This is a genomic window from Sorangium sp. So ce394 (assembly GCF_051474665.1).
Taxonomy (GTDB): Bacteria; Myxococcota_A; Polyangia; order Polyangiales; family Polyangiaceae; genus Sorangium; species Sorangium cellulosum_D.
The window spans coordinates 6813110-7274482 of record NZ_CP150339.1 but is presented as its reverse complement, the minus strand read 5'-3'; the positions used below and the strand labels follow the sequence as shown (position 1 = coordinate 7274482).

The following is a 461373-nucleotide window of genomic DNA, read 5'->3' as shown; positions in this document are numbered from 1 at the left end:
TTGCTCGCGGACGCCGAGCGGCGCGGGGCGAGGACGCTCGTCACGGTCGGCGGGCTGGCGTCGACGCAGGTCACGGCCACGGCCCTCTTCGGCCGGGCGCTCGGCTTCGCCGTCACCGCGGTCCTGTTCGACCAGCCGATCACCCGCTTCGGCCGCGACGCGCTCCTCGCCGGCGCGGCCAGCGGCGCCGAGCTCGTCCACGGCGGTGGGTACGCGGCCACCGCGGTGCGGGCGATCCGGGCGCTGCGCCGGGCCGATCGGCCCTACTTCATCCTGCCCGGCGCCTCGGCCGCGCTCCCGTGCCTCGGCTACGTCGACGCGATGCTCGAGCTCGCCGAGCAGGTCCGGCGCGGCGAGGCGCCGCGCCCCGATCGCATCGTCGTCCCCTCGGGAACGGGCGGGACGCTGGCGGGGCTCGCGCTCGGCGCGGCGATGCTCGGCTGGCCGACCACGATCGTCGGCGTGCGCATCACCGAGCGCGTCGCCTCGAACCGCGCCGTCGTCCGCTACGAGGTCGGCAGCATGAAGCGCCTGCTCGCCCGGCGCGCGCCGCGCTTCACCCGGCGGCGGCTCCCGCCCGTCCGCTTCGCGATCGATCACCGCGCGATCGGCCCCGGGTACGGCGCGCCGACCCCCGCGTCGATCGCCGCGATCCCCGAGGTGGAGCGGCTGATCGGCGTCCCGGGGGAGATCACCTACAGCGCCAAGGCGCTCGCCGCGCTGCGCGAGATCGGGCGGGATCACCCGGGCGAGACGATCCTCCTCTGGCAGACGCTCTCGAGCGCGCGCCCGCCGCTCGCCGAGGGAGGCGCCGCGGCGCTTCCGCCCGCGTTCGCGCGGTTCTTCGAGGGCGACGTCGCGTGCTGAGGGCGCGGCGCGCGCGGCCGAGCGCCCTCTGCGGGGGCTCGGCGCGCGGCGGCCGCGCGGCCGATCACTTCAGCCGCAGGCTGTTCAGGAGCTTGTCGAAGTCGGCGCGCGCCCCGGTGACCGTCTTCTCGGGGCCGGTCATCTTGAAGAACCAGAGGTCGCCGGAGGGCGTCTCGGCGATCGCGCCGAGCATGGCGTAGCTCGACTTCGGCTCCCCGGCGGGCATGCCGGGCATCCCGGAGCCGGCGAACGTCCCCTTGATCTCGACGACCGCGACCTTGATGTCGTTGACCTTGAGGTCGGTCCGCTTCGGGGAGTCGTCGCTCTTCTGGGAGAACTGGCCGACCCAGCGCGTGATGTTCGCGTCCACGCTGCCGCCGGCCTGGCTCACGCTGAGCTCGGCGTCCTCGTTGTCGCCCGCGGCGCGCTTGATCTTGTAGGTCGCCTTGCGCATCGCGTTGGGGTTCGGCGCGCTCTCGAAGCTCGCGGGCGCGTCCCAGGCGAGCTCCGCCCCGGCCGCCTGCTGGCCGCCGGGGTGCGCCGGCTTCGCGGCCTCGGTCGTCGGAGCGGGGACGGCGCCCTTGTTCGTCGCGGGCGGCTCGGGCGCCGATGTGGCCGTCGGCTCGGGCGTCTTCGAGCACGCCGCGGCGAGCGCGGCGACCAGCGGCAGGACCATGGCGGAGCGGAGCTTGATCATCGTGGGTGCCTCGGCGTGGGTTCGCCGCGACTGTAGTCGCCGCGCCCGGAGCCTCAAGCCGGATCGGACCGGCGCGGGCGCTTCCCGCGCTGCGGCCGGCGGCGCGTGCGTCGTGCAGCCGCGCGCGCCGCCGTGATACCACCAAAATTCATGGAGCCCACCTTCCGGCGCGCCTTCAACGCGGCCTTCGGCCCGTCGACCTACGCGGAGATCCTGAGCCGCCTCGAGCGGCGGCTCGGCTGCGCGATCCCGTTCCGCGTCGCCGAGACGCCGCTGTTCCTGCCGGCTCGGCTGCGCGAGCGCCTCGAGCGCTCGGCGACGGAGATCGTGCAGCAGATCTCGAGCCCCGCGCTCATCGCGCAGATGAAGCGCGCCATCCCCGCGCGCCTCGACGCCCCCGGCATGGACGCGCTCCCGAACTGCGCGCAGGTGGACTTCGCGATCGTGCGCGGCCCGGACGGCGAGCTCGACGCCAAGGTGGTCGAGCTGCAGGCGTTCCCGTCGCTCTACGCGCTCATGCTCGTGCAGACCGAGATCGTGGCCGAGGTGCTGGCCGGCATGCCGGGGCTCGACCGGCGCTGGACGTGCTGCTTCGGGGGCCGGAGCCGCGACGATGTCGTCGCGCACCTGCGCCGCGCGATCCTCGCGGGCGAGCCCGAGGAGTCGGTGGTGCTCCTCGACCTCTCGCCGGAGAAGCAGAAGACCTACCCGGACTTCGCGGCGACGAAGCTCCTCGTCGGCGTCGACGCGGTCTGCCCGACGGCGCTCGTCCGGGAGAAGGACCGGCTGTTCCGCCGCGTGGGCGGGCGGCTCGTCCCCGTCCGCCGGCTGTACAACCGCGTCGTGTTCGACGAGCTCGAGGCGAAGCGGGTCGAGCTCCCGTTCCGGTACGACGAGCCGCTCGACGTCACGTGGTGCTCGCACCCGAACTGGTACTGGACCTGGTCGAAGTACACGCTCCCTTACCTCGATCACCCGGCGGTCCCGCGGGCGCGGCTCCTCAGCGCGCTCGACGAGGCGCCGCCGGATCTCGAGCGCTACGTGCTCAAGCCGCTGTTCTCGTTCGCGGGCTCGGGGGTGAAGGTCGACGTCACGCGCGAGGACATTGCCGCGATCCCGGAGGGCGAGCGCTCGAGGTGGCTGCTCCAGGAGAAGGTCGCGTACGAGCCGGCGCTCCTGATGCCGGACGGGGGCGGGGTGAAGGCCGAGGTCCGGATGATGTTCCTGCGCGCGCCGGGTGAGGCCGAGCTCTCGCTCGCGCTCAACCTGGTGCGGCTGTCGCGCGGGAAGATGCTCGGGGTCGATCAGAACCGCGATCTGACCTGGGTGGGCGGGACGGTGGGGATCTGGCCGGTCGACTGAGCGCGCGCGTCAGGCGCGGAGCGCGAGCTGCCACGCGCCGAGGACGAGCCCCGTCGCGGTCGCGCCGAGGGCGACCTGGACGAGGGGGCGGCGCGGCGCGGGCCGGTTGCGCAGGGACAGGCCGGCGACGAGGCCGATCGCGGCGCCGCTGAGCAGGCCGAAGGCGTGGGCGCCGAGGTCGGCGCGCGGGCTCGCGCCGAGGGCGCCGAGGAGCGAGAGGCCGCCCACGAGCGGCGCCACGAGCTGGAGGAGGTGCCGCTTCTCGCCGCTGTCCTTGTCGTGCGCGCGGTCGAGCATGAGCTGGGTGGTGGCGAGCAGCCCGATCGCGCCGAACACCGCGGTGGAGGCGCCGATCGACGCGTGGTGGTGGCCCAGGCCGTGGTGCCAGAGCGCGTTCGCGAAGTTCCCGATCGCGCCCGAGGCGACCACGGCGAGCGCGGCGCCGCCGGGCCCGAGGCGGCGTTGCACGGCGGACGCGAAGACCGTCCCCGAGATGACGTTGCCGATCACGTGGGCCGAGTCGGCGTGCAGCGTGAGCGCGGTGATGGCGCGCCACGGCTCGGGCCCGACGACGAGGTCGGCGACCGAGGCGCCGCGCTGGAACAGCCGCCCGCCGCCGCTCGCGGGGCCGGTGACGAGGAAGAAGAAGAGGGCGAGGGCGACGAACGCGACGCCGGCGGCGATGGACGGCGGGTGGCGCGGACGCTCGCGCGGGCGGCGCGGGGGCCAGTCGCGGTTCTCCGCTTCGTACCGATCGATCGAGGTCGCGGCGAAGTCGTAGTCCTCGTCGCGCACGAGGAGCACCCAGCCTGCCGGGGTGTACCGCACGGCGTGCCAAAGCTCGCTCGACTGCAGCACGAGGGCCCATTCGCGGACCTTGCGTTCCGGCATCACGGGCCCGATGGCCGTGAACCCGGGCCCGGGCCCTTCTCCCACGCCTCCAGGGGCATCGCTGTTCTGGACCATCGCCGCCCTCTCGCCGCGCGCCGGCGGCAGGATCGCGATCGGGACGAACCGTTCGCCTTCAGCACATCGAGCACCGGTACAGTCATGTTCGCCCACGGCGGGTTCCTCCACGGCTCGTTGACCCCAGGTTCGACGAAACCTGCGGATGAGCCTGGAGGCTGTCAACGCCGCCTCTCGGGGAGCCCGGCCGTCTCCGTCCCGGCGTCTCCTGCCGGTCTCCTGGCCTCTTCCTGGCGTCTCCCCGGCGTCTCTTGCGGGGCCGGGCCCTTGTGCGCGCGGCGCAGCGGTGGCAGTGCGTGGTTGTGTCGACAGCCATCACGCAGGGCATCCGGGTCACCGTCTCGACGGTGTACGTCCCCACGCAGTCATCCCCGACGGAGCACCGCTACGTCTTCGCCTACACGGTGCGGATTGCGAACGAAGGCACCGAGCCCGCCCAGCTGAGGACGAGGCACTGGATCATCACGCATGGCAGCGGGAAGGTGGAGGAGGTGCGCGGCCCTGGCGTGGTCGGCCAGCAGCCCTCGCTGAAGCCTGGCGAGCACTTCGAGTACACGAGCGGCTGCGTGCTCGAGACCCCGCGCGGCTCGATGCGCGGCACCTACCAGATGCACCGCCCGGACGGCCGCGTCTTCGACGCCGAGATCGCGCCGTTCACCCTCGCGATGCCGCACTCGCTGAACTGATCCAGCAGCCCACGAATCCGCCCGTCATCCTCGCCCGTCATCCGGAGAGAGCCAGCGGGGAGGGGGTGCCCGTGCGCGCGGGCGGCGGGGTAGGGCCCCGCGAATCCGAGCGCCGGCCTGCATCGAAGCGGGTCGCTCCCGGACCGGCTCTCCCCGTACTCATGGCAATTGCCTTCTAAAAGGCGCGAGTTCGCGGGAGGGGCCCCCGCCGCCCGCGCGCACGGGCACCCCCTCCCTGCTGGCTCCGTTGCACCCCGAGAGGGGTGCTAGCCGACGGCCGCCGGCTCCACCTTCGCCCCGTTCGCCTTCGCCTTCTCCGCGTCCCCCCCGCTCCCGCTCCCGCTCCCGCTCGCCGCCAGGAACTTGAACGTGAAGTCGCCCCCCTCGAAGTCGACGGTGACGTTCCCCCCGTTCTCGAGGGCCCCGAAGAGCAGCTCATCCCCGAGCCGCCGCTTGATCTCGTTCTCGATGACGCGCCCGAGCGGCCGCGCCCCGTTCGCCGGATCGTACCCGCGCGTCGAGAGCTCCGCCCGCGCCCGCTCGGTCACGTCGATGGTGACCGACCGGTCCGCGAGCATCGCCGCCAGCTCGCCGATGAACTTGTCGACGATGCTCCCCATCACCGACGGATCCAGCGACCGGAACATGATGCGCGCGTCCAGCCGGTTCCTGAACTCCGGGCTGAACGTGTTCTTGTAGGCCTTGTCGTCGTCGCCCGCCGACCCCCGCTCGCCGAAGCCGACCCGCGCCTGCGCGAGCTCCCGCGCGCCCACGTTGCTCGTCATGATCAGCACCATGTGGCGGAAGTCGCTCTTCTTGCCGTTGTTGTCGGTCAGCGTGCCGTGATCCATCACCTGGAGCAGCACCTGGAACACGTCCGGGTGCGCCTTCTCGATCTCGTCGAGCAAGAGCACCGCGTGCGGCGTCTTCGCCGCCGCCTCGGTCAGCAGGCCGCCGCGATCGAACCCGACGTAGCCGGGCGGCGCGCCGATGAGCCGCGAGACCGTGTGCCGCTCCTGGTACTCGCTCATGTCGAACCGCAGGAAGCCGATGCCGAGCGCCTTGGCGAGCTGCTTCGCGAGCTCGGTCTTGCCGACGCCGGTCGGGCCCGAGAACAGGAACGAGCCGATCGGCTTCTCCGGCGCGCGCAGCCCCGCGCGCGACAGCTTGATCGCGGACGAGAGCTGCTTCACCGCCTCGTCCTGGCCGAAGATCACCGAGCGCAGCGACTGCTCGAGATCCTTGAGCTGCGCCTTGTCCGACGTCGACACCTGCCGCGGCGGGATCTGCGCCATCTTCGCGATGACGAGCTCGATGTCCGCCGTGTCCACCGTGTACCCGTCGCCGTGCTTCAGGCGCGCCGCCGCGCCCGCCTCGTCGAGCAGGTCGATCGCCTTGTCGGGCAGCCGGCGGTCCTGGAGGTAGCGCGCCGACAGCTTCGCCGCGGCCTCGAGCGCCTCGTCGGTGTACGTGACCTTGTGGAACTCCTCGTAGCGCTTCTGCAGGCCCTTCAGGATCTGCGTCGTGTCGTCGACCGACGGCTCGGTCACCTCGATGCGCTGGAACCGCCGCGCGAGCGCGCTGTCGCGCTCGAGGTGGCCGCGGTACTCCTGGAAGGTGGTCGCGCCGATGCAGCGCAGGCGGCCCGACGTCAGCGCGGGCTTGAGCAGGTTCGAGGCGTCCATCGTCCCGCCGCTCGCGGCCCCCGCGCCGATGATCGTGTGGATCTCGTCGATGAACAGGACCGAGCCCGGCTGCTTCTCCAGCGCGCGCAGCACCGCCTTGAGGCGGTTCTCGAAGTCGCCGCGGTACTTCGTGCCGGCGAGGAGCGCGCCCATGTCGAGCGCGTAGACGGTCGCGTCCTTGAGCGGCGCGGGCACGTCCTTCTTCTCGATCCGCTGCGCCAGCCCCTCCACGATCGCCGTCTTGCCGACCCCGGCGTCGCCGATGAGCAGGGGGTTGTTCTTGCGCCGCCGCGCGAGCACCTGGATCGTCCGGGCGACCTCGTTCTCGCGGCCGACCAGCGGGTCGATGCGCCCCTCGGCCGCCTCCTTGTTGAGGTTCATCGTGAACGCGGCGAGCGGATCCTTGACCGGCTGCGCGCCGCCGGGCTCGCCGCCCTCGTCGGACGACGACTCCTCGCGGAGGCTGTCGTCCTGGCCCGTCTTCGAGATGCCGTGCGAGATGTAGTTCACGACGTCGAAGCGGCTGATGCCCTGCTCCCCGAGGAGGGTCACGGCCGGGCAGTCGCGCTCGGCGAACATCGCGACCAGCACGTTCGCCCCCTTGAGCTCCTTCTTGCCCGAGGACTGCACGTGCATGGCGGCGCGGCCGACCACGCGCTGGAACCCGAGCGAGAGCGTCGGGCTCGTGTCCGCGTCCTCCGGCAGCGCCTCGATCTCCTCGTCGAGGAAGCGCTCCAGCTTCTTCTTCAAGAGCGGCGTGTCGCCCCCGGCGTGCCGGAGGACCTCGGCCGTCTCCTCGTCGAAGAGCAGCGCGTAGAGCAGATGCTCGATGGTCACGAACTCGTGCCGGCGGCGCGAGGCCTCCCGGGTGGCGAGCGAAAAGGCGATCTCAACTTCGGGGCTGATGCGCATGGTCATTCCGGCTCGGCGGTCAACCGAAGGGGCATTCCGTGCTCCTTGGCGAAGTCCTGGACTTGGGCGACCTTGGTCTCCGCGACATCCTTGGTGTACACGCCCGCGACCCCGTGGCCGCGGTGGTGCACGCTCAGCATGATGTGCGTGGCCTCCGTCTCGGTGCGGTGGAAGAACTTCATCAGGACAAGGACGACGAACTCCATCGTCGTGTAGTCGTCGTTGTGGAACACGACCTTGTAGCGGCGGGCCTTCTCGACCTTCCGTTCCCGCTCCGTCGCGAGGTCGCCCTGCCTGTCTTCTCTCTCCTCAGGATCGTTCGGCATAAATCCGTCGGGAAGGATAGCAAGAGCCCCGCCCCGGCGAGCGGCCGACGGAGGAAGCTCACGCTCCGGAAGCATGCTCCGGCGGGGCGTGTTCCGCCACGCGCGCACCGGGATTTTTCCGTCCGTCGCGGCGTCCGCGTCCTGAAAGCGAGCTGAAGAGGGGGTCGGGTCTGCCCGGGGGCGCCCGTCGGGTCCGCCCGGTGCGGCACCGCCGCGGGCGAGCGCGCGTCGCCGTTTTCTGGCGAGCGCGAGCGCGCGTCGCCGTCCCCCGGCGGGCGCAGGCGCGCCTGCCGGGGCGGCGGGGTCACGCGGTCACAGGAGCGACCTGGCGGCGCCGAGGTCGATCTCGACGGGCGTGAGGCCCCAGATGTCGCGCGCGTACTCGCGCACCGTGCGGTCGGAGGAGAACTCGCCCACGCGGGCGATGTTGAGCGCGGACTTGCGCAGCCAGCTCTTCCGGTCGACGTAGGCCGCCTCCACCTCGCGCTGGCAGGCGGAGTAGGCCTTGAAGTCGGCGAGCATCATGTACTCGTCGCGGCCGAGCAGCCGGTCGAGCAGGGGCTGGAAGAGCTCGCGGTACTCCGGCGAGAAGAAGCCCGACGAGATGAGGTCGACCACCTCGCGGAGCTCCGGGTCGGCCGCGACCGCGTCGCGCCCCTCGAAGTGCTCGCAGCGGCGGGCGATCACCTCGTCGGCGGTGAGGCCGAACAGGAAGAAGTTCTCCGGGCCCACGGCGTCGCGGATCTCGATGTTCGCGCCGTCGAGCGTGCCGACGGTGAGCGCGCCGTTCAGCGCGAGCTTCATGTTGCCGGTGCCCGACGCCTCCATGCCGGCGGTCGAGATCTGCTCGGAGACGTCGGCGGCCGGGATGATGCGCTCGGCCAGCGAGACGCGGTAGTTCGGCATGAACACGACCCGGAGCGCGCTCTGGCGCCGGTCGCCGTTCACGACGTAGGCGACGGCGTGGATGAACTTGATGATGAGCTTCGCCTGCCGGTAGCCGGGGGCCGCCTTGGCGCCGAAGATGAAGGTCCGCGGTGTGACGTGCTCGCCGCGCTTCTGGCGCAGGTAGAGCGCGACGATGTGGAGCGCGTTGAGCAGCTGGCGCTTGTACTCGTGGAGGCGCTTGATCTGGACGTCGAAGATCGAGGCGGGGTCGACGGAGATGTCGAGCTCCTGCCCGATGAACTTGGCGAGCGCCGCCTTGTTCGCGCGCTTGACGCTGGCGATCCGCTCGATGAACTCCGGGTCGTCGAGGTGGCGCTCGAGCTCGCGCAGCCGCTCGAACTCCGTCACCCAGCGCGGGCCGACCTTCTCGGTGACGAGCGCGGCGAGCGCGGGGTTGCAGGCGAGCAGCCACCGCCGGAACGTGACGCCGTTCGTCTTGTTGTTGAACCGCTCCGGCCAGAGGTCGTAGAAGTCGCGGAGCAGGTCGCGCTTGACGAGCTCGGAGTGGAGCTTGGCCACGCCGTTCACCGAGTGCGAGCCGACGACGGCGAGGTAGGCCATGCGCACGTGGCGCTCGTGCCCCTCCTCGATGAGCGACATCCGCGCGACGCGGTCGTGGTCCTGCGGGTGGGCGTCCATGACCTCGCGCAAGAAGCGCCGGTTGATCTCGTAGATGATCTCGAGGTGCCTCGGCAGGAGCCGCTCGAAGAGCGCGACGGGCCAGCGCTCGAGCGCCTCGGGCAGGAGCGTGTGGTTCGTGTACCCGAAGGACGCGACGGTCTGCTTCCACGCGTCCTCCCAGCTGACGAGGTGCTCGTCGATGAGCACGCGCATCAGCTCGGCGATGGCGATGGCGGGGTGCGTGTCGTTCAGCTGGATCGCGTTCTTCTCGGCGAAGCGCGAGAAGTCCGGGTGGACCCGGTTGTAGCGGTTCACGATGTCGGCGATGGAGCAGGCGACGAAGAAGTACTCCTGGCGGAGGCGCAGCTCCTTGCCCTTGTCGAAGTTGTCGTTCGGGTAGAGGACCTTGGAGATGACCTCCGACTGGTTCTTCTCGTGGACGGCGTGCACGTAGTCGCCGGCGTTGAAGAGCTCGAAGTCGAACTCCTCGCCGGCGCGGGCCGACCACAGCCGGAGGGTGTTCACGGTGTTCGACTGGAAGCCGGCGATGGGCGTGTCGAAGGGGACGCCGATGACCTGCTCGGCGGGGCGCCAGATGACGCGGAAGCCGCCGCGCTTGTCGGGGACGCGCTCGGTGTAGCCGCCGAACGAGACCGGGACGGCGTGCTCGGGGCGCTCGACCTCCCAGGGGTTGCCGAAGCGGAGCCACTCGTCGGCGCGCTCGACCTGGTAGCCGTCGCGGATGGCCTGCTCGAAGATGCCGAACTCGTAGCGGATGCCGTAGCCGTAGGTGGGCAGGCCGATGGTGGCCATGGAGTCGAGGAAGCAGGCGGCGAGCCGGCCGAGGCCGCCGTTGCCGAGCCCGGCGTCGGGCTCCTGCTCGACGAGGTCGTCGAGGTTGAGGCCGAGCTCGCCGAGGACGGTCTTGTAGCTGTCGTAGATGTCGAGGGCCTGCAGGTTGGCGACGAGCGCCCGGCCGAGGAGGAACTCCGCGGAGAGATAGTAGCCGCGCTTGACGTCCTGCTCGTAGTAGGTGTGCTGGGTCTTGGTCCACCGGTCGACGAGGCGGTCGCGCACGGAGAGGGCGAGGGCGACGTACCGGTCGAACGGCGTGGCGGTGAGGGATTCCCGGGCGCGCGAGTAGTGGAGGTGGTCCGCGAAGGCGCGGCGGAGGGCGACCGGGTGCATGCCGGTGCGCGCGTCGGGCGCCGTGTTTCCGCGGAAAAAAGCGGCAGGGGTGTCTCGCTGGGAGGGCTCTCGCTGGGCGGGGGTTTCTCTCTGACGGTTGGGATCGACGTCGATCGGGTTGGCCATGGCGGCGCACTTTAGACGGATCCGGCCCAAGCTGGTGGGCTGCGCGACGTGCACGGGTGAGGTTCCGTGGGTCGGGAGGTTGGCGATCGCACCAGGCCGCCGGTGTGCTAGGAGCGCAGGCGGCCCGGCGACCTGGTGCGCCAGGGGAGCGTCGCCGCCGGAGCCTCGGGAGGTCGGCGGATGATCCACGGACGGCGGGCGGTGCGAGGCGGGGCGGGGGGCCGGGCGCTGGCGCGCGGCTGGGTGCTGGCGCTCGCGGGGGTGCTGGGAGCGCTCGGCGCAGGGGCGGGCTGCGAGGAGCGCCCGGGGGTGAGCCCGGCGGCGAAGAAGGGGTTCGGCGAGGCGTGCGCGGACGGCGCGGAGTGCGCGTCGTCGGTGTGCGCGGCGATCGGGGGCGTCTGCTCGAAGGGCTGCCGGGTCGACCGGGAGTGCGGCGCGGGGTACGTGTGCCGCTCCCGCGACGACGGTCCGGACGGCGTGTGCAGCAAGCCGCAGGGCCGGGCGCCCGGCGAGGCGTGCATGACGGCGGTCGAGTGCCAGCACGGGCGATGCCTGCACCGGGCCGGCGCCCTGGATCAGCCGGGGCACTGCTCGGCGTACTGCGAGGGCGCCGGCGATTGCCCGGCGGGTCTGAAGACGTGCGAGGAGATCGCCGACAGCGCGGGGCGGAAGATGTGCCTCCCCGGCGAGGGCGGTGCGGGGACGGCCGCGCCCGGCGCGAAGGGGAAGGCCTCCGAGCGGTAGGGCGGGAGCGCGGCCGGCCGGGGGGCTGCGGGGGAGGGGCGATGGGCGAGAGGTGAGGCGCGGGGCGCAGGGCGCAGGGCGCGTGGGGGCGCGGGGCGCGGCGCGCGTCAGGGCTCCGCGGTGAGGTCCGGCGCTGCCGCGGGCGGGACGGGCCCGGCGCTGCCCGGCTTCGCAAGGCCTGGCGTGAGTTTTCAGACGGGAAAGAATGCCGACGAATCGATCCATCGAGGCACCCTTCGCTTCGGACGACATGCTCGCGTTGGTATGGGAGACACGATTGCGAGGTTTCTGATGATCATGGATGATCATGTGCTCATTCCGTCCCTGGCTCGCCATCTTGGTTTGGGTCTGATTCCGGCACGGTGGCAAGGTGTTGATGTATTGCTTCCGCTCCTCGAGCGCATCCGCGGCGACGGAGCGATGGTGCTGATAAAGTTCGATGGCGGTAGAGATTTGACCGAAAATGGTCCATATACCGTTATTGCTTCCGGTGGGCCGCTCAAGGGCGAATATATTCGTGCAGAGATGTCGTCGCTTGAGCGTAGTGTCGCAAAGGTGATAATAGAGTACGCGAGGAGATGCTGGGGGTTCGTTGAGCCATCGTAGCCGGCTCCGAGGCTCACCCCTCCCCCGCTCGTCGTCGCTCCCCAAGCTCACCGCGATGGCTGTAGGCATCCAATCTACGAATCGACATACGGCAAGCGGTGCGTTTCCGGATCCGGCCACGCGTTTTCGAGCCGAACGAGGAGGGTAGTGATGTCTACGACAGGAGCGAGATCCGCCAACGAGATTCTCGGACTGGAGTTCGATTGGCTGGCCAGTGACGCTGATGGGTACGTTGCCCTGTTCAGTACCGCGGGCGGTGGCTACGCCCCGGGTGAGTTCCTACAAAACACCGATGCACACCACGCGGCGATCGACGCTGTCCTCGCGTCGCCCGTGTCGACCGTGGCGCGGTTCGCGCAAGATCTGCCCCCGGAATTACAGAACACGTGGCGGATGGTGGCGGAGCGCGGGCTCTTCGCCTTCGATTCAGACCCCCATGGCGGGCCCTACCGAATGGTCGCAGCTCCAGCCGATCCCATTCGGATTTTCGATCTGCCCAGGAGCGTGGTTGATATTGTGGAACGTCTCAAGCTTCGCCAGGTGCGATTCGCACGCCAGTCGGTCATCCCCACGGAGCTCCTTCAGGAGAGGGGATAACCCGAAAGCCATGGCGTCGATCTCGCTCATCACGAGCACGCTGGGGGGCCCCGGTCCCGCCGCACGCCGGGCTTCGCGTGCACGTGGACACGGCGACTACACACGATCTCGCAGAAATCCAGACGAGCGCCATGCCCAGCTTTGCTTTCAGGATTTTCTTTTGCTGCGCCGGATTGGTCACGCGCCGGCTTGGTATCGTCGACGCGGGGTCCGCCTTCCGTGTCGTACACGCTGGCGAGCGGCGCTTCACGTTGTGTGACATGAGAAGAGCTCGGCGCTCAGCGGAATGCGGTCTGCGTTCCGGTGAGCTCCACCGTCAGGCAGGCCGATGGTCGATGGCTCCTGGACGCATGCGCGGCGATGGTGTACGCCCCGCCACAGCTCGCGCCCTCACGGCGACGGGCATCGGGGAAATCGCATGTCGACTTCGTTCTTCGCGCGGTCCCTCAGCGCTGCCGCACTCGCGCTCTGCGCCGCCAGCGGGCTCGGTTGTGCTCCGCCCAAGCCACCTCTCACCTGCGCGTCCCAGGGCAGCGCCCCGTGGGTAGAGCTCTCCTCGCAGCACGTCGTGTTGAGGACAGATCTCGACCGCCCCGAGGCGCGTGAGGTCCTCGCGGAACTCGAGAGATCGTACAATGCCCTCGAAGACGTCTGCTTCCCGAGCGACAGCCCCGACCCGTTTCGCATGCAGGTCGTCCTGTTCGCGCGCGAGCAGGACTTCCGTCAGTTCAGTCCAGCGCCGTCCAGCGGCGTCTTCTTTCACGCGCTGCCGAACGACCTCGAGCGGGCGCCGACGATGGTCATGTACGGCTCGCTCGGAGAGCCGGAGCGCATCACGTTCCAGCGCGGGCTCGCGTACCACTTCATCGCGCAGAGCATCGGGCCCGCGCCGCCGTGGCTCAGACAGGGCCTCGCCCAGTTCTACTCGACGTTTCGCCTGCGAGGTGGTTATGCATACGTCGGCTCAGCGCTGCCCTATCACGACTTCCTGAAGGGGGCCTCCGGGCGCACCGTGCGCAATGGCCCGTTCACGCTCCAGCTGGTCCCCGCCAGCGAGGCGGCGTCCGCCGCGGAGCTCATCCGTGCCAGGCGAGAGGACTTCTACAGTCTCGCCGACGAGCCATCGGAGGCCGAGCGGCGCCGGGTGGCGCTCAACTACCTGAGCTCATGGGGGCTCGTTCACATGCTGCTCAACGGCCCCGATCCCTACGCGCAGCGCTTTGCCAGCTTCCTCGAGGCGGCCTCGCGCGGCGCGCCGGTGCGGCAGGCCTTCCAAGAGGCGTTCGGCGATATCTCGCTCGAGCAGATCGAGCGGGATTACCGGAGCTACCTCGTCGGAACGCGGCCCATCAGGAAGGTGGGCCCCTACACGGCCCCACCGCTCCCGCCGCCGCTGGTCGAGCGGGTGATCAGCGACGCCGAGGTGCACGTGCTCTGGGCCCGTCTGAAGCGGTGGCAGGGCGATGGGAGGGCATGGGCGGCGGCGCAACTCGACGAGGCGGTCGCGCATGAGCCGAACAACCCCGACGTGCGCTTCTGGCGCGGGCTCTTCCGGACCGCCGAGTCCCGCCTCAGGGAGGCGGAGCAGGAGCTCACGGCGGCGCTCGCGGCGAAGCCGACGGATCCTCGGTATCTCCTGGCGATGGCAAAGCTGATTCGCGCGATGTCGAGCCGTCGCATCATCACGCCGCTCCAGGCAATCGTACGCACCGCGCCGCTCGTCGACCGCCTGAGCCGCACCGCATCCACCGCCGAACAGCTCGCTTTCGTCGCCCGACATCGCGTCCAGCTCCGCGATCTCGACGAAGCGCAGCCGTTCGTGCAGCGCGCCCTGAAGGCCGACCCGAGCTGCGTACCCTGCTACGACACCTACGGCATGCTGCTCCTCCTGCAAGGTCGAGTCACCGAAGCCATCACCGCGGCGTCGCGCGCACGCGACCTGCTGCCGGAGGGCGTCGAGAATCCGCTCATCGAGGCCCGCCTCCGCTGCTTTCAGGCGCACGAGACGGCGATGCGCGACGGCGCGTCGACCCACCCGGAGAAGTGCTTCAACCCGCTCCGCGAGTGACGCCCGTCAGGATCCCGCCCCAAGCGCGCCGGCCGGCCGGGCGCCGCGGCGGCACACCACCTCCCGCTCCGCCCCGGAGAAGCCCTCACGCCGCCGCGCGCACCGGCGGCAGCCGGAACGCGGCCCCCTCGGAGCGGCTGCGCCGGCGGAACGCGCCCGGCGCCTCGCCCGTGTGCCGCTTGAACGCGCGGCTGAACGCGAACTCCGAGTCGTACCCGACCTCGGCCGCGACCGACGCCAGCGAGCCGTCGCCCTCGGCGAGCAGCTCGGCCGCGCGCTGCATCCGCAGCTCGGCGAGGTAGCGGAGCGGCGGGATCCCCAGCTCGGCCAGGAACCGCCGCGCCAGCGCGGCGCGGGAGAGGCCCGCCGCCTTCGCGAGCGCCTCGAGGGTCCAGCGCTCCGCCGGCCTCTCCTGCATGAGCCGGAGCGCGCGCGCGACGCGCCGGTCGAAGGCGCGCGCCCCGCGCCGGCCCCGCGCGCGCGCCGCGCCCGCCTCGCCCGCCCGCTCGTGGCAGTGCAGCGCGTAGGCGAGCAGCGGCTCGAGCAGCGAGCGCGCCAGCGGGGCCTGCCCCGGGGATGGATCCGCGAGCGCGGCGCGCAGCAGGTCCACCACGGCCGAGAGCCCCGGCGCCCGCCGCACCTCGCCGGCAGCGAGGTGGACCACCGGCGCGAGCGCGGCGAGCGCCCCGCCGGGCGCAGCGGTGTAGGTCGCCGAGATCACCTCCGCCTCCGCGGGAGCGGCCCCGGTCGGCGGCGCGACGCAGCAGAGGCGCTGCTCGCCGGGCCCGCCGCCGCGCGCGCCGAACCCGAGGAGCACGAGGTCGCCAGCGTCGAGCTCCAGGGAGCACGCCCCGTTCAGGGTGCATGCCCCGTCCTGCGCGAGGCGAAACGCGCCCTGCACGACGACGTGCAGGCTCGGAGGATCCCCAGCGCCCGCGCGCCAGAGCACGCCAGGAGGGCCGCGATGCCGGGAGACCGCCACGCCGCGGGGAAGCTGCCGCTCCATCTCGTCCGCCATGCCCCATGGTTGCCCGCGCCGAGGCCGCCCGTCCAGCGCTCCCTCGCGGATCGAGACGCGCGAGCATGACTCCGCGCGTCGCGGTCATGGCGCGCGGGCGGGGGCGGCCGGATGCTCGGGGCCATGATGCGCTTCGATGCGACGCCGAACGAAGAACAGCTGCCCCTCCGCGCGCCGTCCGAGGAGGTCCAGAGCAGCCTCCTGAAGAGCCGGACCGTCCTGATCTTCGGGGAGATCACCAGCGAGCTGGCGCAGGTCACCACGGCGCAGCTCCTCGCCCTCGCGAACCAGAGCGAGGCGCCGATCCGGGTCCTGATCCACTCGCCGGGAGGACACGTGGAGTCGGGAGATACGATCTACGACGTGATTCGCTTCATCCGGCCCGAGGTCAAGGTGATCGGCACCGGATGGGTCGCCAGCGCGGGCGCGCTGATCTTCGTCGCCGCGCGGCGGGAGAACCGGTTCGCGCTCCCGAACACGCGCTTCCTCCTGCACCAGCCGCTCGGCGGCGTGCGCGGCCCCGCGTCGGACATCGAGATCGAGGCGGCCCAGATCCTGGCCGCGCGCGAGCGGCTCAACCGCATCTTCGCCGAGGCGACCGGGCAGGATCCCGCGAAGATCGCCAAGGAGACCGAGCGCAACCTGTGGATGACCGCGCGCGAGGCCCAGGCGTACGGCCTCGTGCACCGCGTCGTCGAGAGCGCGCTGGAGGTCTGAGCGCCGCGCGAGCCCTCCGGGAGCAGCCCCCTCCGGCTCAGCGCTGGCAGCCGGCGAGCGCGGGCGCCCCGAGCAGATCGAGCTGCTCGACCGCGCGCTGCGGCCGGCGCGCGCCGAGGCCCGCGTCCGCCGCCGGGGCGGCGCCCCGGGAGGCCGCTCGCCGGAGGAGCTCCTCGCGGAGCGCCCCGAGCTCGCGCGCGGGAAGGGTGCTCGTGTCCGTCACGAGCCGCGCGCCGTCACGGTAGCCGGTCCACACCGTGTAGCCGTTCCGCGTGACCTCGATACCGACTCTGGGGCCATAATCCGTGATCTCGTAGCTGCGTCCCAGGGCGAGAAAGCTCCACGTCTTCATCGTGACCGTCTCGCCATTGTCCATCGGGGCGTCCGGCCTGGCCAACAAACCGGATCGCAGCGCCGGGCGCCGCGCCGCTCGCCCCGCCCCGCCGCTTCGCGCTTCCAGGAGCTCGGAGTCAGCGTGCTCGCACGCAGGCCGGGCTCTCCTGATCACGGCGGCGCCCGTCGTGGCGGCCCTCTCGCTCCGCGGCGGCCGCGCCGAGCAGCGCGCCCGGCGCTGTCCGGCGGTCGCGATCGTGCTGCGATCTCCCGGACTCGCGGCCTCTGGTAAGCTGTCGTGATGCTTGGTCGACTTGATGGATGGATGTTCGGCATGGCCCTCTGCCTCGCCGCCGGCTGTGGCGGGGAGACCCAGGAACCCGCCGGAGAGGGGGGCAACGGGGGCGGAGCGCTCGGTGAGCTCGAGTGCCGGCGCGGGGAGGATTGCGACAACGACACCTGCAATCCGGTAAGCGACGCCGCCTGTTACGAGGTGCAGAGCGATGCCAGTTGCAGGGCTGACGAGGATTGCGCCGGCATGGCGGGCGAGGGCGGGGGAGCGGGAGGGAGCGGGGGCGGCGCGGCCGGCCCGTTCATCTGCGAGATGCCGCATTTCACGTGCCCTCCGCCCCTGCAGGTGAGCGCCGTCTGTGTCCGCGGCTGCGCGACCGACGCCGACTGCCCGGCGACGCTGGCCTGCGCGCCGGATCACCGCTGCCGCGCGAAGCCGTGCGCCGCCGACGCGGACTGCCCGGTGAACCAGGCATGCGATCCGACCGGCGGGGCCTGCGCCCGCAAGGCGTGCGCGAGCGACGCCGATTGCGAGGGCTACTGCGTGCTCGGCCAATGCGAGGAGAAGCCAGGAATCTGTTTCCTGTATTGAGCCGCGCTGTGCGGCGCCGCGGAGGGTGCCTGTCCGCGCCACCCGAGCTCATCCGGTCAGCGTTTCCCTTCTCCACCGCTCACCACCGCATCTCCGCCGCGAGCGCGCGAGCGCGCATGGGCCGCGCCCGTTCGTGGAACGGCCCGGGCCGTCACGGCGCTCCCGGCGCCCGCGCGCGGCTCCGCCCCCGCCGCCGCGCGCGCAGGAGCGCGCCGCCGACCGCGACCAGGCAGCCCGCGAGCACCCCGGCGCGCCCCCCGCCCGACGTCTCGCAGGAGCAGCCGCCGCCGGCGCTCGCCCTGCTCCCGCCCGCCCCCGCGCCGGCCTCGCCCCCGCCGGCGCTCGCCGCGCTCCCGCCAGCGCCCGCGGCGCCGCCCGACGCCGCGCCGGCCTCGCACGAGCGCGCGGCGCCGACGAAGCTCGCGGTCGCCGGCCAGAGGTCGGGGCAGGTCCGGCCGGTCGAGCCCTCGGCCCCGCAGGCGGCCGGCGGGCCGCAGAGGCGGTCGAGCGTCATGAGCGGCGAGAACGTCGCGCCCCCGTCCGTGGAGACGCCCGCGGAGAAGCCGTCCACGAGCTCGTCGGCGCAGGCGTAGAGGCCCCGCGCGGTCCAGGTCAGGCAGCGGACGCCGAGCTGCCCCACCTGCGTGAACTCCAGCGTGTCCGTCGGCGCGACCCACAGGCCATCCATGTCGCTGCCGGCCGCGATCCTGGTCCCGTCGGGCGAGAGGGCGAGCCCGAGGAGGCTCACCGCCTGGAACACCTCGCGCCAGGTGGCGCCCCCGTCCCGCGAGACCAGCAGGGCGTCCGCGCCGTCGCCGTCGCGGCGCACATACACCACGTCGGGGTCCTCCGGGTCCACGGCGCCGAGGTAGGGCAGGTTGCGATCGTCGCTGCCAGGGACGTCGAGCTCCTCCCACGTCGCGCCGCGATCGTCCGAGCGCCGCACGATCCCCTGGAACGTGGGGCCGTTGCGGCGCCCGCTCACGTAGATGCGCCGGGGATCGCTCGGCGCGCTGTCCAGGGTCACGCCGAGGAACGTGCTCGGGAAGTCTTCCCCGGCCTGGGTCCACGTCCTCCCGTCGTCCTTCGACGCCCAGACCTGGGTCAAGATCGCGTCGCTCGCCATGACGCTGGAGCCGAGCAGGAGCACGCTCGCGGGATCCGCGCGGTCGATCGACAGGTCGACGATGTTGCGCCGGGCGAGCGCGCCCCCGGCGATCTGCCAGTCGCAGCCGCCGTCGTGCGTCGCGCTGAGCCCGTCGAAGAGCCCCGCGAGCATCGAGCCGTCGGCGGTGACGACCATCATGGGATCCTCGAAGCCGCTGTAGCCGACCGCCGCTTCACAGATCCACGACCAGCGCTCGCCGCCGTCACGGGTGGTGAGGACGCCGTAGGTCGCGCGGACGACGATGTGCTCCGGATCGGCGGGATCGACAAGGATCTGGCCGGCGGTGGGGTATCGGCCGTTGGCGAGCGCGGGCGCCGCGGCGGAGAGGGCGAGGCCCGCCGCTGCGGCCGCGAGCCCGAGAGCGATGCGGTTCATCGAGGGGAGGTTCATCGATCCTCCTGCACAGCGCAACGCTTCGACAGGAGGCCGCGGGAGCGCGCCGGGCCCGGGAGATCCCTGGCCCGACGCCGGTCACGATCCGCCGCTCCGCGGCGCGCGGCCGGGCGCGGCGCCCCCGGCCGTCGGGCCCTGGACGCGCGCTACTGCAGCCGGAACCGCTGGTTCGTGCCGGTGCCGCACGTGTACTGGATGAACCTGGCGTTGTCGGCGGTGCTGACCCCGCTGACGTCCACGCACTTGCCGCTGTTGACCGAGCGCAGCGAGATGACGCCGTCGCCGCGATCGACGACATCCCACTTCTGGCTGTTCCTGCTGCTGTTGCAGTCCGCCTGCGTGATGTTCGCAGAGTTGTTCCGGCTGGCCCCCTGCACGTCGAGGCACTTTCCGCTGTTCACGTTCGTCACGGTCGCCGTGGCGCCGCTGATCGTCTCGATCTTCCACTGCTGATCGCCCGCCCCGGTGCACGGCCGCTGGATGATGGTGGCGCCGTTGTCCAGGCTCGCCCCGGTGACGCTCATGCACTTGCCCGAATGGACGGCCGTCAGGCTCTGACCGCCGGTGCCGCCGGGATCGCCGCCCGGGTCGCCGCCCGGGTCGCCGCCGGGGTCGCCGCCGGTGCCGCCCAGCCCGGAGATCTGGACCTGCGCGCCCGTGGCCGACACCGAGAGGACCTTCACCGTCGCGTTCGTCCCGAAGAGCTGATGAGAAGCGCCGACCACGAGCGGCGCGTCCCTGAAGTTCCCGCCGGGGATCATGTCGAGCAGGTGCGCCCGGCCGCTCTCTCGCGACTGCGTGAAGAACGCATGGATGAGGACGCCCTTCGTGGAGAGGTTGCGCGAGTCGACGACGTTCGTCGCCGCCGGCTGGCGGAACTCGATCTGGTACATGATGTCGTTCGGGCCCTTGACGCGGAGGAGCTGGGTCCCGGTGCTCGCCTCGGTCATCGGCGCGAGCGTGTAGGTCCCGTCGGCGCTCACCGTCACGGCCTGCGTCGACGGGATCCACCCGAGGTTCACCTTGTAGTTGGCGTTGAAGTGCTGCTTGCCGCCGTTGCCCATCGGGTCGAACACGTCGCCGTACTCGTCGAAGGTGCAGTCGTTGCTCATGGTCACGGTCGCGCCGTTGCTGCGACAGGTGCGCGAGGAGGCGTGCCACAGGCCGAAGTTGTGGCCGAGCTCGTGCACGACGACCTCGGGCCAGAGGCCGGCGATCCAGGTGGCGCTCCCGGGCTGCGCCCCCATGCCGGCGTACCCGCAGTCCATCTTGCCCATGATCATGAAGTGCTGGTACGCGTTGAGATCGAAGCCGGCGTTGCGCGCCGCGGTCTTGGCCTCGTTCTGCCACCGGTTGTAGTCGTCGCACTTGCCGAAGGCGATGTTGAACGGGCCGGCGACGTCGTACTGGAGCTGCATCTTTCCGAACGACGAGCCCGCCAGGTGGGTCGCCGCTCCATCCATCGTGTTGCGCACGTCCTGCTCCGTGCCCAGCGTCTGGCCGCCGTCGAACTGCACGCGCAGCACCAGGACGCGCTTGGCCCCGGTCGTGACGAGCGCGCTCGTCAGCTCGCCGATGCCCTCGGCCGGCCGGATCGCGTCGACGATGATCGTGCCGTCCTCGGCCTCGCTGCCGAACACGTCCACCGGGGAGCCGCTCGCCGTGCGCCAGTCGATCGGCGCCTCGGCGCCCTGCGGCGCCTCCGTCATCGAGTCCAGGTTCAGGCGCACGAACTCCCCGTCTTCCCGCTCCAGCATGTACCGCGCCTCGCCATTGGCGACGGCGACGGTCAGCGTCCCCGATGCGGTCGGGGCCGGCCCCGCTCCCTCGTCACCGGCGTCGATGCTCAGGCAGCCGGGCGCGAACGCGCACGCTGCGGTGAGGGCAACCGTGGTGAGGTGTGACTTGAAGCGCTGCATGCGATCTTCCTTTCCTGGCTCGGTCCGACGCGCCCGTCTCCCCCCGTGTCGGAGAGCGCCGCACCCTTCCCCCTCAGGAGCCCAGGGGCGGCGCGACGGAGCGCTACCAAGGAGAGGCCGCAAGCGCCGCCAGCCTCTCCGCTGCTGATGTAACTTGACGGCGACTCCGCACTTCCGGCGGCGCGACCATCGCTCGCGATCGTCACGCCGCGTCGCCGTCTCGCGGGTGCCTGGACCTTCAGAGCAAATTCGCGGCCACAGCCGTGCTCCCCGCTTGACACGGGGAGCTGGCCTGTCTCGGCGGAACAATCACGTGCGAACGGCCAGTGATCCAGCCTGATGTTATGTTTGCGGGACTGGCATGGATCGCGAGAGATCCTGAATGGACATGAAAACACCACCCCAGCCCATCACGTGAGTTGGCGAAAGGGCGCTTGTGCTCGCCCGCTCGAGCGATTTCGGCCGATGTTCTGCGCGATTCGATGCGAGGGTGGCAATCCGTGCTCGAGGGTGAACACGTGAGTTCTGCGGTGAGGGCGAGGGCGGCGATGTGGGTGGTTTGGCGCGCTCGCGGCGCGCCCTGTCGGCGGTCGCTCCCTCCAGGGCTCCGCGGGGGCGCGGAGATGGAGGGGGCCAGCGGCAGGGCCGGTCAGCGGGGCGGGGACGGGGGCGCTGCCTCCAGCCGGACGGCGGCCCCGCGGCGGATCGCGCCGGCGCGGCGCACGGCCGCGTAGACCCCGGCGACCGCCGGGAACACGACGCCGGGGGCGACAGTCGCGCTCGCGACCGCGTTGTGCCGGGCGAGCGCGCGCAAGAGGCCGGGATCGCGCGGGAGGTCGCCCTGGGGCAGCGTGGGGACGACGCACCGGGGACAAGGATCGATGACCTCGAGGCGGACCTCCGGGGCGATCTCCAGCGCGCGGCCGATCCAGCCGTTCTCGACGAAGGAGCGCTCGCCCGGGGCCGTCGCGACGACGAGGTTGGGGCGGAACCTCGGGGCCTCGATGCGCCCGGAGGGGTGGAGGTCGCGCAGGCGGTCGAGCGTGGCCGTGGTCAGCGCGTGCAGGGCGGCCACGTCGAAGAACGTGCCGGCCGGCGCGGCGAGCGCCATCGGCTCCTCGACGATCGTGGCCTGGGCCGCGGAGCCGTCCACGGGCGACCGATCCGCCTCGCGCTTCGGCGCCTCGGGCGGTCGGCTCACGAGCGCCACGTCGCGGCCGAGCGCGCGCGAGAGCGCCCGATCCACGTCCGGCTGCGCGCTGCTGATCACGGCGCCGTCCGGGAGCGTGATCCACACGGGCGGCAGGGGCGCCGAGGGGCGCGGCGGCTCCGCGAAGGCCGCCCGACACGCGAGCAGCGCGCCCCACTTGCCAGGGTGCTTGGCGCTCGCGACGTGCCCCGTCTCCCGGTCCAGGACGGCGTAGGTCCGGTCGCCGAGCACGCCGCGGTCGGAGATCGCCGCCTCGTCGATCTCCTCTCCTTGCATCGATTTGACGGGATATCGCCAGATCGACACGACCGTTCCGGTGGGCTGCTCGCTCGGGTGTATGGCGTCTCTTTACCCGATCTCCACCGAGCTCGGCGTCCGGCGCTCCGCCGCTGGTATAGATGCGCGTATGACCCTCCTCCAAGACGTCGTGGCCGCGCTGGAGTCGATCGCCCCGCTCCGGTTCGCCGAGCCCTGGGACAACGTGGGCCTCCTGGCGGGCGACCCCGCGCGGCCCTCGTCGGCGGCGCTCCTCGCCATCGATTACACCCCCGAGGTCGCCCGGGAGGCGCGCGAGCTCGGCTGCGATCTCGTCGTCGCCTACCACCCGCCGCTCTTCGAGGCGGTGAAGCGCGTGGTCGCGCCGGACCCCATCTTCGCGGCGATCCGGGACGGCATCGCGCTGTACTCGCCCCACACCGCGCTCGACGTCGCCGAGGGCGGCACCAACGATGTCCTCGCCGACGCGCTCGGGATGTCCGGGGAGCGCGCGCCGCTCCGGCGGGCGCCGTCGAAGGCGTGGCAGCACAAGCTCGTCGTCTTCGTCCCGGAGGACCACGCCGACGCCGTGGCCGACGCCCTCGCCGAGGCGGGCGCGGGCCGGATCGGCCGGTACTCGCGCTGCAGCTTCCGCACGGTCGGGACGGGCACGTTCTTCGGCGAGGAGGGCACGAACCCCACCGTGGGCGAGAAGGGCCGGCTCGAGCGCGTGACCGAGGTGCGGCTGGAGATGGTCTTTCCCCGCGAGCGGACCGAGGCGGTCCTGCAGGCGATGCGCGCCGCGCACCCCTACGAGGAGGTGGCGTTCGACCTCGTCGAGCTCGCCGTCGAGCCGCTGCGGGTCGGCATCGGCCGGATCGGGCCGCTCGGCGGCGCCGCGCCGGTCGGCGACCTGCTCGGCCGGGTCAAGGCGGCCCTGGGGGTCGACGCGCTGCTCGTGGCCGGCCCCGAGCAGCGCGCCGTCGCGCGCGCGGCGACGTGCGCCGGCGCGGGCGGCGCGCTCCTCGAGGACGCGATCGCCCAGGGCGCCGAGCTCTACCTGACCGGCGAGCTGCGCCACCACGACGCCCTGCGCGCGGCGAGCGCCGGCGTCACGGTGGTGTGCGCGCTGCACTCGAACAGCGAGCGCGCCGCGCTGAAGCGCCTGGCCGAGCGGCTCCGCGCCGAGGTGCCGTCGCTCCGCGTCGAGCTCAGCGCGCGAGATCGGGATCCGTTCACGATCCGGTGAAGCGCCTGGCGCTGCTCGGCGCTGTCATTTTCGTGCTCGGCGTCCTGTGCGGCGTGGCGCTAGCCGCCCTGCGCCTGCGCTGAGCCGCGGCCTGGCCACCCGGACGGCCGCGCGGGCCGCAAAGGCCGCTGGACGGGACGGGCGCTCGCGATCAGCCTTGCTCGCCTCATGCGCGACCACGCCACGACTCCTGCCCGCGACCTGCGCGCGGAACCCGATGCGCCCTCGCCCGGCCCGCGCCTCGGCGCCGGCGTCTGGTCGACGCTCCGCGAGGCGGTCGGCGGCAGCGGGCACGACTTCACCCAGGGCTCCATCGACCGGGCGATCGTCCTGCTCGCGATCCCCATGGTCATGGAGATGCTCATGGAGTCGCTCTTCGTCGTGGTCGACGTCTTCTGGGTGTCGCGGCTCGGCGCCGACGCGGTCGCCGCCGTCGGGCTCACGGAGTCGCTCCTCGCGGTGGTGTACGCCCTGGGGATGGGCCTCTCGGTCGCCGCGTCCTCGACGGTCGCGCGGCGGGTCGGCGAGGGGCGCCCCGAGGAGGCGGCGGCCATGGCCGGGCAGGCGATCGTGCTCGGCGTGCTCGCCTCCCTGCCGATCGCGGCGGCCGGCGGGCTGCTCGCGTCGCGGTTGCTCGCGGCGATGGGGGCGAGCGCCGGGGTGGTCGCGACCGGCACGCCGTTCGCCTCGATCATGCTGCTCGGCAACGGGACGATCCTGATGCTGTTCGTCATGAACGCGGTCTTCCGCGGGGCCGGCGACGCGGCGCTGTCGATGCGGGTGCTCTGGCTGTCGAACGCGCTGAACATGGTGCTCGGCCCGTGCTTCATCTTCGGCCTCGGCCCGTTCCCGGAGCTCGGCGTGACCGGCGCCGCCCTGGGGACGACGCTCGGCCGCGGGACGGGCGTCGCGCTGCAGGTCTTCCTGCTCGCGCGCGGCGGCGGTCGCGTGAAGGTGAGGGCGCGGCACCTCGTGCCCGACCCGAGGGCGCTCGCGGCGCTGCTCCGCCTGTTCGCGAACGGCGCGTTGCAGGCGCTCATCGGCACGGCGAGCTGGATCGGCATGGTGCGCATCCTCGCCCCGTTCGGGAGCGCGGCGCTCGCCGGCTACACGATCGGGATGCGGGTCATCGCGTTCGCGATCTTGCCGGCGTTCGGGCTCGCGAACGCCGCCGCGACGATGGTGGGGCAGAACCTCGGGGCCGGGCGCCCCGAGCGGGCCGAGGCCGCGGTCTACCGCGCGGGCGTCTGGAACACGGTCATGCTCGGCGCGATCGGGCTGGTCTTCGCGGTGGGCGCGGGCGCCATCGTCGGCGCGTTCACGGACGACGCCGACGTGCTGCGGTTCGGCACGGAGACGCTGCGGATCGTGGCGTGCGGGTTCCTGTTCTACGGGTTCGGGATGGTGTTCATGCAGGCCTTCAACGGCGCCGGCGACACGTGGACGCCGACGATGCTGAACTTCGCCTGCTTCTGGCTCTGGGAGATCCCGCTCGGCTGGTGGCTCGCGCGCGCCGCGGGGCTCGGCTCGACGGGCGTGCCCATCGCGATCGCGGTGGCGTTCTCGACGCTCGCGGTCGCGGGCTGGCTCATGTTCCGCCGCGGGGCCTGGAAGCAGCGCCGCGTCTGAGGGGAGCTCCCCGGGCAGCCGCAGCGCCGAAACCGAGAGAACCGAGAGGTGGCGCGGTGACGACGATCGCTCCCTTGCGTCATGAATCCCAGCGGACGCGGACGCCGGGGTAGCGGGAGACAAGCTCGTCCTTGCTTACCAGCTCGGCGCTGTGCTCGATCGCGGTGGCGATGATCACCCGGTCGATCGGATCGCGGTGCAGATCCGGCAGAGCTGCCGATTTCGCGGCGATCGACGGCGTCAGGGGAAGCAGGACAAGGCCTGCCTGCTCAATCGCCTTCGTGAAGAAATCCTCGACGGAGACCGGGAGCACGACGCGACCCTTCTTCGCAAGCCATGCAACCTCCAGGCAGGAGACCGAGGCGACGCCGACGGGGCCGGGCTCGTGCTCGATGAGCGCCTTCGTTTTGGAAGGAAGCGCGTCGGCGGTGCCCTGGATCCACCAGAGCCAGGTGTGCGTGTCGAGGACGATCACGCGTCGTTCACGCTCCAATCAGGCTCATCGATGGCCGGGGCGATCACGTCGCCCAGAATCTGAAGCCCAGCGAGCTCCGCCGGTGGCCGGCGCACTGCGGTCGGCGACGAGGGCGGTTCCTCGAGCACCAGGAAGATCGCCTCAACCCGCGTGCGAGGCGGGAGGACCGGCATTTCCTTCAGCCGTCCTTGCTCGTCGGTCTCGAGGAGGGCTCGGTGCGCCTGCATGCCTGGACGATAGCACGGCCGCGCAGGAGCACCGAGCGCCGCGCCGGCGCCGCTACCCCGCGGAGCGCGCGAGCCAGGCGTCGACGAGCTTGCGGGCGATGCTGAGCGGCGGCGGCAAGAGCGGCAGCGCGTCGCGGTGGAACCAGCGCGCGTCCTCGAGCTCGCGCGTGTCGACGCGGAGCTCGCCGCCGGTGTAGCGCGCGGTGAAGCCGACCATGATCTGGTGCGGGAACGGCCACGGCTGGCTGCCGAAATAGGCGATGTCCGCGACGTCGACGCCCGTCTCCTCGTGGACCTCGCGCGCGACGCACGCCTCCAGCGTCTCGCCGGGCTCGACGAAGCCCGCCACGAGGCCGTACATGCCCGCAGGGAACCGCGCCTGCCGCGTCATGAGCACGCGCGGCCCGTCCTCGACGAGCACGATCGTCGCGGGCGTGATCCGGGGGAAGTAGTTGCTCGCGCAGCGGACGCAGCGCTTGACCCGCTCGTCCCGCCCCGCCTCGAGCTCGGCGCCGCACGCCGCGCAGTACTGGTGCGCCCGGTCCCAGTGCTGCACCTGGTACGCCGTGCCCGCCACGTCGAACAGCTCCGGATCGATGCGCCCGTGGAGGCGCCGCAGCGAGACGTAGGCGTGCCCCTCGGGGGCCGGAGAGCCCTGCGCAAGCTCCGCGGAGCGGCAGGGGCGTCCGTCGAGCTCGCCGAGCGGCTGGTCGCGCACGGCGACGACGCCGAGCTCCGCGAGATCCGCCGCGACCGGGACGTCGAAGCGATCGCCGCCGTCGGGCGGCGCGCGGACGAGGAGCTCGTCGCCGCGGAACGCGAACCACGCGATCCCGGGGGCCGGCGCGCTCGGGCGGCCGAGCCCGGGGCGGAAGCGGGAGGGCGGCATGGGGTCAGGCCCGCCCGCGGGGCCGCGCGGCCTCCGCTGCGAGGGCCTGCGCTGCGCGACGTCCGCCGGAGGGAGAGCCGATCGGGGGCATGCGGGGGAGCTTAGCGCCCATTCCGTGCGTCAGTAGTCCCGCCAGAGGCGAGGGCGGCGGCCGCGGTCCCGCGCCGCGCCCGGGTGCGAGGCGCCGCTGCGGCCGGGGAGCAGGGGCGCCAGGTCGAATTTCAAATGGGGACGACGGCTCGTCCCCACGTACCCGCAGCGCTTCAACCACGCTTCGAGGGATCGGTATGCTGCGGTCGTCTTTGGGTCTGATCTGTGCTGGCGTGCTCTCCCTGTCGCTCGCCGCGTGCGCGAGCGGCACCACGCTCGATCCTTCCGCCGGAGCGCTCCCCGGCGACGGCGGGGGCGGCGGCGCCGGGGACGCCGGGGGCGGCGGCGTCGGGGGCGGCGACGGGTGGATCGACGCGACGTGGGTGAACCCCGGCCCGCCGGCCGTGTGGAACCCTCCGTCCGTCACCGTTCCCGGCGCGTGCTCCGAGCTGACGTCGCACCACATCTACACGGTCTCGTCGTACAGCGAGCTCTACTCGTTCCACCCGGCCACGCTGGACTTCCGGTTCATCGGCCGGTTCGAGTGCGCGGCTCCCGTGGATCGCTGGCGGGTCGAGGCCGTGTCGCCGCTGTCGATGGCCGTCGATCGGAGCGGCGTCGCCTGGATCGGGAGCCATAGCGGTCGGCTCGCGCGCCTCGATATCGAGACCGGCGTCTGCGAGCCGGTCATCAGCCCGCCGGGGAACGACCCGCTCTGGAGGTTCGGGATGGCGTTCGCGTCCGACGGCGTCTCCGGCGAGGAGACCCTTTACCTCCGCGAGGCGCTGCTCGGCGGGACGCGCGACGAGGCGGATCCCGTCCGGGCGCTCGCCATGTTCGACGCGCGGAGCCGCACCGCCCGTCCGCTCGGCGTGGGCGAGGGCGGGGACGCGGACCTCACCGGCACGGGCGACGGCCGGCTCTTCGGCTTCGTGCAGGGGGCGCCGGGGGAGCCGGCGTCCCTCAGCGAGTACGACAAGAGGACCGGCGCCGCGCTCTCGCAGACACCCCTCTCCGGTGTGAGCATCCATGACGCCGCGAGCTGGGCGTTCGCGACCTGGGGAGGCGCCTTCTACTTCTTCGTCATGAACCCCGACCCCATCGACAGGATCACGTCGAGCGTCTATCGCTATGACCCGTTGTCGGGCGCGCCGCCGGAGCTCCTGCGGGACGACCTCCCCGCCGAGGTCATCGGCGCCGGCGTATCGACGTGCGCCCCGACCGTCATCCCCCAATAACCCGCCGCGCCCCTGCCTCCCGGGGGCGTCCGGCCGGAAGGTCGCGGAGGCGCTCTCGTCCTCGTCATCCCCGCGACGGGAGGCCGACGCTGGCAAGATAGGCTTCCAGCGCCGGGACATGATCGGACGACACGATGGCGCCGATATACCCGTCCGGCCGGACGAGCACCCAGTCGCCGGGCGACACGCCATAGGCAGCGCGGAGATGGCCGCCATCATCGACGATGTCGCCGCGCGGCCCGACGGCGTGGATGTGGAGCCCGGGGCGCGGCTCGACGGCCGAGCGCCGGTCCACCCCGTAACCCAGCAAGGTCCAATGCGGACCCTGGAAGAGCTTGAAGAGCCGTGTCGGCATCCCCGCCACGCCGCGGACGGGCGCGTCCGGCGCCCGGGCGCCCGCGCGGATGCCGCCGCTGCGCTTCGGCTTCTCCAGGGCGAGCGACGACTCCGGATATCCCAGATCGAGCTGATGCACCTCGCGACCGCGGCGCATGACGCCTTGCTTGGCCGCCTCCAGCAGCTTCGTCGTCAGGCCGAGCACCTCCGCGGCGATCGGCCGGCGCTCCTCCTCGTAGGTCGCGAGCAGCGCCTCCGGCGCACCCGCCAGGACGGCGGCGAGCTTCCAGCCGAGGTTGTAGGCGTCCTGCACGCTCGTATTGAGGCCCTGCCCGCCCGTCGGCGGGTGGATATGCGCGGCGTCGCCGACGAGGAAGGCGCGCCCGTCCCGGTAACGGTCGGCGATGCGCGCGTTCATGGTATAGGCGGAGGCCCAGGACACCGAGCGGATCACGATGTCGCCTCGGCCCGTGCGGCCCGCGACCATCGCTGTCAGGCCTTCGGCGGAGAGGTCGACATCGCCTTCCGGAGGAATCGGCGCCTGCAACTGGAACATGTCGGTGCCGACGAGCGGGCACAGCGACATCATCTTCTCCATCGACCTTTCGCCGAAGCGATGCCAGGCGTCCCTGCTGAGCCCATCCAGGACGACGTCGGCGACCACGGCGCGCACCCCCATGGTCTTGCCGGGAAAGTCGATCGCGAGCGCGTGCCGTACGACGCTGCGGCCGCCGTCCGCTCCGACGAGATAGCGGGCGCGGACGGTCTCCTCGCCCGCCGGGCCAGCGATGCGAGCGTCGACGCCCTCGCCATGCTGCTCGAAGCTCTTCAGCTCGCGGCCGAACTCCGGGGCGCGCCCGAGCTCCGCCAGACGCTCGCGCATCGCGGCCTCGGTCAGGAACTGGGGCACGAGCAGCGGCAGAAGATAGGGCTCGCCAGGCGTCGGGGCCTGAGGCTCCATGAGCTGCGACTCCTCGTAGCCTCCGTCGTCGCGATACTCCCGCGGGGGCGGGTACATGCCGCCGGCCGCCACGACCCGGTCGAGGATGCCCAGATCCTCGAACACCTCCTGGCTGCGCGGCTGGATCCCTTTGCCGCGCGAGCCGGGAAACGGCCCGTCCAGCCTGTCGATGAGCCGGAACGCGACGCCCCGACGGGCGAGCTCAATGGCCAGGGTCAACCCGGCAGCACCTGCGCCAACGATCAGTACATCCGTCGAAAAATGAGGTTCCACGGCGAGCTCCGCTTTGTTGGACTGCGCTTCAGATATGTGTATCATGCATATGTTCGCACCCCCGAACCGTCAAGAGAATTCGTGCAAATTACACGCATCACCAAGAAGAAGCTCCGCGAGCTCCACGGAGCCATGGTCGATCTGATCGCGGTCATGAATCAGCCGCAGCGCGATCAGGCGCTGCTCGCGGAGGCGGGCCTCTCCCTGGATCGAGCCCTCTTTCAGCTGCTGGTGGGGATCGAGCGCTTCGGGCCGATCGGCGTTGTCGAGCTCTCGGACCGAGCCGGGCGCGATTACACGACCGTCAGCCGCCAGGTCGCGAAGCTCGAGAGCCTGGGGCTGATCGAACGTCGACCCAGCCCAGCCGATCGCCGCGTCCATGAGGCGGTGATCACCGACAAGGGGCGACAGATGACGGACGCCTTGGACGCCGCGCGTCAGAGGATCGCGGCCCCGATCCTCGCCAACTGGAGCGAGGAAGACTTCAACGACCTGGTGCGCCTGATGCGCCGGTTCGTGGACGACTTGACGGCGTCGTCTGGCGGAACGGAGAAGCCCTGAGGGGCAGACCACGGCGGGCGGAGCTGCGAGCGCCCGCTCCCCGCGCGCATCACCGCGGCACCGACAGCTTCTCCCGGTGGCTCCGCGCCACCTTGAGCTCCGCGCCCCCGGCGAGGACCACGACCGTGTCCCGGCGGCCCTGGGTGCGGAGCTCCTTGATCCGGTCGCGGTTCACGATCGCCGAGCGGTGGATCCGCACGAAGCGCGCCGGATCGAGCTTGCCCTCCACGCTGTTCATCGTCTCGCGGTGGAGGTAGCTCTTCCCGCCGGCGTGGATCTGCACGTAGTAGTCGGCCGCCTCGATCCAGTCGATCTCCTCGACGCTGAGGAAGACCACGCGGCAGCCGTCCTTGATCGCGAGCCGCCGCGGGTGATCCGCGCCCGGAGCGGGCGGCTCCGAGCCGGGGCCCGCCCGCCCGCGCGCGGCGGCCGCCGCGCCGGGGTCGCCGTAGCTCTGCAGGAGCGAGAGCAGGCGCTGGCTCAGGTCGCTCATCCGCGACAGCCGGAGGTGGCTCTTGGCGCGGCGGAGCGCGTCGTGGAAGCGGTCGTCGTCGAACGGCTTCAGCAGGTAGTCGAGGGCGTGGACCTCGAAGGCGCGCAGCGCGTAACGGTCGAACGCCGTCACGAAGATCACCGCGGGCAGCTCGCCGGGCGGGAGCGACGCCATCACCTCGAACCCGTTCATCTCGGGCATCTGCACGTCCAGGAACACGAGGTCCGGCCGCAGCCGCCGGATCGTCTCGAGCGCGCTCGGGCCGTCGCCCGACTCGGCGGCGACCGCGACCTCGGGGTCGTCCGCGAGGAGCATGCGGATGCCCTCGCGGGCGAGCGGCTCGTCGTCGACGATGACGGCGCGGATCTCGCCGGGGCTATCCATGCGCGCGCGGCTCCTTCTGCGGGCGCGCGGGCCGGAACGGGACCGCGATCGTCACGAGGACGCCCCCCTCCGGGCGCCGCGCGACGGCGAGCCGGTGGTCGTCCGGGTAGAGCTGCCGGAGCCGCGCGCGCACGTTGCCGAGCCCCGTCCCCTCGCTCGCCTCGCCGGCCCAGCCCTCCCTGAGCCCCCGGCCGTCGTCGGTCACCTCCACGACGAGGCGGTGATCCTCCCGCCGGGCGGCGATCGTCACGCTCCCCGACGACGCCCGCGGGGCGATGCCGTGGCGGATCGCGTTCTCGACGATCGGCTGCAGGATGAGGTTCGGGATCTCGGCGTCCAGCGCCTCGGGGGCGACCTCCTTGCGCACCGTCAGCCGGTCCTGGAAGCGGGTCTCCTCGATCTCGAGGTAGCGATCGAGGAAATCGAGCTCCTGCTTGAGCGGCACGATCTGCTTGCCCGCGCTCTCGAGCGCCATCCGGAGCAGCTCGCTCAGGCCGGTGATCATGCGGACCGAGGCCTGCGTCTCCTGCTTTCTCACGAGCACCGCGATGGCGTGGAGCGTGTTGAAGAGGAAGTGCGGGTGGAGCTGCATCTTGAGCGCCTGGAGCTCCGCCTGCGCGAGCTTCGTCTCGAGCTGCGCGGCCGCGACCGCGCGCTCCCGGTACTTTCGGTGGTAGTCCGCCGCGTGGACCATCGCGAGGATCCCCCAGTAGATGAGCAGCTCGATGTCGAGGTAGATGCTGATGAGCTTGACGAAGACGTCGGGGAACGACGTCTTCACGTAGTGCTCGTGGCCGATGAGCCGCCCCATGAGCGCGCTGACGGCGACGTGGCCCGGCGCCATGGCGAGGTTGGCGACGAGGTGCACCGCGACGTTCCGCACGAGGCCCCGGCGCTCCATCGGGAACCTGCGGCCGAGCCAGACGATCGCGGGCGTCATGAGCGCCCAGAAGAGCCAGGGCAGCCCCTGCCACACGAAGGCGGCGAAGAGCGGGAGGCGCGTCTCCTGCTTCTGCTGGACGAAGAGGTAGGTCTGCGCGCTCGAGACGAGCACCGGGATCATCCAGAGCCCGGCCACGAGCCAGACGGGCGCCCACCTCGGGCCGGCGAGCGCGCGGGAGGGCGCCCGGCCGCGCGCCGGGGCGGCGGCGGGGGGCGGGAGCGCGACGTGCGTCGCGCCGGCGCCGCCGTTCACGGTCCACCCAGGGGGCTCAGCTGCCGCGAGGTCTGCATGGCTCGGCTCCATGGCGCGCGCCGTCGTGCCGGCGCGCTCTCGCCCTGGCCAGCCGGAGGCGGGCCGAGGGGGGCTCCCCTGGATCAGAGCACAGGCGAAGGCGGCGCGGGGGCGCTTTGCAGCGGGCTGCGCCCCGGCTGCAGCGAGCTGGCCCGCGGGCGGGGCGGCGCCAGGGGGCACGGCGGCCCGGCCTGCGGGCGGCGGCGGGGGCGCCGTGGCGAGGGCCGCCGGGCGCCAGGGCGAAGGCTCACGCCGTGCCGGCGAGCGTCGCGGCCCACGCGAGCGCGACGAAGGCGACCTCGACGTCGTTCTTCCTCGGGACGAGGCGCTTCGTCTCGATGCCCTCGGCGGCGCGGAGGGGGACCTGCTCCAGCGCGGAGAGCTCGGCGGCCTGGGCGGCGTGGAGGTCGCGGAGCGCGGCGTCCGCCTCGGTCCACTCCGTTCGCGCGCGCTCGAGCTTCGCGGTGGCCCGGTCGCGCTGGGTCCCGGCGCGCCGCGCGGTCTCCCGGCCGGCGACGAGCCCGAGCAGCGCCGCGCCCACCGCGCCGGGGAGCGCGGCCACCTCGGCCTCGGCCTGGTCGTAGCGCGCCTTCGCGGCGGCGATGCGCTCGCCGAGGCGCGCGATCCTGGGGGCGAACCGGCCGATCACCTGCTGCTGCTCGGCCGCGGCGAGCCGGGCCGCGGCGGCGCGGCAGCGGGCGGCGAACGCCTCGAGCGGCTCGCCCTCGGCCTGCACGAGCCCGAGCGCCCGGTGGACGGCCACGGCGGCCTCGGTCGTGCGGTAGGCGTGCTCCCGGAGCGCGCGCGCCGCGGCCTGCGCGGCGGCGCGCTTCGCGAGCGGGGCGGGCAGCTCGGCGAAGCGGGCCCCCGCCGCGGGCGAGGGGGAGAGCAGCGCGGGGTCGAGCCGGGCGACGCGCGACAGATCCGGCCGGCCGTCGGGCAGCAGCGGGGCGGCGAGGAGCTGGCTCTGGTTGAGGGTGATGCCGAGCTTCGCGTCGCGCAGGTGGGCGACGACCGAGCACGCCACCCAGGGGATGTAACGGAAGCCCTCCGGGGCTGTGGCCGGGGCGTGCGCGTAGAGGCTCCGCCAGCCTTCGGGCGGCGCGGGCGGCGCCGCCGGCGACGCGGGGGGCGGCGGCGAGGCCGACGCCGCGGCTCCGGCGCTCGCGCGAGCGGCCTCGCCGCGCCGCGCGGCGTGCGAGGCCGGGACGGGCGGCGGGCGGCGCGGATCGAGGACGACCGTGCCGCCCGGGCCCACGGGCGGCGGGTGCGGGAGCGGCGCCGGCGACCTCGCCGCGGGGGCGCTCGCGGCCGGGGGCGCGGGGGCGGCGTGCGGCGGCCCGGATGCGGCCGCGGGCGCGGGTGCGGCCGGGGGCGCGGGTGCGGCGTGCGGCGGCCCGGATGCAGCGGGCGGCGCCGGCGAGGCGGGCGGCGGCGAGGCCGGCGGCGCGGGCGGGGGAGGGGACATGCCCCGGACGAGGCGGCCAATCTCGCGCCGGGTGACCGGGCCGCGCAGCCACGACAGGCTGAACCGCGTCTCGGCCAGGAACGACGGCGGCTGCATGTGGACGTCGCGCACGAAGAACGTGCGCGGGGGGAGCGCCTTCAGGGTGGCCGACAGCGCCGCGGCGTCGACGCCGCCGGCGCCCCCGTCCGCGCCCGAGAGCCCCTCGACGACGCGCTCGCGGTCGGCGTCGGTCTGCAGCCGCCCCACGAACCACGCGCCGGCGTTGGAGAGCGCCTTGTAGTCGAGGTCCATCGGGTTCTGCGTGGCGAGGACGACGCCCACGCCGAAGGCGCGCGCCTGCTTCAGGAGCGCGAGCAGCGGCCGCTTGGTGGGCGGGTTCGCGGGGTGCGGGGGCAGGAACCCGAACACCTCGTCGAAGACCACGAGGGCGCGCAGGTCGCTCGTCCCGGCGAGGCCGCGCACCCACGAGAGCAGCTGATCGAACAGCAGCCCGAGGACGAGGAGCCGCTCGTCGTCCTCCAGGTGCGCGACGCTCACGATCACCGCCGGCGTCTTGCCGCTCCGGGCGTCCGGCGCGAGCCACCCCGCGACGTCGAGCGGCGCGCCCTTGCGCCACGTCGCGAACGTGGGGGAGGCGAGCAGGGTGTTGAGCTCGCGCGCGAGCGCCTGCCGCTCCTTCGGGGCGAAGAACGCGTCGACGTCGAGGGCGCCCACCGCGGCGATCGGCGGCGCGGCGAGGTCGGCGAGCAGCTCCTCGAGCCCCGCGGCCCGGCGCTCGCGCAGCCGCCGCTCGGCGAGGTGCGCGAGCAGCACGTGCTCGCGGCTCCGCGCCGGATCCGGGTCGCGCCCGACGAGCCGGAGCAGGAGCGACAGCGAGGCCGAGAGCGCCTCGCGGGCGGCCTCCTCGTCCTCGTCCCAGAGCGACGAGGGCGTCTCCAGCGCCGACAGCACGTGGATCGGCTCGCCCGCCGTGGTGCCCGGCGTGAGCAGGCGCGGCGCCATGCGGGCGCGGAGCGCGGCGACGTCGGCCGGCCCGAGCCCCGAGGCGGCGAGCCCCGCGCGCCACCGCGCCGCGAGCTCGGCGGCGACGTCGCCCGTGCCGCGGCCGTCGCGCGCGGCCGCCGAGGGGTCGATCCAGGGCTCGAACTCGGCCGGGGAGAGCTCCGGGAAGGTGAAGAGCAGGTTGGGCAGGTCGCCCTTCACGTCGACCATGAGCACCGGGACGCCCGAGCGCAGCGCCTCCTCGACGAGGACCATGACGAGCCCGGTCTTGCCGCTGCCGGTCATGCCGACGACCACGCCGTGGGTCACGAGGTGGTGCGCGGGGAGCTCCAGCGGGCGCGCGGCGGCGGCGCCGGGATCACCCGACAGCGGGCGAGAGCGGCCCAGGGCGAAGGGGCGGGTCGGCATGAGGGCGCGCTCGTGCCACGGCGGGCGCGACGTCGCAATGCTCCGAGCGGGAGCGGCGGCGCGCAGGCGCGGTGCCGCGGACGACGCCGCGTACGACATCGATTCACAAAAATTACGCGCAACGCCGCCGGGATCGGCGCCCATCGCCGCAGAGACCGTGCGCTACGGCGACCTGCCGCTCTGCGCAGGACGTGCGCCACGCCCCGGCGCGACCCACGCAATCCGTGCGACCGCGGCGCACGCGCTGCGCCTCCCCCGCATGCCGCCGCCTGGCGGCGCCTGACGCCCGCATCTTCGGGTCAAAATGGGCCCCGGTGCGGCTATAGTGAGCCGATGGAGGTCGGGCCATGAAGCCGGATGCGCCCGCATCCGCCGCAGGCATCCCAAGAATAGGTGAGGTCTTCGCGCAGAGATACCGCCTCGAGCGCAGCCTGGGCCGGGGCGCCATGGGCGCCGTGTTCGTCGCAGAGCACGTCTCGCTGCGCCAGCGCGTCGCGGTCAAGTTCCTCCTCCCGCGGGCCAAGGACTTCCCGGGCGCGAGCGCCCGCTTCCTGCGCGAGGCGCGCGCCGCCGCGGCGATCCGGAGCGACCACGTCGCCCGCGTCATCGACGTGGGCACGGCCGAGATGGGCTTGCCGTACCTCGTCATGGAGTACCTGCGCGGCCGCGACCTCCAGCAGGTGCTCGACGCCCGCGGCCCCCTGCCGGTCTCCGAGGCCGTCGACTACGTGCTCCAGAGCTGCGAGGCGGTCGCGGAGGCGCACGCGCGCGGCATCGTCCACCGCGACCTGAAGCCGGGGAACCTCTTCCTCACGACCGGCCCGAGCGGCGTCCCCCTGGTCAAGGTGCTCGACTTCGGCCTCTCCAAGTCGGCCGAGGACGCCGGCGAGGAGGACGGGAAGCTCACGGCGTCGGAGATGATGCTCGGCTCCCCCTGCTACATGTCGCCCGAGCAGGTGCGCTGCACGAAGGACGTCGACGCGCGCACCGACGTCTGGGCGCTCGGGATCATCCTCTACCAGCTCCTCACCGCGCGCTTCCCCTTCGACGCGCCCTCCATCTCGGCCCTCTTCGTGGCCATCGTCAATGACGCGCCCAGGCCGCCGCGCGTGCACCGGTGGGAGCTGCCCGTCCACCTCGAGGAGATCATCTTGCGCTGCCTCGAGAAGGACGTGCAGCAGCGCCTCCAGAGCGTCGTGGAGCTGTCGCGCGCGCTCGCCCCGTACGGCACCGAGCACTCGGCGCGCGCGCGCGACCAGATCGAGGCGATCGCCGCGGGCAAGGCCTTCCCCTCGCTGCCGCCCCCGCCGCTCCCGCCCGACCCCACCGCCAGCACCACGCCCGCGGGCGCGGCGCGCTTCCAGGGCGCCGCGGCGACCTGGCCGCGCCCGGGCGCCGACGACGACCCCGACGGGAGGTTCAGCCGCCGCGCCACCGTGGTCGCGCCCGGCGGCGACCCCGTGGTGACCCTGCCCAGCCCGGGCACGGCGGCCGACGCCCTCCGCACCCGCGACGCCGCGCCGGGCGAGCGCACCTCGGTGCCGGTCTCCAGCGACGAGGGGCCCACGCTGATGATGGCGCGCGAGGACGGCCCCACGCTGACGATGGCGCGCGAGGACGGGCCCACGCTGACGATGGCGCGCGAGGACGGCCCCACGCTGAAGATGGCGAACGACGACGGCCCCACGCTGCCCTGGCCCTACCGGATGCTCGCGGCGCGCCCGCCGACCGAAGGCGAGGAGAGCATCGGGAGCGTGCCCGTCGTGACCGAGCGCCGCCCCGGCCAGCAGAGCTCCCTCATGCTGCGCAAGCGCCGCCGCGCCGCCGCGCGGATCGCCGCGGCCGCCTCCCTGACGGCCGCGGTCGCGGTCGGGGTGACGCTCTGGCCCCGCCGCCCCGAGAAATCGCCGAACGTCGCCCCCTCGTCCGGCCCGGCCTCGCGGGCGCCGGCCCACGCCTCGCCGCTCGACGCCGCGGGCGAGCCCGAGCCCCCGGACACCCCGGCGTCGGCCGGCGAGGCGCTGGAGGGCGCGGCCGGCGCGGCGGCGGGCACGGCGGCCGCGACGCAGCCTCCCGGCTCCGCCGCGGCCGGCGGGGCGGGGCCCGGCGCGGCTCCCTCGTCCGCCGCCTCCGGGCCCAAGGCGCCGCCCGACCCCCGGCTGGACGGGGCGCTGCGCAAGCCCGCGCGCCCTCCACCGCGCCCGCCGGGCAGCGCCGCGCGCGACCCCAAGGCGCCGGCCCCGCACGACCCCGCGCCCGCGATCCGCGACGACCGGTAGCTGGTAGACCCGGAGCGCAGGGAGACCCCATGGCGAAGAAGAAGCTCTCGGCCCGCGCCGCCCGGCGCGCGGGCGACCGCGCGGCGGAGAAGCTCACCCGCGACATCGAGCGGCTCGCGCTGCTCGAGCCGGGCCACACCCCGGAGCGCGCCATCGCGCTCGACGCAGCCTCGCAGGTCGAGGTGGCCGCGCGGTCGATCCCGTGCCCGCGCTGCCGCGGCGCCCTCCGCGTGGAGGACCACACGGCCGAGACGCTGGACGGCGCCCGCCTCCGCGTCGCGCAGGTCGCCTGCAGCGCGTGCGGCGCGCGCCGGAGGCTCTACTTCCGGCTCGGCGCCGCCTCCCTCAACTGAGCCGCGCTGGACGCCATCGCGCGGGTCCGCCGCTGACCTCGGCGGGCCGGGCGCGCCCCTCGAACAGGCGCTCGCCCGCCCCCTCGCGCGCGCGGCCTCCGCGTCAGTACCGCGGGACGCTCTCGTCGATGTGGACCGACCACGCGTCGATGCCGCCCTGGAGCGAGGCGACGCGCGCGTGGCCGAGCTTCTCGAGGATGGCGGCGGCCGAGAGGCTCCGGACGCCGTGGTGGCAGTACGCGACGATCAGCGCGCCGTCGGGGGCCGCGACCTCGTCCGCGCGCTCGGTGAGCTCGGTCAGCGGGATCAGCGTGCTGCCTGGCAGCGCCGCGATCTCGTGCTCGCCGGGCGTGCGCACGTCGAGGAGCACCACGGGCTCGCCCGCCTTCAGCTTCAGAAAGAGCTCTTTCACGGAGATCTGCTGGACCATGGCTGCTCGCGATCGCCCCCGGCACGGCGCCGGAAAGACCTCTACCTATCCGAAGCGCTCCCCAGGAACAACGGCGTCTCACCCCGTGGCCCGGTCCCTGGCGAGCGCCGCGACGACGCCCACGAGCTCCGCCGGGTCGAGGGGCTTGGCGACGTGGGCCTGGTAGCCGGCGCCGAGGGCCCTGGCCCGGTCCTCGGCCCGTGCCAGCGCGCTGAGCGCGACGGCCGGGGTCGCGCCGCCGCGGTCCGGGCCGAGGCCGCGCACCTTGCGGATGAGCTGGAAGCCGTCCTCGCCGGGCATGCCGAGGTCGCTGACGAGCACGTCGGGGCGCTCGCGCTCCAGCATGACCACCGCCTCCGCGGCCGACCCGGCCGTGGTGACGCGCGCGGCGCACTCTTCGAGCACGCGCTGGGCGACCTCGCGCGCGTCGGGCTGGTCGTCGACCACGAGGACGCGCACGCCGGTGAGCTCGTCGGCCGGATAGGCGGCCGCCGGCTCGGCGCGCGCCGCGGGGGGCCGCTGCGTCGCGCCGGGCGCCTGGGGCGAGACGCCGGCGAGGGGCAGCTTGACGGTGAAGGTGGCGCCCCGGCCCTCGCCCGGGCTGGCGACCTGCACCGTGCCGCCGTGCAGCTCGACCAGGTGCTTGACGATGGAGAGCCCGATGCCGAGCCCGCCGTGCTTCCTCGTCGAGGAGGCGTCCGCCTGGCGAAAGCGCTCGAACAGGTGCGGCAGAAACTGCGGGGCGATGCCCGGGCCGGTGTCGCTGACCGACAGCTCGGCGTGGGCGCCGGCGCGCCGCAGCGCGACGTCGATCCGCCCGCCCGCCGGCGTGAACTTCGCCGCGTTCGACAGCAGGTTCCAGGCGACCTGCTGGAGGCGGGCCGGGTCGCCCTTGAGCGAGAGGGCCTCGGGCTCGACGCTCGAGACGACCGTGAGGCCCTTGGCCTCGGCGGCGAGCTTGACCGCCTCGAGGGCGCCCTGGACGACGGCGGGCAGGTCGACCGGCTGGACGTCGAGGCGCAGCTTCCCCGAGACGATCCGGCTCATGTCGAGCAGCTCGGAGACCATGTCGGCCTGGAGGCGGGCGTTGCGCTCGATGACCTCGAGCCCGCGCGCGAGGGCCTGCGGCTCCGGGGGCCGGCTGCGGAGGATGCGCGCCCAGCCGAGGATGGCGTTGATGGGCGAGCGCAGCTCGTGCGAGAGGGTGGCGACGAAGTCGTCCTTGACCCGGCTGACGCGCTCGGCCTCGTCGCGCGCGGCGCGCTCGCTCTCGAGCAGCTTCTGGCGCTCCTCCTCGGCCAGCCGCTCCGCGGTGACGTCCTCGCAAATCCCCATGAACGACTCCACCGCGCCGTCGGGGCCGAGCTCGGGGATGAAGCGCGTCCGGTATCTCCGCTCGCCCATGGCGAACTCGATCCGTTGCTGCTTGCCCGTCCTCTGCGCCTCGCGACACGCGGCCTCGCTGGCCTCGCACATCTCCCGCGGGAGGAGGGTCTCGAAGCCGTGCTTGCCAAGGTAGTACTCGGGCGGGAACCCGGTGATCGCCTCGACGGCGGACGTCGTGAACGTGCACCGCATCTCGGGGTCGAGCCGGAAGATCACGTCGGGCGAGTTCGCCATGAGCGACGTGAGCTGCCGCTCGCGCCGGCGGAGCTCGTCCTCCAGGCGCTCGCGCTCGGCGATGACCCGCTGCGCGTCGTCGAGCGCCGCCCGGAGCCGGCGCTCGCTCTCGCGCAGCGCCTCCTCCGTGCGCTTGAGCCGGCCGATGTCCAGGCACAGGCCGACCCAGGCGGTGATCTCGCCCCGCTCGTCGCGGATCGGGACGGCCCGGTTGAGGGCCGGGTGGACGGCGCCGTCCGCGCCGAGATAGCGGAGCTCTTTCTCGTACGGCTCGCCCGTCCGCAGGCACCGCCAGAAGGTCGCCACCTCGTGCCGGTCATCGGGGTGGATCGCGTCGAGCCACCTGCCCTCCGAGCACTGCGCCTGGGTCAACCCCGTCATGCGCAGGAACGCCTCGCTGGCATAAGCGCTCCGGCCCTCGCGATCGGTGACCCAGACGCCGTAATCGATGGAGTCCCCGATGGCGCGGAAGACCTGCTCGCTCTGCCGGAACGCCGCCTCCGCGCGCCGCAGCGCCGTCATGTCGAGCGCGAGCACGAAGCCGCCGTCCTCGAACCGTCCCGCGGGCAGCAGACAGCCGCTCACGAGCATCCTTATCCGCGTCCCGTCGCGCCGCACATGGGTCCTCTCGAATGGCGCGAACGTCCACCGGCCCGACAACAGCTCCGCCCGGGCGCGCTCGTCCTCCGGCAGCAGCTCCGAATCCCAGCGGACCAGGCCGGCCGCGAGCTCCTCCCGCGCGCAGCCCACGAGCTGCAGATACGCGTCGTTCGCCTGGACGATCCGCCCATCGGGCATCCAGAACGCCATCGGGGCCATGTTGCTGTAGAACAGCCGCTGCATCCTGGCCTCGCTCTCGGCCAGCGCCCGCTCCGCCGCGAGCGCCCGCTCCTCGGCGCGCCGCCGCTCGGTGATGTCCTCGACGAACACCACCACGCGATACGGCCGGTCGCGCGCGTCACCGACGGAGACGCCCGTCAGCTGGAGCGAGCGGATACAACCGTCCTTGCAGCGACAGCGCATCTCGAACGTGAGCTCCTCCTCGCCGGCCTCGAGCAGCGAGCGCCATGCGGCCAGCGAGCTCGTCCGGTCGTCCGGCAGCGCCAGGTCGAGCAACCGCTTCCCGAGCAGCTCCCGCTCCGCATAGCCCAGCAGCCGGCAGAGCGAGCCGCTGACGCGCAGGAGCCGCCCGCCCCGCGCGTCGATCTGCGCGCACCCCCTGCCGGATGAGCGCATCGAGCAGGCTGGCTGTCCGGCGGTCTCCCCCATCGCTGTCCGTCCACTCTCCCGGCCACCGGCCCGCTCCACGTGCCCTCCGGACGTGCGCGTGCGGCGTCCCCCTCGTTTCGTCCGGCCACGCTATCACGAACACGGCGTGTTACGGCAGCATGGCAGCCGGATCGAGCGCACGTCACCGGCTCACCCCGGCTGTCCTCGGAGTCCTTTCCGTCCGGGTCTCGCGCGGAGTCCGACAATCCGACCGGGACATGGAGGCGTTTGCTCGCATGGTTCCGTCATTTCAAGGCACGCTGCCGCAAGGGTGGTGGCCCAATCTCCCCCGCAGTGACCCACATGAAGGCGGGGAGGCAGGAAGCTCATTGATCTTTTCTTCCCGCCTCCCCGCCTTCATGTTCAAGTCCGGCCATCGCCGCCGCAAGCGAGACGCCTGCTCATACGCGCCGCGATGGGAGGCATCGAGTTCTTCCAGGAGGAGATCACTCGGCTCATCGGCGAGCAGATCGCCGTGATCACGTCGAGCGTGCGCCCGGCGCCGCTCGACGCTGGCTGGACGTCTACCTCTCCGAAGCGCTAACGGCGTCTCACCCCGTGGCCCGGTCCCTGGCGAGCGCCGCGACGACGCCCACGAGCTCCGCCGGGTCGAGGGGCTTGGCGACGTGGGCCTGGTAGCCGGCGCCGAGGGCCCTGGCCCGGTCCTCGGCCCGCGCCAGCGCGCTGAGCGCGACGGCGGGCGTGGCGCCGCCGCGGTCCGGGCCGAGGCCGCGCACCTTGCGGATGAGCTGGAAGCCGTCCTCGCCGGGCATGCCGAGGTCGCTGACGAGCACGTCGGGGCGCTCGCGCTCCAGCAGGGCCACCGCCTCCGCAGCCGACCCGGCCGTGGTGACGCGCGCGGCGCACTCTTCGAGCACGCGCTGGGCGACCTCGCGCGCGTCGGGCTGGTCGTCGACCACGAGGACGCGCACGCCGGTGAGCTCGTCGGCCGGATAGGTGGCCGCCGGCTCGGCGCGCGCCGCGGGGGGCCGCTGCGTCGCGCCGGGCGCCTGGGGCGAGACGCCGGCGAGGGGCAGCTTGACGGTGAAGGTGGCGCCCCGGCCCTCGCCCGGGCTGGCGACCTGCACCGTGCCGCCGTGCAGCTCGACCAGGTGCTTGACGATGGAGAGCCCGATGCCGAGCCCGCCGTGCTTCCTCGTCGAGGAGGCGTCGGCCTGGCGGAAGCGCTCGAACAGGTGCGGCAGAAACTGCGGGGCGATGCCCGGGCCGGTGTCGCTGACCGACAGCTCGGCGTGGGCGCCGGCGCGCCGCAGCGCGACGTCGATCCGCCCGCCCGCCGGCGTGAACTTCGCCGCGTTCGACAGCAGGTTCCAGGCGACCTGCTGGAGGCGGGCCGGGTCGCCCTTGAGCGAGAGGGCCTCGGGCTCGACGCTCGAGACGACCGTGAGGCCCTTGGCCTCGGCGGCGAGCTTGACCGCCTCGAGGGCGCCCTGGACGACGGCGGGCAGGTCGACCGGCTGGACGTCGAGGCGCAGCTTTCCCGAGACGATCCGGCTCATGTCGAGCAGCTCGGAGACCATGTCGGCCTGGAGGCGGGCGTTGCGCTCGATGACCTCGAGCCCGCGCGCGAGGGCCTGCGGCTCCGGCGGGCGGCTGCGGAGGATGCGCGCCCAGCCGAGGATGGCGTTGATGGGCGAGCGCAGCTCGTGCGAGAGGGTGGCGACGAAGTCGTCCTTGACCCGGCTGACGCGCTCGGCCTCGTCGCGCGCGGCGCGCTCGCTCTCGAGCAGCTTCTGGCGCTCCTCCTCGGCCAGCCGCTCCGCGGTGACGTCCTCGGTGATCCCCATGAACGACTCCACCGCGCCGTCGGGGCCGAGCTCGGGGATGTACCGGGCGCGGAACCTCCGCGCTCCGAGGCCGAACTCCATCCGCTGCGGCTTGCCCGTCCTCTGCGCCTCGCGACACGCCGCCTCGCCCGCCTCGCACACCTCGAGCGGGAGCCCGTTCTCGCGGGGCGTCCTGCCGACGTAGTGCTCCGGCGGGAGCCCCGTGACCGTCAGCGAGGTGGGCGACATGAACGTGCAGCGCAGATCCAGATCCAGGCGGTAAACCACGTCGGGCGAGTTCGCCATGAGCGACGCGAGCTGCCGCTCGCGCCGGCGGAGCTCGTCCTCCAGGCGCGCGCGCTCGGCGATGACCCGCTGCGCGTCGTCGAGCGCCGCCCGGAGCCGGCGCTCGCTCTCGCGCAGCGCCTCCTCCGTGCGCTTGAGCCGGCCGATGTCCAGGCACAGGCCGACCCAGGCGGTGATCTCGCCCCCTTCGTCGCGGATCGGGACGACCCGGCTGAGGGTGGGGTGGGCGACGCCGTCCGCGCCGACGTAGCGGAGCTCTTCTTCGAACGGCTCGCCCGTCGGCAGGCACCGCCGGAAGAGCGCCACCTTGTGCCGGTCGTCGGGGTGGATCGCGTCGAGCCATTTGCCCTCCGAGCACTCCGCCTGGGTCAGCCCCGCCATGCGCAGGAACGCCTCGCTGGTATAGATGTTCCGGCCCTCGCGGTCGCTGACCCAGACGCCGTAATCGATGGAGTCCCCGATGGCGCGGAAGACCCGCTCGCTCTGCCGGAATGCCGCCTCCGCGCGCCGGAGCGCCGTCATGTCGAGCGCGAGCACGAAGCCGCCGTCCTCGAACCGCCCCGCGGGCAGCAGACAGCCGCTCACGAGCATCCTTATCCGCGTCCCGTCGCGCCGCACATGGGTCCTCTCGAACGGCGCGAACGTCCACCGGCCCGACAAAAGCTCCGCCCGCGCACGATCGTCGGCGGGGCGCTCCTCCGGCAGCACGTCGGAATCCCAGCGGACCAGTCCGGCCGCGAGCTCCTCCCGCGTGCAGCCCACGAGCTGCAGATACGCGTCGTTCGCCTGGACGATCCGCCCATCGGGCATCCAGAACGCCATCGGGGCCATGTTGCTGTAGAACAGCCGCTGCATCCTGGCCTCGCTCTCGGCCAGCGCCAGCTCCGCCGCGAGCGCCCGCTCCTCGGCGCGCCGTCGCTCGGTGATGTCCTCGACGAAGACCACCACGCGATACGGCCGGTCGCGCGCGTCACCGACGGAGACGCCGGTCAGCTGGAGCGAGCGGACGCCGCCGTCCTTGCAGCGGCAGCGCATCTCGAACGTGAGCTCCTCCTCGCCGGCCTCGAGCAGCGAGCGCCATGCGGCCAGCGAGCTCGTCCGGTCGTCCGGCAGCGCCAGGTCGAGCAACCGCTTCCCGAGCAGCTCCCGCTCCGCGTAGCCCAGCAGCCGGCAGAGCGAGCCGCTGACGCGCAGGAGCCGCCCGGCCGGTGCGTCGATCTGCGCGCTCCCCCTGCCGGGCGAGCGCATCGACCCGGGTGGCTGTCCGGCGGTCTCCCCCATCGCTCCCCGTCCACTCTCCCGGCCATCGGCCCGCCCCACGTGCCCCCCGGACGTGCGCGTGCGGCGTCCCCCCCCGCTTGTCCGGCCACGCTATCACGAAGTCGCCATGTTGCGGCAGCGTGGCAGCCGGATCGAGCGCACGTCATCGGCTCACCCCGGCTGCCCTCGGCGCCCTTTCCGTCCGGGTCTCGCGCCAGGCCTGGCGATCCGACCGCGACACGGAGGAGTTTGCTTGCATTTTCCGTGGAACCAGGCTTCTGCATGGTGCGCCCCCTCGACGGGCGTCCCAGCCGCCATGGATCAAGCCGCCGCTCCGCTCCTCGCCCGCCTCCCGCCGTCCCCCCACGACTTCACGGCCGACGACCTCCTGAACGGCTTCCTCGACTACGTCGCCGAGCGTGGACTCGAGCTCTACCCGGCGCAGGAGGAGGCCATCCTCGAGATCTTCGGCGGCAAGAACGTCATCCTCAACACCCCGACCGGCTCGGGCAAGTCGCTCGTCGCCGCCGCGATGCACTTCAAGGCGATGGCCGAGGGGATGAAGTCCTACTACACGTGCCCGATCAAGGCGCTCGTCAGCGAGAAGTTCTTCGCGCTCTGCAACGATTTCGGCCCCGAGAACGTGGGCATGTTGACCGGCGACGCGTCGGTCAACCGCGACGCGCCCATCATCTGCTGCACGGCGGAGATCCTCGCGAACATCGCGCTCCGCGAGGGCGAGAAGGCGCTCTGCGACTACGTGATCATGGACGAGTTCCACTACTACTCGGATCGCGATCGCGGGGCGGCCTGGCAGATCCCGCTGCTCACGCTGCCGCAGGCGAGGTTCTTGCTCATGAGCGCCACGATGGGAGGCACCGAGTTCTTCCAGGAGGAGATCGCGCGCCTCACCGGCGAGCAGACCGCCGTGATCAAGTCGACCGTGCGCCCGGTGCCGCTCGACTTCGAGTACCGCGAGACGCCGCTGCACGAGACGGTGGCGACCCTCGTCAAGAACGGCAAGGCGCCCATCTACATCGTGAGCTTCACCCAGCGGGCCTGCGCCGAGGAGGCGCAGAACCTGATGAGCCAGGACTACTGCACCAAGGAGGAGAAGCGGGCGATCACCGCCGCCCTCGCCGGGGTGAAGTTCTCGAGCCCTTACGGCCGGGAGGTGCAGCGCTTCGTCAAGCACGGCATCGGGCTGCACCACGCCGGGCTCCTGCCGAAGTACCGGCTCCTCGTCGAGAAGCTGGCCCAGCAGGGGCACCTCAAGATCATCTCGGGCACGGACACGCTCGGCGTCGGCGTCAACATCCCGATCCGCACGGTGCTGTTCACGAAGCTGTGCAAGTTCGACGGCGAGAAGACGGCCATCCTGAGCGTCCGCGACTTCCAGCAGATCAGCGGCCGGGCCGGCCGCAAGGGGTTCGACACGCAGGGCAGCGTCGTGGCGCAGGCGCCGGAGCACGTCATCGAGAACATGCGGCTCGAGGCCAAGGCGGGGAACGACCCGGCCAAGCGGCGGAAGATCGTCAAGAAGAAGCCGCCGGAGAAGGGCTATGTGCACTGGGATCGGCAGACGTTCGAGCGGCTGATCCAGTCGCCGCCCGAGCCGCTCGTGTCGCGGTTCCAGGTCACGCACGGCATGCTGGTCAACGTGCTCGGCCGCGAGGAGGGCGGGTGTCAGGCGATGAAGCGGCTCATCCGCAGCACGCACGACCGGCCCGCGGTCCGGCGCCAGCACGGCAGGACGGCGATGCTCCTGTTCCGCTCCCTCGTGGAGGCGCGCATCATCGAGTTCGTGCCGAAGGACGACGGTCCCGGCAAGCGCATCCGCATCAACGCGGATCTCCAGGAGGATTTCTCGCTGAACCACGCGCTCTCGCTCTACGTCCTCGAGACGGTGGGGAAGCTGGATCCCGACACCGGCACCTATCCGCTCGATCTCCTGACGCTCGTCGAGTCGATCCTCGAGAACCCCGATCTCATCCTGCAAAAGCAGCTCGATCGGCTGAAGACCGAGAAGCTCGCGGAGCTCAAGGCGGCCGGCGTGGAGTACGAGCAGCGGATGGAGGAGCTCGAGAAGCTCGATTATCCCAAGCCGAACGCGGAGTTCATCTACGGCACGTTCAACGACTACGCGCGGCGGCACCCCTGGGTCGGGCAGGAGAACATCCGGCCGAAGGGCGTCGCGCGCGAGATGTACGAGCAATACCTGTCGTTCGGCGAGTACATCCGGGAGTACAACCTGGAGCGGGCGGAGGGGCTCCTGCTCAGGTACGTCTCCGAGGTGTACAAGGCGCTGGTCCAGACCGTCCCCGACTACGCGAAGGACGCCGACACGAGCGACATGATCGCCTATTTCAGGGCGCTCATCCGCGGCGTGGACTCGAGCCTGCTCGACGCGTGGGAGCGGCTGCGCGACCCGTCGTACCAGCCGCGCGCGGCCTCCCCCGGCGGCGCCGTGGAGCCGTCCGCGTTCGACATCACCCGCAACGCGAAGGACTTCACGGTGCTCGTCAGGAACGAGCTGTTCTTCTTCCTGCGCGCGCTCGCCCGCCGCGACTACGAGGTGGCCGCCGAGATGGTGGAGGGCGAGGACGCCCCCTGGACGGCGGAGCGGCTGGACGAGGCGCTCCGCGGCTTCTACGCGGAGCACGCCGCCATCCGCACCGACCCGGCCGCCCGGAGCCCGAGCAACACGATCATCCACCCGGCCGAGGACGGCGGCTCGTGGGTGGTGCAGCAGATCATCGCCGATCCGGACGACGACAACGACTGGATGCTCGACTGCAAGGTGGATCTCGACCGATCGCGTGAGGCCGGCCGGCCGGTCATCGTGCTGCGGCGGATCGCGAGCTGATCGCAAAGGCGCGAAGAGGAGAGTTCAACGCAAAGGCGCAAAGACGCAAAGACGCAAAAATGATTGGATGGTGAGGAGCGGGTGCTCCCGCTCTTCTTTCTTTTTTTTTTTTTGCGTCTTTGCGCCTTTGCGCCTTTGCGTTAAATTCTCCTTCTCCACCTCCGCCCTGGCCGCAGCAGCCGGCGTTTGACTTCGCCCGCCGCGTCGGGCGAGATCGCGGCCATGCGAACTCCGCCGCGCTCCGCAACCTGGTGGGTGCTCCCCGTCGTCCTGGCCGCCGCCTGCGCCCCGCCCGCGGGCTCCCCGCCCAGGGCAGCCGCGCCGGCGAAGGCCGCCCCCGCCGGGGACGGCGCCGCGGCGAAGCAGGGCAGCGCGCCGGAGAAGACGGCCATCGCCGGGCCGGAGGCGAGCCGGGTCACGTACGCGCACCTCGGCCGGCAGCCGCCGCTCGGCGCGCGGCTGCCCAGGGCGGTCCAGTACGCGCCCGGCGGCAAGCTGGTCACCTACCTCCAGCGGCAGCCGGACGGGCCGGAGCAGGCGCTCTTCGCCTTCGACACCGCCTCGCGCGAGACACGGCAGCTCGTCGCGTCGGGCGACCTGCTGAAGGAGTCGAAGCCGCTCTCCCGCGAGGAGGAGCTCCGCCGCGAGCGACAGCGCATGTTCTCGCGGGGGATCACCGCGTATTCGTGGGCCAAGCGCGCCGAGGTGATGCTCATCCCCTCCGGCGGCGACCTCTTCCTGCGCGACCCGGCGGGCGCGATCGCGCGGCTCACCAGCACGCCCGAGCCGGAGATCGATCCCAAGGTGTGCGACGGCGGCGAGCGCGTCGTGTTCGTCCGCGGGCGCGAGCTCTTCATGATCGACGTCGCCTCGCGCCGCGAGACCGCGCTCACCCGCGGCGCACCCGAGGGGGTCTCGCGCGGCCTCACCGACTTCAACGGCCAGGAGGAGTTCGACGAGCCGAGCGGCTTCTGGATCTCCCCCGGCTGCGACCGGGTGGCCTACCTCGAGGTCGACGAGCGCGACGTCGAGCGGGTGCCCGTCTTCGGCGTCCGCGACGGCAAGGAAGATCTCCAGATGGTGCGTTACCCGCGCGTCGGCGGGAAGAACCCCCGTGTCAGGGCGGGCGTCCTCGACCTCGCCACAAAGAAGACGACATGGCTCGCGTGGAAGGGCGGCCAGGAGGAGCGCTATCTCGGCCGGTTCGCGTGGGCCGACGGCGGCAAGGCGCTCTGGTTCCAGACGCTCTCGCGCGACCAGAAGCGCCTCGCGCTCCTCCGCGCCAACCCGCGCTCGGGCGAGGCCGCCGAGGTCGTCGTCGAGACCTCGCCGAGCTGGGCGGACTTCGGCGAGATGCGGCCCCTCGAGCGCTCGCCGAGGTTCCTCTGGGTGACGGCCGCGGGCGGACACCGCCACCTCGCGCTGCGCGACGCGGACTCGGGCGCGGAGCTCGCGAAGCTCACCGCGGGCGACTGGGACATCACCGCGCTCGCCGCGCCGGACGAGGAGCGCGGCGAGGCGCGCTTCGTGGCCACGAAGGACGGCCCGACCGAGCGGCACCTCTACACGGTGCCGCTCGCGGGCGGCGAGGTGAAGCGGGTCACGGCGGAGCCGGGGGTGCACTTCGTCACCGTGGAGCCGAAGGGGCCGGGGTACGTGGACGTCCACTCGGCCCTGGGCCGCCCGTGGAAGGCCGTGGTGCGGGGCGAGGGCAACGCCGAGCTCGGCGCGATGCCGGCGCCGATCGACCCCGAGCTCGCGGACCTCGGCCTGCGCGCCCCCGAGATCGTCCAGGTGCGCGCCGAGAGCGGCGACACGCTGTACGGCGCGCTGCTCGCGCCGCGGACGATCGAGCCCGGCCGCCGCTACCCGGTCGTGGTGAGCGTGTACGGCGGGCCTGGCGTCCAGACGGTGTTCAACTCCTGGTCACCGCTCCTCCTGTGGAACCACCTCGCCGACCGCGGGGTGGTGGTCTTCCAGCTCGACAACCGCGGCTCGGCGAACCGCGGGCGCGCGTTCGAGGCGCCCATCCACGGGCGCCTCGGCGAGGTCGAGCTCGCCGATCAGATCGCGGGCCTCGAGTTCCTGAAGACGCTGCCGTACGTCGACGCGGGTCGCGTGGGCATCTACGGCCACAGCTATGGCGGGAGGATGGCGCTGGAGGCGCTCCTCAAGGCGCCCGACCGCTTCCACGTCGGCGTCGCGGGCTCGCCGGCGACCGACGATCGGCTCTACGACACCGGCTATACCGAGCGGTACATGGGGCTCCTCGACCAGGCGGCCGCGCGGTACGAGGCGACCGACCTCTCGAAGCACGCGGGGAACCTGCGCGGCAAGCTGCTGCTGATGCACGGGCTCATGGATGAAAACGTGCACTTCGCGCACACGGCCAAGATGATCGAGGCGCTCATGGCCGCGGACAAGCGGTTCGACATGGTCGTGTTCCCGGGCGAGCGGCACGGCTACCGGTCGCCGGTCGCGAGCCATTTCGCGAACCGCACCATCGTGGAGTACCTGACCGAGCATCTCTGAGCGATCGGCGCGCCCCCGCCTCGCGCGCGCCGCCGCGCGCCTGCCCGCGTGCGCCGCCGCGCGCCTGCCGCGTGCGCCGCCGCGCCGCGCGCACCGGCCGGGCGCGCGTTGCCGCTCGGCGGCCTGCGAATCGCATCTGCCCCGGCCGGAGGCATCCATGCAGAAGCTTGCACAGGTGAACAAGGACAAGGCCATCGACCTGCTCAACGAGCGGCTCACGTTCGAGCGCGCGAGCGTGAAGCTGTACGACTCCACCATCCAGAAGGTCGGCCGCACGGCCGATCCCACCCTGCTGAACCTGCTCGATCGGCTCCGGGAGCACCGGAATCAGGAGAAGGAGCACGAGGAGTGGCTCGAGGAGCAGATCCGCGCGCTCGGCGGGGACGCGCACGCCGAGACCGAGATGTCGCGGCTGATCGAGATCGAGTCGCGGGGCCTCGAGCAGGTGGTGCTCGACGGCGACCAGAACCCGGCCCACCTCTTCCACGCGCTGCTCACCGCGGAGCTCGTCGACAACGCCGGCTGGCAGCTGCTGCTCGAGCTCGCCGACGAGGCGGACGACGCCGAGGCGAGGGAGGCGTTCCGGTGCCGCCTGCACGAGGAGGAGGACCACCTGGTCCTCACGCGCGAGGTGGTCGAACGGCTCACGCGGAAGGAGCTGCTCGGCGCGCCGGACGAGGCCATCGCGGCGGCGCATCCGACGTGACCCGGCACCGGGCGGCGCGCGCCCCGGTCAGCCGCGGCGCGGCGCGGCGCGGGGCGAGGCGTCGCCCTTCGGCTTCTCCGCGGCCGGGACCGCCTCGTCGCCGCCGCGGCGCGCCTGGGTCGCCCTGGCCGGCGCGGCGGCGACCGGCTTGGCAGCGGCGGCTCTGGCTGGTGCGGCGGCCTTGGCCGGCTTGGCAGCGGCGGCCCTGGCTGGCGCGGCGGCCTTGGCCGGCTTGGCAGCGGCGGCCTTGGCTGGCGCGGCGGCCTTGGCCTGCTTGGCAGCGGCGGCCTTGGCCGGCTTTTCGCCCCTGGTCCCGACCGCCTTCGCCGCCGGCGCGGCGGCCGGCTTCCGGCCGGCCCACAGCTTCAGGATGTGGGCGCTCGCGTCGGGCGTCTTGCAGCTCGTCTCGCCGTGGTCGACCTCGACCCTGCCGATGCGCCGCGCCGCCGTGAGCGCCTTTCCCCGCAGCGGCTCGTTCCGCGCGCCGATGCTGATCACCGCGCCGTTCATCGCCTCGCGGGCGCGGTTCCTGGCCCGGTGGATCGACGCCTCGATCGCCTCCAGCCGCTCCTCGAACAGGCTGTCGGGCAGCGACGGGTCCTCCTCCGCGAGCGCGCCGAGCAGCTTCCATCCGGCGCGGCCGATCCACTCGTCGTCCGAGGCGGTCCAGCGCGCCATCGCCTCGCGGGCGAACGGCGTCTTCACGGCGATGCGCTTCACCACCAGGTCGATGAGGAGCGGCGCGCGCAGGCCGTCGAGCCACGCCTCGAGCTGGTCCCGGGTGAAGCGCCCCGGATCGGCGATCGCCGCCGCCAGCGTCCGCGCGTCGGAGTTGCCGGTCGCCCAGAGCGCCTCGGCGAGCTCGTGGTCGCGCTTGATCCGCTTCTCCAGCGCGTTCATGTGGGCGAAGCTCACGCCGAAGAGCGGCTCGGCCGCGCCGTGGCGCAGGTAGACCTTCCGGTTCTGCTCGGTGCCGAGCCGCTCGAGCTCGCGCATCACCTCGGTGAAATGCATGGCCTTCACCTAACCATGCTGCCCATTACGCGCTCGCACGAACTTTTTTCGCGCAAACCGCTCCCCGCGGCGCGCCTGTCGACGCGGCCCGGGGTGAGCCCGCGGCGTTGACCCTCCGCGTCGAGCGTCTGTCCGGCCCGCCGCCCCTCGGTGCCTCCTGCCCGGCGGAGGACCCGACCCTGGAACCTTGGGAAGGACCGGGACCGCGCCCGAGGGCGCTGGCCGCGCGTCGGGAGCCAGGGCGTCGCGGCGGAGAGCTGTCGCGACCGCCGCCGTGCCGTGCTAGCGGTGCGCTCCGCGACGCGTTCGACCGCGCTGGCGAGGAGCGGTACTCTCCTCGAAGGAGCGACGCATGGCCTTTCAGAGCGACCCCTCGTTCGTGCCGACCCCGCCGCCGGGTGAGGACGAGCTACCGTACGACGACGGAGAGCCGATGGAGTCTCAGCGGCATCGCAGGCAGATGGAGCTCCTCATCGAGGCGCTGGAGCTGCACTGGAAGGATCGCGAAGACGTTTATGTCAGCGGCAACATGGCGATCTACTTCAGCGAGCTCCAGGCGAAGAAGAACGACTTCCGCGGTCCGGACGTCTTCGTGGTGCTCGACACCGTGAGACGAGAGCGCAAGTCCTGGGTCGTCTGGCAGGAGGACGGCAGGACGCCCGACGTCGTGATCGAGCTGCTCTCCGAGACCACCGAGAAGGTCGATCGCACCGACAAGATGCGGGTCTACGCCAAGCTCCTGCACGTGCCCGAGTACTACCTCTTCGATCCGTTCACGGGCGTCCTCGAGGCCTATGCGCTCGATAACGCCACGATGTCCTACGTGCCCGTCGCGCCCGGCGCGAACGGCGACGCGGCGAGCCCGCGGCTGCACCTCGGGCTCGGCGTCCGCCGCGGCACCTATCGCAACCTCGACGTCGACTGGCTGCGCTGGCTCGACGCCGAGGGGCGTGTGCTGCCCACGGGTGAGGAGCAGGCGCGCGCGGCCGAGGAGCAGGCGCGCGCGGCCGAGGAGCAGGCGCGCGCGGCCGAGGAGCAGGCGCGCGCGGCCGAGGAGCAGGCGCGCGCGGCCAAGGAGCAGACGCGCGCCGCCGAGGAGCAGGCGCGCGCGGCGCAGGACGAGGCGAAGCTGCTCGCAGCGCGGCTGGCGGAGTACGAGCAGCGCTTCGGCAAGCTGCCCGGCGGCGAGCCGGGCTAGCGCCCGCCGCGCCCGCCCGCCCCGGCCGTCAGGCCGCTACGACGAGCGCCTCGGCCGCGGGCGCAGCGACGACCCGTTCCCCTCGTCCTTGCCCATCAGCGCCCGGCGCACCAGCGCGCCCCGCTCCTCGGCCGCCCGGACCTTCTCCTCGAAGTGGGCCATCACGTGCAGCTGATTGCGCTCCTGCGCGCGCTGCGCCATCCGGCGCGCCAGCGCCACGGTGTCCTCGATCGTGCGGAGCGCGACCCACAGCGCCGCCTCGAGCGCCTCCGACTGCTCGTCCTCCAGCCCCTCCGGCGAGTAACGGTGGCCGACCTTGCACCGGAAGCTGAGCATCGCGCCGTCTCCGCTCCGGATCAGGTTGCCTCCGCACTCCGGACACGTGAACTCGCTCTCGAGTGCCTCCACGTTCTCCCCCACGAGCCCGTACGATGTCTTCGCCTCCTCGGGCGCCTTTCCTGCCCCCTGGTGAACCAGCTCGACGAGCAACGGCGGCAGGCGCGCCAGGGGCACGCAGTGATCCACCGGCACGTTGTCGATCGCGCTCTGCGGCATGTCCGGAAACAGCGCGTCCTTCGGGTCCTGCACCACCGTGACGCCGCCGGCACGCTTGATCTCCAGGAGCCCAGCGGTGCCGCAGTCGCGCGCGCCCGACAGCACCACGCCGACCACGCGCGGGCCGTACGCCGCGGCCGCGCTCCGGAACAGCGGATCCACCGCCGGCCTGTGGCCGTTCTCCTTCGCGCTGTACACCACCCGCACCACGCCCTCGCCGAGCAGCAGGTGGTTGTCCACCGGCGCGATGTAGATGCGCCCGCGCTCGATCGGCTCGCCGTCGACCGCGGTCGCCACCGGCATCCGGGTCGTCCGCTCGAGGATGTGCGGAAGCACGCTCCGGGCCGTCGACGGCATGTGCAGGACCACGAACAGCGACGCCGGCAGGTTCGACGGCAGACCCCCGATGAGCGCGATCAGCACCTCCACGCCGCCCGCCGACGCCCCGAGCGTGATGATGTCGTGTCCTGGCACAGCCGGCCTCCTCAAGGAAATGCGGTTACGGTAGACGCGCCCTGTCGGAGCAACCGCTCACGCCGCCGGGCGAACCACGCGATCCATCGTGCTCAGCAGCGTGGCCATGCTGGCCGGCTTCTGGAGCACCGCCGCCGCCGAGAGCTGCTCCGCCGCCTTCCGGAGATCCTCCGGCATGCGCGCCGAGAAGATCACGATGGGCGGCCTCTCCGGTACCTCCTGCAGCCGCGCGACGAGCTCGGCCGTCGTCGCCCCCCTCACGGTCAGGTCGAGCAGGGCGGCCCCGTACCGCCGCTCCGTCAGCGCGGCGATCGCCTGGTCCGCCGAGTGGACCGACTCCACCTCATAGCCGGCCATCCCCAGCATCTCCAGGAGCATCTCGCTCGAATCACGATCATCCTCGATCACGAGGATCTTCGCCCGCTTCGCCATCGTCCCTTCTCCGCCGTCCGCACGAAAGCAGCGCGAGCCCACGGCCTCAATCGTGCCCGCCTCGATTCGATATCAGGGGCAGCCTGACGGTGAAGGTCGCGCCCTTACCCTCCGCGCTGCGCACGAAGATCTGCCCCCCGTGCGCCCTGACGATCTCCTTGCAAATGAAGAGCCCGAGCCCCATGCCGCCGGACGAGGAGTTCCTGGGCCGATCCACCTGGTAGAAGCTCGAGAACACGTGCGGCACGTCGGCCGAGGGGATGCCAGGGCCGTAATCCTCCACGTCGAGCTCGGCGGTGCCGCCCGCGTGCCGCAGGCGCACATCGATCTTGGGTGAGCCGTTGGCGTGCCGGAAGGCGTTGCTGATCAGGTTCATGAGGACCTGCTCCAGCCGCGCGGCGTCGCCGTTCACCACCATCGGCTCCGCCGCGGCGGGGAGATCGAGGTGGACCTTCGGGGTCGGCCCGAGCGTCTGGGCGCTCTCGGCGACGTGCGAGACCAGCGGGGCGAGCTCCACCTCCGAGATCTTGAGCTCGAACTTCCCGGTCTGGATGCGGGTCGCGCTCACGAGGTCGTCGACGAGCCGCTCGAGCCGCTCGCTCTGGGCGCGGGCGAGCGACGCGAAGCGGGCGAGGCGCGGGTCGCCGTCCCCAGGCAGCAGCGTGCTCAGCATGTCGAGGTAGCCGCGCAGCGGCACGAGCGGCGTGCGCAGCTCGTGGCTCGCCATCGCCATGAAGCGCTCCTGCAGCTTGCGCATGCTCCGCTCCGTGATGTCGCGGATGACGATCACGCCCCGCTCGGCCGCCTCCTTGCCGGTCGAGCCGCCCCCGCCGATGGGGTGGCCGGTGGCCTCGAAGTGCCGGGTCGAGCCGCCGGGGCCGGGCGCGTTGAACTCCATCTGGAAGCTCTCGCCGCGCGCCGCCCGCTGCTCCGGCGTGTCCTGGTACAGCAGCGGCCGGCCCTTCTCGTCGTGCGCCGTGAGCCGGCCCGCGCCGAACATCGCCTGGTAGGCGTCGTTCATGAGCACCGGCCGCCCCGCGCCGTCGACCACGAGGAGCGCGTCGCCCATGCTGCGCAGGATCGCCGAGAGCCGCGCCCGCTCCGCCTCGATCGGCGCGGCGAGCTCCTGGATCTCGCGGCTCCGCGACTCCAGGTCGGCGTTCGTCGTGTTGAGCTCCTCGATCGTCGCCTGCAGCTCCTCGTTGACGGTCTCGAGCTCCTCGTTGGTCGCCTGGAACTCCTCGTTCAGCGTCTCGATCTCCTCCATGGCGGCCTGCGCCTCCTCGGTGGAGACCATCAGCTCCTCGTTCACGGCGCGGAGCTGCTCGTGCGCCGACGTGAGCTCCTCGTTGGCCCGGAGCAGCCGCCGTTGCTGCTCGCTCAGCCGCTGGATCGCCGCCTGGTCCTGCCCGCGGGCGGACTCGAGCTGCGCGAGCGCGGCGCCGAGGGCCTCGTTCTCGCGGCGCAGCTGCTCGCGCTCGGCGGCGAAGCGCTCCTCGACGCGCTCGCGCTCGGCCTTCGCGGCCGCGAGCTCGGCGCGGAGCTGCGCCTCCCGGCCGAGGCTCTCCTGGCTCGCCTTCCGGCGCCGCACGATCTCGGTGACGTCCTCGACCACGACCAGCGCCGCCTCGACCTTGCCGGGCTCTTCGCGCGGCCCGTGGCAGGTGATCTGGATATACGACGGTTCGCCCGAGGGCGTCGGCTCGACGGCGACCTCGATCGGGTCCGACGATTCGCCCCGGAAGGCGGCGTCGATCGCCTCGAGCAGCGGCCGGTGGGGAACCGACTGCGCGAGGTGGACGAGGTCCTGACCGAGCGCCGTGCCGTGGATGCCGAGCAGGCGCCGCGCCGTGAAGTTGATCTCCAGGATGTCGTAGCGGCTGTCGACGAGGACGATCCCGACGCGGAAGCTCGAGAGCAGCACGTCGATCGACATGCGGGCGCGCGGGAGGTCCTTCGAGGCGCCGCGCAGGGGCACGAGCGGCGTCTTGCCGCGGGACGAGCGCCGGGGCGGCGGCGCCGGGGCGGCGATGGCCGAGGGGGGCACGAGGATCCGCTCGCCGCGGCGCAGGTAGACCTTGTGGTGGATGTCGCTGGTGACGAAGTACTCGCTCAGCGGGCTCGTGGTCTCGGCCTTGCCGAGCACGAGGTAGCCGCCCTCCCGCAGCGAGAAGGCGAACAGGTGGAGGGTGCGGCGCTGGAGGTCGCTCGTGAAGTAGATGAGCACGTTGCGGCACAGCACGAGATCGAGGTGCGGGAACGGGGCGCGCTGGCCGAGGTCGTGCTCGCCGAAGACGGTGAGGTTGCGGATGCGCTTCTTCACCTGGTACTGGCCGTCGATCGCGACGAAGTAGCGGTCGATGAGGTCGCTCGGCAGCTCGTCGACGGTGCTCGCCCCGTAAATCCCCCGTCGGGCGAAGGCGACCGCCTCGCTGTCGAGGTCGGTCGAGAAGATGCGGACGTGGAAGCTGTCGAGCTCGGGGCCGAGCAGCTCGCTGACCAGGATGGCGAGCGAGTACGCCTCCTCTCCGGTGGCGCACCCGGCCGACCAGATCCGCAGCGATTTGTTGTCGTTGCGGGCGTGCGTGATGAGCGCGGGCAGGACCACGTCCCGGAGGTGCGCGAAGAGGTCCGGATCGCGCATGAACTCGGTGACCTTGATGAGGAAGCTGTTGACCAGCCGCTGGTGCTCCTCGGGGTGCTCGGCGAGGTAGCGCATGTAGTCGTCGATGGTGTCGGTGTCCGTGGCCGCCATCCTGCGCCGGAGCCTGCGCAGGATGGTCGCCTGCTTGTATTTCTTGAAGTCGATCCCGCTCCGCTCGCGCACGAGATCGAGGAGCGACTGGAGCCGCCTGTCCTCGTCCGGCGGCGGCTCGACGTACGCCCCCGTGAGGAGCTCGCCGACGATGCCCCCGATGCGATCGAGGTCGGCCACGATGTCGACCGTGGTCGGGGCCAGCGACTCGGGCATGCCCCGGAACTTCGCGGTGTCGGGGTTCTCGATGATGACGGTGCCGCCGCACTTCTTGACGTGGCGGGCGCCGACGGTGCCGTCGGAGCCGTTCCCGGTCAGGACGATGGCGACGAGGTTCTCGCCGAAGACCTCGGCCGCGGTGCGGAAGAGCGTGTCGACCGACGGCTTGGGTCGCGCGTTGGTCTCCGGCTGGAGCCGGAGCTCGTGGTCGGTGATCTCCACGTCGCGGCCCGGGGGCACGATATAGACGACGCCGTCCTCGAGCGGGGCGGCGGAGGCGACCGTGCGGACGGGCAGCTCGCTGCGGCGGCGCAGGACGTCGCCGAGGTGGCTCTCCCGCCTGGGGTCGAGGTGCTGGGCGATCACGACCGGAGCCGGGAACGGGGCGCGCAAGGTCGAGAGGAGCGTGCAGAGGGCCTCGATGCCCCCGGCCGAGCAGCCGACGACGACGAGCTGAGATCTGGAGCGGGCTTCGGTCATGAGACGTTGCGTGCCTTTACTACACGTGGAGCGGGGAGCGACGCTGGGATATGTGCGGCGGGCGACGGCCTTTCAAGAGAAAGCGGGGCGCTCGAGAGAAAGCGGGCGCGCTCGCCAGCGGCGGGCGGGCCGCGCAGAGGACGGGCTGCTGTCGGGGAGCTCCGGGATCGACATCGTGGCAGGCCCGGCGCTCTTCAGGGTTCACCGTGGTTTCCCGGCTCCGGCGAGCTCCCGGTCGATGCGGGCGACGAGGGCGACCCGACCGAGGCCGCGCCACGACGCGGCCGCCGCCTTCAGGTGCGCCTGCCGGCTGGCGGGCGGGGCCGCGACGGCGGCGAGGCGGCGAGCGCGCCATCGCGATCTCGCCCAGGCTCTCGAGGCAGGCGGCCTCGCGCCGCGCATCCCGGGCGCGCCGGGCCGCCGTGAGCGCGCGGAGCAGATCGCACGGCCGTGGCGTCGAGATGAACACAGGCGAGCTCCGGGAGCGCACCTGCGTGTCTCGCTGCCCCTTCGGCCGCCCCGGCGGGGTGGGCCAGTCCAACTACCCTAGACGGTCTCCATCCACCGGGAATGGCGGCGCCCGTTACGGCATTCCCGTGAGCTCGACGGTCACCGGCTTGAACGTCGAAACGCCGAAGACGTGGTGCCATGCCTTCGCCGACACTCGAAACATGTAGAACCGACTGGGATAATCCACCGAACGATGCATGCGGACCTGGCAGCCGTTCGTCGCGCTCCACGTCCCATACACGGGGGCCACATCGCTGGCGGCCTTCCGCTCATGGTCATCGAGGTCGTAGCCATAAATGTCCATGTCCACATGGGCCTCCCGGCCTCGCGGGAGGCGCTGCCGCGGGCGCGCGGGGGGCTGGCTCGATCTCGCACCGGGGCACGCGCGTGTTTCATCGCGCCCGCGACGAGAGTATGCGCATGCCGCATGCGGCAATTTTCCTTCGACTGTCTCCTCCTCGCCGGATTGCTGGCAGCCGCCGGTTGCTCCTCCAACGCGGACACGGACTCCCCCGCAAACGCGGGCAGCGGCGGCGCGGGCGGCGGCGGCGGCGGCGGCGCGGGCGGCGACGGCGGCGCGGGCGGCTCGGCGCCCGCCATCCCCTTCCCGGGCGAGGTCCGCCGTTACGACTACACCTTCGATCTCGCGACGGCGCGCGCCACCTCGCGCGTCTCGGTGCACGTCCTGCCGCCCGGAGGCAATTGCTTCGACGTGGCCTGTCGTGCGCAGGCCGTCGACGAGCCGCGATGGGACGGCGCGCCCGCGGCGAGCGCGGCGCTCGCGGACGGCGCGCTGCGCCTCTGCGGAGCGGACGCCGCGCCCGGCGCGTCGATCGAGCTCGAGGCGTCTACCGTGATCGCCGAGGCGACGGACTTCGGCCTGGATGTCGGCTTCTCGCGCCGCCTCGACCAGGCCGGCGGCGAGTTCACTTATCTCCTCAGCTGGGTTGGCGGATGCGACCGCTTCGGCCCCTGCGACAACGACCCATCCCGGCTCGCCGAGCTCCACTTCGAGGTGACCCACCCGGAAGGGACCGTCGTGCTCTGTCCTGGCAGGCTCACCGCTCTCGCGGGCGTGACCCGCTGCGACATCAGCGGAACCCTCGCGCCGACGTACTCGGGCTTCGCGCTCGCGGCCGACCCGCTGTGGCAGCGGCGGCCGTTCACGAGCGCGGGCGGCGTCGACCTCGTCTTCTACGAGGTGCCCGGCGGCGAGCTCGCCTCTTCGCTCGACGCCGCGAGCGTGGGCGAGTTCCTGGCCTGGATCACCGACCTGCTCGGCCCGTTCCCCTATGGCGACGAGCTCCGCGTGGCCGGGGCGCCGACCCAGTGGGCCGGCTTCGAGCATCCCGCGAACATCCTGCTGAATGAAGGGCTCCCGAACCTCGGCAGCAGCTATGCGGACGTCGTGATGCACGTGCTCATGCACGAGATCGCGCACCAGTGGGCTGGCAACCGGACCACGCTCGCCTCGGCCGCCGATTTCGTCTGGAAGGAGGCGACCGCCGAGTACCTGGCGTACGTCTTCGAGGACGAGCGGCGGCCGCCGGGCGAGGCCGCCGCGACGCGGAGCTACTGGGACTTCATCTCGCTCTTTGCGGAGCATTACCCGCGCCCGACCGAAGACCCGACGCCCCCGGTGCATACGTTCTACGGCGATGCCTATGGCCCCGGCCCGATGGTGCTTTACCTGCAGCTCGAGCCGTTGCTGGGCCGGGCCGCGGTGCTCGAGGGCATCCAGGGGTTCCTCTCCACGCCCGGCGCGCGCAGCGTCATGGAGCTCAAGTCCGCGCTCGAGCGGGCCTCGTCGAGCGACCTCGGTGCCTATTTCGACGCGTGGGTGTTCGGCCAGGGCGCGCCGGAGTGGCCCAGCTTCGCCGTCCAGGTGGAGCAGCAGGACGATCGCGCGACCGTGACCGTGACGCAGGAGAGCGCGCGAGGCGTCCTCTACGGCTGCGCCGTCGAGGTGGAGATCGCCGGCGAGAGCGGCGCCGCGCGGGTCGTCGTCGACTTTGGCCTCGCGCCCTCGTCGCCGAGCGCGAGCGCGCAGATCCCGTTCACGGAGCCCGTCACCCGCGTCACCGTGGATCCCGATCACCGCCTGATCGACCGGGATCTCTCGGCAGCGCGAACCGCGCCGCCGCCGGCCAGGCCGCCCGTCTGGGTCTTCTGACGACCGCCGATCCGGGCAGCGCGCTCGAGTCCGGCACGCCGGCCGCACCAGTGCGGGCAGGCATTCCCTTCGCGACCGGAAGCGGTGCGGTCGGGGTAGCCGAGCATTCCCCCCGAGACCGGAAGCGGTGCGGTCGGGGTAGCCGAGCATTCCCCCCGAGACCGGAAGCGGTGCGCTCAGGATAGGTGAGCATTCCCTCCCAGACCGGGAGCGGTGCGCTCGGAATAGGTGAGCATTCCCTCCCGGACCGGAAGCGGTGCGGTCGGGGTAGCCGAGCATTCCCCCCGAGACCGGAAGCGGTGCGCTCGGGATAGGTGAGCATTCCCTCCCGGACCGGAAGCGGTGCGGTCGAGGTAGCTGACCATTCCCTACGGAACCGGAAGCGGTCCCCGGGCCATAGCTGGGCTACCCTCCTGGACCGGAAACGGTCCCGCCCCGGCACCTGCGCTGCCCACGCGCAGGATCTCAACGCCCGGCGGCCGGTCGTCGCATTCTTGCCAGCTCCGTTGACGCATAGCGACAGGTGCTTACCCCTGGCCGGCACGTCCGGTACGCACCGGGCGTGCATGTCAGCAGGCCGGCCTTCGCACCTGCCCACGCTGACCGTCGCCGCGCCAGTGGGTCCCTGAGGTGTGCATCGATCGCGCTGACCGTCGCCGCGGCGGCGGTCTCTGGGATGCGCATTGACGCCGCGGGTGCGACGGTCTCTGATGACCGTCGCAGCGATGGCCGACACGCGGACCCTCAGCCCCGTGCAGCAACGCCTCGTCGACGCGATCGACCAGAACGGCGACGTCGCCGCGGCGGTCGATGCCGGAGCCGACATCGACCACCCGTTGCCCAACGGCGCACCACCGCTCCTGTGGGCCATCGCGAACGGCAAGGTCGACGCGGTGCGCGCGCTGCTCGCGCACCGCGCCGACGTGCGCGCCCGAGACCGCCAGGGCGACACGCCCATCACCGTGGCGACGCGGTTCTGTCCGCCGGACGACACCACGGTGCTGGCGCTGGTGCTCGACGCCGGGGCTGATCCCAACGCGCGCGACCGTTCGGGCGATCCGGTGCTGGTGACGGTGATGCGCGCGGGGCACCTCGCGGCGATGCAGCTTCTCGTTGCACGCGGGGCCGATCCCGACGCGCGCGATCGCGCGGGCACGCCGCTCGTGCTCAAGGCCGCGCTCACGCAGGACTGGGACGTCGTCTACACCCTCATCGAGCTCGGCGCCGACCCCATGGCGACCGACGGCATGTTCACCGTGCCGCCCCTGCTCGGCAACCACGCCGCGACGCCGCCCGACTCGCCGCTGTGGTTGTACAAGCGGCGCGTGTGGCAGGTTTACTCCGCGCGCGAGGTCGCGGTGCCGCCGCTGCCCGAAGGGGCGTGAGCGATGCTGAGAATCTCCCCGGCGCAGTCCGAAGACGTCACGCGGCGGCTGTTTCGCTCGCGGGTGTACCGCTTTCTGCGCGAGCAGCTCACGCCGGCGTACCGCGCGCGGGTGGGGGCCATGGACGAGGTGCTCGGGGGCTGGGAGCGCATCGCGTGGGTCGACGGCGCGGCCGAGCACGACCTCGCGGTGTACCTGTGCTTCGCGTGGCTCGCGACCTTCGACGACGAGGCGCAGCGGCAGCTGCGCGCGCCCGAGGTTGCGACGCGCTCGCCGGAGACGGTGTTCGCGATGAAGAGCTACATGGTCGACGTCGGGATGCTCGACATCTGCGCGTTCGACCGGGGATAAGCAGAGCGGGAGCGCGGGATGGAAGATGGCGGCGGGTCGAACGGGTTTCAGCGAAACCAGCCTCCGACGAGCTGCGAGAAGTGCAAGAACAAGTGCAAGGAGCGCTTCGAGCAGCGCAAGAAGCTGATCCAGAGCGCGCGCGACAAGGCCGCCAAGGAGGGGGGTGACGCCGGCGCCAAAGCGAAAGAAACCGCGGATGAATTCGACAAGTACAACACCGCGATGCCCAAGGCGAAGGCCGCCCTGGCGGTGTACGGCGGCGCGGACCCGGAGTGCCTGCGCCGTGTTACAGACCCCGACGAGCTAAGGAAGATGGGCATCACCGACCCGAAGCAACTCAACGACCCGAACTCGGGCTTTCACGCGGAGGTGTACAAGAGCGACTGGGACGATCGGACGATCCTCGCGTTTCAGGGCACTGACCGGAACAGCCTCAACGATTGGAAGACGAGCATCGACAACGGCGACGGGCTCGACACGGCGCAGTACAAGTCGGCGCGTGAGCTCGCGGCGCGCATGGAGGGAGCGGGGGTCGATTTCGACATCACCGGGCACTCCCTCGGCGGCGGCCTCGCGCAGGAGGCGGGCCTCGTCGCGGGCAACAGCAATGTGTGGACCTTCAACGCCGCGGGCCTCCATGAAGCGTCACTCGAGCGCACCGGCAACACGAGCTGGGACTCGCTCAACAGCCGCACGCAGGCGTTCCGCACGCAGTACGATTTTGTGACGTTCATCCAGGAGAGCCGCGACCCGCAGATGCAGCTCGCGAACGCGCGGTTCCTGCGCAACGAACTCGCGAACGATACCTGGGGCATGAGCCCCATCATGATAGAGGGCTATAACTCCGAGAAGGCGTGGACGCATCAGGGACGCGCACGGACCCTCACCCCGTATGGTCATGACCGGAAGGCATTTGTGTCGCAACTCGACGAGCGTATCAACGAGGCGCAGTCGAAGGTGGACAAGGGCATCGACCCCGGGCTCTTTCCGCCGGCGCACGGGCAGAACACGGAGGTGCCGGGCTGGATCGATTCTTATTTTAAGGGCGAGCGCGATGAGGACAAACTCGGCAAGCTCAATCAGCACCTCCAGGAGACGATGATCACCAAAATGGAAGAGCAAAAGATGAAAGACGAATACAAGCTGAAGAGATACACCGGCTTGATATAGAGCTCGGAGGTCCCCGGGGAGGGCGTGACAGTGTTCAGGCCGGCGGTGTCCAGTCAACACCGTCGAGGCAGTGCGCTGCCGCTTCCAGGTCCTCCTTGCGGAAGTGCGCGTACCGCTGCGTGGTGGACAGGTGCTTGTATCCAGCCACCCGCTGGACCACGTGCACCGGGATTCCCCGCCGGAGCCAGAGCGCTGTCCGTCCGCCGGCAGACGGAGTAGGGGAGGGACCTCTCCTTGCTGTACCTCGTTCGCCTCGCCTCCACGCACATCCGCGTTCCGGGCCACGCGCGCCGCGCCGGGAGCGCCCTCGCGGCGGTCCTCGCGTGAGCGCGCCAGCGCGGGAGCCGCTCTTGACGCGGCCGTTCCTCCTGGCCTCCGCGTCGCACTTCTTCCATGCGCTCGCGTTCCACCTCTACCTGCACCTGCCCGGCTTCCTGAAGCGCGTCGGCGCGAACGAGGTGGCGATCGGCCTCCTGTCGAGCGCGACCGCGGCGACGTCGATCGCGGCGCGCCCGCTCCTGGGCCGCTCGATGGATGTGCGCGGGCGCCGCCCGCTGATCATCGCGGGCGGCGCGCTGCACGCGCTCGTGTGCTGCCTCTACGCGACGGTGCGCGGGCTCGGCCCGTGGATCGTCGCGGTGCGGGTCGGGCACGGCCTCGCGGCGGCGATGCTGTTCGCGGCGCTCTTCGCGCTGGCCGCCGATATCGTCCCGGCGTCCGGCGCATCGAGGGCATCGGCCTGTTCGGCGTCTCCGGCCTGGTCCCGTTCTCGCTGAGCACCTGCTCGGCGACGCGATCCTCGGGCGCGCCGGCTACGGGGCGCTCTTCGCGGCGTCGGCGGGGTTCTCGCTCGCCGGCCTCCTGCTGTCGCTCCCGCTCCGCGATCCCGGCGCGCGGGCGGCGGGCGCGGCCCGCGCGAGCAGCGCGGTCGGCGCGACCAGCGCATCCGGCGCGGCGAGCGAGCCGCCGCGCGGCGTGCTCGCCGCCATCGCGCAGCGCGATCTGTGGCCGCTGTGGATCGTCGGTCTCGCCTTCGCGACGGCCGTCGCGGCGCCGGTGACGTTCCTGAATACGTTCGTGCTGCAGGCCGGGATCGGCGCGGTCGGCGGCTTCTCGACGGCATATGCGGCAGCGGCGATCGGGGTGCGGCTCGCCCTCGGCTCGCTGCCCGACCGGCTGGGCCGGAGCGGGTGCTCCCTCCTGCGGTCGCGTTCGCGGCGGCCTGCTCGCGGCGGCGTGGAGTGACCGAAATCCCGGACGCGCAGGAGCCCCTCGTTGGTCCAGGTGGCGCCCCAGCCGCGCACGACGGCCGTGCTGGTGGGCCCGACCAAGTCGTCATTGGTGAGATGGATCCGCGCGTTCACGGTGAAGAGCTGGGCGCCCTGCTCGACGAGCAGCGACCCGGAGCCCCCCGCGCCCACGACGAATTCGCCCGTGTTGAACCACCTCGTCGCGGAGCCCCTGGCAATCGCCGCGCCGCCGCAGGGCCAGCAGGTGGTGATGTACACGTTGTTTGAGGAGAAGGTCGCTCCTTGCCTGAGCTCCAGATAGCTGCTCGACTCGCCGCCGCCGATGTACGTGTCCGCCTGGCTCGTGAGGGCGGAGTCATAGCCCTCGACGATCACGGACCCCGTGAACCCGTAGCCGTACAGGCCGACCTGGAGCGCGTCGGTGATCGCCTGGGCGCCGGTGCGGATGTGGAGCTGCCCGCCGGCCCCGATCGACAGGAGCCCACTGTTGATCCACGTCGATCCGTACCCGATGACACGAACCGTGCCGGTCGCCTCGGGCCACGTGGCCACGCTGGCGCCGGGGCTGATCAACGTCCCCTGATCGCTGATGATGACTTCGCCCGAGGTCGGCGCCCCGAAATCGCTGGCGCTGCCGATCCGCAGGGGGTTGGGCCCGAGGTCCTACGGATCGCTCGGGTTGCCGGGCGTGACGTCCCCCGAGATGGTGACGTCGGCGTAGGCGGGCCCTGCCGTGGCCACCGAGGCCGCCGCGAGCAGCAAGGAGAGTGCCCATCGAGATCGCTGGTGCATGCGCTTTACCTCCACGAGACGTTGATCGCGCTCGAGACCGGCCCTCGCCCGCGCGCCCACGGGCCAGCGTCCGCCGCGGGACCGGCGAGACCAAGCATGTTCGCGCTGCTCGACCGGTTCCGCGACCGCAAGCGGTCATTCCCGGCGCCTCGCCGCCGGACGCCGAGCGACGCCGGTCGGAGGCATGGAGTAACGCGGGCCGCGGCCGGACGCGGGAGGCGCAGGCTGCGTCGTGACGGTCCACTGCATTGGACCGGCTGTCCACTGCAGTGGACACCCGAGGCGCCGCGAAGCCTGAGGGACGGCGCGACGGCGGCGCCGCTCGCGCCGCGGATCGACGCCGGTTGCGCGGAGCTCGCGCCCGAGGACGCCCCCTGCGCCGCCCGCGCCGGATCCGCGCCCGCGCTGGCACGCCGGCTGCTGAGCACGCTGAGCGAGGTGGCCAGGTCGCCGCTCTCTCCTCTGCGGGCTGCCATGCCGGCGCGGGATCGCCCGGCGCCCGCCGGAGGGGACATCGACAATTCAGCGCGGCCGCGCCGGCACCAGCAGTGCACCCGTCACGCTAGGGAGGAAGAAGCCATGTTCATGCACTTCACGGTTCACGAGATCAAGGCGCACAAGGTCCAGGATCACCCGTTCGATCCGCTCAACAGGCGCGTCGAGCTCTACCAGACGTGGCACCTCTCGGAGATCGACCCGCTCGTCCCGCTCGCCGACAGGCCGGCGTCGAGCTGGTCGCGGCTCGGCTTCAGCACGCGCGGTGGACCGGACGACGGCGTGAGCTTCAGGGAGAGAGAGGCGAGGACCGTGGTCGATCCGCAGATCATCTTCGGCCTTCCCGACGACGCCTTCGCGAGCGGCAAGAGGATCCGGTTCGTCATCGACTACCATCACTGGGAGTCGGACGGGTCGACGGCGAAGGTCCGGGCCGCGTTCTCGAACAGCACGCTCGCGTATCTCCTGAAGGTGTGGAAGGAGTCGCACGCCGACCAGGCCGCGTCGCGCGCTCGGCTCGAGGGGTGGCTCAAGGACAACTGGCAGCAGGTGCTCAAGGGGGCGATCGCGGCCGCCGGCATGGCCTCGTCGCCGTGGGTGGCCGTGGGGACGAGCATCCTGCCGGTCGTCGAGCTGCTCGTCGACGTCGCGAAGAACAACAGCGACGAGTACCTCGACATGCACCGGTTCGTCGTCGAGCTGAACGGCGAAGGCGCGCCTGGCCAGACGAGGTGGCGCGTGGTCCCGCCCTCGGGCGAGACGCCCGACTGGGTCACCGGACAGGGCAAGCAGGAGTTCGTCGCGCGCGCGGCGGACGCCGGCGGCCACAATACGTTCGATGTCCGGTACGCTTTCCGGATGATCGACTAGTGCCGCGCCTCGACGAGAGCACCGCGACCGGGCGACGGACAAGGAGAATGCGCAATGAGCGTTGAGGCAGGAGCGGTCGGCTCCGTGAACGGCGAGCCGAAGGGCGTGAAACCGCCGTCAGACAAGGGCGAGACGGTCCGCGTGCCGCCTGAGGTGCCCGCGGGCGACAGAGCACGAGCGGCCAGCGGTGCGGCGCCGGAGAGCGGCGGGGCGGCGCCAGGGCGGCGGGTGAAGGACCCGAAGCAAGGCCAGGGCAACGAGACGATCGACCGCTGGGCGAACGTGTGGATCTCGGTGGGCGTGGTCATCTTCTTGCTCAATATGGGATGCGCTTGGTGGATGGCCCGCGCGGCGAACGCCGCCATCTCGGCGGCGACGGGCCGCGCCGTCGTGACCTCCAGCGCGGCGGCGGCGACCCCGGCCTCCTCCGCCGCAGACATGAGCGTAGTCGGCCAGGCGGTCGCGAAGGCACGGGACGGGATGGGGGCGAACGAGACCATCTTGCTCGCTCGCGCCATCGAGGCCGACGCGCATCTCAAGTTCGTGACGAACAAGCAGACCATCCTGGTGGTGGGCATGGCGGCGGGCTTCGCCTTCCTCGCCATCGGATTCTCGCTGTTCGTCATGGGGATCCGGGGTGCCTTCCACTTCGCGTTCGGTCGCGACGACGCCTCCAGCATCGTTCTCCGGTCGACCTCTCCCGGTGTCTTCTGCTTCTTCCTGGGAGCCGTGGTCCTGACGGTCGCGCTCACCCGGGAGGGCGAGGTCGCGTTCGGCGAAGTGAGCGTCGCGGACGGCGAGACCCCTGCGAAGCCGCCCCCGGTCGCGGACCCGCAGCCCATCGACTACACCAACCTCGATAAGCTGCTGGAACAGCAGCAGGCGGGCAGCTCACAATGAAACGAGCGTTCCTCGGATTCTCGTCGTCGCTCCTGGTGCTGTCGCTGAGCACCTCCCCCCGGGCAGCGGACGACTTGAAGCCCCTCATCGCGTCCTACGCAAAGCAGGTCAGCCGAGCGCGCCAGGCATATTCGCTCGTCCAACTGGGTGCCCACGAAGCGGTGTGCACCGACGCGCTGGCGGAGGTCGCGTCCGCCGAGGCACACGGGATGGCCGTACGGAAGGCTGCCAATACGCAACCTGCGCCCATCAAGGAGGAGGTGTACAGGATGATCGCGGGTCACGACGACACGATCCGGAACATGAGGTCGGGCCTCTCGATCTGCAAAGCCGCGTCAAGGGCGTTCGGGATCGAGGACTCCCGGCCGGTAGGCGGGGGCCACGGCGGTCAAAACGGCGCAACGAAGGACGCACCGCAACGCGGTCCGGGGCTCGGCGGGAGCGGCTCGCACCACGAGCGCACGCTGGACAGCGCATACCTCATCGAGGTCCGCGGGGAGGCCTTCCGGCGCTTCTTTCTGGAGACGGAGTCGGGAAGGCGTGTCCAGGTCAAGCCCGAGCTCTACCGGGAGTTCATCGAGCGTCAGCTCGGCGACGACAAGGCAGACATCCTCGGTGAGACGCCGATCGATGTCGCTGCCGGCGACATCGATGAGCTCTTCGGGCGGGCCCTCTCGTCGCCGGAGGTCTTCAAGAAATTCGCGTCCTGGTTCCCCCTCGAGGAGTCCTCCCTGCTCCTGTCGATGGCGGCGCAGGATGAGAAGCCGGATCCGGCGTCGGCGAGCGAGTTGGACCAGCTCAAGAAGGCCTTCGACGAGGAGGGCAGGGAGCGCATCAAACAAGCGCAGATCCTCGGCGTCAGCGAGGCAGACTTCGCCCTGTTCGATCGATCGCTCAGCGGCCTCCGCTGGCTCAAGACCATGTCCAGCCAGGGCGACGCGAGCCTGTCAGCCTACCGCGAGGCGCTGGACGGGGTCTCCTTGAAGATCCAGGTGAAGCGCCCAGGAGGGGACGGATTCCTGATGCTCCGGCCCGAGACGAAGGTCCGCATCGACGGCGGCGCCCTGGACATCGCGCAGAACCGCCTGGATCCGGGCAAATTCGGCAAGATCGAGCTCAGCCTGCCGGGCTCTCGCTAGTCGCTGGCCCGGATCGCGGGAGCGCTCGTCTGCCTCGCGACCGAGGCCGCCGCGCCGATGCCGGCACGGAGCCCTCTCCTCAGGCGCCGGCGCGAGCCCAGGCCCGCTCGATCTCCGGGTTAGCGCCCCCCGAACGACAGCCCTCGCAGCGCCGCGATCCCGAGCTTCTTCTGCTTCGCGTGCACCTCTCTCGCCCACCCATACAGCCACGCCCCGTCCTCCCGGATCGCGCGCGCGAGCGACGCCTGGAACCCGAGGAGCGCGGCCCCGCCGGCGAGCCAGCCCGAGGGGCCGTCGGGCGCAGAGGCGCCGAGCGCCTCGCGCCAGAAGCCGGGCCCGTGCGCCAGCGTGCGCACGAACATCTCCGGGGTGATCCCCTCCCGCGCCGCGATCACGCCGCCGAGGATCCCCCCCGTCACCTGCGCATAGCGCGCGTCCTTCTGGGCGGTGAGGCTCATCGTCCGGAACATGGCGAGCCACACCGGAAGCAGGTGCCGGTTGCGGATCATGGTGACCGCGAGATCGCTGATCCCGAGATCCGGGTCGAAATGCGCGCGGAAGTCGGCCTCGTAGCGCGCGAGGAAATCCCTCCCGAAGCGCCCCTCCCGGAACGCCGCGCGGACGGTGCGCGCCGCCACGTGCGCGCTCGAGAGCGCGAGCGGGATCCCCTCTCCGTTGATGGGGTCCACGAAGCAGCCTGCCTCCCCGATCAGGAGCCCGCGCTCGAAGTGGTTCCTCGTCGCGCCGCCGTAGCTCCGGATGGGCCACCCGCGCTGGGGCCCGATCTCCACACGCGCGCCCTTCGAGCTCGCCAGGTGGTGGACCAGCCTCGTGAGCTTCGCGTAGAAGTCGCCCAGCTTGAGGCCGCTCCGCACGAGCGGCTCGCTCACCATCCCGACGCCGATGTTGCAGAGCCCCGGGCGCACGGGGAACACCCAGGCGTACCCGGGGAAATACCGCTCGTCGAAGTACATCAGCGTATGATCGAGGGTCAGGCCGCGCGCGTACGCGCGGATGGAAGCGAGGGTGTAGCGAGGGTCGTTCATCCGCAGGCCCGCCGCGTTCGCGACCGCGCTCGTCGCCCCGTCCGCCCCGACGAGGAGCCGGCCCTCGACGCGGCACGCCTTCCCCTCGCGCGTCGCGCTCACGACGACCCCGCGCGCCGTCGCCTCGAACCCCGTCACCCGGCACGACTCCCGCGCCTCCGCGCCCGCCCGGACCGCTCGCCGGAACAGGACATCGTCGAGCTCCTTGCGCGGGATGGCGTGCCCGTGCGCCGGCAGACCGGCGACGCGCGGCAACACCCCGGAGACCAGGTGATCCCGGTTCAGGTAAAGCCGCGATTTGCGGATGGGGAGGCACTCGAGCCGCCGGATCGCCTCCCCGCAGCCGAGCGCCTCGAGGCGCGCGAGGCCCCTCGGGCTGACGTAATCTCCACACGGCTTGTCCCGGGGGAAGCGGGCGGCGTCGCAGAGGAGCACCGCGTACCCCTCGGAGGCCAGCTCGATCGCGAGCGCGCTGCCCGCGGGCCCGGCGCCGGCGATGACCACGTCATAGACCGTCACGCGACCCCCGGGCCGCCGAACGCCCGCTCGACCCCGGGCGCGATCGCCCTCGCCAGCGGCGCCATGTCGGGGACGCCCTCCGCCGACATCCAGGCCCCCGCCTCGTCGATGTGGCGGGCGCCCTCCGGCCCGCCGGCGACCCTGCCGAGCGCCCAGCGCGCCACCTCCCGGTGCATCGCCATCCTCGCCGCCGTGTACCCCGCGAGCGCCGCGCGGAGGTGCGCCTGCACCTGGCCCCTCCGCCCCTCCGTCGCGGCGAGGCCCGCGAGGAGCAGCGACGCGTGCGGGCGCGACGCCGCCGCCGTGGCCCGGCCGATCGCCCGGACGAGCTCCTTCACCCGGCCGAGCAGCGCCCGCCGCTCCGGCCCGCCGCTCTGCCCCGCGAGCGCGAGCGCCGCCCGCGCCCGGGTCCACCGCAGCTCCATCGCGGGCAGCTCCATCCGGAGGAACAGGCCGTCGCGCAGCTCCGGCCAGTCCCCCTCGATGCGCGCGACGGCCGACCGCGGATTGCCCACGTAGAGGTCGAGCGCGACGCCGGAGAAGACCCGATGATACGCGTGCATCTGGTAGAAACCCGATCTCCAGGTCTCCACGACCTTGCGCAGATCGGCCGCCACCTCGTCCACCCTGCCGGCCGCGAGCCGCCCGACGCCGTGGAACCCGCCCCGGTAGTTGTTGGCCGCGAACAGGTCGCCGCGCGCCTCGGCCTCGCGGATCGCGGCGGGGATCCGCGCGACGAGCTCGCCGACCCGGCCGGCCTGGCCGAGCGCCTGCAAGCCGAACACGATGGCCACCGCGGCCTCGTACTCCGCCCCCCGGCACTCCGCGCGGAACTGCGCCGCAGCGGCGTCGCAGAGCCTCGCCGCCCGGTCCCAGTCGCTGTGGAAGAAGGCCGAAGAGCCGGCGCCGAGCAGGTAGAAGGCCTGCTCGTAGGGGGCGCCTCCGCCGCCCAAGACGCGCTCGTTCCGGCGCACGAGGTCCCGCGACCTCGCGCGCAGGAACTCGCCCCCGATGAGCGCCGCGAACGCCGCCTCGTACCCGAGCGACCGGGCGACATGCGCGGACTCCCCTTCGCGCAGGGCTTCGAGGAAGTGAAGGAGGCCGACGCCGTCGGCGCGGACCGGGTCCATCATCGACAGGGCGGTCGTGGCGGCCCACAGGTCGTCCAGCCGCCGGCGGGCGCTCGGAGCGATGTCCCCGGGCGGCCGAGCCTCGAAGTCGAAGCCCCGCAGGTACAGCCGCAGCCGATGCCCGGCCGAGACCATGAGCGCGCCCGTCCCCGACTTCGGCAGCCGGACCCGCGACTCTCCGAGGAACGCTTCCATGAGCCGCAGGCCCTCGTCGAAGCGCCCCGCCTTGAGGTACTGCTCGCCCGCCCTCCGCCGGAAGAGCCCTCTCCGCTCGATCTCTCGCGGAGACTCCTCCGCGAGCGCCCGGGCGGCGCGCTCGAACTCGGGCGCTGCCTCGGTGCTCCGTCCGGCGTTGGACAGGGCCTCCGCGAGCAGGGCGTGGAGGTCCGCGCGGGGAGCGTCGCCGGCGGCGTGCTCCAGCGCTATCCGGTAGAGGCGAGCCGCCTGCTCGAAGGCCAGCGCCGCCTCGGCGCGCCGCGCCGCGGTCATCGCATGGCGGCGCGTCCGGGGCCGGTCGCCGGCCGCCAGCGCGTGCGCCATGAGCCGCTCCGCGTCGTCGGAGCCCGCGGCCTCCATCGCCGACACGAGCGCCGCGTGGCGCCGGACGCTGACGTCCTCGGGCAGCGCGCCCGCGACGAACTCCCGCAGGCGATCGTGGTAGATCTGGAGCGTCTCTTCCTCGCCTGCGTCCGCCCACCGGAGGAGGCGCAGCAGGCACAGGTCCCGGAGCCGCCGTCGGTCGCGGCTCCCCGCCGCTTCGAGCAGCACGCCGGCGCTCTGGGCGGCCCCGGAGAGCGCGGCGACCTCGACCAGCGCGCGGTCCTCGTCCGAGAGCGCCTGGATGCGCTCCTGCAGGAGCGATGTCGCCGTCGTCGTGAGCCCCCGGGGGCCTTCCCCGGTCCGGGCTGCCGCGGCGAAGTGCGCCAGCTCGGCCACGAGGTACGGCACGCCGCCCGCTTCCTCCACGATCGCGAGGACGGCCTCCGCGCCCGCGCCCGCGCGGCCGGTGATCGCGCGCGCGAGGGCGACGGCCGAGCCCGCGCCGAGGGGCGCGAGCTCGATCTCGAGCGATTTCCCCCTGGATCGGGCGGTGGAGAGGGCCGCGAGCAGCGCCGGGTGGGGCGCCTCGCTCGCCGGGCGGCGCGACACGACGAGGGCCACGGGGGGCGGGTCCTCGCCGCCGAAGACGCTCTCCACGAGCGCGATGCTGTCGGCGTCCGCCCACTGCGCGTCGTCGACCCAGAGGAGCACGGGCTGCTGCGCGGCCGCGTGCGCGAGCACGACCCGGAGCGCGGCGAACCCGGACTGGCGCAGCGCGCGCGGGTCGCCGCGGACCTCGCCGGACCGCGCCCTCGCGTCGACGACGGGCACCCGCCGCAGCTCGGGGAAGAGCAGGGCCAGCGCCTCGGCGCCCTCGGCCGGACAGAGCGCCGCCGCTGCAGCCTCGTCGAGGCCGAGCCAGTACCGGGCCAGATCGTCGATCGCCGCGTCGAACGCCTTGTAGGGGATCGACTCGTACGGGTGGCACCGCGCTTCCAGCACGAGCGGCGGGATGGAGTCGGCGCTCTGGACATCCCGCAGGAACCGCCGGACGAGCGCGGTTTTTCCCATGCCCGAGGGCCCCACGACGTCCACGGTGACGAGCTGGCCTTGCTGGGCCGCGGCGAAGGCGTCGCGCAGGGCGCCGAGCTCCGCCTCGCGCGCCACGAAGTCGAGCTCGGCCTCCGCCGCGAGCGAGAGCCCGCGGGCACGGGCGCGCGGCGCCTCGGCGTGCTCGTGCAGCGCGTCCAGAACCTCCGCGACGGGCATGCGTCGGCCTGGATCCGGCTCCAGCAGGCCGAGCACGAGCCGATCGACCCCCGGCGGGATCGAGGGCGCGAGCCTCGACGGCGGAGGGGGCAAGCGCTGCTTGGCGAGGATCTCGTCGGAGGGGTCGTCTCCGAACGGGAGCCGCCCGACGAGCGCCTCGTAGAGGACCAGGCCCGCGCTGTACCAGTCCGAGGCGGGGAGCGGCTTCGGATCCCAGTACTGCTCGGGCGCGAGGTAGGGCAGGGTGCCGAGCACGACGCCGCGGGCCGTGTCGAGCAGCCTCGCGCGCGACACGGGAGTCGCCATGCCGAAGTCGAGGAGGGTCACGTGTCCTTCCTCGCTGACGAGCACGTTGGTGGGCTTCACGTCGCGGTGCGACTTGCCGGAGGCGTGCACGGTCGCGAGCGCCTCGGCGAGCTGGAGCCCTGCCAGGCAGATCCGGCGGATCGCGGCTGCCTGGTGTTCGTCGGGCGCCTTCGGGTCGAGGCCGAGCCGGTCGGTGAAGGGGAGCCCGCCCGGGACGACTTCCATCGTGAAGAAGCACCGTTCGCCCTCGATGTGGAGCTCGTGGAGGCGGACCAGGTTGGGGTGGACGATATCGCGCAGGGCCCTGTATTCCGCCTTGAGCCACTGCCGTCCTTCGGGCGTGGTGTCGAGCAGGGTCTTGAGGGCGACCTCCTGGTTCCACCGTTGGTCGAGCACGCGGTAGACGATCCCGAAGGCGCCCGAGCCGAGGACTTCCCGGACGACGTAGCGCCCTCCGGCGTCGAACGGCCCGCCGACGGGCGCTGCGACGGGCGTGGCGTTCACGGCGCCTGCTTCCCGGGGCCGGCCTTGCCGAGCAGGGAGAGGAGCTTCTGCAGGTTCGGCGGGTCGCCGCCGAGCGAGCCCGCGAGGTCCTTGCTGGCGCGGACGATCTCCATGAGGCCGTTGAGGCTGCCGGCGAGGTCGTTGGCGTCCGCGCCCCAGTCGTTCTTGAGGGTGGCCCCGAGCGCGGCGAGGAGCGACTGGCCGGGGCTCGGATCCGGGTGCGCGACGTCGGCGATCTTGTCGAACTGGAGGATGTCGGCGATGTGCGGCTTGCCGGCGCGGAACAGCATCTCGTCGACGCGCTTGAAGAAGGCGAGATCGTCGAGCTCGTGCTCCTCGATGTCCCAGATGTCGCAGTAGTCGCCGGTGATGCCGGCCTTTTCGAGATCCTCCGACCTGTGTGTGGAGGCCATGTGGTCGAGGATGGCGTTGACGGCGTGCCGCGCCGACTCGTTGGCGGCTTCCATCGTGTTCATGCGGGTGAACGTGCGCATGTACGAGCCGCAGAACACGACGCTGTCTGCGTGGACGCGGTAGCCGCCGTGGGGAGCCTGCCAGACCCCGGTGCGGTCCGTGCGGTCGCCGTCGCCGAGCTTGCTCCTGCCGGGCACCCACGGCTTGCAGCGCGGCCGGTTGTCCCAGTCTCCCACCCTGTTGATCAAGAACGGGGTGCGGTTGGCGCGCAGCACGCCGGACGCGAAGACGAGGTTCGAGTCCAGATGGTAATAGAGCGGCTCCGGGAGGGGAAGGTTCGTCACCGGCGCGGCCGGGCCGCGGGTCGTCCGCAAACTGTCCTTGATCTGGCGCCAGACTTCTTTCTGGATCTCGTAGGGGGACGATTGCATGAGGCTCTTTCCTGTGAAGGAGGAGCGCTGGCTGCAGTTTCCGATGTCCACCGACAGGACACCACGGACCTGTGGAACGATGCCGTCGAAGTGCCTGCCGACCCAGAATTGCGACTGCGATACGGCAGAGAGGCCCCACTCGGTGTTCGGGAAATAGACGTGGCCGCGTACGAGCTTGAAGTCGTGGCCGAAGTAGTACTGGACTCCGGTGAACGTCTGGAGCCGGTCGTCGGCCGCGTCGCCGTACCGCTGCTCGGGCAGGCGCGGCGTCGTCACGCGCTGCGCCTGCGGGAACCGCTGCGCGGTCTCGCTGGTGAGCCGCACACCCTCCCCGGGTCGCGCCCAGCTGCGGAGGACACGCTCCAGGACCTTGATCTCGCGCGGACCGATCCGGCGGTCGAACCAGAAATAGATGCGCAGCTCCGGTACGCCCTCCGGCTCTTCAACGATGTGACCGGTCGCATACGCCACCGAGCGGAACACGGACCGCTCCCGTTGCTCCAGCGAGGCGTCGTCCTCGGCAGCCTGGACGCGGCGGAGGAAGCTTCGCAGCTTGTCGTCGGCCTCCTGCGGCAGGAGCGGGCGCGTGTAGGTGACAGCGATCTCGTAGCGCTCCAGCCCGCCAGGCAGCTGTATCGTGACGTAGCTGGTGAATCCTCGTAGCTCCCGGGGAACGCCGTCGTGTGGGACACCACCCATCTCGGTGGAGCTCCACCATCGAGTCACCCGCTCGGCTGCGACGGCGTCGACTGCGACGACGTGGTAGGCGGCGCGCGGGAGCTTGCCTTCCGGCCATCGGACCCGCACGTCCAGCTTGCCGTTCTTTTCAGTGATGCTCAGGAGCTCACCCTGGTGGAACTTGACTCCAAGATTCTTTTCGAGGTGCTTGCGCCATGGAACGAGCCAGGCGTGGCTCGTCGGGCTCGAGAGTATGCTGTCCGTGTACTGTCCGCCGAGCACCTGATCGAGCAGGAGCTGCAGGTACACGTTGGCCTGGGTGCGCGCGTCGCAGTGCTCTGCGTCCATCGCGACCAGCGCCTGCGGTGCGGCCCGGATCGCCTCGACGAACGGCTCGGAGTAGAAGCCTTTCTGATCTGCGCCGAAGAACGTGAACAGAGATATCCCCTCGTACTCCTTTTCCCTCCTCGCGCTGCACGTCATCAGGTAGCGGACGAGCTTGAAGAAGAACCTCGCGAGGTCCCGGCGGCTGAACCCGAGCCCCTGTGTGAGGCGCATGTACTCCGTCCGGAACGCCTCCAGGCTGCGCGGGCGCTCGCGGCTGAGCGGGACGAAGCCCTTGCGCGTGGCGAATACCTGGCGGAACGTGGGCTCGAGCTGATCGAACGCCGTGGGACGGTGCCCGGGCCCTGGTTCGGCGACGGGCGTACGCTTCATGGTGTCGAAGATGTGCCGGTAGAAGCTGGGGAAGAGACGATACCCATGCTCTCCCGGGACAAGCGTGCCGGGCGCTACTCTTGGTTTTGGGTGGCGAGCTCCTTTTTTATTGTGTTCATGCAGGACGTCCCATTGCGTCCGAGCCATGCCCCCCACCTGAGGGTCAGGCGTGATGTCAGGGCCAGGATCCCGCCACGTAATTCGCCGTGGATCGGACGGCGCAGCCTCGATGACGTGGACATCGAAGTTGCGCTCCGCGAGCTCGTGGGCTGCCGTGAGCCCTGCGATTCCGGCCCCGTACACGATCACGGCGGTGCGATCGCCTCGGCGCGCTGCGTTGAGCGAGCTATAAATTTTCCAGTCCTTCCGCGCGTTGGGATCGAACCACTGCTCAAGTCGTGCGGGTGCGTCGTTGCCGAAGCATTGAAATGATCTCCACCATACGCGCTCTATTCTTGAGCGTTTGTTGATGTGCTCGCTTACCTTCAGCGGCGCGGGCTTCTGGCCGAAGGTGCTCGAAAGCTCCGTTGACGTGGGGTCATCATCCTCGGGGTTCTGCAGGGAAGCGTCGATGAAGAGGTCTAACCCCTGTTTGAGGATGCCCGCCGCTCTCTCGTCCTTTTCGGCGTCTGGCTGATCGGGCCCGGCGCGCCAGGCGGCGCCGAGCGCGTAACGGGCGGCAAGGAGGAAGCCGAGGACCCGGTTCGGCTCGTAGAACCACCGTCCTCCCCCCCCTCCTGCCCGGGGACTCGGGCTGGTTTTGGAGATGGATTCGGTCGCCTGGAACAGTGTAAGGCACCAACCTACCAGGACCACGCTCCCTTTCTTCAAGAGAGCGCCCACGGAATCGAGGATGGCGTTCGGTCTCTGGAGGAGGTACCAGTACGGGCTCAGTCGATCTTCCGAAGAGTAGAAGGCGGTTCCCAGGAACCGCTCGAGATCACGACGGGCTGGCACCTTCCAGTCGTATTTCATGTATATCATCAGGCCAGCGGATTGTTGGGACCACTCCGAGGCAGCGGGACGCCCGTCCGCCGCTTTGTTGTCGTGCTCACGCATCCTGTGGGCGCGTGCACGTGCCTCGTTGAGGCTGGTTTGGTACATGCGCTCCACCATGTCCCCGGCGAGCCCTCGATCCGCCAGGAACTCGAGCAGTGCAGCGTCGTAGAAAGCCAGGATCTCGCCGGGAATGGCGGCATACCATTCGCGGACCCGAGCTCTGATGTGCGCCAGAGAGACGTTCGGGGCCGTGGGGCTGGGATGGCATTGGCAGAGCAACAGATACATGAGCTGCTGCTGTGTGAAACGCTTTACGAGGTCCTCCGCGCGGGCGGCCGTCCGCATGGCATCGACGGCTTGCTCGTCGCCGCTCGGGTCGTGTTCTTCAGGGGCGCTCTTCTGTCTCTTCAGCTGGATGTCATGGTCGAATCCCGAGCCGGAGAGCGAATTCTTGGGCTCGAATTCGTCGAGTGCATCCAGGATGAGCCTCCGCCATTCGTTGTCGCGGAGCACGTCGGATATCTCTTGCTTTTGCCTGCCGCCTGGCGTTGGGAGCGTCCCGGTTCGCAAGCAGAACTCGAGGAACTGGAATCGCTTGTCGAGCTTCGTGCGCAGCGTGCGCACGACATCCGTGGCCGTTTTCGGCCTCTCTTCGTTCTTCTTTCCCTCGCCGCTCATTCCCCGCTCTCCAGCTCCAGGCGGAGCTCCTCCGCCTCGTCGATCCGCAACAGCGCTCCCACGAACACCTCGAACGCGCGGAGTCCCCTCGAGAGGGCCTCCACCTTCCCCGCGAGGCCGACCGCCCCGCTCCGCAGCGACTCGCTCAGCGTCCGCTCCCCCGACAGAAGCGCCCGGATGCTCCTCCGGTCCGTCGAGATCCGGATATCCGCCCGCTTCGCCGACGGCACCTCGACCACCTCGCGCCCGGCCCCGCCGAGCGCCACCGCCGGCTCGGACGCGACGTCCACCGACACCGTGAGCCCCTCGAGGCAGCCCGCCATCGCGGCGCTCGCCTCCGGCTGCCGCGCCGCGATCAAGCGCAGCGCCCGCCGCAGCGTGCCCGTCACCGGCTCAGCCACGGACCACCTCCAGGAGGCACGGGCCGTCGAGCTCGACCGCCTCTCCGGCGCACACGCCGCGGATCCGGGCGCGCGCGTGGGCCTCGTTCAGCCGCACCACGCCGCGGATATCCATCTCGGAAGGCACGAGGATCTGACCGCGCACGCCCGCCTCGATCTCCCCCGACAGGGACTCTCCGCCCCGGCTCGCCTCGAACCGCGTCCACCGCGGCACGTCGCGGTCCTGGTCCGGCAAGAGCAGCGCCGCCGCCGCGGGCACGCGCCCCGAAGGCCGCGCCTCCACGGCGCCCTCGGTCGTGAAGCGCGCCTCGGCGTTCCGGAAATACCGCACGATGGCCCCGCCCCGCAGGAGGAAGACGCTCGTCGCCGTCGTCCGGGTGCGGGCGCGATCGTTCATCCTCGAGAAGACCACCGTCCACGGGACGGCCGGATCGCTCGGCACCGCGCAGCCCCATTCCCAGGAGAAATCGCCGCCCCAGCGGAATCGACCCCAGTTGTGGTCGTGGTACGCGGGCCTGCCCTCGAACGAGCGCCGCTGTCCCTCGATCTCCACCCAGCCCGACGCCAGGAGCCGCGGCACGAGACACCAGCTCAGGTGAGCCCCGGGCCCGAGGCGGATGTCGTGGCTGAGCGACGGCACCGACGCGGGCGCGAGGACGACCTCCATCCGCGCGCCGTCTCCGTGATTCACGATCTCGTACCGGCCGCCGCGCCACCGCATCGCGGCCCGATCGAACGTCGCGTCCATGCGGCCCGGGCGCACCTCGGGCCTCGGGCACCGCGCCACGTGCCCCCGCCACGCGTCCCGGCAGACGACCGTGATCGCCTTTCCCGCGCCGCCGCCTTCCAGGCTGAGGTTGAAGAGCAACGTCCAGTCCTCGCCGAAGACGACGAAGTGCTGCCACTCCTTGTAATCTCGCCTGGCCTCGAGCTCGAACGGCGGACCGCGCCACGGGTCGGCGTCCGCGGCGAGGGCGCTGAGTCGCGCGGCGGAGAGGCTCACCGGAGGAGATCTTCCACCGGCCGGACGGGCACCCTCGCGGGGGGCGGCCCCTCCGGGGGCGACGCGCCCTCGGCCCACGTCTCCGCGATCCGCTGCGCGCGCCCGCTCAGCGACAGGACCCCGAGCAGCGCGAGCAGCACCGCGTCCTCCGCCTCGCCGTCCCCGGAGACCGGCCCGCCGTCGCCGGTTCGTCCGCCCGCCGCGGCCGCCGCGTCCGCGAGGGACGCGATCTCCCGGCTCGCGCCGAGCAGCCCGAGCACGGCGTGCAGGAACCCGTCGTGCGTGTCGAAATCGAGCTCGGGCACGGTGACGCTCACGGCCGGTCTCCGGCGCCGCCCAGGTCCGACAGCACACCCTCGAGATCGCGATCGAGGGCGCGCAGGAACGCGTCCACGTAGGCCGAGGGCACCGCGCCGCCCTCCTCGCTCACGATCCCGCCGGACAGCCCCTCGAAGAGCGTGCGCGCGCGGGCGAGCAGCGGAGAGCCCGCGAGGCGCCGCTTCCAGGAACGACCCTCGTCGGTCTCCGAGAACCGCCGGCCTTCGCGGACGAGCGCATGGAAGGCCGCCTGTCCGGCGATGGGGTACTTGACGAGGAGCGCCTGGGCCGCGCGCAGGCGCTCCAGCACGGCGTCGCCGGCCTCCGCCTCGCCGCGGGCCCGCCTCGCGAGCGCCTCGTCGAACTCGCGGCTATACCGGACCAGGAGGCGCTGGTAGTCGCCGAGCGCGCCCAGCAGCGCAGCCAGGATCGCGTCCCGCTCGCCGCCGGGCGGGGCGCCAGCGCCGGGATCGAGTCCGCGGCCGGCCCGAGGCTCGCGGCCGATCGACGGCTCCGCCGGCATCTCCAGGGGCTCCGCCACGGGTGGGTCGACCGAGAAATCCGGGAACTCGTCCTCGCCGTCGCGCGCGTCGCCGGCAGCCCTGGGCGCGCGGGCCTCGCGCGCGCCGCCCGCAGCCCCGGGCGCGCCGGCCTCGCGCGCGAACCTCGCGAGCCGCGCCTCGGGGCCGTCGTTCGCGCTCGCCCCGCTCTGGACGCGGCAGAGCGCCTCGAAAATGGCCTGAATATCGACGTCTTGGGCCTCGGCCAGGCCGTCCTTTCGAATCGACATCGCTTCACCACGTCCGCTGGACGACATAGTCCTTGAGCCAGCCGATGAACCGCTTGTGAACGGAGTCGGCCAGCACCTCCGCGAGCTCTCGCCACCGCACCTCGGCCGACGCCGCGTGGCGCCCCGCCACCCCGCGGGCGTGCTCGATGCCGCCGTGATCGTCGATCAGCCGCCACAGGAACCGCACGTCGTCCTCCGTCTTCTCGCCCGACGACGCGGCCCGGCGGTCGAGATACCGCATCATCGCGGCGCGACCGGCCTCGTCGATGATCCGCTCCTCCACCATCCCTCTCAACAGATCCGCGAGCCCGGCCTCCGGGGATCCGGCGGCCGGGCGCGGCTTGCGCAGGATCCGTAGCGCCTCCTCGCGGTCGGCCTCCGGCGCGGAGCGGAGCGCGTGCAGCAGCATCAGCGTTCGTTTGCCCTCCCAGAGATCGCCGGCGAGCTCCTTGCCGTAATCGGCGCGCCCCTCCTCGAGGTTGAGGAGATCGTCCTGGATCTGAAAGGCGAGGCCGAGGCTCTCCAGGAACGACACGAGGAGCGCCTCCAGGCGCGGCTCCGCCCCGGCCACCGCCGCCCCCACGAGGCCCGGCGCGACGAAGCTGTAGCTGCAGGTCTTTCGCCGCACCATCGACTCGTAGTCCGCGTCGGTGAGCTGCCATGTCCCCTCGTCGATCCACGAGAGCTCCTGCGCCTGCCCCTCGAACGACTCGATGACGGCGCGGGCGTAGACGTCGAGGATGCGCAGCGCCCGGCCGAGGCCGAGCCGGTCGGTGTTGGCCAGCAGGGGACCGAGCGTGAGCGCGAGGAGGCCGTCACCGCAGTTGACCGCCGCGGGGATGCCGTGGGTCCGGTGGAGCGCGGGCCCACCCCGCCGGGTGAGCGAGCCATCCTCGATGTCGTCATGGATGAGAAAGGCGTTGTGGTACATCTCGACCACCGCGGCCGACGGGAGGACCTCCTCGAGCTCCCCGCCGAGCGCACGGCAGACGGCGATGCACAGCGCGGGACGCAGCCCCTTCGCGCGGCGCAGCGGATAATCCAGCATCAGCCGGTAGGCCCGGTCGTCCCCAGGGGAGCCCGCGCGGATGATGCGGCGGATCTCCTCGAGGACGAGCTCCCTGTGCTCCTCCAGGTACACCGCGCCGAGGTCCGGCTGCGGGCCGGGCGCCGCCCCGGGGGAGGAGCCCTGCACGGAGAGGGCCGCCGCGCTAGACACCTTTCGGTCGCTCCAGCCCGAGCCCTCGAATCAGGTTGTAGACGTGCGACCGCGCGATGTCGAGCCGCGCCGCGGCCTCGGAGACGTTCCAGCCGCCCTCGTCCAGCACGCGCCGGACGAAGCGCGCCTGGAACGCCCGCGTGGCCGCCTGGAGGGTCGGCTGTCCCGTGAGCCAGTCTCCGCGCTCTGCGGCGTCGCCGCGCTCTCCTGCGTCGCCGCGGGCCGGCTCGGGCTCGGGGAAGAAATGCCGCTGCTCGACGCGCAGGACGCCGTCCGCCGCGGCCCGGATGACCGCGGCCTCGACCGCGTGGGCCAGCTCGCGGATGTTGCCGGGCCACTCGGCGTTCTCGACGGCCCGCAGCGCGCCGACCGACAGCTCGAGCCGCGGGAGGTTGTACGAGCGCACGGCCTGCTCGCAGAAGTGGGCCGCGAGCTCCGGCACATCCTCGCGGCGCTCGGCCAGCGAGGGCACCCGGACCGGGAGCACCTGGAGGCGATAGAACAGGTCCTCTCGAAAGGCCTTCTTCGCGACGGCACCGCGCAGGTCGGCGTTCGTGGCGGCCACGATGCGCACGTCCGCGGTCACCGCCTTGGAGCCGCCGAGCGGGAAGTACTCTTTCGACTGGAGGAGCTGGAGGAGCGCCGCCTGGGCCGTCAAGCTGAGCTCCGCGACCTCGTCGAGGAACAGCGTCCCCCCCTCGGCCGCCTCGACCTTGCCCGGGACTCTGCGGCTCGCCGTCGAGTGCGCGCCCGGCATGGCGCCGAACAGCTCGCTCTCGATGAGCGCCTCCGGGAGGGCGCCGCAGTTGATCTCGACGAAGGGCTTGCCGGCCCGAGGGCTGTTGTCGTGCAGGACGCGGGCGACGGCGGTCTTGCCGCTCCCGGTGGGCCCCGTCAGGAGGACGCTCACCTCGAGCGGCGCGACGAGGACGAGCTGCTGGAAGAGCCGAGCGAGCGCGGGGCTCCTCCCGCGGATGCCGTCCGCGCGCAGCTTTTTTCGAAGAGGCAACGTGGGGTTGGCCGACTCGGCGGTTCGCCGCCGCAGGAGCAGGCGATCGGCGAGCGTGGCGACGTGGCGCGCCAAGAGCTCGACGTGCGCCCGGTCCTCGTCCCGAAAGGGCCCCGGCTGCACGCGATCCTGCAGGTAGAGGACGCCGAGCGGCGGGTCGGCGCCGATGGGCGCGCAGAGCACCGCCTCGATGCGGTTCGCGCGCACGCTGCCCCGGTCGCGGAAGCGGGGGTCGTTGAGCGCCGAGCTGGTCACGATCGTCTGCCCCGAGGCGATGGCCTGTGCGATCACGCCGCGCGAGATCGCCGCGCGCACGCCTGCGACGTCTTCCTCCGTGCAGCCTCGGGCCATCCAGAACGGCGTCCCCTCGGCGTCGGCGCCGTCGTCCCGGATCTCCAGGTAGCCGCGGCGAGCGCCGGCGATGTCGACGATCAGCGCGAGCGCCTCTTCGAGAAACGGCTCGATCTCGTTGTTCCCGCCGAGCTCCAAGAGCTTCCGGTAGAGGTCCCGCTCGCGCCGCACGCGCTCCGTATCCGCTGGCTCGGAGCCAGCAGGTTGTGGACCGGAGCCCAGGTGTGCCATTCCGATAATCTACCGGACGGCCGACGCGCTTGGAAGCCCCGCCGTGGGCGGGAAAGCGGCGGCGATGGCCCCGGGTAGACCCGGCGCTTCCTGCGCGCCCGACGGCGCGGGCGAGGGCCCCTCGTCGGCGATTCCGGACGAGGGGCGGGCGCTCCAGGTGGGGCACCAAGCTCTGGGCACATTGAAAGCGGTCGGGGCGCAGGGGCCGATACCCGGCCGCGGCACCGGTAGGCCCCGCTCGCGTCGCGCAGCGGTGTTCGGAGTGCCTGGCCTGCGTTGGCCGCGGTCTCCTCGCCCCGTTCCACGATCGTCCTCGCCTCTCGCCCGATGCTCACGCAAACCGCGTGCCGACCTGCTTGGACTCCGGAGCGGACGTGGTTTGCCCGTGGCACGGTGGAAACCCACCACATGGCCTGCGCCGCTGCCTTGGGCGCTGTTGCGCAGCGCTCGTGGCGCACGAGGCGCTCGATCGCGTCCTCGGACTGCCGCCGTCGTGCCGCAGGACAGAGGGCTAGACTGCTTTGCGTGCGGCCCCCTCGCTCGGTAGCCGCTTTGGTGGCAGCGATATGAATTGCTGTCTGATTTTGACGTCTTCCCGCTGGAGCGCAGCTACGATAGCTTTCACATCGTAGCCGTGCTCTCTTGCGAATGCCTCTTGGACGGCGCGAGCTTCGTCGACGATTGCATCACGGTCCATAATTCGCTACTCCATGGATCTTCTAGCGTGTAGATGATCGCAGGCTGAAGTCCTGTCTCGCGACAGACCATCTTTATCCTCAAGCGAGTCGCGGCGTTCGCTATATGCGTGCGATTTCATAACTAACGTGCCGACGCTTGACTTCGTGCCGCCGAGGCCAGAACTGTGTCGTCGGGGCTAGTTGACGCCGCGGATCGAGCGGTCGCGAGCCATCGCGAGCGCCGGGTATCGGGTTAGCAGCGACGGGTCGGCTCTACGGCGGGACATTGAAACCGGGGTAAGACCAGCCGGACGACGGGGGCGACCTCGAGCACCGGCGTACCGAAGAGCGAGATATGAGGCCCGCAAATACTGTTCCGTGAGAGGGGCCCTGGGCGACCGGGAGGTCCCTACACGATACGCGCACGAGCACCGCAGGACATCAGAGAGGCGGCTCGGCTGCTCATCCAACAGCGTGCTTGGCAACACATCGAGAGAGTAGCCACCCAAGATGGCTCCGAATCGTGCGCGGCGGGGGTCGAAGCGACCCCAGCGAGGACGCGGCGCCTGCCCGGACGCTGTTGGGTATGGAATCAGGGGAAGGTGTACCAAGCATCCGGATTATCGGTGATACTCACAACGCCTGGCATGTCCGCCAATGCATCAATTGCGTCCGATGTGGCCGTCACCACGAGCACCGGAAAAATGGTGTCACGGGACTGAACCTCGATGTCCCGGTCGATGCGTCGTAACTCGTCGACCTTGCTCAGGAACCGGTGCTTCACCTCGTCCGTTGCGCGCTGCAGCTCAGCGATGCGCTGGGCGCGAGTGAGCCCGCTCGTAGGCGGAAGGTCCACCGCGAGTTCGACGACGACGCTCCTCCGGCCACCTGTGACCATGACCTGCCTGGGATCGTACCACCTCCCACGCTCCGGACGAGTCAGAAGTGGGCGCGGAGCAGGCGTGCTTCCTCGGGCAGATCCCCGATGGGGCGGGCGCGGGCGCGGAGCTCTTGCCGGAGATCGACGCCCTTCCCCCGCTGCTGGAGGATCAGCGCCGCGACGCCGGCCACCGCTGGCGCAGCCATCGATGTACCGGTCTTCACCGTGTAGCCCCCATCGCTGGACGCCGAGTAGACATCCACACCGGGCGCTAGGAGGTCGGGCTTGGAGATCCCGCCCTCCTCCGCGACAATACCGCCGCAAGAGAACGACCACGGCCTGCCGTCCCGATCTATGGCTCCCACGCCGATGGTCTCGATGTAGTCTCCCGGGCTTCCGTGCCTTCCAGGTCCGCTGTTCCCGATGGCCGCGAAGACCTCGACGCCGAGTGAGCGGACGCTCTGGATCACCGTCTTGTAGGCCGCCGAATAAACCTCTCCACTCGCTGTCGTCGAGCACCAGCTCAAGCACATGAGGTCAACGCCGAGCTCCCCGTCCGGTCGCGCGACAGTGGCCAGCCAGTTGATGCCTGCCAACACCTGCGCTGCGTTGGCGCGACGGGAGGATGATGTGAAGATACGCGCCATCGCGATTCTTGCATCCGGGGCCACACCTACGTTCCTCCCTGCGGCGATGGCGGCCACGTGCGTCCCATGGCCGTGGGCGTCGCCAGACGTCTCCGCCACCTTGACGCCCGAGGCGTCGAACTCCGCGCACAGGAGAGATCGTCCCGTGAGCTCTGGATGCATCACATTGATGCCGGTGTCGGCGAAGCCGATCCAGACGTTCGCGCCCGTGATGCCGGCATGGTGCGCGTCGGGGGCACCTACCGCGGACAGGTGCCATGCGGCCACCGCGGGGGCGACGCGCTCGTCCACGGGCGGCGGAATCTCAAGAACCAGCTCGTCCGCGTCGATGACCGCTCCCACGTCGGGATCTGTCGCGAGCGAATCGAGCGCTCTGGCCGGGCCGCGGGCGATCAGCACGTGAATGGCAGCGAGTTTGGTCACATGAACCTTTGGGCCGTTGTCGGGCTCTGCGGCCATGAACTCGGCGGCAACCTCGTCGGGATCGTGCACATCAAGGGTGTTCCGAGCGCCGAGCCGATTAAGGATGCCCTCGATCTCCTCTGCGAACTCTTCACGACGCCGCTGGATACGGTGTATCCGCGTCACCACCGGCTGCGCATCTTTGGGCGCTGCGCCCGACGCAACAGGCAAGACGATATAGGTTCGCACGTCGCTCGTGACCGGGAAGGATTCCGCGCCTTGCGGCGGGCGCGTGCGTCCTCCTACCGCCCCGGCGCTCTCCTCGTCCGCATCCCCTTCAACACGATCGCGCGTCGGCTGGGCAGAACTGGCGGCCCGAGGTACATGGTAGCGCGTCTCGGCGACCGGCTCGATCCAAATCGCAGCGAGGGGGAACACCGCGACGACCGGGTCGCCCGGTTGGATCCGGCGCAGCGCCTCGATGCGACGCTCCTCGCGGTCACGGAGCGCGTCTGCGGCGAGCAGCGCCGGGCGCGAACGCTTCGGTCGGGGGGCGCGGATTGCCCGCACGAGATCCGCAGCGGCCGCCGGTTCGAGCGGTAGATCTACCTCTCCCGACGCCGATGTGAGGAAGTACCGCATCGATGTGTCGACTTCGCGCGGCTGGATGCCTCGTACATCGAGGCGCCGCAGGCAATAGGCGGTGAGGAGACCGCCCGCGGCCAGAGCCGGCGCGCCGGCTCGCGCTGCGAAGTCGCCCCAGAACGCAGGTGCTACGAGCGTAGATCCAATGCCCTTGGCGAACGCGCGTTGCTCCTTGGCCTGAGGATCGGTGACACCTACGGCGCGGCGAAGCGCGTCGGCCACCCATACATCATTCAGCCCGAGGCGACGCACCATGGTGCGCTCGGCCCCGACGAGCCCTAGGCCCGCGTCGCGACCCACATAGCCGAGGCTCCCGTCGGGGAGGCGAAGGACGCGCGCCGGCTCGCGCACGAGCTCCGGCTCGGCCTTCCCCGGCACCTTGCGCAGGCAGCGCCGCTGCCATCCCTCCTCGACGCGCGCGCCTAGACCGTCGACGAGCAGGCGCTCCAGATCATCGTCTCGCACGGGCCCACGATCGAGGGATCGCAATGCCTCGCTCCGCGCGCGAAAGCTAGCGTCCGTTTGCTCCCACTGACGGTATCCCTCTGTGATGAGTCGATCGACCCGCTCCTCGTCGCTCGGCGTGAGCGGACCGAACGCCTCGCCGGCCATGAGCGCGGCGAGCTCTCCAATCGGGATGAGCGCCATCGTTCGGCTGTAGAGCAGCTCAAATCGGCTTCGATCGATGTCACGAATGATTTGGCCGAGGCGGGCGCGGGCGCGATCCAACACGCGCTCTTCGCGGCTGCCTTGGAGCACCAGCGTCTCGACGATCACGGTGTCGACGCTGCCGTAGCGATGCACACGCCCGACGCGCTGCTCCATCTCCATCGGGTTCCACGGGACGTCAAAGTGGACGAGGCGGCGAGACACTTGGAGGTTGATGCCCTCGCCCCCGGACCGTGACGACACGAGCACGCGCGCGTCGCCATCGCGGAAGCGTCGGATCTCCTCGTTGCGTTCGTCTTGCCTCTGGCCACCAACGATGAGCGAGACGCTACCCGGTCCGAGCTTCGCTTCGATGCGCTCGCGCAGGGTGTAGACCGTCTCGATCGGCTGCGCGAAGACGACGAACTTCTCGTCGGGCGCGCCGTCGAGCCAACTGTACAGGTGCTGGAGCTTAGCCGCGAGTGCGTCGCTCTGGATGAGCGCTGTCCCCTGTTGGAGTACGTTCGCCACGGCGCCTGCCTGGGCGTGGAAATCGGCCGCGTCTTCCTCGTCGAGCTCATCGCGGCCAGCCAGTATCCGGGCCTCAAGGCTCGCGAGCGGCTCGTCCGCTGGACCGCCGCGATAGGGTCGGAGGGCGGCGAGCGCAGCGGCAACCGCCGCATGGCCGCTCGCGCTCATCCGCGCTCGCAGCGCCAGGCGAACCAGAAAAGCCACCCCGGCGTGCGGGCTGGAGGCGCACCACTGGAGCGCCTGCGCGCGACGCCATGCACCCGCGCGCGAGGCGACGACGACTGATAGCAGCTGATGCACGGACTGGAGCCACTGCGCATAGGCTTGCGGCGCCTTGACGCGCGTCGGAGGCCTCACGCTCCGTAGCGGAAACAGCGGCTGGTTGTCCCAGTCGCGGATGTCCTCTTTGATTCGATAGATGATACGTCCTCGCAGGTCATCGTCGGATTCGGCGTCCGTTCGGAGTAGCTGGAGGAGGTTCCGGAAGCGCGCGTCGTGGCCCTGGTGTGGCGTCCCGGAGAGGAGCAGTACGCGCCCGCCAGGGGTGAGCCGCTCTTCGACGAGCTTGCGGACGAGCCGCATCCGCTGCTGAGGATCGCTGCCGTCCTGAGACCAGTCCGATAAGTGATGCGCCTCGTCGATGATGATGACGTCCCACGGCCCCGATTGTGCAACGGTTTCGAAATGGTTTACGCCGCCCTTCACCTGATAGACGGCCCGGTGAATCGAGGCCACAACCATGGGATCGCTGTCATTCGGGACGAGCCGAGCTTCCTGCGCCGTCGTGGTCCACCGGCGAGGGCGCGGGCGGATCCGGAGCCGCTCGAGCTCCTCGACGACGCCGTCCACCAGTCGAGCTTCGGTTAAGTACAGGACGCGCGGCGTGACGCTCGCGCTGTTCTCGAACAGCCGCCGGATAATGAGCCCTGCCTCAATAGTCTTCCCCAGCCCAACCTCGTCGGCGATCATCACGCGCCGGAGCGACTCGTTCGCGAGCACGTGCTCGACGAGCGATGCTTGGTGCGAGAGCGGCTCTACCGCCTCCGCGTCGAGGAGCCGATGCCGATCTTCGGTCAGGAGCCACAGCGCCTCCAGGCGCGCGATCGCGCGCCGTGTCTCCTGCGCGAGCCCGTCGCCCTCCCCAGCCGGCGTCGAGAGCAGTGCCTCGAGCGGCGTTGGCAACAGCGTGACGTCGAGCTCAGCCTCTCCGATGCGGAACGACTGCGGCCGGCTCGCGGCGTCGAGGCCCGAATAAAGTCGGTCAGGTAGCGACGCTGTGTTATACTGCACAAATCCAAAATTGCTGTAGCCGCACACGGCGCGCAGATCTGTGTCCTGCACCGAGCGCACCAGCGTGATGGAACGCTTGTCCACGGTGAGACCCCTTCCTCCTAGAAGTGAAGCTCTGCGAGCGTCGAGCGCGCCGCCTGCACGCGCGCGAGCACGTGACGGCGGCGCTGCGCGTCGGAACGCCGAGCCCGGCCTAGCTGCTCGCTCGTGAGGTTGTTGAAAGCCTCTTGCAGAGGATCGTGGTGCACTGCGAGGTAGTTCTGCTCAAGCTCGTGGTACAGCGCCAGATAATGCTGGCGGAGGATCTCGCACGCCTTCACACATGCCTTCTCAAGCGCCTTGGTGCCCGCATCGTGAAAGGTGTCGAGCATCCTCTCCCTCGCCCCGGTGCCGCGGTTGCGACCAGCGGCTAGCGCCTTTTTACACGCATTCTTGAAAATGTCGCCCACCGTATCGTCGAGCTCCTGCCGGACGGAGGCGGTCATCACGTCGAGGCGGTCCTTCGTCCAGTTGATGCAGGTTTTGGCGTGCTGCTGAAGGATCTGCTTCTGTGTAGCGATTTGGGCTTCGGAGACGATCCGATCGTCGAGTGCGGTCGCCTGATCGCACAGTCGCTCGACGAGCTTCAGATCTCGATCTGCAATCGCGCGGACCGTCGCGCGGATACCCCCGACGATCTTCGGCTCCCAGTCCGTGGCCACGCTGTCTACGAAGCGCAGCGTGAGCTCGTCCGGGTAGTTGATGCTCCTACGTTCCCACCTCCCGTCACGCCGCAGCGCTGCCTCGATCGCCCTGACGTTGATCTCGCGGCCGTTCCGACGCAGCGCATCGAGCTTCTTTGCAGCGAGGAGCTGGGCGTCCTTGCAGATAAGATTGATCTCTGCCAAAGGGCGCTTCTTCAGGTCCGCGAGGAGCTCCCCGTGAGAGGCTTTCATCTGCTCCCGGAGCGGCGCCGCGGCGGACTCCAGATCGGTCCGAAACCGTTCCCAGTCCGCGATCGCGCGTCCTCCTCCATCGGTGTACGTCGCGCCGATCGACTGGGTCGCGCTCTCGAGGAGCTGCGCAAGGCTCTCACCCTTGGTCCGGATGCTCTCCTCGCGCCGTCTGGCGAGGCGTCTCCCTACGGCGGAGAGTGAGTCCCGGAAGCGTGGTACCCCGGTCACCTCGGGTGAGCGGAGGAACGCCAGATCCTCCTGCCCCATCGCTGTGTGGAGGAAGTCGGGCGCCGCCACGCACACGATGTCGAGGCGCTCGCAGAGCGATCGTAAGGTGGCTTCGCGGCGCGCCTTCCTCTCCGGCGGCAGTTCGTCGAAGGCGGATGAGGCCAGTAGCGCCTTGTGCACCTGTGCGCGCAGGGTATCCACCATCTCCTGGGCGAGCGCTTGGAAGAGCGCATGTTTGTCCGGTGGCGGCTCTCCGGTGTACTGCGCCTCCTGGCGCGCCCGCGCGTAGCGATCCTTGGCGACCACGTCGAGGTAGGTAACGGCGATCATCACGTGGATCGAGGGGCTCTCCGTTTCTCCGTCGAAGAGCAGCGTTGTGATCACACCCGATCGTTCGAGCATGTCGGCAATCGTGTCGGTGAGGCCATTGTTGCGCATGACGAGCACGAGCGCATGGGCCCCTGCGCTCACGAACGACCGCGCCACCTGTCCGCCCGGATCGCCGGTCACGCCGACCCCTGGCAGGTCCACCAGCGTGAGGCCGCGCAGCAGCTCTGACGACAGCCGCACCTCGAGCTCCTCGACCATCGGCGCCAGATGGCCCACCGCGCGCGCCCATAGCGCCCGGTTGAACTCGCGCGCGCCGCCTGCGCTCGCCGCAGTAATAGTCTCCTCGGTTCCGACGCGTCGACGCACGTCATCGATGAAGGGCGCGTACGGCTCAAGCGCTGCGGCGTCGCCGCGCGGCTGCTCACCGAGCATGGCCCGGAGCCCGTCAAGGATGATCACGTTGGAGGGGCGCAGAGCGTCGCGCGGCGGGCCGGCGGCGCCCTCCACATTCCGCCCCGCGCCGAGCATGTGCCAGAGCTGGTTCATCAGGTACTCGAACCGTTCCTGCGCCGCCTGCTTTCGCGGATCGTCGACCGTCGGCTCGCCCTTGGCTGCGAGGTCATGCAGCAGCTCCTCGTCGGTAAGGACCTCGTCGCCTGCGTCTCGCAGCGGCGCGATCTCGCCGCGCCGGACGAGCGCCGCCTCCACGTTCAAGCGCACCTCCCGCAACTTCCGCGCTCCGTGATAGCGGACGACCAGCGCCTCTTCCTCGGCGTACGTGACACGCGTCGCCTGCGCGGTTAGCGGTCCAATCCCGCCCGACGGGAGCGCGATGCGTCCGACCACCGCGTTGATAAGCGAGCTCTTGCCGACCTGCGATTCACCAAGGAATCCGACGCGCACGTCGGCGCGCGCCGAGAGAGCGCTCTCCAGGGTCTCGGCGAGCTGGTCGGCGGTGTCCACGACCTTCGGCATCTCTTCAGCGAGTAGATCCCGCTGCTCACCGCGGTACCTTACGAGCAGCTCCCGTGCGTTTTCCTCGATCGTCCCCTTGCTCAAGCGCCCCTCCCGGCTCACCCGATCCATGGGATCGGTGCGACCAAACCGATCTGGGACCATACTGGAAGAGGGCGATGATTAGCAAGGCTGGCGCGCCTCATCGCCACTCCATCCGACATATTGCGGATGCCGAGCGGACTCTACCTTAAATCCTGCTGTAATTCTACCGGGTAGCCGATCGCCTGGGCGGTTCCTTTCAGCCGCAGACCTCACGATCTTCTTGGGACGATGAGCACCCCCTCGCCCCGCCCTCATCATCCTGCATTCGCTCTACTCGCCTCGACCGGGGTCGTCCCGGCCCCGACCACCCCTCGCTGTCTATCTCGCCGGCCTCGCGCCGGGCTCGCGGGTGGCGACCGGCGAGGCGCTCGACTTGCTGGCAGCGGAGATCGGCGGCGCGGTGCGGACGCGGTGCCTTGGTGGCACGTCCACGACCAGTACGCGCAGGCGTTTCGCGTCCGGCTGGCGAGCCGCTACGCGCGGGTTGCGGTAAACAAGGCGCTATCGACTCTGCGCGGCGTGCTTCGCGAGGCGATGCGCCGGATGAGTGCGGATGTCTGCACACGCGCCATTGAGATCAAGAGCGCGATGGGTTCGCGCGAGCCTCGATGGCCCGGTGCTTGCTGGGGTGAGCGGCGTGCGCTTCGTCAGGACGTGCGAGTTGCCCCGCTGAGAGACGACCCGAATCTATGGAAAGTATTGATCTTTCTGTCATCCGTTTCCGCATACGAGGGAAGAAGCCGAAGGACGTCCCTGGTTGCATGAGGAAGCATACGTCGACACCGATCCACGGTAACCGTGGTTATGAACCCGAAGGTCGAGATCCCTGTGGGCGAACTCAAGACTCGTTGTTCTAAAGCGTGATCTGTAATGCTTCCCCCTACAGCGAGCGGCGATCCACCTCGATCCGGAACGGCCATTAGCTCACCCGCTCCCCACCGCGCCCCCCTCCCGGACCGCCTCCGGCAGCGCCGACGCCACCGCGGCCCGGCACGCCTCCATCGAGGCGCGGAGCTCCTCGAGCGACGGCCCGGGCGGATCGAGCGGCGGGTGCACCACGACCCGCACGACGCCGGGCGCGGCGGCGTAGCGGCCCTTCGGCTGGAGCGCCCCCGCGCCCACGATGGTCACCGGCAGCACGCGCGCGCCCGCCGCCGCGGCGACCCGGAAGGCGCCCGGCCGGAACGGCAAGAGCCGGCCGGTCGCGCTCCGCGTGCCCTCGGGGAAGAACACCGTCGACCACCGCCGCATCAGGTTGCGCTGCGCCGCGCCGAGATCCGCCACGGCGCCGCGGGCGCGCCCCCGGTCGACCGGCGTGTGGCCGTAGAGGCGCATGCCCCAGCCGAGCACCGGCACCCGGAACAGCGCCCGCTTCGCCAGGAAGCGGAACGGCGCGCGCGCCTGCAGCACCACGAGCAACGCGAGGACGTCGAGCGTGCTCTGGTGGTTCGCCGCGATCACGTAGCGCTCGCCCGGCCGCACGTGCTCGGCCCCCTCGGCCTCGACGCGCACGCCGACGAGCCAGAGCGCCCCGGCCGCCCACACGACCGACAGGCGATCGTGCATCCGCTGCCGCGGATCGAAGGGGAAGCAGAGCAGGCCGACCGGGAGCAGCACGACAAGGAACAGCATCGCCCAGGCGTGGGCGAGCGCCGTGCGCGCGACCTCGATCGGACCGGCCGGCGCCGCGGCGGCGCCCCCCTGCGCCGCCGCGGCGCCCCCCTCCGCCGTCACTTCGCGACCGGCGGGGCCTCCGGCCCGTCGAAGCGCGGGACGAAGCCCTCCACCGAGGCGAGCGTCTCCAGCAACGTCACGTGGCGCAGCCGCGGGATCGCCACGTGCGTCCGCGCGCCGAGGTCGTCCTCCGTGATCGCGAGCGTCGCCGCCGCCGCGAGCTCCGCCACCGTCGCGCCGACGATCTGCGTCGTGCCCAGGCTGCTCGGCGCGGACGACCGGACCTCGCGCGGCGCGTCGGTCGTCCAGTACGCCCGCGGGGGACCCTGGAACGCCGCCTCGACCGGGGGCCGCGGCCAGAACGTCGGCTCGACGAGGCCGAGCTCGTCGACGAGCACCTCGCGCTCGGCGCGGACGTCGCGCGCCTCCGCCTCGTCGCCCAGCGCGTCGAACGCCTCGGCGCAGCGCTCGAGCGCCGTCACGAGCTGCGTCCGGTTGCCCGAGGCGCGGATGAGCTCGAGCGTCTCCCGGCCGTACGCCCGGAGCTCGCCGGCGTCGCCGCCGAGGAGCGCGCGCGCGTGCACCCGGCCGACCCGGCCGAGCCCCACGGCGTAGGCGTCGCCCGTCCCCGCCGAGCCGATCTCGATCGCCCGGTCGTAGGCGGCGAGCGCCTCGCGGTGCTGGCCCTGCACGAAGAGCACGTCGCCCAGGTACCCCTCGGCCCAGCCGCGCCCCATGCCGATGCCGAGCACGCCGCTCAGGTTGCACGCGTTGGCGATCAGCACCCGCGCCCGCGCCAGGTGGCCCACGTGGAACTGGTGCCGGCCCGCGTACATCGTGCCGACGTACAGGTAGAGCCCGCTCAGGCCGTGCTCCTCGGCGTACGAGAGCAGCTGCGCGGTCGACCGCACCCCGAGATCCCAGTCGAACCGGCCCTCGGCGAGCACCGCGTAGTAGAACCACGTGCCGAGCAGCCGCACGGGGTCGCGCAGGCGCTCGGCCAGGCGCGCGGCGTCGGCGGCGCTCTGCTCGGCCTCGGCGTACCAGCCCGCCTGGCTCAGGGCGACGCAGAGGATGCCGCGCGAGTGGCACAGCTCGATGTACTCGCCCGCCGCCTCCGCGAGCTCGCAGCCGCGGCGCAGCGGCTCGGTCGCCGGGCCCACCTTGCCCGCCGCGCACAGCGCGCGCCCGAGGATGTTCGCGGGCAGGCACTGGTACGGGCGGAGCTCGGGGCTCGCGCCGATCGCCTGGAGCGCCTTGCGGCTGTGCGCCACGGCGTCGGCGAACTCCCCCCGGACGTAGTGCACGCGCGACAGCGCGCTGGAGAGCGCCGCCGTGACGAGCGGCGTGTCCGGCAGCGCGCCCTGCGTGCGCCGGAGCAGATCCAGCGGCTCCGCCGTGCTGCCGAGCAGGCACGCGACGCGCGCCAGCTCGTGGGCGCAGCGGGCCCGCAGCTCGATGCGCGCCGGGTCGAGCGGCAGCCGCTCGAGCAGCGCGAGCGCCTGCTTGAGCCGGCGGCTCGCGCCGTGCGGGTCCTGCAGGCGGTCGGCCTCGTTCGCCGCGAGCAGGTACGTCTCCGCGGCGCGATCGAGCTCGCCGGCGCGCTCGACGTGGTGCGCGAGCGTCCCCGGATCGCCGCCGCGCAGCTCGATGCGCCGCGCGATGCGCCCGTGGACCTCGCCGCGATCCTCGGGCGGCACGCGGGCGGCGAGCTGCTCGCGCGCCGCGTCGTGCGAGAACGACGTGAGGCCCCCGTCCTCGCTCAGGCAGATGTGGTGCGCGGCGGCGTCGCGCAGGGCGCTGTCGACCGCCGCCGGGCCGAAGAGGCCGAGCTCGACGAGATCGTCGCGCAGGAACTGGCGGCCGATGAGCGCGGCCACGCCGAGGACCTGGACCGTCGTCGGATCGAGCGCCTCGATGCTGCGGGCGAGGACGTCCGAGACCGAGGCGGGCGCGCGGTAGTGCGCGTCGGCGCGGGAGATCTCGAGCGCGCCGCCGCGGCCGCGCTGCAGGAAGCCCTCGGTCTCCATGTTGCGGACGACCTGGATGTTGAAGAGCGGGTTGCCGGCGGCGAGCAGCGGGACGCGGCGGACGAGCTCCTGCACGAGGTCGTCGCTGGCGCCGCGGCCGAGCGCGGAGAGCAGCGCCCGGTTCGCGTCGGGCGGGAGCGGGCCGAGGTCGAGGCGCTCGACGCCCTTCCAGGCGAGCCACCCCGCCGAGCGCGGCGTCATCGGCGACGAGCCGGGCGAGCCGCGCAGCCCGGCCGAGGCCGGCGGCGGCAGCGTCGAGCCGGGCGAGCCGCGCCCGGGGAACGGCGGACGGGCCGTGCCGAGCAGCAGGATCGGCCGCTCGCCGAGCTGGTCCGAGATCCGGAGGAGCACGTCCTGCGTCGCCTCGTCGGCCCAGTGGACGTCCTCGATCGCGAGGACCACGGGGATCTCCTCGGCGATCGCGCCGAGCAGCCGCAGCAGGAGATCGGCGATCCAGCGCGTGCCGCCCGGGCCGATGGCGCCGCCCTCGTCGGCGAGCCCGACGGCGCGCATCAGCTCGGGGACGAGCCCCTGGAGCAAGGCGGCGTCGTCGGCGACCACGAGGCTGACCAGCCGGCGGATGCGCGCCGCGCGGCTGTCGTTGTGCCGCTCCAGCCAGAGCGCGATCTGCGTCAGCGCCTCGCGGATCGCGGAGTAGGGGACGAGCCCGGAGAGCTCGCGGCACCGGCCGTAGGCGACGATGGCCGCGCCCGTCTGCTCGACGGTCCGGAGCAGCTCGGCGACGAGGCGGCTCTTGCCGACGCCCGTGTCGCCGACCACCACGGCCGGCCGCGGCTCGCCGCACACCGCGTCCTGGAGGAGCTCGGCGAGCCGGCCGAGCTCCAGCTCGCGGCCCATGAACGGCGCGTCGTCGAGGGCCTCGGGCGGGGCGGCGTCGCGCTCGCGCTCGGCCGCGTCGGCGGCCGGGGGCTGCGAGGTGCCGTGGAGCGTGACGTAGTAGAGCTCCTTGAGCCGCGCGCAGAGCCGGGCCGCGCTCGAGAAGCGCCGCGCGGGGTCGCGCTGCATGAGCTCGTCGACGAGCGCGACGACCGGCGCCGGCGTCTCCGGCGCCACGGTGGAGAGCGGCACGAGGGTGCCGTAGACCTTCTGGTTGATGACGCTGTCGACGGTGCCGTCCGCGAACGGGAGGCGGCCGGCGAGCAGCTCGTAGAGCACGACGCCGACCGCGTAGAGATCCATCCGGGGGCTCGGGCGCGCGAGCCCGCCCCGCTTCAGGCACTCGGGCGCGAGGTAGGCGATGGTGCCCGCGTTGACGCGGGCGTGCTCGGGCTGAAAGCTCACCGTGAGCGTGGCCAGGCCGAAGTCGAGGATCTTGAGCCGGGGCTCGTACGGATCGGTGAGGACGATGTTGCTCGGCTTGAGGTCGAGGTGCAGCACGTTGAGCGCGTGGCAGTGGGCGAGCGCCTCGGCCACGCGGCGCGCGATGCGCAGGGCCTCGATCGTGTCGAGCGGGCCCATCCGCGCGAGGTACCGGTCGAGCGTCTCGCCCTGCACGAGCTCCATCGCGAGGTAGAGGCCGATCCCGTCGAGGACGCCATACGACGAGAGCTTCACCAGCGACGGATGGCGCAGCCGGAGCAGCGCCTCGATCTCGTTCTGCTGGGCGAAGAGCTGCCCGACGTTCTGGGCGCTCACTTCCTTGAAGATCTTGATGGCGGCGACGTTCCCGGACTCGTCGTGGCCGCGGAACACCGCGCCGAAGCCGCCCTCGCCGAGCGGCTCGTCGATCGTGTACTCGCCGATCCTGGCGCCGCGCTCGATCAAGGGACCGCCGACCATCGTACCTGCCCTTCCGAGTACCCCGTCATCACCCGCAGAACCATCATGATACTCCGGACGCGGCGCCGTGACGGAGCGCAATGGCCACTTTTGCAGCCATCTTGCCATCTTGCCGCCTCGTGGCGCGCCGCGCCTCCACGGCCTGCCGCGTCTTGCCAGGTTCGACAGGAAACGTGCATGTCACGTTCGGGTGGCGATTCCGGTGCTCGCCCGGACGTCCGCGCCCCGCGCGGCGACAAGGAACGTGAGCCCGCATCCAGAACTGCGCTGTCGGCCTCGGGTCGGGGCCGAAAATGACGACGGCGGCGGCACCCCCCGGGAGGGGGTGACCGCCGCCGCGTCCGGACTCAAGCCGTTCCGGGGATCAGGTCCCGCCGCTGGCCGAGCCGCTGGCCGAGCCGCTGACGCTGGCGCTGGCCTTGATGTTGACGTCGATCGAGGCCGTCGCGCTGGCCGACGCGTCCACCGCGGCCGCGACGCAGGCGACCGCCTTGCCGCCGGCCTTGAGCGCCGCGTCCTTGACCTCGACGCCCGCCTTGCCGACGCCGGACACGGCCGCCGCCAGCTTCTTGCCGGTCCCGAGCTGGACCTTGGCGATCGCCGGGAGCGACGTGCGGAGCGCCGCGATGAGCTTCTGCGCGTCGGCGTTCACCTTGCCGTTCGCGACGATGCGGACGTTCGGCGCGTCGCACTTCGCCTGGCCGGCGGTCTTCGCGGTGCACTGCACCTGGCAGCTCGGGTCGACGCTCGGGGGCTTGAACTCGCCCGAGCACTTCGGCTCCTTGATCTCGGCGCTGCAGCCGCCCGAGCAGGAGCCCGAGCACTTGGCCGAGCCCTTGATCTCGCAGGAGCCCGAGCAGGAGCCGTCGCAGGTGCCGGTGCAGCTGCCCTCGGCCTTGGCGTCGCACTTGCCCTCGCAGGTGCCCGCGCACGCCGCGCCCTTCGAGTCCTTGCCGTCGCACTTGCCGTCGCACTTGCCGCCGCAGGTGCCCTTGAAGCCGGCCTCGCACTTGCCCGAGCAGCTCGCGTTGCAGGTGCCGGAGCACTGCGCGCCGGCGTCGACGGTGCACTTGCCCTTGCACTCGGCGTCGCACTTGCCGCTGATCTCGCCGCCCTCGCAGCTCGCCTCGAGCTTGCCGGGCTGCACCGGCGAGCCGCAGTCGCCGAGGCACTTCTGCATGGCCTCGATGTCGGCGTAGCACTTCGGGGGCTCGATCTGGACCGCGAGCTTCGCCTCGGCGTTCGCCTTGACGGCGGCGTTCACCTTGGCGGAGACCGCGTTGCAGACCTTCTCGGCGCCCTTGCCGCCGCTCGGCTCGGCCTTGAGCTCCGCTTCGCTCATGCCGAGATCCTTGCCGAGCTTGCCGCAGGAGGCGATGAGGTCCGCCTCCAGGTCCGCCGTGAGCTTGTCGAGGGAGGCAGCGGCCTCGAGGAAGCCCTTGATCTTGCCCTCGACATCGGCACCGCCCTCGAACTTGAGGTTGGCGATGCCGCCATTCTTCAGCTCCTCGCATCCGCCCGCGGCGGACGCCAGGTCACCAGCGGGCCCCGGCAGGCTGTCTGCGCCGGGGATCCCCTTGCCGCCACAGTTCACGAGGAGAGGCGAAGCCAGCCCGAGCAGGGCAAGGGGCATCGCAACCAACTTCCATCGATTGACGCTCATCTCAGAAACCCTCCGGCACCTCGACGGGTACCCCATGGGGCGCGGACCCTACACCAACGGCCGCGACCTTGAAAGCCAGGACAGCCGCGATCCCGCGCGGCCGTCGCTCGCAACGCCGAGCAGCCCCGCACTCCGGGCCCCAGCAGAGATAGAGCGCCCTATTGCCCTAAGTCACGATGGCTGTAAAGAAACAAGCTGAGCGCGCCCAGCGGAGATGTCCGGCGGCGCGGAGCGCGCCGCGCGCCCCACCGTGATCACTCGTCGCCTTCGTCGAAGGGGAGATCGAGCTGCGCGAGCGGGCGCGCGCCGACCGTGGGCCCGCCCTTCTTCTCGAAGAGCGCCTGCTCCCGGGCGATGTCGGCCTCGATGAGCTCCTGGTTGTCGTAGGCGAACGCGAGCGCGTCGAGCACGCGCGCGGGCCCGAGGTTCGGGTACCGCTTGAGCAGCGTCTCGACCGACGCGCCGCCGCGGTGCCACGCCCAGAGCCGCCGCACCGGGACGCGCGAGCCGGCGACGTGCGGGCTGCCGGCGAGCACCTGGCTATCGCACCGCACGTGAGGGTGGGGGACGCGGATTCGCGGGAGCACCGGCGCGGCCATCGCGCGGGGGAGCCTAGTACCGGTCGCGATCGGATGGAAGGGCGCCGCGAGCCGGCGGACACGCTCGGCGCCGTCGCGCGCTCGGCCAGCACGCCCGCGCTCGGCCAACACGCCCGCGCTCGGCCAACACGCCCGCGCTCGGCCAACACGCCCGCGCTCGGCCAGCACGCCCGCGCTCGGCCAGCACGCCCGCGCTCGGCCAGCACGCCCGCGCTCGGCCAACACGCCCGCGCTCGGCCAACACGCCCGCGCTCGGCCAACACGCCCGCGCTCGGCCAACACGCCCGCGCTCGGCCCGCACGCCCGCGCGAAGCCGTCGACGCGGTGGCGGCCGCGCGTCGTTCCGCCTTCCGCCGGCGCGATCGGAGCTACCCTACGCCGCGGAGGCGCGCGGGCATCGTGCCCGTCGTCGCCGATCGGAGCTCATCCACCATGACCCAAGCCGAGAAGAACCCGCTTCGCGAAGGAATGCCCGAGGAGCGAACCGCCTCGCCGGCAGCGCTCGTGATCTTTGGCGCCTCGGGCGACCTGACCCGTCGCAAGCTGCTGCCCGCGGTCTACAACCTGGCGCTCAGCCGCCTGCTGACCGGCGGCTTCGCCGTGGTCGGCGTGGCGCGGCGTCCGAAACCGGATTTCGCCCAGGAGATGCGCGAGGCGGTCGGGAAGTACTCGCGGCGCCCCCTGGAGGAGGCGTCCTGGAGCGAGCTCGAGAAGGGCATCAGCTACGTCCAGGGGTCGTTCGACGAGCCCGAGACGTACGCCCGGCTCGCCGCGGAGCTCGAGCGGCTCGACGCCGAGCGCGGCACCCGCAAAAACCGGGTCTTCTACCTGGCCGTCGCGCCCGACCAGTTCGCGCCCATCGTGCGCGGCCTGCGCGCGGCGAACCTCGTCGCGCCGCCGTCGCACGAGAAGGACGCGCCGTTCCAGCACGTCGTCGTCGAGAAGCCGTTCGGCGAGGACCTGGAGAGCGCCCGCGCCCTCAACCGCGATCTGCTCGCCCACCTCGCCGAGTCGCAGATCTACCGGATCGACCACTACCTCGGGAAGGAGACGGTCCAGAACCTCCTCGTCCTCCGGTTCGGCAACACGATCTTCGAGCCGCTCTGGTCGCGCCAGCACGTCGACCACGTGCAGATCACCGTGGCCGAGGAGATCGGCGTCGAGGGCCGCGGCAAGTTCTACGAGAAGGTCGGCATCACCCGGGACATCGTGCAGAACCACGCGCTCCAGCTGCTCACGCTCGTCGCGATGGAGCCGCCGTCGTCGTGGGACGCCGACGCGGTGCGCGACGAGAAGGTGAAGGTGCTGCGGACGCTCCGGCCGATCGAGGGGCCTGACGCGCTTTCGTCGACCGTGCGCGGCCAGTACGCCGCCGGCATCGTGCGCGGCGAGAAGGTGCCCGGCTACACCGAGGAGCCCGACGTGGCGAAGGACTCGATGACCGAGACCTACGTCGCGATGAAGCTCCACCTCGACAGCTGGCGCTGGGGCGGGGTGCCGTTCTACCTGCGCGCCGGCAAGCGGCTGGCGAAGCGGGTGGCCGAGGTGGTGCTGCACTTCAAGCCGCTGCCGCACGGCCTGTTCAAGGGCGCCCCCGGCGCCACCGAGGAGCCGAACGCGCTCGTGATGCGCCTCCAGCCCGACGAGGGCATCTCGCTCCGGTTCGCGGCGAAGATCCCGGGCAGCGGCATCGCGATCCGCGGCGTGACCATGGATTTCCGCTACGGCGCCGCGTTCGGCTCGAGCACGCCCGAGGCGTACGAGCGGCTCCTGCTCGACGCGCTGCGCGGCGACGCCACGCTGTTCACGCGCGCCGACGAGGTCGAGGCGCAGTGGGGCTTCGTCGATCCGATCTTCGAGGGGTGGCGGACGCAGAACGCGCCCATCGCGCGCTACGCCGCGGGCACGTGGGGCCCGCAGGAGGCCGACGCCCTGGTCCAGCCGTCCGAGGGCGCCCGCGGGGCGTGCGGCGAGCGGAAGCCGCCGGAGCGGTCCTGGAGGCGGCCGTGAGCGCCGGGCGCATCGCCGAGGTGATCAAGCGGGTCGAGTCGGAGCTCGCCGAGTTCTGGTCGTCGCCCGACGAGTCGCGGCCGGAGCCGGCCCCGAAGACGCGCGCGTCGACGATGAACTTCGTCGCGGTGGGCAGCCGCGCCGAGGTCGAGCGCCTGAAGGAGCAGGCCGAGGAGCTCGCCGAGACGCACGCGGGCCGCACGCTGCTCATCACGCTCGACGACCGGCTCGATCCGCTGAGCGTGCAGGCCGACTGGTCGGCCACGTGCCGCCGCGCCGGGGAGGTGCCGATCTGCTACGACCGCGTGGAGCTCACGTTCGGGGTGGCCGCCGCCGAGCGCGTCGCGTCGGTGGTGAGCGCGCTGACGATCTCCGACGTCGCGGTGATCGTCGAGCTCGCGCCGGGCGCGCCGAACGTGCTCGGCGACGCGCTCGCGCCGATCTGCGATCGGCTGGTGTTCGACTCGGCCGAGACGTGCATCGAGCGGATCGCGGAGGTGGCGCGCGGGACGAAGGCGCCGCTCGCGGACCGGGCGTTCGTGCGGACGTTCTCGTTCCGCGAGCTCGTGGCGCGGTTCTTCGACGACATGCCCGAGGCGTCGCGCGCGATCCGGCGGGTGGAGATCGCGCGCAGCGCGGGGGCGAAGCCGGATCCGGCGGCGCTGCTCCTCGGGTGGATGGGGTCGCGGCTCGGCTGGACGTTCGAGTCGCGGGGGCCGGCGCAGCCCGCCGGCGCCGGGGTCGTGGGCCGCGCCCGCGCGGCGGACGGCGCGCCGATCGAGATCGCGCTCGTGGACGGGCCGCCGGCCGGGGAGCAGGCGCAGCGCCGGATCGACGGCGTGCGCCTCTTCACGTCGCTGCGCGGCGAGCCGCTCGCGCTCGGGTGCGTGCGGCTCGACAAGGCGCCCGCGACGGCGCGGTGGACGATGGAGGGGGCGCGGTCGGCCGACCACCTGCACCCGCTCGGCTACCGGGACGAGACGTGGGTGCTGACGAAGACGATCGACTCGCTGGAGGGCGATCGCCTGCTGCGCGAGGCGGTGCTCGCCGCCGCGGCGTGGAGCGCGCTCTGACGAGGCCGGGAGGAGGACCGAGATGAACGGTGGTGAAGAGACGCTCGTCGCGGCGGACGCGGCGGAGCTCGCGATCCTCGGGGCGGAGCTCATGGCGCGCGCGATCGCCGCGGCGATCGAGGCGCGCGGCGTCGCGCGGATCGCGCTGTCGGGCGGGGGCACGCCGTCTCCGGCGTACCAGCGGCTCGCGGCGCTGTCGCTCCCGTGGGCGCAGACCGAGTGGTTCTGGGTGGACGAGCGCGCGGTCGCGCCCGACCACCCCCGCTCGAACTACGGCGCCGCGCGCCGGGATCTCGCGGCGGCGCGCGTCCCGGAGGACCGCTTCTTCCGCATGGAGGGGGAGGCGGCCGATCTCGGCGGGGCCGCCGCGCGCTACGAGGCGCTCCTGCGCGCGCGCTTCGGGGTCGCGTCGGCGGTGGCGTTCGACCTGATGACGCTGGGGATCGGCGACGACGCGCACACGGCGTCGCTCTTCCCCGGGACGGGGGCGGTGGGCATCGAGGACCGCCTGGTCGCCGCGATCCCGGCGCAGCCGGGCAAGGGGCTGGAGGCGCGGCTCACGCTGACGGCCCCGGTGATCCGGGAGGCGCGGGTGAAGCTCCTGCTCGCCGGCGGGGCGAGCAAGCGCGCGGTCGTGGCGCAAGCGAAGCGGCCGGGTCCGGCCGACGAGGTGCCGGCGCGCGCCGTGCGCGGCGGCGCCGGGCGGCTCGTCTGGCTGCTCGACGCGGCGGCGGCGCAGGCCGGGTAGCGAGCGCGCGGCCGCGTCCTCTCGCGCGCGCCGCGCCAGCGGCCGCGCGCCAGCAGCTCGACACGCGCTGGCGCGCGGCCGCGGCGATTCCGCGCGGCGCGAGGCTTGACGCCGTCGCTCCTTGCGCCAGAAGCCACGACACGCGCGCAGATGCCGTCGGGCGAGGGAGGAGCTGCAAGCCGAGAGCCGCGGATCGCCGAGGGCGACGACGCCGAGGCGCGCCTGTTCACCGCCGCGATCCTGACGGGCAACTACATCGCCGCGCGGAGCGTGCTGCACGCCGCGATCGGCAACGGGCTCGGTTACATCTACGAGCGCATCGTCGTGCCGGCCATGGAGGAGGTCGGGAGCCGCTGGTACGAGAACCGGATCAGCGTCGCGGACGAGCACCTCGCCACGGCGGTCGCGCAGACCGCCGTCGCCTCCATCTACCCGCTGATCCGGTGGCCGGCGGGGGGGCCGCGGGCGGTGGTCGGCTACGTCGAGCCCGAGCGCCACGTGTTCGGCGCGCGCATGGTCGCCGATCTCCTCGCCCTCGACGGCTGGCAGACGACGTTCGCGAGCGGGGGGATCTCGCTCGCGCGCGGGCTCGAGGATCTCCGGCGGAGCGAGGTGAAGCTCTTCGCCGTGTCGGTCACCCTCGGCGAGCACCTGCCGGCGGCGCGCGCGCTCATCGAGAACGCGCGCGAGGACGTGCCCGGCGTGAAGATCCTCGTCGGCGGCCGCGCCGTCGCGGCGCTGCCCGACGCGGTTCGGCTGCTCGGGGCCGATGCGATCGCGGCGTCGGCCTCGCGGGCGGTGGAGGTCGCGCGGGCATGGCGGTGACGCAGCCGGACGCCGCGGCGCTCCTCGGCGCCCTCCTCGCGAGCGAGGACGACCTCCTGCTCGTGGTGCAGCGCGGCGAGATCACCCACGCCAGCGCGGCGGTGGAGCGGCGGCTCGGCGGCGCCGCGCCGGGCAGGGACGTCGCGTCGCTGTTCCACGAGGAGAGCCGCGAGAAGCTCGCGGCCGCGCTGGCCCACGAGGCGCCCGCCGCGTGGGAGCTCCAGGTGTGCCGCGAGGGTGAGGGGCAGGAGCCGGTGAGCTTCCTCGTGGTCCCGGCCGCGGACGGATCGCGCATCCTGCTCGGGCGGGCTCCCGCGCGGGACGAGGCGGTCCGGATCAAGGAGGCCGCCATCACGCTGACGACCGCGCTCGCGGACATCGCCCGCGAGCTCGCGACGAAGGGCGCCGAGCTCGAGGCGGCGCGCGCCGGGCTCGAGGAGCTCGGGCGCCACCGCGACGAGCTCCTGTCGATCGTGTCGCACGACCTGAAGGCCTCGCTGCACGCCATCCGGCTCCAGGGCTCGCTCATCGAGCACGCCGAGACCCCTCCGACGGCGGCGCAGCGCGCGACGATCGCGGGGCGGCTGCTCCGCAACGTCGACCGGATGACGTCGCTCATCTCGGACATCCTCGACGCCGCGCTCGCCGACGCGGGGGAGCTGCGGATCGAGCCGCAGCGGTTCTCCCTGGGCGACGTGGTCGCCGAGGTGGTCGATACGGTGGCCCTCATCGCGGCCGACGCGGGGGTGCAGCTCCGCCGCGCGGCCGCGGGCGCCGCGGTCGTGGACGGCGACGCCCGGCGGCTCTACCAGGTCGTCCTGAACCTCGTCGAGAACGCGATCCGGCACTCGCCGCGGGGGGCCGAGGTCCTCATCGCGCTCGAGGCGCAGGGCGCGCGCGTGCGCTGCTCGGTCGAGGACGGGGGGCCCGGCATCGCGCCGGAGGAGCGCGCCGCGGTGTTCGAGCGCTTCCAGCGGCGGGGCGGCCGCGCGGGCCGGGCCGGCCTCGGCCTGTACATCGCGCGGCGGATCGTCGCGCTGCACGGGGGCTCGATCTGGGTCGAGGCCGGGGCGCGCGGCGGCGCGCGCTTCGTCTTCGAGATCCCGGCGCCCGGGGGCGCGGGTGGTGACCGGGTTTGGACATGAAGGCGGGAAGGCGGGAAGGCGGGAAGAAAAGATGAATGATCTTCCCGCCTTCATGTGAATCACGCCGGGGCAAACTGGGCCACCACCGGGGCGCGGGCGGGGCGGCGGACGCGGGCGCGCGCCGAGGCGCGGCGTCGCGCGCGCGGGGCGCGGTGAGGCGCGCCCCCCGCCGCGCTCAGGACCTGCGGGACGGCGCGCGGCGCCGGGGCGCGTCGTCGTCGTCGTCGCCGCGCGCGATGAGCTCCCTCGCGAGGGCGAGCGCGCCGCGGACGCCGACGAGGGGATCGGTGACCACGGCGACGGGCACCCCCTCGAGGAGCGGCGTGAGGCGGCCCTTCTTCAGGAAGGACTTCATGAACAGCTCGCGCCGCGCGGTGACGAGGTTCCTCGCGATGTTGCCGAGGACGAAGACCCCGCCGAGCGCGAGCTCGCGCAGGGCGAGGTTGCCCGCCTCGGCGCCGTAGATCTCGGCGAACAGGTCGACCGCGCGCGCGGCGGGCCGGAACGCGCGCGCGAGCCCGAGCTCGGCGATCGCCGCGTTGCGGTCGCCCTCGGCGAGGCGGCGCTCGATCGCGCGGGGCACGCGGGCGGCGCGGGCGGCGAAGAAATCGAAGAGGGCGCCGAGCCCGTCGCCCGAGAGGACCCGCTCGTAGCTCACGTGATCCGGGTGGCGCTCGGCGAGGAACTGCCACAGCTCGACCTCGACGGCGGAGCGCGGGGCGAAGTCGGCGTGGCCGCCCTCGGTCGGGAGCGTCAGGTGGCGGGCGCCGTCCCAGACGAGCCGGGCCTCGCCGAGGCCGGTGCCGGCGGCGATGACGGCCAGGTTGCTCTCCTTCGGCCGCGGGCGGCGCTCGGTGAGCGGCGCGATCGAGGAGCGGGGGATGTGCAGGCAGCCCCGGGCGCCGACCACCAGGTCGTTCGCGAGCAGGACGCGCGCGATCTTGAGCCGGCGCGACAGCTCGCGCTCCGCGAGGCGCCAGGGCAGGTTCGTGATGGTGGCGACGTGGTCCTTGATGGGGCCGGCGACGCCGAGCACCGCGACCGCGGGGTGGGGCGCGTCGCTGCGGACGAGGAACGGGAGGGCGATCTCCTCGAAGCTCGCGTGCTCGCGGCTGCGGAAGACCGCCTCGGAGAGCGGCCTCTCGCCGGAGGCGTCGTAGAGCGCGAGCCGGGTGTTCGTGCCTCCGATGTCGCCGACGAGCAGCGACGGGGCCACGGATTTCTTGGTCCTTGCCACGCGGGCGCCCTGCCAGCGCCCCGCGTCGGCGGCAAGGCGAACCGTCATCGGGCGGGCGCGGACGGGGCGATCGTCGGAGCGGCCTGCGGCCTCGACCGCCGCGCTGGCGCGGGCGCCCGTGGTCCCCGCGAGCGGCCTCGGCGCTGTCCTGCCTTGACCGGCGCACCGCCTCCGGTCGAAAGTGCCGGCGTGCAGCGGCTGTTCCCCGCGCTTCTGGCCGCGCTCGCCGGCCTCGTCTCTCTCGCCGGCCCAGCGTTCGCCGACGCGGCGCAGGGCGCGCTCGCGCAGCCTGCGCCCGCGCACCTCGCGCAGCCTGCGCCCGCGCCGCCGCAGGGCGCGCCCGCGCCGCCTTCTCAGCGCGCGCCCGCGCCGCCGCCGCCCGCACCGGCCACCTCCGCGCCGCCCTCCGCCTCGGCCGCGCCGCGCTCGGCGCGGGCCACGGCGGCACCGGCCGCTCCGGCCGCGTCCGCGCCGCCGGCGCAGCTCGCGCCTGCGCCGGCTTCGGCCCCGCCGGTCGCGCCGCCCGCGTCGGCGCCGGCCGCTCAGGCCGCGTCCGCGCCGCCGGCGCAGCCCGCGCCCGTGCAGGCCACCTCGGCGCCGCCCTCCGCCGCGCAGCTCGCCGCCGCGCCGGCGCAGCCCGCGGCGGATCCGCCGCCCGCGGCCGATCCGCCGCCCGCGGCCGATCCGCCGCCGGCGCAGCCCGCAGCCCAGCCGCCGGCGCCCGTGCAGCCGCCGATCGTGCACGTCGCGCCGTCGCCCGCGCCGCCCCGGTCGGCGGCCGCGCAGGTCGTGCTGGCGCCCGCGCCGCCGCAGCCGGCCGCCGATCAGGCCGAACCGCGCCCGCCCGACCCCCAGCCGCCGCCGGCGGTCGAGCAGCCCGAGGCGCGCGTCGAGCTGCTCGGCCGCACGGTGTTCGCCATCCGCGTGCACCGCGGCAGCCTCTCCCCCCCGGAGCGCGCCCGCGAGGCGGCGAAGGTGCTGGAGCGCGCCGCCCAGGAGAAGCAGATCCCCGAGGTCCGCGTCGACGAGCAGGCGGGCGTCGCGGTGATCTACGTCGGCGAGAGCCCGCTCATCCACATCGGGCCCGAGGACGCCGTCGCGGCGGGCACCACCACCGTCTCCGTCCACGCCGCCGCGATCGCCGCCACGGTGCGCGACGTCCTCGCCAAGGAGCACAGCCGGAGCCGCCTCGCCACGAGCGTGTTCTCCTTCTCGCTGCTCGTCTTCTCGGGGCTGATCGCGCTGCTCCTGCTCCGCAAGGTCGGCGAGCTCGTCGAGCGGGCGCGCGCCTGGGTCGCCGAGCACCCGGAGCGGCTCCCGGCGCTGCACGTCCGCGGCATCGAGATGCTCCGGCCCGCCGCGTCCCAGGGCGCGCTCTCCGTCGCGCTCGGCGCCGCCGGCATCCTCGTCCGGCTGGGCATCGCCTACATCTGGATCCTCTTCGCGCTCTCCCTGTTCGAGTCCACGCGCAACTACAGCCAGAAGCTCACCGGCTTCGTGCTCGCGCCGATGTCGGAGCTCATGGGGCGCATCGCGCGGAGCGTCCCCGTGCTCGTGCTCGCGATCCTCGCGACGCTCGCGGTCATCGTCCTCATCCGCTTCGTGGGGCTGTTCTTCGGGAGCGTCAGCCGGGGCGAGACGTCGCTCGGGTGGCTCCCCTCGGAGCTCGCGGTCGCGACCGGGGTCCTCGTCCGCTTCGGCATCCTCGTGGCCGCGCTGCTGCTCGCGGCGCCGCTCATCACCGGCACCGACGAGGGGGCGCTCACGCGGGTCGGCTTCGTGGTGCTCGCGTCGGCCGGGCTCGCCAGCACGCCGCTCATCGCGTCGGCGGCCGTCGGCCTCTCGGTCATCTACGGGCGGCGCCTGCGCGTCGGCGACGTCGCCGACGTGGGCGGCCGGTCCGGGCGGGTCCGCGAGCTGACGCTGCTCGAGGCGCGCCTCGAGGACGAGGACGGGTGCGTCGTGCGCGTGCCCCACCTGCTCAGCCTGTTCCACCCGACGCGCGTCCGCGGCCGCCCCCCGCTCGTGGCCGTCGAGATCAGCGTCGACCCCTCTGCCGATCTCGACCGGGTGCGGGAGCTGCTCCTCAAGACCGGATCGAGCCTCGGCAGCCGCGCCCGCGCCGCGCTCGTCGCGATCGACGAGGGGGGCGCGCACTTCCGGGCCACGATGGCGTGCGACGGCGACGACGTGCGCAGCCGCTGGCTCGCCGCCGTGGCGCAGGCGCTCGTCGCCGCCGGCATCCCGCTCGGGCGCGCGCCGGCGTCCTCCGGCGGCGCGCCGCGCCGCGCGCCGCTGGATCGGGGCGCGGCCTCGTGAACGCCATCTGGCTCCTGATGGGGCTGCTCGTGCTGTCGTACCTCGGCAGCTCGCTCGTCAGCGGCCGCGTGCTGCGGGGCATCGGCCTCCCCTCGGGCGCCGAGTACGTGGTGCTCGGCTTCGTGCTCGGGCCCTCGGCGCTCGGGCTGCTCGAGCCCTCGTCGCTCGCCGCGTTCGAGCCCGTGGCGGGCGTCGCGCTCGGCTGGCTCGCGGTCGTGGTCGGCCTCGATTTCGGCTTCGTCGGCAACCGCCGCGTCCGCCCGTCGCGCATGGCGCTCGGCGTGCTGATGAGCCTGCTCACCGGCTCGGCGGTGGCCGCCGCGGTGTGGTTCGCGGCGGCGCGCGGCGCGCCGTCGCTGGAGAGCGGCGACCGGGTGCTGCTCGCGGCGGGCGTGGGCGCCGTCTCGGCCGAGACGACGCGGCACGCCGTGCTGTGGGTCACGCAGCGCTACAGCGCGAGCGGCAAGCTCTCGGACCTCATCGCCGACATCGCCGACTGCGACGACCTCGGGCCGCTGCTCATGATGGGCGGCGCGTTCGCGCTCGTCCCGCAGGCGACGGGCCACTGGCCGCTCCCGTTCTGGGGGTGGACGATCGTCACGGCGCTCATCGGCGTGGTGCTCGGGCTCATCGCGGTCGTGCTCCTCGGCAGCGATTTCCGCCTGATCCAGAGCTGGGGCGTGCTGCTCGGCACGTCGCTGCTCACGATGGGCACGAGCGCGCGGGTCGGCCTGTCGCCGCTCTTCGCGACGTTCGCGATGGGCGTGACCATCGCCGCGCTCTCCCGGCACCGCGAGGAGATCGTCGCGATGATCGCGCCGACCGAGCGGCCGGTCATCCTGCCGGCGCTCCTGCTCGCGGGCGCGCACGTAAACCCGAAGGCGGCGCCGTTCCTGCCCTGGATCGTGGCGATCGCGCTGGCGGCGCGGGTGCTCGGCAAGCTCGCGACCGGCCTCGTCTTCCGGGTCGCGTCGCCGGACGCGCGCGACACCTCGCCCTGGCTCGGCCTCGGGCTGCTCTCGTCGGGCGCCGTCGCCATGAGCGTCGGGCTCGCCTTCGCGCTGCGTTTTCCGGGCCCGGTCGGGCACACCGTCCTCGTCGCCGCGGCGGCCGCCGCCGTCTTCGGCGAGCTCGTCGGCCCGCAGGCGCTGCGCGCCACGCTCCGCAAGGCCGGCGAGCTCGCCGCGCCCGAGCGGGAGTCGCTCTTCTTCGGCCGCGGGCTGGGCCGCGCCGCGCGCGACGCCGCGCCGGGCGACGGCGATCTCCCGCCGCCGCCGGTGGCCGAGCGGGGCGAGGGGTAGGAGGTGTCCCCGTGAGCGCTGCAGCACTCCCTGACATCGCGCCCGACGCGCCCGCCGGGCCCGACGCGCCCGCCGGCCCGGCTGGGCCCGCCGCCGCCCCCGAGCCGCACGGCGCGCCTCCTTCCGGCCATCACGGCTCGGCCCCCAAGGGCCCGCTGAACCACCTCACGCACGCGGTCGCGCTGGTGATCCTGTTCGGCGTGCTCTACGCGACGACGCGCGCGGTCCCGCACGACAACGGCCCGGCGGGCACCATCGCCTCGATCGGCTTCCTCCTGCTCGCGGGCACGCTCGCGAGCGAGCTCGTCGAGCCGCTCCGCCTGCCGCACCTCTCCGGCTACATCCTCGCGGGCATCGTCGCGGGGCCGCACGTCCTCAAGCTCGTCGATCACCACGCCGTCGAGGAGATCTCGCGGGTCAACGCGCTCGCGCTGGCGCTCATCGCGCTCGCCGGCGGGGCCGAGCTCCGGCTCGAGATGGTCAAGAAGAGCCTGAGGAGCCTCCTCTTGCACAACCTCGTGCAGACGGTCCTCGTGTTCGTGGCGATGACCGGCGTCTTCTTCGCCGCGCGCTCGCTCGTCCCGTTCGCGGCCGACCTCCCGATCGCCGCGGCGTTCGGCGTGGCGGTCCTCTGGGGCGTGATCGCGGTCACCCGCAGCCCCTCGGCCGTGCTCGGCATCCTCTCGCAGACGCGCGCGACGGGGCCCGTGGCGATGAACACGCTCGCGTTCGTGATGACGTCGGACATCATCGTCATCGTCGTGACGGCGGTCGCGCTCTCCACGGTGCGGCCGCTGATCGAGCCGGGCACGACGATGTCGATGCACGAGATCGAGCTGCTCGGCCGCGAGATCCTCGGGAGCATCTCGATCGGCACGACCCTCGGGCTCGCGCTGGCGGCGTACATGCGGCTCATCGGCCGGCAGCTCATCCTGGTGTTCGTGGCGCTCGGCTTCGGGGCCACGGAGGTGCTGCGTTACCTCCGCTTCGACGCGCTGCTCGTGTTCGTGGTCGCCGGGTTCGTCGTCGCGAACCTGTCGAAGCAGGGGGAGAAGCTGGTGCACGCCGTCGAGGACGCCGCGAGCGTGGTGTTCGTGCTGTTCTTCGCGACGGCGGGCGCGCACCTCGATCTGCCGCTGCTCAAGATGATGTGGCCGGTCGCGCTGCTCTTCGGCGCGTCGCGCGCCTTCGTGACCTGGGTGGCGAGCCGCATCGGCAACCGGCTCGCGGACGACCCGCCGGTGCTGCGGAAGTGGGCGTGGTGCGGGCTGATCTCGCAGGCCGGGCTCACGCTGGGCATCAGCCTGACGATCGAGCGCGCGTTCCCGAGCCTGGGCGCCGGCTTCCGCGCGCTCGTCATCGGGTGCGTGGCGCTGAACGAGGTGTTCGGCCCGATCCTCTTCAAGTACGCGCTCGACCGCGCCGGCGAGACGGCCGTGGAGGCGTCGCGCGGGTCGCTGGCGAAGTCGCTGCCGGACCTCGGGCACCGCGGGTGAGGTGCGGCCTGCTCACGGGGTGAACCGCAGCGAGTAGCTCACCACGGTGGGGCCTCGCCTCGGCTTGAGGAAGTCGATCCGTTCGAAGACGCCGACCACGCATTTCGTGAACGCCTCGCCCTTGAGCGCCGTGCGCGGCTTGCGCACCTCGGCCTTGCCGCCGTCCTTCTCGATGCGCAGGTCGATCCCGAAGTCGCCGCCCTTGCTCGGGTCCTCCGCGAGCGCGAAGCAGCGTCGGAAGTCGTCGAAGTGGGGCGCGACCGAGCGCTTGATCGGCTCCTTGGTGAAGTCGTCGTGCGGCCCGCCGCCGATGTGCATGCCGATGTTCGCGACCTTCACCTTCGGGAGCGGCCCGGCGTCGGCCGGGGCCGCGGCGGGCGCCGCCGGTTCGGCCGCGGAGGGGGCGGCGGAGGCTGCGGCGCTGGCGGTGGGGGCGGCGGGCGCGGAGGGCGCGGAGGCCGCGGGGGCAGGGGTGGCGGCGCTCGCGGAGGCGGCCGCGATCGCGGGCGGATGGGTCGGCGGCGGCGCGGCGCTCGCCGGCGCGGTCGCGAGCGCCTCCGCCTGCGGCGCGGCGTGGCGCTCGGCCGGGGGCGTGGCGCCGGACGAGCAGCCTGCTGCGGCGAGGGCGAGGGGAGCGGAGAGCGCGAGGAAGAGCGGGGCGGGACGGCGCATGATGGCGCGCGAATCTACTGCGGCTCGCGCTGATGCAGGAAGCGGACGGCGCGCGGAAGATCGGAGCGCCGCCGGAGCGATCGGGCAGGCGGGTGGAGGGCCGGGGGCGGGCGGGTGGAGGCCCCGTTCGTGCGCTGGGGGCCTCCGCCGCGCGCGCGAGCGGTTCCGTCGCTGGCGCGGAGGCTTCGCGCGCGGTCCGGAAGGCTTCGCGCGCGGTCCGGAAGGCTTCGCGCGCGGTCCGGAAGGCTTCGCGCGCGGTCCGGAAGCTTCGCGCGCGGGGCGGAGGGCCGAATTTCCCGGGAAATTCGTCTCCCGGCGCGCGCCGGACGGCGCCGGGGACGCGGCGGACGCCGCTAAGTACGCGAAACCTCGTGCTCCGGAGCGCGCGGGAAGCCTTCCGGAGCGCGCGCGAAGCTTCCGGAGCGCGCGGGAAGGTCTCGGGCGCGCGCGCGAAGCCATCGTGTCGGCACCAGCGGTCCCAATTGTGTGGACAATTACTCGACGTCGGTCTCGCCGGACGCTTCGCCCGGCTCTGCCGGCTCAGGCGGCGCGGCGGTAGGCCTGGGCGGCGTCGCAGCGGGCTTGCGCCGAGGCGCCTTGCAGCTCGCGCGGCCGAGGTAGCTACGTTTCTTGATCACGGCGCGGGCCGTGGTCGACCCCTCGTCGAACCAGGGCGCAGCTTGACGAGCGTTTCGCTCCGTCGCTCGGCCATGGAGAGCTCGGTTTGCTCGGGCAGAGGCGATGTCGGGCGGAGCGCCACGTCGACAAGGCCCTTGAGGCGCTTTCGCCCTGCATGGGACTTTCAGCGATTGAAAGAGGATTCGTGAGCGCACGTCGCGCTCAGGCCGTCGATTTCTTGCCACCTCGGACCGGCGTAACCCCCCTGCTCATGGCCTGTGCGGTGAGGACGGAGGCGTTGAGATTGGGAGTGCGCTCCGGCGCGAACCTCGGCTGAGCAATGTCCTACCGCTCCTGTGTGGGCGCTTGCACGCGGGGAATGCGCGGGCGAGCGTGCGTGGGTGAGAAAAAACGCAGGGGTGGTGGAATGCATATGAGAAGGAGAACGAGGCGGTGTACGGCCATCGTCGTGGCGGCCGTGGCCACCCTGGCGCTGGGCGCGACGGCGTGCGGGTGCTTGTGGCCGCGCGAGGACTACGCGCCAGGTATGTTCTGCGCGCAAGCAAACACCAGCGTCGTCGAGCACTGCGTGGACGCGAGCGAGGGCCCGGGCAGTGCGTGGAGCAAGGCCGAGGAGGACGGCGAGCTGCCGATCCAGATGTGGGCGTTCGGGCCGAACGGCGTGATGTCCGACGATCTCGCCGCGAACGAGGCGGAGCTCCGGGCCTGGTTCGATAACATCGATCGGGCGGTGGCCTACGTGCGCGACGAGGAGAAGAACGCCGAGTCGCTCCGGGCGACCCTGCACGGCAGGCTTCTCGGGCTGCTCTCGCAGCTCAGGCAACGCCAGGAGGCGATCTTCGAGGAGGAGCCGGTTCGCGCGGCCGACAACTTCCAGCGGGCGATGACCGACAAGGCGCGTGCCGAGAAGGAGCCGCTCGCCGCCGCGCTCGCGGCCGACAAGCAGGCGATGGCGGTCGTGCAGGCGGTCTTCGAGCAGGCCCGGAGCGACGCCGCGCCGCTGCGATCCCGGTACGCGGGCGTCGCGGCGCGCTTCGCCGCGTACCGCGCGACCGAGGCGGCGGAGACGGCGGCGTACGCGGCACTCTCGGAGCAGGCGTCGCGGTCGGACATCGACGGCCTCGACGGCGCGGAGCAGGCGGTGCTCGCGGCGGCGCGCGAGGCGAGCCGGGCGCCGAACGAGCTCGCCGCGGAGATCATGACGCTGTCGGCGGAGCTCCAGGCGTTCGCGGTCTGGTTCGAGGAGGCGATCGCGCCGCACGAGGACGTGCTCGCGACGCACGGCGCGGTGGTGCCCGACATCACCTCGGGGGCGCTGCGCTCGCTGAGCGCGATGCTGGGCTACGCAGAGCGTCGCGTCGCTCGGAGCGACGCGACGGCGACGGCGCTGCTCGGCGGCATCGCGCTGCGCCGGCAGGCGCTCCGCGTGCTGGAGGGGGACGAGGGGGCGCGCGAGGCGATCGCGCGGTCGCGGATCGAGAGGGCGTCGGAGGTGTTCCGCGAGGGGGTGCGCGCGCGCGTCGCGGCGCTGTCGGCGCTGCCGCCGGTGAGCGAGAAGCTCGGGCTGCCGCTCCTGGCCGAACGGTGCGGGGATCTGTCGGCGCTGGCGCAGATGCGGGCGCTCTGCGAGGCATCGTCGGGCTCGTGGCGCGAGGCCGGGTGCGCCGAGGCTCGAGGGCCGATCGAGGCGGCGGAGGTCGAGCTCAGGACGGGCCTGCCGCGGAAGATCGCGGCGGGCCTCGCGACGCTGCGGGCGAAGAGGATGGCCGCGGCGGCGGTCGACGCGGCGCAGGCGAGGCTCGACGCGGGCGAGGTGAAGGGCGCCGCGCTCGCCTACGACGCCGCCGTGCGCGGCGCGGAGGGGACATGAGAGGCTCCAAGGATGTTGCGCTGCGCGAGCGGAGCGCCTCGGTCTTCATGCTCCTCGCCGCGGAGCTCCGGAGGCTGGTCGCGCTGGTCACGATGCTGGCGGTGCTGGCGCCGTCGTTCGCATGGGCCGGCAGCCGCACGCCGTACACCGTGCGCTGGAACCAGCGCCAGGACGAGATCTCGTGCGCGATTGCCGAGCTGGAGCATGAGGGCGAGGCCCTGTTCAAGGTGAACCAGACGCCCCTGCCCACGTACTCGGTTCCGGACGCGCTGCTGCTCGAAGCCGACGGCGCCCAGAGCAACACCTTCGAGGCGGAGTTCGACTCGGTGCTGCTGCGCACGGGCAGGAACGACTTCCACTTCGTGGTTCACACCGTGAACGGCGGCGACTGGTGTACCCATTCGCACGAGGTGGTGCACCTCGTCTCGGAGCCGCTCGGGCTCAACAAGCCGCTCTTCAACGTCCGCCGCGATGGGACCGGGTTCGAGGGCGACACCGAGGTGAACCTGAGCCTCGCGGAGGTCAACCCGGCGCTCGCGCGCGATATCGCGGAGCTGGAGGTCGCGATCGCCAAGCTGATGGAGGCGCTCATCCGCGACGCTGCCAGGGTCGCGGACCTCCGGGAGAGGATGGACCTCTTGCGGCAGCTCGACACGGAGCTGCACGATTTGGTGAGCCGGCCGCTGGACGAGATCTCGCGGACCGACCTCGACGCGATCCTGGACCGCTACAAGGACGTGGTCGACGCGGAGACGCGGGCGGCGATGGAGCAGCTCGTCGACGACCTGAAGAAGAGCGTCAGCGACCTGGAGGGCGAGCTCGCGCGGCTGCTCGACGAGTTCGGCGCGCAGGCCGATGAGGTGGCGGACCTGGCGACGCAGGACGCGCGCGCCGAGGGGGGGGACCCGGCCGACCCGGGGGCGTACGCGCTCGGGGAGAGCGAGGTGCCGTGGGTGGAGGTGCCGGACATCGCGGAGGTGGAGGGGGCGTTCGACGAGGGGAGGGACCCGTACGCGGCATACGCGGACGCGGTGCTCGCGGCGCTTTCGGCGGACGTGAGCGGCGGGGTGGTGGTCGCGCGGGCGGACTTCGTGGCGAACGTGCGGGCGTGGCGAGAGAACAGCGCGGCGCTGGAGGTCGCGCTGCGCGACCGGATGGGCGTGTCGCTGGCGGAGACGAACGCGTTCCTGAAGGCGCAGAACCGGATCACCGAGGTCGTGAGGCGGTTCATGGATGCGTCGGACTGGTTCGTGGACTCGCCGGTGCCGGCGGACCTGCGGGCGGTGGTGGACACGGTGCTGAAGCCGCGGTTCGATGCGCTCGCGGAGCAGATGAAGGACAGCCTCAACCTGTGGACCGGGGAGGCGCTCGATCTGGAGCAGACGCAGCTCTACCAGACGATCAGCGCGTTCGCGGGGGCGATGTCGACGGTCGGCGAAGGCGTCGAGGCGTACGCGGGGGTGATGCAGACGCTGGTGCACGCGACGACGCGCATCGGGGTGGGGTTCGTGCCGGTGGTGGGGCCGGCGCTCGACCTGTGCGAGGCGGTGACCGGGAAGGCGTTCTGCCTGCCGTCGGGGCAGGAGCTCAGCGACGAGGAGCGGATCTTCTCGGGGGTGGGCTTCGGGCTCGGAGCGATCGGGCCGATGTGGCGCGGGGTCAAGACGAGCAGCGGGCTCAGGCCGTCGGCGATCCGGGTGGCCGGGGAGATCGCCGAGATCGAGGAGGCGTTCGCGCAGATTGTCAAGACGAACCGCGTCAGGGGGTACAAGAACCTCACCGGGGCGATGACGACCAAGCCGGTAAACATCTTCGAGAAGAAGGCGGCCAAATTCCTGGTGGACGACGGCCGGTCGCTCGTTGGGGTCGGCGACGACGGCGTGCGCACGGTGCTCGGCATTCCGAAGGAGTCACCGACCGGCACCATCGAGGGGAAGGCTCCCGACTTCCTCTCGGTGTCCAGCGGGCACAAGCTCATCCTGAGCGAGGCAAAAGGCGGAACGATCGACGTCTTCGAGGTGCGCAATCAGCTCACGAACGCGATGGAGGCGGTGAAAAAGAAGGGGCTCGCTGAAGACGTGCAGCGGGTCGAGCTCATCATGGAGCAGGGGGCGGAGTTCAAGCCGGATAAGTTCATCGTGAAGGACGGCTACCTGTTCGACACGGACAAGGGCAAAACCGTAACCCTGAAAGGCTTCAACACATTCATCATGGTGATCCGGCTATGAGCGAATCAAGACCTCACTTCTTCGCCTGGTGTGACGAGCCAGAACGTATCGATGCATTCGCGGCGGCGCTATATGCGCTGGTGATTCCAGGGGATCTCATGAGCGTGGACCTGAGCACCGATATTTGGTGCAAGACGTCCTCCATGGACGAAGCGCTCGCGATGGTCCGCGCTCACTTCGGAGGAAGGAACAGCGCTCACGTATCGTCCGGCGTGATGCTGAGCGATTCTGAGCGTGTCATGGTGTTCAGCGCCGCGTGCTACCCTGAAGAAAGCGAACGTCGTCGTCCCTTCGGCCCGCTCAGCATGGCGGCGGGTGAACGCAAGTGGGATTTCTACCCGTACGAAATCGCGGTGGGCAGCTACAGCCCGCGCTTCGTGGAGGCCGAGGCCGCGGTCGCCTACCACATGGTTCAGGACGACGTTGAGGACCTCCTGCTCCGCCTCTGCGCGCCGGACGCGAGCGGGCGCGTGCCGACCGGCGCCTGCACGGGCGAGGAGGACTGGATCGCCCCGGTCGAGATGTGCGCGACCTACAACGCGAACGCCGCGGAGCTCGCGCGCGATCTCGCCCTGTCGTGGGTGAGCCTCCACGACAAGGAGAGCGTCTCGCGCATCGCGGGCATGTCGCTGGAGGCGCTGCACGCGCGCGTCGACGCCGCGTCGCGCGGCGCACGCGTGCCCATGAAAGGGGAAAGCGAGCTCACGCGCTCGCTTTCGCGAGAGACCGTCCTCAAGGCGCTCGCGATGCCGCCGGCCGCGCTGCTCGAAGCGCTCGAGGCCGCGGCGGTACCCGATGACGCGTGGCGTGCGGCCGAGCCGCAGGCGCGCGAGATCATGGAGCTGCTCCGCCAGCTCGGGGAGGCGGCCGAGGGCGAGGGCCCGCCCGCCTGGCGAGCTGACATCACGACGCGCGGGCATGTCCGCTTCCTCGAGGAGCACGCCCCCTTCCACGTGCGCCGCTTCCCGAGCGGCGGCGTGGTGCTGGCGACCCATCCCTACCGCACGCTCTGGCCGCTCTGGGCCGATGCGCTCTTCGTGCTCGGCCTGCTGTCCTGACGGACGTCGCGCTCTCCCCCTCCGCCAGGCCTCGCAGCTCGCCGCGCGAACCACAGCTCGCCGCGCGCATCCCCAGGCGGCCCACCCCTGCGGAGCGCCCGCAGCGCGCGCCCAGGTGGACCCGGCATGGCGCCGCGCTCCTGCGAGCGCCCCCACACCGCGCCCTACTGCGCCGTCGCCTCGCGCCGCTTCCTCACCGCGTCGTTGTGGTCGTCCAGGCTCTCGCTGAACCGGTGGCGCCCCCCGCCCGCCGCCACGAAGTACAGGTACTTCGTCGCCGCCGGCGCGAGCACGGCCGCGATCGACGGCCCCCCCGGGTTGGCGATCGGCCCCGGCGGCAGCCCCGGGTACGCGTAGGTGCTGTAGCGGTTCTTCGGATCCCGCACCACGGCGGGCGTGGGCTTGCCGCCCCACTCGGCGCACGACGGCGCCTCCTCGGGCCAGGCCACGCAGCCGTAGAGCGCCGTCGCGTCGGACTGGAGCCGCCGCGAGCGGAACGTCGGGTCGAGGAGCCGGTTCAGGAACACGCTCGCGATGAGCGGCCGCTCCTCCGCGACGACCGCCTCCTTCTCGACGATCGACGCGAGCGTCAGCACCTCGCGTCGACCCCAGCCGAGCGTCGCCTGCAGCGCGGCGAGCCCGTCCTTGCTCTCGGCCGCGAGCGCGCTCCAGCGCCGATCGGCCTCGGCGACGAGGCGCTTCGCCACCTCGCGCGCGTCCGTGTCGAGCGGGAACTCGTACGTCGCCGGGAAGAGGTACCCCTCCGCGCTCTCCGCCCCCACCGCGCCGCCGCGCTCGATGCCGAGCGCGTCCAGGAACGCGCCGTCCGCGGTCGCGGCGAGGAACGTCTTCCTGCCGGCGACGCGCAGCTTCTCCAGCCGGGCCGCGATGTCGAAGCGGTTCCACCCCTCGGGGATCGTCACCTTCGCCGTGGGGCGCCCCTCCGCGCGCGTGAGCAGCTGCCGCAGCTCCCGCGGCGTCGCGCCCTCGAAGAGCAGGTGCGGGCCCGGCACGAACGCCTCGGTGCCGCCCGTCGCGCCGAGGTAGAGCGCCATCGCGCGCTCGCTCTCCACGAGCCCCTCGGCCGCGAGCAGCGAGGCCGCCTCGCCCGCGTCGAGCCCCTCCGGCCAGTTGATCTCCACGACGCGCCCCCGGTCCGGGGCCCGCGTGCGCCCGAAGCCGATCACCAGCGCGAGCAGCGCCGCGCCCACCGCCGCGAGCGCGCCCGCGAGCCCGAGGAGCAGCGCCCGCCCGCGCCTCGGCCAGGGCCGCGCCGGGCGCCGCGACGCCGGCGCGCGCTGCCCCGCGCCGCGGCCCCGCCGCGCGGGGGTCGTCTTCCGGGTCGACGACGGGGGCTCCCGCGGGGGCGAGCCCTGCGCACCGTCGCCACCCGTCCGTCGGTTCCCCGGACGGCTCGCCCTAGGTCGAACGCCCACCGCCCGGAGTCAAAACCCGAAAGCCGGACCCGTGTCAACGTCCCGGCCGCGGCGCGCGGCTCGTCGCCGCGGGAGCGCGCGCCGCCGCGGGAGCGCGCGTCGCCGCGGGAGCGCGCGCCGCCGCGGGAGCGCGCGCCGCCGCGGGAGCGCGCGTCGCCCCGGCCCGCGCGTCAGCGGGCGAGATCGAAGGCGTCCGCCTCGTTGCGGCGGACGGCGGCCTTGCCCTCGCGGGACTGCGCCGGGGCCGGCCGCGCCGCCGCCGGGGCCGCCGCCGGGGCCTGCGCGAAGCCGCCCGGCTTCGCGGGGGCGGCCGGGGGCGGCGTCGCGAACGACGGCGGCGCGCCGAAGCTCGAATCGGCCCGCTCCAGCGCCGCGATCTGGCTCTCGAAGTCGGACGCCACGTCCTTCGCGCGGCCCGCCGGCGCGGCGCGCTTCGCCTTGTCGGCCGCGCTCCGCAGCGACCGCTGCTGCGCGTCGAGCTTGCTGCGCGCCTCGTCGAGCCGCCCCTGCTCGAACAGGAAGTTGGCCTGCTTCAGGGTCGCCGCCGTCTCGCTGCGCTGCACGCGCCCCGCGACGAGCGCGTCGAGCTCGCTCGCGTCGGCGTCGCGGTCCGCGATCGCGACGCCGAGCTTGCCCTCGCACCGGGCGTCGGTCTTCGCGACGAGATCCCGGTAGGTGAGGCCGACGTCGGCGATCGGCGACGCGCCGCGCGCGTCGTCGCCGAGGCCGCCGAGGCGCACCTTGAGCAGCACCGTCTTCACCTCCCCCGCCGCGAACGCGCCGAGCGGCACGATCACCTGGTCGCCGGCCCGCCGGAACGAGCGATCGAAGACCCGATCGAGCGTGACGCCGGGCGCGAGCGCGATCGCGAGCTCCGCGCCGTTCGCCACGGAGGCGGTGAGCTGCTCCGCCTCCGCCTCGAAGATGCGCGCGAGCGCGGCGTCGTTCTCGACGAAGTAGTGCCGGCCGTTCGAGTCGAGCGCGATCGCCGACAGGATCTTCTCGTTGTAGTCGACGTCGACCCCGATGGTCGTGATGCTCACGCCGCGATCGCGCGCCCGCTGCGCGATCGCGCGGAAGCCGGGGAGATCGCGCACGCCGTGGTTGGCGTCGCCGTCGCTGAGGACGAGCATCCGGCTCACCCCGCCGCCGGCCTGGGCGAGCAGCGACAGGCCCTCCTCGATGCCGCACGAGATGCAGGTGTCGCCGCCGAGCGAGATGCCGCGGACGCCCGCGAGGATGCGGCCGCGCGTGTCCGGCCCGACGGTCGTGGGCGGCACGACCACGGTCGTCCTCGTGTCGAAGGTGACGACCGACACCACGTCGCCGTCGTTCATGCGGCCGACGGCGGTCGTCGCCGCCTGGACGGCGTTGGCGAGGCGGGTGCCCTTCATCGAGCCGGAGCGATCGATGACCAGCGAGAGGTTCGCCTGCGCCTGCGCCCTGGCGGGCGCGTCGTCGCTGCGGACCTCGAACATCAGGAACGTCTCCCGCGCCGAGCGGGGGAGGCGGGCGTGGCCGACGCGCCCCTCCAGCATCAGCCTGGAGCCGGTGGCGAAGCGGCTCGGATCGACCGCGGCCACGGCGCCGCCCGTCACCTCCGGGACGACGGGGGGCGGCTCGGCGGTCACCTCGGCGGCCTCCACGGCGGCGCCCGAGGGGACGAGCGAGTAGACCGAGAGGCTCGTGAACATCATGCCGAGGGCGGAGAACAGGGCGACGTGGGTCGGCTTCATGGCTCCTCCAGAGAACGGCCTGCGCCCCTCGATCTTACGTCGGCTTCCGTCGGCTTCCGTCGGCTTCCGTCGGCCTCGTCGGCTTCCGTCGGCTTGCGTCGGGCTCACGGCGGAGGGCCCGCAGGCGTGGTCCCTTCGACGTCCCCGGGCGCCGAACGATCTGACGGCTCCACGGTCGGCCGGACACCGGCGGCGCGGAGGGCGCTCCAGGGCGGGATGCTCCCGATCAGGACGAGCACGGCGTCGCACGGGTGCGCCTCTGCCCCTGACGGCGACGCGAGGGTCGCCGCGAGCGCGCCGCGCGGATCCGCGGCCAGCGCGGCGACGTCGGTCTCGAACCGGAGCGAGAGGCGGGACGCGGCGAGGAGGCGGCGCATCTCCTCGATGTTCCGCGTCTTTCCGCGCCGGAACCCGCCGCCGCGGTAGACGACGGTGACCTCGGTGGCCGGCTGGCGGGACAGCGCGATGGCGGCCTCCATGGCCACGTCGCCGAGCCCGACGATCAGCACCCGCTGGCCCGCGAGGCTCCGCGCGTCGGCGAGGTGGTAGTACACCCGGCCCTCCACCTCGGCGGACAGCTCGAACGGAAGCCGGCGGGGCGAGCCGCGCTGGCCGAGGGCGAGCAGCACGCGCCGCGCCCGGCGCTCGGTGCGCGGCCCGCCGTCGCGCGGCTCGGTGACGACGGCGAAGCCGGCCGGGGCCTCGGCGGCCGCGCCCGCGCCGCCGCCGAGGCGCGCCACCGACACCATCCGGGTCTCCTGCGCGATGGGGAGCCGCTCCTTCCGCACGATGCGGAGCCAGTGGGCGAGGAGCTCCTCCTTGGTCGACTCCTTCAGCCACAGCTTGCCGGTCACGGGCAGGTCGAGCGGCTGATCGAAGACCAGCTTGCCGCGCGGGAAGCTCTGGATGCTCTGCGCCACGCTGCCCTGCTCGATCACCTCGAACGAGAGGCCGAGCTCCTTGGCGCGCAGCGCGGCGCTGATCCCGGCGGGCCCCGCGCCGACGATGATCAGATCGAGCCCCGGGCCGCGGTCGCCGGCCTTCCGCAGGTCCTCCGCGATGCGCTCCGCCGCGAACGCGCCCTGGTGGATGGCGTTCTTGATGAGGGGGAGCCCGGTGACGTCGCCGGCGAGGTACAGGCCCGGTACGTCGAGGCTCCCGAGGTCGTCGCCGAGGCGCGGGCGGCCCTCGATCGGCGCGCCGCCCTCGATGGTGAGCGACCCGTTGGGGCAGCGCTGCTCGCACAGGGTGAGGCCGCAGCACGCCTCGGGGCGGGCCACGACCGCGACGTACCGCTCGACCGCGAGCACGTCGTACGGGCACGCGTCGACGCACGCGTAGCAGCCGAGGCAGGTGGTCGTGTCGATCCGGGGCAGGCGCACGCGCGCCGTGGGGCGCAGCATCGCCTCGGCCGCCTCGGCGTCGCGCGAAGGCCGCCGCGAGCGCCGCGCGCGCAGCGCATGGCCGCCGCGGGCGCCCGCGAACGCGAGGCCGGCGGCCGCGAGGCCGGCGCCCATCCAGAGCAGCGCGCGCCCGCGCGGGAGCGCGCCCCCGGGGGCGGCGCCGGCCGCGCCCGTCACGACCGGCAAGGCCGCGGCGGCGTCGCGCGCGGCCTCCCAGGCGAGGGCGCGGTCCTCGGTGTGCTGGCCGCGGCACACGCCGCCGCCTCCGCCGCGGCCGGCGCGGCCGGTCGCGGCGTCGTCGGGGAGGGCAGGGCGGTGCTCGTCGAAGCAGGCGATCGGCCGGGCGTCGCCGAGCGGCGCCTGCGCCTCGACGAGGCAGCGCGCGATCGGGTCGCGCGGCGCGCGGAGGTCGTGGCACGGCGCGCAGCTCCCGGCGGCGACGATCGCGACCGTGGCCGGCTGGCTCGGGCGGAAGGCCGCCCTCGGGAGCTCCACCTCGGCGCCCGGCGCGAAGCGCACCGGCGGCCCCGCGGGGTCGAACACGACGCCCTGGTCGCCGCGGTGGATGGGGTGGCACGTGGCGCAGCTCATCGCGCCGCTCGCGAGCAGCTGCCCGTGGCTCGCGCGGGTGGACCCGTGGTCGCCGTGGCACCCGGTGCAGGCCCGGTCCAGGCGCGCGCCCGCCGCGGACCCCCACGGCGCGGCTGCCGCAGCTCCCGGCGGCCCCGCGGTCGCCTCCTCGGCGTGGCACGACGCGCACGCGAGCTGCGCGCGCGCGTGGGGCAGCGAGAGCGGCCCCGGCGCCGCGTGCCCCCCGGGCGGCGGGAAGAGCAGCGCCGCCGCGCCGGTCGCGACGGCGCCCGCCAGCGCGGCCGGCAGCACGCCCCGGAAGCGGGTGACGTCGGACGTCGACTCGGCGCGGCGCGCGGCGCGGCCGCGCACGATCTCGCGCGGCTGGGCGGCGCGCTGGCGCGGATCGGACAGGTCGGCGCGGTAGAGCGTCCTCGATGGGTCGGGCGGCGGCGCAGGCTCCCGGGAGGCGCCGCCGGACGGAGCCTCCCCGTCGGCGCCGCCGGACGGGGCCGCGGTCCGGCTCCCTCCGCCGGCCGGGCTAGAGGATCGTGACATTCAGTCGATAGAAGAAGGTCGCGTCGGGGACGAGGTCCGAGGCCCTGACCCGCACGCGATAGGTGCCCGCGGCCAGGTCGGTGGCCGACGCGGACGAGCAGTAGCCGACCCCCGAGTCGTCGTCCGAGGCGAGCACGTCGGTCCCGTCGCCGCCGAGGATCTCGACGTAGCTGTCGAGCCGGTTCGTCGCGCACGCCTCGGTGCCGTTGTCGCTGACGGTCGCGATCAAGGTCGATCTCGGCCCGGGCACGTTCACGGCGACAACGTCGACGTCGCCTGCCGGTGAGATCTCCGCGAGCCACGGCGCGGCGTGGGCGTTGGCCTGCGCCGGCGCGTCGTTCGGCTCCGTCTCGTCGAGCTCGAAGCGGCAGGCGGCGCTGCACCCGTCGCCGGCGGTCGTGTTGCCGTCGTCGCACTGCTCGCCGGCGGTCGTGTCCCCGTCCCCGCAGACCTCGGGGACGAGCGTCACGAGGAGCCCGTACGGAGCCCGCTGCTCGGGGCCGACGCGCGCCGTGACGCGGACGTAGTAGTCGCCCGCCGGGAGCGCCGGCGCGACGGCGCTGGCGCAGTGGCCGACGCCCCCGAAGTCGCGCTGCACGATCAGCGCGCCGCTCTCGTCCAGGATCTCGACGATGGTGTCGAGCCGGCCGTCGAGGCAGTCGGAGCTCGTGATGTCGCCGGTCTCCACGACGAGCGCCGTGGGCCCGGTCGGCACGGTGACGCGCACGACGTCCTTGTCCTCGGGCGGATCGATGATGGCGAAGAACGGCTCCTCGTAGGGGTTGGCCGTGGCGATGGTGCCGTTCGGCTCGACCTCGGTCGCCTCGATCCGGCATTCGTCGCTGCACCCGTCGCCCGGCTCGTCGTTGCCGTCGTCGCACGCCTCGCCCGGATCCTGGATGCGGTCGCCGCAGGCGGGCACGCGGCTCCTCACGATGAGCTCGAACGCGCCCGCCTGGTCCGCGCTCGCGCTCGTGACGATCACGTGGAACGCGTCGCCCTCCTGGACGGGGATGGTGAGCCGGTTGTCGATGCCCGCGCCGGCGCTGGCGACGCCGCACGCGAGCTCCGTCCCGGCGCTGGCGCAATCGCCGCGCAGCACGGCCACGAGCGCGGCGTCGGTCTTCGGGGTCAGCACCACGTCGAGGAACCCGGTGGTGGCCGCGGTGAACGTGTAGGCGACGCCCGGGGCCCCCGCCGCGCACCCGCCCTCGACCGCCGCGTGGCCGCTCGTATCGCCGGTGACGGACGCGGGATCCGAGAGCGCCACCGGGGCGGCGCACAGGTCCGCGCACGCCGCCTCGCACTCCGGATCGCCGCAGTCGACGCTGCCGTCGCCGTCGTTGTCGCGGCCGTCCTGGCACGCCTCCACGCCCGTGCAGCCCGACGTGTCGGCGGTGCACTCGGCGCTGCACCGGAGCTCGCCGCCGTCGAAGCCGAGGCTCTCGCACGTGGCGCCCCCGAGATCCGCCCCGTCGCACGCCTCGTCCAGCGCGGCGACGCCGTCGCCGCAGGCGCCGCCGCCCTCGCCGCCGCGGCCGCCGTCGCCGCCGCCCGCGCCTCCGGCGGCCCCGGCGGCCCCGGCGCCGCCGGAGGGAGCCTGAGGCCTCGGCCGGTTGTCGTCGTCTGCGCCGCACGCCGCGGCGACGGCCGCGGCGGAGAGCAGGGCGATCGCCGCGATGCGGCGGCTCATTCGGAATCCGGACATGAATACGTGATCTCCCAGTCCTGCACCTGAACACCGCCGCCGCCCGTGCTCGTCGGGTTGAGCCTCATCTGAATCTCGAGGTACTCGGTCCGGGCGTCCGGCAGCTCTTGCAGCACGTCGAAGAGGTTGATCGCGCACGGCGGCGTCGAGTCCTCATCGCAGATCCGGGTGTCGGTGGGCACCGCATGGGCGGTGGCGGCGAGCCGCACCGTGGCCCCGGCGAGGTCGGCGGGGTCGTCGGCCGCGCGCACGAAGAACTCGACGCTCGAGTCGCCCGGCGTCGCCGTCCGGTACCGGAGGAACCCCCACTGGGTCTTGGTCCCCGGCGGGCAGACGCCGTGATAGCGCTCCCAGCTCGTGGTCATGGGCGTGAGGCTCGTGGTCACGCACGGGACGGTCGCGCGGACCTTCCCCGGGCTCTCGCGGAGAGTCGTGCACGTCTGCGGGCAGAGTTTGACGCTCGTGTTCGTCGCGTCGGCGAAGTACCAGCCCTGGCCGCAGCTGGCGAGGTTGGCCCGCGGCGTGAGCACGGTCTCGGTGCCGGCGCTGTTCACGTGGACGACCGACACCGAGGCGGGATCCGACGCGCCGGCGAGGGGGACCGTCACGTCGCAGGGGAGCGCCTGGCCGCGGATCGAGACGAGCGCGTCCTGGAGGGTCGTCGCCAGCCCTGCGCCGGCGGTGAGGTTGAACGCCCGCCCGCCGCCTCGCGTGGCGATGAGGTTGATGATCTCCGCGTTCGAGTTGCCGAAGCCGACCGCGTGCACGCGGACGCCGTGGTTCTCGTAGGCAACGCGCGCCAGCTCCCCGATGTGGCTCGGGACGGTGTCGCAGTTCGACGGGATGCCGTCGGTCACGAGCACGACCGCGACCTCCTCCTCGGGGTGGGCGTTCTTGTAGTTGATCGCCCAGGTCGTGGCGCCGTTCAGCGCCGGGTACATGGGCGTATCGGCGGTGGCGCCGGGGCCGGGGTAGAGCGCGTTGACGAGCGCGAGCTCCTGCTGATCGAACGGCGCGGGGTCCGCGGTCAGCCTCCGGGCCGCCGAGCCATCGAAGGGAATGATCGGCAGGGAGCACCCGCTGACAGCGCCGGCCGGGCAGTTGCCGGCGGAGTCGTTGCACGGGCCGGGGTTGTCGTGCGGCCAGAACCGGAGCGCGACGCCGAGCCCCGCCGACGCCGGATCCTCGAAGAACGCCTTGAAGGCGGCGCGCGCCGGGTTCCATCGGGAGTCGGCCACGCTGTCTCCCGACGAGTTCACCACCATGGAAGCCGACCGGTCGAGCGCCACGAACAGGGTGGCCGGCCTGATCATCGAGACGCTGGCCGTGGCGATGCAGCCCGGCGACTCGCACGTGGCCGACTGATAGATGCTCCCGTTGTTGCCGCACTGGCACTCGGCGATCTGCCCCGGGCCCGGCGGGTTGACGATGAGCTCCATGCCGTCGGCGACGCCCGTGCAGCCGGCCACGCTGACGCACTCGCCCGGGGCGATCGGCTGCGCGGTCGTGCAGGCGAGGGTCCCGCCGGTCGGGCTGCAGGAGTTCAGGACGCGGCTCGGGGCCGAGGAGGGGAGCTGGCCCGCGCCCGCGGGATAGCGGTGAATCGCGATGCCCGCGGGCGCCGGCATGGTGCCGCGGTTGCAGACCGGGATCGTCCCGCCGCAGGGCACGCCGACCGTGAGATCCACGCCGCTGCACGCGGGGTTCGTCTGGTTCGGCAGGTAGGACTTGCAGAGACCCTGTTGCACGCCTGGATCGGTGCCGCACGCGGCGCTGCACTCCTGCTCGGCCAGGGCGACGCACGTCGCGTCCCACGAGTTGGTCGGCGTGGTGCACGTCTTGGGGGCGCACTGGGTCGCGACGAGGTTCCTGCACAAGGGGCCCCATTGCGGCACGCACGCGCCGCCGGTGTACGTGGTCGGCGGGGGGCAAATCATGGTGCTGGGCCGACTGCACCTGCCGCCGGAGAGCAAGGTGCTGCCCATTCCCATGAGCCCCGCGCAGTCCAGCGAGCTCATGGGGTGGATCTCGCAGCAGAGCGGGTTTGTCGCGCAGATGTTCTGGATGCACGCGTCGCCGCAGGTCGTGGTCATGTGGGTCGCCGTGCCGGTCTGGCAGGCGTCATGTCCACAGTCGGCCGGTATCGTCGGCTGGAAGCAGCAGCTCGGCCGAGCGTCGCAGACCTTCGCGACGCAGCCGCTGCAGGTCGTCAGGAGCGTGCCGCCGGTGTCGCACGGGCTGTGGGCGCACGCGCTCTGCGCGGGGTGCTCGCAGTACTGGTCGAACTGGCAATCCTCGCTGGTCGTGCAGGGCTGGTGCGTGCCCTGCCGCGCCACGGACTCGGGCAGCTCGTTGATGTCCCCGACCGACCACGTGTACGTGATGCCGGTCCCCGAGAGGTCGATGGGCCCCCCGTCCGGCGTCTCCTCGAACGACTGGCACGACGGGTCGCACGGGTTCGTCGCGCAGAGACCCCCGTCCGAAGCCTCGGAGTTGGCGAGCGGGCGCGGATACCCGCTCTCGCCGCTCCCGCCGGGCGAAGGCCCGAACGGCGACCTCCGCATCGTCATCGTCCCCTCGCAGCTGCCGTAGCGCCCGTCCTGGCACCGGCGGACGCCGTCCATGCAGGTCAGCACGCCCGCGTTCTCGCCGACGGTGATGTGACACTCCACCTCTTCGCCATCGACGCACGGGTCGCCCGCCTCCGCCCCCGCGTCGGGCCAGCCCGTCCCGCCCTGCGGCCCCGGAGGGCCGCTGTCGTCTCCGCTGCACGCCCCGGCGATCACCGCCGCCGCCGAGGCCAACGTGACGAGCAGCAGCGCTCTCGGCGCCCACGCCTCGGCGAAGCCTGATCGGGAGAGCGCTCGCATCCACTTGGTCGAGGGACCAGCCATCAGCTTCTCTACCTTCTACTGGGGTGGTGTCAGGAAAATTGTACCTGGCCGCTGAAGGCAAAGTCCAGGCCTCTCGCCCGCGCGCCACCTGCCGCGCGAAACGCGGTCGCCGCGCGCGGGCGCGGGCCTCGCCGTGCGGCGGGCGGCGCGCGACGCACAAAGAAATGCCGTGCCCCGCAACGATTTCATAGCGAGTCAGGCGCCCTGTCGGTCGGCCGGCGCGCGCTCATCGGGGCACGCTCACCGCCGTGATCGCGTGGAGCACGAGCAGCGCGGCGGCGACGCCGAACGTGATGATGTGCGCCGGCAGCCCGCCGCGGAGCGCGGCGAGGAGCGCGCGCTGGGCCGGGAGCGCGCGCAGCTCCACGGCGATGCGGATGAGCTCCGAGAGGCCCGCCAGCCGCTCGCTGCCGCGGCCTTCGAGGACGGCGTCGATGCGGGCGCGCAGCGCGCGCTCCTCCTCGCGCAGCCCGCGCCCCGCGGCGAGGAGCGCGAGCGGGCCGAGGGGGCTCTTCAGGTAGGGCACGAGGACCTTCTCGACGATCTTCTTGACCAGATCGCTGCGCCCGCTCACCTCGCGGTAGAAGCGGTCGAGGAGCTCGCGGCGGGCGGCGGCGAAGTCCTCGGGGAGCGCGGCGGTGCGCTCGATCCGGGCGAGGCGCCGCGGCGCGAGCCGGTACGCGAGCGCCGTGAAGACGCCGGCCGCCGCGGTCGCCCAGAACGCGAGGTGGAGCGCCGCGCCGAGGGTCGGGCGGCCGGACCGCGGCCACGGCGCGTGCGCGAGCGCGAGGCCGGCGGTGACGAGGCCGATCGCGAGGTGCGCGGACAGCTGCGGGCGCAGCCGGCTCCGGACCGGCGCGGCGTCGTCCGCCGCGTCCACCGCGTCGCGCCGCCTGGGCCGCATCCACAGCCGCCGCCCGGCGCGCTTCGGGACAGCGTACCCGAGGAGCAGCGCGACCCCCACGGCCGCGGCGACGCCCGCCCCGAGCGCGGCGCCGTCGCCCGGCCGCGCCCCGCCGCGCGCGTGCGCCGACAGCCCCGCCGCGCCGAGCCCCGCCGCCGCGATCGCGCTCCCGGCGAGGAGCGCCGCGCCGCCCCGCTGCCCGGCGGAGCGCTCCTGCTCGCGCCGCGCCCCGCCGAGCAGATCGCGCACGTCGGCGATCTCCTCCGCCGGGTTCACGCGGAAGATCGAGCCCGTGGGGCAGGCCTTCACGCACGCGGGGCCGTCGTGCTCGCGGCAGAGATCGCACTTCACCGCGATGTCCGGCGAGCCCGCGCCGCCCGGGCGCTGCGCGGCGGGCGGGCGCGGCGCGATCGCGATGTTCTCCCAGGGGCACGCCTTGGCGCAGGCGCCGCAGCCGGTGCAGAGCGCGTCGCGGATGAACACCTCGCCTCCCGTGTCCTTGCCGATGGCGCCGGTCGGACACTCGATCATGCAGGCGGGGCTCTCGCAATGTTGACAAGAATTCGGCAGGAGCAGGCTCCGCGGCGCTTCCGCCGGCGCGTCGGCGGGCCCGTCCGCCGCGTCGTCGTCCACCCGTGCGCGTATTTTGTCGCCGCGGCGGACGAGCCGGGAGATCCCGTGTACGTCGGCGCACGACCACGCGCAGTGTCCGCAGCGAGCGCACGTGTCGAGATCGATGACCAGGAGCGACCGCGCCACCTGGAGGCGATAGAGGTCCCGGAAGAGATGTGCAGTGTGGTTGCGCGCCTGGCCGGCGACGATCGCTTCCTGGGCGGCGCGCTGGTCGCCGGTGATGCGCCGGAGTCGCGAGATCAGACCAGGGTGCTTCCGCGCGAGGCCGGCGAACGTCTTCGACGGTACCGACAGGAGCGTCGCCGCGCCGCTGGCCACGGCGCTCGCTGTCCGGCGGCGCCCCTCGTCGAGCTCGACGTCCCCGAAGAAATCGCCCCGGGTGAGGTACGCCCGCACATGAATCCGATCTCCCTCCTCGGTCTGGATTTGCACCATCCCGTCGGCGATGAGCCACAGCTCGGTCGCGGGATCCCCGTCGCGATAGATGGCCTGACCGCGCTCGAAGCGGCGGTGACTCACCGCGTCAAGGAGCATGTCGATGTCTTCCGGATCGAGGTCGCGCGTGAAGGCGAGGGTGCCGAGGAGGTCGCGCGTGGCGCTCCTCCGCAGCGCGCGCTCGAGCTTTTCGGCGATCTCGGCCTTGCCGGAGCGGCCGGCGGCGCGGCGGAACAGGTGGACGGGGATCTCCGCGAGGATGCTGGGCGCGAGGGCGATCGCGGTGGTCCTGCGCGACATGCCCACGACCGCCTCCTCGCCGAGGACATCGCCCACAGCGGCGGTGCGCACCTCCGTATCGCGATCGTCTCCGCGGCGTGTCGCGCGCAGCGCGATACGCCCGGAAGCGACGACGAAGAGCGCGTCGCCTGCGTCGCCGGCGCGATAGACGACCTCGTCGGCCGAGGGGGTGCGGAGCCGCCCTGCCTCGGCGATCTCGCGCCGCGCGCGCTCGTCGAGCCCTCGCAGCAAGGGGGCGTCGAACACCGCCGGCGGCCAGGCGTCGGGGCGGCCTCGCGCCGCGCCGCGCGCATCGAGCGCGTCGAGCCTACCGCCCGCATCGAGCGCATCGATGTAGGTGTGGTCCGACGAGGGCATCAGCAGGGCTCCCGGTCGCCGAGCACAGCCGGAAATGCGGCTCCCGGCGCGCGATTCTCTCCATACCATCGCGCATCAGCTGTCGTAAGGGACGACATGGTCTTACTCCACGTTCGAGCGCTCGAAAAACTGCAAAAAAAGGAAGAGCGACCCGAAAAAGCCTTGACACCTAAGCCGATCATAGAGAATATCCATCCTGCTAGACTCGGCATGTTCGGCGCCAGGGTTGCTTTGATGGTTCAGCATGAAATGACTAGCATCTGTTCCAGAGTGCACATGCAAGGTCATTCACATCAACGAGGTAGAAGTATGAACAGGCGCACGACGAGTTTGGCTGTTGCATCGCTGGCTGCCGCGTCCTTCGTTATGCTGGGCTCGGCGCCCGCGAGCGCCAAGGACCACACGGACTGGGCCCTCGATTTCATCGACAACGCCGTCACCAACGACGCGACCGTCGGGGACGAGAAGTGCTACATGACCTGGGATGACCCCGAGGTCATCAAAATCGATGGCGAGGACGTCGAGATCAGCCCCTGGACCGGCAGGACCAAGGGCGCGTGCTTCTTCGTGCTGTCGCTGAAGAAGTCGATGGGCTACTCGGATGAGGACATCAGGTACCTGTGGGTGAAGTCTCGCCCCTCGTCCGCGGAGCTCTACGATCTCATCAACGAGAGCCCGGTGGTCGGCGGGCTCGCGCGGGAGCCCGAGAACTACTTCCGCCGCGTCAACAGGGCGGTCGACATCCAGAAGGGCGATGTCCTCGTCATCGACGCCACGGCCACCTATGCCGGTCACACGGTCATCATCACGGGCCCGGCCAAGGAGATCAGCCCGGTCATGCCGCGCTACTCCGGGACGAAGCAGTACGCCGTTCCGATCGTGGACTCGACAAGCTCGCCGCACGGGTGCTTCGACGCGGGCAGCGAGTACGCGGACAGCCGGTGGCAAGGGGAGTGCACCGGCGGCTACATGGCGGCGGGGGCCGGGACGGGCACCATGCGCGTGTACACCGACGCGATCACGAACCACCTCCTCGGCTACACGTGGAGCGTCACGCCGTCGATGACGAGCTACTACTCCCCCTCGACGCGGCCCTACCGGATCGGCCGGCTGTTCAAGCTGCCCGTCGATCCGGTCTCGGACGAGCCGCCCCCGCCCCCTCCCTGATCGCCGGGGCCGCGCTTCACGACCACCGCGAGCTGAGCCTTTCAGCTCTTGACCAGCGAAGCCCTTACCCCGCGGGCCGGGGTGAGGGCTCGCCCCTTTTTGTGCGCCGGTGCGCCGAGAGGACTGCGTCGCGGGTGGCTCCATCGCGGTCACCTCGGCTCAGGGGATCTCGATCTCGGCCCGCGCGAGCTCGACGACCTCGAGGCGGCCGAGCATCGACTCGGTGACCAGCGGGCCGGTCGGCCTGAGGCCGCGCCGCGCCTGCTCCCGCTCGTACGCGGCGAAGGCGCGGATCAGGAAGGGGGGAAACGCCCGGAAGAGCAGCCTCGCCTCGGCCCGGAGCGGGCCGCGGAGCGCGCCGGCCGGGAGGTCGTACGTGTACCGGATCGGCACGCCGGGCGGCGCGGAGCGCGTGTCGATGATCGCGTCCGGGCCCTTCACGGCCCCGCGGCTCGCGTCGAGCGCGCCGACGGGGAAATAGGTCTCCAGAAAGGCGTTCTGCCCCGCGAGGTTCGAGCCGCACGCGCCGGTGTCCTGATCGTAGTCCCCGTCCGCGTACCGGTCGGCGTGGTGCAGCCCCTGGCCGGGCCCGGGCTGGCAGCTGCCGTCCGCGGCGACGACACCGATGCAGCGGACGCAACGCAGAAACCCGTTCTGGAAGTTGATGAGCCCTCGCCCGCGGAACGAGGTGCCGCCGAGCCGCGGAGGCGGCGCCCAGAGGGGGACGTCCGGCCCGTCGCGCACGTCTGCCCCGAACAACCCCCCTTGGGCGCCCGCGGGCCCAAGAGGGTTGTTCGCGTCCGGGTGCGTGGTCACCCGGGTGAACACCTTGTCTTTCAGATCCTCATCCGCGCGGTCGACGCGGCCGACCTCGTAGATCACCCGACGATCTGCGTCCCTGACCGCGAGGTGAACCCAGATCTCGCGCTCCTGGCTGAAGCCCGCCGGCACCTTGTGCCCGGCGCCGACGTTCTCGATCTCGATCGGGATCTCGACGCGGCTGAAAGCCGCGCCGGCGCGCCGCGCGGCGCCGAGCTCGAAGCGGAAGGTGTGGCGGAGCAGCAGATCGCGGCGGCGGCGGGCGCTCGTGGGGATGCCGTGCGCGTCGAGCGACGGCTCGTCGATGAGCGCCTCCGGGAACTCGTCCGACAGCGGCACATCCACGCCAGAGAAGTAGTGGGTCGCGACGTCCGCCGGGGCGGTGGAGCGATCCGCGATCCGGCCCCGCGGCCGCGCCCCCGGCGCCCGCGGGGCGAAGCGCGTGCCGGGCGGGCACTCGGGATCTGGCGCCGCCGCCAGCGCGGCGCCGGCCGGGGCCGCCTCGCAGACGCCCGGGTAGGTGCTCATGTGGCAGTCCTGGCAGCTCGCCGCGGCGCGGCCCGCGCGCTCCTCGGAGCGCGCCCACTCCGCCCACTCGGTGTAGGCGTTGCGCAACCGCTTGAAATGCTCGCCCCGCGCCGCCGCGAGGCTGTCGGTGCCGAAGAGGCGCACGTCGTGGCAGGCCCCGCAGAACTCGCTGGAGCGCAGGTACGCGCTGGCGCCCGCCGACGGCCGGCCGTGCACGACGGGGTCGTCGCCGACGGGCGGCCGCGCCGGCGAGGGCCCGGCGCGGCGGTCCGCGCGCTGGCCGGCGGCGAGCAAGAGCTCCTCGGGGCGGAGGTCGTAGCCGCTGTTCGCGATCCCGAACAGGCCGCGCGCGTCCTCGGGGCGCGCCGCGAAGACGGCGCCGGTCGTGAACGACGTCCACGTCGCGTTGCCCTGGTACCCGGGGCGCCCGCGCGGGCCGACCGGGCCGTGCACCTGGTGGCAAAAGCCGCAGGAGATCCCCTCGAGACCGCGGCGGGTGAGCAGGTCGCGCACCGGCAGGCGCGCGCGGGGGTCGCCGCCGGGGCGGCCGTCCCACGCGGGCATGGCGGCGTCGAGGTGCTCGGCCGGGCTGTGGCAGTTGACGCACCAGTGCTCGCCGCCCGAGCCGGTCACGACGACGCCGCTCTGCCGGTCGCGGCAGGCGCGCGCGGGGTCGACCTTGCGCAGGATGCCCGCGCCGTTCGGGCAATCGGCGTCGCGCCCGACCTGCTCCTCGATGAGGCTCTCGAGCGCGTTGAAGAGCGGGCTCTTCACCGAGTGCGCCATCACCGAGCGGCGCCACTCCGAGGCCTGGCGGCCGTGGCACGCCGCGCAGTCCTCCGCCGCCGTCTGCGCCTGCGCGAGCGGCGCGACCGGCGCCACGGCGACGGCCCGCGGCGCGGCCGGCTCGGGCGCGCCCCGCGAGATCGCGAGCGCGGCCGACGCGACCAGCGCGCCGGCGCCGAGCGGCGCGAGCCGCCACAGCCGCGCCGCGGCGCCGGCGGGCCCGGGCGGCGCGCGGCGGGCGGCCGCCTCGCCCCGCGGCGCGCTCGCCGGCGCGCCGGCGCTCGTCTGCGCCGCGGCGCCGGAGCTCGTCGGCGCCGCCGCCCCGGCGCGGCGCGAGGTCCGGGCGACCTGCGCCGGCCGCGCCGGCGGATCGCCCTCGAGGAACCCGCTCAGCGCGTCCGCGATCGCCTCGGCGCGCGGCGGCCGCTGCGCCGGATCCGGATGGAGCAGCCGCAGGACGTGGCCCTGCAGGCCCGGGGGCAGCGCCGTCGCGACGCTCTCGACGAACGGCGGGGGCTCGCGGCGAGCGGCCTCGCCGAGCGCGTGCCGCAGGCCCGCGCCCGCGAACGGGTGCTCTCCCGCGAGCAGGCGGTAGAGCGCGAGCCCGAGCGCGTACCGGTTCGCGGCGCTGTCCCAGATCGCGCCGTCGGCCTGCGCCGGCGGCGTCCAGAGCGGCGGGATCTCCGCGGAGACCCGCGCGCCCGCGGCGCGGGGCGAAGCGCCGGCGCCGCCGCTCGCCGGGGCCCCGACCAGCGCCGCGACGAGCGCGCTCGCGGGCAGCGTCACCTGGCCCGCGTCGTCGACGAGGACCGCGTCGGGCGAGAGCGGGCCCGGGAACAGGCTGGCCCGCTCGCAGGCGGCGAGCGCGCGGGCGAGCGGGAGGGCGAGCCGGAGCGCCTCCTGAAACGGAAACGGACCGCGCCGCGCGCGCATCCGATCCGCGAGCGGGGCGCCCGCGAGCCTCCGCACGAGCCAGACGCGCGCGCCGCCCGGGCCCGCGGCGGGCCCGCCCTCGGCCGGCGCGTCGATGCCGCCGTCGACGAAGCCGCCGACGCCAGCGCTGCCGAGCGCGAGGAACCGCGCCGCGACGGCCTCGCGCTCGGGCCCTGCCGGGCCGCCCTGGTCCGCCTCGCCGAGCCGCCACAGCTCCTCCGCCGCGCCGCAGCGCCAGCGCGCCGCGGAGCCCACGGCCGGGAGGGGCGCGCCTTCCGCGTAGCCCGCCTGCTCCGGCGACGCGCGCCTCACCGCGCCCCCGGAGGCGGCGCCGGCGTCGCGGCGCTGGCGGGCGGCTCCGGCGCGCCGCCCGTCGAGCGCAGCGCGTAGGTCCCGAGGCCCGCGACCGCCGACAGCGCCACGATGATGGCGATCGCGAGCCCGGCCGGGACGTCGCGCCTCCGGTCGATCTGCTCGACGAGCGCGATGGTGTCGGCGCGCGGCGCGCCCGCTCCACCGGTGACGCGCGCTGCTCCCGGCGCGCTCGCGCGGCCGTGGTCGTCGGTCCGATGCGGCGCGCTCGCGCGGCCGTGGTCGTCAGGCCGATGCGGCGCGCTCGCGCGGCCGTGGTCGTCGGTCCGATGCGGCGCGCTCGCGCGGCCGTGGTCGTCGGTCCGATGCGGCGCGCTCGCCCGATCCCGGCTGCCGGCGGCGCGCTCGCCGCTCGCCGCCCCGCGCGGCGCGGCCGCGGCGGTCTGGAACGGCTCCAGCCGATCCACGACGTCCTGCGCGAGGTACGGCCGATCCTCGGGCGCCTTCTCGAGCAGCTGGAAGAGCAGCTGCTCGACGCCGCGGGGAAGCCCGCTCCGCACGTCGTCGTCGAGCGGCGGGGGCTCTTCCGTGCACTGCAGGTTGAGCAGCTCCCGCGGCGAGGCCGACTGGAACGGCGGGCGCCCGGAGAGCGCCTCGTACAGGATGAGCCCGAGGCAGTAGAGATCCGAGCGGTGATCGATGGATCGCGCGTCGATCTGCTCCGGGCTCATGTACTGCAGGGTCCCGACGCTCTGCGTGTTCGTCTGGTTCATCGCCTCGACGACCTTGGCGATGCCGAAATCCATCACCTTCACGGCGCCGTCCTTCTGCACCATGATGTTCTCGGGCTTGAGATCGCGGTGGATCACGGGCGGCTGCTGCCCGTGGGCCGCCGCGAGGGCGCTCGCCACGCTGGCCGTGATCCGCACCGCTTCCGGCCAGGGGAGGCGGCCGGCGGCGCCGAGGAGGGAGCGCAGCGTCTGGCCGTCCAGGTACTCGAGCACCATCACGAGCTCGCCGGATGCCTCGATGCTGGCGAGGCTCCGGACGATGTTCGGGTGCTCGAGGTGCGCGAGGATCTGCATCTCGTTCAGGAAGAGCCGCCGCCCCTGCTCGCTCCGGGCGAGCTCCGGGCGGAGCACCTTCAGCGCGACGCGCCGGCGCGACAGGCGCTCTTCGCCCTCATAGACCTTGCCCATCCCCCCCTCGCCGACGAGGCGTCGAACGAGGTACTCGCCGATCTGGTCCATGCGCGCCGTCTCCTCTCCCTGGCCGGAGCGTCTCTTCTACGTGCGAGCGGTACCAAGGGCTTACACCCGATTTCGTGTCCGGTGGTAGAACTGGCCTCCATGCACCCACGTCGGGCCTCGCTCGCCCGAGCCGCGCTCCTTTCGCTCGCGGTCTCGGCCTGCTCGCGGACCGTGGCGGAGCCGGAGCCGCCGCCGGCCGCCTCCGGCGCGCCGGTCGCCGCGCCCCTCGCGTGGGACCCCCCGGGGAGCTGGGCCGCGCTCGAGGCGCCGCGCGCCGGCCCGCGCAAGGCGCTTTACAAGGTGCCGAGGGCGGCGGACGACAAGGACGACGTCGAGGTGCAGGTCCTGTCGTTCGGCCTGGGCAGCAAGGGGGACGTCGAGGCGAACTTCAGGGAGTGGTTCGCGCAGTTCGACGGGGACGTCGGGGCGAAGGCCCGGCGGGAGTCGTTCGAGGTCCGCGGCATGCGGGTCGAGCTGGTCGAGGTGGCCGGCACCTACAAGATCCCGCTCGGGCCCCAGGGGGGCGCCCGTAGGCGCGCGCCCGTGGAGATGGTGAAGGACGGCTACCGGCTCGTCGGCGCGGCGGTGAGGACGCCCGATCGCGGCAACTGGTTCTTCAGGATGGTCGGCCCGGACGAGACGGTGCAGTCGGCGCGCTCGGGCTTCCGGAGCTTGCTCGAGTCGGTGCGTTAGCGATCCGGCCGGCGCCCCTGCGAGCGCCGCGCCTCCCGCTCGCCGCGTCGGCGGCGCGGCGAGCGGGAGGCGCGCGGCGCTCGCGGGGCGCTCGGCGCGCGTGATACGTTGCGCGCCATGGATGCTGACCGAAAGCGCGACGCTCGCACGCCGGCAGAGATCTTCCGCGCCGAGGCGGAGGCCGAGGCGGAGCAGAACCGGCTCTGCGAGGAGAGCAAGCACCAGCTCGCGAACCGCTGTCCGGAGTGCGGTAGCCTCGGCAGCATGGAGCTGGTCGACGGCCTCATGCGCTGCATCGACTGCGACGAGGTGGTGGCCAGAGCCCGCCAGCTGCCCGGCTTCGGCCGCCGCTGAAGCGCTCGTGCGCTTGCGCGCGCTGGCAGAAGCGCGCAAGGTGAACGCGAGCGCGCAGGCTGTACCGGACAGAAAACATCGGGCGAGCTCTTTCCTGATGATTTTCCCTCGAAGCCGTGACTATTCTGCGAACATTGGCGCATTCGCGCCCAGGTCCGTTTTTCGCCCCAGACGCGGTGCACGGAAGTACAGCTGGCCAGCCAGCCAGGGCGATAACAGCCGGACTGAAGTGTTGAAGGAGTTGGAGATGAAGCAGATCGCAGCGGAAGGCTCGGACCACTCGTCACGGGAGACAAGCCAGGGATCCCGGGCGACGACGGCACGAGGCGCGAGCGGAGGCCTGCTCATCCTGATGATCGAAGACAGCGCGATCACGAGCTTCGGGCCCACCCAGGAGGGTGAATTGGCCAACAGCCCGCGCTGGTCCCGTCCGAAGCGCTGACACCGGACGCCTCGACGTACGCACCCTCGTGGCCGTGCTCCCGTGGAACGCGGGCACACCACGTCGTCGTGACGCGGTGCGTTGTCATTCTTGAGAGGGCTTCGGCCCCCGCCGCGCTGGCGGCGTTTCGCCCGAGCTCCGCGTCCGCTCCGCGCCGGCGGCTCTTCGTGAGCCCAGCGCGGTGAGCCCGGCGTAGGCGACGGGGCCCCTGGCCGCTGCGTCGCCGTTTTTTCGCCCGCTCCGCTGAATCGTGGCACCTCGTCGGTGTGCATACCCGGGGAACGACGCGGAAAACCATGGTCTTGGCGCTCGCCGCCGCCGCTTTCGGCGGGGGGGCGCTCGGTTGCAGCGACGCGAGCGAGGCGATCGCGCGGATCGCCCGGGAAGAGCCTCCGGCGCTGAGCCGCGCCGTCCACGGGCAGGCGAGCGGGGCCGCGGAGGACGCGGAGGCGCGGTCGGCGGCGGACGGCGCTGCCGTGGAGGGCCGGAGCGACGCGGCGATCGCGGCCCGCGGCCCGGCGCGGGAGCGGCGCCGCAGGTCGGGGTCGGCCCTCGAGGCGCGCGCCGCGGGGCGCGGCCCGCAGGACAGCGGCGCTGGCGAGGGGGCCGCCGCGGCGCCCGAGCTCCAGGTGATGCGGCTCGTCGTCGCGAAGGGCATCGCCGGCCGCGAGCCGATCGAGCCGGCGACGTCGTTCGCGAGCGCGGAGATCGAGCGCCTCTACGCGTTCGTCGAGCTCTCGAACAAGGACCGGGCCGCCTCGGAGATCACCGTCGTCTTCACGCCGCCCGACGGGGGCGCGCCGCTGCGCATCCCGCTGGCGGTCGGCGCGGAGCGGCGCTTTCGCACCTGGGCGGCCACGCGGAAGGCGCGCGCGGCGGGGCTCTGGTCGGTGACGGTCAACGACGCGGCAGGCAAGGAGCTCGCGCGCGCCTCGTTCACGATCACGACGTAGGAGGCGCCCGTGGCTCGCATGTTGCGCTCGCACCTCGCCTTGCTCTGGCGCGCCCGCCGCGCCGCCGTCCTCGCCCTCGCGCTCGCCGCGGGAGGCTGCGTCTCCCGCGTCGCCCGGGAGCCCGACGCCGCCGGGCCGCGGCGCTCGCCCGCGGCCGCCCGCGCTCCCGGCGACCAGGGGGACCTCGACTTCTGGGTGCCCGACGGCCCCGCGGCCCGGGTGCTGTCGCTGCAGGTCCCGGAGAGCACGGAGGACGACCCGTCCGACGTCGACCGCTCCGACGACGAGCCGCCCGCGCTCGCCCGGCCCCGGCGGGGCGTGACGTCGGCCGCGGCCGACGAGGAGCGCCGCTACGTGCTCCTGCCGGGCGTCGAGCTGGCGCCCGACGTGGAGCAGAAGGTCGCGGAGATCGCCTCCGCTTACCACCGGCGGACCGGAAAGGAGCTCGTGGTCACGAGCGGCACGCGCGACCCCGCGCGGCAGGCCGAGGCGATGCACGACCTCTTCCGGCACGGCGCCGACGTCCTCGGCCTCTACAAGGACAAGGCGGCGGCGCGCGAGATCAAGAGCGCGTACGAGGAGGGGCTCTCGGCCGACGAGCCCACCGAGGCCGTGATCGCGGCCCTCGAGCGGGTGATCCGCGCCCAGATCGACCGCGGCGTGTTCATCTCGGCGCACCTCAGGGAGGGCGCGGTCGACATCCGGAACCGGGACATGACGCCGGCCGAGAAGCGCGCGTTCATCGAGGGGATCGACGAGGTCGGGGGCGTGTTCGCGCTCGAGGAGTCGCGGCCGCCCCACTACCATCTGCAGATCGATTGATCCCGGGACGCCGGGCGGTCCGCGCGGCGCGGCCGCCGGCGCCGCGGCTCACTCGTCGGTGAACCTGACGATCTGCCCGGCGTCGGTGTTCGTCCAGTAGACGCCTGACCCGTCCGCGGCGATGCCCGTCGGGCCGCCCTGATTCTCCGCGAGGATCTCCCGATCGGCGGTCCCGTCCTTGCGAATCCGGTACACGGTCCCCGCCGCCCTGACGGTCACGTAGAGGTAGTCCCCGTGCGCGGCGATCCCGGTGGGGGGGCCGGACAGGTCGGCGAGGAGGGGCGACGGGGTTTCCCCCTCCGACGGGCTCCGCGGATACCGCATCACGCTGTCCGGGGTGAGCCAGTAGAGATTGGCCTCGTCCAGCACGAGCAGGCCCGGCTCCACGAGGTCTGCGCGGAGCTGCGCCGCCTCGTCGGCGTCGCTCGTGTTGTCGACGGAGAGCGTGTTGTCGGCGCGATCGGTCCAGTAGACGAGGGCGCCGTCGGTCGCGACCCCGGCGGGCTCGTCGCCCACGAACAGATCCTTTCGCGTGCCGCCGGCCTTGGGGACCCAGGTGATGCGGCTGCCGTTCGGGCGAGCGCTGTAGACGTTGTCGGCGCTCAGCGCGATCGCCTCCGCGGCGCCGCAGCTGCCCCACAGCGGCTCCTCGACGAAAGCAGCCGGAAACCTCGCGGCTTTCGGCAGCTTCCGCAGCTTGTCGCGCTGATGCTTGGCGCTGTCGCAGTCCCCGGTGAACGCCGCGTCGGTGCTCGACCAGTAGATGTGCGTCGCGTCCAGCACGATGACGTCGGGCACCTCGCTGGACGGAGCGAGCAGGTCGATGACCTCCCGCTCGTCCTTGATCTGGCGCCGGAGCGCGCCGCCCTGGCTCCCGTCGGCGCTCGCGCTGGTCCAGTAGATCGCCTCCTCGTCGAGCGCGATGCCCCGAGGCGCCCCCTGGTTCTCGGCGATCACGATCAGCGGGATCACCTGGCGATCCTCGATCCCCGCGATCTCCGCGCAGCCGTGGAGGCCCGGCGCGAGCGCGGCGAGCGCGAGCGTCGCGGCAGAGCGCTTCGACCCCCGCATCACCACCGCCCTCCGAGCGTCATGCGCCCCCCGTCCGAGGCGACGGTCGGCGAGAGCCAGACGCGCCCGCCCGCGACGGGCGCCTCCGGCGACCGCGACAGCAGCACCATCGCCACGCCGGCCCCGAGGCACAGGAGCCCCGCGCCGGCGGCGATGTTCGAGACCATCGCGGTCGTCCGGGCGCTCTCGTTCGCCTCGACGTCCGCGCGGCTGCAGCCGAAATTGCCGCTGCAGCCCTCCTCGACGTCCCCGGCCTTCTGGATCGCCATGATCCCGAACACCGCGCCCACGCCGAGCCCGGCGAGCCCGACCCCGCCGGCGACGAAGCCGAGCGCGCGCACCGGGCTGCCGGTCGCCTCGGGCTGGGCGGGCGTCGGCCGGACGGCCGGCGCCGGGGCAGGGGGAGCGGCCTGCGCCGGCCGCTGAACGGCGGCGTCCGCGAGCGGCGGGATGACCACCCGCGGCGCGCTGGGGCCTGGATCGAGCGTCACCTGCTGCGACCACGGCTGCTTGCCCGGCGCCTTGGCCTCGATCGTCGCCGTGCCCGGATCCACGGGGATGCCCGAGCCCGTGGCCGCAGCGGCGCTCAGCTGCTGGCCGTTCAGCGTGATCGACATCCCCGGCGCCGCCTCCGCGACCTCCAGGACGAGGCGCGTCAGCCGAGCTTCGAGCTCGGCCGCGCGCTTGGCCGCGAACTGGGAGCGATCCTGCTGCCCGGCGGTCGCCGCGAGCGCGGACGCCTCCTTGAACTCGGCCCACGCGCTGGCCGTCTTGCCCTCTTTCTCGTGGCACACCGCCAGGTTCAGCAGCGTCCCGACCGTGGGATCCACCCGTTGGCTCTCGGCGAGCTTGGGGCACGCCTCCGCCAGCTTCCCTTCGTCCATGAGCTTCTTGCCGTCCTGGAACAGCCCCTCGGCGAGCGCCTTGTCCGCCGCCGTCGGCTGCGCCCGGAGCGGCGAGGTCAGGCTCATCCCGGAGAGCAGCGCGAGCCATGCGCCCGCGTGTCGCGCTCGAAACGATCTCAATGGCGGCTCCTCAGCATTTCGTCCTCGCTTGTCGGCCCCTGCGGCCGGGGCACGGGGCCCGGCCTATGCGGCGCGCCCGACGCGGTCGCCTTCGGTCGCGCGCCGGTGGCAGCGCTGCCCGCGGGGGCCGCGGTCGGCGCAGGGCTCGGGGGCGCGGCGCTCGCCGCGGCCGGCGCGCTCGGGGGCGCAGCGCTCGCCGCGGCCGGCGCGCTCGGGGGCGCAGCGCTCGCCGCGGCGGGCGCGCTCGGCGATGCCGCGGGCGCGCTCGGCGCCGCGGCCGCGGCGCCGGGGACGAGGGCGCCGCCGCCGGGCCGACCGGGCTCGCCCGCCGCGGCCGAGCTCGGCGCCTCCGGGGCCACGCGCACGCCTCCGACGAGCCACACGCCCGCGCCGGCCACGCTCGCGAGCAGCGCGGCCACGCCGGCGGCCACGAGCAGCCTGCGCCGCGACCGGCGGCGGAAGCCCGTGTGCGTCCACGAGGCGCCGGACAGGCGATCGCTGTCCTCGGCCGCCCTCGAGTTGAGCAGCGTCTGTCCGGCCGGCGACGCCGCGCCGATCGCGCTCTGGATGCGCGAGGTCGAGAGCTTCGCGAAGCTCGACCCGAGCGGCTCGAGCGCCTGCGCGAGCTTGCCGACGTTGGCGTAGCGGGCGCTCACGTCGCGCTCCAGGCAGCGCGCGACGATCCGCTCCAGCATGGCGGGCGCGTCGCTGCGCTTGTCGCGCAGCCGCGGCACCGGCTGGTGGAGGATGTTCGCCATCACCGCGGCCACGGTCTCGCCCTGGAACGGCGGCTCGCCCGTCACGAGCGTGTACAGCAGCACGCCGAACGACCACACGTCGGCGCGCCCGTCGACCGTCCTCGGGGCCATCATCTGCTCGGGCGACATGTACCCGGGCGAGCCCATCACCTGCTTCGTCGACGTGAGCCCCGGCTCCGCCGGCGAGTCGAGCCCTTGCCCCTTCGAGATGCCGAAATCGAGGACCTTGATGTGCCGTGTCCCGTCCGGGTGCTCGGCGAGGAACAGATTCGAAGGCTTGATGTCCCGGTGCACGACGCCGGCCGCGTGCGCCTCGGCCACCGCCTCCAGCGCCTGCAATACGTAGTCGACGGCGTCCTGGATGGACAGCGGGCCGTGGGTCTCGATGACCTGCTGGAGATCGAGCCCGCTCAGGAACTCCATCACCATGAAGGGCACGCCGCTCTCCGTGGTGCCGACGTCGAACACGCGCGCGACGTGCTCGCCTTGCAGGCGGGCCGCCGTGCGCGCCTCGCGCAGGAAGCGCGCGACCGCCTCCTGGTTGCTGAGGGCGTCCTGGCGCAGGATCTTGATGGCGACCTGCTGATCGAGATCCTCGTTGCGCGCCGCGAGGACGACGCCCATTCCGCCGATGGCCACGACCCGCTCGACGCGGTACTTGGCCGCGATGAGCTCTCCGGGCTGGGCCACCGGTGCGAGGAGCTGCGCGGTGCGGTCGGGGGTCACGGCTGGCGCTCAAGCCTACATGAACGGATTCGGTTTTCCGAGAGCCGCGCGCGCCCCAGCGCCCTTTGTCATTCGCCGGCAGGTTTCGCCGCGGCAGGGCGCTGCCCGCTGGCGTCATGGGCGCTCTCGGGCGCCACCGCGCCGCCATGCTGCTGCGGTGGCCTCGTCAACCGCGCGGGAAGAGGCCGTGCCTGCCGGCCGTCCGGAGCTCGTCCAGCCCCGCCTGCATCCGCGCGACGATCCGCGCGAACGCGCGCTCGACCTCGTCCGGGTCGTCCGCGGCCTCGCGCGGGAGGCCGAGGTGCAGCGGGCGGAGCACGCGGGTGTGGATCTTCACCGGGAGGGGCACATGGGGGATCGGGACGCCGACGATGAGCCCCCACGGCAGCGCGAGGCCGAGCGGCGCGACGTTCGAGCGCGCGAGCCGGGGGAGGCGGAGCCACTCGGCCACCCTGCGCCCGTCCGTGGCGATGTAGAGCGACTGGTGCGCGCCCGCGCTCACGATCGGCACGACGGGCACGCCCTCGCGGATGGCGAGCCGGACGAAGCCGCGGCGGCGGCCGAAGCGGATCGTGTACTGCGCCGACGTGGGCTTGCAGGCGTCGAGATCGCCGCCGGGGAAGACCAGGACCGCCGCGCCCCGGGCGAGCGCCCGCCGCGCGTTCTCCGGGCTCGCGGCGATGGCCCCGCAGGCGTTGAGCCAGGGGCCGGCCTTCGGGACGTTGAACGGGAGATCGTGCATCAGCCCGTAGGACAGGCGCGAGGGCCCATAAAGGCGCCAGAACGCCGTCATGTGGCAGTACATATCGGGCATTCCCGTCATCGCGTTGTGGTTGCTGACCGCGAGGAAGGGGCCGTCGGGCAGCGCCGCTTCGAGCTCGGTCTCGCAGCGGAAGTAGTCGTCGTAGAGCAAGCCGAGCAGCGGGAGCACGCGGGCGATGAACGCCGGGTCGCGCGCGTCGAGATCGTCCGGTCGCGCGCGCTCGCGGCCCTTGGCCGAGAACGCGGCGATGGCGTCCCGCACGAGGTCGAGGCTGGGGCGGGGCTCTCTTGGCAGGGTCAGCACCGTGTCCCGGTGCCCTAGCCTGCGGCGCGACCGAGGGGAAGCGGTTCGTCCGGGGCGCGTGCCGCCCGGGCTCGGGGCGCGCGGCCTCGCTCGCGGGGCAGGGGACCTCCGCGAGCGAGGCCGCCGCGGCGCGGGCCGGGGCGGCGACGATGGGCGCGTCACCCCGTCACTGCGCGTCGCGGCAGCACCGGAAGCTGGTCTCGTAGAAGCGGAACCCGTCCGCGTGCGCCGGGTTCGTGGAGCCGCACCGCGGCTTCGCGCCGCCGAAGCAGCCGGACCAGTAACAGCCCTTGAGGACATGGGGATACTCGTTGACGTGGTACTTGGTGCGCACCACCCACTCCTCGACGTTTCCTGTCATGTCGTAGACGCCGAACGCGCTCACGCACCCCGGCCGCGAGCCGCTCGGCTCGGCCTGGTACAGCGCCTGGACCTCGGCGAGCGCCTCGTCGGAAGGCCAGGTGTTGAGCGCCCCCTCGTCGGGCGCAATCCACGTCTTGTTGTCGTTGCAGCGCTCGGCTTCGTGGGTGTTCCCGTAGGGATAGACGAGCGCCTCCGGGCCCTGGCACGCCGTGTCCCACTCGTCCTCGGTGCAGAGGCGTTTGCCGCGCGCCTGGCACCAGGCGTTCGCCGAGACGGCGCTCTCCATCACGAGCGGCAGGGCGCCCTCGATGTTCGGCGCCTCGAAGCGATCGATGCAGTATCCCTCGATCTCCACCATGTCGGGCGGGCACGGCCCTTCGGGCGGCGTGTCGAGCGGGAAGTCCTGTTCGTCGACTCCGCCGCTGCCTCCCCCGGCGCCGCCCTCTCCGGCGCCGCCTTCTCCCGCGCCGACCGCGCCGGCGCCGCCGCCTCCTCCAGCGCCGCCGCTGCCGGCGAGCTCCATGGAGGTCGACGAGGACGAGGACGCCGCCGCCGCCCCCCCGCCGCCCGAGGCGTCGTCGTTGCCGGCGCCGAGGCCGCCGGTGCAGGAAGCGCTGACGAGGGAGACGAGCCCGAGGCGCGAGGCGATCCGAACGGCGAGAGATCGAGCGCGCATGGCGGGCTCCTCGACGATCAGGGTGCCAGAGCCGCGCTCTCCCGTCGAGCGCGGGCGCCGCCCTCCGCGCGCTCTCCGCCGTGGCTCGTCGCGCCAGATCGTCCTCGACACGGACCTTCGTCCTCCGCCTTCCTCCTTCATCGACCCTCGCTGTGCCCGGACGGAGCCACCCGCCGGGGGCGGCGACGCCCGCGCGCGGCGCTCATGCGCGAATCAAGAGAACCGCCCTGGCGCCGAGGACGCCGGGAGACTCCGAATTGAAAAATTCTCCTCTTTGCGTACTTGGCGGCTCTCTTCCCCCGTTTCCGGCCGCCGTACGCCTTGATCTGCCCGCTACAGGCGGAGCTTGCAGCGGAGGATCGCGCTCGGGTTGACCCGCGCGGCGGTCAGCCGGCTCGCGCGGGCGTCGACGCGCACCTGGACCGCCACCGAGCCCGCGAGCGTGCGGCTCACCAGATCGCGCGCGAGCAGGCCCACGGCGCCGGTCAGGTGCGCCATCGCCGCGGAGCCGGCCAGCAGCGAGCAGGGGATGGATCCGGATAGATCCATCCCGATCGAGGCGTCCGCGCCGTCGCGCTGGATCGCCCCCGTGCCCTTGAGCTTCAGCGCGCCGGCGGCGACCTCCACACCGCTCAGCGCGATGCGCCGGCGGTCGCCCGAGAGCTGGGCGTCCGCCTTGACGGTGGTGGTGTCGCCGAAGAGGAGCCCGTCGAGCTCCCTGGGGTGGGGCAGGGTGAAGCCCTTCACCGTGAGCGCGATCGGGCCCTCGAGCGGCGCCTCGGACAGGGCCGTCCGGTCCGCCCCGGCCGCGAGCCGCAGCTCGAACGTGCCGGAGACCACCATCGTCGAGGCGCCGACGTCCACGCCGAGGAGCGCGCCCACGGCGGCGAGCTGCGTCGGCGCGAGCTCGATCGAGGCGCTCGGCGACGGCCGCGGCCGGAGCTCGGCCCGGAGCGGCGCCGAGGCGGCGTCCTCGCCGCCGAAGCCGAGGGAGATGGAGGCCGCGCCGATCGACCAGGCGACGTCGGTGCGCGCCACCTCCTTGCCGGCGACCAGCACGCGCGCCTGCTTCAGGACGCCGGCCTCTAGCCCCGGCGCGCCCGGCGGCGGCGCCGCGGCGCCCTGGGCCGCGCCGGCCGCGCGCCGCTCGAGCGAGGCGTCCGCCAGCGCGACCACCTCCGGCCCCCCGTCGCGATCCCGCAGGCCGAGGCGGACGCGGCCCGTGGTGAGCGGCAGCGACGCCGCGCGGGGGCCGTGCTGCGCGATCCACGCTGGCAGGCCCTCCAGGGCGTCGATCCCCACGGCGGTGAGCTCGACCCCATCCGCCGCGATCCCGGCGGGCGCGAGCCCGCGCAGCGCGATCCTGGCGCGCGCCACCGTGCCCGAGAGCCCGCGCACGCCGAGCAGGGAGAAGCGCGCGCCGCGCAGGCGGACCTCGCCGAGGCCGACGTCGATCGCGCCCGGATCCAGCGCGACGCCGCGCGCGCGGGCCTCGGCGACGATGTGCCGGCGGAGCGCGGGCGGACCGAGCACGAGGAGCGCGGCGACGGCCGCCCCGACGGCGGCGATGACGACGAGCGCCGCGATGAGGGCGCGGCGGCGGCGCTTTCCGCGCGGCGCGGCGCCATCGCCGGGCGCGGCGCCATCGCCGGGCGCGGCGCCATCGCCGGGCGCGGCGGGCGCGGCGCCGCCGTCGCCGGGGGCACGCGGCGCGTCGAGCGGCGCCTCCGTGCGGGTGTCAGGGGAGGGGCGGGAGGTGGGCACCACGACGTGGGATCCCTCTAGCGTCGTTCCAGCGCGCTCGCGAGCGCTTCGCGCGGCTCAGCGCGCTTGCGGCCAGGCCCTCGGCTGCGCTACGGGTCACAGGAGCCGTCCGTCGTCGTTCCCGTTCCGCGGAGCCCGGTATGAAGATCACCATCGTCGCGAGCGGGAGCGGAGGCAACGCCACCCTGTTCTCCTCCCGGGGCACGCGGGTCCTCGTGGACGCGGGCGTCGGGCCCCGGGTGCTGGAGCAATGCCTCTCGGCGGCGGGCGCGGGCGGCCCGCTCGGCTGGGCCCCCGACGCGATCGTGATCACGCACGCGCACGCCGACCACGTCGGCGTGGCCGCCAAGTACAACAAGAAGCATAAAATCCCGATCTACGCCTCGGAGGCGACCGCGCGCGCCGCCGAGCTCGGCGACCCGGAGCGCGTCCGGAGCTTCTCGCCGCGCGAGCCGTTCGCGATCGGCGCGCTCACGATCTCGCCGAGGCCGCTGCCGCACGACGCGGCGCAGGTCGCGCTCGTCGTCGACGACGGGGCGCGGCGCGCCGCGCTCGTGACCGACCTCGGGGAGGTTCCGCCGGGGCTCCTCGAGCACGTCGCCGGCTGCGACGTGCTGCTGCTCGAGTCGAACTACGACGCCGACATGCTCGAGGCCGGCCCGTACCCGCAGCACCTCAAGCGCAGGATCCGCTCGGCGCGGGGCCACCTGTCGAACGCGCAGGCGTGCGCGCTGCTCGCGGCGCTGCCCGGCGGCACGCACACGGTCGCGCTGATGCACCTGTCCGAGGTCAACAACCGCCCGGATCTCGCCCTCGACGCCGCCCGCGACGCGCTCCTCGGCAAGCGCGCGCGCCTGCTCGCCGCGCCGCCGCGGGGGCCGCTCGTCCTCGACGCCGCGCCGCCGGCCCCGCCGCCCGGCGCGGCGCGCTCGGCGCTCGGCCCGCCGGCGCCCCCGCGCCAGCTCGGCCTGTTCCCGGGGATGTAGCGCCGCGCGCGCGGTGCGCCGACCGACGCGACGCCCCCGCGCGGGCGAGCGTCAGATCCCCTCGAGCCGGACCTTCTGGCCGGCGCGGACGCCGTGGCGCCGCGCCCAGCCGGCGTTCAGCTCGAGGACGTACGTCGAGGGGCAGCCGACGTCGAAGCTCGAGTCGTTGAGCGTCGGGGTGTTCTCCTCGATACCGACGATCGTGCCATCGCTGTCGATGAACAGCATGTCGAGCGGGATGCAGGTGTTGTGCATCCAGAACGAGTGTTGGGTCCGCTGCTGGAAGACGAAGATCATCCCGCGGTTCTCCGCCATGCTCTTCCGGTACATGAGCCCGCGGGCGCGCTCCTTCTCCTTTCGCGCGATCTCGACGAGGACGTCGGGCGCCTGGGCCTCGAGGAAGATCACCTTGCCGGTCGCGAGCTGGAACGGGCCGGTCGGGTCCTCGGGGCACGCCGGATCCGGGCCGGCCGTCGGGGTGGGCCGCTCCGGCGCCTCCGGGGTCGGCTCGATGCAGCGACCCCCGTCCTGCGCCTCGGCGACGGCGGGCGGCGCCTCGGTCGCGGCGGGCGGCGCCTCGGCCGAGCGGGGCGGCGTCACCTCGCCGCGGGGCGCGACCTGGAGCGGCTCGTCGACGCGGCGCTCGCACGCGCCGAGGGCGGCCGCGAGCAGCAGCGCGCCCAGGGCGGGCGCGAGCGGGGCGAGCGAGGCGAGCGAGAACGGACGGGTCGCGAGGGCGCAGCGCGAGCTCATGCCGCTTCCTACCACGGCGCGGCTCGCCCTTGACCGCCGGACCGCGACGCGCGAAACCGTCCCCCGATGATCGCTCGAACCCTCGCCATGCAGCCCGTCGCCGCGCTCGCCGCGCTGGCGGTCCTCGCCGGATGTTCGAAGACCCCGGAGCCCACGGCCGAAGAGTCGCCGAAGACGAAGACGACGACGCCGGCGTCGACGGGGGCGGCCGGCAGCAAGACGGAGAAGACCGAGAAGACCGAGAAGGAGCGCCCCCCGCCGCAGCGGCGCAAGGTCTCGGCGAAGCCGGTCGCCGAGGTCAAGCCCAGCGAGGACGACCCGGTGAAGGGCAAGTGGACGCTCGAGGACGCGACCAAGGGGCTCCCGCCGGGCAAGACGCTGACCGCGTCGATCGAGACCGACCTCGGCACGCTGTCCTGCAAGCTGTTCGACGACAAGGCGCCGATCACGGTCGCCAACTTCGTCGGCCTGGCGCGCGGGATCAGGCCCTGGAAGACGCCCGAGGGCAAATGGGAGAAGAAGCCCGCCTACGACGGGACGATCTTCCACCGCATCATCCAGGGATTCATGATCCAGGGCGGCGACGCGAAGAAGAACGGCACCGGCGAGGCCGGCTACGTGATCCCGGACGAGGTCTGGGAGGACGGCAGCCACGACCGCCCGGGCCTCCTGTGCATGGCGAACCGCGGCAAGAACACGAACTCCGCGCAGTTCTTCATCACCGACGCGGCGGCGTTCCACCTCGACAACGGCTACACCATCTTCGGTGAGTGCGGGCCCGAGGAGCTCGTCCACAAGCTCGCGGGCGTCGAGGTCAAGGGCGAGCGCCCCGTCAACCCGCCAGTCATCAAGAAGGTGACGATCACCCGGCAGTGAGCGCGCCCCGGCGCTCGCCGCGCCGAGCTCGCGCCCCGGCCGCGCCGCGGCGCGGGGCCGAGCCCGGCGGGGAGGGGGCTACTCGCAGTCGTTGTCCTCGCCGGGCGAGGGCGAGCTCGACACGGTGAAGCTGACGTCGAGCCACTCGCTCGTCTCGTCGTGCCCGCTGATGCCGTTGCCCTCGGTCAAGAGCTCGCCGACCTCGCGATCGCTACAGCGGACGATGCTCTCCCCGGCGCCGTGCGCCGCGGTCGGCCGCTGGCTGTTGCGCGCGGTGTCGTCGGCATAGCCGGTCTTCCCCGTCTTGTACGCCATCGCCGAGTTCCCCAGCTCAGCGCCCCAGATGACGTAGTCGATGTCCTTGAGCGGGCTGCCCTCGGTCCCGTCCCACTCGAAGAGGATCACCATCTCCCCACCGTCGGTGAGCAGCGCGCCGGCCTGCGCCCCGAGGGCGCCGTTCGTGGGCGCGATCATCGGCGGCACGTCGTCCCCCTCGCAGGGGATGGGCGACTCGTCAAGCGCGAAGTCGGCGCAGCGATTGTATTCGAGCTCGAACGACTCGTCGCTCGCGAGCACGAGGCGCGCCCCCGCCGCGATCGTGGTTCCGGGAGGGAACTGGACGAGGAAGTCGGTCCCTTCGCTGCCGACCGGGGCCCAGGCCTTCCCCTCGGTGATGGCATAATAAACGGCGTTGTCCGAAAGGTAGTAGTTGGTGAGGTCGACCGCCTCGTCGGTCGGGTTCCAGATCTCGACGAACTCGGCCGCTCCAGGCCGGACGACGACCTCCGAGATCAGCAGGTGGCCGGCGGGCTCGCCGACGACATCGCCGCCGCCGCCGCCATCCCCGCCGCCCGCGCCGCCGCCCCCGCCGCCGCCGCCCTCGCCGCCGCCGCCGGCCTCGCCGCCGCCGCCGGCTTCGCCGGTGCTGCTCGAGGTGGTGCTGGAAGAGCTCGCCCCGCCTCCTCCGGTCGCGTCGTCACCGCCGCAAGCCATGAGGTGGGCGAGCGTCAGAGGGGAAGCTGCGAGGAGCGCGATACTGAGCAGGTTGCGTTTGTGCATTGTTGAGAGATACATCAGAGCGCCGGCCAACAGGCAAGTGGGATTGCAGCCTGGGGGAAAGGATCCACCTCGCGCGACCGCGTCAGGACGCTGCCCGCGCTGCCAAAGGCGTGGCAGGCGCGCGTGGAATCGATAGCATGGCGCCATGCGACGCTGCTCCTCGCTCTTCCTGACACTCCTCTGCGTGCCGCTCCCTGGTCTGGGCCTCGCCGTCGGTTGCGGACAGACCGTCATCGTGGACGATCCGTCCGCGGAAGGCGGGGGCGGCCAGGCCGGCGCGCCTCCCGTTCCGGGCGTCGGGGGCGGCGGCGCGGACGCGGGCCCGGACCCGCTCGAGGAGTACGAGGACCCCGGCTGTCCCGACATGGAGCCGCCGATCACCGATTTCGCGTGCGATCCCTACGATCAGTCGAGCGGCTTTTGCGCCCCCGGAGAGGGGTGCTTCATCTACGTGCAGTATCCGAGCGAGCCGTGCGGGCAGGAGATCTACGGCGCCTTCTGCGCGCCGGCCGGCCCGGGCGGACAGGGCGATCCGTGCAGCGGCGGCGGCGAGTGCGGCGCCGGGTTCGCCTGCGTCGTGACCGGCTCGGGCACGCAGTGCGTGGAGCTCTGCGCGCTCAGCGGCGACGACAGCTGCGCTCCGGGGCTCGTGTGCGAGCCGATCGACGTGGAGGGGATGGGCGGATGCCTGTGACGACGCGCTCCGTGGGTCCGCGCTCGCATCGGAGGACGGCCCTCGCGCTGGTCCTGCTCGGGGCCGCCGCCGGCGGCGCCGCGCTCTCGGGGGGGTGCGGGGCGCGGACGGGGCTGAACATCCCGCCGCCCGCCCCGGAGTGCGAGGTCGACGCCGACTGCCCCGGCGCCAAGGATCTCTGCAAGCCGGTGGTCTGCCAGCTGTTCGAGGCGGGGCAGCCCGAGGGCGGCGCGGCGCCCGCGCCCGAGGGCGGGGCGGGCGGCGCCGCCCCCCGGCGCGGCGGGACGTGCGTGTCCCTGTTGCCGGTCGACTGCGACGACGGCGATCCGTGCACCCGCGACACCTGCGAGAGCGCGACGGGGCTCTGCACCTACGGGCCGTCGACGCTCGACATCGACGGCGACGGCTTCCGCGCGCCGCTGCCCGGCACGATCGCCGGCGAGCCGCTCGCGTGCGGCGACGACTGCGACGACTCGAGCGCCGCGGCCTTCCCCGGCGGGAGGGAGATCTGCGACGGGGTCGACAACGACTGTGACGGCACGGTCGACAACGGGGCGCGCTTCGTGCCGCGTGACCTGGACGCGATCCGCATCTCGGGCGACATCGCGCCGGCCAGCTCGGGCGGCCTGTCCTGGAGCGGGACCTCGTACGCGGCGCTCTACACCGGCACCACGCGGGGCTTCAACGTGTACCGCACGATGATCAGCGCCGGCGGGGAGCCGCTCGCGCCCGGCGAGGAGATCATCACCCCGAAGAACGGCGACGCCTCCGGCGGGCCGATCGTGTGGGTCGGCGATCGGTACGGCGCCGCCTGGCAGGACCGGCGCGACGGCGACTACGAGGTGTACTTTTCCTTGCTCGACGAGAACGGCGAGAAGGTGGAGGGCGGCGACCGGCGGCTCTCGAACGCGCCAGGCTTCTCGGTCAACGTGTCGCTCGCGTGGAACGACGCGGAGTTCATCCCCGTCTGGCAGGACGAGCGCAACGGCGCCTTCGACCTGTTCGCCCAGCGCATCGACGTCGACGGCAACCTGATCGGCGAGAACGTCCAGCTCACCGATGGATCGAGCGGCTTCGACAACGAGGCGCCCTCCGTGGCGGCGGGCCAGAGCGGCATCGGCGTCGCGTGGTCGGCGGGCGACGCGGTCACGCATTTCATCCAGTTCCAGACGTTCGACGCCGAGCTCCAGCCGAGCTCGGAGGTCGTCTCGCTGACGAACGGCGACACCGACGCGGTCTATCCCACGGTGGTGTGGAACCGCGATCGCTACGTCATCGCGTGGTACGACAAGTCGGCGAGCCCCAAGGCGATCTACGCCGCCGCGGTCTCGGAGGACGGCGAGATCCTCGTCCAGCCGAGGGCCATCTCGAACCCGGGCCCCTTCCGCTCCCGGTATCCGTTCCTGCGCCCGCTCGGCGATCGGCTGCTCGCGATCTACTCGGACGATCGCGACCAGAACGACGGCTACGAGCTCTACGCCGTCACGGTGAACGCCGATCTCGTGCGGATCAGCGACGAGCAGCGGCTCACCTTCGCGCGCCGCGACAGCATCGGCCCGGTCGCCACGTTCGGGCCGGAGGGAGACGTGGGCATCCTCTTCCGCGACGATCGCGAGGGCGGCGAGCACCACGTCTTCTTCACCCGGCTCGAGTGCAGGGCGGGCGACTGACGCCCCGGCGGCCGAGCGCGCGGCGGCGCTCGGCCTCGGGGCTGAGCTCGGCCCAGCGCTCGGCCTCGGGCCGGCGGCGCGCTCCGCTTCGAGGCCGGGCGCGCCGCGGCGCTCAGCCCCGGGTCGGCAGGCGGCGCAGCCGGAACGGGCCGGCGCGGTGGACCTTGCCCGGCAGCGGGCGGCCGATGACCTGCTCGGCGACGTTGCCCGCCTCGATGAGCTTGTCGAGATCGACGCCGGTCCGGACGCCCATCCCGTGGAGCATGAACACGAGATCCTCGGTCGCCATGTTGCCGGCCGCGCCCGGCGCGTAGGGGCAGCCGCCCACGCCCGCCACCGACGCGTCGAAGTCGCGCACGCCGAGCTCCAGGCCGACCAGGATGTTCGCGAGCGCCGTGCCCCGCGTGTCGTGCAGGTGCAGCGCGAACCGCTCGGGCGGCATCGCGTCCAGGAAGCGGCGGACGATGTCGTGGGTCTGCCGCGGGGTGCCGATGCCGATCGTGTCGCCGAGCGACACCTGGTAGCACCCGAGCTCGATGAGCCGCTCCGCGATGCGCACGACGCGGGCGGGGTCGACGTCGCCCTCGTACGGGCAGCCCCACACGGTCGAGACGTACGCGCGCACGGCGACGCCCGCCTCGCGCGCCGGCGGGACGATCTCCGAGAACACCGAGAGCGTGTCGTCGATCGACTTGTTGACGTTGGCGCGGTTGTGCGCCTCGCTCGCGCTCAGGAAGACGGCGATCTCGCGCAGGCCCACCGCGAGCGCCCGCTCGAGGCCGCGCGCGTTCGGGCACAGGGCGCTGAAGGTCACGCCCGGCTCGGCCGCGATCGTCCTCGAGAGCTCCTCGGCGTCGGCGAGCTGCGGCACCCACTTCGGCGAGACGAAGCTCGTGATCTCGATCCGGCGGAGGCCGGCGGCGACGAGCGCCGCGATGAGCCGCCGCTTGCCCTCGATCGGGATCATCGCCGCCTCGTTCTGGAGCCCGTCCCGCGGGCTCACCTCGTAGATCGAGACCTCGTCGGCGACGCGCGCGAACAGCGGCGCGGACGCGGCGCCGCCCGCGCTCGGGCGCTCGGGCGAGCCCTCGGTCGCCGGCGGACCCTCGGCGAAGGGGCGGGGCAGCGTCAACCGCTCACCATCCGGAGCTGCCGGCTCGGCGCGGCCGGCGTGAAGGGGATCGGGTAGCTGCCGGAGAAGCACGCGTGGCAGTAGCTGTCCGCCGACGGCCGCGCGGCCCCGGGGTCGCCCTCGCGCGCCTCGATCGACCGCACGCTCTCGACCAGGCCCTCCAGCGACAGGTAGCCGACGCTGTCGGCCGTCAGGTAGCTGCAGATCTCGTCCACGGAGTGGCTCGAGGCGATGAGCTCCGATCGCGTCGGCGTGTCGACGCCGTAGTAGCAGGGCCAGCGCGTGGGCGGGCTCGAGATGCGGACGTGCACCTCGCGGGCGCCCGCGTCGCGGATCATCTTGACGATCTTGCGGCTCGTCGTCCCGCGGACGATCGAGTCGTCGACGACGACGACCCGCTTGCCCTCGATCGCCGCCCGGTTCGGGTTGAGCTTGAGCCGGACGCCGAAGTGCCGGATCGACTGCTGCGGCTCGATGAACGTGCGGCCGACGTAGTGGCTGCGGATGAGCCCCATCTCGAACGGGGCGCGCGCGCGGTCGGCGAAGCCGATCGCCGCCGGCACGCCCGAGTCGGGCACCGGGATCACGACGAGATCGTCGCCGGGCTCGACCGGCTGCTCCATGGCCAGGCGCCGGCCGAACGCCTTGCGGACCTCGTAGACGCTCACGCCCTGGATCGTCGAGTCGGGGCGGGCGAAGTAGACGTGCTCGAAGATGCAGAGCTTGCGCGACTCCGGCGCGAAGGGGAACTCGGAGCGGACCCCGTCCGCGCTGATGATCACCATCTCGCCCGGCGCGACGTCGCGCACCTTGCGCGCGCCGATCAGATCGAACGCCGTCGACTCGCTGGCGACCACGTGGGCGACGCCGCTGCCGCTCGTCATCTCGCCGATGCAGAGCGGCCGGATGGCGCGCGGGTCGCGCACGGCGATGAGCTCCCGCTCCGTCAGGAAGAGCAGCGAGTAGGCGCCCTCCACCTGCTTCAGCGCCTCGGCGATGCGCTGGCGCAGATCGTCCTTCTTGCTCATCGCGATGAGGTGGACGATCGACTCGGTGTCGCTCGCGGTCTGGTAGATCGAGCCGCGCGCCTCGAGCTGCTCGCGCAGGGCCTCGTGGTTCGTGAGGTTGCCGTTGTGCGCGACCGCGAGCGAGCCGCGCGCGTAGTCGACGCCGAGCGGCTGCGCGTTCTTCAGGTGCGACCCGCCCGCGGTGGAGTAGCGGACGTGGCCGATGGCGCGGTCGCCGGGCAGCGACGCGAGATCGGACGGCGCGAAGCCGGACTGCACCCGCCCCATGGCGCGGTGGCCGAAGAGGCGCTCCCCGTCGCTGCTGACGATCCCCGCAGATTCCTGCCCTCGATGCTGGAGCGCGTGCAACCCGAGGTAGGCCATGTTGGCCGCCTCGGGGTGGCCAAAGATTCCGAACACACCGCACATGCCGCCTATCTAGTACGAAAACGGGGCATGACCCACCGTCATGGCGATCCGTCGTCATGATGAGGCGGCCGAGCGCCGGCGCCGGGCCGGAGACCGGCGCCGGGGCGCGCTCCGGAGCGGGCACGCCCGGAGCGCGATCGCGTCTGGAAGGTAAGCAGATTAACGAATCTGCGGCGGGCGCGGGGCGCTAGGCGCGCGAGAGCGCGATGGATTCCGCTGCTGGAGGAGGACGGCGGCTCAAGGCAGCCGGGTGATCCCCGTCATCTCGGGCCCCGTCATTTCGGGATGTTCCAGAGTTTCTCGATGATCTTGGTTTCCATGGCGTCGCCGTGGCACGTGCCGCACTCCATGTCCTCCTTGTTCGCCCGCGCGAGCTTGTTTTGGTACTCCTCCTCCATGAACGCCTGCAGGGCCTTCTTGTCCTTGCGGTTCAGGACGTGCTCGTTCCCGGCGTGGCAGCTGTCGCAGAAGAGGGTGCCGCCGCTCTCGCTGCGGAGGGGCACCACGAAGTTGCGCCACATCTCGCGGGCGACCTTCATGTCGCGCGTCTCTTTCTTGAAGTCGCCCTCGGCGTGGCAGCCCTCGCAGGTGTCGTAGCCGAGCGCCTTCTGGAGCAGCGGCATCACCTTCTTCTTCTGCGCCGTCGGGAGCTTCTCGAGCGCGGGGATCTTCTTGAGGTTGATCCCGATCTTCTTCAGATCTGCCTCGAACTTGGTCGCCTGGATCGGCGTCGACTTGGCGGGCGCCTCGTGCCCCTCGCCCTCGTCGGCCTCCGCCGTCTTCTCCGCCTTGGCGGGCTTCGCGCTCTCCGCTTCGGCGGTCGCCTTGTCCTCGCTCGGGAGCGTCTCCCCGTCGAAGTCGTCCTTGTCGGCCGCCGTTTCGGGCGGCGGCGTGGCGGAGCCACATGCTCCTGCGAAGGCGCCCATCCAGAGCGCGAGGGCGAGCGCTGCGTGCTTCATCCTGGCTGCCATACTCCTCCAAAGGAACCGTTGATCGTGAGCAGAACGCCGCTGCCCGTGCAGCAGGGCGCGCCGGCCGGGGCGCGCTCCCACGGTCGCCGGGCGATCGGGCCGCACTCTACTCGAATTTGCCCGAGACAGAGAGGAACGTGAGCTTGTTGTTCGTCTCGCGGAGCCGCTGGACGAGCATCCGGACGACGTTCCAGAGGACCTCGTACGCGAGCTCTTTGTGCAAGAAGAGCAGATCCTCGAACGCGTCCTTCGACACGGTGAGCAGCCGGCAGCGCTCGTGCACGCGCGCGTCGGCGGAGCGCGGGGCCTCGTCGAGCAGCGCCATCTCGCCGAACACCGCGCCCGGGCCGAGCACCGCGAGCGCTTCCTCGCCGATCCCGGCGATCTCGCGGCTGATCCGGACCTTGCCTTCGAGCAGGATGTAGAGCTTGTCGCCCGGATCGCCGTGCTCGAAGATCTTGGTGCCGAGGGCGTACGTTTCCTCGCTCGCGACGCGCGAGATGAGCTCGAGCGCGGCCGGAGTGAGGCCCTTGAACAGGGGGACCTTCGAGAGCTGCTCGATCCGTTCGGGGACGATCACAAGCTGTCGCGGAGAATAGCCGAGGCGCCGGCCGCGGAGCGAATTTTCCGGGAGCTCTCGCGACGAGCTACCGCGTGAAGTTCACCGTGATGGGCGGGGTCGTGCCGGTGATCGGGGAGCCGGCGCGGTCCTTTTGCGGCGAGTAGCGCCGGCCGAGCGCGCACATGCGCGCGGCGCGACCGAAACCGTGACCGGGATCACTGACGACCTTGACGGAGAGCGGGCTGCCGTCGGGGCGCACCGTGACCATGAGGACGACCTTCGCCTGATCGATCTGGTCGACGTCGGCCTCCGGAGGGAAAGGGCAATTCCAGCTGCTGCTGCCGACCAGGCCGGCCGGGGCCGAGCGGTCCGGGCCCGCGACGGCCGGCGGCGGCGGGACCGGGTCGCCCGTGCCCTTGCCGCCGACGACGCCGCCGACCTTGGCGTTCGGGTTGAACGTGGGGGACTTGGCCGTGCCCGCGCCGGCCACCTGGCCGTAGCCGACGCCTTGCCCCTCGCCGCTCGCGATCCCGCGGTCGGTCATGTCGAGGACCTCGTCCGGATCCGGCTCGCGCGTGAGGACCTTCGCGGCCTCGGCGGCGGCGGGGGGCGGCTCGTAGGGGTCGTCCTTGGGCGGCGGCGTGTTCGCCTGCGGAGGCGGCGGGGCCTTCACGACGGGCTGGGGCTCCGGCTCGGGCTCGGGCGGCGGCGGCTCGGGCGGCTTGGGCTCCTCGGCCTTCGGCGGCGTGACGTCGACCTCGTAGATCGCCCAGAGGTAGTCGTGGATGCCGACGCGCATCTCCTCGACCATCTGCCGCATGTCGCGCAGCGACCCCGAGACGATCGCCCGGGCGGACGCCGCGCTGTGGCTGGTGAGCGCCAGCGTGACCCCGAGGAAGGCGCCCACGCGCGAGGCACGGTCGCCGAGCCCGAGCACCGCGGCGAGCGGATCCGCGGCGCGCCGCCGATCGCCGGGGCGACCCGCGGCCGGCGCGCCGACGGCGTTCGGGGGCTCCTTGGCGCCCCCAGGGTCGGGGCGCTTGTCGCGGCGGCGCCCGTCGTGGAGCGCCCCCGCGGCGCGATGGCTCGTGGCCTGGCTCATAAGCTCTCGCTCGGCGCGCTCAGGGCGCGGGGCTCGGTGTTGCCGGCGCGGGGGCGGCCGGGGCCGGCGCGGCCGGGGCGCCTGGCGTCGCGCCGGGCGCCGCGCCGGGCTCGGGCGCGATCGGCGTCACGCCGAACGCGATCTTGGAGACGCCCGCCTGCTTCAGCAGATCGAGCGCGCGGATCACTCGGCCGTGCGGGACCGTCGTGTCGGCGCGGATCACGGCGCGGAGCTCCGGGTTCTTCGCCTGGGCCTCTCGCGCGATCGGCAGGATGGCGTCCTCGCCCGCGAGCTTCTTGCCGTCGGCGAACGTGTCGCCGTTCGCGTGCAGCTCGAGCCCGAAGACGAGCTGCACCTCCTGCCCCTGCGCCGCCTTCGGCAGGTCGAGGGGGAGCGACTGCGAGACGATGATCTTCGCGGTCACCATGAAGATGATGAGGAGCACGAGGGTGATGTCGACCAGCGGCGTGACGTTGATGCCGCTGATCATGTCGTCATCGTCGTTGCGGCTCGTGGCGGCCATCAGCGCTCCTCCTCGCCCGCGCCGCCCTTCCTGCTCTCCTCCTGGCGCGGCGCCCGCGCGGCCTTGACGCGCGGCTCGGCGGCGACGGCGGGCGCGGCGCCGGCGAACGCCGGGTCGATCTTGAGGTGCGCGAGCAGGACCCGCGTGAGCGCCTCGGTGTTGGCCAGCGTCGACTTGATCATGCGCTGGAAGTAGTTGTTCGCCGCGACGGCGGGGATGGCGACCGCGAGGCCGACCGCGGTCGCGACGAGCGCCTCGGCGATGCTCGACATGACGGCCTGCGGCGCCATGGCCTGCGACGCGGCCTGCGCGACCGGCGTCTTCGCCGCCTGGCCGAGCGCGTCGAAGGCGCCGACGACGCCGATGACGGTGCCGAACAGCCCGATGAACGGCGCGTTGTTGCCGAGCGTGCCCAGGTAAGCGAGGCGCCGCTCGAGCTTCATGCGCTGGAGCGCCGCGGCGCCGGCCATGGCCTCCTCGGCCGCGTCGGGCCCCTGGTGCGCCACCGCGAGGCCGGCCGAGACGACCGCGGCCTCGGCCGAGGGCGAGGCCTCCATCCGCTTCCGCGCCGCCTCGATCGAGTCGTCGAGGGACGTCCGGAGATCCCGCGCGAGGACGGCGAGATCGTCGCGGAGCGACCAGAAGAACCAGGCGCGCTCGAGGATGATGGCGACCGAGACGACGCTGAGGCCGATCATCAACCACATGACCCAGGCGGCCCCGAAGCCGACCATGATGCGCTGCAGCCACTCGACGAGGTTCATCTTCTTCCTTGGTGCCTTTCCGATGGTGGGGTGGGTGGGGGCCGCGCCGAGACGTTCGTTCTACGGTCCGGCGCTGGGCTGCCCTTCCTCGACTGCGTCCTCCTCCTCCGGAGGGGGGGCGCCCGCCGCGCCCGGCCTGCCGACGGACGGCTGGGGGGCGGAGGCGTCGACGAGCCGGAAGACTCGCCCAAGGACGGTGGTCGCGTAGCCGCCCTTCGGTAGCACAAACGAGACGACAATTCCTTGCCCTGCGCCTTTCCCGCCCGCGGGCTCCGGCGCGCCGCCGCTCGCCGCCTCCCCGGCGGGGGACACCTCGAGGCCGTCCACCTCCAGCCGCAGGGGGCGCCGCGTGCCCTCCCCGGCGTGGGCGAACGCGTCGAGCTTGCGGGGGTCGCCGATCGCCGCCGTGAGCACCTCGAGCTCCAGCGCGCCCGGGGCGCCCTCGGGCCAGCGCATCTTCCGGCCGAACATCGGGCCCGTCGCCGAGATCGAGAGCGCGGCGGCGCGCGCCGCGGCGTCCGCGACCTCCGGGCCCTCCAGGGGCACGAGGAACAGCCCGCCGGTGTCGCGCTTCTTGGCGAGATCGCCGGGGAGCACGGTGCTCCAGGTGCCGTCCGCCTCGCGGCGCGCGAGCACCTCGTTGAACCAGAGCGACTGGAGCGCCGAGAAGAGCAGCCGCTGCTCGCGCCGGTCGCGCGGCCCGCGCTCGCGGCCCGCGATCCACGCGAGCGCGCGCTCGGGGTTACTGCCGTTCCTCCCGAACCGCTGCGGCCCGAACGCGTTCGGCACGCCGGCGCCGCCGATGTCGGCGAGGCGGCGCTCGGCGAGCGGGAGCGCGGCGGGGGCGATCCCGCGGAGCGTGATCCGGAACCGGTTGCCGAGGAGGTGCCCCGGCTTGAGCTTGTGGTCGTGGCGCGCGACCGAGAGGATCTCGATCCCGGGCAGCTCGGCCTGCTCGAGCAGCGGCGCGGGATCCCGCGCGAGCGGGAGCTGGATCGAGGCGGTCTGCGTGGTGATCGCGTGCCGGTCCTTCATGCCGGCGAAGCCGGCGCTGCCCGGGTCGGCGCCGAGCGCGAGCGCGATGGCCCGCACCGCGTCGGGCGTGGTGCGCCCCGTCTTGCGGAAGGTCACGAACACGTGCTCGCCGCGGCCGCTCGGCGCGTAGGCGGGGAGCTCTTCGACGACGAAATCCGCGGGCGAGCTCCGGAGCACGGCCGTGGGGAGGTCGCCGTGCGGGCCCGCGGCCGCGGGGGCCGCGGCGGGCGGGGTGGTGGTGGTCATGGGAGCGCCAGCGTGACCGAAATCGCCCCGGCGTCCAGCGGCGAGCGCGCAGCGGCGAACGCGCGCGCCCGGGAGCGCCGCGGCTACCTGGGCGTGGGCCCGGAGAAGCCGCCGACCCCGCCGCCGCCTGGCACGGGGTTCTGCCCGGGCCTGCACTCCTCGTCGCCCGTGTCGACCGTGGTGACGTCGTAGCAGCAGAGCTCACCGTCGAAGTCGCCCTCGCTGTCGATCGACTCGATCGAGCTCAGACACCCGGGGTTCTGGAAGAAGACGTACGCGTCGTCGCTGGACGGGCACGCCCCCTCGAGCTCGGTCCAGTGAAAGCAGGCCCGCTTGCCGCAGCCGCCGGCGACGAGCGAGAGGAAGGCGGGGGCGGCGAGCGCGAGGAACAGCGAGCGGAGGCTGACGGTGCTCATGGCGATCTCCTGGAGAGGCGGCCGCGCGCGGGCGCGGGCCGCCTTGGCGATCAGAGCTCGTGCGGCATCAGGTCGCGCGGGCTCCTGAAGTACTGCAGCGGCGAGTAGGCGAGCAGGTTGGAGACGCGCGACGTGTAGATGCACGCGTACTCCTCGACCTGATCGCCGAAGCTGGACGTCTCGTTCGCCTCCTTGAGCAGCGAGCCCCAGTAGGGGTGGAAGCGGCGGGCGATCTCGCGCTCCAGCTTGGCGACCTCGGCGTCGACGGCCCGGAGCTGGCCGCGGATGCGCTCGACCGCGCGCTTCGTGCGGCCGCGCTCGGCCTCGTAGAACGACGTCGCGTAGTCGATCGGGACGTGGTCGCCGCTCGCCTCCGCGTGCAGCGCGCCTCCGCCGCCGTTCGACGAGCCGTTCTTCTTCTGCTGCTCCTCCTCGATCTTGCGGGTGAGGTCCTTGTAGCGCTGCTGGTAGAAGCGGAGCTGGTCCTCGAGCTCCTCGCGGCGCCCCTCGAGCAGCGCGCTCTCCATGTGCTCGCGGCGGCACGACTCGTGGGCGGCGACCTCGGCCTCCATCTCCTGGATGATCATCGCCGTGCGCCACGCGCTCTCCTTCTTCGAGCGGAGGATGTCGCCGTAGATGTGATCGCCCACGTAGAGGACGCGATCGCCGGAGATGTTCAGGAACTTCTCGAAGTCGTGGAGGTTGCCCCCCTCGTAGATGGCGCCGCGCTCGAGCGGCGCCGTGGCGGGGCGGACCTCGGCGCCGTCGCGGATGAGCAGCGGGCGGCGCTCCTGGAAGAACGCCGGCTTCTGCGCGGCGACCACGATGACGTCGAAGTAGTGCCGGAAGCTCGGGTACTCGGGCATCGCGTCCCCGAGCAGGTACGTCATCATCTTCTCGGTGAACGGCCAGCGCGAGTTCGTGAGCAGGAAGAGCTTCTTGCCCGCCGAGCGGAACTTGTGGAGCGTCTGCGCGAGGTTCGGGTCGCGCTCGACGAAGCGCGGCAGGTCGGAGCGGACGACGTCGAGGATGGTGCCGTCGCGGTGCGCCTCGTCGATGCACTCGCGGATGTCGGTGAAGAGGCGCGCGTAGTCGAGCGGGACGCCGCGCGCCTCGAGGGCGTCGACGATGCCGGCGTAGAGCGTGGCCTCGCTCAGCGCGTACAGCGTGTCGATCCAGTGGTAGCGGGCCGTGTTCGGCCGGATCTTGCGGTGCTGGTAGAGCGACCGGAGCTCTTCCTTCGTGAGCTCGCGCAGGCCGTGGTACCCGCGCTGGACCACCTTGAACCGGTCCATCTTGAGCACGTGGCCGAAGCGCTTGTCGATCAGCAGGCCGCGGATGGGGAAGTGGATCGGGTAGCGGAGGCCGCGCAGGAGATCCTCGGGGTAACCGCGCGCGGCGAGCTTCGTGACCGTCCCCTGGATCGAGAGGTTGTCCATCTCGGTCTGGTTGTAGATGGCCAGGGTGTAGTCCATGTCGAAGCCGACCCAGTCGATCCCCGCGAGCTTGAGGTTGCGGTTGACGAAGACGCGCCGGGTCCGCGGGATGCGCGTGGGCTCAGTCTGGGGAGTGAGCCCTCCGAGGGGGAGCTGGAGCTGCTCGAAGAACACAGTGGGTCGACTATGGTATCGCACGCCCAGGAGGCATACAAAGGGCGCCTCCTCGACGAACGCGCCGCAGCGTCACGTGTCGCGTGTCGCGCGTCGCGTCGCCTCGTCTAGCGTAGCCTAGCCTAGCCTAGCCGCGCGTCGTCGCGGCCCGGGCTCGTCCGCCCGGCGTCCTCCGCCGGCGCCGGCGCACAGGCGCGCTCCTGGTGCGCCGCGACGAAAAACTGCGCTATGGTGCGCGCCGGTCCCGTCTCGTGCGATCGCGGAGGCGGATCCCATCCGTCGCCGACGGGCACCTCGTTCGATGCTTTTCGCAGCGCCCCAGCCGGTCTCTCGCAAGCCCCCCGTCCAGCGCCCCACGTCGTGGTGGCTCAGCATGCTGCGCCGCCGCGCGGAGCGGATGTACGACGAAGCGCTCGACCTCTCCCAGCCGATCCCGTGGGAGAGCGAGGCCGAGCGCCAGGCGGCGATCGCCTTCTTCAACGCCGCGTTCCGCGCCGAGGAGTCCGGCCTGACGCAGGCCCACGCCCTGGCCGACGAGGTGAGCGCCTGGGACCCGGAGCTCGGCGAGTGCCTGCGGCTCTACGGCGACGAGGAGGGGTGGCACCGCGAGCTGCTCACGAAGTTCCTCGCGCACATCGGCGGCGAGGTCCGGCCCATGGGCCGCGTCACCGGCACCTTCTACCGCCTGTACGGCCGCGCGGAGCGGGTCGAGACGATCGTGCTCACGAACCTCATGTTCGAGACGATCGGCTCGACGACGTACCGCCTCGCGCTGCGGGAAGCCCGCTACCCGGCCGTGCGGCAGATGCTCACGATCCTGACGCGCGACGAGTCGTTCCACGTCCCGCTCAACGTCCACTTCCTGCGCGAGGCGCTGAAGCGCAGCCCGCCCTCGATGCGCCTCAAGCTGCGCGCCATCTACACGACGCTCTTCGCGGCGCTCCTCGGCTCCGCGGCCGCGAGCCGCCGGCGCGCGCTCGCCTTCGACAGGATCCCGTTCCGGGTGCTCGCGGGCGCCTACGCCGAGCACCTCGGCCGGCTCTTCGTCCACGAGAGCGATCTCGACTTCGCCCCGCCGGAGCTGCTCCTGCGCCTGTTCGGGCACAGCCGCCGCGCGCTCGCGTCGTCCGACGACCCCTCCGCCGTCAGCGTGCTCTCGGCGGAGGCCGCGGTCGATCGCGAGCGCGTCGTCGTGACGGCGCTCGGCGGCGCGCGCGACGCGTGACGCGCGCGAGACGCGCGCGAGACACGCGAAGGCCCGCGCGTGCGCGTCAAGGAGCCGTGACGCAACGCGGTGCGACGCGCGCCGGCGCCATGGCGGCGGGCGGTCGTTCCAGTACCCACGGTAAACTTTTCACCGGAACATTGTAAGCAGTACACTCTTTACTCCGGCGTCGTGGGCTCGCGCGGGGCGGGCGGAAGGTCGAGTCGGGGCGTCGATGGCAGGCAAGGAGCAGCGCCGGAGCGGCCCAGAGAGCAGCCCGGCCACGAGGAGCAGCGATTCCGCGGAGCGCGCGCTCGCGCCGCACGAGCCGGAGGCGTGGCCGTCCGCGCTCGCCGACGCGGAGCAGGACGAGGGCGCCCTCGCGCAGGTGCGGCACGAGATCCGGACGCTGCTCAGCGGGATCGTCGGCATCAGCGGCCTCCTGCTCGACACGGAGCTCGATCCGGAGCAGCGCGCCTTCGCGCGGCGCATCCGGAGCAGCGGCGACGTGGTGCTCTCGATGATCGACGAGCTCATCGATCTCGGTCAGCCCGGCGGCCGCGGGCTGCACGTCGACCGCGTCGACTTCGACCTGCGCCGGACCGTCGAGGACGCGGCGGAGCTGCTCGCCGACCGCGCGCACGACGACAGGACCGAGCTCGTGCTCGAGGTAGAGCCCGAGGTGCCGGGCGCGGTGCGCGGCGACGTGGCGCGGCTGCGGCAGGTCCTGCTGAGCGTCGGGACCTCCGCGCTCCGCGCGGCGCCCCGGGGCGAGGTGCTGGTGCGCGCCGCGCTGGAGGCGGGCCGGGAGGGCGATCCGCCGGGCGGGCCCGACGGCGCGACCGCGCGGGTGCGCTTCGACGTGCGCATCGTCGACGTGCGCTCCGCGGCCGCGGCGGGGCTCGCCGGCGGCGCGCAGGCGCCGGGGAGGGCGGGCGCCCCGGGGGGCGCTGCGCGGCCGCTGCCCGAGCAGGACGCGCGCGCCGCGGAGCTGCGCGCGGCGCCCGGCGTCGCGATCGCGAGGCGCCTCATCGCCGCGATGGGCGGTGAGCTCCGCGCCGCGCCGGACGCCGGCGCGCGCCGCCGGGGGCTCTCGTTCGTGCTGCCGTTCGAGCGGCGCGGGCGCGGCCCGGAGCGCGCGCTCATCCCGCGCATCGACCTGCCCGGCAAGCGGGTGCTCGTCGTCGACGACAGCGGCTCGGTGCGCCGCGTGGCGCAGAAGCTGATCGAGGAGCTCGGGCTCGCGTGCCGCACCTCGGAGAGCGGCGCCGCCGCGCTCGCCGCGCTGCGCGAGGCGGCGGGCGCCGGCGCGCCGTACGACATGGTGCTGATCGACCTCGAGCTGGCCGACCTCGACGGGCTGACGCTGCTCCAGCGCATCAAGGCGGACGCCGCGATCGCGCCCGCGCGCAGCGTGCTCATGACCTACCCCGGCAGGGAGGCGCCCAGCCGCGCCGAGGCCGACTCGGTGCTCATCAAGCCGATCCGGCGCGCGCAGCTGCACTCGAGCCTGCGGCTGCTCGCGGGGCTCTCGCCGGAGCACCTGGCCGCCGGGGCGCGCGCGCACGCGCCGAGGTCGCGGCGGGGGGCGCCGACGTCCGAGGCGCGGAGCTCGTCGCGCCCGAGGGTCCTCGTGGTCGACGACAACGCGGTGAGCCAGAAGGTCGCGGCGTTCATGGTCGAGAAGCGCGGCTACCGCGCCGACGTGGTGGACAGCGGCCGCGCGGCCGTCGAGGCGGTGCGGCGCGGCGGCTACGCCGCGGTGCTGATGGACTGCCACATGCCCGGCTTCGACGGGTACGCGGCGGCCGAGGAGATCCGCCGCGCCGAGCGGCCGGACCGGCGGACGCCGATCATCGCGATGACGGCGAGCGCGGGGCGCGACGCGCGGGAGCGGTGCCTCGCGGCGGGGATGGACGACGCGCTGTCGAAGCCGCTGAGGCAGGACGAGGTCGATCGCGCGCTGCGGACCTTCGCCGCGGCGTCGCGGTCCGGCGCGTACGAGGCGGTACGCCCCGAGAGCGCGCCGCCGAGCGTGGAGCTCCCGCCGCCGACGCTGGTCACGCCCTCGCCGCCGCCGCCGGGCGGGGCGCGCGTCCAGGCCGCGGCGCCGGGGAGGCCGCGGGCCGGGCTGCGCGCGGCCCCGCCCGACGTCGTCAGCGAGGTGACCGAGCTGTTCCTCACGGAGGCGCCGAGCCGGGTGGCCGCGATGGGCGAGGCCGCGGCGCGGGGCGCGCTCGGCGAGCTCGAGCGGCTCGCCTGGGCGCTCTACGAGAGCGCCGACGAGCTCGCGGCGTTCAACCTGAAGGAGCTCTGCGCGCGGCTCGATCGGGAGGCGCGCGCCGGGACGATCGAGAGCGCGACCGAGGCGGTGCAGGCCATCGCCCGGGAGGTCGGGCGCGTGCAGTCCTCGCTCGCGGCGGACCTCAAGAAGCGGGGGCTACGGTGACGTCCGCGCGGGTGAGGCCGGCGAGCCGCGCGCTCATGTCCCAGAGCCGCGCGGCCGCCTCGGCGTCGTTCGCCATCCCCTTGAGGGGCCTCGCCCGGGTCCGCTCGAAGAAGGCGGGGCTCGCGGCGGGCGGCGCGTCGGCCAGGATCGCGAGGAGGTTCGCGGCGGCCTGCGCCGGGGTCGCGCCCACGACGTCGATCAGCGTCTTCAGCACGCGCGAGGTCCCGTCGAAGAGCCCCGACCGCACGAGCCCGGGGTAGTAGCAGAGCACCCGCGCCCCGCTGCCCGAGAGCGCGTCCGACAGCCGCCGCGCCGCGAGCACGAGCGCGAGCTTCGACCGCGCGGAGGCGGCGAGGAACGAATAGGAGCGCTTCGACATGAGGTCGTCGAAGTCGAGCCGGATGCTGTCCACCGGCGCGACCAGGTTGACCACGCGCGCGTCGCGCGCGGCCTTGAGCCGGTCGAGCAGGAGGTTCGACAGCAGGAAATGCGACAGGTAGTTCACCTGGAACGTCATCTCGAGGCCGTCCGCGGACTCCGCGCGCTCGCGCAGGAACACCCCCGCGTTGTTCACGAGCAGGTGGACGGCCCCGCACCGGTCGGCCACCTGCCGGGCCGCGGCGCGCACCGACGCGAGCCGGCCGAGGTCGCACTCGACGAGGTGGACCTCGCCCTGCACCTTCAGCGCGGCGAGCTTCCTCGCGCCCTCGGAGCCGGTCTTGCGGCAGAGCACGGTCACCCGGGCGCCCTGCCGCGCCAGCGCGGATGCCGTCGCGAGCCCGATCCCCGAGGTCCCCCCGGTGATCACGGCGACTTTCCCCCTCATGCTTTGCGCACACCCCATCTGCCGTCTCCTCGTCTCGCCGTCCTCGTCCATCTCATCGCCTGCGGCGGCGGGCCGGTCACGACGCTCCGGGAGCGCGTCGGCGACAGGAGCCCTCAGCGGCGCGCGCCGGAGCGCCAGAGCGGCGCGATGCCCGCTGGAAACCCCCAAGAGAAGAGTCGTCGTCCCCCCGCCCGCGACACAGGTACGACCATGCACGCATCACGTCAAGCGAGCGTGGCGCATCGCAGCACGGGCGTGAAGTGGGTAAATTCCAGATTTTCCGCATTCGGGCGGCAGGGTCGGACCGTGTGTCCACGTCGGACCGCAGCGCGCGGGACGGGAGGGATGACGAGTCTAGCGCGACGCGTCAGGGGCGGGCGTCTCCTCGAAGACGCGCACGCCGTATTTCTCGAGACACCAGAGCACGCCGATGATCAGGCTGCGTTTGTCGTCCACGAACGACGGCTTCTTCCCCTCGAAAACGTGGCCGGCGAACTGGAAGCCCCAGCCCGTCGCGAACATCGCGGCCGCGAGCGGGAGGCCGATGAGGGTGGCGCCCACGGGGAAGCTCGCGACGATGAGCGGTATGCCGACCTTGTGACACGCCTGGTTGCGTGGATCCTGGTGGTCTTCCTTGTAACGGCGGAGCACCTCTGTCCATTCGGCGTTGAGACGGAGCATGCGACCATCTTACCACGCTGCCGCGCCCGCGCCGCGCGAGGAGGGCGCGCGGGCGGCGAACGCGGACCCGGCGTTCAGCCGCGCTTTCGTCGAAGACCGGCCGCGCCGTTGCTTCCCGGTTGCCGCTTGGAGCAATGAGGCGTAGTTGGGCAGTGTGAGCGGTCAAAGAACCGGTCCCATGGCGACGACTGCACCGCTGTCAGTCAAGACAGGGGAGCTCATCCAAGGCGCGCGCTCGGAGAAGCGGCGTGTCCTCTTGCTCGTTTACCACCATGACGGCGTCGAGATGGCCCCGATGAGCCCCGGCGTCGGCGTCGTCGTCGGCAGGGAGCCCCCGGCCGACGTCGTGATCCGCGACAGGAGCATCTCGCGCCGGCACGCGCGCTTCACGCTCGTGGGCGGCGAGGTCGTGGTCGAGGACCTCGGCTCGCGCAACGGGACGCGCATCTCGGGGCAGCGGGTCGAGAGCGGCGTGGTCAAGGCCGGGGACGAGGTGCTGCTCGGCGGCATCGTCGCGTCGGTGCACGTGCTCGCGGGCGGCGAGCTGCCGCCGTTCGGCCTGGAGGGCTCCGACGCGCTCCGCGTCGCCCTGCAGGCCGAGATCGTGCGGTCCCGGTTCTTCAGCCGGAAGTTCGCGCTCGTCGTGGTCCGCTCGCTCGGCGCCCAGGCGAGCCACCTCCGCCACTGGGGGCTCCGCGTGCGCGAGGCGCTGCGGCCCGTCGATCGCGTCGCGTTCTACAGCGCCGACACCCTCGAGATCCTGCTCCCGGAGGTCACGCCCGAGCTCGCGGAGGAGCTCGCGAAGGCGATCGTCGCGCGCCGCGAGGGCGAGCCCGTGCTCGTGTCGGGCGTCGCGGTGTTCCCCGACGCCGCGACGTCGATCGACAAGCTCATCGAGGTGAGCCACGAGGCGTCGCGCAGCGCGAGCCCCGCGGCGCCGGTGTACCTCGCGGCCCCGGAGGGCGCGCTGCTCTACGTCGCGCCGAAGGTCGAAGGCGCGCGGCCGCCCGAGGAGGAGGGCGCCGCGGGCGCGGTGCCCGAGAGCCAGTGGGAGGCCGACGGCCACGTCCTCGCGACGAAGAGCCCGCTCATGCGGTCGCTCGTCGAGGTGGCGCTGCGGGCCGCGCGCTCCTCGATCCCGGTGCTCCTGCGCGGCGAGACCGGGACGGGCAAGGAGGTGCTCGCGAGGTTCATCCACGACCGCAGCCCGCGCCGCGGCGAGCCGCTCATCTGCGTGAACTGCGGGGCGATCCCGGCGCTGCTCATCGAGAGCACCCTCTTCGGCCACGAGCGCGGCGCCTTCACCGGGGCGAGCCAGCAGCAGAAGGGCGTCTTCGAGGCGGCCGCCGGCGGCACGGTCCTGCTCGACGAGATCGGCGAGCTGCCCGCCGCCGCGCAGGCCGCGCTCTTGCGCGTGCTGGAGACCAAGCGGGTGACGCGCGTCGGCGCGACCAAGGAGATCGAGGTCGACGTCCGCGTGATCGCGGCGACGCACCGCGACCTCGACGCGATGTGCGACGCGGGCACGTTCCGGCTCGACCTGCTCTACCGGCTGAACGCGATGACGCTGAACATCCCGCCGCTCCGCGCGCGCCGCGACGACATCGCGACGCTCGCGGCGGGCTTCCTGCAGCAGGCGAACGCGGCGAACCTCAGCAGGGTCCAGTCGATCACGTCCGAGGCGCTGGCCCTGCTGAAGAGCTACTCGTGGCCCGGCAACGTGCGCGAGCTCCGCAACGCGATCGACCGGGCGGTGGTGATCGCCGAGGGCGAGGCGATCATGGCGCGCGACCTCCCGGAGCGCATCCGCACGGCGGTGACCGCGCCCAGCGCGCCGTCCGCGCCGCCGCGCGCCCACGACCCCTCGCGCTCGTCCGATCCCGGCATGCCGGCCCTGTCCCAGCGCCCGTCCGAGCCGCTGCCGTCGCGCCTGTCGGAGCCGGCGTCGTCGGCGGCCCCCTCGACGGGCGGCCTCAAGACGCGCCTGGAGCAGATCGAGGCCGACCTCCTGCTCGAGGCGCTGCGCGCGTCGGACTGGAACCAGACCGAGGCGGCGCGGCGCCTGGAGCTGCCGCTCAGGACGCTGCAGCACAAGATCAAGGTCTACGGCATCAAGAAGCTCGGGTACGGCGTCGCCCGGTAGCGCCGCCCGGACGAGCATGGGCGCGCGCCTGCGCTCCTCCGGCGACCGACCGCCGGCGGCGCCCGCGGTCCGGCGGCCGGAGGCGCCGCCTACTGGGAGAACCCTTCCAGCATGTAGTGCGCCTCGATGCGCTTCAGCGCGAGCACCATCGCGGCGAGCCGCATCGGAAGGCGCTTTCCGACGACGAGCCCCGACGAGTCGTGGTCTTCGGTGCGGCGCGGCCGGTCCTCCGCGATGTCGCAGATCAGGCGGTAGTTGCTCTTGATGGCGCGCTCGAGGCGCGCGTTCACCTCGCCCTCGGTCCAGTGCTCCATGCGCTTGTTCTGGATCCACTCGTAGTACGAGACGGTCACGCCGCCCGCGTTGCCGATGATGTCGGGGATGACGCTGATGCCCCGCTCCGCCAGCACCTTGTCCCCCTCGGTCGTGGTCGGGCGGTTGGCGCCCTCGGCCACGAGCTTCGCCTTGAGCCGCTCGGCCACCTCGCCGGTGATGGCGTCGCCGAGCGCGGCAGGGATGCAGATCTCCGCGTCGACGCTCCAGAAGTCGTCGCGCGCGATCGCCTGGGCTCCCGTGTAGCCGGCGACCGACCGCCGGAGGTTCTGCGGGTTCTCGTTGACGTAGGCCATCAGCGCGCTGACGTCGATGCCGTTCGGGTCGAACACCGCGCCGTCGGCGTCCTGCACCGCGACGCACCGGGCGCCCATCCTGCACAGGATCTCGGCCGCGGCGGAGCCGACGTTGCCGAAGCCCTGCACGATGAAGCGCGCCCCGGCGAGGGAGGCGCCGCGCTGCGCGTACCACTCCTCGATGCAGTACGCGAGCCCCTGGCCCGTCGCCTTGGCGCGCCCCTCGGAGCCGCCGATGCGCACGTCCTTGCCCGTGACGACGCCGCGGTGGTTGTGCCGCTCGCGCTCGCCGTCGCTGTACTGGCGCAGGAGCCACGCCATCACCTCGCCGTTCGTGCCCACGTCGGGCGCGGGGATGTCGACGTTGGGCCCGATGAGCTGCTTGAGCCGGTACATGTACCGGAGCGAGATCGCCTCGAGCTCTTCCTTGCCGTGCTCGCGCGGATCCATGCGAATACCCCCCTTGGCGCCGCCGAACGGGACATGCGCGATGGCGGTCTTCCAGGTCATCTCGGCGGCGAGCGCGTTGAACAGGTCGAGCGACACGGCCTTGTGGAAGCGGAGCCCGCCCTTATAAGGCCCCCGCGCCTGGTTGTGCTGGACCCGATAGGCCTTGAAGCGGACGAACCCGCCGGGCTGGATCCGGTAAAGCCCCTGGTCGGCGAGGCGGATCACGCCGTCCTGCACGTGAATCGAGCCGCTCCGGAGCGCCTCGGGGCGGAGGATGAGCTTGCCGTTGAAGAGCGGGGTGATGGCGGCGCGGTTCGGGATCACCGAGGCAGCGAGCCGCTCGTAGGTCGCGGCCGCCTCCCCGCGGAAGGGGACGAGGCGGTCCTGGAGCTGCGTGGTGATGTAGAAGATGTGCTCGTAGTCGGGCTGCTCGAGCTCCAGCCGGATGCGAGGGGCCAGGCCGATGAGGTCCGCGGCCGTGTGAAACACCGCCATGGACTCACCGAAGATGTTGGTCTCCGGCTCGCGCTCTAGGAGGGGGGCGTCTTCCATCGCCTTATGCTGCCTCGTCCACGCGGCGGGGGTCCAACCTTTCGAGCGCCCGCGCGGCGCGCCGAGCGAGCCAGCGCGCCGCGCGGGCGCGCGATCTCGAGAGATGCCGATCGACCACGGGCCGCCGGCCTCGCGGGGAGCTGGTGCGGCTCCCCGCGGAGATTCCGGCGGCCCGTCGCGTCGGTCACCGCTGTCCCCGACCGGCAGCGTGGCCGGCGCCCTCAGGCCATGACGTCAGGGGGAGAACATCCCGGGGGTCGCGCCGCCGTAGGGGGAGCCGAAGCCGCCGGCGCCGCCCGGCCACCCGAAGCCGCCGCCCGGGAAGCCGAGGCCGCCGCCGAGGCCGCCGCCGAGGCCGCCGCCGAGGCCGCCGAGCCCCCCGTAGGGGGAGCCGAAGCCGCCGAGGCCGCCGTAGGGGGAGCCGAGACCGCCGAGGCCGCCGTAAGGGGAGCCGAGACCGCCGAGGCCGCCGTAGGGGGAGCCGAGGCCGCCGTAGGGCCCACCGAGGCCGCCGTAGGGGGAGCCGAGCCCACCGAGGCCGCCGTAGGGCCCGCCGATGCCGCCGAACGGCCCGCTGGGGATGCCCCCGCCGGGGATGCCGCCGAACGGCCCGCCGATGCCGTCGAACGGCCCGCCCGGGATGCCGCCAGGGACCTGGCCGACAGGGCCCTTGCCGACGGGGCCTTGAACGAGCGGCCCGCCGAGATCGCCCTTGCCGGGAGGGAGCAGGCCGCCGCCCCGCGTCTCCCCCGTATCCCCCGCTGTATCTCCCTCCAATGCCTGCTCGCTCGACGCCACGTCGACGTCGGCCTGCTCCAAGTCGGCCTCTGCCGGCGTCACCGCGCCGACCGCGCAGCCGGTCATCAACGCAGACAAGAGCATCGCCGCTTGCGCCATCTTCATATCGATCGAGCTAACCATCCGTCCTCCTTCCATGCCCCGCGATGGCTGTCAGAGCCGCGGTGGCATGTTGAGCGGCGTGGAGAGCAGGCTGCGTGCCTGACAGGCCGTGTGCAGAGCCTGCCGCGTCGGCCCTCTGCGGCTGCCGGACGGCGACGGCGAAAGTGCATTGTCTGAATCCGCGCCGTGTGGGAGCCCTGCCCCGCATCATCGCGCCCGAGCGCCGCCGCGCCGGCGCGCTTCGAGGCCGCCTCGCAGCGCCGATGTGGGAGGCTCCCGGGCGCTGGAGAAAGGCAAATGTCGACGCGCGCAGCGGGGCGCCCGCGGCGCGCGGCGCGCGGCGGGACGGGACGAGGGCGACCCGACTTGCAGCTTTATCGGGCCCTGCAAACCGCATTTCCGAAGACCTGGTCGATCTCTGCAATCGAGGGCTGCGGACTCGACATCATCGCTGATGGGCGGCAACGTCCCGCGGCCCGGCGCCCTCTGGTCACGCCCTGCGCAGCCCACGTGAGCCGACAACGGCCCAGGGCGGCGCTCCCCCTGCGGCGACCGCGCCGGCGCAGCGCGCGCCCGAGCCGCGCGCCGTCGCCATTGTCGTCCGGAACGCCGGCGCCGACGCGGGACTCGGCCGCGGACGGCGGCCCCGCGACGCGGCGGGAACGGCCTCCTCCGCGGAGCGTCCCGGCGGCGCTCGGCGCGGCCCAACGTGGTTGACAGAAAGCGTGCGACCCGCACGATCGGCGGCGCGCGCGAGCCCCGCGCCCGGAGAGATCCGCGCGCGCGGCCGGGACCTCGGCGCCGCGCAGACGTCCGCGGCGACGCAGGGAAAGTCGGCGCGATCGCGATTCCTCTGCCTGGCCGGAGGCTGGCTCCTGTTGTAAGATTCATTACTCCGAAGGAGTTCGCGCGGCGCCGTTGAGGCGCTGTCCTCGTCATCACGCCGCGGACTCGACGGTGATCTCCGGCGCTCGGGGCGCCGGCTCATGCACGACAAGCGGTCTTCGCGCCGCGGCGGCGGCTCCTCGGCCCCGTTCGCCCATCCGGGCGCGCGGGGGGCGCGCGGGGCGCGCGCCGGGGCAGCGCTGTCCGAGGAGGGTATCGCATGCGCTTCTGCGCGACGCGCCCGGGTTCGTCTTGGCTGACCGCCGGCATCGCGGTCCTGTCGCTGCTCGTCGCGGGGTGCAGCGACCCCTCGGGCGGCTCCGACACTCCGCTCGACCGCTGGCCCGGCACGCCGCCCTGCGCGCGCGGGCACGTCCTCGGGCCCGGGGGCGCGTGCATGCCGGTGGGCATCCAGGGGTGCGCCGAGCTGTTCGTCGAGAAAGACGATCTCTGCCGCCCCTCGATGGCCCAATGCCCTCCTGGGACGATCCCGAAGTTCGACGAGGGGTGCATTCCCGTCGGCCTGCCGCGCTGCGCTCCCGAGCTCGTCGGCGACGACGGGCTCTGCAGGCCGGCCATGGCGAAGTGTCCGGCGGGCACGTTCGCGACGCCGGAAGCGGGGTGTGTGAGCGTCGACGGCCCCGACGGCTGCGGGCGCGGGCCGTGGGGGGACGTGCCCCGGGCGCCCGGCAACGTGTATGTCGACCCGAGCTACGCCGGCGCGGACGGCGACGGCTCCGAGGCGAGGCCGGTCACGACGCTCGAGGCGGCGCTCGAGCGCGTCGCCGACGGCGGGACCATCGCGCTCGCGGACGGCACCTACGACGAGCCGGCCGTCATCACGAGGCCCGTCGCCATCGCCGGCCGGTGCGCCTCGCGCGTGCGGATCCGCGGGGTGAGCCCGCTGGTCGTCCCGCCCGCGATCGTGGCCGTGCTCGGCGCAGGGGAGGTGACGCTCCGGGGGCTGGAGATCGGCGGCGACGGCGCCGGCGTGGTCGCGAAGGGCTCGAGCGCCGTGACGCTCGAGCGCGTGCACATCAAGGGCGCTGCCAACGCCGGCGTCCTTTCGGGCGACGGCGCGCGGGTCTCGGTGGCAGAGAGCTGGATCGAGGGGACGCGCGCCGGCGCGGCGGGCGACGGCATGGGCGCGCTCGCGGACGCCGGCGGCGCGCTGTTCGTGCGGGAGAGCGCCGTGACGGGCAGCCGCGCGGCGGGCGTGGCCGCGCTCTACGCGGGCGCCTCCGCGGCCGTGGTGGGCAGCCTCGTCGAGGGGACCTCGCCGTCGGAGCGCCTCCGGGACGGCGAGGGGATCGTCGCCCGGGACGGCGCCGAGGTGTCCGTCGAGCGCACGGCCGTGGTCGGCAACCGCCTGTCGGGCATCGTCGCGACGGGGAGCGCGTCGGCGACGATCTCCGGCGTGCTCGTCGAGGGGACGATGCCCGGGAGCGTCGAGCCGAGCTACGGCGTCGGCGTGTACGCGGCGAGCCGAGCGCGCGTCGCGATCGACTCGAGCGTGCTCCTCGGCAACGCGGAGATCGGCGTCGCCGTCCTCGGCGAGGGCACGGCGGCGACGATGACGCGGAGCCTCGTCCAGGAGACGGTGGCGGCCGCGTCCCTGTCGCTGCTCGGCGGGTTCGGCGTCGCCGTGGCCCGCGGCGCGGCGCTGCGTCTCCACGACAGCGCCATCGTCCGCAACCGCGGGACCGGGGTTCACGTGGGCGATCTCTCCGCCGAGCTGGTCGCCACGGGCAACCTCGTCGAGGGGACGATCGCCGGAGGGGCCTGGGGCGACGGCGCCGGGGTGTCCGTGATAGAGGGCCGCGCGACGCTCGCGTCGAACGTCCTTCGCGACAACGAGGGGACCGGCCTGGCGGTGGGATATGCCGGAACCGAGGCGACCGTGACAGGCAACCTCGTCGAGGGGCATGTCGCGCCGGACCGGCGCGCGCCGGCCGGGCAGGGGATCGTCATCTACCGCGGGGCCACCGCGGCGCTCTCGGGCAATCTGATCCGCGGGAGCCGCTCGGTCGGCGTCCTCGCCGGCGCGGAGCTCCCGGGCGGCAAGGTCGAGATCACCGGGGACCTCATCGAGGGCACGTCGGGCGACGACGGCGCCGGCATCGGCGTCGCCGCCGCCGGCTACCAGCTGCGGCTCGCCTCGTCCCTCATCCGCGCGAGCCGCACGGCCGGCGTGGCGCTGTTCGCCGCCGAGGCGGAGATCGCGGAGACCGTCATCGACGGCGTGACCGGGGGCGGCCAGGCCGGGAACGGCGCGCCGCACGGCGACCTCGTCGCCGACGGCGTCCTCGCGCTCGCCGGATCCACAGCCACCCTCGACGGCGTGCGGGTGACCCGCTGCGCGCGGGCCGGCATCCTGTTCGATCGGAGCTCGGGTCGCCTCTCCCGGGTGCGCGCCTGGGACAACCTCTTCGGGCTGGTGGTACAGGGCTCGCCCGCGCTCGAGCTGAAGAAGGGCGGCGAGAACGCGTTCACCGGCAACATCGCGGCAGACGAGCGCTTCGACGCCGGCCTCCTCGTGCCCGCGTCCGCTCCCTCGCTTCCGTGAAGCGCGCCTGCCGGATGGCGCCGCGCCCCACCGCGCGAAACCTAGAAGACATGGAACGGAATCTCCCCCGATACATCCTAGTCGGGGCACGGCCGCGCGGATCGAGGCTCCACACGTCGAATCGCGCGCCCCGAATCGACGCCGCGCGCACCTGCGTCTCGCGCGTCGCCGCGCGCTCCGGACACGATCTCCCGCCGCCTGCGCAGGGGGCGCGCTGCGCCTCGCCGGCCCGTGGAGTGCCCGTCCGCGCGCAGGGACGAGCCGGAAAAATCTGGTCTTGTCATCGCTCGCGGACATCTGTATAGACGTGCCCCGGCCGCTCCCTGAAACGATGCGTCAACGATGCGTCAACGATGCAGTCATCGACTGCCTCCTTATCTTGCTGCGAACGAAGAAAATAACAGTGTAAGCGCCAGAGTGCTCAGGTGTCATGACGCGCGATGACATCATGAGACGGAATTGCTGCCGCGATACATGACGCGCCACGACATCTCCCTTGAAAACGCGCCTGAGTGAGCGGCACGAGAACTTGGTAGCGACCTCGAATCCCCGTTGACACTGCTGTGCGAAGACGGCTACAGTGCCGACGGCTGGATGCCGGTATGGTGCGCTGCGTCGCAGCGAAGGGGTCCGGCGAGTCGCTGGGTCACGTGGCGGCTTCCAGGAAGATCAGTTGAGTGGGAGAGGGACGGTGGGCGCTCGGGCGTGTCCACGAGGGCCCCGCGAGGAGCATTCTCATGAGGAACTGGTTGTTGCCGCGTCGAACGTTGGTTCTCTCGGCGTTGCTTCTTTCGGTCGGCGCAGTGGCAGGTTGCCCGAAGCCCGACGCGAAGAAGGACCCCGGGGGCGGCGCTGGCACCGCCCCGACGGCTCCCGGGGCCGTCAAGAACCCCACGACGGCGGACACCTTCCTGACCGTCTCGATCGAGCAGCAAGCGTCGTGGGTGCGCAACTTCAACCCTCTGCTGGCTCCAGGCAACGTTCGCTGGCCAACCGTCGCTGGCATCTACGAGCCGCTCCTCGTTTACAACACGATGAAGGGCGAGTTCACCCCCTGGCTCGCCTCGAAATACGACTGGAGCAACGGGAACAAGACGCTCACCTTCACGATTCGCCCCGGCGTGAAGTGGTCCGACGGCCAGCCCTTCACGGCGAAAGACGTCGCCTTCACCTTCGGGCTCCTGAAGAAGCACGCCGCCCTCGACCTGCAGGGCGTCTGGAAGTGGCTGACCGCGGTTGAGGCCAAGGGCGACTCGGCGGTCGAGTTCTCGCTCACGCGGCCGTACGTCCCCGGGCTCGTCTTCCTCGGGCACCAGCCGATCGTGCCGGAGCACAAGTGGAAGGACGTGGCCGATCCGGTCACCTTCACGAACGAGAACCCGGTCGCGACGGGGCCCTTCACCGAGGTGAAGAACTTCCAGAACCAGATTTACGAGCTCGGTCGTAATCCGAACTACTGGCAGCAGGGCAAGCCCGCGATCAAGGGGCTCCGCTTCCCGGCCTACCCGGGCAACGACCAGGCGAACCTGGCGCTCCTGAACGGCGAGGTCGACTGGGCCGGCAACTTCGTCCCGGAGATCGAGAAGGTCTACGTCGGCAAGGATCCGACGAATCACCACTACTGGTTCCCGCTCGTCGGCAGCACCGTGTTCGTCTACACGAACACGACGAAGAAGCCGCTCGACGACGTGCGGGTGCGCAAGGCGATCAGCATGTCGCTCGACCGCGAGCAGATCGTCAAGGTCGCGATGAACAACTACACGCGGCCGGCGGACGCGACGGCGCTCAGCGACGCGCACGAGCGCTGGCGCAGCCAGAAGGTCGTCGAGAGCGGCGACTGGGTGAAGTTCAACGTGGCGAAGGCGAACCAGATCCTCGACGAGGCGGGCTACGCCAAGGGCGCCGACGGCATCCGCGTGAAGGACGGCAAGCCGCTGCGCTTCGACATCAACGTCGTCACGGGCTGGTCCGACTGGGTGCGCGCGGCGCAGATCGTCACGCAGCAGGTGAAGCAGATCGGCGTCGAGGCCACGCTGAAGACGTACGACTTCAGCGCGTTCTTCGAGGCGCTCCAGAAGGGCACCTTCGACCTGTCGATGGGCTGGTCGAACGAGGAGCCGACGCCGTACAACTTCTACCGCGACCTCCTCGGTTCCGCGACCGTGAAGCCGGTCGGCGAGTCGTCGGCGCGCAACTGGCACCGGTTCGGCGCCAAGCAGGCGGACGGCCTCTTCGAGGCGTTCGAGGCCGCCACCGATCCGGCGGAGCAGAAGAAGCTGCTCGAGCAGCTCCAGGAGATCTTCTCCGAGACGGCGCCCTCGGTCCCGCTGTTCCCCGGGCCGTCGTGGGGCGAGTTCAACACCCGCCGCTTCACCGGGTTCCCCAGCAAGGAGAACCCGTACGCGAAGCTGTCGCCCAACAACCCGCCCGAGTACCTGCTCGTCCTCACCGAGCTCAAGCCGAAGTGACGTCGGGCGTGATCTGATCCGGAGAGCAGGTTAGAAGAGAGACCTTCTGTGCGTTACCTTCTTCGACAGCTGGGCTTGTATTTCATCGCGGCGTGGGCCTCGCTCACCCTGAACTTCATCATCCCGCGGCTCATGCCGGGCGATCCCGCCTCGGCGATGTTCGCGCGCTTCCGCGGCCAGCTCCAGCCGGAGGCGATCGAGGCGCTGCGGAAGGCGTTCGGGTTCACGGGGGAGCCGCTCTACAAGCAGTACATCACCTACCTGGGCCACACCCTGACGGGCGATCTCGGCACCTCCGTCGCGCACTTCCCCGCGCGGGTGACGGAGGTGATCGCGACGGGGCTCGGCTGGACGCTGCTGCTGTCGGGCGCCGCCGTGATCATCGCCTTCGGCCTGGGGACGCTGCTCGGCATCATCGCGACGTGGAAGCGGGGCGGCCTGCTCGACTCGGTGATGCCGCCCGTCCTGATGTTCCTCGGCGCGTTCCCCTACTTCTGGCTCGCGATGGTGTCGCTCTACATCCTCGGCTTCGTGCTCGGGCTCTTCCCGCTGCGCCACGCCTACAGCGACACGCTCTCGCCCGAGTGGAGCCTGGAGTTCATCGGGAGCGTGCTGTCGCACATGGTCCTGCCCGGCCTGTCGATCGTCATCGCCACCGTCGGCGGCTGGATGCTCGGCATGCGCAGCGCGATGGTCACCGTGCTGTCCGAGGAGTACATCACGATGGCCCAGGCCAAGGGGCTCTCGCAGTGGCGGGTCATGTTCACCTACGCCGCGCGCAACGCCCTCCTGCCCAACGTGACCGGCTTCGGCATGGCGCTCGGGTTCGTGCTCGCCGGCTCGCTGCTCACCGAGATCGTCTTCTCGTACCCGGGGCAGGGCTACCTGCTCATCCAGGCGGTCCGCAACCAGGATTACCCGCTCATGCAGGGGATCTTCCTCACCATCACGTTCGCCGTGCTGGGGGCGAATTTCCTGGTCGACATCATCTACGTCTTCCTTGATCCCCGCGCTCGCACGCGCTGAGGTCTGGCTCCAGGAGAAGCGATGGCTGCGCAACAAAGCAACAGCGGGGGCGGCGTCTCCCGCGCGGCGGGGTGGTTCCGCCTCCTCCTCTCGAACCGCAAGGCGATGGTGGGCACGCTCATCGTGCTCTTCTTCCTGCTCCTCTCGCTGCTCGGCCCCACGTTCGTGCAGCAGGATCCGCACGCGTTCGTGGGCATGCCGCACGAGGCGCCCTCGGCCGAGCACCTCTTCGGCACGACGGGCCAGGGGCAGGACGTGCTCGCGCAGACGATCGTCGGCGCGCGGACCTCGCTGGCCGTCGGGGTCGCCACGGGCCTGGCCGTGATGGCGATCGGCGCGATCATCGGCATGGCCGGAGGCTACTTCGGCGGCTGGATCGACAACGTGCTCTCGCTGCTCACGAACGTGTTCCTGATCATCCCCGGCTTGCCGATGGCCGTCGTCATCGCGGCCTACCTGCCGGCCGGGCCGCTGACGATCCTGTTCGTCCTCGTCCTCACCGGCTGGGCGTGGAACGCGCGCGTGCTCCGGTCGCAGGTGCTCGCGCTGCGCGACAAGGACTTCGTCTCCGCGGCCCTCGTGAGCGGCGAGGGCAGCGCGCGCATCATCTTCCTGGAGATCCTGCCGAACATGACGTCGCTCCTCATGTCCGGCTTCATCAACGCGACGATCTACGCCATCGGCGCGCAGGTCGGCCTGGAGTTCCTCGGGCTCGGCGATCTGAGCGCCATCACCTGGGGGACGAACCTCTACTGGGCGAGCAACAACGCCGCGCTCCTCACGGGCGCGTGGTGGACCATCGTGCCCACCGGCGTGTGCGTCGCGCTCGTCGGGTTCGCGCTCACCCTGATCAACTATGCCATCGACGAGATCTCGAATCCGCGGCTCCGCGCGGAGGGGGCCTGGTCGCGTATGCTCAAGAGCCGCAAGGTCGCGGCTGGTCCGTCAACGCCGGTAGTGAGGGCTCATGGCGCCTAGTCCGATTCTCTCGGTTCAGGATCTGCGGGTCGAGTTCATGACCCCGACGGGTCCGGTCTGCGCGGTCGACAATGTCTCGTTCGACATCGCCCCGGGCGAGGTGCTCGGCCTCGCCGGCGAGTCGGGGAGCGGCAAGTCGACGGTGGCGATGGCCATCATGCGGCTGCTCCGCCCGCCGGCGGTGATCACGGGCGGACGCGTGCTCTTCGCCGGGCAGGACGTCCTGTCCATGACCGAGGATCAGCTCCGCGCCTTCCGGTGGCGGAAGATGGCGCTCGTGTTCCAGAGCGCGATGACCGCGCTCAACCCGGTGCTGACGATCGGCGAGCAGATCGCGGATCCCATCATCGCGCACGACGGCGTGACGCCGGCGCAGGCGATGGAGCGCGCGGCCGCGCTGCTCAAGCTCGTGAACATCGACACGTCGCGCCTGTCGAGCTACCCGCACCAGCTGTCGGGCGGCATGCGGCAGCGCGTGGTGATCGCGATCGCCATGGCGCTCAAGCCGCCGTTCCTCATCATGGACGAGCCCACGACGGCGCTCGACGTTGTCGTGCAGAAGGAGATCCTGCAGCAGATTGCCGACCTCAAGGATCGGCTGGGCTTCTCGATCCTCTTCATCACGCACGACCTCTCGCTCATCGCCGAGTTCTCCACGCGCATCGCCATCCTCTACGCGGGCAAGCTCGCGGAGACGGCCCGCGCCAAGGACCTGTTCAGCGATCCGAAGCACCCGTACACGCAGGGGCTCCTCGGGTCGTTCCCCTCGGTCCGCGGGCCGCGCCGCAGGCTGCAGGGCATCCCGGGCTCGCCGCCGGACATGCGCAACCCGCCGCCCGGCTGCCGCTTCCACCCCCGGTGTCCGCAGGCCTTCGCGACCTGCCAGAACGAGCTGCCCGTCCTCCGTGAAATCGCGCCCGAGCACCGCGGCGCCTGCCACCTCTACTGACGATGACGATGACGCAACCTTATGTCTCGCCTGTCCTCGACGTGGTGCGCCTCGCCAAGTACTTCCCCGTCGGCGGCGGGCTGCGCACGCAGCAGCTCCGGGCGCTGCACGACGCCTCGTTCTCGCTGGCCGAGCGCGAGGTCATCGCGCTGGTCGGGGAGTCGGGCAGCGGCAAGAGCACCATCGCGCGGCTGCTCGCGCGGCTGATGCCCCCGAGCAGCGGGCAGATCCTGTTCAAGGGTCGCGACGTGCTGAAGGAGGAGCCGAACCGCGCCTCGCTCGCCTACCGCGGGCAGGTGCAGATGATCTTCCAGGATCCGTTCGGCTCGCTGAACCCGGTGCACACGATCGGCTACCACCTGGAGCGGCCGCTCCTGCTCCACAACAAGGCGCCGAACGCCGCGATCCTCCGGGAGAAGGTGCACGCGCTGCTCAAGACGGTCGACCTGAACCCGCCGGCGGAGGTCGCGGCCAAGTTCCCGTACCAGCTCTCGGGCGGCCAGCGGCAGCGCGTCGCGATCGCCCGCGCCCTCGCCGTGGATCCCAGCGTGATCCTCGCGGACGAGCCGATCTCGATGCTCGACGTCTCGATCCGCATGGGCGTCCTCAACCTGATGGAGCGCCTCAAGGAAGAGCGCGGCATCTCGTACCTCTACATCACGCACGACATCGCGAGCGCGCGCTACGTCGCGGATCGCACGATGGTGATGTACGCCGGCCACATCGTGGAGGGCGCGCCCAGCGAGGAGCTGATGCAGCAGCCGGCGCACCCGTACACGAAGCTCCTGCTCTCGGCGGTGCCGGACCCGAACGGCTCGATCCGCAGCGAGCTCCCGGCCCGCTCCGGCGCGCCGAAGCTCATCAACCCGCCGCCGGGGTGCCCGTTCGCCGATCGCTGCCCGAGCGTGATGAACACGTGCCGCGAGGCGATGCCGGCGGCCGTCGACGTCGGCTCGGGGCACTGGGTCCGCTGCCACCTCTACTCGCCCGGCTCGGTCGCGCCCTCCGCGCACTACGACCGCAAGGTGCCCGCCTCCGTCGAGGCCGTGCCTGTCTGAGGAGAATCACAACACAACATGCCGTCTCTGAGATTTCCCGACAAGTTCGTCTGGGGGGCCGCGACGTCCTCCTATCAAATCGAGGGTGCCACGAGCGAAGACGGGCGCAGCGAGTCGATCTGGGATCGCTTCGCGAAGACGCCCGGCCAGATCACGGACGGGACCAACGGCGACGTCGCGTGCGACCACTACCACCGGTGGCCTGAGGATATCGCGCTGATGAAGAGCCTGGGCCTGATGGCCTACAGGTTCTCGATCGCGTGGCCGCGCATCCTCCCGAACGGCCGGGGCGCGGTGAACCAGAAGGGGCTCGACTTCTACAGCCGGCTGGTGGACGGCCTGCTCGAGGCCGGGATCGAGCCGTACGCGACGCTGTTCCACTGGGATCTGCCGCAGGTGCTCCAGGACGAGGTCGGGGGCTGGCTGCACCGCTCGACGGCCGACGCGTTCGTGGAGTTCGCCGACGCGGTGTCGCGGAAGCTCGGCGATCGCGTCAAGAAGTGGATCACGCACAACGAGCCGTGGTGCACGGCGTTCCTCAGCTACGAGAAGGGGATCCACGCGCCGGGCATGCGCGATTTCAGCAAGGCGCTGACGGTGAGCCACCACCTCCTGCTCTCGCACGGCCTCGCGGTGCCCGTGCTGCGCAAGAACAGCCCCGGCGCCGAGGTGGGCATCACGCTGAACATGAACTACGCGATGCCCGCGTCGCCGAGCGCTGCCGATTACGACGCGGCCCGCCACTACGACGGGTATTTCAGCCGCTGGTTCCTCGATCCGCTCTACGGCCGGCACTACCCGGCGGACATGATCGCGGACTACATCAAGCTGGGCTACCTCCCGCCGGAGGGGCTGACCGTGTGCAAGCCGGGCGATCTCGAGATCATCGCGACGCAGTGCGACTTCCTCGGCCTCAACTACTACTCCCGGGCGGTGCTGCGGAGCACCAAGGTCCCCGAGGAGCAGAACCTGCCGAGGACGGTGCACGTCGCCCCCGCGTCCGAGCAGACCGAGATGAACTGGGAGGTGTACCCGGAAGGCCTGCGGCGGCTGCTCATCCGGCTGCACGTGGAGTACGGGGTGCCGAAGCTCTACGTGACGGAGAACGGCGCGGCCTACTCGACCGGGCCGGACAAGAACGGCCGCATCCCGGACGAGCAGCGGCTGAAGTTCCTGCGCGATCACTTCGTCGCGGCGCGGCGCGCGATCGACGCCGGGGCGCCGCTCGCCGGGTACTTCGTGTGGTCGCTGATGGATAACTACGAGTGGGACCGCGGCTACTCTCAGCGGTTCGGCATCGTCTGGGTGGACTACGAGACGCAGCGCCGCACCCCGAAGGACAGCGCGCTCTGGTACAAGGGCGTCATCGCCGAAAACGCCGTCGACGACGGCGCCTCGCAGGCCACCTGACCGGCGGCGCTCGCTGCTCCAGGCGAGCGCCGCTCTCTGCATCAGAAGCGCGTCACGTCACGCGGAGCACCTCGTCCAGGGAGGTGACGCCCTCCTTCACCCGGGCGAGCCCCGCCTCCCGGAGCGGGACGAGCCCCGCGCTACGCGCGGCCTCCCGGTACGCGCGCTTCCCCGACCGCGCCTTGACGAGATCCCGCAGGTCGTCGTCGAGCTCCAGCATCTCGAACAGCCCGATCCGGCCCCGGTAGCCCGTCAGGTGGCACGTCTGGCACCCGACGGCGCGCTTCAGCTCTGTGCCCTTCTCGATGAGGACCTCGTCCTCCTCGCCCGTCACGTCGCTCTCGAGCTCGTACGTCTCCGCGCACTCCTCGCAGAGCCGCCGCACGAGCCGCTGCGCGATCACGGCGAGCAGGGCGTTCGCAACGATCCACGACTCCGCGCCGAGGTCCACGAGCCGCGCGACCGTGTCGACCGCGTCCGAGGTGTGCAGCGTCGACAGCACGAGGTGCCCCGTGAGGCTCGCCTGCAGCGCGATCTGCGCCGTCTCGGGGTCGCGCATCTCGCCGACCATGATCACGTCCGGGTCCTGCCGCAGGATCGCGCGCAGGCCCGTCGCGAACGTGAAGCCCTGCCTCGGGTTGGTCTGCCCCTGCGTGATGTCGGCGAACTCGACCTCGATCGGGTCCTCCAGGGTCACGATGCTGAGCTCGCTGGTCTTCATCACCTTGATCAGGGAGTAGAGCGTCGATGTCTTGCCGGACCCGGTCGGCCCGCACACGACGATGAGCCCCGAGGCGCGGTCCGCGAGCCCCTGGACCCGCGGCAGGTCGCCCTCCGAGAGCCCGAGCTTGTCGAGCGGGATCAGCTGGTGGCTGAGCAGCACGCGCATCACCAGCGTCTCGCCGTGGATCGCGGGGAACGTCGAGGCGCGCAGGTGGATGAGCGGGTGGCCGTACAGCTCCAGGCTGAACTGGCCGTCCTGCGGCAGGCGCCGCTCGGTCATGTCCATCCGCGCGAGCACCTTCACGCGCGAGGTGAGCGCGGGCGCGATCTCGATCGGGATCTGCCCCTGCGCCACCATCACGCCGTCGACGCGGTAGCGCACGCGGATGCCGTCGCGCTTCGGCTCGACGTGGATGTCGCTCGCGCCCATCGAGACCGCGCGGCGGACCAGGTGATCGAGCACCTTGACCGCGTCGAGCTCCTCCGACGCCGAGGACGCGGGGGGGCGGCTGTGGTTCACCGACCGCCTCCCTTGCCGCCGACGTCGATCGTGCGGAGCGAGACCATCTTGAGCTCGTTGGAGGGGGGGAACGTCGCCCAGACGCTGACGCCGTAGAGGCCGGGGCGCTTCCGGTCGTCCAGCGGGACCTGGATGTCGAATCGATTGCCGTTCACCTGAAGAGGAATAGGCGTCTTGAAGCCCTTCGGGAAGAACGTCGCGTAGGGCGGCGGGATCGGGTATCCGCCCATCTTGAGCAGCTTCTCCGGCGGGATCGGCTTGCCCGCCTCGACCCGCGAGATCCCGACGCCCGCGATCTTCGCCGGCGCGTCGATCTCGCCGGCCACCCGGATCACCTCGCCGACCTTGGCCCGCTTGGGCAGCGGCTGGTACGTCCCGTAGTCGTCGACGAACTCCTGCGCCATGCAGGCGATGTCGAGCCCCTTGGCCTTGGCGAGCCCGACCCCGAGCGACGTGTGCGACGCTGTGAGCACGTTGCGCCGGTGCCCGTCGGCCGGGGGCTTCTCGTTCATGAAGGCGTGGTGGACGCGCTCCAGGCTCTCCGCGGAGAAGCGCGGGTCCGCGTCGAGCTCGCGCGGGATCGCGTCGGCGAAGCAGCCGGCGTTCTCCATGACGAAGCCGTCGCCGCCGGCCGCGGTGTAGCGCTCCTCCGGGACCGCGCCGTCGCTGCCCCAGTGGCCGGTGAACCCCACGCGGACCATGTCCTCCGCGTGCCGCCGCCCCGCGCGCGCCGCGGTCTCGTCCCACCGGACGGGCGGCAGCTTGTGCGCCTTCCGATCGCGGTTCACCAGCTCGAGCACGTACCGCCCCGCCTCCGCGCGGGTCATCAGCTTCCCCGGCGCGGGCGGCGCCGACGCCGCCTGCGCCGCGCCGCCGCCGCGGGGCTCGGCGCCCGCGGCCTCGCCGCCCGAGGGCCGCGCGCCCTCGTCCGCCGCCGCCTCGGCGGTCATGTCCCACGGCGGCCCCTCGGGCGGCGCGCTCCCGGCGCTCGCGCCGCACCCGAGCGCGTGGGCGCCCGCGGCGATGAGCCCCAGCCAGGGCGCCCCGCGCCAGCGCTCCCGCCGGCCGCACATCGCTCCTGCTCTTCGTCCTCTCCTCGTGATCGCGCGCATCATTGCGACGGTAGCGCCTCGCTGCCGCGCGCGCACCAGGGAGCGCGGCGGCGCGCGCGGCGGCGAGGTGGTAAGCGATGCGCCTCGTGAGCACGTCGTCGTCGTCACAGGGTGCGGTCGCCGCGCACCCGCCCGGGGCCTCCGCGATCGTCCTCGCCGCGGAGCGCGAGGGGCGCGCGGCGCACCCGACCGCGGGCGTCCTGTGGATGATCCTGGCCCAGGCGCTCTTCGCCGCGATGAACGTCCTCGCGCGGCTCTCGTCGGAGGGCGCCCCGTGGCCCGAGGTGGCGGCCTCGCGCACGCTGGTGGGCGCGGCCACCGCGCTCGGCGTCGCGCTCGTCCGCCGGGCGCCGCTCTCCATGAGCCGCGGCGACCGGCGCCTCACGTGGGCGCGCTCGCTCTGCGGCACCGGCGCGATGCTCTGCACCTTCTACACGCTGGGCACGCCGGAGATCGCGCTCGGCGATGCGGTCACGCTCGGCGCGACGAGCCCGATCTTCGTCGCGCTCCTCGCGCCGCGGCTGCTCGGCGAGCGGAGCAGCCCGCGCCTCTGGCTCGCGACCGTGCTCGCGTTCGCCGGCGTCGCGCTGGTCGCCGCGCCGCGGCTCGCGATCGCGGGCGAGGTCGCGCTCGTCGCCACGCTCGGCGCCGTCTTCTCGGCGTTCGCCATGATCTGGCTGCGCCGCATCGGCGGGAGCGGGACGCGCGCGAGCCCCGAGTCGATCGCGCTGCACTTCTCGCTCGTGGCGAGCGCCGCGATGATCTTCCTGTCGATCCCGGTCTTTCGGACGCCCGACGCCCTCGGCCTCGTCCTGCTGGTCGGGACCGGGCTCGCCGGCGGCCTCGGGCAGCTCGCGATGACGCGCGCCTACGGGCTCGACAACGCGGCGCGCATCGGCGCGATCGGCTATGTCGGGGTCGTCCTCTCGCACGTGCTCGCCGCGGCCTGGCTCGGCGAGATCCCGTCGGCGCGCCAGCTGCTCGGCGCGGCGCTGGTGATGGCGGCCGGCCTCTGGCTCGCCGCCCAGGCGATGCGCGACGCGCGGCGCCGACCGCGCTGACCTCGCGTTGCCGCTCGTGTTACCTCTCGCATTGCCTCCGGCGTTGCCTCTCGCGTTGCCTCTCGCGTTGCCTCTCGCGTTGCCTCTCGCGTTGCCTCTCACGTTGACCGAGTCCAGCCCTCATGAGATAGCCACCGTCGCTCAAGGAGGATCCGCATGAAAGCGTTCGCCATTCAGGGTTCGTTCGGCCTCGACGCGCTCCGCCCGATGGACCTTCCGGATCCGAAGCCCGGTCCCGGGCAGATCGTCCTCCGGATGAAGGCCGCGTCGCTCAACTACCGCGACCTGCTCGTGACGAAGGGCCTCTACAACCCGAAGTTCTCGCTGCCGCTCGTCCCGCTCTCCGACGGGGTCGGCGAGGTGATCGGCGCGGGGGAGGGGGTGACGCGGGTGAAGGTCGGCGATCGCGTGTCCCCGATCTTCCACCAGCGCTGGATCGACGGGGAGATCTCCTGGGCCAAGACGAAGGCGGCGCTCGGCGGGGAGCTGCCCGGCGTGCTCGCGGAGCAGGTGCTCGTGGATCAGGAGGGGGTCGTCGCGGTCCCGCCGCACCTCACGGACGAGGAGGCGGCCACGCTGCCGTGCGCCGCGGTGACCGCCTGGAACGCGCTCTTCGCGTCGAGCCACCTCAAGGCGGGCGACACGGTGCTCGTGCAGGGGACGGGCGGCGTCTCGATCCTCGCGCTCCAGCTCGCCCGGACCGCGGGCGCCCGCGTCATCGTCACCTCGAGCAGCGACGAGAAGCTCGAGCGCGCGCGGTCGCTCGGCGCGTCGGAGACCATCAATTACCGCACGACGCCCGACTGGGACACGCAGGTGCTCGCGCTCACCGGCGGCGCGGGGGTGGATCACGTGATCGAGGTGGGCGGCGAGGGCACGATCGCCCGGTCGCTCCGCGCGGTGCGGGTCGGCGGTCGCGTGAGCCTCATCGGCGTGCTCTCGGGCGGCGCGCCGGCGCTCAACCTGTTCCCCTTCCTGATGAAGCAGATCACCGCGCAGGGCATCTTCGTCGGCTCGCGCGCGATGTTCGAGGACATGAACCGCGCGATCGCGGCGAACGGCCTCCGGCCGGTGGTCGACCGGGTGTTCCCCTTCACCGAGATCCGGCAGGCGCTCGACCACATGGCGAGCGGCGGACACTTCGGCAAGATCGCGCTCCGGTTCTGACCGGGCTGGCCGCGGCGCGGGGCTCGCTGCCGGCGCGCCCCTCAAAAGTGGCCTCGTCGGCCCGAGTCGTTTACGAACGGACCCTGCGGCCAGCCACGCGCCTGCGCCGCGCGAGAGGTGGTGGACGGTGCAGCTCGATCTGGCGCTCGAGGTCCTGTGTGGTCAGCTCATCGTGGGCGGTTTCGACGGCGCCGAGCCGCCGGCCCGGTACCTCCGGGCGCTCGCCGAGGGGCGGAGGGGCGGCGCGATCCTCTTCCGGCGCAACGTCCCGGACATGGCCGCCACGCTGCGGCTCTCTTCGGCGCTCGCCGCGGCGAGCGGCCCGGATCGGCCGCCCTTCCTCGGCATCGACCAGGAGGGGGGCCGCGTCACGCGGCTCCCCGCGCCGTTCCTGCGGCTGCCGCCGATGCGCTCGCTCGGCGATCTCCTGGATCTCCCGCTGCTGCGCCGCGCGGCGCGCGCCGTCGCGGCCGAGCTCCGGGCCGTCGGCATCAACCTGAACTTCGCCCCCGTGCTCGACGTCGACTCGAACCCCGCGAACCCGATCATCGGCGATCGCGCGTTCGGCCGCGACCCGCGCACCGCCGCGCAGGGCGGCGTCGCGTTCCTGGAGGGGCTCCAGGAGGAGCGCGTGCTCGCGTGCGGCAAGCACTTCCCGGGGCACGGCGACACCGCGCTCGACAGCCACCTCGCGCTCCCGACCATCGCCCACGGCCGCGGCCGCCTCGAGGAGATCGAGCTGCCGCCGTTCCGCGCCGCCTGCCGCGCCGGCGTCGCGTCGCTGATGACGGCGCACATCGTCGTCGAGGCGCTCGATCCGGGCGTGCCGGCGACGCTCTCCCGGGCCGTCTGCACCGGCCTCCTGCGCGGTGAGATCGGCTTTCGGGGCGTGCTCTTCTCGGACGACCTCGAGATGGCCGCGATCGCGGCGCACCATCCGGTCGAGGAGGCCGCCACCGCGGCGATCGAGGCCGGCTGCGACGCGCTGCTCGTCTGCAAGGACGAGGACCTGCAGGATCGCGCGCACGAGGCGCTCGTGCGCAGGGCCGAGCGCGATCCGCGCTTTCGCGAGCGCTGCGCCGAGGCGGCCGGCCGCTGCCTCGAGCTGCGCCGCAGCTGCCCGCCGCGACCAGTCGCGTCGCCCGAGGCGCTCGCCGACGTCGTCGGCGGGCCCGCGTCGCGGGCGGTGCTCGCGGACATCGAGCGGGCGCAGGCCGCGCGCGCGGCCGGGGCGGCGACGTGACCGCGCCGCCAGGGGGCGCGCCGGCGGGGCCGGCGCCGCCAGGGGGCGCGCCGGCGGAGCCCGCGCGGCGCCCCGATGGCGCCTTCGCCATCGTCGCGCGCCGGCTCGTCACGTGCGACCCGTCCCGCGCCTCGGCCGGCGACCCGCTCGGCGTGATCGAGGACGCCGCGATCGTCGTGCGGGGCGGCGCCATCGAGGCGGTCGGGCCGCGGCGCGAGGTGCTGCGGCCCGAGGCCGGCGTGCCGGTCGCGATCGAGGCCGCGGGGGTCGTCACGCCCGGGCTCGTCGACGGTCACACGCACGCGCCCTGGGTCGGCTCGCGGGACGCGGAGTACGCGGTCCGCATGGCCGGCGGCGACTACGAGGCGATCGCCGCGGCGGGCGGCGGCATCGTCGCGAGCATGCGCGCGGTGCGCGCCGCGACGGCCGGCGAGCTCGCCGGCGCGCTCCGCGCCCGCCTCCGCCGGATGGCGGCGCTCGGCGTGACCGCCGTGGAGGCGAAGAGCGGCTACGGCCTCGACGAGGCCTCGGAGCGCAAGCAGCTCGAGGCGGTCGCCGAGGCGGGGAGGGACGCGCGCCTGCCCCGCGTCGTGCCGACGTACCTCGCCCTGCACGCGCTGCCGCCGGAGGCCGGCGGCGACCGCGTCGCGTACGCCGGCGTCGTCGCGCGCTCCTGGCTGCCCGCGATCGCCGCGGCCGGCCTCGCGCGCTACGTCGACGCCTACATCGACCGGAGCGCGTTCTCGGTCGCCGAGGCGCGGCCGGTGCTGGAGCGGGCGCGCGCGCTGGGGCTCGGCGTGCGCGTGCACGTCGGGCAGTTCGCGGACGTGGGCGGCGCCGAGCTCGCGGCCGATCTCGGCGCCGCGTCGGCGGATCACCTCGAGCGCGTCGCGCCCGCGGGCATCGCGGCGCTCGCCCGGGCGGGCGTGGCCGCCGCGCTCCTGCCGGTGGCGAGCTTCACGCTGCGGCAGGAGCCGCCGCCCGTCGCCGCGCTCCGGGCCGCCGGCGTCCCGCTGATCGTCGGCAGCGACGCGAACCCCGGCACGGCGCCGACCGAGAGCCTCCCGCTCGCGCTCGCGCTCGCGGTGCGCCTCTACGGCCTCACGGTCGCCGAGGCGATCCTGGGCGCGACGCGCGAGGCGGCGGCCGCGCTCGGCCTCGGCGGCGTGTGCGGCGCCGTGCGGCCGGGGCTCCGCGCCGATCTCGCCGTCTGGGACCTGCCGCACGAGAACGCGATCGTGCAGCCCTGGGGCGCGCCGCGCGCGCTGGCCGTGCTGCGCGACGGCGAGGTCATCGCGGCGGCCGGCTGAGGCGCGGCAGACGCCTCACCGCGGCGTTCCGAGCTTCCAGACAGGGTCGTCCGGCGCCTGCGCCGCGAGCCAGGCGATGCAGCCGGTGCTCGTGGGGTTCGCCCAGTGGACGCTGCGCAGATCGGCGACCGAGGCGGCAAGGACGGCGAAGTGCCTCCTCACCTTCTCGTCGAGCGAGATAACGCGCCGATCGCTGGCCAGGGCGGCCTCGACGAGGAGCATGTCCTTCGCGACCGCCTGACGTGCATCCGTGTCGAGCAGGGCTCTCGCGGCCTTCCGTGTCGGCCCGTGCTGCCCGGGCGCGACGTCGCGGACCCGCCGGCTCGAGCGCATCTTGTAGAACCAGCGCCGAGCGAACGTGCTCCAGTGGCGCTCCCACTCGGCGAGGAGGGCGGGGGACATTGCCAGCATGAGGCCGGACTCTCGCAGCGCGATCAGCGCGTCGAGGCATGCCAGGGCATGGAGGTCCGCGGCGCCTTGCTTGCCGCAAGAGCGCGCGACGGACGTGTCGACCACGATCGCCGCTGCCCGCTTCTTCGTCACGCGCCGGCTGCCCGGAGCGAGGCGCGGAGGTAGCTGCTCTCCACGTCGAGCTCCACGTCGGCGAAATCCTCCGGCCAGTCGCCGAACGCTCCCTGCTGGTCCAGGTCGGCGGTGGTCACCTGCGTGGCTCCCGCCTTGTCGCGGGCGAACCAGTGGAGCTTGACGAGCTTCGGATCCGCTCCCCGGGCCACCTCGAGCTGCACGCCTTTCAAGAGCAGGTTGCTGTGAGTCTCGACGACCACGATCACGCCGCGCTCCGCCGCGTCCAGGAGACATCGGGCCAGGGCGACCTGCGCGCGCGGGTGCAGGTGAATCTCGGGTTGCTCGACGTAGATGATCTGTCCCGGGTCTGCGCTGAGGAGGGCGACGAGGAGCGGGAGCGTCTGGGAGACCCCGACGCCCACGTCGGCCACGTTGACGAGGTCGTTCGCGCCGCCCGGGGCAGGCGAGGGCAGCCGTCCCACCCGAACCTCCACGTGCGTGGCATCGATGCGGCGCGCCTCGGCCTTCCAGGACAGGCCGAGCAGCGCAAGGTACTCCCCGAGCTTGCGCTGCCTCACGTCGTCCAGCTCCTGCCAGGACGCGATCACGCTGGCGGTGTAGTGGTGGAAGTTCCCCGGGAACGAGCGGCCGACCTCCGTGAGCGGATACGAGCGCTCGGGGTTTCCGCGCAGCCCGGGGAGATGAATCATGCGCTCGATATGACCCGGCACCGCAGGGCCCAGCCACTGCGGAGGAAGGAGGTATCCCCAGTCAAACCCGCCAGGGCCCGTCAAAGTCACAGCGAGAAAGCACCGATTTCTCTGGACCGCCAGCTGAAGCTTGATGCTTGGATTTACCGGAGTCGCGAGCCTGGAGCGCTTGTTCAGAGCTCGCAGCTCTCGTGCGCTCATGTTTTCACGGAGGATTCCCTGGTGTTTGGGGAAGGCGTCGAGGTCCTCGAACTCCAGCCGATCGAGCGCGATGTCATGCGGCCGATCGCCACGCCGGAAGACGACCGACAGCTCCTGACGTGATCCGAGGCGAGGCCCGTGTGACCAGTCGAGTCCACGGAATCCGATGGAAAACTCCTGCGCTGTGTCGCCCTTCCGTGCGCCTCGCCAGAAGAGCTGTTCGACGTCGGAGAAACGGACGTTCGGGCCGTCGAGGCGGAGCGGCCCGGGGTCGAACGGAGCCTCCAGGGTCTGCTTCAGCAGCAGGAGCGCCTGCATGACCGAGGATTTGCCCGAGCTGTTCCTCCCCGCGAGCAGCGTGAGCGGACGCAGCGCGATCTCCGTCCGGTCTCGGAGCGACTTGAAGCCGCCCACGAACACGCTTGTGATTTGCGGCGGCTTCTCCGCCCGTTTTTCCTTGGTCTTGGCCATGGCACCCGGCCTCACGACGTGCAGCGTTCCTGGGGGTTGTCAAGCGTACCATGCCGAGCTTGTTCGCCGCGCTCGCGACCTCGAGGCCATGCGGGCCGGTGCCGGCCTTCGCCTCAGCCCCCGTCCCGTATGCTGTCGCCGACACCCTCGCCGGCTCCGCCGCCGCTCGGCCTCTTCGCCTTGCGGGCCGCGCGCGAGAGCAGCGGGGGGACATGCTCGTCGACCTTGTCGACCCAGAGCCACATGCCGGCGCGGCGCAGCTGCTCTTCGTGCCGCAGGCTGAGCAGCGTCCAGAGCCGATCGCGCGCGTCGACCGCGTCCTTCACGGCGGCCGGCGTCTTCGCCTTCGCCCCCTTCGGCTTGAGGAGCGCGAGCAGCTGGTTGCCGACGGTCGACGCCTCATCGATCTGCGCCCTCGTCACCGCGGTCTTCCCCCGGAGGTCCGCGGCGTGGTCGCGGAAGAGCTGCGCGAGGTCGACGCAGTCCTGCACCATGTCGCGCGCCCCCGAGCCGGCCATGATCTTCTTCACCTTCTGCGCGGGCAGGGCGCCCGCCTTCATCAGCGCCACGGCGGCGCTGAGCAGCACGTCGCGGAGCTCGTGCGCGCGCTTGAGGAGCTTCTTCGCCGTGCCCGGCGACGACCGATCGACCTGCGCCGCGGCATACACCAGGCCGAGGGCGAGGCGCCGGAGCGATCGCATCGCGTCGAGGTCGAAGGGCGCCGGGAGCTTCAAGAGGTCGGCCTCGCGCGAGCTCACGGCGTCGAGCCCCACGCTGATGTTGTGATGAATGAGCGCGGCGTCGGCGCGCAGCGGCCGGATCTCGCGCGCGGGGATGCCCCGCGCTTCCTGCAGGAAATCGGCCGCGGCTTCGGCCGAGCCCTCGATCTCGCTGGACGCCGCTCGACGCGCCGCGCCCTCGCTGGCCGTCTTCCTGTCAGCGCTCGTCTTCTCTTTTCTGGGTGTCTTCTTCGCAGGTGCCTTGGGCATCGTGTCTCCTCGCTTCAGCGGGTCTTCTGCCTGGAGGATAAGCGGGTCGTCACAGGGGCGAAAAGTGCTCCGCACGGACGCGGCGAGACGGGCGCGCCGCTGGCGAGCCCCGCGCTCGACCACGGCGCAGCGGTCACGCGAGGGGCGCCGACCTTGCTGAGACCACGGGGTAGCGGTCGCGCGAGGGGCGCCGACCTTGCTGAGACCACGGCGCAGCGGTCACGCGAGGGGCGCCGACCTTGCGGCGAGCACAGGGAAGCGGTCACGCCAGGGTCGCCGACCTCGCCGCGACCACGGCGCAGCGGTCGCGTGAGGCTGCCGAAATTGCCGGGTGGCTGCGCTCGTCGCGGCGCGCGCCCGCCGCGCTCCCGGGCCACGCAAGTCAAGCCTGGACGCGCGTGCACCCTGCGCGTATGCCGCGCCCATGACTGAGACGCAGAGCCCTGTCGCTGTCCCGAGCCGCACCGACGGCTCGTTCGATCCCGTCCCGCTCCTCGCCGAGGAGCTGAGCCTCCCGCGCCAGGGGGTCTCGGCGGTGGCCAAGCTGCTCGCCGAGGGGGCGACGGTGCCGTTCATCGCCCGTTACCGCAAGGAGGCGACCGGCGGGCTCGACGAGGTGCAGATCCGCGCGATCGAGGAGCGCCGCGCCTACCTCCTCGAGCTCGAGGAGCGCCGCGGCACGGTGCTCTCGGAGATCCAGAAGCAGGGCAAGCTCACCGACGCGCTCGCGTCGAAGATCCGCGCCTGCCGCACCAAGGCCGAGCTCGAGGACCTCTACCTGCCCTTCAAGCCGAAGCGCCGCACGCGCGCGATCATCGCGAAGGAGCGGGGGCTCGAGCCGCTCGCGGATCGCATGTGGTCGCAGGCGGCGGACGGCAGCCCGGAGGAGGAGGCCCGCGCCTTCGTCAGCGCCGAGAAGGAGGTCCCCGACACGGCGGCCGCCCTCGCCGGCGCGCGCGACATCTGCGCCGAGCGCATCGCCGAGCACGCCGACGTGCGCAAGCTCGTGCGCGACGCCTACGCGAAGGAGGGCGTCATCAAGGTCCAGAAGAACGAGGAGCACGAGGGCAAGCAGACGAAGTTCGACATGTACGCGAGCTTCGAGGAGCCCGTCGCGAACATCCCGTCGCACCGCTACCTCGCGATCCGCCGCGGCGAGGCCGAGGGCGTGCTCCGCGCCGCGATCGAGCTCGCGCCCGAGCCGCTCGTCCCGCCCATCCACGCGGCGGTGGGGCTGAAGCCGAAATCGCCGTGGGCCGGCGAGCTCACGAAGGCCGCGGACGACGCGGTGAAGCGGCTCCTGCTCCCGGCGGTGCAGAGCGACGTGCGCGTCGACCTCAAAATGCAGGCCGATCGCGCCGCGGTCGAGGTCTTCGCCCAGAACCTCCGCGAGCTCCTCCTCGCGGCGCCGTTCGGCACGAAGGCGGTGCTCGGCATCGACCCGGGCCAGCGCACCGGCTGCAAGTGCGCCGTCGTCGACGAGACGGGCAAGCTCCTCGAGCACACGACGATCTACCTGGTCGGCAGCAGCGACGCGCTCGAGCGCGCGCGGCAGGACCTGCGCCGCATCTGCCGCAAGTACCCGCTCCGCGCGGTCGCGGTGGGCAACGGCACGCACGGCCGCGAGACCGAGGCGTTCGTGAAGGACGTGCTCGCGTCGGAGGGGCTCAAGGAGCAGACGGCGAACGCCGATCTGCGACCGACGGAGAAGCTGTACTGCGTCCCGGTGAGCGAGGCGGGCGCGAGCGTCTACTCGGCGAGCGACGTCGCGCGCGAGGAGTTCCCCGACCTCGACCTCACGGTGCGCGGCGCGATCAGCATCGCCCGGCGGCTGCAGGATCCGCTCGCGGAGCTCGTGAAGGTCGACCCGAAGAGCATCGGCGTGGGCCAGTACCAGCACGACGTCTACCAGGGCCTGCTCGCGCGGAAGCTCGACGAGGTGGTGGAGAGCTGCGTCAACCTGGTCGGCGTCGAGCTCAACACCGCGAGCGCCCCGCTGCTCGCCCGCGTCGCCGGCATCGGCCCGAGCCTCGCGAAGAAGATCGTCGCCCACCGCGACCTGCACGGCGCGTTCAAGAGCCGCAAGGGGCTGCTCGACGTGGCCGGCGTCGGCCCGCGGACGTTCGAGCAGGCGGCGGGCTTCCTCCGGGTGCGGGGAGGGGAGCACCCGCTCGACGCGAGCGCGGTGCACCCGGAGCGCTACGGCCTCGTCGAGCGCATCGCGACGGATCTCGGCGTGCCGGTCGGGTCGCTCATCGGCGACACGGCGGCGATCGCGCGGATCGATCCCAAGAAGTACGAGTCCGGCGACGTCGGCTCGTTCACGCTGAACGACATCCTGAGCGAGCTGAAGAAGCCCGGGCGCGACCCGCGCGCCACGTTCGAGCCGCCGAATTTCCGCGACGACGTGCGGACGATGGAGGATCTCAAGCCGGGCATGGAGCTCGAGGGCGTGGTGACGAACGTGACGGCGTTCGGCGCCTTCGTCGACATCGGCGTCCATCAGGACGGCCTCGTGCACGTCTCGCAGCTCGCGGATCGGTTCGTGAAGGATCCGAACGAGGTCGCGAAGGTCGGCGAGAAGATCAAGGTGCGGGTGCTGGAGGTCGACCTCGTGCGCAAGCGCATCTCGCTGACGGCGAAGAAGGGCGGCGCCCCCGCCGGAGCGCGCCCCCAGGCGGGCGGCCCGCCGGCTGGCGACGCGCGGGGCCGCAACGACGGCCGCAGGCCGGCCCAGGGGCAAGGGAAGGGGCAGGGGCAGGGCGGCTCGGCGGGGGGGTTCCGGAACAATCCGTTTGCGGATCTGCTGCGGAAGTAAGCGGCGAGCCCCGCCGGCTTCAGTCCGCCGCAGGAGGGAGCCCCTCCCTCCGCACCGCCCTAGAACCCGTGATCCGCAAAAAACCGCTCGATCCTCAATGAGACGAGCTCCGGAAACTCCAGCGCGGTCGTATGGGTCCCCCCGCGGACCACGAGGATCTCGGCCAGCGGAATACGCCGCGCCATCGACTGGACCAGCGCCCGGGGCGTGAACGCGTCCCGGTCGCCGGTGATGAGCAGCGTGGGGACCTCGACGTGCTCGAGCACCTCCTCGGCGTCGTGCGTCCCCAGCGCGCGCAGGTTCCGGAGGAACGCCTCCAGGTCCACCTCGCCGAACGGCTCCACCAGCTCCGCGAACACCTCGCCGTCGAGCGTCTTCCCGAGCAGCCCTAGCCGCCTCAGCCACGTCACGGCGTCCGCCTGGCCGATCGTGCGACGCGTCACGCGGCTCGCGGCCGTGTGCGCGCGCGCGGCGAGCGCCACGAGCGGCGGGAACAGCCGCCCGAGCCCCGGCAGCGGCCCCATCGTTTCGAGCGGCGGGCGATGCGTTCCGTTCAGCAGGACCAGGTTCGCGGCGAACCCCGGGAGCCGGCGGAACGCCTCGAGCGCGACCTGGACGCCCATGCTCCACGCCATGAGCGAGCCGTGCCGCACCCCCTCGGCCGCGAGGACCGCCTCCAGGTCGCGGACGTGGCGCGCGACGGCGTAGGCGTCCGGAGCGTCCGGCGACGGGCGCTTCGACGCGTACATCCCGCGGTAGTCCCACGTGATGAAGCGGTACTGGTCGGCGAGGTACTCGATCTGCGCCCGCCAGGCGAGGTAGGGCCCGCCGAGCCCGTTGACGAGGACCACCACCTTCGCCCCTTCGAACGGCGGCGACGTCACCCGGTAGGCGATGTCGGTTCCATCAAAGCTCGTCACCCGCCGGGTTTCCATCCGGAGCGGCGGTCGCCGCGGCGGCGAGGCCGGCCGGCCCCCGCCGGGGGAAGAAGGGGGCGGCGCCTGCCGGCCCCCGCCGAACTTGAACGAGACCATGCGCCCCTGCTTCCTACCCGGTCCCCCCGCGGAGGGCCATGCTGCCGATGACCGCCTGCGTCACGGTCGGGAGCGGCCTCACGCCGCGGCGAGGGCGCTGCCGCGGATCGCGGTGGCGGTGCGGCGTCGCGCAGCGGTGGAGCGGCCTGGCGATCGCCTGCCGAAACACATCCCGCGCCAGCATCGCCATCGCGTTGACATTCCAGGCGGCGCGCCGCTAACGTGCCCGGCGGGTCGTCCGCTCGCCCGACGCTCCCGTTGTGTTGCTGATCTTTTCCTGCCCGCTCCCATGTCGGTCCGCTGGAGGCCGGCCCGTGTCACCTCCTGTCGCCGCTCGCGCGGGAGCAGCTCCGGTTCGGGCCGTGGTGGGTCGGTTCCCTCGGGCGGGCTGGAAGTTTCAGGGCGAAGTGGTGCAGCGATCCCGTCCCCGAGGAGCCGATGGCTGAAGAAAAGAAGAAGAGCAAAATCGATCTGAAGGCTCGGCTTGGCAAAACGTCGATTGGCGGGGCACCGGGAGCGGCCGTCCCCCTCCCCGTGCCTGGCCCGCAGCCCGGATCGGGGCCGCCGCCCGACGGGAGCCCGGTCCCCGGTGGCGTGCCCTCGCCGAGCGCGCGGCCGCCGATGCCGTCCGTGGGAGGCATCGCGCCCCCGCCGGGCATCTCTCCAGGCATTCCGCTGCCTCCGTTCGCGCCGCAGCCGCGCCCCGTGATCCAGACGCCCCCGCCGAAGCCGACGGCGGCTGCGCAGACCATCAAGGTCGAGGTCGGCGAGGAGGTCGAGCAGGAGCGCCGGAAGGCCTCGAAGAAGACGGCGCTCTACGCGAGCCTCGCGGCCCTGGTCGGCATCGCCGTGGGCTTCGCGATCGGCGGCGCGAAGGAGCGCGGCGATCGCGGCAAGGCCGCCGTCGAGGGCGCCGCGGCGCTCGAGAAGGACGTGCGCGCCGCGAACGAGAAGATGCAGGAGCTGAACAAGAAGCTCGAGGACGCCGCCGCGGAGCTCGCGCAGAAGAAGTTCCCCGCGCAGCTCACGACCGAGCTCGGCGCGATCAACGTCCCGTTCGATGCCACCAACCTGGAGGGGAAGCAGATCGGCAGCCTCCCGGGCCGGGTGATGCGCTCGCTGCTCGCCTACACCACGTCCGTCCAGGATCTCAACAAGACGAAGGACAGCCTCAAGAACCTGCTCGCGGCGGCGCAGGGGCCCGTCGAGAAGTCGTGGAAGGAGGCGGACGAGCCGGTGGTGAACTTCTCGGTGGTCTTCCGCCGGGACGGCGACAAGACGCTGGCCGAGCTCGTTCCGAACAAGGCGCCGTTCCCGTTCGGCAAGGACTGGCCGGCGAAGTACACGGTGACCCGTCTCGAGCGGACGCAGCAGGGGTTGAAGCCCGCCGAGAAGGAGGCCACCCGCTGGACGAAGGGCGACATCGCCGGCGGCGACCTGCAGGCCCTTCCGGTCGATCCTCAGTCCGTGGCTGCCTTCACGAGCGAGCAGATCGTCTTCAAGCTGCGCGGCGCGATGATCGACGTCCGCCAGCTCCTCGAGGGCAACAAGGACAACCCCGCCACCGAGACGCCCGGCCTCATCAAAGAGGGCGACGATCTCGCGAACGAGCTCCGCAAAATCTCCCTAGCCCGCTGAGCGGCACGCGCCCGCTGAGCGGCACGCGCCCGCTTCGGATACGGGCCCACCTCGGCGTTTTCGGTGCTCGGCGTACTGGAGTACGCCTGTGCGCCGAAAACGCCGATCTGGGCCCGTCTCCTGTGCGGGCGCGCGCCGCTCGGCCGCGGCAGATCGGAAAGACGGCCGAAAGCAGGCCGCGCGTCCGCCTCGACTCGACCGCTTCAGACCGCCCTCCGTCTCGATAGCTTCAGGGCGTCCGTTCGGGGCGACTCGAACGCTTCAGGCCGTCCGTCATGTCCGAGTCGGCCGCTTCAGGGCGTCCGTTCGGGGCGACTCGAACGCTTCAGGCCGCGCCGCCGGCGCCCATCGCTCGCGGACGGACGATCTCGACCTTTCCGATGTGGCGCTCGTCGCTGTCGCGCACGATGAAGCGCAACCCGAACTTGCTCACGGCCGTGCCCACCTCGGGCACCTTGCCCACATGCTGTGTGAGCATGCCGCCGAGCGACTCGTACTTCCCCTCCCGGTCGAGCTCCGCGCCCAGGTACGCCGAGAGATCGCTCATCGACACGGCCGCGTCGGCGACCAGACGGCCGTCGCCGAGGTCCTGGATCGCCGCCCCGTCGTCCGTCTCGTCGTGCTCATCCCGGATGTCGCCCACGATCTCCTCGAGCACGTCCTCCAGGGTGACAATCCCGGACATCCCGCCAAACTCGTCGACCACGATGGCAAGGTGCTGTCGCCGGCTCTTCATCTCCCGCAGCAGCGAGGAGAGCGGCTGCGACTCGGCGACGAAATTGGCAGGGCTCCGCGTGATCTCCCGGAGCGTCGTGTTCTTGAGCCGCCGCTCCTCGAGGACCTTGAACAGGTCCTTCGCATAGAGAAGACCAGCGATGTTGTCGATCTGATCCTTGTACACCGGATACCGGGAGTGACCGCTCTCGGTCACGATCTCCAGCACCTTCTCGAGCGGCGTGGAGATCTCGATCGCCTCGACCTTGGAGCGCGGCACCATGACGTCCCGCGCCGTGCGATCGGCGAACTCGAGCACATTCCGGATCATCTCCGCCGGTTCTCGCCCGAACAGGCCAGAGCGCTCGACCTCATCGACCAGGATCTCGACCTCCGCCTCCGCGACCCGCGGATCCGACGGCTGCTCACCCTCCCGCGGCCCCAGCCTGGAGCCGATCCAGCCGAGCGGCACGGCGAGCGGCAGCATCGCGATCTCCAGCGGGCGCAAGAAGCGCACCGCCATCGACGCCGCCCGATCGGCGTGCTTGCGGCCCAGCGTCGAGCTCACCTCGTACAGGGCCCCGCTGACGACGATCGTCGTCGCCAGCCCGAGGAGCAGGGCCACGTCGGGGAAGCTCCGCCGGAAGAAGAGGTCGAAGCAGGCGGCGGTCAGGCTGGTCGATACGACCCAGCCGAGCAGGTAACGCGAGCGAAGCTTGGCGTCTTCTTGACGAATCCGCTCGTAGGCGGCCTTCGTCGGGCCCGTCGACTGCTCAATCAGCGCGCCGAGCCTCGTCGCGCTCAGCGTCGTCAGCGCAGTGTCGGCGCCGACGAACAGCGAGCCAAGTACAGCGGAGAGAACTGCAGCGCCGAGCGCTGGCAATGGAACGAAATCGGGACTCAAACCGAGGCTCCTAACGGACGAATCGTAACGGAACAGGCGAGGGGAGCGCAACCGGACCGGGGCGCGAAATCTGAGGAGATGAGGGATCCTCGCGCTTTCTCCGGACTCGATGCAAGACAGACTCCCAGGCTCGGTCGTCTGCGCCGAGCTCGTCCAATGACATGATCCGTGGATCTGCTGAAGTCCAGGGAATTGCCCTCTGTTGTGGTTTTTCCCCTACCAAGCAGGATTTTCACGGACGTCGATCTTCCCCAGAAAAACCACGCAGGACGGAAAATCGGGTCGCGGGCAGCGCTGGCGAGCGTTCGGCGCCCTCGGCGTCGGCACCCTCGACGGCTTCCGGGGCGCCGAGCGCGACGACGCGTCCGTCCGGATCGAGCCATACAGCGGGGCCAGGGTGCGCAGGAGCCAGGGAGAAGTCGGCGGCGGTGAGCGGCTGTCCGAGACGGGCGCGCCGCGCGCCATCCTCGGTCAGGCGGGCGACGGGGAGGCTCTCGGCGGCGGCCTCGGCGAGCGGGCGCAGGGACGCCCGCAGCGCCTCGGCGCCGGCGTCGAGGGGCACCGCCCGCGCCACGGTGAAGGCGCCGCTCGCGGTGCGGCGGAGCGCGGACAGGTGCGCGGGCACGCCGAGGTGCGCGCCGACGTCGCGCGCCAGCGAGCGCACGTAGTAGCCCTTGCTCACCTCGAGCTCGAGGTCGAGGGTGGCGACCGCGTCGGGCGCGCCGGGGCCGCCGCGCGAGGCGCCGGAGACCGCGAGCGACCGGACCTCGACGGCCCGCGCCGCCAGATCGACCGCCTGGCCGGCGCGCGCGAGGGCGTAGCTGCGCTGCCCGGCGACCTTGATGGCCGAGTAGGCCGGCGGGGTCTGCTCCCGCCGCGACCGCTCCGCGTCGAGCGCCGCCGCGATGCGCGGCGCCGCCGCCGCGAGCGCCTCGCCGCCGGGGGGGCCGCCAGCCCCGGCGAGCGCGCCGAGCTCCTCGTCGAGCCACGCCGGAAGCGGCTGGGCCGCCGTGACCTCCCCGTCGGCGTCGAGGGTGTCCGTCCCGACCCCGAGGACGACCCGCGCCGTGTAGCGCTTGTCCTGCGCGGTCAGGTACGGGGCGAGCTTGGTGGCCTCGCCGACGAGCACCACGAGGACGCCGGACGCCATCGGGTCGAGCGTGCCGGCGTGCCCGATGCGCTTCACCCCGAGGGCGCGGCGCAGCCGGGCCACGACGTCGTGGCTCGTGGGACCGCGCGGCTTGTCGATCACCAGCACGCCCTCGGGGCGCGGCCTCACGGCCGCCGCCCGCTCGGGGGCGGGGGGCGGAGCCCCTTCCGCGGCGTGCTCGGGCATGGGCGGAGGAGCCGCCGGCGCCGTCTGCTTCATCCGAACCAGATCGACTTCCGGGTGGCCAGGGTCTCGTCGAGGAGCCCCTGGATGGTCACGCGCACCCGCTCGGCGAGGCGCCGCACCAGGATCTGGTCGTCCGCCGCCTCGGGGCCGTAGGCGTCGAACCGCACCGGCTCGGCCATGCGGATCTTCCACTTGGTGGGCGCGGGCACGAGGCCCAGCGGCCCGAGCGCGGGGAACGTGGGGGTGATCGGCAGGTACGGGATGCCGAGCGCGCGCGTGACGTGCTCGACCCGGTAAAAGAGCGGGTTCGTCTCCTCGGCCCCCACGATGGCGCACGGGACGAGCGGCGTGCGCGTGCGCAGGCAGAGCCGGATGAACCCGCCGCGACCGAACCGCTGGAGCTGGTAGCGGTCCTTGTAGAGCTTGCCGCTGCCCTTGGCCCCCTCCGGGAACACCGCGACGAGCCGCTCGCCCGCGAGCAGCCGCTCGGCGTTCTCCTGGCAAGCCCGCACGGCGCCGAGCCGGTTCATGATCGTGCCGGCGAACGGCAGGTAGTACACGAAGTCGTCGGCCAGCCAGCGGAGCTCCCGGCGCGCGGGGTGCTCCCGCCGCACCGCGGCCCGCAGCATGAGCCCGTCGTACGGGATGGGACCGCCCGAGTGGTTCGACACCACGAGGCACCGCCCCTCGGCGGGGATGTGCTCGACGCCCTGGAGATCGATCCGGAAGTAGTGCCGGTACAGGAAGTCGAAGAGCGGCCTGTACCGGGCCTCGTACTTGGGATCGAAGCCGAACTCGTCGACCTCCTCCGAGCGGCTGCGCAGGCCGGCGCGACCCCACTGCCGCAGGTAGAAATCGGTCGACAGGACGTCTCGCGCGGTCCCGGGCTCGGACAGCGGCGGCTCGCTGGCGTAACCGAGGTGACCGAAGTGACCGCCGTGACCGACGTGCTCGCCGGGCGCGCCGCCCTCGCGGGGGCTCCGCTCGGTCTCGGGCCCGCCCGCGGCCCCGCCGCTCGCGTCCTGCGGGGCGCTCCCGGCGAGCACGCCCTTGAGCCGCGACTCGAGCTCCCGGATCTGGCGCTGCAGCTCGTCGGCGGTCACCGGCACGACCGGGGCGTGCGCCTCGGACGACTGCGTCTCGCGATCGTCGGAGGCCTCCGTCGGGCCGATCGGCGCCAGGTACCGGGTCTCCTCCTCCTCGACGTCGATGCTCGGCACGACCGGCATCGACCCCGGCCGCTCCGGGCGCTTCCGCGTCGACGCCGGCGGCCCGTTCACTGCTCCCTTGCGCTCTCGATCGTGCTCCGTGCCCATGCCCTACCCCCCGAGCCGCCTCACGCGGGTGTCTCCTGCAGGAGCCGCACGTCCCGCAGCCGCTGCGCGCTGATGTAATCGAGGAGCGCCTCGCGCGTGGTGTACACCGGCCGGAACCCCATGACCCGCGCCGCCTTCTCGCCGTCCGCCACGCACACGTAGCGCAGGTAGCGCAGGAAGCTGGGCGGCGCGATCGCCGCGTGCGCGGCCCAGAGGGCGGCGACGAGCGGGCCGGCCGCGCTGTGCAGCACCGGGAACGGCGTCCGGCCCGCGAGGCGCACGATCGTGGAGACCGGCAGCACGCCGTCGCCCACGATGTTGAACGTGCCCGGAAAATCGCCGTCGATGGCGAGCTTGAAGGCGGCGATCGCGTCGACCTCGTGGATGAACTGCCACAGCGGATCGAAGCCGAGCATCGTCATGACCAGCCGCCGCGCCAGGTACCGGGTGAGGTAGTTCTGGACGGTCGGCCCGAGGATCGGCGCGGTCCGCAGGATGGTGACGGTCGTGCCCTTGGCCTTCGCGCCGAAGGCGTTGAACTCCCGCTCGGCGGCCATCTTGTCCGCGAAGAAGCGCTCGTCCGGATCGGCGCGGAGCGGGTGCTTCTCGGTGAGGAAGTTGGGGTTGGTGGGGTGCGCGCCGTAGAGGATCGTCTGGCTCCAGAGGATCAGCTTGCGCAGGCTCGCCTGGCGCGCGCCGTGGAGCAGGTGCATCGTGCCCACCGACTCGAGCTCGTGCGCCCAAGCCGTCGCCGGGGTCGGCGACGAGAGGAAGCAGAGGTGGACGAGCGTGTCCACCTGCTCGGCCGCGAGCACCTCGGCGACGCGCTCCTCCGAGGCGGGCGCCGTCAGGTCGACCGTGTGCAAGCGCAGCTTGGAGCCGCCCGTGTCCGGCGGCTTGATGTCGATGGCCACCACGCGGGCGATGCCGGGGTCCTCCTCGAGGATCCCGATGAGGTTGCGCCCGAGGAAGGACGCGGCGCCGGTGAGGGCGACGACCCGGCCCCGCGGGCGCGACGACGCCTGCCGGCTGAGCGGCGAGGCCTCGGCGGACGCCGGCGCAGCGGGCGCGCCGGGGCCGCTCGCCGCCGCGCCCGCGCCGGGGGCGGGCGCGGCGCGGTCCACGCCGGCGGAGGAGCTCTGCTCGGCAAGGTCGTTGGCCGGAGCGTCGGGGTGCTCGGACGGGGGAGCCATGCGCGCGGGCGCGACACTACCTGGTCGGCCGGCGCACGCAAGCGCAGCGCGACCGGAGGCGCGCCTCGCCGCAAGATCCGCGTCGCGGCGACGTCACAGCGTCCGGCGGAGGACCGGATACGGCTCGAACGTGTGCACTTCGACGAATCCGTTCCGCGTGAACGCGGAGACCGGGCCGGTCCACAGCTCCTCGTCGCTCACCGGCTCCCGCGGGCGGCGGGGCAGGGCCTCGAGGGCGCGCGCGCCCCAGGCGGGCGCGAGCTCCACCGCGCCGGCGACGAGCGCGGTGGCGACGCCTTGCCGGCGATGGCGCGGGTGCACGACGGCGCATCCGATCAGGAAGACGCCGGCGCGATCGCCCGCGAAGCACGGCAGCCCCCGGTACAGGCGGCGCTCGTAGGCCTTCGCCACGGCCGCGGCGGGCGCGACCTTGAGCCACCCGACCACGTCCGCCGCGCCCTGCGCGAGCGCCACGACGCCGCGCGCCTCGTCGCTGCGCGCGGCGAGCGCCGCGGCGAACTCCCGGCGGTTCTCGCCCTGGCCGTCCGAGCACCGCGCGAGCCACTCGTTGTTGGTGCCCTCGAAGTGGTAGTAGCGGCAGTAGCACGGCGTGCCGGCGGCCTCGAAGAGCGCCTCGAGCCCGGCCCGGTGCTCCGGGCCGGCCGCCGCCACCGAGATCGCGGAGCTCACCCTCGCACCCCCCTCCGTCACGCGACCGGCGCGCGCAGGCCGCGCACCGGGGAGATCTGCTCCCAGGCGTAGGCCGCCCTGCAGAGCCGCGCCTCCTCCAGCGCCGGCGCGATGAGCTGCAGGCCGACGGGCAGCGGAGGCCCGCCGTCGGGGGCCGGCGCGGTCGCGCACGGGACGCTGATCGCGGGCAGCCCCGCCATGCTGGCGGGCAGCGTGTAGACGTCGGCCAGGTACATCGACAGCGGGTCGTCGACGCGCTCGCCGAGCCGGAACGCGACCGTCGGCGAGACCGGCGCCGCGATGAGGTCGACGTCGCGGAAGGCCTCGTCGAAATCGCGCCGGATGAGCGTCCTGACCTTCTGCGCGCGCAGGTAGTACGCGTCGTAGTAGCCCGCGGAGAGCACGTACGTGCCGAGCAGGATGCGGCGCTTCACCTCCCGGCCGAACCCCTCGCCGCGCGTGCCGCCGTAGAGCGCCTGGAGGTCCGCCTTCCCGCCGCGCTCGCCCTCGACGCGCAGCCCGAAGCGCACGCCGTCGAAGCGCGCCAGGTTGGACGACGCCTCGGCCGTCGCGACGATGTAGTAGGCCGCCACCGCGTAGCGCGTGTGCGGCAGGTGCACGGGCCTCACCTCGCAGCCGAGCCCGCGCAGGCCCTCGATCGCCTCGCGCACCTTCGCCTCGACCTGCTTGTCGATGCCCTTCGCGAAGTACTCCTCGGGCACGCCGATGCGCAGGCCCGCGACGTCGCGGCCGCACGCGGCCTCGTACGCGCCCACCGGCGCGTCGAGGCTCGTCGCGTCGCGCGGATCGCGGCCCGAGATCACCTCGAGCAGCCGCGCGGCGCCCTTCACGTCCTGCGCGAACGGCCCGATCTGGTCGAGGCTCGAGGCGAACGCGATGAGGCCGTAGCGAGAGACGCGGCCGTACGTCGGCTTGACGCCGACCACGCCGGTGAGGCTCGCCGGCTGGCGGATCGAGCCGCCCGTGTCCGAGCCGAGCGAGCCGGCCGTCATCCCCGCCGCCACCGCGACGGCGCTGCCGCCAGACGACCCGCCGGGGATGCGCGTCCGGTCCCACGGGTTCTTCACCGGGCCGAAGGCGCTGTTCTCGTTCGACGAGCCCATCGCGAACTCGTCCATGTTGCACTTGCCCGGCAGGATCGCGCCGGCCTCGCGCAGGCGGGCGACGACCGTGGCGTCGTACGGCGGGCGGTACCCGCGCGCCGCGTCGGGCGCCTTCGAGGCGCCGCCGGCCGGCGCCCGCGTGAGGATCTTCGAGCCGGCGGTCGTCGGCGCGCCCTCGGTGCAGAGCGCGTCCTTGAGCCCGATCGGCACGCCGGCGAGCGGGCCGAGCGCCTCGCCGCGCGCGCGCCTCGCGTCGAGCGCGCGCGCGGCCTCGATGGCCTGCTCCCCCTGCACGGTGAGGAACGCGCCGAGCGCGCCGTCGCGCTGCTCGATGCGCGCGAGCGCGGCCCGGGCCACCTCCTCGGCGCTCACCTCGCCGCGCTGCACGAGCGCCGCGAGCTCCGGGATCGAACGGTCGAGGATCGCTGTATCCATCGGCCTCACCCCTCGTCCACGAACGCCGGCACGGCGAACCCGTCGTCCTCGACCCGCGGCGCCTCCCGCAGGGCCACCTCGCGCGGCAGGCTCGGCGCCTCCTCGTCGGCGCGGAGCGGCAGCCGCTCGATCTGCACGTGCGCCGTCGGCGGCACCGCCGAGACGTCGAGCTCCTCGAGCTGGCGGACGTAGCTGAGGATGTTGCCGAGATCACCGGTGAGGCGTTCGATTTCCTCAGCGGAGAGATCGAGGTGAGCGAGGCGCGCGATCGTCAGCGCCTCATCGCGGCGGAGAGGGGGCGAGTCAGCGTTCGACATGGCGAGCGCCCGATGTAGCACCGCCGGTTCGGCGGACGCTAGAGCCGGACGCATGCAGCGCCGCTCCGCGGGCGCCCGCCCGAATCTGGCCGCGGTACAAAAACGGTGATAACGGCGGGCTCTCGCGCGCCCTCGGCCGCTCGGGCAGGAGCCCCGGCCCTCCGCGCGTTGTAGGCGAATGCAGTCCCCGAAAACGCCCACCCTGCGCCGCGAGCGCATCGGCATCATCGTCCTCTGCGCGGCCGCGGCCGCGGCGATGGCGCCCGACGTGGGCGGAGGGGCTCGAGATCGATCGGCCGCGCTCGTCGCGGAGCTCGCGGAGCGGGGCATCGCCGCCGCGTCCGGCGACGTGGTGTGGGTGGACCCGCCGCGCGGCGGCTTCCGGCCGCTCGGCGTCCAGGCGCGCGCCGTCGCGCGCGGCGCCGTCCGCGGGGAGCCCACCGACCTCTACCTCGTCGACACGCGGCTCTCGCCCGAGGGGGTCCTGCTCGACGTCTCGGGCATCCACAACCTCACGGAGACGAGCGGCGCGGACGAGTCGAAGCCCGTGCTCCGCCGCGAGGCGCTCGCGTACGTCTCGCGCCCGCTGATCGAGGCGGCGTCGCCGACGGTGCACGTGCTCGACCTCGGCGGACAGGCGCCCCCGGGCGGCGCCGACTGGTCGCCGATCGAGCGGCTCCAGCACGCCATCACCGGCTGGCAGACGACCGGCCGTCTGCGCGGGATCGGCCGGCGGACGTTCGCGATCGACCCCGTCCGCGCCGAGGAGCCCGCCGCGGAGGACCCCGGCGCGGGCGCCGCAGAGGGCCCCGGCGCCGCGGCGCCCGACGAGGGCCGCCGCGCCGCGAGCGCGGTCGACGTCGCGGTCGCGCTGGAGGGCGACGGCGACGTCGTCGTCCGCGCGGGCGGCCGCGAGGCGCGCCTGCCGCTGCACGGCGCGGACGCGCCGCTGCCCGCGTGGATCCGCGCCGAGTCGTTCGAGACCGCGCGGCCCGGGAACCTCGTCACCTGGGCGGTCGACCGGGTGCGCCTGGTGATCGGCGACGCCGCGATGCAGACGGTCAAGGCCGTGGCGTTCACGGCGCTCGACTTCGTCCTCCGCAACAAGGAGGCGGTGACCGGCGACACGGGCGCCGAGGACATCGCCGCGGATCTCGGCCAGAGCGCGCTGGATCCGCCCGTCCGCCAGATCCCGATCGATCCCGAGATCGGCTGGCCGCCCGCGCCGCTCGAGCCCTGGGTGACGCCGGCGCTGCCCGGGGAGGGGCAGTGGAAACCGCAGGGCGGCGACGCCTTCGTCCGCAAGCTCGACGGGCTCCCGCCGGCGTTCATGACCACGTTCATCCGGGCGGATCGCTCGCGCAAGGCGACGCGCGTCTACATCGCGCTCTGGGATCCGCGGCAGGTGGAGCTCCACATGATGGCGGGCACGGTGGAGCCCAAGGGCGCGACGGGCGAGGCGGGGCCGGGGCTCATCCCGCGCACGCCCGAGGTCATGAAGCGCGTGGTCGCAGCGTCGAACGCGGGCTTCCAGGCGATGCACGGCGAGTTCGGCATGATGGCCGACGGGGTGATGTACCTGCCGCCGAAGCCGTACGCCGCGACCGTGGCCGTCCGGCGCGACGGCAGCACGCTCTTCGGGACCTGGTCGGAGGACGAGACCGTCCCCGAGTGGATGCTCTCGTACCGCCAGAACATGACGGTCATGGTCCAGGACGAGAAGTGGAATCCGTTCGGGCGCACGTGGTGGGGGGGCACGCCGCCCGGCTGGGCCGACAAGACGCACACGGTCAGGACCGGCATCTGCCTGACCCGGGAGCGCTTCGTCGCGTACTTCTACGGCGCCGACGTGAGCCCGGAGGCGCTGTCGCAGGCGATGATCCAGGCCCGCTGCTCCTACGGTATCGCGCTCGACATGAACGCGGGCCACAGCGGGCTCGAGTTCTACCACGTGGCGCCGAGCGGCGAGCTGCCCGCGCTGGGGCGCCCGCTCCAGGGCGAATGGGAGGCGGAGGGCGAGGTCTCGGGGCTCTCGGGCTACCGGTTCCGCGGCCGCCGGCTCATCCGCGGCATGGGCCTGATGAACTTCCCCCGTTACATCCGGCGGGAGGCGCGCGATTTCTTCTACATGACGCTGCGGCACCTCTTGCCGGGGCCGCCGCTCGCGCCGCGCGCCGCGCCGGCCGAGGCGGGGGAGGGCGTCTGGCGCACCCAGGGGCTCCCGCAGCACGGCTTCCCGTACGCGCTCGCGATCACCGAGATCCGCCCCGATCCCGCGCGGCCCGGCGTGCGCCTGCGGGTGCTCAAGGTCGACCCGCGGACGGTCGCGGCCGCCCCGCTGGGCGAGCCCGGCGCGCCCCCGCCGGCCGGGGCGGGCCCGCTCGTGGCGGTGCTCGGCGACGGCGGCGCGGCGCCCGGCGCGGGCCAGGGCGGGGCGTCGAGCATCTGGCACTCGGCCGGGGCGTTCTCGGCCTCGCCGACCCCGCCGGTGCGCGGCGCGGTCCGGATCGCGACGGGGGCCGACAGCAGCGCGGGGGCCGTGGCCGCGCTGGGGGTCAACGACGAGGACGGGATGCTGATCTACGTCGAGCGGGCCGCGTCCGGCCCGTCCAGCGCGCCGGACCCCGCGCTGTCGCCGGACGCCTCGGCGCCGCCCCCGACGCCCGTGGACCCGCGCGATGCGAAGCTGCTCCAGGACTTCCTGGCGGGGCTCGGGTGCTCCTCGCGGATCTATCTCCCCCGGCCGCTCTCGGTGGCCCTCGGCGGCGATACCGATCTCGCCGGCGCCGCCGTCCACCCGCCGTCGGGCCCGCGCGCCGTCGGGCTCACCCGCGCCGAGGCGCCCGGCGCGGGTCGGATGTTCGAGTCCACACCCATCGTTCCGCACAGCGTCTGGTATCCGCTCCAGCAGAAGCGCGTTCGATACTTCAAAAAGCCGAAGAAAGAGGAAACCGCGGACGGCGACCACTGAGCGTGGCGGCGCCCGGATCCTCGCCTGGGATGCAGTAGGCGCTTGTGCGTCGGCGGTCCGAGGGATTAGAAACAGGGGGTCGGTGCACCGTTTGCCGTTCTTCGCAGCTTGCGACCTTGTGGCGCGGATCGGCGTGGGCTCGCTGGCGGAGGTCGCGCGCACAGCGCGTCGGGAGCGCGGGCGCGCGATCGCGTCGAGGCGCGCAATCGAGCGCCGCGCGCGATCGATCCACGCGATCCACGCCGCGCAGGGCGTCTGTTTCCGGACGATGACGGCAGGCGAGCGCTCGTCCGAGGTCGCGAGCGCCGCGGACGTCATGGGGCGTTGCGCCGGCCGCGACGCGCGAGATCCGCGCGAGATCGCGGCGCGCGCGCCGCGGCGCCGCGCCTGGGATCGTCCCGATGGCGCTCGCGAAGTCACCGGACCAGCGGTACGCTGCAGCGGGTCAGGGTCGCGCAGGGCTCTCCGAGCTCGCCCGCGACGAGGGCCCGCTCTTCCACATCACGCTCATCGCGCGACGCATGCGCGATCGTTTCTCGGAAGCCGCGGCGAACGGCGCCGCATGTCCTGAGGAGTTCTCGAACATGGCCGATAACAAGGGCGGCAGCGATCTAGACGTCTTCGAGGGGCTCGCCAAGAAGTCATCGCGCGCCACGAGCCCCGCGCTCGTGCCCCCCTCGCCGCCGACGCGCCAGCGCACCCTCGTCGGCGCCGCGGTGCCGCCGCCCCCCAACGTTCCTGCGGTGCCGCCGCCCGCTCCTGCGGTGACGCTCCCTGGGGGGATGGCCTCCCCGCTGCTGCCGCCGCCGCCGGTGTCGGCGAAGGGCGTGAGTCCCGGCTCGCTGCCGCCGCCGGTGCCGGTGAAGGGGACGAGCCCCGGCTCGCTGCCGCCGCCGATGCCCCCCTCGGTCAAGCCGGCCTCGCTGCCGCCGCCGGTGTCGGCGAAGGGGACGAGCCCCGGCTCGCTGCCGCCGCCGGTGTCGGCGAAGGGGACGAGCCCCGGCTCGCTGCCGCCGCCGATGCCCCCCTCGGTCAAGCCGGGCTCTCTGCCGCCCGTGGTGGCGCCGCCCTCGCGGCAATCGGTGCTGCCCCCGGTCACCGCCCCGGCCCTGCCGTCGAAGAGCCCGGTCCCGCCGGCGCCGACAAGCGCGCTGCCCCCGGTGGTCCCGCCGCCGGTGCGCGTGCCGTCGGTGAAGCCGCCGCAGAAGGCGGCCGACGAGGGGAAGCCTCAGTCGGGCAAGGGCGCCGCGGTCGACATGGACTGGGACGACGACGAGGAGTCGACCCACGTTTACGACCGGCCGGGCAGCGACAGCATGCCCGGGCGGACGACCCCGCTGCCGACGGTGAGCTCGCCGGCGCTCCCGAAGGCGGCCGCGGCGCTGCTCGCGAGCTCGGGCGGCGCGGCGCCGGCCGCGAGGACGCGCACCCCGATCCCGACGCCGCCGCCGATCCCGAGCGCCCCGCCGGCGCCGGCGCTGCCCTCGGACATCGGCCACCGCTCGCTGTCGCGCAACGACGAGCCGACGGCGATCCGCCCGCGCCCTGCGACGCAGCAGGGCGCCGGCAAGGCGGGCGTGCTCCTCGGCGGGCTCGCGCTGGTCGCCGTGCTCATCCTGGCGGTGGTCATGCTCGTGCCGAAGAAGGGCGCGCTCACCATCGACCTGAAGGCCCCGGGCGGCACCTCGGTCGCGAGGGCCGAGATCTTCATCGACGGCCAGAAGCGCTGCGACACCGTGCCTTGCGTCGTGCGCGAGCTCGATCCCGGCTCCAAGGTGGTCAAGATCCTCGCCCCCGACTTCCCGCCGCACGACGCCGTCGAGGTCGTCGAGGGCGGCAAGGAGAAGGTCGTCGTGATCACGCTCGACGGCGCGGCCGCGGCGCGGGCTTCGACCAACGGGTCGACGGCGACCGGCGTGAAGGCGTCGGGCGCGCAGCCCGGCGTGAAGGTCCTCATCGACGGTGTGGAGAAAGGCACGCTCCCGCTGGAGGTCAGCGTATCTCCGGGGGAGCACAAGATCCGTTTCGACGGCGGCGAGCGCTACGAGCCCGTGGAGCAGACGGTCGAGGTGGGGCAGGGCCAGACGAAGGACCTCGGCACCGTCGCGCTCAAGGTGCTGAAGGGGCAGGTCACGCTCGATCTCGCGACGTCGGGCGCCTCGGTCAAGCTGGTGAGCGCCAAGGGGACGGAGAAGAAGCTGCCGGATTCGGCCTGGAAGAAGCCGCCCGTCAAGGTGGATGTCAATCCGTCGGAGGGCTGGAAGATCGTCGCGAAGAAGAAGGGGTATACGGACTTCTCCCAGGCGATCTCGTTCGAGGACGGGCAGGCCGAGAAGACGATCCGGATCGCGCTGGAGGAGGCGAGCAACCCCGAGCCGGCCGCCGCCGCCCCGGTCGCCGCCGCCGCGCCCGCGCCCGCGCCGGATCCTGCGCCGGCCGCCCCGGCGCCGAAGTCGGAGGCGCCCGCCGCGGCGCCGAAGGCGGAGGCGCCGGCCGCCGCGCCCGCGCCCGCGGCCGCCGCCGGCAACGCGACCCTGAACATCAACTCGATCCCGGTCTCGAAGGTGGTCCTCGACGGGCGGCCGCTGGGGAGCACGCCCAAGGTCGGCGTCAGCGTCCCCGCGGGGTCGCATACGGTGACCTTCATCCACTCGGAGCTCGGGAAGAAGTCGGTCACCGTCTCGGTGAAGGCCGGCGAGACCAAGACCGCGGCCGTCAGGTTCGACTGACGCGCCGCGGCGGGCCGCCGCGCCCAGCGCACGGGCGGAGCTGCTCGGACCGCCGAGGCGCTACCGCCCGGCGTCGGGGGATACCGACCACTTCGCGCGATTCCCCGCCTGAATCCTCCCTGACATAGCTCGTTTCGAACGGCGCTGTCGCGGGGGCGACGCCCGCACCCCGGCGGCGTCGAGGGGTCTCACCGCTCGCCCTCGATCCGCTCCGCCCACGCGCGCCACGTCGTCGCGCACCGCGGCTCGTCGGCGTGCGCGCCGCCCGCGCAGTACGCCGGGTCGCGCGGGGGGCCCAGCACGAGGATCGCCGTCTTGCTGACGAACGGCAGATCGCGCCGCCAGATCTCGCTGAAGCCGTCGAGGCGCCGGCGGTAGGCCTCCGCGGCCTGCTCCCCGAGGAGCTTGTCGAGCTGCGCGCGGATCTTCTGCTTCAGCGCCTCGTCGTCCGTGACGGCGAGGGTGCGCTGGAGGAACCGGATCTCTGCCTCGCGCTCGCCGGCGCGCCCGAGGATCCCCGCGCCGCCGAGCGCCTGCCAGCTGATGTTCGCGTCGTTGCCCCCGAGCTCCGCGGCGCGCGCGAGCATCCGGGCCCCCTCGAGGCGCCACTGCGCCTTCTCCGCGGGATCGGTCAGGTACGAGGCCGGCGCGATGAAGGCGACGAACTGGCCGAGCACGAGCCAGAGCTCGCCGTCGAGGGGGCGGTGCTGCACCCCGCGCTCCATGATCTCGCGCGCCTTGAGGACCTCCTCGTGGGGGGTCGTTGTCGTCTGGAACGTGATGAGCGCGTCGGCGAACAGGTACGGCTCGCGGAAGGTCGGGTCGAGCGCGTTGATGGCGTCGAGCAGCAGGGTCAGGTTCTCGAACCTGCGGCGCTCCATGGTGTGCAGCCCCTGCGAGACGAGCACGTGGGACCACAGCAGATCGGCCAGCGCGGAGCGGTAGCCGAGCGAGAGGGTGACCACCTCGTCCGGCGGCGGCAGGACGTACACGTCGGAGGTCTCGGCGACGCGCTTCTCCAGCGCCGCGGCCGGCGCGCGCACGCTCCCGATCGCGACCGCGGCGACGGCCGAGAGCGCGGCCGTGACCAGCGCGTCGCGCGCGCGCGCGATGCGGGAGAGGAGCGGGCGGGCTTCCGGACGGTCCGCGGACCCGGGCGCCGGACGAGCCCCCATCATTCCACCTCGCGGTCCACGAACATGCCCGGGAGCACGCGGGCCGACTCCCCGGGGATCCGCTCGCCGCGCACCTCGAACGTGGAGAGCGCGCCGTCGCCGTCGAGGTCGCCGTGCGCGGTCGCGATGAAGCGCATGGCCTTCGACGCGTCGAGCTCGCTCGTGAACTGGAAGGCGAACGCGTGCGGCCCCTCGACGCGGAAGTCGAGCGACCGCCACGTGAGGTGCTCCCACGACTCCGGCGGATCGACCGCGCGCACGCCGCGCGGCACCTGCGCCGGGGTCAGCGGGGCGGACGGGGGGAAGCTGATCTCCTGCGGCCGCGACTCGGCGTAGGCGACCGCGCTGGTCACCAGCCGGTCGAGCCCCTCGATCGGCTCGCTCAGCTTGGATGCGCTGAGATTTCGGAAGAACGCGGGGACGGCGACGGCGAGGACGCTGCCGCCGACCGCGAAGGCCGCGCTGAGCTCCAGCGCGCTCCAGGAGCGCCAGGACATGGGCTCCTGTCTACCTCACCCCCCCACGATCCAACAAGCGCGACCGACGGCCGTGGCCCGCGTCAGTCCGGGTCGTTGTTCGTGAAGATCACGGTGCTGGTCACGATCTCGCCGTCGCGCACCTCGCCGGTGCGGACCAGCGTGCACGCCAGGCCGTCGCCGTCCAGGTCCGCGCGCGCCCCCGCCTCGAACGCCTCCGTGCTGAGGAGCGGCGCGCCGGTCATGCCCTCGCTGAGGTAGCCGCTGCCGACCTGGTACGAGTACTGGAAGTAGATGGGCTGGCTGATGGTGAAGCCGAGGCACTGCCAGCCTTCGGTCGTCGAGCCCGACATGAAGTCGACGCCGGGCGCCGCGCTCGGCTGGTACTTCGTCCCCTGGACGTAGGTGAAATCGAGGGGGACCGGCGAGGCCGAGGCGCAGAGGGTGCGGGTGCTCGCCGCGGCGGTTCCCGCTGCGGGGAGCACCTGCGAGGCGTCGCGCTCGCGCTCGTACTGGTTGATGGCGCTGCGGGTGATGGCGCCGACGATCTGCTTCGCTTCAGCCGTCTTCGCCGTCGCGAGGTAGCTGCGCACCCCGGTGATCGCCAGGGCGGCGAGCACGCCGAGGATGGCCACCACGATCATGAGCTCGACGAGCGTGAATCCGCGCACACGAGACGTCGCCGTGTATCGCATGGTGCACCCTCATGACCGGTGGCCTCGTTTCAGCGTGCGCTGCCCGGCTCATCCGTGAGCCGGATCCGTGAGCCGGGCAGCCCGAGCTCAGATCATTCGTACTCTCGCTCGATGTGGATCTGCGTGGCCACGGTGAGCTGCCCCGTCGCGGCGTCCACCGCGCCCAGGCGCGTGAACACGCTGTAAACGGCCGGGGTGTCCGCGTCGAGGTTTCCGACCGCGCCCGCCTCGAAGTAGTCCGCCGCGGCAACAGCAGGAGGAGTGTCCTGGTTCGGAACACGGTCGTTCCTGACATAGTGGTACTGGAAATAGATCGGCTGAGTGATCGCGAACCTCAGGCACGGCCAGCCCTCGGTCTCGCTGCCGAACTCGAAGTCCTGGTCTGCGGCCGAGTTCGGCTGGTACTTGTTGCCTGCCGGAACGTCCGTGGGCACCGGATTGGCGCTCTGGCACAGGCTACGGGTCGCCGGATCCGAAGTATCGCCGGCCGCCAGGATCGCGGAAGGGGCCGTCTCGCGCTCGAAGGCGGCGACCGCGCCTCGGGAGATCGCGCCCACGGTGTTCTTGGCCTCCGAGCTCTTCGCGCTCGCGAGGTACCGGCGGACCCCGAAGATCGCCAGCGCGGCGAGGACGCCGATGATGGCGACGACGATCATGAGCTCGACGAGGGTGAAGCCTCTTCTGTCGTATCGCTTCAGTGCACGCATGAGTGTCGATCCTCCGTGATGCTTTCTTTAATTGGATTCGTTGCCGAGACGGACCGTCGAGATGCCTGGTGCGGGGCCCGGCCAGCCCGCAGCGCGAAAACCTCTCCCACGGACAGGCGCTCTCGGCGCCGCCGGGGCAAACCATCCCCTACTCCGTGTCGTTCTCCCAGTAGATCCCGGACATCGTGGATGTCGTCAGGAGCAGGGCGTACGTCAAATCCGAGTCGCGATCGCCGGCCGCCTGGATGACGTACCAGGGGCCGTTCGGCAGAAACTGCGGATCCGTCAGCGGATCCTGGGGCAACCCGTGAAAGCTGAAGCCCGAGTGGGGGGTCACGTTGTAGCTGGTCCCCGTGCCCGCCTTCGTCGCGTACCCGAAGCGCACCGCGCCGTCCGTCGACACGTTGAGCATCCGCCAATTGTCGCCGTCCGGGGTAGCGCTGCCCCACGCGCGCTTCTGATCGTTGAGGGTCCCCGCAGGATACCAGCTGTCGAGCGAGCTCGAGACATCCAGGTACACGAGCATCTCGGCCTTGTAGGACTCCTGCGCGCCGCGGATCCCCTGAATGACCGCCTTCGGCTCGGCGACGCCCGCCGCGTTCATGTACTTGCGATAGCCGACGAGGGCGAGCGCCGCGAGAATACCCACCATCGCCACGACGACGAGGAGCTCGACGAGCGTGAACGCTCGCCTCGCCGCGTTTCGCTGTCGCCGCGTGCTCCGCATGCGCTCGAACCTTCCAGCAGGCGACGTGCCAAGGAGGGAGCGGCCCTGCGCCATCTTCGACTTCCGCGAGAAGCTCATGCGTTTCCTCGGTTTTCCTTGAGAGAGAGGGCGAGCTGCGCGAGGTGTGTGTGGTTGTGTTCGTTTCCCGCGGTGACGAAAACCGTCACTGCGGGGCGCCGGGCGGTGACGATTCTCGTCGGGATCCCCCCTCCAGGTCGTCGTCGCCGTCCCCGTCAGTGGCGAGCGCGTGCTTGGCGAGCCGGTAGCGCAGCGACCGGAACGACACGCCGAGCAGCTTCGCGGCGGCCTTGCGGACGCCGCCGGTGCGCTCGAGCGCCTGCAGGATGAGCCGGCGCTCGACCTCCCCGAGCACCTCGTCGAGCATGCACCCGCCGGGCGGCAGCTGCGCGAGCAGCGGGGCCGGGCTCGCGCTGAGGCCGGCGACCGCGCTCGGGAGGTCGCCGAGGCCGATCGAGGGCCCTCCGGCGAGCGCCACCGCGCGCTCCATCATGTTCTCGAGCTCGCGCACGTTGCCCGGGAAGCCGTAGGCGTCGAGCGCGCGCATCGCGTCCGTCGTGAGGCCGCGGACGTCCTTGCCGAGCTCGGCGGCGAAGCGGCGCAGGAAGCGCTCGGCGAGCCGCGAGACGTCCCCGGGGCGCTCGCGCAGGGGCGGCAGCTCGATGCGGATGACGTTGAGCCGGTAATAGAGGTCCTGCCGGAACCGCCCCTCGCGCACCTCGACCTCCACATCCCGGTTCGTCGCGGCGAGGACCCGGACATCCACCGCGATCTCCGCGGCGGCGCCGACCGGGCGCACCTTCCGCTCCTGGAGCACGCGGAGGAGCTTCACCTGCAGCGAGGCCGGCAGCTCCCCGACCTCGTCGAGGAGCAACGTCCCGCCGTCCGCCTCCCGGAACAGCCCGAGCGCGCGCGCGCCGGCGCCCGTGAACGAGCCCTTCTCGTGGCCGAACAGCTCGCTCTCCATGAGCGCCTCCGGCAGCGCCCCGCAGTTGACGACCAGGAACGGCTTCGCGGCGCGGTCGCTCTGGTCGTGGATCGCGCGGGCCACGCGCTCCTTGCCGGTCCCGCTCTCGCCCGTGATCAGCACGGTCGTGCGCGTCGGCGCGATCTTGCCGATGAGCTCGGAGATCCGCTGCATCGCGGGGCTCGTGCCGAGCGGCTCGCGCGAAGGCAGGTCGAGCCGCTCGAGCTGCGCGCGCAGCCGCTGGTTCTCGGCGACGATCGAGCTCTTCTCGAGCGCCTTCGCGGCGAGCGCGATGAGCTCCGCGGGCGAGAACGGCTTTGTCACGAAGTCGTACGCGCCGCGACGCATCGCGTCGAGCGCGCTCTCCACGGTGGAGTGCGCGGTCATCACGATCACCTCGGTCGCGCTGCTCCGCGCCTTCGCGGCGGCGAGCACCTCGATCCCCGAGCCGTCAGGCATCACGAGGTCGGTCAGGATCAGCGGGAACGGCTGCGGGTTCTGGCGGATCGCCTCGAGGGCGGCGCCGGCGCCGGGCGCGAGCGCGACCTCGTAGCCCTGGCGGCGGAAGGCGATGCTGAGCACCTGACGGAGGCCCGGCTCGTCATCGACGACCAGCACCCGGGTGGCGGTCGGCGGGATGCTCGGCGAGATCGACGCCATCACGCCACCACACTACACGACGCTCCGCGCGCGCGTCGACGGCGGCCATCGGGCGCGGCGCGCTGCGTCGACGCGCGGTCGCGCGCCCGTCGGCCTTCAGGGGCAGGCGTCGTTGACGACGCCGAGCGGGGTGCGCTCCTCGACGACGAACGACTGCGCCGCGCTCTCCTCGCCTCCGTTGCCCTCCAGCTCCTGCCACACGAGCAGGACGTCGCAGAGCTCCGCCTCGATCTCGAGGTGGTACCGGCCGTTCTTGTCGGTGTCGTGCTCGATCACGCCCCGCTGGGTCCGCTCGTTGAACACGCTGACGCGCGCCCCGGGGGCGCAGTTGCCCGAGATCTGCCACACCCCCTCGCGGTCCGCGGACGGCCGCATCGTGTCGGCCGGCTCGGGCGGGGGGAGGGGCAACGTCGGGCTCAGGCAGGCCGCACCGGCGAGCAGCGAGATCGCCAGGGCAAAAGCAAGGTGAAGCGCGCGGCGGAGCATCGGCACGGGACGGCTTCATAGCACACCGCGTGCCGCGCCCGGGGCGCCCGTGAGCGCCGCGGCGCCGCGCGATTTTCAGCCGTCGCGCCGCGCCCCGCCGGTCGAGCCGTCAATTCTGTTGGCGCTCGCGTCCATCGGTTTGCAGCACGCGCAGGGCGACGCGCCGCTTCGCCGCGACGGCGCCGAGCTCCGGGGGCAGGGGGAGCGCGGCGCCGCGCTGGCCCTCGTCCTCGTCGAGCAGCTCGCCCACGAGGTCGTAGTCGCTCGCCTGGGTGATCCGGACGCGGCACATCTCACCGGGGCGGACCTCGCCGCCGGACAGGTAGACCTGCCCGTCGATCTCGGGCGCCTGGCCGGCGTGACGGCCCATGAGCACGTACTCGTGCTCGTCGCTCGTCCCCTCGACGAGCACCTCGAGCTCGCGGCCGATCATCGCGGCGCTCTTCTTGTGCGCGATGCGGCGCTGCAGCGTCATGAGGCGGCGGTAGCGGCTCGCGGCCGTGCGCGCGGGGACCTTGCCCTCGAGCGCGTAGCTGCGGCTCGCCTCCTCGTCGGAGTAGCGGAACACCCCGACCCGCTCGAACTCGGCCCAGCGCACGAAATCGCAGAGCTCCTCGAACTCGGCGTCGGTCTCGCCGGGGTGGCCGACGATGAACGCGGTGCGGAACGTGAGGTCGGGCACGCGCTCGCGCAGCGTGGAGACGACCCGCCGGAGCCGGTCGCCGCCGTGGCCGCGCCGCATCCTGCGCAGCATCGCGTCCGCGGCGTGCTGGAGCGGCATGTCGACGTAGGGCACGACGCGCGGGTGGCCGGCGAGCAGCTCGACGAGGTCGTCGGTCATCGTCTCGGGGTAGAGGTAGAAGAGCCGCACCCAGCGCACGCCGGGCACGTCGGCGACCTTCTGGACGAGCTCGGCGAGCGTCGCGCGCTCGCCGCCCTGCGCGCGGCCCGCGGCGTCGCGGCCGTAGGCGATCGTGTCCTGCGAGATGAGGTTGATCTCGCGGACGCCCGCCGCCGCGAGCTGCTCCACCTCGCGCACCACGTCCGGGATGGGCCGCGAGCGCTGCGCGCCGCGCAGGTCGGGGATCACGCAGAACGAGCAGGTGCGGTTGCAGCCCTCGGCGATCTTGACGTAGGCGCTGCCGCCGGGGGTCGAGAGGGTGCGCGGATCGCCGGCGCGGATGAGCCACTCGGCCGGGTTGCCGACGAGCATCCGCTCCGCGTCGCCCGCGAGCACCTGGCCGAGCTTGAGCATGTCGCTCGAGCCGAGGAAGTGATCGACCTCGGGCATCTCGCGGGCGAGCTCCTCGGGGTGGCGCTGCGAGAGGCAGCCGGCGACCACGAGCCGCTTGCAGCTGCCGTGCTCCTTGTGCTGCGCCATCTCGAAGATGGCGTCGATCGACTCCTTCTTCGCCTCGCCGATGAAGCCGCAGGTGTTGACGACGATCACCTCGGCCTCGGCGGCGTCGTCGACGTGCGCGTAGCCCGCCGCGCGGGCGACGCCGAGCATCACCTCGGAGTCGACGCGGTTCTTGGGGCACCCGAGGCTGACGAAATGGACCTTGCGCGAGCTCATCGTGCTGCTCCCTCGCCGTCGACGAAGACGACCCGGCCGGCGGCCAGCGTCATCTTGACGCGTCCGGTGAGCTGCTTGCCGAGCAGCGGCGTGTTCTTGCTCTTCGAGCGCAGGCGCGCCGGGTCGAGGACGAAGCTCAGGTTCGGGTCCACGAGGCAGAGCTCGGCGCGGGCGCCGGCCTTGATCGCGGGCGCCTCGAGCCGCGCGATGCGGGCGGGGGCGCGGGTGAGCGCGTCGACGAGCCGCCCGAGGGGGAGGGCGCCCTGGCGCACGAGGTCGAGCAGGACCGGGACGACGAGCTCGAGGCCGATGAGGCCGGGCGACGCCTCGGCGAACTCGCAGTCCTTCTCGAGCGTCGAGTGGGGCGCGTGATCGGTCGCGACGGCGTCGATGGTGCCGTCCGCGAGCGCCTCGCGGAGCGCGTCGACGTCCGCCTGCTCGCGCAGGGGCGGGTTGACCTTGCACGCGGTGTCGTAGCCGAGCACGGCGGCGTCGGTGAGCGTGAGGTGGTGCGGCGTCACCTCGGCGGTCACGGCGATGCCGCGGGCCTTCGCCTCGCGGAGGATGCGGACCGCGCCGAGCGACGAGATGTGCGCCACGTGGTAGCGGGCCCCGGTGGCCTCGGCGAGCAGCACGTCGCGCGCGACGATGATGTCCTCCGCCACGCGGGGCCAGCCCCGGAGGCCGAGGCGCGTCGAGATCGCCCCCTCGTGCATCTGCGCCCCCTCGGTGAGGGCGTGGTCCTCGGCGTGCTGGATGACCGGCATGTCGAAGGTCTTCGCGTACTCGAGGGCGCGGCGCATGACCGCGCTCGACGTGACGCAGCGCCCGTCGTCGGAGACCGCCACGGCGCCGGCCTCCTTGAGGTCGGCCATCTCGGTGAGCTCGGCGCCCTTCTGGCCGATCGTGATCGCGCCGATGGGGTGGAGCGCGGGCCCCGAGAGCGCGCGGGCGCGGGCGACCATGGCCTCGGTGATCGAGCGGGTGTCGTTGACGGGCCGCGTGTTGGGCATCGCGCACACGTGCGCGAAGCCGCCGGCGGCCGCGGCGGCCAGCCCGGAGGCGATGTCTTCCTTGTATTCCTGCCCGGGCTCGCGGAGGTGGGCGTGGAGATCGACGAAGGCGGGGAGGAGCAGGAGCCCCTCGCCGGAGACGACCTCGGCCTGGCCGGCGCGGCGCAGATCGTCGGTCGCTGCGCCGCGCCCCACGCGGGTGATGACACCGTCTTCCACGACGACGTCGATAACGTCGTCGAGCTGATGGGCCGGGTCGACGGCGCGGACGCCGACGAAGAGAAGGAGAGGGGGAGGTGAGCCGATGGCCGCCATGGGAGCGCGCTCCCCTAGCACATGCGCCTCTCGCCGTGCACCGCTGCGGGGCCGGCGAGGGGGTCGGCGCAGCCGGGGGGGCGGAGGGCGGACTGGGCTGCTGGGGAGCCGCGGGCTGCGCGCGCCGGAAGGCGACGCGCGCCGGAAGAAACGCGCGGGAAGAAAATCGCTTCGGACGTGATGTAGGGCTTGACGGATCGCGAGGGGGTGAGGTAGTGATGCCGTCCCGCTCGCGAAGCTGGCGGAATTGGCAGACGCGCTGGATTCAGGTTCCAGTGGGGTAACTCCCGTGGAGGTTCAAGTCCTCTGCTTCGCACCAGGCGCTCTTCTTATCCTTGTCTAGCCACTGTAGTGGCCCTCTCCTTATTTGCCTTTTGCGGCATCTCTTGTGATCGCAGCGCATCCCGGCCAGGGGGCGCTGCGGCCGCAGCGTCCGGATCGAGCGACGTCAAGCCCGCTGCTGGGCCTGCCCTGAGCGCGTCGACCGAGCCGGCCGTGGCCACCTCGACGGTCGAGGTCGAGCCCCCGCGCGGGTCCGGCGTCCAGGAGTTCGCTCCGTTCGGGACCCTCACCGGGTGCAAGGTCAAGTCGGGCGACGTCGCGACCTACATCCTGCGCGAGGGGATGGGGGTGGCCGGCCGGGCCGACGGATCGTTCGGCGCCGTGTGGCTCGTGGACCTCAAGGGCGGCGACGCGCAGATCGCGTTCGCCGGCTTCGACAACGACGCCCGGCAGATCGCCCGGGCGCGGGCCATCTCGAACACCCGCGAGGCAGGGCTCCGGATCTTCTCTTCGGGGGAGGCCTGGGCGGTCACGTGGTTCGACGCCGAGGGGCTCGCCTACGCCCGGCCACGCTGGGAGACGAACCCGCCGACGGAGATCCTGCGCGTCGGCGCCATCGGCAGGGAGGGCAGCGAGAACGTCGCCATCGCGCCGGCTCCGGGCGGCGCCCTGGTGGCTGCGGCCCCCTTCGGGGCGGAACGCAACCAGCTGGGCGTCTTCCAGTTCGCGCCGGTGGACCCGGCGCAGCCGCAGCTCAAGGCGGTCGGTGTCACGCGCCACACCAAGAAGCCGCGCTGGCCAGCCGTCGCTGCGGACGCGTCCGGTGGCTACCTCGTCGTGTGGCACGAGGAGGATGACGGGAGCGTCCGGGCCTCGCGGTTCGACGCGGCCGGCCGGGAAGGGAATGCCCACGTCGTGGCCAAGCCTGAAGGCGGCGACCGCTCGGCCGCCGCGACTCAGGAAACGCCGGACAAGGAGCGGCGGCTCGGGCTCGTGGCCACCAGCAGCGGGGCGCTCGTGGCGTGGAACGAAGGGCCCACCTTGCTCGCCCGAGCGCTGGACGCCGACGCGCGGCCGCGCGGGGCGCCCTGGGTGCTCGGCAAGGGCAAGTGGCGCGCGATGGCGCCGAGCGGCGACGGGGCGTTCGTGGCGTGGGTCGGCCACGATGGCAAGGCCGACGGGCAGCTCCTGCTCGTGAAGCTGGGCGCCGACGGAGCGCCTTCGGCCCGGGGGATCCGGGTGTCGGATGGGGTGATTCCCGTCAAGGATCCTCCCAGCCTGGCCCTCGCCGGCGAGCGCGTGGGCGTCGCATGGACGGAGGCGATGAGCCCCGGTGTGAGCACGAAGCGCGCAGTCTTAAGGGTGCTCGAGCGCGCCTGCATCCCTTGAGCCCTGGCGCGCCGTGAGGGTGCGTACGGCGAGCGTAGCGCCGACTCTGGCGCTAAGATAAGAGACGTGAGCCACGCATTCGGCCCGAGTCAGCCACCGCCGAACCGCGATGCGAACGAGCCTCTGACGGCGCCCCAGGCGGGCGTCCTGCCCCGCGGGGGCGAGCTGCCCGTCGGCGCACCCTCCGGCGACGAGGCGGCGCGCGTCGCGGCCGCGCCCCGAGCGCCGTTGCCGAGCGGCGCCTCGACGCCGCTGCCGGTCATCCACGATCCCTACCTCACCCGGCCGCTCCCGCCGGGGCGACCGCCGCTCTCGACGCTGGCCGTGAGCTCGGTCGTCGCGGCGCTCTTCGGGCCGCTCGGGGCCGTCGCCGCGATCGCCTTCGGCTGGGCGGCGCGCCGCGAGATCGAGCGGGCCCCCGAGGCGCGCAGGGGCCACGGGCTCGCCAGCGTGGGGCTCTCGCTCGGCGTCCTCCTCACGCTCTGCTGGAGCTCGGCGATCGGCTTCGGCGTGTGGATGTGGAGGACGCACAGCGGCGGCGAGACCACCGCCGCCCTCGGCGAGGGGGAGGCCTCGCCGGAGCCGGCGAGCACCGCGTCCCCGGCGGCGCCGCTGCCGGACGTGCCTCCTCCGGCGGCGCAGCCCGGCGGCAGCGTCCCTCAGCGCACGACCCACCGGCGCATCGGCGGGCTCTCCATCGTCGATATCGGCGTCGACGTCTCCACCCTCAGCGAGGAGCTCGCCAAGCAGCGCGCGGAGGCGCACGCCCAGGGCGAGAAGGTCCTCGTCATGACGACGAGCGATCCGTGCGAGCCGTGCCGAGGCGTCGACCGCGCGCTCGGCGATCCGCTGATGCAGACCGCGCTCCGGAGCGTGCGGCTCGTGCGCGTGGACATCGACGTCTTCAAGGAGGACCTCGATCAGATCAAGATGCCGCGGCGGCTCTACCCCGGCTTCTTCCTGCTCTCGCCGGATCTCACCCCGCAGGACGGGATCAACGGCGGCGAGTGGGACGACGACATCGCGCGCAACATCGCGCCGGTGCTCGGGGCCTTCGTGCGGGGCCAGTACACGACCCGCCGCCAGCCGTGGCACCCGCTGCCCGGCTCGGGCATGCGGCTCTGACCGCGCCGCGCGCGGCGGCCAGCCCCCCGCGCCCCGGACGGGGTAAGCTCGGCGCGTGAAGCGCTTCGTCCAGCTCGCCCTCTTCGCCGTCTGCGTCGCGTTCAGCGCCTCGGCGGCCTACAACGTCTTCTCCGACAACGCCGAGGTCGAGCGGATGGCGGCGCTCGTCGCGTGCGGCGAGGACGGCGGATCGGGCGCGCCGGGGCCGCGCCGCGCCGGCGAGGGGTGCAGGGCGCAGATGACCCGGCTGGAGCGGACGCCGTTCGGCCAGACGTTCGAGTTCACGACGCCGAAGCGCACCGTCGATGTCAGGTGCGAGCGGGCGTTCGTCCTCGCCGGCGCGTACAGCTGCAAGCTCCGGTGATCGGCGCGGCGGCGGCCTCCGGGGAACGAGCGCGCCCCATGGCCAGCGCCGCGCGCCGGCGATGGAAGCGGATCGCGCGGCGCAGGCCGCGGCCGAGGCGGCGCGCGCCGCGCCGCGCGGGCCCGCGCCACGCAAGAGGCCGCGCCGTGCGCGGAAGTTACGCTATGGTGGGCGGCCGTGACGAATCGTGCCGCGCGCCCGCCGCTCTCGATCGGCCCCGAGGCCGGGCGCCTCGTCGTGCGCCTCGCCTGCGCGCTCGCGGCGGCCTCGCTCGGAGCGCCGCCGGCGGCGGCCGCGCAGATGCCCTCGCCGGCGCCGCTCGGCGCGCCCGCGCCCGCGCCGCCCGGCGCCGCGCCGCTGCCGCAGGGCAGCGCGTCGCAGGTCGGCGCGCCGGCCCGCCCCGCGACGCCGCCGTCGCAGGAGTCGGCGGAGAAGCGGAGCCGCATCGAGCAAGCGACCGCGCTGCACGACGAGGCGCAGGGCCTCTACCAGCACGGCGAGTACCGCGCGGCCATCGCGAAGCTGAAGGCCGCGGTGGCGCTCGATCCCGAGGGCAAAGAGCTCATCTACAACCTGGCGGTCATCCACGAGCGGCTGGGCGAGATCGAGCAGGCAGAGCACTACTACCGTCGCTATCTCGAGATGGAAGCGCTCCCGAAGGAGCGTGAGGAGGTCGCGGCGGTCCTCAAGCGGCTGCAGGGCGCGAAGCGGGAGCTCTCCAGCGCGAAGCCGCCGCCGCCGTCGCCGTCCCCGTCCGCGCAGGCCCCCACGGCGCTGCCGTATCTGCCGCGCCTGCCGCGCCGCTCCGGGGCGGCGAACGGCGTGAGGCCGTACGGGGCCTGGCTCTACGTCAGCGGGGGCATCGCTGCGGGGTCGCTCGCGGTCGGCGGCGTGTTCGCCGCCCTCGCCGTGGCGCGGGATCCCGGCTCCGGCAAGCGCACCGGCGGCGGCGTCTCGGTCGCCGACCTGCAGGCCGACGCGAGCGCCGCCCACCAGTGCGCCGTCGCCGCGGACGTCGCCCTGCTGGTCGCCGGGCTCTCCGGCGCGGCGGCGCTCTACCTCTACCTGTCGCCGCGGGTCCCCGCGGCGAGCCCGCGCGCCTCTCGCCCGCTCTCGGCCGCCCTCCAGGGCGCCGCGATCCCGGGCCGCGACGGCGCTCCGCCCTCGCTCGCCGCCCGCGCAGCGGAGGAGGCGGCGCGCGTCAGCGTGTCGCTGGGCGCCGCGGGAGCCCGGCTGGAGGTGCAGTTCTGATGGGCCTCGGCGCCGCGGGGCGGAGGCTCGTCCGCGGGCTCCCGGCGCTCGCGTTGCTCGGCGTCGGGTGCGAGGTCCTCGTCGACGGCAAGCTGGGCACGGTGCTCTGCTCGGAGGAGGGCGCGATCGGACCCCCGGCGTGCCCCGAGGGCGCCCTTTGCAGCGACGGCGCCTGCGTCGACACGCAGCTCGAGCGCGCGCTGGGCGCCCCTTGCGACGATCACGACGTCTGCGGATCGCATGATTTCTGCCTCGATCCCGCGCGCTTCGGCGGCGAGGGGCCGAGCGTCTGCGCGCGCGCGTGCTGCAGCTCGAGCGATTGCGATCCCGTCCGGGACGCGGTCTGCTGGATCCCCGACGGCGGCGGGAGCGGCGTCTGCCGCATCGGCCGGGACGTCGGCCGGCCCGAGGTGGGGGCGCACCTCGCCGGCGCGGCCTGCGCCTCGCCCGGCGAGTGCCGCTCTGGCATCTGCGACGAAGGCGTCTGCGTCGACACCTGCTGCTCGGACACGAACTGCGCGATGAACGGGGCCGCGTGCCGGCTCACGACGGACCTCGTCGCTGCCGGTTCGGCCTGGGCGTGCCAGCGCGTCGGTCCCGGCCGCGGCGGCTACCTCGAGCCGTGCGAGGAGGACGCGGACTGCTCCTCCGGCCTCTGTGCCGACGTCGACGGGGACGACGTCGAAGAGGACCTCCGCTGCACGATCCCGTGCTGCTCCTCGGACACGTGCCCGGCCGCGCCCCGCGACGCGATGCGCAACGTCGGCTGCGCCGAGGTCGCGACCGGCGACGGCTCGACCGTCCGTGCGTGCGCGAGGCTGCTGCTCGAGGACAGCATCGCCGCCGTCGGCGTCGCGTGCGACACGAACGAGGAGTGCCGGAGCGGCATGTGCGTCAACCATCCTGAACAAACGCAGCGATTCTGTAGCGATGTCTGTTGCAGCGAGGCGTCCTGCGGCGATGTCTCGCTGTTCGGCTGTCGCCCTCCTGCTGCGGGCCCGTCGTGGGCCTTGCGATGTGGGCCCAAGTGACGGACGATCACCCCCATCGCGGTGGTAGCTCCTACAGCTGACGGCCAGCTCTCCCCCAGCGCACCCGGATCGCCCGGCGAGCCCAGCCGGACGGCGCTGATCTGTCCGCGGTGCCACCACCTCGCGCCGCTCGCTCCGGACGCGAGGAGCTCGTCCAGCCTGCTCCCGCCCCCCGCCGGCGATCGCGCCTCCCAGACCGGTCCGTCCGCCAGGCTGCCGCGCTGCCCCCACGACGGGCTGGCCCTCGTGAGCCGCGAGGCGCTCGCCGAGGCCGAGGGGGATCCGTTCCTGGGGATCACGATCGCGGATCGGTTCGTGGTCGTGGGCAAGCTCGGCGCCGGGTCGATGGGCACGGTGTACCGGGCGCGCCAGGAGGCGATGGGCCGCGACGTGGCCATCAAGATCCTGCGCTCGGACCGGGCCTTCGACGCGCAGGCCAAGGCCCGCTTCACGCGCGAGGCGCGCGCGATGAGCCTCCTCCGGTCGCCGCACACGGTCACCGTCTTCGATTTCGGCGAGATCGTGGACGACGCGACCGACGCCGCCTTCGGCCGCGGCCGCTCCGCGGAGCAGAGCTCGCCCGGCGAGGGGCCGACGTGGAGCAACGGCTCGCTCTACCTCGCGATGGAGCTGCTGGAGGGCGAATCGCTCGGGCAGCGGCTCAAGCGGCTCCGGCGCCTGCGCGTCGGCGACGCCGCCCGCTTCGCCCGGCACGCGCTCCTGTCGCTCGCCGAGGCGCACGACAAGGGGATCATCCACCGGGACCTCAAGCCGGACAACCTGTTCCTGGCGAGGCCCCCCGCGGGCGAGCACGAGGAGATCTGCAAGGTGCTCGACTTCGGCATCGCGAAGGTGATGACCGGCACGGAGCGGCCGGTCGACGCCCTCGAGACCCAGGCGGGCACGGTGTTCGGAACGCCGCGCTACATGTCTCCGGAACAGGCGCAAGGTAAGCCCCTCGACGCGCGGAGCGACCTCTACTCGCTCGGCGTGCTGCTCTATCAGATGCTCGTCGGGCGGCCGCCGTTCATCGACGACGACGCGGTCGTCGTGATGGCGAGGCACATCAAGTCGTCGCCGGCGCCGGCGCTCGAGGCGGCGCCGGACGCCGGGATACCGCCGTCGCTCTCCGAGCTCCTGCAGCGCGCGCTGGCCAAGCGGCCCGAGGAGCGGCCGCGGAGCGCGCAGGAGTTCATCGCGGAGCTCGATCGCGCGATGGACGAGGCGAGGCCGAGCCTGGGCCGCGAGCGCCCCGCCCCGGCGCAGCCGGCCGAGGTCGGCGCGACCAGCGAATTGCTCGCGGTGGTGGGCGACGGCGCGGACGCCTCGCTGCCGCCGAGCACGTCGCGCCCCGCGCCGCGGAAGCTCACCTCGCGCGTCGCCGTGGGGACGGTCGCCCTGTCCCTGATCGTGACGGTGCTCGCCGTGCGCGAGCTCCGCCGCCCCGCCGACGGCGGCGTGCGCAGGCTAGAGAAGGGGGTGGCGCTGGAAGCCAGGGCGCTCGCGGGCGCGCTCGCACGCCCGGCCCCGCCTCCCGCCGCGCTGCCCGCCACGCCTCCCGCCGCGCCGTCCGCCGCGGAGCCCGCCGCGGCGGCGCCGCCGCCGGCCCCCGCACCGTTCCCCACGGCCGCCGCCAGCGCGGCTCACGAGCCCGCGGGCGCTCCCTCGGCGCCGGCGCCGAAGCGCAGGCCGCAGCAGTCGCGCAAGCCGTATGTGAAATTCGACTGATGGCGGCACGCGCGCGGCGCGCGGCGCAGAACGCGCGCGCCGACGCGGACGCCGGAAACCGCTCGTCGACGTGGGCCCGCGGGCGCGAGAAGCAGCGGCGACCTTTCGCGGATCGGGCCGAGAGTCGCTGTACGAGCCGGAGGCTAACGTGTAACTTCGCCGCGCACCGATGGATCCCCGGGAGATGGAAACGCTCATCCAGCGCCTCGTCACGAATCCGCATGACGGGGAGGCCCTGGCGTATGCGCACCGAGCCGGGGAGCAGGACCCACGCTCGTACGCCATGCTGCTCGAGCGCGTCGGCAGCTCCACCGCGGATCCGTCGTATGCAGCGCACTGGCTGAGCGAGGCCGCGAACGTGTGGTCGACCACGATCGGCGACGCGCACCACGCCGCGCGGACGCTCATGATCGCCATCGACAAGGACCCGACGCAGCGGACGGCGGCCGAGCGGCTGGCGCAGCTCTACCGCGACAAGGGCGATCAGAAGGCGCTCGTCGCGCTCCTGGAGCGGCTCGTGAAGGCGCTCACGCCGCTGCTCTTCGAGCGGCCCGAGGTGCGCGCGCAGCTCTCGACGCTCCACGAGGAGCTCGGCCGGCTGTGGGGCGAGCCGCCGCTGTCCCGGCCGGAGCGCGCCCTGGAGAACTGGCGCCGCCTCGCGGACCTCGATCCGCACAACGTCTACGCGATCTACGCCGCGCGCGAGCTCTTGAAGGCCCAGCAGCAGTACGCCGAGGCGATCCCGTACTTCGCGATGGAGCAGGCGCTCATCGACGACCCGGAGCGGCGGCTCGCCCTGCTGCGCGACGAGGCCGACATCCGGCGCCGCGCGGGCGACCTCGCCGGCTCCACGGCGGCGCTGCGGAGCGCGCGCGCGTTCGTGCCGCACGACGTGGGGCTGATCCAGGCGCTCGGCGTGGCCATCGTGGAGCGCATCGAGGCCGGCGAGCCGGTGCCGCAGCCGGAGCGCGACGAGGCGGCGGAGCTCTTCGTCGCGCTCGCGGAGACGTACGACGGGGAGTACGGCTACTCGTACTCGGTGTACGCCCTCCGCGCGCTGCCGGGGCACGACCGCGCGATGCAGCTCGCCGATCACTACGGAAAGCAGCTGGGCCGCACCGCCGAGCTCCGCCCGCGCTACCTCGCCTACCTCCAGGCGAACCCGAACGGGTTCATGGCGGCCGAGGCGCGCAAGCGGGCGTCCGTGCTGCCGCCCCCGCCGCGGCTGCCGTCGATGCCCCCGGGGATCCCCGCTCCGGCGCGGGCGCCCTCGGCGCCGCCCGCCTCGGCCGCGGCTCCCGAGCGGGCGCCCTCGGGGCCGCCGGTGCCGCCCTCCAGCGTGCCATCGCCGCCTTCGGCCGTGGGCGCGGCGGAGCTGGTCCAGCCGGCGGTGGCCGCGTTCGCGCCGGCGGCCGCGGCCCCGGACGCACCGGCGTCGCTGCGGAGCGCTGCCGCGCCGAGATCCGGCCCGGCGCAGGCCGCGCCCGGCTCCGCGCCGGCGCCCCTCTCGCCCGACGCCTCGGCCGCGCCGGAGCCGCCGCCGCTCGCGGGCGACGAGCCGACCCAGCCCCGAAAGCCGCTGCCGCTCGCCAGGCTGCGCGAGGTGCTCAAGGCCGACCCCGCCAACCTGGACGCGCTGACGCAGCTCGAGGAGCACCTCCGCCAGAAGCGCATGTTCGCCGAGCTGCGCGACGCGCTGCTCGCGGCGGCGCGCGTCCCCACGGCGCCCGTCGAGCGCAGGATGGCGCAGCTGCGCGACGTCGCGGGGCTGTGCGAGGCGCAGCTGCGCGACGTCGACACGGCGATCCAGGCCTTCCGGCTGCTCTCCGAGCTCGATCCCGGCGACGCGCAGGCCCAGGCCGAGCTGCGGCGGCTGCTCGAGCGGAGCTCCCGCTGGGACGACCTCGCCGCGCTGCTCGAGCAGGAGGCCGCGGCGACCCCGGACGTCGCGCAGAAGATCGAGATCGAGAAGAAGCTCGTCTCGCTCCACGAGCAGAAGCGCCGCGATCCCATCGCGGCCGCGGAGGCGTGGGTGCGCGTCGCGAGCCTGTCGCCCGAGGACGGCACGGCGGTCCAGTCCGCGGTCAAGCTCTTCGAGCGGGGCGAGCGGTTCGACCTCGCCGCGCACGTCCTCGCCGACGCGGCCTCCCGGTTCCAGGACAAGCTCACCCGCGGGCCGCTCCTCCAGAGGCTCGGCGAGCTCCGGAGCCGGCTCGACGAGCCGGGCGCCGCGGGCGACGCCTACAGCCAGGCGGCCGAGCTCCTGCGGCAGCCGAAGCTGTGGGAGCTCGCGGAGAAGGCCTACGTCGCGGCGGGCCGGCTCGTCGAGGCGGCGAGGGCGGTCTGCGAGCGCGCGCTGCTCGCGGACCGCAAGGCGCGCCCGGCGCTGTTCGTCCAGGCCGCGGAGCTGCTGCTCAGCGCCGGCGACGTCGAGGGCGCGCTCGACCGGGTCGAGCGCGCGATCGAGATCGACCCCGCGAGCGACGCCTGCGCCCCCGCGATCGAGGACCTCTACCGGCGCACGAACCGCCTGCACGAGCTCGTGCGGTTCCTCCTCGGCCGGGCCGAGCTGCTCGGCGACCGGGCGGCGCGCGTCGCCGCGCGGCGGGCCGCCGCGGCGGCGCAGCGCGAGCTCGGCGATCGCGACGGGGAGCGCGCGACGCTCGCGCTCCTGCTCTCCGACGGCGAGGACGCCGAGGCCCTCGCGCGGCTCGCCGACGACGCCGGCGAGCGCGGCGACGTCCAGCTCGGCGCCGAGCTCCTCCACCGGCTCAGCGCGCTCACGGACAGCGAGCCCGGCAAGATCTCGCTCGCCCTGCGCGAGGCGCGCATGCTCGCGGAGGGATCCGGCGACCTCGAGGCGGCGATCGCGCGCTACGAGATGGTCGTCACGGACCTCGATCCGCAGAACCGGATCGCGCTCCGGGGGATCGCCGAGCTGGAGGAGCGGCGCGGCAACCTGCGGGGCGTCGCCGGCGCGCTCGAGCGCGAGCTCGCGTTCGTCGACGGCCCCGATCGGGTCGACATCGCGCAGCGGCTCGCCGCGCTGTACGAGGGCCCGCTCGACGATCCGCACGGCGCCGTCCGGGCGCTCGAGGTGGTCCACGCCGCCGAGCCGGACGACCTCGACGCGATCGCGCGGCTCCAGCGGCTCGCCGAGCGCCTGAACGACTGGCCGAAGGTCGCGCGCCTCCTCGCGGCGCTGATCGAGGTGGAGGGCGACGAGGACGAGGCGTCGAAGATGACCCGCCGCCTCGCCGAGATCCTGGACCAGACGCTCGGCAGGAGCGACGAGGCGATCTCCCTCCTGGAGCGGCTCGCCGATCAGGGCGACGAGCCGAGCCGGGAGGCGTACGTCGCGCTCGGCGACCGGCTCGGGTGGAAGGGGCTCGTCGCGACGAAGCTGGTCGCCTGGAACGAGTCGATCGCGCGCGCGGGGCGCGATCTCGCCCTGCGCGGCGCCTTCGACAGGTTCGTGGAGGTGGGCTACCACCGCGACGCCGCGCGCGTGGGGGTGGAGCTCGCGCGGTCGCGCACCGCCGACGCCGTCCTCGCGGAGCGGCTCGAGGCGATCGCGGTGGGGCTCCGGGATCGCGAGGCCCTCGCCGTCGCGCACGAGCTCCGCGCCAGGGATCTCTCGGGGACCGCCCGCGCGGCCGAGCTCGTGCGGCAGGCCGAGGTCCGGGTCGCCTTGGGCGCCGATCCGCTGGAGTCGATCCACCACGGCGAGGGCGCGCTGGCGAGCGTGCCCACCGCCGAGGTCGAGCCGCTGCTCCAGCGGCTCGCGGCGCTGGCCGAGGCCCCGAGCCTCATCATCGACCTGTTCGAGCGCCAGGTGAGCCGGTGCCGCACGCCGGCCGATCGCCTCGCGGCGCTCGTCCGCGCCGCCCAGATCGCCTGCGAGCGCGGCGCCATCGATCGGGCGAGGAGCTTCTTCGAGCTGGCCCTCGGCGGCGGCGTCCAGGAGGAGATGATCGCCACGCTCGAGCAGGTGGCGCGGGACGACGACGCGCGGTCGCAGTCGACCGCGCTGCGCACGATCCTCGCCGACGCGCTCGCCGCCGGCGGCCAGGGCTCGCGCGACGGCGGCCGCACCCGGGCGGCGCTGCTGCGCCGCGCGGCCACGATCGCCTATCAGGATCTCGGCGACGTCGACCGCGCGTTCGGCTGGCTCGGCGACGCCGTGCTCGCGCACGTCGACGACGCGTCGCTCGACGCGCTCGAGGCGCTCGGCCGCGCGGTGGGCGACCTGCCCCGCGTGGGCGCGACGCTGAACCGCGCGCTGGACGAGGTGTTCGACGGCCCGCTCGTGCGCAAGCTCCTCCAGCGGCGGGCCAGGCTGCGCCGCGACGTGCTCGGCGACCGGCCGGGCGCCGCGGTGGATCTGAAGAAGCTCCACGACCTGTCGCCCTCGGACCAGGACGTGATGAACGAGCTGTCCGGCCTGCTGCAGGAGCTCGGCGATCACCGCGGCATGATCCAGCTGTACGAGGACCAGATCCTCCGCGGCCGCGATCCTGCGCAGCGGGCGGAGCTCGCGAGGAAGGTGGCGCGCCTCTGGGAGGAGGAGCTCGGCGAGGGGCGGGAGGCGGCGGACGCCTGGCGCCGCGTCCTCCGCATGAAGGCGGGCGATCCGGAGGCGACGGCGGGCCTCGAGCGGGCGAAGACCGGCAAGCTCAAGCGCACCCCCCCGCCGCCCGTGCTGCCGACCCGGCCGCCGGGCCTGCCCCTGACCGAGCCGCCGCTCGCGCCCCGGGTGCCGGCCCTCGACGTTCCCGGCGCGGAGATCGTCGCCGCCGCGGCGGTGAGCAACGGCTACGCGGGCGGCGAGGTGCCCGCCGGCGCCGATGCGCTGCCGGCGGACGGCCCCGGGGTGGCCGGCCCGGAGGCGCTCGAGGGCGCGCCGGAGCCGCAGGCCGAGGCCTACGGCGTCGCGTCGCTCGCGGCGGCCGAGGGCGAGGCGAGCCGCGGTGCCGCCGACGTGTACGCGGCGCCGACCGAGGGGCAGGAGCTTTCGCCGGAGGGCGCCGGCCACGTTGCGCCGCCGGCGCCCCCCGACGCGCCTGCGTTCGCTGCGCCGGGGTCGGATCTCGACGGCTACGCGGCGGCGCCGGCCTACGAGGGCGAGTACGCGGCGGCGGCGCCGGCCTACGAGGGCGAGTACGCGGCGGCGGCGCCGGCCTACGAGGGCGAGTACGCGGCGGCGGCGCCGGCCTACGAGGGCGAGTACGCGGCGGCGGCGCCGGCCTACGAGGGCGACCACGCGGCGGCGCCGGCGGCCTACGGCGGCGAGTACGCGGCGGCGCCGGGCTACGGCGGCGAGTACGCGGCGGCGCCGGGCTACGGCGGCGATTACGTTGCGCCGCTGCCGGGCTACGGCGGCGACGACGCTGCGCCGCCGCCGTACGGCGGCATCGGCGACGGCGGAGAGGCCTACTACGGAGATCCCGCGCAGGCGCCCGCGTCCGCAGGCGCCGGGTCCGCTGCTCCCGCGTCCGCGGCCCCTGCGCCGCCGCCGGTGTCCGCAGCCCCGCCGCTGCCGGCAGCGGCGGCCGGGGCCGCGCTCCGGCCGTCGGTCCACGCGCCCGCGCCGCCGCCCCTGCCTGACTCCCACGACATCGATATCGACGAGGACGCGGAAGACGTGGAGTTCCTCGACGACGACGCCGGCGCTCCGTAGCCGCGCAACGGAGAGCGATTGAGCCACCGAGGCACAGGGGCGACGTGCCCTCTCTGATCCTCCCCCCCGCGCTCCGACCGGGCGACACCGTCGCCGTGATCGCCCCCTCCAGCCCGTTCGAGCACGTCCTCGCGCGGGTCGGCCTCGGCTGGCTGGCCCAGCGCTACCGCGTGCTCTTCGACACCGGCGTGGGCCCTCCGCTCGCCGGCGACAGCCGCACGGGCGGGGAGCCGTCGCTCTCGGCGCCCTCCAGCCGCGGGCTGTTCGCGCGGACCGGCTACCTCGCCGGCAGCGACGCGCGGAGGATGGACGAGCTCGCCCGCGCGCTGTCCCACCCCGACGTGCGCGCCATCTTCGCGGCCCGCGGCGGCTACGGCGCGAACCGCTTCGTCCACCGGATCGACTGGAGCGTCCTCGCCGAGCGCCCTCGCTGGATCGTCGGCTTCTCCGACGTCACCGCCCTGCACGTCGAGGCCGCGCGCGCCGGCGTCGCGTCGCTCCACGGCGCCCACGTCACCGCGCTCGGCCGCGGCGACGCCCGCGCCCGCGCCGCGTTGCTCCGCGCCCTCGAAGATCCGCTGGGCGAGCGCCGCTTCGACGGCCTGACCACGCTGCGCGCCGGCGCCGCCGAGGGGCCGCTCTTCGGCGGCAACCTCGCCCTGCTCCACGCCTGCGCCGCGGCCGGCCGCCTGCGCGTGCCGGAGGGGTGCGTCCTCCTGCTCGAGGACGTCACCGAGCGGCCCTACCGCATCGATCGCATGCTCGCGACGCTGGAGGTCGGCGGCCACCTCGCGCCGGCCGCGGCGGTGGTCCTGGGCGACTTCGAGCAGTGCCCCCCAGGCCCGGACGGCGTCACCGTGGACGAGGTCCTGCGCGACAGGCTGCTCCCGCTGGGCGTCCCCGTCGTCGCCGGGCTGCCGATCGGCCACGGCCTCCGCAACGAGCCCGCCATCCTCGGCGGCCGCGCGCGCGTCCTCTCGCTCGGCCCCGAGGCCGTGGTCACGCTGGCGGGCGCCTGAGCGCCCGCCGCGCCGGCGCGCGCCCGCGCCGCGCGGTCACCAGAAGACGCTCTTCCGCTCCTTCAGCCCGCGGTTCAGCATCGACTGGATCCGGCCCTTCACGAGCGCGACCTTCTCCTGGATCACCGCGTCGTCGTCGTCGGGGTCGCCGTGGAACGTCATGGGCTCGCCGAAGTAGATCCGGTATCGCGTCGGCAGCGGCATCTGGCCGCCGGGGATCAGCAGCTGAGGGATGATGGGGAATGTCGGCATCCCGAGCGCCTTCGACACCGACTCCAGGTTGCCGAGCGAGATGTACTGCTCCTCGCCCCCGATCACGGCGATGGGCACGATCGGCGTGTCGGTCTCGAGCGCGAGCCGCATGAACCCGAGCCCGAAATCGAGCAGCTGATACCGGCTCGAGAACCCCTTCGAGATCCCGCGCGTCCCCTCCGGGAACACCAGGATCGCCGCGCCCATGTCGAGCAGCCGCCGCGCGTTCTCGGGCACGCCGACCACCTGGCCCACGCGCGAGAAGAAGGTCGCCACGAACGGCAGGGTCTGCGTCCACTTCTCGACCATGCTCCGCATCACCCGCGGCGGCTCCGCGTCGAGGAACAGCGAGGCCGCGATGAGCATGCCGTCGAACGGGAGCTGGCCGGAGTGGTTGGCGATCAAGAGGACCCGGCCGGTCGGGACGCGGTCGATGCCGAACACCTCGGTCCGGAAATAGAAGCGGTGAAAGAACGCCGCGACCCCGACCGCGTACTTCGCCCACTCGCGGTCGAGCCCGAACGGATCCACCCCGTCCGCGGCGTGCGGCAGCGCGACCCGGCGCAGCCGGTCCTCGAAGTCCTGACCGAGCAGCCGGATGGTCGCGTCGTCGATCGTGCCGCGCAGGCTGTCGACCCCGAGTCTCGCGAGCGGCAACGCGCTGTGGGAGACGAAGTGACTCAGCCTGGCGAGCGTCGTTCTGCTGGCCATGGGCGCGGGACGATAGCAAACCTCGCGTGGGCCTGCACCGCCAGGAAGGGCTTGACCATCGGCCTCCTCGAAGCGACCGTCGCTCCGATGAGCGAACGCATGCTCGGTCGAGCCCGCCGCCCCGGCGCCGACACCGATCCGTCCCTCCGGCCCATCCTCATCACCGGCATCTGCGGCCGTCTCGGACGGCGGCTGGCGCGGCGGCTGCACCGCGAGCGGCGCGTGATCGGCGTCGACCGGCGCAGCTTCGACGGCCGTCCCAAGGACATCGAGCATCACCAGATCGATATCCGCCGCAAGAAGACCCAGGACATCTTCCGCCAGGAGCAGCTCGCCGCCGTGGTCCACCTCGGGGTCATGCACGACCCGCGGGCCAGCCAGATGGAGCACCACAGCTGGAACCTCGCCGGCTTCCAGCGGCTGCTCGAGTTCGTCGCGCAGTACGACGTGCCCAAGCTCATCGTGCTCTCGAGCGCGAACGCCTACGGGCCGCGCGCGGACAACCCGCAGTTCATCACCGAGGACGCGCCGCTGCTCGGCGGCGCGTCGTTCAGCGAGATCCGCGACCTCATCGAGGTCGACATGCTGGCGCAGTCGTTCTTCTGGAAGCACCCGCAGACCGAGACGGTCATCCTCCGGCCCGTCCACATCCTCGGCTCCGTGCGCAACGCGCCGTCGAACTACCTCCGGCTCAACGTCATCCCGACGCTCCTCGGCTTCGATCCGATGGTGCAGGTCATCCACCAGGACGACGTGGTCTCCGCGATCGCCGCGGCGCTCCGCCCGGGCGTGCGCGGGATCTTCAACCTCGCGGGGCCGGCGCCGCTGCCGCTCTCGCGCGTCATCGACATGACCGGGCGCGCGCGCGCCGCGATCCCTCACTTCGTGATGCAGACGATCATCCCGCGGCTCTGGCGGTTCCGGGCGACCTCGTTCCCGGCCCCCGAGCTCGATCACATCCGCTACGTGTGCATGGTCGACGACACGCGGGCGCGCGAGATCCTCGGCTACACGCACCAGCACGACATCCAGGAGACCGTCCAGGCGGTCGACGACATCACCTGAAGAGCGCGTCATGAAGCGAGCGACCCGGATCGAGCGCCTCGTCGATTACTACGAGGACTTCGCGCCCGACTACGTCTCCACCTGGAAGGACATCCAGCATTACGAGAAGCCCGTGCGCGCGTTCCTGCGCGACGCCGTCCCCGAGGGGGGCCGCGTGCTCGACGCCGGCTGCGGTCCGGGCCACCTCACGCGCGATCTCCCGCCGTCCATCGACGTCGTGGGCTTCGACATCGCCGAGCGCATGCTCGAGATCGCCCGCAAGAAGCGCCCCCACGGCGCCTACCACCGGCACGACTACCACGCCCCGATCCCCCGCTCGTGGGGGCGGTTCGACGTCGCGCTCGCCCTCGGAACGCTGGAGTTCTGCGACGATCTCGCGCTCGTCCTCAAGAACCTCGCCGGCGCGATGCGCTCCGGCGGCCGGATGCTGGTGAGCATCGTCGAGCGCAGGCCGCACGTCAGGATGCACGAGCGCGCCGCGCGCCCGCTCTCCGACGTCGAGCTGTCCGGCGTGAGCATGTATCTTTACACCTTCGCCGAGCAGACGGACGCCATCCAGCGCGCGGGCCTGCTCCCGCGCAGCTACCGGCTGCACCCGGGCTGGCGACACACCGAGTACGACGTCGACGTGCTCTACGCCCTCTGGGATCTCGAGGCCCCGCGCGGCCGCCCCTGATGTGCCGATGCGCCGCGGACATCGCGGCGAGCCTTTCCGCGCCGCGCCGTCCGCGGTAGAGAGAGCGACGGTGCGATGGGAGTGAAGCTCGGGGGCACCTTCCTGATCTGCGCGATGGGGCCTCTGCACCAGGCCGGCGCGTGCATCCAGGCCAGCCGGGTGCCGGACGGGCTCCGGGAGCTCGCCCCGGAGGGGCTCCTCGGCGGCTTCCAGCGCGGGATCGAGCAGGCGGCGAAGCTCGCCGGCGTCCGCAGGGAGGACGTCGAGCGCCTCCTCCCCATGGAGGACGTGCGCGCGGCGATCGAGCAGCTCGGCGACAGCCAGACCGAGGCCGTGGTCGCGTGGGACGTCTACGCGGGGCGCATCGGCGGGCTGCTCGAGGGGGTCGCCGAGGTGACCAACCACGGGCAGGCGCCGGACGTGAGCCTGTGCCTGGAGCGGCTGGCGAACAAGGTCCGGCGCGATCGCCCCTTCGCGGAGCCGCTCCAGGCGCTCGCGGAGGACGTGTCGCAATGGCAGGCGATGATCGGCCGCTGCCGCAAGCTGCTCGACGAGAGCGGCGGCGGCGCGCTCGCCAAGGCGTACCGCCGCCGGCAGATCCGCAAGCTCGGCTCGATCGCGGTCTCGGCGCTCGTCATCGTGGCGGCGCTCTCGGTGATCGTGCGGGTCCAGACCGCCCGCAGGCGGGTCGACGCGCTCCTCGCGCGCCCGGACGTGTGCGCCGTCCGCGAGATCTCGCAGGGCGATCTCGGCCGCGCGGCGAGCGACCAGCAGCGGCGCGTGGCCGAGCGGATCGAGCAGTGCGCCGAGGTGGAGGCCCGCGAGGCGCGCGAGCGCGAGGAGCGGGAGCGCGCCGAGGAGAGGGCGCGCGAGGAGCAGCGGCGCCGCGCCGAGCGCGACGAGAAGTGCGCCGCGCTCGCCGTGCGGTTCAAGGCGGGGGCGTTCTCGGAGGAGGACGGCAAGATCGCCGGCGTGAGCAACGACCTGCTCCGGCGGATCGCGCAGCGGAGGCTCCTCGCCACGGACGTCGGGCCGACCGGTCCGGCGCTGCCGTGCGAGGGCGCGCGCGGCGGCGACGAGCTGCGCGCGGCGTTCGCGGAGGCCTTGCTCGCGTCGATCTGGACGTGGGTGCCGGCGGCCGATCCCGGGCCGAAGCTCGGCGAGGTGCTCGCCGCGCGCAGCGCGGAGCTGCCCCCGCGCGCGCGGACGATGCTGTCGTCCCGCACCGTGCACGAGTCCAAGCGGGCCATCGTGTCGGGCGATCCCGCCGCGCTCGGGAGGGCGTCGCGCCTGTGCGCGCTCACGGCCAAGCTCGAGATCGCGAGCGGCGCCGGGTGCGCGGCGCTGGAGAGGCTCGCCGTCAAGCCGGCGCCTTGAGGGGGTGAGGGGAGGGGGGAACCGGAGCAGCGCGGGCGCGACGATGGGCGTCGCGCCCGCGGGGATGCCTACTTCTTGAAGGCGGGGATCGACTCCGAGTCGAGCACGCAGACGAAGGCGACGGGGTCGCACTTCACCTTGAGGTCCGGGGAGATGCCGGAGAGCGGATCCTGGCAGATGGATTCATCCCCCTTGCCCGTGGGGAGCGGATCGCCTTCGGGATCGGGGTTCTCGCCGTAGACCTGACAATCGACCATCGGCCACACCCCGACGACCTTGTACGTCGCCGAGCAGCTCTCTTCCGAGTACGTGACTTCAGCCTCGAACTGATTCCCGAGGTTGGCCGACGTCACGTACAGGCGCACGTTGCGCCACTCGAGCTTGCGCGATCCCGGCTCGAGCGTCGGCTCGCCGCCGCCGCCAGCGCCGCCGTCACCAGCGCCGCCAGCGCCGCCGTCACCAGCGCCGCCGTCTCCGGCGCCACCAGCGCCGCCGTCACCAGCGCCGCCCTCGCCACCAGCGCCGCCCTCGCCGCCGGCGCCGCCGTCACCAGCGCCGCCCTCGCCGCCGGCGCCGCCGTCACCAGCGCCGCCCTCGCCGCCGGCGCCGCCGTCGCCAGCGCCGCCCTCGCCGCCGGCGCCGCCCTCGCCAGAGGGCAGCACCACCACCTCGGCAGGATCGAGCGACGATATCGTACAGATCTCGTTGTCATCCGGCTCGATCGACGTGAAGAACCCGAGCGCGAACGGGTTCAGGTCCGGGTTCGGGTCGATCGTGGCGCCGCCGCGGTACCAGCCGCCAAACTCCTCGGTCTGGATCGCGACGAGCTTCTTCTCGGTGTCGGGGATCTGGTCGCCGTTCTCGTTGGGGTTGTACGCCTGCATCCCGACGCGCTCGACCGTTCCTGCCTTCCGGCCGCAGGGGCTCTCCTCATCCCCGTCGATCAGCGTGAACTTCGCCGCGAACGGGGATACGAGCGCGGTGCCGACCGTGCATTCGGGCTTGGGCTGCGAGCAGCCCGGCGACATCGCCGCGAGCGGTGAGAGCGCCGCGAGCCCCGTCATCCAAACAAGCCATCGCCTCTTCATCGCTTGCTTCCTTTCACGCGCGCGCCGCGCCTAGAACGTGACCCGCGCGCCGAACCGGAACTGCCGGGGCGTCTGGTACTGCGTCGGCTTGCCGAAGTTCGGGTTCTTGGCCGTTTCCTTGAGCGGCTGGCCGTCCGTGGTGGTGACGCACGTCGGGGTCGCCTCGAGCTGCTCGATCGTTCCATCGACGCACGGGTTCACGTCGGCCGTGGTGTAGCGCTGGTCCACCGCGACGATCTCCTGGAAGTTGAAGATGTTGAAGACATCCATGCTGACGGTGAGCTCGCTGTCCTTCGCGAGCTTGACCGAATAGCCGAGGTGGCCGTCGAAGTTGTGCTGCCAGGGCAGCCGGCCGCCCGCGCCGCGGGGCAGGATGAACGACTCGTCGTAGCTGTACAGGTAGTGCGAGCCCCAGTAGTCGATCGGGGCGCCGGAGCGCGACCGGTAGGTGAGGCCGAGATCGATGAGCATGTTGTTCGGGAGCACGAACGTCTTCGCTCCGTAGATCTTGATCTCGTGCGTGTTGTCGCCGGGCAGGGCCCCGTCGCGGTTGACGAGGAGCGAGGCCAGATCGAACTCGGTGTTGATGTTCGGATCGAGCTGATCGGTCTCGGGCCTGAAGAGGCCCGGGTAGTTGCCGCGCAGGTAGGACAGCGTGTAGCTCGCCTGGGCGAGCCACAGGTCGGCGAAGGCCTTCTGGAAATAGAGGGTCAGCGCGTCGTAGTCGCGCGTCGCCTCGGGGAAGTCCTTCGCGATCCCCTTGCCGGGGTTGCCGATGAAGTAGGTGTTCGCCTCATCGCGGCTCATGTCCTCGATGACGTTGTTCATCCAGCGCTTCGTGTACGTCGCGCCGAGGCGCGCGTTCTCGATGATCTCGTACTCGCCGCCGATCACGATCTCGTCCGACGACTGCGGCGACAGGTCGGGATCCACCGGGGACTTGCCGCCGCCGAGCGTGAGCCACTCGCGGTTCGGGTCGTAGTCCCCCAGGATCGTGGGCCGGTTCGCGTCGTTCCGGCACTGCCCTTCGCCGTAGCCCTTCCCGTCCACGGGATCGGCAGGGTTGCAGCCCCCCGGGCCGGCGACGTGGTAGGAGCGGATGTTCCGCTCGTCGCCGAAGGCGCGATCCATCATGTCGAGGGGGACGCTCTCGTAATACCGCGCGAAGTTCGCGAACACCTTCGAGCGGCCCTGCTGCGTGATGTCGTAGACGACGCCCACGCGCGGCGACCACTGGTTCGCGAGCGCCAGCCCGAGCTTGCCGTCGCCGGCGTACAGGTACTGCGCGTCGTAGCGCAGCCCGATGTTCAGCGTCACCTGGTCGAGGATGCTCCAGCTGTCCTGCACGAACGCGCCGATCGTCGCCCCGAGCGTGTTCACGGTGACCTTGTCCTGGATCACGTACCCCTCGGGACCGGTCAGGAAGCCGAGCTGTCGCTCGTCGTGGAAGGCCGACCCGTCCCCCTCTTCCTGGTAGCTGGTGCCGCCCGCGTACGCCTTGATGTGCTCGTACGTCGTGATCTCGCCGTCGATGCCGGCCTTGACCACGTGGTGACCGAGCCCCTCGAAGATGCTCGTCACCATCGCCTTGAGCTGGAAGCGGTTGAGCGACGCGTCGTCGAGGAAGTCGGGGCCGCCGTCCCAGTACGTGCGCACCGCGCACGGCACCGCGACGACCTCGCCGTCCGCGTTGCGCAGCGGCTCGCACATCGCCCGGGCCTCGGGCGAGAGCTTCTCGAACTCGTAGATCGAGCGCCGGTGGGGGTCGAACCTCGCCCAGAGCACGAAGGGCCTGCCCGACAGGCCTTCGTTCGACGCGATCTCCGAGCCGTCCGGGGCCAGCCGCGCGCTGCGCTGGTTGTGCCAGCCGAGCGTCGCGTCGAACAGCAGGGTCTTGTTGTTGAACGCCGACGCCCACTTCAGCGCGACGTCGGTGGACGACGCCACGTACTCGTGCGCGATCGCGCTGTACCGGCCGGTGATGTTGGCCGCCTCGACGACGCCCCGCGCCGGGTCGAACCCGAAGTTGCCGTCGCCGCCGGAGTACTGCGGCGATCCGTAGACCGAGAGCGCGATGCTGTGATCCGGGTTGATCTGGTAGGTCAGCTTGCCGAGGTACTGCAGCGTCTGCTCCTCGGCGCGGTAGAACCGCTGCGTGCCCGGCAGCCGGTCGACGACGTTGAAATTCGTCTCGGGATCCTTCACCGGCTCGAAGGTGGTCGGGTCGTAGCGCGTGGCGAACAGGTTGCGCTCCATCTCGTAGCTCTTGAACGCGATCGCGGCGCCCGCGTAGAACCAGAGCTTGTCCTTCAGGATGGGGCCGCCGACCTCGAAGCCGTAGTCGCGGATGGACGACAGGCGCGTGTCGGTCTGGATGGTGTCGCCCTGGCGGCGGACCTCCTTGATCTTCCCCTCGAACGCGCCGGGCGTGATGTTGAAGAAGACCGAGCCCTGGAACGCGTTGCCGCCGCTCTTCGTCACGACGTCGAGGACGCCGCCGGTCGCGCGGCCGTACTCGGGCATGTACCCGCCGGCCACCACGTTGACCTCCTTGATGAACTCCATGGTGAGCGGCGTGCCGATGATCCCGTATGCGGGGTCGTTCACCGAGAGGCCGTCGATCACGTACTGGTTCTCGGGGGACGACGTGCCAGCGATCGACGTGCCGTACTCGTCCGCCTGCGCGCCGGGCGTGATCGCCGCGACCGACTCGAACGAGCGCGACGCCGCGCCCTTGCCCGTCGGGGGCGCCACGGCGATGCGCCGCGTGAAGTCCCCCGTGATGCTCTGGCCCACCGTGCTCGAGCCGACGTCGACCGTCGGCGCGCGGCCGACCACGACGATCTCCTCCGCCTTCAGCGCCTCCGGGAGCAGCTCCACGTTGACGCGGATCGTCGTCCCGGTGCGGACCGCGATTCCGCTGCGCACGTACGGCTTGTACGACTCCTTCTCCAGGCGGAGTGTGTAGTCGCCCGGCGGCAGGTTCGGGATACGGTACTGGCCGGTGCCGTCCGTGACCACGAGCTGCTCCCCTTGCAGCTCGGGCGACGTCGCCGTCACGACCACATCGGCGGCGGGCGCTTTGCTCGAGGCGTCAATTACCCGTCCGATCAGAACGCTGTTGCCCGTCTGCGCGAGCGCCGGGGCCGCGGTCAACAAAGTCATGGCGAGCAGCAGCAACGCCGCCCACATCCCCCACGGCGCACGTGGTGAGCGCGCTCCGTGTTTCATCCTCTTTTCGAGAAACTTCACGGAATTCCCTCCAGAAGTGTAGGCCCCTCGAGTCCCTCCTTACCCTAGACAGGAATCGCGCGAGACAATAGACTTTTTTGTAGTACTTGCTCGCTTGTGCACTCCGGGTAGGCGCCGCACGCCCCCACACGTTGCGGCCCATCGACGCAGATCAGCTCGAGTTCTAGGAGTTACGACCCCCCATGTTCGACTCGGTACTCGGTCGCAGCACCGCCACCCAGGGGCGTCTCGGGACGGGCGCAATGCTCTCCATCGTCGCCCACGCGGCGATCGCGGGGGCCCTCCTCTGGCAGGCCACGCGCCCTCGGGTCGAGAAGCAGAAGGACGTCGAGGTGACGTTCTTCGCCCCGGCGCCGCCGCCGCCGCCGCCGCCGCCCCCGCCTCCGCCGGGCGGCGGCGCGAAGCGGCCGCCGAAGGTGGAGCAGCGGATCGAGCAGCCGAAGCCTGTCAAGACGCCGGACACCATTTACGACATGCCCGAGAAGCCCAAGGCCAAGGCGCCTGAGCCGGAGCCGCCCAAGCAAGAGGCCCCGGAGCAGCCCGGCGGCGTCGAGGGCGGCGTCGAGGGCGGCGTTCAAGGGGGGACCGTCGGCGGCCAGGTCGGCGGGCAGATCGGCGGTCAGCTGGGCGGCCAGCTCGGCGGCCAGCTCGGCAGTACGGCGCCGCCGCAAAACGTGGTGCTGCCGTTCGGCGCCGGGATGAACCGGCCGACGATGATCTCGGGGCGAGATCCGCAGTACACGCGCGAGGCGCTCGCCGCGCGGGTGGAGGGGCTCGCGATTGTCAAGTGCGTCATCAAGACCGACGGCTCGCTGACCAATTGCCGGATGGTCAAGTCACTCCCGCACATGGATCGGGCGATCCTCGATGCGCTCTCGGGCCGTCGCTACACCCCCGTGATGTACCAGGGGCGCCCGGTCTCGGTCGACTATGTGTTCAACATCCGGCTCAAGCTCCCTTGACCGCCGGCGGCCGGGTGTTGTTGAACGGACGGGCCACGTAGTAGACAAGGTCACGGGGTAGGTACGCTCTGCTGTACTGTCGAGTTCGCTGCGGCGTCCAGAGGCGCTGATCCAGCATAGCTGAAACCATCACGACACCAGGGGGCGCCAGGAGGCGCGAGCGAGACGATGCAATTCACGTTGATTGAGCTGTGGGGCCACATGGGGCTCTTCGCGAAGCTGATCGTCTTCGCGCTGGCCCTCATGTCCGTGTCGTCCCTGATCGTCTTCGGCGAGCGCCTCGTCGTGTCGTTCAAGTCGCGCGCCGCCTCGCGCGCGTTCGCGGAGCGCGTGGGGCCGATGCTCGCCCGGGGCGAGCTCGACGGCGCCCGGGCCGCCGCCAAGCCCGCGGGGGAGATCGGCTATCTCGGCCGGGTCATCGGCGCCGGGCTCGCCGCCTACGCGTCGAGCGCGCCCTCGCGGCTGCCGGCGCAGGGGCACGAGCGCGACGGCGTGTTCGAGTCGGTGTCGCGGGCGCTGGAGCGGCAGGCGCAGCGCGAGGTGCTCAGCCTGAAGCGCGGCTACGGCCTGCTCGCCACGGTCGGCTCCACGGCGCCGTTCGTCGGCTTGCTCGGGACGGTCATGGGCATCGTGACCGCGTTCCAGCAGATGGCGGCCTCCGGCTCCGGCGGCCTCGGCACCGTCTCGGCGGGCATCGCGGAGGCGCTCATCACGACCGCCTTCGGCCTGCTCGTCGCGATCCCGGCCGTCATGGGCTACAACTACCTCCAGGGCTGGGTCGACGCCCGGGCGATCGACATCTCGGAGTCGTCGAACGAGTTCCTCGACATCGTGGCGAAGCGGCTCGACGGCCGCCTCGCGCCGGCCGCCGACGAGGCCGCTTGACACAGAGCCCGCGCGACACGGCGCCTGTCTGGTCGCGGGGAGCGGCGCGCGTCGCCGCGCGCCCGCGGCGACGCGCGCGCTGACGCGCCCAGCCGGGAAGCGAGCGTTCCAATGGGGATGGCTGTCGGCCCGCAGAAGGGCCCCAAGAGCGAGATCAACGTCACGCCGCTCGTCGACGTCGTCCTCGTCCTGCTCATCATCTTCATGGTCGTCACGCCGATGCTCCAGCGCGGCAAGGACGTGAAGCTGCCGCAGGCCGCGAAGGTGGACGAGGAGAAGAAGGAGGTCGACCCGCTGATCCTCTCCGTGACGCTGGAGAAGACGGTGTGGGTCGAGAACGACCAGTACGACGAGGCCGGGCTCGCCGAGCGGCTCACGCGCGAGTTCGCCGCGCAGCCGGGGCGCAAGGTGCTCGTCAAGGGGGACCAGCGCCTCTCGTTCGGCGACGTCCGCCGGGTGATGGAGACGGCGCGCAAGTCGGGCGCCAAGAGCGTGTCGCTGGCGGTCGAGGAGCTGAAGGGGAGGTAGCGGCGATGAGCGCGCGCGCGAAGAGGAAGTTCGTCGTGAAGCCGGCGGTGCCGCTGAACTCCGACATCAACGTGACGCCGCTCGTCGACGTCGTGCTGGTGCTGCTGATCATCTTCATGGTCGTGACGCCGCTGCTCGAGAAGGACATCGGCGTGCGCGTGCCGGACACCGAGCAGGTCAAGGAGGACACCCCTCCGCCGCCCGACCAGCTGGTCGTCCGGGTGAACGCGCAGGGCGAGCTCATGGTGAACGACGAGCGGGTCGAGCGCGCCGATCTCGTCGGCAAGCTCAGGCCGCTCCTCGAGCGCCAGAGCAGGCCGCAGGACCGGATCGTCTTCGTGGTCGCGGACGACGCCGCCGTCTACGGCACCGTCGTCGAGGTGCTCGACGGCGCGAAGGCGGCCGGCGCGCAGACGCTCGGCATGATGACCGAGCTCCCCGAGCCGCCGCCGCCGTCGCCCTGAGCGCGCCGCGGGCTCTGGTCTGCGGCTCGGGGCGGGCGGCCCGGCGCGACGCGAGGCTTGCGTCGCGCGCGGTCGCGACCTACACCGCCCACCTCGAAAGCGAGGTCGTCGATGTTGCGGACCGAATGGGTGAGCAAGCGCGCCGGGAGCCCCAACCAGAGCCAGATGCACTTCGCGCGGAAGGGCATCGTCACGGAGGAGATGGAGTACGTCGCCCGCCGTGAGAACCTCGCGCCCGAGCTCATCCGCAGCGAGGTCGCGCGCGGCCGGATGATCATCCCCGCCAACAAGAACCACCTGAACCTCGAGCCGATGTGCATCGGCATCGCGTCGCTCTGCAAGGTGAACGCGAACATCGGGAACAGCCAGACCACGAGCGACGTGAACGGCGAGCTCGAGAAGCTGCGCTACGCCGTCAAGTACGGCGCCGACACCGTGATGGACCTGTCGACCGGCGGCGACATCGACGGCATCCGCCGGGCGATCATCGCCGACTCCCCGGTGCCGATCGGCACGGTGCCGATCTACCAGGCGCTCGAGGTTTGCAAGGGCACGGCCAAGATGACGGCCGACGACCTCATCGACATGCTCGAGCACCAGGCGAAGCAGGGGGTCGATTACTTCACGATCCACGCGGGCGTGCTGCTCGAGCACCTGCCGCTCGTGAAGGGCCGCATCACCGGCATCGTCTCGCGCGGCGGCTCGATCATGGCGCAGTGGATGATCGAGCACCACAAGCAGAACCCGTTCTACACGCACTGGGACAAGGTGCTCGAGGTCTGCGCCAAGTACGACGTCACGATCTCGGCCGGCGACGGCCTCCGCCCCGGCTGCCTCCACGACGCGAGCGACGCGGCGCAGTTCGCCGAGCTGAAGACGCTCGGCGAGCTCACGAAGCGCGCCTGGGAGAAGGACGTGCAGGTCATGATCGAGGGCCCCGGGCACGTGCCGTTCGATCAGATCGCGATGAACGTGCAGAAGGAGATGGAGCTCTGCCACGAGGCGCCGTTCTACGTGCTCGGCCCGCTCGTCACCGATTTCGCGCCCGGCTACGACCACATCACGAGCTGCATCGGGGCCACGATGGCCGGCTTCGCGGGCGCCGCGATGCTCTGCTACGTGACGCCGAAGGAGCACCTCGGCCTGCCGAACCCGGAGGACGTGAAGCAGGGCCTCATCGCCTACAAGATCGCCGCGCACGCCGCGGACGTGGCGCGCAAGCGCCCGGGCGCGCGGGATCGCGACGACGCGCTGAGCCGCGCCCGCTACGCCTTCGACTGGAAGAAGCAGTTCGCGCTCTCGCTCGATCCGGAGACGGCGCAGGCGATGCACGACGAGACGCTCCCGCAGGAGTACTTCAAGACCTCGGAGTTCTGCTCGATGTGTGGGCCGAAGTTCTGCTCGATGCACATCAACCGCGTGGTCGACGAGTACAACGCGCGGCAGGATCGGCAGGAGACCGAGAACGCGCCCACGAAGCGGTCGCTCTCGCTCATCGATCAGCCGTGAGGCAGCCGTGAGGCGGGGGAGGGGACGCGCAGGCCTCCCCGGCGCGCTGGCAGGCGGGCGCGCGTCTGCCCGCCCGCGCGCGGCCCTCGTCGCGTCCCCGACGCCTCGCATCGCGCGCCCGGCGCTCGTCGCGCCGCTGTCGCTTCGCCTCGCGCGCCCGGTCCTCGTCGCCTCCCTCGCGCTCGCCGTCCTCGGCCCCCTCGCGTGCCGCGGCGAGCGCGCGATCTCCACGAGCGCCTCCTCGTCGCCCTCCTCGCCCGCTGCCTCGCTCTCGGCGGCGCCGCGCCCGCCGAGCCCTCGTCTCACCGATCCGCGCTGGCGCCTCGCCGCCGGGGACGACCCGCTGGAGCGCGCTCGGCTCGCCGAGGCCGAGGGCGCGACGGGGCTCCTCGCCGGGCTGGAGGACGGCGGCGACATCGCGCGCACGGCCCTGGGCGCGCTGCCGTACGCCGACGACGCCGATCTCGCGCTCGCGCCGCTCGCCGAGCGCGCCCGCGCGGCGTCCGGGCCGTCGCTGACGCCCCTGCTCGAGGCGCTGCTCGGGATCGCCGGTCGCCCGCCGCGCCCGCGCGAGCCGCTCGACCCGGACGGGGTCCGCGCCGCGGCCGCGGCGTTGGTCGAGCTGTCGGGCAGGCGCGGCCTCCCCGCGGAGCAGCGCGCGCTCGCGATCTCGGCGGCGCGCGCCCTCGCCGAGAAGGGGCTCGTCGACCCTCGCGACATTCCCGCGGATCTGGATCCGGCGGGGCCCGACGCGGGCTCCGCGGGGGCCCAGGCGCCGCGGCCCTGACGTCCGGCGCGGCTGCGCGCCGATCGGCGGCGCGGCCGTCCAGCGCGGCGTCCGCGCGGCCGTCCAGCGGGCGGTGGCCGGATTTGCACATGAAGGTGGGAAGGCGGGAAGAAAGACCAATGATCTTCCTGTCTTCCCGCCTTCATGGGGATCGCCCCGGGGCAGATCGGGCCACCACCGTCCAGCGCGGCGCCCGCGCCGCTGGATCATCCCGCCGCGCTTTGGGCCGGTCGGGGTCCCTTTTGGTACCTTCCCCCCCGTGACGACGCCGTACACCTCCGAGGCCTTCATCCATCAGCTCCTCGGCAAGGCGCTTGCCGCCCACGCCAGCGACATCCACCTGAAGGTCGGTCAGCCGCCGGGCGCGCGGGTGCGCGGCGACATGGTCTACTTCCGGGTCGACCGGATCCGGCCCGAGGACAGCGAGGCCGCGGCGCGCGTGCTGCTCGCGGGCAGGCCTTCGCGCGAGCTGCTCGCCACGCTCCAGGAGCTCGACACCGCGTACGTCGTCCCGGGGCTCGGCCGGTTCCGGGTCAACATCTACCGCCAGCGCGGCTCGCTCGCGATCGTCCTGCGCAGCATCCCCCTCAAGATCCCGACCTTCGAGGAGCTGGGCGTGCCCTCGGCCGTGCGGGCGATGGTGGAGCACGACCACGGCCTCATCCTCGTCGCGGGCACGGCGGGCAGCGGCAAGAGCACGACGCTCGCGGCGTTCGTCGCGCAGATCAACGCGACCTTGCCGCGGCACATCGTGACGCTCGAGGACCCGATCGAGCACGTGCACGAGGACAACCGCTCCAGCATCAGCCAGCGCGAGATCGGCGTCGACACGTCGGATTTCCCGACCGCGCTGCGCTCGGCGCTGCGGCAGGACCCGGACGTCGTGATGCTCAGCGCGCTGCGCGACGGCGAGTCGCTCGAGCTCGCGCTGCACGCCGCCGAGACCGGGCACCTCGTGCTCGCGGCGGTGCACACGCCGGACGTCGCGCGCACGCTCGGTCGGCTGGTGGCGCTCGGCAAGAGCCCGAGCGAGGTGCGCGATCGGCTGGCCGACTGCTTCCAGGGCGCGGTCGCGCAGCGCCTCTTGCCCCGCCGCGACGGCGCGGGGGAGGTCCTGGCCTCCGAGGTGCTGGTCGCGACGGCCGCGGTGCGCGAGGCGATCCGCCGCCCGGAGGGGAGCTCGTCGCTGCGCGAGCTGATGGAGAAGGGGGTCACGCCGTACGGCATGCAGACCTTCGAGGCGCACCTGCGGCAGCTCGTCGGCCAGGGGGCGATCGCGAAGGAGACGGCGAAGGCGGTGACGGCGCTGTAGTCGGCGGGAGGGCCGAGGTTCGTCGTCGTCATCCGTCTCTCGTCTCTCGTCTCCCGTCATCCGTCCCCCGTCCCCCGTCCCCCGTCCCCCGTCTTCCGTCTTCCGTCTTCCGTCTTCCGTGCTCCTCCTTCGTGCGCGTGCGCGTGCGCGTGTCCGTCCTCGCTCGTGCACGGACCGGAGCGAGCACGGGAACGCGCACGCGCACGCGCACGAAGAGGGAAGACGGGAGAGGGAAGAGGGAAGAGGGAAGAGGGAAGAGGGGAGAGGAAAGAGGGATGATGACGAATCTATCGGGGTCAGTGTCTCGCCCGTCTTCCAGTTGAACGGATCGCCGTCCCCAACCGTGATGTTCGGCTCATCAAACTTCGCGCCCTGCTCCACGATGGGCTCGACCCGGGCCACGTCTCCATCCAGGTCCTTCAGCACCCTTCGCGTTCGAGAGCTGGTCACGCACCTTCATGACCTCGACGTCGCACACGGCTGCTTGCCGAAGGCCGTCTCGCCCCCGGCGAAGCGCTCCCGCACAGGAATCGCGGCACGCAGCGCGCCCCCGAGACCTTCGTGCGCCGGCACGAAGGCTTCCGTCGCGCTCCGGAAGCTTCCGTCACGGAAACGAAGCCCTTCGCCGCGCTCCCGAGCACGACATTTCGCGTACTTAGCGGTGCCGGCCCCGCCCTCGATGGCCTCCGTCGCGCGCCGGAGGGCCAAATCCCCGGCAAATCAGACCTCCCGCTCCGCGCCGGAAGCTTCCGGCCCGCGACGGAAGCCTTCGCGCCGGCGCCGGAAGGCTTCGTTGCCGCGCCGGAAGCGCTCCTCCGCCCACCAAGCGCCCTCGCAGGCGCGCCGGGGCCCTCCACCCCCACGGCGGCGGCGCTCCCCCCACGGCGGCGGCGCTGCGATCACCGCCGCCACGCCTCCTTCGCGGGGCTCGCCACCCTCCTTCGCAGCGCACCCCGGGCGCCTCCGTCGCGCCTCGCTTGCAGCGGCGACCCAAGCCTGGGTATGAGCGGAGCCCATGCTCGATGGGATCGAACGGGACGCGGCGGGGCACAACGGTGGGCGCAAGGAACCGAACGGGAGCGCCCCGGCGGCGGGCGGGGTCCGCCACGACTGGACGGTCGAGCAGGCGGTCGCCCTGCACGATCTCCCGCTCTTCGAGCTGATCGACCGCGCGCGCTCGGTCCACCGCGCGTTCCACGGCGAGCACGAGGTGCAGCTCTGCACCCTGCTCAGCGTCAAGACGGGCGGCTGCCCCGAGGACTGCGCCTACTGCCCGCAGTCGAGCCACTACGAGACCGAGGTCGGGCCGGAGCGCATGCTCGACGTCGGCGCGGTCCTCGCGGCCGCAGAGCGCGCCCGCGCGGGCGGCTCGACGAGGTTCTGCATGGGCGCCGCGTGGCGCGAGGTGAAGGAAGGCCCCGCCTTCGAGCGCGTCCTCGACATGGTGCGCGGCGTGAAGGCGCTCGGCCTCGAGGCGTGCTGCACCCTCGGCATGCTCACCGACGACCAGGCGCGCCGCCTGAAAGAGGCCGGCCTCGACGCGTACAACCACAACCTCGACACGTCGCGGAAGGCCTACAAATCGATCATCTCGACGCGCACGTACGACGAGCGGCTCGTCACCCTGCGCAACGTCCGGCGCGCCGGCATCACCGTCTGCTCGGGCGGCATCATCGGCATGGGCGAGTCGATCGCCGACCGCTGCGAGATGCTCGTCGAGCTCGCGCGCCTCGACCCGCACCCGGAGAGCGTGCCGATCAACGCCCTCGTGCGCTCGCCGGGCACCCCACTGGAGAGCCTGCCGCCCGTGGACCCGGTCGAGTTCATCCGGATGATCGCCGTCGCGCGGCTCATGATGCCGCGCGCGATGGTGCGCCTGTCCGCCGGCCGGACGGAGCTCTCGCGCGAGGCGCAGCTGCTCTGCATGTACGCGGGGGCGAACTCGATCTTCTACGGAGACAAGCTGCTCACGACCCCGAACCCGGGCCCGGACGAGGACCGCGCGCTCATCGAGAAGGCGGGGCTCCAGCCGATGGCGCCGGCCGCGGCTCCCGCCGCCCGTTAGCCGGGCCGCCGCCGTCGGCCGCCTCGGGCCGCGGGCGCGCCCCGTCGCGCGTCGCGACGTGCAGCGTCTGCGTCGGGTGCGCGAGCCGCGACCCGGCCGAGGCGATGAGCTCCAGGAAGGTGATCAGCATCTCCTGACGCATCGTCCGGAACTCGCCGAAGTCCGTCGTCTGGAACCACGCCATCACCTCGACGTCGAGCGACGAGGGGCCGACGCCGACGAAGCGCACCACGACGTCGTCCGGCCAGATCTTCGGGTGCGCGCGCAGCGCGCGCTCGCACCCCTCGATGATCGCGCGGAGCTGCTCGGGCGTGGTCTCGTGGACGAGGCCCAGCACGCAGGCGAGGCGCATCCGGTCGCGCGCCGTGTACGACTCGATCTGGAGATCGGCGAGCTTGCCGTTCGGGATCGTGACGATCGTCCGGTCGAGCGTGCGGATCCGGGTCGAGCGGAGGCCGATGGTCTCGACCGTGCCGAGCAGCGCGTCCACCTTCACGAAATCGCCGACCTGGAACGGCCGATCGATGCCGATCGAGACCGAGCCGAAGAGGTTCTCCACCGTCTTCTGCGCGGCGAGGGCGAGCGCGACGCCGCCGATGCCGAGGCCGGCGATGAGGCTCGCCACCGGGTAGCCGAGCTCGGACAGCACGGCGATCGCGCCGACGATCACGATCGCGACCTTCGCGATCCGCCCCATGAGCGGCACGAGCGAGCGCGCCGCGGGGTTGTCGCGCGTCGCGGGGGCGGCGAGCAGGCGGCCGCCGACGGCGTCGATCGCGCGGAGGGCGAACCAGAAGACGGCGACGAAGACGCCGGCGCGCACCACCTTGTCGAGGAACGCCTCGGCCGGCGCGTAGAGCCCGAGCCACGGGAGCGCGATCTCGATGGCGAGCAGCGCCGCCGCGAACGTGAGCGGGCCGCGCGTGCCCTCGAGGAGCGCGTCGTCGAGCGGGGACTCCGTCCGGACGACGAGGCGGCGGAGCAAGGCGCGGAGGGCGAAGCTCAGGACCGCGCCGACGAGCCAGCCGGCGAGCGCGAAGACCGGCAGCGCGAGCCACTGCCACCAGAGCAGCTCGCGCGGCCCCGGGCGCAAGAGCGCCGGCGGCAGGTGGTCGCGCAGCCAGCGATCTTCGAGCCGCGCGTACCAGTCGTCGACGCGCTCCACGGTCGCGCGCGAGAAGATCCAGCGCACGCCGTCGGGGGTCGTGCGCCGCACCAGGCGCACCGGCTGGTACCCGGTCCGGGTCGGGATCTTGGCGATCTGCTCCACGCCGGCCCCGAGGTTGTCCTGCGTGTCCCCCTGCGCGTGCGGCGAGATCGTCTCCAGGTCGACCCAGATGTGCCGATCGAGCACCGCCTTGAGCTTCTGCGCGAGCGCCGCGCCGTCCGCCTTCGGCGGCAGATCGAGGAAGCGCGAGGCCTCGGTGTACTCGCCCGCGCGACAGAGCTCGAAGAAGGCGCGCACCGAGGCCCGCGGCGAGTCGGGGGCGACCGGGATCGTCTCGGGATCGACGCCGGCCTCGGCGCTCGGCGCCGCCGGGGGCGCCGAGGGGGGAGGCGGCGGGGACAGCTCGCCGGCGCTCGCTCCCAGGAGGACGCACCCGAAGACGAGCGCGAAGGCGAGCGCGGCACGGATCCACCACTTCGCCGCCGGCAAAAGGCGGAGTCGCTTCGAACCCTTGGGATGATCGTTCCAGGGCATGGGCCCCTGCTATTCCACCGCGCGGCGCGTCTGTCGACCGGGCGGCGGGCGCGTGGGCGACCGACCGGCCCGCCTGCGTACGGGGCGTCGCGCGCGCGGACGACCGTCGACGGACGCGCGTGCACCGGGCAGCGCGCCGCGACGTGCGCGCCGAACGCGCGGCGCGCCAGCTTACGCTGCGGCGCGTACGCTGCGGCGCGTACGCGCGCTCGCAGCTACACCGCCGCGGCGGGCGGCTCGCTCGCCAGCGCCGCGGTCACGAGCGCCGCGAGCGCGGCGCCGTAGCGCGCGAGCCGGCGCGCGCCGAGCCCCGGGATGCGCGCGATCGCGTCGGCGACCGCGCCGCCGCCGGCGCGGCCCCCCGCGAGCGCGATCTCCACGAGATCCTGCGCGCAGTGGCCTGGCAGCACGACCTGCTCGTCGACCTGCCGCGCCTTCGCCTCGGCCCTGCGCCACGCGGCGATCCGGGTCTCCATCGCGCGCCGGAGGGCGATCTCCCGCCGGGACGGGCGGGTCTGCGCGAAGAGGGCGCGCTCGTCCTCCGGCACGTCGCCGTCGCCGCGCCCCTGCTCGATCGCGCGGAGCCACGCGGCGACGAGGCCCCCCGCGCGGCCCGCCGCGGCCCCGCGGACGGCGCGCACGTCGTCGGCCCGGGTCGGCCTCCGCTGCGCGAGCTCGAGGAGCACCTCGCCGGCGACGATCTTGAAGGCGGGCTGGTCGGCCTCCTCGGCGGCGGCCTCGCGCGCCAGGACGAGCCGCCGGAGGATCGCGCGGCCCTCCGGGTCGAGCGCCTGGGCCCCCTTGATGCGCGCGTACGCCGGCCGCGGATCGCGCGGCGGGCCGAGGGCGCTCGCCAGCTTGTAGGCGCACTCCTCCGCGATCTCGTCCTCGATCCCGAGCGCGCGGCCGTGCTCCGCGAGCCGCGCGTCGAGCGGGAGCAGGTGGAGCACGTCGTCGGCCAGGTAGCGCAGCTCGGCGTCCGCGAGCGGCCTGCGCCCCCAGTCGTGCTGCTGGAGCTGCTTGTCGAGCTTCACGCCGAGCTCCACGGAGACGAGCGCCGCGAGCCCCGTCGCCGCGCGCCCCAGCATGCGCGCGGCGACCGAGGTGTCGCGCACGCCGGCGAGCGGCGCGCCCGCCTCGGCGAGCATGCGCGCGTCGAAGGTGAGGTCGTGCAGCACCTTGGGCGGCCCCGCGGCCCCGAGGAGCGGCGCGAGCGGCGCGATCGGCGCGCGGAGCGCGTCGACGACCGCGACCGCGACGCCGTCGCCCTCGCGGAAGGCGAGCTGGACGGTGCAGAGCCGCGGGCGGTACGCGAACAGCCCGTTGGCCTCCACGTCGACCGCGAGCGCGTCGGCGCGCGCCGCGCGCTCGACCACCCGGGCGAGATCGCCTTCGCGCTCGACGAGGACGGGGGGAGCCTGGCTCAGCGGGCCTTCTCCCGGCGCGGGCGCGCTGCCCTGCCGCGCCGCGCCCGCGCGAGCGCGCCGAGCGACGCGGCCGCCGCGGCGAGGAGCCCGCCGCCGCCTCCGCCGCCTGGCGACGACGGGGCCGCGGCGCAGCCGCCGCTCTCCTCCGGGGCGGGCTGATCTTTGGCGCACAGGTCGGAGAAGCCGTGGCGCGGCGTGGGGTCGCACGCCTCGACCGGCTCCCCGGGCGGGTACACCGAGCAGATCCCCGCGCGGTCGTCGTCGTCGAGGTCGCGGAGGATCGTGCTCTCCGGCCGGTAGTCGGCGTACATGGTCGCGGTGACCTCGGCCGAGTGCGAGAGCCCGAGGAAGTGGCCGGCCTCGTGCGTGGCGATGCTCAGGAGGTCGAACGAGACGTCGTCGTCGCCCATCGAGAGCGTCACGTCGAACGAGTTGATCTCCATGTCGGCGTCGTAGATCTCGCCGTTCTTGAGGTTGTAGGTGACGGTCGTGAGCGCGAGGGTGTTCCCGCCGCTGCCGTACGGCCACCCGTCGTCCCGGAACGTGATGATGTTCGCGTTCCCCTTGCGCTGGTTGTACTCGTGCGCGTCGCACGAGATCGGGCCGAGGTAGGTGACCTCCATGCGGGGGCTCGTCCCGCCGCCGCAGTCGGCCGCGGTCCACGTGGCGAAGGCCTGCTCGAAGATCGCCTCGGCCTCCGCGAGCGTGACCTGGTCCGAGGCGTCTTCCTGGAGCGAGTAGCTGACGCACGGCGAGGGCCAGGCGAGGGGGATGCCGCAGTCGGTGGCCTGCTGCGGGTTGCAGACGGCCGCGGTCGACTGGGTCTCGGGACAGACGCTGGTGCGGCAGTAGGCCAGGGCGGCCCGGGGGAGGGCGAGCGCCGCGGCGACGAGCGTGAACGAGGCGACGGCGCGGGCGCGCGCGCCGCGCCCGGCGGGCGCGAGATCACTTCTGCGCATGCTTCGCCTTCCAGGCGCGGCTCACCGCGTCGATGGCCGCGTCGACCGTCGCGCCGACGAGCTGCTCGCGCGCCGAGATCGCCGGGCCGGGCCGGGCCAGGACGGTCCCGCTGGACGGGCTCGCGGCCAGCCGCCGCGCGGCGATGCGCGGCGCGCCGGCGATCCGCCGCGTCTCCTCGGCGTCGACGATGGGGTAGTGGCCCTGGGCCATCCCGGACACGACGAGCGCGGAGCTGGCCCGGGACACGAAGATCATCGCCTGCGCGCCGATCCGGAGCTGCGCGTCGCCGGCCACGTGCTGTCCGACGTCCCCGACGATGCCCCCGAGCGTCCTCACCCACACGTCGGCGTCGGGCTGCCCGGCCACGGTGCGGTCGATCGACAGGCGGGTATACGTCACGATCCTCTCGGACCCGCCGAGCTCCTCCCACCTGCTGTGCTGCTCGGTCGCGGTCGCGACCACGACGTACGAGGCGGCGGCGACGAGCTCGTCCAGCGAGAGCTGGATGGCGACGGCCGCCTGCGCGGCGCGCGGGCCGGACAAGAGCGCGCCGGGGCTCACCCCGGCTGCTGGGTCGGCGTCGCCCCCGGGCGCGAGGGTGACCGCGGGTGGCAACGCGAAGAGGAGGGCTATGAGCAAGGCTCTGGGAGACATAGGGGCAACGATACCATGCTGGCGAGCGGGGCACGCCCGAAGCCCGCGGCGCGGTCGTGCTGGACCCTGTGTCCCGGTCCGACTAGCTAGATCGTCTGGGTCGAGACCGAGGAGCCTGCGATGACGAGCGACGCGTTGACGATCGGCAGACACACGTTCACTTCCCGCCTCTTCGTGGGGACGGGCAAGTACAAGGACCTGGAGGAGACCCGTCGCGCGCTCGAGGCGTCCGGCGCGGAGGTGGTCACGGTGGCCCTCCGCCGCGTGAACCTGAAGGAGCGGGGCGAGGGGTCGATGATGTCGCTGCTCCAGCAGGGGCGCGTCACGATCCTGCCGAACACGGCGGGCTGCTACACCGTCGAGGACGCGGTCCGCACCTGCCGGCTCGCGCGCGAGCTCGGGCTGTCGGACCTCGTGAAGCTCGAGGTCATCGGCGACGAACGGACGCTGTTCCCGGACAACGAGGCGACGCTGGAGGCGGCGAAGATCCTGGTCAAGGAGGGCTTCACGGTGCTGCCTTACTGCATGGATGACCCGATCGTCTGCCGGAAGCTGGAGGACATCGGGTGCGCGGCCGTGATGCCCCTGGCCGCGCCGATCGGCAGCGGGCTCGGCATCCGGAACCCGTACAACCTGATGATCATCCGCGAGACGGCGAAGGTGCCGGTGATCGTGGACGCGGGCGTCGGGACGGCGAGCGACGCCGCGGTGGCGATGGAGCTCGGGTGTGATGGGGTGTTGATGAACACGGCCATCGCGGGCGCGCGGGATCCGATCCTGATGGCGCAGGCGATGCGGGACGCGGTGAGGGCCGGGCGAATGGCCTACCTCGCGGGGCGGATGCCGAAGAAGCTCTACGCGACGGCGTCGTCGCCGGAGCACGGCAAGATCGCCGGGCTGTAGGAGCGCGCGGCGGGGGGCGCGCCGCTGCGCAGCGGGCGGCGGGCTCAGCGCGCTGCGGGGCGCGGCGCGCTACGGGAGAGCGCGCTACGGGAGAGCGCGGCGCGCTGCGGGGAGCGCGGCGCGGCGTCCCGATGTGCGAAGTCAAACGAACAGCACGCCGGGGTCATGATACGCTCACAACCCTGAGTCAGAATGACACGGAACGCTCATCGCACGGTCGACACCTCTGTCGTGACGCGACGGGGCGCTCCGAGGACGACCGCGGCGACCTGACGGTCCGCTCAGGAGAATATGAGCAAGCCCAACGTCTGCATGGTCGTGAACAACCTCGAGGTCGGCGGGCTCGAGAAGGTGGTGCTGAGCCTCCTCGATCGGCTCGGCGATCAGGGCTTCGATCTCTCGCTGATCTGCCTCGACGGCGAGGGGCGGCTCTTCTCGGAGGTGAAGCTGCCCCGCTCCAAGTGCCTCGTGATCACGAAGGATCTCCGGCCGGTGCTGCCCGGCCTCAAGAGCGATCCCGAGGCGATCCTCTGGATCCGGCGCTTCTTCCACCAGCGCTCCGTGGATATCGTCCACGTCCACAACCGGGCTCCGCTCATCTTCGCCGGCCTCGCGGCGCGCCTGCTCCGGAATCGGCCGCTGGTCGTCTACTCGGAGCACAACCAGATCAACCGGGCGAAGGGGTTCGACCGGCGCAAATTCGGCTACTACGCCTACCTCGCCGACGAGATGGTCGCGGTCTCGCACGACCTGAAGCGCATCCTCGTCGACGACGTGAAGGTCCGCGCGCCGGTCCGGGTCATCCACAACGGCATCGACGGGACGCGCTTCGCCCGGGCCCTGACGAGCGGCCAGCAGGGGCGCATCCGCGCGGAGCTCGGCATCGGCGAGCAGGAGTTCGTGTTCGGGTGCGCGGTGGTGCACATCGAGCAGAAGGGGCTCCGCTACCTCATCGAGGCGGCGCCGGAGGTGCTGCGGCGCGCCCCGGAGGCGCGCTTCGTCGTCGCGGGCGACGGCCCGCTCCGGGGGGAGCTCCAGCAGCGCGCCAGGGACGCGGGGCTCGGCGACCGGATGCTCTTCCCCGGGTATCGCTCGGACGTCCCCGAGCTCGTCTCCGCGTTCGACGCCTACGTGCTCCCGTCGCTCTGGGAGGGGCTGCCGCTCGCCCTGCTCGAGGCGCTCGCGCTCGGCAAGCCGATCGTGGCGAGCCGCGTCGGCGGCGTCCCCGAGATCATCGAGCACGGGGTCGACGGGTTCCTCGTCCCGCCGAAGGACCCGGGCGCGCTTGTCGAGCACCTCTCGCGGGTCGCCCGCGACGCGGAGCTCCGCGAGCGCGCGCGCACGCGCGGCCCCGCGAAATTCGCCGAGCAGTTCAGCCTGGAGGCGATGGTCGACGCGCACGTGCGGCTCTTCGACGAGCTCGTCGCCCGGCGGCGCGGCGGGGAGGCCTCGCCGCGGGCGCAGAGGTCCGGGGGAACGAGCCAGGGACCAGCGCTGAATACGAGGTTGAGCGAGACCGACCGAGCTTGAAACGAGGCCGAGCGAGCCTCAACAAGCCTGACCGGGCCCGACGAGACCTAACGAGACCCGACGAGACCCGACGAGACCCGACGAGACCCAACGAGACGCCTCGAACCAGCGCCGGCACCAAAGCCCCTGTTGCCGGCGCGCTCGCTGCCTCGGATCGATCAGACAGGAGGAGCTCTTGCGGCGGATGCGTGTTTTGCTTATCACGAAGATTTTCCCGAACGCGGTTCACCCGGACGAGGCGCCGTACAATCGTCGGCAGTTCGCCGCGCTGTCGCGTTACTGCGACGTCCGGGTGCTCGCGACGATCCCGTGGTTCCCTGGCATCGAGCGGCTCTCGAAGTGGCCTGTCGGCGCCAGCGCGCCGCGCGAGGAGGTCATCGACGGGCTCCCGGTCCGGCACCCGCGCTATCTCTACGTGCCGAGGGTCGCGCCGGCCCTGAACGGCCCGCTGTACGCGGCGTCGATGCTCCCGGAGCTCGTCGGGCGCGGCCCGTCGCCCGACGTGATCGTCGGGGCGTTCGCCTACCCGGACGGCTTCGCCGCCGTGTGCCTCGGTCGGCTGCTCCGGGTGCCGGTCGTGATCAAGGTGCACGGCTCGGACATCGACGTGATCCCGCGCGACGCGCGGCTGCGGCGGCCGCTCAGCTGGGGCCTCTCGCGCGCGACCCGGGTGGTGGCGGTCAGCCGCAAGCTCGCGGACGGGGTGGCGGCGCTCGGCGTGCCGCGCGATCGCATCGACATCGTCATGAATGGCGTCGACGCGAAGCTGTTCCAGCCGCGCAGCCGCGCCGAGTCGCGCGCGGCGCTCGGCCGGTCGCCTGCATCGAAGATGTTCGTCTTCGTCGGCCACCTGAACCGGGACAAGGGGGTGCTGGATCTGGTCGAGGCGTTCGAGCGGCTCGCGCCCGCGCACCCGGACCTCGAGCTCACGCTCGTGGGCAGCGGCGCCGAGGAGCAGGCGTGCAAGGCCGCCGCCGCCCGGCTGGGCGGCCGGCTGACGGTGACCGGCTACCTGCCGCACGACCAGGTGTCGCTGTGGCTCGGGGCCTCGGACGCCCTCGTGCTCCCGAGCCTGCACGAGGGGACGCCCAACGTCGTGCTGGAGGCGCTCGCCTCGGGGCGCCGCGTGGTGGGGACGAGCGTGGGGGGCATCCCCGACATCCTCCACAGCCCGGAGCTCGGCGAGCTCATCCCGCCGGGGGACAAGGGCGCGCTCGCGGACGCGCTGCTGCGCGCCGCGCGGCACGAGTACGACCCGGCGCGGGTCGCGGAGCTCGCCGGCGGGCGCGACTGGGACGACAGCGCGCGCGCCCTCCACGACACGCTCCTGCGCGCGGTGCGCAGCGCCCGCCGGCCGAGCGCGGGCGGGCAGGACCTCGGCGACGCGGCCTTCAGCGTCCCGGGCCCGAAGGGCGGGATCGAGAACGGCGCCGCGCGGACGGGCGCTCCCCTGAGCTGACGGCTCGACGGGGCGGTGGCGGCGGCTCGCGGCGCGGCCCCGCGGCGGTGGCGGCGGGTCGCGGCGCGGCGTCCTCTTGACGCTCGCGCGCGTTCATCGGCGAATGGCGCCCGTGCTCCCCGGCATCCGCGCGGCCCTGGGCCCGCTCGTGATCTTCGCCGCCGTCGCGCGGGCGCCTTACCAGTGCGCGAGCGACGTCGACCCGGATCATCGCCAGTACGAGGATCCGAGCGAGGCCCTGTACGGCCTGGCCGAGCGCTTCAAGGCGAACGGCGATCGCCGCGCCCAGGCCGACACGTTGCGCTTCCTCGTCGAGCGGTATCCTTCCAGCCGGTTCGCCCGGATGGCCCGGCAGGACCTCGAGGCGCTCGGCGAGCCGGGCGCTCCGGGAGGGGCGCGCGCCCCGGGCGACGGAGACCGCTGACGCGCCGCGCGTCGGCGCAGGAGGACGGCCATGCTCACCCCGCGGTTGACCCTGATCACCCAGACGGCGGACGTGCCGGAGCCGGCCCTGCTCGCGCGGCTCTCGGCGTTCGGCGCCCTGCCCCCCGAGGCCCGCGCCCGCGTGGCGGTGCAGCTCCGCGACCCCGAGCTCTCCGGCGCGGCGCTCCACGCGCTCGGCCGGCGCCTGCGCGACGCCACCGCCGCGATCGGCGCCTCGTTCGTCGTCAACGACCGCCTGGATCTCGCGCTGCTGCTGGGCGCGGACGGCGTGCACCTCGGCCGCCGCTCGGTCGCGGTGGCGGACGCGCGCGCCCTGCTCGGCGCCGGCGTCTTCGTCTCGGTCGCCTGCCACGGCGTGGACGAGGTGCTCCGCGCGGCGGAGGCCGGGGCAGACGCGGCCGTGCTGTCGCCGATCTTCGCGACGCCCGGCAAGGGCCCGCCCCTCGGGCTCGCGGCGCTGGGCGAGGCGCGGGCCCGCCTCGCGGCCGCGTCGCGCGGCGTCGCGCTCATCGCCCTCGGCGGCGTGGACGCGGGCTCGGCGCCGGCCTGCCTCGCGGCGGGCGCGGACGGGGTGGCCGCGATCCGCGCCGACTTCGGCGGCGCGCTGCCGGCGCCGCTCTGAGCTGCGCCGCTGCACTGCCCGCTCGGTGGCGCTCTACCGCGCCCAGAGGTCGGCGAGCGGCAGCTCGATCGCGTCGAACGGCTCGGGCCGCACGACCTCGTCGCCCTCGTGGGTGTCGAGCAGCGACCACCGGCCGTCGTCGAGCCGGTACACCTCGAGCGTCTGCGCTACCGGGTTGATCAGCCAGGCGTGGCGGACCCCTTCGCGGCGGTAGATCCGCATCTTCTTGCCGCGGTCAACGCGCTCGGTGCGCGGCGAGATCACCTCGCAGACCCAGTCGGGCGCGAGGTCGTAGTGCGCGGGCGCGTCCTCGGGCCCGAGCGCGTCGGGCATGCGCTCGCGACGCCAGCCGGCGAGATCGGGGACGACCTTGTCGGGCCTCGGGCCGAGGTGGAGCTCGGGCTCTACGAGGATGACCCAGCCTCCTGGTCCGCCTCTCCCGCGATCGAAGGGGCCCGTGAGGCTTCCGCCCAGGAGCGACGCCGTACGCGTGTGCGGCCGCCCCGGCCGCGGGAACGTGTGCAGCTCGCCGTCGAGGATCTCGGCGACCATCTCCTCCGGCGCGGCCTGGAACGCGGCCTCCACCTCGGGTGCGTTGCCCGGGAGCAGCGGGTGCTGTGCGCTCATGCCGCCAGCCTATCACTCCTCCCGCTCGCCGCTCCCCCGCGCCTCCCTCGACGCTGGCAATCCGCCTTGCTACTAGGCCGGGCCATGTCCGAAGCGTCCTCGAAGAAACCGACCGACGGCCCGCACGAGCCCCTGTTCGACAAGGTGGCGACCGAGCTGAACTTCCCCGCCGACGAGGCGAAGATCCTCGCCTTCTGGAAGCAGCACCGCATCTTCGAGAAGACGCTCCGCGCCGAGACCCGCGCCACCGGCCCGTCCAAGGGCACGTTCGTCTTCTACGAGGGCCCGCCGACCGCCAACGGCATGCCGCACAACGGCCACGTGCTCACGCGCGCCGTGAAGGACGTCTTCCCCCGCTACAAGACGATGCGCGGCTACGACGTCCCGCGGAAGGCCGGCTGGGACACCCACGGGCTGCCGGTCGAGGTCGAGGTCGAGAAGGAGCTGCGCATCCACGGCAAGGCCGACATCGAGCGCTACGGCGTCGAGCCGTTCATCTCGCGCTGCATCGACTCGGTCTTCCGGTACACCGAGGCGTGGGAGGGCCTGACCGACAAGATCGGCTTCTGGGTCGACCTCGACAGCGCCTACGTCACCTACCACCGGAGCTACATCGAGAGCGTCTGGTGGGCGCTCTCGCAGCTGCACAAGAAGGGGCTGCTCTACCGTGGCCACCGCGTCTGCTGGTGGTGGCCGCAGGGGGGGACGGCGCTCAGCGCGGCCGAGGTCGGCTGGAACTACAAGACCGTGGACGACCCGAGCGTGTTCGTGGCGTTCCCGCTCGTGGACGAGCCGGACACGGCGCTCTGCGCCTGGACGACCACCCCGTGGACCTTGCCCTCGAACGGCTACGCCGCCGTGCGGCCCGAGTTCGACTACGTCGTCGTGGACGCGGGGGCGCCCGCGGGCGGGGCGGCGCCGGTGGCCCGGAAGCTCATCGTCGCCGCGGCGCTGCGCGAGGAGCTCGCGAAGAAGTTCAAGCGCGACCTGCCCGTGCTCCGCGAGCTCAAGGGGAGCGAGCTCATCGGGAAGCGGTACCGCCCGCCGTTCGACAGCTACTCGAGGTCGCTCGAGGGCGCCACCTTGCGGCGGAAGGACGGCAAGGAGGAGCCGCTCTACTGGGTCGTGATCGGCGCCGACTTCGTCACGCTCGACTCCGGCACCGGCGTCGTCCACATCGCGCCCGCGTTCGGCGAGGACGACTTCAACGCCCACAAGCGGCGCGTCGCCGAGCTCGCCGAGCCGGGCGCCGCGGGCGAGGTGCCGATCCTGTGCGCGGTGCGGCCGGACGGCACGTTCGAGCCGGGGCTCACGCCGTTCTCGGGCCTGTGGGTGAAGGACGCCGACCCGCTCATCCTCAAGGATCTCGCGGCCCGCGGGCTGCTCGTCCACGACGAGAAGTACCGCCACGACTACCCGTTCTGCTGGCGCGCCGACGACGATCCGCTGATCCAGCTCGCGCGGCCCGCCTGGTACATCAGGACGCGCGAGAACATCGACAAGGCGATCGCCAACAACCGCGCGATCCACTGGATGCCGCCCCACATCCAGGAGGGGCGCTTCGGCGACTTCCTCGCCAACAACGTCGACTGGGCGCTCTCGCGCGAGCGGTACTGGGGGACGCCGCTCAACGTCTGGATCTGCGCGAACAGCGAGGAGCACCAGCTCGCCCCGGCGTCGGTCGCCGAGATCGAGGCGCTGAACCCGCGCGCCTTCGACCACTTCCACGAGGCGAAGAAGGCCGATCCGAGCCTGAACGACCACCTCATCGTCCACAAGCCGTGGATCGACCGGGTGACGTTCCCCTGTCCCACGTGCGGCGGAGAGATGCGGCGCGTGACGGAGGTCATCGACGCGTGGTTCGACAGCGGGAGCATGCCGTTCGCGCAGTGGGGCTACCCGCACGCCCCGGGCTCGAAGGAGCTGTTCGATCGCGCGTTCCCGGCGGACTTCATCAGCGAGGCGATCGACCAGACGCGCGGCTGGTTCTACTCGCTCTTGATGGTCTCGACGCTGGTCTTCGACGAGGCGACGCAGGAGAAGCTCGGGCTGTCGCGGGTCCGGAGCTACCCGCACCCGTACAAGACGTGCGTCGTGCTGGGGCACGTCTGCGACCGCGAGGGCAAGAAGGAGAGCAAGTCGAAGGGCAACTACACGCCGCCCGAGGTCATCCTCGAGCGCGTCCGGATGGAGTTCGCCGCGGTGCGCGCCGCCGAAGTGAAGGGAGCGCAGCCGAAGGACGGGGTCGCGCTCATCGCGCGCGAGGACTACGAGGGGCTCGACCTGACGGGCGACGCCGCGAAGGTGCGCATGTACCGCGCCGATCGCGAGGCGCAGCCGATCACCATGGAGCTCCGGCCGCAGAAGGGCATGCCGCGGCGGATCGTCGCGCTCTCCGAGGCCGATCTCGACAGGCTGGGCCTCACGCCCGGGCAGGGGGCGCTCTCGGTGATGCCGAACGACGTGCCGCGGCTCGATCAAGCCGAGCGCGTCACCATCGAGGACCCGTCGACCTCCGCGCCGGGGGCCGACGCGTTCCGGTGGTTCTTCTACGCGTCCTCCCCGCCGTGGACGAACACGCGCCACTCGCTCACGAACGTGCGCGCCCTCCAGAAGGAGTTCGCGGTCAAGCTCCGGAACGTCTACTCGTTCTTCACGATCTACGCGAACATCGACGGCTTTTCGCCCGCGGAGGGGAACCCCGGCGCGACGGACACGTCGCCCGCGGCGCTCGCGGCGAGCGCCGGCTACCGGCCGGCGAAGGAGCGGTCGCTCCTCGACCGGTGGATCCTCTCGGAGCTCGCGCTCTCGACGCGGGAGGTGACCGCGCACCTCGACGAGTACCGCCTGTACGAGGCCGCGCAGCGGCTGGTCGATCTCGTGGACGCGCTGTCGAACTGGTACGTCCGCCGGAGCCGGGCGCGCTTCTGGGCCCCGTCTCCGACGTGGGTCGAGGATCGGCTGTCGCCGTCCTCTCCGGCCGATCCGCTCGACGTCGCGCCGGGCGCCGTGCGGGCGGCCCAGGACAAGCGCGACGCGTACTTCACGCTCTACGAGGTGCTCGTCGCGATCGCCAAGCTGAGCGCGCCGTTCACGCCGTTCCTCGCCGAGGCCATGTACCAGAACCTGGTGCGGCGGCCGTGGCCCGCGTCGCAGCCGGAGAGCGTGCACCTCGTGGCCTTCCCGGAGGCGGACCAGGCCGCGGTGGACGAGCCGCTCGCGGTCGAGATGCGCGCGGTGCGCGAGCTCGTCTCGCTCGGGCTGCAGGTGCGCACGGCGAACAAGCTCAAGGTGCGGCAGCCGCTCGCGCGCGCGGACGTCGTGCTGTCGCAGCAGGGGCTCGCGGCGGCGCTCGCCGAGCACGTGCCGCTCATCGCCGAGGAGCTCAACGTGCACGAGGTGCGCTTCCTGAAGCCCGGCGAGGAGGGGAGCGCGGTCCGTTACGTGCTCAAGCCGAACTTCCGCGCGCTCGGGCCGAAGCTCGGCAAGAAGGTGCAGCTCGCGAAGCAGGTCCTCGCGAAGGCCGACGCGTCGGCGCTGCGCGCGACGCTGGCGACCGAGGGCAAGATCGCGATCGCGCTCGACGGCGAGCAGGTCGAGCTCGGCCCCGAGGAGATCGAGGTCGCCGTGGAGGCGGGCGAGGGGTTCGCGGCGGCCGGCGGCCGCGCGGGGGTCGTCGTGCTGCACACGGCGCTCACGGACGCGCTCCGCGACGAGGGGCTCGGCCGGGAGATCCTCTCGCGCGTGCAGGGGCTGCGCAAGGAGCTCGACCTCGGCTTCACCGAGCGGATCCGGCTCGCGCTCGACGGCAGCGAGCGGGCCCGCAAGGTGGCCGGGGCGGCGCGGGAGATCCTGATGCAGGAGGCGCTCGCGGCCGAGCTCGTGCTCGGGCCGGCGCCCGCGGCGTGGGGGCAGGCCGAGCGGCGCGAGCTCAGCGTCGACGGCGAGGCGCTCGCGATCGCGGTCGCGCGCACGGCGTGACCGCGTCTGGGGGGGTAGGTTGATCCGCGATGATCACCAAAGTCTGCGCTCGCAACTTTCGCAGCATCGGGGAGCGGATCGAGCTCGAGCTCGGGGCGATGACGGTCCTCGTGGGGCCGAACGCTTCGGGCAAGAGCAACGTCGCGGACGTCCTGCGGTTCCTGTCCGAATGCGTGACCACATCGCTCGCCAGCGCGGTTGCTGCTCGGCACGGGTTCCGTACCCTGCGGCATGGCGGTTCCTGGGGGCCTCCTGATGTGGTCCTCGAGGTTCACATCGAGCGCGAGCATGGCGCGGGCATCTGGGGATTCACGCTCGCCTCTGACGGGGACGAGGACGGCGTTCACGTGGAGCGAGAACGTGCGGTTTGGTTCCCCGGACCGGCGCCAGATGCTGCTACCCGAGCGCGTGTCTTTGCGTTGATAGAGCGGCCCAGCTCGACGTGGACCGAGGAGGAGCGGAACCTCTACGGCGCCCAGCAGCCCAACCTGACAGGGGGCCGCCTCGCCGACCTTGGCCCACCCTCTTTCGCGACGCGCAGAGCGTTCGATAGCCTAAGGCTGCCGCTCGTTCACCATCGAGACGAGCTCGTGGCGTCTGCAGCCGGATCCGAGGAGCTCAACCCCTTCGGCGGTGTGATGGATGAGCTGCGCCGGATCGCCGTCTATTCATTGTTCCCCGACGTGCTCCGTGCTCCACAGCTCCCGGATCCTTCCAAGCCGATGAGCACGAAGGGGAGCAACTGGGCGTCGATCTTGCGGGCGCTCAATCGCTCCACCTGGGGGACTGAGCTTGTCGCCGCCCTTGGGCGCATCGCAGCGGATATCGACGATTATCGTGTTACCCAGGCGGGCGGTTTCCTGATCCCGGAGTTCCGTCACGGCCTCGACGCACATGGACGGGAGCGCTGGCATGGCGCTGCGCAGGAGTCGGACGGCACGCTGCGCGTCGCGGCCCTGCTCACTGCGCTTTTCCAGGATCCAGCGCCCGTGCTCCTCGGCTTCGAGGAGCCGGAGCTCGGCGTACACCCCGGCGCGATCCCGCTGCTGTTCGATTTCCTGAAGGAAGCGTCGACGCGCAGCCAGATCCTGGTCACGACGCACAGCCCTGACCTCCTAGACCTGCTGCCCATCGATGACATCCGCGTCGTGGAACGGCGCGAGGGCGCAACCACGGTGGCGCGGGTCGACGAGCGGCAGCGCGAGCTCGTGCGCAAGCGCCTGATGTCGGCCAGCGATCTCCTCCACGCCGAGGGCCTCCGCCCCGAGGGAACCGCCGGCGATGAGTAAGGCCTACCTGGTCGTCGAGGGCCACGGTGAGGTCGAGGCGGCGAGGAACCTGGTCATCCGGCTCTGGGCCGACCTCGCGCTGCCGCACGCGGTATGGGGAGCGCCGAAGTGCGGCAAGGCGCTCAATACCCGCGCCGGCGTGCTGCAAGCCTGCGAGCTGCTGCGCAGCGAACGCGACTGCAGCTTCGCGTTGCTGCTCCGCGATCAAGACGACGGATGCCCTGCGGCAGCGGGACCCGAGACCGCGGCATGGATCGCCGCGGCGAGCCTGCCGTTCCCCGTGGCCGTGGTGCTGGCCCACCGCGAGTTCGAGGCGTGGTTTCTGCCGTGCATCCACCTCATGGCGGGCCGGGAGATCCGGCCCGGCGTGCGCATCGCAGAAGGCACGGCGTGTCCGGAAGACCCCGAGGGCATCCGCGACGTGAAGGGGTGGCTCTCGAAGCACTTCCCGAAAGGCAAGGCGTACAAGCCCACGCTCGACCAGCTCAAGCTCACCCAGTGGATCGACTTCGGCGTGCTCCGCACCTCCAAGGCGAGGTCGTTTCGCACCCTCGAGAACGCGCTGCGGTTCCTCGCCGCGCCCGGCGCTCTCAGCGTGTACCCGCCTCCTCGACCCTAGCGCGCCTCGGCTCACCGCCGCGGTTCCGTGCCGAGCCTTACGATCCCGCGGGGCGCGATCGCCCGACCTCGCGGGGTGGCGCTTCGCCTGTAAGGATCTTGTTGCGGCCATCGCGGACGAGGCGTTCGATGATCGTCCGTCGGGTGGGGAGCATCGAAGCGTCTCAGGAGGGTACCGAGGGCCGCCTAGCACCGGCCCGAGAGGGGCGAAGGCTGACCCCGCCGCCCGGATATTTTCGCGGCATGAACATGCCAGCGCCCGCCGGCCCGCTCCCACGTCGTCCGGATGTCCCAGGCGCGCGGCTGCCTGTCCCAGGCGCGCAGCAGCCTGCCTCAGCCGTACAGCGCGACGCGTCCCAGGAGCGCGACGCGATGTCCCTGGTCGTCGTGCCTGCGTCCCTGACGCGCGCTCCGGTGTCCCTGGAGGTCGCTCGGGTGTCCCTGACGCGCGCTCCGGTGTCCCTGGAGGTCGCTCCGGCGTCCCTGAGGTCCGCTCCAGCGTCCCTGAGGTCCGCTCCAGCGTCTCTGGCGCGCTCTCCGGCGTCCCTGGAGGGCCACCCAGCCTGTCCGGCTCGCGCTCCAGCTGCGCGGGAAGGGGAGCGCACGGCCCGGGAGAGGGGCTCCGCGCCGCGATGATCACCCACGTCTACGTCAGCAACTACGGCAGCATCGGGCCCGGCATCGAGCTCACGCTCGGCGCGCTGACCGCGCTCGTCGGCCCGCCCGGCGCGGGGAAGGGGTGCCTCCTCGATGCCGTGCGGTTCCTCGCCGAGTGCGCCAACGGGGCGCTCGAGCAGGCGGCGGCCAGCCGCCGCGGCGGCGGCGCGCTGCAGCGCCCCCGCGACAGCGGCGCGGTCACCACCCTCGGCGTCGCCGTCTCCAGGACCGAGGGCCACGGGTTCTGGCTCGTGCAGCTCGCGCCCGGCGACCGGGAGGGCGAGACGCGCGTGAAGAGCGAGACGGCCGCGTGGTGGCAGCGCAGCGCCCTCACCCGGCTCGTCAAGCCGGGCCTCCGCGACGTCTTCGACGCCGGCAGCGACCCGCCCGAGGTCTCCTTCGACCGGCTGAAGGGCAGCCCGAAGGGGTTCTCGCGCAAGGACAAGGGCCGCAGCGGCACGCTCGCCTACCGCGGCGTCGCCCCCATCGCCGTGAGCGGCGCCAGGCTCGTCCTGCCGCTGCTCTCCGATGGACCGCTCACCCCGATGCGCGACGAGCTGCGCCGCGCGGTCCTCTACTCCCTCGCGCCGCGCCCCCTCCGCTCGCCCCAGAAGATCAGCGCCTCCCGCCGCCTCCGCGCGAGCGGCGAGAACTGGGGCTCCGTCCTCCGCGCGCTCGAGAAGGAGCGCTGGAGCGAGCAGTTCCTCGCCAGCCTGTCCCAGGTGCTCGGCGACGTCGACGGCGCCCGCGCCCTCTCGTCCGGCGGGTTCCTCGTCCCGGAGCTGCGCCACGGCGTCGACGACGGCGGCCGCGAGCGCTGGCGCGCGGCCACGGACGAGCCGGACGCGACGCTCCGGCTCGCGGCCATGGTCACCGCGCTCTCGCAGGAGCCGCCGCTCGTGCTCGCCGGCTTCGAGCACCCCGACGCGGGCGTCGATCGCGGCGCGCTGCCGGCGCTCGTCGAGTACCTGCGCGGCGCCTCCGCCCAGCGCCACCTCCTGCTCACGACCGAGAGCCCCGCGCTCCTCGACCTCCTGCCGCGCGAGTCCGTCTACTCGGTGGCGCTCCGCGACGGCTCGACCACCGCGTCGCCCATCGGCGAGCCCGAGCGGCGGGCGCTCCGCGAGCAGCTCGTCGCCGCCGAGGGCCAGCGCGCCCGGGATGCGCGCTCCGATCGGCCCCCGCGTGGCCCCTGAGCCGCGACGACTTCCGCGGGTCAGAGCTCCCGCCAGGGATCTGCCTCGCGCGCGAAGGGAACCAAACGCAAAGGCGCAAAGACGCAAAACTACAAATCTTTTTTGCGCCTTTGCGCCTTTGCGCCTTTGCGTTGAACTCTTTCTCCCCGGATCCCTGGCAGGACTCTTGGTGGGTGGAACTACCCCGCGAGCCGCTCCCGCTCCGGCGCGAGCGGCGACGCGTCGTACCGCGCGAGGAGGTCCTCCGGATCGCGGTAGAGCGCCGCGCACCCCGCCTCGACGAGCTCCATCTCGGGGAAGCCTCCGCAGCGCAGCCCCACCGCCAGGATGCCGAGCTTGGCCGCGGCCTCGGCGCCGGACGGCGTGTCGCCGACCAGCACCACCTCGCGCGGATCGACGCTGCCCAGCCGGTCGAGCGCCGCCTCGAGGACGTCCGGATGCGGCTTCGACCTCCCCGCGTCGTCCGCCGACACCGCCCACGAGACAAGGTCGCCCACCCCGGCGCGCTCGAGGCTCGCGTCGAGCGCGCCGCGCGCCATCGACGCGGCGGCGACGATCCGGCGCCCGTCGCGCGCGACGCGCTCGAAGAGCTCGCGCACCCCCGGGAAGACGCGCGCCCCGGGGAGGAGCTCGCGCGCGTAGATCTCGTCGTGGAGCGACGCGAGCCCCGCGCCGATCCAGCCGATCTCCTCGGGCGAAAGGAACACCGGCAAGAGCCGGTCCGCGCCCTCGCCGACGTGGCGCCTGAGCTTCTCCCGCGCGACCTCGCGGCCGAACCGCGCGAAGGCCCGCTGCCAGGCGGCCGCATGCAGATCGACGGCGTCGAGGACCGTGCCGTCGACACCGAAAATGACGGCGCTGACGCTGGCCATGGCGCGACACGTGGCGCAGGGCCGGACGCACCGCCATCGGAGGGCTCCCGACGGCGCGCGGGCGCGAGCTGCGCCCCGCCCAAGGCGCGATAGACTGGGTCGAGGAGGGCGAGCGGGCAGGGCGATGCGATCCATGAACGGCCGGCTTCCGGCACTCTCGGTCTTCCTCGGCGCGCTCCTCGGCCCGGCCAGCTCCGCCGCGCAGGGCGGGCCCGCGCTGGTCGTGGTCGATCGGGACGACGACGACGCCGACGGCGTGCCCGACGGCGAGCAGGCCCGCGTGCCGTCCTCCCCGGAGCTCCTCGCGCTGCGCGCGCCGCGCGGCGCGAGCCAGGCGCCCGCGGCGATCCCGGACGGCCTGCGGCTGCTCGTCGACGGCAGCCCCGTCCAGCCGGGGAGCGCGATCCCCGCGGGCGCCCGCCGCGTCGAGCTCCAGGCGGTCCGGGCGGGCCGGAGCGAGATCGCCCTCTTCGGGAGGACGCTGCCGATCAGCGCGTTCGAGGTCCGCGCCATCGACGGCGCCGGGACGCGCATCGACATGGCGCGCTCCCACGCCTCGCTCCAGCGCACGCCCCCGGACCGGCTCGGCGACGATCCGTTCGGGAACCTCGACGATCCCGACGCGATCCGCCTGCTCGTCATCGGCGCGGCCGAGGACCTGCCGCTCACCGTCGACGTCCACTCCGCGGCGCCGTCCGGCCGGGCGATCGATCGCCTGCCCAGCGTGCCGCTCGGCCACGTCGCGTGCCCCCCGGACGTCCCGGCGGGCCTCGTGTGCGGCTCGACGCGCCCCCTCCGGGTCGTGGCCGACGACATCGACCGCAACCACCCGATGATCGCCGATCGCTCCGTGAAGGGCGAGGTCGGCGGCGCGCTCGTGGTCGCCCTGCCCGACGGGCCGAAGCTCCAGATGATCCGCATCGCCGGCCCGCGCGCCTCGCCGCTCGGGCCCCTCGGGCGCACGCGCGCGCGCCTGCGCATCCTCATGGTGCGGCCGCGCGCGGGCGGGCCGCCGCCGATGGGCGGGGACGACTCGGGCGCGCTCGCGATCGCGCGCGCGGAGGTCGAGCGCGCGAACGCCCTCTGGGGCGCGTGCGGCGTGAGCTTCGGCCCGCCGGAGGAGCTCGACATCAGCTTCGTCGACCCGCCGCGCCCGCACCTGCTCGCGATCGGCTGCGACCACGGCCTGCCGGCGAGCGGCGGCGCGATCCGGGTGCGCGTCGACGGCCACGAGGTGACCGCGGCGATCCGCCCCCGCATGCGCCCCGACGCCGCGGCCCGCGCTGTCGCCGCGGCGATCGGCGCCGCGGGCTTCTCGGTGCGCCTGTCGGACAACCCGGCCATCGGCGCGGGCGCGTTCGGGACCACCGACGTGCTCGTGCGGCGCCCGGGCGGCGCGCCCGCCGCGATCGAGCCGCCGGCGTCGGGCGCGCTGAGCACCGACCCGACGCTCACGGCGTGCATCGGCGCCGTGGAGCTCGAGGACGGCCTGCAGCACTTCAGCGACACGGACGCCATCGCCGGCACCGTGGAGGAGCGCGCGCTGATCAAGGCGTTCGACGACGGCGACCCCGCGACCATCGACGTCGTGATGGTCCCGAGCTTCGCCGGCGGCGGGCGCATCGGCGAGTCGTTCATCTTCGCCGACGGCGGGGCGATCCGGAACACGATCATCGAGGATCGCGCCGGCCTGCGCGCCGACCGCGCCTCGTTCGCGCTGTCGCACGAGCTCGGCCACGTGCTGCTCGACGAGCCGGGGCACCCCGACGATTTCGGGGTCGACACCCCGACCCGCCTGATGGACGCCGACGCGGCCAACTCGTCCGCGTACGGGCCGCGCCGCCTCACGGTGGACGAGTGCGCGCGCGCAATTAGGCAGAGCGGCGCGGCGGAGCCGCGCCTGGGCAGACAGAGCGGCGCGTCGGAGCCGCGCCTGGGTCGACAGAGCGGCGCTGCCGATCCGCGCCCGGGCACACAGAGCGGCGCGGCCGATCCGCGCCTGGGCAAACAGAGCGGCGCGGCGGAGCAGCGCCCGGGCAGGCAGAGCGGCGCGGCCGATCCGCGCCTGGGCAAACAGAGCGGCGCGGCCGATCCGCGCCCGGGCGAGCCCCCGCCGCGCGGCGCGCAGGGCGATCGGGCGGGGGACGCGGCGGCGAGCCCCCCCGGTGCGCCCGGGTTCCGGCCGAGCGGCCCGGTGCCCCTGCTCGCGCCGTGGCCGCTCGCCCCGCTCGGTCGAGAGAGGTGAAAGGCCGCTTCCCGCTGTGGTAGGAGCGGGCCCATGCGGGTCTCCCAGCGGAGCGGCCTCTTCAGCGGCGTCGCGGCCCTCGCGTGCGCCACCGTCCTGCTCGAGATCTCGCTCACGCGGATCTGCGCGGCGCTGTTCGGCGAGCCCCACGCGTTCGTCGCGCTCGCGCTGCCGCTCCTCGGCGCTGGCGCGGGCGGCGCGGCGCTCACCCTCGCCCCGTCGCTCGTCCGCCCGCCCGCGCTCTTCGCCCGCATGGCGACCCTGTCGTCGCTCGCGTCGGGCGCCACGCTCGCGGCGGTCGTCCTGCTCTCGCAGCGCGGGCCGGCGCCCGGCGCGCTCCCGTGGCTCGCGCTGCTCTACGCCGCGGCCACCGTCCCGTTCGCGCTCGCCGGCCTCGCGCTCGCCGCCGCGATCCGGCACGTCGCGTCCGAGATGCCCCGCCTCTACCTGCTCGACCTCGTCGGCGGCGCCCTCGGCGGGCTCGCGGCCGCCGCCGCGCTCCGCGCCGGCGCGCCGCGCGCCGCGCTCGCGGCGGCGATCTTCTTCGCGGTGGCGGGCGTCTTCTTCTACCTCGCGGCGCGCGGGCAGGGCGGCGAGCAGCGGGCGCCCGGCGGCCTCGTCGCCACGTTCGTGCTCGGCGGCTTCGTGCTCCTCGCCGGCGATCTCGGCGCCCCGTGGCTCCGGCTCGCCGGCCTCCGCCGGGGCGCGGCCGACCGCACCGAGCACGAGGCCTGGAGCGCGCGCTCGCTGATCACCGTCGACAAGCCGAGGGCCGGCGCGGCGATGATGCGGATCGGCAGCGCCGCGCAGAGCCCGATCGTCGACGCGAAGACGCCGCCCCCGGCCCAGCCCGAGGACATGGCCTACGCGCTCCACAAGGACCAGGGGCCGGCGCTCGTCGTCGGCGCCGGGGGTGGGCGCGACGTGCGCGCCGCGCTCAAGGCCGGGCTGAAGGACGTCTACGCCGTCGAGGGCGACCGCGGCGTCCTCGAGGTGATGCGCGGCCGGTACGCCGCGTTCAGCGGCAACCTGTTCGACAAGCCCGAGGTCCACCTCGTCGTGGGCGACGGGCGGAGCTTCGCCCGGCGCACGCCGCTGCTCTTCCGGAACATCGTGATCCCGTCGCCCGAGACCGCCGAGGCGTCGTCGACCGGCGCGCTCGCGCTGTCCGAGAGCCGGCTCCACACGGTCGAGGGCGTCGGGGACTTCCTCTCGCGCCTCCTGCCCGAGGGCACGCTGGTCCTGAGCCGCGCCGACGTCGACTTCGATCGCCTGCTCTCGCTCGCGACCGCGGCGCTGCGCCGCGCGGGCGCGGCCGAGCCCAAGGACCACCTCTTCGCGTGCAGCGCCGCGCAGCGGACCGCGCTCCTCGCGCGGCGCACCCCGCTCGCGCGCGAGGACGTCGAGGCGCTGCGCCGCCACTGCCGCCGGCACAAGTTCTCGGAGGCGTTCGCCCCCGACCGGCCGCAGACGCCCATCCGCGCGCTCATCGTCGCCTCCGGGGGCGGCCGCGCGCCCGACGCGGCGGTCGACCTGACGCCGCCCACCGACGACCGGCCGTTCTTCTCGTACGCGGTCCCGGCGCGCCGCCTCCCCGCCGTGCTCGGCGACCTCGGGGCCCTGCGCGCCGAGCAGGCGGGCCTGTTCGCGCTCGCCGCGCTGCTCGCCGCGGGCGCGGGCCTGTTCGCGCTCGCCGCGCTGCTCCCCGCGTTGAACACGCGCGCCGGCCGCCTCCTCCGCGGCGCCGCGGCGCCCGACGCCGCGCCCCGGCCGCGGCCCGCCCGCGCGCTCTTCTTCTTCGCCGCGATCGGCGCGGGCTTCGCGCTCGTCGAGCTCGCCGTCTTCCGGCACGGGCTCCTCCTGCTCGACCTGCCCGCGTACGAGCTCCCCGTCGTCCTCGTGATCCTCCTCGTCTCGGCCGGCGTGGGCGGCCTGCTCACCGCCCGCGTGGCGCCGGGCGCCGCGACGTGGACCTCCGCGCGCGTCGCCGAGGCGCTCGTCGTGGCCGCGGCGCTCGCCGCGGCGGGGCTCGTCCCGCTCGCGCGGTGGAGCCTCGGGCTCGCGGCCTTCCCGCGCGCGCTCCTCGCCGTCGCGCTCCTCGTGCCGTTCGGCCTGCTCGCCGGCTCGCTCGCGCCGCTCGGGGTCAAGCTCGTCGCCTCGATCGCGCCGGCGCTGCTCCCCTGGTGCTGGTCGCTCGGCGCCCTCGCCGGCGCGATCGCGATGCCCCTCGGCGCCCTGTGCGCGATGAACCTCGGCTACAGCGCCCTGCTGCTCGGCGCGGGCCTCGCGTACCTCCTCGCCGCGGCGGCCGTGCCGCCCGCAGCGGCCGGCGCGATCGCCGAGGGCGACGGCGCGGCGGAGCCCTCGGGCGCCGATCCCGCCGGCGCGCCGCCGGCGCGGGGCGCCGCGGGGGCGCAGCCCGACGTGCCCGAGGCCGCGCCGGTCGGCTGAGCGCGCGGCGCGCCCGGCCTCACCGCCGCGCGGCCAGGAGGACGTGCGCGAGCAGGCCCGCGATGTTGAACGCGTCGTCGCCGCCGCGGTGGTGCGTGCCCGCGAGCGGCAGGCCCGCGCGCTCCAGGGCCTCGGCCATCCCGATCTCGCGCGACAGGGCGTGCGTCACCGCGAACAGGCTCTTCACGTTGAGGTGGCTCGGGCCGAACGGGTAGGGCACGCCCCGCGCCTCGCACTGCCGCTCGAACATGCGCCGGTCGTAGTCGCCGTAGCTCGCCCAGAGGCGATCCTGCGCCTTGAGCTCGCCCCGCAAGGTCGCGCACGCCTCCTTGAACGACACGCCCGCGTCGACGTCGGCCTGCGTCAGCGTCGTCAGCGCCGTGCAGAACGGGCTCACGCGCGAGCGCTCGGGGCGCACCAGGATCGAGCGCCGGTCGCGCCGCCGGCCCGACGCGACCTCCAGCGTGCACACGCCGATCTCGATGATCTCGTTCTCCTCGCCCTCCGGCGGGCTGCCCTCCCAGCAGGTCGATTCGACGTCGATCACGAGGATGAGATCAAGACGCTTCGCCATTCGTTGTCGCCCCTACATGTCATGATGAGTACGCGCCGAGCGTAACGGCGATCGGGACACAAATTCTTTCGGGATTTTCCCGACAGGTCGAAAACGCCTCGGGCGGTCGGCTGTGTCCGGGCAAAAACTTAGTAGATACGGGACATAAGACGGTGGGGCCAAATCCAGGGGTTGGTCATTTCGGTGCCCAATCCCCTTGCTCGGAGGGCCTGGTCCATGGACACTCGTCAGGTAATTTCTGACGAGGTTCTTCACGTGGCTCCTGGTTCCCCGCTCCGTCGTTCCTTCGGTCCAGCCCGGGACAGGTCCGCCTTCGCTGAGGCGCTCCCCGAACCCGGCGGGGAGGGCCTTGGTCCCGCCGCGGAGCGACGGCTGCCTCCTCGTTCCGGGATCGTCCGCCACGCGGGGCGCGACCGGGGGGCGGCGGCGAGCGCTCCCTCCGCGGTGCGCGGCGGGGCGGCGGCGGGGCTCCCGGCAGGTGGGACCGCGGCGGTCGACCCGCTCGTCGGCCGTACAGAGCACGGACTGCACATCGAGCGGCTGATCGCCGAGGGGGGGATGGGCGCGGTCTACGCGGCCCGCCGCGTCGCGACGGGGGAGCGGGTCGCGCTGAAGGTGCTCCGGCGCGTGCACGCGGGGGACTCGGGCATCGAGGGCCGGTTCGCCCGCGAGGTCCAGCTCGCCCGCCGCATCGACCACCCGAACGTCTGCCCTGTGCTCGGCGAGGGGCGCCTCGAGGACGGGCGCCCGTTCTTCCTGATGCCGCTCTTCGACGGCATCACCCTGAGCGAGGAGGTGCGCCGGAACGGCCCCCTGCCGCTCGATCGCGCGCTGGCCGTCGCGGACCAGATCCTCGCCGGCCTCGCGGCCATGCACGCGGCGAAGGTGGTCCACCGCGACCTCCAGCCGGGCAACATCCTGCTCGTCCCCGCGGCGCCGGGCGCCGGGGCGGGGGCGCTGGGCGACGGAGCGCCGACGGTCAAGCTCATCGATCTCGGCTTCGCGCACGAGCCCGGGGTCGACAAGGGCGACGGGGTGACGCCCGACAGCCCCGGGTCGCTCGTGGGCACCCTGCTGTTCATGTCGCCGGAGCAGGCGATGCGCAGCCGCGCCATCACCGAGCGGAGCGACCTGTTCGCCGCCGCGCTGCTCGTCTACTACGCCCTCTCGGGCAAGCTCCCGTTCCGCGGCCGGGGCGATCTCGACGTGCTCGTCGCGATCGTGCGCTCCGCGCCCGTGCCCCTCCGGCGGGAGCGCCGGGATGTCCCGCGCGTGCTCGACGAGGTGCTCGCCCGCGCCCTGTCCAAGCACCCCGACCACCGCTTCGCCGGCGCGTCGGCGATGCGCGACGCGCTGGCCGCGGTCCGGGCGTAGCCCCCGCGCGCGGCGCGCCCGCGGTCCCTTCCAGCGCCGGCCCGCTCCTTGCCACGACGGGGCCGCCTGCACCGCGCCACGCAGCACCGGGATCCGGGCTGTGCACGCGCTGCTCAAGGGCGGCGACGCGGCGCGGTGAGCTTCACGCGAGGGGAACCCCATGGACGCACTCGATCTCTTGGAGCAGCAGCATCTCGAACTCAGCGCCCTGATGGCGCGCATCGCCGCCGAGCCCAGCCCGGGCCTCAGGACATCGATGGTCGCGCAGCTCTCCCGGATGATCGACGCGCACGTACGCATCGAGGAGACGTACCTCTATCCGGTGTGTGCCGAGCGGATGGCCGGCGACCGGAAGCCGCTCCACGACGCGTACGAGAAGCACGGCCTCGCGCGCTTCGCGGCGGACAACCTGCTGCGCACGCGGGTGACCGATGTGCGCTTCGAGGCGCGGCTCCGGCTGCTGCGGGACGTTTTCGCCCACCACGCCGACGAGGAGGAGGGCATCCTCTTCCCGAAGGCGAAGCGGGGGCTCACGGACGAGCAGCTCGACGTGATCGGCAGCGATCTGGAGCGCGCGTACGAGGTGCTGCTGCGCGTGGGGGTGCCGGCGGGCGCGTCGCTCGCGCGGTCGCAGCGCGGGTGGCCGAGGCGGGGGGCCCACTCCGTGCGCGCGGCGCGGCCGGTGTCGCGGCGCCGCGGGGAGGGGCAGCGCGCCCGGGGGTGTTGACCGAGCGCGACGCGCACCCCGACGAGGACCTGCGGCCGTGAGGGTCGGTGACGGCTGGGCGAGGGCTGGTTCCGCGCGTCAGAACTCCCGCCAGGGATCTGCCTCGCGAGCGACAGAAGTAAACGCCAAGGCGCAAAGGCGCAAAACTACAAATCTTTTTTGCGTCTTTGCGGCTTTGCGCCTTGGCGTTGAACTCTCTCTCCGGATCCCTGGCCGGACTTCGGGCGGGCGGAGCTAGACCGGGACGGGGCCGCCGAAGGCGCCGAGGAAGCGGGCGACCCAGACGGCGACCATCAGGATCGCCAGCGCGACGCCGAGGCGCGTGACCCACGCCCCCTGCACCGACTCGGTCGCGGCGATGCGGCCGTCCTTCACGTAGACCGCGGCGTTGTACGCGAGCGCGGCGAGCACGAGCGGCGCCATGATCGGGGAGAGCGGGTGCAGCCGCAGCGCCTCGGACACGTGGCCGTGCGCGAGGGCGAGGGTCGCGCGCGTGAGCCCGCAGCCAGGGCACGGGTGGCGGGTGACGATCGCGAACGGGCACAGCGGGACGCCGCACGCGACCAGGAGCCCGAGCAACGCCGCGATCGCGCCGAGGCGCATCGCACGGCCGCGCGGATGCGCGGCGCTCCAGGCGGACGAGGCCGATGGAGCGGGCGGGCGGGCTTCGGTCGGGCCGGACAGCGACAACGGTGGGAGGATAGCGCGAGCTAGGCGGCGTTCGGATCCCAGACCTCGTTGAGGTCCTTCGCCAGGGCGTAGAGCGGGAGGAAGATGTAGAGCACGATGCCCTCGGCCTGCGGGTTGCGCGAGCCGGCCATCTGCTTGGCCTTGGTCACCTGCTCCGGCACCTTCACCCAGAGGAAGTAGTAGTTGAGCAGCGGGATGAAGACGTACCAGGGCTTGAACTCGGGATCCTTGGTCGCCTGCTGCAGCTCGTTCAGCATCGCCCAGAGCTGCCAGATCGCGTACACGAAGCAGACCATCCCGATCACGCACACCGTGACGGGGTTGCGCGTCTCGCCCCGCGCGCCCGGGGTCATCGACCCGCTGCCGGCATACACGCCCAGGTTGCTGGGCTGCTGGCCGAACTGACCGGGCGCCGACAGCTGACCGCCGGCCGGCGACGACCCGCCGTAACCGCCCGGATCGCTCACGCCCTGGGGGCTCCCGTAGGCCCCGCCCGCCGGAGAGCCGTAGCTGCCCGCGCCCGGCGGGCTGCCATAGCCGCCGCCAGGAGGGCTGCCGTAGCCGCCCGCCGGAGCGCCGCCGTAGCCGCCGGGAGGGGCGCCGTAGCCGCCGCCGGCCATCGGATCCTGGCCCGGAGGCGGACCGTACCCGCTGGCGCTGTGCTGCGGAGGCTGGCCGTAACCGGGCGGCTGGCCGTAACCGCCGCCCGGCGGCTGGCCATAGCCGGGAGGCTGGCCGTAACCGGGCGGCTGGCCGTAACCGGGCGGCTGGCCGTAACCGGGAGGGGCGCCGCCGACGCCGCCCATCGGGTCCTGGCCCGGAGGCGCGCCGAACGGGCTGCCGCCCGGCTGCGGAGGCTGACCATAGCTGCCGCCGGGCGGCGGGAACGCGCCGGCCGGCGTGCCGCCAGCCCCGCCAGGCGGCTGCGGCGCGCCCGGGGTGTACCCGGGCAGCTGGTCGATCGCCATCGTGCCGCCGAGCGGGTTCACGCCCTGGTTGGGCGGCTGGCCGTACGGCGAATATCCGCCCGACGGGCTCGCAGCCGCGCCGCCGAAGGCCGGGCCAGAGGGCTGCTGTCCCGCGGGGGGCGATCCGTAGCCCATCCCGGGCGGAGGCGGCGCAGGGGGAGGTCCGGCAGACGCGCCGAGCCCGGCCGGCGGGACGCCGACCACCGTGCCGGCAAGCCCCTGCGGCGTGCTCGGGATGCCGGCGGGCATGCCCGGCGGTGCGCCGGCCGGAGGCGCCGGCGGCGGAGGCGCCCCCGGAGCGCGCGGGCCCGCCGCCCCCGCCCCCGACGACGGCTGGCTCATCAGCATGGTGCCCTTGAACTTCGGCGCGGCCGCCCCCTTGAGGTTGAAGCCGCACTTCGTGCACGTGGACGCTGTTTCCGAGTTTTGCGTCCCACAATTCGGACAGAACACGCACCACCTCCGGAGGGGGGTTCGCTGCTACCGATGCCCGCGCCCTGCGCGCGTCGTAATAGGCGCGAAGGGTAGTTGAAGCGCGTTCCGGTTCTCAAGTGAAAGACGAAGAACGCTGCGGGCTTCTCCCGAGGCTACGCGTTCTCCGCCAGAAAACCCAGGGCGTTCTCTCCGCGAGGGAGCGCGCTGCTTCCGTGGCGCGTGGCGAGCGGCGAGCGGCGAGCGGCGAGCGGCGAGCGTTCCCGCTCACCGCGCGCTCCCGCTCACGATCGGGGCGCGCTCTCCGCATCGGGGCGCGCTCTCCGCCGATGCGACGGCGTCGCGACCGCCGCCGGGCGGCGGTCCGGGCGGGCCGGCCGGCGCGAGGCGTCGCCCAGGTTTCTGGGCAGCGAGAGGGTTTCCGTGGTTCGCTGGAGGTTTCCCCCCCGGCGCGCCTTGACAGTGACCACCGTCGCTCACTAGCGTGCCGGCGCCTCGGGACGGCTCCGTACGACGGACAACCGAATGCCCGGCCGCCGGTGCGCGGGGCTGTCCGCCTCCGGCAGGCGCCTCTACTCCGGAGGCGCACGAGGGTGCGCCCGGGTTCTCCGGGCCGACCCTCGTTGGAAGGGACCCGCCACGGGGGTCCCGACTGCATGTCGAAGCGGGCACGCCGCGAGCGCGGCGCGCCCAGGGAGCCAGCGGACCGTGCCAACAGCCGACATGACCGACAAATTTGCTCTGAGCCCCGACCGGCAAACCGAGTTCGAGAAGATCCTCGCGCGCTACCCGAACCGCCAGGCCGCGTGCATCCCGGTGCTCCACCTCTGCCAGAGCCAGGAGGGGTGGGTCTCCGAACGGGTGCTGCGCTGGGTCGCCGAGCAGCTCGGCCTCTCCACGGCGCACGTCCAGGGGGTCGCGACCTTCTACACCCTCTTCAACAAGCAGCCCGTGGGCAAGCACCAGGTCTGGGTCTGCCGGACGCTGAGCTGCGCGCTGAACGGCGCGGACGCCGTGCTGCACCACTGCGAGAAGCGCCTCGGGATCCACGCGGGCGAGACCACGCAGGACGGGAGGGTCACGCTGCGCACCGCAGAGTGCCTCGCCTCGTGCGGCACAGCCCCGATGATGCAGGTCGATCGCGACTACTACGAGGGCCTCACGCTCGAGAAGGTGGACGCGATCCTCGATCGGTTGACGAGGTGACGAGATGCTCCGGCTGACGCGCTATCTGACGAAGAACTACGACACGCCCGACGGCCACAAGCTCTCGGTGTACGAGAAGGGCGGCGGCTACCAGCAGGCGAAGCGCGCCCTCGGGATGACGCGCGAGGCGCTCGTCGAGGAGATGAAGGCGGCCAACATCCGCGGCCGCGGCGGCGCCGGCTTCGCCATGGGCGTGAAGTGGAGCTTCATGCCGTGGCCCCCGAAGCCCGAGCGGCCGCACTACCTCGTCATCAACGCCGACGAGGGCGAGCCCGGCACCTTCAAGGACCGCACGCTGATGGAGAAGAACCCGCACTCCGTCGTCGAGGGGTGCATCATCGGCTGCTTCGGCATCGGCGCCCACGCCGCGTACATCTACGTGCGCGACGAGCTCCACCTGTCCAAGGCGCGGCTCTGGGGCGCCATCGAGGAGGCGCGCGCGAAGGGCTACCTCGGCAAGCGGCCGTTCGGGATCGACTACCCGGTCGAGGTCTACGTCCACACGGGCGCCGGCGCGTACATCTGCGGCGAGGAGACGTCGCTCCTCAACTCGCTCGAGGGCAAGCGCGGCGAGCCGCGGCTCAAGCCGCCGTTCCCCGCCCAGTTCGGCGCGTTCGGGATGCCGACCACGGTGAACAACCTGGAGACGATCGCCGCGGTCCCCACGGCGCTCGAGCTCGGGGGCGACAACTTCTCGAAGCTCTCCGCGCTGCACAACCTGAAGGACGGCGGCTGCCGGCTCTTCGGCGTGAGCGGCCACGTGAACAACCCCGGCATCTTCGAGGCGTGCGTCGGCCTCACGCTCCGCGAGCTCATCTACGACCTCGGCGGCGGCGTGAAGCACGGCAAGCTGCTCGCGGTCATCCCGGGCGGCTCGTCGTGCCCCATCCTGCGCGCCGACGAGGTCGTGAACGCGCCGAACGAGAAGTCGCCGCTCCACCCGTGGCACGGCCAGAGCGTGCTCGACGTGCCGCTCGGCGTGGACACGTTCCGCACGCTCGGGACGATGCTCGGGACCTGCTGCGCCATCGTCCTCAGCGACAAGGCGTGCCCGGTCCTCGCGATGCACAACCTGATGCGCTTCTACCGCCACGAGTCGTGCGGCCAGTGCACGCCCTGCCGCGAGGGCAGCGCGTGGATCCACCGGATCCTCGATCGCATCGTGCACGGCGAGGGGACGATCGAGGAGCTCGATCGGCTGCACGAGATCGCCGACAACATCATGGGCAACACCATCTGCGCCTTCGGCGAGGGCACGGCGATGCCCGCGCTCGGGTTCCTGCGCAAGTTCCGCAAGGAGTTCGAGGCGTACATTCAGACCAAGGGCCGGTCGTCGACAGGGGTGCTCTCGCCGTGAAAATCTTCGAATTCGCCTACTTCGGGCTGGCGTCGCTGCTCGTCCTCCTCGGCGGCCTGGCCACGGTCGCGGCCCGGAACCCGATCCGCGGCGCGATGGGCCTGCTCACGTCGATCGTCGGCATCGCGGGGCTCTACCTGATGCTCTCCGCGGAGTTCCTCGCGGCGATCCAGATCCTCGTGTACGCGGGCGCGGTCGTCATCCTCTTCCTCTTCGTGATCATGCTCCTCGGCCCGTCGGCGACGTCGCCGCGCGACGCCCGCACCGCGGTGCCGCGCTACGTGGGCGCCGGCGTCCTCGCGGCGAGCAGCATCGGCGCGCTCGCCCTCGTCGCCAGCGCCGCGAAGCCCGGCGCGCGGGTCGTCCCGGAGGCCCCCGAGGCGCTCGGGACGATCGAGGCGCTCGGGCACGAGCTCTTCACGAAGGGGATCGTGCCGTTCGAGCTCTCGGGCGCGCTGCTCCTCGTCGCCGTGATCGGCGCCGTCGCCGTCGCCCGCGGCAAGCAGGTCGACCCCACGCTGCTGCCGGCCGGGGCCGCCTCGCCGGACGGAAACGACCAGGTCCCGGTGCGCGACGCGGCGACGCCGGACCCGCAGCCGGGCGCGCTCACGGGCCACTTCACCCTGTCGACGAAGGAGCCGAAGTCATGATCTCCGTCCCCATCGAGTACTACCTCGTTGTCGCGGCGGTGCTGTTCGTGATCGGGTCGGTGGGCTTCCTGCTGCGCAGGAACCTGCTGGTCCTCCTGATGAGCATCGAGCTGATGCTCAACGCCGTGAACCTCACGCTCGTCGCGTACAACCGGGTGCACCCGCAGGATCACGCCGGGCAGATCTTCACTTTCTTCGTCATCGCCATCGCGGCGGCGGAAGCCGCCGTGGGTCTCGCGATCGTGCTCGCGTTCTACCGCATCCGGAAGACGATGCGCGCGGACGACGCCGATCTCCTGAGGAGTTAGCGTGGAAGCCCTGAGAGTCTTATTCCCCGCGTCCGAGTTCGCGCTGCTCGCGGTGGTGCTCGGCCTGCCGGCGCTCGGCGCGTTCGTGAACGGCCTCTTCGGCAAGCGCCTCGGCAAGGACGCGGTCCGGCTGATGGCGCTCGCCGCGCTCGGCGGCGCCTTCCTGGCGGCCGTGACGACGTTCCTGATGCTGCCGCACGAGGGCGGCAAGCTCACCTGGACGGCCTGGCGCTGGTTCTCGATCAGCGGCCGGATGGGCCAGTCGATCCCGATCGACGTCGCCTTCAGCGTCGACGGCCTGAGCGGGACGATGATCCTCGTCGTCACCGGCGTCGGCTTCCTCATCCACCTCTACTCGTCGGCGTACATGCGCGAGGACCCGGGGTACTACCGGTTCTTCGCGTACCTGAACCTGTTCTGCTTCTCGATGCTCGTGCTGATCATGGCCGACAACCTCGCCGTCCTCTTCGTGGGGTGGGAGGGCGTCGGCATGTGCAGCTACCTGCTCATCGGCTTCTGGTTCAAGGACGACAAGAACGCGAGCGCGGGCAAGAAGGCGTTCGTCGTGAACCGCATCGGCGACTTCGGCCTCCTCGTGGCGATGGCGATGCTCGCCTACTACACGGGCACGCTGAACTTCGACGGCATCGCGGCGAACGCGGGCAACCTGCTCTCCGCCGTGAAGGTCTGGCCGATCGGCAACATGTCGGCCGACACGGTGCCCGGCTTCCTGAGCTTCATCATCCCGTCGCAGCCGGTGCTCGTGTACGCGGCGACCCTGGTCGGGCTCGCGCTGTTCCTCGGCTGCGCCGGCAAGAGCGCGCAGATCCCGCTCTACGTCTGGCTGCCGGACGCGATGGCCGGCCCGACGCCGGTGTCCGCCCTCATCCACGCCGCGACGATGGTGACCGCGGGCGTCTACCTCGTGGCCCGGCTCTCGGCGGTGTTCGTGCTGTCGCCGTTCGCGATGGCGGTCGTCGCGGTGACCGGCGTGGCCACGGCGCTGTTCGCGGCCTCGATCGGGCTCTTCCAGCACGACCTGAAGAAGGTCCTCGCCTACTCCACGGTGAGCCAGCTCGGGTTCATGTTCATCGGCGTGGGCGTCGGCGCCTTCGCGGCCGGCTTCTTCCACGTCCTCACGCACGCCTTCTTCAAGGCCTGCCTCTTCCTCGGCGCCGGCTCGGTGATCCACGCGATGCACGCCCGCATCCACGACACCGACCAGTCCCAGGACATGCGGAACATGGGCGGCCTCAAGGCTTACATGCCGCTCACGCGCTGGACCTTCCTCCTCGCGTGCCTCTCGATCGCGGGCTTCCCCGGGTTCGCCGGGTTCTGGTCCAAGGACGAGATCCTCTGGCGCGCGTTCTCCAGCCGGATCGCGTCGGTCTCGACGCGCGGGCAGCCGGTGTGGCAGTGGCCCGACTGGCTCGGCCCGGCGATCTACTGGGTCGGCATCCTGGCCGCGACGATGACCGCCTTCTACATGTTCCGCGCGTACTTCCTGACGTTCCACGGCGAGTTCCGCGGCTGGACGATCGTGCGCGGCTGGAAGGACCCGCACCCGCACGGCCACCACGACGATCACCACGCGCACGCGCCGGGCGAGAAGGTCGAGGGCCCGGAGCCGCACGAGTCGCCGCTGCCGATGACGATCCCGCTGATCGTGCTCGGGGCGCTGTCGGTCCTCGCGGGCTTCCTCATGGCCGAGCCGCTCGTGCACCTCACCCACAACCACGCGTTCGCGCCGCTGGCGCACCTGCTCGAGCCGGTCTTCTCGATGACGTCGAGGGCGGTCCAGGCGCGCGAGGGGGTGGAGGGGCTGCTCTTCCCGATGATGCTGCCCGGCGTCGCCGCGTGCTTCACCGGCATCGGCCTCGCGATGCTCGTGTACTGGAACAAGCGCGGCGAGCCCGAGCGGCGCTTCGCCCAGAGCTTCCCGGGGCTCCACCAGCTCGTCTACGACAAGTGGCGGATCGACGAGCTCTACAACGCCACGGTGGTGGGCATGGTCGACGCGCTGGCGGACATCTTCACGATGGCCGACAAGTGGATCATCGACGGCGTCATCGCGAAGCTCTCCGCCGCGCTGGTCGGGTTCTTCGGCACGGTGCTGCGCGCGCTCCAGACGGGCCGCGTGCAGGTCTACGCCGCGTCGATGGTCGTCGGGCTCGCCGGCGTCGGCTGGTTCCTGGTCAACCCGCACGCCGACGCGAACGTCGACGACGCGGAGCTGCGCCGGTCCGGCGAGGTGAAGCTCTCGGCGGCGCCGGGGCTCGGCTACCAGTACCGCTGGGAGGGGCCCGGCGTGCCCGCCCGCGACTTCTCGGAGTCGACCGACGTCACGGTGAAGCTCGAGCCGGGCGAGAAGAAGGACATCGTGCTCCGCGTGCGCAACGCCTTCAACCGCGAGGCGACGGAGACGTTCACGTTCTCGCGGCCGACGGGCCGCGGGAGCCCGACGGGCCCCACCTCCATGCGGGGCCCGGACGTGCCCACGCTCCCCCCGGGGACGACCCCGGCGGAGCAGATCCATGACCTGATCCAGCCGAAGGGCCTGCAATGAGCGCGCTCGACCTCGTAACCCATTACTGGCCGGCGCTCGCCGCCGGCGTCGTCGGAGCGCTCCTCCCGAGGGGCGCCGGACAGGGCGCGGACGGCGCCCACGGCGACGACCACGATCACGGGCACGGCGACGAGCACGACCACGGGCACGGCGACGACCACGGGCACGGCGACGACCACGGCCACGGCGAGGCCCACGCGAGCGCCGGGTACACGCCGTGGCAGCGGTTCGGCCTCGGGCTGATCGCGGCGCTCACCGTGCTCGGCGTGCAGTGGCTCTGGCCGTCCGACGCGGCGGCGGCCGCGTCGGAGGCGTCCGGGGAGTGGTCGTCGCTCCTCAACGTGCTCATCGGCCTGCCGTTCGTCGGGGCCGCGGCGGTGCTGTTCATGCCGCGGCAGATGCTCTCGCTGCTCCGCGGCTTCACGCTGGCCGTGCTCGGCGCGGGCTTCCTCGCGTCGCTCTGGCTGCTCAGCGTGCCGATGACGGTGGGCTGGCACTTCCAGTCGATCAAGGACTGGATCCCGTCGCTCGGCATCCGGTGGCACGTCGCCATCGACGGCATCAGCCTCTGGCTCGTCCTGCTCACGACGTTCATCGCGCCCATCGCGGCGTACGCGTCGTTCGGGTCGATCAAGAACCGGATCAAGGAGCTCTGCTTCTGCCTCCTGCTCCTGCAGGGCGCGATGCTCGGCGCGTTCGTCGCGCTCGACCTGTTCCTGTTCTTCCTCTTCTGGGAGCTGATGCTGGTGCCGATGTTCGTGATGATCGGCATCTGGGGCGGCGTCGAGAAGATCAAGGCGGCGATCAAGCTGTTCGTCTACACGATGGCCGGGTCGATGCTGATGCTCGCGGGCATCGTGTACCTCGTGTGGGCGAACCAGAAGCTCACGGGCGCGTACACCTTCGACTACCTCGCGCTCTCGCGCGTGGTGCTGCCGCGCGGCACCCAGATGCTCTGCTTCTGGGCGTTCTCGATCGCGTTCTTCATCAAGGTGCCGATGTGGCCGGTGCACACGTGGCTGCCGGACGCCCACGTGCAGGCGCCGACCGGCGGCTCGGTCATCCTGGCCGCGGTGATGCTGAAGATCGGGACGTACGCGTACCTGCGCTTCTCGATGGGCCTCTTCCCCGGCCCGGCCTCCAGCCTCGCGGCCAACCTGGCCGGCATCGCGATCCTCGGCGGCGTGATCTACGGCGCGCTCGTCGCCTGGAAGCAGGCGGACGTGAAGCGCCTCGTGGCGTACTCGTCGGTCGCCCACCTCGGCTACGTGATGCTCGGGCTGTTCGGCGTCACGCCGAGCGGGATCCAGGGCGCGGTGCTCCAGATGGTGAACCACGGCGTCTCCACCGGCGCGCTCTTCCTCCTCGTCGGCGTGATCTACGACCGCCGCCACACCCGCCAGGTCTCCGAGTTCGGCGGCCTCGCCAAGGTGATGCCGGTCTACGCGACGCTGTTCCTGATCGTGACGTTCGCCTCCGTGGGCGTGCCCGGCACGAACGGGTTCATCGGCGAGTTCATGATCATCACCGCGACCTACGTGTCCGAGCGCCTCGGGGTCTTCAGCGGGATCCACACCGTGGGCGCCGCCGCGGGCGTCATCCTCGCGGCCGTCTACATGCTGAGCGTCGTGCAGAAGATGTTCTTCGGGCCGCTCACGAACCCGAAGAACAAGCACCTGCCCGACATCACGCCCCGCGAGGGCCTGGCGCTCGCGCCGCTCATCCTGATGATCTTCGTGATCGGCCTGTTCCCTGACGTCTTCCTCGATCGGATGAAGGAGTCGGTCCTGTCTACGTACAACCAGTTCAAGGTCGTCTCCGGGCAGGCGATCCTCTTCGCGGACGAACGCAACGCGAAGCTCCTGCCGGAGGACACGTTCTCCCCCGCCTTCCTGAAGGGGGCGCCCGTGCTGGGCTCCGGCGCGGGCGCGGCGGGGGGTGACGAGGAGGCGCGGCGCGAGGCTCCGGCGGGCGGCAAGCTCGCGGCGCGCGCGGGGGAGGCGGCGCGATGAACCTCGGACCCTTCATCGCGGTGTCGCCGCTGCTCGTCGTCACGCTCGGCGGCGTGCTGCTGATGGTGGCGGAGGCGTTCTCGCATCGCCGCGAGGAGTCGCACGACCGCCGCTCCGGCCCGTCGTCCGACATCGCGCTCGGGACCGCGATCACGCTCCTCGCCGGGGCGGTGTTCTCGGGCGCGGTCGGGTTCGTCGGCCCCGAGACGCTGGACGGGGTCGACGTGCTCGCGCCCTACCTGGTGATGGACCGCTTCACGCTGTTCTTCTCCTTCGTGCTCTGCCTGGGCGGCGCGCTGGCGGCGCTGCTCGCCGGGGGGTACCTCCCCGAGCACCGGCTCGATCGCGGGGAGTTCTACCCGCTGCTGACCTTCTCGACGGTGGGCGCGATCATCCTCGCCGGCGCGGGGGATCTGCTGACGCTCTTCCTCGGGCTGGAGACGATGTCGCTCGGGGCGTACGCGCTGACCGGCTTCCGCCGGACGTCGCCGCGGAGCACCGAGGCGGCGATCAAGTACTTCCTGCTCGGCTCGTTCGCGGCGGCGCTGCTGCTCTACGGCGGCGCGCTGATCTACGGGGCGACGGGGCACACCGACCTCGCCGGGATCGGCGAAGCGATCGCGGGCGCGACCGGGGACAAGGCGCCCAACCCGGCGCTCCTGCTCATCGGGGCGGCGCTGATGCTGGTCGGCCTCGCGTTCAAGGTGAGCGCGGTGCCGTTCCACATGTGGACGCCCGACGCTTACGAGGGCGCGCCGACGCCGGCCACGACGTTCATGGCGGTCGCGGTGAAGGGCGCGGCGTTCGCGACGCTGCTGCGCGTGCTGCTCGGCGCGTTCAGCAGCCCGGCGCTGTCGTCGTGGGCGGCGGGCTGGCCGCCGGCGGTGGCGGTGATGGCGCTGCTCACGATGACGGTGGCGAACCTCATCGCGGGGCGGCAGGAGTCGGTGAAGCGGATGCTCGCCTACTCGAGCATCGCGCACGCCGGCTACCTGCTCGTCGGCGTCGCGGCGACGGTGCGGGCGAGCGAGGACGCGCAGGCGAGCGTGATGTTCTACCTGCTCGCCTACACGGTCTCGACGGTCGGCGCGTTCGGCACGCTCATCCTGTGCGGCAGCCGCGGCGCGGAGGCGGTGAGCTACGAGGACCTCTCGGGCATCGGCAAGCGGCACCCGGTGGCGGCGCTCGCGTTCTCGCTGTTCCTCCTGTCCCTTGCAGGCGTCCCGCCGACGGCCGGGTTCTTCGGCAAGCTCTACATCGTCAAGGCGGCGATGGGCGCGGAGCTGTACACGCTGTCGGTGGCGCTGCTCCTCAACAGCGTGCTGTCGGCGTACTACTACCTGCGGGTGCTCGTGTTCATGTACATGCGCGAGCCGGCGCCGGGGGCGCCGATCGCGCGGCCCATGCGGTCGGGGTACGTCAACGCGGCGCTCGTCGTGTCGGCGGTGCTCGTCATGGTCCTCGGGATCTGGCCGACGACCTCGCTCGGGATCGCGGTGCGCGCGGTCCTCGCTTCTCACTGAACCTTCCTCGGAGAGCGGCTCGATGAGCCGCTCGGACGTCGCGCCGTCGCGTGACGGCGCGACGTGGGACGCGCCGCGCCGCGCCGCGGGGCAGCGCGCCGCCAACTGACTTGGCGGCGATGGCACCGGCGCTAGCGGCGCTCGCGCCCTCGTGCGGCGAAACCGCGATGCTGCGCGGGGCGCGCGAGTTGCTAAAGTCGGCGCCGATGCGGAACGGCGAGACGATGCAGAGGACAGCGGGGGACTGGCGGATGCGCGCGGCAAGCGTCGCGCTGCTCGGGGCGCTCGGGTGTCAGGGGGGGAACACGAGCGGAGGCTCGCCCGCGGGGAGCGCGGCGCCGGCAGGGAGCGCTGCGCCGGCAGCGGCGAGCGCCAGCGCGGCGGCGAGCGCCAGCGCGGCGGCGAGCGCGCAGGCGGCGGATGCGCCCGCGATCTCGCTGACCTCGGAGGCGGTGCTCAAGGTGACGAACCCGAAGCGGCAAGCGCCGTACAGCGGGCCCACGGGGACGCTGAAAGGGCGGGTCACCATCAAGGGAGACCCGCCGCCCGACACGGGGCTCAGCTTTCCGACCGGCAAGTGCGGCGAGGCCGCTGCCACCTACGGCAGGCTGTTCCGCGTGGGGCAGCAGAACGCCGTCGCCGACGCGCTCGTCACCGTCGTCAACTACAGCGGCCACGTGCCCGAGCGCGAAGAGGCCGAGAAGGTGACCATCCACGGGTGCGCGTTCTCGACCCGCACCGTGGCCATGACGTTCGGACAGCGGCTCGAGGTGGCGAACCTCGACCTGCTCGAGCCCTACATGCCCAACCTCGAGGGCGCCCCGTTCATGGCCGTCCTCGTCGCCATGCCGCAAGGCGAAGCGGTGAAGTTCTTCCCGCCCCAGCCGGGCTACTACCACCTCGTGGACAAGATGCCGAAGCCGTTCCTCAAGGCCGAGGTCTTCGTGCTCAAGTTCGCGACCCACGACGTGACCGGCCTCGACGGGCAGTTCGAGATCAAGGACATCCCCGTGGGCAAGGTGCTCACCGCCGCCCTCCTGCCGGCCATCGATCAGGACGTGAAGAAGGAGATCGAGATCAAGGAGGGCGAGAACACCCTCGATTTCGAGCTCAACTTCGATCTCGAGAAGTACAACGCGAAGAAGAACAAGGCGAAGCCATCGCCCTGAGCTCAGGGCGCGGCCGGCGCGCCCCCCGCGAGCTCCCGGTGAACGCGCCGCTCGACCTCGCGGGACAGCGGATCGCGGGCGCCGGGCGCGGGGGGCCCCGGCGGGCCGAGCCAGGCGAGCGCGGCGTCGCGGCCGATGCGACGGAAGAGCAGCTCGGCGAAGAGCAGCCGGGCGAGCGGCGAGGGGGGCACCGCGGCGCCGCCGCCCGCGGGCGCCTGGAGCGCGTCGCAGGCGCGGGCCAGCGCCTCGACATCGCCGCTCAGATCGGCCGCCACCGCGAGCGCGACGAGCGCGGAGGCGCTCGACGGATCGGCCGCCGAGACGAGCTCGGCCTGCTCGCGCGCCTCGCCGACGCGGCCCAGGGCGGCCGCGCGCACCGCGACCTCGGCCGGCGGCAGATCCGCGTCGCGCGCCAGGCGGCGGGCGCGGCGCAGCTGCCCGTGGACCAGCGCGTCGTCGAGCTCGGCCAGCGGCCCCAGCGCCGCCGCCGGCCGCTCGGCGGCGGCGGTCCTCCGCGCGGCGAGCTCGCGCAGCCGCCGCGCCGCCTCCTCGGCGGCCGGGCGATCGCCGGCCTCGAGGGCCACCGCGTGCAGCGCGCGCCACGCGTCCGCCGAGAAGGGGTGGCGCACGAGCAGCGCCCGCAGCGACAGGCGCGCGTCCTCGGACCGGCCGAGCCGCCGCAGGATCTCGGCGCGGAGCAGGACGCCGTCGTCGCGCTCCGGATCGAGCAGGACCGCCCGCTCGACGCGGCCGAGCGCCGCCGCGGGCCGCCCGGCCGCGAGATCGCACCGCGCCTGCTCGAGGTGGGCCGGCGCGTAGTCGGGATCGATCCCGCGGGCGCGGTCGAACGCGTCGTCCGCCGCCTCCCGGCGGCCGAGGCGGCAGCGCACCGACCCGACGCGGGTCCAGATGTCCGCGCTCTCGGGATCGCTGTCCTCCGCCAGCTCGTACGCCTCCAGGGCCGTCTCGAGGTCGCCGCGCGCCTCGGCCTCGGCGCCGATGGCGTACAGCGCGTACGCGCGCGCCGAGATCTGGCGGCCCACGAGGATCTGGCCGTCCACGGAGCGCGCGACCTCGGGCGCGGCGCAGGCCGCGGTCAGCGCGAGCGCCGCGAGCGCCGCGAGCCGCGCGGCAGGGGGCGGCGGTGCTACGCGCACGCGGCGATCTCGGCGAGGAGGCGATCGTTCTCCTCGCGGAGGCCGACGGTGATGCGGAGCCGGTGCGCGAGGCGCCCGCCCGCCCCGTGGAAGCTGCGCACCAGGACGCCGCGCGCGGCGAGCGCCTCGAAGACCTCCCCGGCAGGGCGGCGCGTGCCGACCCAGAGGAAGTTCGCGTGGCTCGGCGCGACGGAGAGGCCGAGCTCGATCAGGCCGCGCGCGAGGCGCTCGCGCTCCTCCGCGATGAACGCGGCGGCGCGGCGGAGCTCCCCGCCGAGCTCGCGCAGGGCGAAGGTGGCCGCGCGCTGCGACGGGACGGGCAGGTTGTAGGGCTGGCGGACCTTGTCGAGCTCGGCGACGAGCGCCCGGTCGCCGACGAGCCAGCCGACCCGCAGCGACGCGAGGCCGATCTTCGAGAGCGTCCTCAGCACGGCGACGTTCGGGTGCTTGCGGACCAGGGCGAGCTGATCGCGCGGGGCGAAGTCGATGTACGCCTCGTCGACGATGACGAGGGCGTCGCTCGCCGCGGCGATGACCGCCTCGAGCCGGTCCGCCGACGCGAGCGCGCCGGTCGGGTTGTTCGGCGAGGCGATGAAGACGACGCTCGGGCGCGCGAACTCGACGGCGCGCACGAGGCCCGCCACGTCGAGGTCCCAGCCGGCGTCGAGCGGGACCTCGACGGCGCGCATGCCCCGCGCGCGGGCGCTCAGCTTGTACATGACGAAGGTGGGGCTGGTCGTCACGATGCTCGCCGCGTCGGCGCCCGGCCGCGGGCGGCTGAGCGCGGTCAGGAGGATCGAGATCACCTCGTCGGAGCCGACGCCGGCGAGGACCTCGTCGGGCTCGACGCCGCAGCGGGCGGCGATGGCCTCGCGGAGCTCGACGAGGCGCGCGTCGGGGTAGCGGCCCCAATCCTCGGGCACCGCGGCCCGCGCGAGGGCGGCCCGCGCCTCGGCCGACAGGAGCGGCGGGCTCTCGTTGGCGTCGAGGCGCACGGGGAAGTGGCCCGCGACCGGGGTGTAGGCGTGGAGCTCGGCGAGCTCGGGGCGGAGGAGGGCGGAGAGGAAGTCGGGCGTGGGCATCGGCTCAGTCGACAAGGAGCGCGGGCGTGGGGGAGGTCACGGGGGCGATAGTCTACCCGGGCGACGAGCGCCATGAACCCGGAAGACGGCGTCGCCCCGGGAGCGCGCGCGATGTTCCGGCGTGCGCTGCTCCAGCCTCCCGCGCGCGGCGGGGGCCGGGTCACCGCGCGACCAGGCGCATCGGCGGGCGGCTGTGCTGGGTGGGCTCGGCCTCGAGCTCCTCCAGCTCGAACGCCCTGTCCATGTCCATGTCGAGCTCCTCGAGCTCGCGCTGCGCGCTCTCGCCGGTGTCGAACCCGTCGAGCTCGCGCATGAACCGGTCGATGTCCGCGCAGGTCGCCGGCGAGTCCACGGGCGTCATCGACTGCTCGTGCATCAGCTGGATGAGCTCCAGGATGGTCGCGAGCTTCTGCGACACCACCTCGAGCCCCTCGCGGGTCCGGCTCCAGCACTCGGCGCGCCGGTAGGCGATCGCGAGCCGCCGCTCCGACAGCCCGCGCGCGCGCCCCGCGGACGCGCTCCGGATCGCCTCGAGCGATCGGATCGTCTCCATGAGCTCGCTGTGGTTCGTCATGGCGAGCGACTCCTGGCCGGCCTTGTGCGCGATCGCGAGGCGGATGTAGCTCATGAGCAGGCGGCTCAGCCCGAAGCCGTCGTCGAGCAGCAGCGGGACGGCGCCGCCGCGGCGGCGGATGTTCTCGCGGGTGCGGTCGATCAGGCGGTCGAGGCGCGCGAGCTCCTGCTGGTGACGGATGTCCATCTGCCGGATCAGGCTCTCGCGCGCCCGCGACCACGCCGCCCGATCGGCCTCGTCGAGCTGCGCGTCGATGCTGCGGCGGAAGTAGCCGCGCCAGGGGACGACGCACAGGATCACGAGCTCCGCCCCGAGGCCGAGCAGCAAGAGCAGCGGGCTCCAGCCGATGAAGCTCAGGAGGAGCACGCTCCCCACGACGAGCAGGTTGTACGGGTGGACGAGCACCCGACCCAGGTACGTGCGGGCGGTGCGCCTCCGCAGCGGTGCGACCTGGACGCCGAACGCGGCCAGCGTCGCCCTCGACTCGGCCATGCTCGCGCCAAGCACATCCTCGAATCGGCAAAGCTCTCGATCGCACGTCGTCATGGAGCCCCCTCCTCACCTCGTCCTCTGGTCCTCGTGCCACCTCGCCCCGTTCACCACCCCCCGCGGCCGAATCAGCGGGTCGGGCGCCCGGCGCGATCGCGCGCGCCCCGCGCCGGCGCGCTGTGAACGCAGGTCACGCTCGCCGCGCCCACGCCGTCAGCGACACGCCCGCGGAGCCCGCCTCGGGGGACCCGACGCCCGCCGCGCTCATCGGACGCCCGCGCGGTAACACCATGAAAAGTCATGCTTTTCTGGCGGCGCTGCGGCATCGCGAGCTCCAGGGTTTTCATGCCTGTCTCGTTCTTCGCATTCGAAGGCCTCGTGGAGGGTCCGCGGTGCGTCGCCGGAGCGCAGCGCCGCCGTCGATCCCGGAGCGAGCAGAGCGGGCTCCGTGCCAAGCGCCGCGGCACCGGGCGGCGCACGATCGGGGAGGGGGCGCGCTCAGGCGTGCGGCGGGCGGGCTGCGTCCAGCACGTGGACGCCGGGGGCGCCGAGCGACATGGGCACACGCTCGAGGCCGGCCGCGGCCGCCGCGGCGCGCCATGCCGCCGAGGGCGGCGCGCCGCCGACGAAGAGGGAGACGTCGCCGCCGCCGGCGCCGCTCGGCGCGAGCGCGGCGCCCTCGGCGGCCGCGGCGGGGCGGAGGCGCGCGAGGGCAGGGGTGACGATCGGCGCGCCCGCGCGGTCGCCGAGCTCCGCGAGCGCGTCGACCTGGCGATCCAGCGCGGCCACGAAGGCGCGGGCGTCCGCGGCGGTGACGGCCGCGCGCGCGCCCTCGGCGGCCGCGCCGAGCAGGGCGCCGTGCGCCCCCGGGTCGCGGGCGGCGAGCGCGCGCACGCGCTCCAGCATGGCGCTCGTGCGCGCCGAGGCGTCGCTGGCGTAGACCTCGATCGCGAGCCCGCCCGGCAGCGCGTGCGGCGTCACGGCGAGCGCGCCGTCCGGGCCGAGCCGGCAGCAGAGGACGCCGCCGTAGACGCTCGCCGCGACGTCGACGCCGCTGCCCCCGCCCTGCGCCCGCCGGTGCGCGGCGAGCGCGGCGAGGAAGAGCGCGCGGGCGTCCCAGGCGGGCATCGGCCGGCCGGCCGACGCCGCGGCGGCCGCGGCCGCCGCCATGGTCGGCGCGGCCGCCGCGGCGCGCGCCGCGAGCGTCGCCACGAGGATGGCGGCGCTCGAGCCGAGGCCGAGCTTGCGGCTCGCCCCGCGCGGCGGCGCGCCCGCCCCGGCCGGCGCGCCCGCCGTGGGATCCGGCGCCGCCGACCGGAGCGCGGACGCGTCGAACCACGCCGCCCGGTCGAGCGCGCCCGCGTCGATCGCCGCCTGGACCTCCTCGGTGACGAGGTCGGCCTGGCGCGCCGGATCGGCGACGACGTACCGATCGACCGCGGCCACGAGCGCGGGCGCGCCCTCGAGCACGGCGTACGCGCCCGAGAGGACCAGCTTGCCAGGCGCCCGGACGATCACGCGCCCGCGCCCCCGGGCGCGAGGTGGGCGCCGCCGCCGGGGGCGGCCGAGATGGTGCGGAGGACGCCGGGGACGGCGAGCAGCGCCTTCTCCACGGCGGGCTGCGCCTCGGGCGCGGTGAAGACCTTCACGTGCGGGCCGGCGTCGATCGTGAAGAACGCCGGCGTGCCCTGGGCGCGGAGCCTCCGCACCGCGGCGATCACCTCGACGGTGGCGCCGGTCCAGTAGAGCAGGCCCGGCGAGGCGGCGATGCTCGAGGCGTGCATGCACAGGGCGCTCGCCTCGGCCGCGGCGCCGAGGGCCGCGAGGTCGCGGGCGAGGACCGCGGCGCGGACCGCGGCGAAGAGCGACGGCGCGGCGTCCACCCAGGCGGGGAAGTACGGGCTCGTCGCCGCGGTGTGCCGCATGCCGTCGCTGGAGCCCACGTCCTTCGGGCCCTCGCGCGTCACGGCGATCACGACCGCGAGCGGCCAGTGGTCCTCCGGCGCGAGCGGGGTCGCCGCGAGCGCCTCGTCGCCGGGGCGCCCGGCGCGGAGCTCGACGAAGCCGCCGAACGCGGAGCGCGCGGCGGAGACCGAGGTCCTCCGGGCGAGGTCGCTCACGGCGGCGGGCGCGGTGGGCAGGCCCGCGGCGGCGCTCGCGGCGAGCGCGAGCGCGGCGAACGCCGACGCGCTCGAGGCGAGCCCCGCCGCGGTGGGGAAGTCGTTGCGGCTGACCACGCGGGCGCGCTCGCGCCGGCCCGAGGCGGCGCGGACGCGGTCGAGGAGCCCGGCGACCCGGCGCGCGGCCTCCGCGTCCGGCGGCACGGCCGCGCCGCCGAGGTGGAGCTCGTCGCGATCGAGCGACGGATCGAAGGCGACCTCGGTCGTCGTGGCCATCCCGGCGAGCGTCACCGAGAGGCTCGGCACGGCGGGCAGGTTGTGCCCGTCGGCCCGCTTGCCCCAGTACTTCGCGAGGGCGATGTTCGGATGGGCGATCGCGGTCGCCCGGCTCACGGCGCTCATGCTTGCTCCTCCGGCGCCGCCGTGGCGGCGCCCGCCTTCACGCGGGTCACGAAGCCGCTGTACCCCGCGTCGCGCCAGGCGGCGAGCACGCGGCCCGCCGCGCCGTTCGACGTCGCCGCGCCGCCCGGCGGAGGGGGCGGGAGCAGCGCGATGACCGAGCCGCCGCCGCCGGCGCCGGTGAGCTTGGCGCCGAGCGCGCCGGCCTCGCGCGCGAGCTTGCACAGGGCCTCGATCGCCTCGGTCGAGACGAACATCCCGGCGAGGAGCATCTGGTTCAGGTCCATGAGCCGGCCGAGCGCGATCGCGTCGCCCGCCTCGATGGCGAGGGCCGCGTTCTCGACGAGCGCGGCGATGCCGGCGATGGACGTCTCGGCCACGGTGGGCTTGCGCTCGAAGAGCTTCGCCACGAGCTCGACCATGCTGCGCGTGGACGACGGCACCCCCGTGGAGCCGACGCACAGCCAGAGATCGTCGCGCGGGGCGAGGGGGGTCGCGCCGTGCGCCCGGGTGAAGCGGAAGCACCCGCCGCGCGCGGCGGCGGCCGTGTCGATGCCCGACGGGTTGCCGTGGAACACGCGCTCCCAGGCGGCGGCCGCGGCGACCTCGGCGGCGGCGGTGAGGGCGCCCGGCGCGCCGGCCTCGGCCTGCGCGCGCGCGAGCGCGGCGACCGCCCGGGCGATCGCGACCCCGAGCGCCGCCGAGCTCCCGAGGCCGCCGCCGGGCGGCAGATCGCTCTCCGCCTCGACGCGCACCGGGCCGGCGCCGGGGAGCGCCTCGAGGAGCGCCGCGAACGCCTGCGCGACGTCCCTCTCGGCCGGCGCGGCGCCGTGCTCGCGGCCGCCCAGCAGGAGCGCGCTCGCCCGCGCGCCCTCCGGAGCGCGCGTCGCGCGCGCGCGGGCGCCGCGCTCGATGCCGGCGGCGAGCGCGGGCGCGCCGTACACGACCGCGTGCTCGCCGAGCAGGATGACCTTGCCGGACGCCTGGCCGAGCGCCTCGATCATGCGCCCGTCCACCGGAGCGCGCTCGCCGCGCCGCACAGGATCTGCCGCGCCGGCGCGCTCACCGGCAGCGACCGCCCGAGGGCCTCGGCCTCGCCGCACAGGGCGTCGAGCCGCTCCTCGACCGCGCGCCGCGCGCCGCACGCCTCGAGGGCCCGCGTCGCGGCCGCCACGTCTTCGTCGCTCGCGTCCTTGCGGCCGAGCGCGCGCTCGACGGCGCTCCGGCCCTCGGCGTCGAGGCGCCCCTCGGCGGACGCGAGCACCGCCGTGCGCTTGCCGGCGCGCAGGTCGTTGCCGACCGGCTTGCCGGTCGCGGCGGCGCTCCCGAAGGTGCCGAGCAGGTCGTCGCGCAGCTGGAAGGCGACGCCCACCGGCGCCGCGAACCGCTCGAGCGCCGCCACGGTCTCGGCCGGGGCGCCGGCGAGCGTGGCGCCGAGCGCGAGCGGGCCGCGCACCGTGTAGCTGCCGGTCTTGAGCGCGTGCATCTGCTCGACGTCCTCGGCCCGCCCGACCACGTCGAGGTGCTGCCCGATCACGACGTCCTCGTGCATCGCGCAGAACAGCCGCACGGCCGCGAGCGTCCTCTCCGGCGGCGCCCCGGCGCCCGCGAGCGCGCCGAGCGCGAGGCTCCACGTGAAGTCGCCCGCGAGGATCGCCGACGAGGCCCCGAGGTGCGGATCGCCGAGCACCTCGGTCAGCGCGACGTGCGCGGTGCGGTCCCCCCGGCGGACGGTGTCGCCGTCGATCCAGTCGTCCTGGATGAGCAGGTAGGTCTGGAGCAGCTCGAGCGCGACGCCGGCGTCGATCGCGGGCTCGAGCGGCGCGTCCGGCGCGACGCCCTGGTAGGCCGCGACGAGCAGGGCTGCGCGGAACCGCTTGCCGCCGCGCAGGGTCAGGCTCCTCGCCTCGGCGACCATCGCCGAGACCTCGCGGCCGTAGCGCTGCGCGTGGCCCGCCGCGGCGCACCAGCGCTGCTCGAGCGCGGCCTCGACGCGGGGGCGGAGCGAGGAGAGGAAGTCGAGGAACAGGCGCGCGCCGGGGTCCGCCGTCCCTTCGAGTGTTCGATCGCCGGGGCGGGGCGCGCTCTCTCCGTCCTTCGTGTGCGCTGTCATGGAATGCGCGGCAGCCTAGGAGCCGCGCGCGATCCGGTCAATCTCGGCCGAAACGCCGCGAACCGGCGGCGTCGCGCGCCGCTCATCGCCGCCGCCCCCGTGGCTTGGGTCCTGCAATGCGTGGGGCCCGCGTCGCGGGCCGGGGGGGCCGCGCGCGGGCTTCCTGCGAGATCGATTCCTCCGGAGTTGCGCGCCGACCCTCGCCGCAACCGAAGGGAAAGGGGGACTTTCGTGAAGAGATCACCGGGTGGGGTGTTGGGCATCGTTCTCGTCATGGGTCTCGGCGTCGCGGGGTGCAGCGGCCGCGACGCCCGCGAGGATCTCCCGGAGAGCGCCGATCTCGGTGCGTCCGGCACGGCGCCTTTGTCCCGGTGGGCGAGCTCCCTGCCCGCGTACCGCGTGATCGGCCGGAGCGCCGATGTCGCGCGGGCGTCCGCGCTCGCCGGCGCGCTCGGGCTCGCGGCGGAGGGCCTCTGGGGCGGCGGCGCGCTCGGGGCCGACGGGGCGATTCGCTACCTCGATCGCGCGAGGTTCCAGCGCTTGCCGACGAGGAAGGCCTCCCCGCCCGCGCCCGGGTTCCGCGACGAGCGCGGCTTCGCCACCGAGAGGGGCGACGACGCCCTGGATATCGAGGCGCTCGCGGCGCTCCGCGTCCTCCCGGAGACGGACGCCGCGGCGCGGGCGTGGGCCGCGCTGGAAGGCGCGCGCCTGCCCTTCGGGCGCGACGTCGCCGTCGGCCACTCGCTCTTCGAGTCGAGCGACGCCCAGGGACGCTACGTGGCGCGGGCCGCCCTCGACACGCAGGTGAGCTTTCGCGACGCGCTCGAGGGGCTCCGGCTGATCGGCCCTGGCGCCAAGGTCCGGGTGACGTTCGACGCCGAGGGCGCCGTGACCCACCTCGTCTATGCGCGGCGCGACCTCGCGCGCGGCGAGGACGTCGCGATCGTCCCGGCCGCCGAGGCCCCCGCGCTGTGCGCCCGCGCGCTCGGCGGCGGCGCGATCGTCGCGGCCGAGCCGGAGCTCGTCTATTACGCGCCGCCGCTCTCCCGCGAGGTGCGCCGGATCCTCCCTCATTACGTGTGCAGCGGCAGGCGGCGTTTCGGCGCCGAGGTGGTGGACGTCCGCAAGGTGATCGTCCCGGCCGTCATCGACGTTCCGAGGGCGGCGATCACGGTGCGCGAGGACGGCGAGACCCTCTCTGCGGAGGCGAGCGTCACCGGGGGTACTGCGCCGTACACGTACAGGTGGGTAACCTCGGCGCGGTCGTTCGCTCCTGACCGCGCCGACGGGGCGGCGGTGCGGATCTCGCTGGACGGCCCCGCGTTTCGCGGCGAGACGGAGACGCTCACCCTCTACGTCACGGACGCCGACGGCCTGGTCGCGACGGCGGCGCGGCAGCTCCCGTTCGCGCGCGCTGCGGCGCCCGTGGCGCCGAGCGCGCCCGCGGCGCCGAGCGCGCCCGCGGCGCCGAGCGCGCCTGTGGCGCCGAGTGCGCCCGCGGCGCCGTCGGCGAACGAGGGCGGCGCCGTGGTTGGCGCCGAGTGGGTCGGGCGCTGCGGCGGCCTCGATCATTCGGCGGCGAACGTCGATGGTCTCCTGAAGAGCTTCCAGGAGGGGGGCGTCGAGCACCGCTTCAACTGGGGTGAGCTCCGCGCGTGGGAGGTCGATTTCAAGGACCCGGCGATGGGAGGCCAGGACGCGTCGTATGCGGACTCGGTCGATCTCACGTTCTATACGGGGCACGCGAACGGCGTCGGGTTCATGTTCTGCAGCGCCATGAGCGATCGGATCCTTCACTTCAGCGACGCTCACTGGGGCAACTCCAACCTGGAGTGGATGGTGGTCGCCGCCTGCGGCCCGCTCCAGGACGACGCGGGCGCCTGGCGTCTCCGGTGGTCGAACGCGTTCGACGGCCTGCACCTCCTGCTCGGATATGCGACCGAGTCGTTCGACGACACGACCGAGGGGTCGATGTTCGCGAGCCGCCTGCTCGACGACACGAGCCCGGCGCCGCTCCGGCAGGCGTGGGCGACGACGGCGATCGAGGTCCAGCCCGACGACAAGGTGCTCTACGCGATCATGGGGGTCTACGGCGCGGGCTGGACGCTCCCGAACTACGACGATCATTTCTGGGGCAAGGGCCCGGTCGGCCCGGACCTGTGGGGGAGCGCGAGGGTCGGCTTCTGGCGGATCTCCGGGCCGACGTAGCGCCGCGTCTCTCCGGGGCCCGATCGCGCCTTCGTCCGGCGTAGAGACCGCACGGTCCTGCGCTGGTCTCCTTGACAAGGCGGGGCGGCCGTCGGCTACGCTATCCGGCACGGCGTCAAGCCATAGGAGAAGCCCGTGAAGCGCACGTGGACAATCATTGGGGTCGCTGATGTGGCTCGCAGCTTCAACTGGTATCAATCGCTCTTCGGTCAGCCGGAATCGTCACCTGCTCACGACTATTTCGGCCAGATCCTCGACACGGACGGAACGGTCTTGCTCTGTCTGCACAAGTGGGGATCCCACGAGCACCCGACGCTCGTCAGCCCCGATCGCGCGGAGCCTGGCAATGGGCTATTGCTGTTCTTCCGGGTGGATGATTTCGACGAGGCGCTGTCGCGCGCCAGGGCCCTCGTGAGTCAGCTCGAGGAGGAGCCCCAGACGAACCCCGCCACCGGCACCCGCGAGTTCGCCCTCCGCGATCCGGACGGCTATTACGTCATGGTCAGCGCGCTCTCCTGAACGCGCATGCGCTCGTTCGCGCGGCGGAGCACGGGATGCACCTCGTTCGCGGCTTACCCACCGCGTCAGCTGGACCGAGCGACCGATGAGCGCCTCCCTCACGCTGATCGTACTGCGGTGCTCAGACCTTGGCGCGAGCCTCCGCTTTTATGAGCGGCTCGGCCTATCCTTCGCGGAGGAGAAACACGGGGAAGGTCCCGTTCACTACGCCGCGCGGGCCGGGCATGTGCTCCTCGAGCTCTATCCCGCAGGTCGGAGAGCGGGGACCGTTCGTCTTCAGCTCAGCCTGCCCTCGGCCCAATACCTCACGCTCGAGGAGGCAAAATCGCCTTCGTCGTCATCGACCGAATTCGTGCTGGAAGATCCCGACAAGAATCAGATCGAAGTCTGTCGAACCACCAGGGGCGAGCGAGAGCTCGTCGTGTCGCCGAGGGGCTCCGCGGCGTCGGACCATCCATTCGAGCTCTGGCTTGAGTTCGAGCATTGGATTTCGCCTCCGGATGAGGACCCGACGGACGGGTTCTTCAACATGCTGATTGGCCTACCGGACGGGACCAAGTACGCGGTGAACGTCTGGACGTACGCGATGCTGGAGTCTGCTCGCCGCGAAGCCGCCCAGCAAGGTGAAAGCTTGTTCGGAAGGTACCTTGAAGCTCCGGACCTGTTCGTCGAGCGGATGGACCGCTCGCTGCTGGAAGCCGTCGTTGCAGACATGATCGCGTCCGGGCGCTTGCGCGACTCATGGAGGGTGGCATCCGAGTTCGAGGCCAGCTAACACCTCGATTCGACCTTGCTGCGCCTCGCGCTCGGCTGGGAGCTCCAGCGCTGGCCCACCGAGGCTGCGGGCCATCGCGGGCCTCCTGCGTTTCAGCGCCTGCGACGGCGCGCGACGAGGGCGCCCAGGGCCACGAGCGCCGCGAACCCGCGCTCGCTGTTCTCCGCGGATCCGGCGGCGGCGGCGCGGCAGCCGCCGTCCGGCTCCTCGCTGCCGCCGGTGCCGCCGGTGCCGCTCACGCTCGCCATACCGCCCTGACCGCCGGCGCCGGCCATGCCGCCCGCGCCGCCGCCGGCCTCGCCCATGCCGCCCGCGCCGCCCGTTCCACCGGAGCCGCCCGCACCGCCGGTTCCGCCGGTGCCGCCCTGACCGCTGGAGCCGCCGATGCCACCGGAGCCGCCGGAGCCGCCCATTCCCCCGGAGCCGCCCGCGGCGCCCATTCCCCCGGAGCCGCCCGCGGCGCCGCTTCCGCCGCTGCCCTCCGGCGTGATGCCGCCCTCGTAAATCTCCGCGCTTCCATGCGCCTCGGGATCGCCGTCTCCGGACGAACACCCCGCCAGTAACCCCCCGAAGACCAAGACGCGATTGCCATCGAGCAGCACGGACGATGGAGCGTCGCGCAGCCTGCTCATGTTCTGCACCGTCGACCAATCATTCCTCGTGGGGTCGTACACCGCGGCGCTGCGGAGGGTGCACTCGTTGCCGCCGGTCCATTCCTTGCCGCCCGCGATGAGCACCATTCCGTTCCCGAGCAGCGTGGCCGTGTGACGCCGGCGCGCGACGTCCAGGGGCCCAGTCACGAACCAGTCGTTCGTCGCCGGATCGTACACCTGCGCGTGCGGGACGCTCGCCGCGCCCGTGACCAGCACCCGACCCTCGGCGAGCAGCGTCGCCGTGAAATCGGCGGGCGGCATGAGCAACGCTCGCGTGGGCGTCCAGGTATTCGTGGCCGGGTCATACCGATCGGCGCCGTCGCCGCTCACCACGAGCACGCTGCCGTCGAGCAGCCTCGTCGCCTTGTGCCCGGAATGCGCGAAGGTCAGCGTCCCGGCCGGGGAGAACGTCCCCGTGGCGGGGTCGTAAAGCTCCGCCGTCGCCGGGTTGCCGGCGCCGCCGCTCACCAGCACCTTCCCGCTGTGCAAGGCGACCGCCGAGTGCCTCGAGCGCGAGGCGCCGAGCGAGCCCGTCGCAGCCCAGGATCGCGTCGCCGGATCGTAAACCTCGGCGACCGCCGTCCCGCCGCCCACGGCGAGGATACGATCGTCCGGGAGCCGCAGGAGAGCGACGCTCGGATCGTGGTGCGCGACCATGGCGCCGGTGAGCGCCCACGTGTTGCTCGCCGGATCGTAGGCCTCGGCCGTCGACGGCGAATCGCCGCCCACGACGAGGATCTCGCCGGTCGAGACCCGGATCGACGCGGGCTTGCGGCGCGTATGCGAGAGCGGCGCGACGTCGCTCCAGGCGTTCGTCGCCGGATCGTAGAGGTTCGCGGACAGGGTATCGTTCCAGTCGTTGTCGTACCCGCCGGCCACGAGCACGCGGCCATCGGCGAGCTCGGCCCACGTGCCGTCGTGCCGCGGCACGGGCATGTTCCCGGCCGGCGTCCACGCGGGCTGGCAGCCGACCGGCATATCCCCGACGCAAGCGCCCGCCTGGCAGACGCCGTTCGCCGTGCAACCGTCGGCGCTGCCGCACACGGCACCGCTCAGCGGCGTGCAGGTGCCGTCCGCCGACGCGCCCGCGTCCACCGCGCACGCGTCACACGAGCCCCCGTCACACGCGGTGTCGCAGCAGACGCCATCGACGCAAAAGCCGCTCGCGCATTCGCCCGCGAAGAGGCAAGGAGCGCCCGGGGCCGCGAGCGCGAGCACCTCGACGCTCGCGCTCCCGCCGCCGGCCACGAGCACCCGCCCGCCCGCGAGCGCCGTGGCGGTGTGGCCGCTCCGGTCCGTGTTCAGGTACTTGCCGAGCGACCACGTCCCGCTCGCCGGATCGTAGACCTCGGTGATCGCGCTGCCGCCGGCGATGAGCACCCGCCCATCGGCGAGCGGCGTGGCCGTGTGACTGTCGCGGGCGACGTTCAGCGGCGCCGCGGTCGTCCAGGTGTTGCTCGCAGGATCGTAGAGCGCCGCGCCGCGGTTCGTGGAGGAGAACCCCTCACCACCGTAATCGGTGTAGCCGCCGGCGACGAGCACCTTGCCATTCCCGAGGAGCGTCGCGGTGTGGCCTCTGCGGTTCTGGATCGAGCCCGCGGCCGTCCACGTGCCCGTGGCCGGATCGTAGCGCTCCGCGCTGCCGATGGGGTCGCCGGAGGGGCCCACCCCGGCCACCACGAGGACGTCGCCGTCCGGCAAGAGCGCGGCCGCGTGAGAGGAGCGCGCCTGCGCCATCGACCCCGCGTCGGTCCACGTATCCGCGGCGGGATCGTAGATCTCGCTCGTCCTCATCACCCACTCTTCGAGCTCGCCGGCGGCCACGAGGATCCGGCCGTCGGGCAGGAGCGTCGCGGTATGGCGCTCGCGCGGCGTGAGGAGCGGCGCGGCGAGCGTCCATGTGTCCGTGGCAGGGTCGTAGATCTCCACGGCTTCGGTCATGCCGCCGGCCACGACGACCCTGCCGTCCGGAAGGAGCGTCGCGGTATGCCCCGTGTGCGGCGTGCTCATCGACGCGACGAGCGTCCATGTATTCGTGTCAGGGTCGTACACCTCGGCTGTGGCGCTCGCTCCGCCGGCCACGAGGACCTTCCCGTCGAGCAGCCGTGTCGCCGTGTGCCTGCTCCGGGCGACGTTCATCGGCGGCGCGACGTCCCAGCGTGGCGCCGTGAGCGCGGCGGCTCCCGCCTCGATGCCGTGCTCCCTGGCGCGACTTCGTGGCTCATCGGCGCCATAGCATCCGAGCGGCGCGGCGAGCAAGACAGGGGCGAGGCGGCGCAAGAAGGAGGCTGAACGCACGCTCGACGATAGCGGTCTCAGCGCCTCGGCTGTCAAGAGAAAGCGATGGCCGCGGCGGACAGGACACCGTGGAGCTTCGTCCACAGCAAGCCTCGCGGGACGGGGGACGGCGTCAGTACCCGAGCCACTTCGGGTCGAGCTCGATGGAATAATGATCCACGAACCTGAACGCCACGCCCCCCGCGTCCCCGTTCGCGCGGATCGTGTACACCGACTCGTTCGCCTGAGGCCGATGGTCCGTCGGGCTGAACGAGATCGGCCCCGCCGTCATCCCGTCGAGCACCACGTTCTGGAACGACTCCAGCGCGTTCTTCAGGTCTTCTCCCGTCGGCCGCTCCCGCCCCGCGTCGACCGCCCGCTCGACGGCCTCGCGCCACATGAGCGCCGCCGCGTGGCCCTGGACGTAGAACTGGTCCTGATACCGGTCGAGCGGGTGATCGTCCTTCTCCCGGTACGCCCGGTGGATCCGCAGCATCTCCGCCATCCCGCTCGAGTGCTGCGTGTCGCCGTAGATCGGGACCGGGAACAGCCCGTAGAAGATGCCGGCGCAGTCGGTCCCGCAGATCGATAGCGTCCGCTCGCCGATCCCCCAGTTGTTCGCCATCACCCGCAGCTGCCAGCGCTTCGTCCCCGGGAACGCCTGCCCTGGCAACGCCTGCCCTGGAAACGCCTGATCGATGAGCCTCTGCGCGGCGGCGGCGCCCTTGCCGACGAAGGACGACGAGACGACGCTGTTGCCCGCCCAGAACCAGCTCGTCGGGACATAGGACGGGTCCGCCCGCCTCTTCTCGATCTCTCGCTTCACATAGCGGGTCACCGCCTCGACGATGAGCCCCTCGTCCTCGAGGGAAGACGTCTGCGGCACGACGAGATCCTCGCCGAGCAGCATGCCGGGCAGGTGCTCCACGTAGGATTTGCCCGCCGCCAGCGGATCGACGCAGTAAAGACACCGGTCAATCGTGTCGTGCACCATCGCGATGCGCCCGGGCGCGATCTTCCAGGCCGCCTTCACCCCGATGCGGATCGCGGTCGAATAGTCCGTGGCCGGGAAGAAGATGTACGGATAGCCCGGGCTCGTCTTGTGCTCCGTCGCCGAGATGCTCTGTCCGAGGGCGTTGAACTCGGCGTAGGGCACGTCCGCCGAGATCGGCACCGGCGTGGCGAGCGAGCCGGCGTACGAGCCAGGGATGATGAGCTTCTTCTCCTCCGCGAGCTTCGGCGCGACGCGCGTGGTCGGCCCGGTGCCGAAGATGAACAGCGTGGAGACCTCGCTCCACGCGGGCTCCCGCCGCCACGCCGCGATGACCTCCTCCGTCCTCGCCGGGTCGTACTGCGCGTCCCTCATGTCGACGTCGATGGGACAGCCGCGGATCCCCCCATGGCTGTCGTTGAGGTGACGCAGGTAGTCGTAGACTCCGTAGCTGTACGGCGGCGCGATGTCGGTCGCCATCCCGGTGGCGCCCGTCGTCATCCGGACGCGGAGCGTCCCCGTGCAGCGGGCGCCCGCGGCGGCGGCGGACCCGGCGAGCGCGGCGGCCCCAGGAGCGACGGAGCGCGCCTGCCTGTCCGGTCGGCGCACGGAGATCGCCAGCGCCGCGATCAGGGCGGCCACGCCGAGCGCCCCGATGAGGTAGCTGCGCTGCTGCGGCGTGCCGGCCGCGCGGAGGGCCGGCTTCAGGCTCGTCGAGTCGGACGTGGCGCGCACGGGGACCGGCGGCCCCGCCGTCCGCTGGCCGATCTCCTCATCGAGGGGGATCAGGGCCTGGAGGCGCCGCCCGTCCGAGCCCTCGATCGCGCTCGGGCGGGACAGGCGGGGCTCCAGGATCGCGCTCGGGCGGCCCGCGCCCTGCTCGATGTACGCCTTGATCTGCCGCTGCATGCTGGCGCGGCGCTCCGCGAACGCGGCCAGCATCCGCGCGCCGATCTCGTCGGACCGCACGTTCTCGCCGGACCCGCGCAGGTAGTCCTCGAGCGCCGCGCGCATCTCCTGCGCGGTCGCGTACCGCTTCGCCGGGTCGCGCTCCAGCGCCCGCGCGACGATGGCGTCGAGCGCCGGCGGGATGTCCGGGTGGACGAGCGAGGGCCGCTGGATCTCGTCCACGGCCGCGAGCTTCCAGAGCGCGCTCACGGCGTCGCCCCCGAAGAGCCGCTCGCGCGTGAGGAGCTCCCAGAGCACGATCCCGGCCACGAAGACGTCGGCCCGCCGGTCGATCCCCGCGCTGTCGGCCGCCTGCTCGGGCGCCATGTAGGACGTCTTGCCCTTCAGCTTCCCGGTCTCGGTGAGGTCCGTGTTGATCGACGCCTTGGCGATGCCGAAGTCGAGCAGCTTCACCGCGCCGTCGTACGTGACGAAGATGTTGTGCGGGGAGACGTCGCGGTGAACGATGCCGAGCGGCGTGCCGTCGTAATCGCAGAGCTCGTGCGCGTAGTGGAGGCCGCCCAGCACGTCGGCCACGATCCGGACCCAGACGCCGCGCGTGAAGCCGTCCGCGCCCGGCTCCCCCTGGGCCACCGCCCTCATGATCGCGTTGAGCGGCTGGCCCTCCAGATACTCCATCACGGTGAAGTAGCCGGCCTCGTCCACGCCGACCTCGTAGGTCTGGACGATGTTCGGGTGGTTGAGGCGCGCCGACAGCTTCGCCTCGTCGAGGAACATGGTGACGATCTTCTCGCCGTCGCCGCCCACGCCGCGGTGGCGCTTGACGACGACGAGCTTGTTGAACGACCCCGGCCCCCGCGCGATCGCCAGGAACACGTCGCCCATCCCGCCCCGGCCGAGCTTCGCGATCGGGCGGTACTTGCCCATGATCGCCGTCTGGGTCGGCTCCGCGTCCGAGCTGTCTTGACCCGTGCCCACCATGTCCCCGGCCGTCCTCAGACGCGCGCGCCGCTCCGAAGGAACTCGCTATGGGAGCAAAGACCGATATCCTTGTCAACGCCCCCGGCCCGAGACGCAGGCCCGATGACCGCGGCGGGTCTTGCCGTCTTTGGTCGGGTGGGTCGGGTGGGTCGGGTGGGTCGCGTGGGCTGTGCGCGCTGCGCGCACAACACGCGTTGCGCGCGGGTCACGTGTTGCGCGCGGCGCACGCGCTGCGCGCGGCGAAGCCGCTTGCGATCTGGCCGTCTGGGTCGCGGCATCGACGGAGCTCTGTGGTGATACGGCCGAGCGGGCATCATGAATTCGAAGGCGGTTTGGCGATTTGTTGTGAGGACGTTATTTGACGGCGCTGCGGTACGTCGGCGGGGCGCCGCGGCGACCCGAAAGCGGTCGCGATCATGCGAGGCGCGTGCCCGTCGGCGGTCGCCGGCGGCGGCGGCTCAGGGCGCCTCGGGGCCGCTCCCGCGGGGGCCGCGCGCCGGAGGCGGAGGCGCGGCGGGCCGTGCGCGCTCGAGGTGCTCGTAGGGCGCGAGCGTCATCAGCCGCGTGTCCTCGACGGGGCCGCCGACGGTGAAGTGATAGAGGCTCTGCACGTCGCCGCCGGCGATGCCGCACAGCTCGTGGAACACGTCGTCGAAGTAGCAGCCGATGCCGGTCGCCCGCACGCGGCCGCCGGGGTTCCGCGCGGCCTCGGCCTCGAGGTACAGCGCGTGGCCGAGGACGCCGGCCTCCCAGAAGACCCGCCGGTACCACGGCGCGCCGCGCTCCCGGAGCGTGGCGCCGAGGTCGGCGACCATCCCGAGGCTGAACGCGCCGTCGGCGGCGATCTCCTGATGACAGCTCACGATCTGCGCCGCGCTCCGCAGATCGGCCTCGGAGAGGCGATAGAGCCGCAGGTGATCCGGACACCCGCGCGGCTTCTCCCACGCGAACGGGTGCGCGAGGGCGGCCTTCAGCCGCTCGTGCGCGGCCTCCGACCGCTCGAGCGCGTAGAGGCCCGGGTCGAGGCCGCGGACGCGGTGCACGAAGACGACCGCGTGCACGAGCGGCGCCCACGGGAGCGCGTCCCACGGGGGCACGCCGGGGCGGGGGAGGAGGTGGTCGAGCATGGCGTAGAACGCCTCGGCGCCGATCGACGTGCGGCTGTCGTACGCCGTGGCGCTCCGCCGCGTCCGGAGGATCTCCGACGCCAGCGCGCCGTCGCCGCCGTCGTCCGACAGCGGGGGCAGGCCGCTCTCCAGGGGGGCGGCCGGCTCCTCGGCGTGGGCCTTCCAGGTGGCGCCGGCGACGTCGTCGATGACCTCCCAGTCGACGTGGCTCGGGCTCAGCGCGTTCGCCCGCCCGGCCCACGCGCCCTCGCCGGTGAGGCGGGTCAGCTCGGCCGCGCGCGCGGCCGCCCCGCGGGCCGCGGCGAGCGCCGCCTCCCGGCCGAGCGGCGCGGCGGGCACGACGAGCAGCGCGGCGTCGGGGTGCTCGCGATCCGCCGCCGCGACGCCCGCGAAGTCCGCGGCCCGATCGAGGCCGAGCAGCGCGGACAGCTCGCCGTCGCCGAGGTCGCCGAGCAGCACGGCGGACCAGCCGAGCGCGGCCGCGGCATAGCGGACGGCCGCGATGGCGTGACCGGCGTCGTGCTGGCAGTAGCGGAACGCCCGCTCGCCGTACTTCCACGCCTCGCGCCAGTGGACGGAGCTCAGCCCGACGAGGAAGCCGCCGGCCGGGAGGAGCCCCGCGAGCGCGCGGGCAGGGCCGGCGCCCAGCGCGCATCGGCGCTCGAGCGCGTGATCGCGGCTCACGTAATGATAGAGGCCCGCCGGCAGCCCGGGCGCGCCGGCCGAGAGGAGGTATCCCTCGGTCGGGTGGAGATTCCCGCTCGAGGGGTTGCAGCGGAGCGCCCAGCGCGAGCCGCGGTATTCCTTCCAGGCGGAGAGGCCGAGCGAGAGCTCGAAGAGGGCCGCGATGGAGTCGAGCTCGACCGCGGCCGGCGGGATCGCGCCGGGGCGGTAGAGATCCCGGTACGCCGCGGCGAGCCCGCCGGCGCGGAGCGGCAAGGGGACGACCGGGGCGCCCTCGAAGGTGCGGAACGGATCCGGCTGCGTGCTCCAGTCCATGGCGGCCGGGCCGCGCGCATAGCGCCTCAGGTGATGCTTCGTGCGCGTGTGATAGGCGAGCGCGCGCTCGACGGGGCTTGTGGACATGGGCCGCTCGTCGCGCTCAGGGTAGCAGCGGCGCGGGGCGCCGCTACCGCGCCGAGCGGGCTCGTCCGCGGCTCGGCGATCCCTCCTCAAGGCATTCTCGCTCTCGCTCGACCGAGTCTCGCCGTGTCCTCTGCGTTTCGAGATCTCATCCTCCACACGAGAGCCCAGGGGCCCGCGCGCGAGGCGGGGAGAGACGCGAGGATGGCGCTGTCCGGCAGCTCGGCGTGGTCCTGGCCGGCGTCGGCACCCGCTCGGGGTACTCGTTCGCGCACACGCTGCAGCAAGGCGGCGCCGCGGCGCTGATCGGGAGCGGCGCGGTCATCACCGCGGTCGTCGCGTTCGGCACGCTGCTCGTCGGCTACCGGCTGCTCCGGATCCCGATGGGGACCCTCACCGGCATCTCGCCGGCATCCAGACGCAGCCCGCGGTGCTCGCCTTCAGCCTGGAGCAGGCGCGCAGCGACGCGCCGAACACGGGGTACGCGTCGGTCTACCCGGTGGCCGGGCCGCTCGTCGATGCGCGCATGGCGGAATAATGCAGTGTCGGTGTTCGCGAAAACTTTTTGAAACATTGTGTGAGCCGGGGGCTGGAAAGCAGTCACTCGGTCTCCTAGCGGTCGGGCGGAGGTGGCGGGACTCACGTCCTGCCGAAGAACGACTACTGCCATGCCCATGCCAAACATCCCGGACCCACCAGAGCCAGCACCGACAGCGCCGGCTCCATCGACGTGGAAGTCCGATCTCGTCTCAGGGTTCCTCGTCTTCTTGATCGCTCTCCCGCTCTCCCTCGGCATCGCCATGGCGAGCGGATTCCCCCCCATCGCAGGTGTGCTTACCGCCGTCGTCGGCGGCGTCATCGCCACCTGGCTCGGCAGCGCGCCCCTCACCATCAAGGGCCCGGCCGCGGGGCTCATCGTCATCGCGCTCGGCGCGGTGCAGGAGCTCGGCGGCGGGGACAACGCGACAGGCTACCGCCGCGCGCTCGCCTGCATCGTCGTCGCCGCCGCGGTGCAGATCGCCTTCGCGCTCGCGCGCGCCGGCGCCCTCGGCGACTTCTTCCCCTCCTCGGTGGTGCACGGCATGCTCGCGGCCATCGGGATCATCATCTGCTCGAAGCAGGTCCACACGCTCCTCGGCGTCACCCCGACGTCCAAGGCGCCGCTCCACCTGCTCCTGGAGATCCCGGCGAGCGTCCTGCGGATGAACCCCGAGATCGCCCTGATAGGCGTCCTGTCGCTCGTCCTCCTGTTCGGCTATCCGGCGGTGGCCAGGAGGACGCGGTGGATGCAGAAGATCCCCGCGCCGCTCCTCGTGCTCGCGGCCTCGATACCGCTCGCGTTCGCCTTCGACCTCGAGCACGAGCACACGTACACGCTGTCGGTGACGGATTCGGTCCACACGATCGGGCCGAAGTTCCTCGTCACCCTGCCGGGGAACCTGGCGCAGGCCATCGCCTTTCCGGACTTCAGCCAGGTCGCCACGCCCGCGTCCATGAAATATGTCCTGATGTTCTCCCTCGTGGGAAGCATCGAGTCGCTGCTGTCCACGAAGGCGGTCAGCTCCCTCGATCCCGAGAAGCGCCGCCCCGACCTCGACAGGGACCTGCTCGCCACGGGCGCCGGCAACCTCGTCGCGGGCCTGCTCGGCGGGCTGCCCATGATCTCGGAGATCGTCCGCAGCTCCGCCAACATCGGCTACGGCGCGAGGAGCCGGCTCTCGAACTTCTTCCACGGCGCCTTCCTCCTGCTGTTCGTCGCGTTCGCGCCGGGGCTCATCCACCGCATCCCGCTCGCCGCGCTCGCCGCGATGCTCACCTTCACGGGCACCCGCCTCGCGGCTCCCACGGAGTTCGTGAAGACGTTCCGCATCGGCAAGGAGCAGCTCGTGGTCTTCGTCGCCACCGCCGCGATCACCATCGCGACCGATCTGCTCGTGGGGGTCGTGGCCGGGATCGCCGTGGAGATGTTCATCCACGTGCTCCACGGCGCGCCGCTCCGCAGCCTCTTCCGGCCCGAGATCGAGGAGCACGTCGAGGGCGGACGGCTCGTGCTGCGCGTCAAGCAGGCCGCCGTCTTCAGCAATTACCTCTCGATCAAGCGGAGGCTCGCGCGGCACCGGGACGTCCCTGCCATCGAGATCGACTTCGCCGCTACACGCCTGGTCGATCACACGGTCATGGCCAACCTGCACGACCTCAAGGCGCTGCTCGAGCGCGAGGGGCGGGCGCTCTCGCTGTCGGGACTCGACGACCACGGCCCGATGTCGTCGCACCCGCTCTCCGCGCGGAAGAAAGTGGCCTTCGCGCCCGCGGTGAGCCGGTGAGCCGCTGAGCCGCTGAGCCCGCACGGCGCGCGAGGTGCGCGAGGTGCGCGAGGTGCGCGAGGTGCGCGAGGTGCACGAGTTGCGCGAGGTGCGCGAAAGCTGCGCGTGCGCGCCGCGCTTGATGGAGCGATACTTTAGGAGACGTACGATTGACATGAACGAGCCAAGTGCGAAGTCCAGCGCAGGTGAAGCTCCAGAAGAGCGCCTGCGCACCGCCCTCCAGCACGCCGGTCACCTCCTGCCATCGCAGGGGCCCATCGGCGTGTTCGTCCACCACAACACGCTGCACGCGTTCCAGCACCTGCCGTTCCACGACGCGCTCGCCGCGGCGAGCGCGCTGTTCGGGGCAGAGCCGTACCTCTCCGAGGCGGAGTACCGCGCGCACATCGCGTCGGGCCGGATCGACGACCAGGACATCGAGGCGGCGCTCGCCGAGCGCTTCGCCGACCGGCCTGACGAGCGTCGCGGCCTGCTGTCACGCAACGAGATCGAGCGCCTCGCGCTGCGCTTTCCCATCCAGGCCGCCACCGAGGCGGGGCTCCGGTGGCGCATCGCCGAGGCGGGAGAGACGCGCAGGCTGAGGCCCGACCTCCCGTCCGAGCCGCGCCGCCGGATCCTCGTCGGTACGGCGCGATGGCTGGTCGAGCGCCCCGAGGCCGCCGTGCGCCTCCTCGCCCAGGGCGGCTACGACCTGGAGGTCCGCGCCGCGCTCGCTCTCTGGGACGCGTGCTGCGGCGTGCCGCTGCCGCCGGCGCCGTCCGCCGAGGTGCCGCTCGCCGACCGCGTGGGCGTCGATCGATCCCACCGCGATCTGCTGCTCGCGCTCACGGGGGAAGATCCGGCCGAGCTCATCGACCCGCTCTTCATCCGGCTCCTCGGCGCCTACCTCGACGAGGGCGTCGCGCACTGGGTGATGCCGGACCGCGCGAAGGGGCTCTTCCGCGCGTTCCGCAGCCTCGTGCTGGAGGGGGCGAGGCCTGCCGGCGCGCACCTCGCCGGGCTCGACGCGGAGCTCGGCCGGCTCGGGCCGGACGCGTCGCCCGCGGCCGTCGTCACCGGCGCCCTGCGCGAGCTCGGCGTCGCGGAGGACCGCTGGGAAGGCTACGTGACGCGCGTCCTGCTCGAGCTGCCGGGCTGGGCCGGCATGGTCCACCGGCTCGAGCACACCCCGGGCGACCGGCCGCACGGCTCGCCGCCCGCGTCGCTGCTCGAGTACCTCGCGGTGCGCCTGACCCTGGCCCGGTACGCCCTGCGCGACGTGGCGCGCCGGCGGCTCGGGTTCGAGGGGCCCCTCGCGGGGCTCGTCGAGCACGCCCGGCTCGCCACGAGGCGCGCCGGGCCGCCGCCGCGCTCGCCCGACAGCGATCGGCCGTTCCTCCTGTTCCACCTCGCGCAGCTCGCGGGGCTGTCGGTCGCCGAGGTGGAGGCGCTCCCGCAGGCCGAGCGCGTCTGGGCGCTGGAGGTGCTCGAGGCGTTCGACGAGGCGACGCGGCGGCGCCTCCTGCACGAGGCGTACGAGCATCACCACCGGGTCGAGGTGCTGCACGGCATCGCGGCGAACCTGCGCCGCCCGGCGTACGAGCGCGCGGTCCTGGACCCTCGTTTCCAGCTCGCGCTGTGCATCGACGACCGCTGCGAGGGCCTCCGGAGGCACTTCGAGGAGCTCTCCCCGCGGCACGAGACCCTCGGCATCGCCGGGTTCTTCGGCGTGCCGATCCGGTTCCGCGGGCTCGACGCCGCCGGCCACGTGAGCCTCTGCCCCGTCGGCGTCGAGCCCGCGCACGAGATCGTCGAGCGGCCCCGCGAGGAGGGCGCCTTCCACCTCCGGAAGGCGCGCCGCAGGCGCTGGGCGCGCTTCGTCCACACGCTCGGGCACGGGACCCGGACCCTCTCGCGCGGCCTCCTGCTCACGCCGACCCTCGGGCTGCTCTCCACGATCCCGCTCGTCGGGCGCGTCCTGTTCCCGAGGGCGTTCGCGCGGCTGCGCCACGCCCTCGAGCGCCGCCTCCTGCCGGCGGTGCCGACCCACCTCCACAGCCCGGACGAGGAGGGGGCTCCGGCGGGCGGCCGAGGGGCGCCCTTCACGGCCGCCGAGAAGGCCGCGAGGGTGGCCGCGACGCTCGAGATCATGGGGCTCACCCGCCGCTTCGCGCCGGTCGTGGCGGTGCTCGGCCACGGCGCGTCCAGCGTGAACAACCCGCACCAGTCCGCGTACGACTGCGGCGCGTGCGGCGGCCGGCACGGCGGCCCGAACGCGCGGCTGTTCGCCGCCATGGCCAACGACCAGGAGGTGCGCGCGCTGCTCCGCGGCCGCGGCATCGACATCCCGGACGGGACCTTCTTCCTCGGCGGGATGAACAACACGACGACGGAGGAGATCGTCTTCTACGACGAGCACCTCGCGCCGGCGTCGCACCGCGGCGAGATCGAGGCGCTCAAGCAGGCCCTCGGCGAGGCGCGCAAGCGGCACGCGCACGAGCGCTGCCGCCGCTTCGCGTCGGCACCGGAGCGCCTGAGCCCCGAGCAGGCGCTCGCGCACGTCGAGGCGCGCGCCGTGGACCTCAGCGAGGCCCGGCCCGAGCTCGGGCACGCGACCAACGCCGTCTGCGTGATCGGCCGCCGCGAGCTCACCCACGGGATGTTCCTCGACCGCCGCGCGTTCCTCGTCTCGTACGACCCGACCCAGGACCCGACCGGGGCGATCCTCGAGCGCGTCCTGCTCTCCGCGGGTCCGGTCGGGGCGGGGATCAACCTCGAGTACTACTTCTCCCGCGTCGACAACCTCCGCTACGGCGCCGGGACCAAGCTGCCGCACAACCTCGCCTCGCTGCTCGGGGTCATGGACGGCTCGCTGAGCGATCTGCGCACCGGCCTGCCGAAGCAGATGATCGAGATCCACGAGCCGGTGCGCATGCTCACCGTCGTGGAGGCGAGCGCGGCGACGGCCGCGGCGATCTGCGCGCGGCAGCCGGCGCTCCGCGAGCTCGTCGTCAACGGCTGGATCCAGCTCGTCTGCATCGACCCGGCGACGGGTCGGTTCGAGCGCTTCACCCGCGGCGCCTTCGCGCCGTTCATGCCGCCGGAGCACCCGCTACCCGCGGTCCAGCGGTCCGTCGACTGGTACGCGGGCAAGCGCGGCTTCATCCCGCCCGCCATCGTCCGCGCCGGGCTTCCACGGTCCCAGACGGAGATCTCTTACCATGCTGCCTGACGTCCTCCTCGGCGAGCTCGCCGCGGTCGCCGTGCTCTCGCCGGCGGTCGCGTTCGCGGCGCTCGGCGCCTACTTGCTCCTCCTGCGCACGCCGAGCGAGCGCGTCGTGTCGGGCGTCGTGCTGTCGGCGCTCTCGCTCTCGCTCGTCGCCTCGCTGGTCGCCTGGGGCTCGTCCGTCGCGGCGCCCTACGCCTTCCTCTCGGTGGATCTCGGGCACTGGTTCGAGGTCTCGGGCTACGCGTTCGACATCGTGCTGCTCGTCGACCGGCTGTCGACGACGATGATGGTGCTCGTCTCGCTGATCGCGCTCGTCACCGGCAGGTTCTCGGTCGCGTACCTGCACCGCGAGCCGGGGTTCGCGCGGTTCTTCCTGCTCCTCGCCCTGTTCTCGGCGGGCATGCTGGCGCTCGTGTCCGCGGGGAGCATGGACCAGCTCTTCGCGGGCTGGGAGCTCGTCGGCGGGACGAGCGTGCTCCTCGTGGCGTTCTTCCACGAGCGCGCGGCGCCGGCGCGGGCGGCGCTGCGCGTCTACATCACCTACCGGCTCTGCGACGTGGGGCTCCTCGTCGGCGCGGTGCTCATGCACTCGCTCGCCGGCTCGGCCAACTTCGGCGAGGTGTTCGGCGGCGCCCCGTGGCCCGGGTCCGCCGCCGCGATCGGCGCCTCCGGGGCCACGGCGATCACGCTGTGCCTGTTCTTCGCCGCGATGGGCAAGAGCGCGCAGTTCCCCGTCGGGACCTGGCTGCCGCGGGCGATGGAGGGGCCGACGCCGTCGAGCGCGCTCTTCTACGGGGCGATCTCGATCCACGCGGGCGTGTACCTGATGCTGCGCGCTGCCCCCATGCTCGAGCGCTCGCCCGCGGCGAGCGCGGTGGTGGCCTGCGTCGGGGCGCTCACGGCCGTCTACGGGACGCTTGTCGGCCGGGTGCAGGCGGACGTGAAGAGCGCGCTCGCGTACGCGACGATGTCGCAGGTCGGGATCATGTTCGTGGAGATCGGGCTCGGGTACTACCGGCTCGCGCTGGTGCACCTCTTCGCGCACGCGTGCCTCCGGTGCCTGCAGATGCTGCGCGCGCCCGCGGCGCTCCGCGACGCGCAGGAGATCCGGGCCGCGCACGCCAGCGAGCCGCTCCCGCACCTCGCGATCGCCGCCCGCGTGCTGCCGGCGTCGCTCGTGCGGCGCGCGTACTGGGCCTCCCTCGATCGCTTCCAGGTGGAGGTGATGCAGCAGCGGTTCATCGCGGCGCCGCTCATGCGCCTCGGGCAGGTGATCGACGGCTTCGAGCGCCGCTGGGTCGCGGCGCTGAGCGGCCTCGCCGAGCGCGACGAGGGCCGCGCCGTCGAGGCGGGCGCTCCCGGCGAGCGCGGGGGCGCGGCGGCGCCGGCGCCCCAGACGAAGGGGGCGCGGTCATGAGCATGTTCCTGATCCTCTCGGCGACGATCCTCGCGCCCGCGCTCGCCGCGCTCTCGATCTCCTGCGCGCGCAGCGACCCCGCCGCGCGACGCGTGGCCCTCGCCGGCGCGGCGCTCACCCTCGGGCTCTCGCTCGCTGCGCTCGCGCTGTTCCACGCGGCCGGCGGCGCCGCGGTCGACGCGATCGGCCCCGCCGTGCCGCTCCTCGGCGTGCGCCTCCGCCTCGTCCTCAACGGCTTCACCGCCTCCCTGCTCCCGCTGCTCGGCGCCATGCTGCTCGCCCTGATCGCCGCGGGCCCGCGCGCCGCGCTCGATCGGCGGAGCCTCGCGGCGGTGCTCGTCACCGGGAGCGCCATCCTCGGCGTCTACTGCGCCGCGGACCTCGTGGTGCTCGCCGTGGCGTGGGTCGCCGCGTTCCTGCCGGGCGCGCGCCTCATCGCGCGGAGGGGCGCGGCCGATCAGCTCCTCCGGCGCATCTACCGCATCTTCCTCATCGGCGGCACGGCGCCGCTCGTCCTGGCGCTCGGCGTCATGGCCGCGCTCGCCGCGCGGCGCGGCGCGGCGCTGCCGTTCGACATCCAGGAGGTCGCCCGCGCGGGCATCCCGGAGGCGTGGCAGTCGCCGCTCTTCGCGCTCATCGGCATCTCGGTGCTGATGCGCATGGCCGCCGTGCCGTTCCACGGCTGGCTGCCGGTGCTGCTCGAGCGCGGGCCGCTCGGGGTGACCGTGCTGCTCGCGGAGATGCAGGTCGGCGTCTGCGTGCTCGTGCGCGTGGTGGTGCCGCTCCTGCCGGAGGGCTGCGCCGCGAACATGCCGGTCCTCGCCGCGCTAGGGCTCTTCAGCGCCCTGCACGGGGCCGTCCTCGCGCTCACGCAGACCGATCTCCGCCGCATGATCGGGTACCTCGTGGCGAGCCAGAAGGGGCTCGTGCTCCTCGGGATCGCGTCGATGAACCCGCAGAGCCTGAGCGGCGCGCTGCTCCAGAGCTTCGCCCTGTCGATCGCGGTCACCGGGGTGACGATGGTCGTCTGGGCGATCGAGGCGCGCACGGGCACCGCGGACGTGAGGGAGCTCGGCGGCCTCGTGGCGAGGACGCCGCGCATGGCCGCGTTCTTCCTCCTGCTCGCGTGCGCGACGATCGGGCTCCCGGGGGCGCTGACGTTCATCGGCGAGGATCTGCTCCTGCACGGGGTTTTGCACGTCCACCCCGTGTTCGCGGTGCTGATGCTGGGCGCGACGGCGCTCAACGGGATCACGATGTTCCGCGCGTTCAAGCGCACCTTCCTCGGCCCGCTCCCCCGCGGCGCGAAGGGCGCCGCCATGGTGGAGCCGCTCCTGTTCCGCGAGCGCGCGGCGCTGCTCTCGCTGCTGGCGCTGACCGTGACCCTGGGCGTCGCGCCGTCGCGGCTGCTCGCGCTGCACGCGCCGGTGGTCGAGCGGGTCCTCGCCGTCGCGGGCGACGCGACGGCCCACGGGCACGCAGAGTAGCCCCTCTCGTCTGGCTCACGCCGCGCGCGTGTGGGCTGGCCCCGTGCTCCTGGATCCGCGCACGGTTTGCTCCGGGGCGCACCTGGTGCGCGCCGCACGCCGAGGCGGACGGGCTCAGGGAGGATCGGTGCAGCCAACCGGGCGCATTTCGGCCAGAATTGACGTGTGGGCGGGCAGGGCCTGCGCCTTGCAGACCCGCTCGACCCAGAGAGCCAGGAGGGTACGCCAGTGTCCGTAGCAGCCAGCCAGAGCAGCCAGAACTCGGTCCACTCGGAGCCGCCGCCGCCGGTCTCGATCCCGGGGCTCCGATCGTCGATCGCCAACGAGAAGCTCCGGCAGTGGATCGCGGAGGTCGTCGCCCTGTGCCAGCCGGACAACGTGCACGTGTGCGACGGCTCCAAGGAGGAGTACGACGCGCTCTGCGACCAGATGGTCAAGGCCGGCACGCTCATCCGCCTGAACCCGGAGAAGCGCCCGGACAGCTACCTCGCGCGCTCGGACCCGAGCGACGTGGCGCGGGTCGAAGATCGCACGTTCATCTGTAGCCGCCGCAAGCAGGACGCCGGCCCCACGAACAACTGGGCCGATCCGCAGGAGATGAAGGCCACGCTGCGCCGGCTCTTCGCCGGGTCGATGCGGGGCCGGACGCTCTACGTGATCCCGTTCAGCATGGGCCCGGTGGGCTCGCCCTATTCGCACATCGGCGTGGAGCTCAGCGACTCGCCGTACGTCGCCGCGAGCATGCGGATCATGACGCGCATGGGGAGCAAGGTGCTCGACGTGCTCGGGGACGGCGATTTCGTCCCGTGTCTGCACTCGGTCGGCATGCCGCTCGCCCCGGGGCAGGCGGACGTGCCGTGGCCGTGCAACGCGGAGCACAAGTACATCGTCCACTTCCCGGGGGAGCGGGTGATCTGGTCGTACGGGAGCGGCTACGGCGGCAACGCGCTGCTCGGCAAGAAGTGCTTTGCGCTGCGCATCGCCTCGGTGCTCGGCCGGGAGCAGGGGTGGCTCGCCGAGCACATGCTGATCCTGGGCGTCGAGTCGCCGAAGGGCGAGAAGACGTATGTCGCCGCGGCGTTCCCGAGCGCGTGCGGCAAGACGAACTTCGCGATGCTCATCCCGCCGAAGGCGTTCGCGGGCTGGAAGGTGACGACGGTGGGCGACGACATCGCGTGGATGAAGCCCGGGCGGGACGGGCAGCTCTACGCGATCAACCCCGAGGCGGGGTATTTCGGCGTGGCCCCGGGGACGTCGGAGAAGTCGAACGCGAACGCGATGGCGGCCATCCGGAAGGGGACGATCTTCACGAACGTGGGGCTGACTCCCGACGGCGACGTCTGGTGGGAGGGGATGACGGACGAGCCGCCGCCGGAGCTCATCGACTGGCAGGGCAAGCCCTGGACGCCGGACTGCGGGCGCAAGGCGGCCCACCCGAACGCGCGCTTCACGGCCCCTGCGACGCAGTGTCCCTCGCTCGATCCGCGCTGGGACGACCCGAACGGGGTGCCCATCAGCGCGATCGTCTTCGGCGGGCGGCGGGCGACGACGGTGCCGCTCGTGTACCAGTCGTTCAACTGGAGCTTCGGCGTGTACATGGCGGCGACGATCGGCTCGGAGATGACGGCGGCGGCCGCCGGCAACATCGGCCAGGTCCGCCGCGACCCGATGGCGATGCTGCCGTTCTGCGGCTACCACATGGGCGATTACTTCAACCACTGGCTGCAGATGGGGCGCCAGATCGTCAATCCGCCGCGCATCTTCTCGGTGAACTGGTTCCGCAAGGACGATCAGGGCAACTTCCTCTGGCCGGGCTTCGGCGAGAACATGCGTGTCCTCAAGTGGATCGTCGATCGCGTGCACGGCCGCGGCTTCGCCGAGGAGAGCCCGCTCGGCTGGATGCCGCGCTACGAGGACATCGAGTGGCGGGGCATGGATCGCTTCTCGAAGGAGAAGTTCTACCAGCTCATGGCGGTGGACCGGGAGGCGTGGAAGGTCGAGTTCGGCTCGCACCGGGAGCTCTTCGAGCGGCTCTACGACCGGCTGCCCAAGGAGTTCTTCCTGATGCGCGAGCTGCTCCTGTCGCAGCTCTGGCGCTCGCCGGAGCGGTGGGAGCTCGCGCCCGAGCGCTACCTCGACGAGCACGACGACGACGGCGAGGCGAGCGCCTCGTAGCGCACCGAATTCGACGTCATCGGCGTTCTCGCTCGGCCTCGCCCGGCTCCGCCCTCGGCGCTCCCGGAGGGCTGTGTCATGAACGGAATCTAAGGAATGAACGCGCCTGAGCGAGCTTTTGAAGAGCTCGCTCGTCGCGGCACGCGGAGCGCGCCGCGCAACTCCCCACGTCACTGATCTCCCACCTCGCTTATGATATCTGTGAATCGAGGGGGGCTCCGGGATGCCACAATCGCGCGAGCGCGTGACACGGCGCGCGGGGGCCGGCGGTCGCCGCGCGCTCACGCCGATCGTGCGGCTGCGCGGTCGCCGCGGCGCGAGCGCGCTCGACCGCTCGAGCGCTGACGACGACCCCCAGGATCCGCCGAGCCGCCGGGCGCCGGCGTTTCACGGAGCGTCATCCCCATGCTGATGAGCGCTGCCCGCCGGTACACGGTCACCGAGACGCTCCACGCGGGCCAGCGGACCAGCCTGCTCCGCGCGGTCCGGAGCGCCGATGGCCGCCGGGTGATCTTGAAGGTCCTCGACCCGAGGCGCAGCCGCCCGCAGGACCTCGAGCGCCTGAGGCACGAGTTCGCGATCGGCACGATGCTGAGCCACGAGGCGGTCGTGGCGCCGCTCGCCCTCGAGACGTACGAGGGGCTCCCGGCGCTCGTCGTCGAGGACTTCGGCGGCGAGTCGCTCGACCGCTGCGCGTCTGGCCCCATGAAGGTCGAGCGGTTCCTCGACCTCGCGATCCGCATCGTGGCCAGCGTGGCGGAGCTCCACGAGCGGGACGTCATCCACAAGGATCTCAAGCCCGAGAACATCCTCGTCAACGCGGCCACCGGCCAGGTGAAGCTCGCCGATCTCGGCCTCGCGACCTGCCTGTCCCGCCAGCAGCAACCCGCAGGGCCTCCCCGGCTCATCGAGGGCTCGCTGCCGTACATGGCCCCGGAGCAGACGGGCCGGATGAGCCGCGCGATCGACGGCCGCGCCGACCTCTACGCGCTCGGCGTCACCTTCTACGAGATGCTCACCGGTCGCCTGCCGTTCGAGGCGCGCGATCCCTCCGAGTGGGTGCACTGCCACGTCGCCCGCGCCCCGCCGCCGCCCACCGCGTTCGTCCCGGAGCTGCCCGAGGTGCTCTCGGCGCTGGTCCTGAAGCTCCTGGCCAAGACAGCAGAGGATCGATACCAGACCGCCCGCGGCCTCAAGCACGACCTCGCGCGGTGCCTCTCGCAGCTCCAGGCCACCGGCAGGATTGCGCCGTTCCCCCTGGCCGAGCGCGACGTCTCCGGCCGCCTCCAGGTCCCTCACCGGCTGTACGGCCGCGAGGACGACGTCGCCGTGCTGCTGCGCGCGTTCGAGCGCGTGAGGGACACCGGGTCTCCCGAGCTCGTCCTCATCTCCGGCTACTCCGGCATCGGCAAGTCGGCGCTGGTCCACGAGCTCTACCGGCCGACCGTCCGGGAGCGCGCCCTCTTCCTCTCGGGCAAGTTCGATGAGCACAGGCGCGATATCCCGTATTCGACGCTCGTCCAGGCGTTCCGGGAGCTCGCGCTCCAGATCCTCGCCGAGAGCGAGGACCGGATCGCGCCGTGGCGGCAGCGCCTGCTCGGCGCGCTCGGGATCCACGGGCAGCTCATCGTGGAGGCCATCCCCCCCGTCGAGCTCATCATCGGCCAGCAACCGCCGGTCCCCGAGCTCCCGCCGGCCGAGGCGCAGAGCCGGTTCCGCGCCGTGTTCCGGCACTTCATCGGGGTGTTCGCCCGGAAGGAGCACCCGCTCGCGCTCTTCCTCGACGATCTCCAGTGGAGCGACCCGGCGAGCCTCGGGCTCCTCCGGGACCTGATGACGCACCCCGAAGCGCGCCACCTCCTCGTCATCGGCGCGTACCGCGACAACGAGGTCACCCCAGCGCACCCGCTCATGACGGCGCTCGAGCAGGTGCGGGAGGCGGGCGCCCGCATCTCGACCATCGTGCTCGGCGCGCTCTCCCGGGAGCACCTCGCCGCGCTCGTCGGCGACGCGCTGCGCTGCCGCCGCGAGGACGTCGCGCCGCTCTCCGACCTCGTCCACGAGAAGACGGCCGGCAACCCGTTCTTCGCGATCCATTTCCTCACCATGCTCCACGAAGAGCGGCTGATCGCGTTCGACGAGCGCGCCGAGGCGTTCCGGTGGGACGTGGCGAAGATCCGCGAACAAGGCTTCACCGACAACGTGATCGACCTGATGGTCGGAAAGCTCGCGCGGCTCCCTCCGAGCGTCCAGACGGCGGTGAAGCAGCTCGCCTGCCTGGGGAACTCCGCGGAGATCGGCCTCCTCTCGACGATCCGCGGCCGGACGGAGCAGGACACGCACGCTGATCTCTGCGATGCCGTCTGCGCGGGCCTGGTCCTGCGCCTCGACGGCGCGTACAAGTTCCTCCACGATCGGGTCCAGGAGGCCGCCTATTCGCTCATCCCCGAAGGCGAGCGGGCGGCGGCGCACCTCGAGATCGGCCGGCTGCTCGCGGCGCGCACGCCGCCGGAGGCGCTCGAGGAGAAGATCTTCGAGATCGTCCACCAGCTCAACCGCGGCGCTCGGCTGATCACGTCGCCGGAGGAGCGAGAGCGGGTCGCCAGGCTCAACCTCGCGGCCGGCGAGCGCGCGAAGGCGTCGGCGGCCTTCGCCTCGGCGCTCGAGTACCTCGCCGCCGGCGCCGCCTTCCTCGAGGACGATCGCTGGGAGCGGCAGTACGAGCTCGCCTTCGCGCTGGAGCTCCACCGGGCCGAGTGCGAGTACCTGACCGGCGCGCTCGGCGCGGCCGAGGAGCGGCTCTCGGCGCTCTCGCGCCGCGCCGAGGGCCTCGTCGACGCGGCGGCGGTCGCCTGCGTGCGCGTGGATCTCTACACGACGCTGGACCGAACCGAGCTCGCCGTCGAGATCTGCCTCGATTACCTGCGGCGCGTCGGCGTCGACTGGTCGCCGCACCCGCCGGACGAGGAGGTGCAGCGCGAGTACGAGCGCCTGGGGCGGCAGCTCGGGAGCCGCCCCATCGAGGCGCTCATCGACCTGCCCCCGATGACCGATCCGGTCGTCCGCGCGATCGTCGATGTCCTGGGCTGGGTCCAGGCGCCGGCCCTGTTCACCGACCGGAACCTGCACAGCCTCGTCGTGGGCCGCCTGGTGAACCTGAGCCTCGAGCACGGCAACTGCGACGGATCGTGCTTCGGCTATGTCCAGGTGGGCATGGTCCTCGGCGCGTGCTTCGGCGACTACCGCGCGGGGTACCGCTTCGGCAGGCTCGGCATCGACCTCGTGGACAAGCACGGGCTGGACCGCCTGAAGGCCCGCGTCTACCTGGATTTCGGGCACCTCGTGAACCCGTGGACGAGGCACGTGCGCACGAGCGTCGAGCTCTTGCGGCGGGCGTCCGAGATGGCCCACGAGACCGGCGATCTCACCTTCGCGGCCTACACCTGCAATTGCTCGATCATGGTCCTGCTCGCCAAGGGCGATCCGCTGGGCGACGTGCAGCGCGAGGCGGAGGCCGCGCTCGAGTTCGTGCGGGAGGCGAGGTTCGGGCTCGTCATCGATATCATCACCGCGCAGCTGCAGCTCATCCGGCACCTCCGCGGGCTCCTGCCCAGCTTCTCCTCCTTCGACGACGGCACGTTCGACGAGGCCGGGTTCGAGCGGCACCTGGAGAGCGATCCGCGCCTCGCGATCGCCGCCTGCTGGTACTGGATCTGCAAGCAAGAGGCGCAGTTCCACGCCGGCAACTACGCCGCTTCGCTCGCGGCGGCCGCGAGGGCGGAGCGGCTGCTCTGGACGAAGCAGTCGTTCATCGACGTCGCCGACTACCACTTTTACAGCGCGCTCGCGCGGGCGGCGGGCGAGGCTCTGCCCGCGTCCGGAGCCGAGCGGCGAAAGCACCTCGCGGCGCTCGCCGCGCACCGCGAGCAGCTCGAGGTCTGGGCGGCGCACTGCCCCGAGAACTTCGGCAGCCGCGCCGCGCTGGTCGGCGCCGAGCTCGCGCGCGTCGAGGGCAGGCACCTCGACGCCGAGGCGCTCTACGAGCAGGCCATCCGCGCCGCGCGCGAGAACGGCTTCGTCCACACCGAGGCGCTCGCCTACGAGCTCGCGTCGAGGTTCCTCCGCGCGCGGGGGTACGACGTGTTCGCCGCGACCTACCTCCGCGAGGCCCGCGCCTGCTACGCGCGGTGGGGCGCGGACGGCAAGGTCAGGCAGCTCGATCTCGCGAGCCCCGATCTCTGGGACGCGAGGGCGCCCGCCCCGGCCGCCACCATCGCGGCGCGGCCCGAGGAGATCGACCTGCTCTCGGTGATCAAGGCGTCGCAGGCCATCTCGAGCGAGATCGTCCTCGACGAGCTCCTGTGCACGCTGCTCACGGCCGTCCTCGAGCAGGGCGGCGCGCAGCGGGCCTGCCTCGTCCTGGTCCAGGACGATCGCCTCTCCATTGAGGCCGAGGCGACCCTCGGGGAGAGCGGGGCGGCGACGGTCGTCCTCCCGCGCGCGACAGAGGCGGTCTCCCGCCGCGTCCCCGCGTCGCTCGTCCGCTACGTCTACCGGACGAAGGAGCGCGTCATCCTCGGCCACGCCGCCGCCGACGCGGGCCGGTTCTCCGGGGACGACTACTTCGCGCGGCAGCGCCCGCGATCGGTCCTGTGCATGCCGATCCCGAGGCAGGCCGAGGTCGCGGGCCTGCTCTACCTCGAGAACAACCTCCTCGTCGGCGCGTTCACGCCGGAGCGGCTCACCGGCCTCTCGCTGCTCGCGACGCAGGCGGCGATCTCCCTGGAGAACGCGCGGCTCCTCGCCAGCGAGCACGCCGCGCGGACGGCGGCCGAGGCGGCCGAGCGGCGCGCGGCCTTCGTGGCCGAGGCCGGGGAGATCCTCTCCGGGTCGCTCGATTACGCGGAGACGCTGGCGCGCGTCGCGCGGCTGTCGGCGCGATCGCTCTGCGACTGGTGCGTCATCGACGTCGTGGAGGGCGGAGAGACCCGGCGGAGCTGCTGGGCCCACCGCGACCCCGCGAAGGAGCGGCTGCTCGAGGAGCTCGCGCGCCGGTTTCCTCCGGGCCGGGCTGCGCACCGGCCGGCGGCCAGGGTCCTGCGAAACGGCGGGCCGCTCCTGATCACCGAGTTCCCCGACGAGATCCTCAGGAGCTACTGCCCGGACGAGGGGCACGCGAGGCTCATCCGTGCGCTCGGGACTCACAGCTTCATCTCCGTTCCGCTGGTGGCGCGGGGACAGCCGATCGGGGTGCTGAGCGTCGTCTCGTCCTCGCCGGAGCGCACCTACGGCGAGGCGGATCTGGACCTCGTGCAGGAAGTGGCGCACCGGGCCGCAATCGCGATCGACAACGCGCGGCTCTACCAGGCCGCCCAGGAGGCCGTCCGCGCACGGGACGAGTTCCTCACCGTGGCTACGCACGAGCTCAACACGCCGATGACGTCGCTCACGCTCACGCTCGAGGCCGTCCGCCGCGCCCTCGATCCGGACCGGCCCTGGGATCCGCAGGCGATGGGCCGGCAGGTCGATCGCGCGCTGCGGCAGGCGAAGCGCCTGACCCGCCTGCACAACGAGCTCCTCGACGTCTCGCGCAGCCAGGTGGATCGGCTCTCGCTCGAGGTCGTGGAGGTCGATCTCGGCGCGGTGGTCCGCGACGTGATCGCGCGGCTCAAGCTGGATCTGGCGCGCGCCGGGTGCTCGGTCTCGGTGCACGGCGCCGGCCGGATCGTGGGCCGCTGGGACCGCGCGCGCGTCGAGCAGATCGTCACGAGCCTCCTCGCCAACGCGATGAAGTTCGGCGCGGGCAAGCCCGTGGAGATCTTCGTCAGCGAGGAGGCCGGCACGGCGCGGCTCTCGGTGAAGGATCAGGGGATCGGCATCGACCCGGCGCGGCAGGAGCAGATCTTCGAGCGCTTCGGGCGCGCCGTGTCCGACCGGCACTACGGCGGGCTGGGGCTCGGCCTCTACATGAGCCGCAGGATCGCGGACGCGCACGGCGGCTCGATCCGCGTCCGGAGCGCGCCCGGCGCCGGCGCCACGTTCCTCCTCGAGCTCCCGTGCGCGGGGCCGCCGCGCGCCGGCGAGCCGAGCTCGCCGCCGGGCTGAGCGGCCGGGCGTGCACATGAGCCAGGGATCCCTGCTCGTCGGCGCCTGCGAGGTGCACCGCGGAACTGCCGGGCATCAGCCGTGGTATCTATCGGTCGAGGGGGCCTCGGATATGGTACGATCGCAGGAGACCGCGACAGGTGATGCGGTGCCTGGCCTGCGCCATGCGCTCACGCCGACCGTGCGGTTGCGTCGCCTCGGCGAGGCGCGCGGGCTCGACCGTTCCGGCGTCGACAGCTCTCATGTCCTACGGAGCCGCTGGGCGCCAGCGCCCCACGGCGTGTCCCCCCCAGGGAGATGCTCCCCGTGGAGGTGAGCCTGGCCTCACCCTACGCGATCACCGAGACCCTCCACGAGGGCCAGAAGACCAGCCTGCTTCGCGCGATCCGGAGCGCCGATGGCTGCCCGGTGATCTTGAAGGTCCTCGACCCGAGGCGCAGCCGCCCGAAGGACATCGAGCGCCTGAAGCACGAGTACGCGATCGGCAAGGCGCTGAGCCACGAGGCCATCGTAACGCCGCTCGCCCTCGAGACGTACGAGGGGCTGCCGGCGCTCGTCCTGGAGGATTTCGGCGGCGATTCGCTCGACCACTTCATGGACGCGCCCATGAACATCGAGCGGTTCCTCGAACTCGCGGTGCGTATCGTGGCCTGCGTGGCGGAGCTCCACCAGCGGGACATCATCCACAAGGATCTCAAGCCCCAAAACATCCTCGTCAATGCAGCTACCGGGCAGGTCAAGCTCGCCGACTTCGGCCTCGCGTCCCGCCTCTCCCGCGAGCAGTCGCCGGCAGGGCCTCCCCGGCTCATCGAGGGCTCCTTGCCGTACCTGGCTCCGGAGCAGACGGGGCGGATGAACCGGGCGATCGACAGCCGCACCGATCTCTATGCGCTCGGGGTCACGTTCTACGAGATGCTCACCGGGCGGCTGCCGTTCGAGGCGCGCGACCCGTCCGAGTGGGTGCACTGCCACGTCGCCCGCGCCCCGCCACCGGCCACCGCGCTCGTCCCGGACCTGCCCGAGGTCCTCTCGGCGCTCGTCCTGAAGCTCCTGGCCAAGATGGCGGAGGATCGTTACCAGACCGCGCGCGGCCTCAAGCACGACCTCGAGCGGTGCCTTTCGGAGTGGCGAGCGACCGGCCGGATCGAGCCGTTCCCCTTGGCCGAGCACGACGTCTCCGATCGCTTCGAGATCCCTCAGAAGCTCTATGGCCGCGAGGAGGAGGTGACCGCGCTGCTGCGCGCGTTCGAGCGCGTGGTGGGCACGGGATCCCCCGAGCTCGTCCTGGTCTCCGGCTATTCCGGCATCGGCAAGTCGGCGCTGGTCCACGAGATCTACAGGCCGGTCGTCCGGGAGCGAGCCCTCTTCCTTTCGGGCAAGTTCGATCAATCCCAGCGCGACATCCCCTACTCCACGCTCGTCCAGGCCTTCCGGGAGGTCGTGCTCGAGATCCTCGCCGGGAGCGAGGACCAGATGGCGGCCTGGAGGCAGCGGCTGCTCGACGCCCTCGGGATCAACGGACAGCTCCTGGTGGAGGTCATCCCCCAGGTCGAGCTCGTCATCGGCCGGCAGCCGCCGGCTCCAGAGCTTCCGTGGACCGAGGCGCAGAACCGGTTCCGCGTCGTGTTCCGGCGCTTCATCGGGGTGTTCGCCCGGAAGGAGCACCCCCTCGCGCTCTTCCTCGACGATCTCCAGTGGACCGATTCGGCGAGCCTCGGCCTCCTTCACGATCTGGTGACGCACCCCGAGACGCGCTATCTGCTCGTCACCGGCGCGTACCGCGACAACGAGGTGCCCCCCTCGCATCCGCTGGCGCTGGCGCTCGACCAGATGCGGAAGGAGGGCGCGCGCATCTCGGACATCGTGCTCGGCCCGCTTTCCCGAGACAACATCGCCGCGCTCGTCAGCGACGCGCTCCACTGCTCCCGCGAAGACGCCGCGCCGCTCTCGAACCTCGTCCACGAGAAGACGGCCGGCAACCCCTTCTTCGCGGCCCAGTTCCTCATGGTGCTGCACGAAGAGCGGCTGATCGAGTTCGACGAGCGGGCCGAGGCCTTCCGGTGGGACGTGGCGAAGATCCGCGAAAAGGGCTTCACCGACAACGTGGCGGCCCTGATGGTCGGCAAGCTCGCGCGGCTGCCGGAGGGCGCCCAGGGAGCGCTGAAGCAGCTCGCCTGCCTGGGACACACCGCGGACGTCGCCCTGCTGGCGCTGGTTCATGGCGGCTCGGAGGAGGATGTGCACGCGGATCTTTGGGACGCAGTCCATGAGGGGCTCGTCTTTCGCTTGAACGGCACGTACAAGTTCCTCCACGACTGGGTCCAGGAAGCCGCCTATTCGCTCATCCCCGAAGGCGAGCGGGCGTCGGTGCACCTCGAGATAGGCAGGCTGCTCGCGTCGCGGACGGCGCCGGAGGAGCTCGAGGAGAAGATCTTCGAGATCGTGAACCAGCTCAACCGCGGCATCGGGCTCATCACGTCGTGGGAAGAGCGAGAACGGGTCGCCGAGCTCAACCTCATCGCGGGCAAGCGCGCCAAGGGGTCGACCGCCTACGCCTCGGCGCTGGCGTACCTCGTCGCCGGCGCGGCGCTCCTGGCCGAGGACGGCTGGTCCATCCGCTACGAGCTGATCTTCGCGCTCGAGCTCCACCGGGCCGAGTGTGAGTTCCTGACCGGCGAGCTCTCGAGAGCGGAGGAGCGGCTCTCCATGCTCTCGCGCCGCGCAGGAGACCTCGTCGCCTTCGGCGCCGTCACGTGCGCGCGCATGGCTCTTTACACGACCATGGATCGGAGCGACCGCAGCGTGGAGGCATGCCTCGAATACCTCCGGCGCGTCGGCGTCGAGTGGTCGCCGCACCCGACGGACGCGGAGGTCCTGCAGGAGTACGAGCGGATGTGGCAGAGGCTCGAGGGCCGCCCGATCGAGGAGCTCTTCGACCTGCCCCCGATGGCCGATCCGGACTGCCGCACGACCATCGACGTCCTCTCGTGGTGCGAGGCGCCCGCCCTGTTCACCGACGAGAACCTGCTGAGCCTCCTGGTCGCTCGCATGGTGAACGTCAGCATCGAGCATGGCAACAGCGACGCGTCGTGCCTCGGCTACGTCCGGCTCGGCACGGTCCTTGGGCCACGCTTCGGCGACTACCGCGCGGGGTTCCGCTTCGGCAAGCTCGGCCTCGACCTCGTGGAGAAGCGCGGGCTGGACCGCTTCAAGGCCCGCGTCTATCTGGTCTTCTGGTACGCCATCAATCCCTGGACGAGGCACGTGCGTACCAGCCTCGATCGATTGCGACGCGCCTTTCACGCGGCGCAGGAGGCGGGCGATCTCACGTATGCGTCCTATCTGCGTACCGCCTTTCTCACGCTCCTCCTCATAGATGGAGAGCCGCTCGGCGAGGTGCAGCGAGAGGCCGAGGGCGCGCTCGAGTTCGCGCGGAAGGCGAAGTTCGGCCTCGTCGTCGACTGCATCACCGGACAGCTCAGACTCATCCAGACGCTCCAGGGGCTCTTGCCGGATTTCGCCTCCTTCAACGATGAGCGCTTCGACGAGGGCCGATTCGAACGGCACCTCGAGGGCGATCCGCGCCTCTCGTTGGCCGCGAGCTGGTACTGGATCCGCAAGCTGCAAGCGCGCTTTTACGCGGGTGATTATGCCTCTGCTATCGAGGCCGCGGCGAAGGCGCGCTGGCTCCTCTGGACGTCGCCGTCGTTCCCCGAGATCGCCGAGTACCATTTTTACAGCGCGCTCGCCCACAGCGCGCTCGCGCGGGCAGCGCGCCGCGACGCGGCACCTGCCGATGAGCGGCCCCAGGTTCTCACGGAGCTCCTCGCGCACCACGAGCAGCTCGAGGTCTGGGCTTCGAGCTGCCCCGAGAACTTCGTCCATCGCGCGGCGCTGGTCGGCGCCGAGATCGCGCGCGTCGGCGGCGAATGGGAGAAGGCGGCGCAGCTCTACGAGCAGGCCATCCGCGCCGCGCGCGCGAGCGGCTTCGTCCACAACGAGGCGCTCGCCTACGAGATCGCGTCGAGGTTTTACGGGGCGCGAGGGTTCGACCTGATCGCCGCCACGTACCTCCGCGAGGCGCGCGCCTGTTACGCCCGCTGGGGGGCGGACGGCAAGGTCAAGCAGATCGACCAGCAGAATCCGCACCTCTGGGATACGACGCCGCTCGCCCAGGCCGCCACCTTCGCGGCGCGGTCCGAGCAGCTCGACCTGCTCTCGGTGACCAAGGCATCGCAAAGCCTGTCGAGCGAGATCGTCCTCGACAAGCTGCTGCGCACGCTGCTCACGGTCGTCCTCGAGCAGGGCGGCGCGCAGAGGGCTTGCATCCTCCTGTACCAGGACGAGCGCCTCTCCATCGAAGCGGAGGCGACCCTCGAAGAGAAAGGGGCGGCGACGACCCTCCTCCCGCCTTCGACGGAGGATGGTTCGCGGCGCGTCCCCATGTCGCTCGTCCGCTTCGTGCAGCGGACGAAGGAGCACGTCATCCTGAGCGATGCCGCCGCGGACGCGGGCAAGTTCTCCGGCGATGACTACTTCGCGAGGTGTCGGCCCAAGTCGCTGCTCTGCATGCCCGTCCTGAGGCAGGGCGAGGTGGTGGGCCTGCTCTACCTCGAGAACAACCTCGTCGAGGGCGCGTTCACGCCGGAGCGGCTCACCGCCCTCTCGCTGCTCGCCACGCAAGCAGCGATCTCGCTGGAGAACGCGCGGCTGCTCTCCAAGGAGCAGGCCGCGCGGACCGCGGCCGAGGCGGCGGAGCGGCGTGCGGCCTTCCTGGCCGAGGCCGGGGACATCCTCTCCAGGTCGCTCGATTATGGCGAGACGTTGTCGCGTATTGCGCGGCTCTCGGTACGATCGCTTTGCCATTGGTGCATCATCGATGTTGTGGAAGGTGGAGAGATCCGGCGAATTTCCTGGGCGCACAGAGATCCCACGATGGAGTCGTTGATCCAGGAGCTGGAGCGGCGGTATCCGCCTGGTCGGGACTCGCCGCACCCCGCGGCCAGGGTCCTGCGCAGCGGTGAGCCGCTCCTGCTCCCCGAGATCTCAGAGGCCATCCTCCGGGAACACTGCGAGGACGACGGGCACGCGAGGCTCCTCCGAGAGCTCGGGACCTACAGTTCCATCACCGTGCCGGTCGTGGCGCGGGGACAACCGCTCGGGATGCTGAGCGTCGTCTCGTCCGTGCCGGAGCGCCGCTACGGCGATGCGGACATCGAGATCGTGCAGGAAGTGGCGCGCCGGGCGGCGAACGCGATCGACAATTCGCGGCTCTACCGTGCTGCCCAGGAGGCCGTCCGGGTGCGGGACGAGTTCCTCACGGTGGCGACGCACGAGCTCAACACGCCGATGACGTCGCTCACGCTCACGCTCGAGGCGATGGATCGGGCCCTCCGGTCGGGTGGGCCCTGGGACCCGCGGGCCATGGGCAGGCAGGTCGACCGCGCGCTGCGGCAGGCGAAGCGCCTGACCCGCCTGCACAACGAGCTCCTCGACGTCTCGCGCAGCCAGGTGGATCGGCTCTCGCTCCATGTCGCGGAGGTCGATCTCGTGGCGGTCGTCCGCGATGTCCTCGCGCGATTGACGCTGGAGCTCTCGCGCGCCGGGTGTTCGGTGTCGCTGCGGGACTGCGGCCGGATCGTGGGCCGCTGGGATCGCGCGCGCGTCGAGCAGATCGTCACGAGCCTCCTCACCAACGCGATGAAGTTCGGCGCGGGCAAGCCGGTCGAGATCGTCGTCAGCGAGGAGGCCGGGACGGCGCGGCTCTCGGTGAAGGATCAGGGGATCGGCGTCGACCCGGCGCGGCAGGAGCAGATCTTCGAGCGCTTCGGGCGCGCCGTGTCCGACCGGCACTACGGCGGGCTGGGGCTCGGCCTCTACATGAGCCGCAGGATCGCGGACGCGCACGGCGGCTCGATCCGCGTCCGGAGCGCGCCCGGCGCCGGCGCCACGTTCCTCCTCGAGCTCCCGTGCGCCGGGCCGCCGCGCGCTGGCGAGCCGAGCTCGCCGCCGGGCTGAGCGGCCCCGCGCGCTCGGCGCGGCCGCCCGCCGCGCCGGCGCCCTTCACGCCGGCTCGTCGCGCTCGACGTCGATGTGCACGAGCACCTCGGCGTCCGGCTCGGCGGCGCGGATCGCGTCGCGCGCGCGGTCGCCCGTCGCGTGCGCGCGGGCGAGGCGCATGTCGCCCGGGAGCTCGATGTGCACGTCGACGAACAGCGTGCGCCCGGCGAGCCGCGTGCGCAGCCCGTGGTGGCCGAGGATCTCGCCGCGCGCGCGCATCGCGTCGAGCGCGGCCTCGATGGCGGCGACGCGCTCGTCGGGGGCGCTCGTGTCGATGAGGTCGCGCACGCCGAGCCGGAGGAGGGACCCCGCGGACGTGAGGACGTAGGCGGCGACCGCGATCGACAGGAGGCCGTCGACGCGGGAGAAGCCGGTCGCGTACGTGACGGCGACGCCGAGGAGGACGGCGACGTTCGCCGCGATGTCGGTGCGGTAGTGGACGGCGTCGGCCTCGATGGCGCTCGAGCCGGTGCGGGCGGCGACGCGGCCGAGGTAGGCGACGAGCGCCGCGGTGATCAGCGCGGCGGCGGCCATGGTGCCGAGCGTGACGGCGGCGAGGCGGAGCGGCTGGGGCGAGAGCAGCCGCCGGATCCCTTCGACGAGCAGGTAGACCCCGGAGCCGCCGATGAGCAGGCCCTGACCGGCGGTCGCGAGCGTCTCGATCTTCGCGTGACCGAAGGGGTGGGAGCGGTCGGGCGCGGCGTGGGCGAGCTGGATGGCGAGGGCGTTCGCCGAGGAGGCGAAGAGGTCCGTGAGCGAGTCGACGGCGCTCGCGGTGACGGCCATCGACTGGCCGAGCTGGCCGGCGACGAGCTTGCCGAGGGCGAGGCCGCCGGCGGTCAGCGCCGCGATGCGCCCGGCGCGCAGCGCGGCGCGGGCGCGGGCGGCGGGGTCGGGGAGGGCGCCGGGGCCGTCGCGGCCGGCGGGGCCGGCAGCGGCGGCCGGCGCGGGCGCGACGCCGCGGCCGGGGAGGGCGGCGGGGTCGGGGAGGGCGGCGGGGTCGGCGGCGCGTGCGGCAGGAGGCGGTCCGCTCATCGCGGGGAGGCTACCCCGCGGCGCCGGCGCGCGTCATGCCCGGCGGGGGGCGGGGCGCGCCTCACCGGCCCGCGGCGGGCGCGCGGCATGCCCGCGGGGGGCGCGGCGCGCCTCATCGACCCGCGGCGGGCGCATCGTCGGACAGCAGGAGGCCCATGACCAGGTCGTCCACGAACGCCCCGCCGTCGCCGCGGACGAGGTCGCGCCGCGTCCCCTCGTGCACGAACCCGATCGACCGGTAGAGCGCGATCGCCCGCGCGTTGTCCGCCCGCACGTAGAGCTCCACGCGCCGCACGCGCCCCCCGTCCGGGTCGCGGTGCGTGGCCGCCAGCCCGAGCAGCCGCTCCATCAGCGCCCGGCCCACGCCGAGCCCCTGCGCCTCCGGGTGCACGCCGAGCCCGAGGATCCCCACGTGGCGCAGCATCCGGAACCTGAACCGCCGGAGGAGCGTCGCCTCGCCGACGAGGCGGCCCCCCGGGAGCTCGGCGGCCAGGCACATCGCCGAGCCGTCCATCGCCGTGAGGCCCGCGCGCTCCCGCTGCTCGGCGTAGGAGTCCGCGTCCGCCGGCAGCTCGTCCTCGTGCTTCACGATCCCGTGCCGGGCGCGCACGATCGCCCGCTCGAGCTCGAGCAGGGCGGCGGCGTCGTCGCGCGAGCTCTGTCGGACGACGCAGTGACGGCCGCCCCGGAGCGGGGCGCGGTACGGCTCGACCCTCATGGCGGCTGCGAGCCTAGCCGCAGCGGCGGGCCCCGCTCGAGCGGGAAGTTCCCCGTTCGCGCTGGAGCGGTCCCCGCGCGCGGGTGGCCCAGGCGGACGCGCGGGCGCCCGGCGCGCTCACCCGAGCCATGCGGCGGCGCGGCGCCTGGCTACGCGACGGCGCGGTTCAGGTTGGCGGGCGTGCCGGCCGAAGGCGGGCGCAGCTCGACCTTCACCCAGCCGGCCTCCCGCCGATCGAACGCCTTGTACGCGTCGATCGCGGACGTGAGGGGCGCCTGCTTCGTGATGATCGTGGTGGGATCCACCTGGCCGGTCTGCACGAGGTCCACGAGCTTCGGGATGTACTTCCTGTGGTTGCAGTTGCCCATTTGCAGGGTGAGGTTCTTGTTCATGGCCTCGCCGATGGGGAACGTGCGCGAGGTCTGCGGGTAGACCCCGATGACCGAGATGGTCCCTGCCTTGGCCACGCAGCGGACGGCCCACTGCAGCACCTGCGACGGCCCGTCGCCGGCGCGGAAGGTGTCGCCCTTGGTCCGCGCGTCGGGGGAGATCTGCTTGACCTCCAGGTCGAACGCCTTGGCGTCCTGCTTTGCCTGCTTGTGGGCGGGGCCGTCGTGGGGGCGCTCGGCGTCGACGCCCACGGCGTCGATCGCCCGGTCCACGCCGATGCCGCCGGTGAGGCGCATGATCGCGACGAGCGGATCCTCGGCGGAGAAGTCGACGGTCTCGGCGCCCTGGTCGCGGGCCATCTCGAGGCGGTCGGCCACCTGATCGACGGCGATGATGCGGCCTGCGCCCATGAGCTTGGCGCTGGCGATCGTGAACAGGCCGACGGGGCCGCACCCGAACACCGCCACGGTGTCGCCGGGCCGGATCTCGGCGAGCTCGGCGCCGAAGTACGCGGTGGGGAAGATGTCCGAGAGGAGGATGGCCTGGTCGTCGCTGACGCCGTTCGGGAGCTTGACGAGCCCGACGTTGGCGAAGGGGATGCGGGCGAATTCGGCCTGGAGGCCGTCGAAGGGGCCGGACATCTTGGGGCCGCCGAAGAAGGCGGTGCCCGCGTGCTTGCCGTTCGGGTTCGCGTTGTCGCATTGCGCGTAGTACGCGGCGCGGCAGTACGAGCAATAGCCGCACGCGATGGTCGACGGCACGACGACGCGGTCGCCCTTCTTCAAGTTCCTGACGTCCTTGCCGAGCTCCTCGACGACGCCGACCGCCTCGTGGCCGAGCACGGTGCCCGGGACCATCCCGGGCATGGTGCCGCGGACGAAATGGAGGTCGGTGCCGCAGATGGCGCTGGCCGTGATGCGGATGATGGCGTCGGTCGCCTCCTTGATCTTGGGCTCCTTGATGTCGTCCATCCGGATGTCGCCGACGCCGTGAAACACTACCGCCTTCATGAGGTCTCGCTTTCTCCCTTCAGGGGTGGACCAGCGCGCCGGGCTGCCACGGAGGGCGCAGACCGGCGTGCTGCTGAGATGGCTGAGGGTTCCGATGGGGGCTGGCTGTGCCGATCCCGTGCCAGGGCGAGGGGGAGAGGGGAGGGGCGAGGCCGGGAGGATGCGGGAGCGACCGAGGAAACGGGCGGGGCGCGGTGGTGGGCTCGGGCGGAACGGAGGTGGTGCGTCGGGGGGCGCGCTGCCGAGGTTGGTGCGGCGGAGTGCTCCTGTGGGGGAGGCCGTGGCGATTTGTCTCGGAGGGCGACGATGTCGCGGGGAAAAGTGCAGCGGAGCTAACCCGCCGTGACCACCGTCAGCGTCGGCTGAGGCCCGGCCCGCCGCGCGTCAGAGGCGCTGGCCTGTGCGGCGGACGCGCGCGCCGAGCTCCTCGAGCCGCGCGACGACGCGCGCTGGGTCGAGCACGCTCTCCGGGTTGTACAGGCCCGGGCCGACCGGGGGACCGCCCGCGAGCCCCAGCAAGCGCTCCGTCGCGATCGCGGCGCCGTACGCGCTCAGGCGCGCGAGGCCGTCCGTATCGACGATGTCGTAGCGCAGCCGCGCGCCCGCGCCGTCGCGGCGCCGCCCCGACACCTCGACGATGAGCTCCGTCACGTGACCCGCCCCGCCCGTCGCGGCGTCGCGCGTCGCGATGTCGACGCGGATCTCTCGCGCGTCGGTCGCCGCCGCGAGGCTCACCACGTCGGGGAGCGGCATGGCCCGGCCAACGCGCTCCACGCCCTCGCCGTCCACGAAGCGCCGTGTCGCCGCGTCGCCGAGCAACCAGGTCCATTTCCCGCCCTGGAGCGCGAGCGGAGCCTGCCCGGTCTGCGCCTCTTGCTCGAAAGCGGCCTGCAATGCGGGGCCGCCGCGATCGTCCGCGTCGACCACGCAGCCGATGGCGATCGCGTCGACGCGCTGGAGCTCCTGCGCGAGGTGCAGCGCCGCCAGCGTCGCCGCGCCGCCGAAGGCGTGGCCCAGCATGAGGATGGGGGCGCGCGTCGGTCGCGCGATGTAATGGGCGACCACGGGGCCGATCTCCCCGACGGCGTCCGAGAAGGCGACGTGGGGCACGCCGTCCGCCTGCGCGCGCTTCACCGCGTTCGACGCCTCGTCTTTGACGAGCGCGACGACGGCGCTGAACGACGCGCCTCGCTCGAGGCCGAGGTCGTCGCGGCCGACGTCGGCGGCTGTCGCCGTCGTCGGGCCGCCGACCTCCGCGGCGACCTCGGACGCCCTGCGCGCGTCGCGTCCGGCGATCGCGATCGGGAGGTCCGGATGCAGGCGCCGGAGCGCCTTTGCTGCGCGCGCGCCGACCTGGCCGGAGCCGCCGATCAAGAGAACGGGTGACATCGTTCGTGTGGCCATCTGAATGGACTCCTCCCGCCGAGCGCGCGGGCGCCCGGAGCGTGCCTGGGGATAACCTACCATTGGTAAGTTTCGTTTCGTAATATGCGCCCGCTCGTGGCAGCGTCAAGGCGAATGGCGAAGTCCCGGGGGGCTGGCCTTGTGTTGCCTGGTATTCGCGCCGGTGGATGCGGGCTCGTCGGCTGATGCGGACTCGTCACTTGGAACGGGCTCGTCGGTTGGCGCTGACTCGCCGGGTTCGTGCGCGCGCCGTGGCCGACCCGTCAGGGTAAACGCTCGATCGCGCCCGTGGTCAACGGCGCCGCCGGCTTCGTTCTGCTGTGCCGGCCGGCCCTTGACTTCGAGCGCGCTCGAAGTCTTATGCCTCCGGGACACACAAAGGGAGAAGGCACCATGCGATACAACCTCCTCGGGAAGACGGGCCTCTACGTGTCCGAGCTCTGCCTCGGCGCCATGACGTTCGGCGGAAAGGGCTTCTGGCAGGTCATCGGCGCGCTCGGCACCAGCGAGGCCGAGGCCATCGTGGGCACGTCGCTCGACCGCGGCGTCAACTTCATCGACACGGCGGACGTCTACTCCGAAGGCGAGTCGGAGCGGATCGTCGGCGCGACGCTCAAGGCGCTCGGCCGCCCGCGCGAGCAGGTCGTCGTGGCCACCAAGGTGCGCGGGCGCGTGGGCCCGGGCGTGAACCAGGTGGGCCTCTCGCGGGCGCACATCCTCGCGAGCATCGACGGGAGCCTCCAGCGGCTCGGGCTCGATCACGTCGACCTCTACCAGATCCACGGCTTCGACCCGGTGACGCCCATCGAGGAGACGGTGCGCGCCCTCGACGACGTGGTGCGCTCGGGCAAGGCCCGTTACGTCGGCTTCAGCAACCTGCCCGCGTGGCTGGCCATGAAGGCGATCGGCTTCGCGCAGGCGAACGGCCTCGCGCGGTTCGAGAGCGCGCAGGTCTACTACTCGCTCGCGGGGCGCGACATCGAGCGCGAGATCGTGCCTTTGGCGCAGTCGGAGGGCATCGCGATCCTCCCCTGGAGCCCGCTCGCGGGCGGCATGCTGTCGGGCAAGTTCGATCCGGAGAAGCCGGGCGGCCCCGACGGCGCGCGGCGCTCGAGCTTCGACTTCCCGCCTGTCGACCGCGCCCGCCTGCCGCGCGTGCTCGGCGCGCTGCGGGAGGTCGCGGGCGCCACGGGCCTCTCGGTCGCGCGCGTCGCGCTCGCGTGGCACTTGACTCGCCCCTTCGTCACCAGCGTCATCATCGGCGCGAAGACGCGGGAGCAGCTCGACGACAACCTCGCTGCCGCGGACGTCACGCTCTCGCCCGAGCACGTCAAGCAGCTCGACGAGGCGAGCGCGCTCCCGCCTGAATACCCTGGCTGGATGGTGGAGTGGCAGAACCGCGACGCGCGGGGCGTCGTCGGCGGGCAGCCGGTCATGGACCGCGCCCGCCAGCACCTGACGAAGAAGTAACGGCCCACGGGCGCCGGTCCGCGAGCGCGGGCACGACATCGCGGAGCTGGAACGAGGACGCCGGGCACCCGTGCGGCAGCGAGCGACCGGCGAGCCAGCGGGAGATGCGTGCTCATCGGCATGCACCGGACGTTGCGGTGCTCCGTGCCATGCTGTACCACCGCGCGCCCAGCCTCGGGCCGCCCCTCCTTCCATGCCCTCTCAGCGCCTCACCCGCATCGCGCCTCCGCTCTTCGTGGTCATCTGGTCGACGGGGTTCATCGTGGCGCGGCTGGTGGCGCCTCACGCGGAGCCGCTCACCTTTCTTCTGGTGCGCTACACGCTCGCCGGGCTCGTGCTGGCCTTCGTCGCGGTCGTGGCGCGGGTGCGATGGCCGAGGGCGGCACGGTCATGGCGGGACGGTCTGGTGGCGGGCGCCCTGCTGCACGGATTCTACCTCGGCGCGGTGTTCTGGTCGGTGAAGCACGGGCTGCCGGCGGGCATCTCGGCGCTCGTCGCGGGGCTGCAGCCGCTGGTCACGGCGGCGCTCGCCGGGCCGCTGCTGGGAGAGCGGGTCTCGCGGGGCCGCTGGCTCGGCATCGGGCTCGGCTTCCTGGGGGCGTGCCTCGTCGTGTTCCCGAAGCTCGGGGCCGGCGTGCCGCCGCTCTCGCTCGCGGTCGCGGTCCTGGGGATGCTCTCGATGACGCTCGGCACCCTCTGGCAGAAGCGCACGGGCGGCGGGGTCGACCTGCGGGTCAATGCCGTCATCCAGTACATCGGGGCCGCGCTCGTCACCTTGCCGATGGTGCTGCTGACCGAGGAGCGCCGGATGGAGCTCACGCTCCCGCTCTGCGCGGGGCTGCTGTGGGCGGTGTTCGGGCTCTCGATCGGGGCGGTCGGGCTCCTGCTCACGCTGATTCGGCGGGGCGCGGTGGTGGGCGTGGCGACGCTCCTCTACCTCGTGCCGCCGGTCGCGGCCCTCATGGCGTTCGGCCTGTTCGGTGAGACCCTGAGCCTGGTGCAGGTCGCCGGAATGGCCGTCGCGGCGCTCGGCGTTTACGCGGTCGTACGTCCGACCTGAGACACGACGTCTCCTCGGCGGCGAGCGCCGGGCAAGGCGTCGAGAACGTCAAAGGATGCGTTCACTCAGCCTGCACGTAGAGCGAGAACGGGAAATTGCCCTCCCCGCCGGCGAAGGTCGCGTCAGGCACGTCGATCACGAATTCATGCATGCCGGCGCTCGCGGCCCCCCACGGGACGATCCGGGTGTCGATCACGTCGCCAGGGCACCAATTGCTGAACGACTGCCACTCTTCGTCCGACCGCGGGGACGGCCCGTAGATGCCGTTGCTCTGGGTGTTGTACTTGCGAAACGGCTCGCACGACATGCGCCCGGGCTTGTATTGCAGGGCCAGCTCGCCGTCGACGTACACGTAATGCTCGCGGCGAATATACTCCTCGCCGCCCTGGTTGGCGCCATGGTTCGACGTGATCAGCACGAGCTGCGCATTCTGTGTGTCTGCCGGCAATTCGAAGCTGACCGTCTTGCGGGTCGTGCCGACCTTGTCGCTGGCGCCCACGGCGTAATTGTTGAATTCTTCGCCGATGGCCAGCGGTAGCACGACGCCGAAGTCCTGAGCCTCCTTCGTGCTGTCGGTATAGAGCAGCAGCGATCCGAGCTGCGTGTCATTGCGACCAGCGCAGCCGGCGACCTCGTCGTTCGCGGCGTAAGGCACGCCGAAGATGCTCAATTCGAGCCAGAAATCGTGTTCGGCCAGGAGGTCGGGGTCTTTCAGGATCGGTACGAGGTTGCTGGCCTCCCATTCGTAGGGGACCGTCGTCGGCTGCTTGTTCATGTCCATGAACGGCGTGACGAACCGCGCGACCTCGATCCGGTCGACCTCGCCGGCGACGTACGTCTGGGCCCCCTTGGGGACCAGCGCCAGGTTGACCGAGCCGAGTCGATCGTAGTTGTCGCACCGCGCTCCCACGACCACGCGGACCTTCAGGGTGGTCTGGACCTTGGCGAGCAGCTCGTCGGTCAACCTGGTCGCGACCAGCGAGTTGTCGTGGCGGATCACGCCGTCCGGGAGCGGTTCGTCGACCGTCGCGGCGTAGCCGTCGTAGAACGCGACGTTCTCCAGCACCGGGACCTCCTCGGGTTCCGGGGGCGGCACGTCGCCGCTGCCGCCGCTGCCGTCACTGCCGTCACTGCCGCCGCCACCGCCAGCGCCAGCGCTGGTCCCGGTCGCTGCCGTCGTGCTCCCGGTGCTGTCAGAGGTCCCGGCGCCTCCGCCAGTGCCCACGTCGGAGCGCTGTTCATTCGTGCACGCGGCGAGCAGGGCCAACGGACAGAGGTATGGGATCGCGCGACGCAGGTTCATTCGTCACAAGTATCAAATCGCCGACTCGATGTCGCGCTGGAGCGGCGGACCCACCACGCCCAGGGGGTGTCCTGTTTGGAGCGCTCGACGGTCTCCGGACCCGAGTAGTTTCGCGAGGTTGTGCATGGCGAAGCAGGATGGAGGCGGGCCGATGGGGGCACCACCCGCAGCGACGCAAAAGCGTGTAATTGTTTATTCCTGCTGCGCCTTTGCGCCTTTGCGCCTTTGCGTTGGACTCTCTTTCCGGATCCCTGGCCGGACTCCTGGTGGGTGGAACCAGCCCGGAGTGTACGAACCTAACCCGGCTCGCCCGCGCGCACCCGGACGACCTTCCCATCGAACGCGACGGCCAGCGCATGGACCGGCACAGCCCCGCTCGCGCGCAGCTCGGCGGCGTAGCCTCGCGTCCGGATCTGCGCCAGCGCGTCGTCGAGCGCCCGATCGAGGCTCGCGCGCGGCGCGCGGGCGACCTTGAGCTCGAGCACGACGCCGGGCCGGCCGGGCTGCGCCGGCCGGATCATCACGTCGGGGCGCCCCTTCCCGGGCTCGCGGTTCGAGCGCACGTGATGGCCCGGCTCGAGCGCCGCCAGCAGGCCGGCGACGAAGCCGTGGTAGACCGCTTCCGGGTCGACCCTCGTCGCGTCATGGTACGAGAGCACGTCGGTGACGAAGGCCTGGAGCTCTGTCTCGAACCCCGGCGCGTCGCCCGAGAGGAGCGCGGCGAGGAGCCGCTGCATGCTGGCGCCCTGCCGCATCAGCCGCGCCTCCGCCCAGCGCCGGAACGTGCCTGTGTAGAGCAGCCGCACCTCGCGGTTCGGGATCTTCAGCGCGTGCGCGGGCTGCTCCCCCGGCCCGCGCGAGCGCTTCTCGGCGCGAAGGTATCCCGAGAAGACCAGCAGCCCGAACAGCGCGTCTTCGTTCTGCGCGAGGTCGCCGACGGCCACGTTCTCCTCGAGCACGCGCTCGATCTCGCCGCCCTCCATCAGCACCTCCAGCGCGGGCTGCAGCGTGACGGCGTGCTCCTCGATCACCCTCTGGATGAGGTCGTTGGAGCTCGTGCCGAGCCAGAACGGGAGCGGATCCGCGTCTCTCCCCTCCAGGAAGCTGAGGATCGACCAGGGGTTGTAGATGACCGCGCCGCCGAAATCGTACCCGTTGTACCAGGCGCGGATCACCTCCAGCAGGCTGCGCCGGCCAGCCTTGTCCAGCAGTGCCTCCACCTCGGGCTCGGTGAACCCGAAGCAGGTGCTGAAGTCCGAGCGGAGCAGCGAATAGACCACCACGTTGTTGAGCCCAGAGAAGATGCTCTCGCGCGCCACGCGGAGGATGCCGGTGAGGACGGCCCGGTGGAGGTGCGGATTGCCCTTCAGCCCCTCGGTGAGGAACGTGCGCACGAAGTCGAGGATGCGCGGCGCGTAGCCATGGAGATAGCCGGCGTGGATGGGCTCGTCGTACTCATCGATGAGCATCACGACGCGCTCGCCGTGGAGGCGGTGGAGATGGCTGGACAGGTCCAGAAGCGCGCGGCCGTACACGGCCTCGGACGCCGTGCCGTCCAGCACTTCCCGGTAGCGGCGCTGCTCCACGTCCCCGAGCTGGCCGCTGTCGAGCACGTAGCGGTGCTGGTCGTAGAGCGCGACGATCTTCTCCCGGAGGGCCGCGAAGCAGCGCTCGAACGTCTCCTGCTTCGCTCCTTTCAGCGTCAAGTAGATGACAGGATACCGCTGGAAGTGCGCGCGATAGCGCTCTCCGGCCTGCCAGATCGAGAGGTCGTCGAAGAGGCTCGAAAGGTCCTCCTGCCGCTTCTCGAAGAACCAGCGCAGCATCGACAGGTTCAGCGTCTTGCCGAACCGCCGGGGGCGGGGGAGGAGCGCGACCTGGACGCCCTCCTTGTCGATCAGCTCGCGGATGAGGTGGGTCTTGTCGACGTACTCCAGCCCGGACTCGCGGAGCTGGCGAAAGTCGTCGATGCCTAGCGCGACGCGGAGGGACATGGGTCCCACCCGTATGCGGCCCTGGCAGCACTAGATCAAGCCAGCGCCACGGCCCCCGACCCCCTCGCCGCCGCGCCGCGCCCGCCCTGCTGCGCTTACGCCTACGGCCCGGCCGCCGCCATCGCCTCCGCCGGCGTGCGCTGCGGCGCCTCGCCCGCGCCGGCCGCCACGCCGTCGATCCGCAGGTCCGCCCCGTCGACCCGCGCGATCGCCTGCCCGAACCACCGCCCGATCCGGGAGCGGAGCCCCCGGGCGAGCTCGGGCCGCGCGCCGGCCCGGGCCAGCACCTCGAGCAACGACGTCTCCGGCGAGGCGGCGACGTCGACGATCTTGCCCTGGGGCGTCTCGCCCGACACCGCCTTCGCGATCGCCGCGAGGAGCGCCTCGACCGGGATCGCGTCCTTGAAGGCCTCCGCCACCTCCGGCGGGATCAGCACGCGCCGGTCCCCGAGCGCCCGCGCCGCGCCCGGCGGCAGCAGGCGGAAGAGCGGCGCAGGCCTCAGCACGATGTACGGGGCGCCGTCCCGCCGGATCCGGCGAATCCCCTCGTCGCCGTCCGGCCGCGACGTCACGACGAGCAGCGATGTCACCCCGGGGGCGCGCGTCGCCGAGAGCGCGGCCGCGAGGAGCCCGGCGGAAGGCGAGGGCGAGGGCGGCGTCGCGCCGCGCCACGGGACCGGCTCGATGACCGCGATCGCGGTCGCGCGCGCGTCGAGCGCGGCCTGGAACAGGTTGCCGCGCTCCGCGGTGGCGTGGGCCGCGTCCACCCGGCTGTGCGCGATGCCTCGCTGCGACAGCCCATCACAGACCTGCTCCGTGAGGGCAGGATCCTCTCCGGTGATCAAGAGCATGACAGGGCTCCTCCTCGGCTGGCGTCGACCGATCGCTAGCCACAGGAGCTCTCACCGTCAATGGCTGCTCCCCTGTCCGACACGGACGATGCTGCGGTATCGGGGGCGGATCCCCTGTCCGACACGGACGATGCTGCGGTATCGGCGCGGCTCCGATCACCGCCCCTGGCGCCGCGGATCGGCCGCCCGCCCCCGCGCCGGCGCCGCGGCGTACAGCGCCAGCGCACGCCGCACCGGGCCGCGGTCGGCGCCGCCCGCCCGCACGGGATCGGCCTCGCCGACGAGCACGGACAGGGCGCGCGCCTGCGTCCGCGCCGCGGCCTCCCGGGCGGGATCGCCCGCCTGCGCGGCCAGGGCCGAGAGCCGCCGCGCCACGCCGAGCGCCGCCGGCAGCGCCCCCGCGGCCACGTACGCGGCCGCGAGCTCCTGGAGCAGGCCGGCGTCGTCGCCCCGGAGCGCCACCGCCGCCTCGAGGTCGGCGATCGCCTCGTCGCGCCGCCCCTCGCGCGCCCGGAGCGCCGCCCGGGCGCGGTAGCCCTCGACGAAGCCGCGCACGTGGTCCAGCGCCACCGTGTAGGTGCGCTCCGCCTCGCGCGGATCGCCCGCCCGCTCGTACAGCGCGCCCAGCCCGAGGTACGCCGGACCGTAGGTGGCGTCGAAGCGGACCGCCTCCAGGTACCGCGACAGCGCCACGTCGGCCTCGCCGGCCGCCGCGCGGGCCGCGGCTTGCCGCGTCAGCTCGGCGGCTTGCGCCGTGGCCCAGCCAACCCCGTCCGCCCGGGCCGGCGCGGCCCCGTGCAGCAGCGCCGCGGCGACGGCGAATGCGAGGGCGCGCGCTCCCCGTCCTGCGCCCGCCGCACCTCCGCATCGCACCGCGCGCACCGGTCGGTAGCGTACCGGCGCCCGGCCGATCGGGCAATCGCCGCGCCCCGCCCGGCGCGCGGCCCCGCCCTGTCCGGCGCGCGCCACGCCTCCACCGGCGCGCCGCCCCGCTGCGTGCCGCCGTACGCGGCACGCGGGTCACGCCGGTCACGCCGCAGCGCAGCGCGCCTCGGCGGCCGCGCTCCTCGCGCGGAAGGCAGCCGCCCGGCGCGAGTTCGCGTAGGATGCGCGGCCATGGGTGAGGACCTGCGCTTCCCGGACGCCTTCCTGTTCGGCACTGCCGCCTCTGCCACTCAGGTCGAGGGGCACTGCGCGCAGAGCGACTGGGCCGCGTTCGCGCGCGAGCCGGGCCGCGTCCGCGGCGGCGATACGCCGGACGACGCGTGCGACCAGCTGCACCGCTTCCGCGAGGACGTCGCGCTCCAGGCGCGGCTCTGCATGGGCGCCCACCGGCTCTCCATCGAGTGGGCCCGCGTCGAGCGCGAGCCGGGCGAGTTCGATCCGGCCACGTGGGACCACTACCGCGACGTGCTCGGCGCGCACCTCGAGGCCGGGATCACCCCGATGGTCACCATCCACCACTTCACCCTGCCGCGCTGGGTCGCGCAGCGCGGCGGCCTGCTCGCGCAGGATCTGCCGGCGCTCCTCTCGCGCTTCGCCGAGCGCGCCGTCGAGGCGCTCGGCGACCTCTGCCAGCTCTGGGTCACCATCAACGAGCCCAACATGCTCGCCCTGCAGGCCCACCTGCTCGGCGTCTGGCCCCCCGCGCGCAGCTCGCCCGTCGAGGCGGTGCGCGCCCACCAGAACCTCTTCCGCGCCCACACCGCCATGTACCGCGCCATGCACGAGGCCGCCGGCCGCCGCGGCCACCCCATCTCGGTCGGCGTCGCGCACCACCTGCGCGTCATCGAGCCGGAGCGGTTCGGGCGCCTCGCGGACCGCATGTGGGCGGCGCTCTTCGAGCGGCTGTTCAACGACGCGTTCGCGCGCGCCGTCTGCGACAGCGGCCTGCACGACTTCTTCGGCGTGAACTACTACAGCCGCGACCTGGTCCGCTTCTCCCCGGCGCACGCGCGCGCGGGCTTCTTCCGGCGCCTCGTCCCCGAGGGGGCCGAGGTCAGCGACCTCGGCTGGGAGATCTACCCGGAGGGGCTCGGCTACGTGCTCGACGCGTGGTGGCCCCGCGCGCGGGTTCCCATCTACATCACCGAGAACGGCATCGCCGACGCCGACGACGACCAGCGCCCGAGCTTCCTCGTGCGGCACCTCGCCGAGGTCGCACGGGCGATCGAGCGCGGCGTCGACGTGCGCGGGTACATGCACTGGTCGCTGCTCGACAGCTTCGAGTGGGCCGAGGGCTACGCCCCGCGCTTCGGGCTTGTCGAGGTCGACCGCGCGACCCAGGAGCGCAGCCCCCGGCCGAGCGCCGAGCTCTACGCGCGGATCGCGCGCGCGCGCCGCATCGACGCCGCCGGCGCGTCGCTCGCGGGCGGCGCCGCGCCCGCGTGACCCCAGCACCGGAAAGGCAGGACCGATGCGCATCGCGCTGCTGTACCCACCGCCCTGGAAGATCCCCGCGCCGGGGGAGGCGCACGACACGAGCGGGGACGGCCCGCCGGCGGACTACCGCGAGGGCGATCTCGACCCGGACTTCCACCAGACCCCGTACGGGCTCTACTCGCTGGGCGCGCAGGCGATCCGCGCGGGCCATCAGGTGAAGGTGCTGAACCTCTCGTCGTACCCGTTCTCGCAGGTCGAGCGGGTCGTGCGCGAGCTCGACGCGGACGTCTTCGGCATGTCGTGCTGGACCGCGAACCGGCGCGGCGTGGCGCTCACCGCCCGGAGCATCCGGCGGCTCCACCCCGCGGCGCACATCGTCGTCGGCGGGCCGCACGCGACGCCGCTCGCGGCCGAGATGCTGCGGCACCACCCCGAGATCGACACGGTGGCGCTCGGCGAGAGCGAGCTCGCGTTCCTGGAGCTCCTCGAGCGCCTCGAGGCCGGCCGGCCGGCGCTCGGCATCGCCGGCACGGCCTACCGCGTCGACGGCCGCGTCGAGCTCGGCCCGCCCCGGCCGGCGATCGAGGAGCTCGACGCGCTGGAGTCGCCGCACGACCACTACGCCACGCACATCGTGATGACGTCGCGCGGCTGCGCCTGGGCGTGCACGTTCTGCGGGGCCGAGGCGACGTGGGGCCGCGGGTTCCGGGGCCAGTCGGTGCGTTACGTGCTCGACTCGCTCGAGGCCGCGGTGGCGAAGGCCCCCGTGAAGATGCTCCAGATCAAGGACGACACCTTCACGACGAACCGGAAGCGGGTCATCGACATCTGCCGCGGCATCCGCGAGCGGAAGATCTCGTTTCTGTGGAGCTGCGACACGCGCGTCGACGTCCTCGGCGACGACCTGCTCCGGGAGATGCGGCTCGCCGGCTGCCAGCGCTTGAGCCTCGGGGTCGAGTCGGGCTCGCCGTCCATCCTGAAGAACATCGACAAGAAGATCACGGTCAAGAAGATCATCGAGTCGACCGAGCTCGCGAAGAAATACGGTATCCAGGTCCGCTATTACATGATGCTGGGCAACCGCGGCGAGACGGCGGAGACGTTCCGGGAGACGCTCGCGTTCCTGGAGGCGGCGAAGCCGCATCAGTACATCTTCTCGTGCCTGTCCATTTACCCCGGCACGCGCGACTTCGACGACGCGGAGGCGGCCGGCTGGCTCGAACGCGAGGTGTATTTCCGCGGCGACTTCCAGGAGCTCAAGACCCCGTTCGACGCCTCGGAGGAGGACACGGCGCTGATGAGCGCGTGGTTCGAGCAGAACAAGGGGTTGCGCGAGCTCTACCGCGAGGGGGTGGAGGAGCGGCGGGCGATCCTCGCGCGGCTCGGCGATCACCACGCGGCGCACCTGGAGCTCGGGATCGCTTATCTCGACGCGGGGCAGCTCGATCTGGCGGAGCGGCACGCGGCGCGGGCCCTGGAGCTCGGGTATCCGTTGCCGGGGCTCGCCTACAACGCGCTCGCGTGCGTCGCGGCGGCGCGGCGCGACTGGCAGTCGATGCAGGACCACTTCACGGCGGCGGCGAAGCGCGATCCGCAGCACGCGGTGCTCATCCGCAACGTGCAGGCGGCGCGGGCGTGGTACGCGAAGGGCGGTCCGGACCGGGGGCTACCGCTCGATCTGGTCGCGCGCTGCGACTTCCAGCTGCTGGAGCGGACGGCGCAGCCGGCGTTGCCTGGGCCGCTGCCGGAGGACTTCGCGGTGTGGCCGCCGGCGGCGCCGCGGCCCGCGCCGGCGCGGCCGGCCGAGGCGGGCGGGCGCGAGGCGGCGGCGCAGCGGGGGCGGCTGCGGGTGGTGCCATAGCGCCGGGGGCGCGGCGAGCAGGCCGGCAGAGATCACCTGGCGGCGATCGGTCCAGCGCCTTCGCGAGAGGATGGATCGGGCGGGAGAATGAGATAGCGAATCACTGAACCCGCGTGGGTAAGCCGTAGCCCGGCGCCGCCCCCCCGCACCGCGGGAACACGAGCGCTCGCTGTGCCATCGAGCAGCTCGAGCGATACCGTGAAACGTGGCACGCGGGCAGGTGGCACGGTGCCATCAGGTGCCATCCGCGAGCTGGCACGTGCCACCGTGGCTCGTGGCCGCTGCCGCGCCGGGCGCTGGTCTCCTGGGCCTCACGAGCTTGTATCGACGCCATTGCGTGCGGTGAGGTCGCGCGGCGTCGTAATCATACAGGAGGGGCCGTTTCGTCGCGAGGTGGTACGGCCGTTGCTTTGTGAGCGCCCTGACGGCGAGCGCGGCCGAAGGCGGCTCGTCATCCATTGGAAGCCGTGATGCGCCCGGCCGGAGCGCCGGCACGAAACGCGGTGCACGGATTGACCATCCTTGGAGATTCGAACATGCCGCTTGCTGCACACTCGCGTCCTTTCTTCGCAATTGGCTTGTTGCTGGGGCCCCTCTCGCTCGCCGGATGCTACTCGCCGGAGGGGGACACGCTCGAGGAGGACACGGCCGAGGAGGAGGTCGTCGCGACGGCGGGGCCGCGCCCGCTCATGTCGTACGAAGACTTCCGCAAGACGCTGGTCTGGCTGCCGTCGAAGGGGGTCTGGGTCGCCGAGGGTGACATACCGCTCCGCGGCGAGGAGGGGATCCGGAAGTTCTACGAGGATCATTACTCCCCCTCCGGCGCCCTGACCGTCACTCGGATCGGCGGCTCCAACAACATCTGGAGCCGGGCCGACCGGCTGAGCCTGACCTATTGCGTATCGCAGTCCGCGTTCGGCGCCAACTACAACAGCGTCGTGGACGCCATGCAGCAGGCGGCCGCAGCGTGGGAGAACGCCGCCAACGTCCGCTTCGTCCACGTGGTCGCCCAGGACACGAATTGCACGAACACCAACAACAACGTGAAGTTCAACGTCACCTCACCGGCGCCGCCCCCCAGCAATGGCTTTGCCTTTTATCCGGACTGGCCGCGCGATTGGCGCGAGTTCCTGCTGACCTGGGATCCCACCTGGTCGACGGACTGGCGCCAGCCCATCGGCGTCATCATGCACGAGCTGGGACACGTGCTCGGGTTCGACCATGAGCACATCCATGTGCCCGGCTCGCCATGCGAGGATCCCACGTCAACCGCGGAACTGGTGACCGAGTACGATTCGCTCTCCGTCATGCACCGCATCGAGTGCCAAGGCAGCACCAACACGACCGGGGCTTTCTTTCTGTCCCAGCGCGACATCGAGGGAGCGCAGGCGCTCTACGAGGCGCCCACCAATGTCGCTGACACGACGATCTCGGGGACCCTGTATGCCCGCAAGCGCTCCAATGGCGACATCTACAAGAAGAGCGGCTCGACGTGGACGAAGGTCAGCGGACCCGTGCAGGCGTTCCTCACCATCGGAACTACCCTCTACGCGCTCGGGTCGAGCTTCGGGAACGTCCTCGAGTACAGCGGCTCCGGGACGACGTGGACGACGATCGGGGGCTCGGCGAACCAGATCTTCGTCTGCGAAGGCGCGCTGTGCGCGACCAACTCCGACGGCGACGTCTACAAATACAGCGCCACCACCAACACCTGGACGAACATCGCCGGTCCCGGCGCGTCGTTCGAGTCGACGGCCGGCTCCGGCTCGCTCTATGCCCTGAGCGTCGACCAGGGCGAGGTCTGGCGGCGCCTCTCGGGTACGTGGACCAACGTCGGCGGTGCATTCGCGGATCTGTTCGGCGCGGGCTCGTCGATGTACGGCCTGACGCGGGACCGGCAGACGCTGAAAAAGTACTCGGGATCGGGCACGACCTGGACGACGGTCGGCAGCGCCGGCAGGCAGTGGCAAGGACAAGCCAATGGGGCGTTCTACGCCCTCACGCCGGACGCCGGCGCCGTCTACCGCTATGACGGCACCGGGACCAGCTGGAGCTACGTGGGCGGCGCAGCGGCGCGCCTGTACGGCACGCACGATCTGTACGCCACGGAGACGAACGCCGAAGACATCTGGGTTTACAATGAGGTAGGGAACAACTGGACGTACGTGGGTAAGCCGTAGCGCGACGCCCCCCGCTCCGCGGGAGCGCGGGCGCTCGCTCCGCCGTCGAGCAGATCGAGCGCGACGCACCGCGGAGCGCCCCTGAAGCCGCCGCCGACCGGGCAGGTTCCCGGCAGCCCCGTGGGTGTGCTACCCGCACTCCATGTCGACGACCAGAGATCACGGCCGACCGGGCTCTGCCACGGAGGCGGAGGCCCCTGTCCAGAACGTCCCGTCGCCGAGCCACGCCGAGCGCTGCCGCACCCTGGCGCAGCGGGCCCGCGCCGCCACGCTGTGCACGCTCGCGCGGGATCCGGCCGGCTACCCCTACGGCTCGCTCGTCACCGTCGCCGTGGACGCCCACGGGCGGCCGCTGCTGCTTCTCTCGGCGCTCGCCGAGCACACGGGCAACCTCAAGGCCCGCGCCGAGGCGTCGCTGCTCGTCGCCGAGCCCGCCGAGGGCCGGGCGGACCCGCTCGCGCTCGGGCGCATGACGCTGATCGGGCCGTGCCGCCCTCTCGAGGCCGCCGAGGCGACCGCCGCCCGGACGACGTTCCTCGCGGCGCACCCGCGCGCGTCGTACTACGTGGATTTCACGGACTTTTCCTTCTACCGGCTCGACCCCGTGTCGATCCGCTACGTCGGCGGCTTCGGCCGGATGTCGTGGGTCGACGCCGCCGACTACGCGGCCGCCGAGCCCGATCCGCTCGCGCCCGACGCCGCCCGCATCCTCGAGCACATGAACACCGATCACGCCGACGCCGTCCTCGCCTATGCGAAGGCGCTCGCCGGGATCAAGGACGCCACCGGCGCGACGATGACCTCGGTCGACCGTTACGGCTTCGAGCTCGACGTCATCACGCCGGCGGGGCCGAAGGCGGCGCGGCTCGCGTTCGACGCGCCGGTCTCCACGAGCGACGAGGTGCGCAAGGCGATGGTGGCGCTCGTGCGCGAAGCGCGGGGCCGCGGCGCCTGAGCGGCGGCGGTGGCCGGCGCCTCAACGCGAACTCGACAGCGAGGAGCTGGCGCGCTGGCTCGCCGAGCCGATGCGCCGGTGAAGCGCGAAGGACCTCGTCAGCCCTCAGCTCCCGCGGCGCCGCGCGCCGCCCGGCCTGCTCCCGCGGCGCGAGCGGCCGAGCGCGTGGTGGAGCCCGCTCTGGAGCGAGCTCAACGTGGCGATCCCCTGGAGATCGATGCCGATACCCACCATCGTCTGCGCGACCTCGGGGCCCACGCCCGTGAGGATGACCTCCGCGCCGAGCAGGTTGACCGCCTGGGCCGCCCGGATCAGCGCGTCCGCGATCTCGGCGTCCACCACCGCCACGCCGGTGACGTCCAGGATGACCGTGGCCGCGCGCTGCGCCACCACCCCATGCAGCAGCCGCTCCAGGAGCTGCTCGATGCGCACCCGATCGAGCCGCCCGACGAGGGGCATCACCAGGATCCCCGCGTCGAGCGGGATGAGCGGCGTCGACAGCTCCCGGATCGTCGCTTCCTGCGCGTGGATCATCTGCTCTTGAAGGGCCGCCCGCTCCACCTCGGCCCGCCGGAGCTCGGTCACGTCGTACCCCTCGGCGATCACGAGGACGCTCTCGCCCGACGCATCGACGATAGGCTTCATCTTGAGGTCGAGCGTGGCCGCGCGCCCGCCCGCCCCGCGGATCTCCAGCTCGCACGAGGATCGCGCGCCCGACGCCGCCGCCTCCACGCACGCCCTCAGCCGCTCCTCCACGCCCGGCGCGCCGCCCCAGAAGGCCGCGCGCCAGAGCGGCTCGCCGCGGCCCTGCTCGGGGCGAGCCCCGGTGAAATCGGCCATGGTCCGGTTGCACTCGAGCAGCTCCCCCCTCGGGGTGAGCAGGCTGATGAACATCGACGTCCCGTCGAAGATCGCTCGAAACTTCTGCTCGCTCTCGCGCAGCGCCTGCTCGCGCCGCAGCTGCTCGGTCAGCGGGCGCGAGAAGGCCGAGAAGAACCGCTCGTCGCCGCTCCGGACCAGGTGAGAGCTCACCTCGACGTCGATCAGGTGGCCGTCCTTGTGGCGGTGCCTCGTGATGAAGCGGAGCGACCCCTTCGCCCTGATCTCATCCATGATCGCGGCGGCCTCGTGCGCCGGCTGCGGGTCGATCTGGCCAATGTGCATCGTCAGGAGCTCGCTCCGGTCGTAACCCACGATGCTCGCGAAGGATGGATTGCAGTCGAGGATGTCACCGTTCATCCCGAGGACGTGGAACCCCTCGACCGCCGCCTGCAGGATCAGCCGCGTCCGCTCCTCCCGGCGCCCGAGCTGCTCGTGCAGCCGGTCGATCTCCTTGCGCAGGCCGGCGTTCTCCACCCGGAGCCGCTCGATGCTGTCGTGATCTGTCGCCACTTCGCTCTTCCTTCCGTCTTCCGCGCCGTGGCCGCCGAGCCCACCGACGCCGCTTCCCCCGCGCGCCGCGGCGCTGCAGGGACGATAGCCGATCTTGATGCCTCACCCGGCTCCCGCCGGCCCGCGCGCGCCCTTTCCGCCCGCGGACGGCGCGGCGGACAACCTCAGCAGATCGGATGAAACCTGCGCGGCACGGCCCCCGCCTCGGCCCAGCTGCCCGCGCCGCGCGGCGCGGGGGCGCACGAGCGGCCGCGGCGCCGAGCGCGCAGCCCGCGCGCGGCCCGAGCCGCGCACGACGCGCGCGCCGGCGCGCCGCGACGGCACCGCCCAGAGACGCGCCCCGCTCCGCAGCGGCGTGTGATCTGGATTACCCCTATTGAGTTCGAGTCAATGGGTGGAATGTACGTGCGATCACGCTGTTTGTTGACACCTCCCGTGACAGCGAGTCCAATGTTTCCGCGAAGCGCGGCGATCAAGGAAACGCGAAGGCATGGGATCCTCGGACAGCACCCGTCGATGTGAGCGCGCCGGGCTGGTGGAGCTCCTCGGGCGGACGCTCGGCAGCGCCGCGGCGGCGGAGATCGTCGACCGGCAGGGCGAGCGGCTCGGGCTGAGGGAGCCCATCCTGCCGCTCGAGGCCGCGTACGAGGTGCTCGACTCGCTGGCGGCGATGCCCGGCGTGATCGGCGCCGCGGCCTGCGTCGCGCGGACCGAGCTGCGCGTCGCCTCGGTCCGGCGCCGGCTGGAGCGGCGGAATCGGCGGTAACCCGGGGCCCGCGGCGGGGCCGGAGTGAATCGAGAGGATCTTCATGTCTTCGGAACCAGCGAGTCGACCCATCCTCGTCGTGGACGACAATCCGGACATCCATGTGTTGATGGAGCGGATGCTCGTGCCCAGGCCGCTCCACGATCCGGAGATGATCCGCGGGCTCCTGGCCCTCGAGTCGCGCCTGTTCGGCGCCGAGGCGCCCGAGGAGGCCCCCGACCTCCTCCACGGCCTCAGGTTCACCATCGAGTCGGCCCACTCGGGCATGGATGGGATCGCGCTCGTCAAGGCCAACCCAAGCCGGTATTTCCTCGCCTTCGTCGACATGCGGATGCCGCCGGGCATCGACGGCATCCAGACGATCAAGGGGATCTGGAGCTTCGCGCCGGACATCTACACGGTCATCTGCACCGCCTACTCAGACTACAGCTGGGACGAGATCGCGAGCGAGCTCGGGTGTCCGCCGAACCTGCTCATCCTCCGCAAGCCGTTCGAGGCCATCGAGGTCCGGCAGATCGCCACCACCATCGCGCGCATGTACGACTCGCTCTCCGGCGTGAGGACGTCGGTGAGCCAGCTGGAGGAAGAGCTCGTGATCGCGATGGAGAGCGTGTCGCAGCTCGAGGAGCGGTCGAGGGCGCTCCTCGCCGAGATCGCCGAGCCGTGCCTCCTGCTCGATAGCGCGGGGGAGATCCTCGGCGCCAACCCGAGCGCCCACGACCTCTTCGGCGTGGACGAGAAGCTCCTTTACGGGCGCGACGTCGCGTCGGTGCTCGTCGACGTGCAGGCGCCGCTCCCGGCCGCCCGCGCGGTCGCGCGGAGCCGCCTCGTCTGCCCGCACAGCCGCGCGCGCGAGGCGAGCGTGACGCTGACCCCGCTCGGGTCGCAGCCCGGCGCGGGGGGCGAGTTCATCGCGCGGATCCGGGTGACCCAGGACGCGTGAGCGCGCCGGCGCGGCGCCGTCGGGGGCCGCCCCCGCCGGCGCGGCGCCGCCGGCGGCAGACCAACTCGATGTGTCGCGGCGGGGTTGCGCGCGCGCCATGAGGCCGCGACGCGCCTGAGCGCTCGGAGTTGCGCGCGTGTCATGAGGCCGCGACGCGCCTGAGCGATACGAGCACCCGCGGGGCCGACGGGCCTGTGCGCGAGCGTGCGATGACCCTCCTTGCCCACGACAAGCCGCCTCCCGAGGCGAGAGCGCGCCCTTCCGCGGGCGCCGTCGCGGTGAAGTGGCTCGGGGCGGCGGTGGCCGCGGCGGCGCTCTGGAGCACGCTGCGCGGCGCGGATCTGCCGGGCGTGGGGGCGCTCATCGCCTCGGCGGGAGCGCCGATGATGGCGCTCGCCTTGATCCCCAACCTGGTCGCGCGGCTGCTCCAGGCCGAGGCGAGCCGGCGCGTCTTCGGCGCGCTCGGGTCGCCCGCGCCGTTCGCGCGGTATCTCTCGCTCACGCTGTCGACCGAGGCGCTCGCCATGAGCGTCCCGGCCGGGGCCGCCCTCTCCGAGTCGGTCACGTTCTACCTGCTCCACGCGTGGTGCGGTGTCCCCGGGCCGCAGGGCATCGCCGGCATCGCGGCGCGCAGATCGCTGATCCTCCTCGCGAACGCCGCCTACGTGGCGATCGCCCTCGCGCTCGGCTTCGGCCACCTGGAGCGCGCCTCGGGCCCGCTGCTCGGCGCGCCCGGGCTCCCGTGGCTCGTCGTCGTCTCCGGGCTCGGCCTGCTCGCCGCCGCGCTCGCGCTCGCGGGCGCGCTCCTCTCGGGCACGGTCGCGTCGCGGCTCTTCGCGCAGCTCAGGCGGCTGCCGGGCCGCCGCGTGCGGGCGTACGTCGAGGCGAGGGCCGCGGGCTTCTCCGCGCTCGATCGGCACGCGGCCGCGCTCGGGAGGCGGCGCGGCGCGCTCGCGTCGGCGGCGCTCCTCCTGCTCGCGATGTGGCTCGCCGAGGGGCTGGAGACGCTCTACCTGCTCCGGCTGCTGGGGGTCGACGTCTCGCTCGCCGAGGTCCTGTCGTTCGAGGTCGTCCTCGCGCTCCTCCGCGCGGCCGCCTTCATGGTGCCGGCCGGGCTCGGCGTGCAGGACGCCGGCTACGTCGCCTTCCTCGGCGCGCTCGGCGTGCCCGCCGCGGCGACGGTCGGCGCCGCCTTCGTCCTCCTCAAGCGCGCCAAGGAGCTCGTCTGGATCGCCCTCGGCCTGCTCGTCTTCTTCGGCGGCCGCGTGGCCTACCGCCCGGCGCCCGAGGCGGCCTGACCCGGGCCGCCGCGCCTGAGGATATCCAACGGAACAGCGCTCTGGTGAGGCGTACCGCAGCCGCTACCCGGCGCGCCTCACGGGCCGAACGCCGCGACGAAGATGTCTTCGCCCCCCGCGAAGGGGAGCGGGCCGGTGCCGAAGTCCAGCGCCGCGTTCATGCTGCCCGCCAGGGCGACCGCGCCGAGCGGAGAGACGGCGAGGATGACCCCGGGGACGGGGGTGATCCCGGGCATGTAGAACGGCTGCGTCCAGAGCTCGGTCCCGCTCGCGTCCAGCTTGGCGAGACGCCCCCCGAGGACGATGATGTCGCCGGCGGGATCGCCGATCATGGTCATGACGTAGCGGAACGGGCGGCTGAGGACGTGCTCGCCGCTGGGGTCCAGCTTGACGAGGACGTAGCCTTTGGGAAGCACGCCGCCGCCGAAGTCGACGTCTCCCTGTGAAGCGCCGGCCACGAAGATCTCGTCCGCGGCGTTGACCGCCACGTGGTGGGCCATCGCTCCGCGGTTACCGATCTCGGGGTCGGGGTACCCCGGGTTGCTGGTGTTGAACTGCCGTGTCCAGAGGACCTCGCCCGCCGGCGTGAACTTGCGGACGTAGAACGTCTCCACGCAGGGGCAGAACCCGGGACCGCTCTGGTCACCCATGGCGACCACCGCATTTCCGGCGCTGTCGACCGCGAGGCTCCTGTAAGTAGTGTACTCCGATGAGTTGATGAGGGCGGCCGTCCAAAGGGACTCGCCCATGGGGCCCACCTTCACCAGGCCGGCGTTAAGGGCGGTTTTGCGCACCACGTACACGTCGCCGAGGGCGTCGGCTGCGATGTGCTCCACGAAACTGAAGCCGCGGCCCTGGCTCCAGATGTGGTTGCCCTCGCCGTCGAGCTTCGCCATGAAGCCTACGCTCTCGAACTCCAGGCCCGGGAGCGGGCCTCCGCCGAAATCGACGCTATCGTTGTCGTCGTTCCCGTTTCCGCGGTAGGCGCCGGCAATGATGACGTCGCCGTTCGCGTCGACGGCCACGGCGGAGCCTCCCTCGTCGAAGCGCTTCCCGAAGCGCTTGCTCCAGAGCAGCTCACCCGACGGATCGAGCTTGAGGAGGAAGATGTCCGCCTTGCCGGCGCTCGTCAGCGGGCCGGCACCGAAGTCGACCGTTCCCTCGAAGCTCCCGATGACATAGAAGTTGCCCTCGGCGTCGCTCGCGATGGAACGGCCCCGGTCGAGCCCCGGGCCGCCGTATCCCCGCGCCCACGCCAGCGCGGGAGCGGTGCCGCCGCCGCCGGTGCCGCCGTCGCCGCCGTCCCCGCCGGTGCCGCCGTCGCCGCCGTCCCCGCCGGTGCCGCCGTCGCCGCCAGTACCGCCGGTGCCGCCGTCGCCGCCAGTACCGCCGGTGCCGCCGTCGCCGCCAGTACCGCCGGTGCCGCCGTCGCCGCCAGTACCGCCGGTGCCGCCGTCGCCGCCGGTGCCGCCGGTGCCGCCGTCACCGCCGGTGCCGCCGTCACCGCCGTCACCCCCGAAGCCGCCGTCACCCCCGAAGCCGCCGTCGCCGCCGGTGCCGCCGGTGCCGCCGGTGCCGCCGGTGCCGCCGCTGCCGCCGTCGCCGCCGTCGCCGCCGTCGCCGCCGCTGCCGCCATCGCCTCCGGAGCCGCCGTCGCCGCCGCCGCCTATCGGCTCGCACGCGACGGCCGTGACGAGGACCGCGATCGAGCCCGCGACCGAGGCGCACCTGTGGATCCAGGAACGAGAACCGATTCTATTGGACTGGGTGGTCATGCCCCTCCGATGCTCGTGGTCGAGACGACATTCATCCGGTCCGCTCCGCCGAGTCCAGAGAGCGCGAGGGCCGGCGCTGCGGCGGAATGAGCGCGTCTGTCGATCTTCGTTGTCTCTCGTTCTCTTCAGGCCGCTGGCGGCCCCCAGCGACACCGGCAGCCTGAGCAGCCGGCCTATCGCATGAGCTCACCTCACGCGAATCCCACGCATCGGGCGCGCCAGAGAGTCAGACCCATCGGATCCATTCTCGCAGGAGGGCCTCCAGCGCAGACCGCTTGACCTGGATGTCCTCTCCATCGCTGAACGTCACAAGACAGCGGTCCTTCGCGAGCCACTCTAGGAGACCCGCCGGGTCCGCGATCTCCACGCCGCTCGTCGCGGTCTCCTTCACCTTTGCCCCCATGTGGAGGACGAGCCGGACCCCCTCCTTGCCGCGCAAATGGAACGTCGCGAAGTACTCCGTGGTCCGAAAGCTCGGCGCGTTCCACTTGATCCCCTCGCGGATCTCGGGGCTGGCGCCGAGGATGATCTGCCGAACGGCCTCGATGTCCTCCTTGCGCGGATGATCGAGCTCGCGCAGGAACGCGACCACGGCCTGGTCCTGCTGCGAGCTGCCAGGCTCGCGGGGGGCGGGCGCGTCCTTCCGCTTCTTCGCGCGCGGCTTGCTCGTTTTCTCGAGGGGGCTCGTCTTCGTTTTCCCAGGAGCCAAGGAGACAGCTTCGCCGAGCGGCGACGCCTCGACAAGGCCCATCGGGCCCTCCTCGCGCGCGAGGTTGGCGGCGGCGGGGCCGCTCAGGGAAGGGTCATGCACCTTCGATGCTCACGGCCTGGACATCCACCCGTCCGCTTCAGGTCTGCCCGCCGCCCCGGCGCCTTCGCTGGCATCGTTGCTCGCCGCTTGATATCGCGGACCGCCATGAGCTCCGCAGCGACCCTGCGCGCAGACGCCGCGCACATCCCTCTCGTCCTCGACATGATGGAGGACTTCAACGCCGGCGAGGAGATCCCGTGGGATCGGGGCGAGGTCGAGGCGAGCCTCCGGCGGCTGCTCGCCGACGCCGCGCTCGGGTTCGTCGCGGTGGCGATCACCGCGCGCGGCCTCGAAGGCTACGCGGTCGTGACCTTCAACTACGATCTGGAGTTCAGGGGCCGCGACGCGTTCGTGACCGAGCTCTACGTGCGCCCCGCGGCGCGCGGCGCGGGGCTCGGCCGGCTCCTGCTCGCCAGCGCCGAGGCGATGGCCGTCGAGGAGGACGCGCGCGCGCTCCACCTCCTCGTCCGGCCCGACAACACGCGCGCAATCGCGCTCTACCGGGCCAGCGGCTTCGTACAGACGCCGCGGGTCATGATGACCAAGGAGCTCGCGGCCGCCGCGCCGCGGTCCGACGGGTGAACGCCGGAGGGCACCTTCCGGCGGGTTGCGCGCCGGGCTAGCATCGCTGCCCGAGAGGCCGACCCCCGCGGATGCGCTGCTTCCTCTGCCATCGCCGGATCGGCGCCGTCTCGGGGTGCCCGCTCCACGGCGGCGCCGCGGCGGAGCCCGAGGTGGACGCGGCGGAGGCCGCGCCGCAGGTGCCGGGGTTCGATGGGCTCCGCCTCCTCGACGAGGGCGGCTTCGCGCGCGTGTTCGCGGCCTCGCGGCGGGAGGACGGCCTCGCCGTGGCGCTCAAGATCGCGCGCCATCGAGGCGATCCACGCTTCGCGCGCGAGGCAGCCGCGCTCCGCCGGATCGGGCCGCCCGCGGCGCCGCGCCTGCTCGGCGAGGGCGAGCTCGGGGGCGGCTTTCCGTACCTGATCCTCGAGCTCCTCGCCGGGGAGACGCTGGCGCGCTGGATGGAGGCGCTCCCCGGAACGGGCGCCGCCGCGCCGGCCGAGGCGGTGCGGCTCGTCGAGGCGATCGGCGCCGCGGTCGACGGGGTGCACGCGGCCGGCGTCGTGCACCGGGATCTGAAGCCGGAGAACGTGATGCTGCGGCAGATGGGCGGCCCGGCGGCGGGGATCGCCCTCCTCGATTTCGGGCTCGCGCGGCTCGGGGAGGCGGACGGCGCGACGGAGGAGGGGCGCGGGCTCACGCGCACCGGGCTCCGGCTCGGCAGCGCGCTGTACATGGCCCCGGAGCAGTGCCTCGACGCGCGCGACGCCGACGGCCGCGCCGACCTGTACGCGCTCGGGGTGGTCGCGTTCGAGCTGCTCACCGGGCGGCCGCCCTTCGTGGGAGAGGCGTCGGCGGTCGTCCACGCGCACGTCTCCCAGCGCCCGCCGCGGCCTTCGGAGCTCGCGCCCATCCCACGAGGCGCCGACGAGGTCGTGCTGCGCGCCCTGGCCAAGGCGCGAGAGGAGCGCTTCGGGTCGGCGCGCGCTTTCGCCGGGGCGCTCCGGGCGGCGCTCGAGGGCGTCATGGTCCCTTGTGCGCCGCAGCGGACCGGCCGGCCGGTCCAGGAACCGATCCAAGCGGTCCAGGAACCGCTCCAACCGGTCCAGGAACCGCTCCAAGCGGTCCAGGAACCGCTCCAACCGGTCCAGGAACCGCTCCAAGCGGTCCAGGAACCGCTCCAAGCGGTCCAGGAACCGCTCCAAGCGGTCCAGGAACCGATCCAAGCGGTCCAGGAACCGATCCAAGCGGTCCAGGAACCGCTCCAACCGGTCCAGGAACCGATCCAAGCGGTCCAGGAACCGCACCGTCCGCCCCCGCCCCCCCGCGACCCCGCTCCGGGCGGGCCCGCCCCCCCGCGACGTCGCCCCGTGGCGCTCCTCGCCGTCCGCACCGGCGCGCCCGTGGACCAGGTCGCCGGCATCGCCGCCCCGTTCGGCGGGCGGCTCGCCCGGGTGCAGGACGGGCTCCACGTCTTCGCCTTTCCCGGGGCAGCCCGCCCGGCCGCCCGCGCCGCCCTCCAGGCGGCCCGGCGGCTCGTGGCCGCGCTCGGCCAGACGACATCGGCGGCCGTGCACGTCGCCGAGCTCCAGGTGCGCGAGGGCGCCGCCGGCGTGGTGTTCGCGGGGCCCGCCCTCTCGCGGCCCACGAGCTTCTTGCCCACCGGCGCGCCGCGGCCGGTCGCGATCACCCCCGAGGCCGCCGCCCTCCTCCCGGACGCGGCCGCCCCCCTCGACGCAGGCGGCGAAGCCGAAAGCGACGGCGGCGCGAGCGGCGCCGCCCCGCCCGAATCCCCGGCGGCCGAGCTGCCGCTCCGCGGGCGAGACGAGCTCGTCGCCGAGATCGCCGCCCACGCGCGCGCCGCGTGGCGCGACCGCGCGCCGCTCCTGATCACGCTGCTCGGCGAGGTCGGCCACGGCAAGACGCGCCTCTGCGACGCGGTCGCCGCGGCGCTCTCGGCCGAGCCCGGCGCGCGCGCGATCGCCGTCGCCGCGCGACCGCCCGACGTCGCGGAGCCGGCGGGGCTCGTCCGCGCGCTGCTCCGCGCCGCCCTCGCCCTCGACGACGGCGCGCGCGCGGACGCCATCCGCGCGGCGTGCGTCGCGCGGCTCGGCCCCGAGCTCGGCCCCGCGTCGTGGCCGGCGGTCGCCTTCGCGCTCGACGCCCTGCCCGACACCGAGCCCGCGGTCGCCGCGGCGCTCGCCGCGCCGGGCGCGCTCCGCCAGACGCTGGCCCGGGCCGCCGGCGAGGCGCTCCGGCGCGCCTCCGAGGAGCGCCCGCTCGCGCTGGTCGTCGACGACGCGCAGTGGGGCGACCAGGCCGGCCTCGACGCCATCGAGATCGCGACCCTCTCGGGCTCCCGCGCGCCGCTCGCGATCCTCGTGGCCGCGCACCCCGCGCTCGCCGCGATGCGCCCGCTGCACGGCGAGCGGGCCGCGCGCTCGATCCAGCGGACCCTCCCGCCGCTCGACCCGGCCGCGGCGCGCGCGGCGCTGCTCGACCGGCTGCGTCCGGTCGAGTTCGTGCCGGAGCCGGTCGTCGCGGGCCTGCTCGAGGCGGCGCAGGGGGTCCCGCTCTTCCTTGTCGAGCTCGCGGCCGCGCTCCGGCGGGCCGGCGCCCTCCGGAAGGTCCGCGGCGGCCCGGGGTGGTACCTCGCCGGCGACGAGATCGCGCGCGGCGAGGCGGCGCCGATCATGGACCGCCTCGCGCGCCGCGCGCTCGCCGGCCTGCCGCCCCCGCTCGCCGAGCTCGCGGAGGTGTGCGCCGTGGCGGGCGACGAGCTCGAGGTCGACGAGATCGGGCGCCTCCTCGACGAGGCCGCGCGCGAGCGCGCCGTCGGCGCCTGCGGGGGTCTGGACCCCGGCGTCGGCCTGTCCCGCCTCGTGCGTCGCGGCCTGCTGCGCGTCGCGGACGCCGGCGACGGGCGCCGGCTCGCGTTCGCGCACCCGCTCCTGCGCGAGGCGATCGAGGCCGAGGCGCCCCCGCCCTTGCGGCGGCGGCTGCACGGGATCGCGCTCCGCCGCCTGCTCGCGGCGCCCGCGGAGCGAGGCGCCCGCCTCGCGCGGATCGCGCGCCACGCGGCGGCGGCGGGCGCGCACGCCGAGGCGGCCGCGGCGTGCTTCGAGCTCGCGGAGGAGGCGCGGCGGCGGCACCTCTACGTCGACGCGGAGCGGCACTACTCGGCGGCGCTCGCGGCGCTCGCGGCGCTCGCGGCGCTCGCGGCGCTCGCGGCGACCGAGGCGACCGAGGCGACCGAGGCGACCGAGGCGACCGAGGCGACCGAGGCGACCGAGGCGACCGCCGCGGCCGCCCCGCCGCCGGGGGGCGCGGCGAGCCGGGTCGCCGTGCTCGCGGGCCGGGGCAAGGTCCGCTACCGGATCCAGCGCTTCGACGACGCGGCCGCCGACCTCCGCGCGGCGCGGGCGCTCGCCGAGGCCGAAGGCGACCTCTCCGCCGTCGCGGAGCTGCTCCTCGAGGAGGCCACGGTCCTCGACTGGAGCGACGATTACGCGGGCTCGCAGGCGCTCGTCGCCCGGGCGGCGCCGCTCGTGGCGCGGATCGGGGACGCCGCGCAGCGGGCGCGCTGCGAGGTCGCGGTGGGCCGCGGGCACTTCCGCCGCCAAGAGCTCGAGCAGGCCATCGCGCGCCTCGCGCCCGCGGCCCGGGACGCCGGCGCGCTGGGCGACCACGAGGGCTGCGTCATCGCGCTGCTCCTGCTCGCCCCCGCGCTGGTCTACGCGGGCCGGCTCGACGAGGCGGAGGCGCGGTTCCACGAGGTCGTCGCGCGCTGCGAGCGCGTGGGCGACCGCCTGCACCTCGGCATCGCGCTCATGAACCGCCTCACGCTCCGCCTGATGCGCGAGGACCCCGAGGGCGCGCAGGGCGACCTGCGCGCCGCCGTCGCCCTGGCCCGCGAGCTCGGCAACGCGTACCTGGAGCGCGGCCCGGCCCACAACCTGGCCGAGCTGCTCTACTGGAGCGGCGAGCTCGCCGAGGCGCTGCCGCTCGCGGTCCGCGCCTTCGAGCTCCAGCGGCGGTTCTTCCAGGCGACCCCGGTGCCCGACTACGCGCTGCTCGTCGCGCGGATCCACGCCGCCCGCGGCGAGCTCGACGAGGCGGCGCGCCACCTCGACTGGGCGCTCGAGCAGTGCGATCTCGGCGCCGCGCCGCCGGTCACGCGGGTGCTGTTCCGGCTGTGCGCGCTGCTCGCGCAGGGCGGGGGAGGGGAGGGTGGGGGACGGGACGCCGGGGAACGGGACGCCGGGGAACGGGACGACGAGGCGTGGGAGGCGCTCATCGCCGAGGCGCGGAGCGCGTCGCTGCTCAGCGAGCTCATCGAGATCCTCTGCTTCGCGGCGGCCGACGCGCTGAAGCGGGGCAGGCGCGAGGAGGCCCGCCGGTGGCTCGGCGAGGCGGCGCAGAGCTCCTTTGGCCAGCGCTTCTGGAGAGGCCGGCTCGCCCACCTCGCCGCGCGGCTCGAGCGGCTCGAGCGGCTCTACGACGACCCCGCGTGAGCGCCGTTCGGGGGCGCCTGGGGCCTCCGGAGTGACAGGCCCCCTCCCGGCTGTCGCCGCGCAGGCGACAGCGAGGCCGCGGCGCAGGCCAGGAGGGCGCGGGATCCGGCCCCGGCGGCGCTGGTGCGACGCGTGCTAATGCGCTCATCGCGGCCCATCGCGCCCATTGCGATGCGTCGCGCGCTGCCGCGCGACGCCGCGCCGCGCTCCCTCCTCGTGAAAGGCGCAACGATGAACCTGAGATCCGCTCGCCTCGCCCTCGCTGCCTCCTCCGCCCTGTGCCTCGCGACGAGCGCCGCGTCGGCGCTCGACACCTCCGCGCCCTCCGCGCCCGCCGGCACGATCCTGACCAACCCGGCGCTGCTCAAGACGATGGTGATCGGCAATCACCTCCGGCTCGAGGTCCTGGGCGGCAACCTGCTCACCACCAACGCGGACAACCTTCGTGAGCTCACCCGGAGGCCGCTCGCGAGCGCGTCGTTCGCGGAGGGCTCGCTCCACAAGGCCCTGCTCGATCCGCACGCGCGCGACGTGATGCAGGCCCTCGTGGAGTGCGCGCTCCGGCCGGACCAGGGCCTCTCGTGGACCACGTCGGCGTCCGAGCTCTCGGCCGTCGACGCGGGCGCCACGGTCAGCTCCGCCGAGAGCGATCTCTCGTGGGCGATTCCGCTAGGCGAGAAGCCGTCGCTCGCGCCCGTGGTGGTCGAGTGGTCGGGCGACCTCGGGCTCTGCCCGAGCTGGGCTCACGGCGCGCCGTCGACCGAGTGCCAGGAGCTCGTCTCGGCGTGCCTGCTCGCGAGGAACAACGCGCGAGGCGCGCACGTCGACCTCTCGCTCCGCTGGGAGCCGCTCCCCGAGGAGGACCCGCCCGGCGCGCCGTCAGAGGAGACGATCGCTCCGATAGACGAGCGGATGATCCCGAACGCCGAGAACGCGTATCCATTGCAGGAAGGCGCGTTCTTCGGCAACCTGTTCGACCCCGAGGCGCTGAACACGGACGCCGAGGTGAAGCTCGAGAAGACGTTCGGGAAGGGGACGACGCTGGACAAGTCGAAGCTCGTCTACCGCGTCGTGCGGCCGTCTCTCGACGAGGTGGAGGTCGTCTATGAAAATGCGTTCGCCTGCTCTCCTCCCGACCCGCTCTCGTCCTTGATGTGGGTCAACCAGCGCGTGCGGGTGGAGTCGCGCACCTGCGCCATGAGCGGCGACCACAGCCGGGGGTGCGTCGCGCGGAACGCCGGCTCGTGCGCCGGGGAGCCGTATTCGCCCGAGCCGCCCCAGCCCATCTGCGAGATCGGGCATGGGACTTACGCCGCCTGCACCTCCGAAGAGGCCGCGTGGCTGCACCCCATCACGGTGTTCTTGAAGGACCCCTGTGAGCTCTCCGACTGTAGCAACCCGCTGCCGATCAACTTCGACGTGAGGCACGTCTACGACCCCGAAGATCCGTTCTGGTATCGGTGGGAAGGCACGCTGCCCGACGATCCGTTCGGGGATCCGACCTGGGGCGAGCGGATCGATCCGGGCGCGCTCGATCCGGGGGTGCCCGACCCGGGCGCGTTCGGCGGGCTCGGCGCTCCGGAGTTGCTCGGCGGCCAGGGTTCGCTGCCGAGCAACCCGTAGCGCCTGCCCTCCGAGGCGGCGCGGGCATGGCGTCCGTCCTCGCCGGACGGTCCAGCCCTGGTCCCGGCCTGAGCGGCGCCCTAGTCTGCGCGGCGATGGACCCCGCCGCCGCCGCCCGCGATCAGCGCATCGCCCAGATCCTGCTCTTTCTCACGCCCGCCATGTTCACCGCCAACATGGTGCTGGCGCGCGCCACCGCCGACTTCATCCCGCCGGTGGCGCTGGCCGAGCTGCGCTGGTCCGGGGTCGTGCTGCTGCTCTTGCCCTTCTGCGGCGCCGAGCTTCGCCAGCGCCGCGGCGCGCTGGCCCGCGAGTGGCGCGGCCTGCTCGTCCTCGGCCTGCTCGGCATGGGCATCTGCGGCGCCGGCGTCTACCTCGCCGCCGCCACCACCACGGCGACCAACATCGGCCTGCTCTATTCCTTCTCGCCGATCGGCATCATCCTGCTCTCGCGCGCCATGTTCGGCGAGCGCTTGAGCCTGCGCCAGTCGCTCGGCGCGGCGCTGGCGCTCGCCGGCATGCTGGTCATCGTGCTGCGCGGCGATCCGGCGACGCTGCTCCGCTTGAGCTTCACCACGGGCGATCTGCTGATCTTGATCGCCGCCATGTCCTGGGCGCTCTACGCCGTGCTGCTGAAGCGCTGGCCGAGCGCCCTCGGCGTCACCGCCCGGCTGGCCGCCATCGCCGCGGCCGGGGTGATCGTGATGCTGCCCTTCCTCGCCTGGGAGCTGGCCGTGAAGGGCCCGCCGGCCTTCGATGCCCGCACGGTGGCGGCCGTCCTGACCCTGATCGTCGTGCCGGGCGCCGGCGCCTATGCCACCTACAGCTATGTCACAAAGCACCTCGGCCCGAGCCGCACCGGGCTGATGCTCTATCTCTCGCCCGTCTACACCGCCGTCATGGCCTGGCTGTTCCTCGGCGAGGCGTTCGCGGCCCACCACTGGATCGGCGCCGCCCTGGCCCTGCCGGGGCTGTACCTCGCCACCCACAAGCCGGCGCGGCCCGAGGCGCGCTGATCGCCATGAGCGCCGCGCCGCTCTCCGTCGCGCTCTACAGCGAAGGTTGCCTGTTGCGACACCGCCCGACCGAGGCGCTCGCCCGAAGCGGGGTTTGAGGCTCACCGGCGCCCGGGGATCACCTGGAGCAGGTGACGAAGAGCGCGCCCTTCACGCGTCGATCCTGGTGCGGCGAGGTCATCGGCGCCGCGCCTCGTACCGCGCACCTCGCGCGGGCGCGTCGTGTTCTCTCGATCGAGCCATCCGGATGGATACGTGGTCGCCGACGGCCAGGGCCGGACGGCCCCAGTCCAGGCGCTGAAGCTGGCGATCAGTAAACGACGAGGAGCTCGCCGCCGGCCGTCGCGTTGTTGCTCTCGATGAGCTCGGAAATCCAGGCGTGCGGGTCGACGATCGCGCCGAGGTGGTAAGCGCCGTCGGGCGCGTAGGCGCTCGCCGGGAAGGTCACGGTGGCGCACTGGCCCGGATCCAGGGGCGGCACCGGACCGCCGCCGGCGAGGACGTCGGCCGCCGTGACGGTCGCGTCCGCGGAGAGGCGCAGCTCCACGTGGGCGCCGTAGCTCGGCTGGGTGCCCTGGTTGCAGACGGTGACCTCGGCGCCGAAGCTGCCGCCGGGGAGGACGCTCGGTGGCCCGCTCACGGCGGAGACGATGAGGTCCGGCCCGTTGCCGGCGCCGATCAGGCCACCCGAGGCCGCATTGTTGGTCTCGTTCAGCTCTGGCTGCCAGCCGTGGGGATCGACGATGGCGCCGAGGTGATAGGCACCGTCGGGGCCATAGACGCTCGCGGGGATCGCGATGGCGGCGCACTGGCCAGGATCCAGGTACGGCGCCGGGGCGCTGCCCGCGAGCGCATCGGTCGCGGTGATCGTGGAGTCGGCGGACACGCGCAGCTCCACCATGGCCTGGCCCGGGGTCGTGCCCTGGTTGCAGACGGTGACCGAGGCGTCGAAGGTGCTGCCCGGCAGGGCGCTCGGCGGGCCGCTCACCGCCGAGACGACGAGGTCGGGCCAGGAGCCGACGCCGATCAGGGCGCCTGCTCCGGCGTTGTTGGTCTCGACGAGCTCGGGAGCCCAGCCGTGCGGATCGACGATCGCGCCGAGGTGGTAGGCGCCGTCGGGCACGGACGCGCTCGCCGGGAAGGTCACGGTGGCGCACTGGCCCGGCTCCAGGTACGGCACCGGACCGCCGCCGGCGGGGACGTCGGCCGCCGTGACGGTCGCGTCCGCGGAGAGGCGCAGCTCGACGTGGGCGCCGTAGCTCGGCTGGGTGCCCTGGTTGCAGACGGTGACCTCGGCGTCGAAGCTGCCGCCGGGGAGGACGCTCGGTGGCCCGCTCACGGCGGAGACGATGAGGTCCGGCCCGTTGCCGGCGCCGATCAGGCCACCCGAGGTCGCATTGTTGGTCTCGATCAGCTCCGGCTGCCAGCCGTGGGGATCGACGATGGCGCCGAGGTGATAGGCACCGTCGGGGCCATAGACGCTCGCGGGGATCGCGATGGCGGCGCACTGGCCAGGATCCAGGTACGGCGCCGGGGCGCTGCCCGCGAGCGCATCGGTCGCGGTGATCGTGGAGTCGGCGGACACGCGCAGCTCCACCATGGCGTGGCCCGGGGTCGTGCCCTGGTTGCAGACGGTGACCGAGGCGTCGAAGGTGCTGCCCGGCAGGGCGCTCGGCGGGCCGCTCACCGCCGAGACGACGAGATCGGGCCAGGAGCCGACGCCGATCAGGGCGCCTGCTCCGGCGTTGTTGGTCTCGACGAGCTCGGGAGCCCAGCCGTGCGGATCGACGATCGCGCCGAGGTGGTAGGCGCCGTCGGGCACGGACGCGCTCGCCGGGAAGGTCACGGTGGCGCACTGGCCCGGATCCAGGGGCGGCACCGGACCGCCGCCGGCGGGGACGTCGGCCGCCGTGACGGTCGCGTCCGCGGAGAGGCGCAGCTCGACGTGGGCGCCGTGGCTCGGCTGCGTACCCTGGTTGCAGACGGCGACCTCGGCGTCGAAGCTGCCGCCGGGGAGGACGCTGGGCGGGCCGCTCACGGCGGAGACGACGAGATCCGGCCGGTTGCCGGCGCCGATGACGCTGCCTGAAGCGGCGTTGTTCGTCTCGATGAGCTCTGCGAGCGAGCCCACCGGGTCGACGATCGCGCCGACGTGATAGGCGCCGTCGGGCACATAGGCGTTCGCGGGCACGGCGACGGTGGCGCACTGTCCAGGGCTCAGGTCGGCGACGGGGCCGCTCCCCGCGAGCGCGTCGAGCGGCGTGATCGCCGGATCGGCCGAGAGGACCACGTCGACGCTGCTGCCATGGCTCGGGGTCGTCCCTTGATTGCAAACGGTGACGGAGGCGCTGAACGCGCTGCCGGGTACGAGGCTCGGCGGCCCGCTCACGGCGGAGACGACGAGGTCCGGCCGATGGCCGACGCCGAGGGGCGCGCTCGATGCGGCGTTGTTGGCCTCGTTCAGCTCCTCATGCGCGTCATTCGGATCGACGATCGCGCCGAGGTGATGGACGCCGTCGGGCACGTCGACGGTCGCAGGGAGGCTCACGTCGGCGCACTGGCCAGGAGCCAGGGGCGGCACCGGACCGCCGCCGGCCGGCGTGTCGGTCCACGTGATCGTGCTGTCGCGAGACCAGCGCAGCTCCACATGGGCGCCGTGGCCCGGCTGCGTGGTGCCCTGGTTGCAGACGGTCACCGTCGCATCGAAGCCGCTGCCCGGCAGGGCGCTCGGCGGAGCGCTCACCGCCGAGGCGATGAGATCCGGACGATGGCCGACGCCGATGACCGCGAAGGCCGCGGCGTTGTTGCCCTCGATCAGCTCGAAGACCGCGTTGCCCGCATCGGCGATCGCGCCGAGGTGGTAGACCCCGTGCGGCACGTCAGCGCTCGCCGGGAAGGTCACGGTGGCGCACTGCCCTGGGTCCAGGTACGGCGCCGGGCCGCCGCCGGCCGGGAAGTCGGCCGCCGCGACGATCGCGTCCGAGGAGAGGCGCAGCTCCACATGGGTGCCCTGGCTCGGCTGCGTACCCTGGTTGCAGACGGTGACCGAGGCGTCGAAGATGGCGAAGGGCGTCGCGCTCGGCGGCGCGCTCACGGCCGACACGATGAGGTCCGGCTGGTCGCCGACGCCGATCTCGCCGCCCGCCGAGGCGTTGTTCGCCTCGATGAGCTCGGGGACCCAGCTGTCGGGATCCACGATCGCGCCCAGCGTGTACGTGCCCTCGGGCACGTAGGCGTTGGCGGCGATCGTCGCGGAAGCGCACTGTCCTGGGCTCAGGGAGGGCACATATCCCCCGCCGATCCAGAAATCGGCAGGGGTGATCTCCCCATCGGGCGAGAGCAGGAGATCGATCGCGGCGCCATCGCTCGGCTGCGTCCCCTGGTTGCAGACGGTGATCGACGCGTCGAGGCCGCCGCCGACGACGAGGCTCGGCGGCCCGATCACCGCGGAGACGACGAGATCCGCCTGATGGCCGACGCCGAGCAGCCCGCCGGCCCGCGTGTTGTTGGACGTGTCGAGCTCCTCGTTCCAGCCGTCCTCGTGCGCCGCCGCGCCGAGGTGATGGACGCCCTCGGCGACATCCGCGCTGACAGGCACGGTCACCGAGCCGCACTGGCCAGGGTCCAACGACGGGACCGGCGCGCCGCCGATGGGCTGATCGGACGGCTCGATCGCGGCGTCCGGCGAGAGCAGCACCTCCACGGTCGGGGTCGGGCTCGACGTCGTGCCCTGGTTGCACACCGTGACCTCCACGTCGAAGCCGCCGCCGCGCAAGGCGCTCGGCGGGCCGCTCACGGTCGAGACGATGAGATCCGGACCGTCGCCGATGCCGATGCTGCCTCCTGCAGCCGCGTTGTTGGTCTCCAGCAGCTCGCTCACCGCGTCGAGCGGGTCCACCACGGCGCCGAGCGTGTAGGCGCCGTCGGGCACGGTCGCGACGGTCGGGACGTCGACCACCGCGCATTGCCCCGGGTCGAGGCTCCCCAGCGGGGCGTGGCCGGAGAAAGCGTCCCACGGTGTGATCAGGTCGTCTTCCGACAGGCTCACCTCGACGTCCGTGCCGGCGCTCGCCGCATTGCCCTGGTTGCACACGGTCACGGAGGTCGTGAAATAGCTGATTGGAACAGCGCTCGCAGGCCCGCTCACGCCCGCGATCACGAGATCGGGCGCGTCGCCCGTGAGCGCCTCGGCCGCCGCCCCGACAGGCTCGGGTCCGCTGGGAGCTCCGCTGCCCCCGCACCCCACCGTCATCGCCAGCATGCCGGCAATGCAGCACGCCCATCGCTCCAGAGAGACTCGTTGGCTGAGCATAGAGCCTCAGGAGATGCCGGGGCTGTCTCCACGTCAAGGGTCCGTGATCCCGCTATCGCGCCGTGGAGACGTGGAGAGCGACGTCGCGCCGTCACGGCGGAGCAGCGCGCTTGCATTTCTCCGCGCGCTCAGGCGATCTCCTCCACCATGGCGGCGACCACGAGGCCTCACGACCCCACCGGCACCGCCGCCGACGAGGCGCCGGGCGCCGCCGACGACCTCGCGCCCGGCACCCTCGCGGGCGAGTTCCTTGTCGAGGAGGCGCGGAGCCACGGCGGCTTCGCGGTGGTCTACCTCGCCACGCAGCTCGGGACCGGCCGCCCCGCCGCGCTCAAGGTCCTCCGGCGTCGCCTCGCTGCAAGTACCCGTATCCTCGAGAGATTTCAGCAGGAGGCCGCGGCCCTCCGCCGCCTCGCCCACCCGTGCATCGTCGAGATCCTCGGCGCCGGGGATCTGCCCGACGGCCGGCCGTACATCGCCATGGAGTGGATCGAGGGCCGCACGCTCCGGCAGGAGCTCCGCGCCCGGGGCGCGTTCTCCCCGGAAGAGGCGCTCGCCGTGCTCGAGGAGGTCGGCGCGGCGCTCTCGGCCGCGCACGCGCTCGGCATCGTCCACCGCGACGTCAAGGCGCAGAACATCATGACGATCCCGCGGGACGGCTGGTTCACGACGCGGCTCGTCGACTTCGGGATCGCCAAGCTCCTCGAGCCCGAGCGGCTCGGCCGCGGGCCGATCTTCACGCAGAGCAGCGTGCTCGGGACGCCGGGCAGCATGGCCCCCGAGCAGATCGCCGGCCGCCCGGTCGACGCGCGGACCGACGTCTACGCGCTCGGCCTCCTGCTCCACGAGCTGCTCACGGGGCGGCCGGCGTTCCAGGCCGACAACCTCGTCGAGCTCGAGGAGCTCCAGCTCTTCGCGCCGCCGCCCCGCGCGGGCGATCTCGTGGCCGTGCCGCCCGCCGTCGACGCCGCGATCGCGCGCTGCCTCGCGAAGTCGCCGGACGCGCGCTACCCGGGCGTGGCCGAGCTGCTCGCGGACCTCCGCGCGGCGTCGCTCGCCGCCAAGGAGGAGGCGCTCGTCCGCGCGGCGGCGGCGCTGCACGTCGGGGTGCAGATCGACGGGGAGGGCGAGGTCGACGCGGCCGCGTTCGACGACGCGGAGGCGGTGCTGGAGACGGTCCGCCGCGCGGCGGCCGACGCGGGGCTCGTGACGGTCGTGGACGGCGGCGGGGTGCTGGTCGGGGCGACGACGCTCCCCGGCGATCCGGAGGGCAGCCGCGCCGCCCGCGCCCGGCTCGTCGGCGCGGCGCGCGCGCTCGAGGCGACGCTCGCCTCGAGGCCGCGGCCGAGCCCGGCGGTCAAGGTCGCGCTGGTGCTGCACGCCGCGCCCGCGCGGGTCCAGGGCGCGCCGGGCCGGGAGCGGTTCGCGGGCGGCGCGCTCTTGTGCCTCGACGCGTGGACGGCGGGCGAATCCCGGGGCGGCCTCGTGATCACGCCCGCGGCGGGCGCGGGGCTCGACGAGCGGTAGCGCGGCGTCGACGTCGATGCGGCGCCCTTCGAGTGACGCGGGTCCCACGGAGCGCGCCGGTTCGTCGCCGCCAAGTCGTCCTCAGGCGACGCGGCGCTCGCCCCCGGCGCTCGGGATAAGCTGCCCGGGCTGTCGCCTCCGCGTCGCAGCCGGCGATTCGTCCTGTCGCCTTACAGGCCACATGTTGCCGGGGCGGCGCGGCGCTCGCCCCCGCAGGGCCCGATTCCGCAGGGTGGAGCGTCTTGGCCGAAGCTGGCATGTGCCGTGCTGATGTTCATGACGCGAGGCCGGCGAGGTCGACGAGACCGTGGACCCGGCGCGAGCGCGCCGCCCTGAATCGGTCCCTGGCCGTGGGCGCCTGCGATCGAGCCCGCGCGCGTCCGCGCGCGCCCTCCGCCTCAACCGATCTCGCCTCACAAAGGAGATTGCCGTCATGATCCATCGAATGCTGACGAAGGTTGCCGTCCTCTTCTCTTCCTGCGTCGCGTTCACCGTGCTGGGCGCGGCGGGGTGCTACGCGCCCGCCGTCGACGATACAGAGCTGGCGGAGGGCGAGGCGGAAGCCGGCGATCCCTCGGAGGACGTCGGCCTCTCGGAGGACGTCGGCGTGGCGCAAGAGGCGCTCACCGCGTGCGACCCCGTGCTGCCCCACGGCAACAGCGCCTTCGAGAACCAGTTCACGACCACGATCGGCTGCGCTTGCCACCCGTGGTACACGAAGAGCAGCTACAACGTGTGGCATGCCGGGCACGGGGACTGCTGGCCCCTCGGCTGGGCGTCGACCGATCCCAACGATTGCCGCGTCAAGGTGCAGGTCAAGAACTCCGGCGGCTACTTCAACGGCGAATGCCGCGCCCACATCGAAGACAAGCTCGACCCCGCGGCGAGCTGCGTCAACCGCTGCGGCGGGCAAGCGCCTGCCGGCTGCTACTGCGATTCGCTGTGCTCGCGCATCGGCGACTGCTGCCCGGACAAGGCGCCTACCTGCGGCTGACCTACCCCTGCGGATCGCGCTCCGGCCCGAGCCCGTGCCGGTGGAGCAAGCGGTACAGATACCGCCGATCCAGCCCCGCCGCCGCCGCCGCCCGCGACACCTTCCCGTCGTGCGCCCGGAGGAGCGCCTCGAAATACCGGCGCTCGAACTCCGCCAGCACCCGATCGCGCGCCTCGGCGTACGGCAGGCTCACGTCGACCGCCGCGGGCGCGCTCGGCGGCGCGTGGTCGCCCATGGGCGGGGGCGCGCGGAACACCAGGTACTGCTCCACGTAATTCCTGAGCTCCCGCACGTTGCCCGGCCACGCGGCGCGCTGCATCCGGGCGATCACCTTCGGATCGCGCAGCGCCTCGGCCTCCTCCGGCGTCGCGTGCAGCGCGGCGAGGAGATCCTCGATCAGCGCGGGGATGTCCTCGGGGCGCTGCCGCAAGGGCGGCATCGGGATCCGCACGACCGCGATCCGGAAATAGAGATCCGCCCGGAAGCGCCCCGCGTTCACCTCGGCGCGCAGGTCCCGGTGCGTGGCGGCGATGACGCGCACGTCGACCGGCCGCGGCGTGTTGGTCCCCACGCGGCGGATCTCGCGCGCCTCGAGCGCCCGCAGGAGCTTCGGCTGCAGATCGAGCGGCAGCTCGCCGATCTCGTCGAGGAAGATCGTCCCGCCCGACGCCTCCTCGAAGGCGCCCACGCGCTGCTCCGCCGCGCCCGTGAACGCCCCCCGCGCGTGCCCGAAGAGCTCGCTCTCGATCAGGTTGCCGTGGATCGCGCCGCAGTCGACGACCACGAACGGCCTCTCCCGCCGCGCGCTCCGCTCGTGGACCGAGCGCGCCGCCTGGCTCTTGCCGGTGCCGGTCTCGCCCTCGAGCAGCACGGTGACGTCGCGCTCGGCGGCCCGCGACAGGAGCGCGAACACCGCCCGCATCGCCGCCGACGCGCCCGAGAGCGCGCCGAACCGCGCCTCCTCCCAGAGCGGCAGGCGGTTGTGCTCCGTCCCGAACTCGAAGCGCGCGACCGTCTTGCCGAGCCGGATGAGGCTGCCGGTGCGCAGCAGGGCCTCGAGGACGTGCACGCCGTCGACGACGGTGCCGTTGTGGCTGCGCAGGTCGCGGACGCGCGCGCCGGCGTCGTCGATGCGGATCTCGCAGTGGAACCGGGAGACGGTGGCGTCGGCGACCACGAGGTCGTTGCCCTCGCTCGACCCGATCGAGCACCGATCCGCGGACGAGTCCCAGACCGCGCCCTTGGCCGGACCCTCCACGAGCTCGACGCGGAACCGGCGGACCATGCCCGCGCTGTCGGCCGGCCGCGCGCCCGGGTGGGTCAGCGTGTCGCCGCCGCCGCCGCGGGCCGCTCTCTTCGGGGCGTCGCTCGCCATGGGCGCCACGATACCACGGCGGCGCCGCGCCCCGCCGCGCGCGCCCCGGTCAGAAGAACCCGATCGGCCCCGGCGACCACGGCAGCTCGACCGCCTCGCCGATCGCGGGCAGCGCGACGCGGCGGAGCCCCCCGTCGCGCCACGCGAGGAGCACGAGCCCTGGATCCTCGAGCGGCGCGCCCAGATCGACCTCGATCCGCGAGGGCCTCCCGCCCTCGACCTCCGCGACCCGGATCGTGGCGCCGCACTGGCGGACCTCGTAGCCCAGCGGGATCGGCGCCGACGGCGCGCGGTAGAGGGTCTCGAACGCCCCGAGCAGCATCGTGCGGCCGAGGGGAGCGAGGGTGAACGAGGACGGGCCGGTGCGCGTGAGGCGGTGCGGCGCCTTGGCCGTCGAGAGCATCGACCAGCACGAGAAGGCCTCGGGCGACTCCAGGGCGAGGACCGCCTGAGGATAGATGGACGCCATCGGATCCGAGGAGGCGGCGAGGAAGACCCGCTTGCGGGGCGGCGCCCCGATCTCGGCGGTGCGGGCGACCTGCTCCAGCTTCCGCGCGGCGTCCGTGTTCGACAGCGTGGCGAGCAGGAACATGGGCGGCGCGAGCGCGACGTGCACGACGGCGAAGAAGCCCGCGCCGGCGCGGCGGGCCCACGGCGCGCGCCCGGGCGACGGGGCCGGGCGGAGCCCGCGCAGGATGAGAACGGCGAGGAGCGGCGCGATCCCGAGGTTCGGCAGCATCATGACGCGCGACCCCGGGAAGCCGCCGACGGTCGTGAGGAGCGTGAGGAGCGCCCCGGGGACGAGCCAGCGCAGGGCGGCGCGCTCGCGCTCGGGGATGGCGGGCAGGCAAGCGCGGTAGAGCAGCGCGAGGCCGGCGCTCGCCGCGAGGCCGGCGGCGATGAAGGGGCCCACGGGGAGCGCGCCGGCGAGCTCGGAGGGCACGGTGAGGAGGGCGTTGCTGAGCAGGATGGGCAGGCGCTCCGCCGCCCTGGCGGCGAACTGGAGCGGGCTGGAGAGCGGGTCGACGTAACCGCCGGTGTGCGCGGCGCCGCCGCCCACCGCCTTGTAGGCGGCGAAGTACGCGAGGAGGCCGAGCACCGGGAGCGCCGCGGTCGCCCTGGCGCGGACGCCGGCCGCGCGGCCCGGCGGCACGGGGCCGGCGAGCTGGTAGGCGACCCAGTACGCCGCCCCGCCGAGGGCCGCCTCGCCGCCGAGGAGCCCGATCCCGAGCCCGAGCGGGCCCAGGTACCGCCCGGGCCGCCAGCCCTCGTCGCGGTAGCGGAGATAGGCCAGGAGCCCGAGCACCACCGGGAGCGCCGTGATCAGGAAGTGCTGGCAGGAGATCCAGCCGGCCGGCTGCATGTGGCTCGCGCTCGCCGCGAAGATCAGCAGCGCGAGCGCCGCGGTCGCGCGCGGGAGCACCCGCAGAAAGAGCCTGCCGGCGGCCGCGACCACCGCGATGTACAGCGCGATGGAGACGAGGTGGTACCCGAGCGGGGCGTGGCCGAAGACGGCGCGCTGGAGCGTGATCAGCGCGCTCGCCAGGGGGCGGACGAGGTGGAGCCGGATCTCGGGATCGGTCCACCACGGCATCGCGGTGAGGGCGATGATCGCCTGCGTCTTCTGCGGGTCGCCGCTGACGAAGTTGTAGAGATCGTACCAGGGGGGCGAGCCGGGGATCAGCTCCGCGAGATAGCACAGCAGGAGGTAGTCATCGCTGTAGAAGCCGACGATCACCGTGAACGCCGCCAGGGCGAGCGCGAGGAGCAAGACGGCGCGGAAGAAGCGAGGGTGGCAGAGCCACCGCTCGAGGCGATGGGGAGGGGCCGGTTCCATGCGAAGCTGCGACATAGGGCACGCGCGGCGCGCCGTGTAGATGGACGCCGCGCGTCGCGCGTCGCGGCGCCGCACCCCTGCTCCCTCGCTCGAGTCTCCCCTATCGACGCTTCTGCGCCTGATCCGCGGGAGAGCGCTCATCCATGCCGAGATCGTGATTGCCGGTCTCGGTCTGGTCGCGGCGGCCCATCAGGTAGAGCTCCTCGCCGCGGCGGAACACGAGGGGCGAGTCGGGCGGCCGTCACCGCATCGCCGCGGCGGCGCCGCGGATGAGCTGAAGGAGGTCGCGCCGCATCTCGCCGGTCACCGTGTGGCCGACGCCCGGGTAGCTCTCCTCCTCGAGGAACTCGACCTCGGCGGGCGCCGCGGCGGCCGGCGCGCTCGCGGCGGGCAGCGCCTCCCCGCGGGGGCCCGCGGGGGCGCCGCCGTCGGGCGGCGCCGCCCGACGCTCGCACGCGGCGAGCGAGACGAGCGACGCGAGCGCGAGCGCAGATCAGGCGGAGCAGCGGTGGAGGCGAGCGGGGCGCATCGAGGAGAGCCTGCTGAACCCGCTGCTCGGCGGCAACAGCGAACCTTGTCCCGGCGCCAACACCGCGCTCGCCTCGGCAGGAGCAGCGAGCCATCGAGACCTCTTGCCGTATCCGGTGTTCACCGGAAACCACACACATACGAGCGCGTGAAGTTTGGTGCTGTTGGATTTGTCTGTTTTATACCGATCTCCGGGACTCTGCCCAGCAATCAAGGCGCTTTTTGGGTTGTTAGTAAAGAGTGCTTCCTACATAACAAGATGGAGCTGCTTATCAGGAGAATCCGATGATCTCTTTGGCTTATCGATTGGACCGCTTCCCGCGATGGCGGCGGGCGCTCGGCGCGGGGCTCTGCGCCGCGGCGCTCCTCTTCGCCGGGTGTACGGGCCTCGTGGGCGACGGGGACGAGGGCGACGGCACCTCACCGGGCGGCTCGCCGGGCGGCTCACCGGGCGGCTCGCCGGGGAGCGGCGCGGCGCCGACCGAGGTCGCCGAGCGCAGCATGTTCCCGCGGCTCAGCCACGCGCAGTGGGAGAACACGGCGCGCGATCTCCTGCGCCTCGACGAGCGGCCCGGCCTCTCGGCGTCGTTCACGACCGATCCGCTCGGCGGCGTGTTCGACAACAACGAGGCTGCGCTCCTCGTGACCCCGGGGCTCTGGAGCGATTACCAGCGCGCCGCCGAGGAGCTCGCGGCGATGGTGACCGCTGACCCGGGCAAGCTCGCCCGGATCGTGCCCGCCGGCCTGCCGGACGAGCCGGAGGCGCGGGCGCTGGCGTTCGTCGAAGGGTTCGGCGAGCGGGCGTTCCGGCGGCCGCTCACGGCCGACGAGCGGGACGCGTACCTCGCGCTGTTCGACCGCGGCAAGGAGCTCGCCCCAGGCGACGATCCGTTCGTCGCGGGCGCGCGCGCGGCGCTCGAGGGGTTCCTGCAATCGCCCCATTTCGTCTACCGGGTCGAGGTCGGCGCCGGGCCGGCGAAGGACGGGCTCATCCCGTTGAGCGGCCACGAGATCGCGACGAAGCTCGCGTACCTCTTCTGGAACACGATGCCCTCCGACGAGCTCCTCGCGGCGGCGAAGGCGGGCGAGCTCTCGACCCCCGAGGCCGTCCGCGCCTACGCCGAGCGGATGCTCGACGACCCGCGCGCCCGCGAGGTCGTCGGGGCGTTCCACCGGCAGCTCTACGACTACGAGCTGTACCACGACCTCAACAAGGACCAGGCGCTCTACCCCGAGTTCGTCCCTGAGATGGGCGACGACATGCAGCGCGAGGCGGAGCTGTTCGTGGAGCACATCGTCTTCGACAAGGAGGGTGGGCTCACCGACCTGCTCACCTCGCGCACCGCGTTCGTGAACGACCACCTCGCCGCGGTCTACGGCGTCGAGGGCGAGTTCTCGGACAAATTCGAGCAGGTGGAGCTCGCCGAGGCGGAGCGCTCGGGGCTGCTCACGCGCCTCGGCTTCCTCGCGTCGAAGGCGACGGCGCGGCAGCCGGACTCGATCCACCGCGGCGTCTTCGTGAACCTCAGGATCCTCTGCGCCGCGCTGCCGCCGCCGCCGGACAACGCGACGGGGCTGCCGCCGGGCGAGCACGCGACCAACCGCGAGCGCGTCGAGGCGCACACGGGCAAGGGGACGTGCGGCGAGGCGTGCCACGGGACATGGATCAACCCGGCCGGGTTCGCCTTCGAGCATTACGACGCGATCGGCAAGTACCGCACGACCGACAACGGCGTGCCGGTCAACGCCGCGGACGCCTACCGGTTCGGCGGCGCGCTGAAGAGCTACGCGGACGCGATCGAGTTCAGCCGGATCCTCGCCGAGAGCGACGAGGCCCACGCGTGCTACGCGCGGCGCTGGATCGAGTTCGCGCAGGGCCGCAACACCGGCGCGAAGGACCGGCAGTCCATCAAGGAGCTCGGCGAGGCGTCGCGCGGCGGCGCCTCGACCAAGGAGCTCATTCTCCAGATCGTCTCATCCCCTTCCTTCCTCGCTCGCGTTCCCGCGGAGGCGCAATGATCACCCGACGACGTGTGCTTCGAGGCCTGTTTGGCGTCACGGTCGCGCTCCCGTTCCTGGAGACCTTCGCGCCCCGGCGCGCGGCGGCCGGCACGGGCGACGTGCCGCCCTTCGCGATCTTCATGCGCCAGGCGAACGGCGTGGCGCAGGCGACGAACGACGAGCCCGAGATGTTCTGGCCGAGCGAGACGGGCCCGCTGTCGAAGGAGTCCCTCGAGCGGGACAGCGACCGGGCGGTCAGCGAGCTCAAGGACTACGCGGGCCAGCTGATCATGGTCCGCGGCGTCCAGTTCGCGTTCCCGGGCAACGGGTGCGGCCACTCCGGCGGCGGAAACCAGTGCCTGACGGCCGCGCGCGTGTCGGACGATCCGTCGGGGAACGAGTCGCTCGCGATGGGCGAGTCGATCGACAACCGCATCGCGACCGAGCTCAACCCGGCGGGCGTCGAGCCGCTGACGCTCTACGCCGGCAGGATGGCCGGCTACATCAACGAGGTGCTCTCGTACCGCGGGCCGAAGCAGCTCCGCGCCGCCGAGCGCAACCCGTTCAACGCGTACAAGAAGCTCTTCGGGCTCGCCGACGTGGGCGCCGAGGCCCAGCAGGCGCTGGCCGAGCGGCGCGCCAGCGTCAACGACCTGGTGCGCGGGGAGATGCGGGCGCTCATGGGCCGCAAGGACCTCAGCAAGAGCGATCGCGAGCGGCTGGAGCTCCACTTCGACAGCATCCGCGACCTCGAGGCGGCGCTCGCCTGCGAGCTCCCGCCGGAAGAGGTCGCCGAGATGGAGGCGATCTCGCCGAACGTCGGCCGATCCGAGAACGTGGAGACCGTCACCCGCATGCAGATGGACATCATCGCGCTCGCGATGGCGTGCGGCGTGACGCGCGCGGCGACGCTCCAGGTGGGCGACGGCAACGACGGGACCGAGTACACGATCCACGGCGCGCGGCAGAAGAGCTACCACAAGATCTCCCACCGCATCGACAGCGACGGCTCCGAGGGCCCGCCGATCGAGGGCGCGCAGGAGCTGCACCACCAGATCGACCGGATCCACGCGCGGATGTTCAAGCACCTGCTCGACCGGCTCTCGTCCTACAAGCTCGGCTCGGGGACGCTCCTCGACCGCGGCGTGGCGGTGTGGCTCAACGACAACGCCGACAAATACCACTCCTACCGGAAGGTCCCGTACATCCTCGCCGGCGGCGCCGCGGGCTACCTGAAGACCGGCCAGTTCGTCGACATGAAGGTCACGAACAACAAGCTGCTCAACACGATCGGCGCGGCGGTCGGCTGCAAGAACGGCCAGGGCGGCCCGCTCGACGATTTCGGCGACGAGAGCCTCGAGGGCGGGCTCATCGATCCGATCGTCGCCTGAGCGCGCGTCGCCCCGGCGGGGGCCCGCGAGGGGGGCGCCCGCCGGCCGTTCAGCTGAGGAGCTCGACCTGGACCTCGACGGTCGTCTTCTGGCCGCCGCGGAGCAGGTCGACCTTCACCTTCTCGCCCGGCTTCTTGCCGTCGAGGGCGTTGTAGAGCGCGTCGTAGTCGTCGACCGGCGCGCCGTCGATCCCGACGATCACGTCGCCCAGCGTGAGCCCGCGGTCGCCCTCGGAGAGGCCGCGCAGGCCCGCCTTGTCGGCGGGGCCGCCGGGGACGACGCCCATCACGATGACGCCGCGGATGCCGTTGCGCCGCTCCAGGCGGTGGGCCGGGTCGAGCTGGATGCCGAGGCCGACCGTCTCGGCCTTGCCGGTCTTGATGATCTGCGGGACCACCCGCGCGATCGTCGTCGAGGGCACGGCGAAGCCGATGCCGGCGGAGGTGCCGCTCTTCGAGTAGATCATCGTGTTCATCCCGATGAGGTGCCCGCTCGAGTCGAGCAGCGGGCCGCCGGAGTTGCCGGGGTTGATGGCGGCGTCCGTCTGGATCATGTCCCGGATGGTCACGCCGCCCGCGCCCTCGACCTGGCGCCCGAGCGCGCTGATGATGCCGGTCGTCAGGGTGTGATCGAGGCCGAACGGGTTGCCGATGGCGATCGCCTTCTGCCCGACCTCGAGCGGCTCGCGGAGCGGCGCGACCTGGATCGGCTTGAGCATCTCCTTGGGCGCGTCGATCTTGAGCACGGCGATGTCCTTGCGCGGCTCGACGCCGACGAGCTTCGCCGGGAACGTCTTCTCCCCCTGGAGCTGGACGACGAGCGACTGCGCGTTGTCCACGACGTGGAAGTTCGTGACGATGTGCCCGTCCGCGTCCCAGACGAAGCCCGTGCCCGAGCCGGCGGGCACCTCGACCGCGGTGCCCCAGAAGCGGTCCACGACGAGGCGGCGCTGCGTCACGAACACCGTCGCGGGCGCGACCTCGCGGAACACGGAGATCGTGTTGCGTTCGTCCTCGATGAGCGCGTTCTTCGACGGCGGCGTGACCGGCGGCGGCATCGTCTGGAGCGTCGCCGACGCCGTCGGCGCGGCGGGCGCGTCGGGGGCCGTCGTGGGGCTCTGCGACGGGCCGCCGGGGCTGGGCTTCCCCTTGCATCCAGGGGCGGCGGCGAGCGCGGCGACGGCGAGGAAGGCGGGGAGTCGGGCGTGGCTGCGGTGGCGCATGCGGCGCAATCTAGCCTGACCTCGGCAAGGCGTCTCCCCTGCGGCGCGCGCCGCCGGGAGGTGCGGCGGTCTGCCGCGCGCAACGGATGCGCGGGCGGACGTCCCTCCGCGTCGGCGGAGGAGAGGAGCGGATCCGAGATGCAAACCGGCCAAGTTGCGGTAGAGGTGGCCCTGACGGATGAAGCCCATGACGCCAACTTCAACGAAACTTCAGACCACCCCCCCGGCCGCGAAGGAGCCCGTCAAGGTGCTCCTGCTCGAGAACATCCACCAGAGCGCCCACGAGCTCTTTCGATCGCGGTCGTTCGAGATCGAGACGCGTAGCTCCGCGCTGAAGGAGGACGAGCTCATCACCGCGCTCGAGGGCGTGGACATGCTCGGCATCCGGAGCAAGACGCACGTCACCGCGCGCGTCCTGGAGAAGGCCCCCAAGCTGCTCTCCATCGGCTGCTTCTGCATCGGCACGAACCAGGTCGACCTCGACGCGGCGAACCGCCGCGGGGTGCCGGTGTTCAACGCGCCGTTCAGCAACACGCGCAGCGTCGCCGAGCTGATCATCGCCGAGTGCGTCATGCTCGCCCGGCAGCTCGGCGACCGGTCGCGCGAGGTGCACGCCGGCACGTGGAAGAAGGTCTCGAAGGCCTGCTACGAGGTCCGCGGCAAGACGATCGGCCTCATCGGCTACGGCCACATCGGCCAGCAGCTCGGCGTGCTCGCCGAGGCGATGGGGATGCGGGTCGTCTACTACGACATCGCCCAGAAGCTCCCGATGGGCAACAACCGCCCGCTGCCGACGCTGGAGGCGCTGCTCGCGGAGGCGGATTACGTGTCGCTCCACGTGCCGGCGACGCCGGAGACGCACAACATGATCGGCGCGGCCGAGCTCGCGCACATGCGCAAGGGCTCGTACCTGCTCAACGCGAGCCGCGGTTCGGTCGTGGTGATCCCGGCGCTGGCCGAGGCGCTGAAGAGCGGGCACCTGGCGGGCGCGGCGATCGACGTCTACCCGGAGGAGCCGGAGTCGAACTCGGACGGCTTCCACACGGAGCTGCAGCGGCTGCCGAACGTGATCCTGACGCCGCACATCGGCGGCTCGACCGAGGAGGCGCAGGAGGCCATCGGCCGCGAGGTGTCGCGCGCGCTGACGCAGTTCGCGACCACGGGGGCGACGACGGGCGCGGTGAACTTCCCGAACGTGGAGCTGCCGCCGCTCAAGGGCACGCACCGCATCCTCAACGTCCACCGCAACGTGCCGGGCGTGCTCCGCGACGTGAACCGGATCGTGTCGGACGTGAACGCCAACATCGACAGCCAGGTGCTGTCGACGGACGCGAACATCGGGTACCTCATCATGGACCTGTCGCAGGACGTGTCGGCCGAGGTGAGCCGGCGGATCGGGGCGCTGGAGACCAGCCTCCGGACGCGCGTTCTTTACTGAGGAGCGGCGGGGCGCTGCCGCGGGCTGCCCGGCCGCCCGCGGCCTGCGGCTGAGTCGATGGGGGGATCGCGGAGGCGATCCCCCTCAGGCCGGGGCCTCGACCCGGTCCCGCGCGCGCCGCGACGCCGGATCGTCCCCTGCGAAGACGAAGGCGAAGGCGACGAACGCGGCCCACAGCGCCGCGAGGTGGTAGAGCATCGCGACGCCGCCCGAGGCCTCGTAGATGGCGCTCGACACCGGGGGGCCGAGGAGCATCCCGGCGGCGTAGAAGACGTTGTAGATCGAGTTCGCGCGGCTGTAGTCGCGCGGCGCGGTGACGACGCCCTGGAGCGCGAGGCTGAGCGGCGAGATCGACGCGAGCGTCGCCCCGGCGACGAGCACCGCCGCGCACATCACGTCGTACCGATCGAGGTACACGAAGCCGAGGATCATCAGCGTGCCGATCGCGCCGAGCGCGCGCATCAGGGACAGGTGGCCGCGGCGGTCGCCGAGCCGGCCGAAGACGTTGGTGAAGGCGAGCATGCCGGCCGCGAAGTAGGCGGGGATCTGGATCGTCTGATCGCGCGTCACCCCCTTCGACGCCATCAGGTAGAGCGGGAGGAACAGCACGACCGAGGCCTGGAAATAGCCGTAGGCGAAGGTCGCGAAGCACGCGGTCTTGATGCGCCACAAGATCGACGCGGAGGAGGCCGCGGGCTCCGCGCCGGCCGCCGCGTCGGGCTCCCCGTGCGCCGCGGAGATGCCCGGCAGGTCGCGGTCGAGGCGCGCGAGCACGAGGACCGCCGCGATCAGCGAGATGACGCAGGAGAGGAGGAACGCCGCGCGCATCGAGGAGAGCGCGAGGATCGTCGGCGCGCAGAGCGGACCGAGGACGTAGCCGAGCGCCATCGAGATCGCGTAGATGCTCGTGATGAACGCCTTGTTGTCCTTGTCCGAGCGGGCCAGCAGGATCGTCTCGCAGCTCACCCAGATGCCGACCGAGCAAGCCCCGTCGAGGAAGCGCACCGCGGCGATCGCGGCGAAGCCCGGCAGGAGCGGGAAGGCGCCGATCGCGGCCGCGTACCCGGCCAGCGAGAGCACCAGCGTGGTCTTGGCCGAGAACCGGCGGATGAGCGCGTCCATCGGCAGCGAGAGCAGGACGATGCCGAGCGCGAAGCACGACGCGAGCAGCCCGATGTCGGTCTTGGTGAACCCGCGGTCGTTCAGGAAGACCGCCGTGAGGGAGATGGCGATGCCGTAGGCGAGGCCGAGAAGGAAGATAGCGCCGTAGATGAGCCAGATATTCCGATCGGGGATGCGGCGGAGCATGATCGCCCGGCAGGTTCGATCGGCCGCTCCGCCGTGTCAAACGGGTCCATGGCGGCGAAAAGCCGCTTCGACGCCGCTCCGCGGGCTGGCGCGCGCGTGCGCGACGACGGCAGCGCGGCGCCGCCGCCGCGCTGACGCGCAGGCTTCACCGCAGGAACTCGAGCAGGAGCTGATTCACCCGCTCCGGCCGGTCGTACAGCACGCCGTGGCTCGCGTCGGGGATGCGGGCGAGTCGCGCGTTCGGGACCAGCTCCGGATCCGGCGCGGCGAGCTCGGCGCCGAGATAGCGATCGTGCTCGCCCCAGATCACCAGCACGGGGACGTCGACGCGGGTCGGCTTGGAGAGCCCGCGCAGGCTGCCCGGGCGGAACATCGCGCGGTAGTAGTTGATCGTGGCCGTGAGCGCGCCCGGCTGCGACCACGACGCGACGTAACGGGCGAGATCGTCGTCGCTGAGCGCGCCAGGGCGCTGCGGATCGTTCTTCAGCGCCGTGCGGAGCAGCGCGTAACCGCTCCTCTGGGCGATCAGCTCGGGGACCCTCGGGAGCTGGAAGAAGAACATGTACCAGCTCTTGCGGAGCTGCCGCGCCGTGCGGAACCCGGCGAGCAGCTTCTGGGGGTGAGGACAGTTGAGGATGACCAGCCGCTCGAGGAGCGCGGGATACCGCATCGCGAACGTCCAGGCGACGCCGCCGCCCCAGTCGTGGCCCACCACGGCCGCGGCGCGCTCCGCGCCCGACGCCTCGATGAGCGCCGCCACGTCCGCGGTCAGCTCGTCGATCGCGTAGGCGCCGACGCCGCGGGGCTTGTCCGAGAGGTTGTAGCCGCGCATGTCCGGCGCGATCACGCGGTAACCCGCCTCGACCAGCGCGGGGATCTGGTGGCGCCACGAGTACCAGAGCTCGGGAAAGCCGTGGAGGAGCACGACCAGCGGCCCCTCGCCCGCCTCGACGTAGTGAAGGCGCACGCCGCTTCGTTCGGTGAACCGGTGCGATAGCTTGGATTCGTCGAGGATCATCGTCTCCCCTTTCTTCAGGACGGCCGCGGGGGCCGATCGCGCGCTGGACGGCTGGTTGTTGGCACGTGCTAGCGGCCGCTCGAGGCTCCGGGAGGGCGAGCGCCTCCCGTCGAGCGACGGCCGCGGTTCTATCACGACGGGCCGCCGCCCCGGAGCGCCGCCAGGATCGCGCGCCGGCGCTGGCGGGTGAGGGGCTCTGGAGAGGGCCTGAGACGGCGCCTTGTGTCCGGGTCGGAGCTCGTCTGCCGCTCAGGCCGGAGGCATTCGGCCGAGCGGGCGTGGCGGCGCGCTCAGACGTCGATGATCTTGCCGGGGTTCATGAGGTTCAGCGGATCGAGCACCCGCTTGATAGAGCGCATGATCGCGAGCTCCTCGGCCGAGCGCGAGTAGGGCAGGTATTCCTTCTTGAGCAGGCCGATGCCGTGCTCGGCGGAGATGCTGCCGCGGTACTTCTTCACGAGCGTGAAGATCGCGTGATCCGCCTCGTGGGTGCGCCGGAGGAACTCCTCGCGCGTGAGGCTGTCGGGCTTCATCACGTTGATGTGGAGGTTGCCGTCGCCGATGTGGCCGAAGAGCGCGATCTCCCACCCTGGATAGCGGGCCTCGAACAGGCTCTCCAGCTCGGAGCAGAAGCCCTCGAGCTCCTGGATCGGGAGCGACACGTCGTTCTTGTGCGGCAGCCCGGTCGCCGACAGGCTCTCGCTGATCCCCTCGCGGAGCGCCCAGAGCTCGGCGGCCTGCGCCCCGTGCTGCGCGAGCGTGCCGTCGGTGACCAGCCCGCGCTCGAACAGCGAGGTGATCCACGCCTCGAGCGCCTCGGGCTCGCCGCGCTCGACCTCGATGAGCACGTAGTAGTCCGACGGCGCCGAGAGCGGCACGCGCACGTTGCGGTGGCGGCGCAGGCGCGCCTGGCACTTCTCCGTGAAGAACTCGTAGGCCATCACGACGAACGGCCCCATCCGGGCCTCGCGGAACAGCGCGAGCACGCCGGCGAGGTCCGGCACCGCGAACAGGAACACGTTGAGCCCCTCGGGCACCCGCGTGAGCTTGAGGGTCGCCTCGGTGATGATCCCGAGCGTGCCCTCGCTGCCGATGAAGAGCTGGCGCAGGTCGATCCCGGTGTTGTTCTTCTCGAGCGCGCCGTTCATCTCGAGCACGGCGCCGCTCGCGGTGACCACGGTGAGCCCGAGCACCCACTGGCGCGTGAGGCCGTAGCGGATGACCTTCACGCCGCCGGCGTTCGTCGCGATGTTGCCGCCGACCTGGCTCGACCCCTTGGAGGCGAAGTCGACCGGCCAGGTGAGCCCGTACGGCGCGACGTGCTGGTGCACCGCCTCGGTCACGGCGCCGGCCTCGACGTGCACGGTCGCGCCGAGCACGTCGACCGGGCCCATCTTGCGCATCCGCTCGAGCGACACGACGAGCTCGCCCCGCGCCGCCACGGCGCCGGCCGCGAGCCCGGTGCGCCCGCCCGAGGGCACCACCGGGACGCGGTGCTCGGCGCAGAGGCGGAGCAGCCGCGAGACCTCGTCGGTCGAGCGCGGGAGCGCGAGGGCCGAGGGCTTCGGCTCGTGGACCTTGGTCCAATCGCGGCCGAACGTCGCGAGGTCGGACGCGTCGGTGGAGAGGAAATCCGCGGGAAACTCGCGCTGGACGGCCGCGAGGAAGTCGCCGGGGAGGCCGGGAAGTGGGGTCATGGCCGGCTCGGTACTGCGGCGTGGCGGCGAGGGCAAGCGGCCTTCGCGGCTCAGCCGACGTCCGGGATCTCGCCTCGGAAGTGCACGCCGACGAGCTGCACGGTCGCGCCCACCGCGCGGAGGGCGGCGGCGAGCGCGTCGTCGTCCTCGACCGTGACGAGGAGGGCCTCGGGGGCGCGCGGGGCGTGGGCGCGGATGGCGTCGAGCAGGGGAGCGGCGAGCTCCGGCGCGGCCACGCGGAACGGAAACGCGCCGGGGACGAAGGGGTCGAAGCTGGCGTACCCCAGCGGGGCGGCGCCCGGCGCCGCGGGGTCGACGAGGCAGAGGAGCGCGAGGCCGCCCCGGCCGCGCGCCTCGGCGGCCTGGCCGGGCAGCAAGCCGAACGCCGCCTCCACCGCGGCGTCGTCGGACGGCTCCGCCGGGCGGGCGGCGACCGGGCGCGCAGGGCGCGGGAGGCGGGCCGCGGCGTCCCAGGCGAGCTGGAACGTGGTCAAGGTGTAGACCTGCTCCATGCCGGCGCTCCGGTAGAGCCGCACGGCGGCGGTGTTGTCCGGCTTGACGTTGAGGCACCAGCGCGCGCAGCCGCGGCCGCGGAGGTGCGCGGCGACGGCGCGCATGACGACGGCGCCGATCCCGCGGCCGCGGTGGGACGGCGCGACGACGACGTGCCGCACGTAGCCGAACTCGCGCAGCGGCTGGACATAGGCGTAGGCGACCACCTCGCCGTTCTCCTCGAAGAAGAGGGTGTCTTTGGCCAAGGCGCTCTCCCAGCGCTCGCGCGGAAGGACGGGGTTGTCGATGCCGAGCTCTACGAACAGCCGCGCAAAGTGGTCATAATCCGCGGGGCGCGCCGCGCGCGCGACGAGGCGAAGCATGGGGCGAGCTTACATTCCGGGGCGCCGCGCGTCCCATGGATCCCGGGCGCGAGCTGCTCGCCGCGCGGCGCTGCTCGCGGCGCTCGCCTTCGCGCCGGCCGCGTGCGACGGCGCGGCCGCCGGGGCGCAGCGCGCGGCCGACGGCGGCGGCGCGGGCGGCGCCACCTCGGCCGGCGATGTGGCCAGCAGCAGCGCTTCCGGCCGGGGCGATGCTGCCGGCGGGGGCGACGCTGCCGGCGCGGACGGCATTTCCGGCGGGCGCGACGCGAGCGGCAGCGGCGACGCTTCCGGCGGGGGCGATGCTGGCGGCGACGGAGGCGGCGGGGAGGGCGGAGCGCTGAGCTGGGAGCCGGTCGAGACGGACTGGTGCTCCGCGAGGTGGATCGGCCTGGACGAGCACACCTGTTTCCACGTGCCGGAGACCGCGCCCCGCGGCGCGCCGGTCCTTTATGTGCTGCACGGGGCCATGGCGCCCGACACGCTGCCGGTGGCCCTCCAGGCGATCGCGGCGGAGGCCGCCGCGGCGCTCGGGGTCGTCGCGGTGTTCCCGCGGGGGAGGCCGGGGCTCTGCACCTGGGATCCGTCCGTCGGGGCCCATTTCTGCTGGCCGACGCGCCGCGAGACGGTCGACGCTGCGGCGCCCGCCCTGCTCCAGGAGTGGATGAGCGCCGAGGCGCGGATGGCGCGGATCCTCGGGGGGACGTTCGGCCGGCGTTACGTCATGGGCTTCTCCAACGGGGGCTATTTCGCGAGCTATGTGGCGCTGGAAGGCCTCGTCGCCGTCGACGGCGCCGGGCTCGTCGGCGCCGGCCGGATGGTCATCGAGGAGCACCTGTTCTCCCAGGAGAGGCCGCCGATCTACATCGCCGTCGGCGGGGAGGAGCTCGCCTCCACGGTCGCGAGCGCCGAGAACCTGGCCGACGTGCTCACGCAGCACGGCTGGGAGCACGAGCTCGTGGTGCACCCCGGGCGCGGCCACGAGATCCGCGCCGACGACTTCGCGCTGGCCTGGAATACCTGGGTCGCCGTCCCCTGAGCGCGCCGGCCGACGCCGCTCGCCAGCCCGCTGCGCGTCGCGAGCGCCGGTCCGACCGCAGCGCTGGGGCGCGTGTCGCGAGGCGCCCGGAGCGCTATTCCCGAGCACCCTTGGTTACATGACCGCAGAGGAGATGGGCTGAGCGCGCCGGGCGGGCGGCGCGGATCGCCCGAGAACGGTGAGCACGAGTATGCTGTCGTCGCCCATCGCCCCACCTTGCCGGCGAGGAGGCCTCGAATCGTCGGAGACGCCTCGTGAGGCGGCCCGCGCCGAGAAGTCCACCGCTCGCGAAAGGCGTGTATTCCGTGGCTCGTCGCGCCGCGCGAGGGCGCCGGCCGCGGCGAGCCGCTGTGCGCTGCGCGCGCCCCGAAGCGCCTTATCTGCCCAGCGATCCGGCGCGGGTGAACGGGCCTCGATCGCCGCGCTGTGCGCTGTTTAGGATTGTCGGTTTATCGCAGCCTCTCGCCCGCCGCGCGCGCCGCCGGGCGGCAGCCTGTGCACACCGGCTCTCGGGCATGAGCGCTGCTCTCTGCGACCTCCGACTGGCCTGACGGCCCGCGGATGTCGCGGGTCGTGGAAGGGGGAGAAATGGTCGAGCTGATGAAGAGCAGGTGGATGCATGTTGTGATGGCGATGGCCGCCCTGACCGCCGGCTGCGCGGCGGGCGAGGCGGGCACCGACGAGACCGACATGGACGAGGCCGAGGCCGTGGAGGTCGAGGAGACCTCGCAGGCGCTGTGCGGTTCTCTGAATCCGCGGAGCTGCGGCTGGGGCGGCGGGAACTGGGGCGGCGGGAACTGGGGCGGCGGGAACTGGGGCGGCGGGAACTGGGGCGGCGGGAACTGGGGCGGCGGAAACTGGGGCCCGGGCTGGAACAGGCCCTTCAACAAGCCCTGCGGCTGGGGCGATTGGGGCGGCTCCTGGAGACCGCCGTTCAACTTCGGCAACTACAGCCCTGGCTTCGGCGGCGGCTACGGCGGCTACGGCAGGTGGTAATCCCCCGTAGCCGGCGCAGCGAGGCCAAGGCGAGCTCCGGTCCCGCGCCACGGCGCGGCCATCGCTCGCGGCCTCGTGATGGCGCCGCTCGCGGCCCGGCGTCCGAGCCGCGGGTCGCCTGAGACGAGTCGCCGAGGGCCTGGCCGCCGGGAGCCCGCTGTACGCGCGCTGCTCCCGGCGGCCGGGCGCCTGAAATCTGCGATTCCGCCACGGCCGTGCGCTGACGGCTGCGTTGCACGGCACCCCACGTGATGCATTTTGGGACATCGCCGGCTGGCGTGGATGAGCTCGGCGCCCGCGTCGAGAAACTGCCCAGCTCGCAGCACACCCCGGCGCAGATGGCGCGTCCACGCGCGGCGTCTGCGCCCGCGCGGCCGGCGGTGAGCCCGCTCGCGGCGCCGCGCAACCCCCGGCGCCTGCGACAACCGAGCTCGTCGGCGCGTCGCCGCATTCCGGATCGCTTCTTGCTCCGGTCCGCTGCGCGCTGACGCGCCGCCTGCCGAGATCCGCGCCGGCGTCCTCTGAGGAATCCTCCCCATGATGCGCTTTGCGACACCCGTCTCGCGTTACATGACCTGCGCAGTCATCACGGCGCCCGACACCACCCCGCTGCCCGAGGTCCACCGATTGTTGGGGGAACACGCAATTTCTTGCGTACCGATCCTCGACGCGGCGTCGCGCGCGGTCGGCGTGCTCTCTCGCACCGACCTGCTCCGGCTCGGCCGGTTCGAGACGAAGACGAACAGCCGCGGAATGCTGCTGACCTTGCCCGATGTCCCGGCGCGCGACGTCCTGCGCCCGGGGATCATCACGGTCGGGCGCACGACGCTGGTCGTCCAGGCGGCGAGCGTGCTGCTGAAGCACCGCATCCACCGCGTCTTCGTCCGCGATGGCGACGCCTTGACCGGGGTCTTCAGCACGAAGGATCTCCTCCTGGCCCTGGTCGAGGCGCGGGAGGCGACGCCGATCGCCGAGCTCATGTCGGCCCCCGCGTACACGATCCCGCTCGACGCGCCCCTCGCGCTCGCGGCCGATCGGCTCACGACGGCGCAGGTGAGCGGGCTCGTGGTGGTGGACCCGGACGGCTGGCCGGTGGGGATGTTCACCCAGACCGAGGCGCTGCTCGCGCACGGCGTGCTCTCCGACTCGCCGGTCGAGGACGTGATGAGCCCAGCCATGGTCTGTCTCGACGTCCGGACCCCGCTCCACCGGGCCGCCGCCGCCGCGCACGCGGCGCAGGCGCGGCGCGTCCTCGTGGTGCAGGGGCGGCGGCTCCGCGGCGTGCTGACGGGCCTGGACTTCGCGCGCGCCGTCGCCGGTACGGGCCTGATTTCCACCGCCGCGAGGTCCAAAGCCGGCTAGCGCCGCCCGCCAGGGGCCCGGCCACAGATGGGATGGCCGGCGGCGGGGCCAGCGCGGACGCAAAGCGAACGCCGGGAACTGCTCCGGTGTGTCTCACCTTGGCACACCTTGTACTACGTTCGGGAATCCGATCGCACGAGAGCGCCCCGGGGCTGCCGACGGGTGATGCGCCAGGAGAGCGCGTCGAGCTCAACGGTTGAATATCGGCGGGCGCCCGTGCAACGAAGTGGGACGGTGAGGGTACTCCTTATATCTCAATGGTATCACCCCGAGCCCATTTCGCGGGCCCACCTGCTCGCGGAGGCGCTGGCTGCGCGCGGGCACGAGGTGACATCGATCACCGCATTCCCGAGCTATCCGCACGGCCGCCTCTACCCGGGATACCGGCAGCGCCTCTGGGACGTGGAGCACGTGAGCGGAACCCGGGTGATACGGCTCCCGATCTACCTCGACCACAGCCGATCCCGCCTTCGACGGACGCTCAATTACGCGAGCTTCGGCGTCTCGACCGCGCTGCTCGGCCCGGCGCTCGCAGGGCGGGCGGACGTCGCTTGGGTCCACAATCCGCCGCCGAGCCTCGCGGTCGCGGCCTCCTGGCTCGCCGCGCTCCGCGGGATCCCGTGGGTGTATGAGGTCCAGGACCTGTGGCCCGAGACCGCGGCCGCGTCAGGCATGCTCGGCAACCCGTACGTGTTCGCCGGCATCGATCGGGTGAACCGCGCCCTGTACCGGAGAGCCGCGTCGCTCATCGTGATCAGCCCTGGCCTCGCGCGCGCGCTCACGCGCAAAGGCGTCCCGGCCGACAAGGTGCACCTCATCCCGAACTGGGCGGACGACCGCATCTATCAGCCGGTGGAGCCCGATCCGCAGCTCGCCGCGGAGCACGGGCTGACAGGGCGGTTCGTGGTCCTGTTCGCGGGCAACATGGGCGCCGCCCAGGCGCTCTTCAGCGTGCTCGACGCGGCGGCGCTGGTGCGGGACCTCGACGACGTGCGGTTCGTCATGGTCGGGGACGGGATCGACGCGCCACGGCTCCGGCGCGAGGCGGAGGCGCGCGCCCTCTCGAACATCGTCTTCATCGGCCAGCAGCCTCACGAGCGCATGCCTCGATTCTTCGCGCTCGCCGACGTGCTGCTCTCGCACCTGAAGCGGGATCCGTGCTTCGAGCTCACGATCCCTTCGAAGATCCCGGCCTACATGGCCGCGGGCCGGCCGGTGCTCGTCGCCGCGAGCGGGGATCCGGCGGATCTGGTCCGGGACAGCGGGGCGGGCCTCGCCTGCGAGCCCCAGGATCCGGCGGCGCTCGCGGCCGCGGTGCGGCGGCTGCGCGACATGACGCCCGAGGCGCGGCGCGCGATGGGGGAGGCCGGCCGCCGCCATTTCCTTCGCTGGTTCACGCGCGACGCGCTGGTGACTCGCTACGAGGAGGTCTTCGCGCGCGCGGCGACCTGAGCGCGTGACGAACGCGCCGGCGCACGAATGCGCCGGCGCGCGGCTGGAGAACGGGAGGACGCAACGCGCGGGCGCACGAACGCGCCGGCGCGCGGCTGGGGAACGGGAGGACGCAACGCGCCGGCGCGTTGTGGAGAGGAGGATTCCATGCGCGAAATGACAGAAGAGATGGCGAGCATCCGGCAGAATTACAAGGGCAGGCGGGTCGTCGTGACCGGGGGCGCCGGCGCGATCGGCAGCTCCCTCACCGCGGCCTTGGCCGACGCGGGCGCGGAGGTCATCGTCGTGGACGATCTCTCCTCCTCGTACCGCTGGTCCATTCCGGCGCGGAGCAACGTGCGCTTCGTGGAGGGGAGCGTCGTCGACGACGACCTGCTCGCGGAGGTCTTCCGGGACGAGACATCCCACGTCTTCCACCTCGCCGCGCTGTTCGCGAACCAGAACTCGGTGGACAACCCCGAGCGGGATCTCGAGGTCAACGGCCTCGGCACCCTGCGGGTGCTGCGCCACGCGCGGCGGCGCGGGGTCCATCGCGTCGTCTTCGCTTCGTCCGGCTGCGCCGCCTACGGCAGCGATCCGCCGCGGCCCGTCCCGGAGGACTACACCTCGCTGGACGTGCATACGCCGTATCAGGCCACCAAGCTGCTCGGCGAGCTCTATTGCAATTACTTCACCGGGCAGGAAGGGCTGAGCACCGTTCGGGTCCGCCTCTTCAACTCGTACGGTCCGGGCGAGGTCCCTGGCCGCTACCGCAACGTGATCCCCAATTTCGTCTACTGGGCGCTCCGGGGCGAGCCTCTGCCGATCACCGGCACGGGAGAAGAGACCCGCTCGTTCACGTACGTGGGCGACATCGTCGATGGGCTGCTCCGGGCTGGCACCACGGCGGGCGCCTCGGGCGAGGCGCTCAACCTGGCGTCCGGCAACGAGACCGCCATCCTCGACCTCGCGCGCGCCATCAACGAGATGACCGACAATCGCGCCGGCGTCCGGTTCGTCGAGCGGCGCGCGTGGGACACGCAGCGCCGTCGCGGCGCGTCCATCGAGAAGGCCAAGCGCGTCCTCGGCTTCGAGGCGCGGATGGACCTGCACGAGGGGCTCGCGACCACCGTGGCGTGGTTCCGCGAGCACTGGGACCACATCGCCGCCGAGGCGCGCTTCTAGCCCATGCGCGTCGCGCTCTGGGGCCCCCTCCCGCCGCCCGCCGGCGGGCTCACGCGGTGGATGCGGACCTATCTCGACGCGGCGCCGGCGGCGGGGATCGAGGCGGAGGTCATCGACACCTCGCCCCACAGCGCCGCCGTCGACGCAGAGAGCAGGTTTCGCCCGGCGCGCGTGGTCCGCGCCGGCGAATCGCTGTCCGAGCTCCACCGGCTGCTCGCGCGGCGGCGGCCGGACGTCGTTCACCTGTGCACCACGCTGTTCTGGGCCACCGCCCGCGACGGCCTCGCGGTGGAGCTGTGCCGTCGCGCGGGCGTGCCGGCGGTGCTCCACCTGCATTTCTCGACGCAGATCATCGACTGGCTGCGCGCCCTTCCGTGGCCCACCTTGCAGGCGGTGCGCGCGGTGCTCGGCCGCGCCGCCGCCGTCGTCGCCCTCGCCGAGGAGCTGCAGCAGTACGTGCAGGGCCTGGTTCCGGGCGGCCGCGTCGTCCACGTCCCGAACCCGGTCGACACCGAGGTCTTCCACCCCGCCGCCGCGCCGCGCGCGCCGCGCTCGCCCGGGGCGCCGCTGCGGGTGCTCTTCGCGGGCCTGATCACCCCGCACAAGGGGGTCCTCGAGCTCGCGCGGGCGGTGCTGGCCGTCGATGGGCTGACCCTCGCGCTCGCGGGGCCCCGGGCCGCCGGGTGCCCCGCGGAGTACGCCCGGCGCCTGGACGAGGCGCTCGGGGCGCTCGCGCGGCAGGGCCGCCTGGACCTGCTCGGCGAGGTGCCGGCGGCCGCGATGCCCGAGGCGTACCGCGGCGCGGACATCGCCTGTTTCCCGAGCCACGCCGAGGGGCTGCCCAACGTGGTGCTCGAGGCCATGGCGAGCGGCCTGCCCTGCGTCGTCACGCCGGTCGGCGCCATTCCCGAGGTCATCGAGGGCGAAGGGGGCCGCGTGGCCCTCTCGGTGGCCCCGAGGGACGAGGCGGCGCTGCGGGACGCGCTTCGCGCCCTGCGCGACGACCCTTCGCGCAGGGCGCAGCTCGGCGCGGCCGCGCGCCGGCGCGCCGAGCGCCGTTACGCGACCCGGACGATCATGGGAGAGTACGCCGCGCTCTATGCGCAGCTCACCTCGGCCGCGCGGTGAGCTGCTCCGCGATGTCGCGCTCGTCGGGGGCACCCTCGCCGAGCGCGTGACCGGAGCTCACCGCGCCGCGCGCGCCGCCATCCGCTCGACCACCTCGTCGGGATCGGCCGCCAGCTGCGCCGCGAGCGCGCGGGCCGCGTCGGGCGAGGCCCAGGCGACCCCCTGGATGGCCCCGAGCCGCGCGCGCCTCGGCAGGCGCGGATCTGCGGCGAGGGCCTGCAGCGCCGCGGCCACACGCGCCGCGGGCGCAGATGCCGCGGCAGCGCGGCCGGCCGCGGCGAGGGCGCGCGCCCTGACGTGCGCCGGTGCCCCTGGATCGCGGCCGACCGCGAGCAGCCGATCGGCGCCGGCGCCGCCGGCCGCGCGGAGCCACCCGAAGAAGCCCGTGCCCAGGGCCGCGCTGTGGCCGCAGAAATGCCCCGCGAGCAAGGTCGCGGCGCGCGGCGGGAGCGAGGCCGCCCAGGCGCGGCGGTCGGGCGCCCCAGCCCGGGCGGACCCGCCCGGGGCCGGCGGCGCCACGGGCGCCTCGCTCGCCGACGCACCCGGATCGGCCGGCAGCGGAGACGCCGCGCCGCCGCCGTCCTCGACGACGCCCCGGTACAACGCGCTCGCCTGCACGATCCGCGTCTGCTGCGGCGTGATCGTGCTCGAGAAGTCGCCCCCCGTCGGAAACATGAGGTTGTCGTAATCGGGGCAGCGCTCGTACGGCAGGCCCATGTCCTCGCACTCCGCGGTGTCGTCCAGCGGATCCGCGTAGCCGGCCTCCATCTCGGTGGTGTGGAACAACCCCGCGAAATGGCCGAGCTCGTGGCGCAGGATGACGGCGTCGGCCTCGAGGTCCCCGAAGAGCGCGACGACGATGCCGCTGAGGTGCGTCCCGTGCTCCACCGCGACCGAGGGCGCGGAGGGCGTCGCGCCGGCCGCCATCTCGAGCCGCCCGGTGAAATCTGCCACCGCGATCACGTTGAGCGCCGGCCTGCCGGCGGCGCCCGCCGTCTGCTCGAGCACGCTGGGGAGGAGCTCCTCGTCGATGACCGCCCACTCCGACCCGAGGTGATGGACGTTGATGTCGCCCACGTCGAGCCCCACGAACCCGCTGTACGCAGAGCGCAGCGCGCGCCGCATGTAGTCCTCGGAGACCGCGTTTCCGGCGATGAAGGCGTTGACGTCGATCTTCCCGCCGTGAAAGCGCCCGTCGAGCGTCTGGCGGCGCCACACCGAGAGGCGCGCCGGCCCCGCCAGCATGCCGGTGGTGCCGCCGCCGACCGTGATCCAGTACGTGCCTGGCACAAGTGGCACGGAGGCCGCTGTGCCAGTCTGCGGTACGGCGGCCGTGCCAATGCCATGATTGAAGAAGTGGGCCAGGGTGCCGGGAATCGAGTAGCTCGACACCAACGCTCTGCCGTCGGGCCCGGTGATGCTCTCGATCCCGACCGGATCCCAGCTCGGCGACGAGGTCACGAGCTGAGCGACGGCCGTGATGCCGAGGGTGCCTGGCGGGACGTGCACCGGGACGCTCTTTCCGGCGGTGACGTCGGCGAACTCTTCCTTCACGAGGGGCGGAATTGGCGGCGCGCCGCCCTCGCCGATCTCGCCGCCTTGACCGCCGCCCGAGGAGCCTGGCGTGGCAGAGCTCGTGGTCGCGCCGGAGCCGCCGGTGCCGTCGGTCGGCTCGAACCCGTCGACCACCACCTTGCCGCCGCAGGCGCCTGCGGCGAGCGCGGCGAGCGCCCCCGCGGCGAGCAGCCCCCCACGGCGCGCCCGCGTCGCCCCGCGCTCGCCGTCCGGCGTCCCGCGGGACGGACCTGTGGCGCTCGATGCGGGTGCAGGCGACTCTGTCATAAGCATGCTCCTTACCGCGGATGAGGCCGTCCCTCAGCGCGCGCGCAGTATGCTCGGGTCCTGGCGCGATGTCACGCGCCGCGCACCCTTGTGACCGTCCCGCAACGCAAATGGCGGGAGTGGCGGTCATTCCACCTGCTTGACGCGCATTATCACCCGACCTGGGGAGGCGTCCGTCGCGCCCTCGAAGCGCTCGATGACGGCCACGTAGCGCGACTGGCCGTCTGCGCTCTGGACGAGCCACGCGGCGTCCTTCGCCGGCGCGGGCGGGCTCGCCCCGCGATCGAGCCAGCGCCCCGTGAAGGCCGTGGCGATGTGGTCGCCGCGGTACGCGACGGCGGGATCGGTGAGGGCGGCGTGGTCGGCCGCGTCGAACCGTGCTTTCTCCGAGGCGGCGGTCCGCTCCTTGACCTCGGCGAGCGACTCGGAGCTCGCCTCCTGCTCCTGGAGATCGGCGCCGCGCGCGGTCCCTGGGCCGCCGAGCTCGCCGTTGACGCTGATCTGCGACCTGCGGAAGCAGACGTGCCACGCCGTCGACGCGCGCGCCTCTTCCGGCGTGAGCATCAGCTGCTCGCCGCTCGCGAGGTCGAGACAGGCGCTCGGCGCGGTCTCGGGCATGTCGATGCCGCCGGCGGTCGCGTCGACATCCTCGATGTCGACCGTCGGGCCGGAGCCGTCGGGGAGCACCTCGGCATAGCGGAGCTGGTAGAGCCCCGTGACCGGCGCTCCGTCGATCTCGCCGTAGAAGGAGAGGATCTGGAGCTTCCAGTACCGCCCTTCGTGCTCGATCGCGTGGATGTGATAGCGGCTGAAGGCGACGTGCGTCTCGCCGTCGTAGGCGTACCACCCTGTGAAGGCGCCGCCGGCCTCGTCCTGGAGCAGGAAGGGCGTGTTTGGCAGCTGGCCTGCCGTGTAGTCCTCCAGGGTGAGCGGCAGCGCCCCGCCTTCGCCCGGGCCGCTGAGGCCGCTGTTGGTGAATACGTCGTACCCCGAGAACGCGAGATCCCAGTCGGTGGACACCGCGGGATCGCCGGAGGGGACGACGACCTCCGGCGTGGCGAGGCGAAGGAAGACGCTGCCTGCGGCCGGCACCTCGACCTCGAGGAGCGCGCCGTCCTCGGTCTGCGCGCCGCCTCCCACGTCGTCGCCGCACGCCGGGGTGAGCAGGAGAAGGGCTGTTGCGACGGACCATCGTGTCATGAGTCCTCCCACGGTAGCTCGGCGACGACGCCGAGGTAGACGGTGCGCCCCTCGAGGGGCCGGTGATCGTTGCGGCGGTTGGGGTCCTTCTGCGCGCCCAGCAGGTTCCTGACGCCGACGTAGGCCTGCGACGAGGGCCAGAGCGGCCGCGCGAGCCGCGCGTCGAGGGTGGTGAAGCCGGGCGCGCGGCGGGTCATGCCGTGTTCGTCCACCTCGATGAACGCGCTGGAGATCGTCCGCAGCCGGGCGACGAGCTCGATCTGGAGGGGCAGGTCGGCGCGGAGCGCCGCCTGCGCGGTGTGCGGCGGCTTGCCGGAGAGCGGCTGCGGGCGATCGTCCGTGTCGTCGCGCGTCCAGAGGTAGGCGTAGCCGGCCTCGGCGCGGAGCCACGACGCCGCCTGGAACGTCGCCGAGAGCTCGACGCCCGCGGTCCGCGCCTTGGCGACGTTCATGTAGGTATACGTGTCGACGCCGCCGGAGGTGTCGATGGGTTTCGGGTCGAAGTCGATCAGGTCGTCGACCCAGTTCGCGAAGGCGCCGGCGCGCACCGTCAGGCCTTCTCTGGGGATCCACGTGACATCGCCGTTCGCGCCCCAGGACGTCTCCGGGGCGAGCTCCGGATTGCCCTCGAGGATGTAGCCGAGGCCCGAGTGATCGAACGAGAAGCCGAGCTCTTTGGCGCTGGGCGCGCGGAACCCGCGGCCGCCGGAGATGCGCAGCGTGAGCGACGGCGCGGGCCGGTAGGCGAGGGCGAGGCGCGGGGCGAGGACGGCGCCGTAACGCGGCCAGTACTCGCCGCGGACGCCGGGCATGACGGTGAGGCTGTCGGTGAGCTTCCACGCGAGCTGGCCGTAGACGGCGGCGCTGCCGAGCTCGGTGTCGGGCACCTCGTCGGCGGTGCTCTCGAAGATGCCCGACGTGGAGACGTCGGTGCGCCGGCGCTCCTGTGTGAGCGACTCGACCTCGGCGCGCGCGCCGGCGACCCAGGTGAGCCGTCCCTGGGCGATGGTGGCGATGGCCTCGTAGCTCTGCAGGGAGCCTGTGCGCTCGCGCAGCTCCGACTGGGGGGAGCCGCGCAGGTTGCGCTCGCTCGTCCGGTAGGCCCACTGCCGGCCGGCGGCGAGGCGCAGGCTGGAGCCTCCGCCGAGATCGAGCGTCTCGGTGAGGTGCAGGGTGAAGCGGTCGGTCACCTCGGGGACGTCGATGAGATAGACGCCGAGGCCTGGCAGCGGTGGCGGCTGCTCGATGCCGTCCTGCTCGTCGTGGATCCACCGCGCGCGGAGGCGCACGTCGATGCCGCGGCCGAGCGCGGCGCCGGCGCGCAGGCCGACGAGGTGCTGCGCGCGTCCGGGCAGGGCGGTGGCGGCGCTGTCCTCGAGGAGGGTGAGGCTGTCTTCCCGCTGGAACGAGGCGTCGGCGCTGGCCCAGGCGCGCTCGCCGCGGTAGGCGCCGGAGGCCTGGGCGAGCAGCCCGGCGCGGCTGCGTCCCTCGACGCGGCCGCGGCCGCTGAAGCCCGGGCGGGCCGGGGGGGCGGAGAGGACGTTGACGACGCCGCCGATGGCGCTCGCGCCGTAGAGCGAGCTCGTCGGTCCGGTGACGAGCTCGATGCGGGAGACGTCGCTGAGCGGGAGGGAGGAGAGGTCGATGGCGCCGCCGCTGTCGCCGATGACGCGCTCGCCGTCCTCGAGGACGAGGACGCGGTCGAGGTCGAAGCCCTGGATCTGGATGGCGCTCGGGTTGCCGAGGGCGCCGTAGGCGCTCGGGTTGACCTGGACGCCGAGCTCGCCGTCGAGCGCCTCGCCGACGTTTGTGGCGCCGCGGCGCTCGGCCTCCTCGCGGCTGACGACGCGCGTGCGCACGGTGGCGCGCTGGCTGCTCTCGGGGGTGCGGGTGCCGGTGACGACGACCTCGAGGGGGGGCGCGGCGGGGGCAGGAGGGGGAGGCGAGGGCGGCGCAGGCGGCTGAGCGGCGGGCGCCGGCCGCGTGGCGGGCGCGGGCTGGGGCTGCGCGGCGGGCGCGGGCTGGGGCTGCGCGGCAGGCGCGGGCTGGGGCTGCGCGGGCGGCTGCGCCTGGGGCTGCGCGGCGGGCGCCGGTCGGGGAGGCTGCGCCGGTGGCGCGAGCTGCGCGCGCGCCGGGCGCGAAGGGGCGGCCGAGAGGAGCGCCGGACCGAGGCAGAAGGCGAGCTGCGCGGCGCGCGTCAGGCGCCGGCGGCGGTGCACGGTCCTCCCGGGGACATCGAAACGGCAGGCTCGAGGCGCAGCAGCGAAAGCATGGGGGAGAGCTCTGCCAGTGTGGCGCAAGGTGGGTTGCGCGGTGCGTATGGTCGCCCGATTCAGCGTGGCCGTCCAGCGGTTCGGGCGCGGGAGGTCGCGTCGCGGAAGGCGCGGGGGCGCGGCGGTCAGGCCGCGGCGCGTGGCGCAAGTGCAGGGCAGGGCCGCGCGCCGGCAGGGCGAGGCCCCGCGCCGGGAGGGAGGTCCGTGCTGGACGAGCGACTGCGCCGAGCTCACCGGCGCCCGGTTGGCCCCTTGCGGTGCGCCTCGACGGCTCCAGGTGGTCTGGAGAAGCCGGAACAGCCCGAGGAGGTGCGCATGAAGCCGAACGAGAAGGGATCGGAGGAACGAGGGGCCGAAACGTCCAGCAGCGCCGCCGACGCGCCCGCGCGCGACCAGAAGGCCGGGAGCGGACAGCACAGGCACGTCCCGGGGGATCCGGTGGAGGGCCACGAGGCCACGGCGGACAAGGAGCCGGAACAGAAGGTCGACGAGACCGTGGAGGACTCGTTCCCCGCGAGCGATGCTCCCGCGTGGACGCCGGCTCAGTCCGGCTGAGCCCACGCCAGCGGCAGCGAGGCCGCCGGGACCGGCGCCTGCCCCCGCGAAGCCCGCCGCGACGAGCCGCCGAGCGGCCGGTTCGCGCCGCGGGCTTCGCGGGGGCGGGGCCGGACGGAACGGGCGACGCGAGTTGGGCTTGCATTGCTCGACGACGGACGGTAGGTTCCCGCGCCGCATCGCCGGTCCCCATCGTCTAGCCCGGCCCAGGACTCAGCCCTTTCAAGGCTGCTACGCGGGTTCGAATCCCGCTGGGGACGCTGCCTGTACTGCACGCGCCTCGTTGCCCTCGACGGCGACGACGGCTTCCAGGGCGACGACGCCCTCGATCCGGTAGCGCTTGCCCTCCGGGGTCTCGATGGGCGTGAACCGCAGCGGGCCTCCGAGGATCGTCTCGAGCGCCTTCCGGGCTTCCTCGGGGCTCCGCGCCAGCATCGCGACGCGGCCGCCGGGGCGCGCAGGGCGCGTCGAGGGCGGCGCAGCCGCCGAGCCCTGCGAGGGAACCCTTGACCGTCCGAGCACCCCGGCACGCTCAGGACGCGATGGGCCGACCATCACGCCCGTGATCGAGGCCCGCTCACCTCGCGATGGCCATCCGCCAGGCCGAGCGAGAGAGCATCAACCAGCTTGATTCTCAACAAGCGATGTACGCCAAGCATGCCAGCGAGCGGGTGCCTACTTCGCCTTCGTTGGCTGAGACGACCCGGCGCGAGCACGCTTTGCTGACACGATCGAGAAGTGGAATCTCTTCGTGCCCCGTGCGCATCGCTCGCCTCGGGTGGAACCTCCGCACCTGGCTCGCGCAGCTGCAGCAGCCTGCCGAGGTCGTGCGCTGGGAATGGAAGCGCTTCCGACGAGCCTTCGTCTTCCTTGCGGCCCTTACCACCGACGGCGGCGAGGGTTTCGCATCGGATGCAGCGCTCCCGACGAGCCTTCGTCTTCCTTGCGGCCCAGGCATTCATCGGGCGCGTCAGGTCTGGCCCCGCTTCGCTGGCTCGCTGCGCTTCGTGCATACGCTCTTCGCCGCTCTCCTCGGCTTGTCGTCACAGCGTTGACACCGCCCCGCAACGCACGCGTCGCATGCGTATCGCTTTCAAGCGCCGCTTGCAGCGGATACGTGTGTCCTCAGCCAGGGTAAAGAGCCTCCTCGAGCGGCGTTGGCCCGTTCCGCTCGTCCACGTCCCCCTCATTGCCGCTCGAAGCTCGCCGCAGCAGCACTGAAAATGTTGAGGCTGCCTACACGTGGTTGACTCGTAAGTAAAGAAAAGCTGAGGCTGCCTAAGTAAAGAAATGTTAGGGCGGCCTACACATGATTGACTTCGTGAGCAAAGGCGGGTCATTTCTTCTGAGCGGTGAAGAACCGGATCGAGGGCAAGTCGGCGGCGGAGGTCTCGCGCATGACGGGGCTTTCACCAAACAAGGTGGCCTCGCGCTTGCATGGGCACGCTGCGCGCTCCGTGAGGCGCGCGCTTCGTGAGGACTTGACTGCGCGAGAGCGCGCGCTAGAGCATCGACCAGATTGATTTCTTGGAAAGTCTGAGCGGTCCGATGGCCGATGGCCGATGGAAGGATCGACAGGTTCGCATGGCCATGATCTCGTCCGCACCAAGAGGTGCATGGATGGAACGATAGTCGCCGCCGGTGGAGCTGTCGTGGCAGGAGCAGTCGCTGATGAAGCCGTTGACACGCGTAAGGACACTGTTCGGCTTTCTCAGGCTGCACCGGCACGAGCTGTTCGACGAGGCATTCCAAGAGCAGCTCGAGAGCAAGCCTTGGGGGCAGCGAGCTCGGCGCCCCGACTCGTTCAGCAAGCGCCACTTCGAGGTTGACCTGCGCGCCAAGACGAACACGTGTCCGGCAGGACAGGTCGAAGTGTGCGAACCAGGCGACACGGTCGATATCGCGGCGCGGAAAGGGCACAGCGCGCGCTACCTCGACACCAGGAGAAACCTGTTCGCTGGCCGGCGAGCGCGATTGGTCGAGGCGCTCCTGGTCACGACGATATGACGGGCGGCGGACAGGGGGCCATCTGGATGCGCGTCGATTGTGTGTCGACCTGCCCCCACACGTGGAGCTCGTGAGAGGCCCCCGTTCAGGAAATACGCTCGGTGTACGGCTGGTCGCGCGCCGGCGGCGCCAAGGAGGAGTGATCGATGTTGTCAGCAGACATGTCCATGGTCGCCGGCCTCGCCAAGACAGCAGATGATTTGTACGAGTCCGTCAAGCGACGCGAGTCCAGCGCACGGACCTACGCGTCGTCGTTCGACACGGTGTTCGAGCGCGGGACGGGCATCCGCATGCGCGACCGGTCCGGGCGCGACTTCATCGATTGTCTGGCCTGCGCCGGCGCTCTGCCGCTCGGGCACAATCACCCGGAGATCCGAGAAGCACTCTTACACTTCATCGACTCGGATCACGTGCAGCAGGTCCTGGATCTGACCACGCCGGCCAAGTGCGAGTTCCTCGACGAGCTGTTCGGCCTCTTGCCGGACAAGTGGGCCGCCCGGGCGAAGGTCCAGTTCTGCAGTCCGAGCGGGTCCGATGCGGTCGAGGCGGCGATGAAGCTGACGCGCATCGCTACGGGTCGCCAGCCGATCATCGCCTTTCACGGCGCGTACCACGGTATGACCGGCGGCGCGCTGGCCGCGATGGGAAATCTCACCCCCAAGGCGGGGCTGCCCGGTGCGGCTGGCGGTATCCACTTCGCGCCGTATCCGTACCGGTACCGCTGCCCGTTCGGCACCGACGGGCGCGACACCGACCAGCTCTCGATCCACTACTTGCGAAATCTGTTGTGTGATCCGGAGAGCGGGATTCCCCGCCCAGCGGCGGTCATCGTCGAGGTCGTCCAAGGAGAGGGAGGGTGCATCCCGGTCTCGGACGACTGGCTACGCCAAGTGCGGCAGCTTACCCGCGAGCTCGAGATCCCGCTCGTCATCGACGAAGTGCAGACCGGATTCGCACGGACCGGGACCATGTTCGCATTCCAACGCGCGCGCATCGTGCCCGACGTGCTCATTCTGTCCAAAGCTGTCGGCGGTGGTTTCCCGCTGTCGGTCGTCGTGTACGACGAGGCTCTCGATCTGTGGTCCCGCGGCATGCACGCCGGAACGTTCCGCGGTAACCAGATCGCGATGGTGGCCGGAAAGGTCACGATGCAGATCTTGCGACGCGATCGGCTCGCCGAGCACGCGGCGGAGATGGGTGAGCTGCTCATGACGGGTCTGCGCCGGATCGCGAGCGATCACCCGGAGCTGGGAGACGTGCGCGGGCGCGGGTTGATGATCGGCGTCGAGGTCGTGGAGCCGTCGCCCGGCGCGCGCCGCGGACGGCAAGACGGAGTGCTGAGCGCGGCGATCAAGCGAGCGGCATTCGAGAACGGCTTGCTCGTGGAAACCGGGGGCCGGCGTGGCTCCGTGCTCCGGCTGCTCCCGCCGCTGATCGTGACGAGGTCCGATGTCGGCGAGATCCTCGACCGCCTCGAGGCGGCGGTCGTCCGCGCCAAGCGGCAGTGACGAGGCCGTGGTGACGCAAACACGCGTCCGGCAGACGTTCGCCTTGTTGTGGGCGAGCGAGACCGCCTTCGACCTCGGCTCCGCGCTGATGACGTTCGCGCTCGGAGTCTGGTTGTTTCAGCAGACGGAATCTGCGCAGCAGTTCTCGATGGCGATCGTGGCGACCGCGTTTCCAAGCCTGCTCATGACCCCGGTGGCGGGCGCGCTGGCCGATCGGTTCGACCGGCGCTGGGTCATCGTGGGGTGCGACGTGTGCTCGGCGGTCTTGGTCGCCGTGCTCGCCGTCCTGGTGTTTCAGGATCGGATGCAGCCGGGCTACCTCTATGCGTTCAACGTCGCCAGCGCGGTCGTCGGATCGATCCGCATCCCGGCGTACCGGGCGGCGATGGGATCGATCGTGCCGCGGGAGCGGCTCACCCAGGCTGGTGCTCTGATCGGGCTCACGCAGAGCGTGTTCCAGGTCGCGGTGCCCCTGGTCGCGGGTTACCTCATGGCCGTGCTCGGGCTGACCGGCATCGTCACCGTGCACATCCTCCTCGTGGCTGCTGGAGCGATCGCCGCGTTCGGCGGGCTCTCGCGGAGCCGGCAGGCCGTCCGCGGGGTCGAGCGCGCGGGGCGGTCGTCGCTCTTCCGCGAGACCGCTCTCAGCGTGCGCTCCGCGTTGGCCTATCTCCGCGAGGTGCCGATGATGGCCGGGCTTTCGATCTATGGCGCGATCCAGGAGGCCCTCGTCGTGCTCGCCGCGAGCATGATGATCCCGCTCGTCCTGTCGACGCATGCCAGCGAAGCGGTCGGCTTGATCCTGAGCAGCGGTGCGCTGGGAGCGGTGGCGGGGTCGGGACTGCTGGTGGTCGCGCCGGTGCGTCGTCGCCAGATGCGCTGGATGCTCGTGGCTCAAATGTCGGTATCGCTGATGCTGGTGCTGGTCGGGCTCGCGAGCTCGACGGTCCTGTGGGCCCTGTGCGCGTTCGGCGCGTACTTCGGCGGTGCGACGTCGACCGCATGCGCCCTCGCGCTGCTCCTGCGCAAGACGCGGGTCGAGAGCCGAGGAAGTCTGTTCGCGCTGAATGCTGCGCTCAACGGGATCATGGTGTGCGTGGCGATGCTGGTGGGTGGCTATCTCGCTCACCATGTCTTCGAACCGGCGCTCCTGGCCGGAGGCGCCTGGGCGAGCACGGTGGGCGCCTGGGTCGGCACAGGCAAGGGCCGCGGTCTGGCCTTCGTCTTCATCGTGTGCGGCGCCGCTGGCGGCCTCCTGTCGCTCGTCGCGCTGCTCTCGCCGCGATTCCGGGACTTCGACGAGGGGACGCCCGATCCAGCGGATGAGCCGACGACAGCCACGCCGCCGGCCGCGGCGCACCCCGAGCCGCGGGCCCGAGGCCACGCTCCAGGTGTGGATGAGCTTCTCGCTTGCGAACCGACGTCACCCGAGCGCCCAGGAGTCGCCGTTGACCACTCGACATGACCTCACGTCCGTCCAGCAGGCGATCTGGCTGGATCAGATGCTGGCGCCAGGGGTGCCGTCCTACAACATCGGGATGGTCTTTCGGATCGATGGCGACCTCGACGAGGCGCTGTTCGAGGAGGCGTTCGGTCACGTCGTCCAGAGCCACGACGCGCTTCGGCTGGTGATCGGGGAGGAGGCCAGTGTCCCTTTCCAGCGCGTCCTGCCGCGTGGCGGTGGCATCGCGCCGGTGCTCGACCTGACCGGCCACGACGACGCCGAGGCGCGCGCCTGGGCCCACATCCATCGGGCGGCAAGCACGCCGTTCGAGCTTTACGGCCGCCCGCTGTGGGAGGCGCAGCTCGTGCGGATCAGGCCGGACTGCCGGTACTTTCGGCTCCACTTCCACCACCTCGTGTCCGACGGCACCCACTTCGCCATCGTGGTGCGCGCCATCGCGGAGGCTTACGAGCGGTGCTCGCGCGGCGCACCGGCGGGCGCGCCGGCGCCGTCCTACCTCGAGTTTGCCGAGAGAGACCGGCTGTATCTGGCGTCGCCCCGGTACGAGGCCGATCGACAGTTCTGGACAGAGCGATTCGCCACCTTGCCGCCGCCGCTCCTCTCGCCGCGCGCGATCGAGGCCATGGCCAGCGGTCGCGACGCCTGGGTCAGCGACCGTGTCATGCGGCGGATCGAGGGCGACGAGCTCGCCCGCCTGCGCGCGTATCTCGCGGCGTCCGGGAGCACGTTGCAGCACTTCCTGCTCGCCGTCTTGGCCGCCTACTTCGCGCGCACGCACGGCGTAGAGGAGGTGGTGATCGGGGTGTCGGTGCACAACCGCGGCACGGCGCGCGACCGGTGCACGGCGGGCATGTTTTCCTCGATGATCCCGCTCGGGATCCAGGTCCATCGCGACAAAGGCATCGCCGAGCTGATGCAGGACATCGCCGCCGAGCTGCGGCGTTGCTATCGCCATCAGCGATTCCCGATCCAGGATCTCAACAGGTCGCTGCGCCTCGACCAGCTCGGCCGACGGCAGCTCTTCGACGTGACGCTGAGCCTGGACATCTATCCGGAAGCAGCGCCGATCGGCGCGGCGCGCTGGGCGGTGGTCGACAAGATGTACAGCGGCTTCGCTCAGGTCCCCCTGGCCGTGTGCATCAACGAGTATCCGGGGACCGACCGCGCGATCATCGAGCTCGACTACAGCCGCGCGGCCTTCGAGCGCGGCGAGATCGAGCGCATTCAGCGCCGCCTTTCGTGCGTGATGAACGCTGTGCTCGAAGGCGGCGCCGGCCAGCCGATCGGCGCGCTGCCGCTGATCGACGAGGACGAGCGGCGCCAGGTGGTGGTGGGCTGGAACGAGACCGGCACGGCGTACCCGACGGGGCTGCGCGTGCACGAGCTGTTCGAGGCGCAGGTGGCGCGGACCCCGGCCGCGGTGGCGGTGGACGACGGAGCGCGGCGGCTGTCCTACGCGGAGCTCGATGCGCGCGCCAACCAGCTTGCGCACGCGCTGCGGCGGCAGGGCGTGGGCCCAGACGTGCCGGTGGGGCTGTGCCTGGAGCGCAGCGTGGAGATGGTGATCGGGCTTCTGGCGGCGCTGAAGGCGGGCGGCTGCTACGTGCCGCTCGATCCTGACCAGCCGAAGGTGCGGCTGCGCGAGATGGTCGCGGACAGCGCGCCGCGTGTGGTGCTGGTGGACGCGGTGGGCGACCGGACGCTGGCCGAGGTCGATGGCATCGGCGCACGGTGCGTGGCGCTCTCGATGCAGGCCTGGGGCTTCTCGCACGAGCCGTGCGACGCGCCGCCGGCGGAGGGACACGAGCGCGACCTGGCGTACGTGATCTACACGTCGGGCTCGACGGGGACGCCCAAGGGGGTGATGAACGAGCACCGCGGCGTGGTGAACCGGCTGCTGTGGATGCAGCAGGCGTACGGGCTGGGCGAACGGGACGTGGTGCTGCAGAAGACGCCGTTCGGGTTCGACGTGTCGGTGTGGGAGCTGTTCTGGCCGCTGATGGCGGGGGCGCAGCTGGTGATGGCGCGGCCGCACGGGCACAAGGACCCGGACTACCTGGCGACGCTGATCGAGCGCGCGAGGGTGACGACGCTGCACTTCGTGCCATCGATGCTGCAGGCGTTCCTGGCCGAGGACGTGGCGGAGCGGTGCGCGAGCCTGGTGCGGGTGTTCTGCAGCGGCGAGGCGTTGCCAGCGCCGCTGGTGCGGCGCTTCCACGACCGGCTGCCCGGGGTCGAGCTCCACAACCTGTACGGGCCGACCGAGGCGGCGGTGGATGTCACGGCGTGGCAGTGCAGGCCCGGCGACACGAGCGACGCGATCCCCATCGGCCGGCCGATCGCGAACACACAGCTTTACATTCTCGACGAGCGGCGGCAGCCGGTGCCGGTGGGCGCGGCGGGCGAGATCTACATCGGCGGCGTGCAGGTGGCGCGGGGCTACCTGAACCAGCCGGCGCTGACCTCGGCGCGGTTCGTCGACGACCCGTTCACGGCGGGTGGTCGGCTGTATCGCACGGGAGATCTGGGGTGCTGGCGGTCTGACGGGGCGATCGAGTACCTGGGGCGCAACGACCTGCAGGTGAAGATCCGCGGCGTACGGATCGAGCTGGGCGAGATCGAGGCGCGGCTCGCCGAGGTGAAGGGGCTGCGCGAGGTGGCGGTGACGGCGCGCGAGGACGAGCCGGGCGACCTTCGGCTGGTGGCCTACTACACGGCAGAAGGCGAGCAGGCGCCGGACGCCGGGGCGCTGCGAGCGCACGCGGCGCAGCGGCTGCCAGCGGCGGCCGTACCGGCGGCGTACGTGCGGCTCGCGGCGATGCCGGTGACGGCGAACGGCAAGCTCGATCGCAAGGCCTTGCCCGCGCCGGATGCTGCGGCGTTCGCGCACCGGGTGTACGAGCCTCCCCAGGGCGCGACCGAGCAGACGCTCGCCGAGATCTGGGCCGAGCTGCTCGGGATCGAGCGGGTCGGCCGCCACGACAACTTCTTCGCGCTGGGCGGCCACTCGCTGATCGCTATCCGGCTGATCGAGCGCATGCGCAGCGCGCACATGCACGCCGACGTGCGGGTCGTGTTCAGCGCTCCGACCCTGGCGGCGCTCGCGAGCCAGGTCGGCGCGGAGAGCGACGAGGTGGCGGTGCCGCCGAACCTCATCCCGCCGGACGCCGACCGCATCACGCCCGAGATGTTGCCGCTGGTGAGCCTCAGCCAGGCATCGATCGACGCGATCGTCGCGGCGGTCGATGGCGGCGCGGCCGGAGTGCAGGACATCTATGCGCTGGCGCCGCTCCAGGAGGGGATCCTGTTCCATCATCTGGTGCGGAGTCGCGACGACGCGGATCCGTACGTCATGTCCGGCGTGTTCGGCTTCGCCAGCCGCGCGCGGCTCGACCGCTTCCTCCAGGCGCTGCAGCAGGTGATCGACCGCCACGACATCCTGCGCACCGCCATTGCCTGGCAGGGCGTGGTGGAGCAGCCGGTCCAGGTGGTACACCGGCGTGCGACGCTCGAGGTCGAGGTCGTCGCGCTCGATCCGGACGCCGGCGATATCGTCGCGCAGCTCGAGGCAGGTCACGACGCGCGGATCGACGTGACCCGGCCGCCGCTGTTTCGCGGTCGCGTCGCTGCCGACCCGACGCGCGGGCGCTGGATTCTGCACCTCCTGTTTCATCACCTGGTGCTGGACCACACGACGCTGGAGACCGTGCTCGCCGAGGCGCGCGCGATCGAGGACGGCCAGCGCGATCTGCCGGCGCCGGCGCCGTTCCGCGACTTCGTGGCGCAGGCGAGGTCGCGGGTCTCTGCCAGCGAGCACGAGGCGTTCTTCCGCGAGATGCTCGGCGACGTCGATGCGCCGACCGCGCCGTTCGGGCTGCTCGACGTGCACGGCGACGGCAGCGGCATCGCCGAGGCGAGCCGGACCTTGTCGGCCGAGCTCGCGCGCGCGGTCCGCGATCGCGCGCGGGCGCTGGGCGTGAGCACGGCGAGCCTCTTTCACCTGGCGTGGGCGCTCGTGCTGGCGCGGACGACGGACCGGCGCGACGTCGTGTTCGGCACCGTGCTCGTCGGTCGCGCGCAGGGCGGCGCGCGAGCGGACCGGGCGCTCGGCGTGTTCATCAATACGCTGCCGATCCGCGTCGACGTGGACGCGCGCGGTGTCGCGGACACGGCGCGAGGCACGCACGCGCGCATCGTCGAGCTGCTCCGCCACGAGCACGCGCCCCTCGCGCTGGCGCAGCGGGCCAGCGCGATCCCGAGCCAGGCGCCGCTGTTCACTTCGCTCCTCAACTACCGGTTCAGCGCGGACGAGAGCGATGCGCCATCGCTGGCGCACGTGCTGGGATCGGAGATCGAGCTCCTCGCCAGCCGCGAGCGCACGAACTATCCGCTCGGTCTCACCATCGACGATCTCGGGCAGGCGCTCGTCCTGACGGCCAAGGCGCCGCGGGAGGTGGGGCCAGAGCGGATCTGCGACTTCGTACAGACCGCGCTGCACGTGCTGGTCGACGCGCTCGCAACGGAGCCCGCGCGGCCCGTGTGCGAGCTCGATGTGCTGCCGGCGGCCGAGCGCGAGCGCGAGCTCGCGTCCTGGAACGACACCGCGATCGAGGTCCCACCGGGCGCGTCCGTCCACGGCCTGTTCGAGGCGCAGGTCGCGCGGACGCCAAGGGCGATCGCCGTCGTGCACGGGGACATCGAGGTGACGTTCGCCGAGCTCGATGCGCGGGCGAACGGCCTGGCGCAGGCCCTGCGCGCCCACGGCGTCGGGCCAGATCGGCGGGTTGCGATCGTGCTCGAGCGCGGGGTCGACATGATCGTCGCCGTGCTCGGCATCCTCAAGGCCGGAGGCGCCTACGTGCCGCTCGACCCGTCGTGGCCGGCGGAGCGCCTCGCGCAGGTGCTGGTCGACGCCGGACCGGTCTGCGTGATCTCGCAGGCGGCGCTCCGCGCGAGCTTACCTTCCGCACCGCCGGTGATCCTGCTGGCCGCGGGCGGAGCGCACATCGCGCCTGCCCGGGGAATGGCCGAGGCGCGGCTCGAGGAGACGGTGAGCGATGCGCCCGGCGCGTCGAGCGATCCGGCTCGCCAGCTGGCCTATGTCATCTACACGTCGGGATCGACCGGGCGACCCAAGGGGGTCATGATCGAGCACGGCAGTGTGGTCAACCTCTGGGCGGCGCTGGAGCGCGCCGTCCACGCGCATCACCCGCACTGCCGGCGGGTCAGCCTCAACGCGCCGCTCGCGTTCGACTCGTCCGTCAAGCAGTGGGTCCAGCTGCTGTCTGGACGCACGCTCGTCGTCGTGCCGGCCGACGTGCGGACCGACGGCGCGGCGTTGCGCGACTTCGTCGCCGCGCACGAGATAGACGTCCTGGACTGCACGCCGTCTCAGCTGGCGCTGACGCTGGACGAGCACGGGGCGCCTCGCTGCGCCGTCACGCTGGTCGGCGGCGAGGCGATCGGCCCGGCGCAGTGGCATGCGCTGGTCGAGCAAGGCCCGACGACCTTCTACAACGTCTACGGCCCGACCGAGTGCACCGTCGACGCCACGGTGGCTCGCATCTCGGGCGGTGCGCCGCACATCGGCCGACCGATAGCGAATGTGCGGGTGTACATCGTGGACGCGTCGTTTCGGCCATCGCCGGTTGGAGTGATCGGTGAGATCGTGATTGGCGGTGCGGGGGTGGCGCGGGGGTACCTGGGAGAGCCCGGTCTGACGGCGGAGCGGTTCGTGGACGATCCGTTCGTGTCCGGAGGACGAGTGTACCGGACAGGGGATCTCGGTCGCTGGCGTGCGGACGGGACGATCGAGTACGTGGGCCGCAACGACTTTCAGGTGAAGCTTCGAGGCTACCGAATCGAGCTTGGGGAGATCGAGGCGCGGCTCGGGGAGGTGAGGGGAGTCGAAGAGGTGGTGGTGGTGGCGCGTCGCGAGGGCGGTGACGCGGGCGACGCGCGGCTTGTGGCGTACTACACGGGCGAGGGGAATCTAGGGGACGCGCTGCGCGCCCACGCGTCGCGGACGCTTCCGTCGTACATGGTGCCGACGGGGTACGTGGCGCTCGAGGCGCTGCCGCTGACGGCGCACGGCAAGCTCGACCGGGGTGCGCTGCCTGCGCCCGAGGCGTCGGAGGCAAAGCCAGGCGAAGGGCCGCGGAATCAGATTGAAGAGCTCCTTGCCGGGCTGTGGAGCGAGCTTTTGGGGCGCGAGCGGGTGAGCCGGAGCGACCACTTCTTCGAGCTCGGTGGGCACTCGTTGCTGGCGATGCAGCTTGTGTCGCGGGTGCGCCGGTTGCTGGGAGTCGAGCTTGCGTTGTCCGAGCTGTTCGCGCACCCCGAGCTGCACCGGCTGGCGGCGCGTGTGAGGGTGGCGGAGCGCACGGAGCTGCCGGAGATAGCGGTGGGTGAGCGGCGCGGACCGGAGCCGGTGTCGCTGACGCAGCAGCGGCTATGGTTTTTGACGCGGCTGGAGGGCGCGAGCGCGGCCTATCACATCCGGGGTGCGTTTCAGCTGCGCGGCGCGCTGGACCGGGGCGCGCTGGTGGGCGCGCTGAGGCGAATCGTGGAGCGTCACGAATCGCTGCGCACGCGCTTCGGGGTGCAGGACGGCGTGCCGGTGCAGGAGGTGCAGGCGACGGCCGCGCTTCAGCTGCGCGAGGAGGATGTGCGGGGCTCGGCCGATGCGGCGGCAGCGGCGCGCGCGCTGGGCGATGCGCATGCGGCGACGGCGTTCGAGCTGAGCGAGGACCTGCCGCTGCGCGTGCTGGTGGTGCGCACGGGCGAAGACGAGCACGTGCTCGAGGTGGTGATGCACCACATCGCGTCGGACGGCTGGTCCGTCGGCATCTTTTTGCGCGAGCTGAGCGCGCTGTACGCCGCGTATGCGTCGGGTCGAGTCGATCCGCTGCCGGCACCGACGGTGCAGTACGCGGACTGGGCAGCGTGGCAGCGGAGCGCGCTGGCGAGCGGGCAGCTTGCGCGGCAGAGCGAGTTCTGGCGGAGCAACCTCCGCGGTGCGCCGAGCCTGTTGAGCTTGCCGTGGGACCGACCGCGCCCTGCGCAGCAGGACCCTGCAGGCGCGAGCATCGACGTGGAGGTGGGGGCGGAGCTGACGCGCGGGCTGCGTGCGCTGAGCCGTCGTCACGGGGTGACGATGTACATGACGCTGCTTGCGAGCTGGGGTGCGGTGCTCTCTCGGCTGAGCGGGCAGGAAGAGGTGGTGATCGGGAGTCCCGTGGCTGGGCGGGGGCGGGCGGAGATCGAGTCGTTGATCGGGTTCTTCGTGAACACGCTGGCGCTGCGCATCGACCTGCAGGGAGAGCCGACGGTAAGCGAGGTGCTGGCGCGTACGCGTGCGCAGGTGCTTGCGGCGCAGGAGCACCAGGACCTGCCGTTCGACCAGGTGGTGGAGGTGGTGGCGCCGCCGCGCAGCCTGTCGCACACGCCGCTGTACCAGGTGATGCTCGACTGGCACGGCACGCGGGATGCGCCGGTGACGCTGCCTGGCTTGGACGTGACGACGCTGCCGACGGAGCTGGACACGGCGCAATGCGATCTGACGCTGGCGCTGCAGGAGCGTGAGGAGGGGCTCGTGGGGAGCCTGAACTTCGCCACGGCGCTGTTCGAGCGCGAGACGGTGGAGCGCTACCGTGGCTACTGGCTGCGTGTGCTGGAGGGCATGGTGGCCGACGATCGGCAGCCGATCGGCGCAATTCCTGTGCTGTCGCCCGCGGAGTGGCAGCGCGTGGTGGTCGAGTGGAACGACACGGGGCGAGCGCTGCCGCTCGAACGGTGCGTGCACGAGCTGTTCGAGGCGCAGGTGACGCGAGCCCCTGAGGCTATCGCGGTGGACGACGGGACGGAGCGCCTGAGCTATGGTGAGCTGAACCGGCGAGCCAACCGGCTGGCGCGCCACCTGCGCGAGGTGGGCGTCACGGCGGACGCGCGGGTGGGGGTGTGCGCCGAGCGGGGCGCGCCGATGCTTGTCGCGCTGCTGGCCACGCTGAAGGCGGGCGGAGCGTACGTGCCGCTCGATCCTGCCTATCCAGGCGAGAGGTTGGCCCACATCATCGAGGACAGCGCGCCCGTCGCGGTGCTGACGGCGGGGGGCGCAGGGCGCGACGTGGCGTGCCGTCACGTGGCCGGGACGGTCCCGATGTTCGATGTCGAGCTGGACGCGGGCCAGTGGGCCTCGCGCCGCGATGACGACCTCGACGCGCGTGCGGTCGGTGTTGGCGCGGAGCACCTGGCGTACGTGATCTACACGTCGGGCTCGAGCGGTCAGCCGAAGGGCGTGATGATCGAGCACCGCAACCTCGTGAACTACACGCTTGCGGCGATCGAGTGGTTCGGGCTCGGACCCGCGGACACGGTGCTGCAGCAGAACTCGCTGAATTTCGACCTTTCGCTGGAGGAGATCATGCCAGCGCTGCTGGCGGGAGCGCGGCTGTTGCCGAGGTCGCGCCCGTTCGGGGCCGGCGCCGGGGACGAAGGCGAGCGCGCGAGCGTGGTGCACCTGACCGCGGCGCACTGGCACAGCCTTGTCGGCGAGTGGAGCCGTCCGGAGGCGGGCGCGCCGCCGCTGGACGGAGTGCGCATGATGAACGTGACGGGAGATGCGCTGTCGCCGCACGCGCTGGCGCGCTGGGAGGCGCTGGGCGCGGAGACGCGGCTGATCAACACGTACGGGCCGACGGAGGTCACGGTGTCGTGCAGCGCGGCCTACGTTCGCCACGAGGCAGGCGCGGCGCGCGTGAGCATCGGCAAGCCGTTCGCGAATACGCGGATGTACGTGCTGGACCGCCGCGGCGAGCCGGTGCCGGTGGGCGTGGTGGGGGAGCTGTTCATCGCGGGCGCGCAGGTGGGGCGCGGCTATCTGCACCAGCCGCAGCGCAGCGCCGAGCGGTTCGTGGAGGACCGCTTCCACCCCGGCCAGCGCATGTACCGCAGCGGCGACCTGGCGCGCTGGCGGCCCGACGGGGAGCTCGAGTTCATCGGGCGCGACGACGGGCAGGTGAAGGTGCGCGGCTTCCGCGTGGAGCTCGGCGAGGTCGAGAGCGCGCTCGCGCAGCTGCCTGGGCTCGACGAGGTGGCGGTGCTCGTGCGCGAGGACGTTCCCGGCGACAAGCGCCTGGTGGCGTACTACACCGGCGCGGCCGCGCTCGACGAGGACGCGCTGCGACGTCACGCCGCCGAGAAGCTGCCGGCGTACATGCTGCCGGCGGCCTACGTGCGGCTCGCTGCGCTGCCCCTCACGCCCAACGGCAAGCTCGATCGCAAGGCGCTGCCCGCGCCGGAGGCTGCAGCATTCGGGCATCAGGCGTACGAGGCTCCCCAGGGCGCGATCGAGCAGACGCTCGCCGAGATCTGGGCCGAGCTGCTCGGCGTCGAGCAAGTCGGACGCCACGACAACTTCTTCGCGCTGGGCGGCCACTCGCTGATCGCCATCCGGCTGATCGAGCGCATGCGCCGCGCGCGCATGCACGCCGACGTCACCGCGATCTTTCTGACGGCCTCGCTGAGCGAGCTGGCGGCGCAGGTGCGCGCCAGCGGTGACGAACCGAACGATCCCCCGCGCCTGATTGCGCGCCACCCGGGCGGCGTCCGCGAGCCGGACGCGGCTTTCGGGCTCGACGTCGAGGAGATCCGACTGTGAACACACGCGCCCTGCTGCAGCTCCTGGAAGAGAAGCAGATCCAGATCCACGCCGATGGCGGTGAGCTGGTCATTCGCGCACCGCGCGGCGCGCTCGACCCGGCGCTGGTCCAGTCGCTGCGGAGCGGGAAGGCCGCCCTGCTCGCCGAGCTCACGCAGCGGAACGAGCGGACCGCGCCCGTCGCCCGGATCACGCCGGACATGATCCCTCTCGTCAAGCTGCCCCAGGACGCGATCGACGCGATCGTCGCGAAGGTCGAGGGCGGAGCGGCCAACGTTCAGGACATCTATCCCTTGGGTCCGCTGCAGGAGGGGCTGTTCTTCCACTACCTGCTCCAGGACGGCGGCGACCCGTACCTGTTATCCACGGTGCTCCGCTTCGACACCCGAGGGCGGCTCGACGGCTTCGTCGCCGCGCTGCAGGAGGTGATCGATCGTCACGACATCTTGCGCACCGGCTTTGTCTGGGAAGGGCTCGACCAGCCGGTCCAAGTCGTGTGGCGGCGGGCGACGCTCTCGGTCCAAGAGGTGGAGCTGGATGCGCAGGGGGACGACGCGGCCGAACGCCTCGAAGCGCTGCACCACCCATCTCGCTATCGCCTGGACGTGGGCCGCGCGCCGCTCCTCACCTGCTACGTGACCCCCGACGACACGCCGGTCGAGATCGCCGACGAGGCGGCAGGCACGCCGCGTGACTCCGCGGGCGGGCCCTGGCTGCTGCACCTGCTCGCCCACCACCTGATCAGCGATCACACGACGCTGGACCTGCTCGTCGAGGAGGCGCGCATGATCGTCCGCGGCGAGCGAGACCGCTTGCCGCGGGCGGTGCCGTTTCGCAACTTCGTGGCCCAGGCCTGCACGAGCGTTGGCCAGGACGACCACGACGCGTTTTTCCGCAGCCTGCTCGGCGACATCGAGGAGCCGACCGCGCCGTTCGGTGTCGTCGAGGTCCGGGGCGATGGCCGCGGCCACGACGAGGTCCGACAGATGCTCGACCCCGCGCTGTCGACCGCGCTCCGCCGCGTCGCGCGCGCCATGCGGGTCAGCGCGGCGAGCCTCGTCCACCTGGCGTGGGCCCTGGTCCTGGCCCGGACGACCGGGCGGCGCAATGTCGTGTTCGGCACGCTGTTGTTCGGTCGGATGCAGAGCGGCGCGGACGCCGATCGCGCGCTGGGGATGTTCCTCAACACACTGCCGATGCGCATCGACGTCGGCGATGACGGCGTCCGGCGCGCGCTCGAGCGCACGCACGCGACGCTGGTCCAGCTGCTCCGCCACGAGCACGCATCGCTGGCGCTCGCCCAGCGCGCGAGCGGCGTCCCCGCGAAGACCCCTCTGTTCACCTCGCTGTTGAACTATCGCCACAGCGATCGGGCCGCGGTGGATCGCAGCGGTCAGGCGCGATACCTCGGCGATGGCATCGCGCTGCTCCGCGCCCGCGAGCGCACCAACTACCCCCTGAGCCTCGATGTCGACGACCTGGGCGACGGTTTCCACCTGACCGCGCAGGCCGATGCCTCGATCGGCGCAGCGCGGCTGTGCGACTACATGGTCTGCGCGCTGACCGGCCTGGTCCAGGCGCTCGAGCGCAATCCGGACCGGCCGGTCCGCGAGCTTGAGGTCCTGCCCGAACCCGAACGTGTGCAGCTCATCGAGACCTGGAGCGCGGGGGGCGAGGCCGCGGCCGACGTGGATGCGTGCGTCCACGAGCGCTTCGAGCAGCAGGCGGCCCTGCGCCCCGACGCGATCGCGCTCGCGTGGGGCGATCGCCGGCTCCGCTATGGCGAGCTCAACGCGCAGGCCAACCGGCTCGCGCATCGCCTCCGCGCCATGGGCGTGAGACCCGACGACCGCGTCGCCGTGTACGGTCCGCGCAGCGCCGAGACCGTCGTGGCCGTGCTGGCCGTGCTCAAGGCGGGCGGCGCCTACGTCCCGCTGGATCCGAGCTATCCGCTGGAGCGCCTGGGCCAGATGGTCGAGGACTGCGACCCGCGGGTCGTGCTCCACGTCGGGCCTCTTCCGGATGCGATCGCGCGCCACCTGCCTCGTGTCGACCTGCAGGCCGACGCCGCATGGCAGCACGAGAGCGAGCGCAATCCCGATCGCCAGACCATCGGTCTGGGTCCGCAGCACCTCGCGTATGTGCTCTACACCTCGGGCTCCACGGGGCGCCCCAAGGGCGTGATGATCGAGCACCGCGGTGTGGTGAACCAGAACGCCGCGCTGGCCGAGCGGATCGGCCTCGGTCCGGGCGATCGCATGCTGCAGTTCGCCTCGCTGTCGTTCGACACGTCCGTCGAGGAGCTGTTCGCGACCTGGATGCGCGGCGCCACGCTCGTCATGCGCACCGACGAGTGGCTGGCCGGTCCGCGTACCTTCTGGGCGCTGTGCGAGGCGCACGGCGTGACGGTCGTGGATCTGCCGACCCAGTTCTGGGCGCAGCTCGCGCTCGATCCCGAGCGAGCGTCGATCCCGGTCTCGGTGCGGCAGGTCATCATCGGCGGCGAAGCCGTGACGGAACGCGCGCTCGCGGCGTGGTTTGCGCGCGACGGGCACCGGCCGCGGCTGCTCAACACCTACGGGCCGACCGAGACGACGATCAGCGCGACGATGCACGAAGTCGAGGGCGGCGCGGGCCAGTGGCGGAGCATCGGTCGCCCGAGCGCCGGCGTCCGGGTCTACCTCGTGGATCGCGAGTTGCGGCCGGTGCCCGCTGGCGTGGCGGGCGAGATCGTGATCGGGGGCGTGCAGGTCGGACGCGGCTACCTGAACCAGCCCGCGCTGACGGCAGAGCGGTTCTTCGACATGCCCAGCGCGCTGGGCGCGTCGGGCGCGCGGCTGTACCGCACCGGCGACGTCGGTTGCTGGCGACCGGACGGCACTATCGAGTACCTCGGGCGCGACGACCACCAGGTGAAGATCCGCGGCTTCCGCATCGAGCTCGGCGAGATCGAGGCGGCGCTCGCGAAGGTCGCGGGCGTCACGGACGTCGTGGTGGTGGCCCGCGCAACAGAGCTCGACGGGCACGGCGACCAGAAGCTGGTGGCGTACTTCGTCGGCGACGCGGCCCCGGACGCCGAGACGCTGAGGCAGCACGTGGCGCAACACCTGCCCGCTTACATGGTCCCCTCCGCGTACGTTCGCCTCGCCGCGCTGCCGCTGTCTCCGACAGGCAAGCTCGATCGCCGAGCGCTGCCCGCGCCGGATGCCGACGCGCACGTCCGGCGGTCGTACGACGCTCCTCGCAGCGGGACCGAGCAACTGATCGCCACGATCTGGGAGGACCTGCTGCAGATCGAGCAGGTCGGACGCCACGACGACTTCTTCGCGCTCGGCGGGCATTCGCTCCTGGCGGTGCGGCTGCTCGCGCGGCTACGCCGGACGCTCGACGTCGAGATCTCGCTCGCCGATCTGTTCGCGCACACAGGGCTGTGGCGGCTGGCTGAGCACCTGGCAGGCGCGCGTGCCTCGTCGCTGCCGCCGATCCTGCCGGCAGAGCGCACGGGGCCGTTGCCGCTGTCGCTCGCGCAGCAGCGCCTGTGGTTCCTCACGCGGGTGGAAGGCGCGAGCGCGGCGTACCACCTCACCGCGCTGGGGCGGCTGACCGGCCCGCTCGATCGCCCGGCCCTGATCCGCGCGCTGCGTCGCGTCGTGGAGCGACACGAGGCGCTGCGCACCCGCTTCCAGCTCGTCGACGACCAGCCGGTGCAGATCGTCGAGCCCGGCGCCGAGCTACCGGTCGCCGAGGACGATCTGCGCGGCGCGTCGGATGCCGCGGCCCGGGCCCTCGAGCTCGCGAAAGCCCACGCCAGCGCGCCGTTCGACCTCGCGCGCGAGATTCCGGTGCGCGCGCTGGTCGTGCGCGTGTCCGAGGACGAGCACCTGCTGCAGGTCGTCATGCACCACATCGCTTCCGACGGCTGGTCGGTGGGTGTGCTGCTCGACGAGCTCGGTCGGCTGTACCCCCGCTACCTCGCGGGCGAATCCGACCCGCTGCCGCCGCTCGCCGTCCAGTATGCCGACTACGCCGCCTGGCAGCGCGCCTGGTTCGTCGAGGGCGAGCTCGGGCGCCAGCGTGCGTACTGGCGCCGCACCCTCGGCGGTGCGCCGATCTCGCTCGAGTTGCCCACCACCTGGCCGCGGCCCTCAGAACAGGCTCACGCCGGGGACGAGGTCGGCGTGAGCCTCGACGCCGCGCTCGTGCAGCGGCTGCGGACGCTGTGCCGGCGGCACGGCGTGACGCCGTACATGGCGGTGCTGGCGAGCTGGGCGGCGACGCTCGGGCGCCTCGCTGCGCAGCACGACGTGGTGATCGGAACCCCGGTGGCAGGGCGCGACCGCGCCGAGATCGAGCCGCTCGTCGGTTTCTTCGTCAACACGCTGCCGATCCGCATCGACCTGCAGGGAGCGCCCACGGTGGCGGAGCTCCTCGCGCGCACCCGCGCCCAGGTGCTCTCGGCGCACGAGCACCAGGATCTGCCGTTCGATCAGATCGTCGAAGCGGTCGCGCCTCCGCGCAGCCTGGCCCACACGCCGCTATTTCAGGTGATGCTCGCCTGGCAGAGCGGGTCAGAGCGCGAGCTTTGCCTGCCCGGCGTCACGGTGACGCCGCTGCGGATCGGACAGGCGACCGCCCAGTTCGACCTGACGCTCTCGCTCGAGGACGGAGCGCACGGGATCACCGGAACGCTCAACTACGCCACCGCGCTGTTCGACCGCGTGACCGCGCAGCGCCTCGTCGCGTACTGGGAGACGCTGCTCGAGGCGTTCGTCGCCGACGGCGGCGAGGCGGTGGTCGCCCGACTGCCGATCTTGCCGGAGGCCGAGCGTCTGGACGTGGTGGAGAGGTGGAACCAGACGCGTGCGTCGGCGAGCCGAGGGTGCGTGCACGAGCAGTTCGAGGCGCATGCGCGGCGAAACCCGGATGCGATCGCGCTGGTGCACGGAGCGGAGCGCGTGAGCTACGGCGCGCTGAACGCGGCGGCGAACCGCCTGGCGCATCACCTGCGCGGGATGGGGGTGGGGCCGGAGCAGCGGGTGGCGATCTGCCTTGAGCGCGGTGTGGGGCTGGTGACCGCGATCCTTGCGGTCCTCAAGGCGGGCGGTGCGTACGTGCCGCTCGATCCGGCCTACGCGTCGGAGCGGCTGGTGGCGACGCTCGCCGACAGCGACCCTTCGGTGGTGCTGGTGGACGCGACGGGGCGCGGGGCGCTGGGAGAGCCAGCGTCGCGGTCGGCGCGGTGGGTCGATGTCGAGCAAGACGCGGCGCAGTGGGCGGAGGCGGCCGAGCACGATCCTGGGGTGGAAGTCTTGCCGAGCCACCTTGCGTACGTGATCTACACGTCGGGTTCGACGGGGCGGCCCAAGGGCGTGATGGTCGAGCACGCGCAGGTGTCGCGGTTGTTCGCATGCACCGAGGCGTGGTTCGGGTTCGGCGAGCGGGACGTGTGGAGCCTGTTCCACTCGATCGGATTCGACTTTTCGGTGTGGGAGCTGTGGGGCGCGCTCTCGTACGGCGGGCGGCTGGTGATCGTGCCGCTGACGACCGCGCGCTCGCCGGCCGAGTTTTATGAATTGCTGTGCGCCGAAGGGGTGACGGTCCTGAACCAGACGCCGAGCGCGTTCCAGCAGCTGATGGCGGCGCAGGCGCAGACGCCGAGTGTGCACCAGCTGCGCTGGGTGATCTTCGGTGGAGAGGCGCTGGAGCTGCGGACGCTCAAGCCGTGGTACGAGCGCAACGACGAGCAAGCGACGAGGCTCGTGAACATGTACGGCATCACCGAGACGACGGTGCACGTGACCTACCGTGCGCTCGCGGCTCGGGACGCGGAACGGCTTGGGCCGAGCCCGATCGGGGTGAAGCTGCCCGACCTGCGGCTGTACGTGCTGGACGAGCAGAGGCAGCCTGTGGCGGTGGGGGTGACGGGCGAGCTGTACGTCGGGGGCGCGGGCGTGGCGCGCGGCTACCTCGGGCAGCCGGAGCTCACGGCGGAGCGCTTCGTCGACGACCCGTTCACGGGAACGGGGCGCCTGTACCGGACAGGCGATCTGGGTCGCTGGCTGCCCGACGGGAGCATCGAATACCTGGGACGCAACGACTTCCAGGTGAAGATTCGTGGCTTCCGGATCGAGCTCGGGGAGATCGAGGCGCGGCTGGCGGGTGCGCCAGGCGTCGCGGAGGTGGTGGTCGTCGCGCAGCCGGTGGGCGAGAGCGCGCCGGGAGAGCGGCGGCTGGTCGCGTACTACACGGGCGAGCACGCGCCGGATGCGCGCGCGCTGCGTGAGCACGCCGCACGGGGCCTACCCGAATACATGCTGCCAGCCGCCTACGTGCGGCTCCCGGCGCTGCCGCTCACCCCCAACGGCAAGCTCGACCGCAAGGCGCTGCCGGCGCCTCAGGGCGAGGCTTTCGCGCGTCGCTCCTACGAGCCTCCGCAGGGCCCCATCGAAGAACGCCTCGCGGTGCTGTGGGCGAGGCTCCTCAAGCAGGAGCGCGTCGGGCGACACGACAACTTCTTCGCGCTCGGCGGTCACTCGCTGCTGGCGGTCAGCTTGCTCGAGCGCATGCGGCGCGAGGGGCTGCACGGCGACGTGCGCGCGGTGTTCAAGGCGCAGACCTTGGCGGAGCTCGCGGCGCAGATTCGCGACGAAGATCCGGAGTTGCCTGTGCCTCCGAACCTGATTCCGGCGCAAGCCGATCGGATCACGCCGGAGATGCTCACGCTCGTCAGCCTCGACCAGGACGCGATCGACGCGATCGTCGCGTCGGTCGACGGCGGCGCGGCCAACGTGCAGGACATCTACCCGCTCGCGCCGATGCAGGAGGGAATGCTGTTCCACCACCGGCTCGATGCGCCGTCCGAGACCGATCCCTACATGGAGTCGTACACCCTGGCCTTCCGGTCGCGGGGCCGGCTCGAACGCTTCCTGGCGGCGCTCCAGCACATCGTCGACCGCCACGACATCCTGCGCACCGGGTTCTGGTGGGACGGCCTCGAGCAGCCGGTCCAGGTGGTGCGCCGGCGCGCGGTCGTCCCCGTCTCGTGGCTCGACCCCGAGGATCTAGGCGCCGTCGACGGCGACGTCGTGCGGGCGCTCGAGGAGCGGTTCGATCCGCGGCGGCTCCGCCTCGATATCCAGCGGCCGCCGCTGCTCGCCTGCCACGTGGTCGAGGACCGCGCGCAGCAGCGCTGGGTGCTGTGCGTCCTCATGCACCACCTCGTCATCGACAACACGACGCTGAAGCTGCTGGCCGCCGAGGAGCGGGCCATCGAGCTCGGTCGTCTCGGCGAGCTGCCGCGGCCCGCGCCGTACCGCGAGTTCGTGGCGCGCGCCCGGCAGGCGATCGGCCTCGGCAAGCACGCCGCGTTCTTCCGCGAGTTGCTCGGAGACATCGACGAGCCGACCGCGCCCTTTGGCCTCGTCGACGTCCGCGGCGACGGGCGTGGCATCGCGGAGGCGGAGAGCAGGCTGCCCGGCGAGCTGTCGCGCGCCATCCGGCGCTGCACCGCGCGGCTCGGGGTGAGCCCGGCGAGCTTCATGCACCAGGCCTTTGGCCTCGTGCTCGCCCGGGTGACCGGCCGGCGCGACGTGGTGTTCGGGACCGTGGTGTTCGGTCGCATGCATGCCGGCGCCCGAGCCGACCGGGTGATGGGGATGTTCATCAACACGCTGCCGATGCGGCTCCGCGTCGACGAGCGCGGCGTCGAAGACAGCCTCCGACGCACCCACGACCTCGTGGTCGAGCTGCTGCGCTACGAGCACACGCCGCTCGGGCTCGCGCAGCGCGAGAGCCGCGTGCCGGCGCAGACTCCGCTCTTCTCCGCCCTGCTCAACTACCGGCAAGGCGCCCTCGTCGCGCAGGAAGAGCTCGACGACGCGGGCGCGCCTCCGGATCCCGGTCGCGACGACGAGATCGATTTTCTCGGCGGCAACGAGCGCACCAACTACCCGCTGGTCCTGTCGATCGACGACCTGGGTGACGACTTCTCGGTCACCGCACAGGTGAGCAGCGACATCGGGCCTGAGCGCGTGTGGGACTTCATGCGCGAGGCCCTCGCGGGCCTGGTCCGCGCGGTGGACGAGGATCCACGGGCGCCCACGTGCGGCATCGACGTGCTGCCCGCGGCGGAGCGCGAGCGCGTGGTCGCGGAGTGGAACGACACGGCGCGGGCCTACCCGCTCGAGTCCTGCGTGCACGAGCTGTTCGAGGCGCAGGTCGCGCGCTCTCCGGCGGCGATCGCCGTGGCGCAGGGCGACGAGGCGGTCTCGTATGCAGCGCTCGACGCGCGGGCCAACCGGCTGGCCTGGCACCTGCGGCAACTGGGCGTGCATTCCGGGGCCCGGGTCGCGCTGTGCTTCGAACGCAGCCCCGCGCTGATCACGGCGATGCTGGCCACGGCCAAGGCCGGCGGCGCCTACGTGCCGCTCGATCCTGCGTATCCCGCCGAGCGGCTCGACACCTTGCTGCGGAGCTCGGCTCCGGCCGCCGTGTTGACCGACGCCCATGCCCGGCTCGCGATTGGCGCGACCGCACAGCGCGCAGGCGTGCGGGTGCTCGATCTCGACCGCGACATCGAGCTCGACGCAAGCGAGCGGCGGGGGCACGACAGGGACGACGCCGCTGCCGCGCCGCCGACGTCGAGCGACCTCGCTTATGTCATCTACACCTCGGGATCGACCGGCGAGCCCAAGGGGGTGATGGTCGAGCACCGCAGCCTGACCAACCTGGTCGCCTGGCATATCGAGGCGTTCGGGCTTGCGCCGGGCCATCGCAGCTCGAGCACGGCAGGCGTTGGCTTCGACGCGATGACCTGGGAGATCTGGCCACCGCTGTGCAGCGGCGGCACCTTGCTGCTGCCGCCGCGGGACGTGGCGGGCGATCCGGAACGGCTGCTCGATTGGTGGCGCGCCCAGGCGCTGGACGTGAGCTTCCTGGTCACGCCGCTCGCGGAGCTGGCCCACGCCGGCGGAGCGGGCAACCCGCGCCTGCAAACGTTGCTGATCGGCGGCGATCGGCTGCGCCGCTGGCCCCAGGGTCTGCCGGCCGGTCAGGCCCTGATCAACAACTACGGGCCGACGGAGAGCTGCGTGGTCGCGACCTCCGGTCGGCTGCACGAAGGCGACTCCGTCCTGCACATCGGCCGACCGATAGCGAACACGCGGGTGTACGTGGTGGACGCGTCGTTTCGGCCATCGCCCATTGGTGTGATCGGTGAGATCGTGATTGGCGGGGCGGGGGTAGCGCGAGGGTACCTGGGAGAGCCCGGTCTGACGGCGGAGCGGTTCGTGGACGATCCGTTCGTGTCCGGAGGACGAGTGTACCGGACAGGGGACCTCGGTCGCTGGCGTGCGGACGGGACGATCGAGTACGTGGGCCGCAACGACTTTCAGGTGAAGCTTCGAGGCTACCGAATCGAGCTTGGGGAGATCGAGGCGCGGCTCGGTGAGGTGAGGGGAGTCGAAGAGGTGGTGGTGGTGGCGCGTCGCGAGGCAGGTGACGCGGGCGATGCGCGGCTTGTGGCGTACTACACGGGCGAGGGGAGTCTAGGGGACGCGCTGCGCGCCCACGCGTCGCGGACGCTTCCGTCGTACATGGTGCCGACGGGGTACGTGGCGCTCGAGGCGCTGCCGCTGACGGCGCACGGCAAGCTCGACCGGGGTGCGCTGCCTGCGCCCGAGGCGTCGGAGGCAAGGCCAGGCGAAGGGCCGCGGAATCAGATTGAAGAGCTCCTTGCCGGGCTGTGGAGCGAGCTTTTGGGGCGCGAGCGGGTGAGCCGGAGCGACCACTTCTTCGAGCTCGGTGGGCACTCGTTGCTGGCGATGCAGCTAGTGTCGCGGGTGCGTCGGTTGCTGGGGGTGGAGCTTGCGTTGTCCGAGCTGTTCGCGCACCCCGAGCTGCACCGGCTGGCGGCGCGTGTGAGGGTGGCAGAGCGCACGGAGCTGCCGGAGATAGCGGTGGGTGAGCGGCGTGGGCCGGAGCCGGTGTCGCTGACGCAGCAGCGGCTATGGTTTTTGACGCGGCTGGAGGGCGCGAGCGCGGCCTATCACATCCGGGGTGCGTTTCAGCTGCGCGGCGCGCTGGACCGGGGCGCGCTGGTGGGCGCGCTGAGGCGAATCGTGGAGCGTCACGAGTCGCTGCGCACGCGCTTCGGGGTGCAGGACGGCGTGCCGGTGCAGGAGGTGCAGGCGACGGCCGCGCTTCAGCTGCGCGAGGAGGATGTGCGGGGCTCGGCCGATGCGGCGGCAGCGGCGCGCGCGCTGGGCGATGCGCATGCGGCCACGGCGTTCGAGCTGAGCGAGGACCTGCCGCTGCGCGTGCTGGTGGTGCGCACGGGCGAAGACGAGCACGTGCTCGAGGTGGTGATGCACCACATCGCGTCGGACGGCTGGTCTGTGGGCGTGTTTTTGCGCGAGCTGAGCGCGCTGTACGCGGCGTATGCGTCGGGTCGAGCGGATCCGCTGCCGGCACCGACGGTGCAGTACGCGGACTGGGCAGCGTGGCAGCGGAGCGCGCTGGCGAGCGGGCAGCTTGCGCGGCAGAGCGAGTTCTGGCGGAGCAACCTCCGCGGTGCGCCGAGCCTGTTGAGCTTGCCGTGGGACCGACCGCGCCCTGCGCAGCAGGACCCTGCAGGCGCGAGCATCGACGTCGAGGTGGGGGCGGAGCTGACGCGCGGGCTGCGTGCGCTGAGCCGTCGTCACGGGGTGACGATGTACATGACGCTGCTTGCGAGCTGGGGTGCGGTGCTCTCTCGGCTGAGCGGGCAGGAAGAGGTGGTGATCGGGAGTCCCGTGGCTGGGCGGGGGCGGGCGGAGATCGAGGCGTTGATCGGGTTCTTCGTGAACACGCTGGCGCTGCGCATCGACCTGCAGGGAGAGCCGACGGTAAGCGAGGTGCTGGCGCGTACGCGTGCGCAGGTGCTTGCGGCGCAGGAGCACCAGGACCTGCCGTTCGACCAGGTGGTGGAGGTGGTGGCGCCGCCGCGGAGCCTGTCGCACACGCCGCTGTACCAGGTGATGCTCGACTGGCACGGCACGCGGGATGCGCCGCTAACGCTGCCTGACTTGCAGGTGACGACGCTCCCGACGGAGCTCGACACGGCGCAGTGCGACCTGACGCTGGCGCTGCAGGAGGGTGAGGAGGGGCTGGTCGGGAGCCTGAATTACGCCACGGCGCTGTTCGAGCGCGAGACGGTGGAGCGCTACCGTGGCTACTGGCTGCGTGTGCTGGAAGGCATGGTGGCCGACGATCGCCAGCCGATCGGCGCGATTCCTGTGCTGTCGCCCGCGGAGTGGCAGCGTGTGGTGGTCGAGTGGAACGACACGGGGCGAGCGCTGCCGCTCGAACGGTGCGTGCACGAGCTGTTCGAGGCGCAGGTGACGCGAGCCCCTGAGGCTATCGCGGTCGACGACGGGACGGAGCGCCTGAGCTATGGTGAGCTGAACCGGCGAGCCAACCGGCTGGCGCGCCACCTGCGCGAGGTGGGCGTCACGGCGGACGCGCGGGTGGGGGTTTGCGCCGAGCGGGGCGCGCCGATGCTTGTCGCGCTGCTGGCCACGCTGAAGGCGGGCGGAGCGTATGTGCCGCTCGATCCTGCCTATCCAGGCGAGAGGCTTGCCCACATCATCGAGGACAGCGCGCCTGTCGCGGTGCTGACGGCGGGGGGCGCAGGGCGCGACGTGGCGTGCCGTCACGTGGCCGGGACGGTCCCGAGGTTCGATGTCGAGCTGGACGCGGCCCAGTGGGCCTCGCGCCGCGATGAGGACCTCGACGCGCGGGCGGTCGGCGTTGGCGCGGAGCACCTGGCGTACGTGATCTACACGTCGGGCTCGAGCGGTCAGCCGAAGGGCGTGATGATCGAGCACCGCAACCTCGTGAACTACACGCTCGCGGCGATCGAGTGGTTCGGGCTGGGACCTGCGGATACGGTGCTGCAGCAGAACTCGCTGAACTTCGACCTTTCGCTGGAGGAGATCATGCCAGCGCTGCTGGCGGGAGCGCGGCTGTTGCCGAGGTCGCGCCCGTTCGGGGCCGGCGCCGGGGACGAAGGCGAGCGCGCGAGCGTGGTGCACCTGACCGCGGCGCACTGGCACAGCCTTGTCGGCGAGTGGAGCCGTCCTGAGGCGGGCGCGCCGCCGCTGGACGGAGTGCGCATGATGAACGTGACGGGAGATGCGCTGTCGCCGCACGCGCTGGCGCGGTGGGAGGCGCTGGGCGCGGAGACGCGGCTGATCAACACGTACGGGCCGACGGAGGTGACGGTGTCGTGCAGCGCGGCCTACGTTCGCCACGAGCCAGGCGCGGCGCGCGTGAGCATCGGCAAGCCGTTCGCGAATACGCGGATGTACGTGCTGGACCGCCGCGGCGAGCCGGTGCCGGTGGGCGTGGTGGGGGAGCTGTTCATCGCGGGCGCGCAGGTGGGGCGCGGCTATCTGCACCAGCCGCAGCGCAGCGCCGAACGGTTCGTGGAGGACCGCTTCCACCCCGGCCAGCGCATGTACCGCAGCGGCGACCTGGCGCGCTGGCGGCCCGACGGGGAGCTCGAGTTCATCGGGCGCGACGACGGGCAGGTGAAGGTGCGCGGCTTCCGCGTGGAGCTCGGCGAGGTCGAGAGCGCGCTCGCGCAGCTGCCTGGGCTCGACGAGGTGGCGGTGCTCGTGCGCGAGGACGTTCCCGGCGACAAGCGCCTGGTGGCGTACTACACCGGCGCGGCCGCGCTCGACGACGACGCGCTGCGACGTCACGCCGCCGAGAAGCTGCCGGCGTACATGCTGCCGGCGGCGTACGTGCGGCTCGCTGCGCTGCCCCTTACGCCCAACGGCAAACTCGATCGCAAGGCGCTGCCCGCGCTGGACGACTCGGCCGCGTCGAGCCAGCCGTTCGAAGCGCCGTGCGGCGAGGTCGAGGAGCGGCTGGCCCGGATATGGTCCGAGCTCCTCGATCTGCCGCGCGTCGGACGCCATGACGACTTCTTCGCGCTCGGCGGCCACTCGCTCCTCGCCGTCCGCCTCATCGAGCGGATGCGCCACGAGGACCTCCACGCCGACGTCGCCTCCATCTTTACCGCCGTCAGCCTTGCCGAGCTGGCGAGAGCCACCACGCGCCTGAAGGAGATTCTGCTGTGACGACTCTGAACCAGCTCTTGACCATGCTCGAGACCAAGGGCCTCTCGCTGACGCTCGTCGGCGACGGGCTGTCGTTGCGAGGCAACGAGTCGGCGCTCGCCGATCGCGAGCTCGTCGCATCGGTGCGCGAGCACAAGCAGGCCCTGGTCGAGCTCCTCCGAGCCGGTCACACGATCGGCGCCCGCGCGCGCGCCGCCGTGCCACCCAACCTGATCCCCGACGCCGCCGCGCGGATCACCCCCGAGATGCTCACGCTGGTGAGCCTGGACCAGGCTGCGATTGACGCGATCGTCTCGCGCGTGCCCGGTGGCGCCCCCAACGTGCAGGACATCTACCCGCTCACGCCCCTCCAGGAGGGCATGCTGTTCCACCACCTGTGGAGCCCCGATGGCGACGCCTACACCGAGGGCTACGTCATGGCCTTCCCGTCGCGGGCGCGCATGGATCGCTTCACCGACGCGCTCGAGCAGGTGGTCGCGCGCCACGACGTCCTCCGCACCAGCATCGCGTGGGATGGGCTCGAGTCGCCGGTCCAGGTGGTGCAGCGGCGCGCTGCGCTCCCCGTCGAGATCCTCGATGTCGACCCGGCCTGCAGCGACGTCGCCCGGGAGCTCGAGCTGCGCTGCGGCGCCCAGCATCTCCGGCTGGACCTCGGACGCGCGCCGCTGCTGCGCTGCTACGCCGCGCACGACGTGTCCACGGGCCGCTGGCTGCTGAGCGTCGTCTTCCATCACATTGCGATCGACCACCTCGCGCTGGAGCTGCTCGTCGAGGAGACCTGGGCCATCGAGCAGGGCCGCGGCGCCGAGCTGCCGCCGCCGGCGCCGTTCCGTGCGTTCGTCGCGGAAGCTCGGCTCGGCGTGAGCGAGCAGGAGCATGCGGCGTTCTTCACGAAGCTGCTCGGCGACATCGACGAGACCACCGCACCGTTCGGCCTGCTCGACGCGAAAGGCGACGGCAGCGCCGTGGCGGAGGCGACCGTCCAGCTGCCGCGCGCGCTGGCCAGCGCGATTCGCGCGGCGGCGCGCCGTCTCGGCGTGAGCCCGGCGAGCCTCGTCCACCTGGCCTGGGCCCTGGTCGCGGCGCGGACGACCGGCCGCAAGGACGTGGTGTTCGGCACCGTGCTGTTCGGTCGCATGCAGGCGGGCGTCGACGCAGGCCGCATGCTCGGCCTGCTCATGAACACGCTGCCGCTGCGGGTCAGCGTCGGCGACGAGGATGTCGGGCAGGCGGCGAAGACCGTCCACGCCCTGCTGGTGGACCTCATGCGCCACGAGCACGCGCCGCTGTCGCTCGCGATGCGCGCGAGCGGGGTCGCGGCGCCGGCGCCCCTGTTCACGTCGCTGCTCAACTATCGCTACAACGTCGAGGCCAAGAACAGCGGCGACCGCAGCGACGGCGTCGAGGTCCTCGCCAGCCACGAGCGCACCAACTACCCGTTGACGCTGTCGGTCGACGACCTGGGCCACGACTTCGCGCTGACCGCGCTGGTCAGCAAGCGCGTCCTGCCCGAACGGGTGTGCGCGTTCATGCAGACCGCGCTGGAGCGCCTGGTGGACGCCCTCGAACACCGTACGCCGCTCCGCCTCGTCGACGTGCTGCCGGAGGCCGAGCGCCTGGATGTGGTGGAGAGGTGGAACCAGACGCGTGCGTCGGCGAGCCGAGGGTGCGTGCACGAGCAGTTCGAGGCGCATGCGCGGCGAAACCCCGATGCGATCGCGCTGGTGCACGGAGCGGAGCGCGTGAGCTATGGCGCGCTGAACGCGGCGGCGAACCGCCTGGCGCATCACCTGCGCGGGATGGGGGTGGGGCCGGAGCAGCGGGTGGCGATCTGCCTGGAGCGCGGCGTGGCGCTGGTGACCGCGATCCTTGCGGTCCTCAAGGCGGGCGGTGCGTACGTGCCGCTCGATCCGGCCTACGCGTCGGAGCGGCTGGTGGCGACGCTGGCCGACAGCGACCCTTTGGTGGTGCTGGTGGACGCGACGGGGCGCGTGGCGCTGGGTGAGCCAGCGTCGCGGTCGGCGCGGTGGGTCGATGTCGAGCAAGACGCGGCGCAGTGGGCGGAGGCGGCCGAGCACGATCCTGGGGTGGAAGTCTTGCCGAGCCACCTTGCGTACGTGATCTACACGTCGGGTTCGACGGGGCGGCCCAAGGGCGTGATGGTCGAGCACGCGCAGGTGTCGCGGTTGTTCGCGAGCACCGAGGCGTGGTTCGGGTTCGACGAGCGAGACGTGTGGAGCCTGTTCCACTCGATCGGGTTCGACTTTTCGGTGTGGGAGCTGTGGGGCGCGCTCTCGTACGGCGGGCGGCTGGTGATCGTGCCGCTGACGACCGCGCGCTCGCCGGTCGAGTTTTATGAATTGTTGTGCGCCGAAGGGGTGACGGTCCTGAACCAGACGCCGAGCGCGTTCCAGCAGCTGATGGCGGCGCAGGCGCAGACGCCGAGTGTGCACCAGCTGCGCTGGGTGATCTTCGGTGGAGAGGCGCTGGAGCTGCGGACGCTCAAGCCGTGGTACGAGCGCAACGACGAGCAAGCGACGAGGCTTGTGAACATGTACGGCATCACCGAGACGACGGTGCACGTGACCTACCGTGCGCTCGCGGCTCGGGACGCGGACCGGCTTGGGCCGAGCCCGATCGGGGTGAAGCTGCCCGACTTGCGGCTGTACGTGCTGGACGAGCAGAGGCAGCCGGTGGCGGTGGGGGTGACGGGCGAGCTGTACGTCGGAGGCGCGGGCGTGGCGCGCGGCTACCTCGGGCAGCCGGAGCTCACGGCGGAGCGGTTCGTCGACGACCCGTTCACGGGAACGGGGCGCCTGTACCGGACAGGCGATCTGGGTCGCTGGCTGCCCGACGGGAGCATCGAATACCTGGGACGCAACGACTTCCAGGTGAAGATTCGTGGCTTCCGGATCGAGCTAGGGGAGATCGAGGCGCGGCTGGCGGGCGCGCCAGGCGTCGCGGAGGTGGTGGTCGTCGCGCAGCCGGTGGGCGAGAGCGCGCCGGGAGAGCGGCGGCTGGTCGCGTATTACACGGGCGAGCACGCGCCGGATGCGCGCACGCTGCGTGAGCACGCCGCACGGGGCCTACCCGAATACATGCTGCCAGCCGCCTACGTGCGGCTCCCGGCGCTGCCGCTCACCCCCAACGGCAAGCTCGACCGCAAGGCGCTGCCGGCGCCAGACGTCGAGGACTTCGGGCGTCAGGGCTACGAGCAGCCGACGGGGCACATCGAGCAGGCGCTCGCCGGGATCTGGGCCGAGCTGCTGCAGGTCGAGCGCGTGGGCCGGCGCGACAGCTTCTTCGCGCTCGGCGGTCACTCGCTCGCGGCAGTGCGGCTGGTCTCTCGCGTCCGCAAGGCCCTGGGTGTCGAGCTCGCGCTGAGCGACGTGTTCTTGCGCCCGGAGCTCGCCGCGCTCGCCGAGGCCGTCAGCCGCGCCGCGCGCGCGGCCCAGCACGCGATCCCCGTCGCGCAGCGCAGCGGGCCGCAGCCGCTGTCGCTGGCGCAGCGGCGACTCTGGTTCTTGAGCCAGATGGGCGGCGCGAGCGAGGCTTATCACATCAGCGGCGTGGTCGGGCTCCGCGGTGCGCTCGCCCGCGACGTCCTCCGCCGCGCGCTCCAGCGCATCGTCGAGCGCCACGAGGCCCTGCGCACCTGCTTCCAGGAGCTCGACGGCGAGCCGGTGCAAATCGTCCAGGATGCCGGGCTGGTCCTCGACGAGCGAGACCTTCGCGGCGAAAGCGACCCCGAGGCCGCCACGCGCCGGTTGATCGAATCGAACACGGCCCGCGCGTTCGATCTCACCCGCGAAATCCCGCTGCGCGTGCTGCTCGTGCGGCGCGCCGAGCACGAGCACGTGTTGCACGTGGTCATGCACCACATCGCCTCCGACGGCTGGTCGATCGGCGTGTTCGTGGACGAGCTGAGCCGGCTCTATCGCGCGTTCCTTGCCGGGCAACCCGACCCGCTGCCTCCACTCGCGATCCAGTACGCCGACTACGCGGCCTGGCAGCGACGCTGGCTCGGCCACGGCGAGCTCGAGGCGCAGACGGCGTACTGGCGCGAGAGCCTGCAGGGCGCGCCGGTCCTCCTGGAGCTGCCCATCGACCGGCAGCGCCCCGCGCGGCAGGATCACGCAGGCGCCGCGGTCGACCTCGCGCTCGACGCCGCGCTGACGGCGCGGATCCACGCGGCGGCGCAGCACCACGGCGTGACGCCCTACGTGCTGCTGCTCTCCAGCTGGGCGGCGCTGCTGGGCCGGCTGTCCGGCCAGACCGACGTCGTGATCGGCAGCCCGGTCGCGGGCCGCAATCGGACCGAGGTCGAGCCTCTGATCGGCTTCTTCGTCAACACCCTTCCCCTGCGCATCGACCTGAACGGCGAACCCACGGTACGCGAGCTCGTGGCGCGCACCCGCGATCGGGTGCTGGCTGGGCAGGCTCACCAGGACCTGCCTTTCGACCAGATCGTCGAGGCCGTGAACCCGCCGCGCAGCCTCGCGCACACGCCGCTCTTTCAGGTGATGTTCGCCTGGCAGAACACCGCCGACGCGGCGCTCGAGATGCCGGGCCTCGAGCTCTCGGAGCTGCGCGTGGCGCAGCCGACCGCTCAGCTCGACTTGACGCTGACGCTGCACGAAGGCCCCGCGGGCATCACCGGTGATCTGAGCTATGCGACGGCGCTCTTCGATCACGAGACGGCAGAGCGCATCCGCGGCCAGTGGCTCACGCTGCTCGAGGCCATGCTCGCCGATGAAGAGCGGCCGGTCAGCGCACTGCCGCTCCTGTCCGAGCGCGAGCGCCGCGCGCTGCTCGTCGACTGGAACACGATGGCCGACGTGCCGGCGCTGGACTGCCTCCACGAGCGATTCGAGGCGCAGGTCCGGCAGAGGCCCGACGCCATCGCCCTGACGCACGGCCCGGCGCAGCTCACCTATCGCGCGCTGAACGAACGCGCGAACCGGCTCGCCCATCACCTGAGGGCGCTGGGGATCGGGCCGGACCGCCTGGTCGCGATCTGCGTCGATCGCGGCCTCGACATGGTCACCGCCCTCCTCGCCGCGCTCAAGGCCGGCGGCGCCTACGTGCCGCTCGATCCGGCGTACGCGTCCGAGCGGCTCGGCGCCACGCTCGCCGACTGCGCGCCAGCCGTGCTGCTGGTCGACGCGGTGGGGCGCGAGGCGCTGGGGGCGTTCACGCCGGGCCCCACGCACGTGATCGACCTCGACCGTGACGCCGCAACCTGGGCTGATGCGCCCGACAGCGATCTCGAACGTGGCTCCACCGGCGTGGCGCCGAACCACCTCGCGTACGTCATCTACACGTCGGGATCGACCGGGAGGCCCAAGGGCGTCATGGTCGAGCACGCCCACGTCGTGCGTCTGTTCGACGCCACCGAGGCGTGGTTTCACTTCGACGACCACGACGTGTGGACGCTGTTCCACTCGTTCTCGTTCGACTTCTCGGTGTGGGAGATCTGGGGTGCGCTCCTGTACGGCGGCCGGCTGGTCATCGTGCCGGCGGCGGTCGCCCGCTCGCCCCGCCACATGGTCGAGCTGATCTGCGACGAGGGCGTGACCGTGCTCAACCAGACGCCGAGCGCCTTCCAGCAGCTCATGGCGGCCGAGGCGGAGTGCGGGCGCGCGAACCGGCTGCGCACCATCATCTTCGGCGGCGAGGCGCTCGAGCTGCACACGCTGCGGCCGTGGTATGCGCGCCACGAGCGCGGCCCGCGGCTCGTCAACATGTACGGGATCACGGAGACCACCGTGCACGTGACGTACCGCCCGCTCGAGGCCGAGGACGCGCTTCGGCCGGGACCGAGCCCGATCGGCGTGCGCATTCCCGATCTGCAGCTGCACATCCTCGACGGACATCGCCAGCCGGTGCCGGTCGGCGTGACCGGCGAGCTCTACGTCGGCGGCGCCGGCGTGGCGCGCGGCTACCTGGGCCAGCCCGAGCTCACCGCCGAGCGTTTCCTCGAAAACCCGTTCCCCGGCGGCGGCCGGCTGTACCGCACCGGCGACCTGGCGCGCCGGCTGCCCGACGGCAGCGTCGAGTACCTGGGCCGCAACGACTTCCAGGTCAAGATCCGCGGCTTCCGCGTCGAGCTCGGCGAAATCGAGGCGTGCCTGTCGCGCGCCCCGGGCGTGCGCGACGTGGTCGTCGTCGCGCGCGAGGACGAGCCGGGCGACAAGCGCCTCGTCGCGTATTTCACGGCCAGCGGCGAACCCGCGCCGGACGCCGAGCTGCTCCGGCGGCACGCCGCGCAGTCGCTGCCGCCGTACATGGTCCCGGCCGCCTATCTTCACCTGGAGGCGCTGCCGCTCACGGGCAACGGCAAGCTCGATCGCAAGGCGCTGCCGGCCCCGCAAGCGGGCTCGTACGTGCGGCGTGCGTACGAGGAGCCGCGCGGGCGGATCGAGGTGCTGCTCGCGGACCTGTGGTCGGAGCTGCTCAAGGTCGAGCGCGTGGGACGCCGTGACGACTTCTTCGCGCTGGGCGGTCACTCGCTGCTCGCCGTACAGCTGGTGTCCAGGGTGCGCCGCGCGCTCGACATCGAGGTCTCGCTCGCCGTCGTGTTCGAGCACCCCGAGCTCGCCCGGCTCGCGGAGCGCCTGAACGAAGCGGCGACCTCGCGGTTACCCGCGTTCGTGCCGCTGACCGACGACGAGCGCCGAGAGCCCCAGCCGCTCTCGCTGGCGCAGCAGCGGCTGTGGTTCTTGACCCGGCTCGACGGCGCGAGCGACGCCTATCACATCGGCGGCGCAGTGCGCCTGCGTGGCGCGCTCGACCGCGAGGCGCTGCGCCGGTCGCTGCAGCGGATCGTCGAGCGCCACGAGGCGCTGCGCACCACGTTCGAGCGGATCGACGGACAGCCGAGGCAGGTGGTGCGGCGCGATGCGGTGCTCCCCTGGCAGGAGCGCGAGCTCGCCGCCGAGGCCTACCCCGACCGCGAGGCCGCGGCCCTCTCGATGTGCAGCGCGCACGAGTCCGCGGCGTTCGATCTCGAGCGCGATCTGCCGGTGCGCGCGCTGCTCGTGCGGCTGTCCGCCGACGACCACGTCCTGCATCTGGTGATGCATCACATCGCCGCCGACGGCTGGTCCATGGGGATCCTGCTCGGCGAGCTGACCGCGCTCTATCGCGCCCTGGCTCGCGGCGAGGCCGATCCGCTCCCGCCGCTGGCGATCCAGTACGTCGACCACGCGGTCTGGCAGCGTCGCTGGCTCGCCGCGGGCGAGCTCGAGGCCCAGGCCGAGTTCTGGCGCCGCAACCTGGCCGGCGCGCCGGCGCTGCTCGAGCTGCCGACCGACCAGCCGCGGGTCGAGCGCAGCCACGCCGGAGCCAACGTCGATGTTCAGCTCGGCGCCGCGCTGAGCCATCGGCTGTATGCGCTGTGCCGGCGCCACGGCGTGACGCCGTACATGGCGCTGCTCGCCAGCTGGGCCGCGACGCTCGGCCGGCTCGCGAACCAAGAAGACGTGGTGATCGGCAGCCCGGTCGCCGGCCGCAGCCGGACGGAGCTCGAGCCGCTGATCGGCTTCTTCGTCAACACGCTCGCCCTGCGCATCGACCTGCGCGGCGAGCCGACGGTGGCCCAGCTGCTCGCGCGCACCCGCGCGCAGGTCCTGGCCGCGCAGGACCACCAGGACCTGCCGTTCGACCAGGTGGTCGAGGCGGTCAAGCCGCCGCGCAGCCTCGCGCATTCGCCCCTGTTCCAGGTCATGTTCGACCACCACGCCGCGCAGCCCGGCGGGCTCGAGCTGCCCGGCTTGCAGCTGTCGAGCGTCGAGCGGCCAGCGGCGACGGCCCGGTTCGACCTGTCGCTGACCCTCGAGGAGGGCGACGCCGGGATCACCGGCTCTCTGGTCTACGCGACGGCGCTGTTCGAGCGCGCCACGGTGGAGCGCATCGTGGCGCACTGGACGACCTTGCTCGAGGCCATGGCGGCTGGCGACGACCGTCGTGTCGCGGAGCTCCCGGTGCTGAGCGAGGCGCAGCGCCGGCAGATCCTGGTCGAATGGAACGACACCGCCGGGGACTATCCGCGCGCGAAGTGCCTGCACGAGCTGTTCGAGGATCAGGCGCGCCGCACGCCGGACGCGACGGCGCTCGTCGCGGGCGATCAGTCGCTGAGCTTCGCCGAGCTCGACGCGCGGGCCAGCCGGCTCGCGCGATCGCTGCGCGCGCGGGGCGTCGGTCCCGACGTGCTCGTCGCGGTGTGCGCCGAGCGCGGCATCGCGATGGTGGTCGGCTTCCTCGGGGTGCTCAAGGCCGGCGGCGCGTACATCCCGGTGGATCCGCACCACCCCGTCGCGTGGCTCGCGGAGATGCTCGAGGAGGCCGCGCCGCGCGTGGTGCTGACCGAGGCGGCGTGGCAGGCGCGCTTGCCCGCCGCGCAGGCGGACGTCGTCCTGCTCGCTCCGGGCGGCGAGCCCGTCGAGGACGTCGACCGCTCGGCCGACGCCGGCGAGCTCGACCCGCGCGCCCTCGGGCTGACCCCCCGGCACCTGGCGTACGTCATGTTCACGTCCGGATCGACCGGGCGCCCCAAGGGGGTCATGGTCGAGCACCGCGGGATCGTGAACTACACGGCCCACATGATCCGGCAGCAGGATCTGGCGAGCGGCGATGGCTCCCTCATCCTCACCTCGCTCAGCTTCGACCTCGCGCTCACCGGGCTCTACCCGCCGCTCTTGTGCGGCAAGACCGTGCGCCTCGGCACACCGGGCAACGACGTGGAGGCGTGGCGTCGCCAGCTCCTCTCGTGCTCCAACCTCGCGCCGCTCAAGCTGACACCGTCGCACCTGGCGCTGCTGCAGCAGGTGATCCCCGCGGAGGCGCTGGCTGGCCGGGTCCGCACGCTCGTGCTGGGCGGCGAGCCGCTGCGCGGCGCCGCGCTGCGCTGGTGGCGCGAGCACGCGCCCGACATGCGAATCTTCAACAACTACGGACCGACGGAGATCTCGGTCGCCTGCACCGCCCAGGAGGTCACCGATCCGCTGCCCGCGTCGGTGCCGCTCGGACGGCCCATCACCAACGCGCGGATCTACATCCTCGATGCCCGCGGCGAGCCCGTACCGGTCGGCGTGGCCGGCGAGCTCCACGTCGGCGGCGTGGGCGTGGCGCGCGGCTACGTCAACCGCCCGGAGCTGACCCGCGAGCGGTTCCTGCCAGATCCGTTCGCCGCCGAGCCCGACGCGCGGATGTACCGCACCGGCGACGTCGCGCGCTGGCGTCCCGACGGCATCATCGAATACCTCGGGCGCAACGATCACCAGGTCAAGATCCGCGGCTACCGCGTCGAGCTCGGCGAGATCGAGACCGCGCTGCGCGCGCAGGACGGCGTCGACGAGGTGGTGGTGGTGGCGCGCGAGGACGCGCCGGGCGACCTTCGCCTCGTCGCCTACCTCACGGGCGCGCCGGTGTCGCCGGAGGCGCTGCGGCAGCACGCGAGCGATCGTCTGCCATCCTACATGGTGCCGTCGGCGTTCGTGCACCTCGCGGCGCTGCCGCTCACGGCCAACGGCAAGATCGATCGCGCGGCGCTGCCGGCGCCGGACGGGCAGGCCTCGACCCGCGCCTACGAGGCGCCGCGCGGCGAGAAGGAGGAGCGGCTGGCCCGGATCTGGGCCGAGCTGCTCAAGCTCGAGCAGGTCGGGCGCAACGACAACTTCTTCGAGCTCGGCGGACACTCGCTCTTGGCCGTGAGCCTCATCGAGCGCATGCGCGCCGAGCGGCTGCACGCCGACGTGCGCGCGGTGTTCCTGGCGTCGAACCTGGCCGAGCTCGCCCAGCGGGCCGGCGCCGAGCGCCAGGAGGTCGCGCTGCCGGACAACCTCGTCACCCCCGGGGCGACGCGCATCACCCCGGAGATGCTGACCCTCGTCCGCCTCGATCAGGAGGCGATCGACAGCATCGTCGCGGGCGTCGACGGCGGCGCGGCCAACGTGGCCGACATCTACCCGCTCGCGCCGCTCCAGGAGGGGATGCTGTTCCACCACCTGCTCGACGACAGCAGCGACGCGTACGTCGAATCGCACCTGCTCGCGTTCCCGACCCGAGCCGGGCTCGATCGCTTCGTCGCCGCGCTCGATCACGTGATCGCTCGCCACGACATCCTGCGCACCGGCATCGCTTGGCGCGGGCTCGATCAGCCCGTCCAGGTCGTGCGCCGGCAGGCGAAGCTGCCGGTCGAGCTCGTCGCGCTCGATCCGCGCGACGGCGACATCGCGACCCAGCTCGCCGCGCGCTGCGATCCGCGGCGCGTGCGGCTCGACATCAGCCAGGCGCCGCTCTTGCGCTGCCACATCGCGAGCGACGAGGCGAACAGCCGCTGGGTGATGAGCGTGCTGTCGCATCACCTCGTGGTCGATCACACGACCCTCGATCTGCTCGTCCACGAGGCGAAGGCCTTCTTGCGCGGCGAGGGCGACCGCCTGCCGCCGCCGGTGCCGTTCCGCACGTTCGTGGCCCAGGCGCGCCTGGGCGTCAGCCAGGACGAGCACCGTGCGTTCTTCGCGCGGATGCTTGGCGACATCGACGAACCGACCGCGCCCTTCGGGCTCGTCGACGTGCGCGGTGACGGCCGGGGCATCGGCGAGGCGCACGAGCTTCTGCCGGCCGAGCTCGCCCTGGCCATCCGACGCGAGGCGCGGCGGCTCCGGGTCAGCCCCGCGAGCCTCATGCACCTGGCGTGGGCGATGGTGCTGGCCCGGACGACCGGGCGCGAGCAGGTGGTGTTCGGCACCGTGCTGTTCGGCCGGATGCAGGGCGGCGCCCACGCCGATCGCGGCCTGGGCCTGTTCATGAACACGCTGCCGGTGCGGCTCGGCGTCGGCGAGCGCGGCGTCGCCGAGAGCGTGACCGCGACCCACGCGCTGCTCGTCGACCTGCTCCGCCACGAGCACGCCCCCCTCGTGCTGGCGCAGCGGGCGAGCGCCGTGCCGGCGGAGGCGCCGCTCTTCACCTCGCTCCTCAACTACCGCTACACGATCGAGGATGCCGCGCCAGAGGCGCCGACGGCGGGCGATGCGAGCGAAGACCGCATCGAGCTGCTGTCCGCCGAGGAGCGGACCAACTACCCGCTCGTCATGTCGGTGGATGATCTCGGCGAGGGCTTCGCGCTCACCGCTCACGTGCGCGAGCCGATCGAGCCCGCGCGCGTCTGCGCCTTCATGCGCACGGCCGTGGAGGCGGTCGTGCACGCGCTCGAGCACGGAGGCGGCGCGGCCCTGTGCGAGCTCGACGTGCTGCCGGCGGCGGAGCGCGCGCAGGTCGTCACTGCCTGGAACGCGACGGCGCGGGACTACCGACACGATCTGTGCGTGCACGAGCTGTTCGAGGCCCAGGCGCGGCGAACGCCGGACGCGATCGCGGTGATCGCGGGCGAGGCCCGCGCGACCTACCGCGAGCTCGACGAGCGCGCGAACCGGCTCGCCCACCTGCTCCGCGCCCGCGGCGTGGGCCCGGACGGCCTGGTCGGCGTGGCTGTCGACCGCGGCATCGATCTGCTCGTGGCGGTGCTCGGAACGCTGAAGGCGGGCGGGGCCTACGTCCCGCTCGATCCGAGCTATCCGCGCGAGCGCCTCGCGACCATGCTCGCCGACGCCCGGCCGAGCCAGCTCGTCACCCAGACCGCGATCGCGGCGAGCCTGCCGGCCACCTCCGCGGCGCTCGTGCTGCTCGACGCGCCGGGCGCGCTCGACGGGCATCCCAGCGGTCGCCCGGAGCGCGCGGAGCTGACATCGCGCCACCTCGCGTACGTCATCTACACGTCCGGATCGACCGGCAAGCCCAAGGGCGTGATGGTCGAGCACCGCAGCGTCGTCAACTTCCTGACCACCATGCAGGACGCTCCCGGCATCACCGCCGAGGACGTGCTGCTCGGCGTGACCTCGCTGTCGTTCGACATCGCCGGGCTCGAGCTGTACCTGCCGCTGTCGTGCGGGGCGACCGTGGTGATCGCCACCCGCGAGCAGGCAGGTGACCCGGCGGCGCTGCATGCGCTGATCGAGGCCCACGGCGTATCGATCCTGCAAGCGACGCCCTCGACCTGGCGCATGCTCGCGCAGCACAGCTGGCCTGCGCGGTGCCGCTCGCTCAAGGTGCTGTGCGGCGGTGAGGCGTTGCCGCCGAGCCTGGCCGCGGAGCTCCTCGGCGGCGTGCCCGAGCTGTGGAACCTGTACGGTCCGACCGAGACGACCATCTGGTCGACCCTGAGCCGCCTCACCGAGCCGGTTCCGCACATCGGCCGACCGATCGCCAACACGCAGGTCTACGTGCTCGACGCGCAGCGCCGCCCCGTGCCCATCGGCGTACCCGGTGAGCTCTATATCGGCGGCGATGGCGTGGCGCGCGGCTACCTCCATCGCGAGGAGCTGACCGCAGAGCGCTTCGTGTCCGATCCGTTCGCGCCGACCGGACGCCTGTACCGCACTGGCGATCTCGTCCGCTGGCTCCCTGACGGCGACCTCGAGTACCTCGGGCGCAACGATTTCCAGGTCAAGCTGCGCGGCTTCCGCATCGAGCTCGGCGAGATCGAGGCGCGGCTGGCCGAGGTCGACGAGGTCCGTGAGGTCGTCGTGGTGGCGCGCGAGGACGTGCCGGGCGACGCGCGCCTGGTCGCCTATTACACGGCGCCGGCCTCCCGTACCGACGCGCTCCGGCAGCATGCCGCCGCGAGCCTCCCTGGCTACATGATGCCGGCGGCCTTCGTGCACCTGTCGGCGATGCCGCTCACCGCGAACGGCAAGATCGATCGCAAGGCGCTGCCCGCCCCGGAGACCAGCTCGCCGGTGCGGCGTCACGACGAGGCGCCGCGCGGCCAGATCGAGCAGATGCTCGCGGGGCTCTGGGCCGATCTGCTCCAGGTGCCGGACGTGACCCGCCACGACAACTTCTTCGAGCTCGGCGGCCACTCCCTGCTCGCCGTGCAGATGGTGTCACGGCTTCGCCGGATGCTCGACGTCGAGGTCCCGCTCGCCCACGTCTTCGAGCACCCGCGGCTGAGCGCGCTGGCCGAGCGGCTGAGCGACGCTGCCCGCTCGCAGGTCGACGCGATCACGCCGATCGAGCGTGGCGGACCGCTGCCGCTCTCGCTGGCGCAGAAGCGCCTGTGGATCCTCGACCGGCTGTCCGAAGGCCGCCAGGCGCACCACCTCCACGGCGGCATCCGGCTGCGCGGTCCGCTCGATCGCGAGGCGCTCGCCTGGGCGCTCGCGCGGATCGTGAAGCGTCACGAGGCGCTGCGCACCTGCTTCCGCGTCGTCGACGGGGAGCCCGTGCAGATCGTGCGGCCCGAGGCCGAGGCCGAGCTGGTCCTGGTTGCGCGCGATCTGCGCGGGCGGCGCGACATCGAGGCCACGACGCTGCAGCTCGCGAGCGCGCACATCGCGGCGCGGTTCGACCTCGAGCGCGACCTGCCGATGCGGGCGATGCTCATGCGCGTCGCTGACGACGAGCACGTGCTGCACATCGTGACGCACCACATCGTGTCGGATGGTTGGTCGATGGGCGTGCTGCTCGACGAGCTCAGCGCCCTGTACAACGCGCACCGCAAGGGTGCGCCCGACCTCCTGCCCGCCCTTTCGGTCCAGTACGCCGACTACGCCGCCTGGCAGCGCCGTTGGCTGGAGCGCGGCGAGCTGGAAAACCAGGTCGAGTTCTGGCGCCGCAACCTCGACGGCGCGCCGACGCTGCTCACGCTGCCGACCGATCGACCTCGCCCGGCCCAGCAGGACCACGGTGGCGACACCGTCGCCGTGCGCCTGCCCGTCGAGCTCGCCGATCAGCTCCGGGCGCTCTGCCGGCGCCACGGCGTGACCCTGTACATGACCATCCTCGCGAGCTGGGCCGTGACGCTGGGGCGGCTCGCCGGCCAAGACGACGTGGTGATCGGCACCCCGGTCGCGGGCCGGACCCGGGCCGAGATCGAGCCGCTGATCGGCTTCTTCGTCAACACCCTGGCGATGCGCATCGACCTCGCCGGCGATCCGACGCTCGCCCAGTTGCTCGCGCGGACGCGGGCCCAGGTGCTTGCGACCCAGCGTCACCAGGATCTGTCGTTCGATCAGGTCGTCGAGGTGGTGAAGCCACCGCGCAGCCTCTCGCACTCGCCGATCTTCCAGGTCCTGTTCGCATGGCAGAACACGCCCGCTGGCGCGCTCGCGCTCGACGGCCTCGATCTGGCGAGCTTCGAGGTGCCCCAGTCGTCGTCGCAGTTCGACCTGCGCCTTTCGCTCTACGAGACCGAGTCCGGGATCGAGGGTACGCTGAGCTACGCGACCGCCCTGTTCGAGCGCGCCACGGCGGAGCGCTTCGCCGCGATGTTCGAGCGGTCGCTGCGCGCGGCGGTGGCCAGCGGCGCCGACACACGGCCCATCGAACGGCTGTCGCTGCTCGACGCCGCGGAGCGCACGCAGGTGGTCACGACCTGGAACGAGACCCGCGCTCCGTACCCGGATGACCGCTGCTTCCACGAGCTGTTCGAGGACCAGGTGGCCCGCACGCCGAACGCGGCGGCGCTGGTCTGGGATTCCGGGCAGCTCTCGTACAAAGAGCTCGACGAGCGCGCCAATCGACTCGCCCGCTACCTGCGCCGCCGCGGCGTGCGAGCCGAGTCGCGCGTGGCGGTCTGCATCGACCGCGGCCCCGACGTGATCGTCGCGCTGCTGGCGACGCTCAAGGCCGGCGGCGCCTACGTGCCGCTCGATCCGTCGTACCCGCCCGAGCGGCTGGCAACCATGCTGGCCGACAGCGCACCCAAGGTCGTGGTGGTCGACGCCATCGGCAAAGCCGCCGTCGGACCTCGGGCGGTGATCGACCTGTCGCGCGGCGACGCGGCATGGGCCAACGAGCCAGCCGGCCCGCTCGACCGGGCCGAGGTCGGGGTCGGATCGAGGAGCCTCGCCTACCTCATCTACACCTCCGGTTCCACCGGCCAGCCCAAGGGCGTCCTGAACGAGCACCGCGGGCTTTGCAATCTGGTGACCGCCCAGAGCGCGATCTTCGGCGTCGACGAGATGAGCCGCGTGCTGCAATTCGCGGCATTCAGCTTCGACGCCAGCGTGTCGGAGGTCGGCATGGCGCTGGTCCGCGGCGCGAGCCTGCACGTGGTCTCGCGCGACGAGCTCATGCCCGGCACGGCGCTGTCGAGGACGCTCGCGCGCCACGGGATCACCCACGTCACGCTGCCGCCGTCCGCGCTCGCGCAGTGCGACCCCAAGCATTTCACGGCGACCACGCTGATCGTCGCGGGCGAGGCGATCGCGTTGCGCGAGGCGCAGCGCTGGTCGGCGCAGGTCAGGCTCTTCAACGCGTACGGCCCGACCGAAGCGGCGGTATGCGCGACGATCCACCGCTGCTCGCGCCTCGATGGCGCGACCGTGCCGATTGGACGGCCCATCCCCAACGTGCGGATCTACCTCCTCGACCGCTATCGCGAGCCAGTGCCGGTCGGCGTGATCGGCGAGATCTACATCGGCGGTGACGGCGTCGGGCGCGGCTACCTGAATCGCCCGGAGCTCACCGAGGAGCGCTTCCTCGACGATCCGTTGAGCGACCGCGCCGGCGACCGCATGTACCGTACCGGCGACCTCGGGCGCTGGCTGCCCGACGGCAGCGTCGAGTTCCTCGGGCGCAACGATCACCAGGTCAAGATCCGCGGCTTCCGTATCGAACCTGGTGAGATCGAGGCCGTGCTGGCCGAGGAGGAGGGCGTCGGGGAGGTGCTCGTGCTGGCACGCGAGGATCAGCCCGGCGACCTCCGGCTGGTCGCCTACTACACGGCGGAGCACCCGGTGCCGGTCGGCACGCTGCGCAGGCGCCTCGCCGACCGGTTGCCGGAGTACATGATCCCCTCGGCCTACGTGCACCTCGCCGGGTTTCCGCTGAGCGCGAACGGCAAGGTGGATCGCAAGGCGCTGCCGATCCCGGAAGTCGAGGCCTACGTCAGCCGCGCCTACCTACCGCCCCAGGGCGAGATCGAGCAGAGCGTGGCGGCGCTGTGGGCCGAGCTGCTGAACGTCGATCGGATCGGACGTCACGACAGCTTCTTCGATCTCGGGGGCCACTCGCTGCTCGCGGTGCAGATGCTGGCCCGGCTGCGCGAGATCGTCGATGCGGAGGTCGCGCTGCGCGAGCTGTTCGCCGCGCCCACGCTGCTCGAGCTCTGCGCCGTGGCCGCGCGCCGGACGCCGCTGCATCTACGCTCGAACCTCACGCCATTCCGCCGCGCCGGCACCAAAGGACCGGTGTTCTTCATCCACCCCGGCCCGGGCGAGATCGGCTACGTCACCGCGCTCCTTCCGGGCATCGACCCCGAGGTGCCAGTCTATGGCCTGTCGGCCATCGGCTACCTCGCCGGCGAGACGCCGCTCGAGACGATCGAGGCCATGGCGACCGCGTACGTCAGCGCCATCCGCGAGGTTCAGCCCCACGGGCCCTATCGCATCGTCGGCTGGTGCTTGGGCGGCAACGTCGGCTACGAGATGGCGCACCAGCTGCTCTCGGCTGGCGAGCGCGTCGAGTTCCTCGCCTTCCTCGATGCTCCCAGCAGCGGGCCGATCGACCCGTCGTGGCTGGCCACCGTGCTCAATCGGCTCCCCGACGACATCCCGGACGAGCTGCGCGCCAAGCTCGTCGAGCTCGACCGCGCGGGCGACGTGCGCGGCATGCTGCTGACCTCCCAGGCAGCCGGCTTCCTGCCCGTCAACCTGCCGATCGACGTCATCGAGCGCTACGTGACCGTCGCGCATGCCGTCAAGCACGCCAAGCTGCGCTACGTCCCGCCGCGACTCCCGATCACGATCACGCACTATCTCGCCGCGGAGCGTGATCCGGTGTGGACGATGGATGGGTGGGAGAAGGTGGCCCAGCGCGTGGTCTACGAGGAGGTCGGCGGCGACCACATGACGATGGTGCAGCCACCGCACGCCCGCGCCCTGGCCCGACGCATCTCCGAGGACATGGCGCGTGCCAGCGCGGAGCACCTCGCCGTCGAAGCTCGGCCCTCGCGCGTCGAAAAACAATCACGAGCCCACGCGGGCCCAAACATCTCTGAATGATGGAAGCAAGCCTTGACCGCAACCGCATGATCTCGCGGCGACGCCTGGCCGAGCTGTCTCGGCGCGACACCGCCCGGGTCCTCCGCGCGTTCGCGTTCGACTACGCGGTGATCGTCGCGGCGGTCGTGATCAGCGAACGGTTCTGGTCGCTGCCGCTCTACGTGGCGGCGGTGATCACCATCGCCGCGCGTCAGGTCGGGATGTTCTCGGTTGCGCTCCACGATGGCGCGCATGGCCTGCTCACGCGCGATCGGGCTCGCAATGACCGCCTCGCGCGGCGCTTGCTCGTGCCGAGCATCGTCTTCGACTTGCTCGAGTACCGTCCGATGCACTTCGACCATCACCGTCACGTCAACGCCCCGGCCGACCCCGATCTAGAGGAGTTCTTGGACTGGTACGCCCTGCCGCCGTGGCGTCGGGCGCTCCAGCTCGCGGGCGCGCTGGTCGGCCTACGCCTGCTCGTGCCGCTGTGCCGGCTGGTGATCCGTGGCAACTGGCGGCAGCGCGCGCTCGCGATCGCGATCCCGGGCGCGCTGGTCGCCGGGGTGCTCCTGCCGGTGTGGCCGCTGCGAATCGTGGCGCTCTACTGGATGGTGCCGCTCGCGACCTGGGGAATGTTCATCAACCTGCTGCGCGCGGTCGCCGAGCACTACCCGCCGGGCACGGCGAACCGGCCGTCGGACGCGCCGCTGGTGATGCTGACCCGCGATGTCGTGCCCTCGCTGTTCGACAGCGCCTTCGTGGTCACGCGCAACGCCAACTACCACCTATCACACCATCTATTTCCCAGCGTTCCCTTCTTCCGGCTCCCCGAGCTGCACGGCGAGCTCGCCCGGAGCGAGCCGTTCCAGCGCCACGCGCATGTCACTCGCGGCTACCATCGAGCCCTGCTGGAAGTGGTGTTCGACCGCGCCCCGGCCGCAGCGTTCCAGAGAGGTGCAGCGCCATGATCCCGCTCGCAATCGGCTCGTTCGTCACCCTGCTCGCGCTCGGGCTGTTCCGGCTGACCCGACAGTGGCTCGCCGAGCGCCGGCGGAGGCAGCGCATCGAGCGCGAGTTCTGGGCGCGGCAGAGCCGTGACGCCGTAACGCGGTTGGTGTCGGGCGCCGCGGCGGCGATCCCCGCGCCGCTCGAGGTGCTGCAACAGCACGCCGCAGTGAGCAGCACGGTGCAGGCGATCGTCGTCGCCCGCGAGCTCGGCATGCTGCGCTTCCTCGACGACCGTCCGGGGACGACCGCCGCCGAGCTGGCGGCCCACTTCGGCTTCGTGGAGCGCCCGGTGCGCGCGTGGGTCGAGCTCCTGGCCGCCGCGGGGGTCCTCGAGGGCCGCGACCAGGGTCTGGCGCTGACCGAGGCCGCGCGGTTCTACCTCTATCCCGAGAGCCCGTTCTTCGACAGCTCGCTGCCCGCCGCGTCGATCAGCCGCTCGCTCCTCCACACGCTGCGCTCGGGCAGCGCCGGCGGCTCCAAGGCGAAGTGGTCGGAAGGCAGCGCGCACCACGCCGCGCTATGGGGACCGGCCATGCACCGGTTCTCGTTTCCGCTCGGCTTCGCGCTCGATGCCTCGGGTCTGCTCGCGGGCCGGCGCGCGATCCTCGATGTCGCCGGCGGCATCGGCTCGATGTGCGTCGCGCTCGCGCTCCGCGACCCCAGTCGGCAGCTCACGCTGCTCGAGCTGCCGGGCAGCGTGGACCTGGCGCGACAGCTGACCGACCGCTACGGCGTGGCCGATCGCGTGCGCTGCGTCGGCGGCGACATGTTCCAGGTCGCGTGGCCTGACGGCTTCGACGCCGTCCTGTTCACCAACATCTTTCACGACTGGAATGACGAGCGCTGTCTCGAGCTGGCGCGGCGCGCCTACGCCAGCCTGAAGCCGGGTGGTCTCGTGCTCGTGCAAGAGGCGCTGCTCGACGAGGATAGGCCCGGGCCGCTGTGGACCGCCCATTTCTCGCTCATGATGGCGCTCGATATGGAGGCGCGTCAGTTTCGCCCCTCGGAGCTGCGCGACCTGCTCGCCCAGGCCGGCTTCGTCGATCTCCGCGTCACGCCGCTGCTCGGATACAACAGCTCGGTGGTCGGTGCCCGGCCAGTCACCGGCTGAGCCGTTCAGTCACGCGCGCTCTGCGGCAACAGGCTTGACGATCCGGAGTGTTGGCTTTATGGTGTCTCACGCAGTCCGCATGCTGGCTGTTCTCCAATGTCAGCCCGGCGCGCGACTCGTCACATCGCGATCGGCCGATCATCGGCATGTGCGGTGACGAGGCGCGTGCCGTGCGGACATGGACATAAGAATGCTCGCCCACGACGTCCCGACCCATGCTCGCCTCGAGGACCTGGACTCCACCGGCTACGTGGTGGTGCGCTCGTTTCTGAACGACGCAGAAATCGCTCGGTTCGAGGCCGACTACGCGGCGAGTTCTGGGGTCGACACGTCGTACGGAGTCCGGCAAGTCTCTGCCGGCGCACGAAGCGCGATCGACGACAAGCTGGCGGCCATGGCGCGCGCCGTCGCGGGCGCCAGCAGCGTGCGGGTCGACATCGCGTCGGTCTGCGCGTTCGGCAGCGCCTACTTCACGACCGAAGGTGAGATCGGGACGGCGTGGCACCAGGACGCGGTGTCGTACTTCGCCTACCAGAACCACCACGACTATCTGAATTTTTACGTGCCCATCGTGAAACCGGTGCGCGAACGGTCCAACCTTTGCGTGATTCCGTTCGATGCGTTTGCGGCGCGTAGCCCGGAGCTCGCCGCCCGGCTCCGCGGGCGCGGCGCGACGCGCTTCGTCGTGAAGGATGGCGCGACGATCGTCCACGACAACAACACGAGCGATATTCACGGCGTCCTGCCTTATGCGCTCGACGAGCTGGCCGTGACCCCGCAGCTCGGCCGCGGCGATCTTCTGCTGCTGCGAGGCGACGTGATCCACCGCACCGAGGACAAGGACACGCACCGAATAGCGGTTTCGATCCGGATGATGAACCGAGAGACCCGGGTCCGCCGCGCCGAGCTCGTCCGCGGCGGCTTCCTGAAGGCGGTCGTGATGACCCATGGACGGCGCGACTTCGGTCGACTCTTCGACTGCTTCGACGCCGCGGGGAAGGACGAGCTGACGATCGGAGAAATAGCGGGCTTCGAGGCCAGCGCGCGTCCGGCGCGAGCGACCTCGTTCGTCAGCTTCATGGCGTTCCTGATGTGGAACCGGATGCGCGAGCGCCTGGGGCTGTTCTAGCACCGCGTTCGACGAGAGGACTGGGCGATGACACAAGCGACAGCGCAACAAGACGAGCAATTCGACGTGATCGTTCTAGGCGGGGGGCCCGGTGGGTCGTCTGTCGCCTCGTTCGTCGCGATGCAGGGCCACAGCGTGCTCCTGCTCGAGAAGGAGAAGTTCCCGCGCCATCAGATCGGCGAGTCCCTCTTGCCCGCCACCACCTACGGTATCTGCGGCCTGCTCGGGATCAGGGACCGTATCGAGCGAGCCGGTTTCACGCGCAAGCAAGGCGGCACGTTTCGCTGGGGCAAGAGCCCCGAGCCGTGGACCTTCCGGTTCGCCGAGAATCCCCGCGTCCCCGGCGGCTATGCCTTCCAGGTCGAGCGCAGCGTGTTCGACAAGATGCTGCTCGACGCCGCGCGCGAGAAGGGCGTCGACGTCCGCGAGGAGCATGCCGTGGTGCGCGTGGAACAGGAAGACGGCCGGTTCTCTCGTGTGCGGTTCCGCGACGAACGTGGCAGCGAGCGAACCGCGACCGCGAAGTACATCGTCGACTCGGAGGGGCACCGCGGCCAGACCTACGCGCTGGTCGGCGAGCGAGTGTTCTCGCAGTTCTTCCAGAACGTGGCGCTCTACGGCTACTACCTCGATGGCAAGCGTTTGCCCGCGCCGAGCTCGGGCAACATCCTGTGCGCCGCGTTTCGCGACGGCTGGTTCTGGTACATCCCGCTGTCCGACCGGCTCACCAGCGTCGGCGCGGTCGTGTCCCGCGAGGCCGCGCAGCGGATCCAGGATGGGCCCGAGCAGGCGTTCCAGAGCTTCGTGGATTCCTGCCCGATCATCGCAGAGTACCTCGCGTCCGCCACGCGCGTGACCGAGGGCGTGTACGGCGAATTTCGTGTCCGCAAGGATTACTCGTACTGCAACACGCGATTCTGGAAGCCCGGACTGGTTCTGATCGGAGATGCCGCCTGCTTCATCGATCCGGTGTTCTCGTCAGGCGTTCACCTGGCGACCTACTCGGCGCTCCTGGCGGCGCGATCGATCAACAGCTGCCTCGCGGGGGACATCGACGAGGAAGAGGCGTTCGACGAGTTCGAGTTCCGCTACCGGCGCGAGTTCGGAAACTTCTACCAGTTCTTGCTGTCGTTCTACGACATGCATCAGGAAGCGGACTCGTACTTCTGGAAGGCGCGCAAGGTGCTCAACACCGACGAGAAGGCCAACGACGCCTTCATCCGGTTGGTCGCGGGAGCATCGAGCGTCGACGAGCCGGTGTTCAACCAGGCCGAAGACTTCTTTCGCTCCCGGCAGGGCTTGGGCCAGTGGTTCGAGGGCATGCTGAGCAACCAGCTTGCGACGCAGGTCGACGGCCTGCCCGGCCAGAGCGCGCCAGCGACGCTCGAGGGCGGTCCGAGCGCCGAGCAGTTCATGGAAGGCTTCACGGCGGAGGTGCGCCAGATCCAGACGCAAGCGATGTTCGGCCACCGCCGAGCCCGCGAGAGCTCGGTGCGACCCCAGGGCCTGATCCCTTCGACCGATGGCTTCGCCTGGCAACGCGGATAGCCGAGGCCCGCTGGTTCGACACGAGGCCACGCATGCAATCTGAGCTACACACGAACCTGCACGACATCGTCCGTGCGCTGCTGCCGTCGGTCGCCGACGGGAAGCCACAGACCGTCGTCCAGTTCACCGTGCGAGACAAGCGGCTGAGCGCTTATGTGGTCGTCGACCGGACCGAGCACGGCGAGGCGCTTCGTGTCGAGGACGGTAAGCACGGTCGGCCCGATGCGAGCATCTTCCTGTCCACGGCGGACCTCGCCGATATTGCGAGCCTGGGCTGCGTCCGCGGCCCGGTCTCGATGACCGGCAGTCCGCCGCTGCTCAGCTCGTTCCGCGATCGGTTCATGTCGATCTCGCCCGCGGGCAAGGCGCGGATCGAGGAGATCACCCGGAGCCAGATCGGCGCGGAGGTCGACCGCATCAGCATCGCAGCGATCTCGCCGGCGGACTTCATCCAGCGCTACGCGATGGCGAGCCGCCCTGCCGTGATCGTCGACGCCATGCCCAAGCGGGACGCCTCTCCCTGGACGATCGAACGGATCCGCTCCGAGCTCGGCGATGCGTCGGTCGAGGTGCGCACCGGCAACTATGCCGCGGACATCTACAAGGAGACGATGCAGACCAAGGAGCTGCGCCTCGCCGAGTACCTGGCGTCCCACGGCGATGGCCCGGCTGACTCCGCGCAGGCCGACCCTCGTCCTTATGCCGCGAGCAATGGGGTTCCCTGGGACTGGCACCTCTGGCTCGATTATCCACCGTTCGTTCCAGAGGGCCTGTGCCAGTATGCAAAGTTCTGGATCGGCCCCGCCGGGACCAAGACGCCCCTGCATCGCGATTGGCTCGACAACTTCCTGTCACAGCTGGTCGGCACCAAGCGGATCGCGCTCGTCTCGCCCCACCACGCCCCTCTGCTTTCACCGAGGGTCATTCATGCCGGGCTCGACTCGTGCAACACGGTCGATCCCTTCGAGCCGCAGCATCAGGTCACCTCCAAGTGTGATCCTGTGTTCGTCACGTTGAACGCCGGTGAGATGCTGTTCTTGCCTGCGGGGTGGTTCCACGACGTCCGGTCGACGTCGTTTTCGTTCTCGGTGAACTTCTTTCTGATGCGAATCCCCTACGCCGTTTGCCCGCCGGACTTGACGACCTTGCTGTAGCGGCGCGCGCAAGAACGTCGCGGCGGCTGCGAGCGCCTCGCGACGCTCGTCGTCCGAAAGCTCTGCAAATAGCCCTCAATGGCGCCGCGAGGCGCGGGCGGTGATTGGATGAGCTTGAGGCGAGCGTGCGCGTGAAGACTCCGGAGGGTCGGGCCCACGGCTCACGGGGAGCGACGAATCTTCGAACGCAGCAGGCCCGTCGGGAGGGACGCGTACCGCCGGCGCAGCCTCTCCAGGCATGACGCCATCCACGAGGGCAGGCTCGCCTCGAGGATCTCCTCCATGGTGTAGACGCGCCGCCGCTCACCCCGCCACTCGATCCACGTCTCGCGCGGCTCCGCATGCGGCTCCGGCGCCTCGCCCTCCACGGCGCGCAGGAGGAGCCGGGCCTCTCGCGATGAGGATTCCCCGAGGATCTCCAGGGCATCCTCGGTCCCCAGGAGCGCGAGGCCCGCCGCGGCCTCCTGGCGGGCCAAGGGGATGTCCGAGCTCAGGACTTCGGCGAGGCGCTGCAGCCCTCGGCCGGGATCGAGCAGCGCCAGCATGTACGCGCTCTCGCCGGCTGCATGGCCGGCCGTCGTAGCGAGGAGCGTTACCAGACGGCCGCGCAAGCTGCTGGACAGGGCGACCTCGACGGCGCTCTGGAGGGCCAGCCGGCAGGCCGTGGCGCGCACGTGAGGCGCAGGGGGCACCTCGCCGGTCGCGCGTTCGGCGACGTCGAGCAGGGGGTCGACGAAGCGAGGATCGCTCCAGTCCTCGATGATGCCGAGCGCGACGCTCGTGACGCCGTCCAGGGGAGAGCGATTGAGCTGCGCGAGGACCGCTTCCTCTGCGTGCTGTCGACCCAGCCGGGCGAGGGCTCGCAGATCTGCCGCGTTGCCGAGCTCATAGGGGCCGGAGAGCCGTGATATGCGCTCGGAGACCTGCGCCTGCGCGGCTGCCTGGATGCTCGCCGGCACCGCCAGCGACGCCAGCTCGTCGGATGCCCGGACGAAGTCGCCGAGGAGGACCGCCAGCCACGCGCGCCGGAGCGGCGACTCGGACCGTGCGAGCTCTTCGAGGAGCGGCGCGAGGGCGCCCGCGAGCGTCTGGCCGGAAGCGGTGAGCACGACGCGGTGCTCGCCCGTGATGAGCTTCAGCGCCTTGAGCGTGCGGAGGTCAGCCATCCACCAGGCCGCCGTACCTCCGGCGCCCTTCAACGGAGCCTCGATCCCCTCGGGCTCCGGGAGCGAATCGAGGTAGCTCTCGTAGAACCAGGGGTCGATCGAGTCCGCGCCGTTCTCGTCGATGTCGACGTCGATCTCGGTGCCGTCGTCGTGCGTCAGCCGACAGCCGATCCCATGGAAGAAGTAGCTCCAGCCCTCCAGACCAGGGACCGGTCCCGCTTGGGGTCGGTCCACCGGAGCTCCGAGCGCGCCGTCCGTCGCGAGCCTCGCGAGGTCTCCATTCAGGTGCTGCTCCACGATCCGACCGACCCAGCGCTGGCGCGGGATGTGCCGATGGAGGGCGACGAGGAGCCACCGCGCCCACGGATCCCCGGGGAGCTCGACGCCGAGATCGAGAGCAGCCCGCGCGACGCGCTCTGCGCTCTCCGGTTGCGTTTGCGCGGCCTGCGCGAGCCTCTGGCTGAGGGTATGCAGGTGGAGCATGGTGCGCGCAATCCTATCGAACTCCGCTGGATGGCGCACCGGCGATGGCATCCCATGGCATGCTCCTGGCGACATGAGCTCCCCCCCGACACAAGCTTCGCTCGACGCCCTCTTCGCCCGCGCCACCTCTGCCCGTGTGCTCGATGATGGCCACGGCCGGGCCACGGAGCGGCATGTGCTGGCCGAGGCGCGCGGGATCGAGGACCTCCGCGCCCTCCGAGAGCACCTCCGCATCCAGGAAGGGGGGCCGTCCTTTCACTGCATGTGCCTCGGCGATCTGACGGTGGAGCTCCTCGCGCACGACCAGCCCCTCGCGTCCATCAGCTTCCACCATGCCCGCAGCCTGAGGAACCCCGACTGGACCTCGGACGCGATGCTCGTCGACGGCCCCGCGCTCGTCCGGTGGCTCGCCGGGCGCGGCGCGCCGGATCCCCTCCGCGAGTACGAAGAGGAGCGCGAGCGAGCCCGAACCGCGCAGGAGGCGAGGCGCCTGTGGCTCGCGGCCGCGCCGCCCTGTTTCGCGCCCGATCTGCCCCGCTTCGAGGACGACGCCAACGGGCTGCCGCTCGGCCCGATGTCGCCTGAAGTCGCCGAGGCCGAGCGGCGCCTCCGCGCCTCGTACGCGACTCCTGAGCTCGCCTGTGCCGCGCTGCTCGCCTGGCTCGGGACGGGCGCGGGTCCCTGGTCCGGATATCCCGCCTACGAGATGCTGCCAGAGAATCTGCTCCTCGGGTTTGGCCTGCCGACCGCGATCGCCGCGGCCTCCGCGCCCGGCACATCGGAGGCCGCTCTCCGCGGCGCAGCGCGGCTGTTCGCCTCCTGGGAGGTCGTATCGAGCAAGAAGAGCCAGCTCGGTGACATCCCCGAAGCCCTGTGGGAGCGGCTCCGGACGATCGTCCGTGCGACGGGCAATGCCGACAACCTCTCTCGCTTCGAGCGCGCCGAGGCGATCGCGGCGGAGGTGCGCCGCCTGCGCGCACAGCCGGCGCCCTTCGCGGCGGGCGCCGGCCTGGCGGTCGCTGGGGTCTCCTCGAGCGGCCGGCTCTCGGGCCTCGTGACCGACGGAGACGCGTTGTACTCCGGCGACGGCAACGACATCGTCATGTTCCAACCCGGCCGGGTCTCGCCGGTCGTGCTGCTCGCCGGAACCGATCCCTTCTTCGAGCTCGCGCCGCCCGTCAGCCAGATGCTCTTCGTTGCGCACGCCAACGCGGGCACCATCTCCAAGGTCCTGACGGAAGGCAGCTCCCTCATCGTGATGGCAAGAAACCAGGCGCGACCGATGAGCCTCGTCCACGCTCGCGGGTTCATGGCGTGGGTCAACCAGGCCATGGTGCCCGACCCCGAGCGGGGCGCGCCCTTCGTCGTCCAGCGCTCGACCATCATGGAATTCGAGCACCCCACGCCTCGTTGTCTCCACGAGCCCGCCGGCAGCGCTTTCTCCCTCGCCTGCGACGAGGAGCACCTCTACTGGTGCGAGCTTTCGGCTGGCCGGCTCGAGCTATGGCGCCACCCGCACCACCGCCCCGGCGCCCCGAGCCGCTTCGCGTACCTCGGCGAGCACCCCATTGCGGCGACCTGGTACCCCACGCTCACCCTCAATGCGACCCACGTGCTGTGGGCCGACCCTGTTCGCAGGGCCATCCTCGGGGTCGACAAGCGCACCGGCGTAGAGCCCATCGTCCTCGCGGAGACGCGCCATCCCCCGGCGCACGTCGTGTCCGAGGACCGGGACATCTTCGCGCTTACCGGACAGCCCGACTCCCGCGACTGGCACGTCGAGCACATCCGCTCCGGCGCCTCCACCGTCGTGGCCGACTACCAGCGCCAGCTATGGGACCGCCCTGACATGGTGCTCAACCGGCGCGGCCTCTTCTTCACGACGAACGACCGCATCCTGACGCTCGCCCGCAGCTGACATCGCTCGACGCCGGGCCGCTCATCGAGGGCGCCCGGACCGAGCTGGCGACCCGGGCGCTGCTCCGCCTGGCCGTCCTCCTGACCGCGCGCGCCTCCGGCGGGCTCGCGCGGCGGCGGGCGCCGCCTTCCCGGCGCTCGTGCTCGAACGGCCCCTCCCGAGCGGCCTCTTCCTCGGGATCGTGCGCTCGGTGACGGCGCTCGCTCGCGGCCCGGGGTCAGCGATCGACACGAAGGACGCTGACCGAGCCGCCGAAGAACAGGGCGGCAGCCACCATCTGGCGAAGACCGGGCGAGTACCCGTCCACCTTGCCGACCGCGCTGTTGGCGCTGTTGCGGATCGTTCCGTCGCTCTCCAGCTTCCCGACTTGACTGTTAGAGGCGTTGCGGATCGTTCCGTCGCTCTCGACCTTGCCGATGCTGCTGTTCGAGGCGTTGCGGATCGTTCCGTCGGACTCGACCTTGCCGACGCTGCTGTTCGAGGCGTTGCGGACCGTGCCGTCGTGGTCGATCTTGCCTACGACGCTGTTCGAGGCGTTGCGGATCGTGCCGTCCGCATCGACCGCACCGACGGCGCTGTTCGAGGCGTTGCGGATGGTGACCGGGCCGAGCGTGACGTCGGCCTGGGCCGTCCCGCAGAGGAGGAGCAAGGCGAGCGCGATGGACCGCATGCGCGAATGCTACCACAGGGTCATGGGTGGGCACGATCGTGCTTGTCGTTGGGATCCGGCAGGCTGGGCGCGTGCCGTCCGGGGGAGGGGTCTCAGCTGGTACGGATCGCTCGTTCAACCATACGTCACGACGAAGGTGGACGGCGTCGACTTCAGACCGACCGTCGCGCGATGAAGCGCGTCGGCGATCTCCGTCAGGTCGGCGCGACGCGAGACCTGGGGCGACGTGAAGGCGGCAACGAGGTCGGCGTTCAGGGCCGCGTGGCGCGCGGCGACGTCGGTTGGGGCCATGGCCTCGAACATGAACGTGTCGCCGCCGTGGGTCGCCGAGGAGCCGGGCCGGAGCGCCGTGATGCCGGCGCGCCAGGCGTCGGCCAGGTCGGCGGCGGCATCTGGCACGAACGGGTTGTCGAGCGTGATCGATGCGAAGAACGCGTCCTCGACCCCGGTGAATGCGAGTGTGCCGCCAGTCGGTATCAACGTTGGCACCGTGTCGACCATGTCACTGAGGTATACTTGGAATGCGTGCGCCCATTTCCGGCGCGCGTCGGCCTTGCCGGTAGGCCAGCCCGCGAACACCGGCGCGCCGGGGTCGCCGAAGCGCTGTAATTCCTCAAGCAGCACCGCCGCCCTCAGCATGAGCACCCCACCGATCGGAAGTATGGCGTGTTGATGTGCTGACCTGGCACAACAAATGCATTAAATTTCCTGGTCCATCATACATTTTTACAGATTGTACGCGAACGAGGGGCATGATAAACGGATTTTAGGAACCCTTGGCAAGCTGGGCCTTGATAGAAAGCGTGGGGAAGACCCTGGTGGCGATCCTCCAGTCCCACCTGGATCTGGTGCTGCCGCTGGCGGGGGTGAACGTCCAGCTGGCGACGACGAAGCTGTTCAAGCAGCTGGAGAGCACCACGAATCCAACGATCACCGTCTTCCTGTACCGGGTGATGGAGAATCCCGAGCTGCGCAACGCTCCTCGACGGAGACTGAGCGATGGCTCGATGACGAGACCGTTGCTGCCGCTGGAGCTATGTTACCTGGTGACACCGTGGGGGGTGCGGGCCAATGACACGCCGCTCGCCGATCAGCTCGCGGCGCAGGAAGAGCACCGGCTACTCGGGATCGCGCTTCAGGCGTTCTACGATCACGCGGAGATCGGCCGGTCCGAGCTGGTCGAGGGCCCCGGCGAGCCGGTGTGGGAAGCTACCGACAACGTCCAATTGATACTTGACACTCTTCCGGTCGAAGATCACTATCGCATCTGGGACTCTGGAGAGCTCGATTATCGAGTGTCTTTGACCTATCGAGTTCGCGTCCTCGGACTGGAGCCCAGCCGGCATACGGTGGTGCCGCCGGTGGTGGACGCGGGCTTCGCGTGGCAGCCCGGTACGGGCACGGGGGCGACGTGATGGTGGCGGATCTTTTCGTGCACCGCCTCGCGTTCGCGCTGCGCGTCGACGAGCACTTCTCGCGCGAGCCGCTCGGCGAGCCCGTCGAGGTCCGGCTCGATACCGGCGAACCGGCGGTCGATTCGCTGAGCGGGAGCGCACGCCACAGCGATGGGACGTATCGCTGGGCGAACCTTTCCGACGGACTGCGCCGAGTGACGCTGCGCTCCGCGTCGGGCCGCTGGGTGCGCTGGGATCCGGCGCCGCTCGACGTCGTGGTCCCGGTTCCGGATCAGAAGACCGCGCTCGTCGTCGAGATGTGGCCGACGCCGCTCGCGGCAGCTCCGCCCGGGGTGAGCACGATCCGCGGCAAGCTGGTCGGCGCCGGGGTCGCCGGCCTGCGCGTCGAGATCGACGGTACCGGCGCGCCGCCGACCGGGCGGTGGACATTCGCCGATGCGCAGGGCGAGCTGATGTACCTACTCCCCGGAGGGCCGTGGCCGATGACCGCCGCGCGCCTGCTCGATCTGACCATCTCCATCCCCGGCCGCACCGTGGCCGGCGTCGAGGTGCTCCCCGGCCCGACGTCGTTCACGGGCGCGCAGTTCGCGATTCCCCCGCAGCGCGAGATCCGTGCCCGCTTCCACGTTCTCTAGAGGAGCCCATGCCCGAGTATCTGCACCCAGGCGTCTACGTCGAGGAGACCTCGTTTCGCGCGAAGCCGATCGAAGGCGTCAGCACCAGCACCGCCGGCCTCGTCGGCCGCACGCGCAAGGGGTCCGAGGGCCGGCCGACGCTCGTCACGAGCTTCACGCAGTTCGTGCGCGAGTTCGGCGATCCGTACTCGGTGCCGACGCAGCTTGGCGACTACCTCGGCCACGCCGTCCGCGCCTTCTTCGAGAACGGCGGCCGCCGCGCCTACATCGTGCGGGTGCTCGCCGCGGACGCGGCGCGCGCCGACAGCGTGACCGGGATCGGCCAGGGCACCGTGCTCCGCCTGCCCGCGACCGCGACGGTGGTCGGGCCGACCAACGTGCTGCCGCTCAACAGCCTGCGCAACGTCCAGGTGGGCTCGGTGCTCGAGATCTGGGCGCGCGGCACGTCGACGACGCCGGCGGTGCTGCGTTTCTCGGTGACCGTCGCGAGCTACGACGCGACGAGGAACACCGTGACGCTCACCGCGCCATTCGCCCCGGGCGTCGTGCTCAACCCCGCCGCCACATTCGTCCGCGTCGTGTCGATCCCGCCGCAGAGCGGCTCCGTCGCCGGACCGGTCGCGAGGGCGCGCCACCGCGGTGAGGGTGGCAACGACATCGCCGTCGAGGTCCGGCCGGTCGATTCGGTGCCGACGCGGCTCGCGACGCGCCGGTTCCAGCGCAACCGCCCGGTGATCGCGAGCTTCGCTGGCACAGGCCCGTCGGGCGCGGGCGCGAACACGTTCCAGCTCACGGCGGCCGAGTCGGTTCAGCTCCGCGTCGGGGATCGGTTCACGTTCCCGAGCGGCCCGACGCGCACCGTCACCGCGATCGCCAACGGCACGCTCACCGTCGGCGCGGCGCTCGCTGGCGGCCCGTGGGCGGCCGGCGCGGTGGTCTCGCTGCTCCAGCGCGGCACGACGCCGGCGCCGGCGCCCATCCCGCTCCATACGCTGACCGGCACCGAGTCGATCGCGAACGGCCTCTCGAACCCGACGCCACACGGCGTCGCGGCCGCGGTCCGCCCCGGCGACCAGATCCGGATCAGCGGCGGCGGCGGCCCCACGGTCGCCGCGACGGTCGCTGCCGGAACCACGGTGGCCGCGTCAGCGACGGTGACGTTCACGCCGGCGCTGGTGGCCGGCGAGGACTTCTCGACGTCGACCGTGCGCCTGATCGAGACGCACTCCACCGGCGCGACCACGCGGCTCATCGTCGGCGATGCGACCGGGCTCGTGGCGCCGTACCGCGGTACGGGGTTCGAGCCGATCGCGGTGACCGCCGGCGGACGCGCCGACGCATCCGCGATCCAGCTCGTCGATCCGGCGAGCAACCAGGTTTACGTCACGCGCGCGGACCCGCCGGCCGCCGGCTCGAACACGTTTCCCGACAACGCCACGAACGCGACCTGGACCAGCTTCGAGGCGTTGCAGGTGGTCGGCGCGAGCGCGACGACGCTCCCGGTCGCGGTGACCGCCGGCTTCTACACCGGCGCGATCGTCGAGATCGACGACGGCGCCACCAAGCTCTACCGCGTCATCACGGGCGTCGACCCCGGCAACCGGACGCTCACCGTCGGCTCGGCGATCCCGGGCCCGATCGACGTGCCCGCCGATCCGGCGCTCCGCAAGGCGTACGTCCGCGTGCTGGAGATCGACCTCTTGGTCTACGAGCGGGACCTCGCGACCGGCGCCGCCGCGCT

302 protein-coding genes, 2 tRNA genes and 2 pseudogenes (2 of these 306 only partly in view) are annotated in these 461373 nt (G+C 72.6%); 161 read left to right on the top strand and 145 right to left on the bottom strand.

Translation table 11 applies throughout. From position 1 onward, the window contains the following. Nucleotides 1-867, top strand: partial view of a 1-aminocyclopropane-1-carboxylate deaminase/D-cysteine desulfhydrase gene (locus WMF33_RS26455; RefSeq protein ID WP_437322439.1) — the 3' portion only. The gene continues 342 nt to the left of window position 1, outside the view; only the last 867 of its 1209 coding nucleotides appear in the window; its start codon lies beyond the left edge, outside the window; it ends in the stop codon at nt 865-867. A 64-nt stretch (nt 868-931) separates the two neighbouring features. Here the strand turns inward: WMF33_RS26455 and WMF33_RS26450 are convergent, their stop codons facing one another. Continuing rightward, nucleotides 932-1564 carry a hypothetical protein gene (locus tag WMF33_RS26450; protein WP_437322438.1) on the bottom strand — a complete coding sequence of 211 codons (633 nt, stop codon included), beginning with the start codon at nt 1562-1564 and terminating at the stop codon, nt 932-934. 150 nt (nt 1565-1714) lie between these two features. Here WMF33_RS26450 and WMF33_RS26445 point away from each other — a divergent pair, with 150 nt between their 5' ends. After that, nucleotides 1715-2926: a hypothetical protein gene (locus WMF33_RS26445; protein ID WP_437322437.1), complete on the top strand. Its 1212-nt coding sequence runs from the start codon at nt 1715-1717 to the stop codon at nt 2924-2926. Nucleotides 2927-2935: 9 nt separating this feature from the next. Here WMF33_RS26445 and WMF33_RS26440 read toward each other — a convergent pair whose 3' ends face one another. Continuing rightward, entirely contained in the window at nt 2936-3817 is an 882-nt protein-coding gene (locus WMF33_RS26440; RefSeq protein WP_437322436.1) for a rhomboid family intramembrane serine protease, read from the bottom strand. A gap of 377 nt (nt 3818-4194) precedes the next feature. Here WMF33_RS26440 and apaG point away from each other — a divergent pair, with 377 nt between their 5' ends. Next, complete coding sequence (apaG, locus tag WMF33_RS26435) at nt 4195-4578, top strand: Co2+/Mg2+ efflux protein ApaG (protein ID WP_061627952.1); 384 nt, start codon at nt 4195-4197, stop codon at nt 4576-4578. Between the two features lie 266 nt (nt 4579-4844). Here the strand turns inward: apaG and clpA are convergent, their stop codons facing one another. The 3 genes from clpA to WMF33_RS26420 all read right to left on the bottom strand — a co-directional run bounded on the left by clpA (nt 4845) and on the right by WMF33_RS26420 (nt 10384). Further along, nucleotides 4845-7181 (bottom strand): ATP-dependent Clp protease ATP-binding subunit ClpA, encoded by a 2337-nt coding sequence (gene clpA / locus WMF33_RS26430; protein WP_437322435.1) that lies wholly within the window; start codon nt 7179-7181, stop codon nt 4845-4847. Further along, entirely contained in the window at nt 7178-7501 is a 324-nt protein-coding gene (clpS, locus tag WMF33_RS26425; RefSeq protein WP_020737250.1) for an ATP-dependent Clp protease adapter ClpS, read from the bottom strand. The genes clpA and clpS overlap by 4 nt, the downstream gene beginning before the upstream one ends. 312 nt (nt 7502-7813) lie before the next feature. Further along, on the bottom strand, nt 7814-10384 hold the full coding sequence (locus WMF33_RS26420; RefSeq protein ID WP_437322434.1) for a glycogen/starch/alpha-glucan phosphorylase: 2571 nt from the start codon (nt 10382-10384) through the stop codon (nt 7814-7816). A gap of 180 nt (nt 10385-10564) precedes the next feature. Here WMF33_RS26420 and WMF33_RS26415 point away from each other — a divergent pair, with 180 nt between their 5' ends. From WMF33_RS26415 to WMF33_RS26400, 4 genes are all read left to right on the top strand, one after another. Then, nucleotides 10565-11128, top strand: coding sequence for a hypothetical protein (locus tag WMF33_RS26415; RefSeq protein WP_437322433.1), 564 nt, complete (start codon nt 10565-10567; stop codon nt 11126-11128). Between the two features lie 297 nt (nt 11129-11425). Beyond that, entirely contained in the window at nt 11426-11734 is a 309-nt protein-coding gene (locus WMF33_RS26410; RefSeq protein WP_437322432.1) for a hypothetical protein, read from the top strand. Between the two features lie 150 nt (nt 11735-11884). Then, entirely contained in the window at nt 11885-12331 is a 447-nt protein-coding gene (locus WMF33_RS26405; RefSeq protein WP_437322431.1) for a hypothetical protein, read from the top strand. Between the two features lie 568 nt (nt 12332-12899). Next, a complete protein-coding gene (locus WMF33_RS26400) occupies nt 12900-14399 on the top strand; it encodes a tetratricopeptide repeat protein (protein WP_437322430.1) in 1500 nt (499 codons plus the stop codon). Between the two features lie 85 nt (nt 14400-14484). Here WMF33_RS26400 and WMF33_RS26395 read toward each other — a convergent pair whose 3' ends face one another. Then, nucleotides 14485-15417 (bottom strand): AraC family transcriptional regulator, encoded by a 933-nt coding sequence (locus WMF33_RS26395; RefSeq protein WP_437322429.1) that lies wholly within the window; start codon nt 15415-15417, stop codon nt 14485-14487. Nucleotides 15418-15543: 126 nt separating this feature from the next. Here WMF33_RS26395 and WMF33_RS26390 point away from each other — a divergent pair, with 126 nt between their 5' ends. After that, entirely contained in the window at nt 15544-16134 is a 591-nt protein-coding gene (locus tag WMF33_RS26390) for an ATP-dependent Clp protease proteolytic subunit (RefSeq protein WP_437339519.1), read from the top strand. Between the two features lie 37 nt (nt 16135-16171). On the opposite strand, the gene WMF33_RS26385 is transcribed toward WMF33_RS26390, so the two are convergent. Further along, nucleotides 16172-16510, bottom strand: coding sequence for a hypothetical protein (locus WMF33_RS26385; protein WP_437322428.1), 339 nt, complete (start codon nt 16508-16510; stop codon nt 16172-16174). A gap of 258 nt (nt 16511-16768) precedes the next feature. Between WMF33_RS26385 and WMF33_RS26380 the strand changes: the two genes are divergently transcribed. Continuing rightward, the gene (locus tag WMF33_RS26380; protein ID WP_437322427.1) at nt 16769-17350 is read left to right on the top strand and encodes a hypothetical protein; all 582 of its coding nucleotides are present in this window, start codon (nt 16769-16771) and stop codon (nt 17348-17350) included. Between the two features lie 151 nt (nt 17351-17501). Here the strand turns inward: WMF33_RS26380 and WMF33_RS26375 are convergent, their stop codons facing one another. The 3 genes from WMF33_RS26375 to WMF33_RS26365 all read right to left on the bottom strand — a co-directional run bounded on the left by WMF33_RS26375 (nt 17502) and on the right by WMF33_RS26365 (nt 22346). Next, on the bottom strand, nt 17502-18908 hold the full coding sequence (locus tag WMF33_RS26375) for a WD40/YVTN/BNR-like repeat-containing protein (RefSeq protein ID WP_437322426.1): 1407 nt from the start codon (nt 18906-18908) through the stop codon (nt 17502-17504). Between the two features lie 149 nt (nt 18909-19057). Further along, nucleotides 19058-20830 (bottom strand): RICIN domain-containing protein, encoded by a 1773-nt coding sequence (locus tag WMF33_RS26370; protein WP_437322425.1) that lies wholly within the window; start codon nt 20828-20830, stop codon nt 19058-19060. Between the two features lie 649 nt (nt 20831-21479). Continuing rightward, nucleotides 21480-22346 (bottom strand): MOSC domain-containing protein, encoded by an 867-nt coding sequence (locus WMF33_RS26365; protein ID WP_437322424.1) that lies wholly within the window; start codon nt 22344-22346, stop codon nt 21480-21482. A gap of 100 nt (nt 22347-22446) precedes the next feature. On the opposite strand from WMF33_RS26365, the gene WMF33_RS26360 reads away from it, so the two are divergent. Together WMF33_RS26360 and WMF33_RS26355 are read left to right on the top strand one after the other, a co-directional pair. After that, entirely contained in the window at nt 22447-23544 is a 1098-nt protein-coding gene (locus tag WMF33_RS26360; protein WP_437322423.1) for a Nif3-like dinuclear metal center hexameric protein, read from the top strand. Nucleotides 23545-23712: 168 nt separating this feature from the next. Next, entirely contained in the window at nt 23713-25173 is a 1461-nt protein-coding gene (locus WMF33_RS26355; RefSeq protein ID WP_437322422.1) for an MATE family efflux transporter, read from the top strand. 79 nt (nt 25174-25252) lie between these two features. Here the strand turns inward: WMF33_RS26355 and WMF33_RS26350 are convergent, their stop codons facing one another. From WMF33_RS26350 to nudC, 3 genes are read right to left on the bottom strand one after another with little or no spacing between them, the layout of a single operon-like run. Then, nucleotides 25253-25648, bottom strand: coding sequence for a type II toxin-antitoxin system VapC family toxin (locus WMF33_RS26350; RefSeq protein WP_437322421.1), 396 nt, complete (start codon nt 25646-25648; stop codon nt 25253-25255). Next, entirely contained in the window at nt 25645-25875 is a 231-nt protein-coding gene (locus tag WMF33_RS26345; protein ID WP_437322420.1) for a hypothetical protein, read from the bottom strand. The genes WMF33_RS26350 and WMF33_RS26345 overlap by 4 nt, the downstream gene beginning before the upstream one ends. A gap of 52 nt (nt 25876-25927) precedes the next feature. Further along, nucleotides 25928-26764, bottom strand: coding sequence for an NAD(+) diphosphatase (nudC, locus tag WMF33_RS26340; RefSeq protein WP_437322419.1), 837 nt, complete (start codon nt 26762-26764; stop codon nt 25928-25930). A gap of 287 nt (nt 26765-27051) precedes the next feature. Here nudC and WMF33_RS26335 point away from each other — a divergent pair, with 287 nt between their 5' ends. Continuing rightward, nucleotides 27052-28092 (top strand): hypothetical protein, encoded by a 1041-nt coding sequence (locus tag WMF33_RS26335; RefSeq protein WP_437322418.1) that lies wholly within the window; start codon nt 27052-27054, stop codon nt 28090-28092. 64 nt (nt 28093-28156) lie between these two features. Here WMF33_RS26335 and WMF33_RS26330 read toward each other — a convergent pair whose 3' ends face one another. Then, nucleotides 28157-29707: an FAD-dependent oxidoreductase gene (locus WMF33_RS26330; protein WP_437322417.1), complete on the bottom strand. Its 1551-nt coding sequence runs from the start codon at nt 29705-29707 to the stop codon at nt 28157-28159. Here WMF33_RS26330 and WMF33_RS26325 point away from each other — a divergent pair. After that, a complete protein-coding gene (locus tag WMF33_RS26325) occupies nt 29699-30223 on the top strand; it encodes a MarR family winged helix-turn-helix transcriptional regulator (protein ID WP_061629329.1) in 525 nt (174 codons plus the stop codon). The two genes, WMF33_RS26330 and WMF33_RS26325, sit on opposite strands and share 9 nt — an antisense overlap. 49 nt (nt 30224-30272) lie before the next feature. On the opposite strand, the gene WMF33_RS26320 is transcribed toward WMF33_RS26325, so the two are convergent. The 3 genes from WMF33_RS26320 to WMF33_RS26310 all read right to left on the bottom strand — a co-directional run bounded on the left by WMF33_RS26320 (nt 30273) and on the right by WMF33_RS26310 (nt 35212). Next, entirely contained in the window at nt 30273-31100 is an 828-nt protein-coding gene (locus tag WMF33_RS26320) for a LytR/AlgR family response regulator transcription factor (protein ID WP_437322416.1), read from the bottom strand. Next, the gene (locus WMF33_RS26315; RefSeq protein ID WP_437322415.1) at nt 31093-32295 is read right to left on the bottom strand and encodes a sensor histidine kinase; all 1203 of its coding nucleotides are present in this window, start codon (nt 32293-32295) and stop codon (nt 31093-31095) included. The genes WMF33_RS26320 and WMF33_RS26315 overlap by 8 nt, the downstream gene beginning before the upstream one ends. 286 nt (nt 32296-32581) lie before the next feature. Next, nucleotides 32582-35212: a helicase HerA-like domain-containing protein gene (locus tag WMF33_RS26310; protein WP_437322414.1), complete on the bottom strand. Its 2631-nt coding sequence runs from the start codon at nt 35210-35212 to the stop codon at nt 32582-32584. A gap of 347 nt (nt 35213-35559) precedes the next feature. Between WMF33_RS26310 and WMF33_RS26305 the strand changes: the two genes are divergently transcribed. Both WMF33_RS26305 and WMF33_RS26300 read left to right on the top strand, forming a co-directional pair. Beyond that, nucleotides 35560-37491, top strand: a complete 1932-nt coding sequence (locus WMF33_RS26305) for a serine/threonine-protein kinase (protein ID WP_437322413.1) — start codon at nt 35560-35562, stop codon at nt 37489-37491. 29 nt (nt 37492-37520) lie between these two features. Continuing rightward, the gene (locus tag WMF33_RS26300; protein WP_437322412.1) at nt 37521-37844 is read left to right on the top strand and encodes a hypothetical protein; all 324 of its coding nucleotides are present in this window, start codon (nt 37521-37523) and stop codon (nt 37842-37844) included. Nucleotides 37845-37947: 103 nt separating this feature from the next. Here the strand turns inward: WMF33_RS26300 and WMF33_RS26295 are convergent, their stop codons facing one another. Beyond that, nucleotides 37948-38256: a rhodanese-like domain-containing protein gene (locus WMF33_RS26295; RefSeq protein WP_437322411.1), complete on the bottom strand. Its 309-nt coding sequence runs from the start codon at nt 38254-38256 to the stop codon at nt 37948-37950. 96 nt (nt 38257-38352) lie between these two features. Next, on the bottom strand, nt 38353-41130 hold the full coding sequence (locus tag WMF33_RS26290) for a hybrid sensor histidine kinase/response regulator (protein WP_437322410.1): 2778 nt from the start codon (nt 41128-41130) through the stop codon (nt 38353-38355). A 448-nt stretch (nt 41131-41578) separates the two neighbouring features. Between WMF33_RS26290 and WMF33_RS26285 the strand changes: the two genes are divergently transcribed. Next, the gene (locus WMF33_RS26285; RefSeq protein WP_437322409.1) at nt 41579-41707 is read left to right on the top strand and encodes a hypothetical protein; all 129 of its coding nucleotides are present in this window, start codon (nt 41579-41581) and stop codon (nt 41705-41707) included. 7 nt (nt 41708-41714) lie between these two features. Here the strand turns inward: WMF33_RS26285 and WMF33_RS26280 are convergent, their stop codons facing one another. Further along, nucleotides 41715-44537, bottom strand: a complete 2823-nt coding sequence (locus WMF33_RS26280) for a hybrid sensor histidine kinase/response regulator (protein WP_437322408.1) — start codon at nt 44535-44537, stop codon at nt 41715-41717. A gap of 295 nt (nt 44538-44832) precedes the next feature. Here WMF33_RS26280 and WMF33_RS26275 point away from each other — a divergent pair, with 295 nt between their 5' ends. From WMF33_RS26275 to WMF33_RS26265, 3 genes are all read left to right on the top strand, one after another. Then, nucleotides 44833-47382 carry a DEAD/DEAH box helicase gene (locus WMF33_RS26275; RefSeq protein ID WP_437322407.1) on the top strand — a complete coding sequence of 850 codons (2550 nt, stop codon included), beginning with the start codon at nt 44833-44835 and terminating at the stop codon, nt 47380-47382. A gap of 222 nt (nt 47383-47604) precedes the next feature. After that, nucleotides 47605-49914, top strand: coding sequence for an alpha/beta fold hydrolase (locus WMF33_RS26270; protein ID WP_437322406.1), 2310 nt, complete (start codon nt 47605-47607; stop codon nt 49912-49914). A gap of 157 nt (nt 49915-50071) precedes the next feature. Beyond that, nucleotides 50072-50620, top strand: a complete 549-nt coding sequence (locus WMF33_RS26265; RefSeq protein WP_437322405.1) for a DUF892 family protein — start codon at nt 50072-50074, stop codon at nt 50618-50620. Nucleotides 50621-50983: 363 nt separating this feature from the next. On the opposite strand, the pseudogene WMF33_RS26260 reads toward WMF33_RS26265, so the two are convergent. Then, nucleotides 50984-51634, bottom strand: a pseudogene (locus tag WMF33_RS26260) (DNA alkylation repair protein); the annotation flags it as partial. 352 nt (nt 51635-51986) lie between these two features. Here WMF33_RS26260 and WMF33_RS26255 point away from each other — a divergent pair. Then, nucleotides 51987-52832, top strand: a complete 846-nt coding sequence (locus tag WMF33_RS26255; protein ID WP_437322404.1) for a Uma2 family endonuclease — start codon at nt 51987-51989, stop codon at nt 52830-52832. 36 nt (nt 52833-52868) lie between these two features. Here the strand turns inward: WMF33_RS26255 and WMF33_RS26250 are convergent, their stop codons facing one another. The 4 genes from WMF33_RS26250 to WMF33_RS26235 all read right to left on the bottom strand — a co-directional run bounded on the left by WMF33_RS26250 (nt 52869) and on the right by WMF33_RS26235 (nt 58561). Then, entirely contained in the window at nt 52869-53861 is a 993-nt protein-coding gene (locus WMF33_RS26250; protein ID WP_437322403.1) for a chemotaxis protein CheB, read from the bottom strand. A 57-nt stretch (nt 53862-53918) separates the two neighbouring features. Continuing rightward, nucleotides 53919-54293 carry a response regulator gene (locus WMF33_RS26245; RefSeq protein WP_437322402.1) on the bottom strand — a complete coding sequence of 125 codons (375 nt, stop codon included), beginning with the start codon at nt 54291-54293 and terminating at the stop codon, nt 53919-53921. Nucleotides 54294-54339: 46 nt separating this feature from the next. Beyond that, nucleotides 54340-57747: a CheR family methyltransferase gene (locus tag WMF33_RS26240; protein WP_437322401.1), complete on the bottom strand. Its 3408-nt coding sequence runs from the start codon at nt 57745-57747 to the stop codon at nt 54340-54342. A 583-nt stretch (nt 57748-58330) separates the two neighbouring features. Beyond that, on the bottom strand, nt 58331-58561 hold the full coding sequence (locus WMF33_RS26235) for a hypothetical protein (protein ID WP_437322400.1): 231 nt from the start codon (nt 58559-58561) through the stop codon (nt 58331-58333). A gap of 123 nt (nt 58562-58684) precedes the next feature. On the opposite strand from WMF33_RS26235, the gene WMF33_RS26230 reads away from it, so the two are divergent. From WMF33_RS26230 to WMF33_RS26210, 5 genes are all read left to right on the top strand, one after another. Further along, the gene (locus WMF33_RS26230; RefSeq protein WP_437322399.1) at nt 58685-60430 is read left to right on the top strand and encodes a M1 family aminopeptidase; all 1746 of its coding nucleotides are present in this window, start codon (nt 58685-58687) and stop codon (nt 60428-60430) included. A 683-nt stretch (nt 60431-61113) separates the two neighbouring features. After that, on the top strand, nt 61114-61815 hold the full coding sequence (locus tag WMF33_RS26225; RefSeq protein WP_437322398.1) for an ankyrin repeat domain-containing protein: 702 nt from the start codon (nt 61114-61116) through the stop codon (nt 61813-61815). Between the two features lie 3 nt (nt 61816-61818). Continuing rightward, nucleotides 61819-62166: a hypothetical protein gene (locus WMF33_RS26220; RefSeq protein ID WP_437322397.1), complete on the top strand. Its 348-nt coding sequence runs from the start codon at nt 61819-61821 to the stop codon at nt 62164-62166. Between the two features lie 18 nt (nt 62167-62184). Beyond that, the gene (locus WMF33_RS26215) at nt 62185-63336 is read left to right on the top strand and encodes a hypothetical protein (RefSeq protein ID WP_437322396.1); all 1152 of its coding nucleotides are present in this window, start codon (nt 62185-62187) and stop codon (nt 63334-63336) included. Nucleotides 63337-63659: 323 nt separating this feature from the next. After that, nucleotides 63660-64112, top strand: coding sequence for an MFS transporter (locus WMF33_RS26210; RefSeq protein ID WP_437322395.1), 453 nt, complete (start codon nt 63660-63662; stop codon nt 64110-64112). A 36-nt stretch (nt 64113-64148) separates the two neighbouring features. Here the strand turns inward: WMF33_RS26210 and WMF33_RS26205 are convergent, their stop codons facing one another. Both WMF33_RS26205 and WMF33_RS26200 read right to left on the bottom strand, forming a co-directional pair. Further along, nucleotides 64149-65159 carry a hypothetical protein gene (locus WMF33_RS26205; protein ID WP_437322394.1) on the bottom strand — a complete coding sequence of 337 codons (1011 nt, stop codon included), beginning with the start codon at nt 65157-65159 and terminating at the stop codon, nt 64149-64151. Between the two features lie 90 nt (nt 65160-65249). Continuing rightward, nucleotides 65250-65378 carry a hypothetical protein gene (locus tag WMF33_RS26200; protein ID WP_437322393.1) on the bottom strand — a complete coding sequence of 43 codons (129 nt, stop codon included), beginning with the start codon at nt 65376-65378 and terminating at the stop codon, nt 65250-65252. A gap of 579 nt (nt 65379-65957) precedes the next feature. Here WMF33_RS26200 and WMF33_RS26195 point away from each other — a divergent pair. The 3 genes from WMF33_RS26195 to WMF33_RS26185 all read left to right on the top strand — a co-directional run bounded on the left by WMF33_RS26195 (nt 65958) and on the right by WMF33_RS26185 (nt 68782). Further along, nucleotides 65958-66743 (top strand): hypothetical protein, encoded by a 786-nt coding sequence (locus WMF33_RS26195; RefSeq protein WP_437322392.1) that lies wholly within the window; start codon nt 65958-65960, stop codon nt 66741-66743. 84 nt (nt 66744-66827) lie between these two features. After that, on the top strand, nt 66828-67643 hold the full coding sequence (locus tag WMF33_RS26190) for a hypothetical protein (RefSeq protein ID WP_437322391.1): 816 nt from the start codon (nt 66828-66830) through the stop codon (nt 67641-67643). Further along, a complete protein-coding gene (locus tag WMF33_RS26185; RefSeq protein WP_437322390.1) occupies nt 67640-68782 on the top strand; it encodes a hypothetical protein in 1143 nt (380 codons plus the stop codon). The genes WMF33_RS26190 and WMF33_RS26185 overlap by 4 nt, the downstream gene beginning before the upstream one ends. A gap of 119 nt (nt 68783-68901) precedes the next feature. Here WMF33_RS26185 and WMF33_RS26180 read toward each other — a convergent pair whose 3' ends face one another. The 16 genes from WMF33_RS26180 to WMF33_RS26105 all read right to left on the bottom strand — a co-directional run bounded on the left by WMF33_RS26180 (nt 68902) and on the right by WMF33_RS26105 (nt 99328). Continuing rightward, nucleotides 68902-70347, bottom strand: a complete 1446-nt coding sequence (locus tag WMF33_RS26180) for an NAD(P)/FAD-dependent oxidoreductase (RefSeq protein WP_437322389.1) — start codon at nt 70345-70347, stop codon at nt 68902-68904. Then, complete coding sequence (locus WMF33_RS26175) at nt 70344-74096, bottom strand: protein kinase domain-containing protein (protein ID WP_437322388.1); 3753 nt, start codon at nt 74094-74096, stop codon at nt 70344-70346. Before WMF33_RS26175 ends, WMF33_RS26180 begins: the two co-directional genes overlap by 4 nt. Next, nucleotides 74093-78013: an NAD(P)-binding protein gene (locus tag WMF33_RS26170; RefSeq protein ID WP_437322387.1), complete on the bottom strand. Its 3921-nt coding sequence runs from the start codon at nt 78011-78013 to the stop codon at nt 74093-74095. Before WMF33_RS26170 ends, WMF33_RS26175 begins: the two co-directional genes overlap by 4 nt. Beyond that, the gene (locus WMF33_RS26165) at nt 78010-78414 is read right to left on the bottom strand and encodes a hypothetical protein (RefSeq protein ID WP_437322386.1); all 405 of its coding nucleotides are present in this window, start codon (nt 78412-78414) and stop codon (nt 78010-78012) included. The genes WMF33_RS26170 and WMF33_RS26165 overlap by 4 nt, the downstream gene beginning before the upstream one ends. Then, the gene (locus WMF33_RS26160) at nt 78407-79417 is read right to left on the bottom strand and encodes a hypothetical protein (RefSeq protein WP_437322385.1); all 1011 of its coding nucleotides are present in this window, start codon (nt 79415-79417) and stop codon (nt 78407-78409) included. The genes WMF33_RS26165 and WMF33_RS26160 overlap by 8 nt, the downstream gene beginning before the upstream one ends. Then, nucleotides 79414-79734 carry a hypothetical protein gene (locus tag WMF33_RS26155; protein WP_437322384.1) on the bottom strand — a complete coding sequence of 107 codons (321 nt, stop codon included), beginning with the start codon at nt 79732-79734 and terminating at the stop codon, nt 79414-79416. Before WMF33_RS26155 ends, WMF33_RS26160 begins: the two co-directional genes overlap by 4 nt. After that, nucleotides 79731-80525, bottom strand: a complete 795-nt coding sequence (locus WMF33_RS26150; protein WP_437322383.1) for a hypothetical protein — start codon at nt 80523-80525, stop codon at nt 79731-79733. Before WMF33_RS26150 ends, WMF33_RS26155 begins: the two co-directional genes overlap by 4 nt. Before the next feature lie 4 nt (nt 80526-80529). Further along, complete coding sequence (locus WMF33_RS26145; protein WP_437322382.1) at nt 80530-81744, bottom strand: polyprenyl synthetase family protein; 1215 nt, start codon at nt 81742-81744, stop codon at nt 80530-80532. After that, entirely contained in the window at nt 81737-83275 is a 1539-nt protein-coding gene (locus WMF33_RS26140) for a sigma 54-interacting transcriptional regulator (protein WP_437322381.1), read from the bottom strand. The genes WMF33_RS26145 and WMF33_RS26140 overlap by 8 nt, the downstream gene beginning before the upstream one ends. A 1329-nt stretch (nt 83276-84604) precedes the next feature. Beyond that, nucleotides 84605-84910 (bottom strand): hypothetical protein, encoded by a 306-nt coding sequence (locus WMF33_RS26135; protein ID WP_437322380.1) that lies wholly within the window; start codon nt 84908-84910, stop codon nt 84605-84607. 41 nt (nt 84911-84951) lie between these two features. Then, complete coding sequence (locus tag WMF33_RS26130) at nt 84952-89139, bottom strand: S8 family serine peptidase (RefSeq protein WP_437322379.1); 4188 nt, start codon at nt 89137-89139, stop codon at nt 84952-84954. A 17-nt stretch (nt 89140-89156) separates the two neighbouring features. Beyond that, a complete protein-coding gene (locus tag WMF33_RS26125; RefSeq protein WP_437322378.1) occupies nt 89157-91523 on the bottom strand; it encodes a dynamin family protein in 2367 nt (788 codons plus the stop codon). 1008 nt (nt 91524-92531) lie between these two features. Continuing rightward, entirely contained in the window at nt 92532-93341 is an 810-nt protein-coding gene (locus tag WMF33_RS26120; RefSeq protein WP_437322377.1) for a lysophospholipid acyltransferase family protein, read from the bottom strand. Continuing rightward, a complete protein-coding gene (locus WMF33_RS26115) occupies nt 93338-97111 on the bottom strand; it encodes a serine/threonine-protein kinase (protein WP_437322376.1) in 3774 nt (1257 codons plus the stop codon). Before WMF33_RS26115 ends, WMF33_RS26120 begins: the two co-directional genes overlap by 4 nt. 364 nt (nt 97112-97475) lie before the next feature. Next, nucleotides 97476-98744: a hypothetical protein gene (locus tag WMF33_RS26110; RefSeq protein ID WP_437322375.1), complete on the bottom strand. Its 1269-nt coding sequence runs from the start codon at nt 98742-98744 to the stop codon at nt 97476-97478. A 284-nt stretch (nt 98745-99028) separates the two neighbouring features. Further along, nucleotides 99029-99328, bottom strand: a complete 300-nt coding sequence (locus WMF33_RS26105) for a DUF433 domain-containing protein (RefSeq protein ID WP_437322374.1) — start codon at nt 99326-99328, stop codon at nt 99029-99031. 477 nt (nt 99329-99805) lie between these two features. Here WMF33_RS26105 and zwf point away from each other — a divergent pair, with 477 nt between their 5' ends. The 5 genes from zwf (at nt 99806) to WMF33_RS26080 (ending at nt 105174) form a co-directional block, all read left to right on the top strand. After that, nucleotides 99806-101383, top strand: a complete 1578-nt coding sequence (zwf, locus tag WMF33_RS26100) for a glucose-6-phosphate dehydrogenase (protein WP_061623583.1) — start codon at nt 99806-99808, stop codon at nt 101381-101383. After that, a complete protein-coding gene (locus tag WMF33_RS26095; RefSeq protein ID WP_437322373.1) occupies nt 101380-102456 on the top strand; it encodes a glucose-6-phosphate dehydrogenase assembly protein OpcA in 1077 nt (358 codons plus the stop codon). The genes zwf and WMF33_RS26095 overlap by 4 nt, the downstream gene beginning before the upstream one ends. 22 nt (nt 102457-102478) lie before the next feature. Further along, on the top strand, nt 102479-103204 hold the full coding sequence (gene pgl / locus WMF33_RS26090) for a 6-phosphogluconolactonase (RefSeq protein ID WP_437322372.1): 726 nt from the start codon (nt 102479-102481) through the stop codon (nt 103202-103204). A gap of 150 nt (nt 103205-103354) precedes the next feature. After that, on the top strand, nt 103355-104029 hold the full coding sequence (locus WMF33_RS26085) for a cobalamin B12-binding domain-containing protein (protein WP_437322371.1): 675 nt from the start codon (nt 103355-103357) through the stop codon (nt 104027-104029). Continuing rightward, nucleotides 104020-105174 (top strand): sensor histidine kinase, encoded by a 1155-nt coding sequence (locus WMF33_RS26080; protein ID WP_437322370.1) that lies wholly within the window; start codon nt 104020-104022, stop codon nt 105172-105174. Before WMF33_RS26085 ends, WMF33_RS26080 begins: the two co-directional genes overlap by 10 nt. Before the next feature lie 175 nt (nt 105175-105349). On the opposite strand, the gene WMF33_RS26075 is transcribed toward WMF33_RS26080, so the two are convergent. Continuing rightward, complete coding sequence (locus WMF33_RS26075; RefSeq protein ID WP_437322369.1) at nt 105350-106459, bottom strand: glucokinase; 1110 nt, start codon at nt 106457-106459, stop codon at nt 105350-105352. 141 nt (nt 106460-106600) lie between these two features. Between WMF33_RS26075 and WMF33_RS26070 the strand changes: the two genes are divergently transcribed. From WMF33_RS26070 to WMF33_RS26060, 3 genes are read left to right on the top strand one after another with little or no spacing between them, the layout of a single operon-like run. Further along, on the top strand, nt 106601-108730 hold the full coding sequence (locus tag WMF33_RS26070; protein ID WP_437322368.1) for a mechanosensitive ion channel domain-containing protein: 2130 nt from the start codon (nt 106601-106603) through the stop codon (nt 108728-108730). After that, the gene (locus WMF33_RS26065; protein WP_437322367.1) at nt 108727-110031 is read left to right on the top strand and encodes a cation:proton antiporter; all 1305 of its coding nucleotides are present in this window, start codon (nt 108727-108729) and stop codon (nt 110029-110031) included. Before WMF33_RS26070 ends, WMF33_RS26065 begins: the two co-directional genes overlap by 4 nt. Before the next feature lie 11 nt (nt 110032-110042). Further along, nucleotides 110043-111527, top strand: coding sequence for a cation:proton antiporter (locus tag WMF33_RS26060; protein ID WP_437322366.1), 1485 nt, complete (start codon nt 110043-110045; stop codon nt 111525-111527). Nucleotides 111528-111539: 12 nt separating this feature from the next. Here the strand turns inward: WMF33_RS26060 and WMF33_RS26055 are convergent, their stop codons facing one another. Then, nucleotides 111540-112199, bottom strand: a complete 660-nt coding sequence (locus WMF33_RS26055) for a hypothetical protein (RefSeq protein ID WP_437322365.1) — start codon at nt 112197-112199, stop codon at nt 111540-111542. 1051 nt (nt 112200-113250) lie between these two features. Here WMF33_RS26055 and WMF33_RS26050 point away from each other — a divergent pair. The 3 genes from WMF33_RS26050 to WMF33_RS26040 are packed head-to-tail and all read left to right on the top strand — an operon-like array spanning nt 113251 to nt 117994. Continuing rightward, the gene (locus WMF33_RS26050; protein WP_437322364.1) at nt 113251-114708 is read left to right on the top strand and encodes a hypothetical protein; all 1458 of its coding nucleotides are present in this window, start codon (nt 113251-113253) and stop codon (nt 114706-114708) included. Beyond that, a complete protein-coding gene (locus tag WMF33_RS26045; protein ID WP_437322363.1) occupies nt 114705-116936 on the top strand; it encodes a hypothetical protein in 2232 nt (743 codons plus the stop codon). Before WMF33_RS26050 ends, WMF33_RS26045 begins: the two co-directional genes overlap by 4 nt. Next, nucleotides 116933-117994 carry a hypothetical protein gene (locus WMF33_RS26040; protein WP_437322362.1) on the top strand — a complete coding sequence of 354 codons (1062 nt, stop codon included), beginning with the start codon at nt 116933-116935 and terminating at the stop codon, nt 117992-117994. Before WMF33_RS26045 ends, WMF33_RS26040 begins: the two co-directional genes overlap by 4 nt. 164 nt (nt 117995-118158) lie before the next feature. Here WMF33_RS26040 and mltG read toward each other — a convergent pair whose 3' ends face one another. The 6 genes from mltG to WMF33_RS26010 form a co-directional block, all read right to left on the bottom strand. Further along, entirely contained in the window at nt 118159-119430 is a 1272-nt protein-coding gene (gene mltG / locus WMF33_RS26035; RefSeq protein WP_437322361.1) for an endolytic transglycosylase MltG, read from the bottom strand. Nucleotides 119431-119600: 170 nt separating this feature from the next. Then, nucleotides 119601-121166 (bottom strand): vWA domain-containing protein, encoded by a 1566-nt coding sequence (locus tag WMF33_RS26030; protein ID WP_437322360.1) that lies wholly within the window; start codon nt 121164-121166, stop codon nt 119601-119603. A 104-nt stretch (nt 121167-121270) separates the two neighbouring features. Beyond that, complete coding sequence (locus tag WMF33_RS26025) at nt 121271-123697, bottom strand: NAD(P)-binding domain-containing protein (RefSeq protein ID WP_437322359.1); 2427 nt, start codon at nt 123695-123697, stop codon at nt 121271-121273. Then, nucleotides 123681-125405: a DUF4215 domain-containing protein gene (locus WMF33_RS26020; RefSeq protein WP_437322358.1), complete on the bottom strand. Its 1725-nt coding sequence runs from the start codon at nt 125403-125405 to the stop codon at nt 123681-123683. The genes WMF33_RS26025 and WMF33_RS26020 overlap by 17 nt, the downstream gene beginning before the upstream one ends. Beyond that, the gene (locus WMF33_RS26015) at nt 125387-128299 is read right to left on the bottom strand and encodes a vWA domain-containing protein (RefSeq protein WP_437322357.1); all 2913 of its coding nucleotides are present in this window, start codon (nt 128297-128299) and stop codon (nt 125387-125389) included. The genes WMF33_RS26020 and WMF33_RS26015 overlap by 19 nt, the downstream gene beginning before the upstream one ends. A 226-nt stretch (nt 128300-128525) precedes the next feature. Beyond that, a complete protein-coding gene (locus tag WMF33_RS26010; RefSeq protein WP_437322356.1) occupies nt 128526-130928 on the bottom strand; it encodes a cyclic nucleotide-binding domain-containing protein in 2403 nt (800 codons plus the stop codon). Nucleotides 130929-131294: 366 nt separating this feature from the next. Here WMF33_RS26010 and WMF33_RS26005 point away from each other — a divergent pair, with 366 nt between their 5' ends. Then, nucleotides 131295-132095: a hypothetical protein gene (locus WMF33_RS26005; protein WP_437322355.1), complete on the top strand. Its 801-nt coding sequence runs from the start codon at nt 131295-131297 to the stop codon at nt 132093-132095. 159 nt (nt 132096-132254) lie between these two features. On the opposite strand, the gene WMF33_RS26000 is transcribed toward WMF33_RS26005, so the two are convergent. Both WMF33_RS26000 and WMF33_RS25995 read right to left on the bottom strand, forming a co-directional pair. Then, nucleotides 132255-135473 (bottom strand): hypothetical protein, encoded by a 3219-nt coding sequence (locus WMF33_RS26000; protein ID WP_437322354.1) that lies wholly within the window; start codon nt 135471-135473, stop codon nt 132255-132257. Further along, the gene (locus tag WMF33_RS25995; protein WP_437322353.1) at nt 135470-136723 is read right to left on the bottom strand and encodes a serine/threonine protein kinase; all 1254 of its coding nucleotides are present in this window, start codon (nt 136721-136723) and stop codon (nt 135470-135472) included. The genes WMF33_RS26000 and WMF33_RS25995 overlap by 4 nt, the downstream gene beginning before the upstream one ends. A gap of 99 nt (nt 136724-136822) precedes the next feature. Between WMF33_RS25995 and WMF33_RS25990 the strand changes: the two genes are divergently transcribed. The 5 genes from WMF33_RS25990 to WMF33_RS25970 all read left to right on the top strand — a co-directional run bounded on the left by WMF33_RS25990 (nt 136823) and on the right by WMF33_RS25970 (nt 139987). Continuing rightward, the gene (locus WMF33_RS25990; RefSeq protein WP_437322352.1) at nt 136823-137416 is read left to right on the top strand and encodes a hypothetical protein; all 594 of its coding nucleotides are present in this window, start codon (nt 136823-136825) and stop codon (nt 137414-137416) included. 117 nt (nt 137417-137533) lie between these two features. Further along, nucleotides 137534-137770: a hypothetical protein gene (locus tag WMF33_RS25985; RefSeq protein WP_020737154.1), complete on the top strand. Its 237-nt coding sequence runs from the start codon at nt 137534-137536 to the stop codon at nt 137768-137770. 247 nt (nt 137771-138017) lie between these two features. Next, nucleotides 138018-138212, top strand: coding sequence for a hypothetical protein (locus WMF33_RS25980; RefSeq protein ID WP_437312399.1), 195 nt, complete (start codon nt 138018-138020; stop codon nt 138210-138212). A 296-nt stretch (nt 138213-138508) separates the two neighbouring features. Continuing rightward, nucleotides 138509-139165: a DUF2914 domain-containing protein gene (locus WMF33_RS25975; protein WP_437322351.1), complete on the top strand. Its 657-nt coding sequence runs from the start codon at nt 138509-138511 to the stop codon at nt 139163-139165. Nucleotides 139166-139183: 18 nt separating this feature from the next. After that, on the top strand, nt 139184-139987 hold the full coding sequence (locus WMF33_RS25970; RefSeq protein WP_061621646.1) for a hypothetical protein: 804 nt from the start codon (nt 139184-139186) through the stop codon (nt 139985-139987). A gap of 48 nt (nt 139988-140035) precedes the next feature. Here WMF33_RS25970 and WMF33_RS25965 read toward each other — a convergent pair whose 3' ends face one another. The 6 genes from WMF33_RS25965 to WMF33_RS25940 all read right to left on the bottom strand — a co-directional run bounded on the left by WMF33_RS25965 (nt 140036) and on the right by WMF33_RS25940 (nt 147439). Beyond that, a complete protein-coding gene (locus WMF33_RS25965; RefSeq protein WP_437322350.1) occupies nt 140036-141058 on the bottom strand; it encodes a hypothetical protein in 1023 nt (340 codons plus the stop codon). Then, complete coding sequence (locus WMF33_RS25960) at nt 141058-142083, bottom strand: hypothetical protein (protein ID WP_437322349.1); 1026 nt, start codon at nt 142081-142083, stop codon at nt 141058-141060. Before WMF33_RS25960 ends, WMF33_RS25965 begins: the two co-directional genes overlap by 1 nt. Further along, nucleotides 142080-143567 carry a serine/threonine-protein kinase gene (locus WMF33_RS25955; RefSeq protein ID WP_437322348.1) on the bottom strand — a complete coding sequence of 496 codons (1488 nt, stop codon included), beginning with the start codon at nt 143565-143567 and terminating at the stop codon, nt 142080-142082. Before WMF33_RS25955 ends, WMF33_RS25960 begins: the two co-directional genes overlap by 4 nt. A 166-nt stretch (nt 143568-143733) precedes the next feature. After that, nucleotides 143734-144633 (bottom strand): 1-acyl-sn-glycerol-3-phosphate acyltransferase, encoded by a 900-nt coding sequence (locus WMF33_RS25950; protein ID WP_061621785.1) that lies wholly within the window; start codon nt 144631-144633, stop codon nt 143734-143736. Nucleotides 144634-144799: 166 nt separating this feature from the next. Further along, nucleotides 144800-145672, bottom strand: a complete 873-nt coding sequence (locus tag WMF33_RS25945) for a formylglycine-generating enzyme family protein (protein WP_437322347.1) — start codon at nt 145670-145672, stop codon at nt 144800-144802. 333 nt (nt 145673-146005) lie between these two features. Next, nucleotides 146006-147439 (bottom strand): hypothetical protein, encoded by a 1434-nt coding sequence (locus WMF33_RS25940; protein ID WP_437322346.1) that lies wholly within the window; start codon nt 147437-147439, stop codon nt 146006-146008. A 137-nt stretch (nt 147440-147576) separates the two neighbouring features. Between WMF33_RS25940 and WMF33_RS25935 the strand changes: the two genes are divergently transcribed. Beyond that, complete coding sequence (locus tag WMF33_RS25935; protein WP_437322345.1) at nt 147577-148422, top strand: MBL fold metallo-hydrolase; 846 nt, start codon at nt 147577-147579, stop codon at nt 148420-148422. A 51-nt stretch (nt 148423-148473) separates the two neighbouring features. On the opposite strand, the gene WMF33_RS25930 is transcribed toward WMF33_RS25935, so the two are convergent. After that, on the bottom strand, nt 148474-149175 hold the full coding sequence (locus WMF33_RS25930) for a DUF192 domain-containing protein (RefSeq protein ID WP_437322344.1): 702 nt from the start codon (nt 149173-149175) through the stop codon (nt 148474-148476). 66 nt (nt 149176-149241) lie between these two features. Between WMF33_RS25930 and WMF33_RS25925 the strand changes: the two genes are divergently transcribed. Next, nucleotides 149242-150051, top strand: a complete 810-nt coding sequence (locus WMF33_RS25925) for a peptidylprolyl isomerase (protein WP_437322343.1) — start codon at nt 149242-149244, stop codon at nt 150049-150051. A 78-nt stretch (nt 150052-150129) separates the two neighbouring features. On the opposite strand, the gene WMF33_RS25920 is transcribed toward WMF33_RS25925, so the two are convergent. Continuing rightward, nucleotides 150130-151110: a lamin tail domain-containing protein gene (locus WMF33_RS25920; protein WP_437322342.1), complete on the bottom strand. Its 981-nt coding sequence runs from the start codon at nt 151108-151110 to the stop codon at nt 150130-150132. A gap of 145 nt (nt 151111-151255) precedes the next feature. Here WMF33_RS25920 and WMF33_RS25915 point away from each other — a divergent pair, with 145 nt between their 5' ends. Beyond that, nucleotides 151256-151804, top strand: a complete 549-nt coding sequence (locus WMF33_RS25915; protein WP_020737138.1) for a hypothetical protein — start codon at nt 151256-151258, stop codon at nt 151802-151804. Next, nucleotides 151795-153474 carry a MopE-related protein gene (locus WMF33_RS25910; RefSeq protein ID WP_437322341.1) on the top strand — a complete coding sequence of 560 codons (1680 nt, stop codon included), beginning with the start codon at nt 151795-151797 and terminating at the stop codon, nt 153472-153474. Before WMF33_RS25915 ends, WMF33_RS25910 begins: the two co-directional genes overlap by 10 nt. Before the next feature lie 112 nt (nt 153475-153586). Here WMF33_RS25910 and WMF33_RS25905 read toward each other — a convergent pair whose 3' ends face one another. The 10 genes from WMF33_RS25905 to WMF33_RS25860 form a co-directional block, all read right to left on the bottom strand. Continuing rightward, a complete protein-coding gene (locus WMF33_RS25905) occupies nt 153587-154516 on the bottom strand; it encodes a hydroxymethylglutaryl-CoA lyase (protein WP_061621879.1) in 930 nt (309 codons plus the stop codon). An 86-nt stretch (nt 154517-154602) separates the two neighbouring features. Next, entirely contained in the window at nt 154603-156042 is a 1440-nt protein-coding gene (purF, locus tag WMF33_RS25900) for an amidophosphoribosyltransferase (protein WP_061621878.1), read from the bottom strand. A 275-nt stretch (nt 156043-156317) separates the two neighbouring features. After that, nucleotides 156318-157001, bottom strand: a complete 684-nt coding sequence (locus tag WMF33_RS25895; protein ID WP_437322340.1) for a hypothetical protein — start codon at nt 156999-157001, stop codon at nt 156318-156320. Nucleotides 157002-157119: 118 nt separating this feature from the next. Further along, entirely contained in the window at nt 157120-157593 is a 474-nt protein-coding gene (locus WMF33_RS25890) for a cyclic nucleotide-binding domain-containing protein (protein WP_437322339.1), read from the bottom strand. 67 nt (nt 157594-157660) lie between these two features. Then, entirely contained in the window at nt 157661-158677 is a 1017-nt protein-coding gene (locus tag WMF33_RS25885) for an energy transducer TonB (protein ID WP_437322338.1), read from the bottom strand. Between the two features lie 19 nt (nt 158678-158696). Next, the gene (locus WMF33_RS25880; RefSeq protein ID WP_437312382.1) at nt 158697-159200 is read right to left on the bottom strand and encodes an ExbD/TolR family protein; all 504 of its coding nucleotides are present in this window, start codon (nt 159198-159200) and stop codon (nt 158697-158699) included. Beyond that, on the bottom strand, nt 159200-159964 hold the full coding sequence (locus WMF33_RS25875; RefSeq protein ID WP_061622047.1) for a MotA/TolQ/ExbB proton channel family protein: 765 nt from the start codon (nt 159962-159964) through the stop codon (nt 159200-159202). The genes WMF33_RS25880 and WMF33_RS25875 overlap by 1 nt, the downstream gene beginning before the upstream one ends. 60 nt (nt 159965-160024) lie before the next feature. Beyond that, nucleotides 160025-161245 carry a tRNA pseudouridine(13) synthase TruD gene (gene truD, locus WMF33_RS25870; protein ID WP_437322337.1) on the bottom strand — a complete coding sequence of 407 codons (1221 nt, stop codon included), beginning with the start codon at nt 161243-161245 and terminating at the stop codon, nt 160025-160027. An 83-nt stretch (nt 161246-161328) separates the two neighbouring features. Further along, nucleotides 161329-161661 (bottom strand): hypothetical protein, encoded by a 333-nt coding sequence (locus WMF33_RS25865; protein ID WP_437322336.1) that lies wholly within the window; start codon nt 161659-161661, stop codon nt 161329-161331. Nucleotides 161662-161711: 50 nt separating this feature from the next. Beyond that, nucleotides 161712-163271 (bottom strand): HAD-IG family 5'-nucleotidase, encoded by a 1560-nt coding sequence (locus WMF33_RS25860; protein ID WP_437322335.1) that lies wholly within the window; start codon nt 163269-163271, stop codon nt 161712-161714. Between the two features lie 301 nt (nt 163272-163572). Between WMF33_RS25860 and WMF33_RS25855 the strand changes: the two genes are divergently transcribed. Together WMF33_RS25855 and WMF33_RS25850 are read left to right on the top strand one after the other, a co-directional pair. Further along, nucleotides 163573-164496, top strand: coding sequence for a ferritin-like domain-containing protein (locus WMF33_RS25855; RefSeq protein ID WP_061622043.1), 924 nt, complete (start codon nt 163573-163575; stop codon nt 164494-164496). 214 nt (nt 164497-164710) lie between these two features. Beyond that, on the top strand, nt 164711-166924 hold the full coding sequence (locus WMF33_RS25850; RefSeq protein ID WP_437322334.1) for a response regulator: 2214 nt from the start codon (nt 164711-164713) through the stop codon (nt 166922-166924). On the opposite strand, the gene WMF33_RS25845 is transcribed toward WMF33_RS25850, so the two are convergent. Both WMF33_RS25845 and WMF33_RS25840 read right to left on the bottom strand, forming a co-directional pair. Next, complete coding sequence (locus WMF33_RS25845; RefSeq protein WP_437322333.1) at nt 166902-167750, bottom strand: SDR family NAD(P)-dependent oxidoreductase; 849 nt, start codon at nt 167748-167750, stop codon at nt 166902-166904. The genes WMF33_RS25850 and WMF33_RS25845 overlap by 23 nt on opposite strands. A gap of 354 nt (nt 167751-168104) precedes the next feature. Next, nucleotides 168105-168431, bottom strand: a complete 327-nt coding sequence (locus WMF33_RS25840) for an Mpo1-like protein (RefSeq protein ID WP_061629143.1) — start codon at nt 168429-168431, stop codon at nt 168105-168107. 178 nt (nt 168432-168609) lie between these two features. Between WMF33_RS25840 and WMF33_RS25835 the strand changes: the two genes are divergently transcribed. After that, the gene (locus tag WMF33_RS25835) at nt 168610-170574 is read left to right on the top strand and encodes a sigma 54-interacting transcriptional regulator (protein WP_437322332.1); all 1965 of its coding nucleotides are present in this window, start codon (nt 168610-168612) and stop codon (nt 170572-170574) included. Nucleotides 170575-170663: 89 nt separating this feature from the next. Here the strand turns inward: WMF33_RS25835 and WMF33_RS25830 are convergent, their stop codons facing one another. Further along, nucleotides 170664-172205, bottom strand: a complete 1542-nt coding sequence (locus tag WMF33_RS25830) for a Glu/Leu/Phe/Val family dehydrogenase (protein WP_437322331.1) — start codon at nt 172203-172205, stop codon at nt 170664-170666. A 234-nt stretch (nt 172206-172439) separates the two neighbouring features. Next, complete coding sequence (locus WMF33_RS25825; RefSeq protein WP_437322330.1) at nt 172440-173126, bottom strand: hypothetical protein; 687 nt, start codon at nt 173124-173126, stop codon at nt 172440-172442. A 1084-nt stretch (nt 173127-174210) separates the two neighbouring features. Between WMF33_RS25825 and WMF33_RS25820 the strand changes: the two genes are divergently transcribed. The 7 genes from WMF33_RS25820 (at nt 174211) to WMF33_RS25790 (ending at nt 184445) form a co-directional block, all read left to right on the top strand. After that, nucleotides 174211-176556, top strand: coding sequence for a right-handed parallel beta-helix repeat-containing protein (locus WMF33_RS25820; protein WP_437322329.1), 2346 nt, complete (start codon nt 174211-174213; stop codon nt 176554-176556). Nucleotides 176557-177293: 737 nt separating this feature from the next. After that, on the top strand, nt 177294-179024 hold the full coding sequence (locus tag WMF33_RS25815) for an ABC transporter substrate-binding protein (protein ID WP_437322328.1): 1731 nt from the start codon (nt 177294-177296) through the stop codon (nt 179022-179024). A 48-nt stretch (nt 179025-179072) separates the two neighbouring features. Beyond that, nucleotides 179073-180050, top strand: coding sequence for an ABC transporter permease (locus WMF33_RS25810; protein ID WP_437322327.1), 978 nt, complete (start codon nt 179073-179075; stop codon nt 180048-180050). A gap of 21 nt (nt 180051-180071) precedes the next feature. Further along, nucleotides 180072-181028, top strand: coding sequence for an ABC transporter permease (locus tag WMF33_RS25805; protein WP_437322326.1), 957 nt, complete (start codon nt 180072-180074; stop codon nt 181026-181028). Next, nucleotides 181018-181977: an ABC transporter ATP-binding protein gene (locus WMF33_RS25800; protein ID WP_437322325.1), complete on the top strand. Its 960-nt coding sequence runs from the start codon at nt 181018-181020 to the stop codon at nt 181975-181977. Before WMF33_RS25805 ends, WMF33_RS25800 begins: the two co-directional genes overlap by 11 nt. A gap of 2 nt (nt 181978-181979) precedes the next feature. After that, nucleotides 181980-183035, top strand: a complete 1056-nt coding sequence (locus WMF33_RS25795; RefSeq protein ID WP_437322324.1) for an ABC transporter ATP-binding protein — start codon at nt 181980-181982, stop codon at nt 183033-183035. 18 nt (nt 183036-183053) lie between these two features. Beyond that, entirely contained in the window at nt 183054-184445 is a 1392-nt protein-coding gene (locus WMF33_RS25790; RefSeq protein ID WP_061629134.1) for a GH1 family beta-glucosidase, read from the top strand. Nucleotides 184446-184497: 52 nt separating this feature from the next. On the opposite strand, the gene WMF33_RS25785 is transcribed toward WMF33_RS25790, so the two are convergent. Together WMF33_RS25785 and WMF33_RS25780 are read right to left on the bottom strand one after the other, a co-directional pair. Beyond that, entirely contained in the window at nt 184498-185688 is a 1191-nt protein-coding gene (locus WMF33_RS25785) for a GspE/PulE family protein (RefSeq protein WP_437322323.1), read from the bottom strand. Further along, nucleotides 185685-186761: a CAP domain-containing protein gene (locus WMF33_RS25780; RefSeq protein WP_437322322.1), complete on the bottom strand. Its 1077-nt coding sequence runs from the start codon at nt 186759-186761 to the stop codon at nt 185685-185687. The genes WMF33_RS25785 and WMF33_RS25780 overlap by 4 nt, the downstream gene beginning before the upstream one ends. A 116-nt stretch (nt 186762-186877) precedes the next feature. Here WMF33_RS25780 and WMF33_RS25775 point away from each other — a divergent pair, with 116 nt between their 5' ends. The 4 genes from WMF33_RS25775 to hutI all read left to right on the top strand — a co-directional run bounded on the left by WMF33_RS25775 (nt 186878) and on the right by hutI (nt 191581). Continuing rightward, complete coding sequence (locus tag WMF33_RS25775) at nt 186878-187861, top strand: DMT family transporter (RefSeq protein WP_437322321.1); 984 nt, start codon at nt 186878-186880, stop codon at nt 187859-187861. A 156-nt stretch (nt 187862-188017) separates the two neighbouring features. Next, entirely contained in the window at nt 188018-189028 is a 1011-nt protein-coding gene (locus WMF33_RS25770) for a zinc-dependent alcohol dehydrogenase family protein (RefSeq protein WP_437322320.1), read from the top strand. Between the two features lie 127 nt (nt 189029-189155). Next, the gene (nagZ, locus tag WMF33_RS25765) at nt 189156-190271 is read left to right on the top strand and encodes a beta-N-acetylhexosaminidase (RefSeq protein ID WP_437322319.1); all 1116 of its coding nucleotides are present in this window, start codon (nt 189156-189158) and stop codon (nt 190269-190271) included. Further along, complete coding sequence (gene hutI / locus WMF33_RS25760) at nt 190268-191581, top strand: imidazolonepropionase (protein ID WP_437322318.1); 1314 nt, start codon at nt 190268-190270, stop codon at nt 191579-191581. The genes nagZ and hutI overlap by 4 nt, the downstream gene beginning before the upstream one ends. Before the next feature lie 15 nt (nt 191582-191596). On the opposite strand, the gene WMF33_RS25755 is transcribed toward hutI, so the two are convergent. The 3 genes from WMF33_RS25755 to WMF33_RS25745 all read right to left on the bottom strand — a co-directional run bounded on the left by WMF33_RS25755 (nt 191597) and on the right by WMF33_RS25745 (nt 194477). Continuing rightward, nucleotides 191597-192124: a hypothetical protein gene (locus WMF33_RS25755; protein ID WP_020737106.1), complete on the bottom strand. Its 528-nt coding sequence runs from the start codon at nt 192122-192124 to the stop codon at nt 191597-191599. Beyond that, nucleotides 192121-193488, bottom strand: coding sequence for an AAA family ATPase (locus WMF33_RS25750; protein ID WP_020737105.1), 1368 nt, complete (start codon nt 193486-193488; stop codon nt 192121-192123). Before WMF33_RS25750 ends, WMF33_RS25755 begins: the two co-directional genes overlap by 4 nt. Nucleotides 193489-193601: 113 nt before the next feature. Continuing rightward, the gene (locus WMF33_RS25745) at nt 193602-194477 is read right to left on the bottom strand and encodes a hypothetical protein (RefSeq protein WP_437322317.1); all 876 of its coding nucleotides are present in this window, start codon (nt 194475-194477) and stop codon (nt 193602-193604) included. Nucleotides 194478-194901: 424 nt separating this feature from the next. Between WMF33_RS25745 and WMF33_RS25740 the strand changes: the two genes are divergently transcribed. After that, complete coding sequence (locus tag WMF33_RS25740; RefSeq protein WP_437322316.1) at nt 194902-197295, top strand: Tex family protein; 2394 nt, start codon at nt 194902-194904, stop codon at nt 197293-197295. Nucleotides 197296-197354: 59 nt separating this feature from the next. Here the strand turns inward: WMF33_RS25740 and WMF33_RS25735 are convergent, their stop codons facing one another. Continuing rightward, the gene (locus WMF33_RS25735; RefSeq protein ID WP_437322315.1) at nt 197355-198329 is read right to left on the bottom strand and encodes an alpha/beta fold hydrolase; all 975 of its coding nucleotides are present in this window, start codon (nt 198327-198329) and stop codon (nt 197355-197357) included. Between the two features lie 705 nt (nt 198330-199034). On the opposite strand from WMF33_RS25735, the gene WMF33_RS25730 reads away from it, so the two are divergent. Next, on the top strand, nt 199035-199967 hold the full coding sequence (locus tag WMF33_RS25730; protein ID WP_437322314.1) for a formin: 933 nt from the start codon (nt 199035-199037) through the stop codon (nt 199965-199967). A gap of 325 nt (nt 199968-200292) precedes the next feature. Here the strand turns inward: WMF33_RS25730 and WMF33_RS25725 are convergent, their stop codons facing one another. The 7 genes from WMF33_RS25725 to gatC all read right to left on the bottom strand — a co-directional run bounded on the left by WMF33_RS25725 (nt 200293) and on the right by gatC (nt 207996). Continuing rightward, nucleotides 200293-201585: a hemolysin family protein gene (locus WMF33_RS25725; protein WP_437322313.1), complete on the bottom strand. Its 1293-nt coding sequence runs from the start codon at nt 201583-201585 to the stop codon at nt 200293-200295. Between the two features lie 232 nt (nt 201586-201817). Then, nucleotides 201818-202954, bottom strand: coding sequence for a tRNA pseudouridine synthase B (locus tag WMF33_RS25720; RefSeq protein WP_437322312.1), 1137 nt, complete (start codon nt 202952-202954; stop codon nt 201818-201820). Further along, nucleotides 202951-204237, bottom strand: a complete 1287-nt coding sequence (locus WMF33_RS25715) for a lysophospholipid acyltransferase family protein (protein WP_437322311.1) — start codon at nt 204235-204237, stop codon at nt 202951-202953. The genes WMF33_RS25720 and WMF33_RS25715 overlap by 4 nt, the downstream gene beginning before the upstream one ends. Nucleotides 204238-204257: 20 nt before the next feature. Beyond that, a complete protein-coding gene (locus WMF33_RS25710; protein WP_437322310.1) occupies nt 204258-205430 on the bottom strand; it encodes an NAD-dependent epimerase/dehydratase family protein in 1173 nt (390 codons plus the stop codon). Nucleotides 205431-205523: 93 nt separating this feature from the next. Beyond that, nucleotides 205524-206120 carry a GNAT family N-acetyltransferase gene (locus WMF33_RS25705; RefSeq protein WP_437322309.1) on the bottom strand — a complete coding sequence of 199 codons (597 nt, stop codon included), beginning with the start codon at nt 206118-206120 and terminating at the stop codon, nt 205524-205526. Nucleotides 206121-206137: 17 nt separating this feature from the next. Continuing rightward, nucleotides 206138-207679 (bottom strand): Asp-tRNA(Asn)/Glu-tRNA(Gln) amidotransferase subunit GatA, encoded by a 1542-nt coding sequence (gene gatA, locus WMF33_RS25700; protein WP_437322308.1) that lies wholly within the window; start codon nt 207677-207679, stop codon nt 206138-206140. 5 nt (nt 207680-207684) lie between these two features. After that, nucleotides 207685-207996 (bottom strand): Asp-tRNA(Asn)/Glu-tRNA(Gln) amidotransferase subunit GatC, encoded by a 312-nt coding sequence (gene gatC / locus WMF33_RS25695; RefSeq protein WP_012236913.1) that lies wholly within the window; start codon nt 207994-207996, stop codon nt 207685-207687. 178 nt (nt 207997-208174) lie between these two features. On the opposite strand from gatC, the gene WMF33_RS25690 reads away from it, so the two are divergent. Further along, the gene (locus tag WMF33_RS25690; RefSeq protein ID WP_437322307.1) at nt 208175-210967 is read left to right on the top strand and encodes a hypothetical protein; all 2793 of its coding nucleotides are present in this window, start codon (nt 208175-208177) and stop codon (nt 210965-210967) included. A 401-nt stretch (nt 210968-211368) separates the two neighbouring features. Next, on the top strand, nt 211369-213696 hold the full coding sequence (locus WMF33_RS25685; protein WP_437322306.1) for a PEGA domain-containing protein: 2328 nt from the start codon (nt 211369-211371) through the stop codon (nt 213694-213696). Between the two features lie 188 nt (nt 213697-213884). Here the strand turns inward: WMF33_RS25685 and WMF33_RS25680 are convergent, their stop codons facing one another. The 9 genes from WMF33_RS25680 to WMF33_RS25640 all read right to left on the bottom strand — a co-directional run bounded on the left by WMF33_RS25680 (nt 213885) and on the right by WMF33_RS25640 (nt 222511). After that, on the bottom strand, nt 213885-214871 hold the full coding sequence (locus tag WMF33_RS25680; RefSeq protein WP_437322305.1) for a hypothetical protein: 987 nt from the start codon (nt 214869-214871) through the stop codon (nt 213885-213887). Next, the gene (locus tag WMF33_RS25675) at nt 214871-215368 is read right to left on the bottom strand and encodes a hypothetical protein (RefSeq protein ID WP_437322304.1); all 498 of its coding nucleotides are present in this window, start codon (nt 215366-215368) and stop codon (nt 214871-214873) included. Before WMF33_RS25675 ends, WMF33_RS25680 begins: the two co-directional genes overlap by 1 nt. 62 nt (nt 215369-215430) lie before the next feature. Beyond that, a complete protein-coding gene (locus WMF33_RS25670; protein WP_437322303.1) occupies nt 215431-216042 on the bottom strand; it encodes a type IV pilin protein in 612 nt (203 codons plus the stop codon). Between the two features lie 92 nt (nt 216043-216134). After that, nucleotides 216135-216749 (bottom strand): pilin, encoded by a 615-nt coding sequence (locus tag WMF33_RS25665; protein ID WP_437322302.1) that lies wholly within the window; start codon nt 216747-216749, stop codon nt 216135-216137. 148 nt (nt 216750-216897) lie between these two features. After that, a complete protein-coding gene (locus WMF33_RS25660; RefSeq protein ID WP_437322301.1) occupies nt 216898-217554 on the bottom strand; it encodes a type IV pilin protein in 657 nt (218 codons plus the stop codon). Between the two features lie 85 nt (nt 217555-217639). After that, nucleotides 217640-219121, bottom strand: a complete 1482-nt coding sequence (locus tag WMF33_RS25655; RefSeq protein ID WP_437322300.1) for a sigma-54-dependent transcriptional regulator — start codon at nt 219119-219121, stop codon at nt 217640-217642. Nucleotides 219122-219217: 96 nt separating this feature from the next. Next, nucleotides 219218-219607 carry a hypothetical protein gene (locus WMF33_RS25650; protein WP_437339518.1) on the bottom strand — a complete coding sequence of 130 codons (390 nt, stop codon included), beginning with the start codon at nt 219605-219607 and terminating at the stop codon, nt 219218-219220. A gap of 109 nt (nt 219608-219716) precedes the next feature. Further along, nucleotides 219717-221183, bottom strand: coding sequence for a 30S ribosomal protein S12 methylthiotransferase RimO (gene rimO, locus WMF33_RS25645; protein ID WP_437322299.1), 1467 nt, complete (start codon nt 221181-221183; stop codon nt 219717-219719). Then, the gene (locus WMF33_RS25640) at nt 221180-222511 is read right to left on the bottom strand and encodes a dihydroorotase (RefSeq protein WP_437322298.1); all 1332 of its coding nucleotides are present in this window, start codon (nt 222509-222511) and stop codon (nt 221180-221182) included. The genes rimO and WMF33_RS25640 overlap by 4 nt, the downstream gene beginning before the upstream one ends. A gap of 232 nt (nt 222512-222743) precedes the next feature. Here WMF33_RS25640 and WMF33_RS25635 point away from each other — a divergent pair. The 9 genes from WMF33_RS25635 to WMF33_RS25595 all read left to right on the top strand — a co-directional run bounded on the left by WMF33_RS25635 (nt 222744) and on the right by WMF33_RS25595 (nt 236380). Then, a tRNA-Leu gene (locus WMF33_RS25635) sits at nt 222744-222830 on the top strand. Nucleotides 222831-223006: 176 nt separating this feature from the next. Then, entirely contained in the window at nt 223007-224182 is a 1176-nt protein-coding gene (locus tag WMF33_RS25630; RefSeq protein WP_437322297.1) for a hypothetical protein, read from the top strand. A gap of 66 nt (nt 224183-224248) precedes the next feature. Beyond that, entirely contained in the window at nt 224249-225307 is a 1059-nt protein-coding gene (locus WMF33_RS25625; RefSeq protein WP_437322296.1) for a DUF4190 domain-containing protein, read from the top strand. Between the two features lie 55 nt (nt 225308-225362). Next, nucleotides 225363-225671, top strand: coding sequence for a hypothetical protein (locus WMF33_RS25620; protein ID WP_437322295.1), 309 nt, complete (start codon nt 225363-225365; stop codon nt 225669-225671). 177 nt (nt 225672-225848) lie between these two features. Next, complete coding sequence (locus WMF33_RS25615) at nt 225849-226922, top strand: tetratricopeptide repeat protein (protein WP_437322294.1); 1074 nt, start codon at nt 225849-225851, stop codon at nt 226920-226922. Next, the gene (locus tag WMF33_RS25610) at nt 226922-227953 is read left to right on the top strand and encodes a hypothetical protein (protein WP_437322293.1); all 1032 of its coding nucleotides are present in this window, start codon (nt 226922-226924) and stop codon (nt 227951-227953) included. Before WMF33_RS25615 ends, WMF33_RS25610 begins: the two co-directional genes overlap by 1 nt. Nucleotides 227954-227974: 21 nt before the next feature. Continuing rightward, nucleotides 227975-229681 (top strand): serine/threonine-protein kinase, encoded by a 1707-nt coding sequence (locus WMF33_RS25605; RefSeq protein WP_437322292.1) that lies wholly within the window; start codon nt 227975-227977, stop codon nt 229679-229681. Nucleotides 229682-229865: 184 nt separating this feature from the next. Further along, nucleotides 229866-235361: a hypothetical protein gene (locus WMF33_RS25600; RefSeq protein WP_437322291.1), complete on the top strand. Its 5496-nt coding sequence runs from the start codon at nt 229866-229868 to the stop codon at nt 235359-235361. Between the two features lie 44 nt (nt 235362-235405). Then, a complete protein-coding gene (locus WMF33_RS25595; protein WP_437322290.1) occupies nt 235406-236380 on the top strand; it encodes a S66 peptidase family protein in 975 nt (324 codons plus the stop codon). Between the two features lie 36 nt (nt 236381-236416). Here the strand turns inward: WMF33_RS25595 and WMF33_RS25590 are convergent, their stop codons facing one another. Next, nucleotides 236417-237343: a lysophospholipid acyltransferase family protein gene (locus WMF33_RS25590; RefSeq protein ID WP_437322289.1), complete on the bottom strand. Its 927-nt coding sequence runs from the start codon at nt 237341-237343 to the stop codon at nt 236417-236419. A gap of 99 nt (nt 237344-237442) precedes the next feature. Here WMF33_RS25590 and WMF33_RS25585 point away from each other — a divergent pair, with 99 nt between their 5' ends. The 3 genes from WMF33_RS25585 to WMF33_RS25575 all read left to right on the top strand — a co-directional run bounded on the left by WMF33_RS25585 (nt 237443) and on the right by WMF33_RS25575 (nt 240461). After that, on the top strand, nt 237443-238408 hold the full coding sequence (locus tag WMF33_RS25585; RefSeq protein WP_044988736.1) for an NAD-dependent epimerase/dehydratase family protein: 966 nt from the start codon (nt 237443-237445) through the stop codon (nt 238406-238408). A 10-nt stretch (nt 238409-238418) separates the two neighbouring features. Then, entirely contained in the window at nt 238419-239084 is a 666-nt protein-coding gene (locus WMF33_RS25580; protein WP_437322288.1) for a class I SAM-dependent methyltransferase, read from the top strand. 75 nt (nt 239085-239159) lie between these two features. Then, entirely contained in the window at nt 239160-240461 is a 1302-nt protein-coding gene (locus WMF33_RS25575; RefSeq protein ID WP_437322287.1) for a hypothetical protein, read from the top strand. Nucleotides 240462-240529: 68 nt separating this feature from the next. On the opposite strand, the gene WMF33_RS25570 is transcribed toward WMF33_RS25575, so the two are convergent. Next, the gene (locus WMF33_RS25570) at nt 240530-241549 is read right to left on the bottom strand and encodes a hypothetical protein (protein WP_437322286.1); all 1020 of its coding nucleotides are present in this window, start codon (nt 241547-241549) and stop codon (nt 240530-240532) included. Between the two features lie 30 nt (nt 241550-241579). Continuing rightward, nucleotides 241580-244741 carry a TonB-dependent receptor gene (locus tag WMF33_RS25565; protein WP_437339517.1) on the bottom strand — a complete coding sequence of 1054 codons (3162 nt, stop codon included), beginning with the start codon at nt 244739-244741 and terminating at the stop codon, nt 241580-241582. A 242-nt stretch (nt 244742-244983) separates the two neighbouring features. Between WMF33_RS25565 and WMF33_RS25560 the strand changes: the two genes are divergently transcribed. The 9 genes and pseudogenes from WMF33_RS25560 to bioB all read left to right on the top strand — a co-directional run bounded on the left by WMF33_RS25560 (nt 244984) and on the right by bioB (nt 253313). Then, on the top strand, nt 244984-245763 hold the full coding sequence (locus WMF33_RS25560) for a TonB family protein (protein WP_437322285.1): 780 nt from the start codon (nt 244984-244986) through the stop codon (nt 245761-245763). A gap of 168 nt (nt 245764-245931) precedes the next feature. Then, the gene (locus WMF33_RS25555; RefSeq protein WP_061627328.1) at nt 245932-246648 is read left to right on the top strand and encodes a MotA/TolQ/ExbB proton channel family protein; all 717 of its coding nucleotides are present in this window, start codon (nt 245932-245934) and stop codon (nt 246646-246648) included. A 111-nt stretch (nt 246649-246759) separates the two neighbouring features. Continuing rightward, nucleotides 246760-247176, top strand: a complete 417-nt coding sequence (locus WMF33_RS25550) for an ExbD/TolR family protein (protein ID WP_020737071.1) — start codon at nt 246760-246762, stop codon at nt 247174-247176. Between the two features lie 5 nt (nt 247177-247181). After that, nucleotides 247182-247640, top strand: coding sequence for an ExbD/TolR family protein (locus WMF33_RS25545; protein WP_020737070.1), 459 nt, complete (start codon nt 247182-247184; stop codon nt 247638-247640). Between the two features lie 111 nt (nt 247641-247751). After that, nucleotides 247752-249149: a phosphomethylpyrimidine synthase ThiC gene (gene thiC / locus WMF33_RS25540; RefSeq protein ID WP_437322284.1), complete on the top strand. Its 1398-nt coding sequence runs from the start codon at nt 247752-247754 to the stop codon at nt 249147-249149. A gap of 7 nt (nt 249150-249156) precedes the next feature. Beyond that, nucleotides 249157-249936, top strand: coding sequence for a thiamine biosynthesis protein (locus tag WMF33_RS25535; RefSeq protein WP_437322283.1), 780 nt, complete (start codon nt 249157-249159; stop codon nt 249934-249936). A 259-nt stretch (nt 249937-250195) separates the two neighbouring features. Then, nucleotides 250196-251248: a type IV pilus twitching motility protein PilT gene (locus tag WMF33_RS25530; RefSeq protein ID WP_061627595.1), complete on the top strand. Its 1053-nt coding sequence runs from the start codon at nt 250196-250198 to the stop codon at nt 251246-251248. Between the two features lie 35 nt (nt 251249-251283). Continuing rightward, nucleotides 251284-251379, top strand: a pseudogene (locus WMF33_RS25525) (hypothetical protein); the annotation flags it as partial. An 884-nt stretch (nt 251380-252263) separates the two neighbouring features. Further along, nucleotides 252264-253313, top strand: a complete 1050-nt coding sequence (bioB, locus tag WMF33_RS25520) for a biotin synthase BioB (protein WP_437322282.1) — start codon at nt 252264-252266, stop codon at nt 253311-253313. On the opposite strand, the gene WMF33_RS25515 is transcribed toward bioB, so the two are convergent. The 4 genes from WMF33_RS25515 to WMF33_RS25500 form a co-directional block, all read right to left on the bottom strand. After that, the gene (locus tag WMF33_RS25515; RefSeq protein WP_437322281.1) at nt 253255-255015 is read right to left on the bottom strand and encodes a mechanosensitive ion channel family protein; all 1761 of its coding nucleotides are present in this window, start codon (nt 255013-255015) and stop codon (nt 253255-253257) included. The genes bioB and WMF33_RS25515 overlap by 59 nt on opposite strands. A 215-nt stretch (nt 255016-255230) precedes the next feature. Continuing rightward, nucleotides 255231-256442, bottom strand: coding sequence for an HRDC domain-containing protein (locus tag WMF33_RS25510; protein WP_437339516.1), 1212 nt, complete (start codon nt 256440-256442; stop codon nt 255231-255233). Continuing rightward, a complete protein-coding gene (locus WMF33_RS25505; RefSeq protein ID WP_437322280.1) occupies nt 256439-257401 on the bottom strand; it encodes a matrixin family metalloprotease in 963 nt (320 codons plus the stop codon). Before WMF33_RS25505 ends, WMF33_RS25510 begins: the two co-directional genes overlap by 4 nt. After that, complete coding sequence (locus WMF33_RS25500; RefSeq protein WP_437322279.1) at nt 257388-258041, bottom strand: hypothetical protein; 654 nt, start codon at nt 258039-258041, stop codon at nt 257388-257390. Before WMF33_RS25500 ends, WMF33_RS25505 begins: the two co-directional genes overlap by 14 nt. 135 nt (nt 258042-258176) lie before the next feature. On the opposite strand from WMF33_RS25500, the gene WMF33_RS25495 reads away from it, so the two are divergent. From WMF33_RS25495 to WMF33_RS25475, 5 genes are all read left to right on the top strand, one after another. Beyond that, a complete protein-coding gene (locus WMF33_RS25495; protein WP_020737060.1) occupies nt 258177-258959 on the top strand; it encodes a thiazole synthase in 783 nt (260 codons plus the stop codon). A 291-nt stretch (nt 258960-259250) separates the two neighbouring features. After that, complete coding sequence (locus tag WMF33_RS25490) at nt 259251-260489, top strand: glycosyltransferase (protein ID WP_061621914.1); 1239 nt, start codon at nt 259251-259253, stop codon at nt 260487-260489. Between the two features lie 184 nt (nt 260490-260673). After that, the gene (locus WMF33_RS25485) at nt 260674-261948 is read left to right on the top strand and encodes a glycosyltransferase family 4 protein (RefSeq protein WP_437322278.1); all 1275 of its coding nucleotides are present in this window, start codon (nt 260674-260676) and stop codon (nt 261946-261948) included. Nucleotides 261949-262051: 103 nt separating this feature from the next. Beyond that, nucleotides 262052-262372: a tetratricopeptide repeat protein gene (locus WMF33_RS25480; RefSeq protein WP_020737057.1), complete on the top strand. Its 321-nt coding sequence runs from the start codon at nt 262052-262054 to the stop codon at nt 262370-262372. A gap of 30 nt (nt 262373-262402) precedes the next feature. Further along, nucleotides 262403-263014, top strand: coding sequence for a thiamine phosphate synthase (locus WMF33_RS25475; protein WP_437322277.1), 612 nt, complete (start codon nt 262403-262405; stop codon nt 263012-263014). Nucleotides 263015-263047: 33 nt separating this feature from the next. On the opposite strand, the gene WMF33_RS25470 is transcribed toward WMF33_RS25475, so the two are convergent. After that, entirely contained in the window at nt 263048-263641 is a 594-nt protein-coding gene (locus tag WMF33_RS25470; protein ID WP_437322276.1) for a Uma2 family endonuclease, read from the bottom strand. A gap of 84 nt (nt 263642-263725) precedes the next feature. Between WMF33_RS25470 and ileS the strand changes: the two genes are divergently transcribed. From ileS to WMF33_RS25450, 4 genes are all read left to right on the top strand, one after another. After that, entirely contained in the window at nt 263726-267622 is a 3897-nt protein-coding gene (ileS, locus tag WMF33_RS25465; RefSeq protein ID WP_437322275.1) for an isoleucine--tRNA ligase, read from the top strand. 29 nt (nt 267623-267651) lie between these two features. Then, nucleotides 267652-268911: an AAA family ATPase gene (locus tag WMF33_RS25460; protein ID WP_437322274.1), complete on the top strand. Its 1260-nt coding sequence runs from the start codon at nt 267652-267654 to the stop codon at nt 268909-268911. Beyond that, nucleotides 268904-269530, top strand: coding sequence for a DUF4276 family protein (locus tag WMF33_RS25455; RefSeq protein ID WP_437322273.1), 627 nt, complete (start codon nt 268904-268906; stop codon nt 269528-269530). The genes WMF33_RS25460 and WMF33_RS25455 overlap by 8 nt, the downstream gene beginning before the upstream one ends. Nucleotides 269531-270161: 631 nt before the next feature. Beyond that, entirely contained in the window at nt 270162-271382 is a 1221-nt protein-coding gene (locus WMF33_RS25450) for an AAA family ATPase (RefSeq protein ID WP_437322272.1), read from the top strand. A 179-nt stretch (nt 271383-271561) separates the two neighbouring features. On the opposite strand, the gene WMF33_RS25445 is transcribed toward WMF33_RS25450, so the two are convergent. Next, nucleotides 271562-272254 (bottom strand): HAD family hydrolase, encoded by a 693-nt coding sequence (locus tag WMF33_RS25445; RefSeq protein WP_437322271.1) that lies wholly within the window; start codon nt 272252-272254, stop codon nt 271562-271564. Nucleotides 272255-272387: 133 nt separating this feature from the next. On the opposite strand from WMF33_RS25445, the gene WMF33_RS25440 reads away from it, so the two are divergent. Further along, nucleotides 272388-274499: a hypothetical protein gene (locus tag WMF33_RS25440; RefSeq protein ID WP_437322270.1), complete on the top strand. Its 2112-nt coding sequence runs from the start codon at nt 272388-272390 to the stop codon at nt 274497-274499. 33 nt (nt 274500-274532) lie between these two features. Continuing rightward, complete coding sequence (locus tag WMF33_RS25435) at nt 274533-276950, top strand: hypothetical protein (RefSeq protein ID WP_437322269.1); 2418 nt, start codon at nt 274533-274535, stop codon at nt 276948-276950. Between the two features lie 19 nt (nt 276951-276969). Here WMF33_RS25435 and WMF33_RS25430 read toward each other — a convergent pair whose 3' ends face one another. Then, nucleotides 276970-277524: a 3'-5' exonuclease gene (locus WMF33_RS25430; RefSeq protein WP_061622765.1), complete on the bottom strand. Its 555-nt coding sequence runs from the start codon at nt 277522-277524 to the stop codon at nt 276970-276972. A 444-nt stretch (nt 277525-277968) separates the two neighbouring features. Here WMF33_RS25430 and WMF33_RS25425 point away from each other — a divergent pair, with 444 nt between their 5' ends. Both WMF33_RS25425 and WMF33_RS25420 read left to right on the top strand, forming a co-directional pair. Then, nucleotides 277969-278898 (top strand): serine/threonine-protein kinase, encoded by a 930-nt coding sequence (locus WMF33_RS25425; protein ID WP_437322268.1) that lies wholly within the window; start codon nt 277969-277971, stop codon nt 278896-278898. A 160-nt stretch (nt 278899-279058) separates the two neighbouring features. Next, nucleotides 279059-279625, top strand: a complete 567-nt coding sequence (locus WMF33_RS25420) for a hemerythrin domain-containing protein (RefSeq protein WP_061622763.1) — start codon at nt 279059-279061, stop codon at nt 279623-279625. Between the two features lie 234 nt (nt 279626-279859). Here WMF33_RS25420 and WMF33_RS25415 read toward each other — a convergent pair whose 3' ends face one another. Both WMF33_RS25415 and WMF33_RS25410 read right to left on the bottom strand, forming a co-directional pair. Next, entirely contained in the window at nt 279860-280228 is a 369-nt protein-coding gene (locus WMF33_RS25415; RefSeq protein WP_437322267.1) for a DUF2752 domain-containing protein, read from the bottom strand. A 107-nt stretch (nt 280229-280335) separates the two neighbouring features. Beyond that, nucleotides 280336-281736 (bottom strand): zinc ribbon domain-containing protein, encoded by a 1401-nt coding sequence (locus tag WMF33_RS25410; protein WP_437322266.1) that lies wholly within the window; start codon nt 281734-281736, stop codon nt 280336-280338. A gap of 702 nt (nt 281737-282438) precedes the next feature. On the opposite strand from WMF33_RS25410, the gene nuoE reads away from it, so the two are divergent. The 8 genes from nuoE (at nt 282439) to WMF33_RS25370 (ending at nt 292506) form a co-directional block, all read left to right on the top strand. After that, complete coding sequence (nuoE, locus tag WMF33_RS25405; RefSeq protein WP_437322265.1) at nt 282439-282921, top strand: NADH-quinone oxidoreductase subunit NuoE; 483 nt, start codon at nt 282439-282441, stop codon at nt 282919-282921. A 4-nt stretch (nt 282922-282925) separates the two neighbouring features. Beyond that, the gene (nuoF, locus tag WMF33_RS25400) at nt 282926-284278 is read left to right on the top strand and encodes an NADH-quinone oxidoreductase subunit NuoF (RefSeq protein WP_061622759.1); all 1353 of its coding nucleotides are present in this window, start codon (nt 282926-282928) and stop codon (nt 284276-284278) included. Continuing rightward, nucleotides 284275-284928: an NADH-quinone oxidoreductase subunit J family protein gene (locus tag WMF33_RS25395; RefSeq protein WP_061622758.1), complete on the top strand. Its 654-nt coding sequence runs from the start codon at nt 284275-284277 to the stop codon at nt 284926-284928. Before nuoF ends, WMF33_RS25395 begins: the two co-directional genes overlap by 4 nt. Continuing rightward, complete coding sequence (nuoK, locus tag WMF33_RS25390) at nt 284925-285236, top strand: NADH-quinone oxidoreductase subunit NuoK (RefSeq protein WP_061622757.1); 312 nt, start codon at nt 284925-284927, stop codon at nt 285234-285236. Before WMF33_RS25395 ends, nuoK begins: the two co-directional genes overlap by 4 nt. A 1-nt stretch (nt 285237) precedes the next feature. Further along, on the top strand, nt 285238-287802 hold the full coding sequence (nuoL, locus tag WMF33_RS25385) for an NADH-quinone oxidoreductase subunit L (protein ID WP_437322264.1): 2565 nt from the start codon (nt 285238-285240) through the stop codon (nt 287800-287802). Beyond that, nucleotides 287799-289814: a complex I subunit 4 family protein gene (locus WMF33_RS25380; protein ID WP_437322263.1), complete on the top strand. Its 2016-nt coding sequence runs from the start codon at nt 287799-287801 to the stop codon at nt 289812-289814. Before nuoL ends, WMF33_RS25380 begins: the two co-directional genes overlap by 4 nt. Further along, nucleotides 289811-291337, top strand: coding sequence for an NADH-quinone oxidoreductase subunit N (locus tag WMF33_RS25375; RefSeq protein ID WP_437322262.1), 1527 nt, complete (start codon nt 289811-289813; stop codon nt 291335-291337). The genes WMF33_RS25380 and WMF33_RS25375 overlap by 4 nt, the downstream gene beginning before the upstream one ends. 206 nt (nt 291338-291543) lie before the next feature. Then, the gene (locus tag WMF33_RS25370; protein WP_437322261.1) at nt 291544-292506 is read left to right on the top strand and encodes a hypothetical protein; all 963 of its coding nucleotides are present in this window, start codon (nt 291544-291546) and stop codon (nt 292504-292506) included. Between the two features lie 2 nt (nt 292507-292508). Here WMF33_RS25370 and WMF33_RS25365 read toward each other — a convergent pair whose 3' ends face one another. The 7 genes from WMF33_RS25365 to WMF33_RS25335 form a co-directional block, all read right to left on the bottom strand. Further along, the gene (locus WMF33_RS25365; protein ID WP_437322260.1) at nt 292509-293663 is read right to left on the bottom strand and encodes a tetratricopeptide repeat protein; all 1155 of its coding nucleotides are present in this window, start codon (nt 293661-293663) and stop codon (nt 292509-292511) included. Continuing rightward, nucleotides 293654-294745: a histidinol-phosphate transaminase gene (gene hisC, locus WMF33_RS25360; RefSeq protein ID WP_437322259.1), complete on the bottom strand. Its 1092-nt coding sequence runs from the start codon at nt 294743-294745 to the stop codon at nt 293654-293656. The genes WMF33_RS25365 and hisC overlap by 10 nt, the downstream gene beginning before the upstream one ends. 160 nt (nt 294746-294905) lie before the next feature. Continuing rightward, complete coding sequence (locus tag WMF33_RS25355; RefSeq protein WP_437322258.1) at nt 294906-295865, bottom strand: hypothetical protein; 960 nt, start codon at nt 295863-295865, stop codon at nt 294906-294908. A 441-nt stretch (nt 295866-296306) separates the two neighbouring features. Beyond that, the gene (locus WMF33_RS25350) at nt 296307-297326 is read right to left on the bottom strand and encodes a hypothetical protein (RefSeq protein ID WP_437322257.1); all 1020 of its coding nucleotides are present in this window, start codon (nt 297324-297326) and stop codon (nt 296307-296309) included. Beyond that, nucleotides 297323-298330: a diphosphomevalonate decarboxylase gene (gene mvaD, locus WMF33_RS25345; RefSeq protein WP_437322256.1), complete on the bottom strand. Its 1008-nt coding sequence runs from the start codon at nt 298328-298330 to the stop codon at nt 297323-297325. Before mvaD ends, WMF33_RS25350 begins: the two co-directional genes overlap by 4 nt. Then, the gene (gene mvk, locus WMF33_RS25340) at nt 298327-299331 is read right to left on the bottom strand and encodes a mevalonate kinase (protein WP_437322255.1); all 1005 of its coding nucleotides are present in this window, start codon (nt 299329-299331) and stop codon (nt 298327-298329) included. The genes mvaD and mvk overlap by 4 nt, the downstream gene beginning before the upstream one ends. Beyond that, entirely contained in the window at nt 299328-300440 is a 1113-nt protein-coding gene (locus WMF33_RS25335) for a polyprenyl synthetase family protein (RefSeq protein ID WP_437322254.1), read from the bottom strand. Before WMF33_RS25335 ends, mvk begins: the two co-directional genes overlap by 4 nt. Before the next feature lie 273 nt (nt 300441-300713). Between WMF33_RS25335 and WMF33_RS25330 the strand changes: the two genes are divergently transcribed. The 3 genes from WMF33_RS25330 to WMF33_RS25320 all read left to right on the top strand — a co-directional run bounded on the left by WMF33_RS25330 (nt 300714) and on the right by WMF33_RS25320 (nt 303942). Beyond that, entirely contained in the window at nt 300714-302648 is a 1935-nt protein-coding gene (locus WMF33_RS25330; protein ID WP_437322253.1) for a DUF6345 domain-containing protein, read from the top strand. Between the two features lie 135 nt (nt 302649-302783). Further along, on the top strand, nt 302784-303167 hold the full coding sequence (locus WMF33_RS25325; RefSeq protein WP_437322252.1) for a VOC family protein: 384 nt from the start codon (nt 302784-302786) through the stop codon (nt 303165-303167). Nucleotides 303168-303252: 85 nt separating this feature from the next. Beyond that, complete coding sequence (locus WMF33_RS25320; protein WP_437322251.1) at nt 303253-303942, top strand: hypothetical protein; 690 nt, start codon at nt 303253-303255, stop codon at nt 303940-303942. Nucleotides 303943-304034: 92 nt separating this feature from the next. On the opposite strand, the gene WMF33_RS25315 is transcribed toward WMF33_RS25320, so the two are convergent. The 3 genes from WMF33_RS25315 to WMF33_RS25305 all read right to left on the bottom strand — a co-directional run bounded on the left by WMF33_RS25315 (nt 304035) and on the right by WMF33_RS25305 (nt 311966). Continuing rightward, nucleotides 304035-306734, bottom strand: a complete 2700-nt coding sequence (locus WMF33_RS25315; RefSeq protein ID WP_437322250.1) for a Kelch repeat-containing protein — start codon at nt 306732-306734, stop codon at nt 304035-304037. 271 nt (nt 306735-307005) lie between these two features. Continuing rightward, on the bottom strand, nt 307006-309753 hold the full coding sequence (locus WMF33_RS25310; protein ID WP_437322249.1) for a protein kinase domain-containing protein: 2748 nt from the start codon (nt 309751-309753) through the stop codon (nt 307006-307008). A gap of 458 nt (nt 309754-310211) precedes the next feature. Beyond that, nucleotides 310212-311966: a nitroreductase gene (locus WMF33_RS25305; protein ID WP_437322248.1), complete on the bottom strand. Its 1755-nt coding sequence runs from the start codon at nt 311964-311966 to the stop codon at nt 310212-310214. A gap of 665 nt (nt 311967-312631) precedes the next feature. On the opposite strand from WMF33_RS25305, the gene WMF33_RS25300 reads away from it, so the two are divergent. The 7 genes from WMF33_RS25300 to WMF33_RS25270 all read left to right on the top strand — a co-directional run bounded on the left by WMF33_RS25300 (nt 312632) and on the right by WMF33_RS25270 (nt 334697). Then, nucleotides 312632-314287: a SulP family inorganic anion transporter gene (locus WMF33_RS25300; protein WP_437322247.1), complete on the top strand. Its 1656-nt coding sequence runs from the start codon at nt 312632-312634 to the stop codon at nt 314285-314287. Between the two features lie 154 nt (nt 314288-314441). Beyond that, nucleotides 314442-317498, top strand: coding sequence for a YbcC family protein (locus WMF33_RS25295; protein WP_437322246.1), 3057 nt, complete (start codon nt 314442-314444; stop codon nt 317496-317498). Next, nucleotides 317488-318912: a proton-conducting transporter transmembrane domain-containing protein gene (locus WMF33_RS25290; protein ID WP_437322245.1), complete on the top strand. Its 1425-nt coding sequence runs from the start codon at nt 317488-317490 to the stop codon at nt 318910-318912. Before WMF33_RS25295 ends, WMF33_RS25290 begins: the two co-directional genes overlap by 11 nt. Further along, complete coding sequence (locus WMF33_RS25285; RefSeq protein WP_437322244.1) at nt 318909-320399, top strand: complex I subunit 4 family protein; 1491 nt, start codon at nt 318909-318911, stop codon at nt 320397-320399. The genes WMF33_RS25290 and WMF33_RS25285 overlap by 4 nt, the downstream gene beginning before the upstream one ends. Nucleotides 320400-320693: 294 nt before the next feature. Next, nucleotides 320694-322574: a phosphoenolpyruvate carboxykinase (GTP) gene (locus WMF33_RS25280; protein WP_437339515.1), complete on the top strand. Its 1881-nt coding sequence runs from the start codon at nt 320694-320696 to the stop codon at nt 322572-322574. Nucleotides 322575-322979: 405 nt separating this feature from the next. Continuing rightward, a complete protein-coding gene (locus tag WMF33_RS25275; protein ID WP_437322243.1) occupies nt 322980-328679 on the top strand; it encodes a sensor histidine kinase in 5700 nt (1899 codons plus the stop codon). 297 nt (nt 328680-328976) lie between these two features. Beyond that, entirely contained in the window at nt 328977-334697 is a 5721-nt protein-coding gene (locus tag WMF33_RS25270; RefSeq protein WP_437322242.1) for a sensor histidine kinase, read from the top strand. 45 nt (nt 334698-334742) lie between these two features. On the opposite strand, the gene WMF33_RS25265 is transcribed toward WMF33_RS25270, so the two are convergent. From WMF33_RS25265 to WMF33_RS25250, 4 genes are all read right to left on the bottom strand, one after another. Then, the gene (locus WMF33_RS25265) at nt 334743-335774 is read right to left on the bottom strand and encodes a cation diffusion facilitator family transporter (RefSeq protein WP_437322241.1); all 1032 of its coding nucleotides are present in this window, start codon (nt 335772-335774) and stop codon (nt 334743-334745) included. A gap of 112 nt (nt 335775-335886) precedes the next feature. Beyond that, nucleotides 335887-336492, bottom strand: a complete 606-nt coding sequence (locus tag WMF33_RS25260; protein ID WP_437322240.1) for a GNAT family N-acetyltransferase — start codon at nt 336490-336492, stop codon at nt 335887-335889. Between the two features lie 149 nt (nt 336493-336641). After that, nucleotides 336642-337892, bottom strand: coding sequence for a zinc-dependent alcohol dehydrogenase (locus tag WMF33_RS25255; RefSeq protein ID WP_437322239.1), 1251 nt, complete (start codon nt 337890-337892; stop codon nt 336642-336644). Nucleotides 337893-338276: 384 nt separating this feature from the next. After that, on the bottom strand, nt 338277-339281 hold the full coding sequence (locus WMF33_RS25250) for a hypothetical protein (protein WP_437322238.1): 1005 nt from the start codon (nt 339279-339281) through the stop codon (nt 338277-338279). 408 nt (nt 339282-339689) lie between these two features. Here WMF33_RS25250 and WMF33_RS25245 point away from each other — a divergent pair, with 408 nt between their 5' ends. Together WMF33_RS25245 and WMF33_RS25240 are read left to right on the top strand one after the other, a co-directional pair. Continuing rightward, the gene (locus WMF33_RS25245) at nt 339690-340766 is read left to right on the top strand and encodes an aldo/keto reductase (RefSeq protein ID WP_437322237.1); all 1077 of its coding nucleotides are present in this window, start codon (nt 339690-339692) and stop codon (nt 340764-340766) included. Between the two features lie 193 nt (nt 340767-340959). Continuing rightward, complete coding sequence (locus WMF33_RS25240) at nt 340960-341826, top strand: DMT family transporter (RefSeq protein ID WP_437322236.1); 867 nt, start codon at nt 340960-340962, stop codon at nt 341824-341826. 61 nt (nt 341827-341887) lie between these two features. On the opposite strand, the gene WMF33_RS25235 is transcribed toward WMF33_RS25240, so the two are convergent. The 4 genes from WMF33_RS25235 to WMF33_RS25220 form a co-directional block, all read right to left on the bottom strand. Then, on the bottom strand, nt 341888-343129 hold the full coding sequence (locus WMF33_RS25235) for a peptide-N-glycosidase F-related protein (RefSeq protein ID WP_437322235.1): 1242 nt from the start codon (nt 343127-343129) through the stop codon (nt 341888-341890). Between the two features lie 296 nt (nt 343130-343425). Next, nucleotides 343426-345123, bottom strand: coding sequence for an AAA family ATPase (locus tag WMF33_RS25230; protein ID WP_437322234.1), 1698 nt, complete (start codon nt 345121-345123; stop codon nt 343426-343428). Nucleotides 345124-345224: 101 nt separating this feature from the next. Then, the gene (locus WMF33_RS25225) at nt 345225-345974 is read right to left on the bottom strand and encodes a hypothetical protein (protein ID WP_437322233.1); all 750 of its coding nucleotides are present in this window, start codon (nt 345972-345974) and stop codon (nt 345225-345227) included. Nucleotides 345975-346130: 156 nt separating this feature from the next. Further along, nucleotides 346131-346856 (bottom strand): tetratricopeptide repeat protein, encoded by a 726-nt coding sequence (locus WMF33_RS25220; RefSeq protein WP_437322232.1) that lies wholly within the window; start codon nt 346854-346856, stop codon nt 346131-346133. A 234-nt stretch (nt 346857-347090) separates the two neighbouring features. Here WMF33_RS25220 and WMF33_RS25215 point away from each other — a divergent pair, with 234 nt between their 5' ends. From WMF33_RS25215 to WMF33_RS25200, 4 genes are all read left to right on the top strand, one after another. Next, nucleotides 347091-348365, top strand: a complete 1275-nt coding sequence (locus WMF33_RS25215) for a glycoside hydrolase family 1 protein (protein WP_437322231.1) — start codon at nt 347091-347093, stop codon at nt 348363-348365. 25 nt (nt 348366-348390) lie between these two features. After that, nucleotides 348391-350217: a radical SAM protein gene (locus WMF33_RS25210; RefSeq protein WP_437322230.1), complete on the top strand. Its 1827-nt coding sequence runs from the start codon at nt 348391-348393 to the stop codon at nt 350215-350217. 581 nt (nt 350218-350798) lie between these two features. Beyond that, complete coding sequence (locus tag WMF33_RS25205) at nt 350799-352397, top strand: peptidase M10 (RefSeq protein WP_437322229.1); 1599 nt, start codon at nt 350799-350801, stop codon at nt 352395-352397. 142 nt (nt 352398-352539) lie between these two features. Beyond that, complete coding sequence (locus WMF33_RS25200; protein ID WP_437322228.1) at nt 352540-353352, top strand: HugZ family protein; 813 nt, start codon at nt 352540-352542, stop codon at nt 353350-353352. 105 nt (nt 353353-353457) lie between these two features. On the opposite strand, the gene WMF33_RS25195 is transcribed toward WMF33_RS25200, so the two are convergent. After that, nucleotides 353458-354744: a PAS domain S-box protein gene (locus tag WMF33_RS25195; RefSeq protein WP_437322227.1), complete on the bottom strand. Its 1287-nt coding sequence runs from the start codon at nt 354742-354744 to the stop codon at nt 353458-353460. Nucleotides 354745-355234: 490 nt separating this feature from the next. Here WMF33_RS25195 and WMF33_RS25190 point away from each other — a divergent pair, with 490 nt between their 5' ends. From WMF33_RS25190 to WMF33_RS25180, 3 genes are all read left to right on the top strand, one after another. Further along, nucleotides 355235-355510 carry a hypothetical protein gene (locus tag WMF33_RS25190; RefSeq protein WP_437322226.1) on the top strand — a complete coding sequence of 92 codons (276 nt, stop codon included), beginning with the start codon at nt 355235-355237 and terminating at the stop codon, nt 355508-355510. Between the two features lie 43 nt (nt 355511-355553). Beyond that, entirely contained in the window at nt 355554-356453 is a 900-nt protein-coding gene (locus WMF33_RS25185; protein ID WP_437322225.1) for a PAS domain-containing protein, read from the top strand. 209 nt (nt 356454-356662) lie between these two features. Next, nucleotides 356663-357751: a lysylphosphatidylglycerol synthase domain-containing protein gene (locus tag WMF33_RS25180; RefSeq protein WP_437322224.1), complete on the top strand. Its 1089-nt coding sequence runs from the start codon at nt 356663-356665 to the stop codon at nt 357749-357751. Between the two features lie 77 nt (nt 357752-357828). Here the strand turns inward: WMF33_RS25180 and WMF33_RS25175 are convergent, their stop codons facing one another. Together WMF33_RS25175 and WMF33_RS25170 are read right to left on the bottom strand one after the other, a co-directional pair. Continuing rightward, on the bottom strand, nt 357829-359526 hold the full coding sequence (locus WMF33_RS25175; protein ID WP_437322223.1) for a hypothetical protein: 1698 nt from the start codon (nt 359524-359526) through the stop codon (nt 357829-357831). Between the two features lie 226 nt (nt 359527-359752). Then, nucleotides 359753-360337 carry a DUF1801 domain-containing protein gene (locus WMF33_RS25170; RefSeq protein ID WP_437322222.1) on the bottom strand — a complete coding sequence of 195 codons (585 nt, stop codon included), beginning with the start codon at nt 360335-360337 and terminating at the stop codon, nt 359753-359755. Nucleotides 360338-360442: 105 nt separating this feature from the next. On the opposite strand from WMF33_RS25170, the gene WMF33_RS25165 reads away from it, so the two are divergent. From WMF33_RS25165 to WMF33_RS25150, 4 genes are all read left to right on the top strand, one after another. Beyond that, nucleotides 360443-360919, top strand: coding sequence for a GNAT family N-acetyltransferase (locus WMF33_RS25165; protein WP_437322221.1), 477 nt, complete (start codon nt 360443-360445; stop codon nt 360917-360919). 71 nt (nt 360920-360990) lie between these two features. Beyond that, entirely contained in the window at nt 360991-365412 is a 4422-nt protein-coding gene (locus WMF33_RS25160) for a protein kinase domain-containing protein (RefSeq protein WP_437322220.1), read from the top strand. Nucleotides 365413-365643: 231 nt separating this feature from the next. Further along, complete coding sequence (locus WMF33_RS25155) at nt 365644-367035, top strand: hypothetical protein (protein ID WP_437322219.1); 1392 nt, start codon at nt 365644-365646, stop codon at nt 367033-367035. A gap of 26 nt (nt 367036-367061) precedes the next feature. After that, nucleotides 367062-368051 (top strand): DMT family transporter, encoded by a 990-nt coding sequence (locus WMF33_RS25150; RefSeq protein WP_437322218.1) that lies wholly within the window; start codon nt 367062-367064, stop codon nt 368049-368051. Between the two features lie 310 nt (nt 368052-368361). On the opposite strand, the gene WMF33_RS25145 is transcribed toward WMF33_RS25150, so the two are convergent. Beyond that, the gene (locus tag WMF33_RS25145; RefSeq protein ID WP_437322217.1) at nt 368362-372312 is read right to left on the bottom strand and encodes a CARDB domain-containing protein; all 3951 of its coding nucleotides are present in this window, start codon (nt 372310-372312) and stop codon (nt 368362-368364) included. Between the two features lie 198 nt (nt 372313-372510). On the opposite strand from WMF33_RS25145, the gene WMF33_RS25140 reads away from it, so the two are divergent. Both WMF33_RS25140 and WMF33_RS25135 read left to right on the top strand, forming a co-directional pair. Next, the gene (locus WMF33_RS25140) at nt 372511-373890 is read left to right on the top strand and encodes a serine/threonine-protein kinase (protein ID WP_437322216.1); all 1380 of its coding nucleotides are present in this window, start codon (nt 372511-372513) and stop codon (nt 373888-373890) included. Nucleotides 373891-374323: 433 nt separating this feature from the next. Next, entirely contained in the window at nt 374324-374884 is a 561-nt protein-coding gene (locus tag WMF33_RS25135; protein WP_437322215.1) for a hypothetical protein, read from the top strand. Nucleotide 374885: 1 nt separating this feature from the next. On the opposite strand, the gene WMF33_RS25130 is transcribed toward WMF33_RS25135, so the two are convergent. Beyond that, entirely contained in the window at nt 374886-376259 is a 1374-nt protein-coding gene (locus WMF33_RS25130) for a sigma 54-interacting transcriptional regulator (RefSeq protein ID WP_437322214.1), read from the bottom strand. 49 nt (nt 376260-376308) lie between these two features. Continuing rightward, nucleotides 376309-378096, bottom strand: coding sequence for a hypothetical protein (locus WMF33_RS25125; RefSeq protein WP_437322213.1), 1788 nt, complete (start codon nt 378094-378096; stop codon nt 376309-376311). Nucleotides 378097-378909: 813 nt separating this feature from the next. On the opposite strand from WMF33_RS25125, the gene WMF33_RS25120 reads away from it, so the two are divergent. After that, nucleotides 378910-380643, top strand: coding sequence for a DUF1592 domain-containing protein (locus WMF33_RS25120; RefSeq protein WP_437322212.1), 1734 nt, complete (start codon nt 378910-378912; stop codon nt 380641-380643). Between the two features lie 14 nt (nt 380644-380657). After that, the gene (locus tag WMF33_RS25115) at nt 380658-382016 is read left to right on the top strand and encodes a DUF1552 domain-containing protein (protein WP_437322211.1); all 1359 of its coding nucleotides are present in this window, start codon (nt 380658-380660) and stop codon (nt 382014-382016) included. Between the two features lie 49 nt (nt 382017-382065). Here the strand turns inward: WMF33_RS25115 and WMF33_RS25110 are convergent, their stop codons facing one another. Beyond that, nucleotides 382066-383238 carry a S1C family serine protease gene (locus WMF33_RS25110; RefSeq protein ID WP_437322210.1) on the bottom strand — a complete coding sequence of 391 codons (1173 nt, stop codon included), beginning with the start codon at nt 383236-383238 and terminating at the stop codon, nt 382066-382068. Nucleotides 383239-383416: 178 nt separating this feature from the next. Here WMF33_RS25110 and serA point away from each other — a divergent pair, with 178 nt between their 5' ends. After that, the gene (gene serA / locus WMF33_RS25105) at nt 383417-384676 is read left to right on the top strand and encodes a phosphoglycerate dehydrogenase (RefSeq protein ID WP_437322209.1); all 1260 of its coding nucleotides are present in this window, start codon (nt 383417-383419) and stop codon (nt 384674-384676) included. Nucleotides 384677-384760: 84 nt separating this feature from the next. On the opposite strand, the gene WMF33_RS25100 is transcribed toward serA, so the two are convergent. The 4 genes from WMF33_RS25100 to WMF33_RS25085 form a co-directional block, all read right to left on the bottom strand. Continuing rightward, nucleotides 384761-385984 carry an MFS transporter gene (locus WMF33_RS25100; protein ID WP_437322208.1) on the bottom strand — a complete coding sequence of 408 codons (1224 nt, stop codon included), beginning with the start codon at nt 385982-385984 and terminating at the stop codon, nt 384761-384763. A 145-nt stretch (nt 385985-386129) separates the two neighbouring features. Next, nucleotides 386130-387002, bottom strand: coding sequence for an alpha/beta fold hydrolase (locus WMF33_RS25095; RefSeq protein WP_437322207.1), 873 nt, complete (start codon nt 387000-387002; stop codon nt 386130-386132). A 290-nt stretch (nt 387003-387292) separates the two neighbouring features. After that, nucleotides 387293-388699: an FAD-binding oxidoreductase gene (locus WMF33_RS25090; RefSeq protein ID WP_437322206.1), complete on the bottom strand. Its 1407-nt coding sequence runs from the start codon at nt 388697-388699 to the stop codon at nt 387293-387295. Between the two features lie 50 nt (nt 388700-388749). Next, nucleotides 388750-389574 carry an N-acetyltransferase family protein gene (locus WMF33_RS25085; protein WP_437322205.1) on the bottom strand — a complete coding sequence of 275 codons (825 nt, stop codon included), beginning with the start codon at nt 389572-389574 and terminating at the stop codon, nt 388750-388752. Here WMF33_RS25085 and WMF33_RS25080 point away from each other — a divergent pair. The 6 genes from WMF33_RS25080 (at nt 389573) to WMF33_RS25055 (ending at nt 396712) form a co-directional block, all read left to right on the top strand. Continuing rightward, nucleotides 389573-390610: an alpha/beta hydrolase gene (locus WMF33_RS25080; RefSeq protein WP_437322204.1), complete on the top strand. Its 1038-nt coding sequence runs from the start codon at nt 389573-389575 to the stop codon at nt 390608-390610. The two genes, WMF33_RS25085 and WMF33_RS25080, sit on opposite strands and share 2 nt — an antisense overlap. Before the next feature lie 588 nt (nt 390611-391198). Then, on the top strand, nt 391199-391606 hold the full coding sequence (locus WMF33_RS25075) for a hypothetical protein (RefSeq protein ID WP_437322203.1): 408 nt from the start codon (nt 391199-391201) through the stop codon (nt 391604-391606). A 540-nt stretch (nt 391607-392146) separates the two neighbouring features. Continuing rightward, nucleotides 392147-392968 carry a CBS domain-containing protein gene (locus WMF33_RS25070; protein ID WP_437322202.1) on the top strand — a complete coding sequence of 274 codons (822 nt, stop codon included), beginning with the start codon at nt 392147-392149 and terminating at the stop codon, nt 392966-392968. Nucleotides 392969-393202: 234 nt separating this feature from the next. Continuing rightward, nucleotides 393203-394420: a glycosyltransferase family 4 protein gene (locus tag WMF33_RS25065; protein ID WP_437322201.1), complete on the top strand. Its 1218-nt coding sequence runs from the start codon at nt 393203-393205 to the stop codon at nt 394418-394420. Between the two features lie 147 nt (nt 394421-394567). Continuing rightward, complete coding sequence (locus WMF33_RS25060) at nt 394568-395584, top strand: NAD-dependent epimerase/dehydratase family protein (RefSeq protein ID WP_437322200.1); 1017 nt, start codon at nt 394568-394570, stop codon at nt 395582-395584. Between the two features lie 3 nt (nt 395585-395587). Continuing rightward, entirely contained in the window at nt 395588-396712 is a 1125-nt protein-coding gene (locus WMF33_RS25055) for a glycosyltransferase family 4 protein (protein ID WP_437322199.1), read from the top strand. A gap of 57 nt (nt 396713-396769) precedes the next feature. On the opposite strand, the gene WMF33_RS25050 is transcribed toward WMF33_RS25055, so the two are convergent. The 3 genes from WMF33_RS25050 to WMF33_RS25040 all read right to left on the bottom strand — a co-directional run bounded on the left by WMF33_RS25050 (nt 396770) and on the right by WMF33_RS25040 (nt 401973). Then, nucleotides 396770-398554 (bottom strand): hypothetical protein, encoded by a 1785-nt coding sequence (locus WMF33_RS25050; protein ID WP_437322198.1) that lies wholly within the window; start codon nt 398552-398554, stop codon nt 396770-396772. A gap of 126 nt (nt 398555-398680) precedes the next feature. Then, entirely contained in the window at nt 398681-399754 is a 1074-nt protein-coding gene (locus WMF33_RS25045; protein ID WP_437322197.1) for an HmuY family protein, read from the bottom strand. Further along, entirely contained in the window at nt 399751-401973 is a 2223-nt protein-coding gene (locus WMF33_RS25040) for a TonB-dependent receptor plug domain-containing protein (protein ID WP_437322196.1), read from the bottom strand. The genes WMF33_RS25045 and WMF33_RS25040 overlap by 4 nt, the downstream gene beginning before the upstream one ends. A 369-nt stretch (nt 401974-402342) precedes the next feature. Between WMF33_RS25040 and WMF33_RS25035 the strand changes: the two genes are divergently transcribed. Together WMF33_RS25035 and WMF33_RS25030 are read left to right on the top strand one after the other, a co-directional pair. Continuing rightward, nucleotides 402343-402582 carry a hypothetical protein gene (locus WMF33_RS25035; protein WP_437322195.1) on the top strand — a complete coding sequence of 80 codons (240 nt, stop codon included), beginning with the start codon at nt 402343-402345 and terminating at the stop codon, nt 402580-402582. A gap of 185 nt (nt 402583-402767) precedes the next feature. Continuing rightward, nucleotides 402768-402842: transfer RNA gene (locus WMF33_RS25030), tRNA-Glu, on the top strand. Here WMF33_RS25030 and WMF33_RS25025 read toward each other — a convergent pair. Beyond that, a complete protein-coding gene (locus tag WMF33_RS25025) occupies nt 402814-403017 on the bottom strand; it encodes a hypothetical protein (RefSeq protein WP_437322194.1) in 204 nt (67 codons plus the stop codon). The two genes, WMF33_RS25030 and WMF33_RS25025, sit on opposite strands and share 29 nt — an antisense overlap. Before the next feature lie 152 nt (nt 403018-403169). On the opposite strand from WMF33_RS25025, the gene WMF33_RS25020 reads away from it, so the two are divergent. From WMF33_RS25020 to WMF33_RS24965, 12 genes are all read left to right on the top strand, one after another. Continuing rightward, nucleotides 403170-403637, top strand: coding sequence for a hypothetical protein (locus WMF33_RS25020; protein WP_437339600.1), 468 nt, complete (start codon nt 403170-403172; stop codon nt 403635-403637). 586 nt (nt 403638-404223) lie between these two features. Beyond that, a complete protein-coding gene (locus WMF33_RS25015; RefSeq protein WP_437339599.1) occupies nt 404224-404589 on the top strand; it encodes a hypothetical protein in 366 nt (121 codons plus the stop codon). Nucleotides 404590-404756: 167 nt separating this feature from the next. After that, a complete protein-coding gene (locus tag WMF33_RS25010) occupies nt 404757-406097 on the top strand; it encodes a diaminobutyrate--2-oxoglutarate transaminase family protein (RefSeq protein WP_437339514.1) in 1341 nt (446 codons plus the stop codon). Between the two features lie 10 nt (nt 406098-406107). Continuing rightward, nucleotides 406108-407562, top strand: a complete 1455-nt coding sequence (locus tag WMF33_RS25005; RefSeq protein WP_437322193.1) for an MFS transporter — start codon at nt 406108-406110, stop codon at nt 407560-407562. Then, nucleotides 407546-417220: an amino acid adenylation domain-containing protein gene (locus WMF33_RS25000; protein WP_437322192.1), complete on the top strand. Its 9675-nt coding sequence runs from the start codon at nt 407546-407548 to the stop codon at nt 417218-417220. Before WMF33_RS25005 ends, WMF33_RS25000 begins: the two co-directional genes overlap by 17 nt. Further along, a complete protein-coding gene (locus WMF33_RS24995; RefSeq protein ID WP_437322191.1) occupies nt 417217-430344 on the top strand; it encodes an amino acid adenylation domain-containing protein in 13128 nt (4375 codons plus the stop codon). Before WMF33_RS25000 ends, WMF33_RS24995 begins: the two co-directional genes overlap by 4 nt. Beyond that, nucleotides 430341-447413: an amino acid adenylation domain-containing protein gene (locus tag WMF33_RS24990; protein WP_437322190.1), complete on the top strand. Its 17073-nt coding sequence runs from the start codon at nt 430341-430343 to the stop codon at nt 447411-447413. Before WMF33_RS24995 ends, WMF33_RS24990 begins: the two co-directional genes overlap by 4 nt. Further along, on the top strand, nt 447410-448363 hold the full coding sequence (locus WMF33_RS24985; RefSeq protein WP_437322189.1) for a fatty acid desaturase family protein: 954 nt from the start codon (nt 447410-447412) through the stop codon (nt 448361-448363). The genes WMF33_RS24990 and WMF33_RS24985 overlap by 4 nt, the downstream gene beginning before the upstream one ends. Continuing rightward, the gene (locus WMF33_RS24980; protein WP_437322188.1) at nt 448360-449514 is read left to right on the top strand and encodes a methyltransferase; all 1155 of its coding nucleotides are present in this window, start codon (nt 448360-448362) and stop codon (nt 449512-449514) included. The genes WMF33_RS24985 and WMF33_RS24980 overlap by 4 nt, the downstream gene beginning before the upstream one ends. Nucleotides 449515-449704: 190 nt before the next feature. Next, nucleotides 449705-450643 carry a phytanoyl-CoA dioxygenase family protein gene (locus tag WMF33_RS24975; protein WP_437322187.1) on the top strand — a complete coding sequence of 313 codons (939 nt, stop codon included), beginning with the start codon at nt 449705-449707 and terminating at the stop codon, nt 450641-450643. A 27-nt stretch (nt 450644-450670) separates the two neighbouring features. Further along, nucleotides 450671-452191, top strand: coding sequence for a tryptophan 7-halogenase (locus WMF33_RS24970; protein ID WP_437322186.1), 1521 nt, complete (start codon nt 450671-450673; stop codon nt 452189-452191). A gap of 32 nt (nt 452192-452223) precedes the next feature. Beyond that, a complete protein-coding gene (locus tag WMF33_RS24965) occupies nt 452224-453345 on the top strand; it encodes a cupin-like domain-containing protein (protein ID WP_437322185.1) in 1122 nt (373 codons plus the stop codon). Nucleotides 453346-453506: 161 nt separating this feature from the next. Here the strand turns inward: WMF33_RS24965 and WMF33_RS24960 are convergent, their stop codons facing one another. Beyond that, nucleotides 453507-454994, bottom strand: coding sequence for a DUF6896 domain-containing protein (locus WMF33_RS24960; protein ID WP_437322184.1), 1488 nt, complete (start codon nt 454992-454994; stop codon nt 453507-453509). Nucleotides 454995-455067: 73 nt separating this feature from the next. Between WMF33_RS24960 and WMF33_RS24955 the strand changes: the two genes are divergently transcribed. Continuing rightward, the gene (locus tag WMF33_RS24955; protein ID WP_437322183.1) at nt 455068-456912 is read left to right on the top strand and encodes a hypothetical protein; all 1845 of its coding nucleotides are present in this window, start codon (nt 455068-455070) and stop codon (nt 456910-456912) included. A gap of 217 nt (nt 456913-457129) precedes the next feature. Here WMF33_RS24955 and WMF33_RS24950 read toward each other — a convergent pair whose 3' ends face one another. Both WMF33_RS24950 and WMF33_RS24945 read right to left on the bottom strand, forming a co-directional pair. Then, nucleotides 457130-457582, bottom strand: a complete 453-nt coding sequence (locus WMF33_RS24950; RefSeq protein ID WP_437322182.1) for a 5-fold beta-flower protein — start codon at nt 457580-457582, stop codon at nt 457130-457132. A gap of 114 nt (nt 457583-457696) precedes the next feature. Further along, the gene (locus tag WMF33_RS24945; protein WP_437322181.1) at nt 457697-458221 is read right to left on the bottom strand and encodes a hypothetical protein; all 525 of its coding nucleotides are present in this window, start codon (nt 458219-458221) and stop codon (nt 457697-457699) included. 164 nt (nt 458222-458385) lie between these two features. Here WMF33_RS24945 and WMF33_RS24940 point away from each other — a divergent pair, with 164 nt between their 5' ends. The 3 genes in view from WMF33_RS24940 to WMF33_RS24930 are tightly spaced (at most 8 nt apart) and all read left to right on the top strand, a layout consistent with a single transcriptional unit that may run on beyond the window. Beyond that, complete coding sequence (locus tag WMF33_RS24940; protein ID WP_437322180.1) at nt 458386-458997, top strand: DUF4255 domain-containing protein; 612 nt, start codon at nt 458386-458388, stop codon at nt 458995-458997. Beyond that, the gene (locus WMF33_RS24935) at nt 458997-459632 is read left to right on the top strand and encodes a hypothetical protein (RefSeq protein ID WP_437322179.1); all 636 of its coding nucleotides are present in this window, start codon (nt 458997-458999) and stop codon (nt 459630-459632) included. Before WMF33_RS24940 ends, WMF33_RS24935 begins: the two co-directional genes overlap by 1 nt. Before the next feature lie 8 nt (nt 459633-459640). Then, on the top strand, nt 459641-461373 hold the 5' portion of the coding sequence (locus WMF33_RS24930; protein ID WP_437322178.1) for a phage tail sheath subtilisin-like domain-containing protein. Its footprint extends 1084 nt past the window's final position; only the first 1733 of its 2817 coding nucleotides appear in the window; the start codon lies at nt 459641-459643; the stop codon falls past the right edge of the window.

Coding starts and splice junctions, on each gene's coding strand:
- WMF33_RS25750 (WP_020737105.1), bottom strand. CDS start 193,488: ATGGCCAAGACCAAGGAAAAACGGGCGGAGAAGCCGCCGCAAATCACA.
- WMF33_RS25120 (WP_437322212.1), top strand. CDS start 378,910: ATGATCTCTTTGGCTTATCGATTGGACCGCTTCCCGCGATGGCGGCGG.
- zwf (WP_061623583.1), top strand. CDS start 99,806: ATGACCCAAGCCGAGAAGAACCCGCTTCGCGAAGGAATGCCCGAGGAG.
- WMF33_RS25150 (WP_437322218.1), top strand. CDS start 367,062: ATGGCGTCCGTCCTCGCCGGACGGTCCAGCCCTGGTCCCGGCCTGAGC.
- WMF33_RS25600 (WP_437322291.1), top strand. CDS start 229,866: ATGGAAACGCTCATCCAGCGCCTCGTCACGAATCCGCATGACGGGGAG.
- WMF33_RS26275 (WP_437322407.1), top strand. CDS start 44,833: ATGGATCAAGCCGCCGCTCCGCTCCTCGCCCGCCTCCCGCCGTCCCCC.
- WMF33_RS25505 (WP_437322280.1), bottom strand. CDS start 257,401: ATGCGCAGAAGTGATCTCGCGCCCGCCGGGCGCGGCGCGCGCGCCCGC.
- WMF33_RS25920 (WP_437322342.1), bottom strand. CDS start 151,110: ATGCACAAACGCAACCTGCTCAGTATCGCGCTCCTCGCAGCTTCCCCT.
- WMF33_RS25820 (WP_437322329.1), top strand. CDS start 174,211: ATGCGCTTCTGCGCGACGCGCCCGGGTTCGTCTTGGCTGACCGCCGGC.
- WMF33_RS25925 (WP_437322343.1), top strand. CDS start 149,242: ATGATCGCTCGAACCCTCGCCATGCAGCCCGTCGCCGCGCTCGCCGCG.
- WMF33_RS25090 (WP_437322206.1), bottom strand. CDS start 388,699: ATGACCCCACTTCCCGGCCTCCCCGGCGACTTCCTCGCGGCCGTCCAG.
- WMF33_RS25515 (WP_437322281.1), bottom strand. CDS start 255,015: ATGCCCTGGAACGATCATCCCAAGGGTTCGAAGCGACTCCGCCTTTTG.
- WMF33_RS26230 (WP_437322399.1), top strand. CDS start 58,685: ATGCGGCAATTTTCCTTCGACTGTCTCCTCCTCGCCGGATTGCTGGCA.
- WMF33_RS26220 (WP_437322397.1), top strand. CDS start 61,819: ATGCTGAGAATCTCCCCGGCGCAGTCCGAAGACGTCACGCGGCGGCTG.
- WMF33_RS25375 (WP_437322262.1), top strand. CDS start 289,811: ATGAACCTCGGACCCTTCATCGCGGTGTCGCCGCTGCTCGTCGTCACG.
- WMF33_RS26170 (WP_437322387.1), bottom strand. CDS start 78,013: ATGAGCGGCGAGGGAAAGAAGAACGAAGAGAGGCCGAAAACGGCCACG.
- WMF33_RS26345 (WP_437322420.1), bottom strand. CDS start 25,875: ATGCAGGCGCACCGAGCCCTCCTCGAGACCGACGAGCAAGGACGGCTG.
- WMF33_RS25945 (WP_437322347.1), bottom strand. CDS start 145,672: ATGCGCGCTCGATCTCTCGCCGTTCGGATCGCCTCGCGCCTCGGGCTC.
- WMF33_RS25470 (WP_437322276.1), bottom strand. CDS start 263,641: ATGAGCGCACAGCACCCGCTGCTCCCGGGCAACGCACCCGAGGTGGAG.
- WMF33_RS26355 (WP_437322422.1), top strand. CDS start 23,713: ATGCGCGACCACGCCACGACTCCTGCCCGCGACCTGCGCGCGGAACCC.
- WMF33_RS25225 (WP_437322233.1), bottom strand. CDS start 345,974: ATGCTCTTGATCACCGGAGAGGATCCTGCCCTCACGGAGCAGGTCTGT.
- WMF33_RS26075 (WP_437322369.1), bottom strand. CDS start 106,459: ATGACGGTTCGCCTTGCCGCCGACGCGGGGCGCTGGCAGGGCGCCCGC.
- WMF33_RS26300 (WP_437322412.1), top strand. CDS start 37,521: ATGGCGAAGAAGAAGCTCTCGGCCCGCGCCGCCCGGCGCGCGGGCGAC.
- nuoK (WP_061622757.1), top strand. CDS start 284,925: ATGATCTCCGTCCCCATCGAGTACTACCTCGTTGTCGCGGCGGTGCTG.
- WMF33_RS25275 (WP_437322243.1), top strand. CDS start 322,980: ATGCTGATGAGCGCTGCCCGCCGGTACACGGTCACCGAGACGCTCCAC.
- WMF33_RS25270 (WP_437322242.1), top strand. CDS start 328,977: ATGCTCCCCGTGGAGGTGAGCCTGGCCTCACCCTACGCGATCACCGAG.
- WMF33_RS26030 (WP_437322360.1), bottom strand. CDS start 121,166: ATGAAGCCGACCCACGTCGCCCTGTTCTCCGCCCTCGGCATGATGTTC.
- WMF33_RS26085 (WP_437322371.1), top strand. CDS start 103,355: ATGCCGTCGGGCGAGGGAGGAGCTGCAAGCCGAGAGCCGCGGATCGCC.
- WMF33_RS25660 (WP_437322301.1), bottom strand. CDS start 217,554: ATGAGCTTCTCGCGGAAGTCGAAGATGGCGCAGGGCCGCTCCCTCCTT.
- WMF33_RS26255 (WP_437322404.1), top strand. CDS start 51,987: ATGGCCTTTCAGAGCGACCCCTCGTTCGTGCCGACCCCGCCGCCGGGT.
- WMF33_RS25670 (WP_437322303.1), bottom strand. CDS start 216,042: ATGCGATACACGGCGACGTCTCGTGTGCGCGGATTCACGCTCGTCGAG.
- WMF33_RS26240 (WP_437322401.1), bottom strand. CDS start 57,747: ATGACCGAAGCCCGCTCCAGATCTCAGCTCGTCGTCGTCGGCTGCTCG.
- WMF33_RS26195 (WP_437322392.1), top strand. CDS start 65,958: ATGTTCATGCACTTCACGGTTCACGAGATCAAGGCGCACAAGGTCCAG.
- WMF33_RS25430 (WP_061622765.1), bottom strand. CDS start 277,524: ATGGCGAAGCGTCTTGATCTCATCCTCGTGATCGACGTCGAATCGACC.
- WMF33_RS25180 (WP_437322224.1), top strand. CDS start 356,663: ATGACCCTCCTTGCCCACGACAAGCCGCCTCCCGAGGCGAGAGCGCGC.
- pgl (WP_437322372.1), top strand. CDS start 102,479: ATGAACGGTGGTGAAGAGACGCTCGTCGCGGCGGACGCGGCGGAGCTC.
- WMF33_RS25355 (WP_437322258.1), bottom strand. CDS start 295,865: ATGACGACGTGCGATCGAGAGCTTTGCCGATTCGAGGATGTGCTTGGC.
- WMF33_RS25825 (WP_437322330.1), bottom strand. CDS start 173,126: ATGGTTAGCTCGATCGATATGAAGATGGCGCAAGCGGCGATGCTCTTG.
- purF (WP_061621878.1), bottom strand. CDS start 156,042: ATGTGCGGTGTGTTCGGAATCTTTGGCCACCCCGAGGCGGCCAACATG.
- WMF33_RS24950 (WP_437322182.1), bottom strand. CDS start 457,582: ATGCGGTCCATCGCGCTCGCCTTGCTCCTCCTCTGCGGGACGGCCCAG.
- WMF33_RS25885 (WP_437322338.1), bottom strand. CDS start 158,677: ATGAGCCAGGCCACGAGCCATCGCGCCGCGGGGGCGCTCCACGACGGG.
- WMF33_RS26370 (WP_437322425.1), bottom strand. CDS start 20,830: ATGCAGCGCTTCAAGTCACACCTCACCACGGTTGCCCTCACCGCAGCG.
- gatA (WP_437322308.1), bottom strand. CDS start 207,679: ATGGATACAGCGATCCTCGACCGTTCGATCCCGGAGCTCGCGGCGCTC.
- WMF33_RS25815 (WP_437322328.1), top strand. CDS start 177,294: ATGAGGAACTGGTTGTTGCCGCGTCGAACGTTGGTTCTCTCGGCGTTG.
- WMF33_RS25985 (WP_020737154.1), top strand. CDS start 137,534: ATGGATGCTGACCGAAAGCGCGACGCTCGCACGCCGGCAGAGATCTTC.
- WMF33_RS25295 (WP_437322246.1), top strand. CDS start 314,442: ATGAACGAGCCAAGTGCGAAGTCCAGCGCAGGTGAAGCTCCAGAAGAG.
- WMF33_RS25310 (WP_437322249.1), bottom strand. CDS start 309,753: ATGGTGGGCACGGGTCAAGACAGCTCGGACGCGGAGCCGACCCAGACG.
- WMF33_RS26215 (WP_437322396.1), top strand. CDS start 62,185: ATGGAAGATGGCGGCGGGTCGAACGGGTTTCAGCGAAACCAGCCTCCG.
- WMF33_RS25235 (WP_437322235.1), bottom strand. CDS start 343,129: ATGAACCTGCGTCGCGCGATCCCATACCTCTGTCCGTTGGCCCTGCTC.
- WMF33_RS25060 (WP_437322200.1), top strand. CDS start 394,568: ATGCGCGAAATGACAGAAGAGATGGCGAGCATCCGGCAGAATTACAAG.
- WMF33_RS25305 (WP_437322248.1), bottom strand. CDS start 311,966: ATGTCCACAAGCCCCGTCGAGCGCGCGCTCGCCTATCACACGCGCACG.
- WMF33_RS25800 (WP_437322325.1), top strand. CDS start 181,018: ATGGCGCCTAGTCCGATTCTCTCGGTTCAGGATCTGCGGGTCGAGTTC.
- clpS (WP_020737250.1), bottom strand. CDS start 7,501: ATGCCGAACGATCCTGAGGAGAGAGAAGACAGGCAGGGCGACCTCGCG.
- WMF33_RS25655 (WP_437322300.1), bottom strand. CDS start 219,121: ATGGCGTCGATCTCGCCGAGCATCCCGCCGACCGCCACCCGGGTGCTG.
- WMF33_RS25290 (WP_437322245.1), top strand. CDS start 317,488: ATGCTGCCTGACGTCCTCCTCGGCGAGCTCGCCGCGGTCGCCGTGCTC.
- WMF33_RS26410 (WP_437322432.1), top strand. CDS start 11,426: ATGGATGATCATGTGCTCATTCCGTCCCTGGCTCGCCATCTTGGTTTG.
- WMF33_RS26005 (WP_437322355.1), top strand. CDS start 131,295: ATGCTGGGCTCGGCGCCCGCGAGCGCCAAGGACCACACGGACTGGGCC.
- WMF33_RS25460 (WP_437322274.1), top strand. CDS start 267,652: ATGATCACCAAAGTCTGCGCTCGCAACTTTCGCAGCATCGGGGAGCGG.
- WMF33_RS26305 (WP_437322413.1), top strand. CDS start 35,560: ATGAAGCCGGATGCGCCCGCATCCGCCGCAGGCATCCCAAGAATAGGT.
- WMF33_RS25845 (WP_437322333.1), bottom strand. CDS start 167,750: ATGAGGGGGAAAGTCGCCGTGATCACCGGGGGGACCTCGGGGATCGGG.
- gatC (WP_012236913.1), bottom strand. CDS start 207,996: ATGTCGAACGCTGACTCGCCCCCTCTCCGCCGCGATGAGGCGCTGACG.
- nuoF (WP_061622759.1), top strand. CDS start 282,926: ATGCTCCGGCTGACGCGCTATCTGACGAAGAACTACGACACGCCCGAC.
- WMF33_RS25795 (WP_437322324.1), top strand. CDS start 181,980: ATGACGATGACGCAACCTTATGTCTCGCCTGTCCTCGACGTGGTGCGC.
- WMF33_RS26025 (WP_437322359.1), bottom strand. CDS start 123,697: ATGTCACGATCCTCTAGCCCGGCCGGCGGAGGGAGCCGGACCGCGGCC.
- WMF33_RS25335 (WP_437322254.1), bottom strand. CDS start 300,440: ATGACAGCGCACACGAAGGACGGAGAGAGCGCGCCCCGCCCCGGCGAT.
- WMF33_RS25770 (WP_437322320.1), top strand. CDS start 188,018: ATGAAAGCGTTCGCCATTCAGGGTTCGTTCGGCCTCGACGCGCTCCGC.
- WMF33_RS25935 (WP_437322345.1), top strand. CDS start 147,577: ATGAAGATCACCATCGTCGCGAGCGGGAGCGGAGGCAACGCCACCCTG.
- WMF33_RS25565 (WP_437339517.1), bottom strand. CDS start 244,741: ATGTGGGCGGCGTTGCTGCTGCTCGCCATGACTTTGTTGACCGCGGCC.
- WMF33_RS25475 (WP_437322277.1), top strand. CDS start 262,403: ATGCTCACCCCGCGGTTGACCCTGATCACCCAGACGGCGGACGTGCCG.
- WMF33_RS25075 (WP_437322203.1), top strand. CDS start 391,199: ATGGTCGAGCTGATGAAGAGCAGGTGGATGCATGTTGTGATGGCGATG.
- WMF33_RS24935 (WP_437322179.1), top strand. CDS start 458,997: ATGGTGGCGGATCTTTTCGTGCACCGCCTCGCGTTCGCGCTGCGCGTC.
- mvaD (WP_437322256.1), bottom strand. CDS start 298,330: ATGAGCGCCGTGAGCCGGGCGACCGCGATCGCCCATCCGAACATCGCC.
- WMF33_RS25675 (WP_437322304.1), bottom strand. CDS start 215,368: ATGTCCTGGCGCTCCTGGAGCGCGCTGGAGCTCAGCGCGGCCTTCGCG.
- WMF33_RS25915 (WP_020737138.1), top strand. CDS start 151,256: ATGCGACGCTGCTCCTCGCTCTTCCTGACACTCCTCTGCGTGCCGCTC.
- WMF33_RS25315 (WP_437322250.1), bottom strand. CDS start 306,734: ATGAACGTCGCCCGGAGCAGGCACACGGCGACACGGCTGCTCGACGGG.
- WMF33_RS25250 (WP_437322238.1), bottom strand. CDS start 339,281: ATGTCACCCGTTCTCTTGATCGGCGGCTCCGGCCAGGTCGGCGCGCGC.
- WMF33_RS25435 (WP_437322269.1), top strand. CDS start 274,533: ATGCGGGTCTCCCAGCGGAGCGGCCTCTTCAGCGGCGTCGCGGCCCTC.
- WMF33_RS26360 (WP_437322423.1), top strand. CDS start 22,447: ATGACCCTCCTCCAAGACGTCGTGGCCGCGCTGGAGTCGATCGCCCCG.
- WMF33_RS25070 (WP_437322202.1), top strand. CDS start 392,147: ATGCGCTTTGCGACACCCGTCTCGCGTTACATGACCTGCGCAGTCATC.
- WMF33_RS25245 (WP_437322237.1), top strand. CDS start 339,690: ATGCGATACAACCTCCTCGGGAAGACGGGCCTCTACGTGTCCGAGCTC.
- WMF33_RS25085 (WP_437322205.1), bottom strand. CDS start 389,574: ATGCTTCGCCTCGTCGCGCGCGCGGCGCGCCCCGCGGATTATGACCAC.
- WMF33_RS25610 (WP_437322293.1), top strand. CDS start 226,922: ATGGGCCTCGGCGCCGCGGGGCGGAGGCTCGTCCGCGGGCTCCCGGCG.
- WMF33_RS26285 (WP_437322409.1), top strand. CDS start 41,579: ATGGGAGGCATCGAGTTCTTCCAGGAGGAGATCACTCGGCTCATCGGC.
- clpA (WP_437322435.1), bottom strand. CDS start 7,181: ATGACCATGCGCATCAGCCCCGAAGTTGAGATCGCCTTTTCGCTCGCC.
- WMF33_RS24970 (WP_437322186.1), top strand. CDS start 450,671: ATGACACAAGCGACAGCGCAACAAGACGAGCAATTCGACGTGATCGTT.
- WMF33_RS26395 (WP_437322429.1), bottom strand. CDS start 15,417: ATGGCGGACGAGATGGAGCGGCAGCTTCCCCGCGGCGTGGCGGTCTCC.
- WMF33_RS25165 (WP_437322221.1), top strand. CDS start 360,443: ATGAGCTCCGCAGCGACCCTGCGCGCAGACGCCGCGCACATCCCTCTC.
- WMF33_RS26335 (WP_437322418.1), top strand. CDS start 27,052: ATGCTGCGGTCGTCTTTGGGTCTGATCTGTGCTGGCGTGCTCTCCCTG.
- WMF33_RS25560 (WP_437322285.1), top strand. CDS start 244,984: ATGTTCGACTCGGTACTCGGTCGCAGCACCGCCACCCAGGGGCGTCTC.
- WMF33_RS25875 (WP_061622047.1), bottom strand. CDS start 159,964: ATGAACCTCGTCGAGTGGCTGCAGCGCATCATGGTCGGCTTCGGGGCC.
- WMF33_RS25135 (WP_437322215.1), top strand. CDS start 374,324: ATGATCCATCGAATGCTGACGAAGGTTGCCGTCCTCTTCTCTTCCTGC.
- WMF33_RS26320 (WP_437322416.1), bottom strand. CDS start 31,100: ATGGATAGCCCCGGCGAGATCCGCGCCGTCATCGTCGACGACGAGCCG.
- WMF33_RS25690 (WP_437322307.1), top strand. CDS start 208,175: ATGCAGTCCCCGAAAACGCCCACCCTGCGCCGCGAGCGCATCGGCATC.
- WMF33_RS25455 (WP_437322273.1), top strand. CDS start 268,904: ATGAGTAAGGCCTACCTGGTCGTCGAGGGCCACGGTGAGGTCGAGGCG.
- WMF33_RS25930 (WP_437322344.1), bottom strand. CDS start 149,175: ATGAGCTCGCGCTGCGCCCTCGCGACCCGTCCGTTCTCGCTCGCCTCG.
- WMF33_RS25590 (WP_437322289.1), bottom strand. CDS start 237,343: ATGGCCAGCAGAACGACGCTCGCCAGGCTGAGTCACTTCGTCTCCCAC.
- WMF33_RS25450 (WP_437322272.1), top strand. CDS start 270,162: ATGATCACCCACGTCTACGTCAGCAACTACGGCAGCATCGGGCCCGGC.
- WMF33_RS26040 (WP_437322362.1), top strand. CDS start 116,933: ATGAGCGAATCAAGACCTCACTTCTTCGCCTGGTGTGACGAGCCAGAA.
- WMF33_RS25545 (WP_020737070.1), top strand. CDS start 247,182: ATGAGCGCGCGCGCGAAGAGGAAGTTCGTCGTGAAGCCGGCGGTGCCG.
- WMF33_RS26135 (WP_437322380.1), bottom strand. CDS start 84,910: ATGGTCACAGGTGGCCGGAGGAGCGTCGTCGTCGAACTCGCGGTGGAC.
- WMF33_RS26015 (WP_437322357.1), bottom strand. CDS start 128,299: ATGGCTGGTCCCTCGACCAAGTGGATGCGAGCGCTCTCCCGATCAGGC.
- WMF33_RS25440 (WP_437322270.1), top strand. CDS start 272,388: ATGAACGGCCGGCTTCCGGCACTCTCGGTCTTCCTCGGCGCGCTCCTC.
- WMF33_RS25570 (WP_437322286.1), bottom strand. CDS start 241,549: ATGAAGAGGCGATGGCTTGTTTGGATGACGGGGCTCGCGGCGCTCTCA.
- WMF33_RS24975 (WP_437322187.1), top strand. CDS start 449,705: ATGCTCGCCCACGACGTCCCGACCCATGCTCGCCTCGAGGACCTGGAC.
- WMF33_RS25095 (WP_437322207.1), bottom strand. CDS start 387,002: ATGATCCTCGACGAATCCAAGCTATCGCACCGGTTCACCGAACGAAGC.
- WMF33_RS24980 (WP_437322188.1), top strand. CDS start 448,360: ATGATCCCGCTCGCAATCGGCTCGTTCGTCACCCTGCTCGCGCTCGGG.
- WMF33_RS24960 (WP_437322184.1), bottom strand. CDS start 454,994: ATGCTCCACCTGCATACCCTCAGCCAGAGGCTCGCGCAGGCCGCGCAA.
- WMF33_RS26235 (WP_437322400.1), bottom strand. CDS start 58,561: ATGGACATTTATGGCTACGACCTCGATGACCATGAGCGGAAGGCCGCC.
- WMF33_RS25480 (WP_020737057.1), top strand. CDS start 262,052: ATGGCGCCCGTGCTCCCCGGCATCCGCGCGGCCCTGGGCCCGCTCGTG.
- WMF33_RS25740 (WP_437322316.1), top strand. CDS start 194,902: ATGACTGAGACGCAGAGCCCTGTCGCTGTCCCGAGCCGCACCGACGGC.
- WMF33_RS25575 (WP_437322287.1), top strand. CDS start 239,160: ATGGGAGTGAAGCTCGGGGGCACCTTCCTGATCTGCGCGATGGGGCCT.
- WMF33_RS25715 (WP_437322311.1), bottom strand. CDS start 204,237: ATGGGCACGGAGCACGATCGAGAGCGCAAGGGAGCAGTGAACGGGCCG.
- WMF33_RS24945 (WP_437322181.1), bottom strand. CDS start 458,221: ATGCTGAGGGCGGCGGTGCTGCTTGAGGAATTACAGCGCTTCGGCGAC.
- WMF33_RS25555 (WP_061627328.1), top strand. CDS start 245,932: ATGCAATTCACGTTGATTGAGCTGTGGGGCCACATGGGGCTCTTCGCG.
- WMF33_RS26385 (WP_437322428.1), bottom strand. CDS start 16,510: ATGGACAATGGCGAGACGGTCACGATGAAGACGTGGAGCTTTCTCGCC.
- WMF33_RS25190 (WP_437322226.1), top strand. CDS start 355,235: ATGGGATCCTCGGACAGCACCCGTCGATGTGAGCGCGCCGGGCTGGTG.
- thiC (WP_437322284.1), top strand. CDS start 247,752: ATGTTGCGGACCGAATGGGTGAGCAAGCGCGCCGGGAGCCCCAACCAG.
- WMF33_RS26280 (WP_437322408.1), bottom strand. CDS start 44,537: ATGGGGGAGACCGCCGGACAGCCACCCGGGTCGATGCGCTCGCCCGGC.
- WMF33_RS25895 (WP_437322340.1), bottom strand. CDS start 157,001: ATGAAGCACGCAGCGCTCGCCCTCGCGCTCTGGATGGGCGCCTTCGCA.
- WMF33_RS26265 (WP_437322405.1), top strand. CDS start 50,072: ATGCAGAAGCTTGCACAGGTGAACAAGGACAAGGCCATCGACCTGCTC.
- WMF33_RS26050 (WP_437322364.1), top strand. CDS start 113,251: ATGAGAAGGAGAACGAGGCGGTGTACGGCCATCGTCGTGGCGGCCGTG.
- WMF33_RS25185 (WP_437322225.1), top strand. CDS start 355,554: ATGTCTTCGGAACCAGCGAGTCGACCCATCCTCGTCGTGGACGACAAT.
- WMF33_RS26045 (WP_437322363.1), top strand. CDS start 114,705: ATGAGAGGCTCCAAGGATGTTGCGCTGCGCGAGCGGAGCGCCTCGGTC.
- WMF33_RS26055 (WP_437322365.1), bottom strand. CDS start 112,199: ATGCGCCGTCCCGCCCCGCTCTTCCTCGCGCTCTCCGCTCCCCTCGCC.
- WMF33_RS25550 (WP_020737071.1), top strand. CDS start 246,760: ATGGGGATGGCTGTCGGCCCGCAGAAGGGCCCCAAGAGCGAGATCAAC.
- WMF33_RS25140 (WP_437322216.1), top strand. CDS start 372,511: ATGGCGGCGACCACGAGGCCTCACGACCCCACCGGCACCGCCGCCGAC.
- WMF33_RS24955 (WP_437322183.1), top strand. CDS start 455,068: ATGAGCTCCCCCCCGACACAAGCTTCGCTCGACGCCCTCTTCGCCCGC.
- WMF33_RS25020 (WP_437339600.1), top strand. CDS start 403,170: ATGGCCATCCGCCAGGCCGAGCGAGAGAGCATCAACCAGCTTGATTCT.
- WMF33_RS25650 (WP_437339518.1), bottom strand. CDS start 219,607: ATGCTCCGCCGCGCGCTTCACCTTGCTTTTGCCCTGGCGATCTCGCTG.
- WMF33_RS26310 (WP_437322414.1), bottom strand. CDS start 35,212: ATGCCGACCCGCCCCTTCGCCCTGGGCCGCTCTCGCCCGCTGTCGGGT.
- WMF33_RS25585 (WP_044988736.1), top strand. CDS start 237,443: ATGCTCGGTCGAGCCCGCCGCCCCGGCGCCGACACCGATCCGTCCCTC.
- WMF33_RS25990 (WP_437322352.1), top strand. CDS start 136,823: ATGCACCCACGTCGGGCCTCGCTCGCCCGAGCCGCGCTCCTTTCGCTC.
- WMF33_RS25050 (WP_437322198.1), bottom strand. CDS start 398,554: ATGACAGAGTCGCCTGCACCCGCATCGAGCGCCACAGGTCCGTCCCGC.
- WMF33_RS26380 (WP_437322427.1), top strand. CDS start 16,769: ATGCTTGGTCGACTTGATGGATGGATGTTCGGCATGGCCCTCTGCCTC.
- WMF33_RS25995 (WP_437322353.1), bottom strand. CDS start 136,723: ATGGACCAGATCGGCGAGTACCTCGTTCGACGCCTCGTCGGCGAGGGG.
- WMF33_RS25320 (WP_437322251.1), top strand. CDS start 303,253: ATGAGCGCCTCCCTCACGCTGATCGTACTGCGGTGCTCAGACCTTGGC.
- bioB (WP_437322282.1), top strand. CDS start 252,264: ATGCTCGATGGGATCGAACGGGACGCGGCGGGGCACAACGGTGGGCGC.
- WMF33_RS25485 (WP_437322278.1), top strand. CDS start 260,674: ATGCGTGTTTTGCTTATCACGAAGATTTTCCCGAACGCGGTTCACCCG.
- WMF33_RS25680 (WP_437322305.1), bottom strand. CDS start 214,871: ATGGGGGCTCGTCCGGCGCCCGGGTCCGCGGACCGTCCGGAAGCCCGC.
- WMF33_RS25200 (WP_437322228.1), top strand. CDS start 352,540: ATGTCGACGACCAGAGATCACGGCCGACCGGGCTCTGCCACGGAGGCG.
- WMF33_RS25025 (WP_437322194.1), bottom strand. CDS start 403,017: ATGCTGGCGCGGAGCCCCGAGGAAGCCCGGAAGGCGCTCGAGACGATC.
- WMF33_RS26010 (WP_437322356.1), bottom strand. CDS start 130,928: ATGCCCTCGTCGGACCACACCTACATCGATGCGCTCGATGCGGGCGGT.
- WMF33_RS25865 (WP_437322336.1), bottom strand. CDS start 161,661: ATGAGCACCGTCAGCCTCCGCTCGCTGTTCCTCGCGCTCGCCGCCCCC.
- WMF33_RS25160 (WP_437322220.1), top strand. CDS start 360,991: ATGCGCTGCTTCCTCTGCCATCGCCGGATCGGCGCCGTCTCGGGGTGC.
- WMF33_RS25415 (WP_437322267.1), bottom strand. CDS start 280,228: ATGCGCCTCGGCGCGATCGCGGCGTTGCTCGGGCTCCTGGTCGCGTGC.
- WMF33_RS25045 (WP_437322197.1), bottom strand. CDS start 399,754: ATGACACGATGGTCCGTCGCAACAGCCCTTCTCCTGCTCACCCCGGCG.
- WMF33_RS25835 (WP_437322332.1), top strand. CDS start 168,610: ATGGCGACGACTGCACCGCTGTCAGTCAAGACAGGGGAGCTCATCCAA.
- WMF33_RS24985 (WP_437322189.1), top strand. CDS start 447,410: ATGATGGAAGCAAGCCTTGACCGCAACCGCATGATCTCGCGGCGACGC.
- WMF33_RS25790 (WP_061629134.1), top strand. CDS start 183,054: ATGCCGTCTCTGAGATTTCCCGACAAGTTCGTCTGGGGGGCCGCGACG.
- WMF33_RS26330 (WP_437322417.1), bottom strand. CDS start 29,707: ATGATACACATATCTGAAGCGCAGTCCAACAAAGCGGAGCTCGCCGTG.
- WMF33_RS26185 (WP_437322390.1), top strand. CDS start 67,640: ATGAAACGAGCGTTCCTCGGATTCTCGTCGTCGCTCCTGGTGCTGTCG.
- WMF33_RS25035 (WP_437322195.1), top strand. CDS start 402,343: ATGAAGCCGAACGAGAAGGGATCGGAGGAACGAGGGGCCGAAACGTCC.
- rimO (WP_437322299.1), bottom strand. CDS start 221,183: ATGAGCTCGCGCAAGGTCCATTTCGTCAGCCTCGGGTGCCCCAAGAAC.
- WMF33_RS25710 (WP_437322310.1), bottom strand. CDS start 205,430: ATGGCTCCCCCGTCCGAGCACCCCGACGCTCCGGCCAACGACCTTGCC.
- WMF33_RS26440 (WP_437322436.1), bottom strand. CDS start 3,817: ATGCCGGAACGCAAGGTCCGCGAATGGGCCCTCGTGCTGCAGTCGAGC.
- WMF33_RS25145 (WP_437322217.1), bottom strand. CDS start 372,312: ATGCTGGCGATGACGGTGGGGTGCGGGGGCAGCGGAGCTCCCAGCGGA.
- WMF33_RS25420 (WP_061622763.1), top strand. CDS start 279,059: ATGGACGCACTCGATCTCTTGGAGCAGCAGCATCTCGAACTCAGCGCC.
- WMF33_RS26020 (WP_437322358.1), bottom strand. CDS start 125,405: ATGTCCGGATTCCGAATGAGCCGCCGCATCGCGGCGATCGCCCTGCTC.
- truD (WP_437322337.1), bottom strand. CDS start 161,245: ATGACCACCACCACCCCGCCCGCCGCGGCCCCCGCGGCCGCGGGCCCG.
- WMF33_RS25970 (WP_061621646.1), top strand. CDS start 139,184: ATGTTGCGCTCGCACCTCGCCTTGCTCTGGCGCGCCCGCCGCGCCGCC.
- WMF33_RS25080 (WP_437322204.1), top strand. CDS start 389,573: ATGGGGCGAGCTTACATTCCGGGGCGCCGCGCGTCCCATGGATCCCGG.
- WMF33_RS26125 (WP_437322378.1), bottom strand. CDS start 91,523: ATGCCGAAGGTCGTGGACACCGCCGACCAGCTCGCCGAGACCCTGGAG.
- WMF33_RS26450 (WP_437322438.1), bottom strand. CDS start 1,564: ATGATCAAGCTCCGCTCCGCCATGGTCCTGCCGCTGGTCGCCGCGCTC.
- WMF33_RS25110 (WP_437322210.1), bottom strand. CDS start 383,238: ATGCGCCACCGCAGCCACGCCCGACTCCCCGCCTTCCTCGCCGTCGCC.
- WMF33_RS25300 (WP_437322247.1), top strand. CDS start 312,632: ATGCCCATGCCAAACATCCCGGACCCACCAGAGCCAGCACCGACAGCG.
- WMF33_RS26405 (WP_437322431.1), top strand. CDS start 11,885: ATGTCTACGACAGGAGCGAGATCCGCCAACGAGATTCTCGGACTGGAG.
- WMF33_RS25490 (WP_061621914.1), top strand. CDS start 259,251: ATGAGCAAGCCCAACGTCTGCATGGTCGTGAACAACCTCGAGGTCGGC.
- WMF33_RS25745 (WP_437322317.1), bottom strand. CDS start 194,477: ATGCCCAAGGCACCTGCGAAGAAGACACCCAGAAAAGAGAAGACGAGC.
- WMF33_RS26420 (WP_437322434.1), bottom strand. CDS start 10,384: ATGGCCAACCCGATCGACGTCGATCCCAACCGTCAGAGAGAAACCCCC.
- WMF33_RS25980 (WP_437312399.1), top strand. CDS start 138,018: ATGAAGCAGATCGCAGCGGAAGGCTCGGACCACTCGTCACGGGAGACA.
- WMF33_RS25975 (WP_437322351.1), top strand. CDS start 138,509: ATGGTCTTGGCGCTCGCCGCCGCCGCTTTCGGCGGGGGGGCGCTCGGT.
- WMF33_RS25215 (WP_437322231.1), top strand. CDS start 347,091: ATGGGTGAGGACCTGCGCTTCCCGGACGCCTTCCTGTTCGGCACTGCC.
- WMF33_RS25805 (WP_437322326.1), top strand. CDS start 180,072: ATGGCTGCGCAACAAAGCAACAGCGGGGGCGGCGTCTCCCGCGCGGCG.
- WMF33_RS25010 (WP_437339514.1), top strand. CDS start 404,757: ATGGTCGCCGGCCTCGCCAAGACAGCAGATGATTTGTACGAGTCCGTC.
- WMF33_RS25640 (WP_437322298.1), bottom strand. CDS start 222,511: ATGGCGGCCATCGGCTCACCTCCCCCTCTCCTTCTCTTCGTCGGCGTC.
- WMF33_RS26290 (WP_437322410.1), bottom strand. CDS start 41,130: ATGCGCTCATCCGGCAGGGGGTGCGCGCAGATCGACGCGCGGGGCGGG.
- WMF33_RS25735 (WP_437322315.1), bottom strand. CDS start 198,329: ATGGTCTCGTTCAAGTTCGGCGGGGGCCGGCAGGCGCCGCCCCCTTCT.
- WMF33_RS25445 (WP_437322271.1), bottom strand. CDS start 272,254: ATGGCCAGCGTCAGCGCCGTCATTTTCGGTGTCGACGGCACGGTCCTC.
- WMF33_RS25285 (WP_437322244.1), top strand. CDS start 318,909: ATGAGCATGTTCCTGATCCTCTCGGCGACGATCCTCGCGCCCGCGCTC.
- WMF33_RS25775 (WP_437322321.1), top strand. CDS start 186,878: ATGCGCCTCGTGAGCACGTCGTCGTCGTCACAGGGTGCGGTCGCCGCG.
- WMF33_RS25780 (WP_437322322.1), bottom strand. CDS start 186,761: ATGTGCGGCCGGCGGGAGCGCTGGCGCGGGGCGCCCTGGCTGGGGCTC.
- WMF33_RS25965 (WP_437322350.1), bottom strand. CDS start 141,058: ATGCGGGGGTCGAAGCGCTCTGCCGCGACGCTCGCGCTCGCCGCGCTC.
- WMF33_RS25255 (WP_437322239.1), bottom strand. CDS start 337,892: ATGAAGGCGGTAGTGTTTCACGGCGTCGGCGACATCCGGATGGACGAC.
- WMF33_RS25240 (WP_437322236.1), top strand. CDS start 340,960: ATGCCCTCTCAGCGCCTCACCCGCATCGCGCCTCCGCTCTTCGTGGTC.
- WMF33_RS25855 (WP_061622043.1), top strand. CDS start 163,573: ATGCTTTTCGCAGCGCCCCAGCCGGTCTCTCGCAAGCCCCCCGTCCAG.
- WMF33_RS25210 (WP_437322230.1), top strand. CDS start 348,391: ATGCGCATCGCGCTGCTGTACCCACCGCCCTGGAAGATCCCCGCGCCG.
- WMF33_RS26390 (WP_437339519.1), top strand. CDS start 15,544: ATGCGCTTCGATGCGACGCCGAACGAAGAACAGCTGCCCCTCCGCGCG.
- WMF33_RS25125 (WP_437322213.1), bottom strand. CDS start 378,096: ATGGAACCGGCCCCTCCCCATCGCCTCGAGCGGTGGCTCTGCCACCCT.
- WMF33_RS25380 (WP_437322263.1), top strand. CDS start 287,799: ATGAGCGCGCTCGACCTCGTAACCCATTACTGGCCGGCGCTCGCCGCC.
- WMF33_RS25260 (WP_437322240.1), bottom strand. CDS start 336,492: ATGAGGGTCGAGCCGTACCGCGCCCCGCTCCGGGGCGGCCGTCACTGC.
- WMF33_RS25910 (WP_437322341.1), top strand. CDS start 151,795: ATGCCTGTGACGACGCGCTCCGTGGGTCCGCGCTCGCATCGGAGGACG.
- WMF33_RS26200 (WP_437322393.1), bottom strand. CDS start 65,378: ATGCACCAGCGATCTCGATGGGCACTCTCCTTGCTGCTCGCGGCGGCC.
- WMF33_RS26415 (WP_437322433.1), top strand. CDS start 10,565: ATGATCCACGGACGGCGGGCGGTGCGAGGCGGGGCGGGGGGCCGGGCG.
- WMF33_RS25880 (WP_437312382.1), bottom strand. CDS start 159,200: ATGGCCGCCACGAGCCGCAACGACGATGACGACATGATCAGCGGCATC.
- mvk (WP_437322255.1), bottom strand. CDS start 299,331: ATGATCGAGGCGCTCGGCCAGGCGTCCGGCAAGGTCATCCTGCTCGGC.
- nudC (WP_437322419.1), bottom strand. CDS start 26,764: ATGCCGCCCTCCCGCTTCCGCCCCGGGCTCGGCCGCCCGAGCGCGCCG.
- ileS (WP_437322275.1), top strand. CDS start 263,726: ATGTCCGAAGCGTCCTCGAAGAAACCGACCGACGGCCCGCACGAGCCC.
- WMF33_RS25330 (WP_437322253.1), top strand. CDS start 300,714: ATGGGTCTCGGCGTCGCGGGGTGCAGCGGCCGCGACGCCCGCGAGGAT.
- WMF33_RS25685 (WP_437322306.1), top strand. CDS start 211,369: ATGGCGCTCGCGAAGTCACCGGACCAGCGGTACGCTGCAGCGGGTCAG.
- WMF33_RS25130 (WP_437322214.1), bottom strand. CDS start 376,259: ATGGCGAGCGACGCCCCGAAGAGAGCGGCCCGCGGCGGCGGCGGCGAC.
- WMF33_RS25155 (WP_437322219.1), top strand. CDS start 365,644: ATGAACCTGAGATCCGCTCGCCTCGCCCTCGCTGCCTCCTCCGCCCTG.
- WMF33_RS25850 (WP_437322334.1), top strand. CDS start 164,711: ATGGCAGGCAAGGAGCAGCGCCGGAGCGGCCCAGAGAGCAGCCCGGCC.
- WMF33_RS25265 (WP_437322241.1), bottom strand. CDS start 335,774: ATGAGCGGACCGCCTCCTGCCGCACGCGCCGCCGACCCCGCCGCCCTC.
- WMF33_RS25720 (WP_437322312.1), bottom strand. CDS start 202,954: ATGAAGCAGACGGCGCCGGCGGCTCCTCCGCCCATGCCCGAGCACGCC.
- nuoE (WP_437322265.1), top strand. CDS start 282,439: ATGACCGACAAATTTGCTCTGAGCCCCGACCGGCAAACCGAGTTCGAG.
- WMF33_RS25055 (WP_437322199.1), top strand. CDS start 395,588: ATGCGCGTCGCGCTCTGGGGCCCCCTCCCGCCGCCCGCCGGCGGGCTC.
- WMF33_RS26270 (WP_437322406.1), top strand. CDS start 47,605: ATGCGAACTCCGCCGCGCTCCGCAACCTGGTGGGTGCTCCCCGTCGTC.
- WMF33_RS25495 (WP_020737060.1), top strand. CDS start 258,177: ATGACGAGCGACGCGTTGACGATCGGCAGACACACGTTCACTTCCCGC.
- WMF33_RS25665 (WP_437322302.1), bottom strand. CDS start 216,749: ATGCGTGCACTGAAGCGATACGACAGAAGAGGCTTCACCCTCGTCGAG.
- WMF33_RS26080 (WP_437322370.1), top strand. CDS start 104,020: ATGGCGGTGACGCAGCCGGACGCCGCGGCGCTCCTCGGCGCCCTCCTC.
- WMF33_RS26245 (WP_437322402.1), bottom strand. CDS start 54,293: ATGGCGAAGCGGGCGAAGATCCTCGTGATCGAGGATGATCGTGATTCG.
- WMF33_RS26445 (WP_437322437.1), top strand. CDS start 1,715: ATGGAGCCCACCTTCCGGCGCGCCTTCAACGCGGCCTTCGGCCCGTCG.
- WMF33_RS25230 (WP_437322234.1), bottom strand. CDS start 345,123: ATGTCCCTCCGCGTCGCGCTAGGCATCGACGACTTTCGCCAGCTCCGC.
- WMF33_RS25830 (WP_437322331.1), bottom strand. CDS start 172,205: ATGGAAGACGCCCCCCTCCTAGAGCGCGAGCCGGAGACCAACATCTTC.
- WMF33_RS25370 (WP_437322261.1), top strand. CDS start 291,544: ATGCGGAACGGCGAGACGATGCAGAGGACAGCGGGGGACTGGCGGATG.
- WMF33_RS26375 (WP_437322426.1), bottom strand. CDS start 18,908: ATGAACCTCCCCTCGATGAACCGCATCGCTCTCGGGCTCGCGGCCGCA.
- WMF33_RS25100 (WP_437322208.1), bottom strand. CDS start 385,984: ATGCTCCGCCGCATCCCCGATCGGAATATCTGGCTCATCTACGGCGCT.
- WMF33_RS25840 (WP_061629143.1), bottom strand. CDS start 168,431: ATGCTCCGTCTCAACGCCGAATGGACAGAGGTGCTCCGCCGTTACAAG.
- WMF33_RS24965 (WP_437322185.1), top strand. CDS start 452,224: ATGCAATCTGAGCTACACACGAACCTGCACGACATCGTCCGTGCGCTG.
- WMF33_RS25580 (WP_437322288.1), top strand. CDS start 238,419: ATGAAGCGAGCGACCCGGATCGAGCGCCTCGTCGATTACTACGAGGAC.
- WMF33_RS26110 (WP_437322375.1), bottom strand. CDS start 98,744: ATGCCCCTTGCCCTGCTCGGGCTGGCTTCGCCTCTCCTCGTGAACTGT.
- WMF33_RS26115 (WP_437322376.1), bottom strand. CDS start 97,111: ATGGTCGGCGGTCCCTTGATCGAGCGCGGCGCCAGGATCGGCGAGTAC.
- WMF33_RS26150 (WP_437322383.1), bottom strand. CDS start 80,525: ATGTCGATTCGAAAGGACGGCCTGGCCGAGGCCCAAGACGTCGATATT.
- hisC (WP_437322259.1), bottom strand. CDS start 294,745: ATGCCCACGCCCGACTTCCTCTCCGCCCTCCTCCGCCCCGAGCTCGCC.
- serA (WP_437322209.1), top strand. CDS start 383,417: ATGAAGCCCATGACGCCAACTTCAACGAAACTTCAGACCACCCCCCCG.
- WMF33_RS25175 (WP_437322223.1), bottom strand. CDS start 359,526: ATGACCACCCAGTCCAATAGAATCGGTTCTCGTTCCTGGATCCACAGG.